At 60.4% G+C, this 461,373-nt stretch carries 396 protein-coding genes, 2 tRNA genes and 3 pseudogenes (2 of these 401 only partly in view); 178 read left to right on the top strand and 223 right to left on the bottom strand.

Annotated elements, in window-relative coordinates; all coding sequences use genetic code 11:
- From ACN0SO_RS03060 to ACN0SO_RS02985, 16 genes are all read left to right on the top strand, one after another.
- Nucleotides 1–127: the final stretch of an ABC transporter permease subunit gene (locus ACN0SO_RS03060; protein WP_417674389.1), read on the top strand. The gene continues 1,133 nt to the left of window position 1, outside the view; 127 of the gene's 1,260 nt are visible here — the last part of the coding sequence; its start codon lies beyond the left edge, outside the window; its stop codon occupies nucleotides 125–127.
- 10 nt (nucleotides 128–137) lie between these two features.
- A complete protein-coding gene (locus ACN0SO_RS03055) occupies nucleotides 138–992 on the top strand; it encodes an ABC transporter permease (protein WP_417674387.1) in 855 nt (284 codons plus the stop codon).
- A gap of 170 nt (nucleotides 993–1,162) precedes the next feature.
- Entirely contained in the window at nucleotides 1,163–2,389 is a 1,227-nt protein-coding gene (locus ACN0SO_RS03050; RefSeq protein WP_417674385.1) for a M24 family metallopeptidase, read from the top strand.
- A 167-nt stretch (nucleotides 2,390–2,556) separates the two neighbouring features.
- Nucleotides 2,557–3,402: a 3,4-dihydroxyphenylacetate 2,3-dioxygenase gene (gene hpaD / locus ACN0SO_RS03045; RefSeq protein ID WP_417674383.1), complete on the top strand. Its 846-nt coding sequence runs from the start codon at nucleotides 2,557–2,559 to the stop codon at nucleotides 3,400–3,402.
- Nucleotides 3,403–3,714: 312 nt separating this feature from the next.
- The gene (locus ACN0SO_RS03040) at nucleotides 3,715–4,827 is read left to right on the top strand and encodes a BMP family ABC transporter substrate-binding protein (protein WP_417674381.1); all 1,113 of its coding nucleotides are present in this window, start codon (nucleotides 3,715–3,717) and stop codon (nucleotides 4,825–4,827) included.
- 92 nt (nucleotides 4,828–4,919) lie between these two features.
- Nucleotides 4,920–6,035: an ABC transporter permease gene (locus ACN0SO_RS03035; RefSeq protein WP_417674379.1), complete on the top strand. Its 1,116-nt coding sequence runs from the start codon at nucleotides 4,920–4,922 to the stop codon at nucleotides 6,033–6,035.
- A gap of 2 nt (nucleotides 6,036–6,037) precedes the next feature.
- Entirely contained in the window at nucleotides 6,038–6,961 is a 924-nt protein-coding gene (locus ACN0SO_RS03030; RefSeq protein ID WP_417674377.1) for an ABC transporter permease, read from the top strand.
- 11 nt (nucleotides 6,962–6,972) lie between these two features.
- Nucleotides 6,973–7,992, top strand: coding sequence for a formamidase (locus ACN0SO_RS03025; protein WP_417674375.1), 1,020 nt, complete (start codon nucleotides 6,973–6,975; stop codon nucleotides 7,990–7,992).
- Nucleotides 7,993–7,998: 6 nt separating this feature from the next.
- Nucleotides 7,999–8,739 (top strand): cysteine hydrolase family protein, encoded by a 741-nt coding sequence (locus tag ACN0SO_RS03020; protein WP_417674373.1) that lies wholly within the window; start codon nucleotides 7,999–8,001, stop codon nucleotides 8,737–8,739.
- 3 nt (nucleotides 8,740–8,742) lie between these two features.
- Nucleotides 8,743–10,287: an ABC transporter ATP-binding protein gene (locus ACN0SO_RS03015; RefSeq protein WP_417674371.1), complete on the top strand. Its 1,545-nt coding sequence runs from the start codon at nucleotides 8,743–8,745 to the stop codon at nucleotides 10,285–10,287.
- Nucleotides 10,287–10,964, top strand: coding sequence for a cysteine hydrolase family protein (locus tag ACN0SO_RS03010; RefSeq protein ID WP_417674369.1), 678 nt, complete (start codon nucleotides 10,287–10,289; stop codon nucleotides 10,962–10,964). Before ACN0SO_RS03015 ends, ACN0SO_RS03010 begins: the two co-directional genes overlap by 1 nt.
- The gene (locus tag ACN0SO_RS03005) at nucleotides 10,961–11,146 is read left to right on the top strand and encodes a DUF4089 domain-containing protein (protein WP_417674367.1); all 186 of its coding nucleotides are present in this window, start codon (nucleotides 10,961–10,963) and stop codon (nucleotides 11,144–11,146) included. The genes ACN0SO_RS03010 and ACN0SO_RS03005 overlap by 4 nt, the downstream gene beginning before the upstream one ends.
- Nucleotides 11,143–12,552 (top strand): AtzE family amidohydrolase, encoded by a 1,410-nt coding sequence (locus tag ACN0SO_RS03000; protein WP_417674365.1) that lies wholly within the window; start codon nucleotides 11,143–11,145, stop codon nucleotides 12,550–12,552. Before ACN0SO_RS03005 ends, ACN0SO_RS03000 begins: the two co-directional genes overlap by 4 nt.
- 13 nt (nucleotides 12,553–12,565) lie before the next feature.
- The gene (locus ACN0SO_RS02995) at nucleotides 12,566–13,336 is read left to right on the top strand and encodes a 5-formyltetrahydrofolate cyclo-ligase (RefSeq protein ID WP_417674363.1); all 771 of its coding nucleotides are present in this window, start codon (nucleotides 12,566–12,568) and stop codon (nucleotides 13,334–13,336) included.
- 1 nt (nucleotide 13,337) lies between these two features.
- A complete protein-coding gene (gene hpxZ / locus ACN0SO_RS02990) occupies nucleotides 13,338–13,721 on the top strand; it encodes an oxalurate catabolism protein HpxZ (protein WP_417674361.1) in 384 nt (127 codons plus the stop codon).
- A 65-nt stretch (nucleotides 13,722–13,786) separates the two neighbouring features.
- Nucleotides 13,787–14,482, top strand: coding sequence for a GntR family transcriptional regulator (locus tag ACN0SO_RS02985; protein ID WP_417674359.1), 696 nt, complete (start codon nucleotides 13,787–13,789; stop codon nucleotides 14,480–14,482).
- A 9-nt stretch (nucleotides 14,483–14,491) separates the two neighbouring features.
- Here ACN0SO_RS02985 and speB read toward each other — a convergent pair whose 3' ends face one another.
- The 7 genes from speB to ACN0SO_RS02950 form a co-directional block, all read right to left on the bottom strand.
- A complete protein-coding gene (gene speB / locus ACN0SO_RS02980) occupies nucleotides 14,492–15,454 on the bottom strand; it encodes an agmatinase (RefSeq protein ID WP_417674357.1) in 963 nt (320 codons plus the stop codon).
- Between the two features lie 23 nt (nucleotides 15,455–15,477).
- Nucleotides 15,478–16,239 carry an SDR family NAD(P)-dependent oxidoreductase gene (locus ACN0SO_RS02975; RefSeq protein ID WP_417674355.1) on the bottom strand — a complete coding sequence of 254 codons (762 nt, stop codon included), beginning with the start codon at nucleotides 16,237–16,239 and terminating at the stop codon, nucleotides 15,478–15,480.
- On the bottom strand, nucleotides 16,236–17,015 hold the full coding sequence (locus ACN0SO_RS02970) for an SDR family NAD(P)-dependent oxidoreductase (protein WP_417674353.1): 780 nt from the start codon (nucleotides 17,013–17,015) through the stop codon (nucleotides 16,236–16,238). Before ACN0SO_RS02970 ends, ACN0SO_RS02975 begins: the two co-directional genes overlap by 4 nt.
- A gap of 9 nt (nucleotides 17,016–17,024) precedes the next feature.
- Nucleotides 17,025–17,813, bottom strand: coding sequence for a creatininase (locus ACN0SO_RS02965; RefSeq protein ID WP_417674351.1), 789 nt, complete (start codon nucleotides 17,811–17,813; stop codon nucleotides 17,025–17,027).
- On the bottom strand, nucleotides 17,810–18,625 hold the full coding sequence (locus ACN0SO_RS02960) for an ABC transporter ATP-binding protein (protein WP_417674349.1): 816 nt from the start codon (nucleotides 18,623–18,625) through the stop codon (nucleotides 17,810–17,812). The genes ACN0SO_RS02965 and ACN0SO_RS02960 overlap by 4 nt, the downstream gene beginning before the upstream one ends.
- On the bottom strand, nucleotides 18,625–19,446 hold the full coding sequence (locus tag ACN0SO_RS02955; RefSeq protein ID WP_417674347.1) for an ABC transporter permease: 822 nt from the start codon (nucleotides 19,444–19,446) through the stop codon (nucleotides 18,625–18,627). Before ACN0SO_RS02955 ends, ACN0SO_RS02960 begins: the two co-directional genes overlap by 1 nt.
- 77 nt (nucleotides 19,447–19,523) lie before the next feature.
- Complete coding sequence (locus ACN0SO_RS02950) at nucleotides 19,524–20,588, bottom strand: ABC transporter substrate-binding protein (protein ID WP_417674345.1); 1,065 nt, start codon at nucleotides 20,586–20,588, stop codon at nucleotides 19,524–19,526.
- A 149-nt stretch (nucleotides 20,589–20,737) separates the two neighbouring features.
- On the opposite strand from ACN0SO_RS02950, the gene ACN0SO_RS02945 reads away from it, so the two are divergent.
- The 9 genes from ACN0SO_RS02945 (at nucleotide 20,738) to ACN0SO_RS02905 (ending at nucleotide 30,438) form a co-directional block, all read left to right on the top strand.
- Nucleotides 20,738–21,352, top strand: coding sequence for a TetR/AcrR family transcriptional regulator (locus ACN0SO_RS02945; RefSeq protein WP_417674343.1), 615 nt, complete (start codon nucleotides 20,738–20,740; stop codon nucleotides 21,350–21,352).
- 429 nt (nucleotides 21,353–21,781) lie between these two features.
- A complete protein-coding gene (locus tag ACN0SO_RS02940) occupies nucleotides 21,782–22,852 on the top strand; it encodes a putative urea ABC transporter substrate-binding protein (protein ID WP_417674341.1) in 1,071 nt (356 codons plus the stop codon).
- 77 nt (nucleotides 22,853–22,929) lie between these two features.
- On the top strand, nucleotides 22,930–23,982 hold the full coding sequence (locus ACN0SO_RS02935) for an isopenicillin N synthase family dioxygenase (protein ID WP_417674339.1): 1,053 nt from the start codon (nucleotides 22,930–22,932) through the stop codon (nucleotides 23,980–23,982).
- A gap of 4 nt (nucleotides 23,983–23,986) precedes the next feature.
- Entirely contained in the window at nucleotides 23,987–24,808 is an 822-nt protein-coding gene (locus ACN0SO_RS02930; RefSeq protein ID WP_417674337.1) for an ABC transporter permease, read from the top strand.
- Nucleotides 24,805–25,593, top strand: coding sequence for an ABC transporter ATP-binding protein (locus ACN0SO_RS02925; protein ID WP_417674335.1), 789 nt, complete (start codon nucleotides 24,805–24,807; stop codon nucleotides 25,591–25,593). Before ACN0SO_RS02930 ends, ACN0SO_RS02925 begins: the two co-directional genes overlap by 4 nt.
- 16 nt (nucleotides 25,594–25,609) lie before the next feature.
- On the top strand, nucleotides 25,610–26,848 hold the full coding sequence (locus ACN0SO_RS02920; RefSeq protein WP_417674333.1) for an agmatinase family protein: 1,239 nt from the start codon (nucleotides 25,610–25,612) through the stop codon (nucleotides 26,846–26,848).
- A 5-nt stretch (nucleotides 26,849–26,853) separates the two neighbouring features.
- A complete protein-coding gene (locus tag ACN0SO_RS02915; protein WP_417674331.1) occupies nucleotides 26,854–27,378 on the top strand; it encodes a hypothetical protein in 525 nt (174 codons plus the stop codon).
- Nucleotides 27,375–27,581 carry a hypothetical protein gene (locus ACN0SO_RS02910; RefSeq protein ID WP_417674329.1) on the top strand — a complete coding sequence of 69 codons (207 nt, stop codon included), beginning with the start codon at nucleotides 27,375–27,377 and terminating at the stop codon, nucleotides 27,579–27,581. The genes ACN0SO_RS02915 and ACN0SO_RS02910 overlap by 4 nt, the downstream gene beginning before the upstream one ends.
- 187 nt (nucleotides 27,582–27,768) lie before the next feature.
- Nucleotides 27,769–30,438: a cation-translocating P-type ATPase gene (locus ACN0SO_RS02905; protein ID WP_417674327.1), complete on the top strand. Its 2,670-nt coding sequence runs from the start codon at nucleotides 27,769–27,771 to the stop codon at nucleotides 30,436–30,438.
- 20 nt (nucleotides 30,439–30,458) lie between these two features.
- Here the strand turns inward: ACN0SO_RS02905 and ACN0SO_RS02900 are convergent, their stop codons facing one another.
- From ACN0SO_RS02900 to ACN0SO_RS02885, 4 genes are all read right to left on the bottom strand, one after another.
- Nucleotides 30,459–31,523, bottom strand: coding sequence for a DNA polymerase III subunit delta' (locus tag ACN0SO_RS02900; RefSeq protein WP_417674325.1), 1,065 nt, complete (start codon nucleotides 31,521–31,523; stop codon nucleotides 30,459–30,461).
- Nucleotides 31,507–32,205, bottom strand: coding sequence for a dTMP kinase (gene tmk / locus ACN0SO_RS02895; protein ID WP_417674323.1), 699 nt, complete (start codon nucleotides 32,203–32,205; stop codon nucleotides 31,507–31,509). Before tmk ends, ACN0SO_RS02900 begins: the two co-directional genes overlap by 17 nt.
- Before the next feature lie 46 nt (nucleotides 32,206–32,251).
- Entirely contained in the window at nucleotides 32,252–33,439 is a 1,188-nt protein-coding gene (locus tag ACN0SO_RS02890) for a D-alanyl-D-alanine carboxypeptidase family protein (protein ID WP_417674321.1), read from the bottom strand.
- Nucleotides 33,440–33,523: 84 nt separating this feature from the next.
- A complete protein-coding gene (locus ACN0SO_RS02885) occupies nucleotides 33,524–34,720 on the bottom strand; it encodes a septal ring lytic transglycosylase RlpA family protein (protein ID WP_417674319.1) in 1,197 nt (398 codons plus the stop codon).
- Nucleotides 34,721–35,310: 590 nt separating this feature from the next.
- Here ACN0SO_RS02885 and ACN0SO_RS02880 point away from each other — a divergent pair.
- Nucleotides 35,311–35,400, top strand: a tRNA-Ser gene (locus ACN0SO_RS02880).
- Between the two features lie 13 nt (nucleotides 35,401–35,413).
- Here the strand turns inward: ACN0SO_RS02880 and ACN0SO_RS02875 are convergent.
- The 4 genes from ACN0SO_RS02875 to ACN0SO_RS02860 are packed head-to-tail and all read right to left on the bottom strand — an operon-like array spanning nucleotide 35,414 to nucleotide 39,456.
- Nucleotides 35,414–36,112 carry an SDR family oxidoreductase gene (locus tag ACN0SO_RS02875; protein ID WP_417674317.1) on the bottom strand — a complete coding sequence of 233 codons (699 nt, stop codon included), beginning with the start codon at nucleotides 36,110–36,112 and terminating at the stop codon, nucleotides 35,414–35,416.
- Nucleotides 36,109–37,161, bottom strand: a complete 1,053-nt coding sequence (locus tag ACN0SO_RS02870) for a cyclase family protein (RefSeq protein WP_417674315.1) — start codon at nucleotides 37,159–37,161, stop codon at nucleotides 36,109–36,111. Before ACN0SO_RS02870 ends, ACN0SO_RS02875 begins: the two co-directional genes overlap by 4 nt.
- 23 nt (nucleotides 37,162–37,184) lie before the next feature.
- Entirely contained in the window at nucleotides 37,185–38,507 is a 1,323-nt protein-coding gene (locus ACN0SO_RS02865) for a flavin-containing monooxygenase (RefSeq protein WP_417674313.1), read from the bottom strand.
- A 1-nt stretch (nucleotide 38,508) separates the two neighbouring features.
- Nucleotides 38,509–39,456 (bottom strand): NAD-dependent epimerase/dehydratase family protein, encoded by a 948-nt coding sequence (locus ACN0SO_RS02860; protein ID WP_417674310.1) that lies wholly within the window; start codon nucleotides 39,454–39,456, stop codon nucleotides 38,509–38,511.
- Nucleotides 39,457–39,697: 241 nt separating this feature from the next.
- Between ACN0SO_RS02860 and ACN0SO_RS02855 the strand changes: the two genes are divergently transcribed.
- Entirely contained in the window at nucleotides 39,698–40,369 is a 672-nt protein-coding gene (locus ACN0SO_RS02855; protein ID WP_417674308.1) for a TetR/AcrR family transcriptional regulator, read from the top strand.
- Here ACN0SO_RS02855 and ACN0SO_RS02850 read toward each other — a convergent pair.
- Entirely contained in the window at nucleotides 40,366–41,253 is an 888-nt protein-coding gene (locus ACN0SO_RS02850; RefSeq protein WP_417674306.1) for a LysR family transcriptional regulator, read from the bottom strand. The two genes, ACN0SO_RS02855 and ACN0SO_RS02850, sit on opposite strands and share 4 nt — an antisense overlap.
- A gap of 111 nt (nucleotides 41,254–41,364) precedes the next feature.
- Here ACN0SO_RS02850 and ACN0SO_RS02845 point away from each other — a divergent pair, with 111 nt between their 5' ends.
- The gene (locus ACN0SO_RS02845) at nucleotides 41,365–42,402 is read left to right on the top strand and encodes a YeiH family protein (protein WP_417674304.1); all 1,038 of its coding nucleotides are present in this window, start codon (nucleotides 41,365–41,367) and stop codon (nucleotides 42,400–42,402) included.
- 110 nt (nucleotides 42,403–42,512) lie between these two features.
- On the opposite strand, the gene ACN0SO_RS02840 is transcribed toward ACN0SO_RS02845, so the two are convergent.
- Nucleotides 42,513–42,950, bottom strand: coding sequence for an RrF2 family transcriptional regulator (locus tag ACN0SO_RS02840; RefSeq protein ID WP_417674302.1), 438 nt, complete (start codon nucleotides 42,948–42,950; stop codon nucleotides 42,513–42,515).
- A 241-nt stretch (nucleotides 42,951–43,191) separates the two neighbouring features.
- Between ACN0SO_RS02840 and ACN0SO_RS02835 the strand changes: the two genes are divergently transcribed.
- The gene (locus tag ACN0SO_RS02835; protein ID WP_417674300.1) at nucleotides 43,192–43,665 is read left to right on the top strand and encodes a protoglobin domain-containing protein; all 474 of its coding nucleotides are present in this window, start codon (nucleotides 43,192–43,194) and stop codon (nucleotides 43,663–43,665) included.
- 191 nt (nucleotides 43,666–43,856) lie between these two features.
- On the opposite strand, the gene ACN0SO_RS02830 is transcribed toward ACN0SO_RS02835, so the two are convergent.
- From ACN0SO_RS02830 to ACN0SO_RS02755, 16 genes are all read right to left on the bottom strand, one after another.
- Nucleotides 43,857–45,221, bottom strand: coding sequence for a protoglobin domain-containing protein (locus tag ACN0SO_RS02830; protein WP_417674298.1), 1,365 nt, complete (start codon nucleotides 45,219–45,221; stop codon nucleotides 43,857–43,859).
- Between the two features lie 379 nt (nucleotides 45,222–45,600).
- A complete protein-coding gene (uraD, locus tag ACN0SO_RS02825) occupies nucleotides 45,601–46,110 on the bottom strand; it encodes a 2-oxo-4-hydroxy-4-carboxy-5-ureidoimidazoline decarboxylase (RefSeq protein WP_417674296.1) in 510 nt (169 codons plus the stop codon).
- Between the two features lie 6 nt (nucleotides 46,111–46,116).
- On the bottom strand, nucleotides 46,117–47,298 hold the full coding sequence (locus ACN0SO_RS02820) for a urate hydroxylase PuuD (RefSeq protein WP_417674294.1): 1,182 nt from the start codon (nucleotides 47,296–47,298) through the stop codon (nucleotides 46,117–46,119).
- Nucleotides 47,299–47,394: 96 nt separating this feature from the next.
- A complete protein-coding gene (locus tag ACN0SO_RS02815; RefSeq protein ID WP_417674292.1) occupies nucleotides 47,395–48,459 on the bottom strand; it encodes a BMP family ABC transporter substrate-binding protein in 1,065 nt (354 codons plus the stop codon).
- A gap of 103 nt (nucleotides 48,460–48,562) precedes the next feature.
- Nucleotides 48,563–49,507, bottom strand: a complete 945-nt coding sequence (locus tag ACN0SO_RS02810; RefSeq protein WP_417674290.1) for an ABC transporter permease — start codon at nucleotides 49,505–49,507, stop codon at nucleotides 48,563–48,565.
- On the bottom strand, nucleotides 49,479–50,570 hold the full coding sequence (locus tag ACN0SO_RS02805) for an ABC transporter permease (protein WP_417674288.1): 1,092 nt from the start codon (nucleotides 50,568–50,570) through the stop codon (nucleotides 49,479–49,481). Before ACN0SO_RS02805 ends, ACN0SO_RS02810 begins: the two co-directional genes overlap by 29 nt.
- A complete protein-coding gene (locus ACN0SO_RS02800; protein WP_417675033.1) occupies nucleotides 50,570–52,141 on the bottom strand; it encodes an ABC transporter ATP-binding protein in 1,572 nt (523 codons plus the stop codon). The genes ACN0SO_RS02805 and ACN0SO_RS02800 overlap by 1 nt, the downstream gene beginning before the upstream one ends.
- Before the next feature lie 39 nt (nucleotides 52,142–52,180).
- On the bottom strand, nucleotides 52,181–53,188 hold the full coding sequence (gene xdhC, locus ACN0SO_RS02795; RefSeq protein WP_417674286.1) for a xanthine dehydrogenase accessory protein XdhC: 1,008 nt from the start codon (nucleotides 53,186–53,188) through the stop codon (nucleotides 52,181–52,183).
- Complete coding sequence (xdhB, locus tag ACN0SO_RS02790) at nucleotides 53,185–55,524, bottom strand: xanthine dehydrogenase molybdopterin binding subunit (protein WP_417674284.1); 2,340 nt, start codon at nucleotides 55,522–55,524, stop codon at nucleotides 53,185–53,187. Before xdhB ends, xdhC begins: the two co-directional genes overlap by 4 nt.
- On the bottom strand, nucleotides 55,508–56,989 hold the full coding sequence (xdhA, locus tag ACN0SO_RS02785; RefSeq protein ID WP_417674282.1) for a xanthine dehydrogenase small subunit: 1,482 nt from the start codon (nucleotides 56,987–56,989) through the stop codon (nucleotides 55,508–55,510). Before xdhA ends, xdhB begins: the two co-directional genes overlap by 17 nt.
- 5 nt (nucleotides 56,990–56,994) lie before the next feature.
- Complete coding sequence (uraH, locus tag ACN0SO_RS02780; protein WP_417674280.1) at nucleotides 56,995–57,345, bottom strand: hydroxyisourate hydrolase; 351 nt, start codon at nucleotides 57,343–57,345, stop codon at nucleotides 56,995–56,997.
- A gap of 107 nt (nucleotides 57,346–57,452) precedes the next feature.
- Nucleotides 57,453–58,418 carry a LysR family transcriptional regulator gene (locus ACN0SO_RS02775; protein ID WP_417674278.1) on the bottom strand — a complete coding sequence of 322 codons (966 nt, stop codon included), beginning with the start codon at nucleotides 58,416–58,418 and terminating at the stop codon, nucleotides 57,453–57,455.
- Between the two features lie 4 nt (nucleotides 58,419–58,422).
- Nucleotides 58,423–59,400 carry a quinone oxidoreductase family protein gene (locus ACN0SO_RS02770; protein ID WP_417674276.1) on the bottom strand — a complete coding sequence of 326 codons (978 nt, stop codon included), beginning with the start codon at nucleotides 59,398–59,400 and terminating at the stop codon, nucleotides 58,423–58,425.
- 55 nt (nucleotides 59,401–59,455) lie between these two features.
- A complete protein-coding gene (locus tag ACN0SO_RS02765) occupies nucleotides 59,456–60,187 on the bottom strand; it encodes a TerC family protein (RefSeq protein ID WP_417674274.1) in 732 nt (243 codons plus the stop codon).
- Nucleotides 60,188–60,218: 31 nt separating this feature from the next.
- Nucleotides 60,219–60,935 (bottom strand): CDP-alcohol phosphatidyltransferase family protein, encoded by a 717-nt coding sequence (locus ACN0SO_RS02760; RefSeq protein WP_417674272.1) that lies wholly within the window; start codon nucleotides 60,933–60,935, stop codon nucleotides 60,219–60,221.
- A 113-nt stretch (nucleotides 60,936–61,048) separates the two neighbouring features.
- Nucleotides 61,049–62,002 carry a DUF2182 domain-containing protein gene (locus tag ACN0SO_RS02755; protein ID WP_417674270.1) on the bottom strand — a complete coding sequence of 318 codons (954 nt, stop codon included), beginning with the start codon at nucleotides 62,000–62,002 and terminating at the stop codon, nucleotides 61,049–61,051.
- A 221-nt stretch (nucleotides 62,003–62,223) separates the two neighbouring features.
- Here ACN0SO_RS02755 and ACN0SO_RS02750 point away from each other — a divergent pair, with 221 nt between their 5' ends.
- Entirely contained in the window at nucleotides 62,224–63,453 is a 1,230-nt protein-coding gene (locus tag ACN0SO_RS02750) for a UbiH/UbiF family hydroxylase (protein ID WP_417674268.1), read from the top strand.
- On the opposite strand, the gene ACN0SO_RS02745 is transcribed toward ACN0SO_RS02750, so the two are convergent.
- Nucleotides 63,450–64,508, bottom strand: a complete 1,059-nt coding sequence (locus tag ACN0SO_RS02745) for a CaiB/BaiF CoA transferase family protein (RefSeq protein ID WP_417674266.1) — start codon at nucleotides 64,506–64,508, stop codon at nucleotides 63,450–63,452. The two genes, ACN0SO_RS02750 and ACN0SO_RS02745, sit on opposite strands and share 4 nt — an antisense overlap.
- Before the next feature lie 46 nt (nucleotides 64,509–64,554).
- Nucleotides 64,555–65,508, bottom strand: coding sequence for an AEC family transporter (locus ACN0SO_RS02740; protein ID WP_417674264.1), 954 nt, complete (start codon nucleotides 65,506–65,508; stop codon nucleotides 64,555–64,557).
- A 229-nt stretch (nucleotides 65,509–65,737) separates the two neighbouring features.
- Between ACN0SO_RS02740 and ACN0SO_RS02735 the strand changes: the two genes are divergently transcribed.
- The 3 genes from ACN0SO_RS02735 (at nucleotide 65,738) to hspQ (ending at nucleotide 68,194) form a co-directional block, all read left to right on the top strand.
- Entirely contained in the window at nucleotides 65,738–66,625 is an 888-nt protein-coding gene (locus ACN0SO_RS02735; protein ID WP_417674262.1) for a lysophospholipid acyltransferase family protein, read from the top strand.
- 96 nt (nucleotides 66,626–66,721) lie between these two features.
- A complete protein-coding gene (locus ACN0SO_RS02730; protein ID WP_417674260.1) occupies nucleotides 66,722–67,762 on the top strand; it encodes an HpcH/HpaI aldolase/citrate lyase family protein in 1,041 nt (346 codons plus the stop codon).
- A gap of 108 nt (nucleotides 67,763–67,870) precedes the next feature.
- Nucleotides 67,871–68,194, top strand: a complete 324-nt coding sequence (gene hspQ, locus ACN0SO_RS02725; RefSeq protein ID WP_417674258.1) for a heat shock protein HspQ — start codon at nucleotides 67,871–67,873, stop codon at nucleotides 68,192–68,194.
- A gap of 110 nt (nucleotides 68,195–68,304) precedes the next feature.
- Here the strand turns inward: hspQ and ACN0SO_RS02720 are convergent, their stop codons facing one another.
- A complete protein-coding gene (locus ACN0SO_RS02720; protein WP_417674256.1) occupies nucleotides 68,305–68,922 on the bottom strand; it encodes an invasion associated locus B family protein in 618 nt (205 codons plus the stop codon).
- A 345-nt stretch (nucleotides 68,923–69,267) separates the two neighbouring features.
- On the opposite strand from ACN0SO_RS02720, the gene ACN0SO_RS02715 reads away from it, so the two are divergent.
- The 4 genes from ACN0SO_RS02715 (at nucleotide 69,268) to ACN0SO_RS02700 (ending at nucleotide 74,690) form a co-directional block, all read left to right on the top strand.
- Entirely contained in the window at nucleotides 69,268–71,073 is a 1,806-nt protein-coding gene (locus tag ACN0SO_RS02715; RefSeq protein WP_417675031.1) for an extracellular solute-binding protein, read from the top strand.
- Between the two features lie 21 nt (nucleotides 71,074–71,094).
- Nucleotides 71,095–72,723 carry an AMP-binding protein gene (locus ACN0SO_RS02710; protein WP_417674254.1) on the top strand — a complete coding sequence of 543 codons (1,629 nt, stop codon included), beginning with the start codon at nucleotides 71,095–71,097 and terminating at the stop codon, nucleotides 72,721–72,723.
- Nucleotides 72,724–72,884: 161 nt separating this feature from the next.
- On the top strand, nucleotides 72,885–73,931 hold the full coding sequence (locus tag ACN0SO_RS02705) for a hypothetical protein (RefSeq protein ID WP_417674252.1): 1,047 nt from the start codon (nucleotides 72,885–72,887) through the stop codon (nucleotides 73,929–73,931).
- Between the two features lie 84 nt (nucleotides 73,932–74,015).
- Complete coding sequence (locus ACN0SO_RS02700) at nucleotides 74,016–74,690, top strand: DsbA family oxidoreductase (protein WP_417674250.1); 675 nt, start codon at nucleotides 74,016–74,018, stop codon at nucleotides 74,688–74,690.
- A 76-nt stretch (nucleotides 74,691–74,766) separates the two neighbouring features.
- Here ACN0SO_RS02700 and eno read toward each other — a convergent pair whose 3' ends face one another.
- Together eno and kdsA are read right to left on the bottom strand one after the other, a co-directional pair.
- Entirely contained in the window at nucleotides 74,767–76,041 is a 1,275-nt protein-coding gene (gene eno / locus ACN0SO_RS02695) for a phosphopyruvate hydratase (protein ID WP_417674248.1), read from the bottom strand.
- A 154-nt stretch (nucleotides 76,042–76,195) separates the two neighbouring features.
- The gene (kdsA, locus tag ACN0SO_RS02690; protein ID WP_417674246.1) at nucleotides 76,196–77,044 is read right to left on the bottom strand and encodes a 3-deoxy-8-phosphooctulonate synthase; all 849 of its coding nucleotides are present in this window, start codon (nucleotides 77,042–77,044) and stop codon (nucleotides 76,196–76,198) included.
- A gap of 350 nt (nucleotides 77,045–77,394) precedes the next feature.
- Between kdsA and galU the strand changes: the two genes are divergently transcribed.
- From galU to ACN0SO_RS02675, 3 genes are all read left to right on the top strand, one after another.
- Nucleotides 77,395–78,288 (top strand): UTP--glucose-1-phosphate uridylyltransferase GalU, encoded by an 894-nt coding sequence (gene galU, locus ACN0SO_RS02685; protein WP_417674244.1) that lies wholly within the window; start codon nucleotides 77,395–77,397, stop codon nucleotides 78,286–78,288.
- Between the two features lie 126 nt (nucleotides 78,289–78,414).
- On the top strand, nucleotides 78,415–79,719 hold the full coding sequence (locus ACN0SO_RS02680; RefSeq protein ID WP_417674242.1) for a nucleotide sugar dehydrogenase: 1,305 nt from the start codon (nucleotides 78,415–78,417) through the stop codon (nucleotides 79,717–79,719).
- 186 nt (nucleotides 79,720–79,905) lie between these two features.
- A complete protein-coding gene (locus ACN0SO_RS02675; RefSeq protein WP_417674240.1) occupies nucleotides 79,906–80,343 on the top strand; it encodes a DUF4864 domain-containing protein in 438 nt (145 codons plus the stop codon).
- Nucleotides 80,344–80,377: 34 nt separating this feature from the next.
- On the opposite strand, the gene tgt is transcribed toward ACN0SO_RS02675, so the two are convergent.
- The 5 genes from tgt to coaD form a co-directional block, all read right to left on the bottom strand.
- Nucleotides 80,378–81,532, bottom strand: coding sequence for a tRNA guanosine(34) transglycosylase Tgt (gene tgt / locus ACN0SO_RS02670; protein WP_417674238.1), 1,155 nt, complete (start codon nucleotides 81,530–81,532; stop codon nucleotides 80,378–80,380).
- A 2-nt stretch (nucleotides 81,533–81,534) separates the two neighbouring features.
- Nucleotides 81,535–82,635: a tRNA preQ1(34) S-adenosylmethionine ribosyltransferase-isomerase QueA gene (gene queA, locus ACN0SO_RS02665; RefSeq protein WP_417674236.1), complete on the bottom strand. Its 1,101-nt coding sequence runs from the start codon at nucleotides 82,633–82,635 to the stop codon at nucleotides 81,535–81,537.
- A 177-nt stretch (nucleotides 82,636–82,812) separates the two neighbouring features.
- Entirely contained in the window at nucleotides 82,813–83,286 is a 474-nt protein-coding gene (locus tag ACN0SO_RS02660) for a peptidylprolyl isomerase (protein WP_417674234.1), read from the bottom strand.
- Between the two features lie 40 nt (nucleotides 83,287–83,326).
- Complete coding sequence (locus ACN0SO_RS02655) at nucleotides 83,327–83,866, bottom strand: peptidylprolyl isomerase (protein ID WP_417674232.1); 540 nt, start codon at nucleotides 83,864–83,866, stop codon at nucleotides 83,327–83,329.
- A gap of 56 nt (nucleotides 83,867–83,922) precedes the next feature.
- Nucleotides 83,923–84,417, bottom strand: coding sequence for a pantetheine-phosphate adenylyltransferase (gene coaD / locus ACN0SO_RS02650; protein ID WP_417675029.1), 495 nt, complete (start codon nucleotides 84,415–84,417; stop codon nucleotides 83,923–83,925).
- A gap of 226 nt (nucleotides 84,418–84,643) precedes the next feature.
- Here coaD and ACN0SO_RS02645 point away from each other — a divergent pair, with 226 nt between their 5' ends.
- On the top strand, nucleotides 84,644–85,066 hold the full coding sequence (locus ACN0SO_RS02645; protein WP_417674230.1) for a phosphopantetheine adenylyltransferase: 423 nt from the start codon (nucleotides 84,644–84,646) through the stop codon (nucleotides 85,064–85,066).
- Nucleotides 85,067–85,147: 81 nt separating this feature from the next.
- On the opposite strand, the gene gyrA is transcribed toward ACN0SO_RS02645, so the two are convergent.
- Entirely contained in the window at nucleotides 85,148–87,853 is a 2,706-nt protein-coding gene (gene gyrA / locus ACN0SO_RS02640; protein ID WP_417675027.1) for a DNA gyrase subunit A, read from the bottom strand.
- Between the two features lie 301 nt (nucleotides 87,854–88,154).
- Between gyrA and ACN0SO_RS02635 the strand changes: the two genes are divergently transcribed.
- Nucleotides 88,155–88,787, top strand: coding sequence for a MarC family protein (locus tag ACN0SO_RS02635; RefSeq protein WP_417674228.1), 633 nt, complete (start codon nucleotides 88,155–88,157; stop codon nucleotides 88,785–88,787).
- Nucleotides 88,788–88,803: 16 nt separating this feature from the next.
- Here the strand turns inward: ACN0SO_RS02635 and ACN0SO_RS02630 are convergent, their stop codons facing one another.
- From ACN0SO_RS02630 to ACN0SO_RS02620, 3 genes are all read right to left on the bottom strand, one after another.
- Nucleotides 88,804–92,022 (bottom strand): efflux RND transporter permease subunit, encoded by a 3,219-nt coding sequence (locus ACN0SO_RS02630; RefSeq protein WP_417674226.1) that lies wholly within the window; start codon nucleotides 92,020–92,022, stop codon nucleotides 88,804–88,806.
- Nucleotides 92,019–93,059 (bottom strand): efflux RND transporter periplasmic adaptor subunit, encoded by a 1,041-nt coding sequence (locus ACN0SO_RS02625; protein ID WP_417674224.1) that lies wholly within the window; start codon nucleotides 93,057–93,059, stop codon nucleotides 92,019–92,021. Before ACN0SO_RS02625 ends, ACN0SO_RS02630 begins: the two co-directional genes overlap by 4 nt.
- A gap of 161 nt (nucleotides 93,060–93,220) precedes the next feature.
- On the bottom strand, nucleotides 93,221–93,565 hold the full coding sequence (locus ACN0SO_RS02620) for a hypothetical protein (protein ID WP_417674222.1): 345 nt from the start codon (nucleotides 93,563–93,565) through the stop codon (nucleotides 93,221–93,223).
- Between the two features lie 156 nt (nucleotides 93,566–93,721).
- Here ACN0SO_RS02620 and ACN0SO_RS02615 point away from each other — a divergent pair, with 156 nt between their 5' ends.
- The 4 genes from ACN0SO_RS02615 to ACN0SO_RS02600 all read left to right on the top strand — a co-directional run bounded on the left by ACN0SO_RS02615 (nucleotide 93,722) and on the right by ACN0SO_RS02600 (nucleotide 99,593).
- A complete protein-coding gene (locus tag ACN0SO_RS02615) occupies nucleotides 93,722–94,696 on the top strand; it encodes a cation diffusion facilitator family transporter (RefSeq protein ID WP_417674220.1) in 975 nt (324 codons plus the stop codon).
- 66 nt (nucleotides 94,697–94,762) lie between these two features.
- Nucleotides 94,763–95,095 (top strand): TraR/DksA family transcriptional regulator, encoded by a 333-nt coding sequence (locus ACN0SO_RS02610; protein ID WP_417674218.1) that lies wholly within the window; start codon nucleotides 94,763–94,765, stop codon nucleotides 95,093–95,095.
- Nucleotides 95,096–95,241: 146 nt separating this feature from the next.
- On the top strand, nucleotides 95,242–96,420 hold the full coding sequence (locus ACN0SO_RS02605) for an efflux RND transporter periplasmic adaptor subunit (RefSeq protein ID WP_417674216.1): 1,179 nt from the start codon (nucleotides 95,242–95,244) through the stop codon (nucleotides 96,418–96,420).
- A gap of 50 nt (nucleotides 96,421–96,470) precedes the next feature.
- Entirely contained in the window at nucleotides 96,471–99,593 is a 3,123-nt protein-coding gene (locus ACN0SO_RS02600) for an efflux RND transporter permease subunit (RefSeq protein ID WP_417674214.1), read from the top strand.
- 10 nt (nucleotides 99,594–99,603) lie between these two features.
- Here the strand turns inward: ACN0SO_RS02600 and ACN0SO_RS02595 are convergent, their stop codons facing one another.
- The 4 genes from ACN0SO_RS02595 to ACN0SO_RS02580 all read right to left on the bottom strand — a co-directional run bounded on the left by ACN0SO_RS02595 (nucleotide 99,604) and on the right by ACN0SO_RS02580 (nucleotide 103,766).
- Nucleotides 99,604–100,326, bottom strand: a complete 723-nt coding sequence (locus tag ACN0SO_RS02595; protein WP_417674212.1) for a GNAT family N-acetyltransferase — start codon at nucleotides 100,324–100,326, stop codon at nucleotides 99,604–99,606.
- Nucleotides 100,327–100,383: 57 nt separating this feature from the next.
- Entirely contained in the window at nucleotides 100,384–101,103 is a 720-nt protein-coding gene (locus ACN0SO_RS02590; RefSeq protein WP_417674210.1) for a hypothetical protein, read from the bottom strand.
- A gap of 148 nt (nucleotides 101,104–101,251) precedes the next feature.
- Nucleotides 101,252–102,808, bottom strand: coding sequence for a glutamine-hydrolyzing GMP synthase (gene guaA, locus ACN0SO_RS02585; protein WP_417674208.1), 1,557 nt, complete (start codon nucleotides 102,806–102,808; stop codon nucleotides 101,252–101,254).
- Between the two features lie 226 nt (nucleotides 102,809–103,034).
- Nucleotides 103,035–103,766: a hypothetical protein gene (locus ACN0SO_RS02580; protein WP_417674206.1), complete on the bottom strand. Its 732-nt coding sequence runs from the start codon at nucleotides 103,764–103,766 to the stop codon at nucleotides 103,035–103,037.
- Nucleotides 103,767–103,996: 230 nt separating this feature from the next.
- Between ACN0SO_RS02580 and ACN0SO_RS02575 the strand changes: the two genes are divergently transcribed.
- Nucleotides 103,997–105,058: a tetratricopeptide repeat protein gene (locus ACN0SO_RS02575; RefSeq protein WP_417674204.1), complete on the top strand. Its 1,062-nt coding sequence runs from the start codon at nucleotides 103,997–103,999 to the stop codon at nucleotides 105,056–105,058.
- Between the two features lie 6 nt (nucleotides 105,059–105,064).
- Here ACN0SO_RS02575 and ACN0SO_RS02570 read toward each other — a convergent pair whose 3' ends face one another.
- The 4 genes from ACN0SO_RS02570 to ACN0SO_RS02555 all read right to left on the bottom strand — a co-directional run bounded on the left by ACN0SO_RS02570 (nucleotide 105,065) and on the right by ACN0SO_RS02555 (nucleotide 110,325).
- Nucleotides 105,065–106,357, bottom strand: coding sequence for an RsmB/NOP family class I SAM-dependent RNA methyltransferase (locus ACN0SO_RS02570; protein WP_417674202.1), 1,293 nt, complete (start codon nucleotides 106,355–106,357; stop codon nucleotides 105,065–105,067).
- Between the two features lie 51 nt (nucleotides 106,358–106,408).
- A complete protein-coding gene (gene guaB, locus ACN0SO_RS02565; RefSeq protein WP_417674200.1) occupies nucleotides 106,409–107,911 on the bottom strand; it encodes an IMP dehydrogenase in 1,503 nt (500 codons plus the stop codon).
- 195 nt (nucleotides 107,912–108,106) lie between these two features.
- Nucleotides 108,107–108,820, bottom strand: a complete 714-nt coding sequence (locus ACN0SO_RS02560) for an RlmE family RNA methyltransferase (RefSeq protein WP_417674198.1) — start codon at nucleotides 108,818–108,820, stop codon at nucleotides 108,107–108,109.
- On the bottom strand, nucleotides 108,817–110,325 hold the full coding sequence (locus ACN0SO_RS02555) for a Ppx/GppA phosphatase family protein (RefSeq protein WP_417674196.1): 1,509 nt from the start codon (nucleotides 110,323–110,325) through the stop codon (nucleotides 108,817–108,819). The genes ACN0SO_RS02560 and ACN0SO_RS02555 overlap by 4 nt, the downstream gene beginning before the upstream one ends.
- Nucleotides 110,326–110,748: 423 nt before the next feature.
- Between ACN0SO_RS02555 and ACN0SO_RS02550 the strand changes: the two genes are divergently transcribed.
- A tRNA-Gln gene (locus tag ACN0SO_RS02550) sits at nucleotides 110,749–110,822 on the top strand.
- Between the two features lie 262 nt (nucleotides 110,823–111,084).
- On the opposite strand, the gene ACN0SO_RS02545 is transcribed toward ACN0SO_RS02550, so the two are convergent.
- Nucleotides 111,085–113,748, bottom strand: coding sequence for an AsmA-like C-terminal region-containing protein (locus ACN0SO_RS02545; RefSeq protein ID WP_417674194.1), 2,664 nt, complete (start codon nucleotides 113,746–113,748; stop codon nucleotides 111,085–111,087).
- A gap of 398 nt (nucleotides 113,749–114,146) precedes the next feature.
- On the opposite strand from ACN0SO_RS02545, the gene ACN0SO_RS02540 reads away from it, so the two are divergent.
- Nucleotides 114,147–115,643, top strand: coding sequence for an alpha/beta hydrolase (locus tag ACN0SO_RS02540; protein ID WP_417674192.1), 1,497 nt, complete (start codon nucleotides 114,147–114,149; stop codon nucleotides 115,641–115,643).
- 112 nt (nucleotides 115,644–115,755) lie between these two features.
- On the opposite strand, the gene ACN0SO_RS02535 is transcribed toward ACN0SO_RS02540, so the two are convergent.
- A complete protein-coding gene (locus ACN0SO_RS02535) occupies nucleotides 115,756–116,934 on the bottom strand; it encodes an alpha/beta hydrolase (protein ID WP_417674190.1) in 1,179 nt (392 codons plus the stop codon).
- An 82-nt stretch (nucleotides 116,935–117,016) separates the two neighbouring features.
- Nucleotides 117,017–118,021 (bottom strand): DUF4105 domain-containing protein, encoded by a 1,005-nt coding sequence (locus tag ACN0SO_RS02530; RefSeq protein ID WP_417674188.1) that lies wholly within the window; start codon nucleotides 118,019–118,021, stop codon nucleotides 117,017–117,019.
- Between the two features lie 296 nt (nucleotides 118,022–118,317).
- On the opposite strand from ACN0SO_RS02530, the gene ACN0SO_RS02525 reads away from it, so the two are divergent.
- The 3 genes from ACN0SO_RS02525 to ACN0SO_RS02515 are packed head-to-tail and all read left to right on the top strand — an operon-like array spanning nucleotide 118,318 to nucleotide 121,312.
- Nucleotides 118,318–118,515, top strand: a complete 198-nt coding sequence (locus ACN0SO_RS02525; RefSeq protein ID WP_417674186.1) for a hypothetical protein — start codon at nucleotides 118,318–118,320, stop codon at nucleotides 118,513–118,515.
- A gap of 55 nt (nucleotides 118,516–118,570) precedes the next feature.
- The gene (locus ACN0SO_RS02520) at nucleotides 118,571–119,911 is read left to right on the top strand and encodes an amidohydrolase family protein (RefSeq protein WP_417674184.1); all 1,341 of its coding nucleotides are present in this window, start codon (nucleotides 118,571–118,573) and stop codon (nucleotides 119,909–119,911) included.
- A 3-nt stretch (nucleotides 119,912–119,914) separates the two neighbouring features.
- Nucleotides 119,915–121,312: an amidohydrolase family protein gene (locus ACN0SO_RS02515; protein WP_417674182.1), complete on the top strand. Its 1,398-nt coding sequence runs from the start codon at nucleotides 119,915–119,917 to the stop codon at nucleotides 121,310–121,312.
- A 422-nt stretch (nucleotides 121,313–121,734) separates the two neighbouring features.
- Here the strand turns inward: ACN0SO_RS02515 and ACN0SO_RS02510 are convergent, their stop codons facing one another.
- The 14 genes from ACN0SO_RS02510 to ACN0SO_RS02445 all read right to left on the bottom strand — a co-directional run bounded on the left by ACN0SO_RS02510 (nucleotide 121,735) and on the right by ACN0SO_RS02445 (nucleotide 136,529).
- Complete coding sequence (locus ACN0SO_RS02510; protein WP_417674180.1) at nucleotides 121,735–122,994, bottom strand: carbohydrate porin; 1,260 nt, start codon at nucleotides 122,992–122,994, stop codon at nucleotides 121,735–121,737.
- A 575-nt stretch (nucleotides 122,995–123,569) separates the two neighbouring features.
- Nucleotides 123,570–125,228 (bottom strand): amidohydrolase family protein, encoded by a 1,659-nt coding sequence (locus ACN0SO_RS02505; RefSeq protein WP_417674178.1) that lies wholly within the window; start codon nucleotides 125,226–125,228, stop codon nucleotides 123,570–123,572.
- A 213-nt stretch (nucleotides 125,229–125,441) separates the two neighbouring features.
- Nucleotides 125,442–126,779, bottom strand: a complete 1,338-nt coding sequence (locus ACN0SO_RS02500) for a carbohydrate porin (RefSeq protein WP_417674176.1) — start codon at nucleotides 126,777–126,779, stop codon at nucleotides 125,442–125,444.
- Between the two features lie 77 nt (nucleotides 126,780–126,856).
- On the bottom strand, nucleotides 126,857–127,615 hold the full coding sequence (locus tag ACN0SO_RS02495; protein ID WP_417674174.1) for an enoyl-CoA hydratase/isomerase family protein: 759 nt from the start codon (nucleotides 127,613–127,615) through the stop codon (nucleotides 126,857–126,859).
- Between the two features lie 84 nt (nucleotides 127,616–127,699).
- Nucleotides 127,700–129,004 carry a serine hydrolase domain-containing protein gene (locus ACN0SO_RS02490; RefSeq protein ID WP_417674172.1) on the bottom strand — a complete coding sequence of 435 codons (1,305 nt, stop codon included), beginning with the start codon at nucleotides 129,002–129,004 and terminating at the stop codon, nucleotides 127,700–127,702.
- Nucleotides 129,005–129,051: 47 nt separating this feature from the next.
- Nucleotides 129,052–130,383: a serine hydrolase domain-containing protein gene (locus ACN0SO_RS02485; protein ID WP_417674170.1), complete on the bottom strand. Its 1,332-nt coding sequence runs from the start codon at nucleotides 130,381–130,383 to the stop codon at nucleotides 129,052–129,054.
- A 60-nt stretch (nucleotides 130,384–130,443) separates the two neighbouring features.
- A complete protein-coding gene (locus tag ACN0SO_RS02480) occupies nucleotides 130,444–131,202 on the bottom strand; it encodes an enoyl-CoA hydratase-related protein (protein ID WP_417675025.1) in 759 nt (252 codons plus the stop codon).
- Nucleotides 131,203–131,266: 64 nt separating this feature from the next.
- The gene (locus ACN0SO_RS02475) at nucleotides 131,267–131,899 is read right to left on the bottom strand and encodes a MarC family protein (RefSeq protein WP_417674168.1); all 633 of its coding nucleotides are present in this window, start codon (nucleotides 131,897–131,899) and stop codon (nucleotides 131,267–131,269) included.
- Nucleotides 131,896–132,174: a hypothetical protein gene (locus tag ACN0SO_RS02470; RefSeq protein ID WP_417674166.1), complete on the bottom strand. Its 279-nt coding sequence runs from the start codon at nucleotides 132,172–132,174 to the stop codon at nucleotides 131,896–131,898. Before ACN0SO_RS02470 ends, ACN0SO_RS02475 begins: the two co-directional genes overlap by 4 nt.
- Before the next feature lie 72 nt (nucleotides 132,175–132,246).
- The gene (locus tag ACN0SO_RS02465) at nucleotides 132,247–133,782 is read right to left on the bottom strand and encodes an AMP-binding protein (RefSeq protein WP_417674164.1); all 1,536 of its coding nucleotides are present in this window, start codon (nucleotides 133,780–133,782) and stop codon (nucleotides 132,247–132,249) included.
- A 78-nt stretch (nucleotides 133,783–133,860) separates the two neighbouring features.
- Nucleotides 133,861–134,334, bottom strand: coding sequence for a MaoC family dehydratase (locus tag ACN0SO_RS02460; RefSeq protein ID WP_417674162.1), 474 nt, complete (start codon nucleotides 134,332–134,334; stop codon nucleotides 133,861–133,863).
- Nucleotides 134,335–134,410: 76 nt separating this feature from the next.
- Nucleotides 134,411–134,875 (bottom strand): MaoC/PaaZ C-terminal domain-containing protein, encoded by a 465-nt coding sequence (locus tag ACN0SO_RS02455; protein WP_417674160.1) that lies wholly within the window; start codon nucleotides 134,873–134,875, stop codon nucleotides 134,411–134,413.
- 164 nt (nucleotides 134,876–135,039) lie between these two features.
- Nucleotides 135,040–136,254 (bottom strand): CaiB/BaiF CoA transferase family protein, encoded by a 1,215-nt coding sequence (locus ACN0SO_RS02450; RefSeq protein ID WP_417674158.1) that lies wholly within the window; start codon nucleotides 136,252–136,254, stop codon nucleotides 135,040–135,042.
- Nucleotides 136,251–136,529 (bottom strand): hypothetical protein, encoded by a 279-nt coding sequence (locus tag ACN0SO_RS02445; RefSeq protein ID WP_417674156.1) that lies wholly within the window; start codon nucleotides 136,527–136,529, stop codon nucleotides 136,251–136,253. Before ACN0SO_RS02445 ends, ACN0SO_RS02450 begins: the two co-directional genes overlap by 4 nt.
- A 577-nt stretch (nucleotides 136,530–137,106) precedes the next feature.
- On the opposite strand from ACN0SO_RS02445, the gene ACN0SO_RS02440 reads away from it, so the two are divergent.
- Together ACN0SO_RS02440 and ACN0SO_RS02435 are read left to right on the top strand one after the other, a co-directional pair.
- Entirely contained in the window at nucleotides 137,107–138,924 is a 1,818-nt protein-coding gene (locus tag ACN0SO_RS02440; RefSeq protein ID WP_417674154.1) for a tetratricopeptide repeat protein, read from the top strand.
- A 334-nt stretch (nucleotides 138,925–139,258) separates the two neighbouring features.
- A pseudogene (locus ACN0SO_RS02435) lies at nucleotides 139,259–139,516 on the top strand (SH3 domain-containing protein); the annotation flags it as partial.
- Nucleotides 139,517–139,595: 79 nt separating this feature from the next.
- Here the strand turns inward: ACN0SO_RS02435 and ACN0SO_RS02430 are convergent.
- On the bottom strand, nucleotides 139,596–140,081 hold the full coding sequence (locus tag ACN0SO_RS02430; RefSeq protein WP_417675052.1) for a hypothetical protein: 486 nt from the start codon (nucleotides 140,079–140,081) through the stop codon (nucleotides 139,596–139,598).
- A 9-nt stretch (nucleotides 140,082–140,090) separates the two neighbouring features.
- Here ACN0SO_RS02430 and ACN0SO_RS02425 point away from each other — a divergent pair, with 9 nt between their 5' ends.
- Nucleotides 140,091–141,026, top strand: a complete 936-nt coding sequence (locus ACN0SO_RS02425; RefSeq protein ID WP_417674152.1) for a transporter substrate-binding domain-containing protein — start codon at nucleotides 140,091–140,093, stop codon at nucleotides 141,024–141,026.
- Nucleotides 141,027–141,066: 40 nt separating this feature from the next.
- Here ACN0SO_RS02425 and ACN0SO_RS02420 read toward each other — a convergent pair whose 3' ends face one another.
- From ACN0SO_RS02420 to ACN0SO_RS02410, 3 genes are all read right to left on the bottom strand, one after another.
- The gene (locus ACN0SO_RS02420; protein WP_417674150.1) at nucleotides 141,067–142,125 is read right to left on the bottom strand and encodes a hypothetical protein; all 1,059 of its coding nucleotides are present in this window, start codon (nucleotides 142,123–142,125) and stop codon (nucleotides 141,067–141,069) included.
- A complete protein-coding gene (locus ACN0SO_RS02415; RefSeq protein ID WP_417674148.1) occupies nucleotides 142,115–143,221 on the bottom strand; it encodes an HlyD family secretion protein in 1,107 nt (368 codons plus the stop codon). Before ACN0SO_RS02415 ends, ACN0SO_RS02420 begins: the two co-directional genes overlap by 11 nt.
- 440 nt (nucleotides 143,222–143,661) lie before the next feature.
- On the bottom strand, nucleotides 143,662–144,003 hold the full coding sequence (locus ACN0SO_RS02410; RefSeq protein WP_417674146.1) for a hypothetical protein: 342 nt from the start codon (nucleotides 144,001–144,003) through the stop codon (nucleotides 143,662–143,664).
- On the opposite strand from ACN0SO_RS02410, the gene ACN0SO_RS02405 reads away from it, so the two are divergent.
- The 3 genes and pseudogenes from ACN0SO_RS02405 (at nucleotide 143,986) to ACN0SO_RS02395 (ending at nucleotide 148,704) form a co-directional block, all read left to right on the top strand.
- Complete coding sequence (locus ACN0SO_RS02405; protein WP_417674144.1) at nucleotides 143,986–145,731, top strand: sigma-54-dependent Fis family transcriptional regulator; 1,746 nt, start codon at nucleotides 143,986–143,988, stop codon at nucleotides 145,729–145,731. The genes ACN0SO_RS02410 and ACN0SO_RS02405 overlap by 18 nt on opposite strands.
- Nucleotides 145,732–145,892: 161 nt before the next feature.
- Nucleotides 145,893–147,692, top strand: coding sequence for an NAD(P)-binding domain-containing protein (locus ACN0SO_RS02400; protein ID WP_417674142.1), 1,800 nt, complete (start codon nucleotides 145,893–145,895; stop codon nucleotides 147,690–147,692).
- A 254-nt stretch (nucleotides 147,693–147,946) separates the two neighbouring features.
- A pseudogene (locus ACN0SO_RS02395) lies at nucleotides 147,947–148,704 on the top strand (IS5 family transposase).
- 468 nt (nucleotides 148,705–149,172) lie between these two features.
- Here ACN0SO_RS02395 and ACN0SO_RS02390 read toward each other — a convergent pair.
- The 8 genes from ACN0SO_RS02390 to ACN0SO_RS02355 all read right to left on the bottom strand — a co-directional run bounded on the left by ACN0SO_RS02390 (nucleotide 149,173) and on the right by ACN0SO_RS02355 (nucleotide 158,277).
- Nucleotides 149,173–150,027 (bottom strand): carbon-nitrogen hydrolase family protein, encoded by an 855-nt coding sequence (locus ACN0SO_RS02390; protein WP_417674140.1) that lies wholly within the window; start codon nucleotides 150,025–150,027, stop codon nucleotides 149,173–149,175.
- A complete protein-coding gene (locus tag ACN0SO_RS02385; protein WP_417674138.1) occupies nucleotides 150,024–150,977 on the bottom strand; it encodes an oligopeptide/dipeptide ABC transporter ATP-binding protein in 954 nt (317 codons plus the stop codon). Before ACN0SO_RS02385 ends, ACN0SO_RS02390 begins: the two co-directional genes overlap by 4 nt.
- Before the next feature lies 1 nt (nucleotide 150,978).
- Nucleotides 150,979–151,968, bottom strand: a complete 990-nt coding sequence (locus tag ACN0SO_RS02380; RefSeq protein ID WP_417674136.1) for an ABC transporter ATP-binding protein — start codon at nucleotides 151,966–151,968, stop codon at nucleotides 150,979–150,981.
- A complete protein-coding gene (locus tag ACN0SO_RS02375; protein WP_417674134.1) occupies nucleotides 151,965–152,843 on the bottom strand; it encodes an ABC transporter permease in 879 nt (292 codons plus the stop codon). Before ACN0SO_RS02375 ends, ACN0SO_RS02380 begins: the two co-directional genes overlap by 4 nt.
- Nucleotides 152,840–153,856 carry an ABC transporter permease gene (locus tag ACN0SO_RS02370; RefSeq protein ID WP_417674132.1) on the bottom strand — a complete coding sequence of 339 codons (1,017 nt, stop codon included), beginning with the start codon at nucleotides 153,854–153,856 and terminating at the stop codon, nucleotides 152,840–152,842. Before ACN0SO_RS02370 ends, ACN0SO_RS02375 begins: the two co-directional genes overlap by 4 nt.
- Before the next feature lie 10 nt (nucleotides 153,857–153,866).
- The gene (locus tag ACN0SO_RS02365) at nucleotides 153,867–155,450 is read right to left on the bottom strand and encodes an ABC transporter substrate-binding protein (RefSeq protein ID WP_417674130.1); all 1,584 of its coding nucleotides are present in this window, start codon (nucleotides 155,448–155,450) and stop codon (nucleotides 153,867–153,869) included.
- Between the two features lie 192 nt (nucleotides 155,451–155,642).
- Nucleotides 155,643–157,028 (bottom strand): sigma-54 interaction domain-containing protein, encoded by a 1,386-nt coding sequence (locus ACN0SO_RS02360; protein WP_417674128.1) that lies wholly within the window; start codon nucleotides 157,026–157,028, stop codon nucleotides 155,643–155,645.
- Between the two features lie 565 nt (nucleotides 157,029–157,593).
- Nucleotides 157,594–158,277 carry a GntR family transcriptional regulator gene (locus ACN0SO_RS02355; RefSeq protein ID WP_417674126.1) on the bottom strand — a complete coding sequence of 228 codons (684 nt, stop codon included), beginning with the start codon at nucleotides 158,275–158,277 and terminating at the stop codon, nucleotides 157,594–157,596.
- 234 nt (nucleotides 158,278–158,511) lie between these two features.
- Here ACN0SO_RS02355 and ACN0SO_RS02350 point away from each other — a divergent pair, with 234 nt between their 5' ends.
- The 15 genes from ACN0SO_RS02350 (at nucleotide 158,512) to ACN0SO_RS02280 (ending at nucleotide 174,064) form a co-directional block, all read left to right on the top strand.
- Nucleotides 158,512–159,522, top strand: coding sequence for a TRAP transporter substrate-binding protein (locus ACN0SO_RS02350; RefSeq protein WP_417674124.1), 1,011 nt, complete (start codon nucleotides 158,512–158,514; stop codon nucleotides 159,520–159,522).
- Nucleotides 159,523–159,623: 101 nt separating this feature from the next.
- A complete protein-coding gene (locus ACN0SO_RS02345) occupies nucleotides 159,624–160,436 on the top strand; it encodes a TRAP transporter small permease subunit (protein WP_417674122.1) in 813 nt (270 codons plus the stop codon).
- A gap of 1 nt (nucleotide 160,437) precedes the next feature.
- Nucleotides 160,438–162,066 (top strand): TRAP transporter large permease, encoded by a 1,629-nt coding sequence (locus ACN0SO_RS02340; protein ID WP_417674120.1) that lies wholly within the window; start codon nucleotides 160,438–160,440, stop codon nucleotides 162,064–162,066.
- Between the two features lie 302 nt (nucleotides 162,067–162,368).
- Nucleotides 162,369–163,226, top strand: a complete 858-nt coding sequence (locus ACN0SO_RS02335; RefSeq protein ID WP_417674118.1) for a shikimate dehydrogenase family protein — start codon at nucleotides 162,369–162,371, stop codon at nucleotides 163,224–163,226.
- Complete coding sequence (locus ACN0SO_RS02330) at nucleotides 163,223–164,110, top strand: NAD(P)-dependent oxidoreductase (RefSeq protein WP_417674116.1); 888 nt, start codon at nucleotides 163,223–163,225, stop codon at nucleotides 164,108–164,110. The genes ACN0SO_RS02335 and ACN0SO_RS02330 overlap by 4 nt, the downstream gene beginning before the upstream one ends.
- Nucleotides 164,107–164,832, top strand: a complete 726-nt coding sequence (locus tag ACN0SO_RS02325; protein ID WP_417674114.1) for an SDR family oxidoreductase — start codon at nucleotides 164,107–164,109, stop codon at nucleotides 164,830–164,832. Before ACN0SO_RS02330 ends, ACN0SO_RS02325 begins: the two co-directional genes overlap by 4 nt.
- A gap of 16 nt (nucleotides 164,833–164,848) precedes the next feature.
- The gene (locus ACN0SO_RS02320) at nucleotides 164,849–165,379 is read left to right on the top strand and encodes a hypothetical protein (RefSeq protein ID WP_417674112.1); all 531 of its coding nucleotides are present in this window, start codon (nucleotides 164,849–164,851) and stop codon (nucleotides 165,377–165,379) included.
- Nucleotides 165,376–166,092, top strand: a complete 717-nt coding sequence (locus tag ACN0SO_RS02315; RefSeq protein ID WP_417674110.1) for an AzlC family ABC transporter permease — start codon at nucleotides 165,376–165,378, stop codon at nucleotides 166,090–166,092. The genes ACN0SO_RS02320 and ACN0SO_RS02315 overlap by 4 nt, the downstream gene beginning before the upstream one ends.
- Entirely contained in the window at nucleotides 166,089–166,412 is a 324-nt protein-coding gene (locus ACN0SO_RS02310) for an AzlD domain-containing protein (RefSeq protein WP_417674108.1), read from the top strand. The genes ACN0SO_RS02315 and ACN0SO_RS02310 overlap by 4 nt, the downstream gene beginning before the upstream one ends.
- A gap of 262 nt (nucleotides 166,413–166,674) precedes the next feature.
- On the top strand, nucleotides 166,675–167,877 hold the full coding sequence (locus tag ACN0SO_RS02305; protein WP_417674106.1) for a mandelate racemase/muconate lactonizing enzyme family protein: 1,203 nt from the start codon (nucleotides 166,675–166,677) through the stop codon (nucleotides 167,875–167,877).
- Nucleotides 167,878–168,191: 314 nt separating this feature from the next.
- Nucleotides 168,192–168,986, top strand: coding sequence for an aldolase (locus tag ACN0SO_RS02300; protein WP_417674104.1), 795 nt, complete (start codon nucleotides 168,192–168,194; stop codon nucleotides 168,984–168,986).
- A gap of 351 nt (nucleotides 168,987–169,337) precedes the next feature.
- Nucleotides 169,338–170,336 (top strand): HAD family hydrolase, encoded by a 999-nt coding sequence (locus tag ACN0SO_RS02295; RefSeq protein ID WP_417674102.1) that lies wholly within the window; start codon nucleotides 169,338–169,340, stop codon nucleotides 170,334–170,336.
- Between the two features lie 43 nt (nucleotides 170,337–170,379).
- Nucleotides 170,380–172,332: a multiheme c-type cytochrome gene (locus ACN0SO_RS02290; RefSeq protein WP_417674100.1), complete on the top strand. Its 1,953-nt coding sequence runs from the start codon at nucleotides 170,380–170,382 to the stop codon at nucleotides 172,330–172,332.
- A gap of 34 nt (nucleotides 172,333–172,366) precedes the next feature.
- Complete coding sequence (locus ACN0SO_RS02285; RefSeq protein WP_417675023.1) at nucleotides 172,367–173,140, top strand: transporter; 774 nt, start codon at nucleotides 172,367–172,369, stop codon at nucleotides 173,138–173,140.
- Nucleotides 173,141–173,278: 138 nt separating this feature from the next.
- The gene (locus ACN0SO_RS02280) at nucleotides 173,279–174,064 is read left to right on the top strand and encodes a hypothetical protein (protein WP_417674098.1); all 786 of its coding nucleotides are present in this window, start codon (nucleotides 173,279–173,281) and stop codon (nucleotides 174,062–174,064) included.
- Between the two features lie 4 nt (nucleotides 174,065–174,068).
- Here the strand turns inward: ACN0SO_RS02280 and ACN0SO_RS02275 are convergent.
- The 5 genes and pseudogenes from ACN0SO_RS02275 to ACN0SO_RS02255 all read right to left on the bottom strand — a co-directional run.
- Nucleotides 174,069–174,173 (bottom strand): annotated as a pseudogene (locus ACN0SO_RS02275) (NAD(P)-dependent oxidoreductase); the annotation flags it as partial.
- 71 nt (nucleotides 174,174–174,244) lie between these two features.
- Entirely contained in the window at nucleotides 174,245–174,658 is a 414-nt protein-coding gene (locus ACN0SO_RS02270; protein ID WP_417674096.1) for a PaaI family thioesterase, read from the bottom strand.
- Entirely contained in the window at nucleotides 174,655–175,458 is an 804-nt protein-coding gene (locus tag ACN0SO_RS02265) for an IclR family transcriptional regulator (RefSeq protein ID WP_417674094.1), read from the bottom strand. The genes ACN0SO_RS02270 and ACN0SO_RS02265 overlap by 4 nt, the downstream gene beginning before the upstream one ends.
- Nucleotides 175,459–175,462: 4 nt before the next feature.
- Complete coding sequence (locus ACN0SO_RS02260) at nucleotides 175,463–177,424, bottom strand: TRAP transporter permease (protein ID WP_417674092.1); 1,962 nt, start codon at nucleotides 177,422–177,424, stop codon at nucleotides 175,463–175,465.
- Between the two features lie 71 nt (nucleotides 177,425–177,495).
- The gene (locus ACN0SO_RS02255) at nucleotides 177,496–178,617 is read right to left on the bottom strand and encodes a TAXI family TRAP transporter solute-binding subunit (RefSeq protein WP_417674090.1); all 1,122 of its coding nucleotides are present in this window, start codon (nucleotides 178,615–178,617) and stop codon (nucleotides 177,496–177,498) included.
- 137 nt (nucleotides 178,618–178,754) lie between these two features.
- Here ACN0SO_RS02255 and ACN0SO_RS02250 point away from each other — a divergent pair, with 137 nt between their 5' ends.
- Together ACN0SO_RS02250 and ACN0SO_RS02245 are read left to right on the top strand one after the other, a co-directional pair.
- Nucleotides 178,755–180,407, top strand: a complete 1,653-nt coding sequence (locus ACN0SO_RS02250) for a thiamine pyrophosphate-dependent enzyme (protein ID WP_417674088.1) — start codon at nucleotides 178,755–178,757, stop codon at nucleotides 180,405–180,407.
- Nucleotides 180,404–182,485, top strand: coding sequence for an acetate--CoA ligase family protein (locus ACN0SO_RS02245; RefSeq protein WP_417674086.1), 2,082 nt, complete (start codon nucleotides 180,404–180,406; stop codon nucleotides 182,483–182,485). Before ACN0SO_RS02250 ends, ACN0SO_RS02245 begins: the two co-directional genes overlap by 4 nt.
- A gap of 9 nt (nucleotides 182,486–182,494) precedes the next feature.
- Here the strand turns inward: ACN0SO_RS02245 and ACN0SO_RS02240 are convergent, their stop codons facing one another.
- The 6 genes from ACN0SO_RS02240 to ACN0SO_RS02215 are packed head-to-tail and all read right to left on the bottom strand — an operon-like array spanning nucleotide 182,495 to nucleotide 187,693.
- Entirely contained in the window at nucleotides 182,495–183,283 is a 789-nt protein-coding gene (locus tag ACN0SO_RS02240) for an SDR family NAD(P)-dependent oxidoreductase (protein WP_417674084.1), read from the bottom strand.
- The gene (locus ACN0SO_RS02235; RefSeq protein WP_417674082.1) at nucleotides 183,276–184,307 is read right to left on the bottom strand and encodes a phosphotransferase family protein; all 1,032 of its coding nucleotides are present in this window, start codon (nucleotides 184,305–184,307) and stop codon (nucleotides 183,276–183,278) included. The genes ACN0SO_RS02240 and ACN0SO_RS02235 overlap by 8 nt, the downstream gene beginning before the upstream one ends.
- Before the next feature lie 13 nt (nucleotides 184,308–184,320).
- Nucleotides 184,321–184,983 (bottom strand): histidine phosphatase family protein, encoded by a 663-nt coding sequence (locus ACN0SO_RS02230; RefSeq protein WP_417674080.1) that lies wholly within the window; start codon nucleotides 184,981–184,983, stop codon nucleotides 184,321–184,323.
- 6 nt (nucleotides 184,984–184,989) lie between these two features.
- The gene (locus ACN0SO_RS02225) at nucleotides 184,990–186,225 is read right to left on the bottom strand and encodes an acyl-CoA dehydrogenase family protein (protein ID WP_417674078.1); all 1,236 of its coding nucleotides are present in this window, start codon (nucleotides 186,223–186,225) and stop codon (nucleotides 184,990–184,992) included.
- A 21-nt stretch (nucleotides 186,226–186,246) separates the two neighbouring features.
- Nucleotides 186,247–187,227, bottom strand: coding sequence for an NAD(P)H-dependent flavin oxidoreductase (locus tag ACN0SO_RS02220; protein ID WP_417674076.1), 981 nt, complete (start codon nucleotides 187,225–187,227; stop codon nucleotides 186,247–186,249).
- Nucleotides 187,228–187,246: 19 nt separating this feature from the next.
- Nucleotides 187,247–187,693 (bottom strand): MaoC family dehydratase, encoded by a 447-nt coding sequence (locus ACN0SO_RS02215; RefSeq protein WP_417674074.1) that lies wholly within the window; start codon nucleotides 187,691–187,693, stop codon nucleotides 187,247–187,249.
- Between the two features lie 237 nt (nucleotides 187,694–187,930).
- Between ACN0SO_RS02215 and ACN0SO_RS02210 the strand changes: the two genes are divergently transcribed.
- Both ACN0SO_RS02210 and ACN0SO_RS02205 read left to right on the top strand, forming a co-directional pair.
- Nucleotides 187,931–188,977, top strand: a complete 1,047-nt coding sequence (locus tag ACN0SO_RS02210) for an NADP-dependent oxidoreductase (protein WP_417674072.1) — start codon at nucleotides 187,931–187,933, stop codon at nucleotides 188,975–188,977.
- 2 nt (nucleotides 188,978–188,979) lie between these two features.
- Nucleotides 188,980–189,744, top strand: a complete 765-nt coding sequence (locus tag ACN0SO_RS02205) for an SDR family NAD(P)-dependent oxidoreductase (protein ID WP_417674070.1) — start codon at nucleotides 188,980–188,982, stop codon at nucleotides 189,742–189,744.
- A 62-nt stretch (nucleotides 189,745–189,806) separates the two neighbouring features.
- Here the strand turns inward: ACN0SO_RS02205 and ACN0SO_RS02200 are convergent, their stop codons facing one another.
- From ACN0SO_RS02200 to ACN0SO_RS02175, 6 genes are all read right to left on the bottom strand, one after another.
- Nucleotides 189,807–191,030: an ABC transporter substrate-binding protein gene (locus ACN0SO_RS02200; RefSeq protein ID WP_417674068.1), complete on the bottom strand. Its 1,224-nt coding sequence runs from the start codon at nucleotides 191,028–191,030 to the stop codon at nucleotides 189,807–189,809.
- A gap of 28 nt (nucleotides 191,031–191,058) precedes the next feature.
- Nucleotides 191,059–192,087 (bottom strand): branched-chain amino acid ABC transporter permease, encoded by a 1,029-nt coding sequence (locus ACN0SO_RS02195; protein ID WP_417674066.1) that lies wholly within the window; start codon nucleotides 192,085–192,087, stop codon nucleotides 191,059–191,061.
- Nucleotides 192,088–192,092: 5 nt separating this feature from the next.
- Nucleotides 192,093–192,971, bottom strand: coding sequence for a branched-chain amino acid ABC transporter permease (locus ACN0SO_RS02190; RefSeq protein ID WP_417674064.1), 879 nt, complete (start codon nucleotides 192,969–192,971; stop codon nucleotides 192,093–192,095).
- Nucleotides 192,972–192,982: 11 nt separating this feature from the next.
- On the bottom strand, nucleotides 192,983–193,726 hold the full coding sequence (locus ACN0SO_RS02185) for an ABC transporter ATP-binding protein (protein WP_417674062.1): 744 nt from the start codon (nucleotides 193,724–193,726) through the stop codon (nucleotides 192,983–192,985).
- A 5-nt stretch (nucleotides 193,727–193,731) separates the two neighbouring features.
- Nucleotides 193,732–194,511 (bottom strand): ABC transporter ATP-binding protein, encoded by a 780-nt coding sequence (locus ACN0SO_RS02180; protein WP_417675021.1) that lies wholly within the window; start codon nucleotides 194,509–194,511, stop codon nucleotides 193,732–193,734.
- Nucleotides 194,512–194,680: 169 nt separating this feature from the next.
- Nucleotides 194,681–195,538: an IclR family transcriptional regulator gene (locus ACN0SO_RS02175; protein WP_417674060.1), complete on the bottom strand. Its 858-nt coding sequence runs from the start codon at nucleotides 195,536–195,538 to the stop codon at nucleotides 194,681–194,683.
- A gap of 159 nt (nucleotides 195,539–195,697) precedes the next feature.
- On the opposite strand from ACN0SO_RS02175, the gene ACN0SO_RS02170 reads away from it, so the two are divergent.
- The 5 genes from ACN0SO_RS02170 to ACN0SO_RS02150 all read left to right on the top strand — a co-directional run bounded on the left by ACN0SO_RS02170 (nucleotide 195,698) and on the right by ACN0SO_RS02150 (nucleotide 203,104).
- A complete protein-coding gene (locus tag ACN0SO_RS02170) occupies nucleotides 195,698–197,812 on the top strand; it encodes a 3-hydroxyacyl-CoA dehydrogenase NAD-binding domain-containing protein (protein WP_417674058.1) in 2,115 nt (704 codons plus the stop codon).
- On the top strand, nucleotides 197,809–199,479 hold the full coding sequence (pimA, locus tag ACN0SO_RS02165; protein WP_417674056.1) for a dicarboxylate--CoA ligase PimA: 1,671 nt from the start codon (nucleotides 197,809–197,811) through the stop codon (nucleotides 199,477–199,479). Before ACN0SO_RS02170 ends, pimA begins: the two co-directional genes overlap by 4 nt.
- Before the next feature lie 63 nt (nucleotides 199,480–199,542).
- Nucleotides 199,543–200,730, top strand: coding sequence for an acetyl-CoA C-acyltransferase (locus ACN0SO_RS02160; RefSeq protein WP_417674054.1), 1,188 nt, complete (start codon nucleotides 199,543–199,545; stop codon nucleotides 200,728–200,730).
- 10 nt (nucleotides 200,731–200,740) lie between these two features.
- Nucleotides 200,741–201,943, top strand: coding sequence for a pimeloyl-CoA dehydrogenase large subunit (pimC, locus tag ACN0SO_RS02155; protein ID WP_417674052.1), 1,203 nt, complete (start codon nucleotides 200,741–200,743; stop codon nucleotides 201,941–201,943).
- 12 nt (nucleotides 201,944–201,955) lie between these two features.
- Nucleotides 201,956–203,104, top strand: a complete 1,149-nt coding sequence (locus tag ACN0SO_RS02150) for an acyl-CoA dehydrogenase family protein (protein WP_417674050.1) — start codon at nucleotides 201,956–201,958, stop codon at nucleotides 203,102–203,104.
- 61 nt (nucleotides 203,105–203,165) lie between these two features.
- Here ACN0SO_RS02150 and ACN0SO_RS02145 read toward each other — a convergent pair whose 3' ends face one another.
- The gene (locus tag ACN0SO_RS02145; RefSeq protein ID WP_417674048.1) at nucleotides 203,166–203,918 is read right to left on the bottom strand and encodes a sulfite exporter TauE/SafE family protein; all 753 of its coding nucleotides are present in this window, start codon (nucleotides 203,916–203,918) and stop codon (nucleotides 203,166–203,168) included.
- A 374-nt stretch (nucleotides 203,919–204,292) separates the two neighbouring features.
- Between ACN0SO_RS02145 and ACN0SO_RS02140 the strand changes: the two genes are divergently transcribed.
- Nucleotides 204,293–205,180, top strand: coding sequence for a zinc ABC transporter substrate-binding protein (locus ACN0SO_RS02140; protein ID WP_417674046.1), 888 nt, complete (start codon nucleotides 204,293–204,295; stop codon nucleotides 205,178–205,180).
- Nucleotides 205,181–205,250: 70 nt separating this feature from the next.
- Here ACN0SO_RS02140 and ACN0SO_RS02135 read toward each other — a convergent pair whose 3' ends face one another.
- Both ACN0SO_RS02135 and ACN0SO_RS02130 read right to left on the bottom strand, forming a co-directional pair.
- On the bottom strand, nucleotides 205,251–207,266 hold the full coding sequence (locus ACN0SO_RS02135; protein WP_417674044.1) for a L,D-transpeptidase family protein: 2,016 nt from the start codon (nucleotides 207,264–207,266) through the stop codon (nucleotides 205,251–205,253).
- A 377-nt stretch (nucleotides 207,267–207,643) separates the two neighbouring features.
- Complete coding sequence (locus tag ACN0SO_RS02130; RefSeq protein WP_417674043.1) at nucleotides 207,644–208,186, bottom strand: single-stranded DNA-binding protein; 543 nt, start codon at nucleotides 208,184–208,186, stop codon at nucleotides 207,644–207,646.
- Nucleotides 208,187–208,565: 379 nt separating this feature from the next.
- Here ACN0SO_RS02130 and uvrA point away from each other — a divergent pair, with 379 nt between their 5' ends.
- The 3 genes from uvrA (at nucleotide 208,566) to ACN0SO_RS02115 (ending at nucleotide 212,456) form a co-directional block, all read left to right on the top strand.
- Nucleotides 208,566–211,520: an excinuclease ABC subunit UvrA gene (gene uvrA / locus ACN0SO_RS02125; RefSeq protein ID WP_417674041.1), complete on the top strand. Its 2,955-nt coding sequence runs from the start codon at nucleotides 208,566–208,568 to the stop codon at nucleotides 211,518–211,520.
- A gap of 220 nt (nucleotides 211,521–211,740) precedes the next feature.
- A complete protein-coding gene (locus tag ACN0SO_RS02120; RefSeq protein ID WP_417674039.1) occupies nucleotides 211,741–211,893 on the top strand; it encodes a DUF1127 domain-containing protein in 153 nt (50 codons plus the stop codon).
- Nucleotides 211,894–212,306: 413 nt separating this feature from the next.
- Complete coding sequence (locus tag ACN0SO_RS02115) at nucleotides 212,307–212,456, top strand: DUF1127 domain-containing protein (RefSeq protein ID WP_417674037.1); 150 nt, start codon at nucleotides 212,307–212,309, stop codon at nucleotides 212,454–212,456.
- 223 nt (nucleotides 212,457–212,679) lie between these two features.
- On the opposite strand, the gene ACN0SO_RS02110 is transcribed toward ACN0SO_RS02115, so the two are convergent.
- Nucleotides 212,680–213,297: a hypothetical protein gene (locus ACN0SO_RS02110; RefSeq protein ID WP_417674035.1), complete on the bottom strand. Its 618-nt coding sequence runs from the start codon at nucleotides 213,295–213,297 to the stop codon at nucleotides 212,680–212,682.
- 222 nt (nucleotides 213,298–213,519) lie between these two features.
- Here ACN0SO_RS02110 and trmFO point away from each other — a divergent pair, with 222 nt between their 5' ends.
- Nucleotides 213,520–214,914: a methylenetetrahydrofolate--tRNA-(uracil(54)-C(5))-methyltransferase (FADH(2)-oxidizing) TrmFO gene (gene trmFO / locus ACN0SO_RS02105; RefSeq protein ID WP_417674033.1), complete on the top strand. Its 1,395-nt coding sequence runs from the start codon at nucleotides 213,520–213,522 to the stop codon at nucleotides 214,912–214,914.
- Here the strand turns inward: trmFO and ACN0SO_RS02100 are convergent.
- The 6 genes from ACN0SO_RS02100 to yajC form a co-directional block, all read right to left on the bottom strand.
- Nucleotides 214,911–216,794 (bottom strand): mechanosensitive ion channel family protein, encoded by a 1,884-nt coding sequence (locus tag ACN0SO_RS02100; RefSeq protein WP_417674031.1) that lies wholly within the window; start codon nucleotides 216,792–216,794, stop codon nucleotides 214,911–214,913. The two genes, trmFO and ACN0SO_RS02100, sit on opposite strands and share 4 nt — an antisense overlap.
- Nucleotides 216,795–216,973: 179 nt before the next feature.
- Complete coding sequence (locus tag ACN0SO_RS02095) at nucleotides 216,974–217,831, bottom strand: phytoene/squalene synthase family protein (protein ID WP_417674029.1); 858 nt, start codon at nucleotides 217,829–217,831, stop codon at nucleotides 216,974–216,976.
- A gap of 28 nt (nucleotides 217,832–217,859) precedes the next feature.
- Nucleotides 217,860–218,267: an Mth938-like domain-containing protein gene (locus ACN0SO_RS02090; protein WP_417674027.1), complete on the bottom strand. Its 408-nt coding sequence runs from the start codon at nucleotides 218,265–218,267 to the stop codon at nucleotides 217,860–217,862.
- On the bottom strand, nucleotides 218,242–219,198 hold the full coding sequence (secF, locus tag ACN0SO_RS02085) for a protein translocase subunit SecF (RefSeq protein WP_417674025.1): 957 nt from the start codon (nucleotides 219,196–219,198) through the stop codon (nucleotides 218,242–218,244). Before secF ends, ACN0SO_RS02090 begins: the two co-directional genes overlap by 26 nt.
- Before the next feature lie 15 nt (nucleotides 219,199–219,213).
- Complete coding sequence (gene secD, locus ACN0SO_RS02080) at nucleotides 219,214–220,824, bottom strand: protein translocase subunit SecD (protein ID WP_417674023.1); 1,611 nt, start codon at nucleotides 220,822–220,824, stop codon at nucleotides 219,214–219,216.
- Between the two features lie 102 nt (nucleotides 220,825–220,926).
- Entirely contained in the window at nucleotides 220,927–221,259 is a 333-nt protein-coding gene (yajC, locus tag ACN0SO_RS02075; RefSeq protein WP_346897460.1) for a preprotein translocase subunit YajC, read from the bottom strand.
- 241 nt (nucleotides 221,260–221,500) lie between these two features.
- Between yajC and ACN0SO_RS02070 the strand changes: the two genes are divergently transcribed.
- Nucleotides 221,501–222,373 (top strand): ATP-binding protein, encoded by an 873-nt coding sequence (locus ACN0SO_RS02070; RefSeq protein WP_417674021.1) that lies wholly within the window; start codon nucleotides 221,501–221,503, stop codon nucleotides 222,371–222,373.
- A 71-nt stretch (nucleotides 222,374–222,444) separates the two neighbouring features.
- Here the strand turns inward: ACN0SO_RS02070 and ACN0SO_RS02065 are convergent, their stop codons facing one another.
- The 12 genes from ACN0SO_RS02065 to nagZ all read right to left on the bottom strand — a co-directional run bounded on the left by ACN0SO_RS02065 (nucleotide 222,445) and on the right by nagZ (nucleotide 233,104).
- Nucleotides 222,445–223,833, bottom strand: a complete 1,389-nt coding sequence (locus ACN0SO_RS02065; protein ID WP_417674019.1) for a peptidoglycan DD-metalloendopeptidase family protein — start codon at nucleotides 223,831–223,833, stop codon at nucleotides 222,445–222,447.
- Between the two features lie 221 nt (nucleotides 223,834–224,054).
- Nucleotides 224,055–224,747: a protein-L-isoaspartate(D-aspartate) O-methyltransferase gene (locus ACN0SO_RS02060; protein WP_417674017.1), complete on the bottom strand. Its 693-nt coding sequence runs from the start codon at nucleotides 224,745–224,747 to the stop codon at nucleotides 224,055–224,057.
- A gap of 26 nt (nucleotides 224,748–224,773) precedes the next feature.
- Nucleotides 224,774–225,532 (bottom strand): 5'/3'-nucleotidase SurE, encoded by a 759-nt coding sequence (gene surE, locus ACN0SO_RS02055; protein ID WP_417674015.1) that lies wholly within the window; start codon nucleotides 225,530–225,532, stop codon nucleotides 224,774–224,776.
- A 9-nt stretch (nucleotides 225,533–225,541) separates the two neighbouring features.
- Nucleotides 225,542–226,822 (bottom strand): serine--tRNA ligase, encoded by a 1,281-nt coding sequence (serS, locus tag ACN0SO_RS02050; RefSeq protein ID WP_417674013.1) that lies wholly within the window; start codon nucleotides 226,820–226,822, stop codon nucleotides 225,542–225,544.
- 75 nt (nucleotides 226,823–226,897) lie between these two features.
- Nucleotides 226,898–227,692 carry a twin-arginine translocase subunit TatC gene (tatC, locus tag ACN0SO_RS02045; protein ID WP_417674011.1) on the bottom strand — a complete coding sequence of 265 codons (795 nt, stop codon included), beginning with the start codon at nucleotides 227,690–227,692 and terminating at the stop codon, nucleotides 226,898–226,900.
- A gap of 78 nt (nucleotides 227,693–227,770) precedes the next feature.
- Nucleotides 227,771–228,370 carry a twin-arginine translocase subunit TatC gene (tatC, locus tag ACN0SO_RS02040; protein ID WP_417674009.1) on the bottom strand — a complete coding sequence of 200 codons (600 nt, stop codon included), beginning with the start codon at nucleotides 228,368–228,370 and terminating at the stop codon, nucleotides 227,771–227,773.
- Complete coding sequence (gene tatB / locus ACN0SO_RS02035) at nucleotides 228,367–228,981, bottom strand: Sec-independent protein translocase protein TatB (protein ID WP_417674007.1); 615 nt, start codon at nucleotides 228,979–228,981, stop codon at nucleotides 228,367–228,369. The genes tatC (ACN0SO_RS02040) and tatB overlap by 4 nt, the downstream gene beginning before the upstream one ends.
- A 40-nt stretch (nucleotides 228,982–229,021) precedes the next feature.
- A complete protein-coding gene (locus ACN0SO_RS02030) occupies nucleotides 229,022–229,246 on the bottom strand; it encodes a twin-arginine translocase TatA/TatE family subunit (protein WP_417674005.1) in 225 nt (74 codons plus the stop codon).
- Between the two features lie 139 nt (nucleotides 229,247–229,385).
- Entirely contained in the window at nucleotides 229,386–230,525 is a 1,140-nt protein-coding gene (locus ACN0SO_RS02025) for an ABC transporter ATP-binding protein (protein WP_417674003.1), read from the bottom strand.
- Between the two features lie 28 nt (nucleotides 230,526–230,553).
- Complete coding sequence (gene scpB, locus ACN0SO_RS02020) at nucleotides 230,554–231,246, bottom strand: SMC-Scp complex subunit ScpB (RefSeq protein WP_417674001.1); 693 nt, start codon at nucleotides 231,244–231,246, stop codon at nucleotides 230,554–230,556.
- Nucleotides 231,236–232,045, bottom strand: a complete 810-nt coding sequence (locus ACN0SO_RS02015) for a segregation and condensation protein A (RefSeq protein WP_417673999.1) — start codon at nucleotides 232,043–232,045, stop codon at nucleotides 231,236–231,238. The genes scpB and ACN0SO_RS02015 overlap by 11 nt, the downstream gene beginning before the upstream one ends.
- A gap of 27 nt (nucleotides 232,046–232,072) precedes the next feature.
- The gene (gene nagZ / locus ACN0SO_RS02010) at nucleotides 232,073–233,104 is read right to left on the bottom strand and encodes a beta-N-acetylhexosaminidase (protein ID WP_417673997.1); all 1,032 of its coding nucleotides are present in this window, start codon (nucleotides 233,102–233,104) and stop codon (nucleotides 232,073–232,075) included.
- 137 nt (nucleotides 233,105–233,241) lie between these two features.
- Between nagZ and ACN0SO_RS02005 the strand changes: the two genes are divergently transcribed.
- Nucleotides 233,242–234,255 carry an alpha/beta hydrolase gene (locus ACN0SO_RS02005; RefSeq protein WP_417673995.1) on the top strand — a complete coding sequence of 338 codons (1,014 nt, stop codon included), beginning with the start codon at nucleotides 233,242–233,244 and terminating at the stop codon, nucleotides 234,253–234,255.
- 57 nt (nucleotides 234,256–234,312) lie between these two features.
- On the opposite strand, the gene ACN0SO_RS02000 is transcribed toward ACN0SO_RS02005, so the two are convergent.
- The 3 genes from ACN0SO_RS02000 to ACN0SO_RS01990 form a co-directional block, all read right to left on the bottom strand.
- Nucleotides 234,313–236,646: an SPOR domain-containing protein gene (locus tag ACN0SO_RS02000; RefSeq protein WP_417673993.1), complete on the bottom strand. Its 2,334-nt coding sequence runs from the start codon at nucleotides 236,644–236,646 to the stop codon at nucleotides 234,313–234,315.
- Nucleotides 236,647–236,718: 72 nt separating this feature from the next.
- Nucleotides 236,719–238,488 (bottom strand): arginine--tRNA ligase, encoded by a 1,770-nt coding sequence (gene argS, locus ACN0SO_RS01995; RefSeq protein WP_417673991.1) that lies wholly within the window; start codon nucleotides 238,486–238,488, stop codon nucleotides 236,719–236,721.
- A gap of 98 nt (nucleotides 238,489–238,586) precedes the next feature.
- Nucleotides 238,587–239,810, bottom strand: coding sequence for a deoxyguanosinetriphosphate triphosphohydrolase (locus ACN0SO_RS01990; protein ID WP_417673989.1), 1,224 nt, complete (start codon nucleotides 239,808–239,810; stop codon nucleotides 238,587–238,589).
- A 177-nt stretch (nucleotides 239,811–239,987) separates the two neighbouring features.
- Between ACN0SO_RS01990 and erpA the strand changes: the two genes are divergently transcribed.
- The gene (gene erpA, locus ACN0SO_RS01985) at nucleotides 239,988–240,329 is read left to right on the top strand and encodes an iron-sulfur cluster insertion protein ErpA (RefSeq protein WP_417673987.1); all 342 of its coding nucleotides are present in this window, start codon (nucleotides 239,988–239,990) and stop codon (nucleotides 240,327–240,329) included.
- Between the two features lie 120 nt (nucleotides 240,330–240,449).
- Entirely contained in the window at nucleotides 240,450–241,232 is a 783-nt protein-coding gene (gene xth, locus ACN0SO_RS01980) for an exodeoxyribonuclease III (RefSeq protein WP_417673985.1), read from the top strand.
- A gap of 472 nt (nucleotides 241,233–241,704) precedes the next feature.
- Here the strand turns inward: xth and ACN0SO_RS01975 are convergent, their stop codons facing one another.
- Nucleotides 241,705–242,544 (bottom strand): tetratricopeptide repeat protein, encoded by an 840-nt coding sequence (locus ACN0SO_RS01975; RefSeq protein WP_417673983.1) that lies wholly within the window; start codon nucleotides 242,542–242,544, stop codon nucleotides 241,705–241,707.
- 858 nt (nucleotides 242,545–243,402) lie between these two features.
- On the opposite strand from ACN0SO_RS01975, the gene parE reads away from it, so the two are divergent.
- From parE to ACN0SO_RS01955, 4 genes are all read left to right on the top strand, one after another.
- Nucleotides 243,403–245,454, top strand: a complete 2,052-nt coding sequence (gene parE, locus ACN0SO_RS01970; RefSeq protein WP_417673981.1) for a DNA topoisomerase IV subunit B — start codon at nucleotides 243,403–243,405, stop codon at nucleotides 245,452–245,454.
- Nucleotides 245,455–245,609: 155 nt separating this feature from the next.
- Entirely contained in the window at nucleotides 245,610–246,407 is a 798-nt protein-coding gene (locus ACN0SO_RS01965; RefSeq protein WP_417673979.1) for a hypothetical protein, read from the top strand.
- Between the two features lie 303 nt (nucleotides 246,408–246,710).
- Nucleotides 246,711–248,213 (top strand): DEAD/DEAH box helicase, encoded by a 1,503-nt coding sequence (locus tag ACN0SO_RS01960; RefSeq protein WP_417673977.1) that lies wholly within the window; start codon nucleotides 246,711–246,713, stop codon nucleotides 248,211–248,213.
- Between the two features lie 117 nt (nucleotides 248,214–248,330).
- The gene (locus ACN0SO_RS01955; RefSeq protein ID WP_417673975.1) at nucleotides 248,331–249,389 is read left to right on the top strand and encodes a GGDEF domain-containing protein; all 1,059 of its coding nucleotides are present in this window, start codon (nucleotides 248,331–248,333) and stop codon (nucleotides 249,387–249,389) included.
- Nucleotides 249,390–249,515: 126 nt separating this feature from the next.
- On the opposite strand, the gene tenA is transcribed toward ACN0SO_RS01955, so the two are convergent.
- The 9 genes from tenA to ACN0SO_RS01910 all read right to left on the bottom strand — a co-directional run bounded on the left by tenA (nucleotide 249,516) and on the right by ACN0SO_RS01910 (nucleotide 257,728).
- Nucleotides 249,516–250,190, bottom strand: coding sequence for a thiaminase II (gene tenA, locus ACN0SO_RS01950; RefSeq protein ID WP_417673973.1), 675 nt, complete (start codon nucleotides 250,188–250,190; stop codon nucleotides 249,516–249,518).
- Nucleotides 250,190–250,576 carry a Fe-S cluster assembly scaffold SufA gene (gene sufA, locus ACN0SO_RS01945; RefSeq protein ID WP_417673971.1) on the bottom strand — a complete coding sequence of 129 codons (387 nt, stop codon included), beginning with the start codon at nucleotides 250,574–250,576 and terminating at the stop codon, nucleotides 250,190–250,192. The genes tenA and sufA overlap by 1 nt, the downstream gene beginning before the upstream one ends.
- An 80-nt stretch (nucleotides 250,577–250,656) precedes the next feature.
- On the bottom strand, nucleotides 250,657–251,052 hold the full coding sequence (locus tag ACN0SO_RS01940) for an SUF system Fe-S cluster assembly protein (protein ID WP_417673969.1): 396 nt from the start codon (nucleotides 251,050–251,052) through the stop codon (nucleotides 250,657–250,659).
- Nucleotides 251,053–251,063: 11 nt separating this feature from the next.
- Nucleotides 251,064–252,317 carry a cysteine desulfurase gene (locus ACN0SO_RS01935; RefSeq protein ID WP_417673967.1) on the bottom strand — a complete coding sequence of 418 codons (1,254 nt, stop codon included), beginning with the start codon at nucleotides 252,315–252,317 and terminating at the stop codon, nucleotides 251,064–251,066.
- A 63-nt stretch (nucleotides 252,318–252,380) separates the two neighbouring features.
- On the bottom strand, nucleotides 252,381–253,703 hold the full coding sequence (locus ACN0SO_RS01930) for a SufB/SufD family protein (protein ID WP_417673965.1): 1,323 nt from the start codon (nucleotides 253,701–253,703) through the stop codon (nucleotides 252,381–252,383).
- A 16-nt stretch (nucleotides 253,704–253,719) separates the two neighbouring features.
- Nucleotides 253,720–254,478: a Fe-S cluster assembly ATPase SufC gene (sufC, locus tag ACN0SO_RS01925; RefSeq protein WP_417673963.1), complete on the bottom strand. Its 759-nt coding sequence runs from the start codon at nucleotides 254,476–254,478 to the stop codon at nucleotides 253,720–253,722.
- An 81-nt stretch (nucleotides 254,479–254,559) separates the two neighbouring features.
- Nucleotides 254,560–254,937 (bottom strand): hypothetical protein, encoded by a 378-nt coding sequence (locus ACN0SO_RS01920; RefSeq protein ID WP_417673961.1) that lies wholly within the window; start codon nucleotides 254,935–254,937, stop codon nucleotides 254,560–254,562.
- A 29-nt stretch (nucleotides 254,938–254,966) separates the two neighbouring features.
- Entirely contained in the window at nucleotides 254,967–256,439 is a 1,473-nt protein-coding gene (sufB, locus tag ACN0SO_RS01915; protein WP_417673959.1) for a Fe-S cluster assembly protein SufB, read from the bottom strand.
- A gap of 119 nt (nucleotides 256,440–256,558) precedes the next feature.
- Entirely contained in the window at nucleotides 256,559–257,728 is a 1,170-nt protein-coding gene (locus tag ACN0SO_RS01910; RefSeq protein WP_417673957.1) for a cysteine desulfurase family protein, read from the bottom strand.
- Between the two features lie 300 nt (nucleotides 257,729–258,028).
- Between ACN0SO_RS01910 and ACN0SO_RS01905 the strand changes: the two genes are divergently transcribed.
- Both ACN0SO_RS01905 and ACN0SO_RS01900 read left to right on the top strand, forming a co-directional pair.
- Nucleotides 258,029–258,697, top strand: coding sequence for an alpha/beta hydrolase (locus ACN0SO_RS01905; RefSeq protein ID WP_417673955.1), 669 nt, complete (start codon nucleotides 258,029–258,031; stop codon nucleotides 258,695–258,697).
- Between the two features lie 226 nt (nucleotides 258,698–258,923).
- The gene (locus tag ACN0SO_RS01900) at nucleotides 258,924–259,511 is read left to right on the top strand and encodes a hypothetical protein (RefSeq protein ID WP_417673953.1); all 588 of its coding nucleotides are present in this window, start codon (nucleotides 258,924–258,926) and stop codon (nucleotides 259,509–259,511) included.
- 128 nt (nucleotides 259,512–259,639) lie between these two features.
- On the opposite strand, the gene ACN0SO_RS01895 is transcribed toward ACN0SO_RS01900, so the two are convergent.
- A complete protein-coding gene (locus ACN0SO_RS01895) occupies nucleotides 259,640–260,026 on the bottom strand; it encodes an NADH:ubiquinone oxidoreductase subunit NDUFA12 (RefSeq protein WP_417673951.1) in 387 nt (128 codons plus the stop codon).
- 162 nt (nucleotides 260,027–260,188) lie between these two features.
- Complete coding sequence (locus ACN0SO_RS01890; RefSeq protein WP_417673946.1) at nucleotides 260,189–260,890, bottom strand: response regulator; 702 nt, start codon at nucleotides 260,888–260,890, stop codon at nucleotides 260,189–260,191.
- Between the two features lie 659 nt (nucleotides 260,891–261,549).
- Here ACN0SO_RS01890 and ACN0SO_RS01885 point away from each other — a divergent pair.
- Nucleotides 261,550–265,236, top strand: a complete 3,687-nt coding sequence (locus ACN0SO_RS01885) for a vitamin B12-dependent ribonucleotide reductase (RefSeq protein WP_417673944.1) — start codon at nucleotides 261,550–261,552, stop codon at nucleotides 265,234–265,236.
- Nucleotides 265,237–265,544: 308 nt separating this feature from the next.
- Here ACN0SO_RS01885 and ACN0SO_RS01880 read toward each other — a convergent pair whose 3' ends face one another.
- On the bottom strand, nucleotides 265,545–271,595 hold the full coding sequence (locus ACN0SO_RS01880) for an AAA family ATPase (protein WP_417673942.1): 6,051 nt from the start codon (nucleotides 271,593–271,595) through the stop codon (nucleotides 265,545–265,547).
- A gap of 259 nt (nucleotides 271,596–271,854) precedes the next feature.
- A complete protein-coding gene (locus ACN0SO_RS01875) occupies nucleotides 271,855–272,190 on the bottom strand; it encodes an ABC transporter permease subunit (protein ID WP_417673940.1) in 336 nt (111 codons plus the stop codon).
- A gap of 72 nt (nucleotides 272,191–272,262) precedes the next feature.
- Between ACN0SO_RS01875 and mobA the strand changes: the two genes are divergently transcribed.
- Entirely contained in the window at nucleotides 272,263–272,925 is a 663-nt protein-coding gene (mobA, locus tag ACN0SO_RS01870) for a molybdenum cofactor guanylyltransferase (RefSeq protein ID WP_417673938.1), read from the top strand.
- Between the two features lie 402 nt (nucleotides 272,926–273,327).
- Here the strand turns inward: mobA and ACN0SO_RS01865 are convergent, their stop codons facing one another.
- The 9 genes from ACN0SO_RS01865 to ACN0SO_RS01825 all read right to left on the bottom strand — a co-directional run bounded on the left by ACN0SO_RS01865 (nucleotide 273,328) and on the right by ACN0SO_RS01825 (nucleotide 281,981).
- Nucleotides 273,328–273,615: a copper-binding protein gene (locus tag ACN0SO_RS01865; RefSeq protein WP_417673936.1), complete on the bottom strand. Its 288-nt coding sequence runs from the start codon at nucleotides 273,613–273,615 to the stop codon at nucleotides 273,328–273,330.
- A 32-nt stretch (nucleotides 273,616–273,647) separates the two neighbouring features.
- A complete protein-coding gene (locus ACN0SO_RS01860; protein WP_417675019.1) occupies nucleotides 273,648–275,042 on the bottom strand; it encodes a multicopper oxidase family protein in 1,395 nt (464 codons plus the stop codon).
- A gap of 26 nt (nucleotides 275,043–275,068) precedes the next feature.
- On the bottom strand, nucleotides 275,069–276,580 hold the full coding sequence (locus ACN0SO_RS01855; RefSeq protein ID WP_417673934.1) for a TolC family protein: 1,512 nt from the start codon (nucleotides 276,578–276,580) through the stop codon (nucleotides 275,069–275,071).
- Nucleotides 276,577–276,810 (bottom strand): hypothetical protein, encoded by a 234-nt coding sequence (locus tag ACN0SO_RS01850; protein WP_417673933.1) that lies wholly within the window; start codon nucleotides 276,808–276,810, stop codon nucleotides 276,577–276,579. Before ACN0SO_RS01850 ends, ACN0SO_RS01855 begins: the two co-directional genes overlap by 4 nt.
- An 83-nt stretch (nucleotides 276,811–276,893) precedes the next feature.
- The gene (locus ACN0SO_RS01845) at nucleotides 276,894–277,268 is read right to left on the bottom strand and encodes a hypothetical protein (RefSeq protein ID WP_417673932.1); all 375 of its coding nucleotides are present in this window, start codon (nucleotides 277,266–277,268) and stop codon (nucleotides 276,894–276,896) included.
- 118 nt (nucleotides 277,269–277,386) lie between these two features.
- Nucleotides 277,387–278,277, bottom strand: coding sequence for a c-type cytochrome (locus ACN0SO_RS01840; protein WP_417673931.1), 891 nt, complete (start codon nucleotides 278,275–278,277; stop codon nucleotides 277,387–277,389).
- Between the two features lie 3 nt (nucleotides 278,278–278,280).
- Nucleotides 278,281–278,880: a c-type cytochrome gene (locus ACN0SO_RS01835; protein ID WP_417673929.1), complete on the bottom strand. Its 600-nt coding sequence runs from the start codon at nucleotides 278,878–278,880 to the stop codon at nucleotides 278,281–278,283.
- Between the two features lie 51 nt (nucleotides 278,881–278,931).
- Entirely contained in the window at nucleotides 278,932–279,291 is a 360-nt protein-coding gene (locus tag ACN0SO_RS01830; RefSeq protein ID WP_417673927.1) for a hypothetical protein, read from the bottom strand.
- Between the two features lie 182 nt (nucleotides 279,292–279,473).
- Nucleotides 279,474–281,981: a heavy metal translocating P-type ATPase gene (locus ACN0SO_RS01825; RefSeq protein WP_417673925.1), complete on the bottom strand. Its 2,508-nt coding sequence runs from the start codon at nucleotides 281,979–281,981 to the stop codon at nucleotides 279,474–279,476.
- Nucleotides 281,982–282,141: 160 nt separating this feature from the next.
- Here ACN0SO_RS01825 and ACN0SO_RS01820 point away from each other — a divergent pair, with 160 nt between their 5' ends.
- Entirely contained in the window at nucleotides 282,142–282,336 is a 195-nt protein-coding gene (locus ACN0SO_RS01820; protein ID WP_417673923.1) for a heavy-metal-associated domain-containing protein, read from the top strand.
- A gap of 69 nt (nucleotides 282,337–282,405) precedes the next feature.
- Here ACN0SO_RS01820 and ACN0SO_RS01815 read toward each other — a convergent pair whose 3' ends face one another.
- The 4 genes from ACN0SO_RS01815 to ACN0SO_RS01800 form a co-directional block, all read right to left on the bottom strand.
- Nucleotides 282,406–283,716 (bottom strand): TRAP transporter large permease, encoded by a 1,311-nt coding sequence (locus ACN0SO_RS01815; protein WP_417673921.1) that lies wholly within the window; start codon nucleotides 283,714–283,716, stop codon nucleotides 282,406–282,408.
- Nucleotides 283,717–283,719: 3 nt separating this feature from the next.
- Nucleotides 283,720–284,199, bottom strand: a complete 480-nt coding sequence (locus ACN0SO_RS01810) for a TRAP transporter small permease (RefSeq protein WP_417673919.1) — start codon at nucleotides 284,197–284,199, stop codon at nucleotides 283,720–283,722.
- A 74-nt stretch (nucleotides 284,200–284,273) separates the two neighbouring features.
- On the bottom strand, nucleotides 284,274–285,302 hold the full coding sequence (locus ACN0SO_RS01805; RefSeq protein ID WP_417673917.1) for a TRAP transporter substrate-binding protein: 1,029 nt from the start codon (nucleotides 285,300–285,302) through the stop codon (nucleotides 284,274–284,276).
- A 143-nt stretch (nucleotides 285,303–285,445) separates the two neighbouring features.
- The gene (locus ACN0SO_RS01800; RefSeq protein WP_417675017.1) at nucleotides 285,446–286,612 is read right to left on the bottom strand and encodes a cytochrome P450; all 1,167 of its coding nucleotides are present in this window, start codon (nucleotides 286,610–286,612) and stop codon (nucleotides 285,446–285,448) included.
- A gap of 127 nt (nucleotides 286,613–286,739) precedes the next feature.
- On the opposite strand from ACN0SO_RS01800, the gene ACN0SO_RS01795 reads away from it, so the two are divergent.
- Nucleotides 286,740–287,252, top strand: coding sequence for a MarR family winged helix-turn-helix transcriptional regulator (locus ACN0SO_RS01795; protein ID WP_417673915.1), 513 nt, complete (start codon nucleotides 286,740–286,742; stop codon nucleotides 287,250–287,252).
- Nucleotides 287,253–287,998: 746 nt separating this feature from the next.
- Here ACN0SO_RS01795 and ACN0SO_RS01790 read toward each other — a convergent pair.
- The 4 genes from ACN0SO_RS01790 to ACN0SO_RS01775 form a co-directional block, all read right to left on the bottom strand.
- Entirely contained in the window at nucleotides 287,999–288,601 is a 603-nt protein-coding gene (locus ACN0SO_RS01790) for an SAM-dependent methyltransferase (protein ID WP_417673913.1), read from the bottom strand.
- 421 nt (nucleotides 288,602–289,022) lie between these two features.
- Nucleotides 289,023–290,126, bottom strand: coding sequence for a helix-turn-helix transcriptional regulator (locus ACN0SO_RS01785; RefSeq protein WP_417673911.1), 1,104 nt, complete (start codon nucleotides 290,124–290,126; stop codon nucleotides 289,023–289,025).
- A 199-nt stretch (nucleotides 290,127–290,325) separates the two neighbouring features.
- The gene (locus tag ACN0SO_RS01780) at nucleotides 290,326–291,174 is read right to left on the bottom strand and encodes a class I SAM-dependent methyltransferase (protein ID WP_417673909.1); all 849 of its coding nucleotides are present in this window, start codon (nucleotides 291,172–291,174) and stop codon (nucleotides 290,326–290,328) included.
- A gap of 396 nt (nucleotides 291,175–291,570) precedes the next feature.
- Nucleotides 291,571–292,464 carry a hypothetical protein gene (locus tag ACN0SO_RS01775; protein WP_417673907.1) on the bottom strand — a complete coding sequence of 298 codons (894 nt, stop codon included), beginning with the start codon at nucleotides 292,462–292,464 and terminating at the stop codon, nucleotides 291,571–291,573.
- Between the two features lie 160 nt (nucleotides 292,465–292,624).
- On the opposite strand from ACN0SO_RS01775, the gene ACN0SO_RS01770 reads away from it, so the two are divergent.
- Both ACN0SO_RS01770 and ACN0SO_RS01765 read left to right on the top strand, forming a co-directional pair.
- Nucleotides 292,625–294,160: a hypothetical protein gene (locus ACN0SO_RS01770; RefSeq protein WP_417673905.1), complete on the top strand. Its 1,536-nt coding sequence runs from the start codon at nucleotides 292,625–292,627 to the stop codon at nucleotides 294,158–294,160.
- 202 nt (nucleotides 294,161–294,362) lie between these two features.
- A complete protein-coding gene (locus tag ACN0SO_RS01765) occupies nucleotides 294,363–295,229 on the top strand; it encodes an FRG domain-containing protein (RefSeq protein ID WP_417673903.1) in 867 nt (288 codons plus the stop codon).
- A gap of 240 nt (nucleotides 295,230–295,469) precedes the next feature.
- Here ACN0SO_RS01765 and ACN0SO_RS01760 read toward each other — a convergent pair whose 3' ends face one another.
- The 10 genes from ACN0SO_RS01760 to ACN0SO_RS01715 all read right to left on the bottom strand — a co-directional run bounded on the left by ACN0SO_RS01760 (nucleotide 295,470) and on the right by ACN0SO_RS01715 (nucleotide 306,649).
- On the bottom strand, nucleotides 295,470–296,444 hold the full coding sequence (locus ACN0SO_RS01760) for an isopenicillin N synthase family dioxygenase (RefSeq protein WP_417673901.1): 975 nt from the start codon (nucleotides 296,442–296,444) through the stop codon (nucleotides 295,470–295,472).
- Nucleotides 296,445–296,466: 22 nt separating this feature from the next.
- Nucleotides 296,467–297,477: an adenosine deaminase gene (gene add / locus ACN0SO_RS01755; RefSeq protein WP_417673899.1), complete on the bottom strand. Its 1,011-nt coding sequence runs from the start codon at nucleotides 297,475–297,477 to the stop codon at nucleotides 296,467–296,469.
- Nucleotides 297,478–297,496: 19 nt separating this feature from the next.
- A complete protein-coding gene (guaD, locus tag ACN0SO_RS01750; protein WP_417673897.1) occupies nucleotides 297,497–298,873 on the bottom strand; it encodes a guanine deaminase in 1,377 nt (458 codons plus the stop codon).
- 6 nt (nucleotides 298,874–298,879) lie between these two features.
- A complete protein-coding gene (locus ACN0SO_RS01745) occupies nucleotides 298,880–299,734 on the bottom strand; it encodes an aromatic ring-hydroxylating dioxygenase subunit alpha (RefSeq protein ID WP_417673895.1) in 855 nt (284 codons plus the stop codon).
- A 25-nt stretch (nucleotides 299,735–299,759) separates the two neighbouring features.
- Nucleotides 299,760–301,160 (bottom strand): 8-oxoguanine deaminase, encoded by a 1,401-nt coding sequence (locus tag ACN0SO_RS01740; RefSeq protein WP_417673893.1) that lies wholly within the window; start codon nucleotides 301,158–301,160, stop codon nucleotides 299,760–299,762.
- Between the two features lie 4 nt (nucleotides 301,161–301,164).
- Nucleotides 301,165–302,100 carry an ABC transporter permease gene (locus ACN0SO_RS01735; RefSeq protein WP_417673891.1) on the bottom strand — a complete coding sequence of 312 codons (936 nt, stop codon included), beginning with the start codon at nucleotides 302,098–302,100 and terminating at the stop codon, nucleotides 301,165–301,167.
- 13 nt (nucleotides 302,101–302,113) lie between these two features.
- Nucleotides 302,114–303,163, bottom strand: a complete 1,050-nt coding sequence (locus tag ACN0SO_RS01730; RefSeq protein ID WP_417673889.1) for an ABC transporter permease — start codon at nucleotides 303,161–303,163, stop codon at nucleotides 302,114–302,116.
- Nucleotides 303,163–304,737: an ABC transporter ATP-binding protein gene (locus ACN0SO_RS01725; protein ID WP_417673887.1), complete on the bottom strand. Its 1,575-nt coding sequence runs from the start codon at nucleotides 304,735–304,737 to the stop codon at nucleotides 303,163–303,165. The genes ACN0SO_RS01730 and ACN0SO_RS01725 overlap by 1 nt, the downstream gene beginning before the upstream one ends.
- A gap of 84 nt (nucleotides 304,738–304,821) precedes the next feature.
- The gene (locus tag ACN0SO_RS01720; RefSeq protein ID WP_417675015.1) at nucleotides 304,822–305,943 is read right to left on the bottom strand and encodes a BMP family ABC transporter substrate-binding protein; all 1,122 of its coding nucleotides are present in this window, start codon (nucleotides 305,941–305,943) and stop codon (nucleotides 304,822–304,824) included.
- Between the two features lie 445 nt (nucleotides 305,944–306,388).
- A complete protein-coding gene (locus tag ACN0SO_RS01715) occupies nucleotides 306,389–306,649 on the bottom strand; it encodes a hypothetical protein (protein ID WP_417673885.1) in 261 nt (86 codons plus the stop codon).
- Nucleotides 306,650–306,726: 77 nt separating this feature from the next.
- On the opposite strand from ACN0SO_RS01715, the gene ACN0SO_RS01710 reads away from it, so the two are divergent.
- The 10 genes from ACN0SO_RS01710 (at nucleotide 306,727) to ACN0SO_RS01665 (ending at nucleotide 317,732) form a co-directional block, all read left to right on the top strand.
- Nucleotides 306,727–307,425 (top strand): Rieske 2Fe-2S domain-containing protein, encoded by a 699-nt coding sequence (locus tag ACN0SO_RS01710; RefSeq protein WP_417673883.1) that lies wholly within the window; start codon nucleotides 306,727–306,729, stop codon nucleotides 307,423–307,425.
- Nucleotides 307,422–308,054 carry a glutathione S-transferase family protein gene (locus ACN0SO_RS01705; RefSeq protein ID WP_417673881.1) on the top strand — a complete coding sequence of 211 codons (633 nt, stop codon included), beginning with the start codon at nucleotides 307,422–307,424 and terminating at the stop codon, nucleotides 308,052–308,054. The genes ACN0SO_RS01710 and ACN0SO_RS01705 overlap by 4 nt, the downstream gene beginning before the upstream one ends.
- A 66-nt stretch (nucleotides 308,055–308,120) precedes the next feature.
- Nucleotides 308,121–309,041 (top strand): LysR family transcriptional regulator, encoded by a 921-nt coding sequence (locus tag ACN0SO_RS01700; protein WP_417673879.1) that lies wholly within the window; start codon nucleotides 308,121–308,123, stop codon nucleotides 309,039–309,041.
- Between the two features lie 127 nt (nucleotides 309,042–309,168).
- Complete coding sequence (locus ACN0SO_RS01695) at nucleotides 309,169–309,669, top strand: thiamine pyrophosphate-binding protein (RefSeq protein WP_417673877.1); 501 nt, start codon at nucleotides 309,169–309,171, stop codon at nucleotides 309,667–309,669.
- A complete protein-coding gene (locus tag ACN0SO_RS01690) occupies nucleotides 309,666–310,274 on the top strand; it encodes a thiamine pyrophosphate-dependent enzyme (protein ID WP_417673875.1) in 609 nt (202 codons plus the stop codon). The genes ACN0SO_RS01695 and ACN0SO_RS01690 overlap by 4 nt, the downstream gene beginning before the upstream one ends.
- A 5-nt stretch (nucleotides 310,275–310,279) precedes the next feature.
- The gene (locus tag ACN0SO_RS01685) at nucleotides 310,280–311,845 is read left to right on the top strand and encodes a GMC family oxidoreductase (protein WP_417675013.1); all 1,566 of its coding nucleotides are present in this window, start codon (nucleotides 310,280–310,282) and stop codon (nucleotides 311,843–311,845) included.
- Entirely contained in the window at nucleotides 311,842–313,224 is a 1,383-nt protein-coding gene (locus tag ACN0SO_RS01680) for an amidohydrolase family protein (RefSeq protein ID WP_417673873.1), read from the top strand. The genes ACN0SO_RS01685 and ACN0SO_RS01680 overlap by 4 nt, the downstream gene beginning before the upstream one ends.
- On the top strand, nucleotides 313,221–314,087 hold the full coding sequence (locus tag ACN0SO_RS01675; RefSeq protein WP_417673871.1) for an aromatic ring-hydroxylating dioxygenase subunit alpha: 867 nt from the start codon (nucleotides 313,221–313,223) through the stop codon (nucleotides 314,085–314,087). The genes ACN0SO_RS01680 and ACN0SO_RS01675 overlap by 4 nt, the downstream gene beginning before the upstream one ends.
- Nucleotides 314,088–314,097: 10 nt before the next feature.
- A complete protein-coding gene (locus tag ACN0SO_RS01670; RefSeq protein ID WP_417673869.1) occupies nucleotides 314,098–317,232 on the top strand; it encodes a molybdopterin cofactor-binding domain-containing protein in 3,135 nt (1,044 codons plus the stop codon).
- On the top strand, nucleotides 317,229–317,732 hold the full coding sequence (locus ACN0SO_RS01665) for a (2Fe-2S)-binding protein (protein WP_417673867.1): 504 nt from the start codon (nucleotides 317,229–317,231) through the stop codon (nucleotides 317,730–317,732). Before ACN0SO_RS01670 ends, ACN0SO_RS01665 begins: the two co-directional genes overlap by 4 nt.
- A gap of 24 nt (nucleotides 317,733–317,756) precedes the next feature.
- Here ACN0SO_RS01665 and ACN0SO_RS01660 read toward each other — a convergent pair whose 3' ends face one another.
- Nucleotides 317,757–318,245: a nucleoside deaminase gene (locus tag ACN0SO_RS01660; RefSeq protein ID WP_417673865.1), complete on the bottom strand. Its 489-nt coding sequence runs from the start codon at nucleotides 318,243–318,245 to the stop codon at nucleotides 317,757–317,759.
- A gap of 402 nt (nucleotides 318,246–318,647) precedes the next feature.
- Here ACN0SO_RS01660 and ACN0SO_RS01655 point away from each other — a divergent pair, with 402 nt between their 5' ends.
- The 6 genes from ACN0SO_RS01655 to ACN0SO_RS01630 all read left to right on the top strand — a co-directional run bounded on the left by ACN0SO_RS01655 (nucleotide 318,648) and on the right by ACN0SO_RS01630 (nucleotide 324,253).
- Nucleotides 318,648–319,646, top strand: coding sequence for an ABC transporter substrate-binding protein (locus tag ACN0SO_RS01655; protein WP_417673863.1), 999 nt, complete (start codon nucleotides 318,648–318,650; stop codon nucleotides 319,644–319,646).
- A 5-nt stretch (nucleotides 319,647–319,651) separates the two neighbouring features.
- On the top strand, nucleotides 319,652–320,428 hold the full coding sequence (locus tag ACN0SO_RS01650) for an ABC transporter ATP-binding protein (protein WP_417673861.1): 777 nt from the start codon (nucleotides 319,652–319,654) through the stop codon (nucleotides 320,426–320,428).
- Nucleotides 320,379–321,224 carry an ABC transporter permease gene (locus ACN0SO_RS01645; RefSeq protein ID WP_417673859.1) on the top strand — a complete coding sequence of 282 codons (846 nt, stop codon included), beginning with the start codon at nucleotides 320,379–320,381 and terminating at the stop codon, nucleotides 321,222–321,224. The genes ACN0SO_RS01650 and ACN0SO_RS01645 overlap by 50 nt, the downstream gene beginning before the upstream one ends.
- Before the next feature lie 181 nt (nucleotides 321,225–321,405).
- Entirely contained in the window at nucleotides 321,406–322,431 is a 1,026-nt protein-coding gene (locus ACN0SO_RS01640) for an isopenicillin N synthase family dioxygenase (RefSeq protein WP_417673857.1), read from the top strand.
- An 81-nt stretch (nucleotides 322,432–322,512) separates the two neighbouring features.
- On the top strand, nucleotides 322,513–323,496 hold the full coding sequence (locus ACN0SO_RS01635) for an isopenicillin N synthase family dioxygenase (RefSeq protein WP_417673855.1): 984 nt from the start codon (nucleotides 322,513–322,515) through the stop codon (nucleotides 323,494–323,496).
- A 1-nt stretch (nucleotide 323,497) separates the two neighbouring features.
- Complete coding sequence (locus tag ACN0SO_RS01630; protein WP_417673853.1) at nucleotides 323,498–324,253, top strand: alpha/beta fold hydrolase; 756 nt, start codon at nucleotides 323,498–323,500, stop codon at nucleotides 324,251–324,253.
- Nucleotides 324,254–324,413: 160 nt separating this feature from the next.
- On the opposite strand, the gene ACN0SO_RS01625 is transcribed toward ACN0SO_RS01630, so the two are convergent.
- The gene (locus ACN0SO_RS01625; protein WP_417673851.1) at nucleotides 324,414–328,028 is read right to left on the bottom strand and encodes an ATP-binding protein; all 3,615 of its coding nucleotides are present in this window, start codon (nucleotides 328,026–328,028) and stop codon (nucleotides 324,414–324,416) included.
- A gap of 306 nt (nucleotides 328,029–328,334) precedes the next feature.
- Between ACN0SO_RS01625 and ACN0SO_RS01620 the strand changes: the two genes are divergently transcribed.
- Nucleotides 328,335–329,549: a phospholipase D-like domain-containing protein gene (locus ACN0SO_RS01620; protein WP_417673849.1), complete on the top strand. Its 1,215-nt coding sequence runs from the start codon at nucleotides 328,335–328,337 to the stop codon at nucleotides 329,547–329,549.
- On the opposite strand, the gene ACN0SO_RS01615 is transcribed toward ACN0SO_RS01620, so the two are convergent.
- The 4 genes from ACN0SO_RS01615 to ACN0SO_RS01600 all read right to left on the bottom strand — a co-directional run bounded on the left by ACN0SO_RS01615 (nucleotide 329,490) and on the right by ACN0SO_RS01600 (nucleotide 338,631).
- Nucleotides 329,490–329,912, bottom strand: a complete 423-nt coding sequence (locus ACN0SO_RS01615; RefSeq protein ID WP_417673847.1) for a MerR family transcriptional regulator — start codon at nucleotides 329,910–329,912, stop codon at nucleotides 329,490–329,492. The genes ACN0SO_RS01620 and ACN0SO_RS01615 overlap by 60 nt on opposite strands.
- 473 nt (nucleotides 329,913–330,385) lie before the next feature.
- On the bottom strand, nucleotides 330,386–330,844 hold the full coding sequence (locus ACN0SO_RS01610; RefSeq protein ID WP_417673845.1) for an ATPase: 459 nt from the start codon (nucleotides 330,842–330,844) through the stop codon (nucleotides 330,386–330,388).
- 642 nt (nucleotides 330,845–331,486) lie between these two features.
- On the bottom strand, nucleotides 331,487–333,259 hold the full coding sequence (locus tag ACN0SO_RS01605) for a ShlB/FhaC/HecB family hemolysin secretion/activation protein (protein WP_417673843.1): 1,773 nt from the start codon (nucleotides 333,257–333,259) through the stop codon (nucleotides 331,487–331,489).
- Between the two features lie 2 nt (nucleotides 333,260–333,261).
- Nucleotides 333,262–338,631 carry a filamentous hemagglutinin N-terminal domain-containing protein gene (locus tag ACN0SO_RS01600; protein WP_417673841.1) on the bottom strand — a complete coding sequence of 1,790 codons (5,370 nt, stop codon included), beginning with the start codon at nucleotides 338,629–338,631 and terminating at the stop codon, nucleotides 333,262–333,264.
- A 228-nt stretch (nucleotides 338,632–338,859) separates the two neighbouring features.
- On the opposite strand from ACN0SO_RS01600, the gene ACN0SO_RS01595 reads away from it, so the two are divergent.
- The 7 genes from ACN0SO_RS01595 (at nucleotide 338,860) to ACN0SO_RS01565 (ending at nucleotide 345,197) form a co-directional block, all read left to right on the top strand.
- Entirely contained in the window at nucleotides 338,860–340,320 is a 1,461-nt protein-coding gene (locus ACN0SO_RS01595) for a sensor histidine kinase (protein ID WP_417673839.1), read from the top strand.
- Nucleotides 340,317–341,027, top strand: a complete 711-nt coding sequence (locus tag ACN0SO_RS01590) for a response regulator transcription factor (protein WP_417673837.1) — start codon at nucleotides 340,317–340,319, stop codon at nucleotides 341,025–341,027. The genes ACN0SO_RS01595 and ACN0SO_RS01590 overlap by 4 nt, the downstream gene beginning before the upstream one ends.
- Nucleotides 341,028–341,226: 199 nt before the next feature.
- Complete coding sequence (locus ACN0SO_RS01585) at nucleotides 341,227–341,403, top strand: hypothetical protein (RefSeq protein WP_417673835.1); 177 nt, start codon at nucleotides 341,227–341,229, stop codon at nucleotides 341,401–341,403.
- 312 nt (nucleotides 341,404–341,715) lie between these two features.
- Nucleotides 341,716–342,621 (top strand): helix-turn-helix domain-containing protein, encoded by a 906-nt coding sequence (locus tag ACN0SO_RS01580; RefSeq protein WP_417673833.1) that lies wholly within the window; start codon nucleotides 341,716–341,718, stop codon nucleotides 342,619–342,621.
- Nucleotides 342,622–342,769: 148 nt separating this feature from the next.
- On the top strand, nucleotides 342,770–344,410 hold the full coding sequence (locus ACN0SO_RS01575) for a DUF1254 domain-containing protein (protein WP_417673831.1): 1,641 nt from the start codon (nucleotides 342,770–342,772) through the stop codon (nucleotides 344,408–344,410).
- Nucleotides 344,411–344,537: 127 nt separating this feature from the next.
- The gene (locus ACN0SO_RS01570; protein ID WP_417673829.1) at nucleotides 344,538–344,726 is read left to right on the top strand and encodes a hypothetical protein; all 189 of its coding nucleotides are present in this window, start codon (nucleotides 344,538–344,540) and stop codon (nucleotides 344,724–344,726) included.
- Between the two features lie 30 nt (nucleotides 344,727–344,756).
- Entirely contained in the window at nucleotides 344,757–345,197 is a 441-nt protein-coding gene (locus ACN0SO_RS01565) for a hypothetical protein (protein WP_417673827.1), read from the top strand.
- 277 nt (nucleotides 345,198–345,474) lie between these two features.
- Here ACN0SO_RS01565 and ACN0SO_RS01560 read toward each other — a convergent pair whose 3' ends face one another.
- The 4 genes from ACN0SO_RS01560 to ACN0SO_RS01545 all read right to left on the bottom strand — a co-directional run bounded on the left by ACN0SO_RS01560 (nucleotide 345,475) and on the right by ACN0SO_RS01545 (nucleotide 350,791).
- Complete coding sequence (locus tag ACN0SO_RS01560) at nucleotides 345,475–347,229, bottom strand: RNase H family protein (protein WP_417673825.1); 1,755 nt, start codon at nucleotides 347,227–347,229, stop codon at nucleotides 345,475–345,477.
- Between the two features lie 782 nt (nucleotides 347,230–348,011).
- Nucleotides 348,012–349,310, bottom strand: a complete 1,299-nt coding sequence (locus ACN0SO_RS01555; RefSeq protein ID WP_417673823.1) for a peptidoglycan-binding domain-containing protein — start codon at nucleotides 349,308–349,310, stop codon at nucleotides 348,012–348,014.
- A gap of 154 nt (nucleotides 349,311–349,464) precedes the next feature.
- Entirely contained in the window at nucleotides 349,465–349,923 is a 459-nt protein-coding gene (locus tag ACN0SO_RS01550) for a MerR family transcriptional regulator (protein WP_417673821.1), read from the bottom strand.
- 88 nt (nucleotides 349,924–350,011) lie between these two features.
- Entirely contained in the window at nucleotides 350,012–350,791 is a 780-nt protein-coding gene (locus ACN0SO_RS01545) for an SDR family NAD(P)-dependent oxidoreductase (RefSeq protein WP_417673819.1), read from the bottom strand.
- 629 nt (nucleotides 350,792–351,420) lie between these two features.
- On the opposite strand from ACN0SO_RS01545, the gene ACN0SO_RS01540 reads away from it, so the two are divergent.
- From ACN0SO_RS01540 to ACN0SO_RS01515, 6 genes are all read left to right on the top strand, one after another.
- Entirely contained in the window at nucleotides 351,421–352,410 is a 990-nt protein-coding gene (locus tag ACN0SO_RS01540; protein WP_417673817.1) for a TRAP transporter substrate-binding protein, read from the top strand.
- Nucleotides 352,411–352,417: 7 nt separating this feature from the next.
- Complete coding sequence (locus ACN0SO_RS01535) at nucleotides 352,418–352,930, top strand: TRAP transporter small permease (RefSeq protein WP_417673815.1); 513 nt, start codon at nucleotides 352,418–352,420, stop codon at nucleotides 352,928–352,930.
- Nucleotides 352,923–354,227 (top strand): TRAP transporter large permease, encoded by a 1,305-nt coding sequence (locus ACN0SO_RS01530; RefSeq protein WP_417673813.1) that lies wholly within the window; start codon nucleotides 352,923–352,925, stop codon nucleotides 354,225–354,227. The genes ACN0SO_RS01535 and ACN0SO_RS01530 overlap by 8 nt, the downstream gene beginning before the upstream one ends.
- A 7-nt stretch (nucleotides 354,228–354,234) precedes the next feature.
- Nucleotides 354,235–354,852, top strand: a complete 618-nt coding sequence (locus ACN0SO_RS01525; protein ID WP_417673811.1) for an O-methyltransferase — start codon at nucleotides 354,235–354,237, stop codon at nucleotides 354,850–354,852.
- A gap of 44 nt (nucleotides 354,853–354,896) precedes the next feature.
- A complete protein-coding gene (locus ACN0SO_RS01520) occupies nucleotides 354,897–356,144 on the top strand; it encodes a cation:proton antiporter (protein ID WP_417673809.1) in 1,248 nt (415 codons plus the stop codon).
- A 165-nt stretch (nucleotides 356,145–356,309) separates the two neighbouring features.
- Nucleotides 356,310–357,551, top strand: coding sequence for an FAD-dependent oxidoreductase (locus ACN0SO_RS01515; protein WP_417673807.1), 1,242 nt, complete (start codon nucleotides 356,310–356,312; stop codon nucleotides 357,549–357,551).
- A gap of 96 nt (nucleotides 357,552–357,647) precedes the next feature.
- Here the strand turns inward: ACN0SO_RS01515 and ACN0SO_RS01510 are convergent, their stop codons facing one another.
- Both ACN0SO_RS01510 and ACN0SO_RS01505 read right to left on the bottom strand, forming a co-directional pair.
- Nucleotides 357,648–358,220 (bottom strand): UbiX family flavin prenyltransferase, encoded by a 573-nt coding sequence (locus ACN0SO_RS01510; protein ID WP_417673805.1) that lies wholly within the window; start codon nucleotides 358,218–358,220, stop codon nucleotides 357,648–357,650.
- Nucleotides 358,205–359,740 (bottom strand): UbiD family decarboxylase, encoded by a 1,536-nt coding sequence (locus ACN0SO_RS01505; protein ID WP_417673803.1) that lies wholly within the window; start codon nucleotides 359,738–359,740, stop codon nucleotides 358,205–358,207. The genes ACN0SO_RS01510 and ACN0SO_RS01505 overlap by 16 nt, the downstream gene beginning before the upstream one ends.
- Nucleotides 359,741–359,882: 142 nt before the next feature.
- Between ACN0SO_RS01505 and ubiT the strand changes: the two genes are divergently transcribed.
- From ubiT to ACN0SO_RS01485, 4 genes are read left to right on the top strand one after another with little or no spacing between them, the layout of a single operon-like run.
- The gene (gene ubiT, locus ACN0SO_RS01500) at nucleotides 359,883–360,446 is read left to right on the top strand and encodes a ubiquinone anaerobic biosynthesis accessory factor UbiT (protein ID WP_417673801.1); all 564 of its coding nucleotides are present in this window, start codon (nucleotides 359,883–359,885) and stop codon (nucleotides 360,444–360,446) included.
- Entirely contained in the window at nucleotides 360,443–361,453 is a 1,011-nt protein-coding gene (gene ubiU, locus ACN0SO_RS01495; protein WP_417673798.1) for a ubiquinone anaerobic biosynthesis protein UbiU, read from the top strand. The genes ubiT and ubiU overlap by 4 nt, the downstream gene beginning before the upstream one ends.
- A gap of 6 nt (nucleotides 361,454–361,459) precedes the next feature.
- Nucleotides 361,460–362,368: a ubiquinone anaerobic biosynthesis protein UbiV gene (ubiV, locus tag ACN0SO_RS01490; protein ID WP_417673796.1), complete on the top strand. Its 909-nt coding sequence runs from the start codon at nucleotides 361,460–361,462 to the stop codon at nucleotides 362,366–362,368.
- A complete protein-coding gene (locus ACN0SO_RS01485) occupies nucleotides 362,341–362,754 on the top strand; it encodes a hypothetical protein (RefSeq protein WP_417673794.1) in 414 nt (137 codons plus the stop codon). The genes ubiV and ACN0SO_RS01485 overlap by 28 nt, the downstream gene beginning before the upstream one ends.
- A 332-nt stretch (nucleotides 362,755–363,086) precedes the next feature.
- On the opposite strand, the gene ACN0SO_RS01480 is transcribed toward ACN0SO_RS01485, so the two are convergent.
- The gene (locus tag ACN0SO_RS01480) at nucleotides 363,087–364,214 is read right to left on the bottom strand and encodes a cobalamin-independent methionine synthase II family protein (protein ID WP_417673792.1); all 1,128 of its coding nucleotides are present in this window, start codon (nucleotides 364,212–364,214) and stop codon (nucleotides 363,087–363,089) included.
- A gap of 606 nt (nucleotides 364,215–364,820) precedes the next feature.
- On the opposite strand from ACN0SO_RS01480, the gene ACN0SO_RS01475 reads away from it, so the two are divergent.
- Nucleotides 364,821–366,137, top strand: coding sequence for a hypothetical protein (locus ACN0SO_RS01475; protein WP_417673790.1), 1,317 nt, complete (start codon nucleotides 364,821–364,823; stop codon nucleotides 366,135–366,137).
- Nucleotides 366,138–366,322: 185 nt separating this feature from the next.
- On the top strand, nucleotides 366,323–367,243 hold the full coding sequence (locus tag ACN0SO_RS01470) for a hypothetical protein (protein WP_417673788.1): 921 nt from the start codon (nucleotides 366,323–366,325) through the stop codon (nucleotides 367,241–367,243).
- A 103-nt stretch (nucleotides 367,244–367,346) separates the two neighbouring features.
- Here ACN0SO_RS01470 and ACN0SO_RS01465 read toward each other — a convergent pair whose 3' ends face one another.
- Entirely contained in the window at nucleotides 367,347–367,937 is a 591-nt protein-coding gene (locus ACN0SO_RS01465) for a TetR/AcrR family transcriptional regulator (protein ID WP_417673786.1), read from the bottom strand.
- Nucleotides 367,938–368,045: 108 nt separating this feature from the next.
- Here ACN0SO_RS01465 and ACN0SO_RS01460 point away from each other — a divergent pair, with 108 nt between their 5' ends.
- From ACN0SO_RS01460 to ACN0SO_RS01440, 5 genes are all read left to right on the top strand, one after another.
- Nucleotides 368,046–368,741, top strand: coding sequence for a PspA/IM30 family protein (locus ACN0SO_RS01460; protein ID WP_417673784.1), 696 nt, complete (start codon nucleotides 368,046–368,048; stop codon nucleotides 368,739–368,741).
- Nucleotides 368,742–368,766: 25 nt separating this feature from the next.
- Nucleotides 368,767–369,048 carry a YiaA/YiaB family inner membrane protein gene (locus ACN0SO_RS01455; protein WP_417673782.1) on the top strand — a complete coding sequence of 94 codons (282 nt, stop codon included), beginning with the start codon at nucleotides 368,767–368,769 and terminating at the stop codon, nucleotides 369,046–369,048.
- Nucleotides 369,049–369,168: 120 nt separating this feature from the next.
- Nucleotides 369,169–372,567: an acyl-[ACP]--phospholipid O-acyltransferase gene (locus tag ACN0SO_RS01450; RefSeq protein WP_417673780.1), complete on the top strand. Its 3,399-nt coding sequence runs from the start codon at nucleotides 369,169–369,171 to the stop codon at nucleotides 372,565–372,567.
- Between the two features lie 392 nt (nucleotides 372,568–372,959).
- Nucleotides 372,960–374,111 carry a helix-turn-helix transcriptional regulator gene (locus tag ACN0SO_RS01445; RefSeq protein ID WP_417673778.1) on the top strand — a complete coding sequence of 384 codons (1,152 nt, stop codon included), beginning with the start codon at nucleotides 372,960–372,962 and terminating at the stop codon, nucleotides 374,109–374,111.
- 154 nt (nucleotides 374,112–374,265) lie between these two features.
- Entirely contained in the window at nucleotides 374,266–374,559 is a 294-nt protein-coding gene (locus ACN0SO_RS01440; protein WP_417673776.1) for a DUF6916 family protein, read from the top strand.
- Nucleotides 374,560–374,565: 6 nt separating this feature from the next.
- On the opposite strand, the gene ACN0SO_RS01435 is transcribed toward ACN0SO_RS01440, so the two are convergent.
- The 5 genes from ACN0SO_RS01435 to ACN0SO_RS01415 all read right to left on the bottom strand — a co-directional run bounded on the left by ACN0SO_RS01435 (nucleotide 374,566) and on the right by ACN0SO_RS01415 (nucleotide 378,021).
- The gene (locus ACN0SO_RS01435) at nucleotides 374,566–375,081 is read right to left on the bottom strand and encodes a GNAT family N-acetyltransferase (protein WP_417673774.1); all 516 of its coding nucleotides are present in this window, start codon (nucleotides 375,079–375,081) and stop codon (nucleotides 374,566–374,568) included.
- Between the two features lie 22 nt (nucleotides 375,082–375,103).
- Nucleotides 375,104–376,321, bottom strand: a complete 1,218-nt coding sequence (locus ACN0SO_RS01430) for a hypothetical protein (RefSeq protein ID WP_417673772.1) — start codon at nucleotides 376,319–376,321, stop codon at nucleotides 375,104–375,106.
- 105 nt (nucleotides 376,322–376,426) lie between these two features.
- A complete protein-coding gene (locus ACN0SO_RS01425) occupies nucleotides 376,427–376,951 on the bottom strand; it encodes a phage tail protein (protein ID WP_417673770.1) in 525 nt (174 codons plus the stop codon).
- 12 nt (nucleotides 376,952–376,963) lie between these two features.
- Nucleotides 376,964–377,482 carry a phage tail protein gene (locus tag ACN0SO_RS01420; protein WP_417673768.1) on the bottom strand — a complete coding sequence of 173 codons (519 nt, stop codon included), beginning with the start codon at nucleotides 377,480–377,482 and terminating at the stop codon, nucleotides 376,964–376,966.
- A 23-nt stretch (nucleotides 377,483–377,505) separates the two neighbouring features.
- Nucleotides 377,506–378,021: a phage tail protein gene (locus ACN0SO_RS01415; RefSeq protein ID WP_417673766.1), complete on the bottom strand. Its 516-nt coding sequence runs from the start codon at nucleotides 378,019–378,021 to the stop codon at nucleotides 377,506–377,508.
- 717 nt (nucleotides 378,022–378,738) lie between these two features.
- Between ACN0SO_RS01415 and ACN0SO_RS01410 the strand changes: the two genes are divergently transcribed.
- Nucleotides 378,739–383,625 carry a beta strand repeat-containing protein gene (locus ACN0SO_RS01410; protein ID WP_417673764.1) on the top strand — a complete coding sequence of 1,629 codons (4,887 nt, stop codon included), beginning with the start codon at nucleotides 378,739–378,741 and terminating at the stop codon, nucleotides 383,623–383,625.
- Between the two features lie 38 nt (nucleotides 383,626–383,663).
- Here ACN0SO_RS01410 and ACN0SO_RS01405 read toward each other — a convergent pair whose 3' ends face one another.
- A complete protein-coding gene (locus ACN0SO_RS01405) occupies nucleotides 383,664–384,863 on the bottom strand; it encodes a T6SS phospholipase effector Tle1-like catalytic domain-containing protein (RefSeq protein ID WP_417673762.1) in 1,200 nt (399 codons plus the stop codon).
- A gap of 205 nt (nucleotides 384,864–385,068) precedes the next feature.
- Between ACN0SO_RS01405 and ACN0SO_RS01400 the strand changes: the two genes are divergently transcribed.
- Complete coding sequence (locus tag ACN0SO_RS01400; RefSeq protein ID WP_417673760.1) at nucleotides 385,069–386,025, top strand: AEC family transporter; 957 nt, start codon at nucleotides 385,069–385,071, stop codon at nucleotides 386,023–386,025.
- An 11-nt stretch (nucleotides 386,026–386,036) separates the two neighbouring features.
- On the opposite strand, the gene ACN0SO_RS01395 is transcribed toward ACN0SO_RS01400, so the two are convergent.
- The gene (locus ACN0SO_RS01395) at nucleotides 386,037–386,357 is read right to left on the bottom strand and encodes an antibiotic biosynthesis monooxygenase family protein (RefSeq protein ID WP_417673758.1); all 321 of its coding nucleotides are present in this window, start codon (nucleotides 386,355–386,357) and stop codon (nucleotides 386,037–386,039) included.
- A 135-nt stretch (nucleotides 386,358–386,492) separates the two neighbouring features.
- On the opposite strand from ACN0SO_RS01395, the gene ACN0SO_RS01390 reads away from it, so the two are divergent.
- A complete protein-coding gene (locus ACN0SO_RS01390; RefSeq protein ID WP_417673756.1) occupies nucleotides 386,493–387,326 on the top strand; it encodes a bifunctional allantoicase/(S)-ureidoglycine aminohydrolase in 834 nt (277 codons plus the stop codon).
- Between the two features lie 22 nt (nucleotides 387,327–387,348).
- Nucleotides 387,349–387,843 carry an ureidoglycolate lyase gene (locus ACN0SO_RS01385; RefSeq protein WP_417673754.1) on the top strand — a complete coding sequence of 165 codons (495 nt, stop codon included), beginning with the start codon at nucleotides 387,349–387,351 and terminating at the stop codon, nucleotides 387,841–387,843.
- 103 nt (nucleotides 387,844–387,946) lie between these two features.
- Here ACN0SO_RS01385 and ACN0SO_RS01380 read toward each other — a convergent pair whose 3' ends face one another.
- The gene (locus ACN0SO_RS01380) at nucleotides 387,947–389,503 is read right to left on the bottom strand and encodes an EAL domain-containing protein (protein WP_417673752.1); all 1,557 of its coding nucleotides are present in this window, start codon (nucleotides 389,501–389,503) and stop codon (nucleotides 387,947–387,949) included.
- Between the two features lie 241 nt (nucleotides 389,504–389,744).
- Between ACN0SO_RS01380 and ACN0SO_RS01375 the strand changes: the two genes are divergently transcribed.
- The 3 genes from ACN0SO_RS01375 to ACN0SO_RS01365 all read left to right on the top strand — a co-directional run bounded on the left by ACN0SO_RS01375 (nucleotide 389,745) and on the right by ACN0SO_RS01365 (nucleotide 394,135).
- Complete coding sequence (locus tag ACN0SO_RS01375; protein ID WP_417673750.1) at nucleotides 389,745–390,668, top strand: sugar kinase; 924 nt, start codon at nucleotides 389,745–389,747, stop codon at nucleotides 390,666–390,668.
- A gap of 89 nt (nucleotides 390,669–390,757) precedes the next feature.
- Nucleotides 390,758–391,945: a hypothetical protein gene (locus ACN0SO_RS01370; RefSeq protein ID WP_417673748.1), complete on the top strand. Its 1,188-nt coding sequence runs from the start codon at nucleotides 390,758–390,760 to the stop codon at nucleotides 391,943–391,945.
- 129 nt (nucleotides 391,946–392,074) lie between these two features.
- Entirely contained in the window at nucleotides 392,075–394,135 is a 2,061-nt protein-coding gene (locus tag ACN0SO_RS01365; RefSeq protein WP_417673746.1) for a hypothetical protein, read from the top strand.
- Nucleotides 394,136–394,296: 161 nt separating this feature from the next.
- Here the strand turns inward: ACN0SO_RS01365 and ACN0SO_RS01360 are convergent, their stop codons facing one another.
- The 3 genes from ACN0SO_RS01360 to ACN0SO_RS01350 form a co-directional block, all read right to left on the bottom strand.
- Nucleotides 394,297–396,144, bottom strand: a complete 1,848-nt coding sequence (locus ACN0SO_RS01360; protein WP_417673744.1) for an ABC transporter ATP-binding protein — start codon at nucleotides 396,142–396,144, stop codon at nucleotides 394,297–394,299.
- 50 nt (nucleotides 396,145–396,194) lie between these two features.
- On the bottom strand, nucleotides 396,195–397,976 hold the full coding sequence (gene aspS, locus ACN0SO_RS01355; protein ID WP_417673742.1) for an aspartate--tRNA ligase: 1,782 nt from the start codon (nucleotides 397,974–397,976) through the stop codon (nucleotides 396,195–396,197).
- 169 nt (nucleotides 397,977–398,145) lie between these two features.
- Complete coding sequence (locus tag ACN0SO_RS01350) at nucleotides 398,146–398,769, bottom strand: AAA family ATPase (RefSeq protein WP_417673740.1); 624 nt, start codon at nucleotides 398,767–398,769, stop codon at nucleotides 398,146–398,148.
- 168 nt (nucleotides 398,770–398,937) lie between these two features.
- Here ACN0SO_RS01350 and rnd point away from each other — a divergent pair, with 168 nt between their 5' ends.
- Nucleotides 398,938–400,125 carry a ribonuclease D gene (gene rnd / locus ACN0SO_RS01345; protein WP_417673738.1) on the top strand — a complete coding sequence of 396 codons (1,188 nt, stop codon included), beginning with the start codon at nucleotides 398,938–398,940 and terminating at the stop codon, nucleotides 400,123–400,125.
- A gap of 6 nt (nucleotides 400,126–400,131) precedes the next feature.
- Here rnd and ACN0SO_RS01340 read toward each other — a convergent pair whose 3' ends face one another.
- The 4 genes from ACN0SO_RS01340 to ACN0SO_RS01325 all read right to left on the bottom strand — a co-directional run bounded on the left by ACN0SO_RS01340 (nucleotide 400,132) and on the right by ACN0SO_RS01325 (nucleotide 405,787).
- Nucleotides 400,132–401,649, bottom strand: coding sequence for an exopolyphosphatase (locus tag ACN0SO_RS01340; protein WP_417673736.1), 1,518 nt, complete (start codon nucleotides 401,647–401,649; stop codon nucleotides 400,132–400,134).
- Nucleotide 401,650: 1 nt separating this feature from the next.
- Nucleotides 401,651–403,864 carry an RNA degradosome polyphosphate kinase gene (locus ACN0SO_RS01335; protein WP_417673731.1) on the bottom strand — a complete coding sequence of 738 codons (2,214 nt, stop codon included), beginning with the start codon at nucleotides 403,862–403,864 and terminating at the stop codon, nucleotides 401,651–401,653.
- A gap of 151 nt (nucleotides 403,865–404,015) precedes the next feature.
- The gene (locus tag ACN0SO_RS01330; protein WP_417673729.1) at nucleotides 404,016–404,690 is read right to left on the bottom strand and encodes an HdaA/DnaA family protein; all 675 of its coding nucleotides are present in this window, start codon (nucleotides 404,688–404,690) and stop codon (nucleotides 404,016–404,018) included.
- Nucleotides 404,691–404,701: 11 nt separating this feature from the next.
- A complete protein-coding gene (locus ACN0SO_RS01325; protein WP_417673727.1) occupies nucleotides 404,702–405,787 on the bottom strand; it encodes an AI-2E family transporter in 1,086 nt (361 codons plus the stop codon).
- A gap of 205 nt (nucleotides 405,788–405,992) precedes the next feature.
- On the opposite strand from ACN0SO_RS01325, the gene purM reads away from it, so the two are divergent.
- The gene (gene purM / locus ACN0SO_RS01320; protein ID WP_417673725.1) at nucleotides 405,993–407,078 is read left to right on the top strand and encodes a phosphoribosylformylglycinamidine cyclo-ligase; all 1,086 of its coding nucleotides are present in this window, start codon (nucleotides 405,993–405,995) and stop codon (nucleotides 407,076–407,078) included.
- Nucleotides 407,075–407,731 carry a phosphoribosylglycinamide formyltransferase gene (gene purN, locus ACN0SO_RS01315; RefSeq protein ID WP_417673723.1) on the top strand — a complete coding sequence of 219 codons (657 nt, stop codon included), beginning with the start codon at nucleotides 407,075–407,077 and terminating at the stop codon, nucleotides 407,729–407,731. The genes purM and purN overlap by 4 nt, the downstream gene beginning before the upstream one ends.
- 22 nt (nucleotides 407,732–407,753) lie before the next feature.
- On the opposite strand, the gene ACN0SO_RS01310 is transcribed toward purN, so the two are convergent.
- The 3 genes from ACN0SO_RS01310 to ndk form a co-directional block, all read right to left on the bottom strand.
- Complete coding sequence (locus tag ACN0SO_RS01310) at nucleotides 407,754–409,850, bottom strand: molybdopterin-containing oxidoreductase family protein (RefSeq protein ID WP_417673721.1); 2,097 nt, start codon at nucleotides 409,848–409,850, stop codon at nucleotides 407,754–407,756.
- 102 nt (nucleotides 409,851–409,952) lie between these two features.
- A complete protein-coding gene (locus tag ACN0SO_RS01305) occupies nucleotides 409,953–410,987 on the bottom strand; it encodes a YHYH protein (protein ID WP_417673719.1) in 1,035 nt (344 codons plus the stop codon).
- A 157-nt stretch (nucleotides 410,988–411,144) separates the two neighbouring features.
- Nucleotides 411,145–411,567 (bottom strand): nucleoside-diphosphate kinase, encoded by a 423-nt coding sequence (ndk, locus tag ACN0SO_RS01300; RefSeq protein WP_417673717.1) that lies wholly within the window; start codon nucleotides 411,565–411,567, stop codon nucleotides 411,145–411,147.
- A 382-nt stretch (nucleotides 411,568–411,949) separates the two neighbouring features.
- Here ndk and ACN0SO_RS01295 point away from each other — a divergent pair, with 382 nt between their 5' ends.
- The 5 genes from ACN0SO_RS01295 (at nucleotide 411,950) to ACN0SO_RS01275 (ending at nucleotide 416,992) form a co-directional block, all read left to right on the top strand.
- Nucleotides 411,950–412,462: a DinB family protein gene (locus ACN0SO_RS01295; protein WP_417673715.1), complete on the top strand. Its 513-nt coding sequence runs from the start codon at nucleotides 411,950–411,952 to the stop codon at nucleotides 412,460–412,462.
- Nucleotides 412,463–412,652: 190 nt separating this feature from the next.
- Nucleotides 412,653–413,489, top strand: coding sequence for a DUF4344 domain-containing metallopeptidase (locus tag ACN0SO_RS01290; RefSeq protein ID WP_417673713.1), 837 nt, complete (start codon nucleotides 412,653–412,655; stop codon nucleotides 413,487–413,489).
- 58 nt (nucleotides 413,490–413,547) lie between these two features.
- Nucleotides 413,548–415,425: an ABC-F family ATP-binding cassette domain-containing protein gene (locus ACN0SO_RS01285; protein ID WP_417673711.1), complete on the top strand. Its 1,878-nt coding sequence runs from the start codon at nucleotides 413,548–413,550 to the stop codon at nucleotides 415,423–415,425.
- A 12-nt stretch (nucleotides 415,426–415,437) separates the two neighbouring features.
- A complete protein-coding gene (locus tag ACN0SO_RS01280) occupies nucleotides 415,438–416,145 on the top strand; it encodes an HAD family hydrolase (RefSeq protein WP_417673709.1) in 708 nt (235 codons plus the stop codon).
- A 25-nt stretch (nucleotides 416,146–416,170) separates the two neighbouring features.
- Nucleotides 416,171–416,992, top strand: coding sequence for a crotonase/enoyl-CoA hydratase family protein (locus tag ACN0SO_RS01275; RefSeq protein ID WP_417673707.1), 822 nt, complete (start codon nucleotides 416,171–416,173; stop codon nucleotides 416,990–416,992).
- Here the strand turns inward: ACN0SO_RS01275 and ACN0SO_RS01270 are convergent.
- The 4 genes from ACN0SO_RS01270 to ACN0SO_RS01255 all read right to left on the bottom strand — a co-directional run bounded on the left by ACN0SO_RS01270 (nucleotide 416,989) and on the right by ACN0SO_RS01255 (nucleotide 420,545).
- A complete protein-coding gene (locus ACN0SO_RS01270; protein ID WP_417673705.1) occupies nucleotides 416,989–417,381 on the bottom strand; it encodes a rhodanese-like domain-containing protein in 393 nt (130 codons plus the stop codon). The two genes, ACN0SO_RS01275 and ACN0SO_RS01270, sit on opposite strands and share 4 nt — an antisense overlap.
- Before the next feature lie 42 nt (nucleotides 417,382–417,423).
- Nucleotides 417,424–418,149, bottom strand: a complete 726-nt coding sequence (locus tag ACN0SO_RS01265) for a class I SAM-dependent methyltransferase (RefSeq protein WP_417673703.1) — start codon at nucleotides 418,147–418,149, stop codon at nucleotides 417,424–417,426.
- Entirely contained in the window at nucleotides 418,146–418,598 is a 453-nt protein-coding gene (locus ACN0SO_RS01260; protein ID WP_417673701.1) for a DNA polymerase III subunit chi, read from the bottom strand. Before ACN0SO_RS01260 ends, ACN0SO_RS01265 begins: the two co-directional genes overlap by 4 nt.
- A gap of 444 nt (nucleotides 418,599–419,042) precedes the next feature.
- Complete coding sequence (locus ACN0SO_RS01255; protein WP_417673699.1) at nucleotides 419,043–420,545, bottom strand: leucyl aminopeptidase; 1,503 nt, start codon at nucleotides 420,543–420,545, stop codon at nucleotides 419,043–419,045.
- 246 nt (nucleotides 420,546–420,791) lie between these two features.
- On the opposite strand from ACN0SO_RS01255, the gene lptF reads away from it, so the two are divergent.
- The 7 genes from lptF to ACN0SO_RS01220 all read left to right on the top strand — a co-directional run bounded on the left by lptF (nucleotide 420,792) and on the right by ACN0SO_RS01220 (nucleotide 429,113).
- Nucleotides 420,792–421,979 (top strand): LPS export ABC transporter permease LptF, encoded by a 1,188-nt coding sequence (gene lptF / locus ACN0SO_RS01250; RefSeq protein ID WP_417673697.1) that lies wholly within the window; start codon nucleotides 420,792–420,794, stop codon nucleotides 421,977–421,979.
- A gap of 3 nt (nucleotides 421,980–421,982) precedes the next feature.
- A complete protein-coding gene (gene lptG, locus ACN0SO_RS01245; RefSeq protein ID WP_417673695.1) occupies nucleotides 421,983–423,077 on the top strand; it encodes an LPS export ABC transporter permease LptG in 1,095 nt (364 codons plus the stop codon).
- A gap of 7 nt (nucleotides 423,078–423,084) precedes the next feature.
- Nucleotides 423,085–425,469, top strand: coding sequence for an LPS-assembly protein LptD (locus tag ACN0SO_RS01240; RefSeq protein ID WP_417673693.1), 2,385 nt, complete (start codon nucleotides 423,085–423,087; stop codon nucleotides 425,467–425,469).
- 189 nt (nucleotides 425,470–425,658) lie between these two features.
- Nucleotides 425,659–426,579: a SurA N-terminal domain-containing protein gene (locus ACN0SO_RS01235; RefSeq protein WP_417673691.1), complete on the top strand. Its 921-nt coding sequence runs from the start codon at nucleotides 425,659–425,661 to the stop codon at nucleotides 426,577–426,579.
- Nucleotides 426,580–426,586: 7 nt separating this feature from the next.
- The gene (gene pdxA, locus ACN0SO_RS01230; protein WP_417673689.1) at nucleotides 426,587–427,606 is read left to right on the top strand and encodes a 4-hydroxythreonine-4-phosphate dehydrogenase PdxA; all 1,020 of its coding nucleotides are present in this window, start codon (nucleotides 426,587–426,589) and stop codon (nucleotides 427,604–427,606) included.
- Entirely contained in the window at nucleotides 427,606–428,463 is an 858-nt protein-coding gene (rsmA, locus tag ACN0SO_RS01225; protein ID WP_417673687.1) for a 16S rRNA (adenine(1518)-N(6)/adenine(1519)-N(6))-dimethyltransferase RsmA, read from the top strand. Before pdxA ends, rsmA begins: the two co-directional genes overlap by 1 nt.
- Nucleotides 428,464–428,666: 203 nt before the next feature.
- Nucleotides 428,667–429,113, top strand: a complete 447-nt coding sequence (locus ACN0SO_RS01220) for an NADAR family protein (RefSeq protein WP_417673685.1) — start codon at nucleotides 428,667–428,669, stop codon at nucleotides 429,111–429,113.
- A 143-nt stretch (nucleotides 429,114–429,256) separates the two neighbouring features.
- Here the strand turns inward: ACN0SO_RS01220 and gmk are convergent, their stop codons facing one another.
- The 7 genes from gmk to fabD form a co-directional block, all read right to left on the bottom strand.
- Complete coding sequence (gmk, locus tag ACN0SO_RS01215; RefSeq protein ID WP_417673683.1) at nucleotides 429,257–429,958, bottom strand: guanylate kinase; 702 nt, start codon at nucleotides 429,956–429,958, stop codon at nucleotides 429,257–429,259.
- A gap of 4 nt (nucleotides 429,959–429,962) precedes the next feature.
- A complete protein-coding gene (locus tag ACN0SO_RS01210; protein ID WP_417673681.1) occupies nucleotides 429,963–430,856 on the bottom strand; it encodes a YicC/YloC family endoribonuclease in 894 nt (297 codons plus the stop codon).
- Nucleotides 430,857–430,926: 70 nt separating this feature from the next.
- Nucleotides 430,927–432,072, bottom strand: coding sequence for an endolytic transglycosylase MltG (mltG, locus tag ACN0SO_RS01205; RefSeq protein ID WP_417673679.1), 1,146 nt, complete (start codon nucleotides 432,070–432,072; stop codon nucleotides 430,927–430,929).
- 140 nt (nucleotides 432,073–432,212) lie between these two features.
- Nucleotides 432,213–433,478: a beta-ketoacyl-ACP synthase II gene (gene fabF / locus ACN0SO_RS01200; RefSeq protein ID WP_417673677.1), complete on the bottom strand. Its 1,266-nt coding sequence runs from the start codon at nucleotides 433,476–433,478 to the stop codon at nucleotides 432,213–432,215.
- 75 nt (nucleotides 433,479–433,553) lie between these two features.
- Nucleotides 433,554–433,790: an acyl carrier protein gene (locus ACN0SO_RS01195; RefSeq protein WP_013653143.1), complete on the bottom strand. Its 237-nt coding sequence runs from the start codon at nucleotides 433,788–433,790 to the stop codon at nucleotides 433,554–433,556.
- 246 nt (nucleotides 433,791–434,036) lie between these two features.
- Nucleotides 434,037–434,774, bottom strand: a complete 738-nt coding sequence (gene fabG / locus ACN0SO_RS01190) for a 3-oxoacyl-[acyl-carrier-protein] reductase (protein WP_417673675.1) — start codon at nucleotides 434,772–434,774, stop codon at nucleotides 434,037–434,039.
- A gap of 54 nt (nucleotides 434,775–434,828) precedes the next feature.
- On the bottom strand, nucleotides 434,829–435,773 hold the full coding sequence (gene fabD / locus ACN0SO_RS01185; protein ID WP_417673673.1) for an ACP S-malonyltransferase: 945 nt from the start codon (nucleotides 435,771–435,773) through the stop codon (nucleotides 434,829–434,831).
- 488 nt (nucleotides 435,774–436,261) lie between these two features.
- Here fabD and rpsF point away from each other — a divergent pair, with 488 nt between their 5' ends.
- The 9 genes from rpsF (at nucleotide 436,262) to ACN0SO_RS01140 (ending at nucleotide 445,332) form a co-directional block, all read left to right on the top strand.
- Nucleotides 436,262–436,726: a 30S ribosomal protein S6 gene (gene rpsF, locus ACN0SO_RS01180; RefSeq protein WP_417673671.1), complete on the top strand. Its 465-nt coding sequence runs from the start codon at nucleotides 436,262–436,264 to the stop codon at nucleotides 436,724–436,726.
- 6 nt (nucleotides 436,727–436,732) lie between these two features.
- Nucleotides 436,733–436,981 (top strand): 30S ribosomal protein S18, encoded by a 249-nt coding sequence (rpsR, locus tag ACN0SO_RS01175; RefSeq protein WP_417673669.1) that lies wholly within the window; start codon nucleotides 436,733–436,735, stop codon nucleotides 436,979–436,981.
- A 124-nt stretch (nucleotides 436,982–437,105) separates the two neighbouring features.
- A complete protein-coding gene (rplI, locus tag ACN0SO_RS01170; RefSeq protein ID WP_417673667.1) occupies nucleotides 437,106–437,714 on the top strand; it encodes a 50S ribosomal protein L9 in 609 nt (202 codons plus the stop codon).
- A gap of 302 nt (nucleotides 437,715–438,016) precedes the next feature.
- Nucleotides 438,017–439,498 (top strand): replicative DNA helicase, encoded by a 1,482-nt coding sequence (locus ACN0SO_RS01165; RefSeq protein ID WP_417673665.1) that lies wholly within the window; start codon nucleotides 438,017–438,019, stop codon nucleotides 439,496–439,498.
- Nucleotides 439,499–439,824: 326 nt separating this feature from the next.
- Nucleotides 439,825–440,934, top strand: a complete 1,110-nt coding sequence (alr, locus tag ACN0SO_RS01160; RefSeq protein ID WP_417673663.1) for an alanine racemase — start codon at nucleotides 439,825–439,827, stop codon at nucleotides 440,932–440,934.
- Nucleotides 440,934–442,328 carry a DNA repair protein RadA gene (radA, locus tag ACN0SO_RS01155; RefSeq protein WP_417673661.1) on the top strand — a complete coding sequence of 465 codons (1,395 nt, stop codon included), beginning with the start codon at nucleotides 440,934–440,936 and terminating at the stop codon, nucleotides 442,326–442,328. The genes alr and radA overlap by 1 nt, the downstream gene beginning before the upstream one ends.
- Before the next feature lie 69 nt (nucleotides 442,329–442,397).
- Complete coding sequence (locus tag ACN0SO_RS01150) at nucleotides 442,398–443,012, top strand: CvpA family protein (protein ID WP_417673659.1); 615 nt, start codon at nucleotides 442,398–442,400, stop codon at nucleotides 443,010–443,012.
- 93 nt (nucleotides 443,013–443,105) lie between these two features.
- Complete coding sequence (purF, locus tag ACN0SO_RS01145) at nucleotides 443,106–444,578, top strand: amidophosphoribosyltransferase (RefSeq protein ID WP_417673657.1); 1,473 nt, start codon at nucleotides 443,106–443,108, stop codon at nucleotides 444,576–444,578.
- A gap of 13 nt (nucleotides 444,579–444,591) precedes the next feature.
- Nucleotides 444,592–445,332 (top strand): SDR family NAD(P)-dependent oxidoreductase, encoded by a 741-nt coding sequence (locus ACN0SO_RS01140; RefSeq protein WP_417673655.1) that lies wholly within the window; start codon nucleotides 444,592–444,594, stop codon nucleotides 445,330–445,332.
- 170 nt (nucleotides 445,333–445,502) lie between these two features.
- Here ACN0SO_RS01140 and ACN0SO_RS01135 read toward each other — a convergent pair whose 3' ends face one another.
- The 5 genes from ACN0SO_RS01135 to ACN0SO_RS01115 form a co-directional block, all read right to left on the bottom strand.
- Nucleotides 445,503–446,294, bottom strand: a complete 792-nt coding sequence (locus ACN0SO_RS01135; protein ID WP_417673653.1) for an inositol monophosphatase family protein — start codon at nucleotides 446,292–446,294, stop codon at nucleotides 445,503–445,505.
- Nucleotides 446,295–446,393: 99 nt separating this feature from the next.
- On the bottom strand, nucleotides 446,394–447,827 hold the full coding sequence (gene der / locus ACN0SO_RS01130) for a ribosome biogenesis GTPase Der (RefSeq protein ID WP_417673651.1): 1,434 nt from the start codon (nucleotides 447,825–447,827) through the stop codon (nucleotides 446,394–446,396).
- A gap of 73 nt (nucleotides 447,828–447,900) precedes the next feature.
- Nucleotides 447,901–449,226: a PQQ-binding-like beta-propeller repeat protein gene (locus ACN0SO_RS01125; RefSeq protein WP_417673649.1), complete on the bottom strand. Its 1,326-nt coding sequence runs from the start codon at nucleotides 449,224–449,226 to the stop codon at nucleotides 447,901–447,903.
- A 23-nt stretch (nucleotides 449,227–449,249) separates the two neighbouring features.
- A complete protein-coding gene (locus ACN0SO_RS01120) occupies nucleotides 449,250–449,933 on the bottom strand; it encodes a tetratricopeptide repeat protein (RefSeq protein ID WP_417673647.1) in 684 nt (227 codons plus the stop codon).
- Between the two features lie 180 nt (nucleotides 449,934–450,113).
- Entirely contained in the window at nucleotides 450,114–450,695 is a 582-nt protein-coding gene (locus tag ACN0SO_RS01115) for an NnrU family protein (protein WP_417673645.1), read from the bottom strand.
- A 316-nt stretch (nucleotides 450,696–451,011) separates the two neighbouring features.
- Between ACN0SO_RS01115 and ACN0SO_RS01110 the strand changes: the two genes are divergently transcribed.
- Nucleotides 451,012–451,281 carry a PilZ domain-containing protein gene (locus ACN0SO_RS01110; RefSeq protein ID WP_417673643.1) on the top strand — a complete coding sequence of 90 codons (270 nt, stop codon included), beginning with the start codon at nucleotides 451,012–451,014 and terminating at the stop codon, nucleotides 451,279–451,281.
- 71 nt (nucleotides 451,282–451,352) lie between these two features.
- On the opposite strand, the gene ACN0SO_RS01105 is transcribed toward ACN0SO_RS01110, so the two are convergent.
- The 4 genes from ACN0SO_RS01105 to ACN0SO_RS01090 all read right to left on the bottom strand — a co-directional run bounded on the left by ACN0SO_RS01105 (nucleotide 451,353) and on the right by ACN0SO_RS01090 (nucleotide 454,811).
- Nucleotides 451,353–452,585 (bottom strand): glycosyltransferase family 87 protein, encoded by a 1,233-nt coding sequence (locus tag ACN0SO_RS01105; protein ID WP_417673641.1) that lies wholly within the window; start codon nucleotides 452,583–452,585, stop codon nucleotides 451,353–451,355.
- 123 nt (nucleotides 452,586–452,708) lie between these two features.
- Nucleotides 452,709–453,140 carry a Fur family transcriptional regulator gene (locus ACN0SO_RS01100; RefSeq protein ID WP_417673639.1) on the bottom strand — a complete coding sequence of 144 codons (432 nt, stop codon included), beginning with the start codon at nucleotides 453,138–453,140 and terminating at the stop codon, nucleotides 452,709–452,711.
- On the bottom strand, nucleotides 453,137–453,964 hold the full coding sequence (locus ACN0SO_RS01095) for a metal ABC transporter permease (RefSeq protein WP_417673637.1): 828 nt from the start codon (nucleotides 453,962–453,964) through the stop codon (nucleotides 453,137–453,139). Before ACN0SO_RS01095 ends, ACN0SO_RS01100 begins: the two co-directional genes overlap by 4 nt.
- A complete protein-coding gene (locus tag ACN0SO_RS01090; protein WP_417673635.1) occupies nucleotides 453,957–454,811 on the bottom strand; it encodes an ATP-binding cassette domain-containing protein in 855 nt (284 codons plus the stop codon). Before ACN0SO_RS01090 ends, ACN0SO_RS01095 begins: the two co-directional genes overlap by 8 nt.
- 253 nt (nucleotides 454,812–455,064) lie before the next feature.
- Between ACN0SO_RS01090 and ACN0SO_RS01085 the strand changes: the two genes are divergently transcribed.
- On the top strand, nucleotides 455,065–456,558 hold the full coding sequence (locus ACN0SO_RS01085) for a BCCT family transporter (RefSeq protein ID WP_417673633.1): 1,494 nt from the start codon (nucleotides 455,065–455,067) through the stop codon (nucleotides 456,556–456,558).
- Between the two features lie 211 nt (nucleotides 456,559–456,769).
- Here the strand turns inward: ACN0SO_RS01085 and ACN0SO_RS01080 are convergent, their stop codons facing one another.
- The 4 genes from ACN0SO_RS01080 to pcaQ form a co-directional block, all read right to left on the bottom strand.
- Nucleotides 456,770–458,158, bottom strand: a complete 1,389-nt coding sequence (locus tag ACN0SO_RS01080) for a TRAP transporter large permease (protein WP_417673631.1) — start codon at nucleotides 458,156–458,158, stop codon at nucleotides 456,770–456,772.
- On the bottom strand, nucleotides 458,151–458,648 hold the full coding sequence (locus ACN0SO_RS01075; RefSeq protein ID WP_417673629.1) for a TRAP transporter small permease: 498 nt from the start codon (nucleotides 458,646–458,648) through the stop codon (nucleotides 458,151–458,153). Before ACN0SO_RS01075 ends, ACN0SO_RS01080 begins: the two co-directional genes overlap by 8 nt.
- A gap of 72 nt (nucleotides 458,649–458,720) precedes the next feature.
- The gene (locus ACN0SO_RS01070; RefSeq protein ID WP_417673627.1) at nucleotides 458,721–459,752 is read right to left on the bottom strand and encodes a TRAP transporter substrate-binding protein; all 1,032 of its coding nucleotides are present in this window, start codon (nucleotides 459,750–459,752) and stop codon (nucleotides 458,721–458,723) included.
- A 214-nt stretch (nucleotides 459,753–459,966) separates the two neighbouring features.
- Nucleotides 459,967–460,893, bottom strand: a complete 927-nt coding sequence (gene pcaQ, locus ACN0SO_RS01065) for a pca operon transcription factor PcaQ (protein ID WP_417673625.1) — start codon at nucleotides 460,891–460,893, stop codon at nucleotides 459,967–459,969.
- Nucleotides 460,894–461,035: 142 nt separating this feature from the next.
- Between pcaQ and ACN0SO_RS01060 the strand changes: the two genes are divergently transcribed.
- On the top strand, nucleotides 461,036–461,373 hold the start of the coding sequence (locus ACN0SO_RS01060; protein WP_417673623.1) for a CoA transferase subunit A. 520 nt of this gene lie beyond the right edge of the window; only the first 338 of its 858 coding nucleotides appear in the window; the start codon lies at nucleotides 461,036–461,038; its stop codon lies off the right edge, out of view.

The following is a 461,373-nucleotide window of genomic DNA, read 5'->3' as shown; positions in this document are numbered from 1 at the left end:
TCACATTTCCAGTTCGCTGAACTGGGGTCTCGCGGCAGCGCTCGGGACGATGCTGCTTGCCGCGGTTATGCTTCTCTTCGTGGTCTACGACAAGATCGTGGGCATCGATAACGTGAAACTCGGTTAGGGGGCTGATGATGAGTGACCTTCCTGCATACGCCTCCACCGGCCAGCGCGCCTGGTACTACGGCTTCCGTGTCATCTGCGGACTGATCTTTTTCTTCCTGATCTTTCCGATCCTGGTGATCATTCCGCTCAGCTTCAACGCCGAAAACTTCTTCACCTTCACCAAGGCGATGCTGGCACTGGACCCGGCCGGGTATTCGTTCAAGCACTATCATGACTTTTTCACCAATCCGGACTGGCAACAGGCGCTGGCGAATTCGTTCATGATCGCCCCGGTGGCAACAATCCTGGCAACCAGTTTCGGCACGCTGGCGGCAATCGGACTGTCCCAGTCCCACGTTCCCTACCGTTCGGCCATCATGGCCGTGCTGATTTCGCCGATGATCGTGCCGCTGATCATTTCGGCTGCGGGCATGTACTTCTTCTATTCCCGTATCGGCCTTCAGGGGACCTACTGGGGTGTTGTGATGGCGCACGCGGCCCTTGGTACCCCCTTTGTGATCATTACGGTGACCGCAACCCTTGTCGGGTTTGACCGAAGCCTTGTCCGGGCGGCCGCCAGCATGGGCGCCAACCCGGTCACGACCTTCTTCAAGGTGCAGATGCCTCTGATCATTCCAGGCGTCGTCTCCGGGGCGCTGTTCGCCTTCATCACCTCCTTCGACGAAGTCGTCGTGGTGCTGTTCCTGGGATCCGCCGGGCAGAAAACCCTGCCCTGGCAGATGTTTACCGGTTTGCGAGAGCAGATTTCGCCGACCATTCTTGCAGTCGCCTCGCTCATGGTGGCGATCTCCATCGTGCTGCTGACGGTTCTGGAAGGTCTTCGCCGGCGGTCGGAGCGCCTGCGGGGTCTTACTCCGGGATAGCCCCCGGCTCCTGTTCCTCACAGAGGCCGGTGACGGTACGCCAGTCACCGGAGGATGATCGCGGAGCGATCTTTCTGGCAGACAACAAATTTCAATCAGGCCTGGCGGGCCGGCTTCTACAAGAAGCCGGCCCGTTTTCCGTTTGGCCTCCAATGCAAGGAGAAAATGAAATGAGTGCCGATATGGATCGCGTCTATGAAATGGAAAACGGCGAGAAGGCTTATCTGCCTTTTTCAGCTGCTGAAATGGACGGCCGGCAGGCTAGGCTGCGCAAGCTGATGGAGGCAAAGCGGATTGATGCCTGCCTGTTCACCTCCTACCACAACATCTGCTACTTCTCAGGCTTCCTGTATTGTTCGTTCGGCCGCAAATACGGTTTTCTGGTTACCGATACTGAAGCCACGACCATCTCCGCGGGGATCGACGGCGGCCAGCCCTGGCGGAGAACCCACGGCAACGCCCTCACCTATACGGACTGGCGCCGCGACAACTATTTCTTCGCGATCCAGTCACTGCTCAAGATGCCCAATCCGTCGATCAAACGGATCGGTATCGAGTTCGACCACGTGTCTCTCGACCTGAAAGGACAGCTGGAGGCCGCCCTGCCGGGGGTGGACCTGGTCGATATCGCAGCCGGCGTGATGGCCCAAAGAACCATCAAGAGCGCGGAGGAACATGTCCTGATCCGCGAAGGCGCCCGTATCTGCGATGTCGGCGGCGGCGCCACAGTGGAAGCGGTCGCGTCCGGCGTTGCCGAGCACGAAGTCGCGATTGCTTCCACCAACGCCATGATCCGCGAAATCGCCCGCTCCTTCCCGTTCGTGGAACTGATGGACACCTGGACCTGGTTCCAGTCGGGCATCAACACGGATGGCGCGCATAACCCGGTCACAAACAAAAAAATTGAACCGGGCGATATCCTCAGCCTGAACTGCTTTCCGATGATCTTCGGCTACTATACGGCCCTCGAACGCACCCTGTTTTGCGAACATGCCTCCGACGCGCACCTGAAGCTCTGGGAGATCAACTGCGACGTCCATCGTGCGGGGCTCGACCTGATCAAGCCCGGTACGCGCTGCTGTGACATCGCCACAGAACTCAATGACATTTACCGCCGCCACGATCTGCTGAAATACCGCAGCTTCGGTTACGGCCATTCCTTCGGTGTTCTCAGCCACTACTACGGACGTGAGGCATCCGTGGAGCTGCGCGAGGATGTGGAGACGGTTCTGGAACCGGGCATGGTCGTCTCCATGGAGCCGATGATCATGGTTCCGGAAGGCCAACCCGGTGCCGGTGGCTATCGCGAACATGACATCCTGATCGTCACTGAAACCGGCACCGAGAACATCACCGGCTTCCCGTTCGGTCCGGAACACAACATCGTTGCACCCTGAATCCGCTTCAGGCCGGAGAACCACGCGGTTTTCCGGCCAATCGGAACGGAATCCGTGCCGACATGATCTAGATCAATTCGCTGTCGCCCACCTTTATTTAACATCGCAATTAATTGGATCGCCGCTTAACCGCGACGCATAAGGGGTTCGTTATCCGGGAGGACGTCATGGGCGAAATCATACTGGCCGCCAAGATCACACATGTTCCGTCAATTCTGTTGTCGGAGATGGAAGGGCCGTTGAAAGGCTGCCGCGACGGGGCCATGAAGTCCTTGCGCGAAATCGGCAATCGCGCCCGCGATCGCGGCGCCACGACCTATATCGTCTTCGACACCCACTGGCTGTCGAACTTCGGCTTCCACATCAATGCCAATGCGCGTCACAAGGGCACCTATACCAGCCACGAAGCGCCGCACATGATCCAGGACCTCCAGTATGACGTTCCCGGCAATCCGGCACTTGCCGACGCCATCGCCGCCCGCGCGGCGGACAAGGGTCTGCAGATCCGTTCCCACCATGTCCCGACGTTGGCCCTCGAATACGGCACCGTCGTGCCCATGCACTACATGAATGCCGACGGTGCCCAGTCCGTGGTCTCGATCGCCACCCCGCTGTTCGCCGACTTCGACGAGATCCGCAAAGTGGGCGAAGCGGTCAGGGAAGCCGTTGAACAATCGGGAGAAAAGGCCGTGCTCCTCGCCAGCGGATCCCTATCCCACAAGCTCTGGCCGAACAAGAAGCTCGGCCCCGATGCCTGGAATTCCATCTCCAGCGAATTCAACCGGCAGGTGGACATGCTGGTTCTCGATCTGTGGCGCCAGCGCCGCTATCCGGAGTTCCTTGAAATGCTGCCCGACTATGCCGTCAAATGCGACGGCGAAGGCGGAATGGCCGATACGATCATGCTGTTCGCCGCCCTTGGCTGGGACGCCTACACCGGCGAAGCCGAACAGCTCTGCGAGTATTTCCCGAGCAGCGGCAGCGGCCAGATCAACGTCGAGTTTCACCTTTGAAGAGATAGCGATCTTGCCGTTCATCGTAACAAGACAGGCCTGCCACCGCAGGTCTGCCCGCATTTAGATGTTGCCTATTTATTATTCACTTTGTCCCAGATTGCATACAATCTAGCTTTTGCGGGAGAACATTTCTGGTGAGGGCCACGTAATAAGACGTCTTCTTGGCTTAATTTCATAACGTAATTACAGATAGTTAGCCAACCCGTTCCATCGATGTGAACGGGTTGGCACACGGGTTGCTAACTCCTTAACGAGGCCGTGGGCGGAGCTGTTCCGGCTCCCCCGCTCCAGTCCCTTAGGAGGTGCACCATGCCGAAATTCGAACTCAACCGCCGTTCTCTCTTGAAATCATCCGCAGCCGGTCTTCTCGGTCTTTCCGCCGCCGGCCTGCCGCGCCTGGCGTCCGCTGCCGGCCTGACCGTGGGCATCGTCTATGTCGGCCCGCGCGACGACTTCGGCTGGAACCAGGCCCATGCAGTCGCCGCCGCCGCGCTGAAGGAAGTGCCCGGCGTAACCGTGGTGGAAGAGGAAAACGTGCCGGAAACCATCGCCGTTCAGAAGTCGATGGAATCCATGATCAACCTCGACGGCGCCGAACTGATCTTCGCCACCTCCTTCGGTTATTACAAGCCGTTCGTTCTCGATCTCGCCGCAAAGTACCCGGATGTGCAGTTCCGCCACGCAGCCCCCCTTTGGACCGACGCGGATCCGAAGAACGCCGGCAGCTATTTCGGCTATCTCGATCAGGCCCACTACATCGACGGCATTGCCGCAGGTCTTTCCACCACCACCAACAAGCTCGGCTTCGTCGCCGCCAAGCCGATTGGTACAGTCCTGCGGAACATCAACTCGTTCCTGCTGGGCGCAAAGAAGGTCAACCCGGATGCGACCGTCCAGGTCATCTTTACCGGCGAATGGTCCATGCCGGTGCGTGAAGCCGAAGCCGCCAATGCCCTGGTTGATGCCGGCTGCGATGTGCTGACCTGCCACGTAGACGGCCCGAAGGTGGTGATCGAAACCGCCGAATCCCGCGGCATCAAATGCTGCGGCCACAATGCCTCCCAGGCTCCGCTCGCCCCGAAGGGCTTCATCACCGGCGCCGAATACAAGTGGGCCACCATCTACAAGATGTTCGCCAACGATCTGGCGGAAGGAAAGAACCTACCGAACTTTACCGGCGGCGGTTTCGACGTCGACTTCGTCCAGAGCACGCCTTACGGCGCCGGCGCGACCGAAGCAGCGATTGCAGCAGCCGACGCGGCCCGCGCGGATGTGAAGGCCGGCAAACCGATCTTCACCGGTCCGATCAACAAACAGGACGGCACGCCTCTGCTGGCCGCCGGTGCGAGCCTCGACAACTACGATCCCTCCCTCGACCAGACCGATTATCTGATCGAAGGCGTGATCGGTTCGATCACCTGAGGCACATCCCTGCCCTCACCCCGGCCCGGGAGCCGGAGTGAGGGCCTTGGACATCAGGCCAGAACAGGAAAACGGGCAACGGGGATATTCTCATGGTCGATGCGACCAAAGCGGACAGACTGGCGGCCGGACAGGGCAGCGCCCTGGCTGAGACACTCGACCGTTTCCGGCGGTCTTCCGAGTTCGTGATCATGCCGATCCTCGCGCTGATCGTTTCCGGACTGCTGTTTTCCATCTTCCTTCTCGCTCTCGGCAAATCGCCGGCCGACTTCTTCTCGCTGGTCTGGCGCGGCGGCTTCGGCACCAGCTTTTCCTGGCAGAACACGCTGGTGCGGTCTTCGCCGCTGATTTTCACCGCCCTCTGCGTCGCCATTCCCGCGCGGTTGGGTCTCGTGATCATCGGCGGCGAAGGCGCTCTGGTTCTCGGAGGCTTCGCGGCTGCCGCGATCGCCATCCCGATGATCCCTTGGGCGCCTTCTTTCCTTCTTCTGCCGGTGATGGCCCTGGCAGCCATTATCGCAGGCGGCATCTGGATCGGCCTGGTGGGCGCCCTGCGCCACTATCGCGGGGTCAATGAAACCATCGCGTCGCTGCTCCTGTTTTATATCGCCGTCTCGATCCTGAACTTCTTCGTGGAAGGCCTGCTGCGAGATCCGTCCGATCCGAACAAGCCCTCCACCATGCCGATCGGGCGCGACAACATGATCGGCGCCATTCCCGGCACCGATGTTCACTGGGGTCTGGTCTTCGGCATTCTGCTTTGCATTCTCCTCTATCTGCTAATGAACCGCACCACGTTCGGCTTTGCCGCCCGGATCACCGGCGGCAACCTGCGCGCGGCTCAGGCCCAGGGGCTGCCTGTCGGAAAGCTGATGGTGATTTCCTGCGCCATTGCCGGCGCCTGCGCCGGTCTTGCCGGCTTCTTCGAGGTTACCGCCATTCACGGCAAGGCCAATGCCTCGCTGATCGCCGGTTACGGCTTTACCGGCATTCTGGTGTCCTTCCTCGCCCGCCACAATCCGCTGGTGATCGTGCCGGTCGCCATTTTCCTGGGCGGCATCGCGGCCTCAGGCGGCCTGGTGCAGCGGCGCATGGATCTTCCCGATGCCACTGTTCTCGTGCTTCAGGGACTCATCTTCGTGGTGCTGCTGGTGTCTGAAACCTTCTACGGCCGGCTGCCGTTCTTCCGGTCCAGGGGAGACCTCTGATCATGTTCGAAGATTCTGCCCTTGCCACGGTTCTGATGGCCATGTTCGCAGGTGCGATCCGCGTCTCCACACCGTTTCTGTTCGTCAGCCTCGGCGAGACGCTGACGGAAAAATCCGGACGGATCAATCTCGGTCTCGAAGGCACGCTGGTCTTCGGCGCCATGTCCGGATACGCGATTTCCTATCACACGGGTTCGCCCTGGCTGGGCGTGTTGGTCGCGGGCTTGAGCGGCGCGTGTTTCGGCGCGCTCCACGGCTATCTGTGCAAGCTGCCGAAAGTCAATGACATCGCCATCGGCATTGCCCTGATGCTGTTCGGCACCGGCCTCGCCTTCTTCTTCGGCAAGGCCTATATCCAGCCGCAGGCGCCACGCCTGCCCTCCATTTCCTTCGGCTTCTGGACAGACGCACCGGCGCTGAAGCAAGCGTTGGAAATCAATCCGCTGTTCCTGCTGGGCATCGTGCTCGCCTTCGTCCTGTGGTGGGGGCTCAAAAATACTCGCTGGGGCCTGACGGTGCGTACGACCGGGGATAGCGCGCCCGCCGCCCTTGCGCTCGGCATCAACGTCAATCAGGTGCGCCTGCTCTCCACCATGGTCGGTGGTTTCTTTGCCGGCGTCGGCGGCTCGTTCCTGTCGCTCTATTATCCGGGCAGCTGGACCGAGGGCCTGTCTTCCGGCCAGGGCCTGATGGCGGTCGCCCTGGTGATCTTTGCCCGCTGGAACCCGCTCTACTGCTTCCTGGCCGCGCTTCTTTTCGGCGCAGCCGGCGCACTCGGCCCGGCCCTGCAATCGATCGGCATCTCGCGCGGCTATCACTTCTTCAACGCGGCGCCCTACATCATGACCCTCTTGATCATGATCGCCAGCACGTCGCCCAAGCGCTCCCTGAAGGGCGCGCCGGGCGAACTGTCCATCACCAAATAAGGAGCGGATCCATGAGCGGACTTGGAGGCCTCAACAAATCCCCGAACGGTGTCGTTCTCGGCATGGTGCAGCTGCAGCTGCCGGTCGTGACCAACGAGATAGAACTGGCAGCCCAGACACAGGTCATCGTCGACATGGTCGGCAAGGCCCGGCGCAACATGGCGTCGATGGATATGGTCGTCTTCCCTGAATACGCCCTGCACGGCCTGTCCATGGACACCAACCCGGCGATCATGTGTACGCTCGACGGGCCGGAGGTCGCCGCCTTCAAGCAGGCCTGCATCGACAACGACATCTGGGGCTGTTTTTCCATCATGGAACTGAACCCCGGCGGCATGCCCTACAATTCCGGCCTGATCATCGACAACAAGGGCGAGCTGAAACTCTATTATCGCAAGATGCACCCCTGGGTTCCGGTCGAACCGTGGGAACCGGGCGACCAGGGCATTCCGGTCATCGAAGGCCCGAAGGGTTCGAAGATCGCGCTGATCATCTGCCACGATGGCATGTTCCCGGAAATGGCACGCGAATGCGCCTACAAGGGTGCTGAAATCATGATCCGGACGGCGGGCTATACCGCGCCGATCCGCGACTCCTGGAAGTTCACCAATCAATCCAACGCATTCTGCAACCTGATGGTGACCGCCAACGTGTGCATGTGCGGCACCGACGGAACATTTGACAGCATGGGCGAAGGCATGATCGTCAATTTCGACGGATCGATCATCGCGCACGGCACCAGCGGCCGGGCGAACGAGATCATCACCGCGGAAGTCCGTCCGGACCTGGTCCGGGAAGCGCGGGTCAACTGGGGTGTCGAGAACAACATCTACCAGTTCGGCCACCGCGGTTATGTGGCCGTCAAGGGTGGCGCGCAGGACTGCCCCTACACCTATATGACCGACCTCGCCGCTGGCAAATACCGACTGCCGTGGGAAGACGAGGTGGTGCACACGGACGGCACCTCCTGCGGCTTCGACGCCCCGACACGCGTGTACGGTGAAAAGGCCATGAGCGATGCAGCGGAGTAACCTGTCATGAGCGTTGTCGACATCAAGACCGGTGAAGCTGTGACCTTGCGCGAAGGCCCGGTTGCCGCCAATCCCTATCCCTGGCCTTACGACGGAGATCTGCGGCCTGAGAATACGGCACTGATCATTATCGATATGCAGACCGACTTCTGCGGCAAGGGCGGCTATGTGGATGCGATGGGTTACGACCTGTCGCTGACCCGCGCGCCGATCGAGCCGATCAGGAATGTGCTCGCCGCCATGCGGGCACAAGGCTACCACATCATCCATACGCGCGAAGGCCACCGGCCGGATCTGGCGGACCTCCCCGCCAACAAGCGCTGGCGGTCGCAACGGATCGGCGCCGGCATCGGCGATCCTGGCCCCTGCGGCAAGATCCTGGTACGCGGGGAACCGGGCTGGGAGATCATTCCCGAACTGGCACCGCTTCCCGGGGAACCGGTCATAGACAAGCCGGGTAAGGGCTCGTTCTGCGCAACCGATCTGGAACTGATGCTGCACACACGGGGCATCCGCAACATCGTCCTGACCGGGATCACGACCGATGTCTGCGTCCATACCACCATGCGCGAGGCCAATGACCGGGGCTTCGAGTGCCTGATCCTGTCCGACTGCTGCGGCGCCACCGACAGGGGCAACCACGATGCGGCGTTGAAGATGGTCACCATGCAGGGCGGCGTCTTCGGGGCGGTGGCGGACAGCGCCACTTTCCTGGCGGGAATGAAGAACACGGAAACGGGGAACTGATCCATGGCCATGGCTGTCGAGACCCAAGCTGACATTCGCCGCGCGATCGGTGTCGAAACCGTCGGCATGTCCAAAATTTTCGGCAGCCTCGTTGCGCTGGACGATGTGTCCATCCGCGTCGCGCCGGGGTCCTTTCACGCGCTCCTGGGCGAGAACGGTGCCGGCAAGTCGACGCTCGTCAAATGCATGATGGGTTTTTACCAGCCGACAAAGGGCTCGGTTCTGGTCAATGATGCGGAAGTGGAGATCCCGAGCCCGCGCGCGGCACATGCGCTCGGCATCGGCATGGTCTATCAGCACTTCACACTGGTGCCTTCGCTGACAGCGGCGGAAAACCTGGTAATTTCCCGGGCCAACGCGCCGGCGATCATCGACTGGGCGAAGGAACGAATGGATCTGGAAGCCTTTCTGGAGACCACACCGTTCAAGGTACCACTGAATGTGCCCGTTTCCGGGCTTTCGGCGGGCGAAAAGCAGAAGCTGGAAATCCTGAAACAGCTCTATCTCGACCAGCGTTTCCTGATCCTGGACGAGCCCACGTCCGTGCTGACTCCGGACGAGGCCGACGAAGTGCTCGGTCTGCTGCGGGGCATGACCAGAGCGGGCGATCTCACCATCCTGATGATCACCCACAAATTCCGCGAAGTGACTGCCTATGCCGACGAGGTCACCGTGCTCCGCCGCGGGCGCATGGTCGGCGCGGGCAATGTCTCCGATCTGTCGGTCGAAGAGATGAGCCACATGATGATCGGTGACACCGCGATCCGGGAAAGTGCGGCCCGCCAGGTCCATGCGGATGCCAAGCTGAAGCTCGAGGTCGCCGGGCTCTTTGCCGAGGATGATGAACAGCTGCCGGCTCTGGAAGCAATCAACCTGAAGGTTCGCAGCGGCGAAATCCTGGGTATCGCAGGTGTCTCGGGAAACGGCCAGTCGGAGTTGATCGAGGTCCTCTCCGGCCAGCGCATTCCGTCTGACGGTCGTATTTTCATCGACGGCAAGCCCTATGAGCCGGAACGCAAGCTCATGGACAGTTTCAAGGTGTTCGGCTTTTCCGAGGAACCGCTGAAGAACGTTGCCGTGCCGCGCATGAGTGTTGCGGAAAACATGGCGTTCCGCACCTTCGACAAACCTCCAATCTCGCCGTTCAGGGGCTGGCTGTCGCCGACCCCCATGCGCCAGAAGGCACGGGACCTGATCGCCTCCTACAGGGTCAAGACACCGTCCACGGAAGAGCCGATCGAAAACCTTTCCGGCGGCAACGTCCAGCGGGCGATCCTCGCCCGGGAATTGTCCGGTGAGGTCGATATCCTGATCGTCGCCAATCCCTGCTTCGGTCTGGATTTCGCGTCGGTTGCGGAAATCCGCGCCCAGATCATGGATCAGCGCAACCGGGGCGCAGCCGTGCTTCTGGTGTCCGAAGATCTCGACGAAATCCTGGAACTCGCGGATACGGTCGCCGTCATGTCGGAAGGCAAGATCACCTACACGTCGCCGATGGACGAGACCGACCGGGCGACAATCGGCCATGCCATGGCGGGGCATCACTGATGATTACCGTAGATGCACAACCCTTCGGCTTCCGCTTCGATCCCGCCTCGGTCGCGCTGATTGTCATCGACATGCAGCGCGATTTCATCGAGCCCGGTGGGTTCGGCGAAACGCTCGGCAATGACATCTCCCATCTGCAGCGCGCAGTACAGCCGACTGCCGATCTCCTTGCCCTGTTCCGCAAGGAAGGCTGGCCGGTGATCCATACGCGGGAAGATCACCTGCCGGACCTGTCCGATTGCCCACCTGCGAAACGGGACCGTGGCTCGCCGACTTTGCGCATCGGCGATCCCGGCCCGATGGGCCGGATCCTGATCCGCGGCGAACCGGGCGCTGAGATTATCCCGGCCTGCAGCGCGATTGAGGACGAGATCGTCATCGACAAACCCGGCAAGGGCGCATTTTACGCGACGGACCTCGGCCCCATTTTGAAAAGGCTCGGCACCAAAAGTCTCGTCTTCGCCGGCGTGACCACGGAGGTCTGTGTCCAGACCACCATGCGCGAGGCCAATGACCGCGGTTTCGAATGCCTGCTTATCGAAGAAGCGACCGAAAGTTATTTCCCGGAATTCAAGAACGCTACGTTGGATATGATCCGGGCGCAGGGTGGGATTGTCGGCTGGACGGCACCGCTTGCGGCGCTGGAACAGGCAATTGCAAAGGAGGCGGTATCGTGAGCGAGCCATTCGATAAAAAGGCCCATGTGGCACATATGCAGACGGTCATGAGGCTGACCATCAAGGACGACTGGCGTCCGGCCGTCGAGGCGAATATTGCCGCGACCGCAAAGGCCGCGGAGTTTGTCATGTCCTTTCCTTTCGACGACGATCTCGAAGCCGCTCCGGTATTCGTTCCATGAGCGGGCTGCCAAGCGATCAGAAAAGCTGGACGGCCGCGCAGACGATTTCGGCCGTCGCTGGCGGAGAAATCAGCGCCGAAGCGGTAGCGACCCATGCCTTGCAGACCGTTGACAAGCTGGATCCGCAGATCAACGCCTTCACGGATGTGACGGCGGATCGCGCGCTTTCGGAAGCCCGAGCCGTGGACGAAGCCATCGCAAGGGGTGAGGAACTGCCGCTCGCAGGTGTTCCCTATGCGGTCAAGAACCTGTTCGACATGGAAGGCGTGACCACTCGCGCCGGATCAAAGATCAACCGGGAAAATCCCCCGGCCCCTGCCGATAGTACCCTCGTTGCCAAGTTGAAAGGCGCCGGCGCCATCTTGATAGGCGGGTTGAACATGGGAGAATATGCCTATGATTTTACCGGAGAAAATGTTCACGACGGAAACTGTCTGAACCCGCATGACCTCACCCGAATGACCGGTGGCTCGTCGTCAGGATCAGGCGCAGCCGCGGCGGCGGGAATGGTGCCCGTGACCCTGGGGTCGGATACCAACGGTTCGATCCGGGTCCCCTCCTCCTTCTGCGGCCTGTTCGGCCTGAAACCGACCTATGGACGGCTGAGCCGCGCGGGATCGTTTCCTTTTGTCGGCAGTCTCGATCACCTCGGGCCGCTTGCCCGTTCGGCCGAGGACCTGGCGCTTGTTTTCGATGTCATGCAGGGGCCCGATCCGAAAGACCCCGCCCAGGCGGACAAGCCGGTTCTGCCGACGATGCCGGAACTCTCCAAGGGCATCGACGGTCTCAAGGTCGCGGTTGCCGGCGGCTATTTCCGGCAGAAAGCCATGCCCGAAGCCTTCCAGGCCTTGGACCTGATTGCGAGTGCACTCGGCGCCATCGGCGAAATCGAGGTCCCGGAAGCGGCACGGGCACGCGCGGCCGCCTATGTGATTACGACTGTCGAGGGATCTTCGCTCCATCTGGACCGTATCCGCACGCGGCCGGAAGACTTCGATCCGGATACCCGCGACCGGTTCATCTCCGGCACAATGGTTCCAGCCGTCTGGGTGCAGCAGTCACAGCGCTTCAGGAGCTGGTTCAGGGCGATGATGCGCGAGCTCTTCACCCATGTGGACATCCTGCTGGCACCCGCAACGCCGTTTCACGCCCTGCCCTCGGGAACCAAGACGATCGTGCTCGACGGTGAGGAAATGCCGGCGCGGCCGAACATCGGGATCTTCACCCAGCCGATTTCCTTTATCGGCCTTCCGGTCGCAACCGTCCCGGTCTGGCTCGATGGCGCGAGCCTGCCGATCGGGGTCCAGGTGATCGCGCCGCCGTGGCGGGAAGATCTGGCGCTTCGGGTTGCCCATCATCTTCAAACCACGGGCATCGCTTCCGCGCCTGTGGCCAATATTCAGTAACGACGAGGACTTTATGAACGACGCACGCTGGGCAGGACGCAATTCGGACAAGGATCTGGTCCGCGACCGGATCTGGAAAACCCTGGTCGACACGGGCGTGAATGTCGGCCCGGTCGACAGCCGTATCCCGAATTTCGCAGGCGCCGATCTTGCCGCCCTCAATCTGTCGAAACTGGACGCGTGGAAGGCCGCGCGGACGGTCAAATGCAATCCCGACCCGCCCCAGATCCCGGTTCGGCTGCGCGCTCTTTATGACGGCAAGATCGTTTACGCACCGGTTCCCGAACTTGTGAAACCCTTCCCCTTCGTCCGGCTCGATCCGGAAAAGCTGGAAAAACAGGGGATCCAGTTCGAACTGGCCGCCGTTTCGCAAGGCTTCGTCGAATACGGCGAACCGGTCGAATTCGAGGACATGGAGATGCTCGACTTCGTCGTCGTGGGCTGCGTTGCCGTCACTCGAGAAGGCGGGCGCACCGGCAAGGGCGGCGGCTTTGCCGATCTGGAACTCGGCATCTTCCGGGAATTGGGCAAGCTCAAGCCGGACACCCTTCTGACCACGACGGTCCATTCCTGTCAGGTCGTCCCCAACGATCAGGTGATCATGCAGGCCCACGACAGCGCCCTGCATTATATCGCCACCGAACAGGAGCTGATCGATACGAGGACACCCTACCCGCAGCCGACCGGTGTCGCCTGGGACTTCGTCCAGGACGACCAGTACCGGGACATTCCGTTCCTGAAGACCCTGCGGGACCGTCTCGTTTCCCGGGCGGGAGCACTCTGAGATGGAGATCGACAATCCAGATGTGAAGGCGGAAGTCGAGAAAGTCTTCAAGGAATACGAAAAGGCGCTTGTTACCAATGACGTCGAGGTGCTCGACCGGTTGTTTCTGGATGCTCCGACGACGATCCGGTACGGCGGCGGCGAAAACCTGTACGGCTACGCCGAGATTGCCGCCTTCCGATCCGCACGGTCGTCGTCGGGCCTGGAGCGGACCCTCGACAAGACGGTCATCACCACCTACGGCACCGACTTCGCGACCGCATCGACACTGTTTTATCGCGACAATGCACCGGGAAAGGTCGGACGGCAGATGCAAACCTGGGTCCGTATGCCGGAAGGCTGGCGCGTCGTCGCGGCCCATGTCAGCGTGATTGACGCGCCATGACCAAAGCGCGCATCGGGTTGTCCCGGCACGCTGGCTGGATTAGGTGATTTGGAGATATTCCGCCAATGTATCCAACCACCCAGGTTCCGATCGTGTCCGTAAAAACAGAAATAAAACCTGCGAGCCGTACCCGCACCGAAGACATCCGGCTTCAACTCGCCGATGAAATCGTCAAGGGCGACCTTGTGCCGGGAACCCAGCTCGACGAAATGGGACTTGCAGCGCGGTTCAAGGTTTCCCGGACACCGATCCGCGAAGCGCTGCGCCAACTGGAAACCAGCGGCCTGGTGGAACTGAAACCCCATCGCGGCTGTTTCGTCACCCGTCTGTCGGCGGACAAGCTGCAGGAAATGTTCGTGGCCATGGCGGAGATGGAAGCGATCTGCGCCGGGCTCGCCGCGATCAACATGACCCGGCAGGAACGCCGCGACCTCGAAGCTTTGCTCGAGACGTTGGCCGAACCGATGCGCAAGGGCGATCCGCAGCGCTATCACGAACTCAACGAAGAGTTCCACAACGCCATCTACGCCGGCAGCCACAACAGCTATCTGGCCGAGCTGACGCTTACCACCCGCCGGCGCCTTGCCCCCTTCCGCAGGGCTCAATTCCGCACGCTGGGGCGGCTTGCCCGCTCCCAGGCGGAGCATACGGATATCGTGGAAGCGATCCTGCGGGGTGACCGGGACGCGGCCGCAGACGTCATGCGCAGCCACATAGATACCGTGCGCAATGCGTTCGATACCTATGTGGAGCAGCTTTAAGCGTCTATCTTAGCGTGTCAGTGAACCCGCCATCACGCACAGCAGTTCGAACATAATCGAAACGCCGAGCCAGGCGGTGCCGCCGGAGGCGTCGAAGGGCGGCGAGACTTCGACCAGATCGGCGCCGATGATGTTGACACCTTCCAGCTCGCGGACGACCTGAAGCGCCTGGAAGGAGTTCGGACCGCCGATTTCCGGCGTACCTGTGCCAGGCGCAAAGGCGGGATCGACGAAGTCGATGTCGTAGGAGATATAGGTGGGCTTATCCCCGACGATCTCGCGCGCTTCGGCCATCACATCCTCTAGACCACGCTTGAAGAATTCCTCGATCGGGATGACCCGGATGCCGACGCTGTCAGCAAAGTCACGGTCTTCCCGGTCGTAGGTCGTCCCGCGGATTCCGATCTGCACCACCCGCTTGGGATCGAGCAGGCCTTCCTCGACGGCACGGCGGAACGGCGTGCCGTGGGTGTACATGCAGCCGTCGAAGTAGCTGTGAAACAGGTCGGTGTGGCTGTCGAAATGGATCATGCCGACCGGCGCGTCCGAGGCAAGACCGCGCAGGATCGGCAGCGAACACAGATGGTCGCCGCCGCCGGTCAGCGGCACGATGCCCTTTTGCTTCACCTTCGCGTAGAACTCGGAAAAACGCCTCAGACTGTCCTGAACATCTGCCGGATTGGGCGCGACGTCGCCGATGTCGGCACAATTGACCATCTCGAACGGACGAACGCCGGTGGCCCCGTTTTCGGCCCGGATCATGGTGGAGAGATCGCGCAGCTGGCGCGGACCGTGGCGCGGACCGGGACGGTTTGTCGTGCCGGTGTCCCAGGGGGCGCCGACAAGACCGATCTGGACATCCGCGATCCTCGGATCGTCCAGGGTCACATGCGGCAAGCGCATGAAGGTCGGCACGCCGGCAAAACGCGGCAGGTCGAAACCGGATACAGGCTGGTAAAACGGGTCGCTCATCGGTTCACTCCAACAGGTCTAATTCAATACATGACGCTGCCGCCATTGGCGCCGTAGCACTGGCCGGTAACGAAGCGGGCGCCGTCACCGGCAAGATAGACGGCGAGCGCGGCGATTTCGTCCGGGTTCGCAAATCGGGCCAGCGGGGTAGCAAGGTCTTTCGCCAGCGCTTCCGGGCTCATGGTGTCGACACTTGTCATGTCCGTATCGACTGGCCCCGGAGCTATGGCATTCACAAGAATATCGGGCGCTAGCTCACGCGCCATGGAGCGGGTAAGCGACACGATGCCGCCTTTGGAGGCGCAATAGGCCGGCATGGCCTCCCGGCCCAGAAAGGCGAGATCGGACGCCATGCTGATGATCCGTCCGGGCGCTTGGGCGGTAGCCTGACTTCCCATAAGCCGGGCCGCTTCCCGCGAGACGAGGAAGGCGCCCTTGAGATTGACGGCGATCACCTCGTCGAACTCGGCGGCACTGGTTTCGAGCAGCGGCTTTTCGCGCAGGATACCGGCATTGTTGACAAGGATATCGAGGCCACCGAAGGCCTCGCCGATTTCCGCGACCATGTCGCAGACATCCTGCTCGACCGAAACATCGGCCCTTATTTCCAGCGCCTCCGGATCGAATTCCTTCAGATCCACCAGGGTCAAATAGGCTTCCGGATCGCCCGGATGACAGATTGCGACACGCGCCCCTTCACGAGCGAAAGCAAGCGCAATCGCCCGGCCGATGCCGCGCGATCCACCGGTGACCAGCGCCCGTTTGCCTTGAAGGGCGCCGCTCATACCATGACCTCGCCGCGGTCCGCATTGATCGCCTGGCCGGTAATGTTGGCGGCCGCATCGGAGGCCAGAAACAGATAAAGGCCGGCGACGTCTGCCGGCTCCATCAATCCGCCAATCGCCTGCGCAGAGACGATTTCATCCAGGAGCGCATCAGGTGCGGCGCCAGTCTTGTCTGCCATGGACTGAAGCGAACGCATGGAGGCCTCGGTCTTCACCCAGCCAGGGCAGACCGCATTGACGGTGATGCCACGGGGACCCAGTTCCTTCGCCCAGGACCTGGTCAGCCCGATCAGGGCATGCTTGGAGGCGATATAGGCCGAGAAATCCGGTACGGCGGTCTTGCCCCAGATAGACGAGGTGATCACCACCCTGCCCCCGTCCGGCAGTTTCGAAAGGGCCTCGCGCGTGACGTTGTAGGTCCCGGTCACGTTGACCGCCATAACGCGCGCGAAGGTTTCATCAATGGCAGGATCCGGTTCATCGAGCGGCGTCGGCCGTTCGAGGCCGGCGTTGTTGATCAGGACATCGATCCGGTCGAAACCGGCAATGGCGCGCGCGACATCGCCTCTATCGGTGATATCGCAATGGAGACCCCGAACGGATGAACCAGCAAGGCCGGACAACCGCTCGGCTGCTTCGTGAACTTCCTCGCCTTCCGCCAGAATGGAGAGCGTTGCCCCGGAGCGGGCAAAACCTTCGGCAATGCCGTAACCGATCCCCCGGCTTGCGCCGGTGACGAGGACAGTCTTTCCGGAAAAATCGAAAGCCGCTTGCATGACCCGGTCCTATCCCAGCTCGTAGAATTCCCGTTTGACCGCTTTGGTAATGTCGCGCCGGTACTGGGCCGCGATCAGCGCGCCTTTTTCAGGCGATGCACCTTTGGCGGAGATCAGGGAGCCTTCCGGCGCCACCCATTCCTTGCGCGGCGGCCAGACGTCATAGCACGGCGCATCGCCCGGTGCATTGTCCGGCACGAGTTCGAACCGCACCAGTTCGGGGTGGAAGTTCATCATCAGCGAGGTTTCGAGAACGGCAGCATGTTCCAGCTCGATCCCCGGATAGCCGTCCGGGAACACCTGGGCCAACGTCTCTTCGGTCAGAAACTCCCAATGCTGCAGGCACATGATACGCACGCCCTTGTCGCCAACTTCGCGCATGGCAAGGTCGATGCCTTCGGTCAGGAACCACAGGTTTTCGTAATTGCCGTCCAGCACACAGATGCGTCGGGCACCGTGGCGCACCAGTTCGCGGATGATGTCGCGCAGGACAGCCGTCAGGGTTGCCCCGTCAAGGCCGGTGCTACCGGGGAAGAACGGACCGCCGGCGGACCGGGTCTGGGACTTGTAACCGTAGGTGACCGGAGCCGCGACGACACCGCCGACCTCGGTTGCGATTTCGCGGGCGATTGCCGACGGCAGCAGGTAGTCCACCGCCATGGGCAGATGGGGTCCGTGCTGCTCCAGCGCACCGGTCGGAATGAAGACGACCGGGTTCCGCTTCAGCGCGTCTGCATATTCCGGCCAGGTCATTTCCGACATCATGACGGGCGTTTTCGCGGTGTCTGCATTCTTCATTTCTTGGAACCTTCTTCGCGCATCAGGCGCATGATGTGGCGTTCAAGAGCGCTGTAGCCCTCAAGCGAAATGACCTTTTCCTTGTCGGCAATCCGCTCGCCAAGTTTGAATTCCGGCCTGATTTCTTCCTTCACGCGGCCCGGATGGCGCGACATGAAGACGATCTGGTCCGCGAGGAAAATCGCTTCCTCGATGTCATGGGTGACCATGACGATGGTCGTGTCGGCGGTCTCGGCGATCTCCACCAGCAGTTCCTGCATGTGCCAGCGGGTTTCCGCGTCGAGGGCCCCGAAGGGCTCGTCCATCAGCAGGAGTTCCGGATCGTTGGCGAGCGTGCGGGCTATGGCCACGCGCTGGCGCATACCGCCCGACAGCTGGGTCGGGTAGGCATCGGCGAATTTGGTCAGGCCGACCAGTTCGATGAAGTGATCCGCCCGTTCGCGCCGTTCGGCCGCCTGGACCTGATTGACCTTCATGCCGAATTCGACATTCTTGCGTACGCTTAGCCAGTCGAAGGACGTGTAGGCCTGGAATACCATGCCCCGGTCCCTGCCCGGGCCGTCGATCCTGCGTCCTTCCAGGTCGAGTGTTCCCGACGTGGGCGTTTCCAGACCGGCGATCATGCGCAGGACCGTGGACTTGCCGCATCCGGAAGGCCCGAGAATGACGCAAATGTCGTTCTTCTTGACCTCGAAAGACACTCCGGAAATGGCCTCCACCGAGCGACCCCGGCCGAGATCGAAAGTCTTGGAGATGTTCTGCAGCGACAGGATGGTTTCGCCGGGCGCGAGTGTTTCGTTTGCCTGGGCCATCACCGCTTCTCCTGCAGATAGGGGAACAACCACCGATGCAGGCGGTCGAACAGAAGGTCGAACGTCAGGCCGAGCACGCCGATCACGATGATGCCGGCCATGATTTCATCGGTGTGCAGGAAGCGGCGCGCGCGCATCATCATGGCCCCGATCCCGGTGGTGGAGGCGACGATTTCCGCGATCACCAGATAGGTCCAGGTAACCGCCAGCATCTGGCGCATGGCGACGACGATATTGGGCAGGACGGCTGGCAGGATCACCGAGCGCACGATGGTGCCGCGGCCCGCACCGAGAGTCAGGGCCGTCTCGATCAGTTCATTGCGGACATTTTTGGTATGATCCATCACCAGCGTAATCAGAAAGAACACCACGCCGATGAAGAGCAGCGCCAGTTTCGGCGCCTCGCCCGTGCCGAACCACATCAACAGCACCGGAATGAAGGACGGTGCCGGCAGGTAGCGCCAGGCAGAAACGAAGGGGTTGAAGATGGCCTCCGCCGCCGGGAATGCTCCCATCACCACGCCGAGGGGGATGGCGACCAGGGATGCAGCAAGAAAGGCGACAATCACGCGGCCGATACTGATACCGACATCGGCAGCAAAGCCGCGGTCGACGAAAAGTTCATAGATGGTCGTCAGCACCTTCTGCGGCGCCGGGACGAGAAGCTGGTTCACAGCCCCGGATTCGGTTGCAAGCAACCAGATGCCGAAGAAGACAACCCAGATGCCGATTGCCGATACGATGACCTGGTATCGCGACACGGGCTTGCGAATGGCGAAGAATTTCCGCCGGGATGATTTTTCTGAAACTGGATCAGGCATGATGCCCTCTGATTTCGATCAGCGGGAGAAAGGAAAAGTGCGGCCCGCATGCACAGTTCTACGAGCCGCACTTTTTCTCAGTTAGCCGTGAAGGACTGCCGGTAGCCGCTGGCTACCAGATCGCCCATCAGACTGCAGTCGATACCTTTTGCGGCATCGATTTTGTTATTCATCAAACCAAGCTTGATCCACCAGTCGTTGGTCAACGTCACCACATCCGACATGGACCCGTTGGCGAGGCCGAACGGCGGTTCGCCGTCCAGAACGCCGCACATACGTGCCGACTCGTCAAAGTCGAACATGTAGATGCCGCCCTCGAAGCTCTTGCCGTTCGTGCCGATGACATAACCGACGTCTTCCAGGGGCCACTGCAAATACTCTGCAATGAGCGCATTGGTTTCTTCGGTGTGGTCATGCCAGTAACCGAGGCCATCCCAACGCGCCTTCAACATCGCCACAGCCGCTTTGCGGTTCTTTGCGATGAAGTTCTTGTTCATGAACAGGGAGTCCATGAAGATCCCGGTTTTCAGCATGGCCGGATCGGCTGTGTTGACGACGCTGCGCGCGCCCTTCATTGCTTCCAGGACCTTGCTGATCCAGGGTTCGTACATGTAAGCCGCCGACAGGTCGCCGGAGAGCATCGGCCCGACCGCTTCATCGGCGTTCAGGTTGACCCATTCGACCTGATCCGGCGTGATACCCTGGCTGTCGAGCCAAAGACCCATCAGCAGGTGGCCGATATAGGCCTGCGGCGCGCTGACCTTCTTGCCCGGCAGATCTTCCGGCTTGACGTCCGGTGCCAGGATGATGTGGTCCACGCCGTAGGACGGGTTCATGAAGGCCACGTTGACCACGTCGGTGCCGCTGTCGACGGTCAGCGGAATGTAATCCGCGGTGCAGCCGTAAACATCGATCTGCCCTGCCGCCAATGCCGAGTGCCCGCCGAGCGGATCTTCGAAAATGGTGATGTTCATGTCGTAGTCAGGAACGAGGTTCTTTTCCTGAGCGACCTTCAGCATCGCATAGCCCGGCCAGGACACGCAGATACCGACGTTGATGGTCTCTTTCGCCTGGGCGGAAGGAATTGCGGCCGCGCCCGCAATCGCCAGCGCTCCAAGGAATGATTTGAATCCGTTTTTCATGGTCACGACTCCGAAAGGTTGGTTCTTGTTGTTGTTTTGATAATTTTTAGTCACATAAAAGTTTTTTGTGCAATACATTTTTTTAGACACTTAAGCCTATAAATGTTAGAAATCTCATATGTCATTCAAAAGCCGTTGGAATTCAGCTCATGAGCAATTTGCGCGAACGCCAGAAGGAAAGTCGGCGCCGAAAAATCCTGCAGGCCGCGCGCAAACAGCTGGTCGCCAACGGGTTCGAAGCCACAACGATCGAAACGATTGCCGAAGAAGCGGAAGTGTCTGCGGTAACGGTCTATAACTACTACGGGACAAAGACCGGTCTGCTGCTGGCCCTGGTTTCCGAGAGCGATACATTGCTCCTGGAGCGCATGCAGGAACTCCTGGAGACACCTTCCGAGACCATCGTCGATACCTTCTCCGCCTTTGCCGAAGTCATCCGGCAACACGCCCTTTCCTTCCTGACGAAACCGGTCTGGCGTCAGGTCATTGCTGCCAGCATCATAGAAGGCGATTCCCAGTTCGGCAGGAGCTATGCCCAGCTCGACCGGGAACTCGCCCGTCAACTGACGAAGATCCTTGAGAAGCTCCGGGACCGCGGCGGTCTTGGCGCCGATACAAATTTGGATGTGCTTGGCGATTGTCTTTTCCAGCTCCAGAACGCCCGATTCCTGCAGTTCGTCTCGTCGGACGACATGACCAACGAGGCTGTGGACCGGTATTTGCGCGAGGACATGGAAGCGCTCATGGCGGCGTGCCCTGACTGAACCGTCGCCACCGACAATCAGATGATTATTTAAATGGCAGAGGCCCGAAATGCCCTGCCTTTTTTTTATGCATTCCATTGAGGGATTTTGGGACAGGCGCCAGTAGGACTTTTTCCAACCGACCGGTAACCCATTATTTTTTCAATATATTTCTGTACAAAAACCGAAATCTGACACCGTTTGGCACAGGCCTTGCGTGGGTTGTGACGTGCAGCGCGCCTAGGGATCCGCTCTCGATTGAGAGACAGGACCGAGAGGTGCAAGCCGGACAGACGCAGGTCAGCCTGTCCATAGTCCGGTGACACGGCGGGACAAAAACCCGGGAGACCACTGCACAGGTTTGCGCGCGCAGACCTTCTCCCGGATGTGCGCGAGAACCTCGTTCAACGGCTGCGCCAACTGCGGCCCAGACAGGAGACGCGTACTGTTATGATCCGAACTTTCGCCAAATCCCTTTGCCTGGCAGCAGCGGTCGCTTTGCCTCTTTCTGCCTCCGCCGCCTTCGCCGAAGTGAAAACCGACTTCAAGGTCGCCTGGTCCATCTACGCCGGCTGGATGCCCTGGGGCTATCTTCAGGACTCCGGCATCATGAAGAAATGGGCCGACAAATACGGCATCAATGTCGAGGTGGTTCAGCTCAACGACTATATCGAATCCATCAACCAGTACACGGCCGGCGAATTCGACGGCTGCGCCATGACCAACATGGACGCCCTCTCCATTCCTGCAGCCGGCGGTGTCGACACCAGCGTTCTGATCGCAGGCGACTATTCCAACGGCAACGATGGCCTGATCCTCAAGGAAGGCGGGGACCTTGCCTCGATCAAGGGCCAGAACGTCAATCTGGTCGAGCTTTCCGTCTCCCACTACTTCCTGGCGCGTGCGCTTGAATCCGTCGGCCTGTCCGAAAAGGACATCACCGTCGTGAACACCTCGGACGCCGACATGGTCTCCGTTTACGGCACGTCGGAAATCACGGCTGTTGCGACCTGGAATCCGATGTTGTCCGAAATCCTCGCCAACCAAAAGGGCGAACTCGTTTTCGACAGCTCCAAGATCCCGGGCGAAATCATCGACGCCATGATGATCAACACCGAGACGCTCAAGGACAACCCTGCCCTCGGCAAGGCCCTGGTCGGCGCATGGTTCGAAACCATGTCGCTGATGGCTTCCGACACGCCGGAAGGCAAGGCCGCCCTGGAATCCATGGCGGCGGCCTCCGGCACCGACCTTGCCGGCTACAAGGCACAGCTCGCAGCCACCGCGCTGTTCTACACCCCGGAAAAGCTGCTTGAATTCACCAACGACGCCAAGCTGAAGCAGACGACGAAATTCGTAGCCGAGTTCCTCTTCGATCACGGCATTCTGGGCGAAGGCGCTCCGAGCGCGGAATTCGTCGGCGTCGAATTTCCGGACGGTTCCGTATATGGCGATGCCAACAACGTGAAGCTGCGTTTCGACAACAGCTTCGTGGAAATGGCCGCCAAAGGCGCACTCTGACCCGTCAGGACCTCGCGTTCTTCAGAACGCGGGGTCCGCCACTCCTATCGAAATTCCCGTTCGAAAGCAGGCCAGCCATGTCCAGCAAACTGACCGCCTTTACCGAACTGCCCGCCGTCGACGTCTCCGGCCTCTATGACAGGGAGCCGGAGGCACGACAGGCCGTGGCCAGGGAGCTTTACAAGGCCGCATCTGAGGTCGGCTTCCTCTATGTGACCGGGCATCAGGTGACCCGCGACCTGCGCGAACGGCTGATTGCCCAGACCAAACGTTTCTTCGATCTTCCGCTCGGAGAGAAGATGAAGATCTATATCGGCAAGTCGACCAGCCATCGAGGCTATGTCCCCGAAGGCGAGGAAGTCATGGTCGGCGGCAAGCGGGACCGCAAGGAAGCCCTCGACCTCGGTTACGAACTTTCGGCGGACCATCCGCTCGTCTCGGCCGGCACGCCGATGGTCGGGCCGAACCAGTGGCCGGACCTGCCGGGTTTTCGCGAAGACGTCTACGCCTATTACGAGGCGATCTTCGACCTCGGCAAACACCTGATCCGGGGCTTTGCGCTCGCACTGGGCCTTGATGAAACCTTCTTCGACGACCTCATCACCACCCCGCCCAGCCAGTTGCGCCTGATCCATTACCCTTTTGATGCCCAGGCCACCGATGTGCAGGGTATCGGGGCGCATACAGACTACGAGTTCTTCACACTGCTGCTGCCGACTGCCCCCGGTCTGGAGGTCATGAACGGCGCGGGCGAGTGGATCGACGTGCCGCTCCTGCCCGACGCCTATGTGGTCAATATCGGCGACATGCTGGAGATCCTGAGCAACGGAAAGTTCGTTGCGACTTCCCACCGGGTCCGCAAAGTGAAGGAAGAGCGATATTCCTTCCCGCTGTTCTTCTCCTGCGACTACCACACAAGGATCGCGCCGCTGCCGGAACTGATCGCACCGGAGGGATCATCGAAATACGAGCCGCTGATCGCGGGAGATCATCTTTATGCCCAGACGGCGCAGAGCTTCACCTATATGATCGAGAAGCTGGCGCGGAACGAAATCTTCCTGCCCGACAACGCCAAGGGACTGTCCTCCTTCGGCCAGTTCGCCCGCCACGCGGACCAGCAGGACGCATGACGGTATGAAACTCATTAACCGCAAACCGTCCCGGCGCCTGACCCTTTTCCTCAGTCTGCTGCCATTCGCCGCCCTGCTCGTGACTTACATGATCGCCAGCGACATGCGGCTCGCGGTCAATCCGTCGGACAAGCTGCTGCCGTCGTTCCAGACCATGGCCGACACCATGAGCCGGATGGCATTCGAACCGGACAAGCGCAACGGCGATTACCTGTTGTGGACGGACACCGCCGCAAGCCTCTACCGCCTGCTCGCCGGGCTCGCCATTTCTGCGGTTATTGCAATTGTCATCGGCCTTGCCATGGGCGTGCTGCCGGTGGCCCGCGCTTTCTTTGCCCAGTTCACGGCCGCGTTTTCGCTCATCCCGCCGATCACGGTCCTGCCGATCCTTTTCATTACCCTCGGCCTCGGGGAGGCTGCAAAGATCGGGTTGATCATCGTGGGTACGACCCCGGCGATGATCCGTACCCTTGCCCAATCGGCCCTCGACATTCCACGCGAACTTGTGATCAAGGCGGAGACCCTGGGCGCATCGAGCTGGCAGATCACCACACGGCTCTACCTGCCCCACATCCTGCCCAATCTCGTGGTCGCCCTGCGGCTAGGCCTCGTGCCCGCCTGGATCTTCCTGATCTCTGCGGAGGCGATCGCCTCGACCGAGGGGCTCGGCTACCGGATCTTCCTCGTTCGCAGGTACATGGCCATGGACCTGATCCTGCCTTACGTGGCCTGGATCACGCTGCTTGCCTTTGTCCTCGACCGTCTGTTGCTGATCCTGTCCAAGCGGGCCTTCTCCTGGAACCACCTGGAAGGAGACAGCCTGTGAGCCCACAGCCCAAGCTCTCCGTCCGCGATCTGTTCAAGGAATACGACGGCGCTCCGGTTCTGGAACGGGTAAACATCGATGTCCCCGAAGGCGCGTTCTGCACCATCGTTGGTGCGTCCGGCTGCGGCAAGTCCACCTTCCTGCGCATGCTCCTGTCCCAGGAACAGCCGAGCCGGGGCGAAATCCTGCTCGACGGTTCGCCCCTGCCGGAGGAACCGACGCCCGATCGGGGCATCGTCTTCCAGCGCTACTCGGTGTTTCCGCATCTGACTGTCTGGCAGAACCTGATCCTGGCGAAGGAATTCGAACAGGCACCGCTGACCGGACGCCTGTTCGGATCGGCACGCAAGAAGGCACGCGACGACATCGGCGAGTTGCTGGAGCGCATCGGCCTGACCCCGGCCACCGACCGCTATCCCGCCCAGCTTTCCGGTGGCATGCAGCAACGACTTGCCATCGCCCAGGCCCTGGTGAAGCGGCCGAAGATCCTGCTCCTCGACGAGCCCTTCGGCGCGCTCGATCCCGGCATCCGCCTGGACATGCACGAGCTTCTTCTGGGGCTCTGGCGCGAGTTCTCCATGACCATCTTCATGGTGACCCACGACATCAACGAGGCCTTCAAGCTCGGCACCCGCCTGCTGGTCTTCGACAAGGTTCGCCACGACCCGCAGGCACCCCACGCCTACGGGGCGACAATCACTTACGACCTTCCGGTCGACAAGACCGACCGGCAGAAAAAAGAACTGGCCGAAAAGCTCCTGCACGACCAGCCCGAATCCGCATGAGAAAAGGAAAACCTTCATGACGATCTTCGACAACCACGGACCCTCGACCCGGAACCGCGCAGCGGGCCGGCTGGATCGCTCCAAGCCGAGCCGCCAGCACCATCCCGATTTCGACAAGCTCTCCCTGCGTGGCTGGAAATCAGCGGAAAAGGAAGGCACCCTACCCACGGCCGCCTGGGAAAAGGAAAAGGCATGGGCCCTGCGCATGGGCCTGACCGGCTCCGACTGCCTCACCGACAAGTCGATCCCGACCTTCGCGCGCGGGGAACTGCCCCACTATGCCGGCATCAACACCTTCCTTAAGGCGCCCTATATCGAGGACGTTACCCAGGTCGGCGCCTATGATGCAGCCGTGATCGGCATTCCGTTCGACGGCGGCACCACTTACCGCCCGGGCACCCGTTTCGGACCGCAGGGCGTGCGCAAGATCTCCGCGCTCTACACGCCCTACAACTATGAAATGGGCGTCGACCTGCGCGAACAGATGACCCTTTGCGATGTGGGCGACGTGTTCACGATCCCGGCCAACATCGAAAAGACCTTCGACCAGATCACCCGGGCCGTCAGCCACGTGGTCTCCTCCGGCGCCCTGCCGATCATGATCGGCGGCGACCATTCCATCGGCTTCCCTTGCGTGCGCGGCATTGCCCAGTGCACCTCCAAGCGTATCGGCATCGTCCACTTCGACCGGCACATCGACATCCAGGAAAAGGATCTCGACGAGCGCATGCACACCACGCCGTGGTTCCATGCGACCGATCTGGTGAACGTGCCCGCCGTCAACCTGGTCCAGGTCGGCATCGGCGGCTGGCAGGTGCCGCGCGAAGGGGTTGAAATTGCCCGCAAGCGCAACACCAACATCTTCACCATGCGCGACGTGGAAGAACTAGGCCTCGCGGAAACCGCTGCCCGCGCCCTGGAACTGGCCTGGAAGGATGCGGACGCGGTCTACATTTCCTTCGACATCGACAGCGTCGACTGCGGTTTCGTGCCGGGCACCGGCTGGCCGGAGCCGGGCGGCTTCCTGCCCCGCGAAGCACTGGAACTGGTCTCGCTTGTTGCCGCCGAAGGGATCTGCGGCCTCGAGGTCGTGGAAGTCTCCCCGCCCTATGACACCTCCGACATCACGGCGCTGCTCGCTACCCGCGTGATCGTGGACGTGCTCGGCACGCTGGTCTCCCACGGCAAGATGGGCTCTCACAAATCCATCATCGACAAGCCGGTTTCCATCCCGGCCGGTCCGGACGTGGAGTAAGGCGAATGGGACACGGTCATCACCACCATCCTCATGATCATCATCACGGGCATTCCCACGATCACCCTCATCATGACCACAGCCACGGGCATAGTCACGGCCACAGTCACGGGATGGGCCACAATCACGCCCACGCAGACGCCGATCACCTGCATTCGCACGTGCACGGCACATCGAGCCGGGAAAAGGTGGAAGAACTCAAGGTTCTGGCGACGAGCTTCGTCGACGGCTTCCGGGGGGCGGAAGACAAGACCAGCTACCTGAGACTGGCCGGCATTCCGTTCCAGCGGCCGGGCAAGGACGGGCTGACCATGAGCCTGGTCGATGCGGCCATTGCCTCCAACTGGCAGATCGGCACCGCCTCGCCGGCCTTTGCCTCGCGCGAACTGGTCTACATGCCGTTCCCCGGCAACATGGTCTCCCACCGGGAGAGCATGACCTTCACCTATGTCTCACTCACCGAACGGGCCGATATCGACCTCGTCGACCTGCTGTCGGAACGCATTGAAAACGGAGAAACGAACCAATGAAACGCACCCACACCGCCCTGCTCGCCTCTTCCGCAAGCCTGACTGCTATTGCTCCGGCTTATGCCCATTCGGGCGCGCATTCCGGCATTCACCTGGACGAGGCCGCAGCACATATCCTGCATTCGCCCTATCACGCGGCCGGGCTCGCAGTCGGCGCGCTGATTGTTGCCTCCGTCGTCTGGAAAGTGGCGGCCAGGCGCTAAGCCGAGGGCAGACCGAAGGGAGGGCGTCCAACGGGCGCCCTTTCTGCCTATTCGAAATCCCGGACACCATTTTTCCGACCGGTCATTCTTCTCGGGGTTGCGTCTTGTCAACGCAGTGTTGCCTCACCAGCGATATAGAACCGATTGTATCCTTGTGTGTTGCCTCAACCAGCAGAAGACCTCTTACGTGCCCAACCGTTCCACGCTGCCTGTAAACGCGCATTGCCTGTACGCTGCGGATGTGCTTGAGACGCTGGGCGTTTCCACGACCGATGGCCTTTCCGATCACGGCGTTGCGGAAAGCCGGGCCCGCCATAGCGGCAACACCATCGAAACCCGCAAGAAGGTCCGACCACTCCTCGTCCTGCTTCATCAGTTTGAGAGTCCGGTCGTCTATCTGCTCGGCGCGGCAGCAATCCTGGCGCTCTATTTCCGGGAATGGAGCCAAGGGGCAGCGATCCTTGTTGTCCTCGCTCTGAATTCCGCGATCGGTTTTGGAACGGAAATCAAGGCGGCGCGATCGATAGAAGCCTTGCGGACACTCGGCACCCGGTCGGCGCGCGTGCGCAGGAACGGACAGGTCCGCGTCGTGCCCGCGGAAGACCTTGTTGTCGGAGATATTGTCCTGTTTGAAGGCGGAGACGGCGTTTCCGCGGATATCCGCCTGTTCGAAGCCTCGAATGTCGGCGCGGACGAATCGGCCCTGACCGGCGAATCCGTTGCCGTCGACAAATCGCCCGAACCGGTGGCATCAGACGCCCCTGTCGCCGACCGCACATCCATGCTCTTCAAGGGGACGTTCATTACACGGGGCAGCGGAGCCGGCGTCGTCGTCGCAGTCGGATCCGGGACCGAACTCGGCCGGATCTCGCAGCTCGCCGAAGAAGCGCAGCCGGAAGACTCCCCACTGGAAAAAGGTCTGGCAAAGCTGTCCGGCCAACTGGTGTGGGCGACGCTCATCCTGACTTCGCTTATTGCCGGCACCGGCATCCTGAAGGGCGAAGACATTCTTCTGATGGTCGACAGCGCCATTGCGCTCGCCGTTGCCGCGATCCCGGAAGGGCTTCCGGTGGTCGCCACGCTGACGCTTGCCCGCGGCATGTGGCGGATGGCGCGGCAGAATGCACTGATCGAACGCCTGCCGGCCGTCGAAGTGCTCGGGGCGACGACCGTGATCCTGACGGACAAGACCGGAACGCTCACGGAGAACCGGATGGCGGTCCGGCATCTTTGTGTTTCGGACGAAGAACTGGACCTCACTCCCGCCGCGAACGACGGAGCGCCCGATACTCCGATGCCGGATCTGGAAAACCGCCCGCAATTCCGGCAGTTGGTGAAGGTGGCCGTTCTTTGCAACAACGCTGCGCTCGGCGAGAACGACAAGGACCACAGCGGCGATCCGATGGAACAAGCGCTGCTGCGCCTCGGCGACCGTGCCGGGTTGGCGCAAGGTGCCTTTCTGGAAACGCATCCGCGCGTAAGCGAAACCGCCTTCGATGCATCGACCAAGATGATGGCCACCGTCCATGCCGACGGCGGCCGCTATTTCTATGCCGTAAAGGGCGCTCCGGAGATGGTGCTGCTTCGGGTTGCCTTCGTTGCCACCGCCGATGGCGAAGCCGCGATGGACGATGTCAGGCGTGCCGAATGGGTAAGCCGCATCGATACGCTCGGCCATCGGGGGCTCCGTGTCCTGGCGTGTGCCGCCAAGACCGCAAAAACAGCGGGCGAAGATCCTTACGACGGCCTCACCTTCCTCGGATTGATCGGCCTTGAAGACCCGGCAAGAGCCGATGTTCCCGACGCCATTCGCGGCTGCCGCGAGGCAGGGATGCGGGTCGTCATGGTAACCGGCGACCACGCGGTGACGGCCCGCAGTATCGCCCGCCATGTCGGCCTTGGAAGCGAGGCCTCCCGCATGGTCGACGGGCCAGACTTTTTGGCCATGGACGGTTCAGATAAAGGCAAACTGCTGGAAACGGATATTTTCTCCCGGGTCAACCCATCGGAAAAACTTGCTTTGGTCAGAGCCTATCAGAACGCGGGAGAAATCGTGGCCATGACGGGCGACGGGGTCAATGACGCCCCTGCCCTGCGCCAGGCCGACATCGGCATCGCGATGGGATTGCGCGGAACCGATGTCGCCCGGCAGGCAGCCGCCATGATCCTCCTCGACGACGCCTTCCCCACCATCGTGAAGGCGGTGCGTGAAGGCCGGGTGATTTTCGGCAACATCCGCCGCTTTGCCGCCTACCTACTATCCTGCAACCTGAGCGAAGTCCTGGTCGTCGGCATTGCCGTCCTGTCCGGCCTTCCGCTGCCGATCCTGTCGTTGCAGATCCTTTATCTGAACCTTGTCACCGATGTCTTTCCCGCCTTTGCGCTGGCCCTGGGCGAAGGAGAAAAAGGCATCATGAAACAGCCGCCGCGCCCGCCGAAGGAGCCGATCCTGGGACGGCCCCAGTGGTCTGCTATCGTCGCTCAGAGCCTCGTGCTGACGGCAGGAACATTCGGCGCGCTGTTTGCCGCCGAATTTTGGCTCGCACCCACCCCGGATGAGCTCGTGACAATCACCTTCCTCACCCTTGCCTTTTCCCAGCTCTGGCATGTCTTCAACATGCGGCACCGGCGCTCGGGACTGTTGCACAATGAAGTGACGCGAAACGTCTGGGTCTGGGGCGCTATTGTCCTGTGCACCTTGTTGCTTGCCGTTCCGGCCTACGTCCCGGCGATCGCAGACATTCTGCATATCGTCCCGCCGGATCGCGACATGTGGCTGATCATTCTCGGCATGAGTTCGGCACCGCTGGTAGTCAATCAGATCGGGGCACTTCTGTTCGACCGGTTCCGCCAATAACTTGCGGACCTTTTGGTGGTTCAAGCCAGCTTCGACAGGCGCTGAAAGAACGACAGTACGACCTGCTTCCGGTCCAGGTTTAGCGCTTCGGTGTCCGACGCCATACGGTTGGCCGCTTCCCACAATTCCGCAAAGGGCAGCATGTCGGCTGCGCGCCCGCCGGACATCTGGCGCATGCGTTCATGAAGCCACATGCGCCAGATATGCAGAAACGCCTCCCAGTTGTCGTCCTGGTTCCGGGCAGCGACAAGATCCCCGAGCCCGTGAAGGGCTGCGATATCGACCTTCGGTACTTGTCCCGCCAGTGCGGTGAACCCCTTGGCGATGGCAAGACCGTCGCCCGCCAGAAGCGTCAAGGCCGAGCGAAGACTGCCGTCGGCAAAGCGCGTCAGTTCTTTCAGGGCTTGCGGATCGGCTGTGGCTTGGGGCGCCAATTCGGACAGGCCTTCGGCGATTTCCGTTTCGCTTAAAGGATCGAGATCGAGCCTCCGGCAGCGGGAGCGGATCGTCGGCAACAGCCGGCCGGGTGCGTGCGACAGGACCAGAAACAGGCAGCGTGCCGGCGGTTCCTCAAGGACTTTCAGCAGGGCGTTCGCCGAGCTGATGTTCATGTCGTCGGCTGCATCGACGATGCAGATCCGCCATGCGGAGGACGAGGCCGTGGTTCCGAAAAAGGAAACCGTCCGGCGCACTTCGTCGACCGGCAATTCGGTCTTGAAACGCTTCGCCTTGTCGTCCCATGGGCGGCGCAGATGCAAGAGGTTCGGGTTGCCCCCCGATGCCACCTGCATGAAGACCGGATGGGTCGGCGCGAGATCGAGATCGGACGCGGCTGCCACCTCCGCTCCGAAACGGTCCGGATGGGCAATGATGAACCGGGCGAAGCGGTAGGCAAGTGTCGCCTTGCCGATGCCTTTCGGCCCGCCGAGGATCCAGGCGTGATGCAGGCGTTCGGACCGGTAGGCGTTGAGCAACGCCTGTTCCGTCTCCCTGTGACCAATCAGCCGCGCACGTTCGCGCGGCAAGGGCATGCCGTCCAGCCGGTCCGCTTCCGGGACGTCCATGACATCATTTGCCCGCGCCAACGCCAGCCTCCACCGGTTCGGGCCTCTGGTCCGCCTGAGGCAATTCCTCGACGAAATGGGAGAGCACGGCCTCCCAGATCTTTTCCTCGACCGTGTCGGGGCTTTGACGGCCGTCGATCACGGCAAAGCGCTGCGGCTCCTTGCGGGCAAGGTCGAGAAATAGAATCCGTCGGCGCTCGTGCACCTTCATCTCTTCGTTCTCGAACCTGTCGGGGCCGTCTCCGGTGCCGGCTTCGGAACGGCTGGAGACCCGCGACATGCCGATATCGGCCGGCACGTCGATGAGGATCGTCAGGTCAGGGCGCACGCCGGCGACGGCAGCGGTTTCCAGCAGATCGAGATAGTTCGGATCGACCCCGGCCTCCCCCTGATAGACACGAGTCGAATCCGCGTAGCGGTCGCAAAGCACCCAGTCGCCGCGCCCCAGGGCGGGAATGATGGTGGTATCCACGTGATCGGCGCGGGCCGCGGCAAACAGCATGGCTTCCCCGCGCGGACCCAGATCCCGGGCTTCGCCGCTCAGCAGGATCCGGCGGATCTTTTCCGCCCCAGGTGAGCCGCCGGGCTCCCTGGTCACCACCACGGCAAGCCCCAAAGCTTCCAGCCGTTTCCGCAACCGGTCGATCTGGGTGGATTTGCCGGCGCCCTCGCCGCCCTCGAAGGTGATGAAACGTCCCTGCACTTATCCGCCAATCCCGGCTTTTACCCGATTGCCTGTCATAGGATTTTTAAAGCCAGCCGAACAGCAATTCCATCAGGCCGTCCAACGCCTTTTCCTGCATATTGCCTTCTGCCACCGCCGCACCGGTTTCCAGTGGTGCGCGATAGACGATTCCGTTCGAACCGATCACCCGCAGCTCTCCGGTCGCGGTTCCTGCTGAAACCGGCGCCTTCAGGGGGCCGGAATAGACAACGCGCAACCGATAGTCCAGCGTCGTTCCGCGCGGCAACAGGACCGCCACATCGCTGCTAGCAACGAGCGGGACTTCTGACTGTGTGCCGCCGAAGACACGGGCATTGGTGATTGTGTCTCCGCGGGAATAGAGCTTGGAGATGCCGAAATATTCCCACGAGCCCTCGATCACCTCCTTGGCTGCGGCCAGACGCGCCTTGTCGCTTGGAAGACCGGCAACAGCGGCGATCACCCGCCTTCCGTCGCGTTCGACAGAGGCAAGGGCCGCGTAGCCGTCCTTCTCGCTCTGCCCGGCCCCGAGACCGTCCAGTTCCCGGATCTCGCCCAGAAGCGGATCCTTGTTGCGCTGGAAGATCTTGTTCCAGGTAAAATCCGGCTGGGAGAACATCGGGTAATAGGCGCGATGATGCTCCAGGATGTAGTCGGCCAAGCGCACCATATCGCTCACGGTCGTCTTTGCGATTTCGCTCTGATAGCCGGTCGGATTGACGAAGCGGGATCCGGTCATGCCGATGTTCTTCGCCAGGGCCGTCATGCGTTCGGCGAATTTTTCCTCGCTGCCATCGAGACATTCCGCCAGCGCGATCGCCGCATCGTTGCCGTGCGGGACGATCAGCCCCTGAAGCAGGTCGAGAACCTCGATTTCCGACTTGATAGCCGCGAACATGGTCGTTCCACCGGCCGGAGCACCGCCCGTCCGCCAGGCATGTTCGCTGATCCGGCATTTCGTATGTGGAAAGATCTCGCCTTCCGACAGGGCGGCAAAGACGGTGGCGGCGGTCATGACCTTCGCCAGGGAACCGGGCTCGAAAGGCCTGTCTGCCTCCTTGGCAAACAGGATGCTCTTGCTTTCGGGCTCGAAAAGATACGCCATCGGCGCATTGGTTTTCAGCGTCTCGGCCCAGGCCTCGGGCACAGGCAAAATCAGCCCGGCCACCAGCAGGCCAGCCACCACGGTCAACACCTTGAGATTAAGCACCAACGATTTGCCAGCACACGACATTGGGGCGTCCTCCCGAATCCGGAAGAAGAGTCGCCTGCCCGGACGCCGGGTGCAAGCGTTTTCGATCCCGCTTCAGGCTGTTTCTCAGTTCCCGTTCCGGGCAAGCCGGGACAACGGCACCGATCCGGCGGCCATACCGGAGACCGCGTCATACGCGGCATTGATCCGGTTGTTGGCGCTATAGGACGACACGGCGCTTCCGCTCAGCAGATTGCGCGGAGTGCCGGCAGCCGGGACACGCAGGACGCCGAGCGTACCGGAAGCGGCCCCAGCCGGGGCCGGCTCCGCGTAAGCGGCCGGTTGCGGGCTGTAGGCCGTTGCGGGAACCGGTGCGGCCTGCGGTACATTGGATTGAGAAAACGTATTGAGCGACGCGACAGCGATGGTCGACTGACTGGATTCGAATGCCAGCGCCGGATCATAGGCGACCTGATAGGTCGACCCGGTGTTAGCCGCAGACGCAAGCAGGACGGAACCACCGTAAGGCCGTGGAGCCGGCGCCGGCGCCGGGCCGAAGACCGGAGTGGGAGGTGTCGCCTGAGCCATAAGGGTCCCAGGCACCGTACCGCCCGGCGTGACCGCTCCCGGACCGCTGTAGGACGCCATCAGAAATGCTTCGTCATGACCGTCCATGCGCGCGCGGCCGACATATTCGACCTTCACCTTGGCGACACCGTGACTCTTGGTATCCAGCATCGTCGCGACGCGTTCGGACAGATCGATCACCCGGTTTCCATGGAACGGCCCGCGGTCATTGACGCGAACGATCATGGAGCGGCCGTTGTTCAGGTTGGTCACCTTGGCATAGGATGGCAACGGCATTGTGGTATGCGCGGCAGTCAGCGCATTCCGGTCGAAAATCTCGCCATTGGCGGTCTTGCGACCGTGGAAGGTCGGGCCATACCAGGATGCCAAGCCGACCTTTTTATACTTCGGATCTTCTTTCGGGTAGTACCACTTGCCGGCAATCTTGTACTTCTTGCCGACGATGTAGCGCCCGCCGCCTTTCGGCACAGGCTTTCCTTCGGCAACCACTTTCGGGCTGCCTTTGACACCGTATTTTTTCGGGCTGAATTTGGATTTCTGAACCGGTCCCGCCGTTCCGCAAGCAGCCAGAAAACCTGCCGCCATGACGACAAGAACCCCGGTCCTGAGTTGCGCACCAAGGGTCGACCACCGGTTCCGGTCATCGGGTTCAATCGGCAAGCCGTTATTTTCGGCTGCAGTTTCACCTGGTGCGGCTTTCGAGCAGACGACCTTCATGCCGTCTTCAACGCCCATCCCTAGCATCCCGCCGTCCTACTCATTACGCGTTGGCGGCCCCGTGCACACGCGATTCCGTCTAGCACAAAAATATTCGCATCCTGCGCGCTTCGATTCCCCTTCGCGGATGAACACAAAGCGCCGGATATCCCGAATGCCCAGCCCCCGCTCAGGCATTTGTTTCAGCTACTAGCACGAATGTTCTTACTGCAAAGTGAATGCGACGTCGAGATGGGGCGAAGGCCTAATGGCCGTTTTCCCAAGGTCGGCGCCCGTTTGGTCATTCCATTTGCCTGTTTTCCGGAGACAAATCCGGACCGCCCTGTGCGTTTATGCCGCCATCGACCTGTTTGTGATGCACATCACAGAGCCATTTTCGGATCCCGCCTAGTGTGACCTTGTTGCTAGCGACCGCCCTGTCGCGAAGCATGCTGGGGTCACCACCCAGCTTTGGCCGCCGGTCTCTACCCTGCCCACGACACCACGACCGGCGGCCTTCCCTTCCAACTCCTTCAAGCCTCTGGTTTCGCCGCTTTTCCCACGACCTATTATCGTCTTGGGCGCATGCCTCTTGACTTTATCCGCCGAACACTGGAAACGGAGCGAGTGGATGGGTGGTCGAGTGGTTTAAGGCACCGGTCTTGAAAACCGGCGAGCGTGCAAGCGTTCCGTGGGTTCGAATCCCACCCCATCCGCCATTCCCTATCTATTTCAAGCCCCTGACGCACCAACGGTCATGCCACCGCAGACGTAGAGCACCTGTCCGGTGACGAAGCCCGAGCGGGCGTCCAGCAGGTAGCTGACCGCGTGGGCGACGTCCTGCGGCTCGCCGATCCGGCGGACGGGAATTCCGTCGATGATCGCCTGCGTTCGCGGGGCCCCAGGCGGATTGGCCCGGTCGAACAGCTCGGTTCGGATCGGGCCCGGTCCGACGGCATTCGCCGTAATGCCGTATTCGCCCAGTTCCAGCGCCCAGGTCTTTGCCATGCCGATCAACCCCGCCTTGGTGGCGGAATAGGCCGTGCGCAATTCCTTGCCCAGGGCGGCCCTTGAGGCCATGTTCACGATCCGGCCGAAACCGGCCGCGCGCATGCCCGGGAGGAGCGCCTGGGTGCATTGCATGGCGCAGCGCAGGTTAAGCGCGACGACCTTGTCGAACTCCTCCAGCGTCTGATCGCCAACGGAAGCGGGTGCGACCATGCCGACGTTGTTGACCAGACGGGTGATCGGCCCGCCCTCCAGCGCCCTATCGAGCGCCTCCGCCGTCTCCACCGGATCGCAAAGATCCGCCTGGATGCCGTCACCGACGCGATCGATAACGACAGGTTCATAGCCGTCTCTTCGGCATCGCTCGACGCAGGCTGCTCCGATCCCGGCCGCACCGCCGGTAATGAGAACCCGCTCCGTCATACCGTTGCCACCGGCGTCACCGGCGACCCGACAGCACCGGGGAGCCGGAGCGGCGGTGCCGTCAGGAGAAAGCGGTTGCGTCCGTTTTCGCGCAGCCAGGCGGCCAGCGGTGTCAGGTGCCAGAGTTCGCCGAGCGGGATACCGTTCTTGAACAGGCAGTGCTCGTGCAAGGGCAAAGTCGAGCAGCTGTCCCGTTCGCACGGGCGCGCCGGATGGGCCTCGACCGCGTAATTGTCGGCGATCAGCGCCGCCAGTCCGCTGTCGGTAATCCAATTGAGAAGCCGGCCGTCGCGACCGTCGAGCACCGCGCAGGAATTGTGCAGCCGCTCGGGATCAGGCGTCCGGCCCATATCGAGCACCATCTGAGCAAATCCTGTATGCAGACAGACCATGTCGCCCTGTTCGATGACGACTTGATCCTGATCGAGGATCGGCATCAGGGTATCGTAGCCGACATGGGAATGCGCATCGCCGAGATGGGCGCGCAGATCCACCATCACTGCCCTGCCCTGAATGCAATGCGCGGCCATGTTCTCGATCCCGAGAGCGCCGGCATTCGAGGTACTCTCCGGCTTCATGTCAGGGCCAATCCCCGCATCTCCGGGCGATACGGGTCCGATGATCTCCGATCCGGCGCGATAGCCGTTATAGAATACGTGCTCCAACTCGCCGTCGCCGTCCACATCGAATTGCCCGCCGACGTGGGCAAGCGAATCCCATTGCGTGGAATACTGCAGATGCAGGATCGCAAGGTCATCGCAAAGGACATCTGTCGATCCGCTGTCCGGCCCCAGGGTCACGTTGAAATTGACCTGGCCGTCACGCAGGGTCGGCCGAAGAATCGGCGGCCTGCGGCGCGGGTTCAGATCGCTCCCGCCCGGATAATCCAGAGGAAGCGACAGGCAGAAGGCAATCCCCTCGACCGCCTCCGCCAATCCTTGGCGCAGCTTTTCCCGCGTGACCAGGTTCAAGCGTCCCAATTGGTCGTCCGGGCCGAAATCGCCCCAGTTGGACCCTTCCGGCCGGTGTGTCCAACGACGAGCCGCCATTGTCTATTCCTCCCAATTTTTCATCAGTTTATGCCTGCCCTGCCGGACTGCAAGTCCCGTTTCATCTGGCCGGCATAGGTTCGGTAATCGACTTCAAGGACATAACGATCACTGTCGAGATAGGTCTTCCTCTGGTCCGCCCGATGGGCCTCGACTTCCCTTTTTCGATCCTCCGGTCCGGGCAAGGACATCTGCCCGGATAGAAGGCCGGCGATCCACTTTCCCTGGAGTTCCACCAGGGGAATGGTTGGACCCACCGGCTGAACAAGACCGGCAAAAATCAGGCCCGGATAGCGCAGGGAAAGCATGCGCCGATAGAGACAGCCGGCCTCCTGCCGCGGGTCGAATACGTCGGTTGGTAGAAAGGGAAAGGTGATATTGTAGCCGGTGGCGTAGATGATGGCATCGAGTTCCTCCTTCGAGCCATCGACGAACGCGACAGTATTGCCCCGCAATTCCAGCACATTCGGCTTCACGCTGATGTAACCGTGGCCGATATAGGGCAACAGTTCCTGGCTGAGGGTTGCATGTTCCCGCCACATGGGATGCTTCGGGTGCGGCAGGCCGAACCGGCGCTGATCGCCAACGCCCAGCCGGATCAGCCACGACATGATCTGCCGGGTCACTTTGGTAGACAGCCGGAAGCGCCGGACGATGGCGCCTGACACCTGATCGATCGGTTTGCCCATCAGGTATTTCGGCATGACCCAGGCACTGCGCCGTGTCGAGACGAAAACGTGCTTTGCCCTTCGCGCGATATCGACCGCGATGTCTACCGCGGAATTGCCGATCCCGACCACCATCACCCGCTTATCCGCGAAGGGATCGGCCGTGCGGTAGTGATGCGAATGGCTTTCCTGGCCATCGAAGTTTCCGGGAAAGCCCGGCAGCTTCGGATCCGACAAGTGACCGTTGGCAACAATAACCGTGCTGTATTCCCTTTCCTCACCAGTAGAAAAGCGGATCCGGAAACGCTCTCCGATCGGCTCTACGGATACAATCTCCGTCTTGAAGGTCACCAGGTCCCGGAGGCCGAAATGATCGGCATATTTCTCCAGATGTTTCAGGAACTGATCGTGTCTGGGGAAATCCGGAAGGTCGGGATCCAGAGGAAAATCGGAATATCCAAGGTTAGGACGTGACGTATCGATGTGAAGCGAGGCATAGCAGGAGCTTTGGCCGTTGTCGTTCTCATAACGCCACATGCCGCCGATATCGGAGCCCTTCTCGAATACTTCGACCGCAAGACCGGCCTCCTTCAGCGCCTTGGCAACTGTCATTCCGGAGGATCCCGCTCCGATTATGCAGATATCCGCCTTGGAACCGGTCTGTTCTGTCTCAGCCAAATCAGTCGTCCTTGTATTGGAGATAATCGAGGATCAGCGCCTCCAGGTCCGCGTCAGGCCCCAGGCCAAGACCGGCAGCATGGCGGGACACGAATCGACGTGGCCAACCATTGACGATGGCTTGAACACCCGGGTCCGGCCTGTAGGTGATACGTCCCTCACCACCGTGCCGAGCTGCCGCCTCAGCTAATTCAGCGACGGTGACGGACAAGGCCGGAAGATTGAGAGCACGCTTGGGCGGCAGCCGTTCAGCCGGTACATCGTGAAGACGAAGCAGAGCCGCGACAACGGCTCCGGCGGATACGATGGGCACAAGTGTCTCGGCCGACAGGAGAACGTCCACATCAATGCCTTTTAGCGGCTCGCGAATGATCGCGGCCACCTGGTCGGAGACCGCCGGTGTCGGCGCTCCGGGTCTCGTCAGTACGATCGGCAATCGCAGGCACCGTCCGTCGATCCGTCCGAGCCGGGAATAATCTGCGATCAGCAATTCGTTGATTGCCTTGTGCGTTCCATAGGTCGTGGCCGGAACTGGGTTGCAGTCGTCATCGACCACCTCGGGCAATGCCCCGCCGTGAATGGCTATGGAGGAACTGAAGATAACCTTTGGTCTGTTCTGCGCCATGTCCATGAGAACGCGGAGCGCCTCGACATTGACCTTGTAGGCAAAGGACGGGTCCGTTTCGGCCTGCAGGGTGAGCAATGAGGCCAGGTGAAACAGGGTATCGAAACCTTCGTCCGCCAGGCTTTCAACAAAGCTGTGGTCAGACAGATCACCCTGCCGGAGGGAGACGTCAATCTCCGTAGATACAGGACAAGCCGGAGGATGAACATCCGCCAGGACGATCCGGTGGATGGGTTTGCCGCCGATATGACCCACAGCGATCAGTTCCTTCAACAACCGGCGCCCGAGAAACCCCGCAGCTCCGGTGACAAGAATGCAGCTCATACCCCCTCCTCGACGTTCCGGAACGACTGTCTCACAGGCTCCGACAGACCTGCGCTTCCATGACGTACTCGCGAACTGCACACACAGCGGCTTTCTGGAATCCCAGCCACCACAAACATACTACTTAGTAGGTTTTTAATTTGACATATCTAGACTGTCAATCATGCATGCGGCCGAACAGAGCACTTAACACGAAGCGATCGGTCGCCTATGAAAACGGATGAGCGATGTGGAGACCATTGTGACAAACAAAGCGCGAGAAGCAGGCGAGCCGCCGGCCGAACCGATTAAAAAGGTGCGCAAACGCGAGCTGAAGAAAGAGGAAATCATCTCCAGCGCGGCCAGTTGCTTCATGGAGCGCGGCTACCATGCCACAAGCATTGACGATGTGGCCCGGCGGCTCGGCAGCACCAAGGGCCGGATCTATCACTACTATGCCTCGAAGACCGACCTGTTCTTCGACGTCCACCGTGTCGGGATGACATACCTGTTCGATGCCCTTGACCCGGCCCTTTCAACAAAGGGAAACGGCGCGACCGTGCTGCGGGCGATGCTGTTGGCCCATGCGCAGGCCATGCTCGAACACCACACCTTTGAAAACGTCGTCGCCCAGGGCGTCCAGCTCCACCGGTTCGAGGCGACCACACCTGATCAGCGGGAAACCCTGCGCGAGCTCATTTCCAGCCGCGATAGATTCGAAAACCATTTCAAGGAAGCGATTGCTGCCGGTATAAGGGACGGCTCATTGCGAAAGGTCGACATCTCGGTGACTGCGAAGGTTCTGTTGGGAGGCCTGCAATGGTCGATCTTCTGGTACCGGCCGCGTGAGAACGACACCTCAGCAACCCGCAAGCGGCTCGCCGGCAAAATGGTCGATCCACTGATGGAAGGTGTGATCGCGCCCCGAAACTAATGCCCGGAAAGGCTATCGGCCATCAACTGCTCCGCAGCCCGGCTCAGATGGCGCTCTTTGTGGCTCAGGAGCATGAACGAACGGGCCGGCAATTCGAAATTGACACAGGCAAGTCCGCCTGCCGCAATCCACGGCGCGGCGGCCGCCGAGGAAACCGCACTTGACACCTGGCTTGAGCGGACTGCTGACAGCACGGCCTCATTTGAAGGCAGCTCCATCACGACATCGAGTTCGAACGCAGCGATCCCTTCTCTTTCAAGTGCTGCCTCGAAGGCAGAACGCGTCCCTGACCCGGGTTCGCGCAGGACCCAGGATGTCTTCTCTATAAGGTCCCGTGGCCTGGCGGGCCTGCCCTCCGAGAGAGGATGCCCCGGCCGGGTGACGATCATCAGCGCATCATCAGCAATATGGCGCTTGTGCAGGAGCGGATTATCGAGTTCCCCTTCGACGTAACCGATTTCCGCAGCGCCGGTTTCAACCGCCTTTGCGACCGTCTCCGTATTGCCAATGGAAAGCGAAAGCTCGATCCCGGGATAACGCGTATGAAACCCCATTAAAACGCCCGGAAGCCAATAGCTGGCGATGGTCTGGCTTGCGGCTATGGTCAACACGCCGCGCTGAAGCCCGCCGAGTTCCCCCAGGAAACGCTCGGCGGACCGCATCCGAGCCAAGGTCGCCCTGGCCTCGTCCAGGAAAAGCCGCCCCTCGGCGGTGATGACAAGGCCGCGACCGACACGGTCGAAAAGCTGAACCCCGTAAAAGTCTTCAAGCTTGCGCACCGCCGAACTGACCGCCGACGGCGTCAGATGGAGAGCCTCGGCCGCACGGGTCAGATGTTCGCGTTCGGCAACGGCCACGAAGATTGTCAGTTGCTCGAATGTCATGGCAGTGCGCATTTTGTTCGATTTTTTTGTACGTTCTTTGATATATTATCTCATTTTTTTTCACGCTTCAAAGGAGCAATGTGCATTGCACCAGCCTTCTTGAAAGCACCAATGATGTTCACGTCCCTGAAAACACCCCGGCTTATGGAAACATCTCTCTTTCAACTCCTGCCCGGCCTGGCGCTCTCGATCCTGGTTTCCGTGGCGGCCTTTGCGGCTGAAGGGCTGGAGGTGCAGCTGACCGGCGGCAAGTTTGTCGAGAACCTGGTGCTGGCCATTGTAATCGGGACAGCTGTCCGGACCTTCGTCCCCCTTTGGAAAGGGGTCGAAAAGGGGATCGCGTTTTCGGCAAAGCGGATCATGGAAGCGGCGATCGTGCTGCTGGGGGCTTCGATCAGCCTGCAAGCCCTGGAAGCCGCCGGATTTGCACTTGTCGGCGGGATCGTCGTCCTCGTGGCGTTCGCAATACTGGCAAGTTACACCCTTGGCAGAACCTTCGGCCTCAATCGCAAGCTGGCAATGCTGGTTGCCTGCGGTAACTCCATTTGCGGCAATTCCGCCGTCGCCGCGGTCGCGCCCGTCATCGATGCCGAAGGCGACGATGTTGCCGCGGCGATCGCCTTTACAGCCGTTCTGGGCGTTGCCGTGGTTCTCGCCCTGCCCCTAGCGCTTCACACCTTTTCGATGACGACGTCGCAATATGGCGTGCTGTCGGGCCTGACGGTTTATGCCGTTCCGCAGGTGCTTGCCGCCGCACAGCCCGGCGGCCCCATCGCAATACAGACCGGCACACTGGTGAAGCTCATCCGCGTCCTGATGCTCGGACCTGTCCTGCTGACACTTGCCGTCGGCAGAGGCCGGGAAAATGAAACCTCCATTCGGCTGAGTCAGATTCTGCCCTGGTTCATCATCGGCTTCGCACTGATGATGGGATGCCGCTCGGCAGGTCTCATCCCCCAGCATCTCGCCGCACCGCTCGGATACATCTCCAATACGTTGACGGTCATAGCCATGGCGGCCCTTGGTCTCACGGTCGACATCCGATCGGTTCTGCAAGCCGGCGGCCGCGTCATCCTGACCGCAAGTCTCTCAATCTTCATGCTTGTCGTCACAAGCCTCGGGCTGATCTTCCTGCTTCAAATCCACTGATCCACCCTGGTCCAAGCGCCTTTACGCTTGTCCCGCGGGCGGACAGACCGAACACGACACTGACGGGCGCAAACTCTTCCCCGAACAAAGACCGGCTTTCGGGTACCGGATCAGCCGGCTTGCGCAGCCTGCTGCAACATATCGTCATCCAGCCCCTTGACCAGATCCGCAATCGAGGTGGTTTCCAGAGGCGCGAAAAACTGATTAAGCGAGACTTCCAGCACCTCCTTGAACTTGCAGCAATGGAAAATGCTGCAAGAAGCCGGATCGCTGAAGCATTTTACAAGACAGAAATCCGTTTCGAACATTCGGATCACTTCCGCCAGAGATATCTCTTCCGGCGCCTTGTTGATCCAGATGCCACCGCGCCGGCCGGGGATCGAGGCGATCATCCCCGCTTTTCTGAGTTCCTGGACGGCAGCGACGACTTGAGACCGATGCCCGATATAGCGTTCCACCAAGTCGTCAATGGAGATTTTCGCCCCTTTCAGGAGCGACAGGTGAATCAGGATTTTGACAGCTATATCGGTGCGTTCAGTAAAACGCATTGCTAACATCCCAGCTCGTTATGGTTGCTCAGTCGCCCGCAACTCTATTTTTGGTTTATACATATAATTACCAAATATCTAAATTATCTTATCGATATAATCAGTAAAACCATATATATTTTTTGTATGGTTAACAACGACGCGACCACTATAGCTATTTATGATATAAGTTATATATTTTTATACTACACGCGGACGCTGTATACTGGTTTTTATTATATAAATTACGCAGGATATACCCATGATTCTCCCCGAAGGGTACGAACTTCGCGAATATATCGACTTCATTGACTTGAACCGCCAAGATGTCATCGCCGCTCGGAGCGCTTGGGTTGTCATCCGCCCCAATATAGACGATGTACTTAAGTACTTTTATAGTTCTCAAATAATGAAACAAACTACAAAGCAATTTCCGCGTTTTGATATTCCGAGCCTTATCGATAAGCAGATCGCCCACTGGGACCAGTTGTTTTCAGGCGGTCTGGACGAAGAATATGTAAGCCGCGTCAAAAGAATCGGATCCGCCCATCGACGGGTCGATATTTCGTTGCCTTACTACATCATTTCTTATGGATTGTTCTTGAATGAGTTCGAGAGGATTCTCCGATTTCACCATAAGAATCAGAAGGATACTCTTGATCTCATGTCCGGCATCAGAAAATTCATCCTCTTGGACCTGGCAATAGCGTGCTCTGGCGATCGAGCCCAGTCTTAGGGGTGACCCATTGCAGGAAGGCCAAATAATTTGAGCAGAATTTGATTTCTGTGGATATTTCGAGAATTACCGAAATTAAGCGGATAGTTCAGGCGTATTGAAGTTCATAAGGTCGCTGACGCGCCGTTCGTATGCGATATCCGGCACGAACCGCAGCTCGCTCTCTGCCCACTCACCGGTTTCGAATCGCCTCAGTTCGCCGCCTGGGCCAGAATCTTCATAAACTGCTGCGCATCGCTTCGAAGCGTGTTCGTATGCCGGCCGAGATCTTCGGCGGATGTGCGCACAATATCGGTCACGCCTGTCACCTGGGTCGAAGCCTCCGTAATTCCAGCGATAGATCCCGTAACAGATTGCGTTCCGTTCGATGCCGCTTGTACGCTCCTGCTGATTTCGCCCGTCGCTTCCTTCTGCTGTTCGACCGCTGCTGCGATAGAAGCGGAAATTTCGTTCATGCGGGCGATGGTCTGGTTTACGCTGTCAATTGCACTGGCGGATTGGTCGGTTGCGCCCTGGATGTCTTCGATCTGATCCCCAATCTCGGACGTCGCTTTTGCCGTCTGTCCCGCAAGTTCCTTCACTTCAGCTGCGACAACCGCAAAACCCTTGCCAGCCTCTCCGGCCCGCGCGGCTTCAATCGTGGCATTCAAGGCAAGCAAATTGGTTTTTTCGGCAATATCATTGATGAGACCGACAATTTCACCGACGCGATTGACCGCCTGGGTGAGCGAGGTGACGGATTCTATTGCGACCGAACTCTGCGCTACCGCGGTATCCGAAATCTCATAGGATTCCGTCACCTGGCGTCCTATTTCAGTGACCGAGGCCGCGAGTTCCTCGGCCGCGGCAGCCACTGTTTGAACGTTATTGGCTGCATCCTGCGAGCTCAGACTTACCGTATCGGCCTCCAATCGGGTACGTTCTGTTGCGCCTGTGAGCTGAACAGAGGCATCGGCGAGCTTGTCAGTGGCGGCTGTAAGCTGGCTGGTCGACGACACGATGGAGCTCTCGAAGTCCGCGCTCAGGCGCTGGATCGTTTCCCGACGGTCACGTTTACCTGCTTCTATATAGACGGATAGCGCGAGATCCATATCGAGCATGGCCGCCTTGACGATTGCGGAGCGGAGGCGCTTGTTCTCCTCACCGGCTTTCTTGTTGAAACCTTGCCATGCCTTGCTTCGGGCGATCGTGTCGCACAATCCGCAAATCAGGAAGCTGTAAGCGCCAATATACCAGCGCGGTTCCAGGCCGAGTTTATTGTGCACTTCGCCAATGGCCGTCACGGAGCGCACGTAGTCTTCATCGAAACGACCGTCGAGGATAATACCCCAATGCCGGATCTGGGCCGCCTTCGCATGTGCGATATGGGTGTCATCCCGGAAGAAGCTTTTTGTCTCCGGAAACTGGCGGACATGGTCGTAGAACCGGTCGAGAATTTCGGGCATAACTGCCAGAACCCGATCTCGGTTATTGCTTAATGCTTCAAGATGATGTTTTTCCAACCCGATAAAGCGAAGACGTTTATCGTCAGTTGTATTATCCCCTTCTAGTTTCATGGTACCGCCCCTCAATAACTAGCCTTAAACGGGGCAATACTTGGACTCGCATACTTAAAAAGATATTTATCCATGTAATTTATAACAATGCATCTGGCTCAAATCACAACCTTTTGGCGAATATCTTTTTCTACCTATAGCGCCCCGATGCCATCCGGTTTTTTACCTACTCATTGAAATCAATGATTGAATCGCCTTTTCAGTACCCGCGCACAGCGCCTGCCAGCCGATGAACGTGAACTGGTTTGAATACGAATAAATTTTTATTTTCGATTTTTGCGTGTGCGAACTACGGTATCGAAGTGCCTGTCGGGATGAAGGCGGCCTACGGACGTGAACTGCGAACCCTCCTCTGAAGGGATCACGTGTTCGAACGGCTTCAGCCTTCGACCCGGTCTTCAAGACGGAAACGGAAGATCCGGGCGATCTGCTGCAGAGCCGTCTCGAACTCCTGGTCCATCTCATTTTCGATCCGGGTTTCGAAGGCGGCCAGGATCATATCCTTTGTCGCGCCTTTCACCGCAAAAATGAAAGGGAAGCCGAATTTCCTCAGGTACCGGTTGTTCAGGTCGGTAAAACGGGCGAATTCGGCAGCCGTCAGTTGGTCCAGGCCGGCCCCGGCCTGTTCCCTTTTTGAGTCCTCGGCCATTTCGCCGGCCAGTGCTGCCTTGCCTGCCAGATCCGGATGGGCACGGATCAGGTCGAGCTGCCTCCCATGCGATGCATCGCGCATGGCCGTTTCAAACGCTGTTATCAGGTCTTCCCGAACCGCGAACGGACCGAGCGCATGCGCTTCTTCCGCCACCCACGGGCTGTGTTCGGCCACATCGCCGAACGCTTCGACGAATTCCGGCTTCTGCATCCGATTGATTTCGGCCAAAGTCCACATGGCGCCTCACTTATGCTGGGTAATCCACGCGCCGAGCGTCGCCCGTTCCTCGTCGGTCATGCCGGTTTCGTTTCCAAGCGGCATGGTATCCGCCTGAACGGCCTGTTGCATGATCAGGTCGGCGTAGCGGTGGAGGTCCTCGATCGTTTCCAGTTGAACCCCCTTGGGGGCCTCTTCGAAGCTCTCGTGCGTCGGAACGGCTGCGTGGCACATGGCGCAATGTTGTCTGGCCATGGCGACAACAGTCGCATCCGACACCGCTTCGCTGCTGCTGAAATCCCTCGGCGCCGTCATGATGACCGCGACCAGAAGCCCGATCGCCGCAACCGGCAGAGACCACCAGAATTTAGCGAATTCATCGCCTGCTTCGTGCCGGTTGAAAAAGTGGCGGACCATGCCACCCATGACAAGGATGAGCGCCACCAGAAGCCAGGAATGCGGATGGCTGGTCAGCATCGGATAATGGTTGGAGACCATCATGACCAAGACCGGCAGGGTCAGGTAGTTGTTGTGAACCGACCTCTGTTTGCCCATGGCGCCGAGGGCGGGGTCCGGGGCTTCCCCGGCCAGAAGGCTGGCGGCAATCTTCTTCTGGTTCGGGATAATGATGCCAAAGACGTTTACCGCCATGATCGTGCCGACAAAGGCCCCGACATGGATGAATGCGCCCCGTCCGGAATAGACATGGGTGAAAAGATAGGACGCGCCCATGATCAGGGCGAAGACACATATGGCGAGGAGTGGCGTGTTCCGACCTATGGGCGACTTGCACAAACGGTCATAAATCAGCCAGCCGGCGCCCAGCGAAGCAACGGAAATAAGCACCGCTTCGCCAGGTGTCATGTCCAGCACCGACGGATCGATCAGATAGGAGGACGCATAGACGTAATACTGGACGACAAGAAGGGCAAAGCCCGTAACCCAGGTGAGATAGGCCTCCCATTTGTACCAGATCAGGTCGTCCGGCAATTCCTTGGGAGCCACGAGAAACTTCTCGACGTGGTAGAAACCGCCGCCATGGACTTCCCAGGCCGTTCCGGCAACGCCTTCCTTCATCTCCGCCCGTTTGCGCAGGGAAAGATCGAGCGCAATAAAATAGAAGGACGTGCCGATCCAGCCGATGCCGACGATCAGATGAGCCCATCGAAAAAGCAGGTTTAACCAATCCATTGCAAAGGCAAGGGTCATAACGGCATGTCCATGTTTTCAGGAAGTTCGTGACATCCGGAGCAGCAAGCTCCGGATGTCTTATTCATCCGGCCGTCAATTCGGCCAAAATTTATCTCACTGCGGCAGCTTGTCGTCGATGCCTTTGACGTACCAGTTCATGCCAAGGATCGCGCCATCATCAAGCGTCACGCCCTCTTCGGCAGCAACCGATCCGTCCTGCTTGGTGATCGGGCCGGTGAAGGGTTCCCAGCCGGCAATGATCTTGGCTTCGGTTTCCTTGGCCATGGCGACCACGTCTTCCGGCAGGTTCGTGTAAGGCGCCATGACGACATGGCCTTCGGCAAGACCGGCCCAGGTCGACTTGGCTTCCCACGTACCGTCCAGCGCTTCCTGGATCCGCTCTATGTAATACGGGCCCCAGTCGTCGACGATCGCGGTGTACTGGGCTTTCGGAGCAAAGGCGATCTGGTCGGAGGCCTGACCGAAACCATGCACTCCGCGTTCTTCAGCCACCTGCAGCGGCGCGGTGGAATCGGTGTGCTGGGTGATCACATCGGCACCCTGGTCGATCAGGGCCTTGGCCGCATCCGCTTCCTTGCCCGGATCGAACCAGCTGTTGACCCAGACAACCTTCAGCTTGAAATCCGGGTTGACCGACTGCGCTCCGAGCATGAAGGCATTGATGCCGGCCACCACTTCCGGGATCGGGAAGGAGGCGATATAGCCGGCGGTGCCGGTCTTGGACGTTTTGGCCGCAATCTGGCCGATGATGTAGCGGCCTTCGTGGAACTTGGAGTTATAGGTCGCAACATTGGCCGCCGTCTTGTAGCCGGTGGCGTGTTCAAACTTCACCTTCGGATATTTCTTCGCCACCTTGATGGTCGGGTTCATGTAGCCGAAGGACGTGGTGAAGATGATGCCGCAGCCGTCACGGGCGAAGCGCTCGATGGCACGTTCCGCATCCGGGCCTTCCGGCACGCTTTCCAGATAAGCGGTTTCGACCTTGTCACCGAAGTGTTTTTCAACGTCCTTGCGCCCCTGGTCATGCTGATAACTCCAGCCGAAGTCGCCGACCGGGCCGACATAGATGAAACAGGCCTTGAGATCGGCAGCGGAGGCTGCAGAGGAAGCGGCTGCAAATGCAATTGCTGCGACTGTCGCTTTCAGAATGTTCTTCATTTTGACTATCCCCTCAGGATGGTGTTCGACATGCGGTCTGCTTCAGGACATGCCACATCCGGACCGCATCGGATGCCGCATTCGGACAGGTGCGTTTCTCCCTTCACCTGTCCGGAACGAACGGCTTGCCGAGGCAGGCCGGGGTATTCACGAGCGTCAGCCTGCGGTTGGCCGATATCAGGACAAGCACCACGATGGTTGCCAGATACGGCAGGCTCGACAGAAACTGGGACGGTATGCCCGCACCAAGCGCCTGTGCATGGAAAGTCAGCACCGTGACCGCGCCAAAGAGGTAGGCGCCTGCGATCACACGCATGGGAAGCCAAGAGGAAAACACCACCAGCGCCAGCGCGATCCAGCCGCGGCCGGCGGTCATGTTCTCCACCCATTGCGGCGTATAGGCAAGCGACATGTAACTGCCGGCAAGCCCTGCGCATCCGCCCCCGAACAGGACCGCCAGAAAGCGGACCTTCAGGACGGAATAGCCAAGCGCATGGGCGGAAGTGTGATTGTCCCCGACCGCGCGCAAGATCAGCCCGATACGCGTGCGGAACAGGCAATAGGAAACGATCCCCACCAGGGCAAAACTCAGGTAGACGATCGCGTCCTGCTGAAAGAACACCGGACCAATGAACGGGATCTCCGACAGGACGGGGATATCCAGCTCCGGCAATCGCAGACCGGGAACACCGATATAGGCCTCACCGATCATGCCCGAAACGCCGAGCCCCAGAATGGTGAGGGCCAGGCCCGTCGCCACCTGATTGGTCACGAGCCCGAGCACGAGGAAGCCGAACAGGGCGGACATGGCCATGCCTGCGACGATGGCCGCCAGAACGCCGAACGCACCGGAGCCGCTCTGGTTGGCAACCGCGAAACCGACCACGGCACCCATGATCATCATGCCTTCCACGCCCAGGTTCAACACGCCGGAACGCTCCACGACAAGCTCTCCGATGGCCGCGATCAGCAAGGGGGTCGCCGCGGTGATGACGGTCAGAAGGACGGCCTGGACAATATCAAGCACGAGACACCTCCGCGGTTGCATGGGTACGGCGGGAATGCAGGCGGATGCGATACAGGATCAGCGTATCGCAGGCGAGGACGAAGAACAGGAGCAGGCCCTGAATGACGCTCGCGATCTTGTCGGAAACGCCCATGGACGCCTGTACGGCTTCCCCTCCGATGTAGGACAGGGCCAGCACGAAGCCGGCGATCAGAATACCGACCGGATTGAGCCGTCCGAGAAAGGCAACGATAATGGCGGTGAAGCCATATCCCGGCGAAATCGTCGGCAGAAGCTGGTTGAGAGACCCGGATACTTCCATGGTGCCGGCAAGGCCCGCCAGACCGCCGGCAAGCGCGAACGAGAATAGGGTGAGCCGCTTTGCGGAAAACCCCGCAAAGGCACCCGCCCTGGGGCTTTCGCCCATCACCCGGATTTCAAAGCCTTTCAGCGTCCTGGCAAGGACAACCGCCAGGACGATGACCACGATCACCGCAATGGGCGCGGCAATGCTCATCCGGCCGTCTCCTAGAAGCGGTAGGGTAGCCGCTTCGGAAAACAGGCGGGATTCCGGGAAATTGTAACCACCCGGATCGCGCCACGGTCCGCGCACCAGATAGTCGAGCAGGAGGCTCGCTACATAAACCAGCATCAGGCTGGTCAGGATCTCGTTGGCATTGAACCGGGTCTTCAGGACAGCCGGGACAAGACCCCATGCCGCGCCGCCGAGCGCTCCGAGGATAAGCATCAGCGGCAGGGTCAGGGACGTCTCGAATTCGGGAAAGACGATCGGCAGAAAGCTTCCGCATACGGCACCGAAAATGAACTGTCCCTCGGCACCGATGTTCCAGTTGTTCGACAGATAGCAGACGGACAGTCCGCAGGCGATCAGGACCAACGGCGTCGCCTTGACGATGATTTCCTGAACCGACCAGCTGTCGGTCAGAGGTTCGATGAAGAACTTGTAGAGTCCCAGAAGCGGATCCGTGCCGGAAACGGCAAACAGGATCGCCGCAGCCACCAGGGTCAGCCCCACCGCGATCACCGGCGACAACAGCGCCATCTTCCGGCTGTGTTCCTTGCGCTTGACCAGTTCGATCCGCATCACGCCCTCCCCGCGTTCTTTTCCGCGCCGCCGGCCATGAGAATGCCGACCCGTTCGCGCGTCATGGATCGGGCATCCTCCGGCACCGACAGATGACCGCGGGAGATGACCGCAATCCGATCGGCGATTTCAAAGATCTCATCGAGATCCTGGCTGATCACCAGCACGGCGGACCCGGATCGGGCCAGATCGATCAATGCCTGGCGGATCAGGGCCGCCGCCCCCGCGTCGACGCCCCAGGTCGGCTGGTTGACGACAAGGACACCGGGATTGCGGTCGAGTTCTCGTCCGACAACGAATTTCTGCAGGTTTCCGCCCGACAGCGAACGGGCTTCCGGGTCGTCATGCGACATGCGCACGTCGTAGGTTTGCTTGATCTTTTGCTCCAGCTCCGCGGCCCGCCCCTTTGAAACGAAGCCGGAGCCGACCAACCCGTCGCCGGTGCCGTGGCGGGTCAGAACGATATTGCCGGAGAGCTTCAAACCCGGCACGGCGCCATGACCCAAACGTTCTTCCGGAACGAAGGCCGCTTTCTGTTTGCGCCGCCAGGTGACGTCACGGTTGCCGCACGGTTGACCGTCCAGAACGACCATGTCGGAGGCGACCCGCATTTCGCCGGAAATCGCATCGAACAGCTCCCCCTGTCCGTTGCCGGCGACACCTGCGATCGCAACGATTTCGCCGGTTTGAACATCCAGATCGATGTTGTTGAGCCGGGTAGCAAAGGGTGTCGCGGCGGGAGCGCTCAGACCGGCCAGTTTCAGCCTGACAGGACCGGGTTCAGGAGCCGTCGCCCCGTGGTTCACCGCGACCACTTCGGAGCCGACCATCATGCTCGCCAGGCTGGCGGCGGTTTCCCGCGACGGATCGCATTCGCTAACCACCTTGCCATGGCGCAGGATGGTCGCGTGATGGCAGATCCGCTGAACTTCCTCCAGGCGGTGGGAGATATAGAGCACCGCACAGCCTTCGCCCGCGAGCCGTTGAAGGGTCAGGAACAACCGGTCGGCTTCCTGTGGCGTGAGGACCGATGTGGGCTCATCCATGATGATGAGCTGGGGCTCCTGGAGAAGACAGCGGACGATTTCGATGCGCTGGCGGATCCCGACGGGAAGATCGGCGACCACGTCCTGCGGATTGAGCGGCAGGCCGTAGTCTTCGGAGACTTCCGTAATCCGCGCCGCCAGGGCTCTCATGTTGCCCGGATTGGGCAGCGCCAGTGCGATGTTCTCGACCACCGTCAGCGCCTCGAACAGGGAGAAATGCTGAAACACCATGCCGATGCCGAGCGCGCGTGCACTGGCCGGATTGTCGATGACGACCGGCCTGCCCTGCCAGATGATCTCGCCGCCATCGGGCTCCAGCGCCCCATAGAACATCTTCACCAGCGTCGATTTTCCGGCTCCGTTCTCGCCCAGAAGAGCGTGGATTTCTCCCTTGTTGAGGCCAAGGTCGACGTGATCGTTGGCAAGAATGTCGCCAAAACGCTTGGTCAGCCCGCGAGCATGAAGAAGGTTGCCCGTGGCCGGACGTACCGGCCTTGATCCGCCTGCCTGTTGCGTTCTCGTCAAAAGATCGGTCACGACACGATTTCCCCCCGCCCCGTCGCTTTACTGCGCACCGGCCCGGAAACGGACCAGCTCTTTCGGACGGACCGTCTTTTGCAGTGCAGCCTCGTCCCGCTCCAGAAGATCGGCGGCAACTCCCGCCGCAATGGCCGCCGGGTGTTTCGACCGGATGGCCGGAAGACCGACAGGACAGACCATTGCCGAAACGACGGCAGACGCAAGTCCGCGCGCCTTCAAACGTTTTTCGAACCGGGCCCGTTTTGTGGCACTGCCGATGACGCCGCAATAGGCGAAACGCTGCTGGGCAAGGCCGGCCGCCATGATGTCCTCGTCCAACGCATGAGAATGGGTCATGGCCAGAACGAAGGCGCTGTCCGGCGCCAGGGCCAGGCATCCCGCAACGGACCGGTCATCCCGGTTCAAGAGCAGCTTTCGGACATTGCCGGGAACCGCCTTCGGGAACACCTCTTCCCGGCTGTCGAGCCACGTGATGTCGAAGGGCAGCGGTGCAAGCGCCAGGATCAGCGCTTTACCCACGTGCCCCGCGCCAAAGAGATAAAGTGGCCGCCGGTATGTGCCGAAGGTTTCGAGAAGCGTGCCGTCTTCCTCCAGAAGGAACCCTGGATCCTCTGGCTGGCCGACGATCTCCCGTTCAACCGCGGCGCCAGACCGGACATGGGCACGTGTCGCGAAAGGCACTCTTTCGGCCTCGCGCTCGGCCAGTGTCCGCGCCATCGGCAATTGCGCGGGTTCAAGGGCCTCGATGGCGACATCGATGCGCCCGCCGCAGCATTGGCCGAGGTCGGGACCCAGCGATACCGTGCGAACCTCCCGCCCCCTGCGCCCGCCGGCAAGCGCCTGTCTCGCCCAGCGAAGCGCTTCGAACTCGAGCGTGCCGCCGCCGATGGTGCCGGAAAACCGGCCATCGGCCCAAACGACCATGCGCGCGCCGCTTTCCCGCGGTGTGGAGCCACGCGCGGTCGCAACGGTGACGAGCGCACAGGGCTCCCCACCTTCAAGCGAGCGGACGATGTGGCTCCAGACCGTCATTCCGCGGCCTGCCTTTCACGCATGCCGCGGACGGCCCTCATGATGGCTTCCGGCGTGGCCGGCGCGTCGAGATCCGGGACAACGCCCGGTTTCAGGCTCGCGATCGCGTCATTGATGGCGCAGAACACCGAATTTGCCAGCATGACCGGCGGTTCGCCGACCGCCTTGGAGCGGTAGATGCTGTCCTGCGGATTGCCCTTGGATTCGTACAGCTTCACCCGGAAATCTTCGGGCACGTCGGATGCCGTAGGGATCTTGTAGGTGGACGGCGCGTGGGTGCGGAGCCTTCCGGCCTCGTCCCACACCAGTTCCTCGGTTGTCAGCCAGCCCATACCTTGCACGAACCCGCCCTCGATCTGGCCGATATCGATGGCCGGATTGAGCGAATGGCCGACATCATGGAGCAGATCCACCCGGTCCACGGTCATTTCACCGGTCATGGTGTCGATGGTCACTTCGGCGCAGGCGCCGCCATAGGCGAAATAGAAGAACGGTCGTCCCGATGCGCTTTCCCGTTCCCAGGTAATCATCGGCGTCGCGTAGAACCCCGCATGAGACAACTGGATGCGCGCCATATGAGCCTGTTTGGCGACTTCGGCGAGTGTGTAGGACTTGTCTCCGACCAGGACCTTGTTGTCGCCGAAATAAATCACGTCGGCGGAACACTGATGTTGCTCGCACAGGAAGGCGATCAGCCGTTGCTTGATTTCGACAGCGGCCTTCTTTGCCGCCATGGCGTTCAGATCGGTCCCCGAAGAAGCGGCCGTCGGCGCGGTGTTCGGTACCTTGGACGTGTTGGTCGCGGTAATCACGACCTTGTCCATGGTGACACCGAATTCTTCCGCCACCACCTGGGCAACCTTCTGATAGAGCCCCTGCCCCATCTCCGTGCCTCCATGATTGAGATGCACGGAACCGTCGGTATAGAGATGGACCAGCGCGCCGGCCTGGTTCAGGTGTTTCAGCGTGAAGGAAATGCCGAATTTCACCGGCGTCAGCGCGAGACCTTTTTTCAGGATCGCGTTGTTCGCGTTGAAGGCCTTGACCTTCTCCCGTCGCGCCCAGTAGCCGGAACTTTCCTCGATTTCGGCGATCAGGTCATGCATGAGCTGATATTCTTCCACCGGCATGCCGTAAGGCGTGAGATTGTGCTCGCCGTCGTAGAAATTCAGCTTACGGACCTCCAGGGGATCCTTGCCGAGCGTGATTGCGATCGCATCGATCATGCGTTCCGCCGCAAGCATGCCCTGCGGCCCGCCGAAACCTCTGAAGGCCGTGTTGGAACAGGTGTCCGTGCGAAGCCGCCGGCTGCGGATGACCGCATCGGGATAGAAATAGCTGGAATCCGCATGGAACATGGTGCGGTCGTTGACGCCGAGCGACAGATCCGCCGAATAGCCGCAACGGGCCAGGAAATTCAGATCCACGGCGCGGATTTTTCCCTCGCCGTCATGGCCGACCTGCCATTCGACCCGGAAATCATGACGCTTGCCGGTCATGATCATGTCGTCGTCGCGGTCGAGGCGCATCTTGCAGGCCCGTCCGGTTCTGGCAGCGGCCAGAGCCGCCAAGGCAGCCCATTGGTTGGCCTGGGATTCCTTGCCGCCGAAACCGCCGCCCATGCGCCGGACTTCCGCCGTCACCGCTGCATCGGGAACGCCAAGGACCTTGGCAACCGTGTGCTGGATCTCTGTCGGATGCTGGGTGGAGGAATGGACGAACATGCCGCCGTCTTCCTGGGGGATGGCCATCGCGACCTGCCCCTCCAGATAGAAATGCTCCTGGCCGCCGATGTGCATCACGCCTGACAGGGTCTGTTCGGCGGCGGTCATGCCGGTTTCCGGCGAACCGCGGCGGAACTGATAGTCCGGCAAGACCGTGATATCGGCGGCAACCGCGTCTTCCGCGGTAATGATCGGCGTGATCGGCTCGACCTCGATCTCGGCAAGCAAGGCCGCGCGCCGCGCTGCATCCCGGGTTTCGGCAACAACCGCAAAGGCAACCTGGCCGTAAAACAGGATCTCGCTGTTTGCCAGAACCGGGTCGTCTCCGAACGCGGAGGAACAATCGTTGGTTCCCGGAATATCTTCCGCCGTCAGCACGGCGACCACACCGGGCGCCTGACGGACCTTGTCCAGACCCAGGTTGACCAGCTTGCCGCGAACGGCCTTTCGGGCCCATCCCGGCACGACATGCAGGGTTCCGACCGGTTCCACGATATCGTCGATATAGATGGCCTTGCCGGCGACATGCTTTTCGGCACTGTCATGCGGGAGCGCCTTGCGCACATGGCGCAGGCCGGTTTCAGCCAAATTCGGATCAAGCGGCGCGGTCATCGGTTGCCTCCCGTGCAGCCAGGACGCGCACCTGCGCAGGTTCCGTGCCGCTTGCCTCCATCAACGCCTTTGCCAGCAGAGCTCTTGCCGTTTCCATGCGGTATTCAGAACTCGCGCGCATGTCGGTCATAGGCGTGTAGTCGGACAGCAGCGCTTTCATCCCCGCCCCCCAGGTCGAGGGATCTTCCAGAGAGGCACCGATCAGGGCGGTTTCCGCGCCCTTCGCCCGCTTCGGCGTTCCGGCCATGCCGCCATAGGCGATCCGGGCCTCGGTGATCTTGCTGTCCATCACCGTGAAGCGGAACGCCCCCATGACGGCCGAGATGTCCTGATCGAACCGCTTGGAAATCTTGTAGCAGCGGAAGATCTGGTTGGGATCGGGTCGAGGCACGAACACGCCGGTGACGAATTCATCCTCCTTCCGGTCCTGCCGGCCATAGTCGATGAAGAAGTCTTCCAGCGGCAGTGTCCGGGATCCGTCCGCGTTCTGCAGTTCCAGCGTGGCTCCGAGCGCAATCAAGGCCGGGGGCGTGTCCCCGATCGGAGACCCGTTGGCGATATTTCCGCCAACCGTTCCCGAAACGCGAACCTGTTTGGAGCCGATGCGACGCCATAATTCGCCCAGATCCGGTGACAGGGATGCAATTGCCGTTTCGCAAGTGACGTAGCTTGCGGCCGCCCCAATCAGCAGTCCGGATGGCGTCTCCTCGACCCGGTCAAGCCCGAAGATCCGTCCGAGCCAGATGACCTTCGGCAGCTCGCGCAGTTGTTTCGTCACCCAAAGACCGACATCGGTCGCACCGGAAACAAGCGTTGCATCCGGATGCTGCCGATAGAGAGCCGCAAGCCCGTCGAGGCTCGTCGGAGATGCAAAGAAGCTTTCGCTGTCGCCAAGAAAAATGTCGCTGGAATCGGTGATCTGCCGCAGTTTTTCGCGGGTCTCGTTACCCCGCCAGGCAAAGGCGTCATCGGCGCTGTCGAAGCAGCTGTCGAGTGCCGCATCGATGATCGGCCGGTAACCGGTGCAGCGGCAGAGGTTCCCGGCGAGCCAGTCCGTCACGGCCCTGCGGCTCTTCGTTTCGCCTTCGGCATGGTAGAGCGTGAACAGGCTCATGATGAAACCCGGCGTGCAGAAGCCGCATTGTGATCCATGCAGATCGGCCATGGCCCTTTGAACCGGATGCAACCGACCGTCCTGAGCGAGGTCTTCGACCGTGACCAGTTCCGTCCCGTCGATCATGCCGAGCAGTTGAATGCAGCTGTTGACCGGCTGATAGACCAGCTTGCCCTCGACAAGCCGGCCGATGGCAACGGTGCAGGCGCCGCAATCTCCCTCGCCGCAGCCTTCTTTCGTTCCCTTCTCTCCGGCGCGGAGCCGGAGATAATCGAGCAGCGTCTCCGTCGGCTCTACATCGCTGAGCTCAATCAGCTCGCCGCCTTTCAGGAACCGGATAGTGTCGCGCATAGGCCTCAACTCCCCCGGTAGGTGGAATATCCAAAGGGCGAAAGCAGGAGCGGCACGTGATAGTGCCCGTCCTCCTCCGCGATCCCAAAGCGTATTGGAATGATATCAAGAAACAGCGGTTCGGGAAGCGCTTGGCCGGTCGCCTTCAGATAATCGCCGGCATGGAATCGCAGTTCATATGTCCCGCGCTTGAAGGCGTCCCCTTGCAGGATCGGTCCGTCGACGCGGCCATCGGCATTGGTGATGTGGGTGGAGACATGTGCCATCTCCGTCCCAAGCGACCACAATTCGATCTTCAGGCCTTGTGCCGGTGTACCGAGTGCCGTGTCCAGCACATGTGTCGTCAGACGCCCCATAGTTCCCCTCATGCCCGGGACGATGGCTTGGAATTCTTCGCCATCAAATTGTCAAAAAATGAGCTTGCCCGAAAAATGGCCAGTCCCATAGCGCTCATTTGCGTTCTTTATGTTGCCATTTTGGCAGCAATTGAAGGCAAATGATCCTTTAGTGAGATCACAGCATGGTCGAAAAACATGCCTGGCGCCAGAGCCAGGGCCCTCAACGAAGAGGTCACCACACATAAAAGATCGCCCTGAAGCGGCCTATCCGCAAGCGGACGGAACACCAGTCTGCCCAGTTCCAGATCTTCCTCCGAGCCGATCCGCGTTTGAAAGCCGATGACCTTGTCTTCCCGGGCCAGCGCCCGCATGAACCGCAGGGAGTTGGTCTCCACATAGGTCCGGGTCGAGCCGGGGATCTGCCCGCGTACCGCATCGATTCGGGTGCGAAGAGAGAGCCCCTCCGCGGGCAGGGCTACCGGATATTTCAGACAGTCCGCAAGCGTCAGGTTGCTCTTGTCAGCCAACGGATGGTCCGGCGTCATCAGGGCACCGATGGCCAATTCGTGTTGATAGGCGATTGTCAGGGCCGAGGTGCGCGGCGGATCGAAAGTGAAGCCGACATCCGCTTCTCCGGCCTCGACCAGACGGGCGGCCTCCTGGGAACTTGTCACCGTGACTCCGACATGAATGCCCGGATAGGACCGGCGGAAACTGCTTATCAGATCCGGCAGAAGAGATTCCGACACGCTTTCGACCACGGCAACCGAAACCGAGCCGCGCCGAAGGCCCTTCAGGGCATCCAGCTCGGCAACGGTGGCGTCGAAATCGGAATAGGTCCGGCGCGCATGGGCCAGCAGAATTTCGCCGGCCTGGGAAAGCCGGAGCCTGCGCCCGACACGTTCGAACAGTTGCAGCTCCAGCGCTTCTTCCAGGTAAAGAATCTGCCGGTTGACCGCGGAAGAGGCGACGTTCAGCTCTCGCGAGGCCGCCCGGATCGAACCAAGCTCGGCCACAACCGCGAAATAACGCATCGCGGGAGCATAGAGGTGCCTTGCCCGGTCCTGCCCTCTGCCCCCGCGCACGTTCATGGCGTCACGGTATGAGAACGGTGGTGCCGGTCGTCTTGCGGCCTTCCAGGTCCTTGTGGGCCTGTGCGGCATCTGCAAGTTTGTATTCCTGGTTGACCTCGATCCTGACCACGCCGGACCTCACGACGTCGAACAGATCGTTTGCGGTCATTTCCAGGTCCGTCCGGCTGGCGATATAGGTGAAAAGCGTCGGACGCGTTGCAAACAGCGATCCCTTTTGCGCCAGAAGACCCATATTGAAGTCGGTGATCGGCCCCGACGACTGGCCGAAGCTGGCCCATAGACCAAGAGGCTTCAGACAGTCGAGGGATCCGGGATAAGTGTCCTTGCCGACGCTGTCGTAGACGACGTCGCAGCCTTTGCCGCCGGTGATCTCCCTGACCCGTTCGACGAAGTCTTCCTCGCGGTAATTGATGATGTGGGTGTAGCCGTGCGCCTTGGCCAGTTCCGCTTTTTCGGCGGACCCGACCGTGCCGATCACGGTTGCTCCCAGATGGGCAGCCCATTGACCGGCGATCAGACCGACACCGCCTGCGGCGGCGTGAAACAGAAGGGTCGTGTCAGAGGTAACATTGTAGGTGCGGCGCAACAGATACTGGGCAGTCATGCCTTTCAGCATCATACCGGCCGCGGTCTTGTCATCCACACCCTCCGGAATCACCACCAGACGGTCCCCCGGAACCAGTCGTTCCTCGGCATAGGAGCCAAGTGGACCGACATAAGCGACCCTGTCGCCCGGCTTCACATGGCTGACGCCTTCGCAGACCGTCAGGACGACACCGGCGCCTTCGTTTCCGGGAATAAACGGCAAGCCGTTGGGAGCCGGATAAAGACCGCTGCGAAAATAGGTATCGATAAAGTTCAGACCGATCGCGGTATGGCGGATACGGACTTCGCCGGCCCCCGGTTCGCCGACTTCGACCTCTTCCCAGGTCAGAACGTCCGGTCCCCCGGTTTCATGCACGCGCAACGCCATTACCATTTTCCTGTCCTCCAATATCCGTTTCGGGCAAAACCGGCTTCAATTCGCAACCGGGCTATACCGCCTTGTTCTTTCGGCGCCGGTTATGGGCAAGCACATTGACCAATTCCACGCCGGCCGAGAACGCCATGGCGAAATATATGTAGCCCCGGGGAATGTGAAAACCCAGCCCGTCGGCCACAAGTGCTACTCCGATAAGGAGAAGGAAGGACAAAGCCAGCATCTTGGTCGTCGGGTGCTTCTTGATAAAGTCCGCAACCGGCCCCGAAGCCAGGTACATGATTACCATGGCGATGACCACGGCTGCGACCATGACCTCGACGTGACGGGCCATGCCGATGGCAGTGATAATGGAATCGACGGAAAACACCATGTCGATCACAACGATCTGCGCAATGACCGCGGCAAAGGAGGTACCGACAGCCCCCGTCATGCCGTCGTTCTCGGCGTCCCCCTCAATTCCCTTGTGGATCTCGTGCGTCGCCTTGAAGAGCAGAAACAGACCGCCGGCGATCAGGATTGCATCCCGCCAGGAAAACGCATGACCGCCGACATCGAAAAGCGGTGCGGTCAACCCAACCAGCCAAGTCAGGATGCTGAGCAGCATGATGCGGAAGATCAAGGCCAGGGCCAGTCCGATGCGGCGGGCCCGATTTGCGTAATGAGCAGGCAAGCGGGATACGACGACGGAGATGAAAACGATATTGTCGATACCGAGCACGATCTCCATGACCGTCAACGTCACAAGGCTTGCCCAGATCTGCGGATCCGTTACCCACCCAAGCATGGCTACTCCAGTTTTGTGATGAGATCCTGCCCTAGCAGAATCGGTCCAGAGCCTGTTGTACGGCTGAGACACCGAGCAGGTAAAGGCTGCTCAGGGTGAGAACCATCTCCCCCGTACCGGTCAGGGTCATGCCGCCGATGACCGCCATGGCGGCAAAAACGAACCAGACAGCGGTTATCAAAAGCGTCAACGGACGCCAGCGCCGGACCCGGACCGGATGGATGAACTTGACCGGAACGAAGCTCATTACACAGCAGACAAGGACGAAGCCGATGGTGAACCCTTCGGAAGGCGACAATACCATCAGTCCGAAGATCGCCATATTCCAGCCTGCGGGGAAGCCCTTGAATGCCCCGTCCAGTGTTTTCATTCCGCTGTCTGCGAAATAAAGCGCGCCGGTAAAGACGACCAGACCACCGCAGATCCAGTTCCACGGTTCGGACAGCATGCCGCTTGCAGCCAGCGCGAAGGCGGGTAAAAACACGTAAGTGGCATAATCGATCACGAAATCGAGCGACGCACCGGACCAGCGCGGCAGGCGCTCGGCGATGTTGAACCGGCGGGCAAGCGGCCCGTCGACCCCGTCGACAACCAGGGCAAGCCCAAGCCAGGCGAACATTTCCCCCCACTCGCCGCGCGACCCGGCCAGAAGCGCGATCAGCGCAATCGGAGCACCGGAAGCGGTCAGAAGATGGATCAGGAACAGCGCCGGTTCCCGGCCTTGCTTTCGCGTGGGGATATCTGTCACAGGATTTTCGTCGTTTGTTTCGGGCAAGGCTTATCGAGCCGAACCCGGCCTCCGGAACCCAGTATTTCAATTCCGTGACAGTTTGAACAGCTTTTTTAGCTTAGGGTACGGACTCAGGCACCGCTCGCCATGGCCAATGCGAGCGCCATACCCCAGGCAAGACAGAAGACGCCGATCGCCTTTGGAAACCAGAAGCTCGGGAACGTCTTCTCGATTGCCATGATGGCGCCGAGGAGCGCAATCCAGACGATATTCATGACGCCGACGGCGAACATGACCGTCATGACGGCCCAGCAGCAGCCGAGGCAGGCCATGCCCTGCACCACACCTTCACGGAGTGCGCCGAAGGCGCCGCTCTTACCGAGGAATGCCCAATACGGATACCAGCAGCGGTTCAGGCAGGCCCATTTGGCGGGCGTGAACTGATAGATGCCGGCCGCGATCAACACGCTGGCCGAAACGGCGAGGCTGAGCGGCGCCATCATCGGGGAAACGGCATTGGCAGCCGTCAGCCCCCATTGGGCGAGCGTGGCGACCAGCGCATAGGCGGCCCAGACGAGCAGATATCCGACGGCAACCAGCAATGTATTCTTCGACGCATCCCGTTCGGCAGCCATCGTGCCGTTCTTTTCGCGGATATAGGCGCGCAACATCGGCAAAGCGGACGGCAGCATCATCGCAAGGGCCATCATCAGCCACATCAGATAGACCTTCATAAGGTCGATCATGCCCCATTCGACGGCGGGCATTCCAAAGGTTGCGGCGGATGTCGGCAGGCACAGCGCTGCAATCGCGGCGCGCGCTTCTTCCGGCAGGCCGGCATACTGGTTGAACAGATTGAAGAGACCCATACCCGGACCGGCTTCCGTCATATCCATAACGGAAATCATGTCGGCGATCATGATACCGAGATAGGCCCAGCCCATGAGCACAAGCACGGTGAGGCAGGCTATTACCAGCGGCCAGCCGCGCATCAGCATGTCTTCGCTTAAACCAGCGCGGCGATTTTCTGCAGGTGAGAATCCGTTTTCTTCCACGGCCAATGTCCGCTTCGCTCCCCGTTTCATCCAGTCTCTTCGCTACAGGTTCCGCCTGACGATCACCCGACGGCGCGTGTCAGGTTTATGCCCTTTTCCGTGCGGCGCCTTGATCTGGCGCATTTGGATCTTGCCAAAGACCGGTAATTTCCGGCATGCGTCATTGGATCGCGGAAGCCGATGGCAGGCGGTCTTGATATCCTTCGAGAATAGCTCATTCTCGGGGAAAGCAGCAAATGTGAGCCAGTGCCATGACTGAAAAGCGGAACCCCAGCAAACTGTACGATGTCGCCGTTATCGGCGCCGGACCGTCCGGACTGACCGCCGCGCTCGCGTTTGCGCAAAGAGGGCTGGACACGCTCCTCCTTGCCCCTGACGTGAACCACAGCGACGGACGCACCACGGCGCTCTTACGGGAGTCCGTCGCCTTTCTCAAAACTCTCGATGTCTGGGCTAAACTCGCACCGAAGGCCGCTCCCTTACGCCGTATGCGACTGATCGACGACACCGGGCGACTGATCCGCGCGCCGGAAGTCACCTTCGACAGCGCCGAGCTGGAGCTCGACGCATACGGCTATAACCTGCTCAACATTGACCTGAACACCGTGCTGGAACAGGAGGCCGACACCCAGAAGGGCCTGACCTTCGTTCGCCAGGCCGCTGCCGGGTATGAGCTCGGCGAAGATACGGTTACGATCGAAGACGCTTCGGGCACAGCTTATCAGGCGCGACTTGCCGTTGCCGCGGACGGGCGGAACTCGCTGCTGCGCAAAACTGCCGGCATCGACGTCAAACGCTGGGGCTATCCTCAAGTTGCCCTTGTCCTGAACCTTGCCCATGACCTGCCTCACGGGGACGTATCGACGGAATTCCACACGCCGACCGGCCCGTTCACCCTGGTTCCCCTGCCCGGCCGCAATTCGTCGCTGGTCTGTGTCGAAACGGAAGAAGGTGCGGACCGCCTCTACAAGATGCAGGACGCCTATCTGGAACAGGAACTGGAACAGCGCGCCCATTCGATCCTCGGCAAATTCAGGATCGCCAGCGAACGGCAGAGATATCCGCTTTCGGGACTTGCGGCCAAGACGCTGGTCGGCCAGCGTGTCGCCCTGATCGGCGAAACCGCTCATGTCTTTCCGCCCATCGGGGCCCAGGGCTTGAACCTCAGCCTGCGTGACGTGGCTGCCCTTGTCCGTCTGATTGCAAGCGCTCATGACCGCAGGGCGGATATCGGTTCAGCGACCGTTTTGGCAACCTATGAACGGGAGCGGCGAACCGATATCTCCTCGCGCACGGTTGCGGTCGACGCCCTGAACCGTTCACTCCTGAACGGGTTCCTTCCCATCCAACTCGCCCGCAGCACCGGCCTTTATCTGGCCGACCGGATCGGGCCGTTGCGCCGGCTCCTGATGCGTGAAGGCATTGCACCGGGCACGAAGTCCCTGGCCGACAGCCTGCTGCCTCGTCGCAAGTCTGCTTAGGGCTTTCGGAATTCCGGGACAATCGGCACGACCGTTGCTTCTACTTCGCCAGTCCCGGCGGCGGCTTGGAAGTCGAACAGACCGCGCTCCTGGAAGTGGCGGTCTTTTCGTGCTTCCCCAAAGGTCTTGACCAGGCAGGCGCAGCAATCGGCCTTTATCAGGGCCTCTTCCCACTCGGCCGCATTTCTGGCTGCAAAGGCAGCGGCGATTGCGGACGCTGTGGCTTGCGGGTCCTTGCGGTCGTCGCGCAGCTCTTCCGGAATTTCAAGCAACGCGCAAAGCCCCTGCCAGAACTTCTCCTCCAGAGCTCCGACTGCGATCAACTTGCCGTCTGCCGCCGGATACAGCCGATAGCGCGGCGAACCTCCGGTCAGGAGTGCGGAACCGAACTCCGGAACAGCCTTACCGGCCGTGTGAAAAGCATGGGCGAAGAGGCCGAAGGTGAACATGGTGTCGCTCATGGCGATATCGAGCCAGGCGCCCCTGCCCGTCTTTTGACGTTGTAGCACCGCCAGGAGGATATTGATCATGGCGGGAAAGGAGCCGCCGCCGATGTCCGCGATCTGCGTCGGCGGCAGGGACGGATGTTCTGCCGATCCGCAAGCCTGGGCCAGTAGCCCGCTTAAGGCCTGATAGTTGAGATCGTGTCCCGCCATCTCCGCCTTCGGTCCGGTCTGGCCATACCCGGAGATGGAGCAATAGATGAGCCCCGGAAAACGTCCGCTCAGCGTCTTATAATCAAGGCCGAGACGTTCCATGACTCCGGGTCGGAACTGCTCGACCAGAATATCCGCGCCGGCAACAAGCGGTTCCAGTTGCGTCAGCGCGTCGGAGGCCTTGAGATCGATTTCGACGATCTCCTTGCCCCGGTTCAGTTGCGCATAGAGTACGGAAACACCGTCCACGAAGGGGGCGAAACGCCGCATATCCTCGCCGCCCGGTCGTTCAACCTTGATCACCCGCGCACCGGCCTCCGCAAGCATCAGGGTGGCAAGCGGCCCCGGCAGCAGCGTGGTGAAGTCGAGAACGGTCAGTCCATCAAGCGGTTGCGGCACATCCATCTCCTCCAAAGACGCTCCCGGCTCAAGAAGTTACGGAGTTTCAGCCAGTCTGCAAGACGCCATTGGTGATTGCCCAGATGAAACCCGTCACCGTTACCACCGAGGCCATGGTGCCGAACAGGACGAAACTGGAAGCACGCTGGACATAGACATTGTACTGCTGGGCAATGACGAAGACGTTGGTCGCCGGCGGCAGGCACGCCATGAGAACAGCGGTCGCCACCCACACGGGATCAATGCCGCCGATCCAGGTCAAAAGCAGATAGACCAGCACGGGATGAACGATGAGTTTGACCACCAGAACGGCCGGCAGTTCGATCGGCACCCGGCCGGCAGGACGAAGAGCGATACTGACGCCCATTGCGAACAGCGCGCAGGGGGCGGCCGCATTGCTCAGGTAGCGCAACATCGTGTCGATCGCCGCCGGCGGCTTGAAACCGACCGCAGCCGCGCCCACGCCGAGAATGGTCGCTACGATGAAGGGATGGGTAAACACCCGCCAGACGATCATCTGAATCGTCTTGCTGATGGGCTGCTTGTCGGTTCCGCCAACGGCCATCATCAACGGTGCGAGAATGAACAGAAGCGTGTTGTCGAAACACAGGATCAGGGCCGTCGGCACGGTCGCTCCTGCACCCAGCACGGCGAGCGTCAGGCCGGGGCCCATATAGCCGATATTGGAATAGGCGCCGGCAATCCCCAGAACGGTGGATTCGGGGATGCTTCCGTTTGTCGCAAGAACACCGATGCAAAAGGAAATCGCGAATACCGTATAGGTCGTGAACGTGGTGGCGGCCACGAAGGTCGGGTCCGTCAGCTGTTCGATCGGCGTTTCCGACAGAAGGCGAAAAAAAAGCGCCGGGAGCGCGATATAGATGATGAAAAAATTCATCCAAGCCAGACCGGCCTCAGGCAGGTCGCGGATCCTGGCGGCGATCACACCCAGAAAAATAAGCCCGAAAAAGGGAAAAGCGAGCGAGATGATGTCTTGCATGGATTGGTCCGAACGGGATCCTGCGTATCGAAGAGGCTGGCCCAAATGCCAGCCGATGACGCCGTTGCGCTTGCATCCTCGAAACACCTTGGCTAATCACGCCTAGCCTGTTCACCGCAACGGGTCAATCGCCAGATTGACTGTCCGCGAGTCCTGCCACTCTTGTACACATGGTCTCCAGAGAGCCTGCGCTCAAACGGATATCCCAGGATTACGATCGAAACCACAGATGAGCCGCTCATCCCTCCTTCAAGATCTCCAATACTGGATCGAGGCCGCCTTCCTGCGGACGGCGATATTCCTGTTCCGGCTTATTCCGGTGGATATGGCCTCGGCCGCCATGGGTTTTTTCTGGCGGATGCTCGCGCCGTTCAACAGCCGCCACAAGCGCGCACTGAGGCATCTGGCGCTGGCGTTGCCGGAAACGAGCGAGGAGCAGCGGCAAGCCATCGTCAAGGGCATGTGGGACAATCTCGGCCGCGTCGCGGCGGAAACGTTCCATATCGCCGACCTGATGGTCCAAAACGACCGTTATGAAGTCTTTCCCGACGAACGGACCCAAAAAATCCTCGACGAAAACACGGCCTGCGTCTGGGTCTCGCTGCATTCGGGAAACTGGGAACTTTGCGTCCAGCCACCTGTGCGACGCGGACATAACGTGACCGGGGTCTATCAGGCTCTCAAGAACCCGATTACCGACGAAATACTGCGTGACATGCGTAAGGCACTTTATCGAGGGGGCCTCTATTCGAAAGGACATCAGACCGCCCGAAAGCTGATCAGCACCCTGCGCCAGGGCGGCAGTGTCGGCATCATGGCCGATCTCCGGGAGACACGCGGGATCAAGGTGCCGTTCTTCGGCCTGCCGGCCTACGCCACGCCGATTCCCGCTTCGCTTGCCCGCACCTGCGGCGTTCCGATCATCGCCGGACGAGTGGTGCGGACGAAAGGCGTTCATTTCCGCATTGAGGGCCGCTACATCGAGGTTCCCCAGACAGACGATCGCAAGGCGGATATCGAAGCCGCGACGATCGAGATACACAAGATTTTCGAGGAATGGATCCGCGAGAACCCGGAACAATGGATGTGGATCCATCGCAAATGGGCCCTTGCCTGAATAATCGGCCTGAAGAAAGGCTTCCGGTCCGCCTTTCGGCGTATGGTTGCGGCGCAGCAATCGGGTTATATGTCGCCAAACTCTGGAGGATCAATCATGAAAACGCCCCGCTCCTTTTACCAGCCGCTTGCTATCGGCGCGCCCGCACCGTTCCGCGAATTGCCGGTTTTCCTGGAGCGGATGATTCATTTCGTTCCCCCGCATGTCGAAAAGATGCGGGCCAAGGTGCCGGATCTGATTTCCAAGGTCGACGTCGTCCTCGGCAACCTGGAGGACGCCATTCCGGCCAATGCCAAGGAAGACGCCCGCAAGGGCTTCATCCAGATGGCGAGTGAGAACGACTTCGGCCAGACCGGCTTGTGGACCCGGGTCAACTGCCTCAACAGCCCGTGGTTCCTGGATGATATCCTGGAGATCGTTCCCGCAGTCGGCCACAAGCTCGACGTGATCATGTTGCCCAAGGTCGAAGGTCCCTGGGACATCCACTATCTCGATCAGTTGCTGGCACAGCTTGAAGCGAAGGCCGGCCTCGGCCGCCCGATCATGATCCATGCCATTCTGGAAACAGCCGAAGGGGTCAAGAACGTCGAGGATATCGCTGCGGCGAGCCCGCGCATGCACGGCATGAGCCTCGGCCCGGCGGACCTGGCAGCCTCTCGCGGCATGAAGACCACCCGCGTCGGCGGCGGCCATCCCGACTACGCCGTCCTGAGCGATGCCGCTGAAGGCGCGAACCGAACCGCCTTCCAGCAGGATCTCTGGCACTATACCGTCGCCAAGATGGTGGATGCGTGCCTATCCTACGGACTTAAGCCTTTTTACGGTCCGTTCGGCGACTTTTCCGACCCGGAAGCCTGCGAGAGCCAGTTCCGCAATGCCTTCCTCATGGGATGTCTCGGCGCCTGGTCGCTGCATCCCAGCCAGATCGACCTTGCCAAGAAGGTTTTCAGCCCGGACCCGGACGAAGTGGCCTTTGCGAAGAAGATCCTGGACGCCATGCCCGACGGGACCGGCGCTGTCATGATCGATGGCAAGATGCAGGACGACGCGACCTGGAAACAGGCCAAGGTGATCGTCGATCTCGCTCGTCTGGTGTCGACCAAGGACCCGGATCTCGCAAAAGTTTACGCTCTCTAGAGGAAGGGGTACTATACTACATCGCCAATGCGACCGCGCGATAACGCTTGCAAGCCCGTCTTCAGCGCGTTATCCCGGCAAAAAGGCCGATTGGTCAGGTAGTTTAGGATGCGTACGGCAAAATTCAGAATTGGTCAGGTCGTGCGACACCGGATTTATCCCTTCCGGGGCGTCATTTTCGATGTCGATCCGACCTTCAACAATACAGAGGAATGGTGGAACGCCATCCCGGAAGATGTGCGTCCGGTTCGGGATCAGCCATTCTATCACCTTCTTGCCGAAAACGAGGAAACGGAATACGTCGCCTACGTCAGCGAACAGAATCTTGTCCCCGACATGACCGGAGAACCGGTCCGTCATCCGCAGGTCGACGAGATTTTCGAGGAAATGGGCGATGGATCCTATGTGCCGCGGACGGTCGAGATCCATTAAGGGCAAATTTGAGGGTCGTAGCAGCCGTCGAATATGATGCCCGCTCAAAATGAAAAACGCCGCATCCTGGAAAGATGCGGCGTTTTTATTTTCGAAACAAGAACAGGTGCTTACTGGGCAGCGTTCTTCTGAGCATCGATCAGTTTCTGGCGCGCTTCTTCGGCACGGCGCTTCAACTCATCCTGCAATTCGCTCTGCTTCTTCTGAAGCTCGGCCACATCCATAGCCTCACCCTCATAGACCTTGGTGAAGCCGATCAGGGTGATTTCCAGCGGAATAGCCTTGGCCTGCTGATTGAACGTGGTCAGGGTGATCTTGGTGCCCTGCTTCATGGACGAAATGAACCCGTCGTCGACGACGAGTTCGGCAACACAGGTGGTCGGCACGCAGATGGAGTACTTGGCCTGAACCAGCTTGCCGCTGTCGATCTGCACACCCAGACCCGGCTGGATCAGCCGCCCGGTCGGAACGGCGATGATCAGAAGCTTGCGCGCTTCGCCATCGATCTCCTTGACGCCGAAGCTGCTCAGGAACTGGCCGGTATTGGTGCGCAGTTCAAGGCTTGTGAAGCAGACCTGCTTGTTCACTTTCGGATCAACATTACAGATCTTGACCCAGGGGGAATCGCTTTTTTCCGCAGTTTGGGCCGACACACTGACCGCCGAAGAGGGAAGTGCCAGCGCGGCGAAGGCGCAGCCGGCCACAACCCTTTTCAAAATCTTTTTCATTGGAAACATCCTCAACCTTCCGTGCTCGGATCTTTGCGCTTTCTTGCTCCATTCGGGCGGCAACTTCAAGTACCGGAACCCCAGACAACGCTTTGAGACACCCTATAGGGGCGATTACGGCAATAGGGTGACCGATATGCAACGGAATCCGATTTTACCAGAACTACTGGATATCATGCATTCGAAGCCGGTCCGACGCGCGCCGAAATCATGCTTGTGTTAGGATTTGAGGGAGAATCAAACCACGGTTAAGTGATGATCACTGGCTTCTTCCGCGGGTTTGCAACGGCCCTGGGCCGTGCGGTCGCTGTTTTGAACGGATACCGGCCGGCATTGGCCGCCGGAATGGTTTTGCTTGCGCCGCTTTCAACGGCCCAGGCGGATGAGGATAATGTTCCCTGGGCGCATGCCATCGCCATGCATGGCGAACCGGCCCTGGGGCCTGACTTCAAATCCCTGCCTTATGCCAATCCCGACGCGCCCGAGGGCGGCGTGCTGACGCTCGGCGTACAGGGAACGTTCGACAGCCTGAATTCGTTTATTGTCCAGGGTGGCTGGACCAGCGCGCGCGGCATGAAGGAACGAACGTTCGGTTCCAATATCTTCGAAAGTCTGCTTGCCCGCTCCTACGCGGAACCTTTCACGCTCTATGCTCATCTGGCAGAGCGGGTGCGCATGCCGGAAAGCCGGAAATGGATCGAATTCGAGCTCAACCCCCTAGCAAGATTTTCCGACGGATCCCCGGTGACGGTAGACGATGTAATCTTTTCCCTCGACCTCATCCGCGACAAGGGGCGGCCGCCCTACAGCAGCTGGTACGGCGAGATCGTCGACAAGGAGATTACAGGAGAGCGCTCTCTCAAGATCACTTTCGGCGATGGGGACAATCGCGAACTGCCCCTTCTGATCGCCATGGCTCCGATCTTTTCCAAGACCCACACGAATGCGGAAACGTTCGACAAATCGACGCTGACCCCGATCATGGGAACGGGTCCCTATGTCTTTTCGAAGATCGAACCCGGACGGCGCGTGATCTATCGCAAAAACCCAGACTACTGGGCGAAGGACCTGCCAATCAAGGCCGGCTTCGATAATTTCGACGAGATACGCATCGAATACTACCGGGACGAGACAACCTTGCAGGAAGCTTTCCGCAAGGGCCTGATCGATGCACTCCAGTTCGGCGACCCCGTGCGCTGGGAAACGGGATTCGACTTTCCGGCCGCCAAGGAAGGAAAGGTGATCAAAACGATCATCCCCCGGGAAACGCCCGCAAACATGCGCGGAATTGCCTTCAACACCCGCCGCGCGGTGTTCGCGGACAGGAGCGTCCGCGAGGCGCTCTCGATGCTGTTCGATTTCGAATGGGTGAACCGGAACATCTATTTCGGCCTTTACAAGAGAACAACCGGATACTGGGACAACTCCGTTTTGTCCTCCGTAGGACGGCCTGCCGGCGACAAGGAAAGGGCACTGCTTGCCCCCTTCCCCAACGCGGTCACTCCGGAGGTCATGGAAGGCACCTGGCGGCCGCCGGTAACCGACGGTTCAGGCCGGGACCGGAAAGTCCTGCGCGCTGCGTTGGGTATCCTCAAAAACGCCGGCTACACCCTGAAAGACGGCCAACTCGCCAATGAAAGCACGAACGCCCCGCTGGCTTTCGAAATTCTGACCAAGAACGAGGATGAGGAAAAGCTGGCATTGGCCTATGCCAGAACGCTGAAACTGATCGGCGTCGAAGTACAGGTACGGACGGTCGATCCGTCCCAGTTCGAAGACCGGCGGATCCGTCGGGACTTCGATATGGTCTTCAATACCTGGTATTCTTCCCTTTCCCCTGGAGCCGAACAATACGGCCGCTGGTCTTCCGCCGCCGCGAATGCGGAAGGGTCGTTCAACATAGTCGGTGCGCATAGCCCGGCGATCGATGCCATGATCGACGCCATTGTTGGCGCCCGCACGGAGGAAGATTTCACCGCCGCCGTCAGGGCCTTTGATCGAATCCTGATTTCCGGAGCCTACGCAGTTCCCCTTTTCCACGTATCGGACGATTGGGTCGGTCGCTGGAACCGCGTCGTTCCGCCGAAAGTGAATTCGCTTTACGGCGTGGAGTTCGACACCTGGTGGTCCGCGGACGCGGCGGTAAACTGATCGGAGCAAAGAACCAAGACCATGAAAGTCACGCCAGACACCTTGTCCGATCCCTACCATGCAACCGATGCCTGGGGAGACACGACGCTGGACGCGTTGTTCCGGCAGACCGCCAGGTTGCATCCGACGCGGATGGCGCTCGTGGATGCTCCCGACCGCGCCGACTGGACGGGCGGAGACAGCCGCAGCCTGACCTATCAGGAGGCCGAGCGGGAAATCGACCGGCTCGCCGCCTTCTACCGCGCAATCGGCCTGACAACCGACCATGTCATAGGCGTGCAATCCCCCAATACTGTCGACACGGTCATCGCCATCATGGCCGCGCTCAGGGCCGGACTGATCGTGTCGACGCTGCCGCTTCACTGGCGACAGAAAAACGTGCTGGAAGCCCTCAATTCGGTCGGGGCAAAAGGTTTCGTCGCCGCCGATCGCATCGAAACGCGGAATGTCGGAGCCGCCGCCCGCGACGTCGCCGCGGACCTTTTCAGTCTTCGTTTCGTTTTCGGCCTCGGCAAGGACATCCCCGACGGACTGATAGAGCTGGGGCCCATGCTGGCGGAGATGGGCGACGATCTGACCTTTGACGAAGGCGAACGGGACAAGGCCGCCGATCACGTGGCGACCATATCCTGGACAAGGACCGGCAGCGAGACCGTTCCCGTACCCCGCTGCCACAATCACTGGATTTCATCGGCTCGGCAATGCGTACATGAGGCGGGGCTGAAGCACGGTGAACGTATTCTCGTGCCCTACTCGCTGAGCGGGCTCACCGGGATCGGCGCAGGGCTTGTGCCCTGGCTGCTCGTCGGAGGAACACTGCATCTGCACCACCCGACGTCCCTTCTGCAACTGTCCCGGCATGCCAATGCAATCGGTGCCGACTACGTACTGACCCCGGGACCGCTGACGCAGATCCTCGACAAGAAACTTGTTCAGGAGTCGACGACCATCGCCGCCGCCTGGAATGTCGCGGCACCGAAGCCCGGCACATTCACACCGCAGCACAAGGTTGTGGATCTTCATATCGCGGACGAATTCGCGCTTGTCGCTAAGGCGCGCGGCCCGTCAGCCAGGGTGCAGGCGACTCCGCTGGGAAAACAGGCGGGGCCGAACGGGTGTGAGAGCGGGCCAGCCCTTTTGGAAGTCGCGGTCAATAAAGACGATAACGGACCCCATGCGCTCTTGCGGGTCAAGGGTCCCATGGTTCCGGATATCGGCTGGCATACGCATACCGGCGCGCATACCCACCACCGCGATCAGGAAGGTTTCCTGAATACCGGCATCCCGGTGGAGCAGAGCGAAGACGGCCTGAAAGGGTTCGGCATTCCCGGAATGCAAGCCAACGGCGTTGGCGACCTGGAAGCGCTGGATGAGATCTACTCCGCTTACCCGGGTGTCAGCGAAGCGGCCGCGTTTCTAGTCGAAGACGAGGTTCTGGGAGCGCGGCTCTATGCGGCGCTTGTTCCGGTTTCGGGTAATGTTCCCGATGCCAAGGCCTTTTTCGCCTATCTCGATGCCGATGGAGTGGATCTCGCCAAGATACCCTATCGTGTTCTTGTGCTACAGGCTCTCCCGCGAAACAACGACGGAACGGTGGATCGCGAGAGACTGACCTTGCGCACCCAACGGTTACCGGCCGCGGTGGCCTGAGCCACCTTGGGCTGAAACGGAAGCAGATGGATCAGGACGTTTCACTACTCTGGCAGGGCCCGGTGTGGTTCGCCGGCCGGCCTTCGCCGACGAGCGCCGGCTCGGTTCCGGGGCTCCCCGGAGACATTGATCTGCTGCGGGGCTTTGCGGACCCAGAGGGAATGGATGACCGTCTTCCGAGCGCGGTCATTGTCGATATTTCCGCAATTGAGGCGTGCGATCGAAACCGGTTCTTTGCCTGGCTGGACGGCATGGTTGCCCGACTGCCGACGGATGTCCCGATATTCTTCCTGAGCGGTTCGGATGACGTGCTGCCGAATCGTCCAAAAGCCAATGCCACGATCACCAGAGCCGTGCCGGACGATGTTCTGTTTAACGCCATCTGCTCTCATCAGCGCGCCCTGATGCGCTTCGAGGAAGCACGGATCCGCCGTCTCGTCTTCGGCCGTATTCCCGGCTACGGAGCAGCCCCCCATTACAGAGGAACCAGCGGACTGCTCGTCGTGGGACTCGGAGGACGCTATCCCGATCTGCAGGAAGCCAGCGGCCGGAAAGTCGAGGTCATCGGCGCCTTCACCCGGGACATGGCCGAAAACTACTTGTCCCAGAGGGCCTTCGATGCCGTCATTCTGGATTCCACACTGGATGAAACTCTCGAGAGCCTGCGGCTGATCCGCATGGATTCCCGCTTCACCGCCATACCTGTTCTGGTGGTGACCGACCATCCGGGCAACACCGCCATGCTGTGGAAAGCAGGCGCAAACGATGTTTTGACACTCCCTCTGGATGAAACCAACCTGCGCGCACGGCTTGCAACGGCCATCCGCCATGGCAAGCGCCGAAGGCTCGCCGACAAGGTTCTGGCGGAAAGCCACCGTTGGCTGACCCAGCAGCTCGACAAAGGCGGAGTCAGCCAGAACGACTATCACCGCTATCTTGAGCGAGCCGGCCAGGCGCTCGCCGAGCGTGGTCTCTCTCTTTGCGAGATGAAGTTGCTGCCGGAGAATTTTGTCCTACCGGAACAGACAACCGCACTTGCCGAAAATCTCTATGGAACGCTGCTTTCGGTCGCCGACGCCACCAGCCGCGAGGAGGACCTGGTTTGCGTGGTCAACGACATAGGCCCCGTCGCCGTACTAAAGAGCCAAAGGGGCAAGGGCCGGCTGCAGGCCCGTATCGAGGCGATCCTGGCGCACACGGCACTTTGAACCGTGTTGTTCACAACCGCGACTGGAACAGACGGGCGGAAACGCTTATGTTCGGTATGTTGAAAAGTAGCCGGGAGACGGGATTTGGCTGAAGACACACCTATAGCCGTGGACGTGGTGTCAGACGTGATGTGCCCATGGTGCTATATAGGAAAGCGCCGGCTTGAGAGCGCTCTGGCCCAGCTACCCGATATCAAGGTCGCCGTTCGCTGGCACCCTTTCCAGCTCGATTCCACCTTGCCGAAAGAAGGCAAGGACAGACAGGCTTACCTCAATGACAAGTTCGGTGGTCCGGAACGCGCGCAAGGGATCTATGCCCAAATCAGCGACGCCGGCCGGCAGGAAGGGATCGATTTCGCCTTCGACAAGATCAAGGTTTCCCCGAATACACTCGACAGCCACCGGCTGATCCTGTGGTCACGGGCCGACGACCTGCAGGACGAGGTCGTGGAGCGTCTGTTCAAGGCCTACTTTCAGGACGGAGAAGACCTGACGAAGCCGGAAACGCTGGTGAAGATCGCCGATGACGCCGGGATGCAATCGGATCTGGTCGACCAGCTTCTGGAAACCGACAGCGACCTGGAAAAGACCAAACAGCAAATCGCCCGCGCTCAGGAACTCGGCGTGACGGGCGTACCGTGTTTCATTATCGACGGACGGTTCGTGATCGCAGGCGCCGAGAAGCCCGAGACCATCGCCGCCGCCATACGTCATGCGGAAGAAACCCGGACCTCCGACCCGGAGGCCGTTGTACAATAGCGGCGAGAAGCCTTTACGAAAAAAGCCCCGCCAACCGGCGGGGCTTTATTATTTTCGCATGGTTCCGAGGTCCGGCTCAGCCTTTCAGGATGGACCGGCCGGCATAGACAGCCTGCGGCCCCAGTTCTTCCTCGATCCGGATCAACTGATTGTATTTCGCCAACCGGTCGGAACGGGCGAGCGATCCGGTTTTTATCTGACCGCAGTTGGTGGCAACGGCGAGATCGGCGATGGTCGCATCTTCCGTTTCGCCGGACCGGTGCGACATGACCGCCGTGTAAGACGCCTTGTGCGCGGTTTCCACCGCATCAAGGGTTTCCGACAGCGTGCCGATCTGGTTGACCTTCACCAGGATCGAGTTCGCCACGCCTTTTTCGATGCCCTGGCGCAGACGTGCGGAGTTGGTCACGAACAGATCGTCGCCGACGAGCTGGCACTTGGAGCCGAACAGGTCGGTTGCCGCCTTCCAGCCGTCCCAGTCGTCTTCGGCAAGCCCATCCTCGATGGAAATGATCGGGTAACGGGAAACCAGGTTTTCCAAATATGCGGCCATTTCTTCCGGCGACAGGGACTTGCCCTCGCCTTCGAGCACGTACTTGCCGTCCTTGAAGAACTCGGTGGAAGCCGCGTCGAGCGCGAGATAGATGTCTTCGCCGGGCTTGTAGCCCGCGCTTTCGATGGCCTTCATGACGAAACCGATGGCCGCGTCGGTGGACTCCAGGTTCGGCGCAAAACCACCCTCGTCGCCCACATTGGTGTTGTGGCCAGCCGATGCCAGGGCCTTTTTCAGCGTGTGGAAGACTTCCGCCCCCATGCGGACCGCATCACCGAGCGTATCGGCGCCGACCGGCATGATCATGAATTCCTGGAAATCGATCGGGTTGTCGGCATGGGCGCCGCCGTTGATGATGTTCATCATCGGAACCGGCAGGGTGCGGGCCGAAGTGCCGCCGACATAACGATAAAGCGGCAGGCCGGAGGCCTGAGCGGCGGCGCGGGAAACAGCCAGGGAAACACCCAGGATCGCATTGGCGCCGAGGCGCGCCTTGTTCGGCGTGCCGTCCAGATCGATCATCGCGCTGTCGATCTTGAGCTGGTCTTCCGCATCGAGACCGCCGATGGTCTCGAAGATTTCGCCGTTGACGTTGTCGACGGCCTTCAGAACGCCCTTGCCCAGATAACGCTCGCCACCGTCGCGCAATTCGACGGCTTCATGCGCACCGGTGGAAGCGCCGGAGGGAACCGCGGCGCGGCCAAAGGAACCGTCCTCGAGAAACACATCCACTTCCACGGTCGGGTTGCCGCGGCTGTCGAGAATCTCACGCGCCGTAATATCGACGATTGCGGTCATCGCAATACTCCTTGTTTCGTATCTAAGTACGGCAAGCCGGGGCTCCGGCGCCGATTTCGTTTAGTACCGGCCCGGTCCCCTGCCCCTGGTAACGAGGTCCGACCGCCCGGATAGGAAAAGGGCCAGGCAAACGCCCGGCCCGGATGATGATGATCTAACTCGTTTTCGCAGCCGGCTTTACGATCGCATCAAGCGCCTTCAGCTGCGCAAGCAAAGCGCCGAGATCCTTCAGCGCCACCATGTTCGGCCCGTCGGAAGAGATCGTATTGTCCGGATCCGGATGGGTTTCGATGAAAAGCCCGCCGACCCCGACCGCCACGGCAGCCCGTGCCAGGACAGCCACCATGCGTCGGTCGCCACCCGAAGAACCGCCCAGGCCGCCAGGCTGCTGGACCGAATGGGTTGCATCGAAAATAACCGGAGCGCCGGTTTCCGCCATGATCGGCAAGGCGCGGAAATCGCTGACGAGCGTATTATAGCCGAAGCTGACACCGCGCTCGGTCAAGAGGACATTCGCATTGCCGGTTTCAACGATCTTCATCAGAACGTTTTTCATATCCCAGGGCGCGAGGAACTGGCCCTTTTTGACGTTGATGATCGCGCCGGTTTTCGCTGCTGCGACCAGAAGGTCCGTTTGACGGCATAGAAAGGCCGGGATCTGCAGGACATCCACGACTTCGGCCACCGGAACGCACTGATCTTCGGAATGGATATCGGTCAGGACGGGCATTCCGTAGGTTTCACGGATCTCCGCGAACACCGGCAGCGCATCCTTCAGGCCGACGCCGCGCGTGGCTGCAAGAGACGTGCGGTTCGCCTTGTCGAACGAAGCCTTGAACACGACCGGAATATCGAGCGACCCCGCAATTTCCTTGACGGCTGCGGCGCATTCAAGAACATGCGCGCGGCTTTCCATCTGGCATGGACCGGCAATCAGGCTGAATGGGGACGTATTGCTGAAGCAAACGTCGCCGACCCGGACTTCAGTGTTCGGCTGGGACATGGAACTTCCTAAGGGTCAGTGGACAGGCCCCGGCGGGCCGTTTATCAGGCGCCCGTTCCATAGCGTTCTTTTTCCATGGCTGCAATATGGGCGCACGACAGATCCAGAAGTAACCAACCTTGCGGAGTTTTCACCGGCCGCGGTTTGACCTCTCGCGTGACATGGTGGAACAATGTATATTGCATTGCACACGGCGGGACTTCGAAGAGAGTTCACGTCATGGTAATTTTGCGTATGTATTTGGCTGTTCGAAACGTGTCGAATATCAGCGTTTGAGCAACACTCCTGAATGCGGTTTTTTTACAATTTACCCTTTCTCATTTTGAGCAAAACTCCCGGAAAGAGACAAAATGACCCAAAAGATTAGGAAAGCAGTTCTTCCCGTGGCCGGTCTTGGGACGCGCTTTCTGCCTGCGACCAAGGCCGTGCCGAAGGAAATGCTGACGATTGTCGATCGGCCGATCATTCAATACGTCGTGGAAGAAGCGCGTGCGGCGGGTATCGAACACATCGTCTTCGTGACCGGACGCAACAAGCATGTGATCGCGGACCATTTCGACCGTGCTTACGAGCTTGAAGACACGCTCAAGAGCCGGAACAAGACCGAAGCGCTCCAGCTTCTGGAAAAACTCCGCCCCGCTGCCGGTTCAACCAGTTTCACCCGCCAACAGGATCCGCTGGGGCTTGGTCATGCCATCTGGTGTGCCAGGGATATCATCGGCCCCGAGCCCTTCGCCATACTTTTGCCGGACGTGATCATCAAGTCCCAGACGAGCTGTCTCAAGCAGATGGTCGATGTCTATGATGAAACCGGCGGCAACATCATTGCCGTCGAGGAAGTCCCGGAAGACCAGACCCACAAGTACGGGATCGTGGAACTGTCGGAGAAGCTTTCTGAGCGGGCCAGCAGAATCAAGGGAATGGTGGAAAAGCCTGCTCCCGGGACCGCCCCCACCAACCTCATGATCACCGGGCGTTATATCCTGCAACCGGAGATTTTCAGTCTCCTCAGCCATCAGGAAAAAGGGGCCGGAGGCGAGATCCAGCTGACCGACAGCATGCTAGCCCTGATGGAATCCCAGCCCTTCACCTCACTCAAGTTCGAGGGCCGAAGCTACGATTGCGGTTCCAAGGCCGGTTTTCTCAGCGCAAACATCGCCTATGCGCTGGAGCAACCGGATCTGGCAGCCGAGCTGGTTCCGCTCCTCGGCGACCTGATCAACAAGCGCGACGCAGCCGAATAATCCGGGCGCCGGATTAACGAACGGTGTTATTGCGCTTGCAAGGGCAAGACCTTACCGACTAGGACTGGGCCGGCGTCCCGTAAAGGGGCCGGCCCTTTCCTTTGGCTCCTACACCCGGAAAAGCAGATGACTTCCGCTGCCCCCATTTCCCGCAAAGTTGCCGTCATCGGTCTTGGGTATGTCGGACTTCCGGTCGCCGTCGCGTTTGCGGGAGCCGGACACCGGGTTACCGGTTTCGACATCAAGACAGACCGGCTGAACGACCTTCGCAACGGTCATGACGTGACGTCTTCCGTCACTCCAGAGGAATTGCGGCAAACAGGCCTGACCTTCACCGGAAACGCTCGGGATCTTGCGGATTGCGAGATTTTCGTCGTAGCCGTTCCGACGCCGATCGATCGGGCAAAACGCCCGGATCTGAGGCCCTTTGAAAGTGCCGCCCGGACCGTCGGCTCGGTCATGCGCAAGGGGGCGATCGTCGTTTTTGAATCGACCGTGTTTCCCGGCGCCACGGAAGATATAGCGGTCCCGATCCTGGAAGAGGCATCCGGACTGACATTCGGAAGAGATTTCGAGGTTGGCTACTCACCGGAGCGGATCAACCCCGGTGACACGGTTCACGGATTTTCCGATATCATGAAGATCGTCTCGGCTAGTTCCAAGGCCGCGACAGACACACTCTGCGATTTCTACGGCTCCGTCGTCACAGCGGGTATTCACCGTTCTCCCTCCATCAAGGTGGCGGAAGCCGCCAAGGTCATCGAAAACACACAGCGGGATCTCAACATCGCGCTGATGAACGAACTCGCTGTTATGTTTCATGCCATGGACATCGATACACGGGACGTTCTGGCCGGTTCGGCGACGAAATGGAACTTCCTGCCGTTCCAGCCGGGACTTGTCGGCGGACACTGCATCGGTGTCGATCCCTATTACCTCACGCACAAGGCCCATGAGATCGGCCTCACGCCGCAGGTCATCCTGGCCGGCCGCGGCACCAACGAGGCCATGCCCGCCTTCATTGCCGGAAAGATCATCCAGGCCTGCGTCAGGCTCGGCCGCAAAATGCCGCCGAAAATCGCGGTCCTCGGGCTCACCTACAAGGCCAATGTGCCGGACACGCGCAATTCCAAGGTGGTCGACCTTATCCGGGAACTCTCCGATTTCGGCGCCGATGTCCGGGTTCATGACCCCCTTGCGCTGAGCGACGAGGTCGAGGCGGAATACGGGCTCCAGCTGTCATCGCTTGAAGACCTTGCCGGATCGGATGCCGTGATCCTCGCGGTTCCGCATGCCGTGTTTTTTCAAGGGGATGACGCCTGGCCGGTCGTCCTGCCACTCCTCGGCAGCGGCGCAACCCTGGTGGCCGATCTGCCGGCAAAGCTGTCCCGCTCCCAAAAGCCCGCTGAGGTCACGCTCTGGCGGCTGTGATGCTTCCCATAGCAACCGGCAGCAGAAACGCGGCTAAATCATCGGTCTTTTCAATAGGTTTTCCGGGGGTTTTCCGGCAAACTGTATTCCTGCAACATTTTGAGAAACTTGCATCTTTTTACAACGATGCGGATTTCCGAATCTCACCTATACTGATCAAATACCGACAACAAGGAAGGACCGGTCATGCGGGTTTCAGTCTTTGTCAGTGTTTGGGTTGTTTTCGCAGCAGTGCTCCTCTCCGGCCGAACATCGGCTGAAGCGCAAGCGGTCGCGCCGGACGGCGCAGTCTTTCACAAAATCATCAAGGATCAGATGAAGGCATTCGCGGCCGGAGATGCGAATACCGCCTTCTCCTATGCAACGACAGCGCTTCAGCAGCGCTTCCAGACGCCTGCAATCTACCTGGATGCGGTCAGGCGGGGATATCGCCCGGTCTATAGTCCCAGGGACATCACCTTCGGAACGTCAAAAGTGACCAGCAAAGGTCCGGTCCAGGAAGTCTATCTCACCGGACCTGACGGCGATGACTGGCTTGCGCTTTACAGTTTCGAACAGCAGGAAGACGGTAGCTGGCGGATTTCCGGCTGCTATCTGACCAGGTCCACCGGCTCTCCGGCATAAAAGCCCGGCAGGCAGGATCTACCCGTCCCGGTTCTCAGAGCGCGGCGATGTCGCCCCGCGCCCAGTCCGCCTTGGTCTTCTGACAGAACTCCTCGAAGGTCCCTGTCTCGATGGCATCGCGCATGCCCTGCATCAGCGACTGGTAATAAGCCAGATTGTTCCATGTGAGCAGCATGCCCGCCAATCCCTCGCCGGCGCGGACGAGGTGATGCAGATAGGCCCGTGAATAGGTACTGGTCGCCGGGCAGTCGCTGGCCTCGTCGAGCGGACGCGGGTCGTCCGCATGGCGTGCGTTCTTCAGGTTGACCTTGCCGAAACGGGTGTAGGCCAGGCCGTGGCGGCCGGCGCGGGTCGGCATGACGCAGTCGAACTGATCGATGCCGCGCGCCACGCTTTCCAGGATGTCGTCCGGTGTGCCCACCCCCATCAGGTAGCGCGGCTTGTCGACCGGAAGGGCCGGGTTGGTGATATCCAGCATCCGCAACATGACGTCCTGGGGCTCGCCGACGGCAAGGCCACCGACCGAATAGCCCTCGAACGGCAATTTCGACAATTCTTCAGCCGACCGGATGCGCAAGTCCTCCACGTCGCCCCCCTGGACGATGCCGTAGAGCCCCTGCCCCTTTGCCGGACCATCCATATTTTCGAACTGGGCACGCGACCGCTCCGCCCAGCGAAGCGACAGTTCCATGGCCCGTTCGACTTCTTCGCGCGGGGCCGGCAGGCGGATACACTCATCCAGCTGCATCTGGATGTCGGAGCCGAGCAGGCCCTGGATCTCCACGGACCGTTCAGGCGTCAGATGATACTTCTGGCCGTCGATATGGCTCTGGAACCGGACACCGGTTTCATCCAGCTTGCGCAGCTGGGCAAGCGACATGACCTGGAAGCCGCCGCTGTCGGTCAGGATGGTGTGCGGCCAGTTCATGAAGGTGTGCAGACCGCCCAGGCGGTGAACGCGTTCCGCTGTCGGGCGCAGCATCAGATGATAGGTATTGCCGAGCACGACATCCGACCCGAGATCCCGAACCTGGTCCGGATACATGGCCTTGACCGTGGCCTGGGTTCCCACCGGCATGAAGGCAGGCGTGCGCACGAGCCCATGCGGCGTCGTGATTTCACCTCGCCTCGCGAGTCCGTCGGTCTTCAGAAGCTTGAAGGCAAATCGGTTTCCGGTGTTCCCCGACATCGTCATAAGTCCCTTTCAACCGCACCAACAGCGGGAAACAGCAGGCAGGCGTCGCCATAGCTGTAAAATCGGTATTCTTCCGCAACCGCATGGGCATAGGCCTGCTGCATGGTTTCAAGGCCAGAGAAGGCCGATACCAGCATGAACAGCGTCGAGCGCGGCAGGTGGAAATTTGTCATCAACACATCGACTGCCCGGAACCTATAGCCCGGCGTGATGAAAATCGACGTTTCGCCCGCGAATGCACGCAGGCCTCCCGGTTCCTGCGCCGCGCTCTCCAGGATCCGAAGGGATGTGGTCCCGACGCTGACGACCTTGTTGCCGCGCGCCCTTACCGCTTGGAGCGCATCCGCGGTTGCGGCGGACACCTCACCATATTCGGCGTGCATCCGGTGGTCTTCGGTGGTTTCACTCTTGACCGGCAGGAAAGTGCCCGCGCCGACATGAAGCGTCACCCGGTGCTGTTCGATGCCGCGCGCGGTCAGGCTTTCCAGCAGCTCGGGCGTGAAGTGCAGACCGGCGGTCGGAGCCGCAACCGCGCCTTCTTTTTCGGCAAAGATCGTCTGGTAGTCGAACTTGTCCTGCTCGTCCTCTCCGCGCTTGGCGGCGATATAGGGAGGCAAGGGAATGTGGCCGACGGCCGCGATCGCTTCATCGAGGATCGGGCCGGACAGATCGAACACCAGAAGGACTTCCCCGGCCTCGCCTTTTTCTGCGACCGTCGCGTCCAGCGTTCCCAACAGGCAGGCCTCCCCCGCGCCGCCGAAACGGATCCGATCCCCGACTGCAAGTTTCTTAGCCGGACGGACGAACGCCCGCCAGCGATCACTGCCGGAACGCAAGTGAAGCGTCGCGCCGATTTTCGCGACCGCCTCGCCACGGGTTCTGGTCCCCTCAAGCTGGGCCGGGATCACTTTCGTGTCGTTGAAGACCAGGGCATCGCCGGGTTCCAGGCAGGATGCCAGATCACGCACACCGCCATCGCTCAGTTCAGGCTCGGCTCCCGGACGGACCACGAGCATCCGCGCAGCATCACGCGGCCGGGCAGGCCTGAGCGCAATCCGCTCGTTCGGCAGGTCGAAGTCAAACTGGTCTACGCGCATCCGTCTTCGGTCCGGTTCACACCGGCATCCCTGATGGGGTTTACAAAGAAAAGCAAGGAGCCGTGCTGATAACTGTCAGACGGACAATTATCAACCGTCATCGGTTCTGCGGTCCGGCCAAAAGAAAGCAGCGCGATGCCGGGCACCGCGCTGCGATCGTCAGGTCAGCAAGTCCGTTCAGGCAGCGTCGGCAGCAACCTTGATCGAGACGATCTTGTCCGGGTTCTGAACCGGTTCGCCGCGCTTGATCTTGTCGACGTTGTCCATGCCCTCGATCACTTCGCCCCAGACCGTGTACTGGCCATCGAGCCACGGCGCATCGGTGAAACAGATGAAGAACTGGCTGTCGCCGGAATTCGGGTCCATGGCGCGGGCCATGGAACAGGTCCCGCGCTTGTGCTTTTCGTTGGAGAATTCCGCCTTCAGCTTCTGGCCGGACCCACCCGTGCCAGTGCCCTGCGGGCAGCCCGTCTGGGCCATGAAGCCGTCGATCACGCGGTGGAACACGATACCGTCGTAAAAGCCGTCGCGAACCAGTTCCTTGATGCGGGCCACGTGGGTCGGCGCCAGGTCCGGCTTCATCTCGATCACGAGCGGCCCCTGGGTGGTTTCCATCAGAAGTGTATTCTCGGCGTCCTTGATATCGGCCATTTCATTCTCTCCGTTATTTCCATTCCATTATGAACACAGATCAGCCGGCGTCTGCGGCTACCTGCATCTTGATGATCTTGTCGGGATGCGCTGGCGGCTGGCCTTTCACGATCTTGTCGACGAATTCCATGCCATCGACCACTTCGCCCCAGACCGTGTACTGGCCGTTCAGATGCGATGCGTCGGCAAACATGATGAAGAACTGGGAATTTGCGCTATCTGGGTCCGATGTTCGCGCCATGCCGATGACACCGCGCTCGAACGGCGCGTCGGAAAATTCGGCCGGCAGGTCCGGCAGGTCCGAGCCTCCTCTACCGGTGCCGGTCGGATCGCCCGTCTGAGCCATGAAATCGTCGATGACGCGGTGGAAGATGATGCCGTCGTAAAAGCCGTCACGGGTCAGCTTCTTGATGCGTTCCACATGCTTCGGTGCCAGGTCCGGGCGCAGACGGATGGTGACCCTGCCGTCCTTCAGGTCAAGGTAAAGCGTGTTTTCCGGATCCAGATCAGATGCTCCGGCCAATGCGGGAACAAACAGGATCGATGCGATCACCGCAAAGATGGTTAGAAATCGTGACACAGGATACTCCGATCGGGTTTTCTGGCGTCAGCCGCAAGTTGTTTTTAGACCGACTGTCAGCTGGTTCTGAGCTTCAAGGGTTCCGCGACGCTTCTCGGAACGAAGGCCGAGCTGTCACCGCCCATCTTTGCGATCTGCCGTACAAGCGTGGCCGTGATATGACGGACATCGGGAGATGCGGGCAGGAACACGGTTCTGATTTCCGGCGCGAGCGTCCCGTTCATTCCGGCCATCTGCATTTCATAGTCGAGATCCGTTCCGTCGCGGAGGCCGCGAACAAGGTACCGGGCGCCGTTTTCACGTGCGAACTCGATCACCAGATTGGAGAAGGACTTGACCTCGATGCGGGCCGCGTCTTCGGCTCCGAAGGCTTCCTGCGCGCAGGTGTAAATCATCTCGACGCGCTCGTCGAAACTGAAAAGAGGCGCTTTGCCTGGGTGAATTCCAATGGCCACAATCACCTTGTCGGCAAGCGCAAGGGCCTGACGCAGGATGTCCATATGACCGTTGGTGACCGGATCAAACGACCCGGGATAGAGCGCTGTTCGTATCATGAGCCCTTCCATACTCTGCCTGCGCCGAACCTACAAGCGGCCCACCCCCGGCCGTCTTCTGAAACGGTGGAATGAACAAGACCCGTAAGAAATGCCTAAGCGGATTCAGCTGATCTAAAGACAAAACCTTTAAAAGTGTGACAGGCGTCACGGCACAATAAGCCGATCCCGCAGATAGTGGTTCGCATAGGGATGGACAACAGACGCGCAGGGAGTAACGCAAATGTCCACTTATCAGAAAGCCACCTCGGACCTGTTCTTGCAGAAATTCGGCAAGGACGTGTTTCAGTCAAACAAGACCGCCGCGCACCCTGCCGGTGCTGCGCAGATTGCCGGCATTCTGGGCCTGGCGTTGCTGGCGGTTCTGATCGCAGGATTTGTCACGCTGCAGCCTGCGGAGTCCTTCACACCTGCACGGGCCGCAGACGTGAGCATGGTCCAGGGATTGGAAGCAACCAAGTCCGATCGCTCGAAAACGACCCTGCCGACCTCCTGCGAGGGGCAGGCCTGGGGTGCGTGGAGTTCCGATTGTGCCGCCGCCCTGACCGGTTCGTCATCTGTCCGCAATGTCGGCTATGTCACGGTCGAGCAGCCGTCGAAAACCATCAACGAGACGATCCTGGCCCGGTTTCCCGCGGCGAACTGACCGTATCTGACCACTCTCTTCAAAAACAGCGGCTCAGGCAGTGCCTGGCCGCTGTTTTTGTTTTTGGTTTCGGATCAAAGATTATTCGGCGTCGCCTTCCGGGGCCTCCGGCGGCGTTTCCCCGTTGTCGGAGCCGGCTTCGCCGCCCTCGCCTTCGATTTCTTCTTCCTCATCCACTTCGCTGATCCGTTCAACGGCAACGACCTTTTCGTCCTTTGCCGTCTTGAAGACCGTCACGCCCTGTGTGGCGCGGCCGGCGATGCGGATGCCGTCGACCGGGCACCGGATCAATTGGCCGCCGTTCGTGACCAGCATGATCTGATCAGTGTCCTCGACCGGGAAGGATGCGGTCAGGTCGCCGTTACGGGAGTTGACGGCCATGGCCGTGATCCCCTTGCCGCCTCGGCCAGTCACCCGGTACTCGAAGGAGGACGTCCGCTTGCCATATCCTTTTTCCGAAATGGTCAGGATGATCTGCTCGGCAGCTCCCATTTCCGCATAGCGCTCCTGGTTGAGTTCGCCGGCAACGACATCTTCCTCGTCGTGACCGTTACCGTTTTCCTCCGTCTCGCCACGCAACGCGCGCGACATCTTCAGGTAAGCGGCCCGTTCTTCGGCAGAAACATCGATATGGTGCAGGATCTGCATGGAAATGACCCGGTCCTCGTCGCCAAGCCGGATACCGCGCACCCCGACCGAATTGCGGCCCGCAAAGACACGCACATCGGTCACGGGGAATCGGATGCACTGGCCCGATGCCGTTGTCAGCATGACGTCGGAATGTTCGGAACACGTCTCCACGCCGACAATCCCGTCGCCGTCTTCCAGCTTCATCGCGATCTTGCCGTTGCGGTTGATCTGGACGAAATCGGAAAGCTTGTTGCGCCGGACCGTGCCGCGCACGGTCGCGAACATGACGTCGAGGTTTGCCCAGCTGTCCTCATCCTCGGGCAAGGGCATGATGGAGGAGATCTGTTCGCCCTGCTCCAGGGGCAGCATGTTGACCAGAGCCTTGCCGCGCGAGGTCGGGCCCCCAAGCGGCAGGCGCCAGACCTTCATCTTGTAGGCAATGCCGCGCGAGGAGAAGAACAGCACCGGCGTGTGGGTGTTGGCGACGAACAGGCGGGTTACGAAATCCTCGTCCTTCGTCGCCATGCCGGAACGGCCCTTGCCGCCGCGGCGCTGCGCGCGGTAGGTGGCAAGCGGAACGCGCTTGATGTAGCCCTCGTGCGACACGGTAACGACCATGTCTTCGCGCTGGATCAGGTCCTCGTCGTCGAAATCCGCTCCGCCTTCGGTGATCTCGGTTCGACGCGGCGTTGCGAACTCTTCCTTGATCTCCAGCATTTCGCGGCGGACGATTTCCTGGATCCGGGCGCGGGAGCGCAGGATGTCCAGGTAATCGGCGATTTCCGCACCGATCTTGTTCAACTCGTCTTCGATCTCGTCGCGGCCCATGGCCGTCAGACGTTGCAGGCGCAGATCGAGGATGGCGCGGGCCTGTTCCTCGGAAAGCTTGTAGGTGCCGTCTTCCAGCACCATGTGCCGCGGATCGTCGATCAGCCGGATCAGGGCTTCCACGTCCTGCGCCGGCCAGTTGCGCTCCATCAGCTGGCGCCGGGCGGTCGCCGGATCGGGCGCGCTGCGGATCAGCTTGATGACCTCGTCGATGTTCGCGACAGCAATGCCCAGACCGACCAAAATATGAGCCCGGTCACGCGCTTTCTTCAGAAGGAAACGCGTTCTTCTTCCAATGACTTCTTCGCGGAAGCTCACAAATGCCTTGAGCATATCCGAGAGGGTCATCAGCTCCGGCTTGCCGCCGTTGAGCGCGACCATGTTGCAGCCGAAAGACGTCTGGAGCTGGGAGAAGCGGTAGAGCTGGTTGAGGACCACATCGGCAACCGCATCGCGCTTGAGCTCGATGACGACACGCATGCCGGAGCGGTCGCTCTCGTCACGAATATCGGAGATGCCCTCGATACGCTTGTCGCGCACCATTTCGGCGATCTTCTCGATCATCGTAGACTTGTTCACCTGATATGGGATCTCGGTGACGATCAGGGCCCAGCGGTCCTTTCGAACCTCTTCCACCTCGACCTTGGCCCGCATAACGACGGAGCCGCGCCCTGTCTCGAAGGCCGACCGGATGCCGGAGCGGCCCAGGATCATGGCGCCGGTGGGGAAATCCGGACCCGGCACGATCTGCATCAGTTCTTCCAGCGTCAGCGCCGGGTTTTCCATGATCGCGATCGCGGCGTCAATGACTTCGCCCAGATTGTGCGGCGGAATGTTCGTCGCCATGCCGACGGCGATACCGCCGGCACCGTTGACCAGGAGGTTCGGGAACTTCGCAGGAAGAACGACCGGCTCGCTTTCGGAGTTGTCGTAGTTTTCCTGGAAGTTGACCGTGTCCTTGTCGATGTCGTCCAGGAGCTTGTGGGCGACCTTTTGCAGACGGCACTCGGTATAGCGCATGGCAGCCGCCGGATCGCCGTCGACGGAGCCGAAGTTGCCCTGCCCGTCGATCAGCGGCAGACGCAGGGAGAAGTTCTGCGCCATACGCACCAGCGCATCGTAGATCGCGCTGTCGCCGTGCGGGTGGTATTTACCCATGACGTCACCGACCACGCGGGCCGACTTGCGGTAGGGCTTGTTCCACTCGTAGCCGTTCTCGTGCATGGAGAACAGGATGCGGCGGTGAACGGGTTTGAGGCCGTCGCGGACATCGGGCAGAGCACGGCTGACGATCACGCTCATGGCGTAATCGAGATAGCTGCTCTTCATTTCATCGACGATTGAGATCGGCTTGATGTCCGACGGACTTGCGCCGGAAGAGGTGGTGTTATCCTGGTCTGCCAAGGATGGAACTCTTAATCGTTGTTATTGCTTTGCCTTTTATATACGATTCCACATAGGCGGCCAAATTTCAGGCAACCGAGACGCCAACTAATTATCCCGTAATTTCAATTAGTTACACTGACAATTCACAGGCCGAAAAATAGATTGCTGCAACAGCTCTCCAGACGCGCCAGAATTGCGCGGAAAACGACCGGATTTCTCCTATCGAAATGGCCTGGATCCTCCCATGACCGACTACTTCATCAATGCCTTCGCCACGCTTTTTGTGACCATTGATCCGGTCGGTCTGGCTCCGATGTTTCTGGGGGTCACGGCCGGGCTTTCGGCCGCAGATCGCAAGCGCGTCGCCATCCGCGCCACGGTCACGGCAGCCCTCATCTTCCTGCTCTTTTTCGTGGCCGGCCAATCGGTGCTCAACGTGCTGGGCATATCCGTTTCCGCCTTCCGGGTCGCAGGCGGTATCCTGCTGTTTCTGATCGCAGTCGAAATGGTTTTCGGCAAGAGGCAGCAGCGCAAAGCAGAGACGGCAGAGAAAGCGGTCGAGCATCATCCGCCCACCGACTTTCACGAAGTGGCTATCTTCCCGCTGGCCATTCCGCTGATCGCCGGACCGGCGGCCATCAGCGCGACCATCCTGCTGAGCGGACAGGCGCCCGATACCCTGTCCTATCTCGGCCTGGCGGCTGTCATTGTCATTATCCTTGGCAGCTGCCTGTTCGCCTTCCTGCTGGCCGACAGGATCGAACGCCTGCTGGGCGATACGGCGCAACTGGTCATCACCCGGTTGCTCGGCGTGCTTCTAGCGGCCCTCTCGGTCCAGTTCATCGCAGATGGCATCCTGGCCTTCATCAGGTCATGATGCCGCCAGCGATTGATTATCGCTTCGATACCGGCTTGCCGTCGTCGCGCAGCACGACGTAGATCGCGGGGATCACAAGCACGGTCAGCAGCGTCGAGGACGCAAGGCCGAAGAGCAGCGAAATCGCAAGTCCCTGGAAAATCGGGTCGGCCAGGATCACGGCCGCGCCGATCATGGCGGCAAGCGCCGTCAGCAGGATCGGCTTGAAACGGATCGAGCCCGCTTCCAGAAGCACATCCTTCAACGGACGGTCCTCCGACCGCGCATGGCGGATGAAATCCACCAGCAGGATAGAATTGCGCACGATGATGCCGGCAAGTGCGATAAAGCCGATCATCGACGTTGCCGAGAACGGTGCATGGAACAGCCAATGGCCGATCATAATGCCGATCAGGGTGAGCGGCACCGGCGTCAGGATCACCAGCGGTATCTGAAACGACCGGAACTGGGCCACCACCAGGAAGTAGATGCCAAGGAGGGCGACCATAAAGGCGGCGCCCATGTCGCGGAAAGTCACCCAGGTGATTTCCCATTCGCCGTCCCACAGAACGGCCGTCGTGGCATCGCTGATCGGCTGTCCGTGGAGGATGACCTGCGGCTTGGGCAGCTCGCCCCAATCGGTCGCGTCGATCTTGTCCTGCACGGCAAGCATGCCGTAGACGGGCGCCTCGAACTCGCCGGCCAAATCCGCCATCACCATGACAACCGGCCGTGCGTTGTGCCGGAAACGGAGATACGAGGACGGTTCACGCGACAGGTGGACGACATCGCCCAGTTCGACGACGGAACGGTTCCCGGGAAGCGCATTGGCCGGGACCGGCGTGGACAAGAGCCGTTCGGACAGCACGCGATCGCCTTTCGGCAATGCCAGAGCGATCTCTACCGGCCGCCGTCCGTCGCCCCTATGGGAGTAGCCCACGACCGTCGTCCCAAGCAGGCTCTGGATGGTGTTGTAGACATCGGCTTCCGAAACACCGTGGTATTCCAGATTGTCCTGATCGATTGAGATCCGGACCCGTTCGGTCGGCTGGCCGTAGCTGTTGTCGACATCGACGATGAACGGGACTTCCTTGAAGATCTGTTCCAGCTTCGCCGCAACCGCCCGCCGGACTTCCGGCGTGGGGCCATAGACTTCCGCCAGGAGGGTTGCCAGCACCGGGGGCCCGGGCGGCACTTCCACTACCTTGAGCGACGTCCCCTCAGGCACCTTTATCGCCTTTATTCGCTCGCGCAGTTCCAGCGCGATGTCATGGCTTGTCCTGTCGCGTTCGCCCTTGGGCAGCAGATTGACCTGGAGGTCACCCTGTTCCTGGCTCGCACGCAGGAAATAATGGCGAACCAGACCGTTGAAGTTGAAGGGGGCCGCGGTCCCGGCATGGCTCTGAATCGAGGTGATTTCGGGAATGTCAAAAAGGCTGCCCCAGATTTCCGTCAGAACCCGGTCCGTGTCTTCCAGAACCGTTCCTTCCGGGAAATCGGCGACCACCTGTATTTCCGACTTGTTGTCGAAGGGCAGCAACTTGACCGTCACGTCCTTGGTGTAGATCAGCGCCATGGATGCGAGTGTCGCGGCGCCGACCAGCAACAGGAAGATCCACGCACCGGCCTTCGTGCTTAGAATCGGCGTCGCCACGGCACGGTAGACCCGGCCCAGGACACCGCCATCGCTCGCCTCCCCATGGCCGTCTCCGTGCAGGGGGGCCTTGCCCGACGTCTTCAGCATCAGCCACGGGGTCAGGACCACCGCAACGAAGAAGGAAAACAGCATGGCCGCGGAGGCGACCGCCGGGATCGGGCTCATGTAGGGGCCCATCAGACCGGAGACGAACATCATCGGCAGCAGGGCGGCAACCACGGTCAGGGTTGCCACGACCGTCGGGTTGCCGACCTCCGCGACCGCCTCGATAGCTGCCTGAATTCTGGATCGGCCATCCTTCATCCCCCAATGGCGGGCGATGTTTTCAATGACGACGATCGCATCATCGACCAGGATACCGATTGCGAAAATGAGCGCGAACAGGCTGACACGGTTGATGGTGTAGCCCATGAGTTGGGCGGCAAAGAGGGTCAGAAGGATCGTGGTCGGAATCACGATCAGGACGACGATCCCGTCGCGCCAGCCGATTGCAACCGCGACCAGGATCACGATGGAAAGCGTCGCCAGGCCAAGGTGGAACAAGAGCTCATTGGCCTTTTCATTGGCCGTCTCGCCGTAGTTCCGGGTGATGTGAACCTCAATGCCCTCCGGAATCAGGCGCCCCTTCAGGTCTTCCAGGTGCTCGACGACCTGTTCGGAGATGACCACGGCATTGGCGCCAGCCCGCTTGGCAACAGCGATTTCGACGGCCGGAAGCTGGGTAACCTCGTTGTCTTTTCGGCGCTGCAAGTGCCAGACCCGTTCTTCCGATTGGCGGGCGCCGATGACGGTTTTGGCGACGTCCTTCACATAGACAGGGCGTCCGTCGCGGGTTGTCAGCAACAGAAGGCCGATATCGGGTATGCCGGTCAACGTCTGGCCGGCCACGACCGGCAGGTTCCTGCCGTGGTCGCGAACGGCACCGGCAATAAACGACCGGTTGGCGGCCTGGACCTTGCCGACCAGTTGATCGAGCGTCACGCCGTAGAGCGAGAGTTTTTCCGGATCCGGTTCGACGCGCACCATTTCCGTGTTTCCGCCGACCAGATAGGTCAGACCAACATCGTCGAGCCTGGAAATCTCGGTACGCACCTCATCGGCAAGTGTGTGAAGGTTCTTGTCGTTCCAGCGGCTGGATGCTTTCGGAGAAGGCGTCAGGGTGGCAACGACGATCGCCACATCATCCACGCCCCGACCGACGACCAGCGGTTCCGGTATCCCCGCCGGGATCCGGTCCATATTGGCTTTGATCTTTTCGTGCACCCGCAGAATCGCGTCGTCGGAATCCGTTCCGACAAAGAACCGTGCGGTCACCATGACGCGATCGTCGACCGTCTGGCTGTAGACATGTTCCACGCCATTGATCGCCTTGACGATGGTTTCGAGCGGCTCGGTCACCAGCTTCACCGCGTCCGGCGCCTTGAGGCCGTTGGCCTCCACCAGGATGTCGACCATGGGCACGGAAATCTGCGGCTCTTCCTCGCGCGGCAAGGTGATCAGGGAGATCGTTCCGAGCACAAGCGCGGCAAACAGCAGGAGCGGCGTCAGCGGCGAGGTGATGAACGCCTTGGTCAGAACACCGGAAAGACCGAGCTTCATGGGTGCACCAGCCTGTCGCCGTCTTTCAGGCCGCTCAAGACTTCAACATAGGGCTTTCCGTCAACGGTCTGATGCTCGCCGGGTTCCACAACGATTTCGAGCGTTTCGCCGTTGTCCGCGGCGAGCTTGACGAAATCGAGTCCGAAGCGCGTCGAGATGTATTCCAGCGGAATGAAGATAGCCTGCCGCTCACCGACCGCGATGCGGACCTGAATGCGCTCGCCGACGAAGAAATCGCCAAGACCCGGCACGTCCGCATCGGCAACCACCCTGCCCTGGCTGATCTTCGGATAGACCTTGACGATATGCCCGACTTCAAATTCTCCGCCGTCTTTCATGGGCTCGCCATCGAGCAGCACCTCGTCACCGACCTTCATGCTCCGTGCGTGGCGCTCGGGCACCTCGATGCGCAAGAGAAAACCTTCCTGGGCGACGGTCGCGATCACTTCACCGCCCATGACGAAGGAGCCGGCTGTCACCGGTACGTCGAGCACCCGTCCGGAGGACGGTGCGAGTACCCTGCCCTCCGTCACCTGCTGTTCGAGGACCGCCTTTTCGCCTTCTGCGGCCTTGAGCGTGTTCTGTGCGACGATCAGCTGGGTTTCGAGTTGGTCGATGCGGGATTTGGCGATCGTGCCGCGTTCGTACAGTTTCTGCGCGCGATCATATTCGAGCTGGTAATTGTCGACGTTCGATTTCGACGCGGCAATCTTGGCGTCCAGCGCCCGCCGTTGCAGGTTCATCTTTTCATCGACGATCTGCGCGATCTGCTCGCCCTTCTTCACGGAACTGCCGTCGTCGACGGACAGGTCCTGCAGGGTCCCCGAAATACGCGCGCGTGCGGGAACATCGACCGCAGCCTGCACAGTTCCGTAAACGGTCTTGGTGTCGGTCACGGTTTGGGGCTTGACCTGGAATTCTTCGGCCTGTGCGAGGCCGTTCATTCCGGCAACCGCAAGGATGAGCAAGGCTCCGAGCCTTGTTACATTCCCCGGAAACCGGCGCTTCCCGGCCGGTTTGCTATCGCCATTTCGCATGCCAACTCCTGATCGCTTGTGCCGTTTTGCCCAGATAGACACTCGAGCATTTTCACGCAAGATATAGTTTCATATTTTTGAAACTTTCATAGCGCATTGATTTAACTCAGAAACAGCAACTTTTTTTCACGAACCGGCTCGGCTCCCCCGAAACGCGATGCTCACTCGGGCAGCGGATAAACCACCCGCAGACCATAACCATGAACGGAATCGCGCGCCCGCACGATAACCTGATCAAGGGTATCCGGAATACGGACCCCGCTCAATGAACGGGTAAAAGGCTGTTCATTTACATGGGGATGAGCCAGAACCCGCTCGCCGAGAACCTGGCCGTCGGGCGTCTCGATTTGCCACAAATCGGCATAATGGTCCCAGCCTTCGTCCGCATGATGCAAGGTGACGTCGAAACGCCATGTTCCATCCGGCGCCCGCGTTCCTTCCACCTTGACGACGCCAACCTCATTGGCTCCGGACGACGAGGCTCCAAAAATCGCCGCGAATGCCAAAAGACCCGCTCCAATCATCTGTCGCATTGCCTTTTCCCTTCTTCGTCTTGAAACTGTTGGCATGCTTTCTTACCGATAACGGGACTGAATCAGGATTCACGACGTTGTCATCGATACGGCCTCATCGCCGTCCTGAACGATTACGGAGACAATTTGATGGCCGGACATGGCTCTAAAAAGGTGATTTATGCCGCTCTTGCGGGCAATTCGCTTATAGCGATCACCAAGTTCGCGGCCGCCGCCTACACCGGTTCCTCCGCCATGCTGTCGGAAGGCATCCATTCCCTGGTCGACACGGGCAATCAGGGGCTTCTGCTCTACGGCATCAAAAAATCCAAGCAACCGGCGGACATGCGCCATCCGTTCGGCTATGGCGCGGAGCTCTATTTCTGGTCCTTCGTGGTGGCGATCCTGATTTTTGCCGTCGGTTCCGGGGTATCGATCTATGAGGGCATTCAAAAGGTCATCCATCCCCATCCCGTCTCGGACCCTTACATCGCCTACATCGTCCTCGCCCTTGCGATGGTTTTCGAGGGAGGCGCCTGGTGGATCGCCTACAAGGAATTCAACCAGGCCCGAGGATCGAAGAGCTTTGCCCGGGCCATGCACGATTCCAAGGATCCTACAGTGTTCACGGTGCTGTTCGAGGATACGGCCGCGATGCTCGGCCTGATCGTCGCCTTCGTCGGCCTGCTCGGAGCCCAATTCCTGAACTTGGCCTGGCTCGACGGCGCTGCCTCTATCACCATCGGCCTGGTCCTGGCCGGAACGGCAGCCCTGCTTGCCTATGAAACCAAGGGCCTGCTGATCGGCGAAGGCGCTTCCTCCGAAATCGTCAATTCGATCAAGTCGATCGTCGACGCCGCTCCGGCAGTCCATTCCCTGAATGAAATCCGCACCCTGCATCGGGGACCACAGGACATTCTGCTGGCGCTGTCGCTGGACTTCGAAGACAGCATCAATGTCGGCACAGTCGAAGACACTATCTACGCCCTGGAAATTGCGATCAAGAAGCAGAACCCCGCCGTGACCCGACTGTTCATCGAGGTTCAGGCCCGGGAACACCACGCGGAAATGCTGAAGGCGGAACTGGAACAGATCGAGGCTTTGCCCCCGACCAGCAATACCTAAACACTCAGGCTTCCGGGTTTACGGCAGCGGTCGATCCGCTAGGATGCTTTTCAAGGGAAGATGTCCATGACCGCAGCCGAAAAAGCAGCCCGAATGCGCCTGCTGGCACTGAAACGGGAACTCGAGGCGCTCAGCGCGATGTCGGAAGGCGCCCGGGCAACCGTCGAACTCGACCAGCAGTCGGTGGGACGCCTGTCCCGGATGGATGCCCTGCAGGGACAGGCCATGGCGCAGGCCTCGGAGCGCCAACGCAGGACGGACCTGGTGCGGATCGAGGCGGCGTTGAAGCGCCTCGATGATGGCGACTACGGCTACTGCCTTGAATGCGGCGAGGAAATTGCCGCCAAGCGGCTGGAAATCGACCCTGCCGCGGCCCTTTGCATCACCTGCGCCGATTGATGGTTCGTCCGGGCGGCATCGCTGACATTTCGTTACATTAAAGTGATTGATTTTCCGCGTGCAGTTCGCGCTATTTCAGATCATATACTTTTGCGCCGTTGAAATTGCTTCACGGTGACAGTGTTTCACGCCGGACGGGGAAGTGAATGGCAGCCTGGAGACAGTTAGCGCTCATCCTGATTGTAAGCGTTATAGCGGCCGGATTATGGGCCCGGTTCTATCCCGGCGCCGGTGACCGGCTCGACCGCTGGGGCGTCGACTGGCTGCCTTTCGAGACGGCAAAGATAAAGCAAGCCGGGTCCGGAGAAAAAAGAAGAGGCCGCGGAGGGCCCCAAGGTGTCGTAGCAACCGCCCCGGTTGTCGAGTTGATCATCAACGACCAGCTATCGGCAATCGGCACCGGCCGTGCGGCCCGCTCGGTCGAAATCAGCCCTTTCAGCAGTGGCCGGCTGACCGAAATTCTGGTGAGCTCGGGGGCGGCTGTAAAAAAAGGCCAGGCGCTAGCGAAGCTCGATTCCGATGCGGAGGAAATCGCAGCGGAACGGGCCGCGCTGGCAGTTCGTGACGCCGAAGCGCGTCTTGAGCGGATGAAAGCCCTGCAAAGGACGAATACGGTGACGGCCGTGCAGGTAACCGATGCCGAGCTGGTTGTCGACAACGCCCGCCTGCAATTGCGTGAAGCCAAGCTCGCCCTGTCGAGGCGTTCCATCGAGTCTCCGTTCGACGGCATTGTCGGTATCCTGCCGATTACCGCCGGGAATTACGTCACCTCCCAGACCGTCATCGCGATGGTCGACGACCGATCTGAAATCCTTGTCGATTTCTGGATACCGGAACGTTATGCCTCCGCTGTTGCCGTCGACATGCCAGTGGCGGCCATATCGGTCGCCCGCCCGGGTGAGACTTTTAAGGGAAAGATCAGCGCGATCGACAACCACATCGATTCCACGAGCCGCACCCTTCAGGTGCAGGCTAGTCTGCCGAACGAAGCCGACCGGCTGAGGGCCGGCATGTCCTTCCTGGTCGAGATGCGCTTTCCCGGTGACCAATATCCCGCCGTCAGCCCGCTTGCGGTGCAGTGGGGATCCGACGGTGCCTATGTCTGGGCGGTCCGGGACGGCAAGGCTGCGCGCGTGCCCGTCCAGATCGTTGAGCGCAATACCGACAGTGTGCTCGTGAATGCCAAACTGACCACCGCGGACGAGGTCGTCACCGAAGGCCTTCATCTCGTTCGCGAGGGCGCCGAGCTGAACGTCGTCAATCAGCGAACGGCTCCCGCTCCGCCTTCTTCCGCGGAGCCGGCAGCGGCCGCCCAGGGTTCGTAATGATCGGGGCTCGTGATGCTCGGTGCTTGGAACGAAGGTGAGGCTTTGACATGAATATCGGTCGCAGACCCGAACTTGGATTGACCGCCCTCTTTGTCCGGCGTCCGGTGTTCGCCTTCGTCATCAACATGCTCATCGTCGTTGCTGGCCTCGCAGCCTTCTTTGGCGTGGAAATTCGCGAACTGCCCGATGTCGACCGGCCGGTCATCACTGTGCGAACAACATATCCGTCCGCAGCAGCCGAGACGGTTGACCGGGAACTGACCGGCGTGATCGAAGGCGCCGTTTCGCGCGTTTCGGGCGTCAAGTCGATCTCGTCCACCTCTTCTTACGGCGACAGCCGGGTCACGGTCGAATTTGCCGATGACGTCGACCTGGACACCGCGGCCTCCGACATGCGCGACGCCCTCGGACGTGTCGCCAACGACATCCCGGAAGATGCCGATCCGTCCCGGATCATCAAGGCCGATGCCAATTCTTCTCCCGTCGTGCGGCTTGGACTGACTTCGGACCGGACGTCGGTCGAGGATATGACCGTCCTTGTCGAGGATGAAATCTCCGATGCGCTTGCGGCGGTTCCCGGAGTTGCCGATGTTCAGGTTTATGGCGACCGCGAGAAGATTTTCCGCATCGATATCGACCAGGCCAAGATGGCGAGCCTCAATCTCACCATTGCCGACGTTGCCCAGGCGCTGTCCTCCATGGCCTTCGACACGCCGGCCGGATCGCTGACCAGCCGGGACCAGGACCTGATCGTCCGCGCGACCGCTTCGGTAAACACGCCCGATGCTTTCGAACGCATGATCATCAATCGCCGGGCCCGCCTCGGAGACTTCGCAACCGTAACGCTGGGGCCGGATCTTGGCCAGTCGCAACTCAGGGCGAACGGCCAGTCCGGGATCGGTATGGGCATCGTCCGTGCGGCCCAGTCGAACACACTGGAAATCTCCGAAGGGGTTCGCGCGGCGGCTGCGCGTATCCAGGAAAACCTGCCGGAGGGCATGACGATCGAGGTCACCAGCGACGATGCGACCTTCATCAACGGCTCGATCCACGAAGTCGAAATCGCGCTCCTCATTTCCGTCAGCGTCGTGTTGCTGATCATCTACCTGTTCCTGTGGGACTGGCGGGCCACACTTATTCCCGGCGTGTCCATGCCCGTGGCCCTGATCGGGACGCTCGCGGCGATCTATCTCGCCGGCTTTTCGGTCAATATCCTGACCCTGCTGGCGCTCGTGCTCGCGACCGGCCTTGTCGTCGACGACGCAATCGTGGTTCTGGAAAACATCGTCCGACGGCGCAACGAAGGTATCGGCCCGCGGGCTGCCGCGGTGCTCGGCACCGACGAGGTTTTCTTTGCAGTGATCGCGACGACAGCGACACTCGTTGCCGTTTTCGTGCCGCTTTCCTTCCTTCCGGGACAGACCGGCGGCCTTTTCCGCGAATTCGGCTTTGTTCTCGCTATCGCCGTTTTCCTGTCGTCTATCGTGGCCCTGTCGCTGTGCCCGATGCTGGCATCGCGGATCCTAAAATCCGGGTCCGAACACTCCGGACATGGCGGACTGACCGGCGGCCTCGGACGCGTCCTTTCCGCGCTTTACCGGCGCAGCCTGCGCGCCTGCCTCAACGCCCCTCTGGTCGTGGTCGCGGTCTCGATATTTTTTGCGGCGGCCGCCGGGCTGATGTTTCCCATGCTCAAGTCCGAGCTGACCCCGCCGGAAGACCGGTCCCTGGCCTTCCTGCGGATTTCAGCGCCTCAGGGCGTCAGCCTCGACTATCTGTCTAACCAGATACAGACCATCGAAGGGCTTCTGCAGCCCTTCCGCGATGCAGGTGAAGTGAACAGCACCTTTTCCGTTGCCGGCTGGAGAGGGTCTTCCAATCAGGGGTTCATGGTGTTGCGCCTTGCGCCCTGGGCGGAGCGCAGCCGGTCGCAGCAGCAGATCGTCTCGGACATAAACGCCCTGGTGCGAAACGTGCCGGGCGTCCGCGCCTTCGTCTTCCAGCCCAACAGCCTCGGCATTCGCGGCGCCGGTTCCGGCCTTCAATTCGCGATCGCCGGCAACAACTACGCAGAGCTTGGCGAAACGGCAGAACGCGTCGTGGCGGAGATGGAAAAGGATCCCCGGTTCCGGCAGGCACGGCTAACGAGCGAAGCCACCCAGCCGCAGCTATCGGTCTCGATCGACCGCGAACGCGCATCGGATCTCGGGATCGACATCAACGGGCTGGGTACGGCCATGCAGGCCATGCTCGACGGACGCAAGATCGGCCAGGTGTTCATCGATGACAGGGCCTTCGACGTGAAGTTCGTCTCCACGACCAATCCGATCAACGACCCGACCGATCTGGAAAACATCTTCATCAAAACCAGTGACGGGCGTTTCGTGCCGGTCTCAACGATCGCAAGCCTCGTGGAGAAAGCCGTTCCGCCGTCCCTGTCACGAGAACAGCAGATGCGAGCGGTGGGGATTACCTCCGGACTGGCGCCCGATTTCGCACTGGGGGAAGCTTACAAGGCCGCTCAGGAGATCGCGGAACCTCTCCTGCCTCCTGGTTCCCGCATCATTCCGCTTGCCGAAACGGCCACGCTCGGCGAGCAGTCGTCGAGTATGGCCCGCACGTTCGGCTTCGCGATCGTTATCATCCTGCTCGTGCTCGCCGCTCAGTTCGAGAGTTTCATCAGCGCGCTGATCATCATGGCGACCGTGCCTCTGGGCCTTGCCTGCGCGGTCTTCGCCATGCTCCTGACCGGCACCACCCTCAACGTCTACAGCCAGATAGGGCTTGTCCTGCTGGTGGGCATCATGGCCAAGAACGGCATCCTGATCGTGGAGTTCGCAAACCAGTTGCGAGACCGGGGCCAGGGCGTGCGCGAAGCGATCGAGAACGCGGCCAATGTCCGCCTCAGACCGGTGATGATGACGATGATCTGCACCATCGTCGGCGGTGTGCCTCTGATCCTTGCGTCCGGCGCCGGTGCGGAAGCGCGTATCGCGCTTGGATGGGTCATTGTCGGGGGACTTGGCCTTGCGACCCTGTCGACACTGTTCCTGACCCCTGTCGCCTATCTGCTACTTGGACGTTTCGTCACGCCCAAGGCGGAAGAGGAAGAGCGGCTGCACAAGGAAATCGACGCGGCCAAATCCCTGGAAGCCACTCCGGGAGAATAATTCGACGCGGTCAACCAGAGACCATCGGGTCCTTCATGTGGAGCAGCGGTTCGGTGAGGCTTGAAAGCGACGCCTTCTGTCTGCCGTCGGCGTCGAAATTGTCCGGGCTGAGATAGGTTTCGAAGGCTTTGGATAGCGCGGGCCATTCCTTGTCGATGGCGGCAAACCAGGCCGTATCCCGATTGCGTCCCTTTACGATCGTCGCCTGGCGGAAAACGCCCTCATAGGACAATCCGAGCCTCTGAGCCGCTCGCCGCGATCCGGCGTTGAGCGCGTTGCATTTCCATTCATAACGCCGATAGCCGGCTTCGAAGGCCCATTTCATCATCAGATACATGGCCTCGGTGGCGGCCACCGTCTTTTGCAGAAGCGGCGAGAAATTGATGTGGCCGACCTCAATCGACCCGTCCTTCGGGCTGATGCGCAGGAAACTGGCGACGCCGCAAACGCGTTTTTTGTCGAGGCGTTCGATGGCGAAGAAATAAGGGTCCTTCGCCCCCTGGAAATTCTTTACCCAGCCCTCGAAGGTATCCAGGGTATCGAACGGTCCGTAAGGCAGATAATCCCATATCCGCCCTTCCCGGTCTGTTCGGAAGGCTTCGAAGAGTGGCTTTGCATGTGCGGCCAATGTCATCGGAGCCAGGACGACGTGGTTGCCGGCGAGACAAAGATCGGCCGGAGTGGTCGGCTCCCGCCAACCGGCGAGATCTTCCGATAATTCCCTGGTCACCATTCGTCCTGCCTCTCGCCAATCCATTTCCGTAGCGGCACCAGTCCAATTGGACTGAAGTTAAAAATGCGCCTTGTAGTCTTCCTTGCTCACCCAATCATTGACAATTCGATCCGCAAGCAAGGGCGCAGCCCTGCCTTCATCGAGAAGATGATTTGCCGGATCCGGATTGGAGTAGGCTTCGTTCAGAATACCCTTTGAAAAATCGATCGTTTCCAGGGTTATATCGATGTAATAGACACCCAATTTCCGGGCGAGGCTCTGCAGACGGCTATTGTAAACCAAAGTCAGAGCTGTCCTTTGGTATTGCGTCGCCTTCACTTCCGCTCGTGCGCCTTTCAGAAACTTCTTGTCGGCATCATCGGGAATGGTCGGCAGGACACTTCCGAAGATGCAAACACGCTCAGGCTCGTATTTGGGCAAAATGTAGCTGGTGACGAACTTCTCGTAGTTTTGCAACGACCGCTCGAGCTGATCGAAAATCGAAACCTTGTTCTTTTGAGCGAGGTACCAGAATACGAAACCGCAGTCGACCTCACCCAGCATGATCCCGACATAGTCGTACTTCCCCTCTTCAAGGTCCATCAGCTGTTCCTTGAAGACATCCATGCCGTCGAAACTCGCATTCGGATTGACGGCGCCTTGAGGCGTAACGCCGCCCACGCACAGGACGTCGATCTCGAGTTCCCTGTTGTCGGGAATGTTGTCGAACTGGTACTGAACGGCGACACCGTTCAGTTGTTGGACATAGATATCGCCAAGCAACAGCAATCGACTCATTTCGCTACCCTTTGCTTATGTGTCGAAACAAGCGGTCCTTTACATCCCCGGCCGCCACCAAGCCTGTTGGCAGATGGATGACATTCATCCACTTCTGTGACTGGTTGGTTTTGAAGGTATCCGGAGCCTGGAAAGCTCCTGTTACGGCTCACTCCCACTCGATCGTTCCCGGAGGCTTCGACGTAATGTCATAGGTGACCCGGTTGATCCCCTTCACCTCGTTGATGATCCGTGTGGCGGTTTCGCCCAGGAATTCATGGCTGAAGGGATAGTAATCCGCCGTCATGCCGTCGACACTGGTCACGGCACGGAGCGCGCAGGCATAGTCATAGGTTCTTCCATCGCCCATGACGCCGACGGTGCGCACCGGAAGGATCGCAACGAAGGCCTGCCAGATCTCGTCATAGAGACCGTGCTTGCGGATCTGATCGATATAGACCGCATCGGCCTGACGCAGGATATCCAGCTTGTCGTGGGTAATTTCGCCGGGACAGCGGATCGCGAGCCCCGGTCCGGGAAAGGGATGCCGGCCGATGAATTTCTCCGGCAGCCCGAGTTCACGGCCAAGCGCCCTCACCTCGTCCTTGAACAGTTCCCGCAAGGGCTCGACCAGTTTCAGGCCCATCTTTTCCGGCAAACCGCCCACGTTGTGGTGGGACTTGATCGTCACGGACGGGCCGCCGGAGAAGCTGACACTTTCGATGACGTCCGGGTAGAGCGTTCCCTGAGCCAGGAACTCGGCGCCTTCGATCTCGTTGGCGTGCTTCTGGAACACGTCGATGAAGAGCCGGCCGATGATCTTGCGCTTCGTTTCCGGATCCGACTGGCCTTCCAGCTCGCCGAGGAACAACTCACTCTCGTCCGCATGGATGAGCGGAATGTTGTAGTGGTCTCGGAACATGCTGACCACTTCATCGGCCTCGTTCAGGCGAAGAAGGCCGTGGTCGACGAAGACGCAGGTCAGCTGGTCGCCGATCGCCTCGTGGATCAGGACGGCCGCCACCGAGCTGTCCACGCCGCCGGACAGACCGCAGATGACCTTCTTGTCGCCGACCTGCTCACGGATCCGGGCGATCGCATCCTCACGATAGGCGCCCATGGTCCAGTCGCCGGAGAAGCCCGCGATACGGACAAAATTCTCATAAAGCTTCCGGCCGTTCGGCGTATGGTGCACTTCCGGATGGAACTGAACCGCATAGAAGTGGCGCGACGGATCGGCCGTGATGGCGAAGGGCGCGTTCGGTGAGGTGCCGTAGACGTTGAAACCCGGCGCGATCTCACTGACGTGATCGCCGTGGCTCATCCAGACCTGTTCGCGCTCGTCCTCGAACCAACCGTTCAGAAGATCCAGTTTTTCGCCTTTGGGAACAACATAAGCCCGGCCGAATTCTGCGGTCTTGTGTCCGCGCTCAACCTTGCCGCCCAGCATCTGCATCATGGCCTGCTGGCCATAGCAGATCCCCAATATCGGAATTCCCAGATCGAAAACGGCGCTCGGCGGCATCGGCGCGCCTTCGTCGAAGACGGAGCACGGTCCACCGGAGAATATCACCGCCTTGGGCGAAAACTCGGCCAGAAAGGCATCGGTGACGTTCTGATAGGGATGGATTTCGCAGTAGACTTTCAGCTCACGCAGACGCCGGGCGATTAGCTGGGTGACTTGTGAGCCGAAATCGATGATCAGGAGACGGTCATGCTGGGTCATGGCAAGCTTCTAATGCGTTCCGCGCAGAAAATGAACCACCAATAACAAAGGCTTTCCGCCTTTCTACCGGAAAAATACGAGATAGACCCGGCACCACGGCTGCTCCGCTCCCATCCCCCGCCAGAACCGGTGGCAGAAACTGTTTTCAATCCGGCTTCGCCGGATCCCGACAAGCCGTTGCGGCGTTGGAAAGATTCCTGACGCGGATTAGCCTTTAAAGCCACCATCAATAGATGGGCAGGATTGCCGTCCAACGTCCGTTTGTATCAAAACACAGGTCGTCTTCCGGGTTACATGGCGCCACGCGATGTTTCAGATCGTACTGAAATAAAATCAGATCCCCGATATCGGAATAACTCTCCACCTTCATGACCTGATTGCCTGAAGAGACGATTTCCGTGGCCCCGACATCGAAGTTCCTGCCCTTCTTGCTCAGGTTCAGAATGAGACCGTAGTTCACCGGATAACGCGGGTGTTGATGCCAATCAAAAAAGCCGCCGCCCCTGGGATAATGGATGATTTGAATGCGTCTTATTGCAGACGCGATCCGCTTCTCATCTGTCACAAATTTCGACTGAAAGGACATCATCTCCTTGTACAAATTCTCTATCGGTGTACCGGCAAATTCGTTGTCGAAATGGGTAAATTGTATGGATCTGAAAATCCTGTCCGTCTCAACCCTACTCGGCAAAACATCTAGGGAGTAGAAAAACCCGTCTTCTTCTTTTCGATGGCTTAGTGTCTTCATTTTCTCGTGGCTTAGCCGAACCACTTCCTCACAAAGGTCGCCACTCAGAAAATTTCGGATTACATAGATTTCGTTGTTGGAATACGGCTTGATTTCATAGCCTTCTTTTTCCACCGCATTTAAATCGATCATGGAAGGTCCATATCCTTTGCTTTCAAGCAGCAGGAAACGTTGTTGAATAACAATAACGCAAGACGCGTTTCTCCACATTCGCGGTAGCGCCTGAAGTCACCGATTTCTTCCCCGCCATCGGGAACTGGCACGGCCGAAGCGGCCTTTGCCCTATTCCCTCCCCATCCGCCTGCAAGGATCGACCGAAAGGGCGAAGAACCCGTTTGATAACGTGCGATTCGCTTTTGACGGTTTCCGATTGCGCTCCTAGGCTTGACATCATCAGTGGCGCCGAACCGCCGGTTCGCGCAAAATGTAAGGACAATTTCATGACGTCTTCGGCCAGGCGCGCCTTTGAACATGCATTGTCCCTGGAACGGGCCGGAGATGGCGAAGCCGCGCTCGCCGCCTATCTGGAAGCGCTTGAACTGGCGCCTGACGACGTCGAAATCGCCTACCGGACCGCGACGGCCCTTTTACGGGCCGGCATGCTGGAAGAAGCCGTCTCCCAGCTCAGGCGAATCGTCTTCGCCGAGCCGGCCCACACCGCGGCGCGGGCCAACCTGGGAAACTGCCAGCTCCTGCTAGGAGATCTGGCGAACGCGGAACTCAATTTCCAGGAGGTTCTGGAGGGCGCGCCCGACAATCACAATGCGCTTTACGGCCTGGCGACCGTCCGTCTGCAGCAGGACAAGCCGCAGGAAGCGCTCGCTCCCGCTCAACGGCTCGTCGACCTTCTGCCAAACAGTGCGCCTTCCCAGACACTCTATGCCCAAAGCCGCGCCCGCGATCCGCAGCCTTCGGCGGCCATCGCGGCCTTCCGGAAAGCCATTCAGATCGATCCGGCATATGTCCCGGCGCTCACAGGTCTCGCAGAAGTCCTGATCCGGGCAAGGCGCTTCTCCGAGGCCATCACGCTAGGAAAAGAAGCCATGGCGCTTCAGCCGGGCAATGCCGATACATACCGCATTGTCGCCAGCGCCCATCAGGCGGCCGGTGACTTTGCCACTGCACGGGATGTGCTTCTGAAGGCCCTGAGCCTGAGCCCGGGCGATGTCGATGTGCTCATTCGCCTGAGCATCGCAGGGCGGAAGCTGGAGGATTATGCGGCGGCCCTGCTGCACGCCTGGCAGGCCCATACCAGGCAGCCGACCAACAAAGAGGCCGGAAATGCGCTCGGATCGGCGCTTGCCGCTCTTGGAAACTCAAAGGATGCCAAGGCCGTCCTGACCGCGATCGCCCAGAAGCGCCGGCTGGAACCGGACGTCGAGAGCCGGATCTCAGCGCTGTGCGCGGAGATCGAAGCGCGCGAGCGCAGCGGAATGGCCGCGGCAGAGACCATTCCGGCCGAACCATCCGGTCCGGAAACAGACGAAAATGTGAAAGAATAGGCTTTTTCAGCCTGTTCTTTCCATCAGTGCCAGAAAGAAACCGTCCGTCCGGGTCGTGGCCGGGGTCAGCGTGATGTCGCCCCGGTCGTTGGCATAGGCCGGTTCGTCAGCACCCGGCAGGCGCGCGCGCCAAGTCTCCAGTGCCGACACCGGGCTGAACTCCGTATTCTGCGACAGAAACCAGGTAACCTGTTCGGCATTTTCCCCGGGCAACAGTGAGCAGGTCACGTATGCGATCCGCCCGCCAGGCTTTACGTATTGAGACGCGTGGACAAGAACCTTGCGCTGATCCTCGATGCGGTCCGCAAGCGCCTTTTCCGACAGGCGCCATTTGGAATCCGGTCGCCTGCGCCAGACACCCGTTCCGGTGCAAGGCGCATCGACGAAGACGAGGTCCATTTCATCGGCAAGGCCATCCAGACCGGCGCTTTTAGGGTCGCGAACCTGGACATTGCGCGCGCCTGCCCGCTGCAACCGTTCATGGATCGGCGCCAGCCGCAGGCGATCCGCGTCATAGGCATAGATCTGGCCGCGGTTTTCCATCCGGGCCGCAAGCGCCAGCGTCTTGCCGCCGCCGCCGGCGCAGTAGTCAAGCACCTGCATGCCCGGCTCCGGGCCGGCCAGCAGGGAAACCAGCTGGCTCGCTTCGTCCTGAAGCTCGAACCAGCCTTTGCGATAGCCTTCTTCCGCCTGCACATGCGGCATGCGCGCCGCGCCTGGCTTCGGGGCGATGCGCATGCCGACCTGCGACAGCGGGCAAGGAACGGCCCCCACATGCGACAGGCGTTTGAGAAGTTTCTCGCGGTCGGATTTCAGCGTGTTGACCCGCAGATCGATCGGTGCCCGGGCGGCGAGTGCCTGGCCTTCCGCAACTGCGTTTTCACCGAAGACCTCAAGGAAGGACGGCCAGAGCCAGTCCGGTACATCGGCAGCGGCAGCGCCCTCAGCTTCGCGGTCCGACCCGGCGGCAAGGCTGGTCCGCTCCGCCTCGCTCAAGGCTTCCGGAGCGTGCTGATCCTCGGAAAGGACCGTTTCCAGCCGCTCCAGGCCGTTTTCCCATGTCAGCGCATAGGTTGCCAATGCCAGCAGACGCGGGCTGTCCGACCCCACCCGGCCGGCAAGGCTCGCCTTATGGCGCAAGGCATCGAAAACCAGGTTACCGATGACCGTCCGGTCGCCGGAGCCGGCAAACCTGTGCGCGGTGCCCCAGTCCTTCAGGGCATTTTGAACCGGGCGATGGCGGGACTCGACTTCCTCGAGAACCTCAATTGCCGCAGATAGGCGTCCGCCATCCTTCATGAAAAACTCCAGCCGGCCATCGGTGATCAGACCGAGGGCACGGAAAAATTATTACACATTCGTCGGGTAATTCGGACTTTCGCGCGTGATGGTCACATCATGCGCGTGGCTCTCGCGGAGACCGGCTCCGGAAATACGCACGAACCGCGCCTTTTCCTGGAACTCCGCAATCGTCTTGCCGCCCACATACCCCATTGCCGCGCGCAAGCCGCCGGCCAGCTGATGCAGCACACTCGACAGCGCGCCCTTGTAGGGCACCTGCCCTTCAATTCCTTCCGGCACGAGTTTCAGCGTATCGCGCACTTCCGCCTGGAAGTAGCGGTCCGCGGAACCGCGCGCCATGGCGCCGACCGACCCCATGCCCCGGTAGGACTTGTAGGAGCGTCCCTGGTGAAGATAGACCTCGCCGGGGCTTTCCTCGGTGCCGGCCAGAAGGGAACCGACCATGACGGAGGATGCACCGGCGGCGATCGCCTTGGCAAGGTCGCCGGAAAATTTGATGCCGCCGTCGGCAACGACCGGAATGTCGTGCTTGTTGGCTTCTTCCACCGATTCCAGGATCGCGGTCAGCTGCGGGACACCGACACCCGCCACGATGCGCGTGGTACAGATCGAACCGGGACCGATACCGACCTTGACCGCATCCGCGCCGGAATCGATCAGAGCCTTGGTGGCCTCGGAAGTCGCCACGTTGCCGGCCAGCACCTGAACGGAATTCGACAGGGTCTTGACCTTGGACACCATCTCCAGAACGCGCGCCGAATGGCCGTGGGCGGTGTCGACGACGACCATGTCGACGCCGGCATCGATCAGGCGTTCCGCCCGTGCCATGCCTTCCTCGCCGACGCTGGTCGCGGCCGCTACACGCAGCCGGCCCTGATCGTCTTTCGAGGCATTGGGATTAAGCTTGGCCTTTTCCATATCCTTGACGGTGATCAGGCCGATGCAGTTGTTGTCGCCGTCGACCACCAGCAGCTTTTCGATCCGGTGCTGATGCAGCAGGCGCTTGGCCTCTTCCTGGCTGACGCCGTCGGAAACGGTGACCAGGTTCTCCCGGGTCATGAGTTCATAGACCTTCTGGCCCGGGTTCGAGGCAAAGCGCACATCGCGGTTGGTCAGGATACCGACCAGCCGACCGGTGTGCTGGCCGCCCTGCCCGCCGTTTTCCACCACGGGCACCCCGGAAATCCCGAAGCGTTCCATCAGGTCGAGGGCGTCCTGCAGGGTCGCGTCCGGACCGATGACCAGCGGGTTGACGACCATGCCGGATTCGAACTTCTTGACCTTGCGGACCTCTTCGGCCTGCTGGTCTAGCGACAGATTGCGGTGGATGACACCGATGCCGCCGGCCTGAGCCATGGCGATCGCGAGACGGCCTTCGGTGACCGTGTCCATTGCCGACGAGATGATCGGCAGATTGAGAACGATATCCTTGGTGACCCTGGAGCGGAGCTCCGTCTGACCCGGCATGACTTCCGAATGCCCGGGGATCAGCAGGACATCATCGAAGGTGAGCGCTTCCATTCCGGTCGACGGAACAAAGAATGAGGCCATTGCCAATTCCCCCTGAGTTAGTGGGCATAAGTTAATGAGCATGTGCGACGCAGAAACGGTCGGGTTTCTGCATCTGACGATTCGCTTCGGCTTTGCCGGAGAAGTTGGCGCGGGTCAATAACATGCAGGTGACAGGAAGAAAAGCCCCTGCCCCGCGAAACCGGCAGCAAGTTTGCCGCAGTGGGCAGTTGATGCCTACTCGCGTTCGTCTTCCTCGCTCATGCCGCGGAATCCCTTGGCAATCACATAGAGCTCCGGGCTTTCCTTGCGACTGGCCGGCGGCTTGATGTGGGAAACGCTCTTGAATTCGCGCTTCAGGTCGGAAAGCAGCGCGTTTTCCGTACCGCCGCGAAACACCTTGGCAAGGAAGGAACCGCCCGGCACCAGATTATGGCGGGCAAAATCGATGGCGATCTCAAAGAGATGGGTGGTGCGCAGATGATCCGTCTGACGATGGCCGGTGGTGGGCGCCGCCATGTCGGACAGAACCACATCCGGCTTGTGACCGCCGAGCGCCTCGATCAAGGCGTCGGGAGCATCATCGTCCAGAAAATCCTTCTTCAGGAAGACCGCGCCGCGCACGTGGTCCATATCCAGATAGTCGATCCCGACGACCTTCGGCGCGTCCACGCTCGATTGTACCCGCTCGACCGCGACCTGGCACCAGCCGCCCGGTGCCGCTCCGAGATCGACCACCCGGTAACCGGGCTTGAGCAGCCTGTGCTTGTCGTCGATCTCGATCAGCTTATAGGCCGCGCGAGAACGGTATCCGTCGGCCTTGGCCCGGCGGACATACGGATCGTTCAATTGCCGCTGCAGCCAGCGGGTGGAGGATTCGCGCCGGCCGGCGGCGGTTTTCACGCGCACACTCAGCCCCCGGTCGCCGGATCCCCGTTTTGATCGGCTCATGGTTTGCCTCTTTGACGGCCCGTTTGCCGGCCGTTCGTTTTTCTTCTCGACCACACACCATCGGCGGCCATCAATTCCGTCAGAATGCCTTCGCGCAGGCCGCGGTCGGCAACGCGCAGTCTGGAACAGCTCCAGCGGCGGCGGATCGCCTCCAGGATAGCGCAGCCGGCAAGCACTAGATCGGCACGATCCGCGCCGATACAAGGGTTTTCGACCCGCTCTTCGTAGGGCATGTCGCGCAGGCGATCAATCATCGCGCCGACCTGGGTGTTCTCCAGCCAGGCACCGTCAACCCTCCTGCGGTCATACCGCTTCAACCCGAAATGAACGCCTGCGAGTGTCGTCACGGTGCCTGACGTGCCGAGCATATGCACCCGGCCCGAAGAAATCGCCGCCGTCAGTTCCTCTCCCAGGCTGAAAGCCGCCAGATGCTCCGCCGCATCGGACACCATGGCCTCGAAAATATCCGGCGTCACGTGCACGCCACCGTGACGTTCCGCGAGATTGACGACGCCCACGGGAAGCGAAATCCAGGAGCGGACGAACCGCGTCAGGGCATAACCGCGCGCGCCGCAGCGGTTGCGCAGGTCCAGCCAGACGATTTCCGAAGACCCGCCGCCGATATCGAACAGGATGACGCCTTCCGCCTCCTGGTCGACCAGCGAAACGCACCCGGCCACGGCCAGCCGGGCTTCGGTCTCCCGATTGACGATTTCAAGCGCAAGCCCGGTCTCCGCCTGGACGCGCGAGATGAAGTCCGCTCCGTTTTCCGCGGCCCGACAGGCTTCGGTCGCAATCAGCCGCGACCGCTCCACCCCCCGTTCTGCAAGCTTGCGGTGGCAATTTGCAAGCGCGTCGATCGCCCGATCCATTGCCGCATCGCTCAGCCGCTTGTGCGCTCCGACCCCCTCGCCCAGCCGGACGATGCGCGAATAGGCATCGACGACCCGGAAGCCGCGCTCCTCAGGCCGCGCAATCAGCAAACGGCAGTTGTTGGTGCCAAGGTCCAGCGCCGCATAGAGCTTTCGGTTGTCCTGGCGGGCCACGGAACCGCGGATCCGATTCGCGTTACCCGGCCTCGGCCCTCTTCCACGTCCATCCGGCTGGCCTTTTCCCGGAACCGGCCGCTTACGGCCGGGCACGGCCGGCCGCGAATATGCGCCGTTCGCCTCGGAGGCCGGCAATGATTCAGAGTGGTTTGCCTGGCGTTCGGACGGGTTGTCCAGAGCGGAGAACTTTTGAGACTGTTCCCGGCCTCCGCTTCCATTCTTGCCCCCGCGTTTGCGGTTGCGCCGCCGTTTCGCCTTCTGCCCCTTCGCACTCGGGGGGCCGTCGGACGAATTCCGTACGTCTGCAGGCACGTCCGCCTTCCCCTGCAAACCACCGTTTGCAGGCCCGGTCTCTGCCTGAAGTGCCGATGCGAAGCCGGATTCCGCCTGTCCGCTGGAGGATGCCGCTGCTGGCGGAGCAGGACGTTCTGCCCCGTTTTCCGACGCGCTGTGCATCTTGCCGCCACGCCGCCTGCGTCGCCGGCGTTTGGACCGCGTTTGCGCCTTGAGGGCGCTGTCAATTCCGGACGCATCAGGGGCACCACGCCCGGTTTCGGGCGGTTCCTGACCTGACTGTGTCACGTTTCAGCCTTTCGGCACGAAGCCCGGGCGCAAGCGCCCCGCCTCATGCATATCTTTCGTTGGTGAAACTGTAACAGGTTGTCTGTGCGGCGAAAAGCGTCAGATTTTAATAATGAGGCATAAGGCTCCGGCGCAAACGTGTCGGTGAGACCCGATACTTGAAAAATGCATCTGCCCTGTTGCATCATGCCCCAAGTTGGATATATACGCTGCCTACGCAACGTTGGCGCCTTGGCCCGCACGGGTCGGACTCGCCATTAAGCGCATCGACGTATACTGTCTGTTTGGCGCTTCTGTTGGGGAATAGGTTAACGGTAGACCCGCGGACTCTGACTCCGTTAGTCCTGGTTCGAATCCAGGTTCCCCAGCCAACTCTTCCATAAGTTATTGATATAATTGAGTTAATCGGATTTACGAATCCATACTCTCAGTGATTTTGGCCAAGTGATGCCCAAAACTGGTCTCATGAACTGGTGCCCATTGGTGCCATCCGGCACAACGAATATTGGCTATGGCTTGTCGAGATGATGTTCAAAATTTCCCGAGCCGCGGAAATGCCTGGTCCTGGCGGATCGATTCCGGAAAGAACGTCCGCATCATCTTTCAAGCAGGGTGTGACTTGCCTGATGGTTCCTACTTCGGTCCCGTCGCCTTCGGCAGCACGCAAGGTTTGGCTTTTTCGTCGATCAGGCCGCCTCCGCCGAAGATCCGGCCGAGCAGGTTCAGGGGAAGACTGATCGTTTCGCCAATGGCCCGGCCGGCGCCGGCATGTTTGACTTCCAGGTTCGGTTTGCCCATGTGCCCCTTGATGGCAAACGGCGAAACGATATCGACGACCTGTTTGCGCTTTGGACGTGGCACGAAGGACAGGTCCAGGGTCTCGGATTTCAGATCGACGCTGCCACCACCGATGATCTGGACGTTTTCGGTTTCGATGATCAGCGACCTGGTCGAGGCCAGGCCATTCTTGAAATGAAGCGGCAGGACCGCGCAGACCAGTTTCGACGTCTCCTTGCCATCCTTGTTGCTGAAAATCCAGGTCACGAGATTGAGACCACTCAGATCGATCAGCCGGGTCGGGATCTCTCCGCCCCATAGCGATGCGGTCATCCGGCCGGAGAGCGATTTCAAAAGGCCGATTGCGGATCCGGCGGCGCCGTTCACATCGAAACTCATGTAGATCGTGCTGTTGAAAGGCGCGGTCAGGCCGAATTCCCGCATCAACCGGCCGAGTCGCCATTTTTCGATCCGCCCCTTAGCGGACAGGACCGGCGTCTTCTTGTTGAAGTCGGCGCTGAAATCGCCCTTGATCGTGCCGCCGAGATAGGTGAGCGCCAGCGGTGCCAGGGACAATTTCAGATCCTCGTATCCCAGGGTTCCAGCCACATTGCCGGCCACAGCCTTGTTGGTGATCAGCTTTTCGATGTCCAGGCCGATTTTCATTCGCGTCTTGTATTTGACAGCTTCCGCAATCTCGACCGGATCGAGATGCGGATGCTCCCCCTTGATCGTCAGTTCGATCAGCCCCGCGAAATCAGACACGTCCAACTGTGCAGAGCGGATGTCTCCGGTCGCCACATAAAGGCCGTTGTCCGTATCCTCGGACAAGTCGGCGTCGATCTGCACTTTCGAAGCGCCTGCCTGCAAGGCGCCCTCGGCCGAAAAGGACGCGTCTCTCAAGGTAAGGGTGCCGTCGAATGTCACCGCAGGTGCGGCATGCGTCAGCGTTACACCGAACACGGAGGCATAGGCGGCCATATCTGGAATATCCAGTTCCGTTTCCAGGGCGAAGGCATCGATCCGGCGCAGATGGGCAATGGAAAGCTCCGCGTCGAATGAAAGCAGGTCCGTGCCGGTCACGGCAGCCGTGAATTTCCGTAGGGCGAGTAGACCATTCTCGTCGGAAAATTCGATCTCGCCCCCAAGCCGGCCCAGGGCGTTGGCGTCGTCCAGAGACAGCCCGAAGGCCTCCACAGTCGGCACATGGTAACCGCCGGAGAGATGGATTTCCTCCAGACCCAGAAGGTCGCCGATACGGCCCCTCAATTCGAGATAGGGCGCATCCGCCGGACCGTGCCGGATGTCTATTCCTTCAAGGCTCACCCGGTTGTCCGGTTGCTTGACGACCCTCTCGACCGAGATCGGACCGAAATCGCCGAGTTCCAGAACGGCCAGGTTAGTGATGACATGCGCATCGGATACGGACAGCTTGTCCCGGTTGCCGCTGAGATGAAGCGTAAGGCCCGTCGTTTCGATGGCGAATGTGTCGTCAACGCCGGGGCCTTTCGGCGCAAGCGGCGCGAGGGTCGAACGCAAATCCAGGGAGATGGCGGATCCGTTCACAAGGTCGCCGACAGAACCCGTGACGTCCAGCGTGTCACCGAACTCGTTTCTGGCGGACAGGGAAAGGTCCGCGAGGGCGAGACTGTCCAGCGGTCCGGAAAGGGCCCCGGTCGCCTCGCCCGTGCCTTCGATCTCGCGGGCAAGTCCGGCTGCTTCCAGAAAGTCCCCGATCGACTCCAACCGGCTGTCGAAACTGAGAGCGATCGCGGCAACCGGGTTCGAAATGTCGATTGTTCCCGTGGCAGTAGATGTCAGGCCGGACACCTCGAGCCGAGTCCTGATCGGCAGAACAGCAAGCGGTATCTTTCTGTCACCGCGTGTAATCTCTCCTTCCAGCGCCACATCATATCCATTCGTTGTGCCGGCAAAGGAGATCTCCGTCTTTTCGCTGCCGGACGGCCGGTGAAAGCGGAGCGTCTGAATGTCGAAGGTTTCGTTCCAGCCGTTCGGTTCGTCTTCATATCGAAGTTTCACATCCGACAGGAGGAAGTCGTCGGAAAGACGGGATTTCAGAAAAGCGCTCGGGATTCTGAAGGCGGCGGGTTCCTCCTGGGGTTCCTCTCCGCTGCTTTCGGCTGTCGGCGGGCGAAGGATGATGGTCGCGCCGGCCATTTGAAACGTGCCAAGGTCCTTGACCTTGCCGACGAGACAGGAATAGGCGCAATCGAAGGAAACCCTCTTGAAAGCCTGCGCGTCCGAAATATTCCGTGTTGTTCCCTCCGTGAAAACGGCGTCTGAAATCGAGATATTGACCTTATCCGCGAACCCAAACGACACGTCGCCATTGATTGATATCGGGTGACCGAGACTGTCGCCAATGAGTTCGGCCACGAGGCTTTGGCGCAGGGGGAGAAATAGTTCGCTTTTTAGGATCAGCAGGACAGTCGCCGCCGAACCAGCCAGAAGCGCGACAACAATGATTGCGAAAATACGAAATCTCTTCGGAAGTGCCATGGCACCATTTGATCCATTGCCGCAACGTAAGTCAAAAACTGACCTGTAAAATCCTCGAATACTTACTCCTGACCGCCCCCATAAGGCAGCTTCTGGTCTGGACGACCGAGATAAGCTCCATGCCTTGTTCCGTACGGAGCGGGCTTTTTGATCGCAGCTCCACCCGACCGGTTTGTTTTAACTGGTGGTGCGTGCCCTGAAGCGACATCAACGGAATGCTGGGCACCGTTTCAACCGGAAGCGGGTTACGGTATTTTTCCTTGGCCGCCCGTCGTCGCGCGTGATCTATTTGAGGCCAATTCGATGACGCACTCCGATTTGCCGGTCCTGAACCCTGCCTTACCGTCCGAAAGCGGTTCTTTGGACTTGGGTCGCTAGTCCGGATGTGCCCGAACGATGTGAAAGGTCTCCGCATGGGCATCGTGCGCCTTATCCGCAGAACCTGGCGGCTCTTGAAAATAGCCTTCATCATGGGCCTCGGGGCAACCGTCGCTGTCGTTGCCATCGGGATCGTCTATCTCACCAGCCAGGCGGACCTGTCGCCGTGGCACACCGCAACGCTTGAGGAAGACTTCAAGGCCGACTCGGATGTCTCGACCTTCGCGGACTACCAGGCTCTCGAGGACAGGCTGTTCCGGGAACTGGATGACAAGGTCACAAAGCCCGTCAACTGGAGCAGCCGGGACCAGATCAACCGCTTCCAGCCGGGCAGCGTTTCCAATCCGGCGCGCTGGCCGCGGAACTGGAACCGCAGTTTTGTTCTTGAAGCCGCGGATCCGAAGGCATCGGTTCTGCTGCTGCACGGGATGTCGGACTCACCCTACAGCCTGCGGTCCGTCGGACGGGTCTTGCACGACCGGGGAATGACCGTTCTCGGACTGCGGCTTCCCGGACATGGAACTGCGCCGTCGAGCCTTCTGGACATCACCTGGCAGGACATGTTCGCCGCGACCGAACTCAGCGTCAGGTATCTTCACGATCTCGCGCCGGACCGGCCGATCTACATCGTGGGCTATTCCAACGGTGCCACGCTGGGCGTTCTTTATGCCCTGAAACAGGTCGACGCCCCCGACAGCCCGCAAGTTTCCCGGGTCAGCCTGCTCTCTCCGGCCATCGGCATCACGCCGGCCGCGGCCTATGCCCCGTGGCTGATCAAACTCGGCCATATCCTTGGACTGCAAAAACTTGCCTGGAGCTCGGTTCTTCCCGAATACGATCCCTTCAAATATTCCTCGTTCACCGTCAATGCGGGCTATGTCACCTATGAATTGACGCGACAGGTCCAGCTTGCGCTCGATATGCTCGAGGCCGAGGGGAAGCTTGCCGACATTCCGCCGATCCAGGGCTTCTCTTCGGTCGTCGATGCGACCGTTCGGCCGCCCGACCTTGTCGCCAAGCTGTTCAATCGGCTTCCGGAAAACGGCTCGGAACTCATCCTGTTCGACATCAACCGGGCCATCGCCGACACGCCGCTGTTTTCCTTCGACTCGCAAGCGATCCTGAAACCCCTTACCAGCGATCCGGACCACGCCTACACCATTCATGTGGTGACAAATCTGGATACCAAGAACGCCAAGGTCGGGCAGAAGTCGTTTGCACCGGCCGCCAGGCATCCGGTGACCTCACCGCTCAACCTTTCCTGGCCCGGCGATGTCTACTCCCTGTCCCACATCGCCCTGCCCTTCACGGCCGACGACCCGCTCTACGGTCACATCAGGCAACCGCAGATCTCCGCCCTGCAACTCGGCGCCTTGGTTCTTCGCGGAGAAAAAACGGTTCTGAATATCCCGGCATCAGATATCCTGAGGAGCCACTGGAATCCGTTCCACGCTCACATGCTGGATGAGATGGCGCGTTTTTTCCAGGCCGGCAGAACAAACCCGGCCCAGGACTAGGCTGACAAACCCGCACCGGTGCTCGTTTCCCACTTCCCTGCCCGGCAGCAGCACTTTCGGCGCAGGACCGACACGCGTTCTCTAGTTTCAGAAAGGCGGACTGACGCAGATCCTACGGCAACACGATGAGGTGGCCGTTACCAGAAACGGAAACCGGGATGTTCGCGATACTTTGGACAACGCCACGCGCGACGCCGGGTTCTTCGTTTCTCGTTTCCAGCGAATTGCCTTTTGAAAGCTGGTGGCCGATCAGCTTCACCACTTCCGGCGCTTCGGCGAATTTCGTGTGATTGAGACTGCTGGTGTCCTGGATCTGGGTGAGATCCACGACCGTGACGCCCAGCTTTGCCAATTGGTCCGCTTCCGCGTCCCCCACCCTGCTGACGCCCCCTGCAATTTTTTTGGAAAACCCAAGAGCCTTGTCGTTCTTGGCGATCAGGACGTAGAACTTGCGCTGACTGCGAGGCAGTGCCTTGATTTGCGTTTCAAAGACGTCGACATCGATATCCGGAGAGGCAAGGATCACTGTCTTGATCTTGCGCGTCGTGTTGAATTTGCGCTGCATGGCGGCCTGGCGGATGGCCTCCATCGTCAGGAAATTTCCCATGGAATGCGCCACGACATCAAAGCCGGAGGGAGATGCCCTCTCCAGAAGGTTTGCGCCCTCGACAAGACGATCTCGGGCCACCAGCGTGCTGTTCAGGTCATAAACGTAGTCGAGCAAGTTGCCCTTGGACGCCCAACTGAAGACCACCGGAATGCCCGAGAAGTTCATGTCATGGGCGAATTGCGCCGTGCGGACGATCGCATCCGTCAGCGTGGTATTGAACCCGTGAACGAAAAGAAGCAGATCCCTGTCCGTTACGGGATGGCTTTGAATTTCCCTGTGCAGGTCGCTGACAAAGGAGGCCTCGGTCGGAAAGACTTCAGGATCAATGATCGTGAAACTTTTTCGGGGATCCGGAGGTAGCGTGCCTGCCCGCTCGATGTGTCCGATCTTGTGGTTTGGCGGAATGGTCACCCGGACCTTTGCAAGACCGAGCCCCATCCCTCGCTCGCCTGAAAACAGAAGCGCCGGATTATCTGAGACGGCGCGGGTCGTCAGGATATAGACATCCCTGCTTTTGATCTTACTCTGGCTGGCCAGGGAGACTGACGGATCCTCGACACCGATGATCGCATCCGGTGGTCCGGCACAGGCCGAAAGGAACAGCAAGGTCGTGGCCAGAACAACCGCGCAGCACCGCGCGTAGTTCAATCGTCCCTTCATGCGTTCCACCACCCCGCTCATCACGCCTTTATAGTTATCTTTTGCCCCTAATTTTTAGTCAACCTTGGGGAATGGTCTTATGCACTTACAGGGCATGGCCGGATTACTCAGCGAAATTGCCATCCGAACGAATATATTGGCTCCATGATGCCGCATCGTTGAACTCCCACGGTGGGCGAATGCCGGAACGAAGCTTGCTGCGCTTGATCAAGGTGTCCGCGGAAACCGTGTCGTCTATCAGACCCAGCTCCTGGAACAGCCCCACCGATGCCCCCGGTACCCACCGCCTCAGATCATACCAAGGCACGGTCTTCTCGATGCCCGGGCTTAGTTTGAGAAGCGTGGTGAAGCAGCTTTCGGATATCGTGGAATAAAACTGCGGCCGATCGTGAATGCTTGCGACGAAATTCAAAAGCCGCCGGAGGTAGGCCCTGATTTCGACGGGAGGCGCCGTGAGTTCGAAGATATAAAGATCGTTCGGCGGGACATGCGACAGGCGCTTCCAGAGAAGGTCCCGCTCCGTGCCGAGAACCGCATAAAGCTGATCGTGCCGGAAGAAGCCGGCCAGCGGATCGAACTTGTCCCAACTTGTCCGTCGCGCTTCGAAGGAAACGGCCAGATGGTCCCCGTTCCTGAAGGTAAAACTCGTCATCACATGAACGGTGGCGAGAGAGTTGCCGAACGGCTGAAGAATGAACTGCGCGCCGGTCAGATCATCCAGATCGAAACGGTGCGTCGTCCACACCGGGTCCGCGGGAGCGCCGATCGGATGAACCGCATCCCGGTAATTTTCGATCTGGAATACGGACCCGATCCAGGTCACATCGGCAAGCTTTGCGTGCAGTGGCACGAAAGCCTGCGGCGCCGGTGATTTGAGAATATAGACTGCAAAAAACACGCAAATGAATGCGGTCACGATCAGCCGTCGAACCGATCGCCTGCGCCCGGACACAAACCAGAGCCCTGCCAGAAGGGGGCATAAGACAATCCCGATGGACAGTCGCAGCCCGTATGGCCAGCCGACCCAGTAGTAGCTGGCCAGCCCGATGAATATCAGCAACAGGATCAGGACGAGACCGGCCAGGAATTTGAACAATCTACGCACCATCACCCCACGCCCCTGCTGCCCCAACATCAATGCGATGGCCGTCATCCATCTTTGCCATCATTGGCGAAAGAATTGATCACAGCCGTCCCTTCATGCGCGAAAAAAATTGTTATTGAAAATTATGCAGCCGAATATCGAACCACTTATGGTCAAATAATTACCTCGCGTTATCATGTGTCAGGCTGTTTCCAACAGCCACGGATTTTTTGAGAGGAGTTGATGAACAAAGATTGCCTCCTAACCGATTTCAATGCCTTGCGGCGAAACCTCATGCGCCATTCAACCATTGTCTCGGCATGGTTTTGGAGCTGACCCTGTTCGGCGGCCGCGTCATCGGAAGCGTCACCTGCAATCTCGATAATAGCGGGCTGGACAATGACGCCTCCCGTAACGGTGCCGCCGGCATCAATCTTTTCGAAAAAATCCGGAATTTCATCGCCCTTTTGGGCTTGCTCCAGCAGTCAGACAAGCATCGACCAGGAAAGTTGAGTTAAGCGACAAACGTTTCCTTTCTGCGGCTGCACACAAGATCTTGGAAGGAATAAACCCATGAAATCGATCAAACATGGCCTCGCTGCACTATGGGCCATAGGCATGCTCCTTGCATCAGCCTCAGCTCAAGAGCCATCGGACCACGGCACATTGATTACCGGCGCCCGGATCTTCAATGGCCTCGATCCGGACCTGATCGAGGGTCAGGACGTTCTGGTGCGAGATGGCATGATCGCCGAAATTGGCGCGGATCTGACGCCGCCGGACGGTGCCAGGGTGATCGACGCCGCCGGCCGTACGATGATCCCCGGGCTGACCGACGTCCACTGGCACATGACGATGGCGGAGGTGCCGCAGAGCACACTTCTGACCGGCGACGTCTACGAGATCGCGGCCCGGGCGGTTCCAACGGCGGAGCGCACATTGATGAGAGGCTTCACCACGGTGCGCGACATCGGCGGGAACAGCTTCTCTATCAAGAAGCTGATCGACGCCGGGGTTATCTTGGGTCCGCGCATGCTGGTGGCAGGTGCACCGCTCAGTCAGACAGGTGGTCACTATGACTATCGCCTGCCCCACGAGGTTCCCGCCGACAGTACGCTCGATTACTGGGGACGGACCGGTTTCTTCGTCATCGGCGACGGAGTGCCCGAAGTCCGCAAGCGCGCCCGCGAACTGTTCCGGATGGGAGCCAGCCAGATCAAGATCGCGGCCGGGGGCGGGGTCGCCTCGATCTTCGATCCGCTCGACGTGCGCCAATACTCGCCTGAGGAAATGAAAGCCATCGTCGATGTCGCCGATAGCTACAACAGTTATGTCGCCGCCCATGTCATCACGGACGAGGCTGTTCGGATGGCCGTTGAGGCCGGGATCAAGACCATCGAGCACGGCATGCTCGTCGGCCGTGAAACCCTCGAACTGATGAAGGAAAAGGGCGTCTGGTTGAGCACGCAGCCGCTGCTGGACGATGAAGACCGTATGGTCTTCCCGACCCAGGAATCGACCAACAAATGGTTAGAGGCGACGGCGGGAACGGAAAAAGTCTATCCGCTTGCCAAGGAAATCGGGGTCAAGATCGCATTCGGAACGGATGCGATCATGGATCCCGAAATGGCGGAAAAGCAAGGTAAGTTTCTTGCCAAGCTGTCACGATGGTTCACGCCCTACGAAGCACTGAAAATGGCGACCTCCGGCAATGCCGAACTCATGGAAATGGCGGGTCCGCGACACCCCTACAAAAAGGGGCCCTTGGGCCAAATCACGGTGGGTGCCTATGCCGACCTGATCCTCGTCGACGGCAATCCGCTGAAGGATCTTGACCTGGTCGCCGACCCGCACGCGAATTTCGATCTCATCATGAAAGACGGCGTCATCTACAAGAATGAAGTGGAGGGTTGATTTATGCTTCGGACGACAACCACCATTCTTCTTGGCGCCGTAATCGCGGTCGCGCCTGGTGCCGGATTTGCGCACGAGCCTATTGCTCTCTCATCCAACGGCGGCCAGATCGTGCATGGCAACACCTACGGTCCCGCGCTTAAATATGACAATGTCATCATCCGAGGGGCAAAGGTCTTCAACGGATGTGATGAGGACTTGCTCACCGCCGACGTGCGCGTCACCGACAACCTCATCGCGGAGATCGGACCCGATCTGGAGGCCCCGGAAGGCAGCTACGAGATTGTCGCGGACGGCCACACCATGATTCCAGGGCTGATCGATGCGCACTGGCACGGGATATTCGCCACCGCCACGATTGGCGAACTCATGACAACCAACGAGGGCTATTGGAACCTCGTAACGTCGGTTGCACAGCGCGACACTCTGTATCGCGGGTTTACGACCGTTCGTGATGCCGCCGGGCCAATGTTCGACATCGCACGAGCAACAGACGTGGGGCTCATAGTGGGGCCGAGGGTATTCCCGTCAGGCCCCGCAATCTCACAGACCTCGGGGCATATGGATTTCCGCATAACCCGCGATGTACCGGCTACGCCTGACAAGCTCCATTCCTTTGAGACGTCCGACATGTTCTACATCGCTGACGGCGTGCCTGAGGTCTTGAAGCGCGTTCGCGAAAACCTGATGCAGGGCGCGACGCAAATCAAACTCATGGCGGGTGGCGGGGTTACATCATCTTACGACCCGATCCACACGATGCAATATACCAAGGCAGAACTGGAAGCGGCGGTCGAGCAGGCGGCTAACTGGGGTACTTACGTTCTAACTCATGCCATTAACGACGAGGCCGTGAACCATTCAATCGACGCAGGCGTCAAGAGCGTCGAGCACGGCCATATGTCGACCCGCGAAACCCTTCAGAAGTTTGTCGAGGAGGATGTTTGGCTCAGCATGCAACCTTTCATGGATGATGAGGATGCACCGGCACTGAACGACTTTCAAAAGGCGAAGTACAAGTTCGTAACCGACGGCACCGATTTCGTCTACAAAACCGCCAAGGAACTCGGCGTCAAAATTGCCTTCGGCACCGACACTCTGTTCAGTGCCGATCTGGCCAAGCGCCAAGGCGCACAGCTCGCCAAACTGCAAAAGTGGTTCACACCATACGAGGCCTTGAAGATGGCGACCTGCGACAATGCCGAGCTGCTCAAACTGTCCGGCCCTCTGACCCCCTATCCCCTGGGACCGCTCGGCGTAATCGAGGAAGGTGCCTATGCCGACCTGATCCTCGTCAACGGCAATCCGCTGGAGGATCTTGACCTGGTCGCCGACCCGCATGCGAATTTCGACCTTATCATGAAAGACGGCGTCATCTACAAGAACACTCTGGAGGACTGATCAATGTTTCGCAAAATTCTCTCCGCGTCCCTCTTCGTTTTCACCGCCACGACGGCCGGCGTTCAGTACCGTAACCTCTAGCCCGACGGGGATATGTGGAAGGGCGGCCTGATGACCTAGGGCCTCTACGTGTCGCCATCGAAGGATCTCGTCATTGTTTACTAACGACGACCACTCCGGCCACCGCTACGCCCGCGCCATCGCGACCTCCGGGCTGTTCGACAAGTGAAGTCAGAAGAAATGGGGACGCGCCGTGCGTGCGCCCTCCCCTTGGCGGGGCAGCCTGCTCGGCCTGATCGAGCCAGGCGGATGGGCCGACCTGATCATGAAGAACGGGGTGTTTTAGAAAAACGCCACAGAGGGCCGATATTATCGTTTGATGTTTGACAAATAGCACCCGGTGAGCAGCGAGACGCACCTGTTCAGAGCGCCATCCGGGCTCGCAAACCCAACAGCCCGATAAGATCTTTATTCGGATTAAGCGCCGGATCCTTGATCACCTGAATGCTCGGAGTGACTTGCAGGCCTTCCGTCACCTGCAAACGCTGGAACACCTCAAGCGTGAGTTGGTCATCCAATTTGGTTCCAAATGTATTTTGGTTCGGTCGGCTCCAGTTGAGGCCCACTCCCAACAAGTCGCGGCCGGGGAGCCTCTGGTAACCGAAACCGACGCTGAGAGCAGCCTGATAGAGGCTGCCGCCGTCGTGGGACCAACCTCCCCGGACAAAGGGCAACCATCTGTCATTGATGCCTTTTGTTGCCGAGAAACTGACACCATAGCCATCCGGTGTGGCTGCTTTGCTCCGCGCATCTATCTGCCAGAAAGTCGCGTGGAAATTGTCGATGAAGAGGCGTTCCGGTCCTGAGGTCCAACCAACTTCGACGGTTTTGAACGTCTCGAAATCATTGAAGAACGTTTCAAAGCCACTGCCAATGTCTGTTGCATCCGCGTTTGCATCCGCGATACTCGCCGAGGCATAGATGTTACTCGTTAGAAACCCACCAACCATTCCTCCGAAAGCGCCGTCCGGAAGACCGCCAATCGTGCCGGAGCCCGTCTGAAATGCCAGATTGGAAAAGCCGGTCCAGGGGCTCGCGAGTGCATAGACATCCGTATAATCAGTGACATCAAGAAACCCGGCATAGGCAACACCACGTCCGCCTGCGAAATTTTGCTGCCAGTAAAGATGCGTCGTCCGCCATTTCTGGTCGCTGAACACCGAACTTACCAATCCGGCATAGCCGATGTCCGCATTAAAGGCTGTCGGCGCAACCTTGCTATAGGCGTGGCGATGTTCGAACTTGAAAACCAGGCCACCCTTGTTGGGGCCATTGCGGTCGAACAAATCCCACGTCCCAAGAAATCGAAGCGAACCGCTGCCGGTGTTGTATTTGCCGAGGCTGGCACTTGCGACGTAGCCGAGTGCGTTGTAGTCGATCCCGAAGTCTAGCCCGGTCTTTTGCTTGAGCGCCTTCTTGAACGTGTCAAAACGTTCCTGGATATTCACGTTCAGGATGTCTGGCTTCTCGGCCGCATCGCTTGCCAGCACGTTTGGTGTCGCGTCCGGCCCGGACAATGCCTCTGCCGCGTCTTCGGCCTGCGCAATTGCAGGGCATAGCAGCAATAGCAGGCCGGACAGAAGCGAGCGGACCGGCTTGTAAAGGGGCTGGAAAGTGTTCATGCGAAAAGCCTGCATGTAGTGGGAACACCTGTTCGGATGTTGCTGCAAGCGATCAAGGCTCCGCTGTCCCGAGCGGTTGGGGCAGTCCAAATGGTGCGCCAGCGCCCAGCCTCCGTCCTGACGAACGGACTTCGAAAACCTGATGGATCGAGCAGAAAACAGCCAAAGAGAGCTCGTCGGGCTTGTTTGTCTTGTCACCGCTGAGATCGGACCTGACATCCTGAATATCGATTGCAGCGGAGCGCGCGAACTCGGTGAAGGACACCGGCTTTTTGCGTTGATCTCCAGCCGGGCTCGGTCGGGTGCGTTCCTCGGCATCAACCGCACCCGGTGTGAACACCGGGCAAACAAGGACCGCAATCAGGCTCGCTCTGATGATCGCCCGGTACCGACGCAGAAACGTGTCCCGACTTGCCTCGGTGGTGACATTGTATTCATGTCGCCCGGACACTGTTCGTTCACAGCGCATCTCCCCGCCTCCCAGCTGGTAAGGTCGATTTAAGTCCAGTTTCGGTCCTCCATGCGAGGAACCAATGCTTTACAAACCACGGTCTCCAACTCTACCGCCCGAGTCTTCAGTTGGCTGTCCCGGGCTGCCCAAGAGCACCAGCGTCGATCGTGAAGCCGGCGGCGGTGTGTTGTCGATCCCAATCCTTGATTGTGATGGGCTTGAAACGGCCCTCGGGCTGAACGGGAAAGCGGATCGGCTTGCCTGGCCGAACATCCAACTGGAACTCGTTTTCGCGCACAACAGGCACGCCGCTCACGATGACATAGGGAATACCAGTTGTCGGCAGCCCCTGCTCGCCTGCCTTGTAGGTTGCGTTGTCCCTGACGTTCTCGGGATCAAAGATCGTGATATCGGCGACCATCCCCTCCTGGAGGCGGCCTCGTTCCTGCATCGCCTCGATACCGGTCAGGCCCAGGTGATAAGCGGGCCAATACGCCATCTGCGCGATCGTGAACATCAAGGGCACGCCATACTTGCGTCCCGAGCGCAATGTCTTGCCGCGTGTGCCGGCTGTGCGTGGATGGCCAACGTACTCCTCGGGCGGCAAATCCCAGGAATCGATCCCCTTGCCGGACCACATCGCGTCCGAGGCGACGATCATGTGCGGCATGCGCAGCCAGTAAGGCAACCACTCATCCCGTTTGGGATTGAAGGCAAAGATGGTGCGCCCGGGATCCGCCTTTGAGGTTTCTTCCCACTCTTCCTGGGTCAGGAACTTGTCCTGAATGGGGTCGTATATCGTCTCTTCATAGGGCCGTCCGCCGGCGAGGATCTTGAATTTCTCTGGTGAGAAGAAGTCAGCCGAAATCGCTGTCGAAGCGGCGGAATAGGGATAATGTTCCGACCAGACATTGTACCCTTGGGCTCGCGCCTTTTGCAGCTTTTCCTCGTTTTCCCACCAGCCATATTCATTGTTGTGGTTGAGCGAAAAGGGCGCATCGAGTGCCATGGCGTTGGCCAGAAGTTCACTGGTCCCCAGCGGTCCCTCGGGATTGCTGGGGTTGCCGTGGAACCGCACATGCGCACCCAGCAAGCGGCCGTAATTCGCTGCAACCTCCTGCGTCTTGTACATCTCGAACGTGGTCACGCCCTCGCTCATGTACCCGATGGTCGAGGCGACGCTGAGCGCGCCCTGGCGTAACTCCTCGTCCATATACGCCAGGATCTGATTGAGTTGATCCAGATTGCTTCGCGTAACCGACCAACCCGGCACACCGTCTTCCTCAACGGCTTTTGCGCGAAGCTCGAAAACGCTGGTGGCATCATGCCACCCGCTGGTATCGACCTCCGGATCATGAACCCGGGTCCGTGTCATTTCCTGGCTGACGCCCGTGCCATAGTTCAGCGGCCAACCTGATTTTTCCTTAGCGGCGTACCACTCGGCAATGTGGATCGCACCGGCCTCGAGATCCATCCCCGTCGTCACGCCATCAAGCGCGGCAAGTTTCAGCGAGAGCCCGTCTAGTGCGTGAAAGTGCAAGTCGATGAAGCCCGGCGCCACCACATGACCGGTGGCGTCGATGCTTTCTCTGCCCGTGATCTCACCGGGTGTGATGATTTCGATCCGACCGTCCTTGATGCCCACGTTAAATTGGCCGTCGAGCATCGTCTCGGGATCCATGACCCGGCCGTTCAGGATCACCAGGTCGTAGTCTTGCGCGGCGGCCTGGGCCGTCAGGGCGAGGCTTGCGACTACGGCTAAACCACCAAGTAGTTTTCGCATTCTTCCAACCTTTCGATTGCGTTGCAGCTTCGCAAAGAGTCCGCAAGCTATTTCGACACCAGGCCCTGAAACGCGTTTCTCACGACAGGCGTGGTGCGACAAAGCCCGACAGAGCACCGTCACGTTTCATCACCCGACATGTCGTCGCGCACCTGATCCTGGGTCTCGCAAGCCGTCGAATTGCTCAAGTTCAACAAATTGCGGACCTGAAGCCTAAAACTCCACGCGGCCGCGCATGCCGAACACTGCTATCAGGTCCTCGTTCGGGTTAAGCGCTGGATTGAAGAGGAGCTGTGTACTCGGAGTGACCTGAACGTTTTCGACCAATTGTACCCGATAGAAAACTTCACCGGTCCATTGATCGTCCAGATCTGAAGGGATCGTGTCCGAATTCGGTCGACCCCAGTTGACACCGACACCAAGCAGGTTCCCCCCCGGTGTGGTCATGTAGCCAAATCCGGTACTGACGGACGCCTCATACAAGCCACCGCCTTCATGGGCCCAACCGCCGCGCAGGAAAACCAGCAAATTTTCATTTACGAGAGACGAGACAGACCCGTTCACACCCCATCCGCCAGTCGCACCTGTTTTCTTGCTTTCGTCAATTTGCCAGAAGGCGATATGGGCGTTGTCCAGGAACAGCCTCTTGCCTCCTTCGGTGTAGCCGATCTCGATGGTCTTGAACGTATCGAAATCGCCGAAAAAGGTTTGAACGCTCTGGAACGGTGAGGTCGGGTCCGCGCTGGCATCGGCAATACTCGCGGCTGCGTAAATATTGTCCGAAAAGTAGCCACCGACCATCGCGCCGAATGCCCCGTCCGGCAATTTGATCATCGTGTTGGAGCCGGTGGAAAAGGCGAGATTGTGAAAGCCCGTCCAGGGACTGGCCAATGCATAGACGTCGAAATACTCCTTGATGTCGATAAGCCCAACACGTGCAACAGCTTTATCGTCCAGGAACCTCTGTTTCCAATAAAGTGTGGTTGCTCGAAAACCCTGATCGGAGAAAACCGGTTCAGTAACGCCCACATAGCCGGCAACCAATCCAAGTCCGGCCGGAGGGACATCCGTGAAGGAATGCCGGTTTTCCCCCTTGAACTCGATACTCCCGGTATTCTTGGCCCCGCGATTGAACAAGGCCCATGAACCGTAGACACGCGCAATCGCCGAAGCTGCCGTGTCATCACCGAGACTGGCCGTGGCCGCGAGCCCAACGACCGTGTAATCGGCACCGAAACTGAACCCTGTTCGTTCTTTGATACCCGCCTTCCACGCTTCCCAATTCTCTTGGAAGTTGCGATCGAGCAGGTCCGCCTTTTCTTCTCTGTTTGCCGAAAGCAGAGAATCCGCTGAATCCGGCCCATCCAACGGATTGCGGTCAAGTGTGCTCCCTGTCGACTTAACAACGGACGCGGGGGCTCCACCTTCCGCAATCGCGATTTGCGGAAAAAACAGGAATGAGACGAGCGCCACGGAGGCAGAAAATGTCCTGCATGGTCTCCCTGCAATCCTGACGCATTCCCCGACTTTATTTTGCGTGTAGAACTTCATTTTCCCATTCCTGTTGCGCCAACGGTGCGCCGCCCCCTATGACAGGCCTGATCTGTCAGGTCGCTGTAAATTCGTGACTATCTGGCTTTCCAGTTCGGTGCCCGTTTTTCGGCAAACGCCAAGGCGCCTTCTTTCGAGTCTTCCGTCCGCATCAGGAAGTCGAAGCTTTCCTTTTCCAGCCTGACCGCCTGAGGCAACGGCATGTCCAAACCATCGAGGACCGTCCGCTTCATCTTCTGCACGGCAAGCGGTGCGCTCTTGAGGATCTCGCCGGCGATCTGCTCGGCCTTTTCCATCAGCTTGTTTTCGTCGGGCAACACGTGATTGACGAGGCCTAATCGGTAAGCATCGCTGGCGTCGATACGGCCGCCGGTGTAGAGCAGTTCCAGGGCCGGTCCCAACGGGATCGTACGCGGCAACCTCTGAGTGCCGTATCCGCCCGGGATCCAGCCCAGCCTTATCTCGCCGGATCCGAAATGGGCATCTTCCGTGCAGATTCGAATGTCGCAAGCCAACGCCTGTTCGAGCCCGCCGCCGTTGCAGTGGCCGTGAATGGCGGAAATAACCGGCTTGGTCATGTGCAACATGCGCGGATAGAGCCGATCGACATAGCCATCCGCATCCGGCGATTTCACCCACTCAACGTCTGTACCGACGCAGAAAGCACGACCAGCACCACTTATGATACCAACTCGCAGGCCGGGATCGTTTTCGAGCTCGTCCCATGCATCTGCGATGGCGTTGTACGTCTCGCCGTCACAGGCATTCAAAACTTCCGGGCGGTTGATCCTGACGTGGATAATTCCCGCTGATTTCTCTACGATCACCTTTTCCATGTCTCTTCCTTTCACACTGATAATGGGCTGTTCTTAATGTCGCCAATGACATCGGTCGTCGTCTCACAGACGCGTAAAAGGCGATTACTCGTCGAACAGCCCTGAGGTCGCGATCGCGCGGGCGTAGCGGTGGCCCGAATGGTCGTCATTGCTGACGTTGAAGTAGACGATCACCAGGTCCTTGTCGGGCGAGACGTAGAGGCCCTGGGTCATCAGCCCGCCCTTCCACATGTCCCCGTCCGGCCACAGCACATCCCACTGGCGGCTGTTGGCGATGAAATCGTCCGAGCCGAGGAAGTCCGCGAAGACCGCCCCGTCGAAGCCGGCCATAATGAACTCGTGGCTGCGCACCTCGTCATGGATGCGTTTGAGGATCTCGTCCGTCACCACCTTCTCGGTGGCGATCTTGTCCCAGCTCGGCGTGTAGAGCATGCCGAAGCGGGCGAAGTCGCGCAGGTTGCTCGACACCAGGCCATGGGCGGCGGCAATCCCGTCCGGCGTCAGGTGGATCTGCAATGCTCCTTCGGCCCCGACTTTCGACCAGACCCGGCGGTCGAAGATCTGCGCCCAGCGGTCGTTCTCGACCTCCTCCGCCAGGATCACGAGCATCTGGGTCAGGCCGGAGGCGTAGTGGAAGGCCTGGCCCGGCTCCTCGCGCTTGGGCGTGCTCCTGAGCACGTCGCGCAGCTTCTCGACGCCCCGGGTCTCGTTGGGAAAGCCGAATTCGGATTCGTAGACCCGCCGGGCGATATTGTCAGGGTCGAAGCGGGACTCGGAGGTGTCCTCCAGGTCCATCCCCGTAGCCATGTCCAGAATGTCCTTGGTGGTGACCCCGTCCCAGGGCGTGCCCTTGAAGTCGGGCAGATAATCGGTGACCGGCGCGTTCTGGTCGATCTTGCCCTCGCTGATCAACTGGTCGATCAACAGGCTGGCCGTGGGCTTGGCCGAGGACATCCACACGTGGTGATCCTCGGGCCGCATCCGCGGGTACTTCTCGTAAACGATTTCGCCCTTGTAGACGACCATATAGGCCTGCGCGCCCGGCGACTGCTCGAGGAACGCGTCGAGCGACAAGGGGCTGGGCAGCGAGCTTTCGGAGGTCATGTCGACCTTGATCTCGCCGATCTGGGGCATCGGGTTCTCGGCCAGCGGCATCGGACCGACGCGCGAGGGCAGAACGGCGGTGGGCAGAAACTCCGACACGCGCATGTTGAAGTAGGCCGAAGGATCGGCGCCCCGGAACAGCTCGTTGTAGTCGGCGGCGCGGGTCTCTTTCTCAAGCGCCAGCGGGAAGCCGTCGACGAACTGGTCGAGCGGCGTGCGTTCCTGCGCGCCGGCGGCCGCGGCGGCCAGCACGACGAGGGAGGCGGCGAAGGGGATTCTGAACATCTCTCTTGTTCCCTTGGGTTTGCGGCGTCGTGCGCCGTTAACAGTTGTCACTCGTCGAACAGGCCCGAGGTTGCGATCGGGCGGACGAAACGGTGAGCGGATAGGTCCTGATCGCTGACATTGAAGTAGACGATCACCAGGTCACGCGAGGGCGAGACGTAGAGACCCTGCGACATCAACCCGAATTTCATCATGTCGCCGTCGGGCCAGACCAGGTCCCACTGTCGACTGTTGCCGATGAAGTCGTCCGTGCCGACGCGGTCGGCGAATTCCGGGCCGTCGAAGCCAGCCATGATGAACTTGTGGCTACGCACTTCGTCGTGGATGCGGGCCAGGATCTCGGCCGTCACCACCTTCTCGGTGGCAGTCTTGTCCCAGCTCGGCGTGTAGAGCATGCCGAAGCGGGCGAAGTCGCGAAGGTTGCTCGATATCAGCCCGTGCACGGCGGCAATCCCGTCGGGGGTCAGGTGGATCTGCAGCGCCCCCTCGGCACCGACTTTCGACCAGACACGGCGATCGAAAATCTGGGCCCAGCGATCGCCCTCCACCGCTTCGGCGAGGAAGACCAGCATCTGGGTCAGGCCGGAGGCGTAGTGGAAGGCCTGACCCGGCTCCTCCAGCTTCGGGGTGCCGCGCAGCACGTCGCGCAGCTTCTCAACGCCGTGGATCTCGTTGGGAAAGCCAAACTCGGATTCATAAACCCGCCGGGCGATGTTCTCGGGATCGAAGCGGGACTCGGTGGTATCCTCGAGATCCATGCCCGAGCCCATGTCCATCACGTCGCGCGTGGTAACGCCGTCCCATGGCGTGCCCTTGAAGTCGTTCAGATAGTCAGTGATCGGCGCGTTCTGATCGATCTTGCCCTCGCTGATCAGCTGGTCGATCACCAGGCTGGCCATCGGCTTGGCGCAGGACATCCACAGGTGATGATCCTCGGGCCTCATCCGCGGATACTTCTCGTAGACCACCTGGCCCTTGTGCACGACCAAAAATGCCTGGGCGCCCTGGTGCCGGTCCAGAAAGGTGTCCAGCGACAGCGGCCCTTCCAGCGTACTGGCTTCCATCAGCTCGGCTGTCACCTCGCCGATCCGGGGCATGTGGTTTTCGGCCAGCGGCATCGTCCCGGTACGCGACGGCAGGATGGCCGTCGGCAGGAACTCCGATACGCGCATGTTGAAATAGGCTGACGGGTCGCCGCCGCGGAAAAGCTCGTTGTAATCGGCTTCGCGCGTTGCCTTTTCGAGTTCTATCGGAAAGCCATCGACAAACTCGTCAAGCGGTGTTCGGTCCTGAGCGGCAATTGGCGTGGCTGAAAGCAAGAGAGTGCCCAGCAGGGCATATTTGCAGTTGCTTTTGAAATGGTTGATCCAGTTTTGCACCATGGTCTCCCGGATTTGACAGGTAACGAATACTGCGTACCGCCAGATGAATTCCTATGATCAGTATTTCGTGTAATTGGGCTTGCGCTTCTCTGCGAAAGCGGCCGTTCCTTCCTTGAAGTCCGGCGTGCCGAACAGCGCATGAAACAAGCGGCGCTCGACCTTGCGTCCCTCGGTAATCGGCATTTCGGCTTGCTGGTTTACAACTTCCTTGCCTGCAAGAACCGACAGCCGCGGATTGTTGGCAATCCTGGTGGCGAGCGCCAACGCTTCGTCCATCAGTTTGCCATCGTCAACGACCTGCGTGATCAGACCGATCCGTTCGGCTTCCTCTGCGTCGATCCAGTCACCGGTCAGAATATAACGCATCGCCTTGTACTTACCGATCCGGTGGGCCATGCGCTGCGTCCCGCCGCCGCCCGGGATAACGCCCAACGTAACCTCTGTGAGACCGAATTTGGCCGTCGTGTCGGCCAGGATCATGTCGCACATCAGCGAAATCTCCGTGCCCCCTCCAAAGGCGTAACCACGTACAGCCGCGATGACCGGTTTGCGCAACTCGGCGACCTGGTCCAGATAGGCTGCCATGTCGGTCCGGAAGGCCTCCGGGAACTCCTTTGATGCAATCCATTTGAGGTCGGCACCGGCACAAAAAGCCTTGTCCCCGCCGGCAAGGATCATGCAGCCGATGCTGTCGTCCGCATCAAATGCTTTCAGGGCATCCGTGACTTCCACTTCCACTTCTTCGTTCAGCGCATTCATCGCTTCGGGACGGTTGAAGGTAACGATCCCGACGTTTCCCTTGCGCTCGGTCAGCATGTACTTGTAGTCGGCCAATACGGTGTCTCCTTGAACAGAGTTGGGTGTCTCGCCGCTCTTCGGCTTAACCGTTGAGTTCGATGTCCGGGTTCGGGATCAGCCCGAGGCCATCAAGCCCGAAGATGATCAGCTGAACAGCCAGCGCGCAAAGCAGCAGGCCGACGATGCGCAGGAAAATTTTCAGGATCGCGGGGGGGATCTTTGCAAAAATCTTGTCGGCAGCCAGCAGAAAGCCGAGATTAATCGCCATGACCCCCAAAATGAGTGCGACAAAAATCGCGGCGTCCGCAACACCTTGCAGGGTTGCTTCGATTGCAACGATGGCCACGAGCCCATGCGGAGATGCCATGAGAGGCACCGCGAGCGGAAACGTCGCGACATCCAGGGACGGGGCCGGTGGCGGACCGTCCGACGCCTGGTCCTTGTCTTCAGCAAGGATCAGATTGAGGGCGAAGATGAAGAGAATGGCCCCTCCGGCAATCAACAGGGCCTCCGTGCTGACTTTCAGTCCCGCCAGAATAGCCGCCCCGACAAGCGCAAAAACGACGCAGATCACAGTCGAGACCGTGACCGTCCGGAAGGCGATGGCCCGTTTCAATTCGGCGTCTGCCGACTTCGTCAGCCCCAGATAAACAAGCGAGGCGCGCACCGGGCCGATCGTGACGAATAAAAGGACGGCAATCTCTACCCAACTCATGAACTTACCTCGCTTTTTTTGCGTTTCAGAGCGCCGATTACTGCGCCAATCACGCATCCGGCAAAAAACGCGCCCGGCATCTTCAGCTGGAAATTTCCGGTCACTAACTTTCCGTCGGGCAGCATAAATGCGAACGCCGCTGCCAACACCGCTGCATACAGGACAAGGGCGACACCGGCTGATACATCGCGATTGCCGCCCGGGTTAACGAAAAGATAGGCGCCGCCAGCCGCAGGTAGGCCCACCATCACCGCAGAGAAAACAACATTCAGCATCTCTTTTCCTCTGTGCCGGACCCCAACTGCTGAAAGCAAATTGGCCGATTGAAAGACCTGTCCATGCGATGGTTACCCGGTTTCGATCGGCGGCAGCCGGTCCCGCAGCTTGTTCTTGGCAATCCGATCCAGTGTCGAACGGGGAAAATCGTCCACGACATGCACTGACCTTGGCACCTTGAAGTCCGCGAGTTTTTCACGGCAATGCGCGACAATCCGGTTGCCAAGGTCCTCTTCCGAAAGACCTTTCCCGGTTTCGCTTACCGACACAAAGGCGGCGGGAACATCGCCGAGCATGTAGTGTTTCTGCGCGACCACTGCGCATTCCATCACCAAACCGGTCTCAAGAATGGCGGTTTCGATCTCCAGAGCCGCTACGTTCTCGCCACCGACCCGCAGCATGTCCTTGTCCCGGGTAACAAAGAACATCCAGCCATCCTCGTCGATACGAACCCGATCGCCTGTGTCGAGCGCACCACTCCTGTCGAATGCCTCTTCGGTCTTTTCCGGATTTTCGTAATACTCCTTGAAGAGGGATACGCCGCGCTCTCCGCGGATGAACAACAATCCTTCTTCCCCCGGTCCTGCCAAAGTGCCGTCGGGCTTGCGCACCTCCACCTCATAAAACGGAGACGGACGGCCCATCGTCCCGGCAGGACCGGTATGATCCGCATCCGTGACGATGCAGGCGGTCAGTGTTTCCGTCATGCCCCAAAGCGCCATCGTCTGAACTCCGAACTCCTTTTCGGCCTCCGGCAAGTGCGCCAGCCCGATCAACGTGCGCACTTTGTGGTCAGGCACAGGACGTCCGCTCAGCGCCTTGAAGGCGAAAGGGATCATCGACACCCAGGTGACACCGTAGGCGGCACAGGTGTCCCAGAACCGCGACGCCGAGAATTTCGGGTGCACGACAATCGTCCCGCCCGACCAGAGCGCCGTGAGTAGGGAAATCTGGGCGTTGGCATGGAAAAGCGGCATGTAGATCAGCGTGACATCGTCGCGCCGCAGACGCAGGTTCATCGCCATGCACTTGCCGCCCCAAAGGGCGTTGGCGTTTGTCCAGACCGTGGGCTTGGGCCGGGACGTGGTGCCGGAGGTGAACTGAACGGCGAAATTCCGGTCACAGTCTGTCGATATGTCCGGAACGGATCCGTCGCCGAAGACGTCTGCAAAGACAGCTGCGTCGAGTGCATCCGCATCAAAATCCCCAGCATCGCCGGAGACGATCATCGGCGTGTCCGGGCCACAGGCTTCACGTACCATTTTCGCCAGCGATGGCTGCGTGATGGCACAGACAGGTTTCATCACTTCCGCGAAGTAATTGACGTTCTCGGTGACGGATCTCGTGTTGGTCGTGACGGGTACGGCGCCGAGATAGGCACAAGCGAACCAGGCGATCAGAAAGTCGGGCGAATTGTCGAGATGCATGAGAACGAAATCGCCGCTCCCGACACCTCGCGCGTGCAATCCTGACGCAAACCGCCTGGCATCCCGCGCCAGTTCGGCATAGGTCCAGCTGCGTTCCGCGCCGTCGAAGGGCACCCAGATCAGGAACGTCTTGTACGGCTGCCGCTCGGCCCATTGGTCGAGCAGCCAGACCACATCCATTCCGTGAAACCCGTTGGCCTTTGATGTGGGCTTATCTTTTGGAGAACCTGTCAAACTCTTGCCTCTGTATCCAGGTTGTCAAGTCTTTTTCTTTTCCACGTAAATCGCGTGCTCCGCGTAACAGACACAATCCCCGTTCTGGTTGAACGTCGTTTTCGCCTCGGTCACGATTCCATGATCGGGGCTCTTGGGATGGTCCTTCTTCGAAATCACCTTGACTTCGACGGTGATCGTGTCACCGGCATAAACGGGATGAGGATAGCGAATCTTGTCGTAGCCGTAGGACATGCCATGCGGGTTCAGCGGCTCACCCTGAATGGTCAGACCGGTGCTGATTGAAAATGTTGCGTTGCCGTGGGCAATCGGCTTTTTGAATGGCTGGGTCTTGCACCATTCCGCATCCGTGTGATGCGGCATCCAGTCTCCGGAATGCATCGCGTGCATCACGATATCGGCCTCTGTGATCGTGCGGCCGGCGGTCATGCGCGTCTCGCCGATTTCGAAATCTTCGTAGAATTTGGGGACTTCTTTATAAGTCGAGCCTTTGGCCATGATTACTTTCTCTCTGGGAAACCTCACCTCTAGAGGGCGAGTCGTGGACGTACGAGATCCCACACCTTGCGGTTGGTCACGACGAAGGGGTACGTCGAGTGACGTAAAGTGCGTGCTCCACGTAGGCGACGGTTTCGTCACGTTGGTTCGTGGTCGTTTCGGTCTGAATGATGATGCCGTGTGTGGGACGCTTGGGGTGATCGTTTTTCTCGGTGATCTTTACCTCGACCTTGATCGTGTCGCCCGGGAAGACCGGATTCGGGTAGCGGATCTTGTTGTAGCCATAGGCCATCACGTTCGGATTCTGGGACTCGGACTGGAAGATCAGACCGGTGCTGATGCAGAATGTCATGTTGCCATGCGCGAGCCGGGTCTTGAACGGCTGCGTCTTGGCGAACTCCTCGTTGGTGTGATGGGGCTGCCAGTCGCCGGAATGCATCGCATGCATCACAACATCCGTTTCCGTGATGGTGCGTGCGGCGGTCATGTAGGACTCGCCGATCTCGAAGTCCTCGAAAAACTTGTTTTCCTCGTCTGCCATCTTCTTTCCTTCCAATCGGTAGTTTCTGGGATCGAACGGCGCCCAAGGAGCAGGCGAGATCGATGATCGCTATTATCGAAACAAAATATGATTGGTATCGGGGGGCAGGCTTTCACACTGCGTTGCGGCCCCCGACGCCCTTTGATCCTATCGAACCGTCGGGATTATCCATGCACACGGATCGCCTTGGATTCTGCCATCTCCTTGATTTGGTCTTCGGAGTAGCCGAGGTTCGCCATGATTGAGGCGGTGTGCTCGCCCACTTCCGGCGCCTTGCGCGGCGGGACTTTTCCGATGCCCTCACCCTCGACATAGATCGGGCTATCGACCGTCTTGTGGCCACCCGCGCCTTCGACCTCCGGGAAGCAGCCATTTGCGATCATGTGCTCGTCCGTGACGTCCTCAGCCGTGGTCTGCACGGGGCTGAAATTCACATGGTACTCTTTCAGTCGGGCCTTCACCGTGGCGAGATCATGCTGACCAACGATCCTGTCCATTGCAGCAAAAAGTTCGGCCGAGTTCTCGTCCCGCGCCTTGGGTGTCGCAAAACGCGGATCGTCCTTCGCCTCGCTTGCACCGAACGCGTCGCAGAGGTTGGCAAAGTTATTCGGGTTAAGTTCAACGATCTGAACGTAACGGTCGTCGCTGGTCTTGAAAAAACCACCGTTGACGGGGTTTGGCCACTCGGTGCGATGGAACTTCTGCATGGGCGGCGCGCCAACCAGAGCAGCCTGAACAAAGGTCGAGTTCTGCCACAGACCGACATTCATCAGCGATGTCGCAACGAACGACCCCTTGCCCGTGCGCTCCTTGTGAAACAGACCCGTCATCACCGCGTTGCAAAGCGCGATCGCGGTAGCCAGGTCGCCGAATCCCACCGGAGGTGCGGACGGGCCACTACCTTTTGGGCTGAGTTCGTCAGCTGTACCGGTGCGGGAATAATAGGCCGTCATGTCAAAGCCCGGCGCGTCGGTATCCGGCCCCGCCATGCCGAAACCGTTGATCCAGGCATAGACGATGTCGGGCTTGAGCTCCTTGATCACGTCGTAGGTGTGCGCGCACTCTCGCTGCACCTTGCGCGGCGAGTTGGTCAGGAACACGTCCGCAGACGCGGCCAGCTTGTGAAGCACTTCCTGTGCCGAAGGATCCTTGAGATTCAGCGCCACGGATTTCTTGGTACGGTTTTGCATGAAGGTGGTGTAGGGCACGTCGCTGGGCGGCATGCCCTTTACCATGTGTCCCATGCGCCACATGTCGCCCGAGGGCGGTTCGACCTTGATCACCTCTGCGCCGAGGTCGGCGAGCATTACCGCAGCTGAGGGGCACGCGGCCATACCGGCAACCTCGATCACTCTGATACCGTCAAGAACTCCAGTCATCTGATAATTTCTCCTGATGCATTCGGTGAAGTGCACTTGTCTTGGCGCGGATCGCTCGACAGGTGCTCAAAAAATTCGGCCTCGAGCCGATCGAGAATCGCCTGGTATTCCAAGGCGCGTAGCGGAATTTCCTTCCATCGCGCCAAGGCAATTTCAGCTATCTCAATTTCCTCGCAAATCGACCGAAAGTCGGGATTGTCGCGTTCCAGCAACGCTATCTCCCTTTCCCGGTCGGGAAACCGATCTAAAAAATTTCGCAGGAACTTGTTTGTCATCCGGTGCTGCTCCTGTGCAGAGGTCAGCACGATGTGTCGTGTGTGGGTATGTTGCTACATGTTGCTACATGAGGAGTTTCGCGCAAACTCGAGGGTTTGCCTTCAATAAAAGATTTTCGGGTCGCTACTTACGTTGTCCGAAACTGAGAGAGAAAATCGTTTGTGCTTGATCCACAAAGCTCCGATGGTCTGTCCTTCGGAGCACTTGGATCGCTTCATCGTCTGCATCCCTCGATTGGAAGCAGACCTATCTCAAAACCCGGGACTTTCAAGCGCGCACGTTTGAGTAGAAAACGGTGTCCCGACCCCGAAACTAATCTGTTTTACGCAACTTTAGTCTCTATTTGCACATACCCGGAAGGGCCCTATTCCGATTAAAGAATTTGTCTTCAACAAAGCTGCTCCCGCCGAGATTTAGGGCGCTACAGACTCGTTGAACGGATATGTGGAAACAATTCCGGATAAATTTGGGACATGTTGTCCTGTTTCCATGTTTTCACATTTTCGCAGCTTACTTTCCGCTTGGTAATTTGCTAGGTTTGTTGCTGAGCATTTTCGTCACCGTGATTAGTCCAAAATGACATTTTGCCCCGAAGTATCCGATGACCCGTCTCTGGACGAGGCCGATATCCGGCGGCAGCTCGACCTAATTCTTGATTATGCCGATTTCCAAGCCAGCAGTCGCCGCCGCGAATTGCTGACATACATCGTTGAGGAGGCGCTTGCCGGCCGTGCGTCCGGGCTGAAGGCCACGACCATAGCGATGGCCGTTTTTGATCGAGGATCGGATTTTGACCAGCAAACGGATCCGGTGGTCCGGCTCGAAGCCAGAAAGCTCCGCCGCGATCTTGACCACTATTATGCCGATGCCGGCCGGGATGCCCCTGTGCGGATCAGCATCCCAAAGGGGCATTACATTCCAAGATTTTCAAAGCTGAACACAGCCGAGCAAGTCGAGGAGCTTCCCCTAGCCAGCGTTTCTGCCGCGGTTCCAGATGAACTCGTCACGGCAAATACAGCCTCTATAGGGCTGTCCGAGAAACAACCCGGTCGCAAGCATCTTCACCTCGCGCTGATTGTCACGGTGCTTCTTTGTGTTGCGGCGCTCGCGCTTTTCTGGGGCTACAGGCCTGGCGAGCGTACGCTTGCCGACTCGGACTTGCCTGTTGATGGCGCCGGGATCCTGGTTGAAGGCTTCGAGGCGCGAGGAACCAACGACAACCTGGCGTCGCTCCTCGCTGCGGGCCTGTCGCAGGAAATCACTGCGGCTCTTTTGAAATTCCCGGACCTTCGTGTCTATCTGATGGCACGTCAAGGCACGGCTGGTCCCGGCCCGTCGGAAGCGGCAAGGCTTCACTCACTGACGCAGTTTGTCTTGAATGGCTCTGTGTGGCGGGAAGATGGTGACCTGCTCGTCCGCGCCGAGCTCGTGCGCAACAAAGATGCCAGGGTTCTGTGGAGTCACCGCTACAAGATCGGAGCCAACGAGCGAAGCATCGCCGACATTCAGGACGAAATATCCTCCCGTGTCGCCTCGGTGGTCGGCCAACAGTACGGCATCGTCAGGAGCGAACTAAAGCAATTTCTTATTTCCCAGGAATCCAACCCAAGCCTAAGCAGCTATGCCTGTGTTGCCCGTGCCGAGATCTACCGCCGCACACTTCGTTTGGAGGAATACCTGAAAACGCGGGCTTGCCTCGAAGAGGCCGTGCAAAAAGATCCTGAATATGCGCGGGCGTGGGCAATGTTGGCCTACCTGCGTAACGATGCTGTCCGGTTCGGCTATGACAAGGAGTTGCCTGTCAATGAGGCACTCGTCCCAGCACGCGAAGCGGCAACCCGCGCGCTCAGCCTGAACCCCAAAGACACCGATGCCCTTAAGGCGATGTCGCACATTGAGCACTACGACGGCAACTTCGAACGATCAATCGACTACGCTCGGCAGGCCGTCGAGGCAAACCCGAACGATCCCGAAACAATCGGCAACCTGGGGTTCATGCTTGGTATGCGAGGCCGTTTTTCGGAAGCGGTCCCTCTGCTGGATCGTGCAATAGAACGTTCCGTGTCGCCCGCGCCTCGCTACTACCAGATGCTGGCACTAAGCCACCTGATGAAGAGGCAATGGAAGGACATGCTCGCTGCTGCCAATCTTGCCGCAGTCGATGGAATGGGCGTGACCTATGCGTTTCTTGCCATTGCTCACGCAGAACTTGGAAACCGGCTTGCCACCCGGGAGAACCTTGAAATGGCGGAGGAGCGCTGGCCCCTTCTGGCCGAGGATCCGCGGGCAGCGTTTGAAGTGCACAAGCTTGACCCGGCCCTGCTCGACGCGCTTGTTGCGGGTCTCAAGCATGCCCATGCGATTGCGTCCAAGCAGAATTCTGCTTCCCGTTGATGTTCCCTCTATAGACTGAGGCGGGTCGCCCTTCCCGGAAACCTCTTCCAGAAGGCATTTCGACAGATGGGGCTGGCGCCTAGAGGGGGGGCATACGGGCACAGCGATTAAACACAAGCGCCCGGAATTTTGCGGAAAGACTTTGCAAAATTGCTGGAGTGTCTTCGCTGCCCAAGTGCGAATTATCACATTCGCAAAGCCCATCACTTCCGGAAACAAACACGCGTCCGCAATTCACGGGTCTTCAGTTCCCATGGAATTATTTGATCAATCTCATTGTACCCGATGAATTTTTGGCCAAACTGCCGTAGCGATAGCGAATTGGAGAGTGAGAATGCAGGGAGTCAGTGCAGGAAGAGTTTGCGCCGGGCTACTGATATTCCTGGCAGGTCATTTTTTCTTGATCGCGGCAGCAGCGGCGGCTTACCAGGCCACCGCGACGACAAATCTGAACTACCGCGCGGGTCCGGGCACGAACTATCAGGTCGTCGGCACAATTCCTCAGGGTGGTAGCGTGACCGTCTACCAGTGCACCGAAAATTACAACTGGTGCGACATCAACTATACGGGTCAACGAGGCTGGGCCTCCGGCAAGTACCTGAGTTACGCAGGCAGTGGCGACTACTACGGGCGCCCACTCCTTTCATCCGGTGTCTATATCGGCCTTCCGCTTATCTGGAGAAATTATCCGATCTACCGGCCACGACCGCCGTCCTTCCGCCCCCCCAATTATCGACCGCCAGGACACAGGCCGCCCGGCTACCGGCCGCCAGGGTACAGGCCGCCCGGATTCCGGCCTCCGGGAAACAGACCACCTGGCTACCGTCCACCAGGTCAGAGGCCACCCGGATTCCGTCCACCTGGCAACAGGCCTCCGGGGTTCCGGCCTCCAGGAAACAGACCGCCTGGCTACCGGCCACCGGGTCAAAGACCCCCCGGCTTCCGTCCGCCGGGAAACAGACCTCCGGGGTTCCGGCCACCGGGTCAGAGGCCACCCGGATTCCGCCCACCTGGCAACAGACCTCCGGGGTTTCGGCCTCCAGGCAACAGACCGCCCGGCGCTCGCCCGCAGCGCCCCGGCCGACCGACAGTGCGCCCGTCGCGACCATCGCGCCCCAACGCCAGGCCTCCGAATTTTCGCCCCAGACCAGGCGCACGACCTGGCGGTGGCAATCGCGGAAGACCTCGCGGCGGTGGCGGAGGTCGCCGCAGATGATCGCCTGTCCTTTTGTGAAGGAACTACGCAGATGAACAAGATGATATCCATGTTTGCGGCAGCGCTTTTCCTCCTGCCTGCTACAGCGTCGAAGTCCAGGGCCGATGCCTTGCAAGACGCGTTGTCGAGAGGCAACCTGCGGGTTGGCGTTGCCGCGGAAAGTTTGGTTCCCTGGTTGGCAACGGACAAAACCGGTGCGCGTATCGGCTTCGAAATCGATGTGGCGACGAGCGTGAGTGACGCACTCGGCGTGCCCGCCGAATTCGTAGAAGTCCCCTACGACGATTTGCCCGAGAGCCTGAACGCAGGCAAGGTGGACGTGGTTATCTCCGGCGTGACGGTTACTGCGGAAAGGGCCCGGGACGTATTTTTCTCTTCTCCCTACGCTACGACGGATTTTACCGTCGTCGTGGACAAGACCAACCTACCCGCGGGAGCGGCTGAAAAAGGGTATGACATAAAAGGCATGAAAATCGGAGTTGCTTGGGAGTCGCTCGCTGAATATGCCGCATCGACCGTATTTCAGGCCGCCGAGATCGTGAATTTCGATAACAACGGGCTCCTGCGCGATGCCTTTCTCGACGGAACCGTACAGGGGCTCATCGCGCCTACGCCCTACCCGACCTTCATCGTTTCCAGGGATCCTGACCGCTACGCGATGGAACCGGCTCCACTCCTGTCGACGGTCCAAGCCATGGCGGTTCGTCCCGACAGTCCGCGCCTGCTCAACTTCCTCAATGCCTGGATCGTTGAAAACAAGGCAAACGGGGCGTTGGGCGACATGACCGCCTACTGGTTTAAAGGCAGCGAGTGGCTGGACAACCTGGAAGGCTACGATCCCGGTGCGGAGGAGACGGGCGCCGGGACCGACGAGAAGGCACAATAGATTGCTTTCCCATCCCGCCCGCCCCCCGCAACCGCTCGCCTCACGCGGTTGAGGTGTCAATTCGGTTCTTTGAAAGTTGCGGATGGTTCAAGAAACGATTGATCAGCGGAAGGAGCAGGCTGACAGCTGCAAAAACATAGACAGCAGCGGCTGCAATCTGCAAAACACGCGGCAAGACAGCAACTTCCGACCCCATAGGGAGACTGGACAGGGTCAGGCCGAAAAGCGTGACGTAGGTAACAAAGCCGGGCAAATAAACCGGCCCCCACCGATCGGTCGCGATAAAGCAGGTAGACAGGAAAAGCGACGTTGCCGCGGTCACCGCCACGAGCAACAAAAACTCGCCATGCAGGTGGAACAGAAATGCCGAAACCGTCGCTAGTACGCCACCCAGCAGGTTTCCCAGTCCAAACGCCACCGCATATTGCCGCAACTGAGCGACGCCAGGCTGGCGCAGTAAGGTGGCGGTCGTCATCAGAACAACGATTGCCGGAACACCGTCCGATGTCAGGGAAAGATGCAATGGCAGCATTATGATCGTCGCCAGCACCGCGCGGGCAATAGGCGGAATTCGCGCAGCCTCTTCAGCGGCAAGCGATGGAGCCGGAGCGGTATAGTCCGGCGGATTCGGAAAAACGGCGTGAGCGAAAAACATCAGAGCGATGCCCCCAAGCACCGCAAGCACAAGCTCGCTGACCAGGCCGAGCGCCAGCCCGGTTGAAGCTGTTGCCAGTGAGGACACGATCACAATGATCGTCACCGCCAACGATCCGGCCGAGCGGAAGCGCGGGATGAAGCACAGGGCAAAACCCCAGAGATAGAGCAGCAGCATCCCGATTACATAGACGCCTGGAATCGAAAGGGTCAGAGTTGCGACCCCGTAGACCAGAATGGCCGTTCCACACGCGACCACAAGCAGAAGTGCGACGGCTCCAATCGTCGGAACGAACGGAGAGGCCGCAAGCAATTGTAATGCAACCATTGGCGCCAGGAACGGCAAGGCCGCATCCCTGAGGACTTCAACAGACAGTCCGATCGTGACCGCAACAGCCAGCCTCAGACCCTGGCGAACATGTGCCCTGCCGACATCAGGAGACATAGGTCAGCCACGATATCAGTCTGATCCGAAGCCAGCCGATCATATTCATGAAAGCATTGTCGCTTGCATATATGATCACCGCTGCGCGAGATCCGTAACGCACGCCCTCCGGGACATGCCCATCCTCGAAAACAAGCTGGACCGGATACCGCTGCGGATCGCTCAGCCAACCGCTTACAGGTTGCGATTTTGGCAGTCCGGTCCCCTGGTCAACATTGCTATTGCCGACGCCCCAGCCGACGCTTTGCAATTTGGCCCGGAAGATTTCTCCCGGACGTGTATCCAGGACGACCTCTGCCTCTTGTCCCTGAGCCAGAACACCGAGGCTGTTTTCACGCAAGAACGCCTGCAACCAGACGGCTTCGACGCCAATAAACGTCATCACCTGCCGGCCAGCCAACACCGCCTGCCCTGCTGTCAGCTGCAGGTTCGTTACAACTCCGCGACCTGGCGCCACGATTTCTGTTCGAGACAACTCATACCGGGCTGTTTCAAGCGCTGATAACGCTTCCTGAATTTGGGGGTTGGTTTCCCCCTCCGGCCCAAGCTCGCGCCGTGCCCGGGAAAGATCGGCCTCCGCGCTCTGCACCGCGGCATTCGCTTCTTCGATGGCGGCAACAGCGCTGTCCCGCCTTGCCTGTGCGTAGATCCCGCGCTGGACGAGTTCCAATACGCGTTCGCTCTGGGCCCGCGTATTGACGGCTGTGGCGCGCACCTCTTCAAGACGGGCAGCAGCGGCTTCGACCGATGCAGTCGAAGCTCCGACGCTTTGTCCTGCCAAGGCGAGACGTGCCTCCGCCTGGCGTACCGCAATCCGAAAAGGCGTCGGGTCAATCTGCATCAGCAGATCGCCCTCGTCGACAACCTGATTTTCGCTGACAGCCACATTGGCAACATGGCCATTCACCTCAGGCGCCACCCGAAGAATAAAGCCCTGCACCTGAGCATCGCCGGCAAAAGGAGTGGTGCGATCGGCAGCAACAAAGTAGACAAAAAGAACAATTGCGATTCCGATCGCAAGAAGCGTGAGACGCCTTAACCCCGCGAGACCGGAACGCGCCTTTTCCACCTCATCATCGTCGGCACCGTCAGCCATTTCGCATTCTCATGTGTCCGTGTTCGAAAAGCAGAGGTGCCGCCACTATCGGTCCAACCAACAATACCTGCGAAACCCGGCACCCCGTTATTGATGAGGCATGGGTCCAGCCTTGTACTTGAAGGCGGTCCAAGTCCTAACGTTTGTCGCTTGGAACGTCTAGACAAGGCAAGAACCCGTTGCTTGCCGCCGATGCTTATCTTTCCCGGAAAAATGCCAATGACCAACACTTTACACTCAAAGAGCAGAAGTTCTTGACTGATACCCGAAACCGCGGCACTGATACGGTCCTCTCCGGGCTCCGTAAAGATACTTTATGTCGGTATATCAATAACTTATTTCAATTAGCTGAGTTTCCAGATTCCCCAGCCAAACTGTATGCTCAGGAGAAATCGCGGTTCCAAAAGCCTGCTCCTTTGCCGCAGCTGCCGTCGTTTCAGTCAAAAGATCAAAAGTTGCCTGAAGTTCGCCTTGGTCTCTCCCCGGTACCAATCACAGTTCGACAATAACAAATTCAGAAGTCGTTTCTTCTCGTGCGGTGTCTGACGAGCGAATAACTGGCTTGCGTTGCGGGCAAGTTCCAGCAGTTGCACACCGTCTTCCATGAAGATTTCTTCCGCCTGCGAAGGGCGATCTGCTCCAACGACCTTGCGTATTTTTGAGTACGACTGCTTTTGATCGTGCCCACGATGCCGATCAAGGTCGCATGGCGCGGAACCGGTGAACACGCTATCCTGGCTACGGGCAACCGTTGGGAGGACGCGATGCTTGATCTCGAACATGTCGATGAAATCGACCGTGTGCTGCGTGGGGTGGAAACCGGGCGCGACAGTCTGGTCGCGGAGAGCTGGCGGCGTTGCGTTCAGACCTATGGCATGGATCCCTCGCGACCGGACCCGGCTCATGTCGTTACGGAGTCCGAGCTGCGCGAGCACCGCGAGCAGTCGGAACGGCTCATCGCCACGGCACGCTCGGGCCTCCAGACCCTTTTCCAACAGGTCGCGGGACAGAACTATGTCCTGCTCCTTGCCGATGCAAAGGGGGTTTGCGTCGATTTTTTCGGCGATCCGCGCTTCGAGGACCAATTGCGCCAGGCCGGACTCTACCTCGGCTCGAACTGGACCGAGGACCTGGCGGGCACCAGCGGTGTCGGGTCCTGCATCGTCACCGGCAAAGCTGTCACCATCCATCAGAGCGACCACTTCGGGCTTGCGCATACACCGCTGTCCTGCACCGCGGCCCCGATCTTCGATACCAAGGGCGAGTTTTCCGCGGTGCTCGACATCTCGCTCTTGCGCTCGCCTTCGCCGAAATCCTCGCAGAACCTCGCCATGGGGTTGGTGACCGCCTCGGCGCGGCGGGTCGAGATGGCCAACCTGATGGCGATGACCCGGCGGGAATGGGTGCTGCGCTTCTCGACCAGTCCCGAGTTCCTGGAGGTCGATCCCGAAGCCGCCGTTGCGCTCGACGGGTCCGGCCGGATTGTCGGCATGACATCGGGGGCGCGAAGAGCCCTGGACCCCGAGGTCGGCGGCAACCTTATCGATACGCGGATCGACGACTGGCTGGAGTTGTCGATAGACGACCTGCCGGACCTCATGCGCGGACGGCCCGCCGAAGAGCGGGTGTTGCGGCTGAAGGACGGGCGCCGCCTGTTCGGCCATGCCATCGCACCTCAGACGCCACAGATGATCTCTGCACTCAGGCAGCGGGAAACGGCCCTGCCCGGAGCGCTGGGAAGCCTCGCCGGGGCAGATCCGGTGCTGGGACGTCTTCTGGAACAGGCGGCACGTCTGGCGCCGACACAGGTGCCGTTGCTGATCACGGGCGAGACCGGTACCGGCAAGGAGCGACTGGCCCGCGCCATTCATGTGACCGGCCCCAAGGACCGCGGCTTTCACGCCATCCGCTGTACCGGGCCGGGTGCGGTCGGGTCTCTTGCCGATGCGGCGCCCGGCACGTTGTTCCTGCGTGGAATCGAAGACTTGTCGCCGGACGGGCAAGCCGCCCTGCTGACGCTGCTGGATAAGCGGCCCGATCTTCGCGTCGTGGCGTCCTGCCGCTGTGCCGCCTCTAAGTTGTCGAGCATTCTCCGCGACGACCTGTTTTATCGTGTCGCGGGCGCCACTCTGGCGTTGCCGCCGCTGCGCCACCGGTCCGATCTGGACTGGCTGATCGACCGCCTGCTGCGCTGGCGGTCCTCAGTCGATTTGCACCTGTCCCCTGCAGCTCGGGCCGAGCTGAAATCGCGCAGTTGGCCCGGGAACATCCGGGAACTGGAACAACTACTGGATGTCGCCGTTGCCATGTCCGAAGGATCGGTCGTCGACCTGCCGGATCTGCCCGCTGCGCCGACGACGGCCAAGCCGGAACGCGAAGACAGCGGCGATTTGGAAGCGTTGCTTGCGGCCTGCGGCTGGAACATGGCGCAGGCCGCACGGCGGCTGGGCGTCAACCGGTCGACCGTGCTGCGGCGCCTTCGCAAGGCGGGCCTGATGCCACCAGCCTGATGCAACATGGCCGTTGCGTAGCGTTGCGTGCGCAACGGCCGCGCCGGGACCATCCGTATTTGCCCCGTATCGGGGCCGGATGCCGTTGCCTGAGGGAGCTCCCCCCTCGATAGTCTTGGTGCTGTTGGAGGACAGGTACCAAAAACGAAAGGGAGGAGCACATGCTCGATACAACTGTTGCCGGCCGGACTCAGGCTTTTTTGGACGGTTTCGGCGCCGCGCTGGCCGCGAATGACATCGCCAAGGCGCGGGACATGTTTCTGGACGATTGCTATTGGCGCGACCTTGTGACGTTCACCTGGAACGTCAAGACGGTGGAGGGCAAAGACCAGGTCGAGGACATGCTGAAGCACCAGCTTGCCACGATCAAGCCCGATAACTGGCTCCTGGCCGAGGGTGAAATACCCACCGAGGAAGATGGCGTCACCACCGCCTGGATCCAGTTCGAGACCGAAGCGGCGCGGGGCTACGGCCTCATGCGCCTGAAGGACGGCAAGATCTGGACGCTGCTGACTACGATGGTCGAGCTGAAGGGATACGAGGAGCAGGCGGGCTTCAATCGCCCGCTCGGAGCCAAACACGGAGCGGGCAAGAACCGCGAGACCTGGAAGGAAGAACGTGAACGCGAGGCTGCCGAACTCGGTTACAAGACCCAGCCTTACTGTCTGATCATTGGCGGCGGTCAGGGCGGCATCGCGCTCGGCGCCCGCCTGCGCCAACTCGGGGTACCGACAATCATCGTCGAGCGCAACGACCGGCCTGGAGACAGTTGGCGCAAGCGCTACAAGTCGCTCTGCCTGCACGACCCGGTCTGGTACGATCATCTGCCCTACATCAAGTTCCCCGAGAACTGGCCGGTATTCGCCCCCAAGGACAAGATCGGCGACTGGCTGGAAATGTATACCAAGGTGATGGAGCTGAACTACTGGAGCCGCACCACCGCCAAGTCCGCCAGCTTCGATGTGAAGACGGGGGAATGGACCGTTGTGGTGGATCGCGACGGCGAAGAGGTCGTGCTGCATCCCAGGCAACTTGTCATGGCGACCGGCATGTCCGGCAAAAAACGGATGCCCGCTTTCCCCGGCATGGACAAGTTCAAGGGCGTGCAGCAGCATTCGTCGGAACACGAAGGACCGGACAAGTGGACCGGCAAGAAGGTGGTCGTCGTCGGTTCCAACAACTCGGCCCACGACATCTGCGCCGCACTTTGGGAACACGATGCGGACGTGACCATGGTGCAGCGGTCTTCCACACACATCGTGCGGTCGGACACGCTGATGGAAATCGGCCTCGGTGCGCTCTACTCGGAAGAAGCGGTCCGCAACGGTGTGACCACCGAAAAGGCCGATCTGATTTTCGCCTCGCTGCCCTACCGGATCCTGCACGAGTTCCAGATCCCGGCCTATGCGCAAATGAAGGAACGCGATGCCGCGTTCTACGAGGGTTTGGAAAAGGCCGGTTTCTGGCTCGATTGGGGGGACGACGGGTCCGGCCTGTTCATGAAATACCTGCGCCGCGGCTCGGGCTATTATATCGACGTGGGCGCGAGCCAACTCATCATCGACGGCAAGATCAAGCTCAAGCGCGGTCAGGTCGTATCGCTCGACGAAACCGGGGTCAATCTTGACGACGGCAGTCATCTCGACGCCGATCTCGTCGTCTACGCCACCGGCTACAACTCGATGAATGGCTGGGTGGCAGACCTGATGGGCCAGGAGATGGCGGACACCCTCGGCAAATGCTGGGGCCTGGGTTCCGATACCACCAAGGATCCCGGTCCCTGGGAAGGCGAACAGCGCAACATGTGGAAGCCGACGCAGGTGCCGAACCTGTGGATGCACGGCGGCAACCTGCACCAGTCGCGCCACTACTCGCAGTTTTTGTCGCTGCAGATCAAGGCACGGATGGAGGGGATCCCGACACCGGTCTATGGACTACAGGAGGTCCACCACCTGAGTTGATCAATCGTTTTGCGGTCAAACTTTGAGGTCGGGCACGCAGCTTCACTACCTCCGGTGAACCAGCGTGCCCGGCCCTTTGATGCGGCTGGGCGCCCCGGGGTCAGGATTCAAAGGAGGGCTTCGCGTATGTCGCACTTGATCGCCTGAACAGGAAGTGGACGTTTGCGGCGCTTGGGAAACAATATCGGCTCAACACAGGAGACAGGCACTCCTAGGGGCACGACCCATTGCAGGCTCTGTAAAGGAGACTGATCTTGAGCGACCTTTATTGGCTGACAGTCGAGCAAATGGCGCGGCTTGCGCCGTATTTTCCCAAGAGCCACGGCAAGCCACGCGTAGATGACAGGCGCGTCCTGAGCGGGATCGTCTTCGTCAACCGTAACGGCTTGCACTGGCGGAATGCGCCACAGGAATACGGGCCACACAAGACACTCTACAACAGGTGGAAAAGGTGGAGCGAGATGGGAGTATTTGGACGAATGATGGAGAGGCTTGCCGCCGAAAACGCCGATCCGAAGACTGTCATGATCGATGCGACCTATTTGAAAGCGCACCGCACAGCCTCGAGCCTGCGGGTAAAAAAGGGGGCCTTGGGCGACTGGTCGGACGCACGAAAGGGGGCTTGAACACAAAGTTGCACGCCTTGACCGATGCCAATGGCCGCCCGCTCAGTTTCTTCATGACCGCCGGTCAGATCAGCGACTATACGAGTGCTGCGGCCCTGCTCGATGAACTGCCAAAAGCTCAGTGGATGCTCGCTGACCGCGGATATAACGCGGACCGTTTCAGGGATGCATTGCAACAAAAGGGCATCAAGCCATGCATTCCCGGCCGAAAATCTCGGTCCAAAACGATAATATACGACAAGCGAAGATACAGGTGTCGCAACCGCATTGAGGTCATGTTTGGTCGGCTCAAGGACTGGCGTCGTGTCGCCACGTGATATGACCGATCACCAGCCGTCTTTTTCTCCGCCATTGCTCTGGCTGCAACCGTCATCTTCTGGCTGTGATTAACGAGTCCTGACCCTATTTATATCACCTTGGAAACCGAATGCTTTCCTGCTGAATTGCGTCCAAACATCTGCTTACGGAAATAATTTCCGGTCTCTTGGCCGATACCCGAAACCACGGCATGGATAAGTGTTTCACTGGGCATCCTGCACGGTATTTTATGACTTAGTATCAATAACTTGTTTCATTTGGCTGAGGTTCCAGAACCACGAGCCAACTCTTCCATTATTGATTGATGTGAATAAAGAAACACCGTCATCGCATAGCTGCATGACGAAGGCGGGGCAGATGCTGAAGGCGGTAGCCACCAAACGGGCAGTAAAGGGGGACGTCGCCTTTCCCGAATCCGCGATCGCACTGGCCAGCGCGTCGGTTTCCCGGACGAAGGCAATCCGACACGAAACGATCGCGGCCGCTCCGAGGAGCGGCCGGATTCACTACCAACTGTTTGGAACCAAGAAACTCTCTCAGCGTCCCTCGCGGCAGGTCAATGCCAGGGGGCCCAGATTGTCGAGGACAGGAGAGCGTGCGCCTCTCCGGTATTGCGGATAGTCGATCTCGCCGTCCCGGAAGCTCTTGAGCAATTGCCCCAGGTTAAGGTGCCCCTTATTCCGCACCCTGCGCACACGTTCCAGGTCGAGATCCACGGGCATGAATTCCCCGGCGCGGTCGGCCTGATGGAGAATGTCGCCTTCGGGGCCAAGCAGAATGGATTTGCCATAGCCAAGGTCGCCGCCGCAATTGACGTCCAGGAAATAGCACTGGTTCGTGATCGCACTCGCCCGCGCGATAGCCAATTCCGAATCCCGGTCGATCGTGTTGGTCAGGGTCGGATGCAGGATGACCTCCGCGCCGAGCCATGCCAGTGCCCGGGTCGTCTCCGGGAACCACATGTCATAGCAGATGGAGACGCCGAAACGACCGACGTCGGGCACGTCGAAAACGAGGAACTCCTGTCCAGAGGATATGCCCTGCTCATAGGGAGCGAACGGATACATCTTCCTGTAACGGCCAACCACTTCGCCCTGCGGGTTGATGACGCTCGCCGTATTATAGATGTCCCTGCCGGACAGCTCATACATTGAACCCGGCAAGAGCCAGATGGCGTATTTCGCGGCAAGCGCGCAGAAGTGCGCCTCCGCTGAGCCAGGCATAACCTGTGCATTATCGCTATTCGGGCCGAAAGCCGCCAGCTCCGGGAACATGACCATTTCAACCCACGGATAGCGCCGCATGACCTTGCCGAGGTCACGGGTCATAGCTTCCACATTGTCGCCAAGGCCATAATCGGTCTGAATACAGGCGATAGAAAATACGGTCATCTTTCTGGTTCCCCAAGAGGATGGAAACAACGCGTTTTGCGTGCATTGCCTTCAGTTAAATCGGGTTCGGAGGCCGAGCAGTCGCTACGGACGTCTGGACAGCGGGATGCAAAGGCACAACCGGCCGGCAGGGCGAGCGGGCTCGGGATATCCCCCTCCAGCGCACGGAGAACCGGTCGGCCCAATCCGCTGACGCGCGGAATGGCTCCAATCAGGGCGGCGGTATAGGGATGGGACGGAACACGGAAGACCTCTTCAACCGGACCGTCTTCCACAATCTGGCCCATGTACATGACAAGAATGTCGTCCGCCATATGCTCGACCACCGCGAGATCGTGGGTGATGAGGAGGTATGTCAGGCCAAGACGGGACTGCAGATCCGAAAGCAGGTTCAGGATCTGCGCCTGCACGGACACATCGAGGGCCGAAGTCGGCTCGTCAAGAAGAAGGAGCTTCGGTTCCAGAGCCAATGCGCGGGCAATGGCGATGCGCTGCCGCTGCCCGCCTGAAAATTCGTGCGGAAAGCGGCTTGCATGTTCCGCGACAAGGCCCACGGCTCCGAGCAACTCCCCGACCCGATGGCGGATATCCGCACCGTTCCAGCCCGCGGCCCGCATCGGTTCGGCAATGATATCACGCACACGCATGCGCGGATCCAAAGACGAATAGGGATTCTGGAAGACGACGCCGACTTCGCTCCTGAATGCCCTGAGATCGATGCCGCTGGCGCGGTCGACCGGGCGCCCCTGATAGGCGACCGTACCTTCGTCCGCAGACAGCAGACCGAGCAGCATTCTTAGTACCGTGGTCTTGCCACACCCGCTTTCGCCGACGATAGCCGTGGTCCGGCCTGTCCGGATCGTGAAGTCGACCCCACGAATGGCTTGCACGACACCGTGACGCGTCTCGAATGACTTCTTGAGTCCGTCCGCTTTCAAGAGAGTGTCCATGTCAGCCCCCGCTCATGCCGACATCCGGCGTGGCAAGAGGATGGTGGCAAGCCGTTCTAACCAAGTCGTGGGTCTCCATCTCGGGACGGACCGACGCACATCGTGAGTCGGCACGGTCGCAACGAGGGTGGAACCGGCACCCTGGAGGCGGCGCGGCCAGATCAGGAACCTTGCCCGGCATTGTTTCCAGCTTCCCCTTCCGCGTCAGAAGACCTTCGACCGATTGCAGTAACCGGCGGGTGTAGGGGTGGCGCGGCGCGCGGAAAACTTCTTCGGCTGGACCGGTTTCAACCACACTTCCCGCATACATGACGGCCACCCTGTCGCAGACGGCGGAAACAAGTCCAAGGTCGTGACTGATGAACAGGACGGACAGGCCCTCCTCCTCGACCAGGCGACGCAGAAGCAGAACGATCTGTGCCTGGATGGTGACATCGAGCGCGGTCGTTGGCTCATCGGCGATCAGCACTCGCGGATTGCAGGCAAGGCCGATCGCGATCATCACCCGCTGCATCTGCCCGCCTGAAAGCTGATGAGGCCATTTCGAGAACTGAAGCTCCGGGTCGGGCAATCCAACCCGCGCTAGTGTGGAAAGCGCGATCTGCCTGATATCTCTATCCCGCCCGTCCCGGTGCAGCCGGACAATGTCCGTCATCTGCCGGCCAATGGTGAAGAAAGGGCTGAGCGCCGTCATGGGATTCTGGAAAATCATGGCGACCTTGCTTCCGCGCATGCGCCGAAGCTGCTTCTCGTCCAGAGACGCAAGGGCCTGTCCGGCAACGCGGATATCGCCACTCACCTCGCCAGGCGGCGGCACGAGCCCTATCGCAGCCAGGGCCGTGATCGACTTGCCGGAGCCGCTTTCACCGACGACGCCCAGCATTTCCCCTTCGTTGAGTTCGAGCGAACAACCCGAGACGGCTTCGACCGTTCGGCCAAGCATTGGGAAGCGAACGTTCAGATCGCGCAAAGAGAGGATCGGCTCGCTCATATCTGCCTCCGCTTCGGATCCAGAAGGTCGCGCAAACCGTCGCCGACGAGGTTGATCGCCAGTACAGCCAGGAAAACGGCAAGTCCCGGAAAGGCGGCTGTCCACCAGAAATCGAGAAATTTGGATCGCGATAGCGAGACCATCAATCCCCACTCTATTGTTGGCGGCTTGGCACCGACGCCGATAAAGCTGAGGGAAGCGGTGGCAAGGATGGCGTATCCGAAATCCAACGACGCCTGCACGAGCACCGGAGTTGTGGCATTGGGTAAGGCATGACGCAGCATGATGACGCTATCGCGAACACCCATTGCTCGGGCCGCATCGATGTAAAGCTCGCCGCGTACGGTCATAACGCTTGCCCTGACGATGCGCGCGTACCACGGGAACCATGAGATAGCGACAGCAAGCATGGCGTTGAAAAGGCTCGGCCCCATGGCTGCCACCAAGGCGATCGGCAGCAGGAGTGGCGGAAAGGCGAGAAAGACGTCACATATGCGCATAATCAGAGCGTCGAGCCTCCCGCCGTAGTAGCCGGCCACTACTCCCGCGGGAAGACCCAGCAGAAGCGAAATGGCAACCACTGCAAGTCCGATGGAAAGCGATGTGCGCCCGCCGTAGATGACGCGACTTAAAATATCCCGCCCGAGATCGTCCGTGCCGAAGGGATGTGCGACTTCGGGAGCGACAAGCTTCGACGAGAAATCTATGGCGGAGGGGTCATATGGTGCGACCCATGGCGCGAAAATCGCTGCAAGCGCCATCACCACGATAACAACAAGGCCTATCGCAAAGGGTGGATTGCGTTTTACGAAATGGGCGACCCGCATCCGTTTCGTTGGTTCTGCCAAGGATTTGCTTTCCAGGATATCGCTCATGACCTGGACATCCTCGGATCGACGGCAAAATAGAGAAGATCAACGGCCAGGTTCACCAACAGATATGAGCTGGCGAGGAACATGGTGACGCCGATCACTGCCGGGAAGTCATTGTTGATGATGGCCTTGACTGCAAATCCGCCAAGTCCCGGCCAATCGAAGATGTATTCCACCACGACCGAGCCACCGAGCAATAGGCCGAAGGTGAGCCCAATCACCGTCAACATGGGAACCAGCGCGGTCTTCAAGGCGTAACGGTACTGGATGCGCCGGGGGGCTACTCCATAGGCCTGAAGCGTTCGGATATGATCTTCCGCAAGCGCCTCGATCATGGTTCCGCGGGCAATCCTTGTGACCGTTGCCAGCGAGGCAATGGTGATCGTCGCGGTCGGCAGGACGAGATGGGCCAATGCGCTCTTGAAAGCCGTAGTATTGCCGGCGAGTAGCGTGTCGATGAGATAGAAGCCCGTTACATGCCGGAACGGATGATCCAACAGGATTTCCGACCCGATCCGCCCCTGCAGGGGAAGGATTCCGAGGCTGCCGTAGAAAACCATCTGCAAGATCATGCCGGTGAAGAAAATCGGCAGGGCGACACCCGCAATGGCGCTGCTTCTGGCGGCATGATCAATGACGCTGTCCTGCTTGACGGCGGAGAGAACGCCGAGTGGCAGACCGATCAGTATCGAAAGCCCCATGGCAAGAAACACGAGTTCGAACGTCGCGGGCAGTCGCGTAGCCAGCTCTTCCGTCACAGGGCGCGACGTCAACAGGCTGGTGCCGAGATCGCCGTGAAGTATGTCGTTCAGGTAGATTAAGAACTGCTCCGGCATTGAACGATCGAGACCCAGCGCCTTGCGGGCCAACTCGATCTGTTCCTGCGTCGGCTTCGGACCGAGCATCATCTCAACCGGCGACCCCGGCAGAACCCGTTCGATCACGAAAGTGAGGGTGAGGACCCCGAAAAGGATCCCCACCAACATTCCGATGCGACCTACAGCGTAACGGATCATGAATGCCATCTCAGTCGGCGGCGCGAGAAAGCTGCTTGAAAAAGACCGCATTGTAGGCCGGATTTGCGACAAATCCCCTGATGTTCGCGCTGGATGCTATCCGCGTGCGAATGTCGGCGTAGAAGATCGCGGGTGCATCGTTCATCAGGATCTCCTGCGCTTTATAATACTTCTGGAGAGCCTTTTCCGGTGCGTAGCCTTCCAGGGCGGCCGCCTCGTCCACGGTCTTGTCGAAGTCCGGATTGGAGTAGTGCGACAGGTTGAAGAGCGCCTTATCCTCAGACCGGAATAGGCCGATCAGCCAGTCGCTCGGCGTCGGGTAGGTCGGCCACCAGGTCATGGATTGCAGGTTTGGAGCGGTTTCGAGGTTCTTGGCGCGGTCCCAGATGGTTCCCCAAGGCCCTGGAAGCAGTTCGACATCGACCCCCGCCTTGGCAGCGTTGGCCTGGAACAGAAGCGCGGCGTTCTTATACTCCTCGGAGGTCCCGATATAGGCGATTGTTACCTTGCGGTCAGCCTCCGGCACCCCCGATTCCTCGATCAGCTTTTTGGCAAGTTCAATATCGAACTTGGGCGTTTCGATCGAAGGATTGTGCCCCCACATCGTGCTAGGCAGCGGACCGGTCGCGACGCTTGCCGATCCTGCATATACGCCATCCACGACCGACCTGTAGTCCCACAGATGCGTCAGTGCCTGCCGGAATTTCAGGTTGTCTGTCGGAGCCTTTTTGACGTTGATCAGGAACTGGGAGTTCTTCCAGGAATCGGCCAACCCTACCGAAATCTTCGGATCCTTAGAGAGGGCATTCATCGCATCTGCCGGAACCAGGGAGACGTAATCGGCCTCGCCGCTCTTCAGCATCTGTATCTGCGTCGCGCTTTCCTTGACGACCTTCAGGATGACGCGGTCGAAGTCACCGGCCTTCCAGCCGCCCCAATAATTATCAGCCTTTTCAAGTACGACGTGCTGGTCCTTTTCCCACTGGCGGACCTTGTAGGGACCCGTTCCGGCGTCATGACCTTCATTGAACCAGACGGTTCCCTCTTCGCCCATTGCGATCGCCTTGGGGGAAATCATGTAGGCGCCGTACTGCGAGGAAGCGATCCTGTCGATCGGCGCGGGATCCTTGGTCGTGATCTTCAGCGTGTATTTGTCCGCCGCCTCGATCTTGGAAACCGGCGACCAGATATAATAAGCGCCCTGCTTCATGTTCATGGTGCGCTCGATGGAAGCCTTTGCAGCCTCCGCGTCGAAGTCGGAGCCGTCATGGAACTTCACGCCTTGGCGAAGATGGAAGGTCCACGTCAAGCCATCATCGCTAGCTTCCCAGCTTTCAGCCAGACCGGGTCGCAGCGGTTTGTCGGAACCAGGCGGATTGAACCACACCAAAGGTTCATAGACGTTCGCCAACATGATCACTTCCAGCGAAAAGGCGATCGAAGGATCCCAGTCCTTGATGTCGCCATAAGCCGCATAGGTCAGGGTGTTGTTGGCTTCCGCCTTGACCGCCTGCGGGACCGCAGCGCCAAACAGGACCGCCGACGTGATCATCGCTGCGGTGAACAATCGGCGGCTCATCGAACGTTTCAACATGAACAGACCTCCCGTCTGAGTGTTAGTCGCATCGGACTGAATGCCCGGCCTCGCTACGGCGTTTCTTATGCGACCGCCGGTCATTCGCAAAAACAATGCCAATCAACAAATAAATCTATCATGTTGATATTATTATCTTATTTCTGAGGCGCTTCACTTCTCGAAATTCACATTTGAATATTTCCGAGAAATTTATTCAGATTTGGATAGACTCGCCCGATGTTTTTTCAGCAAACGAACAACGCTCGGCTGGGAAACACCCAATCGTGCCGCCAGATCGACCTGACGGCTGCATTTTGCGGCGGCAGAGCGTACAAAATCGCCTTCAAAATTCTCGAGGGCATCCTTCAAGCTTCCGCCGTATCCGTCTGCCATTCCGGTCAACGCCTGAAGTTCGGCCGGAAGATCGCCCTGATCGATGGACATGCCTTCGCTGAGCACAAAGCTGCGTTCCAGGATGTTGAAAAGCTCCCGCACGTTGCCCGAAAAATCATACTTGTGAAGCAGGTTGAGGGCGTGCCGCGATATTGTTTTGGATACGCCGTGCTTTTTTGACAGGTCGGCGAGATAGCTATGAACCAGGGGTGCTATGTCGTCGCGGCGCTCTTTAAGCGGAGGGATGGCGAGCGGCACGACATTGAGACGGAACCACAGATCCTCACGGAAAGTCCCTTCGCCAACCATCGCGGCAAGGTCGCGATTGGTCGCCGTAATCAGGCGGACATCGACCGAACGCACCTTCGTATCTCCGACCGGGATGAAACGCTGGGTATCGAGGAACGTAAGCAGCTTGACCTGAACTTCCGGCGGAAGTTCGCCAACTTCATCAAGAAAGAGCGTGCCGCCGTCTGCTGCCTGTAAAAGACCAGGCTTTCCTTCCTTGGCCGCCCCCGTAAAGGCGCCTCCGGCATAGCCGAACAGCTCTGCTTCGATCAGCGTCGGCGGAATGGCACCGGCGTTGAGCGACATGAAAGGCTTGCTCCTACGCGGCGATGCCTGGTGAATGAGTTTGGCGATCAGACTCTTCCCCGTTCCAGACGGGCCGGACAACAAGACGGCGCTATCAAAGCCCGCGACCTTCAGGGCGGTGTCCAGAACCCGCTCCATCGCCTCGCTGCTGACGACGACGCCTGACGGGCGAAGCTCCTTGATATTGAGCGCCAGCAGCTCTCTGTTGATCTTTTTGGTGAGTTCTTTGGTCTCGTTTAGCTCAGAGCGAAGCTCATTCAACTCGGTCAGATCGCGCTCGGTTCCAACGACATAGGCAATCTCGCCGGCCTCATCGAAGACGGGCACGCCGTTAACGAGCAAGGTCCGCCCCGACCGAACCTTCTGATTTATGACCACGGATTCCTTCCGCTTCATAACGAGCGAAGTGACATCATGGTCAAAATTACGATTTTCCCGCAACTCAGCCACACGGCGGCCCAGGACCTCCTCCCGGCGGATGTCGTTCAGCGCCTCGCACGCGCGATTGATCCAGATAAGCTTGGGCGTGTTATCGCAGACCCAGACCCCATCCGTCATGGCGTTGAGAATGCTTTCAATTTCCTTCGGAATAGCAAAACCGGCGTCCATGGCTCCCTCGATATTCATATCTGAATATATTCAGATCTAAATAAACCACCTTTCGGACGATCAGAGAACCCCATCCGCCTGGGTAACCCTGCCCCCCCCCAAATCGGATCTCGATTACCTGCGCCCTGCAACGCCGCCAATGATTCCGACAAAGGAACCATCGGCGACCGTAAGGCGGCGCGCGTTTTCGGATGTTGCCTAGTAGAATTGGAAAAGAAAAACCCGGATCGCGTAAAGCACATTCGGCTAGCACGGAGAGAGGTCAAAGCACTGAAATCATGCCGCCATTGGCATAGATGATTTTCCCAGAGACATAGTTCGATAAATCCGAGGCCAGATGGTTTGCCGTATCCGCCCGCGCCCGCGAGCAGAGCCGGCGTTCAGGGCTGTCCGGTCTTTAAGCTCGAAAATGCCAGTGAGATTGCATCTCCCAGATATCCGCCTGCTGCGAACCGCGTCATTCGAAAGAAGACGTGCTTAATTTTACTTTTGCCGGTTTTCCGCTGCCAGGCTTGACTACCCGGTTGCCCCCCACGGGTTTGACTTCGATCCCGCGCGCTCATTGCTAGCCCGGGTCGTTATCGGCCCACATTCCATGCCTGCGCTGCTCGTCTTCGATAATGGGCCGAATATCATCGGCCAGATGCCCGAGGTGCCAGTCGATTCCTGCTCGGACGGCTTCGACATCGTGCGCCTCGAGCGCGTCGAGTATGACCCTGTGCTCGCCAACCACCCGGGCCCTGTTCCGCTTCTGGCTGGCGGCAAGGAACCTCGCCCGCCACAAGCGCGCGAGATAAGCCCGGTGCGTTTCGGCAAGAGACGTGTTGTGCGAAGCCTTCGCAATCGCAGTGTGAAAGCCCATATCGATCTCGAACAGATCGAGCGGATCAGCCTGGTCGTAACAATCCGACATGCGCTGGTTGATCGCCCGAAGCTCCTCCAGATCTGTCTCTGTGGCATTCACGCAAGCCAGCTCGGCCGAGAGTTTCTCAAGTACCAGAAGCACGGCGACCTGATCGGAGATCTCCTTGAAGCTGGGCCGGGCGACGATGGGACTGCGCGACGGGCGCAGGATAACCAGTCCTTCTTTCGCCAACATCCGAATTGCCTCGCGCATCGGTGTCCGGCTGACGCCCAGCTCCGAGGCGTTGTCCCTCTCCTTTATAGGTGCGTCGGGCGGCAGCTTGCCACGAAGAATATCCCTGCGAAGACGCACGGCGATTTCATCTGCCAAGTTTGGTTCCGACATAAAAATACTCCGACGCGGCCAATATCCGGCCCAACCCAGCCCTTTTCAAACTGGGGGTAGATCTTCACTTCCGGGAGAGACGAAAGAATTCAAAATTTGGTATACCAAAATCCGTTGATTGTCGAGGCCGCTTTCGTTAGCTTGGTTTTGGGATTGGTATACCAAAGCGGAGCAGATAACCGCAGCCAGGACCATACCAACGGCCCTTTGAGGGCTGACTAGGGAGGAAAAGACATGCAATTTAAATCGATTATATCGTCAGTCGCGATCACTGCCCTGATGGCAATCCCGGCGGCGGCTCAGAGTACCCACCTCCGAATCCAGACGCACTACGGTCCGGAAACGATATCGGGAAAGAATGCAGCGCAGTTTATTGACGACGTTCAGGTAATGTCGAACGGCGAAATCACGATCGAGATGTTCTATTCGTCCTCGGTCGTCGCCTCGGTTGAAACCTTCGACGCTGCGGCCAACGGCATCCTTGAGTGTGACATGACCGGCGGCGCCTACCAGACCGGCAAAAACCCGGCTTTCCAGTTCGTCGGCGACATCATGGGCGGCTACGACACGCCCTATCAGCAACTTGGCTGGCTCTACAAGGGCGGCGGCTACGACGCTGCCCAGAAGCTGTACAATGAATATGGCATGCAGCTTGTCGGCTGGTGGGTCGTCGGTCAGGAGTCCTTTGCCTCCTCGAAGCCGATCGAAAATGTCGCGGACTTCAAGGACTGGAAATTCCGTTCTCCTCCGGGGATGGAAACCAAGATTTTCGAAAAACTCGGCGCCAAGCCGGTCGTGATGGACTTCACCGAAATCTTCACCGCGCTTGAGTCCGGCATCATCGATGGTGCCGACGCTTCGATCCTTGCCAACAACAAGGGCATGGGCCTCTATGACATCGTCAAGCACGCCACATATCCGGGCTTCCATTCGATGCCTTCGGATCATCTGGCCTGCAACAAGGACGTTTGGGACAACATGCCCGAGCATCACCGCCGCATCATCGACACGGCGATGCAGAAGCTCGCGCTCCAGCAGGCTCTGACGGCCGAATTCGAAAACAACAAGGCCGCCGCCGAACTGCGCGCAGCAGGCGTACAACTGCATGACCTCAACCCGGAATCCCGCGCGGCATTCCGTGCCGCTGCAGTATCCACCTGGCCGGAGTTCGCCACCACCGACGAAGCCAAGGCTCTGGTTGCAAGCCATACCGACTACCTGAAGTCTCAGGGCTGGATCGACTGATCACCCCACAGGCTTGAAGAAACACCGGCGGGTCCCAATCAGGGGCTCGCCGGCTTCTGCACCTTGCCGGATCAAGGTGCCATTCCGGGAGGGGGATGTTTATGGAACGGGAAGGGGTATGGCTGGGCTCGCTGCGAAGGCCGATCAAATGGGCCATGTATGTATCAGTAGCCGCCCTGGCCGCTTGTTATCTCTGGGTGATGTTCGCCAATCTTGCACTCGGCTGGACTATCGGAATGCAGGAGATGCTGCGGCCGGAGGGCAATCTGTCGGCTTATGTGATCCTCTGGTCTTTCTTCTGCTCCGTCCTCTTCTCCTCGCTCTACCTTTCGGACAACATCGGCGTCATCGAGCCCCGGCCTGACGGTTTCTTCGACTGGTTTTCGCTGATCCTGGGCCGGGTCGGCATGATCGCCATCGTCTTCATCGTCCTGGTGATGATGTACGAAGTTGTGGCGCGCTACGTTTTTGAAAAACCCACCCTTTGGGCGAACGAACTTTCGCTCTGGGTTGCCGGATTCACGTTTCTGCTCGCCGGCCTCTACGCGATGCAGCAGCGCAGTCATATCCGAATTTACATTATTTACGACATCCTGCCCCGCTGGGCACAAAAGACTTCTGATATCATCTCGGTCGTTCTGATCTGGTGCTTCACCATTGCCCTCGTCTGGGGTGGATACAACGAAGCCTCTGCGAAGCTGATGCGCTGGGAAAAATTCGGAACCGCCTGGGATCCGCCCCTTCCGGCCACGCTGAAGACGGGGATCCTCGTCATCATTTCACTGGTCGCCGTTCAGGCGCTCTCCAATCTCATCGCCGACTGGAACAAAGCCCCGGAGCACCATTCGCCGGCCGACGAAATCGACGACGTCGAAATCGAGAAAATCCGCAGCACGCTGGGGGAGAAGAACTGACATGGAATTTCTCGAGTTCTTCTCCTGGATGAAGGTTTCAGATATCGGCACTCTCAGCATGATCCTGCTGATCGCGATGTTCTTTCTTCTGGCGATAGGCATGCCGCTCGGCTTTGCCTCCGCCTTTCTGGCGGTCGCCACGCTCGTCATGAAATTCGGCCCCGAACTGCTCTTCGGCCACTTCGGCCGCGGTCCGCTGAACGTGCTGGCACAGGCGATTTACCGTCAAATGACGAACTATGTGCTGATATCGGTGCCGCTCTTCATTTTCATGGCCGCGCTTCTCGAACGCTCCGGCATTGCGCGCGACATGTATTCCTCGCTGAATGTCTGGCTGTCCCGCACCCGCGGCGGCATCGCCTTCGTCACCGCAATCATGGCGGTGCTGATGGCGGCCATGTCCGGCATCATCGGCGGCGAGGTCGTGCTTCTCGGTCTGATCGCCCTGCCGCAAATGCTGCGCCTCGGTTACAACCAGAACCTGGCCATTGGGACGATCTGTGCCTCCGGCACGCTCGGCACGATGATCCCTCCTTCCATCGTGCTGATCATGTATGGGCTCGTGACGGAAACCTCGATCAAATCGCTCTTTACGGCGTCTTTCCTGCCCGGGTTCATGCTGGCGTCGTTCTTCATCGTCTACATTTTTATCCGGACCCGCCTGAACCCCAGCCTGGCACCGCTCCCGGAAGCTGACCCCGACGACCCGCCCGGCAGCGAAAAGGCATTGATGTTTGCAGGCTTTCTTGCCCGCCTTACTTTGTGGGTCACCGGCGTGCTGCTGGTTCGCGCCCTCTTCTTCACCTTAACCGGCGCAAACCGGATCACGGAAGGTGTCGATCCGATCCCGCTCGGCATGGTTTCCGACATCCCCTACATCCTGGGCGCCGCCGTCATCGCCGCGGCCCTTATCTTCTTCGCCATCGGCCGGGAACGCACGTCCCGCGGCTGGCATCTCGGCCGCGGCCTGATTGCTCCGACCGTAGTGATCGGCGTGGTGCTTGGCTCGATCTACGGCGGCATCACGGGTATCACCGAGGCTGCCGGAATGGGTGTGATCGCGGTATTCGTCATCGGGCTCATCCGCCGCGAAATGACCCCGGACATCATCTGGGAGAGCATCATTCGCACGCTGCGTTCCACCGGCACCATCATCTGGGTCACCATCGGCGCCGCCGCACTTGCCGGCGCCTATACGCTCGCAGGCGGGCCGGCATACGTGGCAAACCTCATCGTCGGATCCGAACTCCCCACCATGGGGGTTATCCTGATGATGATGGCGATCTTCCTGATCATGGGCATGTTCATGGATTGGGTAGGTATCGTGCTTCTGATCATGCCGGTCTTCCTGCCCATTGTGGTGAAGCTGCCGGCGGCGGAGCTGGGCTTCCTGGGTGGGCTTGAACCAAAGTACGTCGCCATCTGGTTCGGCGTGGTCTTCTGCATGAACATGCAGGTGAGCTTCCTGTCGCCGCCCTTCGGCCCGGCGGCGTTCTACCTCAAGTCTGTCGCACCGGCGCATATCACGCTGACAGACATCTTCAAGGGCTTCCTGCCGTTCATCGCAATACAGCTTCTGGCACTGTCGGTTCTGCTTTTCTGGCCACCGATCGTGACGCTGTTCCTGTAGCAATCCTGACCTTGTTCCGGGGGGGGCGGCGAAACCAGGCCGCCCTCGGGACCTTAACGACACTTTGGCCTTCCGTCCCACAAGTACAACAATGATAACTGTTCCACATTCCACGGCTGACACCATCGCAACCGCGACCGGGGAACCTGCCCCAGGCAAGGCAGGAGCACGGACGGTGGTTCCGTGCAGCTACAAGTCCTGCAGGATGCGGATGCGCTTGGCGAACTGCGAAAAAAACGGCAGGGCCTTCAGGGACGCGGCAACCACGAAATCCTGCTGTCGCAGATCGGCACGGTGACGTGATGAAAGAAGCGAACACTTTACGCGGCGGATTGATCGGTGCCCATATTTCAAGGACGCGCCTGCCTGCTGCGCTGTCCCTCCTGTGCGTCAATGCCGGATTGGCTCTTGAATTTGAGCTGATAGATACGGCGGCGGACGTCGATTTCGACCTTTCCGCCTGCCTCGCCGCCTGCCGCGACAAGGGCTGGAATGGCGTGAGCGTCACCCATCCGCACAAGATCGGCACCTTTGAATGGCTGAACGGCAACCAGACCGATGACGTGGCGAAGGTGGGTTCCGTCAACATGGTCGTCTTCGGTCAGGCCACTGTTGGCACGAATACCGATTATACCGGCTTTCTCTCTGCCTGGCAGTCGGAGATGGGCAGCATCGCTCCGGGGCGCGTGGCTCTGGCTGGCGCTGGCGGTGTCGGACGCGCTTTGGGCCATGCGCTTGCCCGGCTCGGCGCGACCGAAATCGTTATCTTTGACGCCGCTCTCGAGCGCGCCAGTGAGCTCGCCAAATCGATCGGCCCGTCTGCGCGGACCTGTTCACTTGCGGAATCCACGGACGTCATCCGCGATTTCGACGGACTGGTGAATGCGACGCCCATCGGAACGGCCGAGTATCCGGGTTCGGCCTTTCCCTCCCCCATACCCGGCAGACCGGGGTGGGTCTTCGATGCGATCTACACACCGACAGAAACGCAATTCATTCTGGATAGCCGCGCTGCCGGCGCCAAAACCATCACCGGTTTCAGCCTCTTCAAGCACATGGCCCTGAAGACCTTCGAAGCCTACACCGGCCTCACACCGGATGCGGAACAGATGATTCCGCAACTGGACGATCTAAAACCACGAATGGAGTTCAAATCATGACTAAACCACGGATCGGCTTCATCGGCTTGGGTCTGATGGGCGCCGCGATGGTCGAGCGTCTGCAAAGCCTCGGGTATGAACTCACGGTAATTGCCAACCGCTCCCGCAAGGCCATCGACGACGCCGTGGCGCGTGGTGCCACGGAGGCCAAGACCTCGGCTGAACTGGCCGCCGCTTCGGATATCGTCATGTTCTGCATGGACACATCCGCCAGCGTCGAATCCCGGGTCTACGGAGAGGATGGTGTCCTTGCCGGTGTAAAGGAGGGCTCGATCGTCATCGACTTCGGCACCTCCCTGCCCGGCTCGACGCAGAAAATAGGCGCTGACATGGCCGCGAAGGGCGTCCTTTATCTCGACGCGCCGCTCGGAAGGACCCCGGCCCATGCCAAGGATGGCCTTCTGAATATCATGTGCTCGGGCGATGAGGCTGCCTACCGGAAGGTCAAGCCGGTGCTCGATGATTTGGGCGAAAACGTCTTCCACCTCGGTCCTCTCGGCACCGGCCATACGATCAAGCTCATCAACAACTTCTTCGCAATGACCACGGCTTGCGCCATGGCCGAAGCCTTTGCGATGGCCGATCGCGCCGGCGTCCCGCGCGACAAGCTCTATCAGGTGATGTCTGCCGGTCCGCTTCATTCCGGCATGATGGACTTCGTCAAGAACTTCGCCATGGAAGGACAAATCGACCTTGCCTTCTCGCTGGACAATGCATCCAAAGACGTCGGCTATTATCGTCAGATGGCGGAAGGACTTGGCGCGAATTCGCGCATGAGCTCGGCTGCGGCCGGCACACTGAAGGAAGCACTCGGCGCCGGTTGGGGAGATCGCATGGTTCCCGAAATCGTCGATTATCTGGCTGGGAGCCTGGACAGGAAATGAGACTTCAAGGAAAACGCGCGTTTGTAACCGCGGCGGGTCAGGGTATTGGACGCGCCATCGCCGAACGCTTCTCTGCGGAAGGCGCCCATGTCGTGGCGACGGACCTGAAGAGTGACCTTTTGGCCGGCCTCGGCACCGCCGAGGCCTTTGCACTCGACGTAACCGACAAGGAGGCCCTTCAGGCGGCGGTGGAAAGCGCCAAGGCTGATATCCTCGTCAACTGCGCGGGCTTTGTCCACGCGGGCACCATTACCGAAGCGACCGATGCGGATTTCGACGTTGCGATGAACCTCAACGTCCGCTCGCAGTTTCATGCGATGCAGGCGGCTCTGCCGGGCATGATGGAACGCGGACACGGATCCATCGTGAACATCTCCTCCGTCGCTTCCTCGATCATCGCGGCGCCAAACCGGTTCATCTACGGCATGTCCAAGGCAGCCGTGATCGGCATGACGAAATCGGTTGCGATCGACTACGTGACCAAGGGGATCCGCTGCAACTGCATCTGCCCCGGCACGGTCGAAAGCCCGTCGCTGCAGAACAGGCTCCGCGCCATGGGCGATTATGAAACCGCCCGCGCCGCCTTCATCGCCCGCCAGCCCATGGGACGGATCGGAACACCTGAGGAAGTCGCAGCGCTCGCGCTCTACCTCGGCTCCGATGAATCCGGCTTCACCACCGGTCAGGCTCATGTGATCGATGGTGGCTGGGCAGCTGGCTGACACGGAGCAAACCTTCATGGCGGCAGCCTCGCATTCATTCCCACGCGCGTACCGGATCGCGGCTTATGTCGTCTGCTGGGCATTCGGTTTTGCCCTTGCCGCCGTCAATCCGGTTGCGGCTTCCGATGCGAATGCCGGAGCGGATCTGTCCGGAACCGAAAGCTGCGTTTCTTCGGCAGTCGAGGCACAACGCCCGCCAGGCGACTGCCTGGCGGATTTGCATGCTCCCTGCCTGGCTTTTCCTCCCAATTCGAAAGCACTTGCCACGCTCTGTTTCGTAAACACGCGAAAGAGCTGGGATCTCCGCATCGCGGAACGGCTGGACGCACTGGCAAAGACCGCGGAGCCCAAGGTCGCTTCCATTGCCAATATCGAAAGCCGTTACGACCTCCTGTCCAATCTGCTGCAGTGCGACCGGCTGGACGAACTTTCGGCCCTTTATCAGGCGGCAGAGGAAGACCGGCTCCTGCAGAAGAAACGCTGTGAGGCAGCAGCTGCGGGACTGACCTACATCCGCTTGCTGGTGCGTTCGGAGAACGTCAAATGACGTCACGCGCAGCCTTCTGGCGGGGTTTTGCAGACTGCGCGCCGTTCATCCTGATCGTCATCCCCTATTCGATGATGTTCGGCGTCGTCGCGCGGGACGCAGGTCTCGATGTCTTTCGAACCATGTCGATGTCGGTTCTGGTGATCGCCGGTGCATCGCAATTCACGGCACTCACGCTTTTGAAGGAAGATGCCCCCGTCTTCGTCGCCCTGTTGACGGCCCTCGTCGTCAACCTGCGGATGGCAATCTATTCCGCGGCGCTTGTGCCGCATCTTGGCCATGCACGTCTCGGGGTCCGGGCGCTCATGGCCTATCTGATGGTCGATCAGGCCTTCGCAGTGGCAGTGAAACGTTATGAAAGCCCGCCGCCTCTCTCACCGGCGGCAAGGGTGGCTTATTACTTCGGCTGCATGATGCTGATCTGCCCGTTCTGGTATGGCGGCACTTTGGCAGGCGCCATCCTGGGCCAGGCAATCCCGGCGTCGCTTTCGATCGATTTCGCCGTACCCGTCTGTTTCATCGCACTCGTCGCGCCGGGCCTTCGGAGCCTGCCGCATGTGGTGGCGGCGCTGACGTCCGTTGCAGCCATGCTGGTCTTTTCCGGCCTGCCCTGGAGCCTTGGCCTTCTCGTTGCAACCCTGTGTGCCATGGTTGCGGGCGTTCAGACGGAGCTTTACATGCGCCGCCGTGCAGACCGGAAGGCAGCGGCATGATCGACGATCGCGCTTTCTGGCTTTTGACCGCGGGCCTTGGGATCGGAACCTATCTGATCCGGTTTTCCTTTCTCGGCCTTTTGGGTGGACGCACCTTGCCGCAGTGGCTGCTCATGCATCTGAAATATGTCGGCGCCGCCGTTTTCCCGGCCATGATTACACCGCTGGTCCTCTGGCCCGAGGCGACCGGCGGACAGGTCGATCCGGCGCGCCTGATCGCAGCAGCGGCCGCCTTCGTTGTCGGAATGCGATTTTCCGTCCTCGGTGCGATTTTCACCGGGATGGGCAGTCTCTACCTCTTGCAGGCACTCGGGCTCTGAGAGGCCGTTCGCGCCTGTGTTCGTCAAATCTCCGGGAGATTTCCTTGATGGAAAATCATACCGTTTCCCGGAAGCACAAACGGCCTGCAAAAGGCCGCAGCCGACAGGCTAGAATGATCCTGTTCGAACGGGGAAGTGAACGACATGAGAGCGCTTTTCGCCTGTGCGGAATCCACGGTTCCAATTTGCCTTGCGATGACCACGGCGGTTTCGGAGGGCTTCCACCCATCCACGCGTTCCCATCACCTGTCCAGGATCCGAAATGAAGATAACCGCCCTTGAAACCATTCGCATCGCCGAGCGCCCGAACCTTCTCTGGCTGCTCGTCCACACCGACGAAGGCATCACCGGTCTCGGGGAAACCTTCTACGGCGCGCGGACGGTCGAGGCCCATGTTCACGAGACCCTGGCGCCGTTGATGATCGGCGAAGACCCGCTCAGGATCGAGTATCTCTCGCAACGGGCCGAAGGCTACCTCGGGTGGCGGTCTTCGGGAGCCGAAACCCGGGGGAACTCGGCCTTCGATATCGCGCTGTGGGACCTCGCCGGCAAGGCCACAGGGCAACCGATCGCCCAGCTTCTGGGCGGCTTTACACGCACGGCAATCCGCACCTACAACACCTGCGCGGGCACGGACTACATAAAGGAGGAGACCGGTCAGCAGAGCGGCAACTACGGTCTTGGCACCGGAGGCGATTACGATGACCTGGACGGGTTCCTGAACCGGGCTGACGAACTGGCGCAGTCCCTTCTTGAGGATGGGATAACCGCGATGAAGATCTGGCCCTTCGACATGGCGGCGGAAAAGACGCAAGGCCGTGACATCTCGGCCGAGGATCTGAAGGCAGCCCTTGTGCCTTTTGAAAAGATCCGTGCCGCCGTTGGCGACAAGATGGATATCATGGTCGAGTTTCACTCGATGTGGCAGTTGCTGCCGGCGATGAAGATCGCGAAGGCTCTGACTCCTTTTGCGACCTACTGGCACGAGGATCCGATCCGGCTCGACAGTCTGGACCTGCTCAGACGCTACGCAAACGTGTCACCCGCACCGGTTTCCGCCTCCGAGACACTCGGTGGCATCGGCGCCTTCCGCGATCTGATCGCAACCGGGGCTGCCGGCGTCGTCATGCTGGATCTCAGCTGGTGTGGCGGGATCACGACGGCGCGCAAGGTCGCGGCTCTTGCCGAAGCCGAGAAACTTCCCATCGCACCGCATGACTGCACCGGCCCGGTGGTCCTGGCCGCCTCGACCCATCTGTCCCTGGCCGCGCCCAATGCAATCATTCAAGAAAGTGTGCGGGCATTCTACCGGACCTGGTACCGGGATCTTGTCACGGCCCTTCCCGAAGTCGAAAACGGGATGATCACTGTGCCGCCCGGGCCTGGGCTTGGCCTCGAATTGGCTCCGGATCTGGACAAGCACTACACCGTTATCTCTCAGACCAGCAGTGCGAAAGATCTCTAAGTGTTGACTTCCTCTAAGGAGTGCCCCGGGATTTCCATAAAGACTTGCCGGCCTTTCAGGTATGTTTCGGGTCTTTGGCTTCGGTCAAATTCTAAGCCATGTCCTTCTTCGTTTTGGGTTCCTGTGCCGAGCTGTTCTTGATGCGAACGCAATCGTTTCCGGTGACCAGCCTTTTAAACAGCAACGGCATAGTCCGACCGACCCCCTTGCCTGCCATTTCACCTGATGCAATCGTACTTCCTCAACTCCGGGGCCGAGGCCTCCATACGTCCAGCGGACAGTTGTCGCCGGTTCCAGGAACAGAGGATCTTTCAATGGCCCATCAAATGACGCCCGCGGGCAACACCGCCCAGGCTCTTGCCAGAAATATCGATCTGGACACGGACGAAATCCGTCAGGCGCGAATTGACCTCGCAGCGTGCCTGCGTATGGCGGCCCTCCTCGGGCTGGAAGAAGGCATCTGCAACCATTTTTCCGCGGTCGTTCCCGGTCATCCGGACCTGTTTCTGGTCAACCGGCTCGGCTGGTCGTTTCACGAGGCGACCGCGTCCAGCCTGCTGATCTGCGATTTCGACGGCCATGTGGTCTGCGGAGACGGCGAGCCGGAGGCCACCGCCTTCTATATCCACGCGCGCCTGCACAAGATGGAACCGCGCATCGGAGCCGCCTTTCACACCCACATGCCGAATGCGACCGCGCTTACCATGGTGGAAGGCGACCCGCTGGTTTGGGCAGGCCAGTCGGCGTTGAAATTCTACGGGCGCACGGCCGTCGATGAAAACTACAACGGCCTTGCGCTGGACAACCGGGAAGGCGACCGGATCGCCTCGGTCCTCGGCGGCAACGACATCCTGTTCATGAAGAACCACGGCGTCATGGTCTGCGCACCGACCATCGCCGAAGCCTGGGACGATCTCTATTACCTGGAGCGTGCGGCGGACGTACAGCTCAGGGCAATGAGCACCGGCCGCCCCCTGCAGCCTGTGCCGGAAGACGTGGCCAGGATCACGGCCCGCCAGATACGCGAAGGCGATCCGGCAAGTGCGGCCCTCCATCTGGAAAGCATCAAGCGCATGCTCGACAGCCGTTCGCCCGGCTACGCTGACTGAACACCAGCCTTCGAGGCCCAAAGGACTTGGCCGCCTGCTTACGGCCAAGCGGCATCGGAAAACGGCATTGGACCGGTTGCATTGATACACGTTCGTACCCGTGCGCACCTGTTCACACGCCTGTCCGCGGATATCGCTAAGACAAGTCAGTTTTAAGCAGGTCACCGGCCGGCCATTCCCGGTAACCCGATCCGGGTCATTCGGATCGCAGAAGGCCGAAAGGCTCCTTCAAGGAGGAATGTATTTCAACTCAATATCGGCTATTGTGATACACGCAACCCATTTGACCGGTGAGGCTCCGGATATCGAACAGCCGCGGCAAAGCTGCCATCCGATCGGGGAAGACGCGTCATGAAAACGACTATCCGAATATTGCTGATGCCGGTCCTGGCTCTGTCGGCAAGCATTGCCGTCAGTGTTTCCGCTGGGGCGCAATCCGACCCGCTCCCCTCCTGGAATGACGGCGCCAACAAGCAGGCCATCGTTTCTTTCGTGGAAGCCGTTACCAGCCAGGACGGCCCGGACTTTGTCACTCCGGGCGACCGCGTGGCAACTTTCGACAATGACGGCACGCTCTGGGTCGAACATCCCATGTACACGCAGCTTGCCTTTGCCCTCGATCGGGTCAAGGCACTGGCGCCGCAGCATCCGGAATGGAAGACGACCCATCCGTTCCAGTCGGTGCTCGAAGGGGACATGGAGGCGCTTGGCAAGTCCGGGATGAAGGGGCTGATGGAAATCATCGGCGCTACCCATGCCGGCATGAACACAGCGGAATTCGAAAAGATCACCAGCGACTGGATCTCGACGGCGAAGCATCCGAAATTCGACAAGCTCTACACCAGCCTCGTCTATCAACCGATGCTCGAGCTGATGGACTATCTGCGCGCGAACGGCTTCAAGACCTACATCGTTTCCGGCGGCGGCATCGAGTTCATGCGGCCGTGGACAGAGAAGATCTACGGCATCCCGCCGGAACAGGTCGTCGGCTCTTCCATCGTTACGGAATACAAGGTCATTGACGGCATTCCGAGCCTGATGCGCACTCCCAAGATTGCATTCCTCGACGACAAGGAAGGCAAACCGGTCGGCATACTTACCCACATCGGCAAGCGTCCCATCGCTGCCTTCGGCAATTCCGACGGCGACTACCAGATGCTGCAATGGACAACCGCCGGTCCCGGGAAGCGGCTCGGTATGTTCGTCCATCACGATGATGCGAACCGCGAATATGCCTACGACCGGGAAACCCACATCGGCACACTGAACAAGGGGCTGGACGACGCCTTGAAAGAGGGCCGGCACATCATCAGCATGAAGAACGACTGGAAGCAGATCTTTCCGGAATAGGAGAGACGCTGCGTCCTGATGTTCCACTTACCGGAACCGGCGTATGCACTTAGTCCGATCCTTGATCGCAGCGATTTTATTCCTCTCCACAGGGGCCGCACTTGCCGCGGAAGACGGACAGCCGCCGGTTCCGAAATACGTGGGATCCGAGGTCTGTGCCGGTTGCCACGAAGCGGAGACCAGGAACTGGAAGGTTTCCGATCATGCCCATGCCTGGCTGACACCGACGCCGGAACACGTCGACGGAAACTTCGACAACGCGGAGTTCACCTTCAAGGGACAGACGACCCGATTTTACCGCAAGGACGGCGACTATTTCATCGAGACCAGTGACGTGCCCGGCGAGCCGAAGACCTTCAAGGTCGTCGGCGTCGACGGCATCCGGCCATTGCAGCAGTATCTGGTCGAGACAGAACCTGGAAAACTGCAGTCCTTCGATGTCGTCTGGGATCAGGACAAGAAGGTCTGGTATCACCTCTATGCGGATAATCCGCCGCCGCCGAATGACGGCCTCCACTGGACCGGCCCCTACAAGAACTGGAACGGCCGCTGCGCGGAGTGTCACGCCACAGGATTTCGAAAAAATTACAGTCCGGCTACACGCAGCTACCGCAGCACCGAGGCGGAAATCGGCGTCGGCTGCGAGGCCTGCCATGGTCCGGGAGAAGCCCATGCGGCATGGGCGCAATCCCCCGCCACTTTTGCCAAAAGCCCCTTCTCCGGCACGGGAGAAACCGGTCTCCTGATCGCCTATTCCAAAGCTCTGCCGGAAACCGAAATTCAGCAATGCGCCGGCTGCCATTCGCGCCGCGAGGCGTTTCAGGACGGCAATCCGCTGCCGGGTACGCCCTATCATGACGCCTATCGCCTGTCGCCACTACGGCAAGGGCTCTATCATGCGGACGGACAGATTCTGGACGAGGTCTATGTCTACGGATCGTTCCTGCAGTCGAAGATGTATGCCAACGGCGTCCGCTGCACCAATTGCCATGAGCCCCACAGTGGCGAATTGAAAGCGGAAGGCAATGCGGTCTGCACCCAGTGTCACTCTCCGGCCGCCAATCCCGATTTCCCGGCGCTGACCGCGAAGCTCTACGACGATCCTTCCCATACGTTCCATGAACCGGGGACGGCGGGAGCCCAGTGCAAGTCCTGTCATATGATCGAGCGGGTCTATATGGGGATCGACGGCCGCCGGGATCACTCCTTCCGTGTTCCGCGTCCCGATCTCACGGCGAAGATCGGCACGCCGAATGCCTGCAACGATTGTCACGCGGACAAATCCGCCTCCTGGGCAGCGGCGGAACTGGAGAAGCGTTTCCCCGACAGCCGCCACCGCGGCGCGCATTATGGTGAAATTTTCGCGGCGGCCAGACAGACCCCCGGTTCCATGGGCGACGAGCTGATGGCCATCGCCCAGCAGAAAAACTTTCCCGGAATCGTCCGCGCATCGGCGCTGGACCTGCTGCACGCGAATACGCCACCTGAAATCACCGACAAGGCAGCCGCGCTGATCGACGATCCCGATCCCATGGTCAGGGCCGCCGCCATCGCCTTGCAACAGGGCGTGCAACCGACCGAACGGGTTCAAAGGATCATTCCTGCGCTGAGCGATCCCGTCAGGTCCGTGCGAATGGCCGCGGCACGCATGATGCTCGGCGCCCCGATTGCCTATATGCCGAAGGCCATGAGCGACGCCGCGGCGAGAGCCACAAAGGAATGGCAGCAGTCGCTCGCCAACAAGGCGGATTTTCCGGAAACGCATCTCGTCATCGGCGGAACCGCTCTGGTGATGCGCGACGCGAAAGGTGCACTTGCGGCCTTCGAGGAGGTCACGCGCCTCGACCCGCAGATGATCAACGCCTGGATCATGCAAATCAGGATCCGGCTCGCGGTCGGCGACATGGCGGGCGCGCAGCTGAGCCTTCAAAAGGCGCTGCTCGCCAATCCAGATGACACCAACCTCAAGGCATACAAACAGCAGCTTGGAGGGTGAAACAATGATCTGTTCCCCAAAGCGCATTCTCGCTATGGCAGCCACGCTTCTGCCCTTGTTGATGACACCGGCCATCGGCGCCGACGTCGATCTGGCGAAGAAGCTGTCCAATCCCGTTGCCTCTCTGATCAGCGTTCCGTTCCAGTGGAATTATGACCAGGGTTTCGGGCCAAGCGACGGCGACAAGGTCACGCTCAATATCCAACCGGTCATTCCGATCTCGCTCAACGCGGACTGGAACCTGATCTCGCGGACCATCCTCCCGGTGGTCTGGCAGAATGACATTGCCGGGAATTCCGGGACCCAATTCGGCCTCAGCGATACGACCCAAAGCCTGTTCCTGTCGCCGGCCAACCCGGGCCCGAACGGAATCATCTGGGGCCTTGGACCGGCGCTGCTGTTCCCCACGGGCACTGAAACCCTTTTGAGTACCCACAAATGGGGCGCCGGTCCGACCGGTGTCGTGTTGCGCCAGTCCGGTCCCTGGACTTATGGCGGCCTGGCCAACCATATCTGGTCCTATGCCGGACCGGACGGGGCGAAGGATGTCAATTCCACCTTCCTGCAGCCGTTCCTGTCCTACACGACATCGGACGCCTGGACCTTTACGCTGAATTCGGAATCCACCTACGACTGGACCACGAACGACTGGTCCGTTCCGATCAACGCCCTGGTTGTCAAGCTCGTCACCATCGACAAACAACCGATCAGTTTTCAGCTGGGCGCACGCTACTATGCGGCCAGTTCGGCGAACGGTCCGGATGGATTTGGCGCCCGGGCAGCGGTCACGTTCCTGTTTCCCAAATAAGTTCAGTCGGAAAAATATTGGTGACTGCCTGGAAGACAGGAAATAGGTACATTCCTTTTGTATCTACCGAATGAAACTGGTGTGCTATGGTGATTCAACCGTAGTTTGAACCTTCGAACTTGGGGTGGGCAGGGGATTATGGCGAAGTCGAACCTGTTAAAAACATTGACTTTTCTTGCGCTGACCGGATTGCAGACGCCGGCCCTGGCCGCCGATCTTGTCCCGGATCCCGCGACGGCGCCCTCGCAAATCATCGAGGACAGATGGTCCTTCAAGATTACGCCCTATCTGTGGATGGCCGCCATGGGCGGAAAGACCGCGGCAGGCGACAGCTTCGAGATGCCGTTTCACCAGGTTCTCGACGATCTCAGCTTCGCACTCATGACGAGCATTGCGGCCGAGAAAGGCCGGTTCGGCATCTATTCCGATCTTATCTACCTGAACCTGCAAGGATCCGATTCCGCGACCGGCAACATTGTCGGCAACCCGGTTACGCTTAATCTCGATGCAACGATACAGGGTTTCATCACCACCAACGCTCTCGGCTACCGGGTGATCGACACCCCAACCACGAAGATCAGCGGGTACGGCGGTTTCCGGTATTTCTGGATGGATGTCGATCTCGATTTCGCGCTTGGTGGCTTCCGTGCGAGCGCCAATTCCCAAGGAAGCGTGATCGACGGCGTCATAGGTCTGCGCGGGGAAACCAAACTGTCCGACCGCTGGGCCTTGACCTATCTCGGCGATATCGGCACCGGACAATCTGAAGTGACCTGGCAGGCTTTCGGCGGTTTAGGATATGCCTTCGAAAGCTTCGACCTGTTTGCCGGCTATCGGGCGATGAGATGGCAATTCGACAACACGGCCAAGCTGGACGACTTTTACACCCACGGCCCGGTCGTCGGTGCGCGGTTCCGGTTCTAGAACATCGGGCGATGAATTGGGTCAGGACGCCCTCGTAGTCGCCGGGGTCGCGCAGCCGCTGATGAAGACCGGGACTGTCCACCGTTCCGGGGCAAATGGCGTTGCAGCGCCGATCAGCCGCCTTTCTTGATTTCCCAAGGACGACCGGAAAGACCTGTCATTCCATGGACAGTCATAAGGTCAGGCGCTGCTCCGGTAGCGGAAAACGCCGCTGGCCGAGGCGATCTTTTCGCCGGTTTCATCAAACAGGATGCCGTCGGCGAAAAAGGTCTTCCGACCGCCACCGGTCTTGCGGCCTTCGCAGATGAGCAGTTTGCCCTTGGGGCGTGACAGGTAATTGACGTTCAGGGAGAGCGTCATCGCCATCCGCTTGTCGTCTCCAGAACCTGTATAGCAGCCGCAGAAACCGAGGGCCGTGTCGAGGATCGTCGCATAGACGCCGCCATGGGGAATGCCGTAGCGGTTCATCAGATGGTCGGCAATCGGCAGTTCGATCCGGGCATAGTTCTCGGCCCACTCGGCGATCGTGAACCCGAGTGTACGCTGCAGCGGATAGGGCTCCTCTGCGGCAAGCGGATCGGGAATATCGTTCATACGCGTTTGCCGTCCGTGCTGAGGCTGAGCGCACGGCAGGCGGCAACGAGCCTGTCGCCATAATGCTCCGTCAGTTCTTCCGGCGACACGAGGAACGACGGCCCGCCTACATTGATGGCAAAGATCCGGCTTCCGTCCGGAGACACAATCGGGGCAGCGATGCCGTTGACCTCGGGCCGCCAGTCGCCGAAGGAGGTGCAATAGCCGAGCTCGGCGACCTGTTTGACGGCTTTGGCCACACCTTCCCGGATTTCCGCGACCTTATCCGGCTTGTCCTGCTCCATGAGGTGCAGCATGTGTTCGCGTTCCTCGTCCGGCATGGCCGTCAGGATCGCCCGGCCAACGGCGGAAAAAGCCAGCGGCAGACGCGCGCCGATGTTCATGGTGAGCGCAACCGTCTGGTCGGACCGCCTGACGTCGACATAGACGGCACTCAGGCGATGGCGCTCGGTCAGCGCGATCGTGACATGCGGGTTGGGGCCCGAGCACAGATCGTCCATGTATTCCGCGGCCCGCGCGCGCATTTCCATGCCCGACAGCACGCCATAACCGAGCGACAGAACCCCGGAGCCCAGCTGGTAATTGCCGGTCTTTTCGGAATACACCAGATATCCGAGCTTGCGCAGCGTATGGGTCAGTCGGGTCACCGTCGGCTTGGGCAGACCGGTACGTTCCGAAATGTCATTGTTGGAAAGCGACGCTTCTCCCGGACGGAAACAGCGCAGCACCTCCAGGCCGCGAGCCAGGGCCGACACGAACTTGCGGTCGGTCTCCTGTTCTTCCTCCAAAACGTCGCTCATGATCTCATACTGCCAATTTCAGATCCGTATTCCTGCGCCTGACCATCAAAAGGATGGCGGCACCCAATATCACACCGGTAACGGGGAGAACCGGGGAAGGCAAGCCTGTGTACGCGCCAATAGGCGCAGCCATCAGAACGGCCGCGACAATCAGCGCGAGCCGGCAAAGCATCCCGAGCCCATCGCTTCCCAGATGACCGGCAAGGATGATGTATCCCTGCAAGGCCGACGACATCAGCCAGACGGCTGCTACCGTCAGGGCGAACCAAAAGATGATTTCGCCGGCCGGCGCCTGGCCGACAAGTGCCGGATTGAGGACGAACAGGAACGGCGCGATATAGATCACCCCTCCCAGACGCATGGCTTCGAAACCGGACCGCATGGGCGAGGCTCCGGCCATGGTCGCGGCCGCGAATGCCCCGAGCGCGACCGGCGGGGTGATATAGCTGACCATGCCCCAGTAGAGGATGAACAGGTGCACCGCGAGCTGGTTCAGTCCGGCCTGTTCCAGAGCCGGAGCCAGAACAACCGCCAGGAAGATGTAACAGGCGGTCACCGTCATCCCCATGCCGAAGATGAACGCGGTGAGCGCGCCCATCAGAAGCAGAACAAAGGTGTTGGTGCCGGCGATAAAGATCAGCTCGTTGACCAAAGTTCCTGCCAGGCCGGTGGCGGAAAAGGAACCGACAATCAGCCCGACCCCCAGCAAAACGGCAGTCAACTCTGTCAGAGACTTGCCGACGCCGACGACGAGATGGGTCGCGGATTTCAACGTGAAACGGAAACGACGCAGGAACTGGTTGATCACCAGAAGCAGGGCCGTCGCGTAGAACGGCGCCAGCGTGTCCTGTCGCAATCCGACCATCAGGTAGATCAGCACCGCGAAGACGGCGATATAGGGCCAGCCATCCTTCAGCGCCGCGACGAGCTTGGGCAGGTCCTGTTTCGCAAGACCGGTCAGCCCGCGCCGGGCGGCATAGGAATCGAGCTGGGCGAACAGACCGAAATAATAAAGGAAGGACGGGATCGCTGCCGCCAGAGCGATCTCCACGTAGGGAACACCCAGGAACGAGGCCATCACGAAAGCGGTCGCGCCCATGATCGGCGGCATCAGCACGCCCCCCGTCGACGCACAGGCTTCGGTCGCGGCCGCATAGCCGGGCGAAAACCCGGTGCGTTTCATGGCCGGAATGGAAACCGCGCCGGTGGTCAGTACGTTGGAGATCACCGAGCCCGACATGGACCCCATGAAGCCGCTGGCAAAGACCGCCACCTTGGCCGCCCCTCCCCGGTAGCGCCCCACGAGAGCGAGCGCCAGATCGTTGAAGAAGGCTCCCCCGCCCGTGCGCTGCAGGACTGCCCCGAACAGGATGAAGCCGATCACCAGATTGCCGAAGGCGCGCATCGGAATGCCGAAGGAGCTTTCCGACGAAATGATGTGATAGGGCGCCAGATCCCAGAAAGGCGACTGAAAGCCCGACAGCGGGTCGGGCATCTTGTCGGCGAAGGTGGGATAGAGCGAGAATGCCAGAACGATCAGGAACAGCGGCAAACCGCCGGCCCGGCGTGTGGCTTCGAGGATCAGCAGATAAAAGCCAATCGCAAACCAGCGGGCCGTGTCGGGGGCGGCGTATTCCCAGCCCATATCCAGGCTGGTTTCGGCGGTCCAGGCGAAATAGCCCGCACACACGGCCGCGACGACCGCGAGGATCCAGTCATAGACCGGGACCGGTCTGTCCTTGGGGCGCATGCGGAAGACCAGGAAGCTGAGGCTCAGGAAGATCCCCGACAGCAGATACAGATAGCGCCCCTGAAGCAGAACGACCCCGAAGAGCTGAAGATTGAACAGCTGGTGGATCGACAGCAACACCGCCGCCAGCGTTCCGATTCCGACAACCGCATTGGCGACGCGCGGAAGGCCTGCATTCGTCGCACCGTCCAGCTCGCGTTTTTCGCTGGCGTCCATTGACCGCTCCAACTTATGGCCCCGCGCGGCCAGGCCGCACGGGGCGAAGGATTGTTATTGGTGTTTCACGATCAGAAGACGACGGAGAAACCACCGTCCATCAGGGCTTTCTTGCGCGCTTCTGCCCATGCGCTTTCCCAGTCGGCCGGGCTTTCGGACTTCAGGTCGCTCCAGGCCTTGGCAAGGGCCGCCTGACGGGCAACGAGATGGTCGTTGTGCTTCTGAGCCGCGTCAGACCACGCACCGGTTTCCTTGAAATAGCGGATGGCGCCGTCGTGATAGGGCACGACCCATTCGAAGTTCTGCTTGTCGAGCGCCCAGCCGCCGATGCCCGGCGCCTTGCCATTGTACTCGTCGAAGAGCTGAACCATGGCGGCGGTCATGTTGTAGACAAGGTCCTCGTCCTGATCGGCCATGGCCACGAGGACCGGATAGGCATAAGCGCCTGTCTGCACGCCGTCGGTTCCGTCGATGGTCGCACCGACAGTGACCTTTGCCGCCGCGAAGAACGGAGCGATCTCCTGCATTCTCGCGAGGCCTTCCTTGTTCGCCGGGTCAACGGTCGGCCAGATCAGGCCGCGCGGCGAAGACGCCGCCTCATAGGCAAAACCGGAATTTGTCGAGGCGAAAGCCGCATCCACCTGACCGTTGATCAGGCCTTTCCAGCTTTCTCCGAAGCCGCCGAACTCGACCTTCTCGACATCGTCCCAGGTCAGTCCGCCATAGGCGAGATAGGCGGTCGTGTTCACGTTCAGGGACGGCGCACCGCGAACCCAGGCAACACGTTTGCCCTTCAGGTCGGAATAGGATTTGACGCCGATATCCCCGGCCACGCCGACGGAAAGCCCCACGGCACCGCCGTTGTTCGCCAGAAGCGTGCGCACGGCCTGCGGACCCCAGTTCTCCGTGCCGAAGACGAAGACGCCCTCCTGGGCCATGAAAGATCCGCCGACACCGGTCGCGGAAAATTGAACCTTGTGCTGGCGCAGCGGCTCGGTACGCGCCACATCGTTCTTGCCCGGCAGAACACGCAGGTTGGTGCCGGTCGCGTTCTGAAGTGCCGCACCGATAGCGACGGACTGATTGTAGCCTGCGGATCCGGTGTTATAGGCGGTCCAGGCCAGCTGTTTCGGCAGGTTGAGTTCCGCCGCGCAAAGCCCTCCCGAGACTATTCCGACGGCAGCAAACGTCATTACGGCCGTAACCGGCCTCAAAAAAATTCCCATTGTGTTCCTCCCAGATCGAACAAACTTGCATCTGCAGTTCGTTTCTGCGAAACAGCATTTCGCAAATATGGTGCGTAGTCAACAAAAGATGGGGAGCATCCGGAATGACCCGCGCAGCTGATCGGCTCGTAGAAACCATTCGTGCCCACGGGCTTGATCGTATCTTCTGCGTGCCGGGTGAGAGCTATCTGTCGCTTCTCGACGCGCTTCACGACTCCGAAATCGAACTCGTCGTCTGCCGCCACGAAGGCGGCGCCGGGTTCATGGCCGTGGCGGATGCACGGCTGACAGGCCGCGCCGGACTTGCCGCGGTCAGCCGGGGGCCAGGTGCCACCAACGCGTCAATCGCCGTCCATCTGGCGAATCAGGACGCCGTCCCTCTCGTTCTCCTGGTCGGTCAGGTCGCCCGTTTCGAACGCGGTCGCGGCGCTTTCCAGGAAGTGGACTACCAGCAGATGTTCGGCGGCATGGCCAAGGGCATCTGGGAAGTGACGGAAGCAGAACGCCTGTCGGAAACCTTCGCCCGGGCGGTCCATGTGGCGGAAAGCGGCACGCCCGGTCCGGTGATCCTGGCGATGCCGGAAGACATGCTCGGCGATACCGTCACCGACCCGGCGGTTCCAATTCTCCCGGTCGCCCGCGCTTCCGTCTCGCAGGAAGACGCCCGGAAGGCGGCCGACCTGCTTGCGAAGGCGGAGCGCCCGCTGCTCGTCGCCGGCGGCCAGCTGGACACACCGCATGGGAGGGCAGCCCTGCGCAAGGCTGCCGAGGCCCATGGCCTTCCGGTCGGTCTGACCTTCAAGTACCAGCATATCTTCGACAATTCCCATCCCCTCTACGCCGGCCACCTCGGCTTCAAAATCCCGCCGATGCAGGTCAAGGAAATGCAGAAGGCGGATCTGATCATTGCCGTCGGCACACGGCTCGGCGATACGCCGACTCAAGGGTACCGGCTTCCCAAAGCCCCTGTCCCCGAACAGCCGCTGATCCATGTCTATCCGGATGCCGATGCCATTGGCCGGGTTTTCCGGACCGACCTTGGCATTGCCGCCGACCCGGCCTCTTTCCTCGAGGCGTTGGCAATGCTCAACAGCGATGTATCGGAAACAAGGAAAGATTGGGCAGGCACGCTCAATACGGTTGCCCGAAAACTCGCAGATCAGACTCCAAGGGATTGGGAGGACGGAATCGATTTCGGTGCCGTCGTCATCGCGCTTGCCGACCAGGCACCGAAAGACAGCATCGTCATCACCGATTCCGGCAACTTTTCCAGTTGGGTCCATTGCCACTGGCCCTGGGACGGCACCCAGACGGCCATCGGCGCCGTCGGCGGCGCCATGGGACTGGCGGTTCCGGCCGCCGTTGCCTCCTGTCTTCGGCACCCGGACAAACGGGTCATTGCTTATGTCGGCGACGGCGGCGTGATGATGACCGGAAACGAGTTGGCGACAGCCGTTTCGGTCGGTGCAAAGCCCGTGATCGTGGTTTCCAACAATGCGACCTACGGCACGATCCGCCTGCATCAGGAAAAGGGTTTTCCAGGCCGGGTCTCCGGCACGGGCCTGACCAATCCGGACTTCGCGGCCTGGGGCCGTGCGTTCGGGGCCTTGGGCATCACGATCTCCAAGGGCGATGATATCGCTTCCAGGATCGCGGAAGCACTGGCGCACGACGGTCCGGTGGTGATCCAGGTGAATTCCAGCACCGAGGCCATATCCGCCTATATCTCCATTTCCCAGATCAGGGCCAAGGCATGACCACGCTCGACGATTTGCTCAATCCGAAATCAGTGGCAATCGTCGGGGCCTCGGACGACCCGAAGCGGATCGGCGGACGCCCGATCGCCTACATGAAGGACGCAGGCTTTGCCGGGCGGCTCATTCCCGTCAATCCGAAGCGGGACACGATTCAAGGTCTCCCAGCGGCTCCGAGCCTGGCCGATATCGATGGCACCATCGATTTCGCACTGATCGCCCTGCCCGCGCCGCTGGTTGCCGAAGCGGTGAAAGAAGCCCGGGCCAAGGGCGCGAAGACGTGCCTGATCTTCAGTTCCGGTTTCCGGGAGGTCGGAGCGGAAGGTGCCGCACTTGAGGATGAGCTGATCCGGACGGCGCGCGACGTCGGCATCCGGATGATCGGACCGAATTGCCTCGGCGCCTTCAACGCGTTCTCCGGTTTCCTGCCGTGCTTTTCGTCGACGCTCGACCGGGGCGCACCGAAACCCGGCCCGCTTGCGATTGCCAGCCAGTCCGGCGCCTACGGCAGCCATATCTATTTCCTGGCCCGCCAGCGCGGCCTCGGTACCGGCTATTTCCTGACGACGGGCAACGAGGGCGACGTCCAGGTGGCCGAAGTCATCAAGTTGATGGCGGAAAAGGACGACGTCCGCACGATCCTGGCCTATGCGGAGGGCATCAAGAACGGCCCGTTGCTGATCGACGCGCTGGAAACCGCAAGGGCAGCGAAAAAGGCGGTCATCTTCATGAAGGTCGGCCGCTCCGATGTCGGCGCGGCGGCCGCCGCCTCCCATACCGCATCGCTCGCCGGTGAAGATGCCGTCTTCGATGCCGTGATCCGGCAATATGGCGCGGTCCGGGCAAAGACGACGGAAGAAATGATCGACATCGCCTATGCCGCCCAGCCGGGGATTTATCCGAGGGGACGGAAACTCGGGGTGGTGACGATCTCCGGGGGCGCGGGTGTCCTGATTGCCGACGATGCCGCCGACTACGGCCTAGACGTTTCGCCCATGCCGGAGGATGCGCAGGCGGAGATGAAAGCGCTCCTGCCCTTCGCGTCCCCGCGCAATCCAGTGGATGTCACGGCCCAGGCGTTCAACGACTTGTCGCTGATCTCCGCTTTTGTGAAGAAGATGATCGAGCGCGGCGGCTATGACGCCATCCTGGCGTTCTGGACCTCCGTCGCCGGTTCCAGAATGATCGCAGGCGCCCTGCAGGACGCCATGCGGGCCGGCCTTGCCGACAATCCGGACGTGCTGATCGTGCAGTCGATCCTGGCGGAGCCGGAGATCGTGGCAAGTTATGAAAGCCAGGGCTATCCGGTCTTCGAGGACCCGACACGGGCAGTTGCCGCGATTGCCGCGCTGGCCCGGCTCGGCGAAGCCTTTGCGCGCGCAAAAGGCGAACCGATCGCCCTGCCAGCGCCCCTAGATTTACCCAAGGCGGCGCTCGGTGAGCGCGAAGCCAAGGAGATCCTCGCGGGCTTCGGCCTGCCGGTCGTGACAGACACGCTGCTGCGGAGCGAAGCCGAGGCAGGCGCCTTTGCCCAGCGCGGCACCGGCAGCTATGCGCTCAAGATTGCCTCGCCGGATATCGCCCACAAGACAGATGTCGGCGGTGTGGCCTTGAACATAGCGGCTGACGGCATCGAAGACGCTTTTTCCCGGATCATGACGGCCGTCGGAAAGGCGGTTCCCGCAGCACGGCTCGACGGGGTCATCGTCTCGGAGATGGCGCCAGAGGGCATCGACTGCATTCTGGGCGGCAAGATCGATCCGGCCTTCGGCCCGATCGTCATGTTCGGTCTCGGCGGCGTCTTCACCGAAGTCTTTTCCGATGTTGCCTTCCGCCACGCACCGGTCACGCAGGCTGTCGCCCTGGAGATGATCGAGGAGCTGGATGCGGTTGCGCTTCTGAATGGCGTGAGGGGCGCGCCAGCTTGCGACAAGACCCGACTGGCTGATGCCATCCATAAGTTCTCGGTGTTCCTGGCCGCCCATGTGGATCGGATCGACAGCGCCGAAATCAATCCCCTGCGCGCCTATCCGGACCGTTGCCTGGGTCTCGATGCGCTGATCGTTCCGCGCAAGGATTGATCTTCCGGCTCAGACCGCAGTCAGGCCACCGTCGATGGAGACCGCCTGGCCGGTCATGAAGCTGTTTTCCGGGCTGCAGATCCACAACATCGCCTGCACGACCTCATCCACCGTGGCCACCCGGTGCATCGGGATGCGCTGGGTGATGCGGTCATAGGCTTCTTCCCGTTCCATTCCGTGCCGGTCGGCGACCTCATCGGCCATGTCATCGAAGAGCGGCGTGACCGCAAAGGACGGGCAGAGCGCGTTGACGCGAATGTTCTTGCGCGCGACCTCGTCGGCCGCACTTTTCGTCAGGCCGATTACCGCGTGCTTGGAGGCGGCATAAGCGGACAGCATGCCGGCGCCGACAAGCCCTGCCGCCGACGCCACGTTGAGGATGGCGCCCTGCCCTGCTTCCCGCATCCAGGGCAGTTGATGCTTCATGCAGAGAAACACGCCCTTGGCATTGACCGCCATCACCCGGTCGAAGGTCGCGGTGTCGATTGAGGGAAGCGGTGCCATTTCATGGCCGATCCCGGCGTTGTTGATCGCGACGTCCAGCGTTTCGAACCTGGCCTTTGCAAGGGCGATCGCGCCGCGGACCTGATCTTCGCTCGTGATATCGACGGTGGCCGTCAAGACCTTGCTGCCGGTCTCGGCAAACGACTTGCTTTTTTCCGCCAGCGCTTCGCTCGCCTTGTCCCACAGGATGAGATTGGCGCCTTCCTCGGCGAACCGTTCCGCGGCCCGAGCGCCGAAGCCGCTCGCGGCGCCGGTGATCAGAACCGTCTTTCCTTCATAGTGTCTCTCAACCATCCTGCACCGCCTTCAATCCACCGGCTGCATAGAAGGGCACGAATTCGCCCATTTTAAGCCCGCGTTCCGGGTTGGAGGCATTGCCGTCGAGCGCGCGTTTCTTCACCCCCTGCAGGATCGCCCCCATGCGGAAAAAGCAGAAGGCGAGGAAGAAATTGAAATCCGGAATACCGGGGATGCCCCGGCGCGCGCAATAACTGGCGACATATTCTTCTTCCGTTGGGATACCCAGCGCCTTGCGGTCAAGACCCGCAAGCCCCCGCCCCTCTTCACCGACCGGCATGCGCCACTGCATGATCTGGTAAGCCAGATCGGCAATCGGATGACCGAGCGTCGACAGTTCCCAGTCGAGAACGGCCGCCACACGTGGCCGGTCCCTTTCGAAGATCATGTTGTCGATCCGGTAGTCGCCGTGGACCAGCGTGCGCTGGCCGTCATCCAGATGAACATTGTCGTTCAGCCAGGTAATCAGCGCGTCCATATCCGCAATGGTTTCGGTTTCCGAGGCGCGGTACTGTTTCGTCCATCGGTCGATCTGCCGGGCGACATAGGCACCCGGCGCGCCGAAATCGGACAGGCCGACCGCATCGAGATCGACACTGTGCAGGGCCGCCAGCACCCGGTTCATCTCGTCGAAGATCGCGGCCCGGTCCTCTTTGGTGTGCCCCGGCAGGCTCGGATCGTCGAAATGACGGCCGCTGACATGTTCCATGACGTAGAACATGGTGCCGATGACGCTGTCGTCCTCGCACAGGAGCAGCATGTCCGCGACGGGAACATCGGTCCTGGCCAGCGCCTTCTGCACCCGGAATTCCCGGTCGATGGCGTGCGCCGACTTCAGCAACACACCCGGCGGCTTGCGGCGCAGGACATAGGTCTTTTCCGGCGTCGTCAGCCGAAAGGTCGGATTGGATTGGCCGAAGGCGAATTTCTCTGCGCCGAGCGGCCCTGCGAACCCGGGCAGGAGCCCGGTCAGGTAAGCCTCCACGGCCGCCGTATCGAGATGCTGGGCACTGTGTTCCATCGCGCCTTCCCCTCTAACTGTACGTCCGCTGGGCGATCCGGTCGAGCGGGTCGAGATGCGGCGTCTCGTTGAAACTGTGAAGATAGAATGCCCGTTCGGTGAAGATAAACCGGGTCACGGCAGTATTCTTCACCTGCAGATTGAGTTCGATGCGCGCGGCCGGTGCCATGCCGAGAGCCGTTCCCACGATCTGGGCGACAGGACCGCCGGAGGTGACCGCCAGGACACGATCCGCACCGGGCCGGCACATCACACGGCGCGCCTCCTCCACACGCCCGACAAAGGCGGAAAAGCGTTCTGGCGGGTCAGCAATCTCGTCGTTCTGCCAGGCCACCAACGTCTGCCTCAGGGCACGGAAATGAGACCTGCGGTCCGTGTGCAAATCCTCCGGCGCCTGTCCGCCATGATGGGCGTTCAGCAGGCCGGAAAAGTCGTACTCGTTGAACCCGGCATGCTCTTCCGTTTCCGGCAGGTCCCCGAACGCCTTGCGGATGCCGTCCAGCGTTTCCGTATGGCGGCGCATGGTGCCGGTTGCCAGACGGTCGGGCCTCAGGCCGTAGCCGGCAAGCAGTTCGCCGAGCCAGGCCGACTGGCGATGGCCGCGATCCGACAGCACGTCATAGTTCTCGGCCCCGAAGGATGCCTGGGCATGGCGGACCAGGATCAGCTCCGACATATTTTGTCAGCGCTTTTCGTTGGTGTATTTGCGCAGTTCCGCGCGGGCGATCTGGCGCCGGTGGACCGCGTCCGGCCCATCGGCGAACCGCAGAGTGCGCAGGTTGGTCCACATGGACGCCAGCGGATAGTCCTGACTGATACCCGCGCCGCCGTGGATCTGCATGGCTTCGTCGACCACCTTGGTCGCCATCAGCGGCGCGACCACTTTGATCTTGGAAATCCACGGCTGGGCCGCACGCACGCCTTGGGTGTCCATCATCCAGGCGGCCTTGAGGCACAACAGCCGTGCCATTTCGATTTCCATGCGGGCATTGGCAATGATGTCGTGGTTGGCGCCGAGATCGGCCAGCGGCCGCTTGAACGCGGTGCGGGTGAGCGCGCGCTTGCACAGCATCTCCAAAGCGCGCTCGGCCTGACCGATGGCGCGCATGCAGTGATGGATCCGGCCCGGGCCGAGACGCCCCTGCGCCACCTCGAAGCCGCGCCCGCGACCGAGGATCAGATCCTCTTCCGCGACACGCACATCGGTGAAGCGGATATGCATGTGGCCGTGAGGCGCATCGTCATGGCCGAAGACCTCCATGGGACGCAGGACTTCGATGCCCGGCGTATCGGCGGGCACGACGAACATGGAGTGACGCGCATGCTTTTCCGCATCCGGGTCCGAGCAGGTCATGACGATATAGACCTTGCAACGCGGATCTCCGGCGCCGGACGCCCACCACTTCTCGCCGTTGAGCACCCAGTGGTCCCCATCCTTGACGGCAGACATGGAAATATTGGTGGCGTCCGACGAGGCCACGTCCGGTTCGGTCATCAGATAGGCGGAGCGGATCTCGCCCTCCAGCAGCGGCTTCAGCCATTTTTCCTTGTGGGCAGGCGAGCCGTAGCGCTCGAAGACCTCCATGTTACCGGTGTCCGGCGCAGAGCAGTTAAAGATCTCGGCAGCGAGCCGAACCTTGCCCATCTCTTCCGCCAGATAGGCGTATTCGACGGTGCTCAGCCCGTAGCCCTTCTCAGAGTCCGTCAGCCAGAAATTCCACAGGCCGCGTTCGCGCGCCTTGGCCTTCAGGGTGGTGAGGATTTCAAGCTGGCGCTCGGTCAGGGCGAAACGCCCGCCGCCGAAGGCCTTGCCGACTTCCGCATGATATTCCGCATCGAGAGGCGCAATATCCTCCTCGATCATCCTGCGCACCGCCTCAATCAGCGGCTTGACCCGTTCCGTGACACCCAGATCCATAATGTCCTCCCAGACTTTCTTTTATTCGGCGCAGATCCTCTGTCTGGCCGCATGATATTCCGCCTCGATCCGCGCAACGAGTCTCTCAACAGGGGCGCGCTCCTTGATCGCGCCGATCCCCTGACCAGACCCCCAGATTTCCTTCCAGGCCTTGGCTTTCGACGACCCCTTGGAAAAATCCATGCTGCTCGGATCGGCGGATGCGAGAGCGTCCGGATCCATGCCGGCGTTGCGGATCGAAGGTTTCAGGTAGTTGCCGTGGATCCCGGTGAAGAGCGACGAATAGACGATGTCCTCCGCACCGCAGTCGACGATCATGTCCTTGTAGGCATCGGGGGCGCGCGCTTCGTCGGTGGAGATGAAGGGCGAACCGATGTAGCCGAGATCGGCCCCGAGTGCTCGGGCCGCTAGAAGCGCCTCGCCCGTGGCGATCGATCCGGAGAGCAGCAGCGGGCCGTCGAACCATTCGCGGATTTCGCGAATGAGCGCGAAAGGCGACTGCGGGCCGGCGTGGCCACCGGCACCGGCCGCCACTGCGATCAGTCCGTCGGCGCCCTTCTCGATCGCCTTTTTGGCGAAGGTGTTGTTGATGATGTCGTGCAGCGCGATACCGCCGCAGGAATGGGCGGCGTCGTTCACCTCCACCCGCGCCCCGAGCGAGGTGATCCAGATCGGCACCTTCCACCTGGCGCAGATTTCGAGATCCCGCTGCAGGCGCTCGTTCGACCGGTGCACGATCTGATTGACCGCGAAGGGGGCGGCCGGGCGGTCCGGATTGGCCTGATTGTGCCGGTCCAGTTCTTCTGTGATCTGCTTCAGCCACCGGTCCAGTTCGATCGGCTCGCCTTCGGCTTCGCGGGCATTCAGTGCCGGGAAACTGCCGACGATGCCGGCCTTGCACTGGGCGATCACCAGTTCCGGCCCGGAAACGATGAACATCGGCGACGCGACCACGGGGATGCGCAGGCCGGTCAGGACATCCGGGAGACGGGTTTGTGTCATCGGTAACTCCACCACGGGTTCAAAAATAACGGCGGACAAGCCACTCGGCGTAGAGCGCCGGCTTTTCCTGCCCTTCGATTTCGATACGGACTTCCCAAGTGAGCGTCACGGCATCCGGACCTGTTTCTTCGGCTTTGGCAAGGGTCACATGTCCGCGGATACGCGATCCGCTCGGCACGGGCGACAGGAAACGGAGGCGGTTCGTGCCGTAGTTGACGCTCATCTTGCAATCGTCCGGAATGGGGACCACTTGCGAGGAAATGTTCGACAGGAGCGAGACGGTCAGAAATCCATGGGCAATGGTGCCGCCGAACGGGGTTTTCGCGGCACGCTCGGGATCGGTATGGATGAACTGATGATCGCCGGTCACATCGGCAAAGGTATCGATCATCTCCTGGGTGATCGTGATCCAGGGAGACGGCGGATAGGCCGTGCCGACCTGGTCGAGATAGTCCCTCACGCTCATGTTTTCGTGTTCTCCATGACGGTCCGTATTGAGAATAACGGACAGACTAACCCCGATTCCGGTCGTCTCTGCAATTTGTTCGCATAGTGGAATAGCGTTTCGCAATTCAACTGACAAGGCTGTCGCAACGTCACCTCCGGCCGTATTGCCTAACATGCAACGGGATCACATTTCCTATTGCGAAACACTATTTCGCAAACGACAATCCGATACGACTTTAAAATCAGGAAGGCCGAAATGACCGAAACCATGAAGCGTATCGCTCTCGCCGAAAGGCCGAAAGGGGCTCCGAGCCTGAACAATTTCCGTCTCGAGCAAATCCCGATGCCGCAACCGGGCGACGACGAGGTCCTGGTGCGCGTGCTCTATCTGTCGCTGGATCCCTATATGCGTGGACGGATGGATGACGCGAAGTCCTATGCCGCTCCGGTCGAAATCGGCGCGACCATGGAAGGCGGCTGCGTTGCCGAGGTCATTGCCTCCAACAGCGACCGCCTGAAACCGGGCGATATCGTCAACGGCATGTTCGGCTGGGCGAGCCACGGAGTTCTGCCGGCCAAGCAGCTCAGAAAGGTCGACCCGGAGGTGGCACCAGTATCGACGGCGGTCGGCGTGCTCGGCATGCCGGGCTTTACCGGCTGGCTGGGCCTCAACGAATACGGCCGGCCCAAGGCGGGCGAGACGCTGGTGGTCGGTGCCGCGACCGGCGCGGTCGGGTCCATGGTCGGCCAACTCGGCAAAATCTACGGGCTTCGGGTCGTCGGCGTTGCCGGCGGCGCGGACAAATGCGCTTTCGCGGTCAACGACCTCGGTTTCGATGCCTGTATCGATCACCGCGCCGCGCCAGATTCGGCTACTCTTAGGGAACAGCTTGCCGCCGAATGCCCGGACGGCATCGACATCTATTTCGAAAACGTCGGCGGCAAGACGCTAGAGGCGGTCCTGCCGCAAATGAATGTCGCAGGCCGGATCCCGATTTGCGGCATGATCGCCTGGTACGATCTCGGCGGTCTCGGCCTCGGCGGCGGAGACGGCAAGGACCAGTTACCGAAGGCCTGGCGCACCATCCTCGTGCGCCGCCTGTCGGTCAACGGCTTCATCATCATGGATCATTACGACCGTTTCCCGGATTTCCTGAAGGAAGTCGGAGGATACATCTGCGACGACCGGCTGCATTACCGGGAGGATATCGCCGAAGGCCTCGAGGCCGCGCCCCAGGCCTTTCTCGACATGCTGAAGGGCGGCAATTTCGGCAAGCAGCTGGTGAAGGTCGGGGAGCTTTGACCATGAGACTGTTCGACATGACCGGCAAGGTGGCGCTGATCACCGGCTCCACAAAGGGGATCGGCAAGGCCATTGCCATCGCCCTCTCCGAGGCTGGCGCGAAAGTGGTGATCTCAAGCCGGAAGCAGGACGCCTGTGACCAGGTCGCGGACGAGATCCGGAGCATGGGCGGCGAAGCGCTTGCCGTGCCCGCCAATATTTCCGAGGACGCGGATCTGGAACGGCTGGTTTCCACGGTTCTGGATAAATGGGGACGCATCGACAGCCTGATCTGCAACGCTGCGGTCAATCCTTATTACGGACCTTTTCTGGACACGCCCGACGATGCCTTCGACAAGACCATCCGCGTCAATATCCGCTCCAACATGCGGCTGGCGAAACTTGTCCTGCCGGGCATGGTGGAACGGCAGGACGGCAGCATCGTCGTGGTGTCGTCCATTGCCGCCTTCAAAGGCTCGGACAAGCTCGGCATCTATGCGCTGACCAAGGCCGCCGACACCCAGTTGGTGCGCAATCTGGCGGTCACCTACGGGCCGGAGAACATCCGTGTCAACGGGATCGCACCGGCCCTGGTGCGCACGGACTTCGCGCGCACCCTCTGGGAAGATCCGGAGCGGGCAAAGAAGGTCGCCGACAGCTACGCCCTGAAGCGGCTGGGCGACCCAGATGACATCGCCGGCGTCGCCGTTTTTCTCGCCAGTCCGGCCGGAGCCTGGACCACGGGCCAGACGCTGATCATCGACGGCGGCTGGTCCGTCTGCGAATAGAAACTCCGAAACTCCAAAAGCGAAGCGCCGGCGAATTGCCGGCGCTTCTCCATCTCAGATCCTTAATTGCCACCGGATCCCTCAATCACCGGACCGAACATTTCCCAGCGCTCGCCGTTGAAACGCATCATCTGCATCTGCTGGATGGGGAAATAGTCCGTGGGACTGGTATTGACGACGATCCCCGGAAGCGCCATCGGCATGACGAAGTCCTTCAGGTTGGCCGCCTGTGCCATGACGTTTTCCCGCGACAGGTCGTCTCCGGCCTGGCGCAGCACCTGCTCCAGGGTCTGGGCCACGGAGTAACCGTAGACGGTAAAGCTGGAGGAGCGGTCGCCGTCCGGATAGTACTCGTCCATGAAGGCGGACCAGTCCTTGTAGCTTTGATCGTTCGTCCAGGTCGGGTCGGTCGGGTCCTTCAGGTAACCGGTGGAGAGCACGTCCTTGGCGTTTTCAAAACCGGCCGGCTTCAGAACGCCGCCGACAGACTGGGCGACGTTGTTGACGATCTGGACCGGTTTCCAGCCCGTCTCGCCAATCTTGCGGATCGCCTGGGCTGCGAACTTCGGGGTTGCGATATCAATGACCAGATCGGCGCCGGACGCCTTCAGATTGACGATCTGGGAATCGATGGTCGGGTCGGAAGTCTCGTAAGGCGCTTCTGCAACGATCATGCTGGTCTTGTCACCCAGGCCTTCCTTCAAGCCCTCAAGAAGATCTTTGCCATAGTCGTCGTTCTGGTAAAGCACCCCGATCTTGGCGTCCGGGTGGTTCTCCAGAATGTAGGCGGCGTAGATGCGGCCTTCGCTCTGGTAGTTGGGCTGCCAGCCCATGGTCCAGTGATACTTCTCCGGCATGCCCCATTTGGTCGCGCCGGTGGCGACGAACAGCTGCGGCACCTTCTTGGCGTTCATGTATTTCTGGATCGCCGTGTTGGTCGCCGTGCCAAGGCTCTGGAAGATCAGCAGCACCTCGTCGCTCTCGACCAGCTTGCGGGCCTGTTCGACCGTTTTCGGCGGGCTGTAGCCGTCGTCATAGGAAATGAAGTTGATCTTTCGGCCATTGATGCCGCCCTCGGCGTTGACCTTGTCGAAATAGGCACCGATCGTCTTGCCGATCGTGCCATAGGCGGACGCCGGTCCGCTGTAGGGGCCGATATGACCGATCTTGATTTCCGTATCGGTAACGCCCGGCCCGTTTTCTGCCATTGCCGGAACCACAGCGGAAACGGCTATTCCCAAGCCCAGCGCGACGGCGCCGAGGAATGAGGTTCTTATCAGTTTCATGGATATTTCCTCCCTTTTCACACCAATTTCAGCGGCTTCTTCCGGCCAGTTTCGCCATCAGCATGCGGATGAGCCCCGCAGCGCCCGACGGCATTGCATAGATGACGAGAATGAGAATGGCGCCATAGACGGCGCCTGCGAGCCCTTTGGAGATCTCCTCGGCAAAGTTGGGAACGAACACCAGGAACAGGCCACCAAGGACGGCGCCCGGAATGGATCCGACGCCGCCGATGACGAGCCCGACGAAAAGAGCAATGGCGAGAACGAAGGTGAAGCTGTCGGGTGCCACGAACTGGACGACGACCGCACTCAGTGACCCGGCAATGCCGGCGTAAAGCCCACTGACGCCGAACACGAGCGTCTTGTAGAGGGCGATGTCGACGCCCATGGCGCGCGCGGCAATCGGGTTGTCCCGGATCGCGATGATCGCCCTACCCGAGCGGCTGTCGATCAGGTTGCGGGCGATGACGGCCAGAACCAGTCCAATGCCCAGTGTCAGAAAGTAGAACCACTGGTCCGAATTCACCGGCAGGCCGAAAGGCGGATCGGGTTTGAGGACATAGATCCCCTGTACACCGCCGGTCCAGGGCGACAGCGGCGTGGATTTCAGGATCTGCGGCGTGGCAGCGGCCAGCGCGAAGGTCGCCAGCGCCAGATAGATCGCCTCAAGCCGCAGAGCCGGCAGGCCGAACAGGAACCCGAAGGCAAAGCAGATCAGCGCCGCCACCGGGATCGTCAGGTAGAAGTCGACCCCGTAGATTTCCATCAAAATCGCGGTGGTGTAGGCGCCGATGGCATAAAAGGCCGAATGGCCGAGCGAGAACTGGCCGTTGAACCCGGTCAGCAGGTTAAGCCCGAGAATGGCGATGGCATAGATCAGAACCATCGTCAGCTGAAAGATGACGAAGTTCTTGACGACGAACGGCAAGGCCACAGCCAGCACCAGCCCGGCAATCAGGGCGATGCGGCTCCATGACAGGGGAACGTCACGTGGTTTCGCGGGAACCTGGCGCAAGGACTTGAACCGGGAAGAAAGTGTGGAAGGCATCTGATTCATATCCACTAAACCCTGCTGACGAGGCGGCTGCCGAACAGGCCGCTCGGCCGGACCATCAGAACGGCCACGATCAAGGCCAGCGCGATGGTCAGTTTCAGTTCCTGGCCGATATAGGGGATGAAGGAGCCGGCGAGGTTTTCAACCACACCGACGATGAAACCGCCGACCACAGCACCCGCCGGACTGGTGAGCCCGCCCACCACGGCGCCGGCAAAGCCGTAAAGCAGGATCGACAGCATCATGTTCGGTTCCAGGAAGACCACGGGTGCGATCAGCATGCCGGCGACCGCGCCGATGGCCGCGGCCATCCCCCAGCCGAGTGCCACCATCCAGCCGACCCGGATGCCGACCAGACGGGCCGATTCCGGATTGACGGCGGCGGCCCGCATTGCCAATCCGACACGGGTGAACCGGAAGAACAGGAACAGCAGGATCAGCAGGACGAAGGTCACGCCGAACATGCCCGTGTCATGGGCACTGACGGGCGCGCCGTCGAACAGGGGCTGCGAGCCGAATGGCGTCGGGAAGGACTTGATGGTGAAGTCCCAGATGAAGCCGGCCGCGCTGTTGAAGATGCTGAACAGCGCGATGAAGACCACGATATGACTGAGGACCGGGGCATTGTGCAGCGGCCGGAACACGATCCGTTCGATGGCGACCCCGGCGATGAAGGATAGCGCGAGGGTGAGAACAAAGGCCGCCCAGTAGGGCATGCCCCATTCGATCAGCTGCCAGGCAACGAAGGTAGAGAACATCGCCATCTCGCCCTGGGCCAGATTGAGATGGTGGATAGCCTGGTAGATCATCACGATCGCCAGGGCGATACAGGCATAGATACCGCCTGTTGCCAGCCCGGCGAGAACCTGATGGATAAAGAGTTCCATTCGTTCCCCCCTTAATAACCCAGATACGCGCGGCGTATGCTTTCGTCCCGGCCGATCTCGTCCGCCGGGCCGGACATGACCACCCGCCCGGTCTCGATCAGATAGGCGTGGTCGGCGATTTCAAGCGCGAGCGCGGCGTTCTGTTCCACTACCAGCATGGCAATGCCCTCCTCCCTCTTGAGGCGCCCAAGCGTCTCGAAGAGTTCCTCGATGATGCGCGGAGCCAGTCCGAACGAGGGCTCGTCAAGGAGCATCAGTCTGGGCCGCAGCATCAGCGCCCTTGAGATGGCAAGCATCTGCTGCTCGCCGCCGCTCAGGGTCTGCGCCTGTTGATTACGGCGCTCTGCAAGCCGGGGGAAGAGCTGGTACATCCGCTCGATATCGGCGGAAATCTCCTTGCGGTCACGCCGGGTCATGGCGCCCAGCTTGAGATTTTCCTCAACCGTCACGCCTATGAAGGTGCCCCGGCCTTCGGGAACGTGGGCGACGCCGAGCGAAACGATATCCTCCGTCGCCTTGCCGGCGATATGGGTCCCGTAGAGTTTGATGTCGCCTTTCGTCGGGATCATGCCGCAAAGCGCCCGCAGGGTGGTCGTCTTGCCGGCGCCATTCGCGCCGAGCAATGTGGTCACGCAACCCGGAGCGATGTCAAAGTCGATATCGAAGAGTGCCTGAATGCGTCCGTAATAGGCATTCAGCCCACGGACCCGGAGCACAGCCTCGCCGGAAAGTGACACGGTTTGGGATGCAGCCATGGCGGTCAATGTTTCGCCCCCCCGAGATAGGCCCGGATCACCTCCGGATCGTTCTGCACCTCCTCCGGCGTGCCTTCCGCGATCTTGCGGCCGAAATCGAGGGCAACGACCTTATCTGAGACCGACATGACAAGGCTCATGTGATGCTCCACCAGCAGCACCGTGACGCCGCGTTCATTGCAGATGCTGCGGATCATGTCGCCAAGCTCGCCGACCTCGCCGTTGGTCAGGCCGCCGGCCGGTTCGTCGAGCAGAAGCAGCTTCGGCTTTCCCGCCAGGGCGCGAGCCAATTCGACCCGCTTCTGGGTACCGGTCGGAAGATCGGAAACACGTGTGTGAATGCAGTCGTTCAGATCAAAGGTTTCGATCAGCTCGAGCGCCGTTTCGTCGATGGCGGCCTGCCGTTTCGCCTCTCCGATCCGAAGAGCATCGGTGACGAAATTGCTCGACGACCCCGAATGGGCGCCCAGGCGAACGTTGTCGAGCACGCTCATGGTCTTGAAGAGGGCGATGTTCTGGAAGGTCCGGGTGATGCCCAGTTGCGCGATCCTGTGCGCCGCCCGGCCCAGGAGTTCCCGGCCATCGAAGCGGATGGTTCCGTTGTTCGGGAAGTAAAGCCCGCTGACGCAATTGAACAGCGTTGTCTTGCCGGCGCCGTTCGGGCCGATCAGCCCAAGAATACAGCCCGGCGGGAGATCGAAGGTAATTCCGTCGAGCGCGACGATACCGCCGAAGCGGATGGTCACGTCGTCCAGTGCCAGCAACGGCTCTGCCGCCGAATGCACGTCTCCCCTACCCGGCCGTTCATCGGCCTGGCGACTTGCAACAGATCTCACGCGCTCCTCCCAAGAGCCTGACGTTTCCTGCGAACCGGCGTTCTGGAACCGCCAACCCGCAATTTCCGCCTAGAGCATCATTAGACTTCCAATCGATTTCGAATGGAGGTCTGTTGATCTAGTGGTGCCGGTTGTTACCGGTCTGCCATTCGCTCGTACCGCCATTCAGGACGGTTCTTATTTGTCGGACGGCGTCGAGCAGCCGCGGTCCGATATCCTGTTCGAGCCGATCCCTGGACAAGGAGAAGGCCGCGGCGCCGCAATTGAAGGCATAGATGCCGGAACCGTCCGGCATGACCAACGGCACCCCGATGCCGTTGATGTCCTGCCGCCAGTCGCCCATGGAAAGCGAAAAACCCCGCCGTGCGACCTCCTCGCAGGCGCCGTCGATATTCCTGCGCAAACCCGGCCAACGGTCGCCATAGTATCGGGCCAGGTCTTCAAACAGTTCTTCGCGCTTTTCCGCCGGCAGAACCGCGATATAGGCCCGCCCCATGGCCGAGGCGGCAAGAGGAATGCGCGAACCGATGTCCAGGCGAACCATCAGGGCCGTGGCGTTGAAGCAATGTTCGACGTAGATCATCCGTCGCTTGTCGGGAGCGCCGAGAGCAACGGATGCTCCCGCCTGATCGGCAATCGCCTGCATGTAAGGACGGGCAATCTGTCGGATTCCGAGCTGAGCCAGGGCGCTATATCCCAGGGCGAGTGCCGCCGGTGCGATCTTGTATTTGGAAAACCGCGGCACGTGCGCCAGATAGCCCAGCTGCGTCAGCGTATAGGTCAAACGGGATACCGTCGGCTTCGGAATACCGGTTCTTTCCGCGATCTCCAGATTGCCGAGCATGTCATCGTCAGGCCGAAACGAGCGGAGCACATCGAGCCCGCGCGCCAGCGCTACAACGAACTTGCGGTCACCCGACAAGCGGGCGTCACCAGTCGCATTTTCGTAGCTGTTCCCGGCACGTTTTCCTGACATTTGTCCTAATCCCCAGTACACCTGCGGGAGCGATTGACAAGGACTGCACCATAATCTAGCGTCCACGTCAAATTATAAAATGTTGTTTCGCAGAGCGGAACTGAGGCAAAAATCAGATATCGCCCGCGAAGCAGACCCGGTCAGGAAGGACGCTAAAATATGAGCGATTTGGTCACGATCACGCGCAACGGCAGCATCGCCATCGTTTCCATCGAGAACCCCCCGGTCAACGCGCTCGCCTATGAAGTCAGGGCCGGAATCTTCAACGCCATGGAGCAACTGGCTGCAGACGCTTCCGTTGCCGGCGTGGTTCTGACCGGCTCCGGGCGTACCTTCAGCGCCGGCGCCGATATCCGCGAATTCGGCAAGCCTTCCCAGGAACCCTGGCTGCCCGTCGTCATCCAGAAGGTGGAGGACATGCCGAAGCCGGTGGTGGCGGCGCTCCACGGTACGGTTCTGGGCGGTGGCTTTGAACTTTCGCTCGGCTGTCATGCCCGGATCGCGGCGCCCGGCACCAAGGTCGGCCTGCCGGAGGTCAAGCTCGGCCTGATGCCCGGTGCCGGCGGCACCCAGCGCCTGCCGCGCATCATCGGCCCGGAAGCGGCCCTGAAAGTCATCGTTCCCGGTGAACCGGTCGGCACGGAAGCAGCTCTCAAGATGGGCATGATCGATGCTGTGTCCGATGACCCGGTTGCGGCGGCCGTGGAACACGCCAGCCGGATGGCGTCCGAGGGCAAGCCGCTGGTAAAGGTTCGCGAGAACGATGCACCGCTGGTAGCGGCCAAGGCCGACCGGTCATCTTTTGAGGAAACGGCCGCGGCCCTGCTGAAGAAGGCCAAAGGCCTGAAGGCGCCCGCCGCCTGTATCGACGCCGTGCGCTGGTCCATGGACCTGCCGGTCGACGAAGCTCTGGTCAAAGAGCGCGAGACTTTCATGAAGCTGATCGACGATGATCAGTCCAAGGCTCAGCGCCATATCTTCTTTGCCGAGCGCGAAGCGGCGAAGGTCGCCGACATGCCGAAAGACGTCAAACCGCGCGAGGTCAACAAGGTGGGCGTTATCGGCGCCGGCACCATGGGCGGCGGCATTTCCATGAACTTCGCCAATGTGGGCATTCCGGTCACCATCATCGAGACCTCGCAGGAGGCGCTCGACCGGGGCTTTGCCACGATCGAGAAGAACTATCGCATTTCCGTTTCGCGCGGCCGCATGACCGAGGACGACCTGAAAGCGCGCATGAGCCTTTTGACCGGTTCGACCGACATGAACGACCTCGCCGATGCGGACATGATCATCGAAGCGGTCTTCGAGGAAATGGACATCAAGAAGCAGATCTTCGGCGACCTGGACCGGATCGCCAAGCCGACTGCCGTTCTTGCCACCAACACCTCCTATCTCAATGTCGACGACATCGCGCAGATGACGAAACGCCCAGGATCGGTTCTCGGCACGCATTTCTTCAGCCCGGCCAATGTCATGAAGCTGCTGGAAATCGTTCGTGGTGCCGAAACCGAGCCGGAAGTGCTGGCAACCGCCATCGAAATCGGCAGGCGGATCAGGAAGGTCCCGGTCGTGGTCGGGGTCTGCTTCGGCTTCGTCGGCAACCGCATGCTCCGGGCCCGTTCGCTGGAAACCGAGCGCCTGCTGCTGGAAGGCGCGACACCGCAACAGGTGGATGCCGCCATCACCGGCTTCGGTTTCCCGATGGGCCCCTTTGCCATGGGCGACCTCGCAGGCCTCGACATCGGCTGGCGCATCCGCAAGCAGATGGGCGGATCGGCAGACGGCGGCAGCGCGGACATTGCCGATGCGCTGTGTGAAATGGGCCGTTTCGGCCAGAAGACCGGCCGCGGCTTTTATATCTATGAGCAGGGCTCCCGCGCCGGCACGCCGGATCCGGAAGTCGCGGACCTGATCGAGGAAACGGCCGCAAAGAAGGGCATCACCCGCCGCCAGATCGGCGAGGAGGAGATTGTCGAACGGCTGATCTATCCGATGATCAGCGAAGGCGCGAAGATTCTGGACGAGGGCATCGCCCAGCGTCCCGGTGACATCGATGCCGTCTGGGTCTTCGGCTACGGCTTCCCGCTGTGGCGCGGCGGACCGATGTTCTACGCCGATCAGGTGGGCCTTGCACACATCCGCGATCGGCTGAACCACTATGCCGAGACGACCGGCAACAAGGCCCTGAAACCCGCCCCGCTTCTCGACCGCCTGGCCGACGAGGGCCTGGGATTTGCATCCCTTGCCCGGAAAGAGGCAAAGGCGGCATGAGCAGCCGGCCGTTCGCCTGGGAGAAGTCCTATCCACCCGGCATGGATTGGGACTTCAAACCGGAGCCTTCGGTGCTCTCCCGGATAGCGGACACAGCGGTTGCGCGCTATCCGGAATATCGGGCGCTGGAATACCGCGGCCACGTCCTCAGCTATGCGGAATTCGGACACAAGCTGAATTCCGCGGCTGCCGCCCTCCTGCGGGAGGGCATCGGCGCGGGGTCGACCCTTGCGCTCTACATGCCGAACACGCCCTATTTTCCGGCTCTCTTTTTCGGTGGCTGCAAAGCCGGAGCGCGCATGGTCATGCTCAGTCCGCTCGATGCGGAACGGGAACTCGCCCACAAGCTCAAGGACAGCGGCGCCCGGGTGATGGTCACGACCGATCTCGGTTCCCTGCTGCCCATGGCGCTGAAGCTTCTGGACGCCGGCCATCTGGACAAACTCATCGTTGCCGAGGACAGAGCCTGGGGGCCTTCACCCGCACCGCTTGCGGAAATTCCCGACCGTCCGGATGTGATCACCTGGGCGAATTTCGCCAAGGGTGCGCCGATCCCGGAAAAGTGGCCAGAGGTTTCCCCGGAAGATATCGCGTTGCTGCAGTACACGGGCGGCACGACCGGTCTGCCGAAGGGCGCGATCCTGACCCATGGCAACCTGACCACGTCGGCCGCGATCTACAACAACTGGTTCGAGCGGCAGCGGCCGTCCAAGCCGGGCACCGACAAGATCATCTGTGTCCTGCCGTTGTTTCATATTTACGCCCTGACGACGATCCTGATCCGGCAAATCGGCAACGGCAACGAGATCCTGCTGCGTCCGCGCTTCGATCCGGAAAGCGTTCTGCAGGATATCGAGATCAAGAGGGCGACGATTTTTCCCGGCGTCCCGACCATGTGGATCGCGCTTGCGAACCTGCCGGACCTGGACACCAGGGATTTCTCGTCCCTCACCCATTGCAGCTCCGGTGGCGCGCCCCTTCCCGTCGAAGTAGGAAAGCGCTTCGAGGCACTGACCGGCCTGCCGCTTCTGGGCGGCTGGGGCATGACCGAGACCGCGCCGGCCGGCACCAACCTGCCCTCCTCCAACCCGGCGAAGCCCGGCTCCATCGGCATTCCCATGCCCGGCATCGAAATGGGGATCGTTGCCCTGGAAGACCCGACGCGGGAACTTGCCCCCGGCGAAACCGGAGAACTGCGGATCAAGGGCCCGAATGTCACGTGCGGCTACTGGAACAGGCCTGAGGAAACAGAACACGCCTTTGCTGACGGTTATTTCCTGACCGGTGACATCGGCAGCATGGATGAGGACGGCTACTTCTATATCGTCGACCGCAAGAAGGACATGATCCTGTCGGGTGGGTTCAACGTCTATCCTCAGGTGGTGGAACAGGCGATCTACGAACATCCATCCGTTGCCGAGGTGCTCGTCGTCGGCATCCCGGACGCCTATCGCGGCGAATCCGCCAAGGCTTTCGTCGCTCTGCGAAAGGGTGCCGCGCCATTCACGCTCGAAGAGCTTCAGGCCTTTCTCGCCGACAAGGTCGGACGACACGAAATGCCTCGGGACCTGGAATTCCGGACCGCCCTGCCACGCACTGCCGTCGGCAAGTTTTCCAAGCTGCAATTGAAACAGGAAGAGATCAAGAAGCGCGCCGCCGGTTCTTGAGGCTCAAGAGATAAGAACGCGCTTTACGGCGCAGACAAACACTTACAGGGAGAAGCTAAACACATGCGGGAAGCCGTCATCGTCTCCACGGCCCGCACCCCGATCGGCAAGGCCTATCGCGGTGCGCTCAATCTCACTTGCGGACCGACCCTTGCCGGCCATGCCATCGCCGCGGCGGTCGACCGGGCCGGTGTGGAAGGCAGGGAAGTCGAAGACGTCGTCTTCGGCTGCGCCCTGCCGGAAGGCACCACCGGCGGCAACGTTGCCCGCCGCGCGCTCCTGCGCGCGGGCCTGCCGGTAACCACCGGCGGCGCAACGATCGATCGCCAGTGCTCCTCCGGCCTTCAGTCGATCGCCGTCATTGCCCGCTCGATCATCCATGACGGCATGTCGATCGGCGTGGGCGGAGGCGTCGAATCCGTCTCGCTCGTTCAAAACGACCATCACAACAACTTTTACGCCGTCGACGACGCGTTGAAGGAGATCAAAGGCGATGTCTATCTGCCGATGATCGACACGGCCGAGGTGGTTGCCAAACGCTATGGCATCTCCCGCGAAGATCAGGATGCCTACGGCCTGGAAAGCCAGAAGCGGACCGCGGCCGCACGGGAAGCCGGACGCTTCGATGCCGAAATCGTGCCGATCTCCACCCGCATGGCCGTGACCGACAAGCAGACCGGGGAGGTTTCAATCAAGGATGTGGAACTGGCGGCCGACGAAGGCCCGCGTCCGGACACGAATGCGGAAGGCCTTGCCGGGCTGAAACCGGTGCGCGGCGACGGCATGACCATCACCGCCGGCAATGCCAGCCAGCTTTCCGATGGCGCGTCGGCCTGCGTGGTGATGGAGCGGAAACTCGCCGAACAGCGCGGACTGGAACCGCTCGGCATCTTCCGCGGCTTCACGGTCGCCGGCTGCGAACCGGACGAGATGGGCATCGGGCCGGTCTTCGCCGTTCCCCGCCTGCTGGAACGCCACGGTCTTTCCGTCGATGACATCGACCTTTGGGAACTGAACGAGGCCTTTGCGGTCCAGGTCATATACTGCCGGGACAAGCTTGGCATCGATCCCGCAAAGCTCAACGTCAACGGTGGCGCGATTTCGGTCGGCCACCCATACGGCATGTCAGGCTCCCGCCTTACCGGCCACGCCCTCATCGAGGGCAAGCGCCGCGGCGCCCGTTATGCGGTTGTGACCATGTGCGTCGGCGGCGGCATGGGCGCTGCCGGCCTGTTTGAAATCAATTCGTGAGGCCTTAGCCATGGACCTGGCATTTACAAAGGAAGAACAGGCATTCCGCGAGGAAGTCCGCACGTTCTTCCACGAGAACATCCCGTCCGACATCCATGCCAAGATGATCGACCAGCATTCCCTGGAAAAGCAGGACCTTGTGGCCTGGCAGCGGATCCTGAACGCCAAGGGCTGGGCCGTGCCCCACTGGCCAGTCGAATACGGCGGTACGGGCTGGGATCCGATCAAGCTTTATATCTTCTGGGAAGAGATGCAGCAGACGCCAGCACCTCAGCCGCTGCAGTTCGGCGTGCATATGGTCGGGCCGGTGATCGCAACCTTCGGCAACGAGGCGCAGAAGCAGCGTTTTCTGCCACGGATCGCCAATCTGGACGACTGGTGGTGCCAGGGCTTTTCGGAACCGGGCGCCGGGTCCGATCTTGCCAGCCTTCGCACCAAGGCCGTGCGTAATGGCGACCACTATGTCGTCAACGGCCAGAAGACCTGGACCACGCTCGCCCAGCATGCGGACTGGATCTTCTGCCTGGTGCGCACCAATCCGGACGTGAAGAAGCAGGTCGGGATCTCCTTCCTGCTGATCGACATGAACACGCCGGGCATCGAAGTCCGGCCGATCCAGACCATCGACGGCGGCAAGGAGGTCAACGAGGTCTTCTTCACCGATGTTCGTGTGCCGGTGGAAAACCTGGTCGGCGAGGAAAACAAAGGCTGGGACTACGCCAAGTTCCTGCTCGGCAACGAACGCTCCGGCATTGCCCGGATCGGCATTTCCAAGCAGCGCATCCGGCGGATCAAGGAACTGGCGGCGCAGGAATTTTACGGCTCCGCGCCGATGATCGAAAACCAGCGCTTCCGCGAAAGGCTCGCCGCCGTCGAGGTGGAACTGAAGGCACTGGAGATGACCCAGCTTAGGGTCGTGGCCGCCGAGGCCAAGCGCGGCGACAAGGGCAAGCCGGATCCGGCCTCCTCGATCCTGAAGATCAAGGGCTCCGAACTGCAGCAGGCGACCACCGAGCTGCTCATGGAAGTGGTCGGCCCTTACGCCCTGCCCTACCAGCCGGGTCTCATGGAAGGCTCGAACGAACCGCCCATCGGCATGGACTGGGCCGCGACCGCCGCCCCGACCTATTTCAACTGGCGCAAGGTCTCGATCTACGGTGGATCCAACGAGATCCAGAAGAACATTATCGCCAAGGCAATCTTGGGTCTGTGAGGGGGCTGTGAAATGGATTTTGATCTGAACGACGAGCAGCGGCTCATCAAGGACAGCGTCGAGCGCCTGCTCGCAGATCGTTACGGTTTCGAGCAACGCAAGGCCCATGGCGCTTCGGATAAAGGCTGGAGCGCCGACATGTGGGCCCAATACGCGGAACTCGGCCTGCTCGCCATGCCGTTTTCCGCGGACGACGGCGGCATGGATCAGGGCCCGGTCGGCACGATGATCGTCATGGAGGCCTTCGGCCGTGCCCTTGCACTGGAGCCCTATCTGGCAACGGTCGTCCTAGGCGGCGGCTTCCTGCGCAATGGGGCCAATTCTGCGCAAAAGGCGGAATTGATCCCGCAGATCGCTGACGGCAGCCTGACGCTCGCCTTTGCCCAGACGGAACGTCATTCCCGCTACGATCTCGCGGACGTGACGACGACGGCGCGCAAGGACGGCGCATCCTTTGTTCTGGACGGAGCCAAGAGCGTGGTCGTTCATGGCGACAGCGCCGACAAGCTGATCGTGACGGCACGGGTTGCCGGCGACAGGCGCGACCGGTCCGGGATCGGCGTCTTTCTTGTCGACGGGAATGCGCCGGGCGTATCCCGGCGCGGTTATCCGACCCAGGACGGCCAGCGGGCGGCGGAGGTCCTGCTGGAAGGCGTCCGCGTCAACGCCGACTGGGTGATCGGCGATCCTGAAAACGGCCTGCCGCTGATCGAGCAGGTCTCTGATGAAGCCATCGCCGCGCTGTGCGCGGAAGCGGTCGGCACCATGTCGGTCATGCACGAGACCACCGTCGACTACCTGAAGACCCGCAAGCAGTTCGGTGTGCCCATCGGCGATTTCCAGGTGCTGCAGCACCGGGCGGCCGACATGTTCCTGATGCTGGAACAGGCACGCAGCATGGCGTTGCTGGCGACCATGATGACGACCGAGCAGGACGAGGCCGAACGCCGCCGCTCCATTGCCGGCGCGAAGGTACAGATCGGCCGCTCCGGCCGGTTCGTCGGCCAGCAGGCGGTCCAGCTTCACGGCGGTGTCGGAATGACCATGGAACTGGCCGTCGGCCACTATTTCAAGCGGGTGACCATGATCGACACGGCCTTCGGCGATGCGGATTATCACCTGAGCCGACTTGCCGATGCGGGTGGGCTGATTGCCGCCTGATTTCAGTACGGAAACTTAGCAGAGAGGCCCGCAAGAGATTGTGGGCCTTTTTCCATCGGATTTAGAAGAACAGCTCCTGAACCAGGATCTTCGCCGCGATCAGGGTCAGCAGGCCGAGCATGATCTTGTCGAAGGTTTCCTTTGAAAGATGCCGGGCCAGATAGTTGCCAAGCGGCATGAACAGGCTGATGGCTACGGTCACACCAAGGCCGAGGAAGAACCGGTACCAGTCCAGAAGTCCGACCACGATCAGTTGTTCGATTTGCCCGATGGACATGACGATAAAGAACACCGAAATCGTTGCGATGAAGGTGCTGCGCGGCAATTTCAACGCGTTGAGGAAGGTGATCGAGGCGGGCGCGGAAATGCCCGTCGCGCCTTGCAGCGCTCCGCCCAGGAAGCCGATCGGCCCGGACAATCTTAAGCCCGCGGCGTAGCTCAGCATCCAGTCGGCCTTGAAAATCCTGAAGCCGACATATCCAAGCACCACTGTTGCCATGGCAATCGACAAGGTGTCGGATGGCAGGCCTGCCAGCAGAAAGGTACCGGCGATCGCCCCCAATGCTCCGCCGCCGGCAAACAGCACCATGAACGGCCAGGGAAGCTGGGCTTTCCGGTACTCCCAGGCCTGTTTGACATTGGTCAGGACATTGGACGTCACGAAAACGGCAACGGCAAACTGAACGTTTGTCAGTGCCGCCAGGACCGGCACACCAATGACGGGCGCCCCAGCCCCTGTCGCGCCTTTCAAGACACCGCCGAGGAAGCAGGCGAGCAAGGCCGGAAGAACCAATGCAAGATCGATGTGTGTCAAGAAACGCTCCGGAAGCACCTGAAGACGCAGCCGGACAGGATTCGGTTTGGCTGCAAACGGGAATGACGGATAAGACTTTTCGGGCACGAAAACCAGCCTCTGGCAGCGATTCTCACGTTTTCAGACTTCCGGGCGAAACGTGAGACAGGATCGATTTATCCAAATCCGGAAAAAGGGGCCTGTCGCATAGGGGCTTGTATCCCCGCCCATCGGACGTTATACAGTAACATGTAATGTTATTACATACCATTTGATGGGAGCTTCCCTTGCCTGTTTCCTTTCGTTCGCGCCGCCTCCAGCCCCTGGTTCCGCGGCTCCTCCTTGCTGCGTCTCTGACCCTGGCGCCCACTATCGCCTCGGCGGACGTTTCCGTCGTGACCACGATAAAGCCGGTACATTCCCTGGTTTCCGGCGTCATGGAGGGTGTGAGCACACCTGAACTCCTGATCAAGGGAGCCGCTTCGCCCCACGACTTCTCCCTGAAACCGTCTCAGGCCGGACAGCTTCAGAACGCCGATGTGGTGTTCTGGATCGGCGATCATCTGGAGACCTCTCTCGCCAAACCGATTTCGACGATGGCCGAAAAGGCGCTCCGGATCGAACTATTCGATGCTCCGGGTGTGCAGCATCTCAAATTCCGCGATGGCGACGGATTTGAAGGAGACGACCATGAACATGGTGAAACGCATGACCAGGCCGACAGCGGCAAGGACGACGACCATGATCACAACCACGGCGCGGACGGACTGGATCCCCATATCTGGCTCGACCCGGAAAACGCTCGCGCCATGGTCAGGGAAATCGCCGAAGACCTGAGTGCTGCAGATCCGGAGAATGCCGCCACCTACAAGGCGAACGCCGATGCCATGGATCGAAAGCTCATCGACCTGATCCAAAGCACAAACGAACGGCTCGCCCCGGTCAAAGGCCGGCCGTTCATCGTCTTTCATGACGGCTACCATTATTTCGAGGACCGTTTCGGCATGCCGGCCGCCGGCGCAATCACCTTGAACCCGGAAGTTCCGGCAGGGGCGGACCGCGTGGCGGAGGTCCACGATACCATCGAGAAGCAACAGGCCGACTGCGTCTTTGCGGAACCCCAGTTCGAACCGAAACTGATCCGCGTTGTTCTCGAAGGAACCGAGGCACGATCCGGCACGCTGGATCCCCTTGGCGCCGACCTGAAGGACGGTCCCGGACTTTATTTCGCGCTGATTTCAGCCATGGCCGACGCCATGGCGGATTGCCTGTCCGGCGACTGACGGTCCTGAAACAGAAAAAGCCGCGGAGCAGGTTCTCCGCGGCTTCTTCAATTCGTAATCCGTTCGGCGCTTAAACCCGCGCGTCTTCCCGGGTCTTTTCAGTAATGTCGAGTGCCTTCAGCAGATACATATCGCGATCGTAGATGTCGTCGAAATAACTGATCGTGCCGTCATCATTCGGCCAGGCCGTAAAATAGGAGATGTAGACCGGAATATCCCCGCTCACATCTTCCTGGGCATTCTGACCCTGGTTGATCCGGCCTGTGACATAATCCTTGGACTTGCCGAGAACGGCGGCTGCCATCGCCTTGGGATCCTGCAAACGGATGCAACCATGACTGAAGGCGCGGACATCCTTTTTAAACAGGCTCTTGGACGGCGTATCGTGCATGTAGATGTGGTGTTTATTGGGGAACATGATCTTCACCTGCCCGAGTGCATTGGAAGACCCCGGATACTGGCGAACATTGATGCTCTGCTGCTTGGATGCAACCGCATACCAGTCAACGGATGATGAAGACACCTGCTGGCCGGAGACGGTCGTGACCTCATAACCGGCCCGGTCCAGATAGCTCGGGTCCTGTGCCAGTTTGGGCAGCATCTCATTGACGATGATGGAATAGGGAACGCCCCAGTAGGGATTGTATTCCACCAGCCGGATCTTGTCGTAGAAGAAGTTCGTCTGATTGGATTTCTTGCCCACCACCACACGCATGGAAAGCGGTTCTGTACCCGGCTCGTAATAGGTTGCTGTAAAGGCGGGCTGATTGATAAAGACCCGGCGGGCGCCGAGGTCGACCGGCAGCCAGCGGCGGCGTTCCATGGCCAGCTTCACCTTGGCGATCTTGGCGGCATTGGTTTCACCGACCATGGCCTTGATGGTGTTCTTGCCGACGACGCCGTCGGCCGACAATTGGTTTTCCTTCTGGAAGTCCTTGACCAGGGCGACCAGTTCGGGGCTGTACAATTCCTCTCCGGCGTAAGCGGAAAGAACGTCCGCGTTCCTTTCCTTCAGCTCGTCCGATCCGTTCTTCCTGATCGCGGCCACGATGTTCTTCATTTCCGGGCTGGAAGCACCAGCCTTCAGGAAGGTACCCGGTGCGATCACGATCTGGTCTTCGGCTTCATCCTCAGCACGCAGGCGGGCAAGCTCCTTCTTCAGGGCCGCATACTGCGGGTTCTGAGGATTGCGGGAGACCAGATAGGCTTCCAGATCGTCCATGGACTTGATCTTTTCCAGAACGGCCACGAGATCGACCTCACGACGCGGCAGGTCGTGGTACCCGGAGATCCGATCGGGATCGACCCGGCCGCGCTCCGCATCGAGCACGTAGGTCAGCACTGCGCTGGAAAAGGTCAGCTCGAAATTCATCAGCGCTCTTTCACGCTCCAGATTCCGGGCTGCGTCGTCGGCCGTCACCGTTTCCGGCGCGTTTTTTTCAAAAGACGGCAGATCGACCTTGTAGTCTTGTGGGTCCAGGCCTTCCTTGTCCGCATCGGCAAGCGCCATCTTCGCGCTCAGGGCCCGGCTGTTGACATTGCCGTCCTCGACCCAGAGAAAATCAGGATGCTCACGATAGAAGGTCTTCAATGCTTCGGCCACTTCCGGAAGCATTTCGAAGTCGAGCCCCTTCAAAGCCGGACGGGCCTTGTCGAACTCGGTGAGAACGGCCGGGGCGGTATCCGCCTTAACGCCCTCCCCCTCGCTTGCCTGATCTTCGCTTACCGTAACAGCAGCCGTCTTCACCTCTGCAAGACCGGCAAAGGATACCCGTTTCCAGACATCCGGCTTGTAGGTATAGAACTTCGGTGCCGAGACACGCACCGTACGGGCCTTTTCACGCAGCAGTTCATCGCGAGCCTTGAGCTCCTGCATGCGATGGTATTTCGGATTGAACAGACGGTCGAAGAACCCTTGAGCATGCGCCGTATCAGCCCCGACGCCGACAAAGGAGCTGCCGAGAACCAGCGTCGCCAGCCCTGCAATGACGGTTGAAGACAAAGCCCGTCGTTTCACCTCATGAGCACCGTCCGCTGTGCCGAAGCTACCGGGCTTCATTTTTGCAACGTTCGCCAGGATCCGCATATTCCAATCGCCTTAAGCTTGTCGGAAAGGCAAACGACACCATTCGCCTTTTCCCGAATAAATTTTCATTTCTTGCGAACCGCCTGCCTCACGAATCCGCATCCGTTACGCCTGCCGTACCGGCTGTCCGATGAACGCCCAAAGCCGAGCTGGCGTAGCGGCAGCTTGGCAAAGTAATACACCATTCTTCGACACAGCGTTAAGAAGCAAAGCCTTTTGGGCGTCAACATTCACGCGGCTGTGACCGAAAAAACGCAGAAATGCACTGCAGGCTTGCGACATCACGAGCCACACAACCCGCAACGTCAACGCCCCGCGCAGCCTTAGCAAGCCAGGCCGGAATCGGGCAATATCGCTAGAATGCCGTATAAAAACTTCTAGAACGGGATTTCGTCGTCCATGGGGCCTGCGCCGCCGCCGCCCTGGGGACCGCCAAAGCCACCACCGGAACCGCCGCCATAGCCCGGACCGCCACCGTAGCCGCCACCGGACGATTCGCCACCGCCGAAGCCGCCGCCGGAAGAACCGTAATCCGGAAGGCTGCCGCCGCCCTGGCCACCGCCTTCACCGCGACCATCGAGCATGGTCAGGTTGGAATTGAATCCCTGGAGCACGACCTCGGTGGAATAACGATCCTGGCCGCTCTGATCCTGCCACTTGCGGGTCTGCAACTGACCTTCGAGGTAAACCTTCGAGCCCTTGCGCAGATACTGCTCCGCCACCTTGCAAAGGCCTTCGTTGAAGATCACCACCCGGTGCCACTCGGTCTTTTCCCGGCGCTCGCCGGTGCTACGGTCGCGCCAGGATTCGGATGTCGCGATCCGAAGATTTGCGATCGGCCGACCGTCCTGTGTGCGGCGAATTTCGGGATCCGCTCCCAGGTTGCCGACCAGAATTACCTTGTTGACGCTGCCCGCCATGACTGAACTCCCGAGATTACACTTCCGGCGCTGCGGCCGCCGGATCATTCATTTTGCCGACCCTAACGCCAATCATGAGAATACGCCGGGTCTTTCCACGTAAATCCAGCCTTTTCCACAAAGGCTTGATCGCGCGGATGAGGCACTGCTTTTACAGTTGCTATTTTTGTTCTCTTTATGTTCTAATTGTCAAGGCTACACCCCACCAGGTGTCAGGAGAGATTGGGCGCGCTTGCGTTTTTTTGACGCCCGTCATTTGCCTTCGCCATCGAACATTCTAAATATGGAGCGTCGCCGGACAGCGCCACAACAAGCCGCCTCCCCCAGGCTCGTTCAGGCGTTCCGGACTCCCAAGGCCGCCCGAGAGGATTAACACCACATGGCGCATGACGTTCACGCCGACACAAAGGCTCCGGACCCCACCCGGATCATTTCCGTGCGCGGCGCACGGGAACACAATCTGAAGGGTGTCGACCTGGACCTGCCCAGAGACCGTCTGATCGTCATGACCGGCCTGTCAGGATCGGGCAAGTCGTCGCTTGCGTTCGACACGATCTATGCCGAGGGCCAGCGCCGCTATGTGGAAAGCCTGTCGGCCTATGCGCGCCAGTTCCTGGAAATGATGCAGAAACCGGATGTCGACCAGATCGACGGCCTGTCGCCTGCCATTTCCATCGAACAGAAGACCACTTCCCGGAATCCGCGATCCACGGTCGGGACGGTGACCGAGATCTACGACTACATGCGCCTTCTGTTTGCGCGGGTCGGCGTTCCCTATTCCCCGGCGACCGGTCTGCCGATCGAGAGCCAGACCGTGTCCCAGATGGTGGACCGGATCCTTGAGCTTGAGGAAGGCACCCGTCTCTACCTGCTGGCGCCGATCGTCCGCGGTCGAAAGGGCGAATACCGCAAGGAACTCGCCGAGCTCATGAAAAAGGGCTTCCAGCGGGTCAAGATCGACGGCGAATTCCATGAAATCGCCGAAGCCCCCGCCCTCGACAAGAAGTACAAGCATGACATCGACGTGGTCGTGGACCGGATCGTGGTGCGCGAGGACATCGCCGGCCGCCTGGCGGACTCTCTTGAAACAGCCCTGAGGCTCGCTGACGGCACCGCGATCGCGGAATTCGCCGACAAGCCTATGGAAGTGGCCGCCCCCGGCGCGGTTTTGCAGAACCAGAACGAAACCCACGAGCGCCTCGTCTTTTCGGAGAAATTCGCCTGTCCCGTTTCCGGCTTCACCATCACCGAAATCGAGCCCAGGCTGTTTTCCTTCAACAATCCCTTCGGGGCCTGTTCGGCCTGCGACGGTTTGGGAACGACACTTGCCTTCGAGGACGAGCTCGTCGTCCCGGACCACACCCTGTCCTTGCGGGAGGGCGCCGTGCTTCCCTGGGCAAAGACCGGGGCGACATCGCCCTATTACACTCAGACTCTGGAGGCGCTCTGCCGACACTTCGACGTCTCCATGGCCACGCCATGGAAGGAACTTCCGGAAGAGGTCCGCCAGGCCATTCTCTATGGAACCGGCAAGAACAAGGTGGCCTTCATCTATGATGACGGCGCGCGCAGCTACAAGACCGAAAAAGTCTTCGAGGGCGTGATCGGCAATATCGAGCGGCGCTGGCGGGAAACCGAATCCACCTGGGTGCGGGAGGAACTGTCCCGGTTCCAATCCGACCATGCCTGCCCGGCGTGCGCCGGGTACCGGCTGAAGCCGGAAGCGCTTGCGGTGAAAATCGGAGGCCTGCACATCGGCCAGGTGACCGAATTCTCCATTCGCGCCGCCAACGACTGGTTCGATGCGCTTCCTGAAAAGCTGACCCAGAAACAGAACGACATCGCAGGCCGGATTCTGAAGGAAATTCGCGAGCGGCTGAGGTTCCTCAATGACGTCGGGCTGGAATATCTGACCCTGTCGCGCAACTCCGGCACCCTTTCGGGCGGCGAGAGCCAGCGTATCCGCCTGGCCTCCCAGATCGGGTCGGGACTGACCGGCGTACTCTACGTCCTGGACGAGCCGTCCATCGGCTTGCACCAGCGCGACAATGCCCGGCTGCTTGACACGCTGAAACACCTGCGCGATCTCGGAAATACGGTGATCGTCGTCGAGCATGACGAAGACGCGGTGCTGACGGCGGACTTCGTGGTCGATGTCGGGCCCGGAGCCGGCGTCCATGGCGGCGAGATCGTCGCCCAGGGAACGCCGCAGGAGGTCATGGCCAATCCGGCCTCGCTGACCGGCCAGTATCTGTCCGGCGCCCGCATGATCCCGCTTCCCGCCGAACGACGCAAGCTGAAGAAGACACGGAAGATTTCCGTGGTCGGCGCACGCGGCAACAACCTCAAGGACGTAAACGTTGACGTTCCGCTCGGCACATTCACCTGCGTCACCGGGGTCTCGGGCGGCGGCAAGTCGACGTTCCTGATCGACACGCTGTTCAAATCGGCTGCGCGCCGGCTGAACGGTGCGCGTGAAAATCCTGCCCCTCATGACCGGATCGACGGGCTGGAACACCTGGACAAGGTGATCGACATCGATCAGTCGCCGATCGGGCGCACGCCGCGTTCCAACCCGGCGACCTATACGGGGGCGTTCACTCCGATTCGCGAATGGTTCGCCGGGATGCCTGAAGCCAAGGCGCGCGGATATGCGCCGGGACGCTTTTCCTTCAACGTGAAGGGTGGCCGCTGCGAAGCCTGCCAGGGCGATGGCGTCATCAAGATCGAAATGCACTTCCTGCCGGATGTCTACGTCACCTGCGACGTCTGCAAGGGTCAGCGCTACAACCGGGAAACCCTCGAGGTCCAGTTCAAGGGCAAATCGATCGCCGATGTGCTCGACATGACGGTCGAAGAGGCGGCGGAGTTCTTCTCTGCCGTCCCTGCGGTCCGGGACAAGATGGAAACGCTGGCGCGTGTCGGTCTTGGCTATATCAAGGTCGGCCAGCAGGCGACGACGCTGTCCGGCGGCGAGGCCCAGCGGGTGAAACTGGCGAAGGAGCTGTCCCGGCGCTCGACCGGGCGCACACTCTATATTCTCGACGAACCGACCACGGGCCTGCACTTCCATGACGTGGCCAAGCTTCTGGAAGTCCTGCACGAGCTGGTCGAGCAGGGAAACACGGTTTTGGTGATCGAGCACAATCTGGAAGTCATCAAGACGGCCGACTGGATCATCGACATGGGACCGGAGGGCGGCGACGGCGGCGGTACGGTCGTCGCGACCGGCCGCCCGGAGGATGTGGCGGAAATCGAGGCCAGTTATACGGGCCGATTTTTGCGGGAGCTATTGCAACGCAGACCACAGCATGCCTCGGACGCCGCTGAATAGGTTGCAATGCAACATACACCTATTCCGCTTTGATTTATCTCAATTTTCCGACCCGGCCCGCATCAACGCCGGGTCGTTTATTTTGCATTGCACTAAACGCATGACTGACATGCATACATGGCACTTCTTTTTTTTTGGCCTCGAATTATATTCCACTCATCGGATCAATGATGCGGCGCACACAAATAATGGTGCGACGCAATCACCAAGGACGAAAACAATGTTCGACAATGTCGTTCGTAGATACAACAACTGGGTCAATTACCGGCGCACCGTGGACGAGCTTTCCCGCCTGTCCAGCCGCGAACTGAGCGACCTCGGCATCAGCCGCAGTGACATTCGCTTCGTCGCACGCCGTACGACCACCCAGTAAAGAGCTCGCGTTCCTACAGCTACCTCCTCCCAAGCTACGGAACGCGCGACCTTGGCAGGGCATCCTCCTCCCAGTCCTGTCAATCATAACGACGCCCGCCAGTACCTCCTCCCACTGGCGGGCGATCGTTTTTTTAGAGACTGAAAATTCAATCTCCAGAAACCGCAGCCTCGGCGATCTCTATCGGCCGGGGATTTTTTGTGATTTCCCGCCTCCGATCGCCGATCCAAATAGTTATCCGGCTCACGCATAACAGATTGTCAGGTCTGCGTTTTTCGAAGATCAGGCGTGCAATTTTTCTTCTACCTATCGTCTGCTCGCCTGCCTATATCTTGGGCATAGAGATTAAAACAGAGCCAGACAAAGAGCAAAAGCTCCAGGTCTATAAACAGAAAACACAGAAAGGCCTCATCATGCTTGATCAAGTCGTTCGCCGTTACCGGAACTGGAAGCAGTACCGGAGCACCTATAACGAGCTGTCCCGTATGTCGAACCGGGAACTCGCCGACATTGGCATCAGCCGTTGCGACATCGCACGTTGCGCCAACCAGGCGATCAAATAACGAAGGTCAATCGATTCTCGGGAATCGGTCGACTTCGCCGCGGCGTAACCAGCGGCCATTAAAAAACCTGCCAGCGCATTCCGCCGGCAGGTTTTTTTGTCCCGACTCGAATTGAGTCCGCTAACGCACGTCGTGAAAAGGCGGATACCGTTTTTTCGCAATTAGACGTGCGTCAGAAAATAGATAGACCATGTCTCGTAGAGACGAATGAACGCGACATTGTCTAGCCGGCCATCCAGCGTTTCAGATCCTCGACGACCGGCTTCTCTCCGTTGGCCTTCGGCCACGAATCGATGGCAAACACCTCGCCGGTCTTCTTTTCCTTCACCGTCGCCGTTGCGTGCGGATAGCGACCATCGAGGAAGAAGCCCCGCGCCACCGGTCCGCTGACCGAATGATACTTCAAATAGCCGTGCTTTTCGGCGACCAGAAGCAGGCTTGCCGTATTCGTCGCCTCGTCGATACAATCCATCTGCCCCCGCACCCCGGCATTGTGCAGGTCGAGTCCACCAACGTCGTTTGCAGAGCCGACCTGGGGTGCGACGCGCTTCTCATTCCAGGCCACGGCATTCGCGATTGCCTTGCGCTCTGCTTCCGCAGAACGGCTGCCTGCGGCCAGAATGCGCTTCAGACGCCTCAGGTCCCGGCTGGAAATATTCACCGGTGTCTTATAGGTGCAGCCGAAGCCATGACAGACATAGGTGCGATCAGCCCGCGGCGCCACACCGTCATGAGATGCGTACCAGGACGTCGCCTGACCGGTCGACTGCCCGGCACAGGCATTGAGCAACAGCAACCCTGCCAGGCCGGCCGCGTTCAGAGCTTTCGTCGCGATCTTCAAGACGTCCTCGTTCACGAATCGTGAGTGTTCGAATTGAATGAGTGAACCAATGCGGTTCCGTTTGGTCAATCAGGATACAGCCATTGCCTCAAAAAGCACCTGCCTGTAAAGGAGTGTCATGTTGAAAAGGCTGTCGCCCCTCCTCGATGGCGCCCGTGCCTCAGGTATGCCTGCCAGGAGGCGGCAGCCGCACCACCCGGAACTCTTTGAAGGTTAGACAGGATGACCCCCATCCATGTGATCGGCGGCGGCCTGGCAGGTTCCGAAGCTGCCTGGCAGATCGCCGAACGCGGCATACCGGTTGTCTTGCACGAGATGCGCCCGGTACGCGGGACCGATGCCCACAAGACCGATGGCCTTGCCGAGCTCGTATGCTCCAACTCGTTCCGCTCGGACGACAGCGAGCAAAACGCGGTCGGCCTGCTGCATCATGAACTGCGCCGTGCCGGATCGCTGATCATGCGCTGCGGCGATACCCATCAGGTGCCGGCCGGCAGCGCGCTGGCCGTCGACCGGGATGGCTTTTCGGCTGCGGTCACCAAGGCTCTTGAAGACCATCCGCTGGTCACCATCGAGCGCGGCGAAATCGCCGGGCTGCCGCCCGCGGACTGGGACAGCGTTATCGTGGCAACCGGCCCGCTGACCTCCCCGGCCCTCTCGCAGGCGGTCCTGGAGAAGAGCGGCGAGGATGCACTCGCGTTTTTCGATGCCATTGCACCAATCGTTCATTTCGACAGCGTCGACCTTTCGAAAGCCTGGTTCCAGTCCCGTTACGACAAGGTGGGGCCCGGCGGAACGGGCAAGGACTACCTCAACTGTCCCTTGGACAGGGACCAGTATGAGGCCTTCATCGACGCGCTGCTGACCGGCGAAAAGACCGACTTCAAGGAATGGGAGGAAAACACGCCCTATTTCGACGGTTGTCTGCCGATCGAGATCATGGCTGCCCGCGGTCGCGAAACGCTACGCCACGGTCCCATGAAGCCAATGGGCCTGACGAATGCGCATAACCCGGACGTTAAGGCCTATGCGGTGGTTCAGCTGCGCCAGGACAATGCACTCGGCACGCTCTACAACATGGTCGGCTTTCAGACGAAACTGAAGTACGGCGCCCAGGCCGAGATATTCCGGATGATCCCGGGGCTGGAGAACGCCCAGTTCGCCCGTCTCGGCGGCCTGCACCGCAACACCTTCCTCAATTCGCCAAAGGTACTCGACGGCACGCTCCGGCTCAAGGCGGACCCGCGCCTGCGCTTCGCCGGCCAGATCACCGGTTGCGAAGGCTATGTGGAATCGGCAAGCGTCGGCTGCATGACCGGGATCTTTGCTGCCCTCGAACGTCTGGGCAGACCGATTCCGTTACCGCCGGAAACCACCGCCATGGGGGCTCTAATCGGTCACATCACAGGCGGCCATATCGCCCGCGACGACGAAGGTCCCCGCTCCTTCCAGCCGATGAATGTCAACTTCGGCCTGTTTCCGCCGGTGGAAGCCCCGAAGACCGGCCCGGACGGCAAGCGGTTAAAGGGTAAGGAGAAGACCAAGGCGAAGAAATCCGCCATGACCCAGCGTGCCAAGGCGGATTTCGAAACCTGGTTCGCCGGCCTGGAAAGTTAGCCGACCTTCCGTTCGCTGTCCGAAGTGAGACCGCCGCGCTTGTGTTCATCGCGCCATTCCCGGCCATCTGCGGGAAGACCACTGTCTTGAGCCAGGTAGGTGGTCGAGGACGGGAACGCGAAGTCCGTGCCGGCGTCATGGACGATTTCCATGATCTTCATCAGGATATCCTGCTGGACTTCCAGGAAGGTATCCCGCGCCGAAGTTTGAATATAGGCATAGATCTCAATATCGAGGGAAAACGCGCCAAGCTCCATCAGTCTCACGCGAAGCGGCTCTTCCGCGACCATCTCATGGGCCTCCAGGAAGGAGCGGATGCCCTCGATCACCCGGTTCAACTGTGCTTCGCTGGTTTCATAGCGCAGGTTGATCCGATGTTTCAGATGGAACTGGTCCCGACGGCTGTAATTGATGATCTTGCGTTTCGCCAGGTCCGCGTTCGCGACCGTGATCACGGTGCGATCGAGCGCCCGGATCCGCGTCGACCGAATGCCGATTGCTTCGATCGTTCCGGCGAGATCGTCGAATTCGCAGAATTCACCGACACGAACCATCCGGTCCGCATAGAGGATGATCCCGCCGATCAGGTTTTCCAGCGTCGGCTGCGCGGCAAGGGCAACCGCCAGACCGCCAACACCGAGACCTGCGATCACCCCATAGACCGGAATGCCGATCTGGGTCGCCCCGTAGCCGATGACCAGCACCGCTACGGCAACACCGACCAGACGGAAGGCCGTAAGGAGCAGGCTGGAATCCAGGCTTTTTGTCGGGACGGACGGGTTCTTGATAACCCAGGCGGAGATGAGTTCGACGATCCGGTAGGCCAGCCACGCCGTCGCCGTCCAGACAATGGCGGTTGAAATGGTTCCTACGGCAACCATCACGTCGCCGGTGATATTGATCTGCTCCTCGATCAGGTAGCGATATGCGAGTACCGACAGGATCACGATCACCGGTATTTGCAAACCGCGCAATTTACGCTTGGCGTCTGATAGCGGCACGGCCCGCCAGCGGCTCCACCTGTGGTACAGGACCGGGATCGCCAACGTCAGCGCCGAAAGAAGTACCAGCGCGATCCACTGCCAATAGGCTTGGGACAGGACTTGATTTCCGAGCCATTCCGGGCCGGAACGGATCAGGTTGTACCATTTCGGCGCAACGAGGTTTCCAGGTGTGTAGATGTAATAAGAATAGAGATCGTCGCCCCGGTCCTGACGCGAGGGAAACGACTTGATCAGTTCGTAGTTGTCCGGAATCTGGTCTACGGACGCCTTGGTAATCAGATAGCGGCTGCCGTTGCCCGGGGTGTCCGTTCTCTCAAAAACGATGCCCGTTCCGGGAATTTTCCAACGCTCCGGCAATTCACCGATCGCCTTGGAATTCAGAAAGGATCCAGCAGGCCCACCCGGCACATCTTCCATCGCCGGAAGATAGATCCGGTCCAGGATTTCCTGGAACTGCAGAACGATCTCAAGACTCGCGCTTTTCCGCGCGGTATCGGGGATGTCGCTCAAGTCGAATATTCCGGCAGCCTTGTCGAACATCGCCCTGACAAAGTCGAGCCTGTGTTCCTGCTTTGCCGTCAGGAACCTGTTCGGGCTTTCCTGGAATTCCGAGCGTACATTGCGCCAGATGTTTTCCGCTTCCTCCATGAGCATGAGATAGCTTTCAAGCGCTGCTCGTGGACTGCTGGTATCCGGCGGTGCAAGGGGATTTTCGCGCAGGTAGGTTTTTATGTCGAAACCTGCCCCCCGGGCGGTAGGCTCAGGGACTTTCCTGATCGCTCTCATAGCCTCCAGGTTGGGATCGGGCTTTACGCCGGATGCCGTTTGGGCAAAGCCATCGGTAATGCCGATACAGACGCCGATCAGAAGCGCCATCCCCCCGAAAAACAAACGAAAGGAGCGAATAACGGCTCCGACGTGAACCCCTGAAATAGCCATCACCTGTAAAACCCCGGCGAACATGTATGTTCGTTTCCCTGATCAAAACCCGGGACTTTATTATCAAGGAAGGCTGAATATTGGGTTACGCGCGCGGGCCGATACGGCAAGCCGCGTCACGCGGACAGGACGGCGCCGGATTTCCGCGCAGCGCGCCACAGGATCCACTGCCGTCGGAGTTGGGACATGCGCACCGGCTCGCGCAGCGGGTCATGCCCCGGTTTTTCCATCCGCTTCAAGAAAGGTTCGACCAGCGCGACCGGCAAAAAGGCCGGGGCGACATGGGGCGGAATGTCCGCAACATGCTGTCGGACCCGTGCAAGGTGATGGCGAACATGGGAGCGCAATTCCGCCAGTGCCGCGCGCAGGTGGTCCGTCGTTTCACCGTTAAAGACGGTCTGAGGTTCCACGCCATGGCGCTCCAGCAGATCCTTGGGCAAATACATCTGCCGGCGCGCTGCATGCCATGGCAAGGCGCGCATCAGACCGGCCAGTGCATAGGCGACACCCGCATGACCGGCAATGGTCGCGGTGCCCGCGTCCTTTCCCCCGTTCAGAACGAGGCTGCCAAGCTGGATCAGGGCAGAAGAGGTTTCGCCCGCATAGCCTTCCAGATCATTCAGGCTCGGCATCGGATCATCGTAGAGATCGAAGATCCGAGCCTCCGTCATTGCGATCAGCGGTTCCTTCGGTAACCGGTATTTTTCAATCGTCTCGCCCAATGCGGCGGCAACGGGGTTGGCAGACGGGGTTCCGTGCTCAACGCCTTCCAGATAATCGCGCCACCACTGCAGCCGAACCTCCCCGGGAAGCGGGTCGCTGACCATGTCGCGCACCCGGGCGATTTCCGTGTTGAAGGCGTAGAGCGCAAGAAGACCCGGCCGATCCTCGGCCGCCGCGAACAATGCGGTCAGGTAGCGGTCGCGATCGGCGTCATAAACCAGATCGCGGGCGTGGTCGAAATCAGAGCTCATATGGGATGATATGGTCTCCCCACCGGCGTTAGTCCACCGCCAGCAGGGCCGCGGCAACCGCCCGGTCCTCGGACAAAAGCACGTTGAAGGTCCTGACCGCTGCCCCGGTCGACATGGGATCCGCCAGGATACCAGCCTCACGGAAGGCCTCCCTCAGTTGAGCCGGCAAAGGCCGCAGCTCTTTCCCGGTGCCGACCAGGAGCACCTCGATGTCTTCCCGTTCCTTAAACACGCGCTCGAAAGCGGTCGAATCGAACTCCGACGGATCGGTCAGGTTCCAGCCGTAGATCCCGCTCGGCACGCACAACAGCGATCCGCGATGGGACATGTTCGCAAAGCGGAACCCGCCGTCACCATAGGCGTCCAGCGGCGCCCGTCCGGGAAAATGCGCTTTGCGGACGTCCATCGCGTCAGGCGGCCGATTCCGCGTCGACATCCAGCTCCTGTGCATCCTCGCCGCCCGGGGTCTTTCCGTCACGACGCAGGTTGAACAGGATCAGGAAGGGAGCTGCCAGGAAGATCGACGAGTAGGTGCCGATCACGATGCCGAAAATCATGGCGAGCGTAAACGAACGGATCACCTCACCACCGAAAGCCCACAGCGCGATCAACGCCAGCAAGGTGGTGAAAGAGGTGAGCGTCGTGCGCGAAAGTGTCTCGTTGATCGAGCGGTCCAGCAGGTCGGCCAGCGGTATCTTCTTGTAACGCCGCAAGTTCTCGCGAATGCGGTCGTAGACCACCACCGTATCGTTCAGCGAATAACCGATAATAGTCAGGACCGCGGCGATACTGGACAGCGAGAAATCGAGTTGCAGGATCACGAAAAGGCCAACGGTGACCAGAACGTCGTTTGCCGTCGTCAGGATCGCGCCGATGGCGAACTGCCATTCGAAACGGAACCAGATGTACACCAGAATGGCGAGCAGAGCCGCACCGACGGCCATGGCGCCAGCACGGGCCAATTCGCCGGACACGCGCGGGCCGACCACTTCGGTACGGCGGAATTCCACATTCTGATCTTCAAATGCGGTCTTGATTTTTGCGACGACCGACTGCTGGGCCAATTCGCCACCGGGCTGTTCCTCGATCCGGATGAGGACCTCGTCATCGCCGCCAAACTGCTGAACCTGAACATCACCGAGGTTCAGGTTTCCGAGTTCCGAACGAATCGAAGCGACATCGGCGGGACCATCGGTCTTTATTTCAATGAGCGTGCCGCCCTTGAAATCGATGCCGTAGTTCAGGCCAACGGTGAAGAACAACGTCACAGATGCGATCGCAAGCAGGATCGACAGCGGAAAGCTGATTTTCCGCAGCCACATGAAGCGCAAATTGGTGTTATCCGGAACAAGTTTGAGCAGTGCCATTTTTCTTCTCCCGGATCAGATCGGCAGTTTCGACGGCCGGCGCGTCCGTACCCAGAGGGCGACGAGCAGGCGGCTGAAGGTGAAGGCGGAAAACACCGTGGTGAAGATACCGATGGCAAGCGTCACCGCGAAGCCCTTGACCGGGCCGGAACCGAGCTGGAACAGGATCAGGGCCGCAATCAGGGTCGTGATGTTGGCGTCCATAATGGTTCCCAGGGCGCGCTTGTAACCGGCATCGATCGCCGAGATGGCCGAGCGTCCTGCCCGAGCCTCCTCGCGAATACGCTCGAAGATCAGCACGTTGGCGTCCACCGCCATGCCGATGGTGAGCACGATCCCGGCGATGCCCGGCAACGTCAGGGTTGCCTGAAGCAGCGTGAGTGCACCGAAGATCAGGATGACGTTCGCCGCGAGAGCGATATCGGCGATGATCCCAAAGCGGCCGTAGGCGAGGACCATGAATATGACCACTGCGGCGCCCGCAATCAGAGAAGCGAGTTTACCTGCTTCGATGGAATCGGCGCCGAGTCCCGGACCGATGGAGCGTTCTTCGATGACCGTCAGTTTCGCGGGCAGCGCACCTGCCCGCAGCAGAACCGCCAGATCGTTGGCACCCTCGACGGTGAAGTTGCCGGAAATCTGCCCGGACCCGCCGGTAATCGGTTCGCGGATGACCGGCGCGGAAATCACGTCTTCATCGAGAACGATGGCAAACGGTTTGCCGACGTTCTGCTGGGTGACGATCGAGAACTTTCGCGCGCCTGCCGTGTTGAAGCGGAAGTTGACCACCGGTTCGTTGGTGCGCTGATCGAAGCTGACCTGCGCATCGACGAGATCCTCACCGCTGAGCAGAGCATTTTCCTCAAGCAGATAGGGAATGGGAGGATCGTCGATCGAATTCAGGATGATCGTGCCGACCGGCAGCCGGTCCTGCAGCGCCTGCTGGGCGGTCATGGAAGTGTCGACCATGTGGAAGGTCAGCTGTGCCGTCTGACCGATCAGGTCTTTCAGCCTCTGGGGATCGTTCTCGCCGGGCGCCTCGACAAGGATACGGTCCGATCCCTGGCGCTGGATGTTCGGTTCCGTGGTTCCCAGTTCATCGACGCGGCGCCGGATCACTTCGATCGATTGCTCGACGATGGACTGCATCCGATCGGCCAGGCCTTCATCCGTATAGGTAAAGCGGGCGAGGCCGTCGTCGGACACGGAAAGGGCAAATTCGAATATCTGCTGACCGCCGAACAGCGAATTCACCAGCGGATTTCGCAATCCGTCAAGGCGCTTGCGCGCCTCGTCGAGCTTGGTCAGGTCGCGGATGCGAACCTGGGCGCCGTCGCCCTGAACGCCCAGGCCGGTGTAGCCGATGCGCGGCTGCTCGCGAAGCGCTGTGCGAATCTCGCCAACCAGCGTCTTCAGGCGCTTCTGCATATAGTCCTGCTTGTCTATCTCGTAGAGAAGATAGGCACCGCCTTGAAGATCGAGGCCGAGCACCATCTTGTTCTTCGGCAGAAAACCGGGCCAACTCTCCAGTGTCTTGGCGGAAAAGAAGTTCGGCAGCGTCGTAACGGCGCCTAAGGCGATCACAAGAGCAATCAGCGCGATCTTCCAGCGAGCGAAGTAAAGCATGACTTGAGCCTAAGCTGGGGCCTGTTCAAAGGCCCTATCAGGGCAATCCGGCCGCGCATCGCCGACCGGGCAAAGGGAAACGGTGAACGAATTGACGGCGCTTCAGGCGCCGTCCTTCGCCGGCTCCGACTTGGAACGCACTTCCTGAACCATCGAACGGACGATGCGCACCTTCACGCCTTCGCCCAGTTCCACCTGCAGTTCGTTATCGTCGACGACCTTGGCAACCTTGCCGATCAGGCCACCGGAGGTGACGACCGTGTCGCCCCGGCGAAGGTTTGCCACCATGTCCTGATGCTGCTTCATGCGCTGGCGCTGCGGGCGGATGATCAGGAAATACATGATCGCGAAGATCAGCACGAAAGGCAGCAGAGACATGAGAAAGTCCGGGCTCATGGGAGATCCGGTCTGCGCATAGGCTGGGGTGATGAACATTAAACTCTCCTAAGGGCGGCTCTGTCTTCCGGTTCCGGTCCAACGGTTTCCGGCAAGAAAGCCTCAATTCCAGTGGCGCGGACTATAACGACGGCGCTCCGGTTTTCAAGGGATTGAACCGGTATCGGGCGTACCGAAACCGGAATATCCGGCGTTTTCCGTTACCGCCAGCCATGATAGTCCTTTGCCACTGTCACACAGGGCCTGAAATGGTCCCCATTGCAAAGGGTTACAAGACCAGATGTCTGACGGAAGCGACCTATCACGCTTGAACGAAAAACTCGATACCCTGATCGGCCTGATTGAACGGGCCGTGCCTGCCCGGCCCTGCCCCGCCGATTTCGACGCTGCCGAAGCTTTTGTCTGGTCCCCCCATCCAGGCGAACTCGTTCCCGTGGCAAAGGTGAACAGGGTCGACATCACCCTGCTTTGCGCCGTCTCCCGCCTGCGTGACCTTCTTCTGGACAACACCCGGCGCTTCGCCAACGGCCTGCCGGCCAACAACGCGCTCTTGTGGGGCGCCCGCGGCATGGGCAAATCGTCTCTGGTCAAAGCCACCCAGGCCGCGATCAACCAGGAACTGGGCACCGGCATCCTGAAACTGGTGGAAATTCATCGCGAGGACATCGAGAGCCTGCCGCTTCTGATGAAAATGGTACGCGACACGCCCTACCGGTTCATTATCTTCTGCGATGACCTGAGCTTCGATCAGGACGACACGTCCTACAAGTCCCTGAAAGCCGTACTCGAAGGCGGGATCGAAGGCCGTCCGGACAACGTGATCTTCTACGCCACGTCTAACCGGCGCCATCTCCTGCCGCGGGACATGATCGAGAACGAACGATCCACGGCGATCAATCCGGCCGAGGCCGTTGAGGAAAAAGTCTCCCTGTCCGACCGTTTCGGCCTTTGGCTCGGCTTCCACAAGTGCAGCCAGGACGATTATCTGGACATGGTGAACGGCTATGTGGCGCATTACGGCCTGAATGTCGAAGCCGACCGCCTGCGGGCCGAGGCTCTGGAATGGGCGACCACCCGGGGCAGCCGCTCGGGCCGTGTCGCCTTCCAGTTCATTCAGGATCTCGCCGGCCGCCTTGGCCAGACGCTGGACTGATCCGCAAGTAAAGGCCCGGCACAATCTGTACCGGGCCTGGCAGCGATTGCCACTTCAGGAAATTTCGCGGTTCAGCTTTTCGGCAGATACTTGAGCGGATCGACCGGTTTGTTGCCCCTGCGCAGTTCGAAGTGAACCTGCGGCTGGGAAACCGAGCCGGTTGCGCCGGCATTTGCGATCACCTCGCCTCTCGACACCTTGTCGCCGCGCTTCACATTCAGCTTGCTGTTGTGGGCATAGGCCGACACCCAGCCATCCGCATGGCGCAGGAGAACCAGATTGCCGAAGCCTTTAAGTTCATTGCCGGCATAAATCACGGTTCCACTTCCGGCTGCCTTTACCGGCGTTCCTTCCGGAACCGCCAGGTTGACGCCTTCATTGCGGGTCCCGCCGGGCTTGGAGCCGAAGTCGGAAATAATCCGCCCCCGCACCGGCCAACGGAACAGTTGTCCGCCGCTATTGTCCGGTTCGCTCTGGTCGACACTGGCAACTTTTTCCGTCGGCTTGATCGGCGCAGTCGGCCGCGCCTCATCGTCCTTTGAGGTGGTGATGACCGCGACCCGGGGCGTCGTGGAATTGCCGCTATGCGCCGGCATTTCGGGCGGCACCGGCACGTTCCTGCCGGCGCTTTGAACCGTAGCGGGACGCACCGACCCGGTAGTCGTTACCGGCTTGCGCTTCGGCAATGCCGCAACGCGAACGGGCGCTACATCAGACGTCTTTCCGGAGCGCACTTCGGCAAAGCTCGGTTGACGTACGGGCTTGCGATCCGGCGACGGCGCTCCACCGGAGACCGATGCGGTCGGGCTGACGGAGCCGGTATAGACAGGCTGGCTGTTTCGGGACGGAGCCGGACGCGCTGGGCTGGTTGCCGACGCCGTTTCGGGATGCACATATGTCGGAATCAACAGGGTCTGGCCGGGCTTGACCTGCCCCGGATATTCAATGCCATTGACCGCTGCGATCGCCTCCACCGGCACACCGTAGCGACGGGACATGGTCTTGACCGAATCCCCCTCGCGAACGGTCACACGCGTTCCACCGACGGACGTCCAGTTTTTCCAGCGAACCGCTCCGGAAGAGACGACTTCCGGCGCGGGCACCGTTTCGACCGGGCGGGACCGCTGACTTTTCACGATCTGCGGCTTGGAAGACGGAAGGTTCGCACGCTCCACGGCGCTGCGCTGTGCCGGAACCGCCCCTGTATAGGTGGGTTGGGAGGCTGCAGGCGGCAGACCTCGCTCGGTTCCGCCCGGGCCGCTCACGATATCCTTATAGGTCGGCTGCTTCGTCCCAGCACCCAGAATAGCCCGCTGATTGTTCGTCCCGCCCGTATAAACCGGTGCTTCGCCGAAGCGTTCGACGTCGGCACTGCATCCGGCAAGAACCCCGGCAGCGACTGAAATGAGAGCGACCTTGAGAACCCGGCCACTGCGGACGATACGCTTCCGCTTTTTCATAGTTCTACTCAAACCGATAGACATGAAGGTTATGGTTAAGAGTAGAAACCAGTAAGGTTTATAAAGAGCTAAGATGGCGGTTAAATTTGGAACCAAATCAGCAAACGGAAATGAAACCCCGGATTACGGACCATTGACTGGTCCTGAAGCTGCATTGAACACGCTATCTGATGCGTTCTTCCGATGCCGCGCGATATCGATTGTCGTGCATTGTCGCTCTTTTACAGCTTGTCTGCACGGCCTTCCATCAAGGACACCAGGCGTACGCGGTCGATCTCCTGATATTCGTCTCCGGCCGCACCGCGCAGGATCTTCGTCAGGATCTGCTGATCGCCCGGCTTACCGACGGGTGCGATGAGCACACCTTCAGGCGCGAGTTGGCTGATCAGGACTTCCGGCACTTCGGGAACGGCACCGGTCAGCACGATTCGGTCAAACGGAGACCGTTCCTTCAGTCCGCCAAGCCCATCCGCATGGTGGACACGCACGTTCCGCAGCTTGAGGGCAGCGACCCTCTGGGCCGCCAGTTCCACCAGGGTCTTGTAGCGGTCGATGCTGTCGACTTCGCCGGCGAGGTATCCAAGCACCGCCGTTTGATATCCGGACCCCGTACCCACCTCCAGAACCCGATGCTCCCGTGTCAGAGCCAGCGCCTGAACCACACGTGCGACATAGGAAGGAGCGGAGACGGTCTGGCCGCATTCGATTGGGATCGAGGCATCCTCATAGGCCAACCGGTGATATCGAGCTGCAAGAAACAAACGGCGCGGAAGGCGTTCAATGGCGGACAACAGGGACCGGTCGCCGATTCCGCGGCCGCGCAGGGCGAGAACCAGCCCGGCGCGGGCTTCCGCCTCGTCATTGGAAACGGCAGTCGCATCTTCGGGAGCAATCGACCCCGGATGATCGGTCATGATGCGTCCAGCCTTCCCTTTCGAATCTATCCCAGCTCCTTAGCCAGGCTCTCAATCATATCATGCGCCGTCAGATCGATCCGCAACGGCGTAACCGAAATATAGCCGTCGGCGACCGCCTGAAGATCGGAATTCTGGAGGACAGAGGGGCCGCGATCGCGGAATCCCAACCAGTAGTAGGGATAGCCTCGTCCATCCCTGCGCTCGTCGATGACCAGCCCGCTTTGCTCGTGATGCCCCTGGACCGTTACCTTCACGCCCTTGACGTTTTCCGGTCCGAAGGCCGGAAAATTGACATTGAGCAGCGTGTATCGGGCGAGCTGAAAGTCGATCAGCTTGCGGAACAGGTCCGGCGCGTGAGTTTCCGCGGTCATGTAATTCGGTTCGCTGCTGACGTCCCAGCTGTAGGCCTGCGAAACGGCAATGGAGCGAATCCCTAAAATCGCCGCTTCCATCGCGCCTGCGACCGTACCGGAATAGGTCACGTCTTCGGCCAGGTTCTGCCCCTTGTTGATGCCGGACAGCACAAGGTCCGGCAGATCGGGCAGAACCTTGCGCACACCCATGATGACACAGTCGGTCGGCGTGCCCTTGAGTGCAAAGTGCCTGTCGTCGATCCGACGCAGACGCAACGGTTCGCTCAGCGTCAGCGAGTGGGCCACGCCGCTCTGGTCGGTTTCCGGCGCCACCACCCAGACGTCATCGGACAGGGTGAGCGCGATGCGTTCAAGCGCGGCGAGGCCCGGCGAATGAATACCGTCGTCGTTGGTAATGAGAATACGCATAGCTACCCTTTAGCCGATCTTTTCCAGGCCATTCATGTAAGGACGCAGGACCTCCGGCACCGTGACCGACCCATCCGCGTTCTGATAGTTTTCCATGACCGCGATCAGCGCCCGACCGACGGCCACCCCGGAGCCGTTCAGCGTGTGCACGTGACCGATCTGCTTGCTGTCCTTCACCCGGTAACGGGCGTTCATACGCCGGGCCTGGAAATCGCCGCAGACGGAACACGACGAGATTTCCCGGTAGGCGTCCTGCCCCGGCAGCCACACCTCGATGTCGTAGGTCTTGCGCGCGCCGAAGCCCATGTCGCCGGTGCAAAGCGTCATGACGCGGTAATGCAGGCCGAGCAGTTCCAGAACCTTTTCCGCACAGGCGAGCATCCGCTCCAGTTCGTCGATCGACTGGTCGGGCGCCGTCACCGAGACCAGCTCGCATTTCATGAACTGGTGCTGGCGCAGCATGCCGCGCGTGTCGCGGCCGGCGGAGCCGGCCTCGGAGCGGAAACAATAGGTCAGCGCGGTCACCCGCAGCGGCAGTTCGTCCTCGGCCAGGATCTCGCCGGCGACCATATTTGTAAGCGGCACTTCCGCCGTCGGGATCAGGTAATGCTCGCCGCCGGTCTTGAACAGGTCTTCCTCGAACTTCGGCAATTGGCTGGTGCCGTAGAGCGCGGATCCGTGCACCAGGAGCGGCGGAGACACTTCCATGTAGCCGTTCTGCTGGGTGTGCACGTCCAGCATGAACTGGCCGATGGCCCGTTCAAGCCGCGCGATCTGGCCCTTCAGCAGCACGAAGCGCGAGCCTGAGAGCTTCGCAGCGGTAGCGAAATCCATGCCGCCCTGCGCTTCGCCCAGCTCGAAATGCTCCTTCGGAGGATGGTTGAACTCGAACTTCGGCTTTTCACCCCATTTCCTGACTTCGACGTTCCCCGCCTCGTCTTCCCCGTCCGGCACATCGTCGAGCGGCAGGTTGGGGATAACCGCCATGGCGGCTTCCAGATCGGCAATCAGCCGGCGTTCGACTTCCTCGCCTTCCTGAATAAACGACTTGATCTTCGCAACTTCGTCGATCAGCGCCTGGGCAGCAGCTTCGTCGCCGGACGCCTTCGCCTTGCCGATTTCCTTGGAGGCGGCATTCCGGCGCTCCTGAGCCTCCTGCAGGCTGGCAATATGGGACCGGCGCGCCTCGTCGAGCGCAATCAGCTTCGCTGCAGAGGCTTCATAGCCCCGGCGTGCCAAAGCCTTGTCGAAGGCTTCGCTGTTTTCCCTGATCCATCTGATATCGAACATCGTGCTTCCCGGACAGCGTTTGAGGGTCAAACCTGGTTTGGCGGCCTGACGGACTGCGCGGGAAGAGAAGGAACCTCAGGCCTCTTCGGCCTCCCGTTCCGCTTCGAGCTCCGCACGCTTCTTTTCGGCAAGCCGGACAGAAATGATGGAGACTTCGTAGAGAAGCAAGGTCGGCAGCGCAAGACCGATCTGTGAGATCGGATCGGGTGGCGTCAACAGAGCCGCCGCGGCAAAGGCTCCGACGACTGCGTATTTGCGCTTGGCCTTCAACCCGTCGGCCGTGACGATCCCGGCGCGCCCGAGCAGGGTCAGCACCACCGGCAGCTGGAACACCAGACCGAAGGCGAAAATCAGGATCATGATCAGACCGAGATACTCACTCACCTTGGCCAGATGATGGATCGCGACCTTGCCCGTTTCGCCGGCCTGTTCCATCGACAAGAAGAACGTCATGGCCATGGGCATGACCAGGAAATAGACCAGGCAGGCGCCGATCAGAAACAGGATCGGCGTGGCAACCAGAAACGGCAGAAACGCCGAACGCTCATTCTTGTACAGTCCGGGCGCGACGAACATGTAAACCTGTGACGCGATAACCGGAAAGGCCAGGAACAGGGCGCCGAACAGCGCCAGTTTCATTTGCGTGAAAAACCATTCCTGCGGCGCGGTATAGATCATCTCCACTTGCGCATCGGGGCCGGCAGCCTGCAGATACGGTACCGTCAGGATATTGTAGATATCGTTCGCGAAATAAAAGCAGACGATGAACATCACCGCGACGGCAGCGATCGACCACATAAGCCGTTGCCGAAGTTCGATCAGATGTTCGATCAGGGGCGCCTTCGACGCTTCGATATCTTCGTGGCTCATGCCTTGGTGTCTTTCTGTACCGGTTCGCTTTTGGCGGTTTCGCCTATTTTTGCCGCCCGGGCGCTGGTCTCGTTACGCTTATCCATGCTGGGGATCCAGCTTAACATTCCTTGCCCGCCGGAGCAGGGTCAAAACAACGGGGATCTGGAAGGCCAGTCCGAAGCCGAAAATCAGGATCATGTTGAAACCAAGATATTCGCTTGCAAGGGCATAGTGATAGAGCTCGGCCGGCAGGGTGCTACCAACGGGGCCTTTCGACACAAGGACATTCATGATCGTCGGCAGGACAAGAAAGTAGGCCAGACATGCGCCGATCAGTTCCAGGATCGTTGCCGCACTCAAAAACAGAAGGAATGCACGGAACTTATCCCGGTAGAGGCCCCGCGCAATCTGCGAATAGAATTGCGAGGCGACTATGGGTAGAGCCAGAAACAACGCTCCGAAAAACGCGAGCTTCAATTGGAAGAAGAACCATTCCTGAGGCGCCGCATAAGCTATTCCCACGTCAGGGCCGAGGCCAGCGGCCTTCAGGTACGGCATGCTCAGAACATAGTAGATTTGATCCGCGAAATAAAAACTCGCGACAAACATCACTATGATGGCGGCCATCGACCAAACCAGTTGCTTAAGCAATTCGGCCAAGGGCCTCTTGGTCTGGCCGATACCTTCATGGCTCATGCCTTGGTGTCTTCCCGTGCCGGTTTGGCCTTTGCCGCAGACTTGGCAGGAGCTTTGGTTTTTGCCGTTGATTTGGCGGGGGTTTTGGCTTTAGCGGGCGCCTTCGCTTTTGCGGACGTCCCGGCTTTGGCCGCGGCCGGAGCTTTTTTGGTGGTCGAAGTTGTGGCTCCGGTCTTGGCCGATGCCTTTGCCGGCGCCTTGGCCTCGGTCACAGCCTTCGCAGGTGTTGCTGCCTCGGCGGTCGCCTCGGCCTTTTCCGCCGACGCCTCTTCCTTCGGCATCCAGGGCTGAGGCTCGGACGCCGCCTTGTTCGCCGCGTCGACCTTTGCCTGGGCCTCGGCCTTGTCGCCTTCGATGGACTTCTTCAGATCCCCGAGCGGATTGAAGTTACCGGCCTCCTCGACCTGTTTCTTCATGTCGGAGATATCCGCCTGGCGCTCCGCATCGCGCAGAGCGTCATTGAAGGTCGACTGAAATTCGCGCGACATCCGCCGCACCTTGCCGATCGTCTGGCCAAGGCTACGCAGCATCCGCGGGAGGTCTTTGGGACCGACCACTATAATCGCCACGCAGGCAATCACCAGCAGTTCAGTCCATCCGATATCGAACATCTAGAATCCGCCATTCAAGCCAAAAAAACGCGGACCTGGATCAGCTCGCCTTGGACTGGTCTTTGGTCTTTTCGGACGAAACGGTTTCTGACGGCTGATGGTCAATGGTCTTCGCAGCATCAGCTGTATCGTCCTCGGCCATGCCCTTCTTGAAGCTCTTGATCCCTTTGGCAACATCGCCCATCAGATCGGATATCTTGCCGCGTCCAAACAGCAAGATAACGATCACTGCAATGATCAGGATCTGCCAAATACCAATGCTCATACGCCAAACTCCCGGTTTTTCGGCCCTATGGCCAGACTGCCCTTATTGCAAAATTCCACACCAGCCGCAACACGGGGCCCCTGCATCTTTCGATGAATGCCCGAACTGCTTAACCGGCGGGTTTCTATTCAGACAAATGTCAATCCTCGGCCGGAAATACAAGCACATCTTTGGGATCGGTGATCAAACCCACATCCATTCCCGCCCGATATCCGCCTCCGGCACGCACCCTTGCGTGTACCGGGTCATCCAGACCATCCACAACGATTGACAGAAGGTCGACCTCACCGACGAACCGCTTGCTGGAAATCCGGCCAATCACAGCCCCTTCCCCGGGATCGCCGACAAGAATTCCCTGGGGACGGACGCAAACGTCCACTCTGGTGCCAGTGCTGTGCCCGGAGCCGGGCAACAGGCCCAGCGGCGTATCGACGCCGGTTTCCGTTACCTTTCCGGAAAACTGATTCACCTCGGAAAAGAACCGGGCGACAAAGATGTTTTCCGGACTGTTGTAGAGATCATCGGCCGTACCGTGCTGAACCAGCCGGCCGCGGCGCATCAGGGCGATCCGGTCGCCCATACGCATGGCCTCTTCCGGATCGTGGGTAACGATGATGCAGGTCGCGCGGGTTTCGCGCAGGATGGCCAGTGTTTCCTCACGAACGTTGTCGCGCAAGCGCCGGTCCAGCCCGGAAAACGGCTCATCCATCAAGAGCACACCCGGACGCGGGGCAATGGCCCGCGCAAGCGCCACCCGCTGCTGTTCGCCTCCGGACAACGCGTGCGGATAGTCACTTGCATATCCTTCGAGCCCGACCCGGGCCAACGAAGCAAGCGCTTCTCGTTTCGCCGCTTCGCGGGGCAGATTCGTCAATCCGAACATAACGTTGTCGAGAATGGTCATATGCGGAAATAGCGCGTAATCCTGAAACATCAGGCCGACGCCGCGCCTCTCCGGCGGAATGAAGCCGCTTTCCCCGGACACTTCACGCCCGTTGATAAGGACCCGCCCCGAGGCCTGGCGCTCCACGCCGGCGGCGATGCGCATCAGCGTCGTCTTGCCACAGCCGGAATGCCCCAGAAGGCACAGCACCTCGCCGGGGGCGATTTCCAGGGACAGACCCGCGATGGATTCATTGCCGTCATAGGCGTGATAGACGTCTTCGAACTTGAGTCCGGCGGCAATCGTGGCACCGGCGGTGCCACGCGCGCCCCAACGCAAGGCAGCCCCCGCATCCCGGTCGGGTCGGGTCAGCAATGAAGTTTCTTTAACGTTCATGCGGGTCTTAACACCAAGGTCCTGTCTCTCAATCCCTGTCGTCGTCTTCGAACAGGGTGCCTTCTTCCAACGGGTCCTCGTCTTCCGTCAAGGCCGGATCGTCGCTCGGTGACGGTACCATGAAGCTCGCGGGCACGGCACTGTCGAGCAGACCGGCACCTTTGAGTTCCTCCAGACCGGGCAGATCCTTGACGGTGTCGAGGCCGAAATGCTCCAGGAATGCCTCCGTGGTGCCGTAGGTCACCGGACGGCCGGGCGTCCTTCTGCGTCCACGCATGCGGATCCAGGTGGTTTCCAGCAGCACATCCAACGTTCCCTTTGATGTGGACACCCCACGTATTTCTTCAATCTCCGCACGGGTCACCGGCTGGTGATAGGCAATGATTGCAAGGGTTTCGAGGGCAGCCCGCGACAATTTGCGCTGCTCTTCCATGTCCCGATGCATCAGGAAAGCCAAATCTTCAGCCGTTCTGAACGCCCATTTGCCGGCGACACGGACGAGATTGACGCCTCTCGCCGCATAGGTCCTCTGGAGGTCTTCGAGCAACTCTTCCACCGCGGTTCCTTCCGGCAGACGTCCTTTGAGTTCCTCCACCGACAATGGCTCCGCGGACGCGAACAGCAGCGCTTCGACCATGCGAAGCCCGTCCGGGTCCGGGCCCCGGCTGTCCTCCGCCGGACCGGGACCGGCCCCATCCAGAAGGTCGGCTTCAATTTCCATTCTTGTCTCCCGCAGGGCGCGCTCGAATGTAGATCGGCGAAAACGGATCGCCCTGCCTGATTTCTACATGACCTTCGCGCACCATTTCCAGACTTGCGGAAAACGTACTGGCAACGACGGTCGCCCAATCCTCGTCGTCGCGCAAATAGTCCTGCAGATAACCGGTGATCGGCGCCCATTCGGCGATCTGGCCGACAAGCCGTGCCAGCAGTTCCCGCGCTTCCTGAAGCGACCAGACATTCCGCCGCAACACCCGTACGGAGGTGACCGACTGGCGCTGGCGTTGGGTCGCATAGGCGCTGAGCAGTTCATAGATGGTGGCGGTCCAGACGCTCTTGTGGTCGACGGAGGTGGTTTCCGGACGGCCTCTGGCAAAGATGTCCCGGCCGAGCCGGTTGCGTGCCAGGAGTTTTCCCGACACATCGCGCATGGCTTCCAGCCGGCGCAGGCGGAAGGCCAGGGCGGCGGCGAGCTCCTCGCCCGTCGGTTCATCCTCGTCCTTCTGCTCCGGCAAAAGGAGCCTGGACTTTAGATAGGCCAGCCAGGCAGCCATGACGAGATAATCGGCGGCAAGCTCGAGCCGCATGCGCCGCGCCTCGGCAACGAACTCCAGATACTGTTCGACCAGCGCCAGGATCGAGATGCGCGTCAGATCGACCTTCTGATTGCGCGCCAGGGTCAGCAACAGGTCCAGCGGCCCTTCGAAGCCTTCGACATCGACAACCAGAAGGGGATCGTTGGAGGCACGGTCGGATGCGTCCACACTCGTCAGCAGATCCTGATGCGTGTCGCGGGCCATGTGCCTCTCGCTTCCCCTTTTCGCCACCTAGCCGACGACCCGTTCCGGAACGTCTGAAAGCAACGCCTCGAACTCTTCGCGCGCGGCAAGCGGATCGAAATCCGCTTCCGGCTGTTTGCGCCGTGCCAACGCCTCTTCGCAACGTTGTCGCGACTTCCCTTGCAAAACCGGCGCGGCCTTTGCCACGGCCTTCATTTCCGCCATATCGCCGTTGCAGTGAAGCACAAGATCGCAGCCAGCGGCAAAGCTTAGCGCCGCTCTTTCGCGCATATCCCCACCTAGCGCCTTCATGGAGATGTCGTCGCTCATCAGGCAGCCTTCAAACCCGATCTCATCCCGGATGATGTCCCGAATGATCGTCCGGCTCTGCGTGGCAGGATGCTCTGGCTCGATCTCTGTGTAGAGCAGATGCGCGGTCATTGCGAGCGGCATGTCCGCCAGTGCCTTGAAGGGCAGGAAATCAGCTTGCGAAAGCTCCTGGCGGGACGCCGAGATCCGGGGAAGTTCCAGATGGCTGTCGACCAGTGCACGGCCGTGACCGGGAAGATGCTTGACCACCGGCAGGACGCCGCCCGCCATCAGACCCTCGCACGCGGCGCGGCCGAGAGCTGCAACAGTCTCCGGATCGTTCGAATAGGCCCGGTCACCGATGGCATCCACGGTTTCCGCCAGCCACAGGTCGAGCAGCGGCAGACAATCGACCGTTATCCCGAGCTTGAGAAGATCATGGGCAATCAGCCGGGCACCGAGCCAGGCTGCCCTCGTGCCGTACTGCCGGTCCTTATCGTAGAGTGTCCCGAAGGTTCCGGCCGGCGGATAGGACGGCCAGTTCGGCGGGCGCAAGCGCTGGACCCGGCCGCCCTCCTGATCGATCAGGACCGGTGCATCGGATCTTCCGACGGCTTCCCGAAATGAAGCCACCAGGCCGGCGACCTGTACCGGCGCATTGCAATTGCGCCGGAACAGAATAAGGCCCCAGGGGTTTTCCTCCTGGAAAAAGGTCGTTTCCTCAGGTGTCAGCGTCGTTCCGGAGCTGCCGCATATGAAGGCTTTGATCATGGTTTGGATTACCGTGGGAGCCGATCGACGGTCAAGCAGAACGATATGCAGGCGGCCCTTGCATCCCCCGTTCCGGGCTGCGATGACATGAGACCTGCTTCGGCCTTCGTACCGAAGTCCATCGAAAGGAGATTGTCATGCGCGCCCGCCCCGATATTCCCGCCGGCACCCTGCACAGGTTGAGCGTGACGTCGCCCCTTCTGGAAAACAACCGCCTTGGCGATCCCTCAACTCGAGAGGTCATCGTCTATACGCCCGCCGGCCATGACGGCGCCGGCTTGCCGCTTCTGGTCGATCTTGCCGGCTTCACCTCTGGCGGGCCCGCTCACGTGAACTGGAAGAATTTCGGAGAGAACATTCCGGAACGCCTCGACCGGCTGATCCAAGAAGGCACCCTGCCCCTGGTTGCGGTGGCGTTTCCCGATTGTTTCACCCGGCTTGGCGGCAACCAGTATATCGACAGCACCGCCATGGGTCCCTGGGCAACCTGGCTGACGACGGACATGCTGAATGCCGTGGAAAGCCGCTTTGGCTGCGGCGGCAAAGGAAAGCGGGGTCTGTTCGGCCGGTCCTCGGGCGGATACGGCGCGCTGGTCCATGCCATGCGACACGCCGATGTCTGGTCCGCGGCGGCCTGTCATTCCGGCGATCTGGCCTTTGAACTCTGCTATCTGCCGGAAATGCCGAGCGCACTCAGGGCCATCGCCAGATACGGTTCCGTCGAAGCCTTCGTGACGGATTTCGAAAGCGGCCCCAAATATCCAGGTGGCGCCATGCACGACCTGATGACCTTCGCCATGGCGGCAACCTACGATCCCGACCCGAACCCGAATGCCTTTTGCGGGATCCGCCTGCCCGTGGATCTGGAAACCTGCGAGATCATTCCAGACCGCTGGTCCAACTGGCTCTCCTGGGATCCGGTTCAAATGGTCGACAGCCACATGGAGGCGCTCAAGTCGCTGAAGGGTCTCTGGATCGACTGCGGGACGGTCGACCAGTACAACCTCCTCTTTGGCGCGCGCCGCGTGGCCCGAAAACTCGAAGCGGCCGGGGTCAGGCATACTTACGAGGAATTCGACGACAATCATTCCTCGATCGACTACCGGCTCGACCGCAGTCTGCCGTTCCTGGCCGAGGCCCTCATGACGTGAATCCAGCCGCTCCCGATCCGGCTTCAGTGTCTGCCGGCAGGCTTCAAGCGTGTCACTTTAGTTGCGCCGCACGAAGCAATCCCCGCCCGCGGACTTCAGGCTTTCGCAAAGCGATATTGCCTCGTCACGGGATCCGGACGGGATCCGCGCCCTGTAGAAGGTTCCGCGATCTTCGATATTTGCAGAAACGATCACGGCCTGCCGGGAGCCCAGAATACTCGGATACCGTTGCTGCAGCGCCTGATAGGCGGACCGGGCCGCATCTTCCGAACGCTGTGAGGTCACCTGAACAACGTAGGTACCAGGAGCAATCTGCCCGGTGTTCGTCGCAGGCGCGGCAGCCTGCGGCGCGGCAGGAGCCGGATTATTGAGGTTGAGCGGACCATCGTTACGCGCAGGTGCGGGCGCCGTCGCCTGCGGCGCACGGGCTACCTGAACCGGAACCTCCGGCTTTTTCCGGGGAACGACGGTCGTGACCGGACCAGTTGCCTCCTGTCCGCCGGTATCGGTCGTAGCGACAATCTGCGGTGTTTCGGGTTGCGCCGGCTCCGGGGTGACTGCTGCCGTAGCCGGTTGCGCACCGGCATCCGGGGTAGTCGGCGCCGGAGAAGGTGTCTCCGCCGTCGGCAGAACCGGCGTCGTCTCCACGGTCCGAACCGATCCGGCATCCGGCTCGCCGGAAATAATCGTGCCGTCCGGACGAACAACAAGCGTTCTTACCTTCTTTGGACCACCGGGAACGAGTGGATCGGACACCGCAGTTCCTTCAGGAGCTGGCGGCAACTCGGCCGGCTTGGTCTCTTCGGGAAGAACGAGACGTTCGTTGGTCTGGCTTTCAGCGGCTCCGACGCGGTCGTAAATCAACTTGGATGCTGAATTTTCCTCCGGCGCCGCCTTGTTGTCCGGATAAACCTTCAAAGGCTCCTGGAGGCCGGCAATGACGGGAGGCGGCCCGGAGGGAACATCGACGGACGAGCCGTCGAACATCAGGAATGCGGCGCCACCCAACAGGACAACCGCGACGACGCCGGCGGCCGTGTAAAGCCCCTTGCGGGAATTTCGCTCGTGACCGGGGGCCGCGACCCGTTCTTTTCTCGGATGAGGCGGCAAAACGCCCGTTCCGTCGAGGGAGGGATCGCTCTCCTGCATGGCCCGAGCCACGGCATCGAGATCATACCCTTCCGGCGGCGGCGGCGTCTCTTCGCTGTCGTCTACCGGTATGGAGTTCGCGGCATCCGGCCAGACCATTTCGTCAATGTCATCGGATCGCACCGGTTCTCCATTTTGGGGAAACGGCTGCTGTCCGATACCCGGTTCGGCGAAACCGGGTTCGTTCCGGAATTCTTGCTCTGGCCGGAAGTCTTGTTCTGGCCGGAATTCTTGCTCTGGCCGCAGTTCAGGCTCTGGCCGGTCCTCGCGGACGGGCTGCACTTCGCGCGCCGACCGGGCTTCCCGCTCCGGCGAGAATTCAAGATCGGCGAAAAGCGTATCCAGACCCGAGGGCTCCGGCTCGGACGGCGCGGCGGGCCGGCCGCCGCGGATTTCCGCCTCGAGGGTATCCAGGCCCGCGAAAAGGTCATCATCCGGCGGCGGACTCCGATCATTGGCAGGCTGCCCGTAAGCACTTACTCCGAGATGGCCCAGATTGCCGCTGCTTGCCTGATGCCAACCGCTTTCCTGATCGGAGGCCGGCCGGCTGTAAGACGAGGACGCCGCATATGTCGGTGTGTTTTCCTCCGGCACCGCCTCATAAGCGGTTTCGGTTTCGGTCTCGTATTCGTAGTCCTCGGCCGATGAAGGCTCGGCCGTTTCCGGTTGAGACCTGGCATTCGAAATTCCGGCGGGCGTGAAAGACTGACGGAAAGCACCGATCAGTTCGTCTTCCAGTTCCGCGGTCAGGTTGTCTTCCAGATTCTTCGAAACCGCATGATTGAGCCGGCTCTGCGGAATATCCGCGTCGACGGGTTCGTCCGGCAAAACCGAGGGACCGGTTGAGGAATATGTACTCATGTCACCTGCTGCAGGGTACTGCATCGCTTGCGAAGCAATTGTTTCGTTAAGACCGCCCCCCGCGATCTGCGGGTCGGCAACTCCGACAGAGTCCTCTGCCAGTTCCTGGTCCGAAACCTTCAACTCCGGATAAACGTATGGCGATTGTGTGACCGGGCCCGTGTCCTGAACGCCAATTGCCGGCGTTTCATTCGCGGGGTCATCGCGAACCGGGGACTTCACGGGGGGGGCTTCGGCAGCTCCCGAGCCCGACTGCTTGTTTCGATGGACGATTCTCGCCAGTTCCACCAACGGATCTTCCATCGGCGCGGAGCCAGCTCTGCTCACGTCCGCCGAGGTCTGCGGAAGATCGGTTTTCGGATGGTCGGAATCTCTAGACATCTGCGATTTGCTATCCGGCCGGACGTTTTTCCTTCGTCACGCAGTTTGCGCAACAAATTTCCAAGTGCAACTTCAGCGCATTTCCTCCGGCGCATCAACGCCCAGAATCGCGAGACCTGAAGCAAGCACCAAAGATACTGCACGGACCAGGGCAAGACGCGCTAGGGTTAATTTGGTATTATCGGCGTTAATAAAACGTAATTGCGGCATTTCCTTGCCTCTATTCCAGTGCGCATGCAAAGAACTGGCGAGATCATAGAGGTAGAACGCAATGCGGTGCGGCTCATGTGTCTCCGCCGCCGCGTCGACAATCTTGGGCCACATGGCCATCTTGCCGATCAGCTCCAGTTCGCCGACATCATCCAGCTGGGCGAGATCCGCTCCGGCAAGCGCCGCATCGCTCGCATCGAGGCCCTGCAGTTCCTGCTGCGCCTGGCGCATGACCGAGCAGCAGCGCGCATGACCGTATTGAACGTAAAAGACCGGATTGTCCTTCGACTGTTCGGTAACCTTCTTGAAATCGAAATCCAGCGGCGCGTCGTTCTTGCGGTACAGCATCATGAAGCGCACCGGATCGCGTCCAACTTCCTCCACGACGTCGCGCAGGGTCACGAAATCACCCGACCGCTTGGACATTTTCACCGGCTCGCCGCCGCGGAACAGCTTCACGAGCTGGCAGAGACGCACGATGACCTCGGACTTGCCGCCTGAAATCGCCTTGCCAACGGCCTGCAGGCGTTTGACGTAGCCGCCATGGTCGGCACCGAGCACATAGATCATTTCATCGAAGCCGCGCAGGTACTTGTCGCGGAAATAGGCGACATCGGCGGCGAAATAGGTATAGGACCCGTCCGACTTCTTCAGCGCGCGGTCGGTGTCGTCACCAAAGTCCTCGGCCCGGAACAGCGTCTGTTCCCGGTCTTCCCAGTCTTCGGGTACCTGCCCTTTCGGCGGCGGCAGCGTGCCCTGGTAAACGAGATCCTCCTTGCGCAGCGCCTCGAGCATCTCGTCGATTTTCGACGGCTTGCCATCGACATGCATATGCAGGGAGCGCTCGGAGAAAAAGACATCATGATGGACGTTGAGCGTCGCCAGGTCGTCCCGGATCAGATCCATCATGCCGGCGACGGCTTCTTCCTTGACGATCGGCAGCCATTCCGATTTGTCCAGGTCCTTCAGGGCCGGACCATGGGCTTTGGCAAGTTTCTCACCGATCGGTTTCAGATAGTCGCCGGGATAAAGGCCGGCCGGAATTTCGCCGATATCCTCACCCAGCGCCTCGCGGTATCGCAGGAAGGCACTTTCCGCCAGCGTGTCGATCTGCGATCCGGCGTCGTTGATGTAGTATTCCTTTACTACATCGTAGCCGGCATAGGCCAACACACCGGCGAGCGCATCACCCACAACGGCACCGCGCGTATGGCCGACATGCATCGGCCCCGTCGGGTTGGCCGAGACATATTCGACATTGACTTTCATACCCGCGCCGCGCGCCGACCGGCCGAAATCAGGCCCTTCCCTGACGACCGCACCCAGAACCCGGTGCCAGACGGCCGGGGCGACCCGCAGGTTGATGAAGCCCGGGCCGGCGACACTGACTTCCGTCACGTCGGCATCCGCGCGCAGGCTTTCGGCGAGTTGCTCGGCCAGGTCGCGCGGCTTCACGCCCAGTTGCTTGGCAAGCACCATCGCCGCATTGGTCGCCAGATCGCCATGAGCCGGATCGCGCGGCGATTCCACGGTCACGCGGGACAGGTCGGGGCTTGCGCCATCCGTCCCTTTCAGATCCAGCTTCTGAACGGCCGCTTTTACCCGTTCTGCGAATTCAGCAAAGATATTCATGACCATCCGACCGGTTGGAAACATCAAACACAACAAACCCGCGTGCTGCAGACGGATATCACGTCCAGCACCACAGGCTTGGAAATTCTGCCAGCGCCCTAGCCTAATTCGGGAGTATCGTCAAACAATCTGCGATGTTCGCTGATGGCAAAACGATCGGTCATTCCAGCGATGTAATCGCAAACCCGGCGCGCCAGATCCGATTCGCCAATCGACTTCAAATCCATATTCCAGGGCGCAGGCATGAGTTCCGGCTCGGCAATGAATCTGGCGAACAGGTCCCTCATGATGCCGGCCACGAGCTTGCGGATCGCCAGGACGTCGCCATGCCGGTAGACGTTGTTGAACAAAAAGGATTTCACTTCGCGTTCCCTGGCTGCCATGGGAGCAGAGAAATTCACCAGGCAATGGCCTGCAGTGCGCACATCCGTTGCCGATTTCGGATCCGCCTCCCCGATCCGGCGCAGAGATTCGGTGATCACGTCCTCGACCATCCGGGTAATCGACCGGCGCACGATTTCATGGATCCGACGATGCTCTTCCAGTCCCGGGTATCTGGCGTCGACCTCCTCCAGGATATCGGCCAGGAACGGGACATTCCGGATATCCTCGACCGCGATCAGCCGCGCGCGCAGGCCGTCGTCCAGATCGTGGGCATCATAGGCGATATCGTCGGCGATTGCGGCCGCCTGGGCTTCCGCGCTCGGCCAGGTATGCAGCTCAAGGTCCTGCTTTTGCGCATACTCGCGAATCGCAAACGGCAACGCGCTGTCTGCAAACTTGCCGAGCGGCTTTCCGTCGGCCGAAACCAGCGGGCCATTGTGCTTGACCAGACCTTCCAGTGTCTCCCAGGACAGGTTCAGCCCGTCGAACTCCGCATACCGTTGTTCAAGGTTTGTCACCACCCGCAGGGACTGGGCGTTGTGATCGAACCCTTCGTAGGGCGCCATGCATTCGTGCATCACGTCCTCGCCTTCGTGACCGAAGGGGGTATGCCCCAGATCGTGGGCAAGGGCCAGGCACTCGGCGAGATCCTCGTCGAGACGCAGGGCGCGCGCCAGCGCCCGGGCGATCTGTGACACCTCGATCGTATGGGTCAGCCTTGTGCGGAAATGATCGCCCTCGTGATAGACGAAAACCTGGGTCTTGTGTTTCAGGCGGCGAAAAGCGGAAGAATGAATGATCCGGTCGCGATCGCGCTGAAACGGCGTTCGCGTCGGACTCGACGGCTCGGGATAGAGACGGCCGCGCGTGTCGTTCGGATCCTGCGCAAACAAGGCCAGAGGCTGCGCGCCATACCCGAGTTTTCCCTGGGCAGTCATTTCAGAGCGGTCCTATCCCTGTGTGAAGATTGTTTCGATCCCGAGCGTCATGATTGCCCCCGGCACATTGACGCGATGCCTTCAAGACCATACCTATCTGTCATGATCAAGACAGCGGCCCGGATCGGCCGCGACTTGCAGCAGCCAATTCAGATCGATCCTTGATGATGGCGAGCCATGACCGAAACACTTGAACATCCCGTAACAGTCAGTGACCGCGCTGCCAAGCGGATCGCAAAGATTTTGTCCGGTGAACCAGCCGGAACGAATCTTCGTGTCAGCGTGGAAGGCGGCGGTTGCTCCGGATTACAGTACAAATACGATCTCGTGAGCGAACGCGAGGACGACGATCTGGTGATCGAAAAGAACGGCATCGCGGTTCTGATCGACAGCATCTCCCTGCAGTATATGGCGGGATCGGAAATCGATTTCGTCGACGATCTGATCGGCCAGTCCTTTCAGATCAACAATCCGAACGCCGTCGCCGGCTGCGGCTGCGGAACCAGCTTTACCGTCTGATTTTCCCCGCGCAGGGCCGTTTCCTGTTGGCCGTTTGCGGTTTCGCCTTCAAAGGCAGGACAAAGCGGCGCCTGCGATGCTACCAATTCCAGCAGTGCATAGCGAAGCTGGAAGCAAGCGATGAAGATTGCCACCTGGAACATCAACGGCGTCAAGGCCCGGATCGACACCGTGCTCGAATGGCTCAAGGAAGCCCAGCCGGACATCGCCTGTTTCCAGGAAATCAAATCCATCGACGAGAATTTCCCGAGAGAGGCAATCGAGGAACTCGGCTACAACGTCGCCACCCATGGCCAGAAAAGCTTCAACGGCGTGGCTCTGCTGTCGAAGCTGCCGCTGGAAGACATCGAGCGCGGCCTGCCGGGCGACGACAGCGACGAGCAGGCCCGCTACATCGAGGCCGGCGTTTCCACCGGGAAAGGCGCCCTGCGCTTCGGCTGCCTTTATCTGCCCAACGGCAATCCGCTCGGAACCGAGAAATTCCCTTACAAGCTCGGCTGGATGGACCGGCTGATCACCCATGCGGAAAAGCGCCTTGCCGAGGAAACCCCGTTTCTGCTGCTTGGCGACTACAACGTCATTCCGGATCCGATCGATGCCAGAAACCCGGAAGCCTGGGTTGACGATGCCCTGTTCCAGCCCGAAAGCCGTCAGAAATTCCGGACCCTCATCAATCTGGGCCTGACGGAAGCAGTCCGCTCCTGCACACAGGCGCCGGAAACCTATACCTTCTGGGACTATCAGGCGGGCGCCTGGCAAAAGAACAACGGGATCCGCATCGACCACATCCTGATGTCCCCCCAGGCGACCGACAGGATGACCGGCTGCGGGATCGACAAACATGTGCGCGGCTGGGAAAAGCCGTCGGACCATGTTCCCGTCTGGGTGGATCTGGCCGCCTGAGGCGGCAGTAGGGTTGATTAATTTCCGTCCCGGCCGCGGATATGCTAGGGTTTCTCTCTTCTGAGAAGAAACGGCATGGGATGGCCATGACACGGATCCTGACCCTCTTCGCAAACTGTCGGCCTGAACCAGCTGCGCCAGGCCGGCCCGTCGCTCTGCTTGCAGCCGCCTTCGTGCTCGCCGGAGGCGTCATTTCTCCCGTTCATGCCGGGGAGGTCGGTTCAGGAAAAACGAAAAACGCGACGGCGATCCAGGCTCCTGTCGTCAACTGCACCTGCCGTTATCTGGGCACCGACTATCACCTGGGCGATGCCGTGTGCCTGAACGGGCCGGGGGGACCGAGAATGGCAACCTGCGACATGGTGCTTAACAATACGTCCTGGCGGATGAGCGAAACCCCTTGCCCTTCGGCTTCACTCTCTCCTGTGCCAATGTCGGTATCCCGGATCAGCGGGAAAGGCTGAGCCCGGACCTACTGTGAGGGAACCTGCTGCGCCGTTACCATGTCGGGACGGTTCTGGGTGATCCAATTATCAGCCATGCCGCGGGCCAGTTTCCGCACGTTCTCGCTCGAAAGCGAGAAATAACGCTCGTGCATCTCGTTGATCCAGTCGGCATCGGTGCCGTGAACCTGCCGGCGGGCAACCGTCAGCCACATGAGGCCACGGGCCTTCTGCGCATCCGAATGCGCCATGTTGTAGAGTGTTTCCCCGAGCCGGGCCTGGGCTCCGACATGGCCTTTCAACGAGGCCAGGTTGTACCAGCGGACGGCCAGACGGCTGCTGGAGCCTTCATACATGCGGCCCAGTTCATACTGCGCTTCCGGGTCGCCGAAATAAGAGGCTGCGTGGGTAAAGATCTGCCGGGCGCGCGCCACGTTCTGTGGCACGGCATCGCTGATCCCGTTCAGATAATAGGTTCCAAGCGCAACGAAGGCACTTGCCACGAAAGGCGCATCCGGCTCGTGCGGCCCACTGTCGCCGTGTTCGCGCACCACCTGACTGTAATACTCAAACGCCTTGATGTCGTCTTCCTTGACGCCATCGCCCTTGGCATACATTTCGCCGAGTTTCCAGGCAGCCATCGGCTGGCCCTTCCTCGCCGCGTACTGAAGGGAACTCAAGGCTGCAGCCTTGTCGCCTGCGTAATACTGACGAGCACCGGTCCGCAGCGCCTCACGCGGGGAAAGGTCCTCGACCTTGATCGCATCATCCGCAGCCGGCTTGCCGTCAAAGGCAACGGCCTGCCCGAGCGACCCAAAGCCGCCGGCCAGAACGAGACAAACAACCACGCACGCCGATATCGGCGGCATCGGCCTCTTCTGTCCCGTTCCTGTCTGTCGCCACTCCCGAGGCATCATCCTGAACTCATCACATTGACCGCTTTTCTCAGGGAAACCGGTCTTATTGAACACGTTGCGCACAGCGTATCCGCTCATTTCGGCCAGAGTTGGGCCCTTGTCGGACGGAATGCGGCAGGAGCTGGACATTCTTCTGTCAAACCCGCCTTCCGCAGATCCGGCCGAAGCGCACATGCCAAAGCATGCTGCTGTTGCGCTTCCGGCCGCTTGCCTGCGTTTGTCGCATTTCCACCGATCCGGCAACGGGCCTTTCAGACCACGCCGCCCCAATCCGGCACCGTTAAATCTCCATCGCGCCATCATCCCGGACGAAGCGTGCCAATCGACACAATCCGCTCTCATGCCGCGCAAGGTCAACGGGTGAAGATGAAACATGGCCGAAGAACGGCAGCAATGCCGGCACGCCTCCAGTAAGGAGACTTCCTGCGCGCCTGTTGCCCCGATGCCACACCCCCGCCTGGGTTTTCACCCCATCAGAGCCATAATCACTGCACAAATTGCCAATGCACCCGCGCAGAACAGATCTGCCTGCTGCCGGACTGCGACTCCATACTGCCTGATCATTTGCCCATTCCCCTATTGTTTGTCGCGGTTGCGTTGCCCGCTCTTATTTCCGGGTGCGATGAAACCACAGACGGGTTGACATTCGGTTTCCACGAGAGCATTCGCTGCTTCACTTTGTTGAAACTGGGGGTGAATGCGCGGAACGCTTTACTGTTCCGGCTTTGTCCTGCGAAACTCATCTGGTGATTCGCAGGACAGGGTTTGTCTTCGGATCGGATTTGGTAAGACCAACGCGGCGGAAACTGAATGAGCGGAAAAGACGATCTTTTTGCAGGAAACGCGCAGGCGGCGGTCCCGATCGATCGGGATCCACCGGCATCTCCGGCACGAAAGACCGCACGGCCCGCCCTTAAAGCCGTGGCAAGCGACGAGGATTATTCGGCCGCCGACATCGAGGTTCTGGAAGGTCTGGAACCGGTTCGCCGTCGCCCCGGCATGTATATCGGCGGCACCGATGAAAAGGCGCTGCACCACCTTTTCGCGGAAGTCATCGACAACTCGATGGACGAAGCGGTCGCCGGTCATGCCACCTGGATCGATGTGTCTCTTTCCGCAGACGGCTATCTGGCCGTGACGGACAATGGCCGGGGTATTCCCGTCGATCCGCACCCCAAGTTCAAGGACAAGTCCGCGCTTGAGGTCATCATGACCACCCTTCATGCGGGCGGAAAATTCGACAGCAAGGTCTACGAGACCTCGGGCGGCCTGCACGGCGTCGGCATTTCGGTCGTCAACGCGCTGTCGGAGGATCTGATCGTCGAGGTGGCGCGGACGCGCAAGCTCTACCGGCAACAATTCCAGCGCGGCATTCCGCAAGGCCCGCTGGAACTCGTCGGTGACACCCAGAACCGGCGCGGCACCAGTGTCCGCTTCAAACCGGATCCGGAGATTTTCGGCAAGTCTGCCAAGTTCATTCCCGCGCGCCTGCTCAAGATGGCCCGCTCGAAAGCCTATCTCTTCGGCGGCGTCGAAATCCGCTGGCATTGCGATCCCGCGCTGTTGTCGGAAAAGGACGAGACGCCCGCGGAGGCCGTGTTCCACTTCCCCGGAGGATTGCGCGACTTCCTGGCCGAACGGCTCTCCAAGGAACGCACCGTCGTCGACGACATTTTCGCCGGGCGGACGGACAAGGCCGGCAGCCATGGATCAGTCGAATGGGCGGTCACCTGGTTTGCCGGCGACGGCTTTATAAATTCCTATTGTAATACGGTTCCGACGCCGGAAGGCGGCACACATGAAGCCGGCTTGCGCTATGCGTTGCTGCGCGGACTGAAGGCCTATGGCGAACTGACCAACAACAAGAAAGCGTCCATTATCACCGGCGACGATGTCCTGACGTCGGCCGGCGGAATGCTCTCCGTCTTCATCCGGGAACCGGAGTTTGTCGGCCAGACGAAAGACCGGCTGGCGACGAACGAGGCGACACGCATTACCGAAACCGCGGTCCGCGATGCGTTCGACCACTGGCTGACGGCCTCGCCGAACCAGGCAAACAAATTACTGGAATGGGTAATCGACCGGGCTGAGGAACGCCTGCGCCGCCGCCAGGAAAAAGACGTCGCCCGCAAGACGGCCGTTCGCAAACTGCGCCTTCCCGGCAAGCTTGCCGACTGTTCCGCAAACCAGGCGGAAGGGACGGAACTTTTCATCGTGGAAGGGGATTCGGCCGGCGGCTCGGCAAAGCAGGCACGCAACCGCTCCAACCAGGCCGTTCTTCCGCTTCGCGGCAAGATCCTGAACGTCGCCAACGCAGGCCGTGAAAAGCTGGCCGCCAACCAGCAGTTGGCGGACCTTGTCCAGGCCCTCGGCTGCGGGACACGGTCCAACTATCGCGACACGGATCTCCGGTATGAAAAGGTCGTCATCATGACCGACGCGGACGTGGACGGTGCCCATATCGCCTCGTTGCTGATCACCTTCTTCTACCGGGAAATGCCGGAGCTCATCCGCAACGACCATCTGTTCCTGGCCGTCCCTCCCCTCTACCGGCTGACCCAGGGCGGCAAGACGCTTTACGCCCGGGACGATGCCCATAAGGACGAACTGATGGCAACCGCCTTCAAGGGCAAGGCCAAGGTGGAAATCGGCCGGTTCAAAGGCCTCGGTGAAATGCTTCCCGCCCAGTTGAAGGAAACCACCATGGATCCGAAAAACCGCACCATGTTGCTGGTTCGGGTCAATGAGGCGGCAACAGCCGAAACCAACGACGTCGTGGAACGGCTTATGGGGAACAAACCTGAGGCCCGTTTCCGCTTCATCCAGGACAACGCGGAATTCGCCGAGGATCTGGATATCTGATTCACGGTTTCAGCCGCCGGATCAAGAAAACCGTTTGTCTGCCCTATCGCTGCGCGCGGATAGGCACTATTATGTTTCCGAATGTAAATATGAAATTCTTTGTTGCCCTCGCTTCTGGCGCCAACAAATAAGTAATAAGTCTGCGGGACGCGGCCATGCTGCAAGCGATGTATGATGTATTCGACCGCCAGCGACGGCCCCTCAGAAACCGTCACTACATGGTCTTCCGGAAAGCACGGGTGGGATATGCCCGCATTCCCGGCGCCCCGATGGCAACCGTTTTCCCGGTCCTGAAAATGCTGAGCGGCCTGGCCGAGGACCCGCATGCCACGCAGGCTTACACCACTGACTACACAGGCCTTTGGGACGGCGATATCGAACTCCTCACGGCCAGTGAACTCAAGCGGCGGCATCCGGATTTCCCGGTATTTACAATCGTTCAATACCCACACTCCCGGCTGGCCGCCTGTTATGAGCACCTCATTCTCGGCGATACGGACCTTCCCGCCTATTTCGAGGAAAGCCGCTTCCGTAAACAGATGCCGGTCAATGAATTCCTGGAGCGGGTCCTGGAGACGACCGATCTGGTCGCCGACAATCTGCTGCGCAGTCAGGCGTCCATTCTCCATCACAAGGGCTTGCTCGTTCCGGACCTGATCCTGGATTTCAACAAGCTGCCATCGGACTGGAGCAAACTGCGCTCGTTGCTGAAACGGCAGAGCAATTTGGACATCGGCGAAGGTCCGGCAGCCATCGAGATGCCGACGCACGAGACAGCGGAAGCCATTCGCAATTCCCAGTATTTCGGCCAAGTGCTGAGACATTACCGGCGCGACTACAAGCTGTTTTTCGAAAACCGCAACGACGGACCGACCGTGCGTGAACGCGCGTGGAAAAAATCCGGCCCGGCCAATGAGCTAAACGGGCAGGCAAGCTCTTCCGGAGTGGTCTGAGCGGCATTCGGTCCCGCATCGTTATTTCATACAAGTCTGCGTTTTAAAGTTGCAATTTCTTTTCACGGCAAAGTCATCGGGCATTACCAAATCGCGAGATAATTTAAATTTCGACCTCGCCCTGGCGGCCACAGTTAACTGATATACGTTTTATTCTGCGAAATCGGCGAATTTCTTCGTATTTTGCCTAGTCTTCACATTGACACTAGCGCCGACAAATGTAGGGTGTGCCCGACTTTGCACGGCTTCTGCCGGCAACTGGTGTCATTCGATCGATCAATAAATCCGGGCTAAAGGCTCTATATGTCATTTAATACTCTCGGTCTTAGCGAGAAGGTTCTCGCTGCAGTGGAAGCGGCGGGATATACGGAACCGACAGCAATCCAGGAGGGTGCAATTCCCCGCGTTCTGGAGCGTCGGGATGTGCTGGGCATTGCCCAGACGGGTACGGGCAAAACCGCAAGCTTCACCCTGCCGATGCTGACCCTCCTGGAAAAAGGCCGTGCGCGGGCTCGAATGCCGCGCACCCTTATCCTGGAACCCACGCGCGAACTCGCCGCTCAGGTGGAAGAAAACTTCGAACGGTACGGCAAGAACCACAAGCTGAATGTCGCTCTCCTGATCGGGGGTGTCTCCTTCGGCGAACAGGACAAGAAGCTCGACCGCGGCACGGACGTCCTGATTGCTACCCCGGGCCGGCTGCTCGACCATTTCGAGCGGGGCAAGCTGCTTCTGCAGGGGGTCGAAATCCTCGTGATCGACGAAGCCGACCGCATGCTCGATATGGGCTTCATCCCGGACATCGAACGTATCTGCAAACTGATTCCGTTTACGCGCCAGACCCTGTTCTTCTCGGCGACGATGCCGCCGGAAATTCAGCGCCTGACCGAAGCGTTTCTGCAGAACCCGGCTAAAATCGAGGTAGCCCCTTCTTTGACGACCGCGGAAAATGTCTCGCAGTTCCTCAAAGCCACGGAGAATCAGGACTACGACAAGCGCGCTGCCCTGCGCGGGCTTCTGGAAAAGTCCGAAGATCTCAAGAACGCTATTGTGTTCTGTAACCGCAAACGCGACATCACCACCCTGTTCCGTTCCCTTGAGCGCCACGGCTACAATGTCGGCGCCCTTCATGGCGACATGGACCAGCGGACACGAATGATGATGCTGGAGAATTTCCGTAAGGGAAACATTACCCTGCTCGTGGCCAGCGATGTGGCTGCCCGCGGTCTGGATATTCCGGAAGTCAGCCACGTCTTCAATTACGATGTTCCGAGCCATGCGGAAGATTACGTCCACCGCATCGGGCGAACCGGCCGGGCCGGAAGATCCGGGGTTGCCTATACGCTCGTAACCCCTGACGACCAGAAATACCTTGATGCGATTGAAAAACTGATCAACAACCCAATCGAATGGGAAGGCGAACCGATCGATTTCGAGACGGCCGCCAAAGAACGCAAGGCGCGCCGACGTTCGAAGACGGCCAAGCCCGAAGCGACCGACGGCAAGCCGTCCAGCAGAACCACGGCGGAAAAGCCGGCCTCCAGTTCGACTGCAGAAAAACCGGCCTCCAAATCGACTGCGGAAAAGCCGTCGAGACGCAAAAAGGCCGACAATGACGACACCGTCATTACGGAAGACACACAGCCGAAACCGCGCCGCCGCCCGGCTCGGCAGGAGCAGAGCGATTCGTCCTCTTCCCGGCCGTCACCCCGTTCGAAGCCTGACAGGAACGAACCGGCATTCGGCAGGGACGGACATGTTCCGGCATTTCTCCTCAGGGAGCCGCGCCCCAAGAAAGTTTCTTGAATATCTGAGGCCCGGGGAGCGTAAGCTTAACCCGACCTTAAATCCTCCTGTAGGATTTTACAGTTCAGGAAATTGACGCTCGGGAACTTTGCGCAAGTTCGGTGTGTGGGATTATTGATGTCAGATGAAGACGACCATAAGCGGACGATTGTTTATGCCGAATCCGCACTGGCCTATATAAAGAGGAACGTGCTTCCAGCGTACCCTCGCTCCTATGAGTTCTGGTACACTTATTGTGCAGGCTACAATCACGGACTGAACCGGGCCATCAATGACGTGCTGAAGCAGAAAGGCCGCGTCAGCACGGAGGAAATGCAGTCCATCTACGGGCGGTTCCTGTCCCCCAACAAGCTTGGCGACCAGTTGGATGAAGTCGGCGACAAGGTCTCCCGTGAGGTCGAAGATCTGGTGGACGCCCTGAAAATGGGGGCCGATGCCACCTCCGACTACGGAACCCTGCTCGAGCGCGCCGGCGAAAAGCTGAAAAAGCTGAAAGATCCGGAGAACCTCGAAGTCTTCGTCACCCACCTGATGAAGTCGACCCACTCCGCGGTCGCCTCGAACCGCAAGCTCGAATCCCAGCTGCTGGAATCGAAACGGCAGATCGAGAACCTGCAATCGAGCCTTGAAACGATCCGTTACGAGTCCCTGACCGACGAGTTGACGACGCTCAACAACCGGAAGCATTTCGACACGTCGATCGACAGGTTGTTGTCCAACGCGGTCGAAAGCAACCGTGGCTTTGCCCTGCTTCTGACGGATATCGATCATTTCAAGAAATTCAACGACACCTGGGGCCATCAGACAGGCGATCAGGTGCTCCGGCTTGTGGCGCTGGCGGTCAAGCAGAACGTCAAGAATGGAGACATCCCCTGCCGGTATGGTGGCGAGGAGTTCGCAATTCTGCTGCCGCAGACCGGCCTCTCGGAAGCGATCGAAGTCGCGGAACTGATCCGCAGCGCGGTGATGTCGAAGGAACTCGTCAAACGGTCGACGGGTGAAAACCTCGGACGGATCACGGTCTCTATCGGCATTTCCATTTTCCGGCCCGATGACACCACCCATTCGATCATCGGACGTGCCGACGAAGCGTTGTATGCTGCCAAGGCTGCCGGCCGGAATAACGTGAAAACGGAAGCGGACCTGCCCTCGGCTCACGCCTCGGATGTCGCCTGACCGGGGCTCACGCCTCGGATGTTGCCTGATCCCGGGGCTCACGCCTCGGATGTCGCCTGACCCGGGCTCATACCTCGGATGTCGCCTGACCGGGGCTCATCCCTCGGATGTTGTCGCCTGACTAAGTCAGCGCTGGGTGGCTTCGGCGTCTAATCCCATCTGCCAGAAATCGGCTTCGAGAATGCTGGCCTTGCGAAAGATCGTTGCAAGACGGGGGTATCGGGATTCCGTGAGATAGATCTTCGCCGATTTATCCATCCAGATGCCGAACTCCCTGGCCAGCTCCTGATACAGGTCACCCGCATATTCCTCGATCCACCGGCGGTAGGGATTGCCGGCTATCTTCGCCGTATGCCGCTTCTTGAGGTCGGCGCCGATTTCCGCATAGCCGATGATACAAGGCGCCAGAGCGACCTGCAGGTCCAGGAGATCCCCTGCCATTCCCGTTTCCAGGACGAAGCGGGTATAGGCCATGGTAGGCCTGTCTTCCTCCGCCGCCTCGATCATGGGTCTGGTCATGCCCCAGCCGGCGCACAACTCGATGTGCAGGTCGAGTTCCGTGTCCAGGATCGCCTTGACGCCTTCCAGCGACGCGCGCATGTCGTCGATGGTCGGGCTCTTATAGACACCGAGGGCATAGGCGCGGGCGAACTGGATCAGGAACAGGTAGTCCTGAACGAGATAATGGCGGAAACAGCCTTCCGGCAAAGAACCGGCGCCCAGTTGCTCGACGAATTCATGGGAGACATACGCGGACCACTCCGGCCGTGCATCGGTTTTCAGCCGCTGAAAAAGATCCACTACCGGCCCTGCCCGATCATGAAGGCGGGGTCGGCCTCCTGAAGCGATACGGATTCGCCGCAGCCGCAGGCAGACACTTCATTGGGGTTCTTGAAGACGAAACCGGAGCGAAACTTGGTAACCTCGAAGTCCATTTCCGTTCCGAGCAGGAACAAAACGGCGGACGGATCGACGAACAGCTTCGCGCCCTTTTCCTCGACGGTGTCGTCGCCGGGGCTGGCCTCTTTGACCAGCTCCATGGTGTACTCCATGCCGGCGCAGCCACCCTTCTTGATGCCGACCCGAAGACCCTGTGCCTCTCCGTCGGCATTATCGACCAGTTCGCGCACGCGTTCCGCCGCGGTGTCGGTCATGGTCATCACCTGGAATTTGCTTGCTGCAGCCATCTCATCCTCGAGGTTTGCAAAGGATTCGGGTCATGTCCAACATATAGGGTTGCGGGACACCGTCAAAAAGAGGCCGGTACTCAATACCAGTTCAGCGCGACCTTGGCTTCGTCCGACATCCGCTCCGGCGTCCAGGGCGGATCGAAGACCATATCCACATTGACCGGTCCGACACCGGCCACGGAAGCGACGGCATTTTCCACCCAGCCCGGCATTTCGCCTGCGACCGGACAACCCGGCGCGGTCAGCGTCATGTCGATGTTGATGGACCGATCGTCCTCGATATCGACTTTGTAGATCAGGCCGAGTTCATAGATATCGCAGGGAATTTCCGGATCGTAGACGGTCTTCAGTGCCGCGACGATGTCATTCGTGAGTCGGTCCAGTTCTTCCATGGGAATGGCGGAGCCGCCGGCGACATCCGCGCGCAGTTCTTCCCCTGCGTCGTTGTGATCAATGGTGGTGCCGTTGTCCATCTTGTCCGTCCTCAGGCGAAAAATGACTGCGCCTTGATCAAGGCCTCGTAGAGCGCGTCCACTTCCGCGCGGGTGTTATAGAGCCCGAAACTTGCCCGACATGTAGAGGTCACGCCGTATTTTGCCAAGAGCGGCTGCGCGCAATGGGTTCCGGCCCTGACTGCCACGCCGGCGCGGTCGATGATCGTGGCAACGTCATGGGCATGAGCCCCTTCGATCTCGAAGGACACGATCGCCCCCTTGCCCGGTGCCGTGCCGAAGATCCTCAACGAGTTGATCGTCGACAGTCGTTCATGGGCATAGGCGCACAGATCCGCCTCGTGGCGGGCAATCCGCTCGCGTCCGATGCTGTCCATGTAATCCAGGGCGGCGCCCAGACCGATCGCCTGAACGATCGGCGGTGTGCCGGCCTCGAACCGGTGCGGCGGATCGGCATAGGTGACGATGTCTTCGGTCACATCCAGGATCATCTCGCCGCCGCCGCAGAAGGGCCGCATGGCCTTCAGCTTGTCCGACTTGGCCCAGAGAACGCCAATGCCGGTCGGCCCGTAAACCTTGTGTCCGGTGAAAATATAATAGTCGCAGTCGATGTCCTGCACATCCACCGGCAGGTGAACGGCGGCCTGGCTGCCGTCGACCAGTACCGGAATGCCGCGTTCATGAGCGATCCGGCAGACCTCCTTGACCGGTACGACCGTGCCCAGCACGTTGGACATATGCGTGATGGCGACGAGCTTGGTGCGGTCGCTCAGCGTATCGGCGAAGGCATCGAGGTCGAAAGACCCGTCCTCGCGCACATAGGCCCATTTCAGCACCGCGCCGTTGCGCTCACGGTGAAAGTGCCAGGGCACGATGTTGGAATGATGCTCCATGATGGAGATCACGATTTCGTCGCCCGGACCGAAGGTCTCCGGCCCGAGACCGTAGGAGACCAGGTTGATCGCCTCGGTCGTGGAGCGGGTGAACACGATTTCGTCCACCGACGGCGCGTTCAGGAAGCGGCGCACCTTTTCGCGCGCGGCCTCGTAATTGTCGGTCGCGGTATTGGACAGGAAATGCAAGCCGCGGTGCACATTGGCGTATTCGTTGGAATAGGCATAGGAGACCGCGTCGATAACCGCCTGCGGCTTCTGCGCCGATGCGCCATTGTCGAGATAGACCAGCGGCTTGCCGTAGACCTCCCGCGAGAGGATCGGAAAGTCCTTGCGGATGGCCTCGACGTCGTAGCCGGCGTCCGTTTCAGCGATTGCAGATGCGACCGTCATGCCGCCAAGCTCCCTTGTCTTTTCCTTTGAGCCGACGACAGGTGTACCGCCGCCGGATAATCATCAGCTTCTCGCTGCCAGCCAGGCCCGGACCCGTTCTTCCAGCATACCGGTCAGATCGTCCTCGCCGAATTCCTCAATCGCTTCGGACAGGAACGCAAGAACGAGGAGTGTCTTTGCCTCGTCTTCCGGAATGCCACGTGCGCGCAGGTAGAACAGCAGGTCCTCGTCGATTTGGCCGCTCGTGGCGCCGTGGGCGCACAGAACGTCGTCGGCGAAGATTTCCAGCTCCGGCTTGTTGGCCATCTCCGGGCCTTCCGACAGCAGCAGGGCCTGGGTCATCATTTCGCCGTCGGTCTTCTGGGCGTGGGGCGCCACGTTGATGCGCCCCTGATAGACCCCTTTGGCCTCATCGTCGAGAACCGTCTTGAAGAACTCGCGGCTCGAACAGTTGGGCATGGTGTGATCGACGATCAGCGTCTGATCGGCGAGCGCCCGGTCGCGCGCCATGGTCACGCCGAAGAGCCGGGCTTCGGAGTTCTCGCCGGCAAAGGCGACGAACTGCTGATTGCGCACGAAGGACGGTCCGGCGATGAAGCCGAGCGTATGGAACCGCGCTTCCGATCCGAGACGGGCAAGGGTCGTGAACAGCTTCGCACCTTCGCCATCACCCTCGATCAGACGGGTGACGGTGAGTTCGCCGGTATCGGCGATGTCATAGTCAAAAACGGCATTGGTCTCGCCCATGCCGGTGTCGCCGGCAAAGGTTTCCAGAAGCTTGAGCTTCGCGCCCGGAGCAACCGCGATCCGGCAGCGGGTGACCTGAGCCCCCTCGCCTGCCGCCACGTGCACGAGTTCGACCGGCTTGGAAACGTCGGCGCCTTCCCGGACCGAAAGCATCACGCCGCCCTGGACGAAGGCGGTGTTGAGCGCGAGCGTTCCGTCGCCGTCGGCACTGGCCGGTACTGCGAGCAGAGCCGCGCCGTTGTCGCCTGCAAGTGCGGTGTTGAAGTCGGTCACCGTGATACCTTCGCGGGCCAGAGCCTCGACATCACTCAATCCGTCCATGAACCGGCCGTTGGCAATCACGATCCGGTAGCGGCCGAGGTCGCCGAAGCCGTCAGTTGCTTCCAGTATTGCCTTTGCCTCGTCTGCCGTTGCATCGGCCGCCAGCGGCGCGCTCGACTTCATATAGGCACGTAGGTCGGTGTACTTGTATTCCTCTACCCGCCGATGTGGCAGGCCGGTCCGCCGCAATTGATCGGCGGACGCATCGCGCAGCGCGACCACGGCATCCGTCCCGGCAAGCCCGGCGCGGACGCTTTCATAGCGCGCAATCAGACCGGTTTCGGCCTGGGTATGCGTGATCGGAGTGTTGGCGTTCATCCTTGTCTCCCGCCGCTCAGGCTGCTGCGTCTTCGGCGTAGTCGGCGTAGCCGCTTTTTTCCAGCTCAAGCGCCAGATCCGCGCCGCCGGTCTTCACGATCCGGCCCTTTGACATGACGTGGACGACATCCGGCACGATATGGTCGAGCAGGCGCTGGTAGTGGGTGATGACGATCATGGATCGCTCCGGCGACCTCAGCCTGTTGACGCCGTCCGACACGATCCGCAGCGCGTCGATGTCGAGACCGGAATCGGTCTCGTCGAGCACACAGAGTTTCGGCTCCAGGAGGGACATCTGCAGGATTTCGGCGCGCTTCTTCTCACCGCCGGAAAATCCGACGTTGAGCGGGCGCTTCAGCATGTCCATGCCGATTTTCAGTTCGCCCGCCTTTTCCTTGACCGTCTTCATGAAGGCCGGAATGGTGAGTTCAGCTTCCTTGCGGGCGCGCCGCTGCGCGTTCATTGCCGTCTTGAGGAATTCCATGGTGGCAACGCCGGGGATCTCGATCGGATACTGGAACGCCAGGAAGACGCCGGCGGCCGCCCGCTCGTCGGGGCCAAGCTCCAACAGGTTCTCGCCGTTGAACAGGATCTCGCCTTCGGTGATCTCGTAGTCTTCCTTGCCGGCCAGGATATAGGACAGGGTCGACTTGCCGGAGCCGTTCGGTCCCATGATGGCGTGGACTTCACCGTCGTTCACTGTCAGGTCGACGCCGCGCAGGATTTCCTTGCCGTCTTCGGCGATGCGGGCGTGCAGGTTTTTGATCTCAAGCATTGAGATATTTCCTTGTTCTAGTCCCAGGGGCAACGAGGCCCCGTGTTTGTTCCGTCCGAATTCTCACGACCTCTTCAAAGGTCAATTTGTCCCGCCTGTCAGGCTCGAGGTGAGGCCCATTGAAAGGACCCATGACACAATCGAAAGGTAGCAAAACAGGCCGTATGCACTGCCGTAACGGAGACCCAATGCCGATAGCGGGTTGGGATCGCTATCCAGGAGAGCCAATCGCCCTTCGCGCGATAAAAACACCCACATCGCCGACATCTGCAGCCACAAGGCGAATGGCATCATCAGGAATAGAAGCACTCCGATCCCGACGGTGTCATTCCATCGCCACACCAGTGCCCAAACGACCCCAAATACCACTCCCAATATGCTGCTTTTGAACCGCCCGGCCAAAAAGAACCGATTCTCCAGCCAGTTAACGGCGAAGCCCAACGATTGAAACCAACTCATCGAGATCCGCCCCTTCAAATCCTTTGTCGTTAGCCCACCGAGCCCTCAAGACTGATCGAAATCAGCTTCTGGGCCTCGACCGCGAATTCCATCGGCAGCTGCTGGATGACGTCCTTGACGAAGCCGTTGACGATCAGGGCCACGGCCTCCTCGTCGGACATGCCGCGCTGCTGGCAATAGAACATCTGGTCGTCGGAGATCTTCGAGGTGGTCGCCTCGTGCTCGAAGATCGCCGTCGCGTTCTTACTCTCGATATAGGGCACGGTATGGGCGCCGCAGTCCTGACCGATCAGGAGCGAGTCGCACTGGGTGAAGTTACGCGCGTTCGACGCCTTGCGGTGGGCCGACACCAGACCGCGATAGGTGTTCTGCGACCGGCCGGCCGAGATGCCCTTGGAGATGATCCGGCTGGAGGTGTTCTTGCCCAGATGGATCATCTTGGTGCCGCTGTCGACCTGCTGATAGCCGTTGGAAACGGCGATCGAGTAGAATTCGCCGCGCGAATTGTCGCCGCGCAGGATGCAGGACGGGTATTTCCAGGTGATCGCGGACCCGGTCTCGACCTGGGTCCAGGAGATCTTGGAATTCCTGCCCCGGCAGTCGCCGCGCTTTGTGACGAAATTGTAGATGCCGCCTTTGCCCTGTGCGTCGCCCGGGAACCAGTTCTGCACCGTGGAATACTTGATCTCCGCATCATCGAGCGCCACGAGTTCGACGACAGCCGCGTGCAGCTGGTTCTCGTCGCGCTGGGGGGCCGTGCAGCCTTCCAGATAGGAAACATAGGCCCCCTTCTCCGCGATGATCAGCGTGCGCTCGAACTGGCCGGTATTCTGCTCGTTGATGCGGAAATAGGTCGACAGCTCCATCGGGCAGCGAACGCCTTCGGGAATATAGACGAAGGAGCCGTCGGAAAAGACCGCGGAGTTCAGCGTGGCGTAGTAGTTGTCCGTCACCGGAACGACCGAACCCAGGTACTTCTTCACCAGTTCCGGATGTTCGCGCAGCGCCTCGGAGATCGAGCAGAAGATGACGCCGGCCTTCTTCAGCTCTTCCTTGAAGGTGGTGACCACGGAAACGCTGTCGAACACCGCGTCGACGGCGACCCGGTTTTCCGGCTTGATGCCGGCCAGGATTTCCTGTTCGCGCAGCGGAATGCCGAGCTTTTCGTAAGTGGCAAGAAGCTCCGGATCGACCTCGTCGATGCTCTTGGGACCTTCCGCGGACTTGGGAGCCGCGTAATAGTAAAGGTCGTCGAAATCGATTTTCGGATAGTGCACACGGGCCCACGTCGGCTCGTCCATGGTCTTGAACCGGCGCAGCGCCTCCAGGCGCCATTCGGTCATCCATTCCGGCTCGTTCTTTTTCGCGGAGATGAAACGGACGGTTTCCTCGGAAAGGCCCTTGGCGCCCCTTTCCGATTCGATGTCGGTCACGAAGCCGTATTTATACTGGTCAACATCGATCGCCTTGACCTGATCGATTGTCTCCTGCACAGCGGGCATATCTTCACTCCATTGCGCGGAACTCATTCGGTCCCGCGGTTCTTCTTAATTTGCATCGCCAGACGCCGACTTAACGATCGTCAAGCGAAAACGGGGCCGGCGGTCACCCGCCGGGTATGTCATGCAGCCCGGTTACGGGCCTCCGGGTTCAGCCGGTCCACGATCTGCGGCCAAACCTCCAGAAAACGGTCGATATCGGCGTCCTGACTGTTCCAGCCGAGGCTGACACGCAACGCGCAACGGGCGGTCGCCTCGTCAGCTCCCATGGCCGTCAGCACATGGGAAACGGAAACCTTGCCGGACGAACACGCGGAACCGGAGGATAGGGACATGCGTTCCAGATCGAAGGCGATCAACGCCGTTTCCGCCGAAATTCCGGGAGCGGCAAAGCAACTTGTGTTCGCAAGACGCGGCGCCTCTTCTCCGAATATAGTGACGGCCGGACAGATTTCACGCACGCCGGCTTCCAGTCTGTCGCGCAAGCCGGCCAGACGCGCCCAATCCAGCGCTTCTTTTTCCGCAGATGCCGCCGCCACACCGAAACCGACAATGGCGGCCATGTTCTCCGTGCCGGCCCGGCGCCAGTTTTCCTGGCCGCCGCCGAGCATCAGCGGCGCGGGCACGCGGGCCGTGGACCGCACGACAAGAGCGCCAGCACCTTGCGGGCCGCCGAACTTGTGTGCCGACAGGCTGATGGCATCGGCCTGCCAGGCGTCCATGTCTATGTCCATGCGCCCGGCCGCCTGAACCGCGTCGACGTGGAAGAAGCCGCCGGCCCTGGCAACCATCGCACCGATTTCGGCCAAAGGACTGATGACGCCGGTTTCGTTGTTGGCCGCCATGACCGAGACCAGCGCCGGACCTCCGACCGCCAGCATGTCCTTCAGGACATCCAGCCGAATCACGCCATTGGCCTCGACCGGAATGACCTCCTGCTGCGAGGCCGGAAACCGCCCCCCGGCTACGACGGACGGATGTTCCGTGGCGCCGCGCAGCAGCCGGTCCAGATAATAGGGAGCCCCCTGATCCTGCCAGTTCGGTGTCAGGGCAGTCATATTGGCTTCTGTTCCGCCGGAAACGAAGGTGACCGCGCGGGTACGGGTCTTGCAGAGGCTTGCAACCTGATCGCGCGCGGCCTCGATCCTGGCCCGGGCGCGGCGGCCGTCGGTGTGAACCGACGACGCATTGCCGACATCGCTCAAGACCTCGACCATGCACTCCCGGGCGCCGGGGCGCAGCGGTGCGCCGGCGTTGTAGTCGAGATAGACATGGTCTTTTGCCTGAGGCATGGCCTGTTTGCGCGCCTGTGTTTCGCCTGTTTTCAGCCGGATCGAAAATCTTTTCGTTTACCCTTCGTTACGGAAAACTTGAAATTTTCCGCTCCGATGGCTTAAACGTGCCCACCTGACGACGTCGCGTCTCATTTTCCACGATATGAGGCGTGAGCGACTTTCGAATAATTCTAAAGAAGGTTCTAGAAACTCGGAACCTGAGAGTCAAGTTTAGACTTAGGGATTTCACGTACACAGAACCAAAGGCAGCACCATAAAATCTCAAGGGTGCCGCAATAAAAAAGGACATAGCGCTTCATGCCCGAGGTGATCTTTAACGGTCCCGCGGGCCGGCTGGAAGGCCGGTTCCATCCCGCGAAAAAACGCAATGCACCGATTGCCCTGGTGCTTCATCTGCATCCGCAGTTCGGCGGCACGATGAACAACCAGATCGTGTATCAGCTCTACTACATGTTCGCGCAGCGCGGTTTCGCGGTCCTGCGGTTCAACTTCCGTGGCGTCGGCCGGTCGCAAGGAGCGTTCGACCATGGCCAGGGTGAGCTTTCCGATGCGGCCGCGGCCCTCGACTGGGTGCAGACCGTGCATCCGGATGCGCGCGCCTGCTGGATTGCCGGCTTCTCCTTCGGCGCCTGGATCGGCATGCAGCTTCTGATGCGTCGCCCGGAAGTGGAAGGCTTCATCTCGGTCGCCCCGCCGGCCAACCTGCACGACTTCTCGTTCCTGGCCCCCTGCCCGTCTTCCGGCCTGATCATCCACGGCGAAAGCGACAAGGTCGTGCCGCAAAAGGATGTGCAGACCCTGGTCGACAAGCTGAAGACCCAGAAGGGCATTGTCATCGACCATCAGGAAATCCCCGGCGCGAACCACTTCTTCGAGAACAACATGGACGATCTGATGGACCGTTGCGGTACCTACCTCGACGGCCGACTCGGCCTGACACCGGAAGATTACGTGCAGATCGACTGAGCGTCTCGAACGGACCTGAATTGAAAAGCTCGCCGGTTCGGCGGGCTTTTTTTATCCACCGCGTTGATCAGCCTGGTGCCGATATGAATGCGCAAGCGTGCAAGCGCTCCCGGGACGGCGGAAGCCGGACTTCCTCACAGTCACGCTCTTCCGTCTCCCAGACGGCGCCTGCCTGAAGGCCGGCGGATGGAACGCATAAGCCTTTTGCATCAAGTGCCTGAGATAAATGTTTAAACGCATATCTCATGCTGAATGCCCGGGTGCTGAAATCAAACAGCAACCGGTTGCTTCCGCTCACGATACTGAGTTGAAGCTGGCATGCGGGATCATAACAATAGGCATACCGGCAGATAACCTCCTCTCCGTCCAGTTCGGCATCGATGCTGAGATAGACATGATCGGAAAATGGCCCATTGTCCTCCCCCGGCGCGGGACCGGGCGGTGTGCCGGAAACGCCGGAACCTCGGCCGAAGAGGGCGCCGAGTACCGGAAAGCGCCGCTTTCCGACGCGTTTTATCACCGGAACTTTCGATTTTTCGGCTTGAACATTCCGGTCTTCGGTCCGGCTCCCGGACGGCGGGGAGCCAAGGGACGACAAATCATCGAAATATCCGTACGCGACATCCAGACGTGCGATGGTGCGGCGCAGTTCGTCGATCGCTTTCGTCGCCTTCGCCTCATCGCCGGCCGTTTCCAGGACGCGAACCTCGAGCGCCCGGTAAATCGCCAGGCGCTGCCCCGGCGTGTCGCAAGGCCCCCGGTCCAGGGCATCGGAAACCAGACTGAAGATCGAGATATTGCTTCCGCTGCCTGACACGCCGCCCTCCCCAAGCCATCAATTCCACCGTTTTTCGAACGCAGACATTCCGGTTTCCGCGCAAACAAAAAGGCGCTGCTTCCATTGAAGCAGCGCCTTGAAACTCTGACAACTAGAGTGCCGGATTACTGGCCCGGCGTCCAGGCTTCGTAATCGCCGGAGACTTCCGGGCGGTGCTCCGGGGTCAGGATCGAGCCGTGCGGGCGATAGGCGCCGGGCGTGCCGGTCCAGTTCTGCTGATGCGGCTTCTGCCAGTGCTTGGGATAATAGGTCTCTTCCGTGGGCGGGGTGTCGACCCGGTGGTGCATCCAGCCGTGCCAGCCCGGGGGAATCGTCGAGGCTTCCGCCAGGCCGTTATAGATGACCCAGCGCTTCTTGCCGCCGCGTTCGCGGTAGTACTTGTTGCCAAACTCGTCCTCGCCGACGAATTCGCCTTTGCGCCAGGTGAAAAAGCGCGTTCCCATGGTCTGGCCGTTCCACCAGGTGAACAGTTCGAGTATGAGCTTCCACATCGCCTGAAGAGATCCTTGAGCGAAGAACATTGGTCGCGGACAGCATCAGCCGTGCCGCCGGCAGGATTGGCGCGAATATGACCGCTCACTGGGCGACTGTCCAGCCCGCAGTTACCTGCTTCCGGCCTCGAAACGGAGAATGGCTGCGAAAGGCGACGACCGTCAGGTGCCGGTGGCGCGTGTCGCGCCGAAGGCGGAAATGCGTGGCGCTTGCTTGTCCGTCGCTGCCGGAATGATCCTCCTGCCGCTGAGATCGACCGATTCGGGCACGCCCCTGGAAGCGGAGGCGAATTCCTTTTCCACCGCGCTTTGCACCGCCGCCAGACGCTTGGTCGCCTGCTCGTGATAGCTCCGTGCATTTTCCAGGGATTTGATCTTCTCCGCCTGAACATCGAGGGCCTTGTGAATCCCTTCGATATTATAGAAGCCGGAGGTCTCCAGAATCATCGGGCGCTCGTCGGTCGCAAGCCATTTCAATCGGCTATAGAGGGTCGCGGGTGAGAGCGGCTTGACCAGCAGATGATGCGCCCCTGCCCTGAGCCCCTTGTCGACCAGGGCGCGCGTACCGTGGGCCGTGATAAAGAGCAGCGGCACGTAGCACAGGGGCTCCATGTGCCGGTGGCGGATCAGACGCAGCAACTGGTAGCCGGATGTCGGTGCCATGCGCCAGTCGGCGAGAATCACGTTCGGTGGCTCGCTCAGCATGGCTTCGAGCGCATCATCCGCCGAATCGAAGACCCGGACGCGCGCGACCTTGAAGCTGATGAGAATCGAACGTATCAAAGTCTGCATGGGTTTGCTGTCCTCGACGATGACCACATCGAGATCCTCAGGCCCCAGGCCGTATGCTGCGTGATGCTTCATTTAAACCGCTCTTGATTGTCCCCAGCTGAAACAATGTCAGAAGCGCTTTAAGTCGCACTCAATTCGCTACCGGCCATTTTCATAAAATTTTCATCGAAACTGCGCTGTTTCGCCGAAATTTGCGGCAGCGTGAGAGCATCCGATTTTTAAGCCGGCTCAGGCGCGGAATCGCAGAAGTCCGCGCGTTTCGTCAACACTCCCCGCTATCCACATGCCCACACTATATTTGGGGCTTGCTCCAAATTTAGACACAACAGGTTGTCGATGCACGCTTGACGGTAACGATTGATTCACTCTAGTTTTTTATCACTTCAGTGTGCGTATCAGGAAGCGGTCTTCCCCGCTTCCGATCCTCCAGTATCCAGTATCAAGCGTAACGCGTCCCGAGCCTTGGCAAATGCCATTCCGGGCGCTAGCTGCAGGTGTGTCTGGGTTCCGCAAAAGCTCCCCAGGCCCCTCGTGACAAAGCTGTTGATGAGCACTATATATAGTAGCAATCAGCGCGCAAAACACTAGATAACGGACCAATCAAAGCGGTCCGACAAAACAGGGAACGGCGTAGTCGCCGTCCGGACCGAATTGGTTTCGGATTGAATTGCGTGGGACTCGCGGCCGGAAAACAAAGTACGGCCCGACCGGGAAATCGAAGGGGACATGGAATGCGGATTGAGCGGCGCTATACGAAACAGGGACAGTCTCCCTACGCCGACATTGAATTCCGGACGGCAACGAGCGAGATCCGTAATCCGGACGGGTCGATCGTGTTCCGGCTCGAGAACATTCAGGTTCCGGCGCAATTCTCCCAGGTTGCGGCAGACATTCTCGCGCAGAAGTATTTCCGCAAGGCCGGCGTTCCGGCCAAACTGAAGCCCGTCGAGGAAAACACCGTCCCGTCCTGGCTGTGGCGTCAGGCAGCCGACGAGAAGGCGCTGAAGAAGCTGCCCGAAGACCAGCGCTACGGCTCGGAAATCGACGGCCGTCAGGTATTCGACCGCCTCGCCGGCACCTGGACCTACTGGGGCTGGAAAGGCGGCTACTTCGACACGGAAGAAGACGCCCACGCCTTCTACGACGAACTGCGCTACATGCTGGCGACCCAGAAAGTGGCGCCGAACTCCCCGCAGTGGTTCAACACCGGCCTGCACTGGGCCTATGGCATCGACGGCCCGAGCCAGGGCCACTTCTATGTCGACTTCCAGACCGGCGAGCTGACCCGTTCCGCCACGGCCTATGAGCATCCCCAGCCGCATGCCTGCTTCATCCAGTCCGTCGGCGACGACCTGGTCAACGAAGGCGGCATCATGGACCTGTGGGTCCGCGAGGCGCGCCTGTTCAAATACGGCTCCGGCACCGGTTCCAACTTCTCCCGCGTCCGCGGCGAAGGCGAGCGGCTGTCCGGCGGCGGCAAGTCCTCCGGCCTGATGAGCTTCCTGAAGATCGGCGACCGGGCGGCCGGCGCGATCAAGTCCGGCGGCACCACGCGCCGCGCGGCCAAGATGGTCGTGGTCGACGTCGACCATCCGGACATCGAGGAATACATCAACTGGAAGGTCAAGGAAGAGCAGAAGGTGGCAGCCCTCGTCACCGGCTCCAAGATCTGCCAGAAGCACCTCAGCGCCATCATGCGCGCCTGCGTCAACTGCGAGGCGGACAACGGCGAATGCTTCGATCCGGCCAAGAACCCGGCGCTGAAGCGGGAAATCCGTGCCGCCAAGAAGATGATGGTGCCGGACAACTACATCCAGCGCGTCATCCAGTTCGCGCGCCAGGGCTTCACCAAGATCGAGTTTCCGACCTACAACACGGACTGGGATTCGGAAGCATACCTGACCGTTTCCGGCCAGAACTCCAACAACTCCGTGCGCGTCACCGACGGCTTCCTGTCGGCAGTGGTGGAAGACGGCGATTGGGACCTGACCGCCCGCAAAACCAACAAGACGGTCAAGACGCTCAAGGCCAAGGAGCTGTGGGAGCAGATCGGTTATGCCGCATGGGCGTCCGCCGATCCGGGCATCCAGTACCACACCACCATCAACGACTGGCACACTTGTCCGGCTTCGGGCGAGATCCGCGCGTCCAACCCGTGCTCGGAGTACATGTTCCTCGACGACACGGCCTGTAACCTGGCGTCCCTGAACCTGCTTCAGTTCCGCCGCGACGACCGGTCGTTCGACGTCGACAACTACGAGCATGCCGTCCGCCTGTGGACCATCGTTCTCGAAGTGTCGGTGCTTATGGCTCAGTTCCCGTCGAAGGAAATCGCGGAACTCTCCTACAAGTTCCGCACGCTCGGTCTCGGCTACGCCAATATCGGCGGCCTGCTGATGACCTCCGGCATTCCCTACGACAGCGACGAAGGCCGTGCGATCTGCGGTGCGCTGACCGCCATCATGACCGGTGTCTCCTATGCAACGTCCGCGGAAATGGCCGGCGAGCTCGGCGCCTTCCCGGAATACGGCAAGAACGCCAAGGACATGCTGCGGGTCATCCGCAACCACCGTCGCGCCGCCTACGGCGAGGACACCGGTTACGAGGCGCTCAACACCAACCCGGTCGCCCTCGACCATGCCTCCTGCCCGGACAAGACCCTGATCGAACGGGCGCAGCGCGCCTGGGACCGGGCGCTTGAACTCGGCGAGAAGAACGGCTACCGCAACGCCCAGTCCACCGTGATTGCCCCGACCGGCACCATCGGTCTGGTGATGGACTGCGACACCACCGGCATCGAGCCCGACTTCGCCCTGGTGAAGTTCAAGAAGCTCGCCGGCGGCGGCTACTTCAAGATCATCAACCGCGCCGTTCCCGAAGCCCTGCGCGGCCTCGGCTATTCGGAAGCCGAGATCGCCGAGATCGAGGCCTATGCGGTCGGCCACGGTTCCATCGAACAGGCCCCCCATATCAACCCGACGACGCTGAAGGCCAAGGGCTTCTCCGACGAGAGTCTGGCCAAGATCAAGGCCTCGCTCGGCGCGGCCTTCGACATCAAGTTTGTCTTCAACCGCTGGACGGTCGGCGACGAGCAGATGGCCGAACTGATGGTTCCGGAAGAAAAGCTGATCGATCCAGCCTTCGACCTTCTGACCCACATGGGCTTCACCAGGGAAGAGATCGAAGAGGCCAACACCCACGTCTGCGGCGCGATGACCCTGGAAGGGGCGCCGCACCTCAGACAAGAGCATTATGCCGTATTCGACTGCGCCAACCCGTGCGGCCGCATCGGCAAGCGTTTCCTGTCGGTGGAAAGCCACATCCGCATGATGGCCGCCGCCCAGCCGTTCATTTCCGGTGCGATCTCCAAGACGATCAACATGCCGAACGATGCAACGGTCGACGACTGCAAGGAAGCCTACATGCTGTCCTGGCGGCTGGCCCTGAAGGCCAACGCGCTTTACCGCGACGGCTCGAAGCTGTCGCAGCCGCTCAATGCCCAGTTGCTCGCCGACGAGGACATGGAAGAGGACGAGGTGGCGGAAGCCATCGCCGCCAAGCCCATGGCCGCCAAGGCGGAAGTGGTCGCCGAGCGGATCGTGGAACGCATCGTCGAACGCGCCATCCGCGAACGGGAAAAGATGCCGGACCGCCGCAAGGGCTACACCCAGAAGGCGCGTGTCGGCGGCCACAAGGTCTATCTGACAACCGGCGAATACGAGGACGGACGCCTCGGTGAGATCTTCATCGACATGCACAAGGAAGGCGCCGCCTTCCGCTCGCTGATGAACAACTTCGCCATCGCCATCTCGCTCGGCCTCCAGTACGGCGTGCCGCTCGAGGAATATGTCGACGCCTTCACCTTCACCCGGTTCGAACCGGCCGGCATGGTGCAGGGCAACTCGGCGATCAAGAACGCGACGTCGATCCTGGACTACATCTTCCGCGAGCTGGCCGTGTCCTATCTCGGCCGTCACGACCTGGCCCATGTGCCGCCGGAAGCCATCGGCAACACGGCCATGAGCTCTGGTGCGAACGAAGGCAAGGACAGCGGGTCCCAGCCGGGTGTCGTTTCCCACGGCCTGGTCCGCGGCCAGACCGAACGGTTCCGCCTGGTTACCAGCGGCGAGCCGGCCGGAGCGCTCAACGACGCGGTGTCGGCCAAGGCGACCAGCTCCCCGGCGGCCCAGACCTCCGCGATTGCAACCGCCTTCGCGCGCGGCTCCGAAGCGGTGGCTGCCGTGGAAGTCAGCACGGCCCCTGCCCCGCAGCCCAACGACGCGGCCCAGCAGATCGCCCAGGCCCGCATGAAGGGCTACGAAGGCGAAAGCTGCTCGGAATGCGGCAACTTCACCATGGTCCGCAACGGCACCTGCCTGAAGTGCGACACCTGCGGGAGCACGAGCGGGTGTAGCTGAGGCTTGAAGCCGTAGTGCCGTTCAAGGCACTCTAGAAAACACGAAACCCGCCCATCGGAGACGATCGGGCGGGTTTTGAATTTTGAGGCCTATTTAGGCCTGAGCGGACAGTTGGTGATTTCCAGATGAATGACCGGTTTGAACCACCCAGTCGATCATCCAATGCATCGAAGCTTTTCTCGAGAGTAGGGAATTCAATGGAAACGTTTCGCCTCTCCCCGCCATTGGATTACCCCAGTTCGTCGCAAAAACTTGCAGGCATTCTGGTGCGAATAGCCATAAATTGCTCGGCGTTTGAGTTTCCCTTTTTATTGAAGTTGAGTTGCCGCCATCCCACTCTCATCGTCACTTCTCCAGCAGGACCTAGTCTCGGGATTCGAACCGCTCGGCTTGAGGTGGCGCCATCTCGCCGTCACATATTCGGGAAGGCAGCCAATATGTTCGATCAAGGCCTGTCCAGATTGTGTCAACTCAACCCGTTGCCCTTCAGCCCAACGAAAAGCACGAGCATGTTTCATTTCCTGTTGCCAACCGTCACGCCAAAAGCGCGTGGTGGCCATTAATTCTTCTTTTACGTCGTAAAAGGAGAAAGGGTTATGGGGCGACATGTGCCAACCAAGTTTTTGTGCAAGTAGGGGGTCAAATATCAGCGTTTCAGCAGGATTACCCATAAAAGAAATACGCAAATTTCTTAGACCTAACGTCACGCTCTCAGGCTCTCCGGCTACTATGACACGACCGCCTGCCCAATATGCCTTAGGTAGCGATGCGATCGCTCGATCAAAATCCCCGGTTTTACCCTTTTCCATACCACGCGTGCTCAACTTCTCTTCGGCAAAGAGAGAATTGGACTTATAAACGAAGAGGCGTGCCCATTCACCCACAACAGCCGACGAAGCGGAATTTCGCTTCATATCATCAGACCAGACCCAATCGTCTCTGTCCGTTCGCCAAGTATCTTTGGGAAGGAGCGGCCAGGTTATGTCGACCGGCCGAGAGATTTGTGGTGAGTGCGGAGGAAGCACCGGGGCACCCATCAGCTGATGGAGGAGGACATCTACATCCATTTCTGAAAGTTTTGATGCCCGCCAAAGTTCGCCGATAATCACATGAAAGGCTTGCAAGCAAATGCCTATATGAGGGCGCACAAAGGGGAGAAGCAAGCCAAGTGGGGAAAGCCTACCTTGAAGCTGCTTCATAGCCTTTGCTCCGAATTTTTCAGCTCCACCCCGCTGAGCAATCAACTGTGCAGTTCGACGCCGGAGATTACCGACGGGTACTTCGGCATAGCGGGATAGTTTCTCCAACCACCTCTCAAAGCCTTCGGTCCAAGCGGCGGGGTCATCGATAACCGGTCCCTGCGATTCTTCATCCCGTAACGACCGACCTGAAGTCTGATCCAGAGGTGGAAGTTCGAGAGTATAAATGGGCGGTAGTTCGGCTGATGCAATGTGTGCCTCAACGCCCCATTCATCACCCAAGATTTCACCGATCGCCGCGACGCAGGCATCCTCATGCTTAGTCAGCTTATTTAAGTCATGACGAAACTTCTCTGCGACTATTTTATCGTCACGAGCTTCGAAAAGAAGACGTGCTCCGAGCTGAACTTCATCACCTTCACCTTCAAGCAAGAGGCTGCATGTCCTGCAGAAAATATCAGTTGCGTTCGCCCGGACAAGTTCAAGAAGCCCATTGCTCGCTTGCTCGCGCGGGTCCGAAACTCCAAACGTTGCAGCTTCCCAAAAGAGACGAGCCAGTAGGTCAATGTCTTCACGCGCTACACCGCGCTCCCGCCGAACAGGCTCAATCTTCTGATAATCACGATAGCCTTCGATCTGCTCAGCGAGTCGATCCCATATTCCAGGCCAATTTACGTCCCTGTATAGCATCGGATATATCTCGTCGATGCTGTATAGGGCTGAGCCTGTGCCGTAGCCGCCCTCTGAGAGATCGCGAACAAAATCATCAAGAGCGCGCTTGTGAGCATCAGCATACCCTAGGAGGTGGCGTGCCTTGTGGTATTCTAGTGCATCCCGACTAGCCCAACCACCCCAACCTTCCCGCTCCGGCTTCTCAGGAATCATTAGAGTTTCAGCGTAGTCGAGCTGGCCAGCGGCGATTGCTGCTTTTGCCAGCGCTTCCTTAACCGGCCCGTCACGGACAAGTGCAGGGTTACGCATAGCGAATTCGCTAGCCTCAGACCAAGGCTGCTCAAGGATGATACGTCCGATGCGTTTGCCAAGTGTGCTATTTACATAATCCCCGTAGTGAACGCTCGTCTGTCCCTCTCGAAGCTTTCGTTCGAGCGCTACGGCTTGTTCAACATCTTCGAAAGAAAGCAACTGAAAGTAATCAGGCAAAACTTTCTCATCATACGAAAATCCAGCATCAAATGCAGGCTCAGCGTTCCATCTATCGACTGCGGCTGAAACCTGTGGCGGAATAGCACCGCGGTCGGCCAGCGCGTCGCGGAATGCGCGAAAGAGCCTTGGCCGAAGTTCGGATTTAGCATCGCGTTCAATGCCAGCGATGATGATGCGTTCAACTTCGGAGAGCTGCGCCTCGGGTGTTGAAGCAACCAGCTCCCTCAGGAACTCGCCTAACCGCGTAACACTGTTATAGATTTCATCATAATAGGGCAGACAAAGCGCACTCCAGGTAATCGCAATCGGAACCACCAAATCCGGTCTCCTCCGCACCATCCCTCTGGCGACTGCGTCCATAAGCGCATCCCAGTGCCAAACACCTGATGCCTTTGCCCACTCGAAAGCATCCCATGCTTCTTCAGATCCGCAGGCAATCGCTTCCACCAGTACAGTTTTGGAAATGCGCCACGCTTGGTCGTGTGCGTCGCTGTCCTCGACGCCAGCCACCAAGCGTAACATCATGAAAGACCGTTCCGTTGCTCGCGCCGCATCTGTGAGGTTGGCTGCCTCGAGGACTTTCACCCATAGAAGGTACTGCCCGTCCTTTTTAGCCGCAGCATAACTGCCGAGGGACATCTCGCGCATTTCATGCAGCAATTCACGAGCCTTCTCTTGGAAACCGATAGCTCCGAAGGCGATTGCAAGTTCGGCGAGTCCGTCAATTGCTTCTTGTGGCGAGCGTGCACCTTCGACTTCTTTGCGTGCACCTTCTAGCCGCGCGACCGCTGCCGCTGCATCACCGTCAAAATTGAACATGGTTTCAGTGAATTTTCGGATGATCGACTGTGCCCCCCTGAATGTACAGACTGGCAATTGAAGGCAGGCACTAAAAACGGCGGCGAAATCCGGCGCAGCATCCGGTTTAAGCAGCACAATCTCACAGATAGCATCAAATAGTGGTTCATCGGCTTTACGAACCAGATGCCCCAAGAAAACATCATCAAGCCGGTCAGCAACGGCTCCTGCAATAAATTCCAGAGACGACTTTATTTGCGTTGATACACCGATCTTTTTATCTGCGGCCTCTAGCCTCAGATTCCCGATCATGGAGCCCAATCGGATGGCATGGTTTTGGACTGCTCTGAAGAGCAGCTCTTTTGGCAGAATTGGCTGGGGAGGACTCGCGCCAAGTTGAGCTGCGACAATAGAGTAACGAATTAGGTATCGGACTGCGCCTGCCACTTCCTCAGAGCGGTGCTCGAGATTGCATAGATCGGGAATTTTGGCCTTTGCAAAGAGACGTGCAGCAAGTTCCTTGTCGCTGCATGTGATGGCCAAGCTAGCGGCGCGGACGTTCCAAGTTTCGTGCAGGTCTTCGATAGCTTGGCAAGTTTCATAAATGCCAAGGCAGGCTAATGCTTCTTCAAAGCGCGACGCCAGAACATGCGCTTCTGCACGTTCCATATAAAATATCGCGTGAGCACTATCCTCGATTTCAAGCCGAGCGACCACATCATCGACTGTGTTACTTGGATCATGGCGAAGCATTGCTCTTGCAAGCGCGAAACGCAACTCATCGAAATATTCGTCGCGAGTCAGGTGATGGAATGGCTGCTTCTCTTCATCACCTTTGACAACAGGCATTCGGATTCGGCGCTCGATCTGCTCGTCATCAAGCAACACGACGGCATAATCTGCCCATTTGCTCGTGTAGTCTTCTCTTCCCCAATGTTGGTTGTCGTACCATTCCCAAGGATTTTCCCTATCAAAGATTGCTCGTGCGCGTTCGGGTTGGCCATTGTCAAGTAAAGCTCTGATAACCAGCCATTGATCTCCTACGACATGATTGGCATCGAGCTGCGCTTCAGCGGAATAAAGGTCATCTGCTGCGATTTGCGCCGCAACAAGTTGCTCTGCCATTTCAAGGGCTTGTTGGCGCCTTGAGATCTCATCTCGTGCGAGCATTAGATCGAAAAGTTGCTCCGGTGTCTCGCTAGCGTCGAGACAGGCAAAAGCATCTTGGATGTCATTGTGGACATCGAAGCTCTTTCGGCCGTCGATGAACTGCGTCACAAAGTACCTGCGACAAGCAATCGCGGCGGCTTCAGCTTGATCATCTGCAAGGTAGCGGTATCGAAACTCAAGCCACCTTTGATGGCTTGTAGCCGGTGCAGATTTAGCAACACCTGCGAGACGGCGATATACTGCGGGGGCACTAAAATCTGGGTCAGGAACCCCATAAAGTGTTATTATCTGTTTGTGCAGAAACAGGCGAAAGCTATTATGAAAGATCAGCCAACCGCGACTGGCATGATCAATCAGATGATGTGCAATCCTAAATACATTGTCTACGGCTGAGCGAGTGAGGCAGCCCGCGAGCAACTCAGGCTCTATACGCCCTTCGACAAAACTCAATGTAACTAGAACCTTCGCAACCTCGCGATCCGCCTCTTCAGCCTCTCGCCAAGCTGCACAATAAACCTTCTCTAAATCGCCATCATATTCGAAGCCGCCATCCAAAAGAGTTCTTCGTTCATCAATATCAGCGTCAAGTAGTTTTCCTAGCAGATAATGCGTTACGAGTGGATGGCCTAGGCTGACTGAATAGACCTCTCCTGGAGCGATATCACCAGAGAGGCCAACCGAAGCGACCATATCCTCAACGGCGGACTCAGTCAGCGGGGCAATTTCAATCTTCCGGCTGGGAAGCGAGGCTTGATCCCTTACTTCACGGGGGATGTCGACCAGATCAATCCGCTGGCTCCCCAATATGAAGACGACTCCGTCAGGGATACTCTGAGGTAGCGGCAGTGCATTCAGGAAGCTTGCGGTTGGCTTCTCTTCGCGTGGGACATGATCAAGCCCATCAACTACGACGATGGTTGATTGACCACTCGTCTCAAATTCATTGCCTGCTTGCTGCAGCAGCTTTTGAAACGTCTCGCGCCGCTGCTCGAGAGTTTCGTCTTTAACTCGGCTTGCTTGAAGACCCAAGCTTACAAGTTGGCTGTTTAGATCAGCAAGGAAATTTGCGTCAACTCCCCGCCCCTGACCTTGTGCAGTACCGGGAACATAGGCGAGATAACGTACGACTCTGCGGTTTGGACCCGATTGCACGAACCGCTCAAGCAGCGTTGATTTTCCGGCTCCCGGAGAACCTAGAAGACATATATATCCCGAACTGTGTTTTTTTAGCGCTGTTTCAAGTTCGGCTTCGCTGGTCTCATTGCTTTGGACATGTGCGCCAAGCGGGAAATGATGCTCGAAACGCTGCTGGAAGCGGTCAGGCCACCCTAGTTCATTAAGAAGTTCGCGTCGGGTCCATCTGGTTTTTCCATCATCGCGTCCCACCAAATCGCCTAGCGCGCGCGCGAACTCCAGAACCTGCTCACGGGCAGTGGCATCCAAGGCTGGGTCGAGCTCAATATTTTGAGGAGCGCCTAGTATGATCTCGAAGCGGCGAAAGAAACGCTCAAAATCGGCTTCAGCCAAACCAGACGCGCTGACTAATTCATCGATGATGGGTTGCCAGATGGTTGCACGCCAATCCGCCAATAACCAGTCCGGGTGTCGATGCTTCTCTTGGAAGAAGTCCTGCGAATCTCGCCCTGCAACTCCAAACCGACCTTTGTCATTGGCCGAGGCGATATGCGAAGTGACATAGCGTACTCTGATGAACTTCCCCGGAAACACAGCCTCCAACTTTTTAAAGGATACCGCGCAATCCGCGATAACGTTGTCAGTTCCCAGAAGCAATCCACGTACGCCGACCGGCCTTGGCTTAGTCGAGGATTTGTACTGATGCCCGATAACTTGCCCAGAAATCCCGAGTACAAGGTCGTCGAACATTCCGGCCTGATCATCCGCAACGGCAATGAAGGATAATGTTCCCTGTAAAATCGCTTGGTATGCAAGCGCCGCAGAGGCGCGGTCTTGGTATCTGAGCCCTTGTCGCGCCGTCCGTTCTCCGGATCCTGATGTTTTCTGCTCCATACCTCTATTCGACGACCCTAAGCTGTCCTGTGAGTCCACCCAACCTTAAGCCTTTTCGACTTAGATAAAATCCTCCTGCGAACGGACTGCCGCAATAACTTGTGGAATCGGAAACTTACAATCCAGCTTTCGATGCTATGGCATGCCTCCCTTACTTCAGAGCATTCTGACCTGGAAATACGCAACTATGGCCCCGTTTCTGGTAGACGGAGAATTCCAGACCAAGTCAAATTATTACTGAGAGCGGGTCAATCCTCCCTCACCCCGCCGCCCCCCGCTCCGCCCAGCCGGCGAAGATCTTTTCCAGGACCACCACCAGGTCGTAGAAGACGATGCCGAGGGCGATGAGGACGGCGAAGATCAGGGGGGCGTCCGCGTTGGTCTTGCCGTTGTCGAACAGCGCGCCCAGACCGCGGCCGCGGGGGCTGACGATCTCCACCAGGTTGGTACCGATGAAGGCGAGAGTGATCGTGACCTTCCGGGCGCCGAAAACCTCCGGCAGCGTCTTCGGCAGGGCGAATTTCCCGAAGATCTGCGACTGGGAGGCGCCGAGCAAGCGGAGGATATCGCGGTATTCCGGTTCCAGCCTCGACACTCTTGGCGCTTGCCGCTGCGATCCATGTCGCTATTGTCGATCGACGTGAATGTATCTTTGTGAAGCAACCAAATGTCTGAGCACATTGCGGCAATCGTTCTTGCGGGAGGGTGTTCGACCCGCATGGGTCAGGACAAGGCGCAGATGGCAATCTACGGGCAAAGGCCTGCGCTGCCGACCGACAAACTCATTGGCAACGGGCGCAAGCTTGCGCATCTGACCGCCGACAAGCTCTATGGACAAGGCTGCGATCCGGTTTTGATCAACACCGCCAACACCGCGTTGTCACATAATGAATATGCTCTCGTTCCCGATCCAATTTCGGGCTTCAAGGGACCGCCAAAAGGGCCACTGGCCGGCATTCTGGCGGGCCTCTTGTGGATTGGCAAATATCACCCGAACCACCGTCAGCTGCTGAGTGTTCCAACCGACGCTCCCTTGTTCCCGAATGATCTGCCGTCCAGGCTGGCCGCTTGCGCGCAATCATCGAACGTTGTTGCCATGGCCAGTTACAACGGAAAACCGGAGCCCGCCTTTGCGCTTTGGCCGGTTTCACTAACAAGGAAGCTCAACACATTCCTGCGGACGAGTGACCGCCTTTCCATTCTCGCTTTCGCAGAGGAACAGAAACTGATGTTGGTTGATTTTAGCGATCATCCCGCTACGAGCTTTCTCGATATCAACACGCCAGAGGATTTCAGCACGGCAGAAATGCTGCTCGCGAGAAGACCTTAGGTGGTCGAAACAATGCCTGGGACCAGGCTTGACCTGCTCCCACGAACTGCCAGATCCAAACAAAGAACAGCAGGCCGATAGAGATATAAAAGGCCGAGAGGCGCAGGATCGGAACTCGAGCGATGATCAATGTGGGAAGCGCCAACCACGCAGCAAGCTAGCCCCAAGAATATTTATTTCCGATCCCGTTGGCGTTCCGGTCTGCGAGACAGATCTCAGAGGAGCCCGCCGCAGACCATCCGCGGCCGCCCATTTGCGCCTGCGGCTGCGGAGCCGGAAACCTGCTCGATGAAACCCCGCCCGATCGATATCGATCGGGCGGGTTCTTTTGCTCTCGATCAACGCGCCATGGTCAGGCTCATAGCGGCAGCTTCGCTTCGAAGGCAAGCTGCTGCAAAACGGCTACTCCTTCAGTTCGATGACCGTCAGGTTTCCGTTGATCCGGTCCGCCGAGAACTCGATCTCCTGGCCTTCCTGAACTTTCTCCAGCATGGCGTCATCGGCTACGCGGAACACCATGGTCATCGCGGGCATGTCGAGGTTCTTGAGTTCCTCGTGAATGATGGTGACCTTCTTGCCCTTCAAGTCGACCTTCTTCACGGTGCCCCGGGTATAGTCCGTGGCAAAGGCGGCGGTTGCGACAGCGGTGCCCAGGGTGACTGCGGCGAGGAAACCGATAAGCTTTTTCATTTCATTCTCCTGACAGGTAAGACAGATTTCGTTTACTTGTGTCCGGCATGGCCGGAATGGGTGGAGCCGGATCCGACGGTGCGGGACGGCTGTGGTGCGGTCGCGGGCGTGTCCGCCCGGCTGGCGTCCGGCAGCTCGCCGGTCCATTCCCAGGCCTGGGTTCCGGGCGGGTTTTCGTACCAGCCGGGATCGCTGTAATCGCCGGCGGAGATACCTTCGCGGACCTTCACGACGGAGAACATGCCGCCCATTTCAAGCGGTCCATGGGGCCCCCAGCCCGCCATCATGGGCACGGTGTTGTCCGGGATCGGCATGGCCATTTCCGCCATTTCCGCCATGCCGTTGGAACCCATGGGCATATATTCCGGCTGAAGCAGGCGGATCTTGCGCGCGAGCGCCGTCTTGTCCGCGCCGATGAAGGTCGGCACGTCATGGCCCATGGCGTTCATGGTGTGATGGGACTTGTGGCAGTGGATCGCCCAGTCACCCGGATGCACGGCGTCGAACTCGTAGGCCCGCATCGCGCCGACCGGAATGTCGATCGTGACTTCCGGCCAACGGGCCTCCGGGCGCACCCAGCCGCCATCCGTGCAGGTGACCTCGAAGTCGTATCCATGCATGTGGATCGGATGGTTGGTCATGGTCAGGTTGCCGACACGCACCCGGACCCGGTCGTTCTTCGCGACCACCAGCGGATCGATGCTGGGGAAGATCCGGCTGTTCCATGTCCACAGATTGAAGTCGGTCATGGTCATGATCTTCGGCACGTAGGAGCCCGGCTCGATGTCGAACGCGTTGAACATGATCAGGAAATCACGGTCGACCCGCATGAAGGCCGGATCTTTCGGATGCACGATGAAAAACCCCATCATGCCCATGGCCATCTGGACCATCTCGTCGGCATGCGGGTGGTACATGAAGGTGCCGGATTTCACGAGATCGAACTCGTAGACGAAAGTCTTGCCCGGCGGGATGCCGGGATGGGACAGACCGCCGACGCCATCCATGCCTGAAGGCAGAATGAGGCCGTGCCAATGCACCGATGTGTGTTCGGGGAGCCTGTTGGTCACGAAGATGCGCACGCGGTCTCCCTCGACCGCCTCGATGGTCGGGCCGATGGACTGGCCGTTGTAGCCCCACAGGTAGGCCGTCATGCCTTCGGCGAGTTCCCGTTCCACCGGTTCCGCGACCAGGTGGAACTCCTTCACACCGTTGTTCATGCGGAAGGGCAGCGTCCAGCCGTTCAGGGTCACCACGGGATTGTAGGGCACGCCGGTGTCGGGGGCGGCTTTGGGAGCCTGGGTGGCCGGTCCATCCATGACGGCCGCCTCCGGCAGGCCCATGTTGGACGTTTTCGCCCAGGCGGCGGTGGTTACGAGGGCGGCTCCGGTTGCGCTCGCGCCCAGAAGCTGACGTCGGTTCATCATCATCCTGTTCCTTTGACGGGTATCCATCAGTGACCTCCCCCTTCGGCCGCAGCCACGTTGACGGTGGCGCCGGTGCGGCCCCCCTCCATCGGACCCGCACCGAATGTGGCGGCCGTCAGATCCGCCTCCGCGAGCCAGAAGTTCCTGCGGGCATTGACGGCCATCAGCTGGGTGTCGATGCGGGCGCGGGTGTCGGCGAGAAGGTCGAACGTGTTGGTGATCATGCCGTTGTAGGTCAGCAGGCTTTCCTCCTCGACCGTTTTGCGAAGCGGAAGCACGGCGTCGCGGTAATGACGGGCTATCTCGTGCGACGACCTGTAGGCGGTGTAGGCCGAGCGGGCTTCGGAGCGGATGTTCACCGCTTTTTCCGCCAGACGGTTCGCCGCCTGCATGTAGGCGTATTCCGCCTTGCGCATCCTCGCCTTGCCGCTGTCGAAAACCGGAATGGCGAATTCCAGCTCGATCTGGGGCGTCACGAGGGTCTTTTTCGTCTTCTTTTCCTCCAGATCCGGGCCATTGAGTTCGTATTCGGTTTCGATTTCCCGCTCCGCCTCCGCGCCGGCGATCAATTCCAGATCGGTGACGTATCTGGTGGCTTCCGTCAGGCGATAGCTTTTGGCGACGGCCTCCAGTTCAAGTCTTGCGACCTGCAGGTCGATGCGGTTGCGCAGCGCATCCGCCTCGATCGACGGATTGCCGCGCGGAGCCCTGGGAAGTGCCGGCAGGCTGTCGGGCACGAAATATTCGACGTCCTGCCCCCACAGCCCCATCAGGCGGGTGAGCCGCTCCTTTGCGAGCCTTGCGGCCAATCGGGCTTCCGCCTTCTGCCCGGTCAGTTCCGCATAGAAGGCGTGTTCGCGCGCCTGCCCGGCCTTGGGCATGGCACCCGTCTCGCCCAGTTTCTGCGCGAGTTGCGACGCCGCGTCCGCGGCAACCTGGGCCTGGTTCAGATTGGCGACCGTTTCGAATGCGGCAACGGCGTCGATCCAGGCGCGTCGGGTCTCGGCCGCCAGCGAAAGCGTGTCGCCGATCGCAACGGCCTGGGCCTGGCGAAACCTGGTGTCCGACACGTCGACCCGCTGCTTTTGCGTCGCGAGCGACACGAGGTTCGCCGCGACCGTGCTTTCGATCGTGCGAAATCCGCTGACCTCGGGATGCGCCAAACCGAAGAGACCGACGGAAACGATCGGGTTTTCCAGCATCGTGTCCTGCCACGCATCGGCTGCACTCATGCCCAGCGCCGCGTAGGACGCCTGCAGTCCGCGATTGTTCAGCAAGGCAACCTGGACCGCCGTCTCGGCGTTGATCGTCTTCCTGTGCACCATCTTGCGGACCCGCTCCGAGACGGCCCTCGACTGGTCCGCATTCTCGATCCATACGGTCTCCTTGTTGCCGGTTCGCGAGGACGCCCCGGTTGAGACCGCCCGGAACCCGGGTTTCTGCTCGGAATAGGTGGCCACCTGCTCGGCCGAGACGCACCCTGCCAACAGGGCGGCCGATGCGATGCAAAGAAGGGGCTTGCCCGGGATTCTCCTCACGACCCACCTCCCCGGCCCGGCGCTTGCCGGTCGTTGAGATTGCGCCATGAGCCGGGTTCAACGGGCCCCCGGGCCGTATAGCCTTCGGTTACCGAAGACGGATAAAGGGCATGGATGGCGGTAGCCGGGTCTTGCGGCCCCGGTCCGGCGGACAGGTCCGGCAACGGTGCCGTGGCTGCGCAGCCGCCGACCAACAGCGGCGAGAGCGCAGCAAAAACGCTTAGTCTCATTGAAACTCACTGATCTCGATTTTTTAGAACGTCACCGCGGCAAAGGCGGCGCACGATTTGCCCGGGCAAGACCCGGGGCGAGATCAGGATCTGGGAGGATGCTCCACCCGATAGCGGGACGCATCCGTCAGCGAACCGGTCATCGGCAAATAAGGCGCCATCACTTTCCACCCGGAAAAGACCGGGGCCTGAAGGATCGCCAGATCGACGAAACAGGAAGACTGACAACAGGTTTCCGGGACGATCTTGCCGTCGACACCGGCCTTGCCGGCCGGACAATCGGCCGGACGTCCGTGCTTGGCGCCGTGCTGGTGCATATGCGGCATGGGTTCAGATAGTTTCGCGGCATGGGACATCTCCATGCGCGGACCGTCGGCCAAGCCGTGCGCACCCGCTCCAGGAAGAACAACTCCCAGAAGAAAGATGCCGGTAATGAAAATCTGAACCAGGTTGCGCACGAAACACCTATCCAACAATAAAAAGTCTCTATCCGGGCGCCGGCCCTGCAACAATTGAATTGTCCGTGATGGACGGCAATTCAAATGCGCAGGACTCCCGTCCGGAAAACAACATGCCTCACCCGTCCCTTTCCAGGAGATAGGTTGCGATGGCGAGGCGGTCTTCATCCGACAGGAACGCCGTTCCGTCGCGGACAACTTCCCCCATGGAACCTCCGAAGACATCACCGTTCGGCATGACCCCGGTTTGAAGGGCGTATTTGAGGGCGCTTACGGTCCAGCCTTCCTTCTTCAGGGCGGCGCTGGTAATGGGCGGGGACTTGCCGCCGTCCGGCAGGTCTTCGGCGCCATGCAAGGCCATTTCCGCCTGGCGGGCACCCAGCAGGTTTCTGGGCGTATGGCAGGCGCCGCAATGGGCCGGTCCTTCGACGATGAACTTCCCCCGGTTCCAGAGATCGCTTTTTTCGGAAACGGAGGTGAAGGTCTCCGGAATATGGTAGAGCGCACGCCAGACCTTGAGGCCTGCTCTCAGGTTGAAGGGCGGCATCATGTCGTGAGGTTTTGAAGGCTTGGACACGGCAGGCACGGTCCTGAATGCCGCCCAGAGGTCCGCCACGTCCTGATCGCTTAAGGCGTTGTAGAACGGATAGGGAAAGGACGGATAATAGGGCTTGCCTTCCGGAGACACGCCCTGGCGCAGCGCGGCCGCGAAGTCCTGGATCGTCCAACTGCCGATGCCGTGGTCCGGATCGGTCGTCAGGTTCGGCGAATAGAACGTGCCAAAGTCGGTCGGCAGCCTGACGCCGCCCGCAAGGGGCTGTCCGCCGCCGCTCGTATCGGTGTGGCAGGCAATGCATCCGGCCATCCTGGCGAGATAGGCGCCACGGGCCGGATCACCGGCGATAACCCCGATCGTTTCCGGCCGGCCGATCGGCCAGACGTGAAGCACGGCGATTGCCGCTCCCGCCAACGCGGGAGCGGCAATCGCGACAATGAGCCAAAGGCGCATCGGCTATTTTTTCTCGACCCGGAACCTGGAATGGCAGGCAGAGCAGGTCTGCGCGACCATGTTGAACACGCCGTCGGCCGGCATCTGGGCCAGCATGGCGGGGTCCGCCATATGCCCCGCACCGCCCATCATCGGGGCAGATCCCATCATGCCGCCGCCGGACATCATGGAACCTCCGCCCATCATGTTCCCCTGGCCCATCATGCCGGTACCGCCACCTGAATGGGCGAGGCCATTGTCGGCCGCCTTCTCAAGCCCGGTCGCAAACAGACCGAGCTGGTCGGAAAGCTCCGAGAACGCCTGCCAATCCATCCAGATTTCAGGCTTGGCTTCGGACGGGCCTTCAATGCTGTGTTCCGGGAAGAGTTTGGTCAAAGCCTCGCCGGAATGGGACCGGATCGCCGCCGCGCCCTTGCGCACCGCGTCCGCATCATAGGTTTTTTCTCCGCGCATCATCGCGGACAGGGATTTCATGACATCCCCCATAACGCCCATGGCGTCCATTCGTTCCTTGACGACACCTGACGCACCGCCGTGGGCATAGGTAGCCACAGCCCCCGTCAGCAGGAGCGAGCCCGCGACGGTCAATACCGTAAATTTCATTGATCGATTCCTGTATCCAGATTACCGGCGGACGCGCCGCCGCATGTCGTTTCAGATGGACAGGAGGAGACCTCGTGGGGGCGGCGGATCGATTGTCGCAACCCGCGAAGCGACGGTTGCGAAGGAAACGCTGACGGCTTCCCTGCCAGGATCCGGGACGTTCAGTCGCGCATCCACGGTCAGGGCAAGCAAATAGGCGCCGCAATGGACCGTTTCATGATCTGCAACGAGACCCTCTGCGCCCGGCGCCACGTGGTCATGGGTGTGACCGCTACCAGCACTGGTGCCGATCACCTGTGCATGGTCATGGGGCTTGTCGGCGAGCGAGTGACTGAACGATCCACCGGCAAGGACGAACGCCACCGCAAGGATGGTTTTCAAAAAGACCGCAATGGAGGAGCGTCGTTTCATCAATGTCGGCCTATTGGATCCGTTCGCCCTTTAGTAACACGCGAATAGAGGCAACAATCTGTTCAACCGGTTTCCCGGTCAAGTCTTCTATCGGACGCATGTTGCCGAAAGGCTAATGACAAGAGCGAACGCGGTTGCCGGCAGCCGGGCCGCAGCGCAGGCAGCCCCGCACGGCCCCTTTCCTATTCAGCAGGGACGGCCGCCGCATGCCGGGTTACGGCAACCGCGGGCCTTGCCTCGTCCATGGCCGGTGCGATCCGGCGCAGGCGCAGGGCGTTTGTGAGGACGAAGACCGAGGACAAAGCCATGGCGCCGGCAGCCAGAACCGGCGACAGCAATAGACCGAATGCCGGATAAAGCACGCCTGCCGCGACCGGGATCAGGGCCGTGTTATAGGCAAAGGCCCAGAACAGGTTCTCCTTGATGTTTCGCATGGTCCTGCGGGAGACCTCGTAAGCGTTCACCACACCGCGGAGGTCGCCCGACATCAGCACGACATCGGCCGATTCGATCGCGACATCGGTTCCCGTCCCGATCGCAATCCCCACATCCGCGTGGGCCAGCGCGGGAGCGTCGTTGATGCCGTCGCCGACGAAGGCGATCCGGTCGTCCTCTCCCTTGAGTTTTGCCAGGGCCGCCACCTTGCCGTCGGGCAGCACGCCCGCGATCACGATATCAATGCCGGTTTCGGCGGCAATCGCATCGGCGGTCTCGCGCTTGTCGCCGGTGATCATGGCAACCTTCAGGCCCTGGCCATGAAGGGCTGCGATCGCGGCCCGGCTCGAGGCCTTGACCGGATCGGCGACGCCGATGACGGCAGCGAGTTTCCCGTCAATGGCCGCATAGAGCGCCGTGCGGCCGCGTTTGGCCAGCCTGGTTTCCTCGTCCGAAAGCGCACCGGTCGAAATGCCTTCCCGTTCCATCAGCCGGTCAGCGCCGACCAGAACCCGCAGTCCGTCGACGACCGCGACGACACCGTGCCCGGTGATGGAGGAGAACTCGCCCGCTTCCGGGAGCTCCAGGCCCTCGTTTCCCGCAGCCCTGACGATAGCCTCGGCAACGGGATGCTCCGAGCGCGCCTCGACGGCGGCAATACGGGAGAGGACGAAGGACCGGTCAAACCCGTCCGCAAGCACCAGGTCGGTCAGTTCCGGCCGGCCCTCGGTGACCGTGCCGGTCTTGTCCAACGCAACGATGCCGATACCGGCAAGCTGCTGCAGCGCGTCGCCTTTTCGGAACAGGACGCCCATCTCGGCCGCCCTGCCCGTGCCGACCATGATGGAGGTCGGCGTCGCGAGCCCCATGGCACAGGGACAGGCAATGATCAGCACCGACACGCCGGCCACCAGGGCAAGGGTCAGGGCGGGCTCCGGGCCAACGATCAGCCACACCAGCACGGTCAGGACGGCGGCCGTCATGACCGCGGGAACAAACCACAGCGTGATGCGGTCGACGAGCCCCTGGATCGGCAGCTTGGCGCCCTGCGCCTCTTCCACCATGCGGATGATCTGGGACAGGGTCGTATCGGCACCCACACGGGTTGCCTTGAACTGCAACCCGCCCGCACCGTTGACCGTTCCTCCGGTCACCGCGCTGCCGGCGGATTTCGAAACCGGGACCGGCTCGCCGGTGATCATGCTTTCGTCGACATGGGACGAGCCCTCGACCACCTCGCCGTCGACCGCAATGCGCTCGCCCGGGCGCACCACGACGATGTCGCCGAGGCCGAGCGCCTCGATCGGCACCTCGATCATCTCATTGTCTCGCAACACCCGCGCCGTCTTGACCTGGAGGCCGAGCAGCTTCTGGATGGCCGCGCCCGTGCGTCCCTTGGCTCGCGCCTCGAGGAAACGCCCGAGCAGGATCAGGACGACAATCACCGCCGCCGCCTCGAAATAGACCGCGCGCACCCCGGCCGGGAGCAGGTCCGGCAGAAAGGTCGCGACGACCGAGTAGAGATAGGCAGCCCCAGTGCCGACGGCGACCAGGCTGTTCATGTCCGGTGCGCCCTTCAGGAGCGCGGGTATCCCCTTGGTGTAGAAGGCGCGGCCCGGGCCGGCGAGGACGACGGTCGTCAGCAGGAATTGCAGGATCCAGCTTGTCTGCTGGCCGATGGTGGCCGCGATCAGGTGATGGAGGGACGGGATCAGGTGCCCGCCCATTTCAATGAGAAACACCGGCAGGGCGAAGACCGCGGCAATTGCCATCTTGCGCGCCAGGTCGCGTGCTTCTTCCGCCTTGCGTTCGCTGCGGTCCTGGGTGGCGCCTGCCTCCGCGATGCTGGCCGGGTAGCCGATATCGGTGCTGGCCTTTATCAGTTCCTGAACGGTGACCGCGCCTTCCGCGTAGACAACGGTTGCGGTTTCCGCCGCCAGGTTGACGCTGACGCTCAGAACACCGGGGACGGCTGCCAGCGCCCGGTCCACGCGCCCCACGCAGGAGGCGCAGGACATGGACTGGATGTTGAGGGTGACCGTCTGCGTGCGCGCCGGATAGCCGAGATCCTCAAGTTTGGCGACCGCAGCTGCGATCTTCTCCGGTGCGGCCTTAAACTGCGCGCTTTCCGTGGCGAGGTTCACGCCGACATCGTCGAGCCCTTCAACGGACGCCAGGCCGCGCTCGACGCGCCCGACACAAGACGCACATGACATTCCCTGGACCGACAGGGTGACTTTCCGATGGCCGGACATGGGTCCAACTCCAACATGGGGTGATTGATAACCATCAGATGGCACTTCCAGTCACTGGAAGGTCAAGGCCGCGCCAAAACTTTTTTCAAATTGATTTTTCTCCTTGACCCTCCCGTAACTGGAACGTCGAAAAAGGACCCATTCAACTACGGAGTCCCACATGAAATTCAGCGTTCCCGACATGAGCTGCGGCCACTGCGTCGCTTCCATCGAAAAGGCGGTCAAGGCCGTCGACGCGTCGGCAGATGTCGCCTGCGACCTGGACACACACGTGGTCGAGATCGGCACCTCCGCCGGGCCGGAAACGATCACCAATGCTCTGCGGGATGCGGGCTACGAAGCCAGCCCGCTCTGATCCCGACACAAATCCCGCAGCACACGCGTCGCCGGACACAGTGCCCGGCGCGCGACCTACCCTCCCCGCTTACCTGAACGAGGCTGCCGTTTCCGGCAACCAGAGCGCAAGCTGTGGCAGCAGGAAGACCAGCGCGATCAGGACCAGCTGGGCGAAGACGAAGGGCATCACGCCCCGGTAGATCGACCCCAGCGCGACCTGTGGCGCCATCCCCTTGATCACGAAGACATTCATGCCGATCGGCGGCGTGATCAGGCCGAGTTCGGCCACCATCACCACGATGATGCCGAACCAGACCCCGTCAAAACCGAGACCGGTCACGATCGGGAAGAAGATCGGCACGGTGAGCAGGATCATCGCCAGCGCGTCAAGAAAGCAGCCGAGAACCAGATACATGAGCAGGATGATGGCCATAACCGCCATCGGATGCATCTCCAGTCCCGACACGAAACCGCCGAGCGCGCCCGCCAGGCCGGAGAAGATCGTCAGGTTGTTGAGGGTCACCGCCCCGACCAGGACGGTGAAGATCATGGCGCTGGTCTGAACCGTCTCCAGCAGTGCGTCGACAAAGGTGGACCAGGTCAGCCGCCGGCGCATGGCGGCAATGGCGAAGGCGCCGACAGCGCCGATGCCGGCCGCCTCCGTCGGCGTGAACACGCCGAGATAGATGCCGCCGATCACGATCGCGAACAGGAGAATGATCGCCCAGGTGCGCGCCAGGGCGGACAGTTTCGCGTGCCACGAGGTTTTCTCCCCGGCCGGGCCCAGGTCGGGCCAGATATGGGTGATGATCGCGATGATCAGCATGAATCCGAGGATGGACAGCAGTCCGGGGATGACGCCCGCGATGAACAGGTCGCCGATGGAGGTTTCCGTCAGGATGCCATAGAGGACCAGGATCACCGACGGCGGGATCAGGATGCCGATGACGCCGCCCGACGCGACCGCGCCTGTGGCCAGGCTGTCGGCGTAATTGTGGCGCTCCATTTCAGGCAGAGCCACCCGCGACATCGTCGCCGCCGTTGCAAGGGACGAGCCGCAGATCGCCGCGAAGGCGCCGCAGGCGCCAATCGTTGCGATCGCCAGACCGCCGCGAAACCGTCCCAGCCAGACGTTGAAGACGTCATAAAGTTCGCGGCTCAGCCCGGACCGTGCGGCCAGCGCGCCCATGAGGACGAACAGCGGCACGATCGACAGTTCATAGGTGACGGTCGTCGAGTAAACCGTGGTCGCAAACAGGGAAACCGATGCATTGGTGCCGATAATGGCCGCCGTGCCGCCGAGGCCGGCGAGCGCCATGGCGACGCCGATCGGAATGGTCAGAACGAGCATGACCGCAAGGGCGGCAAAGGACAGGATGCCGATTGTGATGGGATCCAAGGTTCAGTCCTCCCGGCCGCTCGGGCCACCCCGGAAAACGAGCACTGCCGCCGCCAGCAGCGCCACTGCTGCCCCGGCACTCATCAGATAGACGACCGGATAAACAGGCAGGCTCAGGATCTGGGTATAAAGGCCGTCCCGCAGCGTCTGGCCGGCCTTGTCGAACAGCTTCCACGCGATCAGCGCGAAGACCACGATCGAGGCGAGGTCCGCCAAGAGGTCCAGAAAGACCTTGAACTTTGGCGGGGCGACATGGGTCACCAGGTCGACCCGGACATGCCCCCGGCGATAGGTCGTGATCGCCAGGCCGAAGGTGATCGCCAGTCCCATCAGCAGTTCGATCGTTTCCACCGCGAAGGTCAGCGGCGCGCTGAACAGGTAGCGGCCGGCCACGTCGATGGACATCAGGACGGTCACGGCAATCAAGGCCGCGCCGGACACATACGCCAGCCCGTAGGACAGGCGGTTGACAAGTCTTTGCATTGCTCGGATTCCGGTTGCTGAGCCACGTATAAAACGGGCGGCGAAGAACGCCGCCCGCTCCGGTCAGACCGGGATCACGAGTTGTATTTCTTCACGGTGGCTTTCAGGTCCTCCAGCAGGGCCGCGCCGTCATAGCCGCGCTCGTTGGCCAGCTTGACCCAGTCGTCTTCGACGAAGGCGACCTTCTCCGCCCATTTCGGCTGCTCTTCTTCCGACAGAACCGAGATGGTGTGGCCATTGTCGGTTGCCGTCTTCTTGCCGGCCACGTCGGCGTCGTCCCAGCCCTTGCCGAAGATCTGCGCGCCCTTGAGGCCGCCGAATTCGGTGAGCACCTGCTTGTGCTCGTCCGGCAGCGCGTCCCACTTGCCGCGGTTCATGATGACGGCAAAGAACGTGGTGTAGAGACCGCCGGGGATTTCCAGGTGGTTGTCCACCAGCTCATAAAGCCGGAAGCCCTTGATCGCCTCCCAGGGGAACATGGCGGCATCGGCCACACCCTTCTGCAGGGACTCGTAGGCCTGGCTGGCGGGCATTGCGACCGGCGCAGCGCCCAGGGCCTCGGCCATGCGCACGCCGCCGCCGCCGACGCGGACCTTGACGTTCTGGAAGTCCTCGAGGGTGTGGATCGGTTCCTTCGAGTGCAGAACGCCCGGGCCATGGACGAAGATGGTCAGGACCTTGACGTCCTTGAATTCGGCGTCGAAGCCGATGTTGCGCTCATACCAGTCAACGGTCGCCATGGAGCCGACCTCGGCACTGGGCGACATGAACGGCATCTCGATGCCGCGCGCCACCTCGAACGGCCCCGGCGTATAGGCGGCCACATGGTAGGCGATATCGGCCGCGCCCGCGCGGATGATGTTGTATTGCTCCGGCGGCGGAGCGATCGGCGCCGGGTCGATCGTCAGCTTCAGGGAACCGTCCGATGCCTTGGAGATGGCGTCGATCCAGCGCGGCAGCGTGACGGCGGTCTGGTGGTGCGTCGGCGGCACCCAGGTCGCGATGCGAAGGCTGGTGTTCGCCGCGAGCGCCGCCAGCGGATTGAATCCGACCACCGATATGCCGGCGGCCGAGGCCGCCTTCAGAAAAGTCCTGCGTTCCATTTTATTCCTCCCATTATTATTCCGGTAAAATTCAAGCATTTTTACCGGGACATTTCCACAATCCGGCCCTTCAGCCCCCTCCAGAGCTGTCGTTGGACCTGTGATTGACTATGAAGCTCCCTCCTCCAACGCCCCCGCCCCGCTCAATCGGCGTTCCAGGCGACCGGCATATTCAGCGGCCCGCGGAATGCCCAGCCGCCGAATGTGGTTTCGCCATCCAGGCGCAGTCCCTTCAGCCGGGAAAAGATCATCGGCATGGCGACCTCGCCGATCAGGCAGCGGGACGCCGAGGCCCCGGCGCAATAGTGCGGACCGGCGCCGAAGGCGATCGAGGCCCGGGTGTCGCGGGTGATGTCGAACCTGTCCGGATCGGTAAAGACACTGTCGTCCCGGTTGCCCGCGCCGAACATCAGGAACACCCGGTCCTCCTGTTCCAGCATAACCCCGTGCAGCTCGTATTTCTGCGCCACCCGACGCGGCGACATGCCCACCGGGGCGATCCAGCGGGTATATTCGTCGAAGGCGTCGAACCAGGTCGCCTTGCCGTCAAGGATCATCCGCAGTTGGTCGGGATGTGTCAGGAGCGCCCAGCTCATGCCGGCAATGACGTCGCGCGGTTCGTTCTGGCCGCCGGAGATCGCCAGCTTCACGTTGGCGCGATACTGTTCCTCGCTCAGACCCGCCTGCAGCTGCACCGACAGCAGGGAATGGTCCGGGTTTTCGGTCAGATCCGGGATCCGATCGTCGATGTAGCGGTCGATCGATGCCGTGCAGTCGTTGCAGCGCGCCTCGACCTCCGGGTCGCCCGCATAGTTGGCGCAGCCGTCCATCATCCCCTGGCTGACCCGGTCCATCTCCTGCCAGGGCATGTTGGTGAGGCCGGTGATCGCCTTGAGCGCCTCGGCGGAGATGCGCATGGCGATGTCGCGCACCATGTCGGCCTCTCCCTTCGGTGCGATCTCGTCGAGGATGGACGTGGTCAGATCCTCGAACGCCGCCCGCCAGGCCGCCTTGACCGTGCGCGGGGAAACGGTCGGGAAGATCGCCTTGCGCTCTTCCATATGGGCGGCGCCGTCCTTGCGCATCATGTTCTGGCCCATGAGCCGCGTCATCAGCCCGTCCGGCTGAACGGAGGAGAACACGTCCACCTTCTTTTCGTTTTCGAAAATGTCGTCCCGCCGGGTCAGCAGCGTCGCCCCCAGCTGCGGCACGAACACCACCGGTCCCTGGGCGCTCATGCGCTTGAGGTCGGGATACGGATCCCTCCAGAAGGCGTCCGGATCGATATTATAAATCGGCGCATCGGACATGTGCGCTGCTCCCCCCATTTACTTACTCCCCCATTTACTCGTTGACATGACAACATGAGCCGCGTTGACTTGTCAACGAGAAGTCAACGCGGTATCCATTGGCCTGTTCAAAAAGGTGGCTGATCAAGTGGCTGACAATCCGGACCTGCCCGACGAAATGTTCCTGGTGACCCCGGACGATGCCGGGATACCGGCCGACGCGACGACCCTCAGCTTTTCCCGCTCCACGACGGTCCTGCTGACTTTCGCCGCCAACCGGTTCACCCGCAAGGCCGCGCATCATTACCGGACCGAATTCGGCCTCGGCGTCATGGACTGGCGCATGCTGGTGATGCTCACCCGCGCGCCCGGCAGCAACGTGGCCCATGCCAGCAAGACGATGGGGATCGACAAGGCGGCCGTGAGCCGGAGCCTGGCTCGGCTGGAAAAATCCGGACTGGCGGCCTCCACCGCCGGCACCCCCGACGAACGCCGCCGCGAATGGCGTCTCACAAAGAAAGGCCGCGATCTCCACGCCCGCATTCTCGACGCCTCGCTCAACCGCCAGAAAGAGCTTCTGGACGGCTTCACGCCGGCGGAGGTCGAACAGTTCAACGGTTATCTCAGGCGCTGCCTGCATAATCTCGACAGCCTGTCGTGAGGCCGCGAACCGGTGGGGCTTGGCTGAGTTTTGGGGCGGGGTGTCGCCTCCCCTCAAACCGTCATCCCGGGCGAACGCAGTGAGACCCGGGACCTACTCGTTTCCAGAGCCTTTGTTGCCCTGGCCAAAAGCTGCGGCAAGCGGCCGTGCGAGTAGGCCCCGGCTCGAGGCCGGGGTGACGGTCGTGTGTGGGGCGCGGCCTGCGAAAAGGCACGCCGTTTCGCCAAACACTCCTTGTCCTCCCAGCGCAGGCTGGGATCCAGTAAACTATTGATTTAGCAATCTTTTCCAACCGCAAGCCACACGGCGTACCGGATCCCAGTCTTGCCGCTGCTGCGCCAAACCGGGATGACAACCTGAGTGAATGGCGAGGCATTGCCATCCCCCAAACCGCCATCCCGGGCGAACTCAGTGAGACCCGGCAACTGCTCGTCTGCAGAGCGTTTGCTGTCCTGCGCCAAAGCTGCGGCAAGCGGCTTTGCGAGGTGACCCCGGCTCAGGGCCGGGCAACGGTGGTGTGTGAGGCGCGGCCATGCCGTTTACACCCCTCTCCCCCCTTGAGGGGGAGATGTCACCTTTGGTGACAGAGGGGGGTGAAGGCAGTGGCGTCGCTCTCGAGCGCTGCGATATGTCGTGCGGCTGAGACCCCCCTCTGTCCGCTGTCGCGGACATCTCCCCCTCAAGGGGGGAGACGGGCGCAAGCGGCATCTCTGTTATCCGGAATGACGGCAGAATGCCGCCGTCCCTCAAACCACCCCGGGCTTCCGCGCGATCAGGTCGATCAGGGCGGACCGACCCGAATGGCCCGCGCCTTCGTTGAGTTCGGCTTCGTACTCTTCCAGGCGCAGGATCTCCCAGGCGCCGAAGCGCTCGGACAGCATGTCCCTGGTATAGAGGTTTTCCTCAGCCGACGGCCCGCCGGTCTTGTAGTCCAGCTGCTTCGGCGTGTAGCCGTGCAGCAGGAGCAGCCCGCCGGGCTTCAGGGTGCGTTCGATGCCGTCGAAGATTTCCGCCCGGAATTCCGGGGGCGCGAACTGGATGAAGATCGCCGCGACGACATCGTATTTCGCGGGCGCCCACTCCCAGGTCTTCAGATCGGCCAGCCGGAAATCCACCTCGACGCCTTTGGCCTGTGCAAGCCGGCGCGCCTTTTCTACGCCCGTGGCGGCACTGTCCATCGCGGTCACCGCCAGGCCCTTCTCCGCGAGATAAACCGAATTGCGCCCCTCCCCGTCGGCAACGGCCAGCGCCGTCTCGCCGGGTGTCAGCAGACCGGCATTCGCTTCCAGAAACTGGCTCGGCGCGGTTCCGAAGATGTAGTCATCGGTGGCGTAGCGTTCGTCCCACATTCAAAGAGGCTCCTTTATTCGGGTTGGGCCGGAAAGCCGGGATCGTAATCCATGAGGGCGCGCGCCGCACGGCAAAGATGAGGGATTTCCCGGTGAGGGTCAGATTGCCGCAAAAAGGAGAGGTTTGAAAATGAATAAAGTAACACCCGGGAGAGTTCCCCCGAGGACCGGGCTCACCAGAAGTGAATCCGGTTGAATATCTCCGCGCCCCCAAGACCGGATCCGGCAACCCGACCCGCTCGGCGAAATCGAGTTTGCGAGCCCCTTCCGGGAACGTTCAAACATCCGTAATTTTAAGCAGAGTGGGACAGAGTGCCTATTCCCCAGCTGGGGAATGTCCCTTCAGCGTTGTTTGAGGACGTGTCCGATCCGATAATCCCGAGAACGGGCATTTCTTCAGCGCGGGAGGGCAATACGCCGTCTAGAAAAAGGTGGTCCGTTCAAACAGCATGACCAGCTCTTTCTGGCTGCGGACGTCCAGCTTTTCCATGGCCAGTTTGAGCTGCTTTCTGACGGTATCGAGCTTCACGCCTCGTGTGTCAGCGAGCTCGGACAGCGGGATGTTGCACAACACGGCATGTATGACCGCAATCTGCGCATCGCTCAGCCGGAAATTCCTGCCAAATCCGGCAACCGTCTCGATATCCGGTTTGCCTGCCCGGTCGAGCATCCTTATCAGGACAACTCTCTTTTGCCCGATGCTGTTGGCAGTCTCCTTGTACAACAGACCGATCGTCCGGATATTGATGAGATACTCGAGCCCTTGCTCCGTGTCGGTCAATCTCAGCTGGTCGGTTTCCGTCCCTGTCGACGACGAAAGGTAGCTCTCCAACTTCCTGTCGGAAGGCTCGTCCCGGCAGCGCAACCGTCCTCCGATCAGCTTTAAAAAGCCCCGTTTGAAAAAAGCATCCGCAATTTCGTTACAGCCGGTCGCGACCCCGTTTTCCAGGTAAAGGACACCAATGCCCGCAAAGTTCAGCACGGTCAGATTTGCATCGTTCATGAACCGGAGGTCGGCGCGTGTCTTTGCGATTTCGAAGGCCTGCAGAATGTGCGGCGCCAGAAAATCGAGGGCCTGGCGTTGCTCGTCGGAAAAGTCGTCAGATGCCTGCGGCGTGGTTACTCCAAACCACCCGAGCGCATTATCGATGCTCATGTTGGAGCCGATTATTCGATGAACGCCGTTTTTTACGAACAACTCCTGATGCAGCGCACTGTTGCGGATCTCGTCGTCCGACGCGATGGACCGTTCATCGAACATCAGGCCCCGTTTTGAAGCCATTATCCGCGGCAAACGGAAATCGCATTCAAAGTATTCTTCCCGGTATTTTCGGTCCAGTTCAGGATTTCCACGGGGCGACGAGCCGATGTAGCCGGCGCCGTTCTCAAGGTTCGTCAGAAACACATGTATGACGCCGAGATTCAGCTGATCGCCAAGCTCGACAACAACGTCGTCCCAGTTTTCCTGGCCATTCGCGGCAGCGTAGATCCTTCGAACAATCTCGTTGAGAGTTTCAATACGCATTATGGCAATGTCATCCCGGCCCACTGAGACCGGAGCATACTATAAATATACGCTAATTTATACATTGAAGATAACATAAAGCCCTGCCTGTGCACACCACAGACGAGCAGACAGATCTGCTTTTCCGCGCCGGAGTATTCAAGAAGTCCCTTTTTATTCTTCGATCAAAGGCTTTGCCGCCGACCACTGTGTCCGGTTCCTACGGCTTCTCGAACTCCCAGACGACCACGCCTGGAAGCCCGACCCAGGCGGCTTGATTGGCTTCGGGCAGGCGTTCGGTGGCGACCGTGATGGCAGACTCCGGCGTCAGCGGCAGCTCCCGAAGCGACCGGATGCGCAGACCCGCGGCGGTCGCGGCCGCGGCGTAGTCGGAAAGCATGTGGCGATGCAGGCGCATGAAGCCGGCGTCGCCGCTGCCGGTCCTGAACTGCGCTTGCCAGCCGAGCAGGATCAGGAAGGGGTGCACGTCGCTGATGATCACGCGGCCGCCCGGATGCAACACCCGTTCGAACTCGGCCATGACGCCGTGAAGATCGGGAAGATGCACGAGTGCCAGGGCACAGACGACGGCATCGAAGCCCTGGGCATCCGCAGGCAGGGCCTCAAGATCGCCCACCCGGAAGTCGGCTTGCCGAAGCTTCGCGCGCGCCTTTTCCAGCATGGCCTCGGAGCTGTCGACACCAACCACCCGATGGCCGCGCCGGACCAGCTCGACGCTGTGCCGCCCGGTGCCGCAAGCGGCATCGAGCACCGTGCCGGGGTCCAGCGTCTCAAACAGCGCCTGCATGGCGGGTTCTTCGATGGAGAACAGACGCAAGGGCGCATCGTAGGTCTTCGACCACAACGCATAGCCGTCTTTCAAATCATATTCGGGGGCCGCCAGCGCGGCCGCCAGATCGGGATCGTCCAGATGCGCCAGCAGGTCGCGCATCTCGGTCACGCGCGCGTCCCGCATCGCTTCGTCGCCCGTAAACGCCAGCCTCAGCAGCGCCAGGCCCTCCGTGCCGAGCAACAGCTCGCCGAGACGTGGTTTTTCACCCATGGACATCAAAAGCACCTCCGCTGACACATTATCCGGGAATCACTGGCTTGCCAGCGGGAAACTGCGGCGAAGTCGGCAAAAGGGTTGGGTCGGTCGGAGCCGGTTCTCGGGGCAGATCCTCGCAGCGGCTTCCATCGGTTTTGGGTTGTCGGACGACCGCGCCGCTTGACGACGGATTAGACGGAATCGCAGTGCTTGAGGGTCTCCGCCGCGCGGCGCAGATGGAGGATTTCTCGTAGAAGGTCAGTTTGCCGCATGGGTGATAGTTTTTGCAAACATTGGGTACCGATCAACTGGAGAACTAGATGGGCGAATGAAAGGTTGTCCGCAATGAGTCCGAGAACGAACCGTCCGCATTGGGCAAAAAAATCGTATAATGGCGCCTTTCAGCTTAGGCTTCCTTTAGCGGGGTTGCGCAATGACAAAGTCCACTCCGAGGTCAACTCTCGCCACTTCACGGATGACCTGTAACTCCGTCGTTATTCGCTGTCTTCTCGTCGAACGCGCCCTCGTCCCATCTGCTGATTGCAATCTGTTATTGATGCGTTGCCTTATATTCTGAATATTTTCACCCATGACCGCAGAAGCAATTCCTAAGATTTCCTCGACGAGAGCCGGGGTCGCTTCTTCCAGCGTCTGGGCAGACTTCTGACTAAGCTTGTCCCTAACGAAAGCGCTCAGCTTTTCGAATGGTATCGCCCGAATGCTCTTGGGCTCAGAGCAGAAATAGGCAACCGAGAGGTCCTCAGCATATGCAATGCTATGCTGCTTGGTGTCGGGAAGCGGTCCAATATCCTTTGGTGAAAAGAACGCGGACCTCTCCGCTACTTTTGCTGAATTGTATGCTTGGTTAAATGCACGAAGCGTCTTTATGGCAGGCGCAGCATAATAGACGCAGTCCGGATACCGACTTTCTAAGCTGATTAGCCGCTCATGCTGCCGTGATAAATCCTTCCGCATCATACCCATCCGAAAAAATGGGATGGTCAAGCCTGGGCATCCGCCCCCGGCAATTTCAAAGGCCGTGGCGCGCTTCATCGATTCCGGAAGCTTAAACTGAAAGAATAGCGGCACTGCAGGGAAGTCGATCTTGATGTCGTATCCGAGCTTGGCTTCTTGTACTAAGTTTGGAAAGCTTGGCGCACCTACTGGAGCGGTTTCCGATGATCGTACTAGGCTTTCTGTGAACGCATACCCGTACGAGAATTCTGTAAAACTCAGCTTCAAAGGATTGAATCCTAATGATGAGACGCAAGGCATAACCTGCACGATGCGATTTTGTTTCGAATCTGCCAAACTCAGCTTACCGTTAGCTTGTCATAACACATTCATTTCTTTTAGGTTGTCGGCGTGTTTTTTAAGCAACTTATCTGGTCCTTAGCAAGAACTGATGTTGTAAAATCTTCGCGCTTTAGGTATCGCTCTCGAGACAGCTCTAAGGCGAGGGAGATAGTAGTTGTCCGAAGAGTACGTTGCAGCGACGAGGTCATATCTTACCAACTGGGCCAAGGCTGTCATTACTGAACTGAAGCCTCAAGGTGTCTATGTTTTCGGGAGCCTCGTCTATCGCGACGGCGCACAGTTCAACGACAAGAGCGACATCGACCTGGCGATAGTCATGCCAGAAATTCCAGATGCGGTGGATCGGGCTGATTGGCTCGAGGCGTTGCTCCAGCACAAGCTTCTACTCGAAGACGAGTTGGGCAAGCGTTTGGGACGCGCCGATCGAAGCGCGGTTCTTAGCAGCATCGTGGTGGCAACGACGCCGGAGATCGCAGCGAACATCCACAAGGATGGGGCCGCCGCATTCTTCTCTGATAATCGGTTCCTCGACCTTTCAACTGGCGAAATCAAGGACGGACTTCCCGGCGCAGGAGAACGTGTGGTGGCAGAACGTCTAGTGGGAGAATGCTTCCGGTTTGTGCAGAAGACACGCAATGCCTTCCTCGGCGTGAATGCGTTGGGTGCTCCTACCCTCAAGCCGTTCGACGACTTGTGCGATGCAGCACCGAAACCCACCATGCGGCACGCCGCCATGATCCAAAATCTAATAGATTCCGGTGACGCCAATGCCGGTGAGGAATTCGATCTCGACATCGGTGCAGACACTCTCACGATTCTGCTCCACGAGCGTCGAAAGCGACTGAGCGAACTAAGTGCGCTCTACGCGGCGCGACGTGGTGGTCGGGCAGCGCGGGCACCAATATCTCCTAAAGATCAGATTGTTCTCGCAGAGCTGATTTTCGACGCAGCTATCCAGGTCGAGGCTCGGGCTGCCGCGGTAGCCGCATCGCCAAGACTACCGACGCTGGGGGGCGCTCATAGTACCGTCGTATTCGCCCGACGGTTCAACGATGCTTTTCCTGGTGTCCGAGGGATTTCTTGGTTCGAGGACGACGATACAATTCGGCAACGCTTCGCGCGGCTCCTCGCGCAACCTCTAGAATTCGAAGACGGCACCCCGATCTGTTGGTCCCGAGGACCATCCAATCTCCATATCAGCAACTACACGGAAGCGGGGGATTGCCTACTCATCAACGGCGAAGAGATGAAGATTGTCCGCGTGGCGGCCGTTAATCCTGCCACATACAAATACAACTTCGTGTACGTCGAGGTCGATCCACTCCCTCCGATCGGCCTTTATGAGTGGACGTCGGAACGTATTGCCGAAGTGGCAGCCGGTGAGGGCCTATTTGCCTACTACTGGGAAGAATATGGCTTGGTTGATGGGGTTCACCTTGTGACTCGGGCTGAAGCCGATGACGGGTCGGCTATGATCGATGGCGAACTCCAGTCGCTACGAGGGCGACTCGAAACACGCAGCCGCTATGTCACGAAGTACAACTTTGTCATTGCCGCAGGTGGCGCTCCAATCATGAATAGTTCGTATGACTACACGCTTGAAGGGCATCTGAACGCAATGTTGAAGGGAGAAGATCGCCTCCCGATTATCGCCGAAGAGTCGCTGCGCCTTTTCACTGGTCCCGTTTAGCTAACATGCCTTCCGGGGTAAGGCAGACCTTTATCACTGGCAGCGATTACTCGAATGGCTGATTACGGGCGCGTAGCAGCCTTTAAGGTCACCTGTGGCGTAGGCTGCCTGCGAGCCTAAGTAAGACATTGTTTTAAATGTGGTATGGCTCACGTAGTCTAGATTAGGTTGAGTCAAATTTCTTTGTGGGCCATGCTGGATCATGGATACAATTGGGCTAGAAGACCTGTGGACATTTACAGACTCGGGCAAGAATGCCGAGATCTCTGATTGTCGAGCCGTTCGTGCCTCCAAAGGTCATGAAGTTTCCGACTTTTTTGAACTAGCGGCCAAAATTGCAGAGCTACAATTTCGCAATCGAAGTCATGTGCTGTTTTACCGAGGTCAGCATCGCGACTGGATCGCTGAAAGCCAATTTCACATCGGTTCGACACTGAGGCCAACAATTTTTCGAAGACCAATTCATCCACAAAATAGCACATGGCTTTCGCCCAGATTTGAGCGACTTCGACAAATTGAACCGCAACTCGTCCAAACATTCAGGAACAACGATTTCCTGGGAGCTGACGAGATTACTAAATATAGAATTCTAAGATGGGCAATCATTCAGCACTATGAGATATGTGAAACGCCCTTGCTGGATGTTACACAATCTCTACGAATAGGCGCTTCATTCGCTAGTGTAGGCAACAAAACAGGGAGTGCCTTTCTCTTTGTATTGGGAGTACCCAACGTTAGTGGCGCAATTACTGCTAGCGCGGAGGCTGGTCTACAAACGATCCGTCTTTCCAGTGTCTGCCCACCGACTGCTATGCGTCCCCATATACAGGAGGGATTTCTTCTAGGCGAGTATCCGGAGATTGGGGATATCGATCAAAAACAAAACTACTCTTTGCATGAGGTCGACTTTGGAAAGAGACTCGTCGCTAAATTCCGATTCAATCCGACAAAGTTCTGGACAAATCGAGGGCAGTTTCAGGAAGTTGGCCGAAGGGCTTTGTATCCTTCGGAAAAAGAGGACCCGGTGCGTGCAGCACTCAATTCAATGTCCATAGCGTCTCAAGATTAAGCAACGGCTTTGTCCACCCTGCAGGCCTTGGAAATCTAAAGCCGTAGTGTCCGCTTTCGAGAACTCAGTTAAGCGGTCGCAACGACCGTAATGGGGGCGTGAAGCTGTCATTTATCAAGAACCCGCCTGCCGTATTCACCGCAAGCGGTCATGCACTCATTGAACCATTACCGACCTTCGAAGCGGCAAGAATGGTTTTGCTTTTCGGATACCCCAGGGGACTTAGCGCTTCCCCTCCCCTCAACTCGCCCCGATCAACCCCGACTTCTCATAGGTCGGGTTCAGCCGGCTGAGCAGATAGTCATCGCCCCGGATCGGCGGATACTTCGCCGGGTTGTCTTCGCTTGAACAGCCGGGCAGGCATTCGACGATGGCGTCGGGGTCGGGGTCGGGGTCGAGGAAGAAGGGCACGGAGTAGCGTTCGCGGCCCGAGGGGTTGACCACACGGTGCGGGGTGGAGACGTAGAGGTCGTTGGTCCAGCGCATCAGGCAGTCGCCGATGTTGCAGACGAAGGTGTCCGGGATATAGGGCGCCGCCAGCCAGGCGCCGTTACGGGTGCGCACTTCCAGGCCGCCGGCGTCGTCGGTGGCAAGCAGGGTGACGCAGCCGTAGTCGGTGTGTTCGCCGGCACCGAGCTGGCCCTCTTCGATGTCCGCCGGGCTTTCCGGGTAGTGCAGCAGGCGCAGGGTCGCCAGCGGCCGGTCGAGCTTGTCGTCGAAGTAGTCCACCGGCAGGCCGAGTTCGGTGGCAAACGCCGTGTGCAGGGTGCGGCCCAGGGCCCACATGGCGTTGTAATACTCCAGCATGATCTCCCTGAAGCCGGGCAGCTCCGGCCACAGGTTGAGCGCCCGGAGCGGGGCCTTGTTCACGATCTCCGGATCGTCGGGGCCAAGATCGAGGCCGATGTTGTAGCCTTCCTTCAGGTCGGGCGCCTTGGTCGGGTCGAGGGACTCGCCCTTCATCGGCACGTAGCCGCGGTTGCCCGTGTCGGCGGAATAGGCAGATTTCATCTTCAGTTCGTCCGGGCTTTCGAAGAAGGTCTGCGCCATGGCGAAGACGTCCGCGCGCAGCTTGGCGGGCACGTCGTGGCCGGAGAGATAGAAGAAGCCGATGCCGCGGCAGGCTTCGCCGATCTTTTCGGCGACCGCCTTGCGCCCCGCCTCGCCGCCTTCGAACAGCGGCGTCAGGTCGATAACGGGAATGGTGTCGGTCATGATCGTTTCCTTGCCTTTTGTCTTAATTTGAAAGCGCCGTATCGATTTCGTCTACCCATTCGGCGCGCCACTGGCGTTTGGTGGTCTCGTCCAGCCAGGAGGCGTCCAGGCCGGTCAGGATCGCGACTTTCAGGTCTTGAAGGGAAAAGCCGAGGTCGGCGTGCGCCAGCTCGAATTCGCGGCCCAGATCGGTTGCAAACATGGGCGGGTCATCGGAGTTGATCGTGACGGCCAGTCCCGCTTCCTTCATCCGCCGGATCGGGTGATCGGGCGCGCTAAGATCGCGCCAGCTGGTGGTGTATTTCGTGGTCGAGGGACAGCAGGTGAAGGCGATGCCCTCGTCGCGGCAGCGGGCGATCAGCGCCGGATCTTCGACGATGTTATAGCCGTGGTCGATGCGCTCCACCTTCAGGGCATCGAGCGAGCCGGCGATATAGGCCGCCGGTCCGCTTTCGCCCGCGTGCGCCGTCAGGTGCAGCCCGGCTTGTGCCGCGCGGGCAAAGACATCGGCGAAGGGCTCGGGCGGAAACGGCGCCTCGTTATAATCGAGGCCGAGGCCGATGACGTCGTCGCCGCGGTTGGCGAGCACCTCGTCCAGGTATTCCTCGCCGGCGGCGGGCCCGAGCTCGCGGTTCATGCCGGGGATGATGCGCGAGACGATGGAAAAATCCGTCTCCGCGTCGGCCATGCCCTTGCGGATGCCCTCGAACTGGCGGGCGAAGGGAACGTCTTTATGGGCATGCGGGCTGATGAAGAATTCCATGTAGCGGCAGCCGTTATCGGCGGCCGACTGCAGCATCTCGTAGGCGATGCGGCGGAAGTCGTCGACGGTGACGATGCTGTCGGAGATCGCGCCGTAGACGGCGAGGAACTCCATCAGGTTGTCGTAGGAATAAAGATCCTCGACCCTCTCGCAGTCCGGCAGGGTCACGCCGTTCTTTTTCGCCAGCTCCATGGCCGTTCCGGGCAGGATCGCGCCTTCCAGGTGGATGTGGATCTCCGCCTTGGGCAGCTTTTGGATCAGGTCGGTCACAATCCTTCTCCCCTCCCCGTCAGCTTGGCCGCGTCGACGGCGCGGTGCCGCCGATCCAGACCCGGGCGATGTTCGGCCGGCTGGCGGTATAGACGATCTTCTGCAGGATCTCGTCGCCCGCGTGCAACTCCGGCCACAGGCGCAAGCCACCGAGCGGAGCCTCCGGATCGATCAGCACGGCGTCGAAATGACAGCCTGGCTCGAACCGTCCGACCGGCAGGCCGAGGGCCGCGCCGCCGCCCGCCGTTGCCAGGTGGAACGCGGTGCGGAAGTCGATGCGCGTGTCGTTATGGCTGGAGCGTTCCTCGGGGGCGAGCGCCGGATCGGTGCCCGATTCCAGCATGCGCGAGGCCATGATCGCCGCGCGGGTGCTTTCAAGCATGGTGCCCGCCGGGCCGCCGGAAATGTCGGTGCCGAGGCCCACATGCAGGCCTTTTGCGAGCGCCGCCTTGAGCGGAAACACCGCGCCGGAAAAGTAGGCGTTGGAGAGCGGGCAATGGGCGACGGCGGCCTCGCGGACTTTGATCCGCTCCATGTCGGCGGCGGAGATGAAATTGGCGTGGCCGAGCACGCTGCCCTTTCGTAAGAGGCTGAACCGGTCCAGGCTTTCCGTATCGCTGACACCGTGGCGGGCCAAGACGTAGCCGTGCTCCCAGTCGCTTTCGGAGCAATGGGTCTGCACATGGCAGTCATGAGCCTTTGCCAGCGCGCCGAGTTCGGTCAGCAGATCGTCGGTGCAGGAGGGAATGAAGCGCGGCGTGACCACCGGCAGGACCCGGCCTTCGCCATTGTCCGGATGGCTGCGGATATGCTCGATCAGGCTCACCGTGCCGGCAACGGCAGCGTCGACGCTGTCGTCGCGGTAGTAATCCGGGCAGCTTTCCTTGTCGTCCATGGCGACCTTGCCGATCAGCGCCCGCTGGCCGGCCTGAATGCAGATGTCGGCCAGCAGCCGGTTGGCCGCGTCATGGATGGTGCCGTAATAGACCGCCGTCGTCGTGCCGCAGGCGACGAGATCGCCGACCAGCAGCGAATAGGCGCGGCGGGCGAAGGCGGTGTCCGCATAACGCGCCTCGATCGGAAAGGTATATTTCTGCAGCCAGACTTCCAGCGGCACGTCGAGCGCGTTGCCGAGCTGAGGATATTGCGGCGCGTGGATATGCAGGTCGACGAAGCCGGGCAGCAGAAAGGTGCCTTCGGGCAGTTCCACCAGGGTGCCGTCTTCTTGAGCTTCGGTGATCCGCCCGGACCAGGCCTCATCGTCCGGACGGATCACCTCACCGATCACCCCGTCCGCACCCACTGCGATCAGGGCGTCGTGAAGACAGTCCACCTCGCCGCACACCGGCGCATGAAACCCGCTCGCGCGAACGAGCTTTCCCCGGACTGTTTCCATGTGTTTTCAGGCCGCCGTTAGCGTTGTCCCGTAAACCAGCCCCTTTTCCTTCAGCCAGCGGCGATAGGCGATGGAGGAGGCGTCGGCGCGGGTCGGGATTTCCGCGCGCGGTTCCAGCGGCAGCAACAGCGGCCGCTGGTTTTCAAGGATAATGCGGTCCTGCAGGAAGATGTCGAGCTGAAACGCGATCAGGTCCGACAGGGGCGTCACATCGTCGATGAGCAGCATCAGCGGATGGGCCCGGCACAGGTCCTCCTCCATGGGCTGCACGAACAGGCAGATCACGTCCCAGCGGTCGTCCGCATTCGGGCAGGTCTTGTAGAGCAGCGTCACGAAGGGGTTGGCGACCCGGTAGATGTAGTCGGTCTCGATGGCGCCTTCGGCCGACATGGCGGCCTTGGGCTGCAGGAACTTGCAGTTGGTCGCCCAGACCTCGTCCACGTCGCGGCGGATCTCGCAGTCGTAATGCGCCACTTCCGTATGCGGCTCGGAGCCGAGGATATCGGTATGGACGAAGGGGAAATGGGCGAGATCGAGGAAGTTTTCCACGATGCGCAGGCCGGAGGATTTCACCGTGACCGCGCCGCAGGCGACATAGCGCCGGTCCGCCTCGTCGGCTTCGGGAATGGGAACCACGTCGCGCTCCGGCTCGCCAAGCGTCGCCCAGACATAGCCGTAGCGGATCTTCGACGTCACCGCGCTGCCGTCCGTCAGGCTCACGGCCACCGCGTCGTCGGTGGCCTTGGTGATCACCAGGCCGGAGCCGAGCAGCTTCGTCTTGCTGTCGCCAAGGGGCATGTCGGCGGCGCAGCCGATGCAGTACCAGTTGTCGAGCGCTGCCTTTTCCACTGTCTTGCTCATGTTCGTTCCCCTTTGAGAGGCGCCTTCAGGCGTCGTGCAGGCGTTTCATGGTGTCCCGGTGCTCGGCCAGCGCGCCGTCCACGTCGAAGCTGGTAAACTGTCCGTCGGCGATCACCTGAACGCCGTTGATGAAGGAATGGTCGACCTTGAACGGTCCGCACATGATCAGGGCCGCCAACGGATCGCGCTCCGCGCCCGACAGGCCAAGCTGGTGCATGTCCATGGCGATGAAGTCGGCGCTCATGCCCGGCGCCAGATAGCCGATATCGTCGCGGCCGAGCAGCTTCGCCCCGCCGCGCGTCGCCATGGTCAGGGTCTCGCGCGCCGAAAGTGCTGTCGGCGTGCCGCCGAAGCCGCCGCGCCCGCCGGGCTTTTCCGACAGGTAACGCGCCGGGGCGACCCGCTGCAGCAATTGCCCGATCCGGGCCTCCAGGAACATGTTCGAGGTGTCGTTGGAGGCGGAGCCGTCGACGCCGAGGCCGACTTTGACGCCCGCATCCAGCATTTCCCGCACCCGCATGATGCCGAGGCCGCAGCGCATATGGGCCGAGGGGCAATAGGTGGCGCCGGTGCCGGTTTCCGCGAACAGCCGGATCTCGTCGTCGTTGAGGAAGATCGCGTGGGCGAACCAGACATCGTCGCCGAGCCAGCCGACGGATTCGGCAAAACCGACCGAGCGCATGCCGTAGATCTCGTTGCAGTAGACCTCCTCGTCCAGCACCTCGGCGATATGGGAGTGCAGCCGCACGCCGTCGTGTTTGCGTGCGAGAGCCGCCGCATCGCGCATCAGTTCCGGCGTCACCGAGAAGGGCGAGCACGGCGCCAGGATGATCCGGCTCATGGAATGGCGGCTCATGTCGTGATAGGCGCCGATCAAGCGTTCGGCATCCTTCAGGATAAAGTCTTCGTCCTCGACGCAATTGTCCGGCGGCAGGCCGCCCTTGCTCTCGCCGCGCGACATGGCCCCGCGCGCCGCATGGAACCGCAGGCCGATCTCGCGCGCGGCCTCGATGGTGGTGTCGAGGCGGGCGTTGGTGGGCATGACATAGAGATGGTCGGAGCTGGTGGTGCAGCCGGACATCATCAGCTCCGCCATGGAGACGCGGGCGGAGACGCGGATGGCGTCGTCGTCGAGCTTGCCCCAGACCGGATAAAGCGCCTTCAGCCAGACGAACAGCGCATCGTCCTGCACCATCACCCGGGTCAGGTTCTGGTACATGTGGTGGTGGGTGTTGACCATGCCCGGCATCACCACGTGATGGGCGAGATCCAGCGTCTCGTCCGCCTCGGAGCCGGACAGTTCCGCCGTGGTGCCGACCGCCTCGATGACGTTGTCGCGCACCAGGATCGCGCCGTCGGCGATCTCGCGGGCTGCGTCGTCGAAGGTCGCCAGATGGGCGATGTTCTTCACCAGAAGCGTGGACATGGGCCTACCTCATATCCCGGTAATAGGGCAGCGCCAGGGCTGCCGGGGCGGCCATGGCCCTGCGCATCTTCTGCCATGCGAGCACCGGCACGATGATGAAGGCGACGGTGCCCAGATAGGGCAGCATGGACAGGAACGCGGGCGCGATCGGCCAGCCGCGCGCCTGTCCGATGAAGCCGAGCGCCGTGATCAGGCCGAACAGCAGTCCGGAAAGGGTTGCCATGATCGGCCGGTAGCCGGCGAAGATCACCAGCGCAACCGCGATCCAGCCGCGCCCGGCCACGACCCCGTCGGACCAGGACGGCACGAAGGCGAGCGTCAGATAGGCCCCTGCCCCGGCGGCCAGTGCCGCGCCGATGGTGACATAGGAAAACCGCATGAGGTTGACCGGGATACCGGCGGCATCGGCTGCGGCCGGGTTCTCGCCGACGGCGCGCATGTTCATGCCGTGGCGGGTGGAGAACATCAGGTAGCTGAAGAAGATCGGCAGGATCAGGTAGATCAGGTAGAACAGGATGTTCTGCGAGAAGAACGCCGGTCCGATGATCGGGATCTGGCTGAGGAGCGGCACCTGCACCGGCTCGAAGGTGACCGGCGCGGGCATGCCGGAATAGTTGCGGCCGATGCTGGACGCGAGCCCGGAGCCGATCAGCGTCAGCGCCAGGCCGCAGAGCACCTGGTTGGCGCGCACGATCACGGTGGCGAAGGCAAAGACCGCGCCGAACAGGGCGCCGACGGCGAGCGCCGCCAGAAAGCCGAGCATGGGCGACGGCACGGCCGTGACCGTGGCAATGCCGGTGATCGCGCCCATGGCCATCAGCCCTTCAACGCCCAGATTGACCACGCCCACCCGTTCGGCCAGCACCTCGCCGAGAGCGGCCAGCGCCAGCACGCCGCCGGCCAGGAATGCAGTCGTCAGAAGACCCGTCAGAAGATCCATCGGATAGACACCTTCACGCTTTCTCGCGGATCACGCGGTAGTAGGACAGCTCGTCGCCGATGGCCGTCAGGAACAGGATGAAGCCGGTGATCGCGAGCACGATCGAGGTGGTCAGCCCTTGCGTCTGCAGGATGATCCCGGAATTCAGGATCAGCGCCATCAGCGCGCCGGAGAAGATCACCCCGATGGGCGATCCGCGCGCCAGCACGGCAACCATGATGCCGAGATAGCCGAAATTGTTGGAAATGCCGCCCTGGAGCCGGTGCACGGTGCCTGCGATCTCCAGCATGCCGGCAAGCCCGGCGATAGCACCCGAAAGCAGCATGACGGTGATCAGGTGCCTGCGCACCGGAATGCCGACATATTTGGCCGCCGACGGGTTGGAGCCCACGAGACGCACCTCGTAGCCCCACTTCGAAAACGCCAGCACGGCGGCGACCAGGATCGCCAGTCCGATGGCGATGGGAAAGCCCCAGTGAACGATACCCCAGAAGGACGGCACTTCGGCCGAAAGCGGCGGTGTCGCCGAATTCGCCATGCCGCTGCGGTCGCGCCACGGGCCGGTGGCGACATAGTAGACCAGCAGCGTGGCGACGAAGTTCAGAAGCAGCGTGGTGATCAGCTCGTTGACGTTGGCATAGGCGCGGGCAAGCGTCGGGACCAGGATCCAGACCGCGCCGCCGACGAGCCCCGCGACGAACATCAGGATCAGGATCAGCGGCTCCGGCCCCGGTACGAACAGGCCGACGGCGGTGGCGGCGAAGGCACCGGCATAGAACTGGCCTTCCGCCCCGATGTTCCACGCGCCGACCTGCTGGCCGACGGCGACCGCCAACCCGGTCAGGATCAGAGGAATGACCAGGACGCCGAGATCCTCCAGACCGAAGGTCGAACCGAAGGACGATGTGAGGACGCGTCCACCCAGCTCGAACGGGTTCATGCCCGCAACCGCGACGCCGATGCCGGCGACGACAAGGGCGATGACCAGCGCCGCCACGCGCGCGGCCAAAGCGATGCCCGGATGGGCGGACGGCATGCGCTGCAAACGGAGGGTACCGAACATTACGCGACCTCCTTCGCTTTGGTACGGCCGCCCATCAGGAGACCGATTTCCTCGATGTCGAGATTGTCGTTCTCCACGGTGCCCATGATCCGGCCTTCATACAAAACCGCGATGCGGTCGGAGAGGTTGAGCAGCTCCTCCAGTTCCTCGGAGATCAGCACGATGCCGGCGCCGGCGTCGCGCAGTTCGACGATGTAGCGCAGCATGGTGTTGATGGCGCCGACATCGAGCCCGCGGCTCGGATAGGCGGCGACGAGCACCTTGTCGGCAATGCGCATTTCGCGGCGCGCCACGAGACGCTGCTGGTTGCCGCCGGAAAGGTTGCGCACGGGCATGCCGAAATCAGGGATCGCCACATCGGCCGCCTCGGCAATTTCCTTCGCCAGCGCCAGCGCACCGCGCGGATTGTAGATCCCGTGGGGCGACACGGGCGGCTTGCCGTATTCGCGCATCACCGCATTGGCGGTGATGCTGAGCGCCGGGGCAAGGCCGCTGTGCAGCCGGTCTTCGGGAATATGGCCGATGCCGAAGGCGGCGAAGACGGCCGCATTCGCGCCCTTCATCGACTTGCCGTCGACGATCACCTCGCCGGAAGACACCGCGCGGACGCCGGTCAGGACCTGGCTCAGTTCGCGCTGGCCGTTACCGGCCACGCCGGCGATGCCGAGGATTTCCCCCGCATGAAGCTGCAGGCTGATCTCGTCGAGGGCCTTGCCGCCGGCTTCGTCGGTGACGCTGACATTGTTCAGAATCAGCACCGGCGACTCGGATTTGGGCGCCGCGTCGGCTGCGCGGGCGCGCATGTCATCGAGCACGATTTCCCGACCGACCATCAGGTTCGCCAGCATATGGGCGTTGCACTCGGAGGTCTGCTTGGTGGCGATCTTGCGCCCGCCGCGCAGGATCGAGATGCGGTCGGAAATTTCCATGACTTCATCGAGCTTGTGGCTGATGAAGATCACCGCATTGCCGCCGGCGACGAACTCGCGCAGCGCGCGGAACAGCTCGCGCGCCTCGGCCGGTGTCAGGACGGCGGTCGGTTCGTCGAGGATCAGAAGCCGCGCCTTGCGGGCGAGCACGCGCAGGATTTCCACGCGCTGCTGCTCGCCGGTCGACAGGTCGCTGACCGTGGCGCCGGGGCGAATGTCCAGGTTGAAGCGCTTCGCCAGATCCGCCGTGCGGCTTTCCAGAACGGATTTCGACGCCCGTCTCGGCGTCTCGTCCCAACCCAGGTGAATGTTTTCCGCGACCGTGAACGCCTGCACCAGCTTGAAATGCTGGTGAACCATGCCGATGCCGGCGGCGATCGCCTGCAACGGGGTCGCGAATTCGCGGCGGTAGCCGTCGATGAGGATTTCGCCCGCATCCGCCTGGTAGATGCCGGTCAGGATGTTCATCAGGGTCGACTTGCCGGCACCATTCTCGCCGAGCAGGGCATGGATCTCGCCCGGCATGACCTCAAGGTCGACATTCTCGTTGGCAATGACGCCCGGAAAATACTTGGCAATGCCCTGCAGCCGGACGATCGGCGCGGTTCCGGGCGGAGGAGTGTAACTGTGGTCGGCGTCGGTCATCAGCGCTTTGGGCTTAGGGAACTGTCAAGGCGGGAAAATCCGGGCGGCAACGGATGCCGCCCGGAGAGTGCTCGGGTAAACCGGTCAGCTTTCGAGGCCGAGAACGCCTTCGACCGACCAATCCCAGTTGTAGAGTTCCAGTTCGGTCATCTTCTGGCCTTCCTCGACCCGGACCTTGCCGTCCTTGTCCTTCAGCTCGCCCACGAACGGCGACCAACCGCCCATGATCTTGGTGCGGACTTCATCGGCGGCCTTGCCGACTTCCTCCGGAACGTTCTGCCCCCAGGCGTCGCGGTCGATACCGCCGCCCATCGGCAAGAGGGTTTCGCTCGGCGACCAGGTGCCGGCCAGGCGCTTGCCGACCTGATCGACGTAGAAGTCGTTCCAGTCGCAGACAACGGAGGAGACATAGGCATTCGGGCCATAACGGCGGATGTCCGTGTTCCACATGGCAGCCCAGACGCCGCGCTTTTCGGCAACCTGCAGGTAGCCGGCCTCGTCCATGATGCCGAACAGGAAGTCGCAGCCGTTGTCGACCAGAGCCGTACCGGCCTGGGTGGCGGCCTGCGGATCGAACCAGGAGTTGATGACGATGGTCTGCAGGGTGGCATCCGGATTGACCGTGCGCGCGCCCATCAGGAAGGCGTTGGTCGAAGCGTAAACGGAAGCGACCGGGAAGGACGCGACGTAGCCGAGCTTGCCGGTCTTGGACAGGTGGCCGGCGGCAACGCCTATCACGTAGGTCGGATACCAGTGGGCCAGGTAGTACCAGCCGAGATTGTCCATGAGGGCGTGGCCGTTACACTCCATGAAGGCCACTTCCGGAGCGCGCTTGACGACCTGGTGCAGGAAGTCGCCCGTCGACGAGGTGTCGAAGATCATGTTGGCGCCTTCGGACACGAACTGGCGATAGGTGCGTGTCGCGTCGGCGGAGTAAGGCACGTTCTCGACTTCGAGGATCTTGGCAATCTTCGGATAGGCTTTCTTGACGGCAAGAAGGCCCTGGTGATGCGTCCAGGTCCAGCCCTCATCCGTGATCGGGCCGACATGGCCGAAACCGATGACGGCGTCTTCCTCGGCAACCGCCGGAAGAGGCTCCGCCGCAAGGGCCGACGTCAGCATTCCCTTTGGCAGAAGCAACGAAGAACCGGCCACGGCGGTCATATTCAAAAAGCCGCGCCGTGAAAGATTGCGAATGCTGTTCATGCTCATGTCCCTTTATTCTCAAATGGCCCGATACGGGCTGCGAATTGGAAAGCTATCGGCCCGCAGTCGAAACTCTGGCCGAATGATCGCCGGGGTCGAACACAGCACGATCCGTGCCAATTGACGGACGGCAGGAAATCGGTTGCCCCTCTCCGGCTTGCGGCGATGTTGCAGCACTTCAAACCAGGTCTTTTCAGGGTTCGTTGACGGCGTTCGCAAAGCCTGCAGCCATACCGGACGCCCCTCAAAAACCAGCCTGTTTTCCGCCTTTTACCGGTCCGTATCCAGCAATCCTGGGAAACCGTTCCAAAAAGGACTTGTTCTGAATAGTGCCTATTTGCCGACGACCATGGTGCGAAAAACGCAACACTTGACACCCTCGAAAGATCGGCTCTATCAACGCCTGAACGGAAAATTTGCACACCAATAAGGCGCTGATTATTTTTTAGGCAAACGCCTTCAAAACAGGCGGCATCGAGGGCCGGATGGCGAAGGGAACACGGGCGTGAAACGCGAGCGGGTCATCTTCACTTTCAGTGGAAGGATCGTCCCCGACAGCTTCGTCGCGTTCGCGCGCCATCGCGCGAAAAAGCTGGATCTTCCCCTGGCCGTGCTTGCCAGCGACGACAGTTCCGTCGCGCTTGCGGTCGATGGCCAAGCGGATCTTGTCGACGCGTTCGACATGGCCTGTAGCCTCGGGCCCCATGATTGCATCGTACTTGATGTGGAGCGCACGCCCGCGCCTGCGGCCCTTTTTGAATCCAGAAACGAGAGGACAGGACAATGAGCTTTCAGGACTGGTATCCGCTCGCCCTTTCCCGCGACATCGCGGCGGGAACATCGGCCGGCACCCGTGTCTTAGGCGAGGAATTCGTGGTCTGGCGGGATTCCAAAGGCGCCGTGCATGCCTGGGAGGACCGCTGCCCCCATCGCGGCATGAAGATGAGCTTCGGTTTCGTACGCGGCGATCATATCGCCTGCCTCTACCACGGCTGGCAATACGATACGGCCGGCCAGTGCCGGCATATTCCCGCGCATCCGGACCTCGAGGTTCCTAAGACGATCAGGATCCCGCGCTTCTCGACCGTCGAGGCCGGAGGCATAATCTGGGGTTGCTTCAACAGTGAAGACAGCGCCACACCGCCCGCTCCCGATCTTCCGGCTGGGGTCACGCCGTTGCGGAGCATTTTCGCCGATTGCCCAGCGCCGCTGATGGTCGCGCAGATCGCGAAGACGACGTTCGGGGAGACCACACCGGAGGTGACCGCAAAGACGGACCGGATCGTAGACATCACGCTCGGCGACATCAAACTGATCGCCGGCGTTCAAGCCATCGCAGACGGCGAGAGCGCGCTGCATCTGGTCGCCCTGGGCGATGTCGACGCTTCGAAGCTGAAGCCGCTTTCGTTCTGGGCGGAGCAACTGCGCCGGGACGCGGAAGCCGCGGCACGGACAAGCGCAACCGCGGAGATCGCAGCATGAGCACACCAACCCTCTACAACTACGACCTCGACGAGAACTGCTACAAGGTCCGCCTGCTCATGTCCTGCCTGGGCACGGAAGCGAAACAGGTGGCCGTCGATGTGGTACCCGGCCGCGAACATCTCTCGCCGGCGATCCGCGCGATGAGCCCGTCCGGCTCCCTGCCGATCCTCAAGCAGGACGATCAGGTGCTCCACGAGGCGGAAGCGATCCTGTCCTGGCTGGCGCGGACCTGCGATCCGGAGCACCGCTTCCTGCCCGACGATCCCGACACCTTCGGCAAGGTGATGATGTGGCTGACCTTTTCCGCCCGCGAACTCGAGGCCGCCGTCCATGCCCGGGCCACGGCCATGATGGATGCGCCCGGCGACATTGACGCCCTGCGCACCGCCGCCCGCGAGGCCCTGCGGATCATGGACGATCACATGACCCGCCAGCATTTCGACGGGCTGGAGTTTTTCGCAGGTGCGACCGCGACCATCGCCGATATCGCGCTGTTCCCCTCCTTCGCGCTCAGCCGGGACTTCAACATCGACCATGACGCCTTCCCGGCCCTGCGCCGCTGGGCGCGCGCGGTCCGGCAACTGGACGGGTTCATCACCATGCCGGGTATTCCCGAGTGTCATTGAGGCAGGCATGAGCACGAGGCGCATCCCCGCTCGGATGACTGATAGCCCGCCGTCGGGAGCGCTCTGATGGATCCCTACCGGCTCGGCCTGATCGCGACACGGACGCATTACTTCCAGCTTGTCGCCCGGCTGGGATCGATCCGGCAGGCCTCGAAGGTGCTCAACATCGCGCCCTCCTCCATCAGCCGGGTGATCAAGCAGCTTGAGGACGAACTGGGCACGCCGCTGTTCGAGCGGGTGCGTCAGCGCCTGCGCCTGACCAGTGCCGGAGAATTGCTACTCTATCACGTGCGCGAAAGCTACGTGGACCTGAACAAGGCGGTCACCGAGATCAACGACCTGAGCGGGCTGCGTCGCGGCACGGTCACCGTCGCGACGATCGAAAGCGTCGCGCGCGGCCTTCTGCCGGAGGCGCTGGATGCGTTCTGGAAACGCCATCCGGAGATCACCGTCGACGTCAAGGTCACCAGCTCCCAGGACGCCGCCAACGCGGTCAGCGACGGCAGCTGCGACCTGGGCATCGCCTTCGATGTCCGCGTGCCGCGCAATGCACGCCGGCTGGCGTCGATCCCCCTGCCCCTCGGACTGGTCGTTCCGCCTGACAATCCCCTCGCCGAACGCGAGGAACTGCGGACGTTCGACATTTCCGGCGAGCGCCTGATCCTGTCCGACACCAGCCTCTCGCTGTCCATGCCGGTAGAGGAAATGTTTTCCGGCAGCGTGGTGGAGTTTTCGCGTCGCACCCGCACCAACTCCATCGGACTGATGATCGACCTCGCCCGGCGCGGGCTTGGCGCCATCATGCAGACCAAGGTCGGCGTGGAACGGGAGATCGCGTCCGGAGAGCTGTGCTTCATCCCGCTGCGCGACCCGAAACTGCAGCCGCGCCGTCTGATGCTGATGTCGCGCGCCAAGTCGGAAATCTCCGATGCGGCCTCCGCCTTCGCGACCAATCTTTCGCAATGTTTCGAGCAGCTGAAGACCTGAGGCCGGCCATGAAGATGTTGCGTTCAGAACAACAGTACGATCGGCAATCTCCGCCTATTCGAAACAAGTGCTGCTTGCGACTATGCCGCCGGACGCCGAACGACGGCAGGAACGGAGATAAGGACGCATGAAGCAGAGTGCGGTTGATGCGGTCATCAAAGGGCTGAAGCGTGCGGGTGTCAGCACCGTGTGCTACCTGCCGGATTCGCTCTTCAAGGAGCTCTACCCGGCCCTGGACGCGGACCCGGACATTCGCACCATTCGGGTCACAAACGAGGGCGAAGGTGCCGCGATCTGCGGCGGCGTGTTCCTGTCGGGAAAACGCGCGGCACTTGTGATGGAGAACTCCGGCCTGCGCGCCTCCGTCGAACCGCTTGCCCGCATGGGGCTCGGCGCCGGTATCCCGGTCATCATGCTGATGAGCTATCGCGGTGAACTGGGTGAAAACAACTGGTGGGCGATCCCCCACGGCATCACCATGGAGCCGGTGCTCAAGGCACTGCGCATCCCCTACCGGGTCGTGCGCGAGGAAGAGGCGATCGAGCAGTCGATCGTCGATGCCTATGACTGGTCCTACAACGCCTACTACCATTCGGCGGTGGCGCTCGGCGGGAGTGTGGTCCGATGAAACGCTACGATTGCATGACCGTGCTGGCGAAGCGCCTAAAGGACGAACTGGTGATCCTGTCCCTCGGCGCCAGCGTCGACGAATGGTACAACGCCGCGCCGCATATGCGGGAAGCCAGCCTGTTCCAACAACAGCTTGGCTGCGTCACGCCGCAGGCCTTCGGGCTTGCCACCGGCCTGCCCCATCGCCGGATCGTCTCTCTGGATACCGACGGCGGCATGATGTTCAACCTGGGCATCCTGGCGACGCTGGGCAACGAGCAACCGAAAAACCTCTTCGTCGTCGTCTGGGACAACGAGTGCTACCAGTCGATCGGCGGCCCGCCGACCCACACCGCCTCCGGCCGCGTCGACATCGCCGCGATTGCCCGGGGCGCGGGCGTCGACAAGGCCTTCACCGCACGCACCCTTGAGGAATTCGAAGCCCATTGCGAGGCTGGCCTTGCCGCGGACGAGCCTTACGTGGTCGTCGCCAAGGTCGCGGGCACCGTGCAGCCGGACATCAAGCGCAAGCACTCCGACGGGCGCGAGGACAAGTACATCTTCGTGCGCCACGTGGAGAAGACCGAGAACATCGTCATCATGGGGCCGAGCGAACACAATTGACCGACATGCCAGCCATCGTCCGCATTCCGGAAAAACCGCTTGAAAAGGCCTATGACTACATCGTCATCGGGGCCGGATCGGGCGGCTGTCCGGTCGTCCGCCGCCTGATCGACGATACGGAGGCAACCGTCCTGCTGATCGAAGCCGGCGAGGCCGGCATCGGTATCCGGGAGATCGACGATCCGGCCGAATGGGTGCCGCTTGGCCGCAGCCGCTTCGACTGGGGATACGACTACGCGCCGGCCCCGCACGCCAAGGACCGTGTCATCGGCATTCCGCGCGGCAAGGCGCTCGGCGGATCGAGCGCGATCAACGCGCTGATGTGGTACCGGGGCCATCCGCTGGACTATGACGCCTGGGATGCGGCCGGTGCAACCGGCTGGACCTTTCAGGATGTTCTGCCCTACTTCAAACGCTGCGAGGATTGGGAAGGCGGTGAAACCGAATTCCGGGGCGCCGGTGGGCCGCTGAAGATCACCACCAGCAAGACCCTGCACCCGATAGCGCAGGCGATGATGGACGGCGCGGGCGAACTCGGCATCCCGGTGATCGACGACCCGAACGGTGCGACCAACGAGGGCGCGACGCCGTCCAACTTCAACGTCTTCGAAGGCCGACGCTGGAGTTCGGCAAACGGCTATCTGTTTCCGATCCTGGACAATCCGCGTCTGACCATCCTGACCGGCTCGTTGACGACAGGTTTGATCATCGAGAACGGGCGTTGCGTCGGGGTGCGCCATGTGGTCGACGGCCGGACCGTCGAAACATGTGCCACCAGCGAGGTGGTGCTTGCCGCGGGCGCCATCGACACGCCGCGCCTGATGATGCTCTCGGGCATCGGCAACGCCAGGGATCTGGGTGACCTCGGCATTCCCGTCGTCGCGGATCTGCCCGGTGTCGGGGCCAACCTGCAGGACCATCCGCTGATCCAGGCCTTCGTCTTCCGCGCCGCGCAGCCGCTCGGACCGAAGACCGACAACGGCGGCGGCACCATGCTCAACTGGAAGTCCCGACCAGGTCTTGCCCAGGCGGATGTGCATGCCTTCCCGGTTCAAGGCAACAGCGCGGAACCGCCGCTGCGCGCCCGCTACGACATGGCCGGCGAAGTCTTTTCCCTCGGCTTCGGCCTAATGCACTCCAAAAGCGTCGGTTACATGCGGATGCTGTCGGCGGACCCGCGCGGGCCACTTGAACTCCAGCCGAACTATCTCGCCGAGCCGTCCGATCTCGAGGCGCTGGTTTCCGCCTACCACACGATCATGGACCTCGCGAGCACCCCCGCCTATCGCGACCTGATTGCGGGTACCGCCGCTCCGGATCGCCCGCTGAACGAAAGGGAAGTCATCGACTTCATCCGTGACGGCTGCTCGACCTTCTTCCATCCCTGCGGCACCTGCAAGATGGGTAATGACGAGATGGCCGTGACCGATCCGCGCCTGAAGGTCCGCGGCATCGACGGCCTTCGTATTACCGATGCCTCCGTGATCCCCGTCATTCCGACCTGCAACACCCATGCGCCCGTGACCATGATCGGCGAGCGGGCGGCCGATTTCCTGAAGGAGGACGCATGAGCGCTACCGATCTCATCCTGGCCGGCGGCCACCTTCTGACCATGAACGCCGGGAACGACGTCGTCGTCGACGGCGCGGTCGCCATCGCCGGCGGCGCCATCCTGGAAGTGGATACGCGCGACGTTCTCACCGAGCGCTATCCGGGTGTTCCGGTGAAGTACCTGCCGGACACGGTGCTGATGCCCGGTCTCGTCAACACCCATGCCCATTCCGGCTTTCTGCGCGGCACGGCCGAACACCTGCCGGTCTGGGACTGGCTAACGCTGCATATCAACCCGATGCACCGGATGCTGCAGCCCCATGAAGCCAAAGCCGCCTCGATGCTGTGTTATGCGGAAAGCGTCCTCGGCGGCACGACGACCGTCGTCGACATGTGGCGCTATATGGATGGCAGCGCCGAGGCCGCGGAGACCATCGGCAACCGCCTTGTGGCCGTGCCTTATGTGGGCGAGCATCCCGACTACGATTACTTCGACACGCTCGACATGAACGAGCGCCTGATCGAAGACTGGCATCGCAAGGCGGACGGCCGCATCAATGTCTGGGTGGGGTTGGAGCATCTGTTCTACGCCGACGAAGCCGGCCAGCAGCGTGCCGTCGACATGGCGAAGAAACACAACACCGGCTTCCACACCCATTGCAGCGAGGCGGAGATCGAGGTCGCCGAATTCGGGAAGCGCTACGGCAAACGGCCGATGGCCGTGCTCGACGATCTCGGTTTCTTCGAGACACCGCGCGCCATGATCGCCCATGCGGTCTGGCTGGATCCCTCGGAAGTCGACCTGATTTCGAACCGTACGGTTTCGGTCGCCCACAATCCGGTGTCCAACATGAAACTCGCCAGCGGCATTGCGCCGATTGCCGACATGCTGGCGGCGGGCGTGCCCGTCGGCATCGGCACCGACGGCGAGAAGGAAAACAACAATTTCGACATGTTCGAGGAGATGAAGGTCGCCTCGCTGCTCGGCAAGCTGAAGGACCGGGATGCCGCCGCCATGGATAGCTGGGACGTGTTGCGCATGGCGACCGTCGGTGGCGCGACGGCGGTCGGCCTCGATCACGAGATCGGTTCTATCGAGCCCGGCAAACGCGCGGACATCATCGCGGTGCGGGCCGATACGCCGCGCATGACGCCCCTGTTCGGCTCCGGCCCCTGGTTCAACCTGCAGCACAATCTCGTTCATGCGGTGCGCGGATCGGATGTCGACATGACCATGATCGACGGCCGGATCGTGGTCGAGGACGGAGCCCTGAAGACCGGCGACCTTGCCGCAATCATCGACGAGATCCACGCCGTCGCCCCGCCCCTGTTCGAACGCCGGGCGAAATGGCTTGCCGAAAACGAGTCGGTGCAATGGAACACGGAGAGCAACGGATGACCAAGACGACAGACCAGGTTGCCCTCGACCAGTGGTACGCCGTGGAAACGGTCGCGGAGATTACGGACGCTCCGATCGCCACCCGGCTGCTCGGCCAGGATATCGAAATTACCAGGGACGGCGACGGCTTCCGCGTGCGCGAGATCCTCGACGACGGCGGCCGCGGCCCGGCCCTGCCGGTACAGGAAAAATACGGCTGCCTCTGGACCACGCTCGGCACTCCGGAGCGCAGCATTGTCGAGATCCCGGAAGCCTACGAGTCGGACCGGCGCTACGTTCCCTGCGGCTGGGTGAAGATGCGCGCCTCCGGCCTGCGTGTCGTGGAGAACTTCCTCGACATGGCACATTTTCCCTTCGTCCACACGGATATTCTCGGCTCCGAACCGCACACGGAAGTGCCGCAGTACAAGTCCGAGATCCGCCGGGACGTGGACGAGGTCTGGGCGACCAATTGCAGCTTCTTCCAGCCGCAGATGACGGCCACGCGGCCCGAAGGCGAATTCACCCAGCTCACCTACAGGGTCCCCTCTCCCTTCGTCGTCATGCTCTACCGGGCCTGCCCGACCAAGCCGGGCCGGCGCGACGCGATCGCGCTGTTCATCCAGCCGATGGAAGAGGACCTCTGTCGCGCGACCCCGGTCATGTATCTGCTCGACGACGAGGCTTCGGTCACCCAATTGCGCCGGTTCGAACAGGTGATCTTCCTTCAGGACCGGATCATCGTGGAAAACCAGCGCCCGCTGCTGATGCCGCTGGAGCCGCGCGCGGAAATCCCGACACGGGCGGACTCTTCCTCCGTCGCCTATCGCCGCTGGCTGAAGGAAAAGGGCCTGCGCTACGGCACCACGGCGGAAGCCGGATAAGGACGCCACCATGCGGATTTTCAGACCCGAGACCCCATCTCAAGCCCTCGCGATGCTCGCGGAAGCCGGTCCGCAAGCGCGGCTGTCGGCCGGTTCCACCGCCTTGCAGGCGGAATGGTCGCTCGGCAAGGCGCGCCCGTCGGCGCTCATCGATATTTCCGGTCTCGATGGCCTGTCCGGCATTACGGCGTCGGAAACCACCGTGACCATCGGCGCGAATGTCACGCTCTCGGAGATCATCGCCTCACCGGCGGTGACCGACGGCTGTCCTCTACTGGCCGAGGCCGCTCGCCGGGTCGGTGCGACCACGATCCGCCATCGTGCGACGCTCGGTGGCAATATCGGCTGGCGTATCGGCTGCCTCCTGCCCGCGCTTCTCGTGCTCGCCGCCGAACTGGACGTCCTGACCGACGACGGCGCGCAGACTGTCCCGCTCACCGAATGGCTGGCAGCCCCTTCCGCTCCCTCTCTCCTCACGGGCGTACGGATCCCCCGCCAGAATGCGGAAACCCGTATCGGGTTCCGCAAGATCGGCCTGCGGGCCGCCTTCACCCCGAGCGTGATCGCCGTTGCCGGCGCCCTGTCGCTTAAGGACGACATCATCGAAGCGGCAGGGCTTGCCGTTGGTGGCGGCCCTGTGCCGGCTGCACGCCTTTCAGACATCGAGCGCGGCCTGGCCGGACAGCGGTATGGCAACATCGACTGGTCCGCGGTCCGCGCCGCAATCGAAAACGAGATAGCCGCTCCGGACGACACGTTCCGCAGCGCCCGCTACCGCAAGCGCGCCGGGGCGAATGCGCTGGTCGGCGTTCTGTCCGGAGCGCTGCCCGGAGAGATCCGCAACGGCCGCACACTGCGGCCTCGGCCGGCGCCGTCGATTGACGAGTTCCATCTTTCCCGCGCCGAGGGTGGCAATCGCTGGCATATCCGCGCCGACCTGCCGGCCAAGATCGCCGCCGAGCTTCCCTATCTGACCGATGCGCGCCGGGACGATATGCTGGTCGGCGCGGTGCTGCGCCTCGATGAGCCTCACGCCCGTATCCTGTCGATCGACACCAGCGAAGCCGAAGCCCAGCCGGGCGTGAAGGCGGTGGTCACCCATCGCAACATCAAGGGCGAGAATTCCTTCGGTATCGTCTTCCAGGACCAGCCGGCGCTGTGTTCCGACAAGGTGCGCTATGCAGGCGATCCGGTCGCCGGTGTCGCGGCGATCGATCGCGCGACCGCCCTCAAGGCGCTTTCCCTGATCAAGGTCGACTATGAGCCGCTGCCGATCGCGGACGATCCGTTGGCGGCCCTCGACCGGGACGCAGAACCCGTTCATCAGAACGGCAACCTTGTGAGTGCCATCGAGCTGGAGCGCGGCGACATCGACGCAGGCTTCGCGTCGGCGGCTCATATGGTCGAAGAGGTCTATGTCACGCCGCGCCAGATGCACGGCTTCATGGAGACCGAGGGCGGCTACGCGGAACCCACACCGGACGGCGGGCTGGCGGTGTTCGCCGGCGGTCAGTACGGCGTACGCGACCGCCAGCAGCTGGCGCGTATTCTCGCCTTGCCGGAAGACAGGATCCGGGTCGTCACCAGCCCGACCGGCGGCGGCTTCGGCGGCAAGGACGAACTGACGGTTCAGCCTGTGCTCGCCCTCTTGGCGCTGAAGGCCAATGCCCCGGTGCGCATGCAGTGGACGCGCGCGGAATCCGTTCTGGCCGGTACCAAGCGCAACCCGATGAAGATCCGCATGCGCACCGCCTGCGATGCCGACGGCATGCTGCTGGCGCAGGAGGTCGATGTCATTGCCGACAGCGGCGCCTATGCCTCGCTCAGTCCGGGCGTGCTGGAGACCGCCCACGAACACGCCTGCGGCCCCTATATTTCGCCCAATGTGAAGACGCTCGGTCGTCTCGCCTACACCAACAACGGTACCTGCGGGGCGTTTCGCGGTTTCGGCGCCAACCAGATGACCTATGCCATCGAGTGCCAGATGGATCGGCTGGCGGCCCTTTGCGGGCTCGATCCGGTCGAGATCCGGCGGCGCAACCTGCGCGAACCCGGCATGCCCGGCTTCCTCGGCCAGCGCGTCGCCCCGACCGAACGGCTCGCCGAAATGCTGGACGCCGCCGCATCGAGCCCGCTTTGGCATGAGACTCAGCAAGCCCGCCCCGGCGAAGTCGTCGGCGCCGGCATGGCGCTTAACTACCAGGGCAACGGCCTCGGGACGATCCCCCATGACGAGGCCATCGGTCGGCTGGTGCTTGGCCGGGACGGCAGGATCGAGGCCCATTTCGGTCTCGACGAGATGGGCCAGGGCCTGATCCCGTCGATTCATGCCGCAGTCGCTGACAAGCTCGGCTGCGCACGGGATGATATCCGTGCGGTGATCGGCGACACCGCTTCCACACCGGACTCCGGATCGACCACCGCGTCGCGCGGCGGTTATGTGGTCTGGAAGGCGACCGAGATTACCGCCCCGCCCTTCGGCGCGAAGCTGCTCGCCAGAGCTGCCGACCTGCTCAGCCGTGACGCGGCGGACTTGAAGATTATCCCCGGCGGTGTCGCCGATGCGGCGACCAACAGTCAGGTGCCGCTGATCAGCTTCGCCGCCCTCGCCGACGGGCTCGAGCCCGGTGAGACCATCGTCGAAGAGGCGGAATTCGCCTTTCCGAAGTCGGACTACACCAAAGGCAACGCGCGTTTCATCTTCGCCTATGGGGCGACACTTGCCCGCGTCGCGGTCGACCGGGCCACCGGCGCGGTCCGGGTTCTCGACCTGGAACTGCACACCGCCGCCGGTCCGGTGATCGATCTGGCCGCCTATCTCGGCCAGATGGAAGGCGGCATGGTCCAGGGGCTGGGCTTCACCCTGACGGAGGATGTCCTGATCAAGGACGGCCGCTTCCTGACCACCAATTACGACAACTACTTCATGCCCACCGTTCGCGATGCGCCGGAGCGGATGGCGACCTTCGCGCTGGAGGATCTCGACCCCGGCGATCCCTTCGGGCCGCGCGGCGCCGGCGAGATCGGCATCAGCTCGGTCACCCCGGCGATCGCCAATGCGGTCGCTGACGCCATCGGGCACTGGCCGGCTGTAACGCCGTTCCGGCCGGAGGACATTCTCGATTTCTGCGAAGCAGCCGAATGAGCACACTCCTGGCAACCGACGTCATTCCCCTGCGCTTCCGCCTGAACGGGGAGGATGTGGAGACGACCGCCACCGCGGAAACGTCACTGACGCGCGTGCTGCGCGACACGCTGTTCAGGACCGAAACCAAGATCGGCTGCGAGGCCGGGCGATGCGGCGCCTGCATGGTGCTGATGAACGGAAGACCCGCCAACTCCTGTCTGGTCATGGCCTGGCAGGCGGAAGGCGCGGAGATCGTCACCGGCGCCGGGCTCGACGCCCTGCCGATCACACAAATCGTGCGCGAGGCGCTGGCGGAGGAATCCGCCTTCCAGTGCGGCTATTGCGCCCCCGGTTTCGTAATTTCGCTTGTCGGGCTTCTTAACGAAAACCCGCGAGCCACGCGCGACGACATTATGACCGCGCTTGAAGGCAACATCTGCCGCTGCACCGGCTACCACTCGATCCTGCGCGGGGCGGAACTTGCCGCCGCGCGCGTGGCCGGTATGGCGTCGGAATGATGACCGGATGGGCAGGCCGCCCGCTCAGGACGACACCCAGAACCCCTCGTGCACCGTCGCGGATTCGTCTTCCAGCAGCGGTCCGACGACCTCGACCTTGCGCTGGCCGGCGGCGATCACATCTTTGCACGGCAGGTCCATGGTCAGGTTTTCCGGATCCGGGCCGATCAGGTCCTTCAGCGCCTTCTCGCTCATGCCGTGGACGATCCGGCCGACCCCTGCCCAATAGACCGACCCGGTGCACATCGCGCAGGGTTCGGCGCTGGTGTACATGGTGCATTTCGCCAGGAAATCGGCATCGTATTTCATCGACGCCTCGGTCATCAGGTTGCGTTCCGCATGACCGGTCCGGTCGCCCTTCGTGCCGCAGGTGTTCATCGCTTCCAGCAGGATGGTGCCGTCCTCGTCGGCCAGCAAGGCGCCGAACGGATGGTCGCCGCGCGCCCGGGACGTTTGCGCCAGCTCGATCGTGCGGCGAAGCAGTTCGAGGTCGCGCTCGGCAGTGATGGTCATGCGGTCTTTCTCCTTGGATACGACTTCCCCCTTACGCCGAACCGCACGGGCAGACAAGTCCGCACTGAACAACTTGCAAGCACTTTAGGCGACTGCCTTTTTTTTGATCACTTGATAAGAACACGTGCGTTTCGACCGGGCATCTACCGAGGAAAACCCGCCGAAACTCCAAGGAAATCCCGATAGTCCGAATTGGCACGCCGCGTGCTTATGAAAGCTCTGAGTAGAAGCGGTCAGGACCCCGGGTCTGGGACATTGCTCGGCAAACGAAGGCTAATCCGGAGAAGCGCCAATGCCGCCTGCTCATCATCCGCAAGACCGAACATCGGAAGAAAACCGTCGCACCGCGATGGCCCGACGTCGCTTGCGGATCGGATAATATTTCAACGAGGATTTGCGAATATGGCAATGAACAAACTCAAGGCACTTGCCGCCGGCGCCATGGCGGTTGCCGGAACCATTTCGGCAGCACAGGCGGCCGACACGGTCACCTTCCAGCTCGACTGGCTGCCGGGCGGCGACAAGGCCCCGGTCTATGTCTGCATCGAAAAGGGCTTCTGCGCCGAGGAAGGCATCGAGGTCAAGGTCGAGCCGGGCCGCGGTTCTTCCGAGGCGATCACCAAGCTTTCCACCGGCGTCTCCGACATCGGCTCCGCCGACATCGGCGCCCTGATGGCGGCCAAGGTTACCGAAGGCGTGCCGATCACCGCCGTCATGTCCATCTTCAACAAGGGTCCGCATGCCTTCTTCGTGCTGAAGGACAGCGGCATCGAGAAGATCGAGGACATCAAAGGCAAGGGCGTTGCCACCTCCCCGTTCACCTCGTCCAACGTTTTCCTGCCGCTGGTCCTGAAGGACGTCGGCATGAGCGAGGCTGACATCACGCTCACCAAGGCAGACCCCGGCGCGCTCGGCCCGATGCTCATGACCGGTTCCACCGACGTGATCATCGCCTGGATGACCAACGTCGCCATCTTCACCAACCAGGCCAAGTCGGCCGGCAAGGAAATCGTGGCCTTCCCGTGGGATGCGGCCGGCCTGGAACTCTACTCCGCGTCGCTGCTGGCCTCCGACAAGTTCCTGACCGAGCGTCCGGACGTCGCCAAACGCTTCGTCAAGGCGTTCAAGAAGTCGCTGGAATACGTCAAGGCCAACCCGCATGAAGCCGCCGTTGCCATGGTCGCCCAGGTTCCGGAACTCTCCGTTGCCGACATCGAAGGCGCGATCAACGACACGATGGTGCTCGAGTTCAACGACGTCACCGAGAAGGATGGCCTCGGCGCGTTGAAGGCCGACCGGCTGGCCGCGACCTGGGAGCGTGTCTCCGCGGCTCAGGGCCTCGACAAGGAGGCGCTCGATCCGGAAACCGTCGTCGACCGCTCCTTCCTGCCGGAGAGCTGAGCCTTATGACGACGACACCGGCAGCGATCCGCTTTTCCGGCGTGGGACAGGTTTTCCAGACCAAGTCCGGAACGGTGGAAGCGCTCAGACACGTCGACATGTCCATCGACCGCCACGAATTCGTGGCGGTCCTTGGGCCGTCGGGCTGCGGCAAGTCCACCTTGCTGCGCCTGACGTCGGGCCTGTTGAAACCCACCAGCGGCAAGGTCGAGGTCTTCGGACTGCAGATCGCAGAGCCGCGCGACGATATCGGTATCGTCTTCCAGCGCCCGACCCTGCTGCCCTGGGCGACGATCGAGGACAATGTGGTCTTCCCCATGCGCCACAAGACCGGTCGCGTTTCGGCGCAGGACCGGGAGACCGCCCGCAAGCTTCTGGAAAAGGTCAACCTGAAGGGCTTTGAAAACCGCCTGCCGGACGAACTCTCCGGCGGCATGCAGCAGCGCGTCGGCATTGCGCGCGCCCTGTTCATGGACCCGGACATCCTACTGATGGACGAGCCCTTCTCCGCGCTCGACGCCCTGACCCGCGAGGAAATGGGTTTCGAACTGCTGCGCATCTGGGAAGACCGGCCGAAGACGGTGATGTTCATCACCCATTCGATCAGCGAAGCGGTGCTTCTGGCCGACCGCGTGCTCGTCATGGGCGAGCGTCCCGGCTCCATCGTGGAAAACCTGACAATCGACCTGCCTCGTCCCCGCAACATGGAGACGAGCAACAACAAGATGATGCATGACTATGTCGGACACCTCCGCAGTCTCCTCCTCAAGCGCGCCGCCTGACGCGTCTATTGCGAAGCCGTCGCTGATGGCGCGGGCTCTGGCCTCGCCCGGCCTGCTGCCGGTCGGGACCTTCGTCGCGATCATCGCGGTGTGGGAGATCTCCTGCCATCTGTTTTCGATCCCCTCCTACATTCTGCCGGCGCCGAGCCGCATCCTGGGCGGTTTCGACAGCATCGACGTTTCGCGCTGGCTGGAACATGTCTGGGGCACGTTGCGGGTCGCGCTGATCGGCTATTTCGCGTCCATCTTCGTCGCGATCCCGATCGCCATCGCGCTGGCGCGCTCCCCGGTGCTGTCGCGGGCGGTCTATCCTATCCTGGTGGTGGTGCAGTCGACGCCGGTCGTCGCCGTCGCGCCGATCATCATCGTGGCGCTCGGCTCCGGCGATCTGCCGCGGGTGGTGATCACCTGCCTGATCACCTTCTTCCCGCTGGTCGTCTCCACAACCACCGGCCTGATGGCCACACCTCCTGAGCTGATCGAGCTGTCGCGCAGCCTGCGTGCACCGGTGTGGCGCGAGATCAGCCAGATCCGCCTGCCCTTTGCGATCCCCTACATCTTCTCCGCGCTGAAGATCTCGGTCACGCTCGCCGTCATCGGCGCGGTGGTCGCGGAGTTCGTCGCGGCGGACAAGGGGCTGGGCTACTTCATCCAGTTCTCGACCTCCATGTTCAAGGTCCAGCAGGCATGGGCCGGCCTCGTCATCCTGGTGCTGATGTCGCTGATCCTGTTCCAGATCGTGGTCGCCGTGCAGAAGATCTGGTTCCCGTGGAGCCTGCCGAAGGACAAGATCTAAGGTTTTCGGCGAGTTCCGCTCCCGCCGAGCCCAACAGGAGAAGAAACAGGAGACAGACCGGGTCATCATCGGGAGCGCCCGCCCCGACAAAACGGGAGTAGAAGCAGTCAACGCCATCCGGCGCGGGTCATTGCTCCTTCACGCTAGCGGAAACGCCGCATTTTCGTATTGGAGATCCACAATGGAAACTACACAGACGACAACACAGGCCCAGACACGCGCCAAGACCAACTATTCCCTCGCCGAACTGGACAAGGAAACCACCTTCGGCGGCATGGGCCGGGAAAAGGCACGGGACGTGCCGCAGATCGACCTGAGCAACTTCGAGGCGCGCAAGGAAGAGATCGCCGACCAGCTCTGGACCGCATCGACCGAGATCGGCTTCTTCCAGTTGATCAACCACGGCATCCCCCAGTCGCAGATCGACGAGGCCTTCGAATTCACCGAGCGGTTCTTCAACCTGCCGATGGACGTGAAGGCCAAGTACCCGCTGGAAAAGGGCACCAATTCGGGCTGGGAATACAAGGCCCAGGTGCGCCCCTCCACCGGCACCGCCGACAACAAGGAATCCTACCAGATCACCACGCCGCGCATGGCGCCGCTGTGGCCGACCGGCGAGGAACTGTCGGGCTTCAAGGCCGTGATGCTGGCCTTCGAGCGCGCCAACTGGGCGCTCGGCATGAAGGTTTTGTCCTGCTTTGCGCTGAAGCTCGGCTTCGCCCCGGACTTCTTCACCGAGGCCCATGACCCGCTTTCACCGGAGTACCAGAGCACCCTGCGCCTGATCCATTACATGGCCATGGAAAACGCCAAGCCGGAGGATTTCACCGGCTGGCGCGCGGGCGCCCATACGGACTTCGATTGCCTGACACTGCTGCATCAGCGCCCCGGCCAGGGCGGGCTGCAGCTGTGCCCCGGCAAGGAAGCCACGGGCGGAGACCTGGAGTGGACCGACGTGCCGCCGCTGCCCGGCGTCGTCACCTGCAACATCGGCGACATGCTGATGCGCTGGAGCGACGATCAATTGCAGTCGACCCTGCACCGGGTGCGCATGCCGCGCGAGGACGAATATCTCGGGCCCCGCTACTCGCTGCCGTTCTTCTGCCAGGCCAACAAGGATGCGATCATCCAGGGTCCGGGCAAGAAGTACGAGCCGATCACGGCGAAAGACTATCTGTGGCAGCGCGTCACCGCCAACGCCCTTTAAGGTCTTAACGCGACACCAAGGGGACGGCCTCGCTCGGGGCCGTCCTGTCCTGCAGTTCCTTCATTCCGTCAGGAGTTGGCCATGAACACTTCCCTCGATGCCAAACGCGTCGCCGGAGACGCCCTGCCGATCGTCGACGTCTCCGATCTCTGCTCGCCCGATTTCGAAAAGCGCAAGGCCGTGGGCGCGCAACTGCGCGCCGCCTGCGAGGACAAGGGCTTTTTCTACTGTGCCGGCCACGGCATTCCGAAAGGCCTGATCGACGCGGTCTTTGCCGAAACGAAAGGCTTCTTCGACCAGCCGGAAGACGCCAAGCTGAAAATCGAAAAGTCGAAAGTCTCCAAGGCCAACCGGGGCTATGAGGTGCTCGGCGGCCAGGTTCTGGAAGCCGGCACGCCGCCGGACCGCAAGGAAGGCTATTACATCGGCCTGGAACTGCCCGCGGACGACCCGCGCGTTGTTGCCGGACAGTTCAACCGCGGCCCCAATGTCTGGCCCGAAGGCCTGCCCGGCTTCGAGCCGACCATGGCCGCCTATTTCGAGGCCATGCGCCGCTTGTCGCAACGGCTGATGAAGGGCATCGCCCTGTCGCTCGATCTGGACGAAGACTATTTCGAGATCTTCAATCGGGATCCGGTCGCCACGCTGCGCCTGCTGCACTACCCGCCCCAGCGGGAAAACGCCGAGCCCAACGAAAAGGGTGCCGGCGCCCATACGGACTGGGGCGCGCTGACCCTGCTGCTCCAGGACGACGTCGGCGGCCTGCAGGTGTTCGACAAGAACACCGGCGAATGGCTCCACGCGGCCCCGGTTCCGGGCACCTTCGTGGTCAATCTGGGCGACGCGCTCGCCCACTGGACCAACGATCTCTACAAGTCGACCCTGCACCGGGTGGTCAACGCCTCGGGCCGCGAGCGCTATTCCGTGCCCTTCTTCTACGACGGCGACGCCGACTACGAGGTGACCTGCATCCCCACCTGCCTGAAGCCCGGCGAGGAGCCGAAATACGCGCCGATCACGGTCGAGGGCCACCTGATGAACATGTACAAAAAGTCCTATGGCTAGGATGAATTCGTACCCTGACCCGGTCGTCCTGATCCACGGGGCGTGGCAGGGAAGCTGGGGCTGGGCGCACCTGATCCCGCTGCTTCAGGCGGCGGGATTGGAGCCCCATGCGATCGACCTGCCGGGCAGCGGCACGGAAACCGTGCCGGCCTCCGAGATCACCCTTGAGACCTGCCTCGATTACCTGGACGGCGTGCTGACTGCGATCGGCCGGCCGGTGTCCCTGGTCGGCCATTCCGGCGGCGGGGTCGTTGCCAGTGCCGCCGGCGAGCGTTTCCGCGACAGGGTCAACCGGATCGCCTATGTGGCCGGCATGATGCTGCCGTCGGGCATGAATTTCGGCGAGCTGCAAAAGTCGCTCGAAGGCCAGCCCGGGTTTTCCCAAGGCATCAGCGACCGCATCGTCTATTCGGCCGACGGCCTGTCGAGCACCGTCCCGCCTGAAGAGGCCGCAGCGATCTTCTTCAACGATTGTCCGCCGGACGTCGCCATGGCGGCAGCGAAAAAACTCACGCCCCAGGCGGAAGGCGCTCGGGCCATCCTCTCTGAGCTGACCCCCGCCCGCTTCGGCACCCTGCCCCGCCTCTACGTGGAAGCCACCGACGACCGCTCCGTCGTTCTGCTGGCCCAACGGCGCATGCAGGACCTGGTCCCCGGCGCCATCGTCAAGACGCTGGATACCGGCCACGCGCCGCAGCTGAGCGCCCCGGAAGCGCTGGCGGAGGCGCTGGTGCCGTTTTTAAAGGGGGTGGAGTAGAGCGGGAAATGTGCGTTATGGGCAAGGAGCGGACCGGCGGCTTGTGGGGCGCGATAAGGATTAGCTGCAATACCGCAAGAAAGGCATTTTTCAAGGCCCCTTCTTTCATCGGTGCGTCAAAGCTTTATCCGACTTACATGCGCTCCAGTCGCCCCATGCCCTATCTTCTACGATTGTAGATGCGAATTTCGCCAAAGATGGTTTGTTTCGAAGAGGATATAATGGAGCGTTTTTCTAACCAGCGCACAAACTCTAGATTTTCATGTGTATTTGGTATTGTAGGTTGCCCATAACCTTTTTGAATCTTAGAAAATGGCTTAGGCAACCGTTGGATTGTAGACCATATTTGTTCGGCAGACAGACCCTTTTGGCACTTGTTGAACAACGTGATTTGAGCGGCAATAGGATTGGAGTTGATGATGACGGCTTGAGCAGCATCTGCTGTCAACGAACTGACATCTGCATCTGTACGATACAATATCTGACCAACGACCGATGCTCGAGATGGCAAGCTAGAAATCAAAGTTAAATCCATTTCGCTGATGATTTTCAGCTTTTGATCATCGCGTATATCGGAGTCCAAAAGCTCCTCACGAAAATCATCGTCTATTGCATATTGGTCACTGTCTTTAAAATAAACATCAATGTTCTTTGCAAAAAATAGAACTTTAAGATCCTCATACTCACCTAAGAATGAGAAACTGGCATTTGAGAAAGAAATTTTTTCCTCTTCAATAAGTATGCGCAATTTCTCCTTTCCAATCTCTGTAGGAAATTGCGTAAATGGTCTCGGAAGCGTTCGGATATAAATCCGATAGGTGTCTGCGTCAAAATCATTGTTGTTGAGCAGAAATAGGCGCAATGGCTTAGCTTGATCTCGACCGTCAACCGTCATTGGCGAAAGTGTGGACAGAGTGTCGTCTTGCTGTAAGAAAGATGTAAGCGTCTTCGCATCATAATTTTCACTGGCTAAATACGCTAAGCAGTTTTCCCATGAAGCTTCGATTTTTTGCATTCGAAACAGCGGGGAATGAAGACGCGCAGGAATTTGCTCGATCGAGGGCAGTTTTTTAGATTGCATGTCAATAAACTGTTCCAGATCTTCGCTTTCAATTTCGTCGTGATTAATCACCTTAATGATCGTTGAAACGTCCTCTTCGGTATTGGTTTCAGACTGAAGAAGAACGCCTTTCAGATAGCGATCAAAGTCATCTTGAATCTTATTGATCAGTGCCGAATTTTGAGTGCTTAAGACGGTTGAATAATGCTTGGTTTGTAGATCTGAGATGGCCGTTGAACCCAGCACCTCTCGAAAGATAAATTCAAAGTTTTCAATGGATATTACATATAGGCCTTCCTCAGTAAGCAGTCGGGCAATCGCCGGGTATGGCCCCATACTTCTGAGATCCTTCGTCTCGAATTGAAGTCGCTTCAATCGATCAGGTTCAAAGTCAATTCCCAAAGCCAAAATTTCAGATAGGTTCCTCGATATAAACTCGGAAACTCTGGAATCTTTTTGATGAAGCGATTCAAGATGTTTTTCAGGCAAACGTGCAATCATTTGCGCAACATGCATAACGTTGTCTGGAGCTGAGATTGCGACAGAAACGAAACCTGGCCATTTCTCGATCAGAGCAGATGTTAGTTCAGCAATACGTTTCCCTGCGTCATAGTAGGCCGAAAAAAAAGCGTCGCATTTTTCAAAATTTGAAGAAATAAAACTAATCAGCTTCGCGATCTGTGGACCGTAATCGCCTTGGTTGTCGAACATGCAGTCAACTAGCGCCTTATTAAGAACGAATTCCTGCCGGAAATCGTCTTCCCGCATAGCTACAATGACTTCCTTAGGATTATCGATCTGAAAATTTGGTTCTGGATTGTTGAAACTCCGGATTTGAATCAGAAACTTGTTGTCATTGGGTGAAAGGCGACCCGAATGAAACAAAGACGTAAATTGATAATACGTATCGTCAAGAAAACCTTCAAAAACTAGAAATTTAACAAGCTCTTTGTTTTCACCAAACGCATCAAATAGCTTTTCCGCATCTTTCGCGTTGGTTCGAATGACCTCGCTGAACTTTCTTGTACGCAGTGCCGCAATTTCAGTTCTCAGTTCCCTAATCGTTTTGGAGGCGGTGTTTTTGAAATCTTCAGATTTATGTTCGATTTCTTCTTTTCGTTCTTGATAGGTCTTTTCAGGATCAACTTCTATCTGAAGGTCGCCGAGATTGAATTGTCGCCAACCCTGCTGCGGTGAAAATATCGTTATATCTTTTGCTTCAATAAGTTGCTCGAAATCTTGATAGCCAGTTAGGGATGGTAGCGGAATGTTCTGATTTCCATTGAATTTAATATGAGTGTGGCCTTCGGGAATTTTGGCGATGAAAGCCATGGCATAAATCTTGCGCAACTCTTCCAAATTTGATGGAACTTGTTTTTCAGAATCGCTTATTTTCTGCTCAAGCTCTGATATTTGAGCCTTATACCGGAACTCTGTTTTGGCTATATACTCGTCATGCCTATTTAGTATCTCGGCAAGCTTCCCTTTTTCCCTATGAAGTTCCTCAAAATCGCTTGGAAGGACATTCTTGTAAATTAGGATTGCGAGGAGCTTATTTGGATTCAGAATGTTTTCGTCATCCGTCTCCAAATTCGCGATGTAAATGGCATATTCGTTGAAGATATTTTGGATCAACCGCATGTCATTAAGATAACGCGAGACCTCACGTAGAAATTGCGGATCAAGCCGTTTATCCAGAGACAGACGCTTCCCTTGTTCTATAACTTTATCGATCGAATTGGAGCTGTTTATGATCGGTATGACTGGAATAATAAATTCAAAGAACTTGGTTCGATCTGTATTCACGAACATATTGTCTCGAAGTGCGTAAAGGAAACGTATTGGTCTTTTCACACCTGCGTTCGCATTGATGAGACTATTAATTTCTCGCAAAGTAACAAAAATATCCGGATTGTTGAATCGGTCCAAATCTTCAATAACGACGAGATCATATTTAGTTGACTGAAAGAAATATATGATTTCGTCCAAATGGCGATTGAGAATGGACTCTTCTTCGGCGGATTCTGGCGTTATTTCAATGTCTTTAAGAGAAATACTTTTTAACGAGACACCAAAACTTTTGACGTAGATGTGGTGCAAAGATTGCCAGAGAAACAGGAACCCCACTGCGAAGCTTGTTAGATTAAACCAGTTTGTAAGGTCAAATGGTTTAAAGAAATCCCCGCTAAATATTTCAGTTCTTTTTTGGACCAAGTGCCAGCAAGCGACAAGCCCAAGGATAATGAACAGGGAAATGAACCTAGACCACCATTTGGGCGACTGAATTCGTTTAAACCGTGAAAGCGGCAAGCTATTGGCATCTGCACCGTAAAGCATCTGCTGCAGGATGCTACGCTCAATTTCCTGTTTGCTGACGGCACCTTTCTGAGGATGTCTCGCTTCGGAATTATTTGTTGTAACGGATCCGTCGGCTTCTGGTAAAAAAGAAGCTAGTGATATTTGTAAGGGTGGCGGTTTATACGTCTTCAGGAATGTCTTTATTATACTGCTTTTTCCTGAACCATATGGCCCGGTTAGAGCAATGTTGGAAACGTTTGGCCTCTTGATTGCGTAGTCTAGCGCGCCGGAATAGATGCCCGATTCATCTGCCTCGTCTGTGGGGGCAAGATCGACATATTTGAGCTGTGGCTTTTTTTCTTTTTTTACAATTGAAAATAACCACGCTTTAAACCTTGAAAGAATCGTCAAATTCACGCACCTGCGTTCCAAATTTCTGGTTCGTTTTTTTACCATCTGCCGCTACATGTCTCAAATATGTAATTTGGAGTTGCGAACAGGGTCTAAAAGTAGTTAGGGAGCAAGTCATACTCATTTTTCTCTGGAACTGCGCGTTAGAGCGCGCGCCCTCCAGATCATGCGCAATTCCTGCAAATATTAAACTCTGGCGGCGTAACGCACAGCCACCGGGGGCATCCGCGACATAGTTCCAGAGTTTGTCGCCCCCCGGGCTAAGAGATCTAAGGCGTCATCGGGGTATGTCGTGAAGTCGGAAGGGCACAAATGCTCATATCTAACACGTATGGCGCCGACCACGCCGGTTCCATTGCCGAGCTCATCAACGGTGCCGACACGATTATCATCGCTGTCGCCTTCCTCAAGAAGCGTGGAGCCGACTACATCGCTCCGATCTTGAAGAAGCGGCTCGCCGCAGGCGCGACAGTTGAGCTGTTCGTCGGCACCGACTTTTTCCTAACCGAACCTGCGGCGTTACAGCGAATGCTCGAGCTTGGCAAGCGCAATCCGAGGTGCTGCGTGATGGTGGCGGGCAGGTCGTCGGCGACTTTCCATACAAAAATTTATTCGGCACGTCGGGGCAAACGATGGCATAGCATCATCGGCTCAGCGAACCTTACGCACGGTGCGCTACGATCAAACGAAGAATTGTCCCTGCGCATCGACCACGGAGCAGGCGATGCGCTCACTGGGCAATTGGCTCAAACATTCGAGCGATACCGGAACTGGGAGCGGTTTCAGAAACTCGATATGCTGGTCCTCCAGCAGTATAAGTCGGCATACGAGATAGATCGACGCGAACGAGCGAAGTACGAGAAGGCGCGTGAACGGGCACTTCTCAAGGGCTTAGACCTACGCGTGATAACGGAGTGGCACACTCGCTATCTTGCAGATCCCGGGACGGCTGCGGAGCAGACGCTCCGACGACGAAACCGCGTCAAGGCTCTCGGGCTACAGAAATTGATCGCCGCGCTTGCTGATAAGCCGATCGACGCCGCTGCAGGAAAGGGTCTCCGGCAGAGTCTCGGCGACCTTATGGGAAGCTCCGGCGGGCAGCACCTCTGGGGATCGGGCAGCATTCCCCGCCAGGGAAGCAAGGCTCTAGAGCACCCGAGGAAGATGATTGAGCTATTCGCCCTCGCACACGAGGCCAGTCGGCGCTCGCCACACAAGGGCTATGCCGAGATGAAGAGTGCGGCCGATACCATCCCGGGCGTGGGTATCAACATGGCGACAGAGATTTTGTGCACATTCGCCCCCACGAGATATGCGGTCTACAACGGCAACACCGCCGGTGCGCTGTCGATCCTTGGTATATCAGTAGCACCCCACGCGAAGTTCCGCGCAATCGGACCTGACCGCTATGAGCAGGTGTGCGACACGATTAAGGCGCTCGGCGCACGCATCGGCGCCGCCGACTTGTCAGAGGCGGATGCATTCCTGAATTGGATCTACTGGAAGGCGAAGACGGGCGAGGCCTAAGCGGTCGAAGACGGCGTCGCGTTTGGCGTCAATGTCTGCCCTGAGCCGGTCGGTCTGTTCCAGCTTTTTCAGCAGTTGCGGAATGCCGTCCTCGCACGGGCCCGCGCCCTCGTCGGAGAGGCAGGGCGCCATCGCGAGGACTTCGCGCGTTGAAAAGCCCGTGGCGATGAGATCGAGGATCCGGCCCGCGCGGCGCAGGTCGGCGTCGGAGGAACTGCGATAGCCGTTCTCGGAACGGCGGGCTTCCATGAGGCCTTCCTTTTTGTCGTCGCGCAGCAGGCGCTCCGTGATGCCAGGCCGTTCGGCGGCTTCCCTGATCTGCGTTCCGGCTCCCTTCCGCGACCGGCCGCCGGTCAGACCCACTCCTGTCCGGTTTGGCCATGCAGTCTTTCTTCAAGCATCTGACATATCTGTGGTATTCCGCATCCGGGATAGAGTGGACACGAAAAGCAGTCCCGCTCACTCCCGTCTCCCCCTTGAGGGCTGCCGGTTACACAGATCTTCTCCCTCCTTGCCGTTTGGCCGATGCGAGTGGATTGCCCGGACTTCGCCGGGCAATGACACCGAGGGAATGGCAAGGCTCACCCGCACGCTCTGCGTCATCACACGGCGAAGTCCGGGTGATCCAATTCCCCTCGCCACACGTCCCGAAAACCGGGACGGTTCACATCGCGATCCACCCGGTGCGGCTGGAGCGAAAATAAAATGTGTGAATGTTGTAGCCCTCAAGGGCGAGACCGGAATGGGCGAGTACATCTAGCCGCGGGACCGGTTTCAGGTCGTCACCGGTATCAGGTCGTCGGGGACTTTGAATTTTTTCCTGGCTCGCCGAACCTTTACATATCCCGCATTCGGTTCGTCTGCTGAGCGAGACGCATCGTCTCGTGCTCTTCCATATCCAGGAGGGCTTGAAGCAGCTCTTTCGCTTCGGGAATATCGACGCGCCCGTGCAATTCGCGATAGAGATCGATCGCCTGGTTGTGAACGTCGAACATCGACTTGCAGATCTCATCGAAGTCCATTTCCGCGAAGGGGGCGTTGCTGCTGCGGTGAAGCTCGATCGGCTTGTGCTCCAGATAGTCGTAAACCCAGGTATTGAGGGCTTTGGAATCGGCGCGCTGCTCGAAGCCGTCGATCATTTTCGCCAAAGCCTTTTCGTGGTCAGCGAGATAGGACAACAGCAACTTGGCCATCTCCTGCTCATGGTGCGTCGATCCGTCGGCCATACGCTCGGCAAGCTGTTGGTGCAGGGCCCTGGTCCAGTCAATGAGATCAGAAATCTTTTCTACTTTCATGATCTTACTCTCCTGAAGATCGTTCTGCGGCGGCGTGTGTCGAAGCCCGTAAACTTGCGTGGTGGCGACTGGGGCTTACGTCGCGGTCCCGCATCAGGACCGGACCTGGCCCAGGTTCGAAGCGCCGGCAGCGTTGCCTGCTTCAATGGATAGGCCAGCCGGGCAGCGGTTGGCAAGCTCGCGCCCGGACCCGGACGGGGATTGCGAAACCGATTTCATCCTTGAAGGATCAATATGAAAGGCCGGCGGGATTGACGAGCGGACGTGTTCGCCCCGTATGCTGGACCTGGTCCCTGGCGTCATTGTCAAGATGCCGGATACCGGGCTGCGCCGCAGCTGAGCAATCCGGGTGCACTGGCCGAGGTGCTGGTACCATTTTTGAAATGAGTGCGTCGGGCGAGTTGGCTTTTGCCATCCAAGGACTGGAGGGTATACGCCTCCAGTCCTGCGAGTTCCCGGAATGGGGCCGTCTGCGGACTGGCAGGTGTTGGAACTGAAACAGGTAAAGCTGCCGCTCGCTTGGCTGACGTAACTGCGGAGCCGGGAGCAGGTCCGTTGGTATTGAATTCTTGTCCGCCGAACCCGCCTTACGGCCGTTCTTCATCGTGGAAATCGACCAAAGGAAATCCTGTGCGCGGACAGTTAGAAACGCGCGGTAATCGAAGCTTGGAAATTCCAGTCCCCGGCCTGGGTCTCTCCACTGTCGCGCAAGGCGACACCGGCGATGAAATTCGCCTGCAAATGGTCGCCCAGGGAATAATCGAGCCCGGCGCCGACACCGCCGAGTGTCGCGCTCTTGTCGGTCGCATGATCGATGCCGAAGCCGATATCGGCGAACGCGTATAGCGCAGCACTGTCGGCAAAGGCCATCGGCTGCTCCCCGGAGAGCAGATCTGAAATCGGCGACAGGATCGGCAGGCGCAACTCGTTACGCCAGATCACGCCGGTGTCGACGCTGGTATCGTCGTAGTTGTATGCGCGCACGGCGTAGCGCCCCCCCAGCGAGATCCGCTCGGTATCCGGCAGCACCTGGCCACTCAAGGTTCCTGAGGCGCTGCTGATCCAGGAGAACCGGCCGGGCAGCGATGTCGCACGGCTGATATCCACGGCCAGATAGGCATATTCGACCGACTGGACGCGCCCGTTCGAAAAGGTCTGCCAGGTGGTTGCCCCATTGCCCTGCAGCACACCGCCGGGATTGGCTTTCACCCTGAGATCAATGGCGGTCCGGCCATAGGGGTCGCTAATCGTATCGCTCCAGCCAAGAACGAACTGAAGCAGATCCGCTGCTCCGTCCCCAACTTCAAGGCCGTTGAAGAAAGTGACCCGTTCCAGCCTCTTGAATTCAAGCCCGCCATAGAGATCGCCCCAATATTGCCCCGGCAGCAGATTGGACACGGCGGAACGGTAGATAATCGGCAGTTCGTAGGTCGTGTTCTCGAAAGCGAAGAAGCGATTGGGCGTCTGGCGTGTTGCCACAAGAGCCGGAGCAATTTCCAGGCTTTGCCGGGCGAAGGTCGGGATAGTGATGCGGCCGGCATGGGAGATATAGGAGGGATAATCTCCCTGGCGCGGAATGAGGGCGGCCGGATCGCTCCAGATATCGTCACTCGCGGTTGCCTGATAGGAAATCCATGGCCCGCCGGGCAACGGCAGCCGAACATTGCCGCCGAGAAAGTAGCGGTTTCGCCCCGTGTCCTGCGATCCGGAATTGGACCAGCCGGCAAAGACCTGCCAGGGTTTGCCCCTGTCAACGGTGATCTGCAGATTGCTGAGCGCGGCTTCTTCGCCCGGACGGAACACGCCGTCGGAACGCCGGTATGGCGAACGGTTGATCCAGTCGAGATCCTCCTCCAGCGCGCGCGCATCGATACGCGCGCCCGGGCTGATCCTGAGCCGAGCCCGGATCCGCTCGGCCTCCTCAGACGGCACGCCCCGGACATCGACATTGCCGGAGCGGAACTCGATGACCCTGACCTGCAGGACCCCGCCGGTGATTTCCTGCGGTGGCAGCGTCACCGAAACAAACGGAAAGCCCGCGTCACGGTAGACCCGTGCGATCGTCGCCTGGATCTCGCCGGCAAGGGCCAGTGACAGAGGCCTGCCGATATAGGGCGACAACGCCGTGCGCAAGGCGTCCGGCGCAAGAGCCTGTGCGGGACCGCCGATCCCCTCGGCTGCCCGTGCGACCACCTCGTCATCCTGCCCGATCAGGTAGATGCCGGCGACATCGACACCAAGTGGCGTGGTGTCGGCCTTGCCATAATCCTGATCTTCCACCTCAAGCGAAACCGGCTCTCCGGGCGCCGGCTCAGGCGGGTTTCGTTCCAGAGCCTGCTGGGCGGCGGCGCCGGCCGGTACGAGCAGGACACTTGCCAGCAGGACGGCGCTCCGGAGATTGCGAAGCAGGATCATGTCTATTCGGCCACCGCGCTCAACCAGGTACCAAAGCGGCTGTTGCAGGGATGCACGCTGTCCTTGCCGCCGATGACGCCGGGTTCGCAGACATCGGATACCTCGGGATCCAGTTCGAGCGCATCGGGGCCTGCCAGCCGGTTGCGCTCCAAAACCTGGGGCAACGGATCCGGACTGTCGGGAGCGACTTCCGTGATCGTCAACGTGCCCGGCGCGTCGACGATGTCGTAGCCGAACTGGTCGGAATAGAACTCACTGCCGATCGCATAGCTGCCGACGGCCGTCGCGGAGGCGGCATCGCCCCCTCCGAAAGCCCCCAGAAGAGCGACGCCGCTGTCGGACAGGGAATAGGTGAATCCACCCGAATAGACCGAGCCGTCATAGGTCTTGGTCTTGTCGTCCGCGGTTACGGTAACCGCTGTGAGGAAACCACGCAGAAGCGGCGCCGTTTGTCCCTCGTAGATCCTCCAGGTGTTCGAAGTCCCGCCCTGATCGTCGATGCCGAAACCTGCGGCGACAAATGTGTCCAGACGCATCATGGCAGCGCTGTCGACGCCCGAGACGTTGCTGACCGCGCCACCAAGCTGATTGCCTATGGCAGAGCTTTGACCGGTGGTTTGCGTATCCCAGACGCTGTCGGAAAGCGTGATTGTCCCCGTGACCATTGTCCCGACCAGTCCGCCGCCATTCACACTCGCGTTGACCGACCCGGTCGCATAGCTGCGGTTCACTGAAGATCCGTTCAGCATCCAGCCGACAAGCCCCCCGATCTTGTCCGTGCCTGAAACGTCGCCTGTCGCATAGCTGTCGGTGATGCTGCCGAAAGTCACGCCGACGAGTCCACCGGCAACACTGCCGGAATGGATCACGTCGCCGGTGGCAAAGGAGCGGGTGATCGGGGCCAGGGAATAGCCGACCAGGCCACCCAGACGCTGTGCGGTACTATCGGAGCTTTGGACCGTCCCCGTCGCATAGGAGAGGTCGATGGAACCGCCGGAAATTGACCCGATCAGTCCGCCGCCGCCATAGGGTGTTGTGCCGCCGCCTGTATTGTCCGCCAGAATCGTGACATTGCCGCTTGCATGGGATCTGGAGACGTCGACATATGTGGCCCTGCCGATCAGTCCGCCGGCATCGTACCGGCCGCTGACATTTCCGGAAGCGGACGAGCGGATAACCGATCCTGTTCCGGAAGAATCGCTGTTGCCGATAAGGCCACCGGCGCCATAGGCCGCGGCGCTCACGTCAGCCGACGAGCGAACGTCGGCAATCGTGTAGGCCGACGAAATCACACCGACGGCACCGCCGACATTGCCACTTCCGGTCACGCTGCCTCCCACGGAGACATCCGACACCGAGATCGTACCGGACGTGGCCGCGCCGATGAGACCGCCGACACCGATGCCGCCCGCGATATTCACGTTTGTCAGCTTGAGGTCATGTATGGAGATATCCTGGCCATCCGCTCTAACGATGCCAAACAGCCCGATCGAATTGAGGTTGCCTGTCGAGGTCAGACCGTCGATCGTATGGCCTCCACCGTCGAAATTGCCGCGAAGGCTTGTCGATGCAAAGCCGGAACCGCCGTTCCAGGCTGTTGTGCCTGAGGCATCGATATCCTGGGTCAGGATATAGTTTACCGGCGTGGTCCCGGCACCCGATTGTATGCCCTGAAGACTGTAGACATCGAAGATCCGATACGGGTTTGCCACCGAACCGTCGCCGCCGCGCGCGCGCAGGAACTGCCCGTTCTCGATGGAAAAGTCCCGGGCGTAGAAGTCCGGCAGAGTGCTGCCGATCTGGCTCCAGCTGGTGTCGGACTGAAATTCGTCTACGGAAATGTCACCTGTCGCCGTCGATGAGACATTTGTGGCACTGCCCGTCCGGTCCACGCGCAGCTTGCCGTTCGCGGCGGTGACCGAACCGTTGATCGTGATGGAAGTGTTGCTGGTGTCGGCGTAGAGGCTCAACTGGTTGCTGTTCGTCCAGGCGACATCGCCGTTCACCTTCAGGTCGCCGTCGATGGCCCACAGAATGGTATTGCTCCTGCCGACCGAAAATATGCCATTCGTAGCAACAGTCAGGTTGTCGCCGGCATATAGATTGCTGTCGAGGTTGAAGTTGGATGTCGCATTCAAATTGAAATCGAGGCTGTTGCCGTTCTGGTCGGTTCGCACGACCGAGGACGTGTTGAGTAGAAAATTGAGATCGGTGTCGCTGATCGACCCGATGGTCGTGTCCAGGTCGGTGACCACGTCCGTCATCGCCGCGCTGCCGGTATTCACGTTGAAGGCATTGCCCCAGATATCGGCGCCGGAAACCCCGGCCGCGGACACCGTGTCCTTGAAGACTGCCGCCTTGGTGCTTTCGCCGTCCAAATAGGACAGGACACCGGCGGCATCGAGCGATCCGGATGAGGTCAGGATGTAATAATAGCCGTTCGCTCCGCTTGCCGCGCTGCCGATCAGGTTGCCGCCGGACAAGGCACTGACAGTGGCACCGGACTGGGCGGTCGTGCCGGCGTCGCTGTAGACGGTGCCCGAAATGGCCTCGGGCGTGGAGGAATACTCCCAGTTGAAATAGGGATAGAGACCGCTGCCGGTGCCCCACGTCGAACTGTCCAGAGTGAAGCTGCCCAGGGTGAGCGTATTCTGCATGGCCGAAGTGGTCCGACCGCCCGTGTTGGTCACGGTCGGGGTATAGAAGGAGGGCGTGTAACCGATCGCGTCGCTCTGTCCGGTGGTGTCCGTATCCCATGCCGAGTCGGTGATGGAAACGCTGCTGGCACCGACTTCAGCGACAAGTGCCCCCGCATACCCTTCGGCCTCCACGAGACCAGTGACAAAGGAGTTTTCAATGACTGTGTTCCGGTCGGCGTCGCCGACAAGACCGCCCGCGGAAGCCCCGTTCGTGCCGAGCACCTGCCCGGCAAAATAGGAGTTCGAAATCGTGAGGTCTTCCGTGTCGCCGACCAGTCCCCCGGCATCCCGGAAACTGCCGGACGCAATGACGGTCGCTGTCGAATAGGAATTTTCGATCCTGTTGTTTTCTTCGTTGGTGGTTCCGACAAGACCACCGACCCGCCCTCCATTTATTGTGCCCGTCGAGCTGGAATTCGAGATCGTCAGGCCTTCATCCATGATCGCGACCAGACCGCCAGAAGCACTGCCTCCAGAGTTCGTCGTGAGGACAACATCGGCATGCACGTTGGTCATGATCGATTGGTTGATGTTGCCAAAATACCGGGCCACGACGCCGCCACCCCAGGAACCCGCTTCAACGGTGCCGCTGACAGTGACATTCGAGATGTTGTGGCCGTGGTAGTTCCCTCCGCCGGTATCGCCAACCAGGATCGCCGTCTGGCTGTTTCCGGTGACAGACGCGTTGGTGAGTGTGAGGTCCTTGATCTCCAGGTCTCGCCCCGAGGTGAAATAGTTGTCTTGCCAGTAGCTTATGAGTGCGACATTGTCTTCTGCGGGCCGGTTGATGTAGAGCCGGTCAATCGTATGCCCCTTGCCGTCCAGGCTTCCATTAAAGTTGACAGGGTCAAAGCCCGCTCCACCATTCCAGGACGATGTGGCTGACGCATCGATATCGTTGGCGAGTTCATAATAGAGGCTGTAATCGAAGGAACCGGTGCTGACGCGCTGGTCCTGCAACGCGATCCCTTGCAGGCCATAGATATCGAAGAGCTGGTATGGGTTGAGGTAGGTGCCGTCGCCACCCAGCGCACGGATGAAGGTACGGTAACCGCCAATGTTCATGTTGTTCGCGGCAAACGATGGCAGGCCAGCGCCGACCTGGTCCCAGACACCTCTGGTCAGCGTAAAACTGTCGACATCCACGGCGCCGCCCGCCCCCGTGGAGATCGTGCCGACATTGTCCGCACCGCTGTTGCCGTAGGCCAAGAGGGTCAGCCCACCGTTCTGGCCGTCGATGGCCGCGTTGATCGTGATGTCGTTGTAAGCGTTCAACGTCAGCGTGTTTGTGCTCGACCAGCTGATCGCCGAATTGATCGTGATGTCACCGTCGCCGCCGGCCGTTCCGGCAATCGGGCCGCTTGCCGTCGTCGAGGTGGTCTGCAACGTGACGTTGGAACTGCCGAGATTGCCGGCGATGGTCGCGGCCCCCGCTGCATCGACGATGATATCCTCCGGATCGATCAGCCACAGTCCGGTGGTGCCGCCTGCGGCGGAGGTGTCGACCGTTACTCCCGTGAAATCGACGTTGGTCTTCGCGGAGGTCTCTATGAAACCGCCTTCGCCGCCTGTCCCGCCCCGCGCACTCAGCGAACCGGAAACCCTCGCCGTGTCCTCGGCAAAGATCATGATCTCACCGCCCTTGAGGCCATTGCTTTCGGCCGAGGCGTCGAGCGTTCCGGCAATGGTGATCTCACCACCCGTGACGGTGATGTTCCCCCCCTCGCTTGCCGGTTTGGCTCCGGGGACCGGTACGTTTTCCGCCAGCTTTCGTGCCTTGGCCCTGCCTGTGACGCGTACCTTGCCCGCGTTGCCGGCCGTCAGGAAAATCCGGCCGCCGGTGGTGCTGACGCCGGTGGCCTTGACGACGCCTTCCGTGTTGCCCGCCAGCGCATAAACATTGCCGCCATTGGCACGGATTTCCGCGTTGGCCGCCTCGATCGTGCCGGAATTGACGGCTTCGGTATCCGCGCCGCCGACAGAGACCGAAAGCAGGCCGTCGGCATCGGCCGTTTCCTTCATCAGAACCTCATAGCCGGCGGCAAGTCCGGCGGTGCCGTTCGGCGCCTCAAGGCGGCCCGTGTTTGCCACCCGCCGCGCGATCAGCGCGATATCTCCCTGCGCGGAGCGGATCGTGCCGGCATTGCGGACCTCGGCGGTGCTGGAACCGGAAAAGGTCATGCCGCCGCCATTCAGGAAATCGGCGTTGGAAACATCCTGTGTCGAGGCGACGAAGGAACCTCCGGTCGAAACCAGCCCGCCGCTGCCCACCGTGACGCCTGCCGGATTGATCAGGAACACACTGCCGGAAGCCGTCAGGCTGCCATCGATGGTGCTGGGCACATTGCCGGTCACCCGGTTGAGCGTGGCGCCGTTGCCATTGTCGAAATGCACCTGCTTGTCCGCCCCGACGGAAAACCCGTCCCAGGTGATGATGCCTGTTTCCGCCGCCTGGCGGATGTCCATACGGGTTCCGTTGAGGATGATCGTGCCGTTGCCATGCGTGAACCGCCCCCCGGACGGAAGATCATCGCCGGCAAGGACGTCCGTGGGGACAAGCGCCGTAGTCAGCAGGAGGAAAGCCACCAGAGACGCGCGCTCCCGGCGGATAGAAAGACAGGCGTTCTTGCCCGCAGCATGCCGCGTGCGGTGGTTCCGGATTGCCTTTGCCATGTCCTGCATTACTCCCATTGCCGCGTCGTCCTGTGCCCACGACGGCAAACATTGGTGTAATTACAGATAGGCAAGTCCCGGATTCTACCTATCAATACTAATCAATTCTGACAGATTCTGACGAGAGTTGCCGCCTTTCGGTGACACTTGCTCACAAAGAAGGCAACTCTTATCCGCGGCACCAATCTGTGACTTGAACCGGGTACGGCGTTCGGCCATCAAAGACCCATGATCGACCTCAAGACGATGTTGCTGCTGGAATTTACCACAACGGCCTTCATGGCAACCGCCTGGATGCTCGTCTGGATTTTCTGCCGGCAAATATATGAACTCAAGGTCATAGCCGCCGGGTTCGTAGCCATCGCCGTGGGACTGTTTCTCTATCTGCAGCGCGGGCCCGACCCGTCCCTCCTGCGTATCGTCACGGACAACATGGTCATCAAGTTCGGCCTTGTGCTGTGGGCGGACGGGCTTGCGCGCTTTCTCGGCCAGAAGCGGTATTTGTGGATCGGCACAACATGTCTCATTGCCCAGTTCGTTTCCTGGACTGCCGCGGTCACCTTCGTTCCGGAAAATCTTGCAGTTCGCATTCACGCCTCGACTGCCATCACCACCGTCATGATGGGGCTCATGATCCGCACACTTGCCGTGGACCGTAGCCAGCCGCGCTTTCTGCGCTGGATCACCATTGCCCTGCTTGCCGAATATGTCGGCGCAAGCCTGCTTCAAAGCGCACTGGTCCATTGGCATCCTGCGACCTTTGCCAACAGGCGGGTACTCAGTGACATTAACGCCTGGTACTTCTTCCAAGGCCACGTATTCATCACCGGCTTCTTCATCTGCCTTGTGTTCATGGTTGGCATGCGCTTGTCCATGGACCTTCGCGACCGCAATTCCGCGCTGGCCCGGGAAATCTCGATCAGGCGGCGGCTGGAACAGGAACTTTCGACCAGCCTGGAGGGTGAAAAGACCGCCCGCAAGGAACAGCGCCAGTTGATGCGCATGGTCAGTCACGAGTTCCGCACACCGCTGGCGGCAATCCGTTATGCCAGCGACATGCTGTCCGTGATGCTGCCCAATCCCGAGGAACCCGTCTCCAGGCGGATTCGCGGTATTGACGAAGCCGTGTCCCGCATGACCATGCTGATCGACCGGTTTCTGTCGAGCGAGCGCCAGGAAGAAGGTGTGCTGAAGATCGAAACGGTCGACATACCGGCGCTGGTGAGCGACATCCAGCAGCATTTCGAGCATGCCGCGCTCGGCAAACGACTGACATTCACCGGCGTCGTTCGACTTCCCGGTTTCCAGGCGGATGTCGAGATGCTCAAGACCGTCATCGTCAACCTGATCGACAACGCTCTGAAATATTCCGGTGTGACGGCCCCCGTTGAAGTCGACTTTTCCGTAAGGGACGACCGTTTGGTTATCGAGGTCGCGGATCGCGGGATCGGCATTCCCGAAGAGGAAATCGGCCAGATCGGCTTCCGCTTCTATCGTGCGTCCAACACCAGCGGCACCGGTGGCAGCGGCCTCGGCCTTCACACCTGCCGACAGTTGCTCGACTATCACGACGGTGGCCTCGAGCTGCACCGACGGGAACACGGCGGTACGCTTGCCCGGCTTCATCTTCCGAGAGCCGGGCCCATGCCCAAGCAAACGAAGGAACGCATGACGGTGGAGGCCGAATGAGCCGTATTCTGATCGTCGAAGACGAAGACGCCCTGCGCGCGGATCTCGTCGACTATATGGGTTTGAACGGCTTCGATGCCGTGGGTGTCGGAACCAAGGCGGACATGCGCGCCAGACTGGACGCTTCCGAACTGCCCGACGTCATCATTCTCGACATTTCGCTCCCCGACGGTAACGGCTTCGAACTGGCGCAAGACATTCGTGCCAGACTCAACTGCGGCATCATCATGCTAACGGCCCATGGCGATCCGGAAAGCCGCGTCCAGGGCTTTGACAGCGGCGCTGATATCTATCTCGTCAAACACACCAGTTTGCGGGAAATCTGCGCGGCGGTGCAAAGCCTGTTACGGCGACTGACACCTGAAACGCAGGCGGGATCCCAGCCGCAATGGCATCTGGACGCGACCGCATGGAAGCTGTTGGCGCCCGATGGGGCGGTGGTACCGCTGACGGCAACGGAAAACGTCTTTGTCAGCACGCTGATCGAACGTACCGGTGAAACCTGCACACGAGACGAGCTCTCCCGGGTTCTCTCAAGACGGCAGACCCAATTCGACAATCGGCATCTCGATGCGGTTGTCAGCAGGCTGCGACGCAAGATCCACGGCAGAACGACGTCAGAGCAGCCCATAAAGTCTGTCTACGGAGTTGGTTACACCTTCGGGGCCTCCGGCAGGGTTGAAAATGGAACTTTAAAGAAAAGCTGAGGCGGACAGAAGGCACCTGACATAAACCATCCGCGCTTCTCACTCCTACTGCCGCATAAGTTCAAAGCCAGCTTTTTGAACACAAACAAGGGCCTCAAGCGAACGTCCGAACTGAGGGCGCAAAACGGACACTGATGAGGGCGTTTCCCAAGTCAGCTCTTAGTCGGCAGCAATCCGAAAGAGCCGAGCTTCCTGGCCTATGGAATACGCTTTCCAAATACGCCTGCCCCATCTCTATGTGAAGGCGACCCACGACCGCTCCGTCGTCCTGCAGGCCCAACGCCGCATGCGGGACCTCGTCCCCGGCGCCATCGTCAGGACGCTGAAGACGGGGGCTGATTGTCGTTCCTGCTCGACGGTGACTGATGGGAACTGACTCGGAGCCGATTTGTGATGCAGATTGCCGTCCCATGCATTTTGGCTTCCGATCCTTCCGGAAGCCAGACTTCATTGGTTCAAGGATCTGAATGCAAGAATATGAAAGTGCAAGACAAAGTGAAACCACGTCTCTCGTCCGTTTCGCATTGTCATTGTTACTTACGTATCGTAATTTCGCAAAATTGTTGAATACGCGAAGGTTGTTCGCATGACTCCGGTGCCGCAGGTTCGAGGGAGTGCCTATCTGCCGTTTGTCGAATTTCTCGACACGGCGGGTGTGTCCATTGATCGCGGTATCGAGCGGGATCTGGTGCCGGCGATCGTGCACCGGGACGGAGAGGCACTGGTCCCCGTTCATCTCGCGCACAGCTTCCTTGAAAAGGGCGCTCATAAACTCGGACGTGAAGATTTCGGCATCCTGGTCGGCAGGAACTTTCGCGTCGTGGAGCTCGGGGCTTTCGGCCGAAGCCTCTACCGTTCTCTGACCTTGAACGACGCATTGAACAAGGTTCAATCAACATTCTCGCTCTACAGTTCGGCAGAGCGTGTCTGGTGGATGCGCAAGACCAAGGACATGGCCTTTTTCCTCCACACCTACGTTCACGAAACAAAGCCCGGCAGCCGCTACGCACGGCACTGTGCACTTACACTGATGCGCGACATGATCCGGCTTGCAGCCGGCCGGAACTGGCAACCGAGCATTGTCCTTACACCCGACCTCAACGACATCTCGATACTGAGGGAGGAATTCTGCGAGCCGGAATTTCGACAATCCAGATACAGCGGGTTTTCCTTTCCTGCTGCCTTGCTCAGTCTTCCTGTGCACCGGCATGAAGATTGCCGCGGCGCTGTCAGCGACAAGGATGCTTTTGATACCGCGACACCTGGCAATGATTTTCTGGGATCGTTGCGGCAGGTTATCATGACACTGATGCCTGAAAGGCAATCCGGGCTGGAACATGTGGCCCAGGCCCTGGGGGTGCACCCGCGCACACTGCAACGAAGACTGCGCGCGCTCGGACAAGACTATTCTGAACTCCTGTCGCAGATCCGGTTCGAGAAAACGCTGCGGCTGATGCAGGATTCCGACCTTAGAATTTTCGATATTGCACTTGAACTCGGGTTTCAGGACGCCTCGAATTTTTCGAGGTCCTTCCGGCAATGGACTGGCGTAACACCGACCGAATACCGGAAAACCTGTCAGAGCCAGCATTGACGTCGTTTTTGAAGATAATACGGACGCCTGTCGTGAAATGACGAGGCTGTCCCGTCGCGTACGACATACTTTCTTGCTTACATGGCCGTGAAGGCAAATTTGCCCGGGGCTTCCATCACAGACAGTTGGTTTTCGAGTGGAGGATAAAATGCAATCATTAACTCACTATCGGAAGATCGGCGTTGCGGTATCACTGCTGACCGCATCCGCTTTCGGATCGAGTGGAGTCGCATTTGCGGATGTTTCTGCCGACGTCCTCAAGGCAATGTCCGCGCCCCAAACCGTCGATACGCGCATAGGAACGCTGGAATTCAACAAGGGCGCGCCGACCGACAAGACGGCGCAAACCGTTTTCGACACGATTGATTTCACACGTGCGATCAATGCCTACAACAACAGTTTCCGCGGCGCTTCTGCACTTGCGATCAAGAAGGGCATGGAAAGCGTTGGTGCAGGCAGCGGCGACGTCATCATTTTCTCCGATCTTATGGACTCCACGTCACTGTTCCTGACCGCGAACGCCGACACGGTCTACTACATGGCCTATATCGATCTTTCCGAAGGTCCGGTGGTGATCGACCAGCCGACCGATGGTCTCGGCACGCTCAACGACATGTGGTTCCAGTGGGTGATCGATATCGGCAAGCCGGGCCCGGACCGGGGCCTTGGTGGTAAATATCTTATCGTGGGACCTGACTATGACGGCCCGCTTCCGGAAGGAGGTTATTTCGTTGCTCATGCGAAAACCAATACGGTTCTCTATGCGCTGAGGGCTTTCATCGCAAACGGTGACGATCCGAAGCCCGCCGTCGACAACGTCAAACAGAACCTCAAGATTTACGCCTATAAACCCGGCAGCTTCGGCACCTCTATTGCCGAAGCGCTGGAGGGCAAGGTTCGTCTTGCAGGTGAGCCCGAGATTCCGGAGATGAAATTCATCGAGGGAAGCGGGCTTTCGTTCAACACCATCCCTCCAAGCGACTACGGTTTCTTCGAACTGCTCAACGAAAACGTCCAGAATGAACCGGCTACGAGTTATGACGTCGAACTTGCCGGACAGCTCGCCGCGATCGGCATTGTTCACGGCAAGGCCTTCGACCCTGACGACCGGATGAAGCAAATCCTTTCGGATGCCGCACAGACCGGACAGGCTTTCGGGCGGGCGCTGCAATGGCAGTTTGCCAAGAAGCATCCGGGCTGGGCCTACTACGAAGGGTCAAGCTGGGGGAACATGCTGTTCGAAGGCGGAGCCTTTTTTGAAACGCCGCCGCCCAAATTCGAGGACGGCATCTTCAAGCCGTTTCCGCCGACCGGCGCCCGGACCCTCGACAGCCGTACGGCCTTCTACTACGCCTACACCCTCGACAGCCCTGGCATGATCATGCGCATTCCGGAAGTCGGGTCGCAGTATCTGATGGCCTTCGTCGATGCAGACGGCAATCCTTACGATGGCTCGAAGACATACAAGGTGACGCTGCCGAAAGGTATTCCGGCGGCGGCCTTCTGGTCGTTCACACTCTACGACAATCAGACACGCTCGATGCTGCAGACACCGCAAAAATACCCGCGTGCCGGCAGTCAGTCCTTCCCGAGCCCCGCTGCCGTTGCGAGCGAGGACGGTAGCACGACGGTCTATTTCGGCCCCGAGCAGCCGGAAGGCGTGGAGCGCGGCAACTGGATTCAATCAGATCCGGACAAGGGGTGGTTCACGATCCTGCGTCTCTACAGCCCGCTGCCGGGTTTCTTCGACAAGTCCTGGCGGCCGACCGAAATCGAACAGGTCGACTGACCCGCACACTGTTTTCGGGCTCGGAGAGGTCCTTGCTTCTCCGGGCGATACCGACGACGTTCGTTTCGAGATAGATCGGCCCTCGCAAGAGGCCAAGTCGAAGGCGTTGGAAGCGAACCACCAGCGTATGCTTACGGGTTCGATCGGGCTTTCCGTGGCTGTTGTGGCCGACACGGCCGCTGCAGCCGAGAAAACGAAGGGCTGGCCAGATTTCCTCAGGATCGAGTGTGCGCAGGTCAAATGCCTCGGAGATGACGCCAGGCTGAACGGGAAAGAGGAGCGGCAGATCGAAGGTTCGACCCCGGTGGCTGACTGAACTCAAGGCCGCAAGGTGCTGCCGTCCGGCATGACTTTCGGCGAGCTGCAGAAGTCGCTGGAAGGCCAGCCCGGCTTTCCAAAGGCATCAGCGACCGCATCGTCTATTCGGACGACGGCCTGTCGAGCACCGTCCCGCCGGAAGAGGCCGCGGCCATCTTCTTCAACGATCGTCCGCCGGACGGCGCCCTGGCGGCGGCGAAAAAACTCACGCCAGGCCGAAGGCGCCCGGGCCATCCTGTCCGAACTGACCCCTGCCCGCTTCGGCCCCCTGCCCCGCCTCTATGTGGAGTGCACCGACGACCGCTCCGTCGTGCTGCTGGCCCAGCGGCGCATGTGGGAGCTTGTTCCCGGCGCTGTCGTCAAGACGCTGGAGCTGGGTATGCGCCCCGCAGCTGAGCAATCCGGACGCACTGGCGGAGGCGCTGGTGCCGTTTTTGAAGGGGGAGGAGTAGAGCTGGGCGTGGTTTGAACGGAAAACGCCTCATCGACCGGAGGGCAAGGGATCGTCAGGTGCTTTGAGCGTTTCCTTACGCGGAAACCCGGCTTTCGTTGAACGTGCAAAGGTCACGACCAACAAAACCGAACGGCGACTTCTACAAACTCATTTGTTAGCGAAGAAACATCACGTTTCCGCCACGCTCAATATCAAAACCAGGAAAACGCAGAGATCGAGCCTTGCAGAAGCTTGCTAGAGTCACGAAAACCTTCGGAACCGGAAATAATTTGATCATTCTGGTTCCAACCCTTTAATGGGCTGCCAAATTCTCAGCGAATTTCATAGCGTTTTTCGACTTTAAGGCTGTCTCTGCAGTTCTTCGTGCAAGCTTGTCAGTCGCCTCGTTGAACGTATCGCCTGCATGGCCTTTGACCCAAACCAGGCGAATTTTACGCCCCTTGTTCGCATCCCTGAAATCCTGCCACAGGTCATGATTGCCTACGACTACGTGTTGATTGTTTACCGCGTGGCACACGTATTTGCTGTCGCTCCGGATGATCGCAGAACTGCCGACAGAAACCCTTTTCATGGCTTCAATGACGGCTGTAAGCTCCATACGATTGTTGGTCGTCTCAAATACTGATCCCGACACTTCCTCTCCGGTTTCGTGATTCTTGAAAGCCCACGCACCAACAGGAGAAAGGCCGGTATCTTTGTTAAATTTGCCGGCGGTAGAGCCATCCGTCGAGATTATGGATGTAGACTTGGTTTTCCGAAATTTCTCTGGCTGGGTAAGGGTGAATGGAGCCTCCCGGAGGCGCTTAGGCTTGATGTCTTCCAGAAGCCCGACCCCACCAGTCCGGCGGCGGTCTTTCGCGTTCATGTGCTTGCACTGCAGGGCATACCAAGCGCGAAAGTCAGCCAGGAGATCATCGATCTTCCTGTCCAGATCACGGATGGTTTGGGGAGCATTACCGTAGGCGAAAGCCTCCCCCCAGCCACGAACAACACTGTCAACTACCGCCATCGTCTGCACGTATCTACTTCTTGCAGCGAAACTATTTTGCTTTTTTCGAACGTGACCAATGGCAACTTGCCCTGCTTTAATCCGGCTGCGGACTTTTTCGAGGAGGCTATTTCGGGCTTTCCTGTTAGGTTGAAAAAGACCTGGCGCGCAGTCGTAACCCAAGAAGGAAAAACCGCCACTATGAGCGTTGCCGAACTGCGCCTTGTCCGGTGAAGAAGTCCCCGAATACGGATCGTGGCATTCGAGACCAAGATCCTTCAGGAATTTCTGAGCAGATTTGAATGCACCACGGCATCGCTTTTCCGAATCTGACATGACGACGAAGTCGTCCACGAAGCGTACGCACATCACCCCGCGGCCATTGAGTTTCTTGTCAAACTCATAAAGCAGGATGTTTCCAAACAGCGGAGAAAGCGGCGAACCTTGGGCGACCCCCTCGTTGTCCGTAGGAAAGATTTTTCTGTCTTCTCCTAGGCTCGCTTCATTGTACAACACAACTGTCGACGCCTGCTCCAAGAGCCCCATGAATTCTGGGTCGCCAACATCGCGTGAAATAGCTGCCAGTACCTTCTCCCTGGGAATGCCGTCAAAGAAGCCAGAGATGTCCGACCGGACAAAGTGGATTTTAGCGTCAGCAAACGCATTTTCGATCAGCTGCAATCCATGGGGAACACTACGGTTGGGGACACCGCCGACACTGGTCGGTTGTGTATTAACCGATCTCACGAATTTGGACTTATCCTGAAGCGTATCGAGAAGTGCCCTCTCCACAATCCGATTACGGACAGAAGCCATGACTATGCCTCTTTTGCCGCCACTGGATTTCTTTATGGTCACCCCATGCTGAGGATCGAACTGGAACGTCCCCGATCGAAGCTGCTTCTGAATCTTAAGGATGTTACTCAGGGTGTTCTTATCGAATTCCTCGATTGCTTCCCGCGTTTCATCCGCAGATGAACGACGTCCATTCGATTTGATCTTTTGCCAGGCTTTGAAAAGAGTACGTTGCCTGGTGGCTTCGTCAAAAAGACGCCCCATGAAGATCTCTCTTTGGTAGGCGACCTCGGAGTGCCTCGCCCTACCTCTCGAACTGCCGTTTGCTCACCAGGACCTTGGCCGCCATTGATATGGTATACGGCCTCGGCACCCTGTAGGCCGAACCACGGTGCAGGACCGTTCGCCGACCCGCCCGTTCCGATCGTCACGGCGCTCACAAGGAGCCCGCAGACCAGAGTGGTCAGGATGAGCGCACCACGACAGGTCGCCGCGGCGCTCAGGCACCCGCGGAAAACGCGGGCACGTTTTTAGTTGCGTCGATATTCGGCATCGCGCATTCCTCCTTCTTAAGGTAGCTTACCTTTTTCGGGCGGAATGCAAGCGAAAATCGCGCGCAGGATCCCGGCGAAGCCCAAAAGAAACCCTACTGACCACCCGAAGCCTCATTTCAATATCGAAATGAAGGGCAATGGCCATGTGAGAGGCAAGGCTTGCCGTTTGCTCACCAGGACCTTGGCCGCCATTGATATGGTATACGGCCTCGGCACCCTGTAGGCCGAACCACGGTGAAGGACCGTTCGCCGACCCGCCCGTTCCGATCGTCACGGCGCTCACAAGGAGCCCGCAGACCAGAAAAAGCCAAGCATTGTTACAATTAGGGACGAAGTGCCTCCAGTGCAATAGATGTAGTGGTTGCTTTTTTGAAATAAACCACATGCGCCACTCACACACTTTTATCGACATAAGCGCCGAGGCACACCATTGGCCATAAAGTTGCCCTGTAGATCACCCTAATTACGAAGTGAGGGACAACATTTCCCGGATCAGTTGGGTACAACACCCATCTTAGCAAGGGTCGCCTCATCAGGGACGCCAGTCACGGGCAGATCGACTGAAGTCTGGTAGTCAGAAATTGCCTTGCGAGATGCCGGCCCCCACTGCCCGTCTGGCGTTCCCAGGTCGAAGCCGGCCGCGTTCAGCAGGGTCTGGATTGCGACGTAGTCCTCCTTCCGGAGATCCAGGAGACTGAACTGACAGGCGTTGGCAATCTCAGCGAGAACCGTATCCACACCAGCGAGTTTGATATTCATATCGACCTGCTTGCCACGATCCCCCTGCAGGCGAAGGAATATCTTCTCTTTACCCTTGAGATCTCGCATAAATTCTTCGGCGCTTGCACCGAAAAGTCCAGCGCCCTTATTGCTGGTCACCTTGGACCATTGCATTCCGTGGGCTTGCTCCTTGTCGATACGCACCGTTACCGGCAGTGTATCGGAGTTGTAATCGCCCATGATGAACGAGTCCGCATCGAAGATAACGCGAGCCTCGTGCTCGATGCACATGGCCTTTAGAGTGGGGTGGTCGCTGTAGCCTGTTCCGTAAGCGGAAACATTTATGGCGTAAATCTGCGGTGAGTCATCAATTGACGCCCGTGATCGCTCTATACCCCACCACCCCTTAATGTCGAAAGACTGAGCTGCCAATTGCCGGAAGATCTCCTGACCATAGTCGATGTTCTGGAAGTCCGCGTCTGCCCATTCGGGCTTGCTGTTGGCGCTGTTTTCTGCCGCCTGATCCGCCTCTGGAGAAGCGGTCGCGGCCTGCGAAGCCTGAGGTGCCCCTGTCATCGGGAAAGCGATGCCATATTGCGCGCGAAACCAAGCCTGTTGCAATTGGGCAAGGGTAAGGCGTTCGGTTTCATATCGTGTGAGCGCCAAGGCCTGCATGAGTCCAGCGGAGTTGCCAGCCTCGGATTTCGCCTGGTCGACTATCTCGGTTTGTCGCTGGATATCGGCTAGGATCGAGGCTGCCATTTCCGGATCAGGTTTGACCGCCGGTACAGTGATCTCGATCGGAGCTCCGCTTTGCTCAGCGGCGATACGTGCCTCTAGGATGGATCGGGTTAGTCGCAGGGTTTCGAGGTTTAGCGCGGAGAGGACTGCAAGTGCGCCACCCTTATACTTACCGCTTTCTGCTTCCGCACGCTCGATCTCATCCTCAATTCGGTTCATATCGGACTGAAGCGTCTTAACCGAGACCAAAGCGTCCTGCGCCGTAGCAATTTCCGGCAGAAATTGTGATAAAATGGAAATGACGAAAACGGCTGCCAAACTGATTTTCATAAATTTCTCTCGGGTATTGCGATACCTTTATTATGCAAGACCACGTCGAACATGAAAGTTCTTTTCGCCAATAAATTGCATTCGTGATGGTGAACTTCTCATTCGGGAAAATGTGCAGGACGCCACGCCGGCGTTTCTGCGGTTCGTGCCATCATCAGGACGCTTGCCGCCGATGGTCACGCGCCGAAGCTGAGAGATCCAAATGCGTCAGCGGAGACGTCGATCCCGCTCTCGAAGGGACTTGCGTCGCGTGGGGCCGAACCGAAAGCGCCTCCCTGAGCACGGCGAGACGTTCGAGAACGGCTTCCCGTTTCCCATCGAGATCGGCTCTGAGCCGGTCGATCTGTTCCAGCTTTTTCAGCAGTTGCGGAATGCCGTCCTCGCATGGGCCCGCGCCCTCGTCGGAGAGGCAGGGCGCCATGGCGAGGACTTCGCGCGTTGAAAACCCGGTGGCGATGAGATCGCGGATCCGGCCCGCGCGGCGCAGGTCGGCGTCGGTGTAGCTGCGATAGCCGTTGTCCGAGCGGCGGGCTTCCATGAGGCCCGCCTTTTCGTAGTGGCGCAGCATGCGCTCCGTGATGCCAAGCCGTTCGGCGGCTTCCCTGATCTGCATTCCGGCTCCTTTCCACGGGGTTCCAGACGCATGTTTAGAACCTTGACACTAATGTAAGGGTCAATCCCCGTTTTCAAGGAAGCTGGCACTAACTCCGCAGCGACCAGCCGCCGTCAATGGTGATCACCTGCCCGGTGAGCCATTCATTGGCGGGGCTGCCCAGCCTCAGGATCCACGGCACGAGATCGGCGGTCACCCCGCGCCGCCCCAGCGGGACCTGGGCCGCCTCGGTCTCTTCGATGGATTGCGCAACCTCGGGAGGAAGTCCCATCATGCCTGTCAGGGCACCGCTCTTGACGGGGCCGGGAGAGACCGCATTCACCCGGATGCCGTCGCCCGCAAGCTCGATGGCCCAGGAGCGCGTCAGATGCTCCAGGGCCGCCTTGGTGGCCGCATAGTGGGCCAGGCCGGGTGCTGCGTTTTGGGAGACGGCCGTTCCGATGTTGACGACCGCGCCCTTCGTTTCCCGCAAACCCGTCTGTGCCTCCTTCATCAGAAGCGACGGGGCGATGATGTTCACCGCGCAGATTTCAGCGAGTGTCTCCGCATCATAGGCGTCGATGGGCAGCGGCTTGCCCGCTCCGGCGTTGTTGACGACCAGGTCCAGCCGGCCCCACCGGTCCATCGCCGCCTCGACCATGCGCCTGCCGCCGGCCGGGTCGGCACTGTCGGCCTGCACGGGTTCGATTGCCGCGCTCTTCGCCGCACCGCTCCTGTCGACAACACGGGCAAGCTTCGCCCCGTCCCGTCCGGTGATGACCACGTTCGCGCCCTGCTCCGTCAGCGCCAACGCGGTGGCTTCCCCGATGCCGGCGCTTCCGCCCGTCACGATGGCGACCTTGCCCTGCCAGTTCGTCTGTTCACTCATCTCGGCCTGTTTCCCTGATTGACACGGACGCGTCCTGCGCGCCGAGCCGATCCTGGCCGATTGACGCTAGTGTCAGGGTCAAGCGCGAATTTCGCTCCACCTCCCCTCCATTGTCCAAAATAGTGAACGCTGCGTATCGGAACCGCATGTTGCCTGACGGCGGAAGCTCTGCAAAAGCGTAAGGGGCGGAGGAGGACCGCATGCATCCGCCAGGCCGGGTTCGGCCAGGATTGTGAACGCTCGAACTGGGGCGCTCCTCCGGGATCTGGTTGCGAACGGGAGGATAGGTTATAGTCCGCATCGACGGTGGCACCGGCGCCTGTCAGGCGTCTGCCTCTCTCTCCAACCTGTTCAATCTGCGCGGGAAATTCCCCCAACGGGACACTGCCGCCGGCTCTACGCTTTTTGAATAGACGGGACGGACAATCAATTTCTGCCCTTACCGGCCGGTCGCTATCAGGAGCCAGATCAGAATTGGAAACAAGGGTCCGAATGGGAAACCCACCGACAGCCGTCTCCAGTTTGCCCCGGGCAGCCCTGCCCCGTAACCGGGCGGCCTGTGACACGGCGCGCGGCCGGACCCCTGATAACCCGACAATCGATACAATCCACTCCAAGGAGGAAATGCGATGAAAACCCGGACACTCCGTTCCGCTCTCGCGGCCGCGCTTGTCTTTTCGGCATCCGCCGCGTCCGCAGCCGAACTGAAGCTTGCGGACTTTCAGCCGCCGAGCCACTTCGTCGTCGAACAGGTCTACAAGCCCATGGACGAGGCCATCAAGGCAGGCACCAACGGCGACGTGAGCGTCACCGTGTTCATGGGCGGCGAACTGGGCCCGGGCCCCAAGGAGCAGTATAACCGCGCCGTCGACGGCGTGACCGACATTGCCTTCGGCCTGCCGGGTTACACCGCGTCGAACTTCCCCAAGACCCTGTTGACCGAGCTTCCGGGCGTCATCGACGCGGAGACCGGTACGGCGAAAGTCCAGGCCAATTCCGACATGCTCGCCAAGGAGTATCGCCGGGTGGCCCTGCTGGCCCTGTGGAACAACGCCCCGAACCTGTTGTTCACCGCGGAAAAGCCGATCCGTTCGCTTGAAGACCTGAAAGGCCTGAAGATCCGCGTGCCGTCGCGCAACGCCGGCCTCGTGGTCGAAGCCTGGGGCGCGACGCCGGTTTCCATGCCGGCTCCGGAAATCTACAACGCCATGCAGACCGGCGTGCTCGACGGCGCCATGATCGATGCGACCACGCTCGGCGCGTTCAAACTGGCCGAAGTGACCAAGTACATCACCATGGGCATGGACACGACGATCTCCAGCTTCTTTCTGATCATGAACCGCGACAGCTTCAACGACCTGAGCGATGACCAGCAGAAGGTCGTGCTGGAGGCCGGCAAGACGGCTGCCCTGAACGGCAACAAGGCCTGGCTCGCCATTGCCGACAAGGCCCTTGCGAAGTTCAAGGCCACCGAGGGCAAGGAAGTCATCGTCCTGTCCGACGCGGAAGCCGCCAGATTCAACGAGGCCTCTGCCCCGGTCGTCGCCAAGGTCATCGCCGATGCGGATGCCGACGGCCTGGAGGCATCGGCCTATGTCGCGGCGCTGAAGGGCGAGTAACCCGACCGTGCGGACCGCAAAACCGGAACTGGCCCGTTCGACAGTCGTCGAATGGGCCGTTCGCCTGCTGACCCTGCTATCGTCGCTGGCCCTGGGCCTGCTCCTGATCGCGACCTTTGCCGGCGTGATCATGCGCTATGTGTTCGAGGCTCCGATCCTGGGCGGCAACGAAGTCATCCAGCTCGCCTCCGTCGTGCTGGTGATGCTGGCGATGCCGGCGGCGGCGCGCGACGAGATCCACATTCGCGTGGATGTGTTCGACGACAAGATCGGCCGCTACGGCCGCCTTCTCGGCGACATCCTGTCCCGCGGCATCGCGATCTATATCCTGGTGATGCTGGCCCAGCGGTCCTGGACGAAACTCGCGGACGCCGCCGAATTCGGCGATGCCACCAACATGCTGGAGATCCCGCTGTGGCCGTTCTACGGGCTGCTCGTCGCGGGCGCGGCCCTTTATGCCCTGGTGCTTCTTCTTCAACTCATAGACATCCTTCGTGCAGGAGCAAGTCGCGGTGAGTGACTTCATGATCGGCCTCAGCGGCCTGGGCGCAATGTTCATCCTGATGATCCTGCGCATGCCCGTAGGCATGGCGATGCTCGCCGTCGGCTATTTCGGAACCCTCATCCTCAACGGCGACCGCTCCGCCAACGCGCTGCTCGTCACCGAGACGTTCTCGGCCACCTCGAACTACTCCCTGACCGTGGTGCCGCTGTTCATCCTGATGGGCAACATCGCGTCCGTCGCCGGCTTCAGCAGCCGCCTTTACGAGGCCGCCTTCGCCTGGGTCGGCTGGCTGCGCGGCGGGCTCGCCTCCGCCTCCATCATCGGCTGCGCGGCGTTTGCCGCCGTCAGCGGCTCGTCGGTGGCGACCGCGGTCACCATCGGCAAGGTCGCCCTGCCGGAAATGAAGCGCTTCGGCTATTCCGACGCGCTCTCGACCGGGTCGATTGCGGCCGGCGGCACGCTCGGCTTTCTCATTCCGCCGTCGACCGGCTTCGTGCTCTACGCCATCCTGACGGAGGAAAGCATCGGCCAGCTGTTCATGGCCGGTATCCTGCCGGGCATCCTTCTGACCGCGTTCTTCATGATCACCGTCGGGCTGATCACCCTGGTCGATCCGGAGGCCGGACGCCCCGGCGAGGCCGTGCCCTTGGCCAGGCGGTTCACCGCCCTGTTGCGCGCCGCGCCGCTGCTGATCGTGATCGTCGTCTCCATCGGCGGCATCTATCTCGGCGTGTTCACACCGGTGGAGGCCGCCGGCGTGGGCGCCGGGCTGGTGATCCTGATGGCGCTCTTTACCGGCAAGCTGAAGGGCAACGACCTGGTCAAGGCCGTGGTCGATACGGTGCGCACCACCGCGATGCTCTATCTGATCGTGATCGGTGCCAGCATCCTCAACCCGTTCCTGGCCCTGACCCATCTGCCGGCAACGCTCGGCGAGGCGATGACCTCCGCGGGCCTCGGCCCCTACGGCGTCCTGCTTATGATCGTCATCGCCTATCTGGTGCTCGGCATGTTCATGGACGGGCTCGCCATGCTGGTGGTCACGATCCCGATCTTCTTCCCGATCGTCACCGCGTTGGGCTTCGATCCGATCTGGTTCGGGGTGGTCGCCGTCATCGTCATCGAGATGGGCATGATCACGCCGCCGGTGGGTCTGAACGTGTTCGTGGTGAAGAGTGTGGCCGGAGACGTGCCCATGGGTACGATCTTCAAGGGCGTGTTGCCGTTCTGGTTCGCCATGGCGGCCTGCCTGCTGACGATCGTCGCCTTCCCGTCCATTGCCCTGATGATCCCGCAAGCCATGTTCCAATAGGGTAACCATGACCGACGACGCCCGCTTTACCGCCGTTCTCGACGCGTATCACCGTCTGATCGAGGATCGCACACGGACCCTGGAGGGGGCGCCGTTCAACGACGGTCGCGAGCGGTTCATGCCGGTCGGCCCGGAGACCGGCCAGTTGCTCGCGGTTCTCGCGCGCAGCCTCGAAGCGCCGCGGATCCTGGAACTGGGCACCTCGTTCGGCTATTCCACGCTCTGGCTCGCTTCCGCCGCGAAGACCGCCGGCGGCCGGGTGACGACGATCGAGAAGTATGAGGAGAAATCCGCTTTCGCCCGGCAGATGTCGGAAAAGGCGGGTCTGGCCGATGCGGTCGAGTTTCTGGTCGGCGATGCGCTGGAGATCCAGCGCGATCTGTCGGGCCCCTGGGATTTCGTCCTGATCGACCACTGGAAGGATCTTTATCTGCCCAGTTACGAGTTGCTCAAACCCGACCTTGCGCCGGGCGCCATTCTGGTGGCCGACAACATGCTGCGCGACGGCCGGGAACAACATCTCGACTTCGCGGATGCGGTCCGCGCCACGGACGGCATGGACAGCGTCGTTCTGCCGGTCGGTTCCGGCATTCTCGTTGCGCGTCTGGGCCGGGCGGTGCTTTAATCGGTTGGCCCGCGCGGCGCTCCTTTTCCTGGCTCCGGTTCATTATGCTGTCCGTCTACGATCTGATTTCCATGCTCCTGGTGCTGACCGCCGTCTTCGCCTGGATCAATCACCGTTTCGTCCATCTGCCGCACACCATCGGCCTGCTCGTCATCGGGCTTGCGGCCTCGCTGGTGCTGATCGGGATCGAATTCGCCTTCCCTGACATCCTCGTTCATGAGGATCTCACGAACATCATCCGGCAGGTCGACTTCCAGAACACCGTGCTCGACGGCATGCTGGCCTTTCTCCTGTTCGCCGGCGCGCTCCATGTGGATTTCGAGCAGTTGAGGGACCGGGCCTGGACCGTCGGCACCATGGCAACGGTCGGCGTCCTGATTTCCACCGGGATCGTCGGCACCGGTTTCTGGCTGGCGGCCGAGCTGCTCGGCGTTCCGGTTCCCTTTGCCTGGGCGCTGGTGTTCGGCGCGCTGATCAGCCCGACCGACCCGGTGGCGGTGCTCTCGACGCTGAAGACGGTCCGCGTGCCCGCCACGCTCGAGGCGGAAATGACCGGCGAGTCGCTCTTCAACGACGGCGTCGGCGTGGTGATCTTCACCGTCCTGCTTGCGGCCGCGGTCGGCGCTTCCGGCGACGGCATCGACCTGATCCATATCGGCGAGCTGTTCTTCGTCGAGGCCCTCGGCGGCGCCGTGCTCGGCCTGGCCGCCGGCTATCTCGCCTATCGGGCGATGCGCGCCATCGACGACTACACCATCGAGGTGCTGATCTCGCTGGCGGTGGTCGCCGGCACCTATGCGCTGGCCGGCAAGCTGCACATGAGCGGCCCGATCGCCGTCGTCGTGGCCGGCGTCCTGCTCGGCCACCGCGGCCCGAACGATGCCATGAGCGAGCGGACGGAGCGCTACATCTTCGCCTTCTGGACGCTGGTCGACGAAATCCTGAACTCGGTGCTGTTCCTGCTCATCGGCCTGGAAGTGCTGATCCTGCGCCTCGACCCGTCCTTCGGCTGGCTGGTCGCGCTCGCGGTGCCGATCGCGCTCGGCGCGCGCTTCTTTGCCGTGGCGGTTCCGGTGCTGCTGTTGAGCTCAAACCACGTGTTCACACGCGGCACGATCCCGGTGCTGACCTGGGGCGGGCTGCGCGGCGGCATTTCCATCGCCCTTGCCCTGTCGCTGCCCGAGGTCGCGGAGAAATCCGTCCTCCTCACCGCGACCTACGCGGTGGTTCTCTTCACCGTCATCGTCCAGGGCCTGAGCCTGCGCAGCGTCGTCGAACGCTACGTCGATTGACGGCTCTCCGGCTCCGGATGTTGTGGCAAATCGGGCCCCACCTTCGCGCATGGGTCACCCTGACGGCGCCATTACGTAATCGGTAATTATGTCGATGATACCGATGTCTGCTTCGAAGCGGAATCGGATAGAGTGGCGCCGTTGAAAGCTGCTGGAGCCCTTCGGATGGTCAATCAACTGGACGTCGATTGTTGCGTCGTCGGCGGCGGTCCGGCGGGCGTCATGGCGGGGCTTCTGTTTGCCCGCGCGGGCGCAAGGACCGTCGTCCTTGAAAAGCACGGCGATTTCCTGCGGGATTTCCGGGGCGACACCGTCCACCCCTCCACGCTGGAACTGATGCATGAGCTGGGCGTTCTGGAAGCGTTTCTCGCCCGGCCGCACCAGCAGTTAAGCCGGCTGTCGGCCCGCTTCGGCGACGAGCTCGTGCATCTGGCAGATTTCTCCCACTGCAATACCACCTGCAAGTTCATTGCCCTGATGCCCCAGTGGCACTTCCTGGATTTCCTGAACTCGGTGGCGTCGCCTCTGCCGACCTACCAGTTGCGCCAAAGTGCGGAGGTCACCGATCTGATCTTCGACGGCGAGCGCGTCGCCGGCGTTCATGCCGAGACGCCGGAGGGTCCGCTGGAGGTACGGGCGAAACTCGTCATCGGTGCCGACGGCCGAGGTTCGCTGGTGCGCGATCGCGCCGGGTTCGAGGTGGAGGACATCGGCGCGCCCATCGACGTGTTGTGGTTCAAGGTGCCCCGCCCCGAGGGCTTCCACGAGGAAGAGCCGCTGTTCAACATGAACAAGGGCAGCGTCGTCATCACCATCGATCGCGGCGATTATTTCCAGTGCGCCTTCGTCATTCCCAAAGGGGCTGCGGAAAACGTGAAAGGCAAGGGGCTGGAGCACTTCCACTCCGTCGTCGTCACGGCCGCGCCCCATCTCGCCGGGCTGGTCGATGCGGTGACCGACCTCGACGCAGTCAAGCTGCTGACGGTCACAGTGGACCGGCTCAAGATTTGGTCGCGCCCCGGTCTCCTGATGATCGGCGACAGCGCCCACGCCATGTCGCCCATCGGCGGCGTCGGCATCAATCTCGCGGTCCAGGATGCGGTCGCGGCCGCCAACCTTCTGGCCGGTCCGCTGGCGGAAGGTCAGGACGTCGACCCGCTTCTGCCTGGCTTACGCGAGCGGCGACTGTGGCCGATCAAGGCGACCCAGTTCGTTCAGGTTCAGGCGCAGAACCGGCTGATCGCCCCCGCATTGGAAACGTCCAAACCGAGCAAGCCGCCCCTGCCCGCCCGCCTCGCCTCCCGGATGCCTTTCCTGCAGCACAGGCTGGCGTCGGTAATCGGTGTGGGCGTCCGGCCCGAGCATATTCAAAGCCCGGAGAAGTATCCCCTGCGACCGCCCCGATGACCGTGAAGGCGGACCGAGGGGCCGCCGGGTGGACGGGTTGTACATTATCGCGGGCGTTTGCGGATGGTGCGAACCCCGGACAGACCTTCCATTTCTTCAGGCCGCTCCCGTCCAGCGGCTCAGGGACGGACCCGGATCGATGCCGGCGGTCGCAAGCGCCCTTGCCGCGATCTGGCGGATCATGTCGTCCAGGGTTTCCGGTCCGGCGTAAAACGGCGGAACCGGCGGGAACACGATGCCGCCCATTCGGGTGACTTTCAGCATCGCTTCCAGGTGGCCTGCATGCAGCGGCGCCTCGCGGGCCAGAAGCACCAGCGGCCGGCGCTCCTTGAGGCAGACATCGGCGGCCCGGACAAGCAGCCCCTCCCCCGTTCCGTAGGCGATCGCCGCAAGCGAGCGCATGGAACAGGGCGCCACCAGCATGGCATCGACAGGGTGGGAACCACTGGCGATCGGAGCGCAGAGGTCTTCCGGCGCAAATTCGCGGGTCGCAAGGCGGCGGATCTCTTCCCTGCCCTCTGCCCCCAGTTCGTGGGCGATGGTCTTCTCCGCCCCGCGGGAAACGACGGTCAGCCGCTCCACATCGAGGTTGGCGAGCAGTCTCAGGATCTCAAGCGCCAGAACCGCGCCCGAGGCCCCGGATATGCCGACGATCACGTGGCGGGACATGGCATTTCCTCCTGCGGTGCATCCATGGTTTCACGGCCTGCCATCAGGCGGCCGAACAAGGCATCCGCGCGCCGTTCCACCTCTTCGGGCATCGACAGTGCGTCGGCGAAGGGCCGCGTCGTCTCGGCCCCGATCTTGACCGTCGCGTCGATGCCGAGCTTGCCGCCGAGCCCCTCCACGGGGCTTGCGAAATCGAGCTGGTCCACCGGTGTCTTTTCCAGAACCATCAGGTCCCGTTCCGGATCCGCCCGTGTGGCAACCGCCCACATGACGTCGTCCCAGCTTCGGATATCGACATCCCCGTCGACCACGATCACGTATTTGGTCATGGAAAACTGCGGCAGCAGGGACCAGAAGCCCATCATCACCCGGCGCGCCTGGCCTGCGTAGGACTTGTCGATCTTCAGGACGGCAACCCGGTAGGAACAGGTCGCCGGCGGCAGATGGATATCCAGGATTTCCGGAATGGCCTGCCGGAGCAGCGGGCGGAAGACATCGATCATGGCCTCGCCGATCACCGACGGCTCGTCGGGCGCGCGGCCGGTGAAGGTCGACAGATACGGCGCGCCGGGCCGGAGCTTAAGCGCCTCCAGATGAAAGACCGGATAGGGGGCCGCATCGTTGTAATAGCCGGTGTGATCGCCGAACGGGCCTTCCAGCGCCGTCTCGCCGGGCCGGACGGTTCCCTCCAGCACGATCTCCGCGCTTGCCGGCACATGCAGGGGAATTTTTCCGCAAGGCATCAGCCGGGCGGGCGCGCCGTTCAGGATACCTGCAAGGGTCAGTTCGCTGACATCGCCGGGCGCCGGCATGACGGCGGACAGCAATGTCGCCGGATCGCAGCCGATCACGACGGCGACCGGCATGGGCTTGCCTTCCTGCTGCCATGCCCGGTAGTGGCGCGCCCCGCCCCGGAACGGCAGCCAGCGCAGGATGGCCTTTTGCGGGCCCAGAACCTGCATCCGGTATATGCCGAGATTATAGTCGCGCGGATCGTCCTTTCCCGGCGGGCGGGTGATCACGACCGGCCAGGTGATCAGTGGCCCGGCATCTCCGGGCCAGCAGGTCTGAACCGGCAGACGGGACAGGTCCGGCGCGACCTCTTCCAGCTTCCGGCCCGGCCGGACGATCTTCGGCCGGGCAGCAAGGCCGGCTTTGGCCATCGGATAAAGCTCTTTTATATCGGCCATGTTGCGGGGTGGCCTGGGAGAGCGGAGCGCGGCCAGGAACGTGCCGAGCTGTTCCAGGTGATCCGGCCTCACGCCCAGACCTTCCGCGACCCGCTGCCGGGTTCCGAACAGATTGACCAGCAGGGGCATTTCGACGCGGCTCCCGTCCGGCCGCACCGGATTGCGCAAGAGCAGCGCCGGCCCGCCGGAGGAAATCAGCCGCCGGTGCAAGGCGGTGGCCTCCAGGTGGATATTGGCGGAAACCGGCGAGGAAATGAGGTCTCCGCGCGCTTCGAGGTGGCTCAGGAAGCTTCTTAGATCCGGAAAACGGGGCAGTTCGCGCGCGGACATATGGGTGCCAGTCCTGTTCCGGCCACTATGACAAGTCGGCCTCCCCTCGTTCTTGGAATTTAATTCCGGAACGTCCTTGACTTAGATCAAGTATCGACCCGCGGCAGGCACGATAGCGTCAGCGCAGCAAAGCGAGTGCGCCATGTCCGACAGCCTACCTCCTCCCGGCCTTCTGCCGGGTTTCATCTCCTCCCTGCTCACCCCGATGCCCCGAGCTCCCATGGAAGAAATTCTCTCCCGCCTGATCCGCAGCCTGATTGCCAGGCGGCCCGACCTGATGGCCCGTCTCGGCGATACGGCGGAGGTTCCGATCGCCGTCGTTCCCGACGACCTGCCCCACGCCTTTCACCTGTCCCTGGACCGGCAGAACCCAAGGGTCCGTATCGTGGACAAGGACAAGACCAGGGGTGCTGCGGCCGTCATCCGAGCGCCGTTTCTCGTGCTGCTGGGCCTGCTGGACGGCACGTTCGACGGTGACGCGGTCTTCTTCAGCCGCAGCCTGCGGATCGAGGGGCGGATGGATCACGTGCTGGCCCTGCGCAACACCCTTGAGGAAGCCGATCTGACACCGGCGGAATTCGCCGGCCTGACCGGTACAGCGGCCGATCTTGCCAACCGGTTCGCCGGCCGGGCGCTCGACATGGCGCGCTACATGACCGGCGCTCGAGAGCCGGACCGGCCGGCTTCCGGAGGCGCACGCCGATGACGGGCACGGCTCCCCCGGTCCTCGAACTGGTCTGCCCGGCCGGCACCCCGTCCTCGCTGCGCACCGCGGTCGACGCGGGCGCCCACGCCGTTTACTGCGGCTTCAACGACGAAACCAACGCCCGCAATTTTCCGGGGCTCAATTTCTCCCCCGAGGAGCTGCGTGACGGCATCGCCTATGCGCACAAGGCGGGCGCGAAGGTTCTGGTCGCCATCAACACCTTCGCCACGGCCGGAGCGACGGACACCTGGCGGCGGGCGGTCGACCGGGCGGTGGCAAGCGGCGCGGATGCGATCATCGCGGCGGATATCGCCGTTCTCGACCATTGCGCGACCCGGCATCCGGCGCAGCGCCTGCATCTTTCCGTGCAGGCCGCGGCCAACACGCCGGAAGCGATCGAGTTCTATGCGCGGACCTTCGGCGTCAAACGCGTGGTCCTGCCGCGCGTTCTTTCGGTGCCCGAAATCGCCGCGCTCAACGCGGAGATCTCCGTCGAGACGGAGGTCTTCGTCTTCGGCGGGCTTTGCGTGATGACCGAAGGTCGCTGCGCGCTGTCCTCCTATGCCACCGGCAAGTCTCCCAACCTGACCGGCGTGTGTTCGCCGCCCGACCACGTGTCCTATTCGGAGGATGCGTCCGGCAACCTGCTGACGCGGCTCGGCGGCTTCACCGTCGACTGCGTCCCGAAAGGGGAACCCGCCGGTTACCCGACGCTGTGCAAGGGGCAGTTTGCCGCGCGGGGCGAAACCAGCCACCTGTTCGAGGACCCGGTCAGCCTGAACGCCGCCGACCTGCTGCCCGAGCTGGCGAGAGCCGGCGTCACGGCGCTCAAGATCGAGGGACGCCAGCGAGGCAAGGCCTATATCGGCCAGGTGGTCCGGGCCTTCCGCTCCGCCGTGGACGCCCTCGCCTCCGAAGTCGACGCGCTTCCCGACATGGCCGTCCTCAACAGCCTGTCGGAGGGCGGGCGCCAGACAGCGGGCTCCTACCGGAAAACCTGGAGATAGACGGACATGAACGCCTCTCCCATCGAACTCGCCCTCGGGCCCTGTCTGTTCAACTGGCCGGCGGACCGTATGGCCGATTTCTATGCCCGGATCGCGGACGAGGCCCCGGTCGAGCGGGTCTATGTCGGCGAGGTCGTCTGCGGCAAGCGCATGCCCTTTACCGACCCGATCTGGGCCGACGTGATCGAACGGCTGACCGGCGCGGGCAAAACCGTCGTCTTTTCAGCCCTGGCGCAACCCGCCAGCAAGCGGGACCGCAACGCACTGACCCTGCAGGCGGCCTACGACCTGCCGATTGAAATCAACGACATGTCCATGCTTCCCGCGCGTTCGGGCAAACCATTCACCGCCGGCCCGTTCCTCAACTGCTACAACGAGGCCTGTCTTTCCTTCCTGGCGGCGCGCGGCGCGACCGACTGGTGCCCGCCGGTGGAACTGCCGTTGTCCTCGATCCGCAAGATCGCGGCGTTGGTGCCCGAGGTCGGGATCGAACTCTTCGCCTTCGGTCGGCTGCCGCTGGCGCTTTCCTCGCGGTGCTACCACGCCCGCTCCCACGGGCTGAGCAAGGATTCCTGCCAGTTCGTCTGCGAAAAGGATCCGGACGGGATGGAGGTCACCACGCTGGACGGGCAGCGCTTCCTGGCCGCCAACGGGATCCAGACCCTGTCCGACAGCTATCAGGTCGCGGCGCTTGCCCCGGACCACCTGCACAGCCTCGGCATCTCTCGCCTGCGCCTGTCGCCCCATTCCATCGACATGGTTCGGGTCGCCACGCTCTTCCGGGAGAGCCTGGACGGCGGGATCCCCCCGGACGAACTCGAAGCAAAGCTTGAAGAAACGGGACTATCCGCCTCTATCTGCAATGCCTATCTGAACGGAGATGCAGGGTGGAAGAAAGAGAACTTGAGCCTCTAGGGCCAACGCCGGCCGACACCAACCATGGCCGGCCGGACGAATTTCTGGACCGGGTCCAGCGCGCCTTGTCCGCCCTGGACCTGCCCTGCGCGTGCCAGGACAAGGTTGACCGCACCATCCTGGCCCTGGAGGAATGGGAAACCCGGAAGGTCCGACGCCGACTGGTTGCGGATATTCTGGAGGACTTCTCCCGCCTGCAGGCGGGAATGACCTATCTGGGCGAGCTGCAGTTGCTCGACCGGCAGCCGGTCCCGGCGGAGGTTCTGAAGGACCACGCCGAAAGCCTGAAATTTCTCGCCGACACGGCGGACCGCTGTGCCAGGCATCTGGATGCGCTGGCGCGGGTCGACGGCAAAGGGACCGGCGCCAAAGGCAAATGCCTTTGATCGAATTGGTCGGCCGCTTGCTCCAGATAACCTCTCCCTCCGGGCTACGACATTCACACATGTCATTTCCACTCCAGCCGAACCGGGTGGAGCGGGATGTGAACCGTACCGGCGCTCGGGAAGCGGGCCGAAGTGGATTGGATCACCCGGACTTCGCCGTGCGATGACGCAGTGCGTGCAGGCAAGCCTTGCCATTTCCCCGGTGTCATTGCACGGCGAAGTCCGGGCAATCCACTCGCATCGATCAAACTGCAAGGAGGGCGAAGATGTGAAGCTGTAGCCTCCTGGCCTTGCCGATCAAATTCGCCCCGGCCTTTGCGCCGTGCCTTCGCCTAATTCCGGCTTGCGGCCAGATCGGCGCCCTTGCGCAGGTTGCGGAGCTTTTTCCAGGTGACGTCCGGATCGATCTTGCCGTAGCCGGCGAAGGTGCCGAAGCCGCAGTCGGTGCTGGCGATCACCCGGTCGGTCCCGACGATATCGATGAAGTGCTGCAGCCGCTGGGCGATCAGCTCCGGGTGCTCCACGTAGTTGGAACAGGTGTCGATGACGCCCGGCGCGAGAATCTTGTCGTCCGGGATCGCCGTGTCGCGCCAGACGACCCATTCGTGCTCGTGGCACGGGTTCGCGCCTTCAAACAGGATGGTGCACGGGCGGGCGGCGAGCACGATGTCGATCACCTTTTCCAGAGCGATATCGTGATCGTGCGGCCCCTCGTAGTTGCCCCAGCACAGATGCATGCGCATCCGCTCCTTCGGCAGGCCTTCGGTGGCCGCATTCAGGGCCTCCACATTGGCGGCGGCGATCTTCAGGAACTCTTCCTCCGAGGCGTCCTGGTAACCGGTATGGGCGGACATGGCGAGGTCCGGACAATCGAACTGGATATCCAGCCCGGCATCGAGGATGGCCTCGTATTCCGGCCGCATCGCCGCGACCAGGGCGTCCAGATAGGCCTCGTGGCTCGGGTAATAGCGGTTGACCTGGAACGCCGTGATCAGTCCCGGCGACGCCGCGTTCATGAAGGCGCGCGTCCCCTGGCCTTCCTCGGCAAGGGCTTTCTTGAAGCGGCGGATATCGTCGAGGGCCGGCTGCAGGTCGACCAGCTTGACCTCGCCGATACAGGACGCACGGGTGAACTCCTGCTTGCCCATGATGGCGCTGAGCTTTCTGGCGAGGTCCGGATGTTCCGCCAGATCCTGCGCGGGCTTGCGGTCGATATGCCCGCCGAAGCCGCTCAGGCGCTCCTGCATGTAGGTCGAATAGCCGACCTTGCCCAACTCGCCATCGGAAACGATGCTGACCCCGGCCTCGCGCTGATGCCGGACGGCCTCGTTGATCGCCGCCTGAACAACCGCCTCGAATTCTTCCCTGTCGAAGTCCTCGCCCTTGTCCTTCGCCAGAAGCAGGGCCGACAGTTTTTCGCCGCGCGGCAGGCTGCCCACATGGGTCGTCTCGATTGCCATTTGTTTCCTCGGGTGGTTGTTCTTGGTCAGGGCGTCAAGGTTCCGTGCCGTTCGGATACATAGCGATGATCGCGATCGATCCGATCAGCTCGGAATTCGGCCCGAAGGTCGGCGATCTGCGGGCGGATTGCAACCGGCATGTATGCATTTTCGGTCTGGAGGAGGCTGCCTTCGGATTGGCAAAAGCCCCCCTCACCTTCCCGCCAGACGATCCGCCAGGAAATCCATCTCGACCGGCAGCGTGTCCTCCGACAGGCCCATGAAGCGGCCCAAGAGGCTGATGGTGACCAGGCCGTGGACGGCGGTGAAGCAGGATCGGGTGCGGGTGGAACCGTTTGCCGAGCTCAGGACAAGTATTTTCTTTCCGAAAATTCAATAAATTCACCGTAAAGACGAGAATTATCCTGCATTAAGTCGAAAAATATCCCGATAAATCGAGACTTATCTTATTTTATTATTAATAAGACTCTTATTTATTCTAATTATTACCTAAAGTAAATTTCAGAAAGCGACATATCACATTCTACTTATTTTATATTACTTCTGCGCCTGATATATATGCACACATCGCCACACAGGGAGAATTGATTGAGGCGCAGGTTTCCCATGTCCAGGCAGATCCTTTCCATCCCATCTTTGTTGTTGTCGCTCTCGCTGTTCTGCGGCGGGGCCGCGGCAGCGGGCAGCTCGCCGATGGATTTCGATCTAGTGATCGCTCCCGCGATGGATAAAACCGAGAAATCCGCAAACGGCTACAACGTCCATACGCAACGGGACGCCATTGTTTACAGGTTTCGCGGCCAGACGGTTACGAGCGAGTGGGCCGTGGTGTCGACGATCAAGGAACACAAATACACCGGACATTTCACCATGACCGGGACATTCAGGGATGGTGTTCTGACCGGGAAAATAGAGGGCGAGATCGAGGCGCATACGAAGAGAATTGCGCCCGGCAACGCCCCCACTCCGGATAAGCCATTCTGGGTTGGCTATTATACGGGAGCCGTTCACGGAACCGTTTCCGATGGCACCAACCTTCAGCTTCAAACCACTGAAATCATCTATAGGGAAAAATTTCTCACAAGCCGGGCAATCCTGGATTCGAGCGGCAAGGCCACGGGGTATAAATGGGTCTACACCGAACGGAAGCCACAGGGGCGCAAGCCGGAACTCAAAGACTATTCCCTGGTGTTGCCGATCAAGGTCGAAGCCACCGTCTGGTACCAGAGCCCCTATTTCACCGCGAGCGGCGAGCAGGATGACCGGCTTGGCTGGATGCTGGACCGGCTGAGCGGTCAGATGGAAGCCCTGTCGCAAAATCTTCTCAAGGGCATCGTGCCGCTGGCACGGCAGCAATGGCAGTCCCTCAGGGCTTCGCTGCAGGATCTTCAGGCGGAGATGGCGGACAAGGACAATGTCTCTCTGTCCCTGTCGGCAACCCCAGCTGACGCCGCAATCGACCAAATTAGCCGCCTGGAGGAGCTGTCAACGGCCTATGTGGAGCTTCACAAGGTAGCCCTGACCCAGAATAACCATTTCCTGCATACCGTCGAGGATCTCAAACTCAACTTCATCAACAATGTGGGGACGATTACGGTCCAATCCTTCCTCAGTTGGACCAATGTCATCCCCACCGACATGTATGCCGGGCTTGAGGGCTACTCGCTGGAGAGCTCGCTTTTCGCCCTACCCAGGACATTGGCGTCCTGGCAACGGCAGGCGCAAAAGGATGCCTCTCTCCTCAAGGATCAGACGACCACGATCAGGATGATGGAGGCCTATGCCGACTACTGGTCGGATGTTGCGGAGACATGCCTTAAGGAGAACCGCAAGATCCATGATCGGTTTCAAGCGATCAAAAAGGACGAAGTCCTGTCGCTGACCTCGGAAATCACGGACTTCTCGTCAGGCCTTCAATTCTGAGACAGGGATCAGAAGGGGAACCGGCTCCCGATCCTGTCCCTCCCCGAAAAACGCGCAGAACGCGCATAGGAAAGACGTGAAAATCGTCCACAAACCCAACGCTCACCGCTGAGAGGAGGATTACCATGGCCTGCCGCCCACTCGAGATCGCTATAGCTGCCTTCGCACTGAGTGCGAGCGTTTCAATGTCAACGGCTGCAGAAAATGTGGCGCCTCCGAAGGGCTACTCGATCGTGGATGAGGACAAGACCTATTCGATCTCCCTGAACGGAGAGACGGTTTTCCGCATCGGTTTTGACATTGGCATGATGCCGTTCGAGATCGACGGTCCGCGCGACATGACGGGAAACGGCGTGCCGGATCTGACGGTCTTGTGGATGACCTCCCGTTCGACATCGGATTTTGCCGTTTTCGAATTCTGGCCGCAAGGCTTTGCCACGCTGTTCCAGACATCCGGCATGACGCGCGACATGTTGAACACCTATAGCGACCTTTCCGACGCCCAGGTCGCAGCACTCGTGTCCGGAGGACTAAGTTCGCCGGACCTTCGCCCGCAGGCCAAGATCACCCTGCCGCAGCATCTGACGAAAGAGCCTGAGGACGGGAGCGCGAAGCCGCAAACGGCAGAGGGGCCCGCCGCGCTGCCCGAAACAAATGGCTTCTGGCGCTACAAGCCGGGAAACCTGGACGAAGGCACATCCGCTGAACTTGGCTGGATGGAGCCTGACCTATCGGAAAAAACGTTTTCCCTCATCAAGTTTCTCTGCCGCGCGAATGGCGATGATACGTGGGTTCTGCCGATGTATTTCGTCGACGAAGAAAGAGAAAATCCCGAGGAACCCGACAGGCTGCGGTTCACCCTGGACGGGACACCCTTCGACATCAATATCTGGTGGCAGCTCAATGACGAAACCGGCCACTACGAACCCATGGGCTCATTGCCGCCGGATACCGATTTCTTCGACCGGCTGGTCAAGGCGGATGAGGTTGTGATGCAATGCGGCGACATTTCCCCGGATATTCTTGACGGTGCCGCAGGCGATGCAAATCAGGTGGCTGAGCTCAAGCAGTTCATTCGGCAGTGCAAACAGTCTTCCGCTCGCTGAGAGCATGACCAGGCATCAGGGGCAGACCGGACGACTCGCCGTTCCGGACAGAAAGCGCCCGACTGCATGAGCCGACCGGTCAAAAAAAACCACGCTTCCCCCCTCATCGTCCCGCCAGACGATCCACCAGGAAATCCATCTCCACCGGCAACGTGTCCTCAGACAGGCCGATAAAGCGATCCTCGAGGCTGATGGTGACCAGGCCATGGACAGCGGCGAAGCAGGTTCTTGTGCGGGCGGCGAGGGCTGCGTCGTCCATGGCGGGCTCCAGCGTCTTGATCTCCTGGCCGATGAAGGCGAGCAGCGCGATGTTTTCCTGGCGGTGTTCTTCCGGGATTTCCCTGGCTCCGGCCAGGTGATGGTCGAACAGGCCGCGCCACAGGTTCACATTGGCCCGCGCGAAATCCAGATAGGTATGGGCGAGCGCCTTCAGCCGCGCGACCGGATCGGTGAGCCCTTCCGTGGCCGCCGTCATGGCGTCGCGGATTTGGCTAAGCGTGATTGCGTTGACCGCAATAATCAGCGCGTCGATATCGGCATAGTGCTTGTAGACGGAGCCGACCGAATAGCCGGCCTTTGCGGCGACGGCGCGGATCTGGACCGCGTTCAGCCCACCCTCCTCCATCAGCGCGACGGCGGCCTCCAGGATGCGCCGGTGGGTTTCCTCGCTCTTGGCCTTCTGCACGCCCGCCATTAACCAGTCTCCGATCAAAAAATTGAACAAGGTTCACTTTCTTCTTGACCTTGGAGGAAACCCATGGTTTTGTCAAATGGTGAACATTGTTCATCTTTTGGAGGTTCCATGATCGACAGATTGATATCGACACTGAAGGCTCTGATGAACGGAGCTGTGGAGCAGGCAAGCGAACGCAACGACCTCGCCCTGCTCTCCGCCCAGATCCGCGACGCGGGCGCCGCCGTCCGTGCCGCCAGAAAGGCGGTCGCGCTGGCCAGGGCGCAGAACGAACAGGACCGCCGGCGCATCGGCACCGTCGCCTCGGCAATCGCGGACCTTGAGACCCGCGCGAAGACGGCGCTTGCCAAGGGCGCGGATCCGCTGGCACGCGATGCGGCCGAAGCCATCGCCGTTCTTGAGGACGAGCACGCCGCCCTCACCCAGGCGGTCACGGCCTTCGAGGCCGACATTGCCGTCCTCACCGACAACCTGCGCCGGGCCGAAGCCCGCCTGCGGGAACTGGAACGCGGCCAGCGGGTTGCCAATGTCCGCGAGCATGTGCGCACGGCCAGCACGCTGGGTGCCGCCGTCCGGCAATCGTCCCTGACGGAAGCCGAAGACACGCTGCTCCGTATCAGGGACCGCCAGGAGCGCGGCATGCTGGCCGACGAGGCGCTGGCCTCGCTCTCCGCCCTCGACCGGCCGAAGGAACTGATCTCCCGTCTTGCGGATGCCGGCTGCGGAGAACCGGTGCGGTCTTCCGCCGACGCCGTGCTGGACCGGCTGAAAGCCGCCAAACCCATCCTGATCGCAAAATCCTGAACCGCTCAATAAAAGGAGACTACCCATGCAAGACCCCACTCCCAAGCATTCGCAGCCCTGGACCCTGTTCACCATGGTGAGCTTCGGCATTTCCGCCGCAATGATGGCCATCGGCATCTTCAACCTGGAAGCCAGCTTCGCCGCCAAGGGCTTTTACGCCATGGCCGCATTCATGCTGGTTCATTCCTCCGTCACGCTGACCAAGACCCTGCGTGACCGGGAAGAGGCGATGAAATTCCACAACCGGATCGAGGACGCCCGGACCGAGAGGCTGCTGATGGATGTCGGCACCTCGAGCAAGGCCTGACATCAACCCCCAGTAAACGACCCGGCTGCTAGTCTGCATTTTTTACAGTCTCTGCGCTCTGCCTTGAGGAAGGACGCGAGAACTCCAGGCTAGCGGCCCGGATCCGGCAAAGAGGACACCATGACCAACTCGCTGATGACATCGAAGCGCTTCGCGCCGCTGTTCTGGACCCAGTTCCTGTCCGCGTTCAACGACAACTTCCTGAAGAACGCGCTGGTGTTCCTGATCCTGTTCCAAGTGGCGGACGGCTCCGCGGCCCTGATCTCGCTCGCAGGCGCCGTGTTCATTTCACCGTTCCTGTTTCTCTCCGCACTCGGCGGCCAGATCGCCGACCGCTGCGACAAGGCAATGGTCGCCAGAAAGTTGAAGCTCGCCGAGATCGGCGGCGCCGTCCTTGCCATCACCGGCATGGCCCTCCAGTCGATCCCGGTGCTGTTTGCCGCCCTGTTCGTCTTTGGCACGGTCTCGGCGCTGTTCAGCCCGGTGAAATACGGCATCCTGCCCGATCACCTGGAGCCGGAAGAGCTGCCGCGGGCGAATGCCTGGATCGAGGCCGGCACCTTCCTCTCTATTCTTGGCGGCACCATTTCCGCCGGACTGCTGTTCGCGCAAGGGCAAGTCGCGCTGACCTTCGCTCCGGTGATGCTGGCGCTCGCCGTCGGCTGCTACATGATCAGCCGCAAGATCCCCTCCACGCGCATCGCAGCCCCTGATCTGAAGGCCGACTGGAACGTGCTGAAGTCCACCTGGGACATCCTGGCCGATCTCGTCCGCGACAGCCGCCTGTTCAAGGTCGCGCTGATGAGCTCCTGGTTCTGGCTGGTCGGCGCCGTCGTCATGTCCGTGCTGCCGGTGATCGTCAAGGACGTCATGGGCGGCGGGGAAACCGCGGTCACCTTCTTCCTGACCGTCTTCGCCGTGTCCATCGGCATCGGTTCGGCGATCGCCGCCTGGTTCTGCGCCGGCCGCGTGGTGCTGTTGCCCGCCGTCTTCGGCACCGTGCTGATGACCGGCTTCTGCCTGGACATTCACTTCGCCCTCGACGGCTTCGCGGTGACCGCCGCCTCCGGTTCTCTGATGGATTTCGTCGCCCAGCCCGGCGTTACCCGCATTGCCATCGACATGGCCGGCCTTGCGATTGCCGGCGCCATGCTGGTGGTGCCGACCTTCACCGCCCTGCAGACCTGGGCCAAGCCGGAACACCGCGCCCGCACCATCGCCGGCGCCAATGCGCTCGGTGCCGCCGTCATGGTCGCAGGCGGCGTTGCGCTGGCCGGCGCCCAGAAGATCGGTCTCGGCGTCAGCGACGTCATGCTGATCCTGGCCGGACTGAACGGTGTCGCCGCCGTCGTCATGTTCAAGACCCTGCCGACCGACCCGTTCCGCGATCTGGTCTCCATCATCTACCGCGCCTTCTTCCGCATGGAGGTGAAGGGGCTGGAGAACCTGGAAAAGGCCGGCGAGGCCCCGATCCTGGCGCTGAACCACGTCAGCTACCTGGACGCGGCCCTGGCACTGACCCTGACCGACAAGGCCCCGACCTTCGCGATCGACTATCACGTGGCCCAGCGCCCCTGGATCAAGCCGTTCCTGAGGCTCGCCAATGCCCTGCCGGTCAACCCGGCCAAGCCGATGGCGACCCGCTCGCTGATCAAGGTGGTGAATTCCGGCGAGCCGATGGCGATCTTCCCGGAAGGCCGGATCACTGTCACCGGCAGCCTGATGAAGGTCTATGACGGCGCGGCCATGGTGGCCGACAAGACCGGCGCCAAGATCGTGCCGATCCGCATCGACGGCCTGGAAAAGACGCCGTTCTCCTATCTGAACCCGAACCAGATCCGCAAGCGCCTGTTCCCGAAAGTGAGGGTGACCGTGATGGAACCGCAGGAGTTGACCGTGGCGGAAGAGCTGAAGGGCCGCAAGCGCCGTTCGGCTGCCGGCTCCAGGCTCTACGAGATCATGTCCGACCTGATCTTCCAGACCAGCCTGTCCTCCGACCAGACCATCGTCGAAAAGGTGATCGCAACGGCCAAGGAACGCGGCCTGTCGGAAACGGCCGTGGAGGATCCGGTTTCCGGTCACCTGACCTACGGCAAGCTCCTGACCGGCACCGCCGTTCTGGCTCGCAAGCTTGCCAAGATTACCGGCGAGGACGAAACCGTCGGCGTGATGCTGCCCAATGCCAACGGCACGGTGGTGACCACGCTCGCCCTGATGTCGGCGGGCAAGGTTCCGGCGATGATCAACTTCACCTCCGGCGCGCGCAACGTGATCTCCGCCTGCCGCACCGCCAAGGTGAGCAAGGTACTGACCTCGCGCACCTTCATCACCCAGGCCAAGCTGGACGCGCTGGTGGAGGAAGTCGGCAAGGAGGTTGAGTTCATCTGGCTGGACGATGTCCGCAAGGAGATCGGAATGGCGGACAAGATCGCCGGCCGCCTGACCCGCATGCACCCATTCGTCAAGCGTACCGCCGATGACGTCGCCGTCGTCATGTTCACCTCCGGCTCCGAAGGCCAGCCGAAGGGCGTGGTCCTGAGCCACCGGAACGTGCTTGCCAATGCCACCCAGGCGGCAGCGCGCATCGACTTCACGCCGAGCGACAAGCTCTTCAATGTGCTGCCGATGTTCCATTCCTTCGGGCTGACGGCGGGCACGATCCTGCCGCTGGTCTCCGGCGTGCCGACCTATCTCTACCCCTCGCCCCTGCACTACCGCATTGTGCCGGAGCTGATCTATTCCTCCAACGCGACGATCCTGTTCGGCACGGACACGTTCCTCAACGGCTATGCCCGCGTGGCCCATCCTTACGACTTCCGCTCCCTGCGCTACTGCTTTGCAGGGGCGGAGCCGGTGAAGCCGTCCACGCGCCAGACCTATATGGAACGCTTCGGCCTGCGCATCCTGGAAGGCTACGGCGTGACCGAGGCCGCCCCGGTGATCGCGATCAACACGCCCATGTACAACAAGGCCGGTTCCGTCGGAAAACTCATGCCGGGCATGTCCGCGCGCCTTGAGACCGTTCCGGGCGTGGAGGACGGCGGGCGCCTGCATATCTCCGGCCCGAACGTCATGGTCGGCTATCTGCTGGCCGACAATCCGGGCGTGGTCGTGCCCCTGGTCGACGGCTGGCACGACACCGGTGACGTGGTGGAAATCGATGAGGACGGTTTCGTCATCATCAAGGGCCGCGCCAAGCGCTTTGCCAAGATCGCCGGCGAGATGGTGTCCCTGGCGGCCGTGGAAGAGATCGCCGGAGACCTGTGGCCGGAGCACCTCTCCGCCGTGGCGGCGATCAAGGACGAGCGCAAGGGCGAACGGCTGGTGCTGATCACCGATTGCTCCACCGCCGACCGGGCCGCGTTCCTCGCCCATGCCAAGGCCCGCGGCGCCCAGGATCTGATGGTGCCGGCGGAGGTCCGCGTGGTCTCAAAGGTCCCGGTGCTCGGCTCCGGCAAGATCGACTTCGCCGGCGTGAAAACGCTGGTGGAGGAAGGCGAACCCGCCCGGGCGGCGTAAGGCTCGAAAAACTGAAGGCCCGCCCGTCGGAAATGTCGGGCGGGCTTCCCCGTTCTGCCAGCCCGCTTCGCAGGGCAGATACACGCAGTTGCGGTCAGGCAGGCTTCGCACAGCATTCGAATAACAATCTGTCGAACCACACGGTTTCAATCGGAAAAAATCGCAGCCGGGAAAAACAGCGAAATATCCGCCGGTCTTCTGCCAACCAATTGGCTCATATCAACCGCAATAAACAGGACCCTGCCTGACCGCGTTCGGTATCGGGAAAACAAAACCAGATCCGTACCGCGGATGCTTGCCCTGCGGTTCGGCTTGTAATTATTTTTGAAAAGAACGGCTTCCGGAACAGCGTATAAGATAAGCTATCCACAAGTGCTTTACGGGGAAGAGACTTGCCGGACGATCCGATCAGCTTGGCAGACCATGCGCACCTGACGCGTCTGATCTACGCGGCTGTTTTCGACCAGAATGGCTGGCAGAGCTTTCTGGAGGAACTGACCCGGGTCACCGGCGGTGTGCGCACCCATCTGTTCGGTTACGACATCCCCGCCGGTCTGTCCCTGGGCCTCACCGCCGCCGGCTACGAGCCCGGTTACATCGAAAGTTACAACCGGTATTACGGCGAGATAAACTCCTGGGCCCCGGGCTTTGCGGCGCATAAATCCGGTATTGTCATTCCTTCCCAACGCATGTGTTCCAAACAGACATTGTTCGGAACCGAATTCTACAACGACTGGGTCCGCCCGCAGGAGGATGTCGCGGCCGGCGGCGGGGCACTGATCTTCAAGGACGCGACCCGGATGATCGCCTTCGGCGGCAATATCCGGCTGAAGGACGAGGAGAAGCTGGAAGCCGCCTGGCTGCAGACGGTCGGGCTCATCACGCCCCACCTGCAGCAAGCATTCGAAATCAGCCGGGTTCTTGCCGGACAGTCCCTGGAAAAGGATCTGTTGTTAGATGGAACGGTTACCGGCAATGCGGGCATTATGCTGCTGGCGGAAAACGGCTTTCTGCTTTATGCGAACCCCACTGCCTTGAAGTTGCTGCAGGAAGGCAACATCCTGCGGGACGATCATGCGGGCCGGGTTCACTTCCAGGATCCCGAAGCCGCTGAAAAACTCGCACATTGCCAACTCGCCCTGATGACCGGCAGATCCACGGTCAGCTCCCGGATCCGGGTACAGGCTCCGCCGGACGGTCTGGACTACATGTGCCGCATGGTCGTGTTCGAGCCGGAAATGCACGCCGTTTCGCCCTTTCCTCTGTCGCTGGGGTATTGGCGGAGAGCCCTTCTCGTGACGATCAGCCCAATCCGCAATGCCGACCCGAACGGGCATATATTGCGTAAGCGATACGGATTGACCGAAGCCGAAACCGCTATCGCGATGGGCATTGCTAACGGAAATCGGCTCAATGAACTCGCGGACGAGCGCGGCGTGAGTATTTACACCATTCGAAATCAGCTCAAGGCCGCAATGCAGAAAACCGGCGTCAGCAGACAATCGGAACTGGCGGTTCTGGTCACAAAGGCCCGCCATGCGTAAGCCCGGGTTCCGGAGCCGGTTCTCCTGCCATCCAAGCGGAGGAAACCGAGTTCAGTATCGCACTTTCCGGCCTGTCCCGTTAGAGTCCGATGCTCTAGTGTACCTTCACAACCTCCGATGACTCGGAAATTCCATACAATTTTAGGGAGTTCCCATGCCGGCGACAGAATATTTGACCATTACCAATTTTGAAGAACTGAAAGACAGAACTTTTACCGTCGTCTCAAGCGAGCCGCCCGTGGTCCTGAAATTGGTCGAAGTGAAGAAGATGGGGTCGGGCGAACGCGAAGGCGGTGCCTTTTCCGTGCTCTGGCAGGGGCCGAGCGAGCCGTTCCTGCCGCAATCCATCTACCGGTTCTCCCAAGCCGAGCTTGGCGAGCACGAGTTGTTTATCGTCCCCGTTGCGGAAAAGACGGACGGCTTTCAGTACGAGTCGGTCTTTACCTGACGATTTTCATCCGGCTGCGAGTTCGGCCCGCCACATCAGGAGATCATAAACGCCCTTGTCCTCGACCGGCCGGAATCCGAGGCGACGATAAAGGGACATGGCGGGGTTGAACTTTTCCACGTGGATCCCGACGCTCTTGCCTTCCGCCGCCGCCTCCTCCAGCAGATCGCTCAGGATAGCGCCGCCCATGCCCCTGCCGCGCACGGCCGGCAGCAGGGCGATATCGATGATGCGGTGTTCGGTGTCCCACCGCTCCAGATAAAGCCGCCCGATGGCTCTGCCGGCTTGCTCGACGATCAGCCAGAGCGCGTCAGGGTAATGCTTTTGATAATGATCGTGCTGGGCACGAAACTGCATGTCGATAAAGGCGCGCTTTTCGCCCTCGCTCCAGGGCGTCCGCGCCAGTTCCGCCTCCCGCGTCGTCCGGTAGAGCAGCGTCAGAAACGGCATGTCCGACGTCTTCATGTCCCGGTAGCTTAGGCCGTGCGCGGCCGCACGTCCGCTGCGGGGCGGACGTTTCAAGCCGGATCCCGCCTGCGGTTCGTCATGCGCCTGTCGGTGTGATGTCATGGGTTACCGTGAAATCGGCGACAAACGATCCGAGCCCGGTCCAGTTTGCCGACCAATGGTCGGGAAGCTGCTGAAGGATGTAGCTCAATTCGCGAGACTCGGTATCCAGCGCAAACAGGATCAGCTTCTGGTCGGCCTCACCATAGAGATTGAGCTCCAGGTTCCCCGGCGCGTATGCGATCACCGTCGGCGTCGTCCAGGCCGAGTGCGCTCCCGTCGTCTGACGTATGCCGTAGATCGGGCTTCCCGCCCCCGAACCGACCTGGGCCGCAAGATAGAGACCATCGTTCGAGCTTGCGCCGACCGCAAAGGTCTGGATCGGCAGGTCGAATGCGGCAAACAGCAGCCAGTCCGTGAACACGTTCCCGGACATTTCCGTCTGCACCTTCTTGTAGATGTTCGCTCCGATGCGGCCGAAAATGTAGACAAATCCATCGCCGTCGATGGCAATTTCGATCTGCTCGAAACCGGAAAGAGATCCCTGAATGTCCTGCCAGCCTTCCCACCCTTCGGGCAGGAACGGCCTGTCGCTGGACTGGAAGTTGAGGTACGGCACCTGGGCCTCGTTCAGGCCGACCAGAATGATCCGGCCGTCGGCGTTATTGGTCGCCCTGACCGTCTTCAGCGCGCCGGGCAGCTGTTGCCAGTCGGACCAGGGCTGGGTGGGTGGTTTCGCCACCGCGACAGTGACCTCTATGGGCGTTTCGGTTCCCGGCGGGATCGTCGTGACCGTTTCCTGTCCGACCGTGTAGGAGTTCTTGTACTTCCACCAGATGGTATCGTCGGCACCTAAGCCGAACACATTGCTGAGCCCGTTCAGGCCGCGCAGAAGGACGGTATCCTGGAAGGCGGAGACCGACGAAGGTTTGCCCAGATCCACGGGTTTCCGGAATCGGTTCGTGGCCTCGCTCCCGGGGCTTTCCGCAAGATAGAGGAGGCTTTGCGTGCCCGTGGCTTCCGCAATAAGTGAAACGTACCCCTCCATCGTCAGGGCGGCGCGAAGCGTGGCCGGTTTATAGGTATTGTCGGTCAGCTGTGTGAAATTGTCGGCGAAGGGTCCATTCTCATTCACCTGATCCTTGTAGACCAGATGGCCCTGCCCATCGATGGCTCCCACGAAAATACGGAAATAGGAGGGAGACACGAGGCCTGAAGCAAGAATTTCCTCCTGGATGGTTTCGTCGATGGACATGTCGATCATCCTTTTGACTGGACCGCACCGCATTGCCGGTCCGCGGCCTAAAAGCCATGGCGTGCCCGGCTGGCGCTGCGACGCCGGAGCGAACACGGTCTCGTTTTAACTGCGGGACGGATAGAGCCCGACCAGCGCAATTATGAAATTCAGCACCAGATAAGGCTGCACGTTGTCGTGCGACTGACTGCCACCCGTCGTCGAAAGTGTTTCCGCCGCCATATCGCTCAGGTTCTCGGCATCGGCATTGTAAACCTGTATCGGGAAAGAGCCGCCCATCGAGGTCGTGTTCGACGGCGCCGAACTTGTACCGGTAGCCATTGCGGCACGCAGCGTATGCCGATGACTTGGAATTTGAGCTTCTGTCAGGGTGACCGTCTCCACTCCCAGCTTTTCGCCAAGCCGGCGGGACGTCAGCCCCGGTCCCCGTCCGGGGTGCATGGGCGCACGCCCCTGAAGGTTCGGCAGGGCCGTCGTCGACCGGCCATCGCCGCCGTACACGGTTCCGATGAGGGAGAAAAGCGCCGTATTCTGTGCGATCGGCAAGAGCTGGCCGTCGCAAAAGGCCCATCCGCGCGGGGCGAAATTGCCAGCGAATATCCTGATTTCCGCGACAAACGGTTCTGACATGTCCAGCCCCTCCTAGTGCCTGCTCGGGTAAATGCCGACGAGCGCGATGATGAAATGCACGCACAATGTCGGCATCAGGTTCGTATGAGGCTGGCTGCCGCCCGTGTTCGCTATCGCGTCGGCTCCCAAGCTCGTATCCTGGTCTGCCTCACGGTAGAAATTGAAACCCAGGACATCCGAGAGAACCCTGCCGGTCGGATCGCTGGCGGTCGCCGCGTTTCTACTGGCGTTGAAATCGTGCGAATGACTGGCAAGCTGGTTTACGGTCAGGGTTACCTTCTCCGCCCCTCCCTTGCTGCCCAGACGGCGCGGGCTCAATCCCGGCCCCTCCCCCTGATGAAGGGGAATACGTCCACGCATGTCCGGCAATCCGAACGTGGTCCGGCCGTCGCCTCCATAGATCGTACCCAGAAGAGAAAACAGCGCATCGTTTTGGGAAACCGCAAGCAACTGGCCGTCGCAGTATGCCCAGCCGCGCGGCGCAAAATTGCCCGCGAACATACGGATCTCGCCCACAAAGGGTTCGGACATTCTTTTTCTCCCTGGTTCACGGCCTAATTGCGGGACGGAAACAGCCCCTGGAGGGCGATGCAAAAGCTGATAGTCAGAAAGGGCTGCATGTTGTTATGCGCCTGTCCTCCACCAACATTCGTCACCGTTCCACCGCGTAAGGCGACCATGGTACCGGCTTCGGGTTCCCTGTAGGTGAGATCCGTGTCCTGGGACGGACTTGCCAGATATCGATCCTCGGAAATCCGTTGATTTCCCGGAAGCGGCTGCGCCTTGGCGCTATGCGTGTGGGCAGCGATCTGAGCAACGGTCAGGGTTATGGTCTCTGCGCCCGATTTCTGACCGAGCGCATGCCCCTCCGCTCTGTGGATAGGGGTTCGGCTGCGCAGATCCGGCAAAGCGAAGGTTGTGCGTCCGTCGCCGCCGTAGGTCGTGCCCAACAGCGAATACAGCGATTGATTCTGGTTGATCGGCAGGATCTGCCCGTCGGTGTAAGCCCATCCTCTGGGGGCAAAATTGAACCCGATCATCCGGATTTCGGCAAGAAAAGGCTCTGACATATTCCCTCCCAGAAATTGCAAACCCTGTCGATTCCGGGCATTCCGACCTTGAAAAGCGGACGTAGAGAAAGCCCCTTGCCAGATGTGATTTCTGACGATATATGCAACCTTATAGCGATTAATTACGCAACGCAATCTTTCGTGTCGCCTTCTGAAAATTATTTGAAAACACTTTAAACATATTAATGCCGTTATACTTTAGCCACATACAACTTGGATTATATTGTATTATTATTTGGATTTTACACTTATTACTTAATCCACATGCACGTCCGGGAAGTCAGAGCATCGGAAAAGAGCCATCGCAGTAATTACGGCAAAGCCGGATATATCGATAAATACCATAAAAAAATCAATTTCTTAAGAAGATAAATCGGAGTTATTCATATACTCTCAGGCTATAAATCGCTTCCTTTTCCATATGGCATTAAAGCAACAAGCATTATCGAATTTTAAAAATCTGTTTTTACGACATGATTTGCTATTGAATTAAACTTACCTAACGTTATGAGTCTCAAAAGTAGTAACAATAAAAATAGCAGATCCCTAGCTGTGCTCACCCTATGAACGGGCGTAAACTCAGATCCCATCGGATGCGTTTGAGGCCGGCGGCGCCGGCCGAACTTTCTTTCCCGGACCTAAAGAGGAGGTCTCCGGGAAACGGCGAGAAGATGGCCATCTTCCTGCCGGAGAAGACTGAACCGGGAGCAATTTCACGTGAAGATATTTTATCTTCTTGGGTTTGCATTTGTTTTTGTACTGAGCAGCCTGGTGCTGGGCGGGAATGGCAATGCCGCCACCTTTCCGTGCGACGGTGATACCATTACACCGGGCAACGAAATAACGGTCGACCTTGATACCGTTACCTGTGCCACATCCTATAGTTCGCCCGTCGAAATCGAGATCCTGAACAACGGCCTTGTCAGCGGATCCACATATCAGGTCCTGTTGGCCTTTTATAATGGCGCGACCGCGACGGTCAGCGGGGCCGCCAGCGGCAACGGCTCGGGCACCTTCCTATCTCCCGAATGCGATGTGAATACCGGTTGTACGATGTCCGTCAGCGGAACGGACAGCACCGGTCCCTTCAGCTTCAATCTGGTCTTTCCGGGCGGCGGCTCGACATCCCTGACACTCAACAGCACCAGCGGTGGTCCGGCCTCTCCGGAAATTTCCGTCGCTGAAACCGGCCTGGGACAGGGCGCAATCGCAGACGGCGGAACGCTCGGGCAAGGAACGCAGACAGCCGGATCGGCCGTGAACCTCACCTTCACTGTGACGAACTCCGGAACGGGTGACCTGACAATAGCGACCGCGACGTCCAATACGCTGGACAACGTCACCGTCAATTCCATTTCCGCTCCGGGTTCGACCACCGTCACCAACAGCGGCGGAACCACCACCTTCACCGTTCAATACACACCGACACTTGCCGGCGCCTTCTCGTTCAATCTGACGTTCGCCAACGACGACAGCAACGAGAACCCTTACAACTTCACGCTCTCCGGCACCGCCACCGGTACGCCCGAGATCGCTGTCGCGGAGACAGGTCAGGGACAGGGTGGAATTGCCGACGGCGGAACACTCGGGCAAGGAACACAGACCGCCGGATCGGCCGTGAACCTGACCTTCACCGTCACCAACTCCGGAACGGCCGACCTTACGCTTGCGACCGCCACCTCCAACACGCTGAGCAACGTCACCGTCAATTCCATCTCCGCACCGGGATCGACCACCGTGACCGGGGGTGGAACGACAACCACATTCACGGTGCAATACACGCCGACACTCGCCGGCGCCTTTTCCTTCAATCTGACATTCACCAACAACGACAGTAACGAGAACCCTTACAACTTCACGCTCTCCGGCACCGCCACCGGTGCACCCGAGATATCGGTCGCGGAGACCGGCCAGGGACAGGGCGCGATCGCCGATGGCGGAACGCTCGGGCAAGGAACGCAGACGGCAGGGTCCGCCGTGAACCTGACCTTTACCGTCACCAACTCCGGAACGGCCGATCTGACGCTTGCCACCGCCACGTCCAACACGCTGAGCAACGTCACCGTCAATTCCATCTCCGCCCCCGGATCGACCACCGTGACAGGCGGCGGCGGAACCACCACATTCACGGTGCAATATACACCGACCCTTGCCGGCGCTTTTTCCTTCAACCTGACATTCACCAACAACGACAGCGACGAGAACCCTTACAACTTCACGCTTTCCGGAACCGCGACGGGCGCGCCGGAAATCTCCGTTGCCGAGACGGGCCAGGGCCAGGGTGCTGTCGCCGACGGGGGAACGCTCGGGCAAGGAACGCAAGCCGCGGGCAGCGCCCTCACCCTGACGTTCACCGTGACCAACTCCGGAACAGCGGATCTGACCCTTGCGACCGCGACGTCCAACACCTTGAGCAACGTCACTGTGAATTCCATCACCGCACCGGGGTCGACCACCGTGACCGGCGGCGGCGGAACCACGACCTTCACGGTGCAATACACGCCAACGCTCGCGGGTGCCTTCTCCTTCAATCTGACGTTCGCCAACAATGACAGCGACGAGAACCCTTACAATTTCACGCTCTCTGGAACCGCCACAGGTGCACCGGAAATCGCGGTCGCGGAGACCGGCCAAGGACAGGGCGGGATCGCAGACGGCGGAACGCTCGGGCAAGGAACGCAAACAGCAGGTTCGGCCGTGAACCTGACCTTTACCGTGACGAATTCAGGAACGGGTGATCTGACACTTGCCACTGCGACTTCCAACACACTGACGAACGTGACGGTCAATTCCATCTCCGCGCCGGGATCGACCACCGTGACCGGCGGCGGCGGAACCACCACCTTCACGGTGCAATACACACCAACGCTGGCAGGCGCCTTTTCCTTCGGTCTCAGCTTCACCAACAACGACGGCGACGAGAACCCTTACAACTTCACGCTCTCCGGAAGCGCGACCGGAGCGCCCGAGATCTCGATCAGCTCGTCAGAAGGCGGCGCCGTCGCCGACGGCGGGACGGACTCCTTCGCCAGTACGCCGGCCGCGACCAGTGCAACCACGGTCACCTATACGATCACCAACTCCGGCACGGATACCCTGACCATCACCACGCCGACCGTGGGTGCCAACGTCACCGCTACCACCAACGTCACCGTGAACAGCCTCACCCTCGGCTCGACAACCGTGACGGCAGGTGGCGGCACGACCACGCTGGTGGTCAATTACACACCGACCGCGGCGGGAGCCTTCAGCTTCGATTTCAACTTCGCAAACACCGACAGCGACGAGAACCCATTCAACATCACGGCTAGCGGCACCGCAGGCGCGGCGCCGGCACCGGAAATAGCCGTTTCCTCGTCGGAAGGCGGAGCTGTGTCGGATGGCGGCACGGATACCTTTGCCAGTACACCGGCGGCCGGCAGTGCATCCACCGTCACCTACACGATCACCAATTCGGGAACGGCGGGGCTCAACGTCACAACGCCCAGCGTCGGTTCCAATGTCACCGCTACCACCAATGTGACCGTGAACAGCCTCACCCTGGCCTCAACCACCGTTGCCAGTGGCGGCGGCACCACGACGCTGACCGTCAATTACACGGCGACTGCGGCCGGCGCCTTCAGTTTTGCATTCAACTTTGCAAACGACGACAGTGACGAGAACCCTTTCAACATCACCGCAAGCGGCTCGGCGTCCGGGGCGCCTGAAATCGCCGTCTCCTCGTCCGAAGGCGGCGCTGTCGCAGATGGCGGAACGGATACCTTTGCCAGTACACCGACGCCAGGCAGCGCGGCCACTGTCACCTATACGATCACCAACTCCGGTACGGCGGCACTCACCGTCACCGCCCCGACGGTCGGCGGCAATGTCAGCGCCAGCACCAATGTCACCGTCAACAGCTTCACCCTCGGCGCGACCACCGTCGCGTCCGGCGGCGGCACCACGACCCTGGTGATCAACTACACACCGACCGCCAACGGCGCCTTCAGCTTCGCCTTCAATTTCGCCAACACGGACGGCGACGAGAACCCGTACAACATCACGGCCAGCGGTTCGGCCGGCGGCGCCACGGCCCTGTCGGCCCTATCCGGAACCGACCAGACAAGCGAGATCAACGCCGATTTCGGAGCGCCGCTCGTGGTTAAGGCGGTCGATTCAGGCGGAAACGGCATTCCCGGTGTCAGCGTCACCTTCACCGCACCAGCCTCCGGTGCGTCTTTGACCTTCGCGTCTACCGGCACCAATACGGAGACGGTGACGACCGGGCCCGACGGAACCGCGACCAGTTCCACAATGACCGCGAACGCAACGACGTCCGATTATCTCGGGGGAAGTTCGTTTGCGGCCTATAGCGTCACGGCAGCCGCTGCGGGCCTGACCGGCACGACTTTTTCCCTGACCAACACCCGGGATTCTTCGGCTGACATCACCAAGACCAAGGAAGTGATCGCCTCCTTCGTCACCAATCGCGCAGACCAGATCGTCTCCCAGCAGCCGGATCTCGCGGGCCGTCTCATCGGCCCCTTCGGTCGTCAGAGCGGCCTCAACGGCGTTTTCTTCAACGTCACGCCCTATGCTCAGACGGCCAATTTCCAATTCAGCCTGAGAGCCTTTGCCAACAAGCTGAAGTCGCCACAGGGGTCTCCGAACGGGGCCCATCAACCGCCCAGCGCAGACCGTTTCGCCGTTTTCAACCAGTTCGACAACAAGAGTGCCGGAAGCGCCCCTTTGGGCTATTCGGCATCCCCACGTTCGAAAACGGATGAAGTGACCAGCACCGTCCTTGCCAGCAACGACACGCCCCGCGACGCCCCTTCCCGGTCGTCGCCCCGGTCCGGCTTCGACGTCTGGCTCCAGGGCACCTATGCCAGAACGGAGAACGGCAACGATGATACCCAAAGCGGCATTTTCTTCGGCGGCGTGGACTATCGTTACGGAGACACCGCCCTCATCGGCCTGATGGGCGAAGTCGATATCACCGACGAAACCAATTCGGCGGCCAATACGGCCGCGGACGGGGTGGGCTGGATGGCCGGTCCCTACGCAGTGGTGCGCGTGCATCAGAACCTCTATCTGGACGGACGTGCCACATACGGCCAGTCCTACAACAGCGTGAATGCGCTCGGGCTCTTTACCGACGACTTCACGACGGATCGCCTGTTGCTTCAGGGCGGCCTGACCGGGGACTTTACGGCCGGCAGGTTCACGTTCAATCCGTTCGCCAAGCTCACCTACTATTGGGAGGAGCAGCAAAGTTACGTGGATACCCTGGGCAACACGATCCCGAGCCAGGCCTTCGACCTGGGACGGTTATCCTTCGGCCCCAAGGTCTCCATGACGCTGCAGACGCAGGACGGGCTGTTCTTTGCTCCTTATCTGTCGATTTCCGGGATCTACGACTTCGACAAGCTTCTAGATGCCACGCCGACCAATGCCCTGCTCGCCTCTTCCGATCAGGACATCCGGGCGCGCGTCGAGGGCGGAGCAATCCTTTTTGCCCCACAGCGTGGGATCAAAGTGAGCGGAGAGGGCTTCTTCGATGGTCTGGGCGCCCCCGGATTCAAGTCCTACGGCGGCTCGCTTCAGCTCACCATACCGTTCTGAACCAGCCGGCTCACGATCCCATTCCGATCTCTGCAGATCTAAGACGCAGTCACATTGAAGGTTGTGGGCAGGTTTTTCGGGCGCTCTTCGGGATCGGCGTCGAAACGTTCCTTGACCGATTTGTGGATCCAGGCCCCTTCCGGAATAGTCCTTGGGCGGCCCATGGGAATGTACCAGCCCCCCTGCCCATCTTCGGCAGCCACGGAATATTCACTGCGTTTGCGCGGGACGATTTCCAGAACGGACCAGGCCGCATTCATGGTTTCATTCCGCTCGGCCTTGGCATCCGGCGCGACATACGAACTGTTCTTCTTCTTGCCGAGCACGATGTCGTTGACGGTCCTGGTCTTGTAGAGAAGCCCGAACGGTTTTGTTTCCTCGATCATCCACTCGAGCGTGACCTTGGCCAGGCCGCTGTCCTTTTCCCGATAACCGCCGCCGATGTCGCCGTGGACGCCTGAAAACCAGACCTCCTTGACGTCCTGGGGAACGGCGCCCTTGTCGATGAACGGTATTGGCCGGAAGTCAATTCCGGCCGACCAGAGTTGCGGCTGGAACATGGTCCGGCGCTCATGGATCGCGAGCGCGTGGCGGACATGCTCCACACTTGTGTTTGTGCGGGTGAAGGCATGGGACCGCAAACGTGGCCCGTAACGGCCAGATTCGATTACCGAGCCGACTGTATCGAACAGCCCGAGCAACTTGATCGGCAGTATCTTGGGCTGAAGAATCCGCTGGTACAGATTGATTTCCGCGAAGGCGGCTCTTGAATCCCCCTCCTCGTCCTTTTTCCCGCTGTCCACATTCAGCCCGATGTCCTTGTACGCGCGGTAGGCGTAGTCGAGCAGGTTCAGGTTTTCTTTCGGGATCAGGCCGATAGCCCGGATGAAACCGGCAAGAACGCGCGCCGTGTAAGCGCCCCGGCTGAAACCGAACAGATACAGCCGGTCCGCATCCTCGCCTTTCTTGTCCGGATCATAATGGGAGACGATAAAGCGATAGGCTTCCTTCACGTTGACGTCGAGGCCCCAGCCGGTCGCGAGCCCCCAGATCTCGACCGCCTTGCGATAATAATAGGAGACAGAATTTTCTGCACCGAACGTGCCGACGCCCGGGTCGTAGAACACGATCTGGCGATCACTTTTTTCCAGCGTTCCGAACAGGCGCAGGATATTGGTGCGGTCCGCGGAAACCTCGTTCGACGTACCGTCGCACAGGATGACGATGTTCTTTCCCATGACGCCTCCGTGATCGCGGCCTTTCGCAACCCCTGACTGCAGATCTTTCAGTTAAAACTGCGCCGGCCGTCATTTCAAGGCAATTGCCCCCTGCCTTGCCCATTGGAAACGCGCCGCACCTATTTCTTTTGCCTTTAGCGGCCTTGCCACCGCCGCGCAAAAGCGGCATAGCACGGACCGAATACCTTATCCGGGACGTTTCCTCTTGCTCAATGTCTTGACCATCAGCGGCACGATTTTCGCCCTGATCGCCGCGGGCTATTTCGCCGTCGTGAAACAGGTCTTTGCCGCCCCGGAACTGAGGGTGCTGGGCAAATACGTGATCAACTTCGCCGTACCTGCCCTGATCTTCCGGGCTGTTTCCAGCCGGTCTCCGGGCGAAGTTCTCAACACCAGCTATCTGGCCGCGTTTCTGGTCACCTCGCTTATCCTCTTTTTCTCCGGCTACCACCTTGCGAAGCGCGGTTTTCGGATGTCGCGGGCGGAAAGCACCTTTCACGGCATGGGGATGTCCTGCTCCAACAGCGGGCTGATCGGCTATCCGATCGTGCTGATGGCCCTTCCCTCCATCGCCGGGACGGCGCTCGCGCTCAACATGATCGTCGAGACCCTGGTCATGATCCCGCTGGTCCTGGTCATGGCCGAACGCGCCAGCGGCGACGGCCGCATCAGCCGGAAAATGCGCCGCGAGATTGCCATCAAGGTGCTCCGCAATCCATTCATTATCGCCATTGTGCTCGGCGTGGCGATTTCGCTTTCCGGTTGGCAACTGCCGGACATCGTCTCGAAGCCGATCAACCTGCTCGCATCTTCCAGCGTTGCAGTTTCCCTGATCGTCATCGGCGGGACGCTGGCCGGCCTGCCGCTCGGCGCCGTCAACCTCAAGATCGCCGCCGTGGTGTTCGGCAAACTGATCCTCATGCCGGCCGTCCTTGCGATATGTCTTGCGATCCTGACAGCGCTCGGTCTCGGCACCGGAAATCCCATGCTGGAAACCGCAGGCCTGCTGATGGTCGCCACGCCTGCCATGGCGACCTATCCGATCCTGGCGCAAAGCTACGGTCAGGAGAACACCGCAGCCTTGGCCATGTTCGCCATGACGATCCTGTCGTTCTTCACCATCAGCGCGCTGATGTGGTTCCTGCAGATCGGGACGAGCTAGCGCCCGATGCTCTAATCGAAACTCGCTGCGACGTCGTACATCACCGGCTCGAAGCTCTTGCACAGCGCGCTGAGCCGGCGATTACGCTCCCGCATCTCGTCAGACCTGAGCATGGCCAGAAAATCCTCGCGCCGTTTCCATTGGGAGTAGTTGGCGATGCGGGTCTGGGCGTCGTTGACATGGAGCCCCGCGCCGATGAACCCGGGCTGATGGCGGATAAAGCTCTCGTATGCGTCCTTCAGCTCTTCCATGAGATCGAAGCAGGTGCCCGGCGTCATTTCGAAGGTCGTGATCACGGTCTGGCATTCTGATTTCGCGGAAATATCCGGCATGGCTTCCTCCGTTGGTGGCTTTGGCCTTGGCTCTCAGGAGATCACATCCGGAAGTGCTTGACCACCGGGTGCAGATACCTACAAAGGCTTTGAGAATTTCCCGCCCCACCCCGGGCGCACCCAAGGAAAAAGCAGATGGACAGTTCAAATCAGTCAGGCCCCTATTACGCGCCGACCGGAGGACATCCGCCGCAAACCCAGCTTCTGACCGATCGCGCGGTGTTCACCGAAGCCTATGCAGTGATCCCCAAGGGCACCATGCGTGACATTGTCACCAGCAACCTGCCCTTCTGGGACAAGACCCGGGCCTGGGTGATCTCCCGCCCCCTGTCCGGCTTCGCGGAAACCTTCTCCCAGTACATCATGGAAGTTCAACCGGGCGGCGGCAGCACCCGTCCGGAAACCGACAGGCAAGCCGAAGCTGTCCTCTTCGTGGTCGACGGTCTGTTGACGCTGACGCTGTTCGGCAAGGTGTTTTCGATGGAGCCGGGCGGCTACGCGTATATTCCGCCGGCAGCCGACTGGCAGGTCAGCAACAACGGCGAAACCCCTGCCCGGTTCCACTGGATCCGGAAAGCCTATGAGAAGGTGGAAGGCATAGATACACCGTCTGCCTTCGTCACCAACGAAAAGGACGTGACGCCGAACCCGATGCCGGGAACGGACGGCAAATGGGCGACATCGCGCTTCGTCGACCCCAACGACATGCGTCACGACATGCATGTCACCATCGTCACCTTCGAGCCGGGCGCTGTCATTCCCTTTGCCGAAACCCATGTGATGGAACATGGGCTTTATGTCCTTGAAGGCAAGGCCGTGTACCGGCTGAACCAGGACTGGGTGGAGGTGGAGGCCGGCGACTACATGTGGCTGCGGGCCTTCTGCCCCCAGGCCTGCTACGCGGGCGGACCGGGCAAGTTCCGCTACCTTCTCTACAAGGACGTCAACCGGCATATGAAGCTGCGTTGAGGCCCCCAAAACCCAGACCATCATGACCCAGACCATCAAGACCGAGCCTTTGACAGCGGAAGCCTTTGCGCCCTTCGGCGAGATCCTCGAAGCGGTCGGCGAACCGGACAAGCTGATCAACCAGGGCCTGTGCGGCCGTTATCATGACCTCGCCGCACTCGATTTCACGGGCAGTGACGCGCGTGCCGGTGTCAGTCTGTTCCTGTCGCAGAAACGCACACTGCCCTACACGCTCGACATGGTTGAGCGGCATCCGCTCGGCAGCCAGGCCTTTGTTCCGATGACGCAGGAACCGTTTCTTGTCGTCGTGTGCCCGGACGAGGATGGTCGGCCCGGACGGCCGCGTGCCTTCATCACGCAACCCGGCCAGGGCATCAACTTCTTCCGGAACACCTGGCACGGCGTGCTGACACCGCTATCGGACCCCGGCCTTTTCTGCGTGATCGACAGGATCGGCAATGGCGATAACCTGGAAGAAGTCTGGTTCGAGACACCCTATCGGATTGAACCGGCTTAGAATTCCGATTCAGGAAAATCCCTCAAGCGTCTGATTTGCTAACAATATTCGAATTCTTGACTTGATCTGAATTCGCGCGTGCGGTCTTTTCGGTGAACATAGGTCAGGCGGCGTCCATAGCCCCGTTCTCGGCGGACCTTTCCGCGGCATCCGCTTCCGCCTGGAGCCGCGCCCGCTCGCGCTCTTCCTCTTCGATACGCTCGGCGTAAGCGATGTATTCGGACGCCGGCATGGGGGCCGCGTAATAGTATCCCTGCGCGGCAGTCACGCCGAGTTCCAGAAGCCGTTCGATCTGCTCTTCGGTTTCCACCCCCTCGGCAATGATGCCCATGCCGAGGTTGTCCGCGAGTTCCACCATGGAATCGACGATGGTCGTGGAATTGTCGTCCAGGCCGATGGTGTCGATGAACATCTTGTCGATCTTGATGATGTCCACACCGAGTTTCTGCAGATAGGCCATCCCGCCATGACCGGTACCCACGTCGTCGAGCGCGACGCGGACACCCAGAGCCTGCAACTCGGCTATGATCTTGCGTGCCCGATCCATGTCGTCGAGCGGATGGCGCTCGGTCACTTCGACCACGAGTTGTTGATAGGCTATGTTGGACTTTTCATAGATCTGCTGGATATCGGAGACGATCTGGCGATCCAGGAAGTGGCCGGCAAACAGGTTGATCGACAGCTTCAGGTCCGGGTTCTCTCCGTAAAGCTCACCAACCTCTTCCGTCGTCTGGATCATGATGTGGCGGGTCATGTCGAAGATGTGGCCATTGCTTTCGGCGTAGGCCATGAACTGGCCCGGAGACACGATCATGCCGTTCGGTCGCCGCCAGCGCATCAGCACTTCGCAGCCGCGCAGCTTGCCGGTCTCGATATCCATCACCGGCTGATAATAGGGAATAAACTCGCCGTTACGGATCGCCGCGATGAATTCGTCGTTGGCTTCGCTTTCCGGACGCCAGGAAATCCAGACGCCGATCGCCACCAGAAGCAACGCGAGCCCCGCGCAGGCTGCTGCCGCCACGACCTTGAGCGGCTGGACGGCCTGAATGGCGGCGGAGGTTGGCGCTACGATCGTCGCGTGCAGCGGATACTGCTTCGAAGCCACATTGACGACCAGCGTATCCTTCGGATCGGACCCTTCCGAATTGTAGCCGCCGGCGGAGAACCAGAGCAGATCGTTACCGAGGCGGATTTCCGACCGGCGGTAGGCGCGCAGGAATTCCGGCCCCGGGTCGATCGCGATGGCGGCCGGGGTCACTTCGGCGAACAAACGGTAGGAATTCTGAAGATCCCAACTGATAACCGCCGCGCGCGCGCCCTGAAAGCTGCGATCCAGCATACCGATACCGACAAGCGGGCCATCCTGGCGCAGGATCGGCAGAATCGCCTCTCCCGTCAGCTCCATGTCGGGAACGACGCACATCCGCTTTCCCGACGCATCGACCAGACCGATGGAATCGATCACGCCTTCGGTCGAAACCACCTTCTGGAACAGCAGGCGGTCGGCCGCATCGCATGTCTGGATATCATCCCGGTCCAGACGCTGCAGGGCAGTCACCGTGGAACTGATGGAAATCTCGGCCCGCTGCAGATACCGTGTCCCCATCGCCTCCATTTCGGAACGCGCCTGGCTTTCGGCGTACTGATTGAGGATCATATTCGCAGCAAAAAGCGGCGCTGTCGCAATCACCAGCGCTATAACAACCGTTCTTACGAAATTTATATAGCGATGCGACAAAGACTGCGCCTGCTCCTTAACAAGTCCTTAGTATCTTGAAAGAGACTCGTAAACATCCACTGAATGGAAATCAGAATTCTCTGAAATTCAAGGCTTTACGGCAATTTCACGCGCAGTGAACACTGAATTCTGACCCCCTCGCGCAATCATGGAGTTTTTCATGCAGGCATTGTTCATCGGCCAGGCCTATATCGATATCACCTTTTTGACCGACAGACTGCCGACGGGAGATGAGAAGACACTCGCCAAGGACTACGCTGTGAGTTTCGGCGGCAACGCGGTGACCGCTGCTTTTTGCTGCGCCAAGCTCGGTGGCGAGCCGGAACTCGTATGCTCCCTTGCCAACGACTGGCTGGCCCGCATGTTCCTGGATATGGCGTCGAAATACGGTATCTACGTCCATGGCCGCAAAGTCCGCGAATCGTCCCTTTCCTTCATTATGCCGAATGACGGAAAGCGCGCCATCGTCCGTTGCCGCGACAATGATTTTCTGCATCCCTTCCCATCGTTGAACCTGGACGGGATAAAGGCCCTCCATCTGGACGGCCATATGCCGGACGCGGCCCTCCATTACGCAAAGGCCTGCCGGGAACGCAAAATCCTGACCTCCCTGGACGGCGGTGCGGTGCGCGAGAACACCGATGAAGTGCTCACCCACATCGATGCCGCGGTCATGTCTCTCAGGTTCTGCGAACAGATGGGCCTGACGCCGGGCAAGACCCTGGACTACCTGCGCAAGAAAGGCTGCCCGCTCGGTGCGATCACGCTCGGCGAACACGGCACCGTCTGGTACGAAGCCGGCGGCCCGGACCGCTTCCTGCCCGCCCTCGACGTCCCGAAGAAGAAAGTCATCGACACCAACGGCGCCGGTGACGTGTTCCACGGCGCCTATATCGCCTCTTACTTGCACGCACCCTATCGAAGCTGGGAAGAGCACCTGCATTTTGCCCGCGGTGCATCGGCCCACGCGATCCAGTGCCTGGGCAACGAGGCGAGCCTGCCGTCCCTGGAAGACATTGCCGAGGCGATCCGGACTTTCCCGGAAAAGCAGGGGGACATGCCCGGAGCGGCAGACCTCACCTGAACTTATTCCCCTTGCGTGATCCTGCCACTTATCCCAGTGTTGCCGTGGGCAGGAGCGATAGAAGCTCAATTGTATCCGAGGAGCCCTCAATGAGAGAATTTTTCCGTTCCACCGCATGCCGGCTCGTGTTCGTGCTTTGCGCCAGCGCGCCATTCGCGCCGCTTCCGGCAGCGGCCTTCACGCCGACCGGGAACGAATTGGCCGATGCGTTCATGGCCGTTCTGGAAACCGATGACGGTATGGTCGACAGCTACGGCTCCGTCAGCGAAGGCGGAGAAACGGTCATCATCAAGGATCTGCTTTTGAAGCGGAAGGATGATGACACCAAATCCGCGACGATTGCCACCACCACGCTGCGCGACGGCATGGTGCAGTCCAACGGGCGCCTGAAACTCGGAAGCCTGTCCATGTCCGACTTGTCGGCAACGTCCGACGACGGCGGCCTTGCCATCGGAAGTTTCATCGCAACGAACCTCGTTCTGCCGACGCCTGAGGAGCTGAACAGCAACGATGGCGACACCGTGGTGGGGCCATCGTATGAGACGCTGGAAGTCCTCGATGCGACCATCTCCGACGGCGACGGCAACAAGTTCGACATTGGCCGGCTGTTCACGGCAATCGACGAGATGGACGGAGACCTGCCGACAGCCTTCCGATTCGCGGTCGACGACCTGAAGATCGAAGGCTCCAATCTCGACGGCGAGGCCAAGAAGACCCTGAGCGATCTCGGCTACGAAAACCTGACCCTGAGCGCGGAAGGCCAGAGCCGCTGGGATCCGGAAAAGGAAACGCTCGAGGTCAAGAACCTCAAAATTTCCGGCGCGGAGGCAGGTTCCTTTGCCCTCAATCTCAGTCTTGGCGGCGTCAGCCGCGACGTGATCACCAAACTCGGTGCGACGGAGGGCAATCCGGAAAGCGCCATGGGCCTTGTCCAGGGCATCAGCGTTAAAAACGTTTCCATCAGGCTGGACAACAGTTCGCTGGTCGAGCGGGCCCTGGACATGCAGGCCCGCGAAGCGGGAATGGACCGCGCAACCCTCGTCCAGCAACTGAGCGCCGGCCTGCCGATGATGGTCTCCATCCTTCAGAATCCGGCGTTCCAGGAGAAGGTCGTGACGGCGGCCACCACGTTCCTCAATGATCCCGTGTCGCTGGAAGTGACCGTCGCCCCCGCCAACCCGGTGCCCTTTGCCCAGATTATGGGCCAGGCGATGATGGCGCCGCAGACCCTGCCCGAGGTTCTGGCGGTCGATGTAATCGCCAACAGCCCAAACTAGGCGACAACCGGTGCCGGCGCTTACGCCGGCACCGGATACAGGAGACGGAGCCAGGGAGGATTGGAAGTGGCGCTGGTTTTTACAAACAAAATCCGTTCAGGTGCAAAATGCCTGGTACTGGCAACCACCGTGTTGTGGTTTGCAGCGGCCATGGAGCCGGCTCGATCACAGGAAGCCGCATCGCCAGCCACCGCCATTGTCACGGACTGGCTCGATACGTTGAACGGTTATGATACGGTCAGCACGAGCTATGGTGCCATCGAGCCGGGCGACAGTCCGCGCAGCGCGACTGTGAGGGATGGCGTCATCACCATCGAGCTTCCCTCCGGCCAGACCTTCGAGGCGGGAGCGGCGACGCTGCGGATCAGCTTCGAGGCCATTGCCTTCTCCGGATTGACGCAGACCGGGGGCCAAATCAACGCGGACCGGATCGAGATTCCGGGTTCCATCGACTTCGACACGACGTTCACGACCGAAGACGGAGCGGCTGCCCCCTCCCAGGAATCGAAGCCGGACGACAGCGCATCGGCAATGCAGGAAACACCGCCGGACGCGAAGGCCGACGGGTCGAAATTCCACGCCAGCTACCAGGATATTCTGATCGAGGGGGCATCGGCCCCTCTTGAGTTGCCCGGGCTGGAACTGGCCAGGACCGATCCGATGGCCTTCGCCCGTGCCATTTTCAACACAATCCGCCAGGTGTCGATCAAACGTGCCTTCATCGGCTCGGGGACCGCGACCAGCACCACACCGGGTGTCGGTTCCAGCGCGGCAACCTACCAGGACCTGTCCCTGTTCGGCATGGCGGACGGACGTATCGCAGAAGAATATGTCGGCGAAATCCGGTCCACGGAAACGACAACTCTCACAGATCCCGCAGGCACCCCGCAGAAAATCGAAGTCAGCATGGGTCCGGTCGTCGCCCGTGGTATAGATCTCGTCCCGCTCGCACCGCTGTTCGGCGCGCCGGCGGAAACCGACCGAACCGTGCTTCTGGATCGGGAGGAAATCCTGAACCTGGAAATTTCCGGGGCTGACGCCCAGGGCAAGATCGGCGGGATCATGCTGGAAAACATCTCGGTGCCGAGGCAGGAGCCGCTTCGGCTGTTCGCCTTGCTCGAAAAGCAGGGCAAAGGTGAGATCGTTTCCGAGGAAGACCTCGGCATCGCCGCCATCGAAGCATTCGGGGCTTTTTCGCTCGGCCGGTTGGAGTTCAACGACCTGGAGGTGACCGCAGATCAGGGCAAGGCCAGCCTGCGCCGTTTCCTTGTCCGGGATCTGAGCGGCCAGGGGCTGGGGGAATTCGCGCTCGACGATTTTTCGGTTTCCGTGCAGGATGGGGGCGAAATGGAATTCGATCATGCCGGGATCTCCGGCATCGAGTTCCCGCCCCTCACCGCGCTGACCGCCCTTGAAGGGGTCGACAATCCCACGCCACAGCAGCTTCAGGATGCACTCCCGGTCATCCGGAATATTCTGGTCAGCTCCCTCGGGCTGACGGTCCCGACCGAAAACATCAGCCTCGGGCTGGATCTGTTCGAGATGACCCAGGGCAGTCATGTGGGCAAGATCCCGACACGATCGTCTCTCGTCGTCGATGGCCTCGTCGTCCCGACCGACCAGATAACGGATGAAAGCGTCAAGTCGCTGCTCCAGAGCCTGGATATCGAAGAGCTCTCCATCAACCAGTCCCTGTCGGTCGCCTGGGATCCCGCCACCAGGGATCTCAGCATCCGCGACCTGACCATCGAGATGGTTGACGGCGGGACGGCCAGCTTGACCCTGACACTGGGCAATGTTCCGGAAACGCTGTTCACCAATCCGGAAACGGCCCAGGTCGCCCTCGCGTCCGCCACGTTCAAACAGGCGATCCTCCGGGTGAAAAATGCCGAAGTCGTCACAGCGTTCCTGAATGAGGAAGCGGCAAAAAACCAGATGCCTAAGGATATTCTGGCAGCGGGATTGGCCGATACGCTCAAAGGCGAACTCGGTCCCTTCGCCGGAACGGCCTTCGGCAACGAACTTCTTTCGGCCCTGCAGACCTTCCTCAACACACCGGACGAACTGACGGTCAGCTTCGAACCGGCCGCGCCGGTACCTATGGCGGAGATCTTGGGACTGGTCATGACAAGCCCGCAGGCGCTCCCCGAACGCCTCGGGGCAAAAGCGGTCGCGACCAGCACGCAGTAAACCGGACAAGTCACCCCGTCGCACCGCGGATGCCACTGACACGTCCCCGGTGCCTTGCTCCTGAGCAAGGCACCGGGCTGGCATCAAATCAGGTAATGGCGTTGATGACGGCTCCGGCTGAGGGACAGAGTTGCGCACCCGCAAAGCAGTCCGGGAAAACCCTATTCAGCGGCGGGGGTGCTGACCGGCAACGACCGTTCCGCCTCATCCGCCTTGCCGTTCCCTTCCTGGAACTGCAATTCGCACAGACGGCGATAGATGCCGTCCTCGGCATAAAGGCTGTCGTGGGTGCCGCTTTCCACAAGCCGGCCCCGGTCCAGAACATGGATCGCATCCGCGTGACGGACGGTTGCCAGCCGATGGGCGATGACCAGCGTTGTCCGGCCTTTCATCAGGCGGGCCAGGGCGGCCTGCACCTTGGTTTCGGATTCCGCATCCAGCGCCGAGGTCGCTTCGTCGAGCAGCAGGATCGGTGCATCGCGCAGCATAGCGCGCGCGATCGCAACCCGCTGACGCTGACCGCCGGAAAGCCGCCCGCCGCCCTCGCCTGCCATTGCATTGTAGCCGCCCGGAATGTCCATGATGAAGTCGTGGGCATTGGCGTCGCGCGCCGCTTGCTCAATCTCGGCATCGCTCGCGCCCGGCCGACCCAGTTCGATGTTGTCGCGAATGCTCATGTCGAACAGGAAGGTATCCTGGGTGACAACGGCTATGTGCGCGCGCAGGGATGCGATGGTGACATCGCCCGTGTTCTGGCCATCAATGAGGATATCGCCGCTGTCGGGTTCGTAGAACCGCTCTATCAGGCTGAAGACCGTCGATTTGCCAGCTCCCGATGCTCCGACCAGAGCGGTGGTCTTGCCGGGCCGGGCCACCATTGTCAGCCCGTTGAGCGCCGCGCTCTCGCCATAGGAGAACCGGACATTTTCGAAGCGGATCTCTCCGCCCTTGACCACAAGGTCGGTCGCGCCGGGTTTATCGATCAATTCCGGTACATCGTCGATAAGCTCGTACATCAGCCGAACGCCGACAAGGTTGTTGTTCAGGTTCACATGAAGCCGCGCCAACCGCTTGGCCGGCTCATATGCGAGCAATAGCGCGGTAATGAAGGAAAAGAACGCGCCCGGATCCTGGTCGAGATTCACGACGCTGTAGCCGCCGTAGAGGATGACAAGCGCGATTGCGAAGCCGCCGAGCGTCTCCATCAAAGGCGAGGTCCGCGCCGTCAGCGAAGCGATCCTGTTGGCGCGATGCTCGACATCGGAGACCGCCTCGTTCATGGAGGCACGCACATGGTCTTCCATGCCGAAGGCCTTGACGACCCGGATGCCGATCGCGGTCTCCTGCAAGGTGCTCAGAATACGTGCCGTCGACACGAACTGCGACTTTGCATGCTTGCGGACCCGGCGGACCAGAACGGATACACCGATCACCGCCGGGGGCATGATCAGAATGGCAAAGGCACTCATGGTCGGGTTCTGCCCGATCATGACCCCGACAAGACCGATGATCGTCAGGATGTCGCGCCCGACACTGACGACCAGCATCTCGAGGACGCTGCGGGCCGCCTTGGTGTTGTGCTGAACACGAGCCGAGAGATCGCCGACCGACGTGTGGTCGAAATAGGCAAGGTCCTGTTCGGTGATGCGTTGAAACATCCGGCGCTGGCAATCGGCAACGATCGAATTGCCGATCCGGCTCAGGATGACCATCTGACCGTAGGTCGAGGCCCCCTTGATCATGAAGATCATCATGACGAAGCCCGCGATCACATAGATCATGTACTCGTCGCGGTTGATGAAGACCTGGTTGATGACGTCCTTCATGATCCAGGCGCTTGCCGCCGTGGATCCCGCAACCGCCGCCATACAGATGAAGGCGAGGATGTATCTGGATGTGTACTGACGGGCGTTTTCCAGAACAAGCCGCCGGATGAGCTGCACCGAGCCCTCCGGATCCTTGAAGACCTGCCAGTTTGCAGGATTAAGCACCGTTTGCTTGCCTTTCATGCCGAAAGGGCCGGTGGTTCCGGCCCTCGTCCTGACGCTCCGTCAGAAACTCAAGCTTCCGGCAAATTGAGCCGAATGTTGAGTTCGCGCAAGTGCTGCATCTCCGGTTCGGACGGAGCCCCCATCATCAGATCCTCGGCGCGCTGGTTCATCGGGAACATGATGACTTCGCGGATGTTGATCTCGTCGGCCAGCAGCATGACGATGCGGTCGATCCCGGCCGCGCAGCCGCCGTGCGGCGGCGCGCCGTACTGGAACGCGGTCGCCATGCCGCCGAAACGCCGGTCGACTTCCGCATTGCTGTAGCCGGCGATTTCGAACGCCTTGTACATGATTTCGAGACGATGGTTCCGGATCGCGCCCGACAGGAGTTCATGACCGTTACAGGTCAGATCGTACTGATAGCCCCGGACATCGAGCGGATCGCCCTGCAAAGCCTCCAGCCCGCCCTGGGGCATGGAGAACGGATTGTGTTCGAAGTCGATCTCGCCGGTGTCCTCGTCGCGCGCGAAGATCGGGAAGTCCACGATCCAGGCGAATTCGAACTTGTTGAGATCGGACAGGCCGAGTTCCTCGCCGATGATGTTGCGCGCCTTGGCGGCAACGCGCTCGAAGCTCTTCGGCTTGCCGCCGAGGAAGAAAGCGGCATCGCCGACCTCAAGGCCGAGCTGGACGCGGATCGCCTCGGTGCGCTCCGGGCCGATGTTCTTGGCCAGCGGGCCGGCCGCTTCCATGGAGCCGTCCTCTGCCTTGCGCCAGAAGATGTAGCCCATGCCCGGAAGACCTTCTTCCTGGGCGAACTTGTTCATCCGGTCGCAGAACTTGCGGCTGCCGCCCTTGGGCGCCGGGATCGCGCGAATTTCCGTGCCCGGCTGTTCCAGGAGCTTGGCGAAGATCGCAAAGCCGGAGCCGGCGAAATGGTCCGACACGATCTGCATCTTGATCGGGTTGCGCAGGTCCGGCTTGTCGGAGCCGTACCAGAGCATGGAATCCTTGTAGGCGATCTGCTGCCAGCCGCGGTTGACCGGACGGCCACCGCCGAATTTCTCGAAGCAGCCGGCCAGCACCGGTTCCATGGTGTCGAACACGTCCTGCTGGGTGACGAAGGACATTTCCACGTCGAGCTGATAGAAGTCCGTCGGCGAGCGGTCGGCGCGCGGGTCTTCATCGCGGAAGCAGGGCGCGATCTGGAAATACTTGTCGAAGCCCGACACCATGATCAGCTGCTTGAACTGCTGCGGGGCCTGGGGCAACGCATAGAACTTGCCCGGATGCAGGCGCGACGGCACCAGGAAGTCACGGGCGCCTTCCGGCGAGGAAGCCGTGAGAATCGGCGTCTGGAATTCGTTGAAACCGATGTCCCACATGCGCTGGCGCAGGTCGGCGACCACCTTCGAGCGCAGGATCATGTTCTGATGGAGCTTTTCCCGGCGCAGGTCCAGGTAACGGTGCTTCAGGCGGACTTCTTCCGGATATTCCAGCTCGCCGAAGACCGGCAGCGGCAGTTCCTTGGCCGCGCCGAGGATTTCCATCTCACGGATGAAGATTTCGACCTCGCCTGTCGGAAGTTCCGGGTTGATGGTTTCCTCAGTGCGCTTCTTCACATCGCCGTCGATACGGATGCACCATTCGGAGCGCACGGTTTCGGCCAGATTGAAGGCGGAGGAATCCGGATCGACCACGCACTGGGTGATGCCGTAGTGATCGCGCAGATCGATGAACAGCAGGCCCCCGTGATCGCGGACACGGTGAACCCAGCCGGACAGGCGCGTCGTTTCGCCAACATGGGTTGCGCGCAGATCGCCGCAGGTGTGACTACGGTAGGGGTGCATGTATTCCTCGACTGGTTCGAAAACAAACAGAATTCGTTCGCGCCCTCCACAGAGGGCCACGCCGGCTGGAAAAGCCACGTCAGCGGCATAAAGTCAAGGGATGGCCCGCCACAGTGCCCCGGTTTCGAAGCTCAACTTTAACGGAAAGGCACCGTGGCCGGCGCTCCCATCAATCCACCGCCTGCAACAGGGGATGCCACTGTCCGCGGAATTCGTGGGACTTGGCATCGTGGTAGTCGAACACCCCTGCCCCGGTTGCGGCGTGTTTGGCATAAAGCACCCGGTCCGATATGCGACAAAGCACCGGATAGCCTTCGTCCGCCAGCTTCCGTTCCAGTTCCGCAACCTGGGTGGAGCGGCGGGTCACCCGGTTGGCGACCAGATGAATGTCCGCCTTGCCCTTGCGTATCCGCTTGATTTCCGAAATCCCGTTGAGGAAGCGGATGGTCGCATCCCAGTCGAACACGGACGGCAGGACCGGCACAACGATATCGGAGGCTTCGGAAATCAGCGTTTTGGCAAGTTCGCTGCGCATTCCGCCGGGGCCGTCGATCACCACCGCATCGAGGTCCTTGAGCCTCTGACCGATGGCTTCGGCCTTGGTCCAGTTCAGGCCTTCGATCACGGCCAAATCTTTGGGACGCCGTTTGGTCCATGCCAGGCTCGACTTCTGCCTGTCGGCATCGGCGAGCGCCACGTCCTCTCCACGAGAGGCCAGAGCAACGGCGAGATTCGTGGCGATTGTCGTTTTGCCGCATCCTCCCTTCGAATTGACAACGAGAATCTTCCGCATCCCTGCCTCCCTTTACGTAACACGCCTGCTGCCGCGCCGATTGTCCTGCAGACCACCCCAGATAGGCGCACTTAATGCGTCTTTTCAAGGGTAAGCTTTTGCAAACGCACCATTTCGTGGCGACAAAGCGGCAGGACTGAGGTATACGTCGTCGTCACCATGGAAGATGTGATTACAACGACAAAAGACCTTGCCGCTGCCTGCCAGCGCCTTTCGTCTCATGACTATGTGACCGTCGATACCGAATTTCTTCGGGAGACGACGTTTTGGCCCAAACTGTGTGTCATCCAGATGGCAGGTCCGGGCATGGCCTTCATCGTCGATGCGCTGGCGGAAGGCCTGGACCTTGCGCCGTTCTTCGACCTGATGCGCAATGAAGACGTTACCAAGGTCTTCCACGCGGCCCGACAGGACATCGAAATCGTCTACCATCTGGGCGGGCTGATTCCCGCGCCGCTGTTCGACAGCCAGGTGGCCGCCATGGTCTGCGGGTTCGGCGATTCCATTTCCTACGATCAGCTGATCTACAAGGTGACCGGCGCGCAAATCGACAAGTCGTCGCGGTTCACCGACTGGGCCCGGCGGCCGCTTACCAAGAAACAGCTCGACTATGCGCTGGCGGACGTCACCCACCTGCGTGACGCCTACCAGTTCCTGAAGGCCAATCTCGCCGAACAGGACCGCAGCCATTGGGTTCAGGACGAGATGAAGGTCCTGACCTCCGAAGGCACCTACCGGACCGAGCCCGCCAATGCCTGGCAGCGCCTGAAGATGCGGGTGCGCAAGCCGGTCGAGCTTGCGGTGATGAAAGAAGTGGCCGCGTGGCGGGAGACGGAAGCGCAGACGCGCAACGTGCCGCGCAGCCGGGTCCTGAAGGACGATGCGATCTACGAGATCGCTGCCCAGCAGCCGCAGTCCTCCGAGGCGCTCGGCAGGCTCCGGACCATTCCGCGCGGTTTTGAACGCTCGAAGTCCGCCGACGACATTCTGAAGGCGGTTCGGGCCGCCCTGGCCATTCCGCGCGACCAGTTGCCGAGACTGCCCAAGGGCCGCGCGGCCCCGGACGGTTCGGCCGCCGCGGTCGACCTGCTCAAGGTCCTGCTCAAGCTTGTCAGCGAAGCCCACGGGGTTGCCGCGAAGGTGATTGCCACGGTCGACGACCTGGAAAAGATCGCAGCCGACGACAATGCGGATGTGGCCGCGCTGAAGGGGTGGCGCCGGGAGTTGTTCGGCGAAGTCGCCTTGAGGCTGAAGCGGGGTGAAGTCGCGCTGGCATTCCAGGACCGCCAGATCGTCGCCCTGGACCAGACGGGCTCGGAACAACGCGTGTCGTCATCGACACAGGCCGCCGAATAAGCCCGATCAGCCGATCGCGATCGAGCAGCCGCTCTTGAATAGCCGGGCGAACTGTTTGAATCGCTTCATCAGGCGTTCCCCATCGAGGGCGGCCAGTTTCGGCGACAGTTTCATCACCATCTCATCAGATGCCCTGGTGATGGTCACGTGCGGCAACACCCCGTCCATGGAGGCGGTCAGCAGAGACGCCACCCGCATCGCCGCCCCCAGGATCCGCGCCCGGTCGCGCAGGCGGTCGGTGAAAAGCGTGCGGATGACCGGCGAGAGCGCCGCTTCGCCCAGCCCCTGGTGCCTGTAGAAAACGGAAGCGGCCAGATAGGCCCTGCCCGCGTGGTCGAGCCCGACGAATGCCGCGTTGGAGATGATGTTCAGGCTCTGCTCGCCGCGATAGTCGGGATGGGCCCGCCAGCCGATATCCGACAGCAGGCAGGCGGCATGGCGCAACCGGCGTTCGTATTCGTTTTCATCAATTCCCAGTTCGGCAAAAATCCTGTCGGTCCAGCCGATCAGTTCCTCCGCGAATTCCGGCGACCGGGCGCGAAGGACGGCGAGCTCTCGGGCGGCCTCGATCAGCGGATCCTGCTCCCGCAGGTCGAGGGGAAGCGCTTCATGCAGCAGCCCTTCGCGCACCCCTGTCGCCGACATGACCACCTTTTCCGCATTCATGGCCTGCAGGGCGCGTTCCATGACAACCGCACCGAACGGCACCAGCGGGCGGCGCTGCTTTGAAACCACCTCCGCATGCGGGACATCTTCCAGATTGCGCTTGGAGATGGAGCGGCAAAAGGCAATCGCCTCTTCGGCCGGTATCTCGTAATTGTGCATCACATGCAGAGGATAGTCGTTCTGGACCAGATGGAGACGCGCCAGCGAACGCCAGGTCCCGCCGACCGCATAGAAGGTTCGCTCTCCGGGCTCCATGCGCGGCCACGCGTAGCCCTTGAGGCTCTCGTCGGTGATCTTGCGCGCCTTTGAAATATCGCCTTCCGACATTTCCTGAAGACGCAAGCCCCCCAGGGGGAACGTGCTTCCCACTCCAGGCTTGGCGCCGGATACCTCGACAAGTTCCAGACTGCCGCCGCCCAGATCCCCGACGATACCCCTGGGGCGCCAGAAGCCGGCAATCACGCCAAGGGCGGAGTAATAAGCCTCCTCGTTGCCGTTCAGAATGCGCACTTTGGCGCCGAGAATTTCCTCGACCCTGGCAACGAACCTGGAGCCGTTTTCCGCGTCGCGGACGGCCGCTGTCGCAACGATATGGGTTTCCTGCACGCCGATATGATCGCACAGGGCCCGCAACCTCGAGAGCTCCTTGAGAGCCAGGTCGACGGATTCCTGCGCCAGCCTGCCCGTTGCCGCAACACCCCGGCCAAGGCCTGCCAGGATCTTCTCGTTGAACAGCATGGTCGGCATGCGGGCCTTGCGTTCGTAGACCACAAGGCGGACGGAGTTCGATCCGATATCGATAACCGCAACCGGTCCGGTTCCGTTCAGCCGTCCACGGACGGATTTGCTGGCAGCCATGTCAACCCCGCTGCGGGCGTTCCAGGAATGGGCGCGGCCGGTCGCTTTTCAGCGACTTGCCCCGCCCCGACAGAGACGGATTCGTCATGAAGTACTGATGCGCGTTGAACGGCTGTTCGTTGGGCGCAGGCATAATGCGCTCATGCCCGCCATCGGGCAGAATCCGCCAGCTTTGCTGATTGTCTTTCAGGTTCGCGACCATGATCTGGTCAAGAACCTGTTCGTGGACCGTCGGCGTCAGCAGGGGAACCAGAACCTCCACGCGCCGGTCGATATTGCGCGGCATCAGGTCGGCAGAGCCGATATAGATATGCGCCTGCGGTGACGGCAGGCCGTGGCCATTGCCGAAGCAGTAAATGCGCGAATGCTCCAGGAACCGGCCGACGATCGATTTCACCCGGATGTTATCCGACAGGCCCTCGATCCCCGGCCGCAGGCAGCAGATGCCGCGAATGACCAGATCGATCTGCACTCCGGCCTGGCTTGCCCGATAGAGCGCGTCGATGATTTGCGGATCGACCAGCGAATTCATCTTCATCCAGATCTGGGCCGGACGGCCGGCTTCCGCATGGGCGATCTCGGCTTCGGTCAGTTCCAGCATGCGTTTGCGCAGGTTCACCGGGGAAACCGCCAGGTAATCGAGTTCCGCCGGTTGGGCATAGCCCGTGATGTAGTTGAACACGCGTGCGGCATCCTGGGCGATCCCCGGATCGTCGGTAAAGAACGACAGATCCTCGTAGATGCGCGCCGTGATCGGATGGTAGTTGCCGGTGCCGATGTGGCAGTAGGTCTTCAACTGTCCGTGCTCACGCCGGACCACCATGGACAGTTTGGAGTGGGTCTTCAGCTCGATGAAGCCGAAGACGACCTGCACGCCTGCCCGTTCCAGATCGCGCGCCCAGCGGATATTGGCTTCCTCATCGAACCGGGCTTTCAGCTCGACAAGCGCGGTCACCGACTTGCCGGCCTCGGCCGCTTCGGCCAGCGCCTTGACGATGGGGCTGTCCTTGGAGGTGCGGTAGAGCGTCTGTTTGATCGCAACGACATCCGGATCCTGGGCCGCCTGCCGGAGATACTGCACCACCACATCGAAAGACTCATAAGGGTGATGGACGATGATGTCCTTCTGGTGGATCGCCGCCAGACAGTCGCCGCCATGTTCCCGGATCCGCTCCGGGAACCGCGCCGTATAGGGTTCGAACTTCAGATCCTTGCGTTCCAGGTCGACGATCTGGGACAGGTTGTTGAGCGCAAGCAGGCCATCGGCCAGGAAAATCTCGGAATCCGAGACATCCAGCGCGTCGGCCACGAATTCGCGCAAGGCCGGCGGTGTGGTGTCCTGGATTTCCAGACGAATGACCGACCCGCGCCGGCGGCGTTTCAGCGCGCTTTCGAACAGCCGGACCAGGTCTTCGGCTTCTTCCTCGATTTCCAGGTCGGAATCGCGAATGACCCGGAACGCGCCCTTGCCGCGGATCTCGTATCCGGGAAACAGCCTGCCGATAAACAGACCGACGACCCGTTCGATCGCAATGAACCGCGCAACGCCGTTCTCGCCGTCTTCGAGACGAACAAAGCGCTCCACCTGTCCGGGGATGCGCAGCAGCGCGATCATGCCGCGTCCGCCGGACACCGGGACCAGTTCGAACACGATGGAAAAACCGAGGTTCGGGATAAACGGGAACGGGTGCGCCGGGTCGATCGCAAGCGGTGTCAGGACCGGGAAGATGTAAGACAGGAAGTGATCCTCGAGCCAGCCCTTCTCCTGCGCGGTCAGACTGTCGACGCTCAGGATTTCGATACCGTTTTCTGCAATCACGCCGCGCAGCTCGCGCCAGATTGCCTGCTGGGAATCCTGCAGGTCGCGGACCGCTTCGGAAATTTTCTGAAGCTGCTCGGTCGGCGTCAGCCCGTCGTCGGAAGTGTTGGTCACGTCGGCGCGCTGTTGACCGCGCAGGCCGGCGACGCGGACCATGAAGAACTCATCCAGATTGTTCGCCGAAATGGAGAGAAACCGAACCCGCTCCAGCAATGGATGGTTCGAGTTCATGGATTCTTCCAGAACGCGCCGGTTGAACTGCAGCCAGGACAGTTCCCGGTTCATGAAACGCGCGGGCGAGCCTGCCAGCTCACCTGTACCGTTCCCCTCGCTCCCCGGCTCGGCGTCGGCAGCCGGCGCCTGCAATGTCTGGGAAAGATCGACGGTCTCGTTCATCTCGCTTCCTTGTCCTGCCTATCACACCATCCGGGCTTATCACCCGCGCCGCGCCAACGGGACGCGGCGATCCGGCGCAGCGCCTATCATGGACATATGACGTTTCTAACGCGTCCGGCAGCACTTTGCCGCCTCACAAGCTACCCAAGCCTTACTTATGCACGTTTTCCAGGACGCGGCCGGCCAGGGGCTTGGTGATTTTCGCACGGCCGGCAAGCGATTCCCGATCGATTGCATCGACCACCTTCATGGCGACACCAAGCGACCGTTCCATGCGCACAACCAGATAATCGACGACACCGAGGTCGATGGCAATCTGCCGGTCGGCGAACAGCTTGACCAGTACCCGGCGCAGCAGGTCGTCGTCCGGCTCCTCGATCTCTATGGGAGCAGCGGCGCGCAAACGCGACATCAGATCCGGCAAGGTGATCCCCCAGGCGGCCGGCCAGGTCCGGCTCGTGATCAGGACCGGCACCCCTGCCTGTCGCGCGGCATTCAAGAGATGGAACAAAGCCGTTTCGTCGATGCCGCGATGGGCATCCTCGACAACCACCGCCTCTCCCGTGACGAGATCGGCGACGGCCTCGCTCACCAGTTCACCGGCCTTGACGACCGCAGCGCCGGTTTCGGCGTGGAAGGCTTCGACCAGATGGGTTTTACCCGATCCGACAGGCCCGGCGAGGATGACGACCGGTGCCGGCCAGTCGGGCCAGGCACCGAGCAACTCGAATGCGGCCCGGTTGGATTTTCCCACCAGATAATCATCACGGCCGAGCGCCGCTTCGTGCGGCAGCACCAAAGGCAACTGGCGAGGAGTTTCCGCCATGGAGTACGCGCCTATTCTGGGTCGGCAGGCTCCGGGCCGCCGACACCCTTGTAAATCGGGCTTGCTAGGTACTGCCTCAGGGCGAACCGCGCAAGTACACCGATCATGGCCGCAGCCGGGACGGCGATCAACATCCCCACGAAACCAAACAGATATCCAAAGGCGAACAGGGCGAACATCAGCGTTACAGGATGAAGGCCCGTCTTGTCTCCGATCAGATTCGGCTGAAGGATATTGCCTTCCAGGAACTGTCCGACGGCAAAGACCGCGGCGACCATCAGGATCATGGTCCAGTCCGGCCAGAACTGGACAAGGGCGACGCCGAGCGACACGATCAGTCCGAGACTGGCGCCGACAAACGGAATGAAACTCACCAGCCCGGCGCCCATTCCGATCAACAGGCCGAAATTGAGGCCGGTAAGCGCAAGGCCGACCGCGTAGAACGTCCCCAGAATGATACAGACGGAAACCTGGCCGCGGACGAAACCGGAAACAACGTCGTCCATTTCCCGCGCCAGATTGCGAATTTCCTCCAGATGATCCCTCGGCAACCAGCCGTCGATGCGCGCGATCATCTGGTCCCAGTCCCGCAACAGATAAAAAGCGACCACGGGCGTAATCACGAACAGGGACAGGATCGACAAAAGCGCCTGCCCACCGCTCCAGACCTGCTTGGCAAGCCCGCCAAGCCAGGACGCGCCCTGCCCCATCAGCTTGCCGAAGGACGACTGCAGATCTTGCGGGTTGATGCCTGTGAGGGCCACAAGCCGCTCGCCGAAATTCTGCGACATCAGTTCATGCAATGAGCGCACCAGATCCGGCAGTTTCTCCAGAAAGCCGGCGAGCTGGTTTCCAAGGACGGGCACGAGCAGAACGAAGAACAGGACAAGGACGAAGATGAAGGCGAGCAGAATGGTCAAGGTCGCCCAGAGGCGGCTGAAGCCGAGCGTTTCCAGTCGATCGCAGACCGGGTCGAGCAGATAGGCGACCGCCATACCGGCAACGAAAGGCAACAGGATCTGCGAGAAGATCGCGAGAAAGACGATAAACGCGATGAGGGAGACTGTCCAGAACCCCAATTGTCGGCGCAATGTCATCTTGTTTCCCCGCTTCCGGACGAAATGCAATCCCAGGTGATCAGCTTCGCAGGCATGATTGCACTTAGCCTCAGTTAAATCGTCAAAACAAGGGCATGACCGTGCCATGATCAGCCTGCACCATCGCGTAACCCTTGTTTTCGCCCGCGCCAGCCTGTATGCGCGGCACATTAATTTTCAAGCGCCGCAGCACCGGAGTGCCGTCATGAGCCAGGAAGAACAGCCCCAAGCGACCAATGGTTTGACCTATGCCCAGGCGGGCGTCGATATCGATGCCGGCAATGAGCTGGTTCGCCGGATCAAACCGCTGGTGAAAGCCACCTCGCGGCCGGGCGCGAACAGTGACATCGGTGGCTTTGGCGGCCTGTTCGACCTGAAGGGCGCGGGTTTCAAGGACCCGATCCTGGTGGCAGCCAATGACGGGGTCGGCACCAAACTGAAAATCGCTATCGACACCGGCCAGCACCGCACGGTCGGGATAGATCTCGTCGCCATGTGCGTCAACGATCTCGTCGTCCAGGGCGCCGAACCGCTGTTCTTCCTCGACTATTTCGCCTGCGGGGCGCTGGATGTGGACCAGGCGACCGATGTTGTCGCGGGCATCGCCGACGGCTGCAAGATGGCGGGAGCGGCACTGATCGGCGGCGAAACGGCGGAAATGCCGGGTATGTATGGTGAAGGCGACTACGACCTTGCCGGCTTTTCCGTTGGCGCGGTCGAGCGTGGCGCGATCCTGCCGCGCCGGGATGTCGGCGCAGGCGACGTGCTTCTGGGACTGGCCTCCTCCGGCGTCCACTCCAACGGCTATTCCATGGTCCGCAAGATCGTCGAACTGTCCGGTCTCGCCTGGTCCGACAAGGCGCCCTTCGACGGGGCAAAAACCCTGGGCGAAGCGATGATGGCGCCGACGAAAATCTACGTGAAGCCGCTTCTGGCCGCGCTCAAGGCGTCGAACGGCATCAAGGCCCTCGCGCATATTACCGGCGGCGGCCTGCCGGAAAACCTGCCCCGGGTGCTTCCGGATGAAACCTCCGCCCGCATCGACCTGTCCGCGATCTCGGTTCCCCCGGTCTTTGGCTGGCTCGCCAAGGCCGGCGGCGTTGCGGAAAAGGAAATGCTCAGGACCTTCAATTGCGGTGTCGGTATGGTCGTTGTGGTCTCCGCAGAGGAAGCCGACACGGTGGCGGCCGTCCTGGAGCAGGAAGGCGAAACCGTGTTCCGGATCGGCACCATTCAGGCCGCAGGCCCTCAGCCGGTGCTGTTCGACAACGCCCTGGGGCTCGGGAAATGAGCGAACGGAAGAAAATCGCCGTCCTGATTTCCGGCCGGGGCAGCAACATGGCCTCGCTGATTTCCGCGAGCATGGACCCCTCCTATCCGGCCGAAATCGCGCTCGTGATTTCGAACAAGCCAGGGGCTGCAGGCCTTGAACGGGCGGGCGAATTCGGCATTGAAACGGCCACCGTCGACCACACGGAATTCTCCGGCGACAGGCAAGCCTTTGAGCGCGCTCTCGATGAAAAGCTGAAAGCCCGCGGTATCGAGTTCGTCGCCCTTGCCGGCTTCATGCGGCTGTTGTCGTCCTGGTTCGTCACCCAGTGGCGCGACCGGGTGATCAACATCCATCCGGCCCTGCTGCCGAGCTTCAAGGGCCTTCACACCCACGAGCGGGCGCTGGAGGAAGGGGTCAAGCTGCACGGTGCGACCGTGCATTTCGTTTCTGCCGAAATGGACGACGGACCGATCATCATTCAGGGCGCCGTGCCGGTTCTTGAGGACGACACCCCGGACACCTTGGGCGAGCGCGTTCTGGCGGTGGAACACAAGATCTACCCAAAGGCGCTGGCACTTGTCGCCTCGGGGCGGGCAAAGGTCAAAGACCACCGGGTCGCAATTGCCGGGGAAGACACCGAGCAGGCGGGCCCCGTCCTAATCTGGCCCTAAGCCGGTTTCGCCGGCTTACCGGCTAGACCTTCTGCACCCAAACGGCCGTGTCGTGGAACGCGGCGCCGCCATAAGGTGCGGCCGGGTCGGCGCCGGTCAGGGTGTTGATGCCCTTGCCGTCAGGGAAGGCTTCGTTCGGCCAGATGCCTTCCGAAATCACCGTGCCCGGCGTCAGGCCTTCCACATAGCGCGCATGGAGCGTGACGGTGCCCCGGTTGTTGCCCATCTCCACCAGATCGCCGTCGTTAATCCCGTGGGCTTCCGCGTCCTCCTGCAGCATCCAGACCTCGGGCCGCTTTTCCTTCTTTTGAGAACTGTCCGTCTCGTTGAAGGTGGAGTTGAGGAACGACCGGGCGGGCGCGGTCACCAGCCGGAACGGATGACGTTCGCTGGCATGCTCCAGGTACTCCCAGTGGTCCGGCAGTTCGGGCATGGTCGTCCAGGGTCCGAGCGGACCGATCGGCGACTTGTTCGGCGACGCGGACCTTCCCCAATCGGGACGGAAATGGAACTTGCCGTCCGCATGGGCGAAGCCACTCAGGTAATGCGCGCTCTCGAAATCCGGCTGCAGGTCGATCCAGCGGTTTTCCTCCAGCTCTTCAAGCGTGCCGTAGCCGGAGTTCTTGAGCAGCCAGTCGATATGCTCGCGGGCGGTCATCTGAAAGCCGGGATGCTGGTCGGCGCCGAGGCGTTTTGCCAGCTCGTTCAGGACGAACAGGTTTTCGCGCGGGCCGTCGGGCGCATCGACAACCTTGGGACCGAGCATCAGATACTGGTGCCCACCGCCCTTGTAGATGTCGTCGTGTTCCAGGAACTGGGTCGCCGGCAGAACCACGTCTGCCATCTTCGCCGTCTCGGTCATGAATTGCTCGTGGACGCAGACAAACAGGTCCTCGCGGGCAAAGCCCTTCTTGACCAGTTCCTGCTCCGGTGCGACCGAAACCGGATTGGTGTTCTGGATCAGCATGGCGGTCACCGGCGGCCCGTCCTGCAGGGCGTCCTCGTCGCCGGTCAGAACGCGACCGATCAGGGACTGGTCCAGAAACCGGGTTTCCGGGCGGCGCAGCTCCGGCGCCTCGATCATGGACTTGTCGAGCTCGTAGATCGCGCCGTTGTTGTGAAAGACGCCGCCGCCTTCATATTGCCAGCAGCCGGTGACGGCTCCGATCGATGCGGCCGCATGCATGGAAACCGCGCCGTTTCGGGCGCGGGTAAAGCCGTAACCGAGCCGGAAATAGGTGCGCTTCACCTCGCCGATCTGCCGGGCGACCTCTTCGATCTGCGCGGCCTGAAGCCCGGTAATGCCGGCCGCCCATTCCGGTGTCTTGGTCTGAAGATGGGCTTCGAGCTCTGCCGGGCAGTCGGTGTATTTTTCCAGATAGGCGCGGTCGGCGAACCCGTCGCGGAACAACACATGCATGATCGCGCAGGCCAGGGCGGCATCGGTCCCGGGTTTCAGGACGAGGCCGACATCGGCCTGTTTCATGGTCTCTGTCCGGTAGACGTCGATGACGATGATCCGCGCGCCGCGTTTCTTCCGAGCCGTAATCGCGTGAGTCATGACATTGACCTGGGTCGCGACCGGATTGGTGCCCCAGATCACGACCTGGTCGGAGACGGCCATTTCCCGCGGATCGGGACCGGCCAGCTTGCCCGTCCCCGCAACTATTCCGGTCCAGGCATTGTTGGTGCAGATGGTGTCGAACTGAAGCGAGTAGCCCTTGGCGTGGCGGAAACGATGGATGGAATCGCGCTGCACCTGGCCCATGGTGCCGGCGTAATGATAGGGCCAGACGGTCTGCGGCCCGTGTTCGGCCTCCGCTGCCAGAAACTTTTCCGCGACCAGATCGAGTGCCTCGTTCCATGAGATTTCCTCGAACCGCCCCTCGCCTTTCGGACCGACCCGGCGCAGCGGCTTCAACAGCCGGTCAGGGTGATAGAGGCGCTCGGAATAACGGGCGACCTTGGCGCAGATGACGCCGGCCGTGTAGGCGTTTCCGGAGGCGCCACGCAGGCGGCCGATTCTGCCGTCATTCAGGACCTCGACATCAAGCGCGCAGGTCGACGGGCAATCGTGCGGACAGGCGGAAAAAGCACTGGCCGTCTCATGTTTGGTCATATCGGGTCTTTCTCGCAACTACCGGCTTTCAAACCGGACCAGCGAGTCTGGACAACTAAGGGGCGCTGTCAAGCGCCCCTCGCCATTGTTTGGTTCCGGTGATCAGCTCCCGCTGCACGGGGTGCGCCCGCCCGGTCCGCCGGGACGCGAACCGGAGCCGAAGCCGGGCCCCTGCCCCGGACCGGGCCTTTGGCCGGACATGGCGACACCGCGCGGCGGCGGCATGCGGGCCTGCGCTCCGCCCGGGCCACCACGACCCTTGAGCTTCATGAAGGACGCGTCCGGCGTCCCCATCCAGCAGCGCGGGATAAAGGGAAAGGTGTCGGTCAGGACGTACTGGTATGTGCCATTCGGATATTCCGGGGCTACGGCAAAGCGGCCGTTGCATTGGTCGAGATCGCCACGGCCTTTTGCATAGGTCCAGTCCCGGGTGAACTTGCCGTCGTACCGGCCGCCCGGACCACTCGGGCGAACCCCGCTCCTGATCACATAACTGCTTCTCAGCTTTGTCATCGCGGAAGGACGTTGCGGATCGCTGTAGCCATAGGGTCCGTAGATCGGAAAGCCGTCGGCAGCATAACCAAGGAGCGCCGGAACGCTTCGGCCGCCTTCCGACGTCAGAACGCCGGTCGGTATGCCGTGATAGTGATAGGTTCCGTCCGGCTGGACATGGGCATTGTATTTGTCCAGGCCAAGCCGGCATGCGCCACCCATGGCCTCATAATTCCAGCCGGAGCGCCGGTCATTTTGCCAGAATTCCGCGGTCGCAGGATCCATCAGGACACCATTGACGGCAATACCGAATGCGGCATGGTTGGTTGGCGTAGCCCGGCCGGTCTTTTGCGGATTGACCGGCACGCGCAACTGATAGTTCTTCTTGGAAATCCGGTTCGGATTGCCGGAGTTGGGGAAATGCCCAGGGGCCTTGAGCGGATAGCCGTTTGCGTGAATGTAGCGGTAGGCCCCCTCGACGGTGATTGTCGCCGCGGCATCGGCCGGCGGAAACATCAGATCCCAGACTTCCTCAGACAGGGATTTTTCTTCGACGGCATGTTCGCCGGCAAGGACATGGCCGTCTTCATGGGCCTGGGCCGTGGCGGCCAGAACCGTTCCCAGGACGGCAAGTGTCATGCGCATGGTAGTCTCCCAAAGGTTTGTCGAGCCCGCGACGCCTGTGACCCTGCCTGCTAACTCCTTGTAATCCTATCGAAAAACTGTCGGAAATTGTATCAGAACGTAACAGGGCCGGCCCTTTCGGACCGGCCTTGCCAAATTGTAAATGCCTGCTCGCCAGTTAGCCGACGATGTCGCAGCCGGCGAACCAGAAGGCGATTTCCTCAGCGGCAGTTTCCGGAGCGTCGGACCCGTGAACCGAGTTCTCGCCGATGGAAAGAGCGAACTCCTTGCGGATGGTGCCTTCGGCTGCGTCTGCCGGATTGGTGGCACCCATCACTTCGCGGTTCTTGGCGATGGCGTCTTCACCTTCCAGAACCTGAACGACAGTCGGGCCGGACGACATGAATTCGGTCAGTTCGCCAAAGAACGGACGTTCCTTGTGGACCGCATAAAAGGCTTCGGCCTGACGCGGGGACATCCACACGCGCCGGGAGGCGACAACCCGCAGGCCTGCTTCTTCCAGCTTGGCGGTAATGGCGCCCGTCAGGTTGCGCTTGGTGGCATCCGGCTTGATCATCGAAAAGGTGCGTTCAATCGCCATGGGTTCGGTCTTTCTCGTTTGTCTGCTGCAGCTGACAGCTTTTTCCGGCCTGCGCGGGATGGCGCCGGACACCGGTTGTGAAAATCGCGCCTCTAATAGCTTTGCGCCGTTTTCCATGCAAGGGGGCCAGGCGATGACATTTTCATGTCATGCGGCCACATGCCGGTTTCACTCCGGCCCGCTGGTGACCCAGCGGTAAGGCAATCCGGCATTTTATCCAACGCGGTATACTCATTTTTACCGGTAATGCTACTTTTACCCGCTCATATTCAACTAATGGTAGATTATGCAATTGCCGCACTTGCAAAATACGGTTGAATCCTCGTAAATCACACCACTGCGAACAATGCATACATTTCGTGATGCATAAGGGAGTGTGTTCGTGAAAGCCTTGTTGAATATGATGATGGAATACAATCGCTGGGCGAACGAGCGCCTTTTTGCCGATTGTGAACAGGTACCCGAAGAGATCTACCACCGCGATCTGAGAACCGAATACGGCTCGATCCACAAGACGCTGGACCACATCCTGCTGGTCGATCTGCTGTGGCTGGAGCGTTTCGCAGGCAGGGGCGACAAATATCCTTCGTTTGACGAGACGATCACCGACTCTTTCAAAGAGCTCAAGGCCCGGCGGCAAACGACGGATGAGGAATTGAGCCGCTTCTGCCAGGAGAGCACGGAGGTCGGACTGACCCGCATGGTTCAATTCAGGACCGTCCTTGATCCGGCGACAATAGAACAGCCGGTGGGAGGCGCCATCATTTTGCTGTTTCACCATCAAAGTCACTATAGGGCACAGGCTCAGGCTCTGCTCAGCATGCAGGGCTACGAGCCGCAGATCCTCAACCTCATGTTTTTCCAGCGACAGACCGGCCTTGGATTGATGGGCTGAAAATGACGTGTGCTGCTTCCAGCTTTTGATGGATATCGGCTCTTGAGCAAGCTAATTTGCTCTGACCTACAGCCGTTCCCGGTCTGCGGGGCAGTCACTCGGAGAATGAGCTATGGTGGGTCGAGCCTGCCGGATTATTCGTTTTCCCGCACCTTCGGCCGAAACAGGACGTAAAACCTGCGCGCGCCTCATGCGGATCATCCCGTTCACCGTTTGCGCATTCTGTCTGGTCGCGCTTTCGTGCTTTTTTCCTCTCCGCCCGGCCCAGGCGTCCGGCAATCTGGACCTGCGGCTGGAACGGCTACAGACGGAGGATCTGGAGGATCTGTTCGGCTTCGTCACCGGCAACGTCCTGTTCACGCTCTATCACGAGGGCGGGCATATGCTGGTGTCCGAGTTCGGTCTTCCTATCCTGGGCCAGGAGGAAGACGCCGTCGACAATCTAGCGACCGTCACGATGCTTTCCGTCCATGACCCCGACATGGACTTGTGGCTTTCCAACGCGATGATCGGCTGGTTTCTGATTGCCGAGCGGAATGCCGACGATCTTACCTTTTATGGCGAGCACGATCTCGATCTGCAAAGAGGCTACCGGATCCTCTGCCTGATGGCCGGCAGCGATGAAGCTGCGTTCGGTCAGCTTGCAACCGATCTGGGCCTGCCTTCCGATCGAAGGGCAAGCTGCGCCAACGATTACGAACAGACATGGCAATCCTGGGAGAAAGCAACGAAGGCCCACTTGCGCAGCAGCGAGAAGCCCGCAGGCAGAATTTCGATCTACTATCGGAAGGTTCCCCCGGACCTGGCGTCCATGGAAATTTTCCTGAAGGAAAGCGGGCTCCTTGAACTCGTCGCGGAGAATTTCGATACGCTTTACGCCCTTCCCGACAAGGTGACCTTTACCGCAAGGCCCTGCGGCCAGGAGAATGCCTATTGGGACCCGGACAAACGCGAATTGACCCTTTGCTACGAACTGATGGCGGGATTTGCCGAACTCTATCTGGATCAGGTGGCCACCAACAATTAGCGCTGTAAGGCCTGATAGGACTTGAAAGCACGCCCAAGCTCCTCCAAACATCGCTCCCATGTTGCAGATTACCGACCTAACTTACCGGATCGCCGGACGACTCCTCATCGACCAGGCCAGCGTCACCCTCCCCGCCCGTTCCAAGACCGGACTTGTGGGGCGCAACGGCGCGGGCAAGTCGACGCTGTTCAAGCTGATCACCGGCGATTTGTCCTCCGAATCCGGCTCGATCCAGATCCCGAAGAGCGCCCGGATCGGCCAGGTCGCGCAGGAAGCGCCCGGCACCGAGGACAGCCTGATCGACGTTGTGCTTGCCGCCGATACGGAACGCACGCGCCTGCTTGAAGAAGCCGAAACCGAGACAGATCCGGCGCGCATTGCCGATATCCATACGCGTCTTGCCGATATCGGCAGTCATACCGCGGAAGCGCGCGCGGGTGCGATCCTCTCCGGCCTCGGCTTCGACGCGGAGGCGCAGAAGCGTCCCTGCTCCGCCTTTTCCGGCGGCTGGCGCATGCGTGTCGCCCTGGCCGCGGTGCTCTTTTCCGAGCCGGATCTTTTGCTTCTCGACGAGCCGACAAACTACCTAGACCTGGAAGGCACGCTCTGGCTGGAGAATTACGTTTCCCGCTATCCGCACCAGGTGGTGCTGATCTCCCACGACCGTGACCTGCTCAACAATGCCGTCGACAGCATTGCCCATCTCGACCGGGGCAAGCTGACCTTTTATCGCGGCGGCTATGACAGCTTCGACCGGCAGCGGCGGGAAAAGATGATCCTGCAGCAGAAGGCCAAGGAAAAACAGGACGAGCAGCGCAAGCACATGCAGGCGTTCGTCGACCGGTTCCGCGCCAAGGCAACCAAGGCACGCCAGGCGCAGTCCAGGCTGAAGATGCTGGAGAAGATGGAGCCGATTGCGGCACTCACCGAAGAAAGCAGCTTTCCGATCCACTTCCCCGATCCGGAGGGCCGCCTGGCGCCGCCGATCCTGAAACTTGAAAACGTCTCCACCGGCTATGACGGCAAGGAAATCCTGAAGCGGCTTACGGTCAATATCGACACCGACGACCGGATTGCCCTGCTCGGCGCCAACGGCAACGGCAAGTCCACCTTCGCCAAGCTGATTTCCGGACGGCTGGATGCCATGGGCGGCGAGATCACCAAGGCGACGAAACTCAAGATCGCCTTTTTCGCCCAGCACCAGCTCGATGAGTTGCGCCCGGCGGAAAACGCCGTCGAACACGTCCGCCGGCTGATGCCCCAGGCACCGGAAGCGCAGGTGCGCGCCCGAGTCGCCCGCTTCGGCCTGCCGACCGACCGGATGGACACCCCGGCGAAAGACCTCTCCGGCGGAGAAAAGGCGCGGCTTTTGCTCGGCCTTGCCACCTTCGACGGTCCGAACCTGCTCATCCTCGACGAGCCGACCAACCATCTCGACATCGATAGCCGCGAAGCGCTGATCCTCGCGCTTAACGAGTTCCAGGGCGCCGTCGTGCTGATTTCCCACGACCGTCATCTGGTGGAAGCCTGCGCCGACCGGCTCTGGCTCGTCGCCGACGGAGGCGTGGCACCCTATGACGGGGATATGGAAGATTATCGCCGTCTGATCCTGCAGGGACCGGACGCGGAGAAAAAGGCGCGCAAGGAAGAGGAGGACGACAAGGGATCGGCCCAGGAGCGCCGCCGGGAGGCCGCCGAAAAACGCCACGTGCTCAAGCCGCTTCGCCAGAAAATCGAGGCGGCGGAAAAGGAAATGTCACGTCTCCAGGACAAGATCGTCAAGCTGGACGAGGCCTTAGCCGATCCCGAATTCTTCACGCGGGAACCGGAGCGGGCCACCAAATTCGCCAAGGAACGGGCTTATTGCGAAAAGAAGCTCGTCAAGACCGAAGAAGAGTGGCTGGAGCTTTCCGCCGAATACGAAGAAGCGAGCTGAACGGAGGTCTTCATGAGCGCCGGCGCAACACCGGACACGCTCGGCTTCGATGCCGACGACACGCTGTGGCACAATGAAACCGTCTTCAGGCTGACCGAAGACCGCTTTGCCGCGCTTCTGGCCGATTACGCGGACAAGAAGCACCTTGAGGAACGCCTGCTGGCCGCCGAGCGGCGCAACGTCGCGCAGTATGGCTATGGCATCAAGGGCTTCATGCTCTCCATGATCGAAACGGCGCTCGATGTCACCGACCGGAAGGTGCCGGCATCCGTCATTTCGGAAATTCTCGAAGCCGGCAAGGACATGCTGTCCCACCCGGTGGAGCCCCTGCCCCATGTCCGCGAAACGCTCGAAGCGGTCGCGGGCGACTACCGGCTGGTGCTGATCACCAAGGGCGACCTGTTCGACCAGGAGCGCAAGATCGCCGCGTCCGGCCTTGCGGATTATTTCAATGCCATCGAGGTGGTCAGCGAGAAGACTGCCGACACCTATCAGGCGCTGTTCGCGCGTCATGGCTCAGGCGCCGAAAACGCCCTGATGATCGGCAATTCGCTGAAATCGGATATCCTGCCGGCCCTTGAGGCTGGCAGCATCGGCGTGCATGTGCCCTATCAGCTGACCTGGGGCCTGGAACACGCGGAAGAGCCTGCGGGCCACGACCGGTTCCACAGGATTGACCACATCGGCAAGCTGCTGCAGTTGCTGGAGCGGCTGGGCTGAACCGCAACTGTTTTTGGGAGGAAACATGTCCGGCGAGACCTCGGTACGTACCGAAAAAAGCGGCCCGGTGACGACTGTCATCCTGTCGCGGCCCCATGCCCGCAACGCGGTCGATGATGACACGGCCAACCGTCTCTATGAGGCGTTTCTGGCCTTCGACGACGACAGTGATGCCTCTGTCGCCGTCTTTTACGGCGAAGACGGCGCCTTCTGCGCGGGCTATGACCTGAAGGCGGCCAGCGCTCTGACGCAGGAAATGCCCCTCGCAGAGCTGGGCATTCCCGACGGTTGGGCCGGCGGCCGTGGCGACGACATCGCAAAGGGACCGATGGGGCCGAGCCGGCTCACGCTTTCCAAGCCCGTGATCGCCGCCATCTCCGGCCCCGCCGTTGCCGGCGGCATGGAACTGGCCCTGTGGTGCGACATGCGCATCATGGAGAAAAGCGCCTATATGGGCGTCTTCTGCCGCCGATGGGGCGTGCCGCTGATCGATGGCGGCACCGTTCGCCTGCCGAGGCTTGTCGGCATGGGGCGGGCGATGGACCTGATCCTGACCGGCCGCAAGGTCGAGGCGGACGAAGCCCTGCGCATCGGCCTGTGCGAGCGGGTGGTCGCGGACGGCACCGCCCGGCAGGCGGCGGAAGAACTCGCCGCCGAAATCGCCCGTTTTCCGCAAGCCTGCCTGCGCGCGGACCGGGCTTCCGCACTCGAGGGTTTCGACCTGCCGTTCAACGAGGCGCTGATCCGCGAATGGCGCAACCGCGAAATCTTCGAAAAGGAAGGCCTGGCGGGGGCCAGCCAGTTCTCCGGCGGCGCCGGACGGGGCGGAAAATTCGAGGAAACCTAGTCTTTTCGCTCGACCGGTCCGCCCTTTTCCTCCCAGGTGGAAAAGCCTTCCTTGAGGTGGGCGCAATCGAAGCCCATTTCCTTCAGGGCTACGGCCGTCAGGGCGGAGCGCCAGCCGGAGCCGCAATACAGCACGAAGGTCTTGTCCTCACCGAAAACCTCCTTGTAATAGGGGCTTTCCGGGTCGACCCAGAATTCGGCCATGCCGCGCGGGCAGTGAAAGCTGCCGGGAATGAAACCGGTGCGCTGGCGCTCGCGCACATCCCGCAGGTCGACCATGACCACATCCGGATTACCGACCATTTCAATGGCGTCGGCCGTTTCGATTTCCTCGACCTGGGCCCGTGCCCGCGCCACCAGATCCGCCGACGAGACTTTCAATTTCGCCATAGTCGTTTCATCCCCTCCCTGTTTGTTATTCATTCTGCGTCTTTATTCCGGCTTCCGGAACAGCGCCATCACGTGCGGGATCGTCCGGTCCGGACGCTCCACGTTGTAATAGTCCTCATCGACCAGCGTGAGCCCGTGCTCGGTAAACCGGAGCCACTCCGACGGCATCATGGGCCAGGGCGGTCCCTTGGCATCACTCCCCTCGTCCCGGCTTCTCGTGATCATCAAAAGGCGTCCGCCGGGAGCCACTAGGTCCGCCAGAACACCGATGGCATCGTGGCGCATGGGGTCCTTCAGGGCCTGCAGCGTATAGCACTCGTGAACGAGGTCGAATTTTCCGGTCCAGTTCTCCGGAAGGGCAAAAAGATCGGCGGCCTGATAATCGACCGTGCTATCCGGAAAGCGCTTTTTCGCCCAGTCGATCGCCTCGGGAGCCAGATCGAAAGCCGTCGTCCGGTATCCGGCGCCCGCCAGCGCTTCCGCGTTATCCCCCAGACCACAGGCGACATCGAGAGCGCTTTCCCCGTTGCCCGGATTGCTCGCAAGCCAGTCGACCAGCGCCTTCTTGGGCGCAAGATCCGCCCAGGGAACGGCCGCCGGGTCGCCGCCGGCTTCCCGGTAGACCGCCCGGAACCAGGTCTGACGGTCTTCCGCGTCACCGCCATCGGCGCCGGTCAGACGGTCGATCCGCTCACGCGCGGCATCCCGTCTCGCCAGAAACTCTGCAGACTTCAACTCCGCAGACTTCGGATCGCCGATTTCACTCATGCCTTGCGCTCCCATCCGCCCGATGCGGTCTGCTGCCAGTAGGTGACTTCGAACCCCTCCGCTTTCGCCTCCTTCCAGCGCTGACGTGCTTCGGCGATCGCTTCCTGGTCTCGTCCGTCGAACATATAGACAGCCCGTCTATAACCTCCAAGTGACGGCGGATCGGCCCGGTCCACCAGAAAACGGACTTCCGCCTCATTCGGATTGTCCTGACTGGGGGTCAAAAAGATCGGCTGATGTTCGGCATACCCATCGTCGGCGGTTCCATGCGGCAGAAAGCTGTCGTCGGCAAACGTCCACAAATGGGCATCCAGCGCCCGACAGCGTTCCAGGGTTCCGGTCTGCACAACGACCTTCCAGTCCCTTTCCAGACATTTCTGCAAAAGCTTCGGCAGGGCCGCCTCGAGCGGCTGGTCGGTCAGATGATAGAAAAGGACTTCAACACTCATTTGAACACCACTTGCACCGCTTTCGAGTCTCTTGCCCCTACGGGATGATGCAGCGCGGCAACACCTCGCGTTTGTGTGGCACACATCCAGTCACTGCCATGGACTTCCGCTTCGACTCGTATCATTAACGCTTCGAAAATGTCGATTGGCTACTAATGTCGCCGGGACGCCTTGGCTCCACATGATTTGGGGTAGGGACAGACCGGCACGGGGGCCGGATCTGACACAACGGGGGATTTGATGCTAGGACGCGTCGTTGTATTTTTCGCGCTCGTTTTCGCCATTGCCGGCGCCACCGCCGGTATGGGCCTTATCGTGACTGAACAGGCAACCGCCTGTCAGGCCTACAAGACCTGCTGAAAGCGGACGGATTCAACATTCAGCCTTCACGGGCGAACGAACAAAAACCCGCCGATCCGGCGGGTTTTTGCATTTCCGGGCCGCTTACTTCTCGTAGAAGGACGAAACCAGCCGGTCGAGCAGGCGGACACCGTAGCCCGACGCCCAGCCCTGGTTGATTTCGTTTTTCGGAGAACCGAAAGCCGTGCCCGCGATGTCCAGGTGTGCCCAGGGCATGTCATTGGCAAAACGCTGCAGGAATTGGGCCGCCGTGATCGAACCGGCCCACCGGCCGCCTGTGTTTTTCACATCCGCGTTGGGGGTATCGATCAGCTTGTCATAATCCGGGCTGAGGGGCATGCGCCACACCGCCTCCCCGGTCTCGTCCGCCGCCGATTTCAGTTTTTCGGCCAGGTCGTCGTTGTTGGAGTAGAGACCGGCGTTGTGGTTGCCGAGCGCGACAATGACGGCGCCGGTGAGCGTTGCCAGATCGATCATGAAAGCCGGTTTGAACCGGTCCTGCGTGTACCACATGGCATCGGCCAGAACGAGCCGGCCCTCCGCGTCGGTGTTGAGGATCTCGATCGTGGTTCCGGACATGGCCTTGACGATGTCGCCCGGGCGCTGCGCATTGCCGTCGGGCATGTTTTCCACCAGCCCGATCACGCCGATCACATTCGCCTTGGCCTTCCTGGCGGCCAGCGCATGCATCAGGCCGGTGACGGCGGCCGCCCCGCCCATGTCTCCCTTCATCTCTTCCATTCCGGCCGCCGGCTTGATGGAGATGCCGCCGGTGTCGAAAACGACGCCCTTGCCGACGAAGGCGAGCGGCGCCTCATTCTTCTTGCCGCCGTTCCAGCGCATGATGACGAGGCGCGGCGGCCGGGTCGCTCCCTGGGACACGCCCAGGAGTGCGGCCATCTTCAGCTTCTTCATTTCCTTCTCGCCGAGGATCTCGATCTCGACGCCGAGTTTCTTCAACGCCGCAGCCTTGTCGGCAAACTCCACCGGCCCAAGCGCATTCGGCGGTTCGTTGACGAGATCGCGGGCGAGATACACCCCATCGGCAATGCCGTCGGCGGCCGCCCATGCCTTTTTCACCGGTCGCGGGTCGGATACGGCGATCTGCAGCTTCAGCGCGGACGGTCCGCTGTCGTCATCCGCCTTCCTGGTCTTGTAGGTGTCGAACTTGTAGGCACGCAGCTTCGCCCCCATGGCGAAGGCAGCAAGCGCGTCGGCGGACAGGTCCCCCTCGCCTGCGATCTCCGCCAGAACCGTGGCATCGGACGCCTTTGCACTGTCCAGGGCGCCCATGACCGTTCCGCCGAGTTTCAGCCAGTCCTGCTCGCCGAGGTCTTCCGGCTTGCCCAGACCGACCAGGATCAGCCGGTCCACACCAAGCCCCGCAGGCGCGATCAGGTCGAGCGTGGAGGATTTCTTGCCGGTGAATTTGGCAATGCCGGCTGCGCGCTCCAGGCCGCCGGTCATATTGTCCAGGAATTCTGCCGTCACAGCTCCCAGGCCGAGACCCTCGGCGGCGAAAGCAACAGCGACGCCGCTCTTGGGCGCGGCCAGTTTGATGAAGGAAGTTTTTATTTGCTTTGTCATATGCCTATTCCGGTCAGGATCCTGAGTTCCGCTTATCCAGAGAAATTCTCCGGTCCGCACGCGTTGCGCGAATGATGGCCCGCGTCTTCCCGCTCGACAAGCGGTGTGAAAAATTATTCTTCGTTAACCATTCTTGTTTGTGGGCTGTTCACCAAAAATCGTGTTATTCGGTAGGGTGATGACGGTTAAGGACGCGCCTCTTCCTCCGCACTTTCCGTCTCCTCGAAGGATACACACCGTAAGCGTATGAAAATTCTGGAAAAATATATCATACGGCGTGCCTTCTATGCCTTTGCCATGACCCTTATCGCCATGACCGGCGTCGTCTGGGCCACCCAGGCCCTCAGGCAGCTCGATCTTGTCACGTCAAAAGGGCAGACCATCGTCCAGTTCATTTCGATCACGATGCTGGCGATGCCCTTCCTGATCGTGATCGTGGCGCCGTTCGCGCTGATGATTGCTCTGATCATGGTGCTGAACGCCCTTTCCGGCGACAGCGAGCTGATCGTGATCGATGCGACCGGCGGCTCGCGCTTTCTCGTCCTGAAGCCTGTGCTGATTTTCGCCGCGGCCATCATGGCGCTGGTGGCGTTCAATTCGCTCTATCTCTCCCCGATGGGTTTGGCGAAGCTGCGCAGCGAAATCACCCGGGTCAGAGCCGATCTCGTCGCCAACATCGTCAAGCCCGGGCGCTTCATCGCCGTCGAAGACGGCCTGACCTTCCATATCCGGAACCGATCGGGCAACGGAACGCTTGACGGGTTGCTCTTACACGACACGCGCGATCCCGATACCGCCTTCACCTATCAGGCAGAGACAGGCGAAATCGTGGAAACCGCCAACAAGACGCTACTTGTCATGCGGAACGGCACGATCCAGCGCCGGCCGAAGAATCAGGGCGACATTTCGATCGTACGTTTCGAATCCTACGCCTTCGATCTTTCCAATCTCATTCCCGAAGCTTCGCAGCCGGTCTTTAAGGCCAGCGAACGCTCCACTACGAACCTGATAGCTCCGGCGCGCAACGACGCGTATGCGCTGCAAAATCCCGACAAACTGCGTAACGAGCTCTATGACCGGTTCAGCCAGCCTCTCTACAGCCTCGCCTTCGGTGTGATCGTGTTCGCCTTCCTCGGCAAGGCGCGGACAACCCGGCAGAATCGGAGCGTTTCCGTCCTCGGCGCAATCAGCGCCTGCGTTGGCCTGAGAACTGTGGGATTTGGGGTTACGTCCATTGCCGATGGCAACAGAGGTGTCCTCATTCTGCTATTCATCGTGCCGCTTCTGGGGATTGCCATTGCATCCTGGTCGATTTTCAGGGAGCAGGCCGGTCCCGCACCGAGATGGCTGACGCATCGGGTCGAACAACTGTCCGCCCTCATCGAGCGCATCGCCGCACGGCTAAGCGGCCGCAATATGGGTGGGGCTTCCTGATCCATGCTTCTCGGCCGTACCCTTGCCCTCTATTTTTCCGGGCGTTTCCTGAAAGCCATCGTGGGCCTGTTCCTGCTCGCGGCGGTTCTGATCTTTCTGTTCGACGTCCTGGAACTCGTCCGCCGGGGAAGCGACCGGGAGGGGTTCTCCGTCTTGCGGGTGAGCCTGATTTCCCTGTTGCGCGTCCCCCTGCTCCTTGAACAGGTCATCCCCTTCGCCGTCCTGTTCGGATCGATCGCCGCCTTTGTCAGTCTGAGCCGTGCACTTGAACTGGTCGTGACACGGGCATCGGGAATATCTGTCTGGCAGTTTTCCATGCCCGCCCTGGTCGTCGGCATCGGGATCGGCATATTTTCCATCACCGTCTACAATCCTGCCGCCGTGTGGCTGCAGCAGAAATCGGACGAGGTCGCGACCGGCCTGTTCGGCACGGAGCAGAATTTCCTGATGCAGACGACCAACCAGGTGTGGATCCGTCAGGACGGCCTGGACGGTGAATCCGTGATTCTGGCCAAACAACTGCTTGACGGCGGCACCCGTCTCCTGGGCGTGACGATCTTCGCCTTCGACCATCAGGGGACTTTTCAGGAACGCATCGAGGCCGATGAGGCGGAACTCGGCAAGCAAATCTGGTATCTGAAGAACGCGACCGTCTACACGACCGAACGCGACCCGCAGCAATATGCCTCCTTCCAGATCAGCACCTTCCTGAGCGGGACCCAGGTGCGTGAGAGCATAGGCTCACCCGAATCGATCTCCTTCTGGAACCTGCCCCAGTTCATCGATCTGGCGCGAAACGCCGGTTTGCCTGCCTATCGATATGCCTTGCAATATCAAACCCTTCTCGCCCGTCCCCTACTTTTGGCGGCCATGATTCTCATTGCGGCGGCGGTTTCTTTGCGGGTTTCTCGATTTGGCGGGTTGGGCGGACTGATTCTGGGTGGAATCATTGCCGGCTTCGTGCTTTACGTTCTATCGGAGCTTTCGAAGGACTTCGGCGGAGCAGGAATCGTGCCGCCGATCGTTGCTGCGTGGGCGCCGGGAATATTTGGAGTACTCATGGGACTGACGATCCTGTTGCATCAGGAAGACGGATGAAGCGCGCGTGAACGGTTCTTCCTTCCTCCTGAAAACAGACGAGCGGGGCAACGTGCGCGGACTTAAATCCGCAGCGCGCGGTGTTTTGTTTTCTGTTGTTGCAGCCGTATCTTGCGCCAGCCTGACCTTGCCAGTCCACGGGCAGCAAAGCCTGGAAACGGAGTTGCAGGCGCAGATCAATCCCGATGCGGAGATGCTCCTGGAATCCGACCAGATCACCTACGATTTCGACCGTGACCTGATCGTCGCATCCGGTGGCGTCCAGATCTTTTATGACGGCTATACTGTCGACGCCCACCAGATCGTGTACGACCGGCGCAAAGGTGAGCTGAAGGCGCGTGGCGAAGTCGTCATGACCGAACCGACCGGGAATGTGGTGAGGACAAATGAACTCACCTTGTCGGAGGACTTCGCCAACGGCTTCGCGAATGCCCTGCAGCTCGACACGCCGCAGCGGACCCGGTTCATCGCGGACAAGGCGACCCGTTCCGACGGCAATGTGACCACGTTCGACAACGCCCTGTACACGGTCTATACGCGACCAACCAATCCGCCCAACAAACCGCCGTTGTGGCGCATTCGAGCCGCGAAGATCATCCATGACCAGAAAGAGAAGGTCATCTACTACGAGAACGCCTCGCTGGAATTCTTCGGAGCTCCGGTCGCGTATCTGCCGTACATGTCGATGCCCGATCCGACGGTCAAACGCAAAAGCGGTTTCCTCATTCCCACGGGGGTCGCGAACGACCGACTCGGCTTCGGCGCTTCGATACCTTATTACTGGGCACTTGATCCGCACTATGACCTGACCACCACTCTGACCCCGCTGTCCAAACAGGGGGCCGTGGCCGATTTCAAATTCCGCCATCAGCTGGCCAACGGGGGTTACACGTTTGCGGCGGCCGGGCTCTTTCAGGCCCGCCCGAGCGAATTCTCCGGTTCCAGTGGCGATCGACGCTGGCGCGGCGCCATCAATACCACCGGTAACTTCAACCTGAGCGAAAACTGGAAGGCCGGCTGGGACCTTACCTACAAGAGCGACCGCGCCTTCCTGAAAGACTATTCGTTCGTCAGCTTCAACGACGACGATGAAACGTCGGAAGCTTATCTGAGCGGCAACACGCTGCGGAACGGCTTCAGCGTCAAGGGATACGCCTTCTCGATCTTTCAGGAGGATTATACCAATCCGACCTACGACGCGCCGGGCTTCTCGCCGATCGGGCAATCGCTTCAGGACAAGCAGCCGTTCGTGGCTCCGGTCGTCGACTATAATTTCGTCTTCGATGATCCGATCGGGGGCGGAGAACTGTCCTTCGACAGCAATTTCACATCTCTGACCCGGGCCAAGACGGATGCGTTCCGGGCAAGCGGTGTCGACCGTTTCCGCGGCGTGGACGGCACCTTCTCGCGGATGAGTATGCAGACCAACTGGCGCCGTACCTTCATCGATCCGATCGGCCAGTCCTTCACTCCGTTTGCCTATGTGCGGGGAGATCTGTTCTTCAATGCCTCCGCCGACCCGAATGTGAACGCGCTCACAGGCGATGCCATTGCCGGCCGGGCCATGCCGGCTGCCGGTCTGGAATACCGTTATCCTTTCATCGCCACCTTCCAGGGCGGCAACCAGATCCTGGAACCGGTGGCTCAGGTTATCGTGCGCCCGGACGAACAAAGTATCGGCGAACTGCCGAACGAAGATGCCCAGAGCATCGTATTCGACGCCACGACGCTGTTCGAATGGGACAAGTTTTCAGGATTTGACCGTGCCGAAGGCGGTTCGCGCCTGAACGTGGGCTTGAATTACAAGCTTCAACTGGACCGCGGTTACTACATGAGCGCCCTGTTCGGCCGCTCCTACCAGCTGGGTGGTAAAAACTCCTACGCCACGCCGGATATCCTGGGAGCCACACTGGATTCCGGCCTGGCTTCCAGCCAGTCGGATTATGTGAGCAGTCTGTATCTGAATACCAATCACGGGATCCGTGTCGGCGCGCAGGCACGCCTGGACGAAGACGACCTCTCATTCCGCCGTTTCCAGGCTCAGGCGACAGCGCGTTATGGCCCCTTGTCGTCGTCGCTTGCCTACGCTTTCCTCAGCGCGCAGCCGAACCTCGGAATTCCGGATCCGCGCGAGGAAATCCTGAGTTCGGCGAGCCTACGGCTGGAAGACAATTGGCGAGTGTTCGGCCTATTGCGCTATGACCTGGAAAATTCGGATGTCGTCCAAGACGGGATCGGGGCCGGCTATGACGACGAGGGCTTCTCGCTTTCGCTTTCCTATGCGGAAGATCGCAGCCGTAACGATGGCGACAAGGTAAATCGGACCTTCTACATGCGCATCGGCCTTAGAACCATCGGCAACACCCAGATCTCGAGCGGTCTTTCCGACTAGGCCCTTCTCCGGCTAGATATTCGAAAACGGTCAATTTGAGCCATTATACGGCCACAACTGACAGGTCTACTTAGCAAACATCTTTCAAAACCGGGCAGTTTGTGCAAACTCGGGGCAGAAGCGATTTTGGCCCCTTGGCAGTTCGTGAACCGACAAACAAAAGCAAACCCTCGGCTGGACAGGACTTCAATGCGCATTCCCGCTTTCTCACTTTGCCTGCTAATGATCGGCCTTCTCCTGGGCCAGATGCCTGCTGCGGCACAGACCTCGATCGAAGTTATCGTGAACGATCAGCCCATCACCACATATGACATCAAGCAGCGCGCGCGGCTCATACAGCTGACCTCTCGTAAGAATGCATCCGTTGCCCGCCACATGGCGGAACAGGAGCTGATCGACGATGTGCTCAAGATGGACGAGGCCAAACGCGTCGGTATCGTTCCGAGCAGCGGAGAAATCGACAACGCTTTCGCTTCCATCGCGCGAAACGTCAAGATGTCCCCATCACAGCTGTCCGCAGCCCTTCGCAAGAGCGGCGTCAATCCGGACACGCTCAAGGACAGGCTGAAGGTGCAAATCGCCTGGCAGAAAACGGTCAGTTCGCGTTTTCGCAGCCAGATCAAGATCGATGAATCCGAGGTGATCGCCGCCTTGAAGAAATCGGACATCAAGGACAAGAACACCTCGGTCGAATATGACCTCAGCCAGATCATCGTGGTCGTTCCCAAAAAGGCGTCTTCTTCGCTCAAGTCAAAAAGGCAGCGGGAAAGCGCGCAGATCCGCAAGGAATTCAACGGTTGCGACGCGGCCGGCGCGCTCCTCGGTCAGTTCAACGAAGTCGTGTTGAAGCCTGTCGGACGCCGCCTCGAAACCGAATTGCCGCCTGCTATGAAAGACGACATCACCGGAACGGAAGTCGGACGTCTTACGAAACCGCAGCAGACCGGCCGAGGATTTGAGATGATCGCGGTCTGCGGCAAGCGCGAGATGGCCTCCGACCTTGCGGCGCGGACCGAAGTGGAAAACCAGCTGCGCGAAAAAGAAGGCGAGCAGCTGATGCGCAGATATCTGCAGGAACTGAAACTTCGCGCAACAATCGTCCAACGGTAACAAGGGCATGGTTTCCCGTAAGACGCCTCTGGCCGTCACGTGTGGCGAGCCGGCCGGCATAGGTCCCGACATCACCCTTTTGGCCTGGTGCGCCCGCAAGGCGCTCGGCCTTCCGGCTTTCTATGTCCGGGCCGATCCCGGTTTCCTGGCCCGCCGCGCCAAAAGGCTCGGTCTCGATGTCCCTGTCCAGGCCGTGGAACCGGAAGAAGCCACAGGCTATTTCGGTAAATGTCTCCCGGTCGTTCCGACGGGCCACGCGCTCGAGGATAATCCCGGCGAGGAGAAAGCGGAAACGGCGGAAAGCGTGATCTCCTCCATCCGCGAGAGCGTCGAAGACGTTCAAAACAACCGGGCCGCGGGTGTCGTGACCAATCCGATCAACAAGTCCGCCCTGTACGGCGCCGGCTTCCGGTTTCCCGGACATACAGAATATCTCGGTCACCTGGCCCAAGAAATGTGGCCCGAAGCTCCCGGCAACCCCGTGATGATGATCGCCGGCCCCGAGCTGATGGTGGTGCCCGTGACCATCCACATCGCCCTGAAGGCGGTCCCCGGAGTGTTGACGGAAGAGCTCATTATCGAAACGGCCCGGATTACGGCGAGAGACCTGGTCAGCCGCTTCGGCTTCGACAAGCCCCGGCTTGCCCTTTGCGGGCTCAATCCGCACGCCGGCGAAGGCGGGGCCATGGGAACCGAGGAACTAACGGTCATCGCGCCTGCGATTGCTGCGTTAAGAGCAGAGGGCATCGATGCCACCGGTCCGCATCCGGCCGATACACTGTTCCATCCTGAGGCCCGCAAAAGCTACGACTGCGTGCTCGGCATGTATCACGATCAGGTGCTTGTGCCCGCCAAGACCATCGGCTTCGATGAATCGGTCAACGTGACACTCGGCCTGCCCTTTGTCAGGACCTCGCCCGACCACGGCACCGCTTATGCCCTCGCAGGTACCGGAACCGCACGCGCCGACAGTTTCGCGGCGGCGGTGAGAATGGCGGCGGTCCTGGCCAAACCCGGAAGTGTCTGATGGGGCAGATCGACGACCTGCCTCCGCTGCGTGAAGTCATTGCCACGCACGGTCTCGACGCCCGTAAATCGCTCGGCCAGAACTTTCTCCTGGACCTGAACCTGACGTCCCGTATCGCCAGGGCAGCCGCGCCGCTGGAAGATGTCACCGTGCTTGAAATCGGCCCCGGCCCGGGCGGGCTGACCCGCGCCCTGCTCGCCAGCGGCGCAAGACGGGTCGTGGCCGTCGAGAAAGACCGGCGCTGCCTGCCGGCCCTTTCGGAAATCTCGGACCACTATCCCGGCCGTCTTCAAGTCATCGAAGGGGATGCGCTTGCCCTCGACCCGGTGGAGATAACCGGAGGCGGACCGGTCAAGATCATCGCCAACCTTCCCTATAACGTCGGAACCCAGCTTCTCCTCAACTGGATCACGACACCCGACTGGCCGCCGTTCTGGTCGTCCCTGACATTGATGTTCCAGAAGGAAGTCGGTGCACGGATCGTCGCCGAACCGGGTTCCAAAGCCTATGGACGTCTGGGGGTACTCGCGGGGTGGCGCACGTCCGCACGCATGCTCTTCGACATCAGCCCGAAGGCCTTTACGCCGCCGCCCAAGGTGACGTCGGCGGTCGTTCAATTGGTGCCGCGCGAGGTTCCCCAGCAGTGTTCCCTTGGCATGTTGGAAAAAGTAACCGCGGCCGCCTTTGGCCAGCGCCGAAAAATGCTACGCGCCAGCCTGAAGTCCCTCGCCTCGCCGGCGGACGGACTGATCGAGGCCGCCGGCCTCAACCCGACCGCCCGGGCCGAAGAGATCGACGTCTCCGGCTTCGTTCGGCTTGCCAATGCGTTTGAGGCGCAGCTGAAGCACAGCGGTTGATCTCAGGACCTGAGCTTGGAGCATCGGGCGATAACTTAGAAACATTTGTCCGATGCTCCAAGTTCCATAAACCGGTTGGCAATTCAGTAGAGGTGTGATTCAAGTTCCCGAATATGAGTTCGGGGATTTCCGGCAGCGGTCCGTTGCCGGTTATGCGTTTGCATCCTGGGACCAATTACATTTTTATTTCCATGGAAGCATTTATGACGACGACTATTAAATTCTACAGCGTCAACGCCCCCTACGGATGTTTCTCCAATTTTTCCCGACATCCGGTTTTTATCGGTACGGCCTGGCCGACTACGGAGCACTATTTTCAGGGACAGAAGTTTACCGATGCTGCGTGCGTTCGGAAGATCCGGAAGACCCCTTCCCCCATGCAGGCTGCAAAACTGGGCCGCAATCGCGCCTGGCCCCTGCGCGCCGATTGGAACAAGATAAAAGACGATGTCATGCGAACGGCCATCCGAGCCAAGGTTGCACAGCATTCAGATGTTCGCGAGACATTGCTTTCGACCGGCAATGCCATGATTGTCGAACACACCTCGAACGACAGCTATTGGGCAGATGGTGGAGACGGCAGCGGTCTGAACATGCTCGGCAAGATTCTCATGGAAGTTCGCGACGAACTGATCCGGGAAGGGTCATAACAAGGCCTTGACGGTTCCATGAATGAGCAGGAACGCCATCGAGCGGATGTCCGGCAGGCTGACGGTGTTTCGCAGAACAGCCAGGGACTTCCGGTCGTCCGACCTCGCGGCAATCGATTGCGGCTGATTATGGGTTATGAGCCTTATGCCTGATTATCGCCCTTCAGCACGGTCTGGAGATCCTGAACCATACCGTCGATGAGCGGGCCGATCGCGGGTGACCGGCTCTGCTTCAGGCGTTCCGCCCGCAGGATCGCGCGGACGTTGCCCAGTGCGCGTTCCAGGTCGTCATTGACGACAACATAGTCGTATTCCGCCCAGTGCTTCATCTCGCCGACCGCCGTTTCCAGCCGCTTCAGGATGACAGCGTCGGTATCCTCGGCCCGGCGATGCAGGCGGGACTTCATTTCCGCGATGGATGGCGGCAGAATGAACACGGACACCACATCCGCGCGCATCTTCTGATAAAGCTGGAAGGTGCCCTGGATATCGATGTCGAACAGGATATCCCGCCCGTTCTCAATCGCCTCTTCGACCGGACCGCGCGGTGTCGCATAGTAATTGCCGTGGACTTCGGCCCATTCCAGCAACTCGTCGTGTTCCTTCATCTTCTCGAAATGTTTGGGCTCGAGAAAATGGTAATGGACACCATGGACCTCGCTGCTGCGGCGTGGCCTCGTGGTCACCGAGATCGACAGTTCCAGATTGTCTTCCTGCTCCAGCAGCAGGCGGGCGATGGTCGACTTGCCGGCGCCCGAGGGCGACGACAGCACCAGCATCAGCCCGCGGCGTTCCTGTTCCGCCTTGTCGGCACTCACGGTCGTCCCGGTATTGGTTTCAGACATCCGCCTACTCCAGATTCTGGATCTGCTCGCGCATCTGGTCGATCACCGACTTCAGATCAAGCCCGATGGATGTCAACTCGACGTCATTGGACTTGGAGCACAAAGTGTTCGTCTCACGGTTAAATTCCTGCGCAAGGAAATCGAGGCGGCGACCGATCGCGCCTCCCGTCGCCAGCAATTCCCTGACGGCCTTGACGTGGGCCTGCAGGCGATCCAGTTCCTCGCGGATATCCGCCTTGGTCGCGAGGATAGCCGCCTCCTGGTGCAGGCGCTGCGGGTCGAGTTGCCCGGACGAGGCATCCATCAGCTCTGCCACCTGCGCCTCAAGGCGCTGCCGGATCGCTTCAGGCTGGCGCGCGGGATGGGCCTCCGCACGGCTGGTAAGGTCCGCAATCCGGTCGATATGCCCGCAGACGACCTGAGAAATCGCCTTGCCTTCCGTATGGCGCATGTCGACGAGATCCAGAAGAGCGGCGTCCAGAGTGGTCAGCAGGCTGCTGTGCAAGGCCTCACGGGCGTCTTCATCGTCCTCCGGCTCCTTGAGCTCAAAGACGCCTTTCTGCCCCAGAATACCGTCCAGGCTCGGCGGCGGCACGTCCGGCAGACGGGCTTTCAGCAAGTCGATCGCCGCCAGCACCGCATCGAGCGCATTCTGATTGATGGTCAGAACCGCTTCGCCCTGATCGCGCTGCATGGACAGGCCCGCGGTGACATTGCCGCGGCGGAGCAGCTTGGCGCATCGCTCCCTGACCTTCGGCTCCAGAACTTCCAGGCCGGCCGGCATGCGGATCCGGACATCCAGGTTTTTGCCGTTGACCGACCTGAGTTCCCAGGTCCAGCGGACATTGCCGGCTTCGCCTTGGGTGCGGGCGAATCCCGTCATGCTGGCAAGTGTCATATCGGTCTCCGATCGCCTTTCCCGGCCAGGCCAGTATCGGAAACCGGCCCTGCCCCCAACTCAATTCGCGTCAGTTCGACTGCGCCGGCTGTTCCGCAGCGGGCTGTTCGGCCGCTTCCTGCTCTCGTTTCCGCTTTTCGCGTTCCACCTTGCGCCATTTCGCGACATTCGCCTGGTGTTGCTCGTAGGTTTCCGAGAACACGTGGCCGCCATCGCCGCTTGCAACGAAGAAGAGTTCCTTGGTGCGCGACGGATTGGCGACCGCCTCCATGGAGGCACGTCCCGGATTGCCGATCGGCCCCGGCGGCAACCCGTCGATCTGGTAGGTATTGTACTTGTTGTCAGCTGTCTTTTCGGATTGCTTGATGGCGGAGCGGTCTTTCAGCCAGGCCTCGCCACCGTAAAGCCCGTAGAGGATGGTCGGGTCGGACTCCAGGCGCATGTTCCGGTTCAGCCGATTGACGAAAACGCCGGCAACGCGCGGCCTTTCATCCGCCTTTGCGGTTTCCTTTTCCACAATGGACGCCAGGATAACCAGTTCTTCCGGCGTCTTGATGGGGAGACCTTCGGCACGACGCGCCCATATTTCGGCGAGCAGTTTCGTCTGCGCCTTTGTCATCTGGTTCAGGAGTTCCTGACGGCTCATGCCCCGGGTAAACGTGTAGGTCTCGGGCAGAAGCGCGCCTTCTTCGGGCACTTCCGTGATCTCGCCCTTGAGGATCTTGTTTTCCTTCAGCCGTTCCAGAACCTGGGCCGTCGACCAGCCTTCGGGTATTGTCACCGCATGGGTGACCGCATTGCCTTCGACCAGATCGGTCATGACGTCATGCATGCTTACGCCGGCGGTAAAGGCATATTCACCGGCCTTCAGATTGGTCGCGTTCTTGTAAAACCGCACACCGAGATTGAAAACGATCTCATCGACCCAGTCATCGTTGATGACGTTTTTGGCAGCCAGTCGTTCGATAATTCCGGAAAGGCCTGACCCGGACGCGATGATCACCGTCTCGTCCGTTTTCAGGGGGCCGGCCGCCTCGAATGCCTGCTTGCCGAAATAAAGGGCCGCACCGAACGCCACAACGCCCATGAAGGCGAGGAAGATGACCATATTGATCAGAATGACGATCGGATTGCGCACATGGCGCGAGCGCGGCGGCGGTCCCGGCGCCGGCTCCGGCTGGATTGCTTCGCGCGGGCTTCTCGGTTTTATGCCCATATGGATCGAACCTCCTGATACAAGCTGTAGCAGCTACATGCCGCAGCAGCCTCCGGCGGCGCGCGTTTTACGGTAAAGCCGGAGCACTCTCGTCGTCGCGGGGGGATTGTCCCGCGACAATGAGGCAATAGTCGGCCCGCTTACGCAGCAATTTTCCGGAAGACGAGCGAAGCATTGGTGCCACCGAACCCGAAGGAGTTGGACAATGCAACGTTGATATCCATCTTCTTTGCGGTGTTCGCCACAAGGTCGATTTCGGTCTCGACCGACGGATTTTCAAGATTGATGGTCGGCGGAGCGATTCCGTCGTGGATGGCAAGCACCGAGAAGATCGCCTCGATCGCCCCGGCCGCACCGAGCAGGTGACCCGTCGATGATTTCGTGGAAGACATGGTCAGCCGGTTGGCGGCATTGCCGGCAAGCCGGGTGATTGCTCCCAGTTCGATTTCGTCGCCCATCGGGGTCGACGTGCCGTGCGCATTCACGTAGTCGACATCGGAGGCAGAAATGCCAGCGCGGCGCAGGGCCGCATCCATGCAACGGTAGGCCCCGTCACCGTCGGAAGACGGCGCGGTGATGTGATAGGCGTCACCGGACATGCCGTAGCCGATGACCTCGGCGTAGATGCGGGCTCCGCGGCGCACCGCATGCTCATATTCTTCCAGGACGACCACACCGGCGCCTTCGCCCATGACGAAGCCGTCCCGGTCCTTGTCATAGGGACGGGAGGCCTTTTCCGGGGCATCGTTAAAGCCGGTCGACAGGGCGCGGCAGGCGGCGAATCCGGCCAGCGCCAGACGGCAGATCGGCGATTCCGTGCCGCCGGCGACCATGACGTCCGCATCGCCGAAGGCGATCAGGCGAGACGCGTCGCCAATGGCGTGCGCACCGGTGGAACAGGCTGTCACCACCGCCGAATTCGGCCCTTTCAGACCATGGCGGATGGATACGTAACCACCGGCAAGATTGATCAGGCGGCCGGGAATGAAGAACGGGCTGATCCGGCGCGGGCCCTTGTCGGCAAGGGTATGCGCGGCCTGTTCGATGCCCTGCAGACCGCCGATACCGGAACCGATCAAGACCCCGGCACGAATCTGGTCTTCGTAGGTTTCGGCCTTCCAGCCGCTGTCGGCCATGGCCTGATCGGCCGCGGCCATCGCATAGACGATGAAGTCATCGACCTTGCGCTGTTCCTTGACGTCCATCCAGTCGTCCGGATTGAACGCACCTTCTTCCGAAGGATCACGCGGGATCTGGCAAGCGATCTGACACGCCAGATCGTCGACCGGAAAACTGGTCACCTTGTTGGCGCCGCTTTTTCCCTCGAGGATTTTTTTCCAGGACACATCGACACCTCCGCCAAGCGGAGACACCATGCCCAGACCTGTAACGACAACTCGCCTCATGCAACCCGCACTTTTTTCGGGCAGACACCGGCCGCGGCCATGTCTGCCCGTTTTGGTCTTTAGGTTCGGAGCGCCTTAGCCGGCGTTCTTTTCCAGGAACTTCACGGCATCGCCGACCGTCAGGATGGTTTCGGCCGCATCGTCCGGAATTTCAACGCCGAATTCTTCTTCAAAAGCCATGACGAGTTCAACGGTGTCGAGGCTATCGGCCCCCAGATCGTCGATGAAGCTTGCGCCTTCCACAACCTTGTCGGCGTCAACGCCGAGGTGCTCGACAACGATCTTTTTAACCCGATCCGCGATATCGCTCATTTCTCACTTCCTTGATTTTCAGTCTGTTTATTCTTCGCGGCCTGCCGAAATCCTGGAACTCAGGATTTATCCGGCGCGACATCGCGGTGTTGAATACGTCCTGCCCAAGGTCTGACGGAATACGCCAATTCTCAAGCTTGGGAACAATCGGCGGCTAGGTAACACACTTTATTGACCTTGACCAGCCAGTCCGAACCGCGCTGGAGCGGTCCGGTTCCATTTTAACCGCTTTCGCGATTTCACCTTTTAAATCATAGCCATGCCGCCATTCACATGCAGTGTCTGTCCCGTGACATAGGCCGCTTCTGTGCTGGCAAGGTAAGCGGCTGCGGCCGCGATTTCGTCTGCGGTGCCCAAACGCCCGGCCGGTACGCTCGTCAAAATCGAATCTTTTTGCTTGTCGTTGAGCGCATCCGTCATCGCCGTTTCAATAAAGCCCGGGGCAATCGTATTGACGGTGATGTTGCGGCTGGCGACTTCCCGGGCAAGCGACTTGTACATGCCGATCATGCCGGCTTTTGCCGCGGCATAGTTGGTCTGGCCCGGATTGCCTGTGACACCGACCACGGAGGTGATGCCGATGATACGGCCGTAGCGCCGCTTCATCATGCCCTTGATGGCCGCACGGCACAGGTGGAAACCGGAGGTCAGGTTCACTTCGAGAACCTGATCCCATTCCTCGTCCTTCATGCGCATGAAGATGTTGTCGCGGGTGATGCCCGCATTGTTGACCAGAATGTCGACAGACCCCATCGCCTCTTCCGCTGCCGGCAGGAGGGCCGCCACGGCGGCGCGATCGGACAGGTTCGCAGGCGTGACAAAGGCACGCTCTCCAAGGTCCGCAGCAAGCGCCTCAAGTTTCTCCGCGCGCGTACCGGACAGAGCCACGGACGCGCCCTGGGAATGAAGAGCACGTGCAATCGCCTCGCCGATCCCGCCGGTCGCGCCGGTAACCAGTGCCGTTTTCCCTTCAAGGGTGAACATGATGGCTTCCTTCCTCAATCTCTGTTTGTCTGAGGCCAATGCCCGGAACGACGATCAGCCGTTCAGCTTTTCGATCAGCGCGTCAATATCCGCAGCGCCATTCACGGCAATGCCGTTGGCGTCGCGTGCAATGCGCTTGACCATGCCAGTCAGAACCTTGCCGGTCCCAACTTCCACGAACGTATCTACGCCCTGCCCGGCGAGCCAGCCAATGGATTCGCGCCAGCGCACCGTGCCGGTTACCTGCTCGACGAGGCGCGCACGGATTTCGGACGGATCGGAAATGGCGTCAGCCAGAACATTTGCGACCAGAGGCACGGCGGGCGCACGTACATCCGCGTCTGCGAGTGCAGCGGACATGATGCTGGCGGCCGGGGCCATCAGGGAGCAATGGAACGGCGCGCTGACGGGCAGCATGACCGCACGGCGGGCGCCCTTGGTCTTGGCGATCTCGATCGCCCGTTCGACGGCTGCGAGGTGACCGGACACGACGACCTGGCCCGGCGCATTGTCATTGGCGGCCTGGCATACCTGCCCCTGCGCCGCCTCTTCGGCCACTTCCTGCGCCACGGCGAAATCAAGGCCGAGCAAGGCGGCCATGGCGCCGACACCCACAGGGACTGCGGTTTGCATGGCATTTCCGCGTGCGCGCAGCAACCGTGCCGCGGTCGCGATGTCGAGGCTGCCTGCCGCGGCAAGCGCGGAATATTCACCGAGCGAGTGACCGGCCACGAAGCTGACGCTCTTTTTAAGGTCGAGCCCCTTTGCCTCAAGAACCTTCATCGTGGCGAGGCTTACCGCCATCAGGGCCGGCTGGGCATTGGCGGTCAGCGTCAACGCGTCTTCTGGACCTTCCCACATGATCGCGGAAAGCTTCTGTCCGAGTGCATCGTCCACTTCTTCGAATACGGCTCGTGCTTCCGGATAGGCATCGGCGAGTTCCTTGCCCATACCGACTGACTGGCTCCCCTGGCCAGGGAAAGTGAATGCGATGCTCATTTCGGAACGCCTTTTGCCGTCTTCTTCCTGATTATTGCTCAACGCCGGCCGGATTGGGCCGGCCATGGAGGCATCGGCCCTCCCGAGCCGCGCGCGTTGGCGGGAGCCTATGGTACGGACTGGTCGCCGGTGTCAAGGCCTTGAGAGCAAAACCGCGTTGAAACCACTCCATTCCGGCGCACATCTGCCGGCACAGCGCCGCGTCTCTCCACCTGGCCTTCCATATTCAATCAGTATAAGAGCCTTTCGGGAACATTTCTCGCCTACGGACAATGTTCATGCTTGCTTTTGGATGGAAACCGGCTATACAGCGCCCTTCATCCGGGAACTTGGCCGGGGGCTGAACGGAAGGGCGCATGTCGCCAGGGTTCTTAAAACAACCCGTCTTCCCGTGTCTCCGCTCTCGTTTTAGAATTCTCGTACCTTTCCGGGGTCACGAGGAGGCTTCGCGCCAGTTCCCGTTGTGTTAACTGGAAAGGCGACTTCAAATGCCTCTTTATGAGCATGTGTTCCTGGCACGCCAGGACGTTTCGGCCCAGCAGGTCGAACAACTTGTCGAGCAGTTCAAGGGTCTGATCGAAACCGGCGGCGGGTCCGTTGGCAAGATCGAAAACTGGGGCCTGCGTTCCCTCGCATACCGCATCAAGAAAAACCGCAAGGCGCATTACACGCTGATGAACATCACCGCTCCGCATGCCGCGGTGGCCGAGATGGAACGTCAGATGGGTCTGCACGAAGACGTTCTGCGCTTCATGACCTTCAAGGTCGATGAACTGGAAGAAGAGCCGTCTGCGATGATGCAGAAGCGCGACCGTGACGACCGCCGCGGCGGCGATCGTGGTGATCGCGGTGGACGTTTCGGCGGTGGCGATCGCGGTGGACGCGGTGGTGATCGTGGTGGCGATCGTGGTGGTGACCGGGGCGAACGCGCTCCTCGCCGTGAAGCGGAGTAAGAGATCATGGTTGATGTAGCACAGCTTCCGAGCCGTCGTCCGTTCTTCCGTCGCCGGAAGACCTGCCCGTTCTCCGGTGCCAATGCGCCGAAGATCGACTACAAGGACATCCGTCTGCTGCAGCGGTACATTTCCGAACGCGGCAAGATCGTTCCGAGCCGTATCACCGCCGTTTCCGCAAAGAAGCAGCGTGAACTGGCTCGTGCCATCAAGCGCGCACGCCTCCTCGGCCTGCTGCCGTTTGTGATCAGCTAAGCTCTTTGGAGCTCTTCGGCCCGGATCCGTCCGGGCCGCCCGAACTGGGGCCGCGGGACGCAAACGTGATCGGCCTCTAACCGCCAGCCAGAACGTGCCGGCGGGACAGTCAGGAGCAAATTCCATGCAAGTCATTCTTCTGGAACGTATCGCCAAGCTCGGCCAGATGGGCGACACCGTCCGCGTGCGCGACGGCTATGCCCGTAACTTCCTTCTGCCCCAGGGCAAGGCTCTGCGCGCCAACAAGGCCAACATGCAGCGCTTCGAGAACGAGCGCGCCCAGCTTGAAGCCCGCAACCTCGAACGTCGTCAGGAAGCTGAAGCGGTTGCCGCGAAGCTCGACGGCGAATCCATGATCATGATCCGGTCCGCCGGTGAAACCGGTCAGCTCTACGGTTCGGTTTCCACTCGCGACATCGCCGACGGTCTGACCGCGGCAGGCTTCACCGTTGGCCGCGCACAGGTCGAACTGCGCACCCCGATCAAGACAATCGGCCTGCACAACGTCCTGATCCTGCTGCACCCGGAAGTCGAAGTCGGCGTCACCGTGAACGTCGCCCGCTCCGAGGACGAAGCCGTCCGGCAGGCCGCAGGTGAAGACCTGACCGCGCCCGAACAGGACATCTTCGAATTCGAGGAAGACGAAGAAGAAGGTGAAGGCGAAGGCGAAGTTGCTGAAGGCGGCGAAGCGGAAGCCACCGAAGAAGCAGTGGCGGAAGAAGAAGAAGCCTAAGCGGCCTTATTCGACTGCTTTGAAGATTCAGGAAGCGGCGCTCAACATGCGCCGCTTTCTTTTTGCGCGAACATGCTCATGCGCGTGCGCTTTTCATTTACCCTGGTAATTTTTACAGTAAAAACAAAGCCCCCGTTTCGGCCTCCGCGGGAGTCTTTTTTGTGTCCCTCCGTCAAGGCCCAAGGGCGGATATCCCCGTTGATTTTGGCCCTCTTCACATAATGGGACATGCCCATTTTTGAACCTTGAAGCTGCGCCGCGATTGCCTGTAGACCGGGTGGGCAAAGTCATCGGGGGACATCATGAAAGGCACACTGCAATCGGTCGAAACGGAAGCTGCCGTACAACGCCTGGCGCCGCATAACGCGGAGGCGGAACGACAGTTGCTGGGTGCCATTCTGGTCAACAACGAGACTTATTACCGGGTTTCGGATTTCCTGGAACCGTATCACTTCTTCGTCCCTCCGCATCAGGACATCTACGAGAAGATCGGTCAGTTGATCCGCGCGGGAAAGACAGCATCGCCGATCACGCTCAAGACCTTTTTTCCGGCCGAAGCAAAGATCGCGGACCTGTCGGCGACCCAGTTCCTCCTGCGTCTTGCCGCCGATGCGGCCTCCATCATCAATGCGGAAGACTATGGCCGCACGATCTACGATCTGGCTCTGCGCCGGAACCTGATCCGGATCGGCGAGGACATGGTCAATATCGCCTTTGACGCTCCGATCGACGTGCCGCCGTCCCAGCAGATCGACGATGCGGAACGCCGTCTGTTCGAACTGGCGGAAACCGGACGCAATGAAGGCGGCTTCGTCAGCTTTTCCGACGCGCTGACGGAAACCATCGAAATGGCCCATGCGGCCTACAACCGGGAAGGCGCGCTTTCCGGCATTTCGACCGGCCTGATCGATCTGGACCGGCTGATGGGCGGATTGCAGCCCTCGGACCTGATCGTTCTGGCCGGTCGGCCTGCCATGGGAAAGACCTCGCTGGCAACGAACATCGCCTACAACATCGCCCAGGCCTACCAGGCCGAGGAAATGCCCGACGGCTCCCTGAAGACAGTCAATGGCGGCGTTGTCGGGTTCTTCTCGCTGGAAATGTCGGCCGAACAGCTCGCGACGCGTATCATTTCCGAACAGACGGAAATTTCCTCGTCGAAAATCCGGCGTGGCGATATTTCCGAAGCCGATTTCGAAAAGCTCGCCGCCGCCGCCCAGCATATGCAGACCGTGCCCCTTCATGTGGACCAGACCGGTGGTATTTCGATTGCCTCGCTGGTTGCCCGTGCCCGCCGGTTGAAGCGGCAGCGCGGCCTGGACATGATCGTGGTCGACTATATTCAGCTGCTCTCCGGTTCCCAGAAGAACTCCGGCAACCGCGTTCAGGAAATCACCGAAATCACCACAGGTCTGAAGGCGCTGGCAAAGGAACTGCACGTGCCGATCATCGCCCTGTCACAGCTTTCCCGCCAGGTGGAATCGCGCGACGACAAGCGCCCCCAGCTCTCCGACCTTCGCGAATCCGGCTCCATCGAGCAGGACGCGGACGTGGTCATGTTCGTTTACCGCGACGAATATTACCTGTCGAAGACCGAACCGGAAGAAGGCTCGCCGGAACATGAGGTCTGGCGGGACAAGCTGGAACGGGTGAAGGGCAAGGCGGAAGTCATCATCGCCAAGCAGCGTCACGGCCCGACCGGTACCGCCAACCTGCACTTCCAGGGCGAGTTCACCCGCTTCTCGGATCTGGCCGAGGACGAATACCTGCCGGAACGCCACTAGTGGAGCGAATTTGACATTTGAACACTGCTTGCAGCTAAGCTCATGCTCAAATGTCAAATTCAAAAGCTCCACTAGAATTATATATATTTATCTCGTGGTTCTTATGATTCTGACATTTGCTCGAGAGCCTGCAGCGAAGGGGTTGCAAATGTCAGAATCGAACCACGATTAGAACGCTTTCCGGCGCTTGTGTACTATAGTGCCCCGGTCGCACGGTTCCGCGTGCGATTCGCCCCGTTGGAACAAAGCACCAGGTCGTATTCTTGCCTCAGCAGGACACTAACTCCCCTCTTTCGCCCTCTTCCGATGCCCTTGCCGGAGGGCGGTTGACCATCGATCTCGATGCCATCGCCGCGAACTGGCGGACCCTGTCGCAACAGCTTGCCGGCGATGCCGAATGCGCTGCCACGGTCAAGGCCAATGCCTATGGCACCGGACTTGCCGAGACCGCCGACCGGCTTCACCAGGAGGGGTGCAGGACATTCTTCGTCGCCTTGCCCGAAGAAGCCCTGCATCTGCGCGAAACACTGCCCGACGTTACCATCTACGTTCTGGACGGCCTCTTTCCCGGCACCGCGGAAATCTATGCGGCCGCGAACATCAGACCTGTGCTGAATTCCGTTCCGGAGATCGAGGAATGGTCTGCCTATTGCCGGGCGGCCAAGACCGCGCTGCCTGCAGCGATCCATATCGACACCGGTATGAACCGGCTTGGCCTGTTGCCGGACATCTTCACACAGGTCATGGCCGACGATTATCTCACCGGCCCGTTCACGCCCTGCCTGCTTGTCAGCCATCTGGCCTGCGGATCGACGCCCGACCATCCGCTGAACCGCATCCAGCTTGACACCTTCCGCGCGGCAACGGCGGATTTCCCTGAGATCCCCAAGTCGCTCGCCAATTCCGCCGGCGTCTTTCTCGGACCGGATTATCATTTCGACGTCGCCCGTCCGGGCATTTCCCTTTATGGCGGCAAGGCGCTGGATCCGGGCACCAATCCCATGTCCCCGGTGGTCAGGGTCGAAGCGCGTATCCTGATGGTGCGCGAAGTGGTGGAGCGCCAGACCATCGGCTATGGCGCCGCGGAAACCGCGACACGGACCAAACGGCTCGCCATTGTGGCCGCGGGCTACGCCGATGGCTTTATGCGCCGGGCGGGGTCTTCCGACCAACGTCCGGGCGGCTTCGGCTGGCTGGACGGCCACCGCCTGCCCATCGTCGGCCGGATTTCGATGGATATGCTGGCGCTGGATGTGACCGACGTGCCTGAGACGGCGGCCCGGCACGGGGTTTTCGTGGAACTGCTCGGGCCCAACGTCGCCGCTTCGGACCTGGCGATTTACGCCGAAACAATCGACTATGAATATCTGACCGGGCTTGGGCGCCGTTTTCATCGGCACTACGGCCCCCTCGGCAACCGGCAAGACGACACCTGATGGCCCGGCGCGCAACCAGCTTCGTCTGCCAGTCCTGCGGGGCGGTGACGGCCAAATGGACCGGCCGGTGCGAGTCCTGCGGTGAATGGAATTCCATCGTCGAGGAACAGACCGGCGGCGGCATCGGCGGCGGTCCCGGCAAGGTGAAACGATCGAAGGGCCGGGTCGTCCCTCTGGTCGGACTGTCCGGCGATACGAAAGAGGCCCCCCGCATCCTGAGCGGGATCGCCGAGCTCGACCGGGTTACGGGCGGCGGCTTCGTTCGTGGCTCCGCACTTCTTGTCGGTGGCGATCCGGGGATCGGAAAGTCTACCCTTCTCATACAGGCGGCTGCGGCCCTTGCCCGCCTCGGCCAGCGCGCGGTCTATATTTCCGGCGAAGAGGCGATCGGGCAGGTTCGGCTGAGGGCGGAACGGCTCGGTCTTTCCGATGCGCCCGTGGCGCTCGCCGCCGAAACCAGCGTCGAAGACATCCTGGCAACGCTCGAGGCGGATGCACCGCCTGCCCTGGTCATCCTGGATTCCATCCAGACGCTGTGGACCGAGCAGGCAGAATCGCCACCGGGCACCGTGACCCAGGTCCGCGCCTCTGCTCAAGCGATGGTGCGCTATGCCAAGAAGCATGGCACGACAATGGTGCTGGTCGGCCATGTCACCAAGGACGGGCAGATCGCCGGTCCCCGCGTTGTCGAGCACATGGTCGACGCGGTGCTTTATTTCGAAGGCGACGGCGCACATCAGTACCGCATTCTCAGGTCGGTGAAGAACCGCTTCGGCGCCACTGACGAGATCGGTGTCTTCGAGATGACCGGCGCCGGCCTTTCGGAAGTCGCCAACCCGTCGGCCCTGTTTCTCGGTGACCGGACCTCAAATGCGCCGGGTTCCGCCGTCTTTGCGGGGCTTGAAGGGTCGCGCCCGCTTCTGATCGAGGTTCAGGCGCTTGTCGCCCCCTCACCTCTCGGCACGCCCCGGCGCGCAGTGATCGGCTGGGATTCCGCCCGCCTGTCCATGATCCTGGCGGTGCTCGAGGCCCGATGCGGGGTCCGGTTTTCCCAGCATGACGTCTACCTGAACGTGGCTGGAGGCCTTAAAATCAACGAGCCCGGAGCGGATCTCGCGGTCGCGGCAGCGCTTGTCTCTTCACTCAGCGGACTTGCCCTTCCGGCGAATTGCGTCTATTTCGGCGAAGTCAGCCTGTCAGGAGCGATCCGGCCGGTCGCCCAGGCTCAGTCCAGGCTGAAGGAGGCGCAGAAACTCGGGTTCGATCAGGCGTATTGCCCGGAAGGCAACCTGAAAGACGGCGCGACACGGAATTTCGCGGTAACGGGACTCCCGGAACTTGGGGATTTCATTGCCAAAATCTCGGCCAAGGCTGGTGCCGGCGGCAACGCTTGAGGCATCAAACGGACGGATGAAGCGGGCGAAAGCGCCCGATGGCTCAAGACACAAGGATCTTTCAGACAGATGCCGATCACCATGCTCGACGGAATCCTTCTCGTCATCATGCTCATCTCGGCGGTTCTGGCGATGATCCGCGGTTTCGTCCGCGAGGTTCTTTCTATCGCCTCGTGGATCGCGGCGGCTGTCGCTGCCTTCCTGCTTTACGGGAAGGTGCTTCCCTACGCCAAGCAGTATATCAGCCACGATCTGGTAGCCCTGGGCGTTTCCGCCGCAGCCGTGTTTATCGTAACGCTGCTGATTGTGTCCTATATTACCATGCGGATATCCGATTTCGTGCTCGACAGCCGGATCGGCGCACTCGACCGCACCCTCGGGTTCGTCTTCGGCTCCGTGCGCGGATTGCTTCTGGTCGTCGTGGCGATGATGTTCTTCAACTGGTTCGTCCAGCCGGAACAGCAGCCGAACTGGGTCTTGCAGGCGAAATCCCGTCCGATCCTGATGTCCATCGGCGAACGCCTTGTCGCCGTTCTGCCGGAAGATCCGGAAAAGGCCATTCTGGACAAGCTGAAGAAGCAGACGTCCACGCAGGCCGATGGCGAAAACGGAAACGAGAATACAGGCTACAGCGCTTCCGAGCGGCAGGGCCTCGAACAGCTTACGACCGGCGGAAACAACTGACGCTCTGATGCCAAGAGCGGATTCCTCCGGGCTCGTAAATTGAGCCGGGCAGGCTGTGACCTGCCGGTATCTTGAACTTTAAGGAGCTCCGCCATGCACGGCGAGACCGATCACACCGAGCCGTTTGATCTCAATGCAGACCGGCTTCAGGAAGAGTGCGGCGTATTCGGCATATTCGGTCATGAAGATGCGAGCGCCCTGACTGCCCTTGGCCTGCATGCGCTCCAGCACCGCGGCCAGGAAGCCGCGGGCATCGTGACGCTGGACGATGAACAGTTCCGGGCGGAACGCCATCTCGGCCTTGTCGGCGACCACTTCTCCAACGCTGAGACCATCAACCGGCTGTCCGGCCGGGCGGCGATCGGCCATGTCCGTTATTCGACCACAGGCGAGACGATCCTGCGCAACGTGCAGCCGCTGTTTGCCGAGCTGGAAGGCGGCGGCATCGCCATTTGCCACAACGGCAACTTCACGAACGCCATGACCCTGCGCCAGCAGTTGATCCGCGACGGCGCGATCTGTCAGTCCACATCCGACTCCGAAGTGGTCCTGCAGCTCATCGCCCGCTCACGCGAACGGAAAATTGTCGACCGCTTCATCGACGCCATTTCCCAGATGGAAGGTGCCTATTCTCTGGTCGCACTCACGTCGAAGAAGTTGATCGGCGCCCGCGATCCGTTGGGTATCCGGCCGCTGGTTCTGGGCGACCTCAACGGCGCGCCGATCCTGGCCTCGGAAACCTGCGCGCTGGATATCATCGGGGCGACCTTCATCCGCGAGGTGGAAAACGGCGAAGTCATCGTCTGCAGCCCCAGCGGCATCGAATCCTACTTCCCCTTCGGCAAATGCCGGGCGCGCCCGGACATATTCGAGTTCATCTATTTCGCCCGCCCCGATTCCATCATCGGCGGCCGCAGCGTCTACGAGGTGCGCCGTGCCATGGGCGGGGAACTGGCGCGCGAATCCCACGTGGAGAGCGACGTCATCGTTCCGGTGCCGGACAGCGGCGTGCCGGCGGCAATCGGCTACAGCCAGGAAAGCGGCGTGCCCTTCGAACTGGGCATCATCCGCAACCACTATGTCGGCCGGACCTTCATCGAGCCGTCCCAGTCGATCCGCGCGCTCGGCGTGAAGATGAAACACTCCGCCAACAAGATGCAGATCCAGGGCAAGCGCGTCATCCTGATCGATGACAGCCTGGTTCGCGGCACCACATCGGTCAAGATCGTCCAGATGATCCGCGAAGCCGGCGCACGGGAAGTCCACTTCCGGCTGGCCAGCCCGCCGATCCGCTATTCCGACTATTACGGTATCGACACGCCGGTTCGCGAAAAGCTGCTGGCTGCGAAGTACAATCTGGAAGAGATGCGCAATTATATCGGCGCGGACACGCTGGCCTTCCTCTCCGTCGACGGCATCTACAAGGCCATGGGCTATGAGGGACGGGACAACGAGAACCCGCAGTTCACCGATCATTGCTTCACCGGCGATTATCCGACGCCCCTGACAGACCTGTCCGAAGACCGGGATTTCATCCGTCCCCCGCGTCTCGTCGAAGTCCAGTAAGCAAGAGGCAGGCATGACGCAGGAATTCCAAGGCCGGGTCGCGGTCGTCACCGGGGCCTCGCGCGGCATCGGCTATCAGCTTGCCAAGGCGCTCGGCACGCGCGGGGCTCATGTGATCGCTCTGGCGCGCACCGTTGGCGGCCTGGAGGATCTCGACGACGAGATCAAGGCGGCAGGCGGCCAGGCCACGCTGGTTCCGGTCGACATCACCGATTTCGATGCGCTCGATCGTCTGGGGGCCGCGATCTACGAGCGCTGGAAGAAGCTCGACATCCTGGTCGGCAACGCCGGCAGTTTCAGCCTGCTGTCGCCGGTCGGACACATCGCCATCAAGGACTTCGACAATATGATGGCGACCAATGTCACCGCCAACTGGCGGCTGATCCGCTCGCTCGATCCGCTGCTGCGCCAGTCGGAAGCCGGACGGGCCCTGTTCCTGACCGATTCCCATGCCCATAGCTGCACGGCCTTCTGGGGCCAGCAGGCGGTTTCCAAGGCGGCTCTGGAAGCGCTGGTGCGCACCTATGCCAATGAGAGCCTGAAGACCAACCTGAAGATCAACCTGGCGGATCCCGGACCGGTCCGGACCGGCCTCCGGGCCAAGGCAATGCCCGGTGAAGACGTGAACACCCTGCCGAAGCCGGAAGACGTCGCGCCCGCGCTCCTGAAACTGCTCAGAGCCGATGTGACCGAAACGGGCAAGCTCTATCATCACTCCAGCGGCGAGATGCGGGACTTTCCGACGGCGGTCTAATCTGTCTGGAGCCAATCATTGGCCGGTTCTCGCGATCAAGATTGGTATGTGATTTTTGACGGTCATGCCGCTTGTCCCCTTCTCCCCCCTTGAGGGGGAGACGGGAGCAAGAGGAACCGTCGCGCCCTATAACCCTTGAAAATTAAACGCTATTCCTGTCCGCCACCGTCTCACTTCGCCGGCGCGAAAGCCTCGGCGGCGATGGCGTTCAGTTCGTCGAAGACACCGGGGGCGCCGACGATGATCCGGGCGCCGTTATGGAGCGCATCGTCGACGTCGAAGGGGGCGACAGCGTTTCCAGCCTCTTTCGCGATCAGGAGACCCGCCAGGCAGTCCCAGGCGTTCATATGGGCTTCCAGATAGCCGATCAGCCGCCCGGAAGCAGCATAGGCCAGCATCAGGCCGCCGGAGGCGTTGCGGAAGAACACGCCGCCCTTGTCGATCAGGGCGCTGATGCAGTTGATCGCATCGCTTGCAGCCGTACGCCCGTTGAAGCCGACGCCGACGGAGCCGACGGACAGGCTCGTCGTTGCGGACGCGGCAATCGGCTTGTCGTTGACGAAGGCCCCGCCGCCCAGCGACGCCTTGAAGGTTTCGCCGGAACAGGGATCGTGAATGACCCCGACAACGGTCTTTCCGTCGTGAACGCAGGCGATGATCACGCACCACTGCGGAATTGAGGTGACGAAATTGGCGGTGCCGTCGATCGGATCGATCACCCAGGTGTAGCCCGACGTTCCCTGTATCCGGCCATGTTCCTCGCCCAGGATCCCGTCCTCGGGATAGGCCTTTGCGATCTCGTCGCGCACCAGGGTTTCCACGTCCCGGTCCGCTTCCGACACCATGTCCTGATGGCCCTTGGCCGTTATGGTGAGCGTGTCCAGGCGACGGAAATAATCCAGGGCAAGAAGACCGGCTTTTTCGGCAAGCGCACAGGCAAAATCAAGACGTTCGGAAACCATCAAATGTCTCTTTCAAAGGGGCAAGACGGGCGAAAGGCGAGAGCAATCCCGGAACCGGGATTGCTTCCCGTCTAAATGATTTTTACGACGGAAAATTGACTACTGGATCTTGCGCTTTTTTTTCTTCGCCACGTAAGGGTTTTCGCCCTTGCGGTAGGAAAAGCGGATCGGGGTTCCCTGGATGTCGAAAGTCTGACGCAGGGAATTCACCAGATAGCGGGTATAGCTTTCCGGCAACTGTTCGGGCCGGGAACAGAAGGCCACGAAATGCGGCGGGCGTGTCTTTGCCTGGGTCAGGTAGCGCAGGCGGATGCGTCGGCCTGAGACGGCAGGAGGCGGATGGTTCGTCACCACCTTGTCGAGCCAACGGTTGAGCTTGGCCGTCGAAACGCGGGAATTCCAAGCCTCATAGGCATCGAATACGGCCTCGACCAGCCTGTCGATCCCCTGCCCCTGAATGCCGGCCAACGTAACGATCTTCACGCCGCGGATCTGGTTGAAATACCGCTCGTTGGCGTCACGGATTTTTTTCCAGGCCTCTTCCCGGTCCTCGATCAGGTCCCATTTGTTGATCGCGACCACCAGCGCCCGCCCCTCGCGCGCCACCAGATCGATGATCTGCAGGTCCTGCTTCTCGAAGGACATGGTCGCATCAAGCGTGATCACGACCACTTCGGCGAACTTGATGGCTCGAAGCGCGTCGGCGACGGACAGCTTTTCAAGCTTTTCCTGAACGCGTGCCTTGCGGCGGATTCCGGCGGTATCAAACAGCTTGATGTGATGGTCGTGCCATTGCCAGTCGACTGAGATGGAATCGCGTGTGATGCCGGCTTCCGGACCGGTCAGCATGCGGTCCTCACCAAGCATCTTGTTGATCAGTGTCGACTTCCCGGCATTCGGCCGGCCGACGATGGCAACACGCAAAGGGCGTTCCAGGGTGCCGACAGGGTCCTCCTCCTCGACGATTTCACCGTCCTCGTCGACTTCGACGCTATGGACGGCTTCCTCCTCGCGGGAAGCCTCTTCCTCTTCATTTATGCGGTCCACATAGGGCTTCAACGCATCGTAGAGATCGGCAAGGCCTTCGCCATGCTCGGCGGATATCGCGATCGGCTCTCCGAGACCCAGGGAATAGGACTCGTAAAGCCCGCTCTCCCCTGCCCTGCCTTCCGCCTTGTTGGCGAGCAGGATCACGGGTGTCGTCGTCTTGCGGGCCACTTCGGCGAAATGGGCGTCGAGCGGTGTGACGCCGGCACGGGCGTCGATCACGAACAGCACCGCATCGGCGGTGGCGATGGCCTCTTCCGTCTGCCGGCGCATGCGTCCTTCAAGACTGGCGCTGTCTGCATCCTCCAGCCCCGCCGTGTCGACGATGGTAAAGCGCAGATCGCCAAGCCGGGCCTCGCCCGGCCTGCGGTCGCGGGTTACGCCGGGCGTGTCGTCGACAAGCGCCAGGCGCTTGCCGACCAGGCGATTGAACAAGGTGGACTTGCCGACATTCGGCCGTCCGATAATGGCGACTGTAGCGCCCACGGGTTTTTCTCCTGACTTGCCGCAGGATGCCGGCCAGATCGCCCCCTTGATCAGGAGACGACCTGGCAGCGCATCAGTTGAAAGCGGCGACGGCTCTGTCGCCGTCCAATACGATCACGCGGCCGCCTGCGACGATCGGTGTTACGTAGACCTTGGTGTTCACGTCCTTGGTCAGAATGATCTGGCCGGATGCCGCGTCGACGGCTGCAAAACGCCCGTCGCTCGAAAAGGCAACCAGCGCTCCGCTCGCAAGGATCGGCCCGGCCCAGTTTCGGCGCCGTTTTTTCTTTTCCGGACGCGGCAGGACCGTGGACCAGAGGGTTTCCCCGGTCTTGCGGTCGAGAGCGACCATGCGGTCTTCCAGGTCCACCATGAACAATGCATTGCCGGACACGACCGGGGTGTGCACGCTGCCCAGATCAGTCCCCCAGATCCGGGTCCCGGTCTTCAATGAGGCGGCGACGGTCCGGCCGGCGACACCGGTCGCATAGACCGTATCGCCGGAGATGACCGGGCTTGCCGATACATCCGCCAGACCGGACAGGGCCTGTGTCCGGAAGCCTCGGGTCACACCGTCCGCCCATTGGGGCTCGCCCGACTTGATATCGAGCGACATGATTTCTCCGGAAGAGAACGGTACGACGACCTGATTGCCGGCAATTGCGGGATCGGCCGCGGACAGAATGCCACCGATTTCCTCAATGCCTTGATAGCTCCAGGCCTGCGAACCGTCTTCCAGCTTCAGGGCGATCACCTCGTTGGACTGGGTCACGACGACAAGATGCCCCTGGCCAACGGCCGGCGCCCCACGCGCGGGCGTGCTCAGATCCGCGGTCCAGAGGACCTGACCGGAGCCGGCATCCAGTGCCGCAACCTGCCGATAGGCGGTTGCCGCATAGACGCGACCGCCCGATACGGCGACACCGCCGCCCGGTGCGACATCGCGCTCACCTTCCGGCCTCAGGTTCTTGACCCACTGGCGCCCGCCATTGGTGGACAGCGCAACCACGTCACCGTTGGGCTTGTAAATAAAGATCCGTCCGCCCGCGCTGACCGGCCTTGCGGAAGCGCGCAGGGCATCCGTGGTCAGACCACCACCCGTCGCTCCGATATTCGACCTCCACACCCGTGCTCCGGTTACGGAGATCGCCTGGTTGCCCGGATCGTTGGCCAGGCCGCCACCTGCTGAGGGCCATTCCTGACCGCCGGACGCGGGGCCGACAGAAGCCGGCCTGGCGGTGGCAACGGTTGCCGGATCCGCGCCGTCAAACACGGGCTGGCGTTCGCCGGAAAGCTTTTTTTCCCTGCTGAACGGGTTGATCGACCCTGCCAAATCTGAAACGCCGCCACAACCTGCAAGCAGCACGGACAGGGCCAATACGCCGCAAAAGCCGCGCATTCCAGAATCAATACGGAGTGACCTCACTGTGCCGCCTCGCCTTTCTCGGAAGGTGCATCGCCATACTTGGCGCGAATAACATCATTGAGCAGACCAACCCGGCGCGAAACATCGGCGGGCGTCTCCTGATCCGCGTCCAGATCAGAGATCCAGCGGCGGGCGGTTTCAATGTCCCCGCTCTTCCAGGCGCTGAGTGCCAGGATTTCACGCGCGGCGGCCCGGAAAGCACTGTCCGCACCGGACAGCCCTTCCACCCGATCTGCGATGGCGGAGTACTCTTCCGTATCGACTGCCAGAAAGGCGGCCCGGAGCGCCGCAATGTCGCGCAGGGATTCGGGCACCGCGCTGTCGCGGCTCAACGCATCGAACGCGGCCACGGCCTCAGTGATGTTTCCGGCATTGGCCAGATCGGTCGCTGAACGCATTTGCGCAAGCGCGGGATAGCCACCGGTCGCGTCATCGAGCTTCGCGAACATCTTTTCGGCTTCGTCATAGTTGCCGGCTTCGGACAGGCTTACGGCCTCAATAAAGGTATCCCCGGCCTGTTGCGAATTTTGTTCCTGCCAGTACAGCCAGCCGCGATAGCCTCCGGTGCCGACGACGATAAGGACAGCAACCCCGATGACCCAGGGACCGAAGCGATCCCAAAGCCGACGGTATTTCTCGTGGCGGATGTCTTCATCGACTTCGCGAAAAATGTCGGACATGCGTGTCTTATTCCTGCGCTTGCTGCAACCATCTCACCCTGACGGGCGCGCGTCACACTATCTTCTTCATTCCGTACGGGCAAACCGGTACAGCGTTTCTTTTTAACGGTTTAATGGCGCAAGTGAGGCAAAGAAGGCCTGCTCCGCCGGAAAAGGTTCAAACCGTCGAATTTCCCGTGATTATGTCAATGGAACGCCAATGACAAGCGCATGGCCTTTCCAAACAAACAGCCCGTAGACGGCCAGTCCCGCCACAAGGGCGAAAATGTCGGCCCCGCGGCCCTTCCCGGCAATCTCCACGGAGAATGGCGTACCCGGATCCCCACGCCGTTTGACCGATATCCGGTCGGCGACCGCCCAGATCAGAAAACCGCCGAAGAGCAGGACAGATGCCAGGTCGCCGTTGGCGAGAAGGTGGGCAAAGGCCCACAGTTTTACCGCAACCAGCATGGGATGGCGGGAGATCTTCCTGATTTGGCCGGGAACATAGGTAGCGATCAGGAGCACGAATACGGGAAGCATAAGCAGCATCGTCACATGGCGTGTCCATGACGGCGGATCGTAGAGAATGGGACTTCCATCCATGCTCGCCTGTCCGTATCCGATGACGATCAGCACCAGACCGATAGCGGAAACCACTGAGAACAGCCCGCGATAAGGCAAGGCCCCCAAACGGGCCACCAGGGCAGTTCGGGCGCCAGAAAAAATCGGCAGGGAATGAGCCCCCAAGAAGACAAGCAGTCCGAGAACAAGCAATGCCATGCCTTTACCTCTCCAGTGTTCTTCTGAAATTTCCCGACCCGGCCGACGCCGGGCATCATTCAGCACTCAGGACCGAGGAATATTCCCGACAAATACTCCCGAGCGATTTCAATGACCGCAATACATCATCAGGCATACACTCGCAACATGCCACGAATAATACATCCGCATTCATATCCATATATTCATCGATTTATCGTCTTTATCAATACTTACCTCTATTACGACTTCTTAGTGTTCAGTGTTCCGAAAGTTCCGAAAACCCTTTTTTCAGGAATTCAGGCGATAGTATCCTATACAAAAGCCGGGGCAGGTAATGAAGCAGGACAACCGAGCAGAGACACGCATGCGAACCTTGAAGGCGGGACGGATTGTCTACGACCGGCTGTCGCGCGTGTTCGATTGCACCATCCGTAACGCGAGCGAAGCCGGGGCATTGCTGCTCGTTCCCAGTACAACGGGCATACCGTCGGAATTCCTGCTCTATATGGATTCCGATCAGAAAAGACGGCCGGCCGAAGTGGTCTGGCGCCAGGATGACCGGATCGGCATCCGCTTCACCGGACCGGCGGAGAACATCGTCTAGCGTGGACGGTCATTGAGATCCAATCCGCCTGGCAGACGATCAGTGCTTTCCAGCCCCAGCCTCCGGAACTTTCAGCCGTCGCGCGCTGTCTCCATCCTGTCCTGCCGGGCCACGAACACGATTGCCAGCGCCAGAGTGGCGCAGATGGTAGCGTAGACAAACACCGAATAGGCCGTGGCATAATTGGGATAGATGTTGAAAAACAGCATCGCCAGGGCCGGCTGCATCCAGACCAGGCCGGCGATGGCCTGCATCGACACCGGCCAGCGCGGCATGGCCAGCAGCATGAACAACAGCCCGGCACAGATCAGCGACCAGCTGTAATAGAGGAATGAGGAAGCCACGGCCGCGGAGGCCAGGAGCATCACCCCGATCCTGGCTTCCCGGCTCCACCGCCTTGGCAGAAACAGGACCACTCCGGCACTTGCCGCCATGGCGATCATCTGGATCGTGCTGCGCAGGCCGTCCGACCCGCCGAGCTTGCCGATCGTTGCCTGAAGGCTCAGGCTGCCGGGGGTGACGCCAAGGGCGTATTTCTTGAAGTCCGGATCGGAGAAGATCCCGAAAAAGGCCGGCCAGGCCTCCCAACCGAAGGCCAGAACCGATGCGGCCACCAGAAAGACCGTCCCGATGGCCGCCACCGCAAAACACCGATAGGCCCCGGAATTCAGCAGGAAAAAGGGAACCAGCCAGCCGTATTGCGGCTTGACGGTCGCAACCGCCAGAGCAAGGCCAGCAAGAACCGGTCTGCGGTCCGCGTATTGGAGTGCGAAGACGATGAGAGCCACCATCACGACGGATATGTTCATCCGCAGCAACGTGTAGTGCAGGCCCGCGGACAGGGAGAAGAGGAGGATCATTTCCGCGGGTTGACGGGCGAACAGAGGGATCAGAAGAAGGGATGCCAGGATCAGAACCCCGGTCGCCGCCTTGACTTCGCCATAGCTGAAGGACGCCATCTGATAGGCAAACAGCAGAAAATGCGGCGGGTTGACGAAGATCAGGTGGCTCTGGGTGTCCGACAGGCCGGGACGGAACACGGCCGGATCATAGGCTTCGACCGCCCTGCCCTCCTGTGCGAGCTCGGAAGCGCGGTAGAAGGCATCCAGGTCCTCCCGCTCCGACTGCGTGACGGACTGCGGGAACGTCCAGAGCTGGTCCCATTGCTTTGCCACGAAGTAGACATTGCAGAAGGCCGCCAGGATCACCGCGCACAGGAAGAGCGGGCCGCCAAGAGACGCCCTGCGCGATGAGGAACGCGGTCCGGGCCGGCAAGCGAAGACGGAAGTCTGATCCTGAGACAAGTGATTGCCGCACAATTGAAAAACAATGCGGTACTTATCCCAGATAATAATTTCGAAACTCTAAAAAGCACTCCGGTTGAACAGCACTCGGGACATCCCCTGCGCGTGCGGCACCCGTTCACACTAGGCGGCCGTCCTGCAATCCCTGCAGGTACCCCGTAGTTCAATGGTCGTTCGTGACGGAGAAAAGCCGGTGGTGTCGGCCCATGCCTGAAGACATTCGACAGCCTTTTCGGGGGTAAATTCATCAACTCCGCCGCATGTCTCGCAGATGGCGAAGGCAGCGGTCTCATTATTCCCACAGCCCGGATGACTGCAGGCCACAAAGGCGTTCAGGCTTTCCAGACGATGCACGATCCCGAACTCCACCAGCTTGTCCAGGGCCCTGTAGACCTGCAGCGGTGCCTTGAAGCCTTCTGAACGCAAGGCATCAAGGATCGCATAGGCCGTCATCGGCCCCGCCTCTGAGGACAGGGTATCGAATACAAGCCCCTGATTGCGCGTCAGTTTGGGAAGATCGTGCGCTGTATGCGAACCGACATGCGTGCTGCTCATGAGCGTCCTCCTGAGATCTTACTTTGCCGCCTGGTGCCCAGATAACGCACAGGCAACAGGCTCAGTATGAAAAGAACCATCGCCGCAACCACAATCGACGGGCCGGACGGCGTGTCCCATTGCAGCGAACCGAAAAGCCCGGCCACGACGGCAACAGAGCCGATGAGCGCCGCCAGCCCAGCCATCTGCTCCGGTCCGGAGGCCAGCTGACGCGCGGCGGCGGGCGGAATGATCAGAAGTGCGGTGATCAGCAGGACGCCGACGATCTTCATGGCGATCGCGATGACGGCGGCAAGAAGCAGGGTGAAGACAAGGTTCGCCCTCTCCGTCCCGATGCCCTCGGCTGCCGCGAGTTCCGGACTGACAGTGGCTGCGAACAAGGCATTCCAGATAACGCACAGGCCGGCGAACACAACCGCACCGCCAAGATAGATGATCGCGATATCCGACCTTGAGACCGCCAGAATATCGCCGAAAAGCAAACCGATCAGGTCCATGCGCACCCACGTCATGAAGGCAAGGCAGACCAGACCGATCGCCAGCGAGGAGTGCGCCAGAAGCCCGAGAAGCGCATCCGAAGACAGCCCTTCGCGCCGGCGCAGGACCATCAGCAACAGAGATAGCGCGACGCAGACCGCGAAAACGGCCAGCATGGTGTTGATTTCAAGCAGCAGGGACAGGGCCACGCCCAGCAGGGCCGCGTGCGACAGCGTATCGCCGAAATAGGCCATGCGGCGCCAGACGATGAAACAGCCGAGCGGACCGGCCACCAGGGCAACACCGATGCCGGCGACAAGCGCACGGGTGAAAAAGTCATCAAGCATCGTGTACACCCTGTGCCTTCCTGTCCGCCTCATGCGGGGTAAGGGAATGCGCGTGCCCATCGTGACCCGGGCAATGATCGCACAGGGTGCCGTCCTCGTGCCGAACCCGGCCATCAGGCAAATGCACGTGGTCGTGGTGATGCTCGTAGACGGCGAGCGCGCTGTCCGCACGATGGCCGAAGAGTTTGATGTAAGCCTCGCTTTTCGACACATCGCTCGGCGTGCCCCGGCAACAGACGTGGCCGTTCAGACAAATCACCTGATCGGTTGCCGCCATCACGACATGAAGATCATGGGAAATCATCAGGATGCCACACCCGAGCCGATCGCGGATTTCCGATATCAGATCGTAGATCGCGATTTCACCGGAGTAGTCGACCCCCTGGACCGGCTCGTCAAGCACGAGGAGATCGGGCTTGCGGGCGATGGCGCGCGCCAAAAGCACCCGCTGCATTTCGCCACCGGACAAATGGCGCACCTCCTGATCCATCAGGTGGGTGGTGGAGGTTTCCTGCAGTGCTTCCGAAATTTCTCCGACGGACAGCTTGCTGGTGAGCCGCATGAACCGCTTGACCGTCAATGGCAGCGTCCAGTCGATCATCACTTTCTGAGGCACATAACCGACCCGCAGGCCCGGCCGTTGCCTGGCGCTGCCGTCGGAGGGTTTCAGAATGCCAAGCGCCATCTTGGCCGTTGTCGATTTGCCGGATCCGTTCGGCCCGATCAGGGTGACGATCTCTCGAGGCGCCACCGACAGATCGACGCCGCGAACCAGCCAGTCGCCATTACGCTGAATACCTGCTTGTTCAAGCCTGACCAGCGGCGGGACGTTTGCGGATGCGTCCATGAAATCTTTCCGGTGCTGATGGACGGATTCGCCCATGCGCATGTTATATTATTACACATATAGGCAATCGATGGGACCTTGGCAATCGTACTGACAAAAGGTTCATCTGGCGTGATTTCACCTATTGCACCGGCGCGAAAGGCATCTAAAGCCTGGTCCCGGTTGGATCACAGCCCGAACCCCTGTTAGGAATTCAAAGAGGTCGGCTGCAACCTCGAAACCAATCCGGATCCTATCTGCGAGGCCTGACGTCATGGATGGAAAGTCCCCGAGACCTCTGCTGATCGTTGCATTGGCGATCAGTGCTGCGATCGCCGTATGGGGTATCATCGATCCACAGCAGCTTGGCAGTCTTGCCGCCTCGGCAGTGACAAGCCAGTTCGACAGCCGCGGCTGGTTCATCATGCTTGAAGCGAGCGGACTGCTATTCGTCGCCCTTTACCTTGCTTTCTCACGCTTCGGCAGTATCCGACTGGGCCCGGAGGGCTCAGAACCCGAATTCTCGACCCCGGCCTGGATCGCCATGCTCTTTGCCGCGGGAATGGGAGTCGGCTTGCTGTTTTATGGCACCGCCGAACCACTGACCCACTTCGATGAGCTCAAGCAGTTTTCACCCGCTCCTCAGGCCGCTGCGCATGCGCTCTTCGTCACCTATCTGAACTGGGGCTTTCATGCATGGGCGATCTACGCAATGGTCGGCCTCATCATCGCCTATTTCGCGTTTCGCCGCCAACGCACCCTTCTGCTCAGCGCTCCCTTGACGGATGCTCTGGGCGAAACCCGCTGGACCCTCGCGGCGGGGTGGCTGTTCGATCTGCTGTCGATCGTCGCGATCGCGGTAGGGCTTGCCGGTTCGCTCGCGATGGGTGTTTTCCAGGTTCAGACCGGACTGGCCGGTTTGCTTGGCATCACGGATCCCGGCACGTTGACCCTGCCGGTCTTCGTCGCGATGTGCATCGCCTTCATCATTCCGCTTCGGCGCGATCTCGGCGAGGGCATGGCCAAACTCTCCAACACGGCCATGCTGATCGCGATCGGCCTGATGGTCTATCTGCTGATCCTCGGGCCCACGTCCTACCTCATGAACGGCATTGTCTCCGGCTTCGGCCGCTACCTGTTCGGAGTGCTGCCGGCCGGCTTCTCGACCGCCGAGTTCTTTGACCAGGAAGTCGTCGACTGGTTCCAAAGCTGGACGCTCAACTACATGATCTGGTGGCTCGCCTGGTCGCCCTTTGTCGGCATCTTCATCGCCCGGATCTCCCGTGGACGGACCATCCGCGAATTCCTCGCGGGTGTCATCATCGCGCCGACACTGTTCTCGATCCTTTGGTTCGGGGTGTTTGGCGGTCTGGGGGTCTTCGATGCGCTTCGCCAGGATGGCGCGTTGTCCATCGTGAACCGGGAGAACCTGGATGCCACAACCTTCGCACTGCTGGAGCGCTTCCCTCTCGATAGTCTGACCCGGGCGGCAACCGTGATTGCCGCGTTTCTTTTCGTGGTCACCAGCGTCGTCAGTGCCGGATTTACGCTCGCCGTGATCGGGACAGGCGGCAATGAAGATCCCTCCCCCCGAATTCGCACGATCTGGGGCGCCATTCTCGGCGCGCTGGGGCTAGCCATGGTATTCGTGGGAGACATTGGGCTGGTGCGTTCGATCATTGCGCTGTCAGCCACCGCCTTCGTGTTTATCGTGCCCGTTCTCGTTCTTTGCCTGCTCCGGCGACTGCGGCAGGAGACCTACATATGAGCAACGAGCTGCTCGACACGTTTATGAATATCACCGTGTTTGCCTATATCGGCCTTCTCATCTGGCTCGCCCTTCGGCCGGACCCGTGATCGGCAACAAAGCCGGGCATTCTTGTGCACCGGAGACTTGAGAAGCAGCACCTGAGGCCCAAAAGAAAGGGGCCGCAACATCATTGCGGCCCCTTCCGTCTTTTCACAGGCGGTTACGGTGGCTACCCCAATAGTCTGGGCAGGAACATCACGATGCCCGGCACTGCCGCCAGCAGGATGACCCGGATGATTTCCACGCCGAAGAACGGCAGCACGCCACGGAAGGTTTCCATCATGGGCACGTTCTTGGCGAGCGCGTTGATGATGAACACGTTCAGCCCTACCGGTGGCGTGATCAGTCCTAACTCGACCACTATAAGTGTCAGGATACCGAACCAGATTTTCAGGTCTTCGGCCCCCATGCCGAAGGTCGCCGTCGCAGCGGTGGCATAGTCGCCGCCGTTCAGGTCGACCATCACCGGCCAGAAGAACGGCACCACGACGAGGATCATGGCGAGCGAATCCATGAAGCAGCCGAGGATCACGAAGATGATCAGCATGATCGCCAGCACCATGTAGGGATCGAGCCCGCTGTTTCCGGCCCATGCGGACATGGTCGAAGGCAGGTTGGCACGGGTGAAGAAGCCTTTCAGCACTTCGGCGCCGAACAGGATGAAATAGATCATGCCGCTGGTCTTGGCCGTTTCCAGCAACGACGAGCCCACGCCCGTGATGGTCAGGCCTTCCTTGCCGAACAGGCGCATGCCGAAGCCGTAGACCAGGATCGCGAACACGCCGACGCCGGCGGCGGGGGTCGGTGTGAACAGACCGATGCCCAACCCCAGAATGATCGACCCGAAGATGATGATCACAGGGATCAGGCGGATCAATGCCTGGTGCTTTTCCTCACGGGTCATGGTCTGCGTCGTCGGAGCCAGACTCGGATTGATGCGCACCAGGATGGCAATGACCGCGATGAAGAAGACGACCGCGATGAGACCCGGAATAATGGCCGCGCGGAACATCTCGATGATCGAGCCTTCGACGATGACCGCATAGATCACGAGCGCGACGGACGGTGGAATGAGAATACCGAGCGTGCCGCCGGCTGCCAGCGCCCCTGTCGACAGACGGGGCGAGTAGTTCAACTTGTCAAGCTCGGGCAAAGCGACGCGGCCCATGGTCGATGCGGTTGCCAGCGAAGAGCCGCACACAGCGCCGAAGCCGGCGCAGGCGCCGATCGCGGACATGGCAAGCCCACCCCGGAACCGTCCCATCAGGGCCGCCATCCCTCTGAACAGGTCACGGCTGAGATTGGCCTGGCTTGCCAGGAACCCCATCAGGACGAACAACGGTATGACCGACAGGTCGTAGTTGGCCATATTGCCCCAAAGCAGCGACTTGAACTGCTTCATGTAGGGGCCGAAACGAATGAAGGAGGCTTCCAGAGAAAGGATATATGTGCCGCCGATACCGACGAGCAGCATCGTCAGGCCCACAGGCATCCGCAGGGCCAGCAAGATGAACAGCACGACCAGTCCGGCGATGCCGATAAATTCCAATTCACCCATGGGATTTGCCTCCGAGGACCTGACCCAAAGCGACCAGGGACCAAAGGACCATGGAAACAACACCGGGGAAATACCATGGCCATTCCAGCCAACCGAGTACGGCGGTCATGGTGTTGTCGCCCCGCGTTTCGAGCATTCCCTGCCACAAGTAAAATGCAAGCCCGGCGGCGACCACGACGGTGAGAGCCTGCCAGAGATGATCCAGGATTTTCTGCAGCCATTGCGGGAATGACTGTACGAACAGGTCAACCGCCACATGGCCTTTTTTCAATTGCGTATAGGGGAAGAAGCTCAGGGCAGCGGCACTGATCGCCAACCTCACGAAATCCTCATAACCGGGAAGCGCCGGCACATAGATACCGAACGGCTTCAAGGCGAAATCCAGCGTGAACGCCCCGACGTTCACGGCCGTGACAAGTACGATGATGACCGCGAGCACGCCCCCCAGGAGTGCCCACAGCGTCACGACCCGCTGCAACAATGAGTACATTTCCTTGCCCTTTTAAAAAAGCGAACGGCGCTCGCTGCGCCGTTCGCCATCTTGATTGTTGTTATTGGACCCTTAGTCCTTGACGTCCATCACAGCAGCACGTGCGGCTTCGACCATGCTAGCGCCATCCATGCCATTGCTGTCGGCTTCGGCGATCCACTTGTCGACGACCGGCTGCATCTTGTCGGTAAAGGCCTTGTACTCGTCGTCGGTCAGGGTGATCAGCTCGCTGTTTTCTTCAATGAGCTTCTTACCGCCGGCTTCGGAATCATCCCAGACCTGTCCGTAGATCGCGGCGATATTTCCCATGGAATGATCGTCGATGACCTTCTTCAGATCGTCCGGAAGGCTGTTGTAGCGATCCATGTTCATGCCGATCATGAAGGTGGACGTGCCGAAACGAAGGCTGTTCGGACCCTCGGTCGTGTGATTGGTCAGTTCCTGCAGCTTCAGCGGGGCGACGATTTCAAACGGCACCAGAGCACCGGCGACCACACCCTTGGACAATGCCTGCGGCAGGTCCGGAACCGGCATACCGACCGGCTCGGCGCCCAGGGCTTCGATGATCCAGCCGCCGGTACGCGACGGCGTGCGTATCTTCAGACCTTCCAGGTCAGCCGGCGACTTCACCGCCGTGTCGACCATGTGGAACACCTGACCGCCATGAACGTGAAGCAGGATCGGCTTGATGTCCTTGAAGTCGTCCTTGATCAGGTCCCAGGAATTGGCCATCGCGACCGTGGTCTGCTTGGCGGACCCGCGGTGAATCGTCGGAAGTTCGAAGACCTCGGTCCGCGGAAACACGCCCGGGGTATAGCCCAGAACGGTCCAGACAATATCGACGACACCGTCACGGGCCTGACGATAGAGCTCGGGCGGCTTGCCGCCCAGAGACATGGCCGGATAAATCTCGACCTTGATGCGTCCGTTGGACGCTTCCTCGACGCTCTTCGCCCAGGGCTCCAGCATCTTGGTTTGCGCCGGCGCTTTCGGACCAAGCAGATGATGCAGGGTCAGGGTGACTTCCGGCTCCTGCGCGCTGACGGTTCCCGTCAGCATTGTTGCGGCTATAAAACCTACGGCCGCAGATAGTATACGTTTCATACTAAACCTCCCAGTAGTGTGCACAGTATGATCCAGTCCTAATCGTGACATGCATTGTCAAGATTACTCAGACCTTTATCACATGTCTCCAATGGCTATTCCATATCCTTAATCTTGTAAAATGAGCTTTTCTTAATCCGGCATAAGCCTTGGTTATAGGAGACATTCGGCATGCGATCCAAAACCGATCGAGTCCCCACCTGAAAACCGTCCATTACAGCTGCATGGATTTCTCTTCGGCCGAGGCTCTCAAAGCGCTTTGGAACATCAGCAATGCCGGGGTGGGCGCCACGTTCGCACGCGTTGTCAGGCCGACCGGCCCTGTTGTTTCAATCGTCTCCACGGGCAATTCCACGAGATCACCTGCGGCAATATCACGCGAGATAACCCCACTGGATATGACCCAGATCGCATCGGTTTCGAGGGTGTAGGTGCGTCCGAAGATATTGGAAATGGTCTCCACGCGCCGTGGCAGGTGCGTCACGCCATGGGCAAGCAGCAGCCGTTCCACATACGGGCGGATAACCGCTTCTTTCGTCGGATAAAGAACTGGATAGTCGGCGATCCGGCGAAGGTCCGGTTTTTCTTCCAAAAGGAGCGGATGTTCTTTGCGCACGGCAAAGGAAACACTTTCCGAATAAAGATGAGCGAATGCGAGGCCTGCCATCTGCGCCGGGTCGGCAAGACGACCGACCACCAGATCGAGCTCCCCTGCCCGCAGCTGGCTTAAAAGAAATGTGTTCGGCGCGGTAATCAGGGTCAGTGTCGTTTCCATGTTTTCGGCCTGGAACGCGCGGACCGCATCCGGCACGATCCGGGCGGCCACGCTCGGCAGCACTCCGACATTCAAATAGGATTCCCCGGACATCCGCGCCTGGGCGACGCTATCCAAGCCCTGCTTGAGCGCCGCCAGGCTGGCCCCCGCGTAGTGGAAGAACACCTCGCCGAACTGGGTCAGGGTCACGCCTTTGCGGCTGCGTTCGAACAGACGCACTTTCAGAATGTCTTCCAGTTCCTTCAGGGTCTTGGAAACGGCCGGCTGGGTGATCGCAAGAGCGTCCGCAGCCTTCACCAGGCTGCGCTTGCGAGCGACCTCCATGAAGCACTGGACATGCCGGTATTTCACGCGGGTGTCGATCAAGTTAACATTCCTACTGGTTATTCTAATTGCTTAATTTCTCATTTTACATAACCTAATCGACAGATAAATATGCGGCCAAAATTCAATGCGGCCAAGTCACCGGAAAGACGCCAGCCGCCAAAACACGCCGGGAGAAGGAACAATGGCGAAATTCCAGGCTTTGGCCGAAGCCGTTGCCGACAACATCAGCGACGGCGACAGCGTCGCGTTTGAAGGCTTCACCCACCTGATCCCCCATGCGGTCGCCCATGAGGTCATCCGGCAAGGCCGCAGGGATCTGACCGTCATGCGCATGACGCCGGACATCATCTACGATCAGCTGATCGGCATGGGCTGTGTGAAGAAGATGATCTTCTCCTTCGCCGGCAATCCGGGCGTCGGACTGCTGCGCCGCTTCCGGGATTCGCTGGAAAACGGCTGGCCGCTGCAGGTCGAGATCGAGGAACACAGCCACGCGGCCATGGCTAACGCCTATGAAGC

The organism is Roseibium sp. (assembly GCF_048260565.1).
Classification (GTDB): domain Bacteria; phylum Pseudomonadota; class Alphaproteobacteria; order Rhizobiales; family Stappiaceae; genus Roseibium.
Note: the sequence above shows the minus strand (reverse complement) of the source record. Positions and strands in the feature narration are given on the sequence as shown.

What these genes read in the sequence shown, in the direction of transcription:
- ACN0SO_RS02500 (WP_417674176.1), bottom strand. Translation starts at nt 126,779, where the DNA reads ATGAAGTTCTACACGCAAAATAAAGTCGGGGAATGCGTCAGGATTGCA.
- ACN0SO_RS01850 (WP_417673933.1), bottom strand. Translation starts at nt 276,810, where the DNA reads ATGAGACTAAGCGTTTTTGCTGCGCTCTCGCCGCTGTTGGTCGGCGGC.
- ACN0SO_RS02835 (WP_417674300.1), top strand. Translation starts at nt 43,192, where the DNA reads ATGATTCTCCCCGAAGGGTACGAACTTCGCGAATATATCGACTTCATT.
- ACN0SO_RS01070 (WP_417673627.1), bottom strand. Translation starts at nt 459,752, where the DNA reads ATGAAACGTATACTATCTGCGGCCGTAGGTTTTATAGCCGCAACAATG.
- ACN0SO_RS02515 (WP_417674182.1), top strand. Translation starts at nt 119,915, where the DNA reads ATGCTTCGGACGACAACCACCATTCTTCTTGGCGCCGTAATCGCGGTC.
- ACN0SO_RS02840 (WP_417674302.1), bottom strand. Translation starts at nt 42,950, where the DNA reads ATGCGTTTTACTGAACGCACCGATATAGCTGTCAAAATCCTGATTCAC.
- ACN0SO_RS02015 (WP_417673999.1), bottom strand. Translation starts at nt 232,045, where the DNA reads ATGGCCCGCGACACGCATCAGGATCTGCTGACGAGTGTGGACGCATCC.
- mobA (WP_417673938.1), top strand. Translation starts at nt 272,263, where the DNA reads ATGTCTGAGCACATTGCGGCAATCGTTCTTGCGGGAGGGTGTTCGACC.
- ACN0SO_RS01935 (WP_417673967.1), bottom strand. Translation starts at nt 252,317, where the DNA reads ATGACGGTCGCATCTGCAATCGCTGAAACGGACGCCGGCTACGACGTC.
- ACN0SO_RS02715 (WP_417675031.1), top strand. Translation starts at nt 69,268, where the DNA reads ATGGTTTTGCTTGCGCCGCTTTCAACGGCCCAGGCGGATGAGGATAAT.
- ACN0SO_RS01220 (WP_417673685.1), top strand. Translation starts at nt 428,667, where the DNA reads ATGACGACGACTATTAAATTCTACAGCGTCAACGCCCCCTACGGATGT.
- ACN0SO_RS02170 (WP_417674058.1), top strand. Translation starts at nt 195,698, where the DNA reads ATGAGCGATTTGGTCACGATCACGCGCAACGGCAGCATCGCCATCGTT.
- ACN0SO_RS01540 (WP_417673817.1), top strand. Translation starts at nt 351,421, where the DNA reads ATGAAAACCCGGACACTCCGTTCCGCTCTCGCGGCCGCGCTTGTCTTT.
- ACN0SO_RS01210 (WP_417673681.1), bottom strand. Translation starts at nt 430,856, where the DNA reads ATGACACTTGCCAGCATGACGGGATTCGCCCGCACCCAAGGCGAAGCC.
- ACN0SO_RS01900 (WP_417673953.1), top strand. Translation starts at nt 258,924, where the DNA reads ATGTTTAAACGCATATCTCATGCTGAATGCCCGGGTGCTGAAATCAAA.
- ACN0SO_RS01895 (WP_417673951.1), bottom strand. Translation starts at nt 260,026, where the DNA reads ATGTGGAAGCTCATACTCGAACTGTTCACCTGGTGGAACGGCCAGACC.
- kdsA (WP_417674246.1), bottom strand. Translation starts at nt 77,044, where the DNA reads ATGTCCCAGCCGAACACTGAAGTCCGGGTCGGCGACGTTTGCTTCAGC.
- ACN0SO_RS01340 (WP_417673736.1), bottom strand. Translation starts at nt 401,649, where the DNA reads ATGGCTGCCAGCAAATCCGTCCGTGGACGGCTGAACGGAACCGGACCG.
- ACN0SO_RS01880 (WP_417673942.1), bottom strand. Translation starts at nt 271,595, where the DNA reads ATGGAGCAGAAAACATCAGGATCCGGAGAACGGACGGCGCGACAAGGG.
- ACN0SO_RS01665 (WP_417673867.1), top strand. Translation starts at nt 317,229, where the DNA reads ATGAGCACACTCCTGGCAACCGACGTCATTCCCCTGCGCTTCCGCCTG.
- ACN0SO_RS02820 (WP_417674294.1), bottom strand. Translation starts at nt 47,298, where the DNA reads ATGACCCTTGCCTTTGCAATGGATTGGTTAAACCTGCTTTTTCGATGG.
- ACN0SO_RS01620 (WP_417673849.1), top strand. Translation starts at nt 328,335, where the DNA reads ATGCTCATATCTAACACGTATGGCGCCGACCACGCCGGTTCCATTGCC.
- ACN0SO_RS02520 (WP_417674184.1), top strand. Translation starts at nt 118,571, where the DNA reads ATGAAATCGATCAAACATGGCCTCGCTGCACTATGGGCCATAGGCATG.
- ACN0SO_RS01375 (WP_417673750.1), top strand. Translation starts at nt 389,745, where the DNA reads ATGCAGGCATTGTTCATCGGCCAGGCCTATATCGATATCACCTTTTTG.
- ACN0SO_RS01630 (WP_417673853.1), top strand. Translation starts at nt 323,498, where the DNA reads ATGAATTCGTACCCTGACCCGGTCGTCCTGATCCACGGGGCGTGGCAG.
- ACN0SO_RS01330 (WP_417673729.1), bottom strand. Translation starts at nt 404,690, where the DNA reads ATGGCGGAAACTCCTCGCCAGTTGCCTTTGGTGCTGCCGCACGAAGCG.
- sufB (WP_417673959.1), bottom strand. Translation starts at nt 256,439, where the DNA reads ATGCCCGCTGTGCAGGAGACAATCGATCAGGTCAAGGCGATCGATGTT.
- ACN0SO_RS02005 (WP_417673995.1), top strand. Translation starts at nt 233,242, where the DNA reads ATGCGCGCCCGCCCCGATATTCCCGCCGGCACCCTGCACAGGTTGAGC.
- ACN0SO_RS02205 (WP_417674070.1), top strand. Translation starts at nt 188,980, where the DNA reads ATGAGACTGTTCGACATGACCGGCAAGGTGGCGCTGATCACCGGCTCC.
- ACN0SO_RS01115 (WP_417673645.1), bottom strand. Translation starts at nt 450,695, where the DNA reads ATGGCATTGCTTGTTCTCGGACTGCTTGTCTTCTTGGGGGCTCATTCC.
- fabG (WP_417673675.1), bottom strand. Translation starts at nt 434,774, where the DNA reads ATGTTCACCCTTGAAGGGAAAACGGCACTGGTTACCGGCGCGACCGGC.
- tatC (WP_417674011.1), bottom strand. Translation starts at nt 227,692, where the DNA reads ATGAGCCACGAAGATATCGAAGCGTCGAAGGCGCCCCTGATCGAACAT.
- ACN0SO_RS02730 (WP_417674260.1), top strand. Translation starts at nt 66,722, where the DNA reads ATGAAAACGCCCCGCTCCTTTTACCAGCCGCTTGCTATCGGCGCGCCC.
- ACN0SO_RS01465 (WP_417673786.1), bottom strand. Translation starts at nt 367,937, where the DNA reads ATGGCGGGCGTGCAGAAGGCCAAGAGCGAGGAAACCCACCGGCGCATC.
- ACN0SO_RS02975 (WP_417674355.1), bottom strand. Translation starts at nt 16,239, where the DNA reads ATGAGCGGCGCCCTTCAAGGCAAACGGGCGCTGGTCACCGGTGGATCG.
- yajC (WP_346897460.1), bottom strand. Translation starts at nt 221,259, where the DNA reads ATGTTCATCACCCCAGCCTATGCGCAGACCGGATCTCCCATGAGCCCG.
- ACN0SO_RS02320 (WP_417674112.1), top strand. Translation starts at nt 164,849, where the DNA reads ATGGCGGCAGCCTCGCATTCATTCCCACGCGCGTACCGGATCGCGGCT.
- ACN0SO_RS02535 (WP_417674190.1), bottom strand. Translation starts at nt 116,934, where the DNA reads ATGAGCGGGGTGGTGGAACGCATGAAGGGACGATTGAACTACGCGCGG.
- ACN0SO_RS01730 (WP_417673889.1), bottom strand. Translation starts at nt 303,163, where the DNA reads ATGTTCGGTACCCTCCGTTTGCAGCGCATGCCGTCCGCCCATCCGGGC.
- ACN0SO_RS02805 (WP_417674288.1), bottom strand. Translation starts at nt 50,570, where the DNA reads ATGCGGATCGAACTGGTCAAGCGCAAGGAACACAGCCGGAAGATGGCG.
- ACN0SO_RS01735 (WP_417673891.1), bottom strand. Translation starts at nt 302,100, where the DNA reads ATGGATCTTCTGACGGGTCTTCTGACGACTGCATTCCTGGCCGGCGGC.
- ACN0SO_RS01440 (WP_417673776.1), top strand. Translation starts at nt 374,266, where the DNA reads ATGCCGGCGACAGAATATTTGACCATTACCAATTTTGAAGAACTGAAA.
- trmFO (WP_417674033.1), top strand. Translation starts at nt 213,520, where the DNA reads ATGACCCCCATCCATGTGATCGGCGGCGGCCTGGCAGGTTCCGAAGCT.
- ACN0SO_RS02555 (WP_417674196.1), bottom strand. Translation starts at nt 110,325, where the DNA reads ATGCACAGCGCGTCGGAAAACGGGGCAGAACGTCCTGCTCCGCCAGCA.
- ACN0SO_RS01695 (WP_417673877.1), top strand. Translation starts at nt 309,169, where the DNA reads ATGAAGCAGAGTGCGGTTGATGCGGTCATCAAAGGGCTGAAGCGTGCG.
- ACN0SO_RS01830 (WP_417673927.1), bottom strand. Translation starts at nt 279,291, where the DNA reads ATGAAACGACGCTCCTCCATTGCGGTCTTTTTGAAAACCATCCTTGCG.
- ACN0SO_RS01450 (WP_417673780.1), top strand. Translation starts at nt 369,169, where the DNA reads ATGACCAACTCGCTGATGACATCGAAGCGCTTCGCGCCGCTGTTCTGG.
- ACN0SO_RS01100 (WP_417673639.1), bottom strand. Translation starts at nt 453,140, where the DNA reads ATGAGCAGCACGCATGTCGGTTCGCATACAGCGCACGATCTTCCCAAA.
- ACN0SO_RS02280 (WP_417674098.1), top strand. Translation starts at nt 173,279, where the DNA reads ATGGCGAAGTCGAACCTGTTAAAAACATTGACTTTTCTTGCGCTGACC.
- ACN0SO_RS01325 (WP_417673727.1), bottom strand. Translation starts at nt 405,787, where the DNA reads ATGACATTGCGCCGACAATTGGGGTTCTGGACAGTCTCCCTCATCGCG.
- ACN0SO_RS02455 (WP_417674160.1), bottom strand. Translation starts at nt 134,875, where the DNA reads ATGGCAGACGAGGAAAACAAGTTTTTCGAGGACTTCGAGATCGGCGAG.
- ACN0SO_RS02935 (WP_417674339.1), top strand. Translation starts at nt 22,930, where the DNA reads ATGTCCAGCAAACTGACCGCCTTTACCGAACTGCCCGCCGTCGACGTC.
- secF (WP_417674025.1), bottom strand. Translation starts at nt 219,198, where the DNA reads ATGGCACTGCTCAAACTTGTTCCGGATAACACCAATTTGCGCTTCATG.
- ACN0SO_RS01595 (WP_417673839.1), top strand. Translation starts at nt 338,860, where the DNA reads ATGATCGACCTCAAGACGATGTTGCTGCTGGAATTTACCACAACGGCC.
- ACN0SO_RS02465 (WP_417674164.1), bottom strand. Translation starts at nt 133,782, where the DNA reads ATGGATGTGGTCTGGCTGCTCGACCAATGGGCCGAGCGGCAGCCGTAC.
- ACN0SO_RS01740 (WP_417673893.1), bottom strand. Translation starts at nt 301,160, where the DNA reads ATGTCCACGCTTCTGGTGAAGAACATCGCCCATCTGGCGACCTTCGAC.
- ACN0SO_RS02720 (WP_417674256.1), bottom strand. Translation starts at nt 68,922, where the DNA reads ATGAAAAAGATTTTGAAAAGGGTTGTGGCCGGCTGCGCCTTCGCCGCG.
- ACN0SO_RS01975 (WP_417673983.1), bottom strand. Translation starts at nt 242,544, where the DNA reads ATGCCGCCGATATCGGCGTGCGTGGTTGTTTGTCTCGTTCTGGCCGGC.
- ACN0SO_RS02445 (WP_417674156.1), bottom strand. Translation starts at nt 136,529, where the DNA reads ATGACAAACAAGTTCCTGCGAAATTTTTTAGATCGGTTTCCCGACCGG.
- ACN0SO_RS02875 (WP_417674317.1), bottom strand. Translation starts at nt 36,112, where the DNA reads ATGACGGAGCGGGTTCTCATTACCGGCGGTGCGGCCGGGATCGGAGCA.
- parE (WP_417673981.1), top strand. Translation starts at nt 243,403, where the DNA reads ATGAGCGGAAAAGACGATCTTTTTGCAGGAAACGCGCAGGCGGCGGTC.
- guaA (WP_417674208.1), bottom strand. Translation starts at nt 102,808, where the DNA reads ATGACCCAGCATGACCGTCTCCTGATCATCGATTTCGGCTCACAAGTC.
- ACN0SO_RS01825 (WP_417673925.1), bottom strand. Translation starts at nt 281,981, where the DNA reads ATGTCCGGCCATCGGAAAGTCACCCTGTCGGTCCAGGGAATGTCATGT.
- ACN0SO_RS02385 (WP_417674138.1), bottom strand. Translation starts at nt 150,977, where the DNA reads ATGGACACTCTCTTGAAAGCGGACGGACTCAAGAAGTCATTCGAGACG.
- ACN0SO_RS01885 (WP_417673944.1), top strand. Translation starts at nt 261,550, where the DNA reads ATGCGGATTGAGCGGCGCTATACGAAACAGGGACAGTCTCCCTACGCC.
- ACN0SO_RS01335 (WP_417673731.1), bottom strand. Translation starts at nt 403,864, where the DNA reads ATGAACGAGACCGTCGATCTTTCCCAGACATTGCAGGCGCCGGCTGCC.
- ubiU (WP_417673798.1), top strand. Translation starts at nt 360,443, where the DNA reads ATGACGGGCACGGCTCCCCCGGTCCTCGAACTGGTCTGCCCGGCCGGC.
- ACN0SO_RS01590 (WP_417673837.1), top strand. Translation starts at nt 340,317, where the DNA reads ATGAGCCGTATTCTGATCGTCGAAGACGAAGACGCCCTGCGCGCGGAT.
- ACN0SO_RS02545 (WP_417674194.1), bottom strand. Translation starts at nt 113,748, where the DNA reads ATGGCACTTCCGAAGAGATTTCGTATTTTCGCAATCATTGTTGTCGCG.
- ACN0SO_RS02390 (WP_417674140.1), bottom strand. Translation starts at nt 150,027, where the DNA reads ATGACCGTATTTTCTATCGCCTGTATTCAGACCGATTATGGCCTTGGC.
- ACN0SO_RS01840 (WP_417673931.1), bottom strand. Translation starts at nt 278,277, where the DNA reads ATGCGCCTTTGGCTCATTGTCGCGATTGCCGCTCCCGCGTTGGCGGGA.
- purN (WP_417673723.1), top strand. Translation starts at nt 407,075, where the DNA reads ATGAGCGAACGGAAGAAAATCGCCGTCCTGATTTCCGGCCGGGGCAGC.
- ACN0SO_RS01395 (WP_417673758.1), bottom strand. Translation starts at nt 386,357, where the DNA reads ATGCCGGATATTTCCGCGAAATCAGAATGCCAGACCGTGATCACGACC.
- ACN0SO_RS01920 (WP_417673961.1), bottom strand. Translation starts at nt 254,937, where the DNA reads ATGAGTTGGTTTCAATCGTTGGGCTTCGCCGTTAACTGGCTGGAGAAT.
- rpsF (WP_417673671.1), top strand. Translation starts at nt 436,262, where the DNA reads ATGCCTCTTTATGAGCATGTGTTCCTGGCACGCCAGGACGTTTCGGCC.
- ACN0SO_RS02130 (WP_417674043.1), bottom strand. Translation starts at nt 208,186, where the DNA reads ATGGCGGGCAGCGTCAACAAGGTAATTCTGGTCGGCAACCTGGGAGCG.
- ACN0SO_RS01660 (WP_417673865.1), bottom strand. Translation starts at nt 318,245, where the DNA reads ATGACCATCACTGCCGAGCGCGACCTCGAACTGCTTCGCCGCACGATC.
- ACN0SO_RS02350 (WP_417674124.1), top strand. Translation starts at nt 158,512, where the DNA reads ATGCAATTTAAATCGATTATATCGTCAGTCGCGATCACTGCCCTGATG.
- ACN0SO_RS01390 (WP_417673756.1), top strand. Translation starts at nt 386,493, where the DNA reads ATGGACAGTTCAAATCAGTCAGGCCCCTATTACGCGCCGACCGGAGGA.
- ACN0SO_RS01680 (WP_417673873.1), top strand. Translation starts at nt 311,842, where the DNA reads ATGAGCGCTACCGATCTCATCCTGGCCGGCGGCCACCTTCTGACCATG.
- tgt (WP_417674238.1), bottom strand. Translation starts at nt 81,532, where the DNA reads ATGTCGGGGAACACCGGAAACCGATTTGCCTTCAAGCTTCTGAAGACC.
- rpsR (WP_417673669.1), top strand. Translation starts at nt 436,733, where the DNA reads ATGGTTGATGTAGCACAGCTTCCGAGCCGTCGTCCGTTCTTCCGTCGC.
- ACN0SO_RS02705 (WP_417674252.1), top strand. Translation starts at nt 72,885, where the DNA reads ATGGATGACCGTCTTCCGAGCGCGGTCATTGTCGATATTTCCGCAATT.
- ACN0SO_RS01510 (WP_417673805.1), bottom strand. Translation starts at nt 358,220, where the DNA reads ATGTCCCGCCACGTGATCGTCGGCATATCCGGGGCCTCGGGCGCGGTT.
- ACN0SO_RS02255 (WP_417674090.1), bottom strand. Translation starts at nt 178,617, where the DNA reads ATGACGTTTGCTGCCGTCGGAATAGTCTCGGGAGGGCTTTGCGCGGCG.
- ACN0SO_RS02410 (WP_417674146.1), bottom strand. Translation starts at nt 144,003, where the DNA reads ATGTTCGAGATCAAGCATCGCGTCCTCCCAACGGTTGCCCGTAGCCAG.
- ACN0SO_RS02290 (WP_417674100.1), top strand. Translation starts at nt 170,380, where the DNA reads ATGCACTTAGTCCGATCCTTGATCGCAGCGATTTTATTCCTCTCCACA.
- ACN0SO_RS02660 (WP_417674234.1), bottom strand. Translation starts at nt 83,286, where the DNA reads ATGGCCGATATCAAGGACGCCGAGAATACACTTCTGATGGAAACCACC.
- ACN0SO_RS02235 (WP_417674082.1), bottom strand. Translation starts at nt 184,307, where the DNA reads ATGGAACACAGTGCCCAGCATCTCGATACGGCGGCCGTGGAGGCTTAC.
- hpaD (WP_417674383.1), top strand. Translation starts at nt 2,557, where the DNA reads ATGGGCGAAATCATACTGGCCGCCAAGATCACACATGTTCCGTCAATT.
- ACN0SO_RS03015 (WP_417674371.1), top strand. Translation starts at nt 8,743, where the DNA reads ATGGCCATGGCTGTCGAGACCCAAGCTGACATTCGCCGCGCGATCGGT.
- ACN0SO_RS02185 (WP_417674062.1), bottom strand. Translation starts at nt 193,726, where the DNA reads ATGGCTGCATCCCAAACCGTGTCACTTTCCGGCGAGGCTGTGCTCCGG.
- ACN0SO_RS01910 (WP_417673957.1), bottom strand. Translation starts at nt 257,728, where the DNA reads ATGCCTCAGGCAAAAGACCATGTCTATCTCGACTACAACGCCGGCGCA.
- ACN0SO_RS01785 (WP_417673911.1), bottom strand. Translation starts at nt 290,126, where the DNA reads ATGCGTATTGAAACTCTCAACGAGATTGTTCGAAGGATCTACGCTGCC.
- ACN0SO_RS03035 (WP_417674379.1), top strand. Translation starts at nt 4,920, where the DNA reads ATGGTCGATGCGACCAAAGCGGACAGACTGGCGGCCGGACAGGGCAGC.
- ACN0SO_RS02340 (WP_417674120.1), top strand. Translation starts at nt 160,438, where the DNA reads ATGGAATTTCTCGAGTTCTTCTCCTGGATGAAGGTTTCAGATATCGGC.
- ACN0SO_RS01700 (WP_417673879.1), top strand. Translation starts at nt 308,121, where the DNA reads ATGGATCCCTACCGGCTCGGCCTGATCGCGACACGGACGCATTACTTC.
- hpxZ (WP_417674361.1), top strand. Translation starts at nt 13,338, where the DNA reads ATGGAGATCGACAATCCAGATGTGAAGGCGGAAGTCGAGAAAGTCTTC.
- ACN0SO_RS02830 (WP_417674298.1), bottom strand. Translation starts at nt 45,221, where the DNA reads ATGAAACTAGAAGGGGATAATACAACTGACGATAAACGTCTTCGCTTT.
- gmk (WP_417673683.1), bottom strand. Translation starts at nt 429,958, where the DNA reads ATGTCTGAAACCAATACCGGGACGACCGTGAGTGCCGACAAGGCGGAA.
- xdhC (WP_417674286.1), bottom strand. Translation starts at nt 53,188, where the DNA reads ATGACGGTCTGGAGCCACATCGTCCGCTCGCTTGAAGGTGGGGAGCCC.
- ACN0SO_RS01610 (WP_417673845.1), bottom strand. Translation starts at nt 330,844, where the DNA reads ATGAAAGTAGAAAAGATTTCTGATCTCATTGACTGGACCAGGGCCCTG.
- ACN0SO_RS02160 (WP_417674054.1), top strand. Translation starts at nt 199,543, where the DNA reads ATGCGGGAAGCCGTCATCGTCTCCACGGCCCGCACCCCGATCGGCAAG.
- ACN0SO_RS02220 (WP_417674076.1), bottom strand. Translation starts at nt 187,227, where the DNA reads ATGACACAAACCCGTCTCCCGGATGTCCTGACCGGCCTGCGCATCCCC.
- ACN0SO_RS02755 (WP_417674270.1), bottom strand. Translation starts at nt 62,002, where the DNA reads ATGAAACGGGGAGCGAAGCGGACATTGGCCGTGGAAGAAAACGGATTC.
- ACN0SO_RS01480 (WP_417673792.1), bottom strand. Translation starts at nt 364,214, where the DNA reads ATGGCAATCGAGACGACCCATGTGGGCAGCCTGCCGCGCGGCGAAAAA.
- ACN0SO_RS02210 (WP_417674072.1), top strand. Translation starts at nt 187,931, where the DNA reads ATGACCGAAACCATGAAGCGTATCGCTCTCGCCGAAAGGCCGAAAGGG.
- ACN0SO_RS02000 (WP_417673993.1), bottom strand. Translation starts at nt 236,646, where the DNA reads ATGTCTAGAGATTCCGACCATCCGAAAACCGATCTTCCGCAGACCTCG.
- ACN0SO_RS01150 (WP_417673659.1), top strand. Translation starts at nt 442,398, where the DNA reads ATGCCGATCACCATGCTCGACGGAATCCTTCTCGTCATCATGCTCATC.
- purF (WP_417673657.1), top strand. Translation starts at nt 443,106, where the DNA reads ATGCACGGCGAGACCGATCACACCGAGCCGTTTGATCTCAATGCAGAC.
- ACN0SO_RS01765 (WP_417673903.1), top strand. Translation starts at nt 294,363, where the DNA reads ATGGATACAATTGGGCTAGAAGACCTGTGGACATTTACAGACTCGGGC.
- ACN0SO_RS01810 (WP_417673919.1), bottom strand. Translation starts at nt 284,199, where the DNA reads ATGCAAAGACTTGTCAACCGCCTGTCCTACGGGCTGGCGTATGTGTCC.
- ACN0SO_RS02610 (WP_417674218.1), top strand. Translation starts at nt 94,763, where the DNA reads ATGACCGCAGCCGAAAAAGCAGCCCGAATGCGCCTGCTGGCACTGAAA.
- ACN0SO_RS02890 (WP_417674321.1), bottom strand. Translation starts at nt 33,439, where the DNA reads ATGTCGTGTGCTGGCAAATCGTTGGTGCTTAATCTCAAGGTGTTGACC.
- ACN0SO_RS02915 (WP_417674331.1), top strand. Translation starts at nt 26,854, where the DNA reads ATGGGACACGGTCATCACCACCATCCTCATGATCATCATCACGGGCAT.
- ACN0SO_RS02215 (WP_417674074.1), bottom strand. Translation starts at nt 187,693, where the DNA reads ATGAGCGTGAGGGACTATCTCGACCAGGTCGGCACGGCCTATCCGCCG.
- eno (WP_417674248.1), bottom strand. Translation starts at nt 76,041, where the DNA reads ATGACCGCAATCGTCGATATTACGGCGCGTGAGATTCTCGACAGCCGC.
- uvrA (WP_417674041.1), top strand. Translation starts at nt 208,566, where the DNA reads ATGGCGCATGACGTTCACGCCGACACAAAGGCTCCGGACCCCACCCGG.
- galU (WP_417674244.1), top strand. Translation starts at nt 77,395, where the DNA reads ATGACCCAAAAGATTAGGAAAGCAGTTCTTCCCGTGGCCGGTCTTGGG.
- ACN0SO_RS02225 (WP_417674078.1), bottom strand. Translation starts at nt 186,225, where the DNA reads ATGGATCTGGGTGTCACGGAACGGGTCAAGCCGCTGATTGAGGCGGTG.
- sufC (WP_417673963.1), bottom strand. Translation starts at nt 254,478, where the DNA reads ATGCTTGAGATCAAAAACCTGCACGCCCGCATCGCCGAAGACGGCAAG.
- ACN0SO_RS02560 (WP_417674198.1), bottom strand. Translation starts at nt 108,820, where the DNA reads ATGAGCCGATCAAAACGGGGATCCGGCGACCGGGGGCTGAGTGTGCGC.
- ACN0SO_RS03040 (WP_417674381.1), top strand. Translation starts at nt 3,715, where the DNA reads ATGCCGAAATTCGAACTCAACCGCCGTTCTCTCTTGAAATCATCCGCA.
- ACN0SO_RS02850 (WP_417674306.1), bottom strand. Translation starts at nt 41,253, where the DNA reads ATGACATTCGAGCAACTGACAATCTTCGTGGCCGTTGCCGAACGCGAA.
- ACN0SO_RS02380 (WP_417674136.1), bottom strand. Translation starts at nt 151,968, where the DNA reads ATGAGCGAGCCGATCCTCTCTTTGCGCGATCTGAACGTTCGCTTCCCA.
- rsmA (WP_417673687.1), top strand. Translation starts at nt 427,606, where the DNA reads ATGGGGCAGATCGACGACCTGCCTCCGCTGCGTGAAGTCATTGCCACG.
- ACN0SO_RS02310 (WP_417674108.1), top strand. Translation starts at nt 166,089, where the DNA reads ATGATCGACGATCGCGCTTTCTGGCTTTTGACCGCGGGCCTTGGGATC.
- ACN0SO_RS01710 (WP_417673883.1), top strand. Translation starts at nt 306,727, where the DNA reads ATGAGCTTTCAGGACTGGTATCCGCTCGCCCTTTCCCGCGACATCGCG.
- ACN0SO_RS01455 (WP_417673782.1), top strand. Translation starts at nt 368,767, where the DNA reads ATGCAAGACCCCACTCCCAAGCATTCGCAGCCCTGGACCCTGTTCACC.
- ACN0SO_RS01090 (WP_417673635.1), bottom strand. Translation starts at nt 454,811, where the DNA reads ATGGACGCATCCGCAAACGTCCCGCCGCTGGTCAGGCTTGAACAAGCA.
- ACN0SO_RS01110 (WP_417673643.1), top strand. Translation starts at nt 451,012, where the DNA reads ATGAAGCAGGACAACCGAGCAGAGACACGCATGCGAACCTTGAAGGCG.
- ACN0SO_RS02645 (WP_417674230.1), top strand. Translation starts at nt 84,644, where the DNA reads ATGTCCACTTATCAGAAAGCCACCTCGGACCTGTTCTTGCAGAAATTC.
- ACN0SO_RS01835 (WP_417673929.1), bottom strand. Translation starts at nt 278,880, where the DNA reads ATGAAATTTACGGTATTGACCGTCGCGGGCTCGCTCCTGCTGACGGGG.
- ACN0SO_RS02765 (WP_417674274.1), bottom strand. Translation starts at nt 60,187, where the DNA reads ATGCTTGGGTGGGTAACGGATCCGCAGATCTGGGCAAGCCTTGTGACG.
- ACN0SO_RS03025 (WP_417674375.1), top strand. Translation starts at nt 6,973, where the DNA reads ATGAGCGGACTTGGAGGCCTCAACAAATCCCCGAACGGTGTCGTTCTC.
- mltG (WP_417673679.1), bottom strand. Translation starts at nt 432,072, where the DNA reads ATGGGCATAAAACCGAGAAGCCCGCGCGAAGCAATCCAGCCGGAGCCG.
- ACN0SO_RS02250 (WP_417674088.1), top strand. Translation starts at nt 178,755, where the DNA reads ATGACCCGCGCAGCTGATCGGCTCGTAGAAACCATTCGTGCCCACGGG.
- ACN0SO_RS02070 (WP_417674021.1), top strand. Translation starts at nt 221,501, where the DNA reads ATGTCTGACGGAAGCGACCTATCACGCTTGAACGAAAAACTCGATACC.
- ACN0SO_RS02775 (WP_417674278.1), bottom strand. Translation starts at nt 58,418, where the DNA reads ATGAACGTGCGCGGGGGCAGAGGGCAGGACCGGGCAAGGCACCTCTAT.
- ACN0SO_RS02245 (WP_417674086.1), top strand. Translation starts at nt 180,404, where the DNA reads ATGACCACGCTCGACGATTTGCTCAATCCGAAATCAGTGGCAATCGTC.
- ACN0SO_RS02605 (WP_417674216.1), top strand. Translation starts at nt 95,242, where the DNA reads ATGGCAGCCTGGAGACAGTTAGCGCTCATCCTGATTGTAAGCGTTATA.
- ACN0SO_RS03030 (WP_417674377.1), top strand. Translation starts at nt 6,038, where the DNA reads ATGTTCGAAGATTCTGCCCTTGCCACGGTTCTGATGGCCATGTTCGCA.
- ACN0SO_RS01290 (WP_417673713.1), top strand. Translation starts at nt 412,653, where the DNA reads ATGCGGATCATCCCGTTCACCGTTTGCGCATTCTGTCTGGTCGCGCTT.
- ACN0SO_RS01780 (WP_417673909.1), bottom strand. Translation starts at nt 291,174, where the DNA reads ATGTCCATGGGTGAAAAACCACGTCTCGGCGAGCTGTTGCTCGGCACG.
- ACN0SO_RS01195 (WP_013653143.1), bottom strand. Translation starts at nt 433,790, where the DNA reads ATGAGCGATATCGCGGATCGGGTTAAAAAGATCGTTGTCGAGCACCTC.
- ACN0SO_RS02200 (WP_417674068.1), bottom strand. Translation starts at nt 191,030, where the DNA reads ATGAAACTGATAAGAACCTCATTCCTCGGCGCCGTCGCGCTGGGCTTG.
- ACN0SO_RS01670 (WP_417673869.1), top strand. Translation starts at nt 314,098, where the DNA reads ATGCGGATTTTCAGACCCGAGACCCCATCTCAAGCCCTCGCGATGCTC.
- serS (WP_417674013.1), bottom strand. Translation starts at nt 226,822, where the DNA reads ATGTTCGATATCAGATGGATCAGGGAAAACAGCGAAGCCTTCGACAAG.
- surE (WP_417674015.1), bottom strand. Translation starts at nt 225,532, where the DNA reads ATGCGTATTCTCATTACCAACGACGACGGTATTCATTCGCCGGGCCTC.
- ACN0SO_RS01790 (WP_417673913.1), bottom strand. Translation starts at nt 288,601, where the DNA reads ATGTGGGACGAACGCTACGCCACCGATGACTACATCTTCGGAACCGCG.
- aspS (WP_417673742.1), bottom strand. Translation starts at nt 397,976, where the DNA reads ATGCACCCCTACCGTAGTCACACCTGCGGCGATCTGCGCGCAACCCAT.
- sufA (WP_417673971.1), bottom strand. Translation starts at nt 250,576, where the DNA reads ATGGCTGCAGCAAGCAAATTCCAGGTGATGACCATGACCGACACCGCG.
- ACN0SO_RS01905 (WP_417673955.1), top strand. Translation starts at nt 258,029, where the DNA reads ATGCCCGAGGTGATCTTTAACGGTCCCGCGGGCCGGCTGGAAGGCCGG.
- purM (WP_417673725.1), top strand. Translation starts at nt 405,993, where the DNA reads ATGAGCCAGGAAGAACAGCCCCAAGCGACCAATGGTTTGACCTATGCC.
- ACN0SO_RS01280 (WP_417673709.1), top strand. Translation starts at nt 415,438, where the DNA reads ATGAGCGCCGGCGCAACACCGGACACGCTCGGCTTCGATGCCGACGAC.
- ACN0SO_RS02985 (WP_417674359.1), top strand. Translation starts at nt 13,787, where the DNA reads ATGTATCCAACCACCCAGGTTCCGATCGTGTCCGTAAAAACAGAAATA.
- ACN0SO_RS02315 (WP_417674110.1), top strand. Translation starts at nt 165,376, where the DNA reads ATGACGTCACGCGCAGCCTTCTGGCGGGGTTTTGCAGACTGCGCGCCG.
- ACN0SO_RS02260 (WP_417674092.1), bottom strand. Translation starts at nt 177,424, where the DNA reads ATGGACGCCAGCGAAAAACGCGAGCTGGACGGTGCGACGAATGCAGGC.
- ACN0SO_RS01685 (WP_417675013.1), top strand. Translation starts at nt 310,280, where the DNA reads ATGCCAGCCATCGTCCGCATTCCGGAAAAACCGCTTGAAAAGGCCTAT.
- ACN0SO_RS01285 (WP_417673711.1), top strand. Translation starts at nt 413,548, where the DNA reads ATGTTGCAGATTACCGACCTAACTTACCGGATCGCCGGACGACTCCTC.
- ACN0SO_RS02590 (WP_417674210.1), bottom strand. Translation starts at nt 101,103, where the DNA reads ATGAGTCGATTGCTGTTGCTTGGCGATATCTATGTCCAACAACTGAAC.
- ACN0SO_RS02100 (WP_417674031.1), bottom strand. Translation starts at nt 216,794, where the DNA reads ATGGCGCTTCTGATCGGCGTCTGTATCGGCATTACCGATGGCTTTGCC.
- ACN0SO_RS01635 (WP_417673855.1), top strand. Translation starts at nt 322,513, where the DNA reads ATGAACACTTCCCTCGATGCCAAACGCGTCGCCGGAGACGCCCTGCCG.
- ACN0SO_RS02740 (WP_417674264.1), bottom strand. Translation starts at nt 65,508, where the DNA reads ATGCAAGACATCATCTCGCTCGCTTTTCCCTTTTTCGGGCTTATTTTT.
- guaB (WP_417674200.1), bottom strand. Translation starts at nt 107,911, where the DNA reads ATGGCCTCATTCTTTGTTCCGTCGACCGGAATGGAAGCGCTCACCTTC.
- ACN0SO_RS01120 (WP_417673647.1), bottom strand. Translation starts at nt 449,933, where the DNA reads ATGTCCGACATTTTTCGCGAAGTCGATGAAGACATCCGCCACGAGAAA.
- hspQ (WP_417674258.1), top strand. Translation starts at nt 67,871, where the DNA reads ATGCGTACGGCAAAATTCAGAATTGGTCAGGTCGTGCGACACCGGATT.
- ACN0SO_RS02025 (WP_417674003.1), bottom strand. Translation starts at nt 230,525, where the DNA reads ATGAACGTTAAAGAAACTTCATTGCTGACCCGACCCGACCGGGATGCG.
- ACN0SO_RS01585 (WP_417673835.1), top strand. Translation starts at nt 341,227, where the DNA reads ATGGAATACGCTTTCCAAATACGCCTGCCCCATCTCTATGTGAAGGCG.
- ACN0SO_RS02090 (WP_417674027.1), bottom strand. Translation starts at nt 218,267, where the DNA reads ATGTCGACGCGGAATCGGCCGCCTGACGCGATGGACGTCCGCAAAGCG.
- ACN0SO_RS02910 (WP_417674329.1), top strand. Translation starts at nt 27,375, where the DNA reads ATGAAACGCACCCACACCGCCCTGCTCGCCTCTTCCGCAAGCCTGACT.
- ACN0SO_RS02305 (WP_417674106.1), top strand. Translation starts at nt 166,675, where the DNA reads ATGAAGATAACCGCCCTTGAAACCATTCGCATCGCCGAGCGCCCGAAC.
- ACN0SO_RS01460 (WP_417673784.1), top strand. Translation starts at nt 368,046, where the DNA reads ATGATCGACAGATTGATATCGACACTGAAGGCTCTGATGAACGGAGCT.
- ACN0SO_RS01430 (WP_417673772.1), bottom strand. Translation starts at nt 376,321, where the DNA reads ATGTCCATCGACGAAACCATCCAGGAGGAAATTCTTGCTTCAGGCCTC.
- ACN0SO_RS01125 (WP_417673649.1), bottom strand. Translation starts at nt 449,226, where the DNA reads ATGCGCGGCTTTTGCGGCGTATTGGCCCTGTCCGTGCTGCTTGCAGGT.
- ACN0SO_RS02295 (WP_417674102.1), top strand. Translation starts at nt 169,338, where the DNA reads ATGAAAACGACTATCCGAATATTGCTGATGCCGGTCCTGGCTCTGTCG.
- ACN0SO_RS02735 (WP_417674262.1), top strand. Translation starts at nt 65,738, where the DNA reads ATGAGCCGCTCATCCCTCCTTCAAGATCTCCAATACTGGATCGAGGCC.
- ACN0SO_RS01805 (WP_417673917.1), bottom strand. Translation starts at nt 285,302, where the DNA reads ATGGAACGCAGGACTTTTCTGAAGGCGGCCTCGGCCGCCGGCATATCG.
- ACN0SO_RS02750 (WP_417674268.1), top strand. Translation starts at nt 62,224, where the DNA reads ATGACTGAAAAGCGGAACCCCAGCAAACTGTACGATGTCGCCGTTATC.
- ACN0SO_RS01820 (WP_417673923.1), top strand. Translation starts at nt 282,142, where the DNA reads ATGAAATTCAGCGTTCCCGACATGAGCTGCGGCCACTGCGTCGCTTCC.
- ACN0SO_RS02810 (WP_417674290.1), bottom strand. Translation starts at nt 49,507, where the DNA reads ATGCAACCGCGGAGGTGTCTCGTGCTTGATATTGTCCAGGCCGTCCTT.
- ACN0SO_RS02505 (WP_417674178.1), bottom strand. Translation starts at nt 125,228, where the DNA reads ATGCGAAAACTACTTGGTGGTTTAGCCGTAGTCGCAAGCCTCGCCCTG.
- ACN0SO_RS02300 (WP_417674104.1), top strand. Translation starts at nt 168,192, where the DNA reads ATGGCCCATCAAATGACGCCCGCGGGCAACACCGCCCAGGCTCTTGCC.
- ACN0SO_RS01725 (WP_417673887.1), bottom strand. Translation starts at nt 304,737, where the DNA reads ATGACCGACGCCGACCACAGTTACACTCCTCCGCCCGGAACCGCGCCG.
- ACN0SO_RS01405 (WP_417673762.1), bottom strand. Translation starts at nt 384,863, where the DNA reads ATGGGAAAGAACATCGTCATCCTGTGCGACGGTACGTCGAACGAGGTT.
- ACN0SO_RS02400 (WP_417674142.1), top strand. Translation starts at nt 145,893, where the DNA reads ATGCTCGATACAACTGTTGCCGGCCGGACTCAGGCTTTTTTGGACGGT.
- ACN0SO_RS02470 (WP_417674166.1), bottom strand. Translation starts at nt 132,174, where the DNA reads ATGCTGAATGTTGTTTTCTCTGCGGTGATGGTGGGCCTACCTGCGGCT.
- ACN0SO_RS01545 (WP_417673819.1), bottom strand. Translation starts at nt 350,791, where the DNA reads ATGAGTGAACAGACGAACTGGCAGGGCAAGGTCGCCATCGTGACGGGC.
- ACN0SO_RS01650 (WP_417673861.1), top strand. Translation starts at nt 319,652, where the DNA reads ATGACGACGACACCGGCAGCGATCCGCTTTTCCGGCGTGGGACAGGTT.
- ACN0SO_RS02955 (WP_417674347.1), bottom strand. Translation starts at nt 19,446, where the DNA reads ATGCCTGATCCAGTTTCAGAAAAATCATCCCGGCGGAAATTCTTCGCC.
- ACN0SO_RS02920 (WP_417674333.1), top strand. Translation starts at nt 25,610, where the DNA reads ATGACGATCTTCGACAACCACGGACCCTCGACCCGGAACCGCGCAGCG.
- ACN0SO_RS01135 (WP_417673653.1), bottom strand. Translation starts at nt 446,294, where the DNA reads ATGGTTTCCGAACGTCTTGATTTTGCCTGTGCGCTTGCCGAAAAAGCC.
- ACN0SO_RS02115 (WP_417674037.1), top strand. Translation starts at nt 212,307, where the DNA reads ATGCTTGATCAAGTCGTTCGCCGTTACCGGAACTGGAAGCAGTACCGG.
- ACN0SO_RS02600 (WP_417674214.1), top strand. Translation starts at nt 96,471, where the DNA reads ATGAATATCGGTCGCAGACCCGAACTTGGATTGACCGCCCTCTTTGTC.
- ACN0SO_RS03055 (WP_417674387.1), top strand. Translation starts at nt 138, where the DNA reads ATGAGTGACCTTCCTGCATACGCCTCCACCGGCCAGCGCGCCTGGTAC.
- ACN0SO_RS03050 (WP_417674385.1), top strand. Translation starts at nt 1,163, where the DNA reads ATGAGTGCCGATATGGATCGCGTCTATGAAATGGAAAACGGCGAGAAG.
- ACN0SO_RS01690 (WP_417673875.1), top strand. Translation starts at nt 309,666, where the DNA reads ATGAAACGCTACGATTGCATGACCGTGCTGGCGAAGCGCCTAAAGGAC.
- ACN0SO_RS02120 (WP_417674039.1), top strand. Translation starts at nt 211,741, where the DNA reads ATGTTCGACAATGTCGTTCGTAGATACAACAACTGGGTCAATTACCGG.
- ACN0SO_RS02965 (WP_417674351.1), bottom strand. Translation starts at nt 17,813, where the DNA reads ATGAAGAATGCAGACACCGCGAAAACGCCCGTCATGATGTCGGAAATG.
- ACN0SO_RS01255 (WP_417673699.1), bottom strand. Translation starts at nt 420,545, where the DNA reads ATGACAAAGCAAATAAAAACTTCCTTCATCAAACTGGCCGCGCCCAAG.
- ACN0SO_RS02675 (WP_417674240.1), top strand. Translation starts at nt 79,906, where the DNA reads ATGCGGGTTTCAGTCTTTGTCAGTGTTTGGGTTGTTTTCGCAGCAGTG.
- ACN0SO_RS02285 (WP_417675023.1), top strand. Translation starts at nt 172,367, where the DNA reads ATGGCAGCCACGCTTCTGCCCTTGTTGATGACACCGGCCATCGGCGCC.
- ACN0SO_RS02450 (WP_417674158.1), bottom strand. Translation starts at nt 136,254, where the DNA reads ATGACTGGAGTTCTTGACGGTATCAGAGTGATCGAGGTTGCCGGTATG.
- ACN0SO_RS02150 (WP_417674050.1), top strand. Translation starts at nt 201,956, where the DNA reads ATGGATTTTGATCTGAACGACGAGCAGCGGCTCATCAAGGACAGCGTC.
- ACN0SO_RS01800 (WP_417675017.1), bottom strand. Translation starts at nt 286,612, where the DNA reads ATGTCCGATGCGCCGATTTATAATATCGATCCGGACGCCTTCTGGAGG.
- pdxA (WP_417673689.1), top strand. Translation starts at nt 426,587, where the DNA reads ATGGTTTCCCGTAAGACGCCTCTGGCCGTCACGTGTGGCGAGCCGGCC.
- ACN0SO_RS01165 (WP_417673665.1), top strand. Translation starts at nt 438,017, where the DNA reads ATGAAAGGCACACTGCAATCGGTCGAAACGGAAGCTGCCGTACAACGC.
- radA (WP_417673661.1), top strand. Translation starts at nt 440,934, where the DNA reads ATGGCCCGGCGCGCAACCAGCTTCGTCTGCCAGTCCTGCGGGGCGGTG.
- lptF (WP_417673697.1), top strand. Translation starts at nt 420,792, where the DNA reads ATGAAAATTCTGGAAAAATATATCATACGGCGTGCCTTCTATGCCTTT.
- ACN0SO_RS02460 (WP_417674162.1), bottom strand. Translation starts at nt 134,334, where the DNA reads ATGGCCAAAGGCTCGACTTATAAAGAAGTCCCCAAATTCTACGAAGAT.
- secD (WP_417674023.1), bottom strand. Translation starts at nt 220,824, where the DNA reads ATGCTTTACTTCGCTCGCTGGAAGATCGCGCTGATTGCTCTTGTGATC.
- ACN0SO_RS01550 (WP_417673821.1), bottom strand. Translation starts at nt 349,923, where the DNA reads ATGCAGATCAGGGAAGCCGCCGAACGGCTTGGCATCACGGAGCGCATG.
- ACN0SO_RS02360 (WP_417674128.1), bottom strand. Translation starts at nt 157,028, where the DNA reads ATGGACGCCGGTTTTGCTATTCCGAAGGAAATTGAAAGCATTCTCAAC.
- ACN0SO_RS01715 (WP_417673885.1), bottom strand. Translation starts at nt 306,649, where the DNA reads ATGGGGCCCGAGGCTACAGGCCATGTCGAACGCGTCGACAAGATCCGC.
- ACN0SO_RS01425 (WP_417673770.1), bottom strand. Translation starts at nt 376,951, where the DNA reads ATGTCAGAACCGTTTGTCGCGGAAATCAGGATATTCGCTGGCAATTTC.
- guaD (WP_417673897.1), bottom strand. Translation starts at nt 298,873, where the DNA reads ATGGAAACAGTCCGGGGAAAGCTCGTTCGCGCGAGCGGGTTTCATGCG.
- ACN0SO_RS01475 (WP_417673790.1), top strand. Translation starts at nt 364,821, where the DNA reads ATGTCCAGGCAGATCCTTTCCATCCCATCTTTGTTGTTGTCGCTCTCG.
- queA (WP_417674236.1), bottom strand. Translation starts at nt 82,635, where the DNA reads ATGCGCGTAGACCAGTTTGACTTCGACCTGCCGAACGAGCGGATTGCG.
- lptG (WP_417673695.1), top strand. Translation starts at nt 421,983, where the DNA reads ATGCTTCTCGGCCGTACCCTTGCCCTCTATTTTTCCGGGCGTTTCCTG.
- ACN0SO_RS01305 (WP_417673719.1), bottom strand. Translation starts at nt 410,987, where the DNA reads ATGCGCATGACACTTGCCGTCCTGGGAACGGTTCTGGCCGCCACGGCC.
- ACN0SO_RS01645 (WP_417673859.1), top strand. Translation starts at nt 320,379, where the DNA reads ATGACTATGTCGGACACCTCCGCAGTCTCCTCCTCAAGCGCGCCGCCT.
- ubiT (WP_417673801.1), top strand. Translation starts at nt 359,883, where the DNA reads ATGTCCGACAGCCTACCTCCTCCCGGCCTTCTGCCGGGTTTCATCTCC.
- ACN0SO_RS02595 (WP_417674212.1), bottom strand. Translation starts at nt 100,326, where the DNA reads ATGGTGACCAGGGAATTATCGGAAGATCTCGCCGGTTGGCGGGAGCCG.
- ACN0SO_RS02615 (WP_417674220.1), top strand. Translation starts at nt 93,722, where the DNA reads ATGGCCGGACATGGCTCTAAAAAGGTGATTTATGCCGCTCTTGCGGGC.
- gyrA (WP_417675027.1), bottom strand. Translation starts at nt 87,853, where the DNA reads ATGAAGAGCAGCTATCTCGATTACGCCATGAGCGTGATCGTCAGCCGT.
- ACN0SO_RS02405 (WP_417674144.1), top strand. Translation starts at nt 143,986, where the DNA reads ATGCTTGATCTCGAACATGTCGATGAAATCGACCGTGTGCTGCGTGGG.
- ACN0SO_RS01930 (WP_417673965.1), bottom strand. Translation starts at nt 253,703, where the DNA reads ATGAACGCCAACACTCCGATCACGCATACCCAGGCCGAAACCGGTCTG.
- fabF (WP_417673677.1), bottom strand. Translation starts at nt 433,478, where the DNA reads ATGAGGCGAGTTGTCGTTACAGGTCTGGGCATGGTGTCTCCGCTTGGC.
- ACN0SO_RS02930 (WP_417674337.1), top strand. Translation starts at nt 23,987, where the DNA reads ATGAAACTCATTAACCGCAAACCGTCCCGGCGCCTGACCCTTTTCCTC.
- ACN0SO_RS02475 (WP_417674168.1), bottom strand. Translation starts at nt 131,899, where the DNA reads ATGAGTTGGGTAGAGATTGCCGTCCTTTTATTCGTCACGATCGGCCCG.
- ACN0SO_RS02635 (WP_417674228.1), top strand. Translation starts at nt 88,155, where the DNA reads ATGACCGACTACTTCATCAATGCCTTCGCCACGCTTTTTGTGACCATT.
- ACN0SO_RS02355 (WP_417674126.1), bottom strand. Translation starts at nt 158,277, where the DNA reads ATGTCGGAACCAAACTTGGCAGATGAAATCGCCGTGCGTCTTCGCAGG.
- scpB (WP_417674001.1), bottom strand. Translation starts at nt 231,246, where the DNA reads ATGGAAATTGAAGCCGACCTTCTGGATGGGGCCGGTCCCGGTCCGGCG.
- pimA (WP_417674056.1), top strand. Translation starts at nt 197,809, where the DNA reads ATGAGCAGCCGGCCGTTCGCCTGGGAGAAGTCCTATCCACCCGGCATG.
- ACN0SO_RS02950 (WP_417674345.1), bottom strand. Translation starts at nt 20,588, where the DNA reads ATGAAAAACGGATTCAAATCATTCCTTGGAGCGCTGGCGATTGCGGGC.
- ACN0SO_RS01095 (WP_417673637.1), bottom strand. Translation starts at nt 453,964, where the DNA reads ATGCTTGATGACTTTTTCACCCGTGCGCTTGTCGCCGGCATCGGTGTT.
- ACN0SO_RS02270 (WP_417674096.1), bottom strand. Translation starts at nt 174,658, where the DNA reads ATGAACGATATTCCCGATCCGCTTGCCGCAGAGGAGCCCTATCCGCTG.
- ACN0SO_RS01555 (WP_417673823.1), bottom strand. Translation starts at nt 349,310, where the DNA reads ATGAAAATCAGTTTGGCAGCCGTTTTCGTCATTTCCATTTTATCACAA.
- ACN0SO_RS01600 (WP_417673841.1), bottom strand. Translation starts at nt 338,631, where the DNA reads ATGGCAAAGGCAATCCGGAACCACCGCACGCGGCATGCTGCGGGCAAG.
- ACN0SO_RS01470 (WP_417673788.1), top strand. Translation starts at nt 366,323, where the DNA reads ATGTCAACGGCTGCAGAAAATGTGGCGCCTCCGAAGGGCTACTCGATC.
- ACN0SO_RS01960 (WP_417673977.1), top strand. Translation starts at nt 246,711, where the DNA reads ATGTCATTTAATACTCTCGGTCTTAGCGAGAAGGTTCTCGCTGCAGTG.
- ACN0SO_RS01940 (WP_417673969.1), bottom strand. Translation starts at nt 251,052, where the DNA reads ATGGACAACGGCACCACCATTGATCACAACGACGCAGGGGAAGAACTG.
- ACN0SO_RS02365 (WP_417674130.1), bottom strand. Translation starts at nt 155,450, where the DNA reads ATGTTGAAACGTTCGATGAGCCGCCGATTGTTCACCGCAGCGATGATC.
- ACN0SO_RS01310 (WP_417673721.1), bottom strand. Translation starts at nt 409,850, where the DNA reads ATGACCAAACATGAGACGGCCAGTGCTTTTTCCGCCTGTCCGCACGAT.
- ACN0SO_RS02570 (WP_417674202.1), bottom strand. Translation starts at nt 106,357, where the DNA reads ATGAAGGATGGCGGACGCCTATCTGCGGCAATTGAGGTTCTCGAGGAA.
- pimC (WP_417674052.1), top strand. Translation starts at nt 200,741, where the DNA reads ATGGACCTGGCATTTACAAAGGAAGAACAGGCATTCCGCGAGGAAGTC.
- ACN0SO_RS02195 (WP_417674066.1), bottom strand. Translation starts at nt 192,087, where the DNA reads ATGAATCAGATGCCTTCCACACTTTCTTCCCGGTTCAAGTCCTTGCGC.
- ACN0SO_RS02495 (WP_417674174.1), bottom strand. Translation starts at nt 127,615, where the DNA reads ATGGAAAAGGTGATCGTAGAGAAATCAGCGGGAATTATCCACGTCAGG.
- ACN0SO_RS02970 (WP_417674353.1), bottom strand. Translation starts at nt 17,015, where the DNA reads ATGCAAGCGGCTTTCGATTTTTCCGGAAAGACTGTCCTCGTCACCGGC.
- ACN0SO_RS01525 (WP_417673811.1), top strand. Translation starts at nt 354,235, where the DNA reads ATGACCGACGACGCCCGCTTTACCGCCGTTCTCGACGCGTATCACCGT.
- tatB (WP_417674007.1), bottom strand. Translation starts at nt 228,981, where the DNA reads ATGTTCGATATCGGATGGACTGAACTGCTGGTGATTGCCTGCGTGGCG.
- ACN0SO_RS02420 (WP_417674150.1), bottom strand. Translation starts at nt 142,125, where the DNA reads ATGTCTCCTGATGTCGGCAGGGCACATGTTCGCCAGGGTCTGAGGCTG.
- ACN0SO_RS02480 (WP_417675025.1), bottom strand. Translation starts at nt 131,202, where the DNA reads ATGCTGACCGAGCGCAAGGGAAACGTCGGGATCGTTACCTTCAACCGT.
- ACN0SO_RS01745 (WP_417673895.1), bottom strand. Translation starts at nt 299,734, where the DNA reads ATGAGCAAGACAGTGGAAAAGGCAGCGCTCGACAACTGGTACTGCATC.
- ACN0SO_RS02230 (WP_417674080.1), bottom strand. Translation starts at nt 184,983, where the DNA reads ATGTCGGAGCTGATCCTGGTCCGCCATGCCCAGGCATCCTTCGGGGCC.
- ACN0SO_RS02370 (WP_417674132.1), bottom strand. Translation starts at nt 153,856, where the DNA reads ATGATCCGTTACGCTGTAGGTCGCATCGGAATGTTGGTGGGGATCCTT.
- ACN0SO_RS01965 (WP_417673979.1), top strand. Translation starts at nt 245,610, where the DNA reads ATGCTGCAAGCGATGTATGATGTATTCGACCGCCAGCGACGGCCCCTC.
- ACN0SO_RS02625 (WP_417674224.1), bottom strand. Translation starts at nt 93,059, where the DNA reads ATGCGAAATGGCGATAGCAAACCGGCCGGGAAGCGCCGGTTTCCGGGG.
- ACN0SO_RS02240 (WP_417674084.1), bottom strand. Translation starts at nt 183,283, where the DNA reads ATGGTTGAGAGACACTATGAAGGAAAGACGGTTCTGATCACCGGCGCC.
- ACN0SO_RS02190 (WP_417674064.1), bottom strand. Translation starts at nt 192,971, where the DNA reads ATGGAACTCTTTATCCATCAGGTTCTCGCCGGGCTGGCAACAGGCGGT.
- ACN0SO_RS02030 (WP_417674005.1), bottom strand. Translation starts at nt 229,246, where the DNA reads ATGAGCATTGGTATTTGGCAGATCCTGATCATTGCAGTGATCGTTATC.
- ACN0SO_RS02885 (WP_417674319.1), bottom strand. Translation starts at nt 34,720, where the DNA reads ATGGGCGTTGAAGACGGCATGAAGGTCGTCTGCTCGAAAGCCGCACCA.
- ACN0SO_RS01640 (WP_417673857.1), top strand. Translation starts at nt 321,406, where the DNA reads ATGGAAACTACACAGACGACAACACAGGCCCAGACACGCGCCAAGACC.
- ACN0SO_RS01990 (WP_417673989.1), bottom strand. Translation starts at nt 239,810, where the DNA reads ATGACTGCCCAGGGAAAACTCGGGTATGGCGCGCAGCCTCTGGCCTTG.
- ACN0SO_RS01370 (WP_417673748.1), top strand. Translation starts at nt 390,758, where the DNA reads ATGAGAGAATTTTTCCGTTCCACCGCATGCCGGCTCGTGTTCGTGCTT.
- ACN0SO_RS02135 (WP_417674044.1), bottom strand. Translation starts at nt 207,266, where the DNA reads ATGCGGATCCTGGCGAACGTTGCAAAAATGAAGCCCGGTAGCTTCGGC.
- ACN0SO_RS01565 (WP_417673827.1), top strand. Translation starts at nt 344,757, where the DNA reads ATGACTTTCGGCGAGCTGCAGAAGTCGCTGGAAGGCCAGCCCGGCTTT.
- ACN0SO_RS02845 (WP_417674304.1), top strand. Translation starts at nt 41,365, where the DNA reads ATGATGTTCACGTCCCTGAAAACACCCCGGCTTATGGAAACATCTCTC.
- ACN0SO_RS01140 (WP_417673655.1), top strand. Translation starts at nt 444,592, where the DNA reads ATGACGCAGGAATTCCAAGGCCGGGTCGCGGTCGTCACCGGGGCCTCG.
- ACN0SO_RS02680 (WP_417674242.1), top strand. Translation starts at nt 78,415, where the DNA reads ATGACTTCCGCTGCCCCCATTTCCCGCAAAGTTGCCGTCATCGGTCTT.
- ubiV (WP_417673796.1), top strand. Translation starts at nt 361,460, where the DNA reads ATGAACGCCTCTCCCATCGAACTCGCCCTCGGGCCCTGTCTGTTCAAC.
- ACN0SO_RS03020 (WP_417674373.1), top strand. Translation starts at nt 7,999, where the DNA reads ATGAGCGTTGTCGACATCAAGACCGGTGAAGCTGTGACCTTGCGCGAA.
- xth (WP_417673985.1), top strand. Translation starts at nt 240,450, where the DNA reads ATGAAGATTGCCACCTGGAACATCAACGGCGTCAAGGCCCGGATCGAC.
- xdhA (WP_417674282.1), bottom strand. Translation starts at nt 56,989, where the DNA reads ATGCGCGACACTATCCGGTTCCTGAAAGGCGGCGAGCTGATTGAGCTC.
- ACN0SO_RS02175 (WP_417674060.1), bottom strand. Translation starts at nt 195,538, where the DNA reads ATGTCAGGAAAACGTGCCGGGAACAGCTACGAAAATGCGACTGGTGAC.
- ACN0SO_RS02710 (WP_417674254.1), top strand. Translation starts at nt 71,095, where the DNA reads ATGAAAGTCACGCCAGACACCTTGTCCGATCCCTACCATGCAACCGAT.
- nagZ (WP_417673997.1), bottom strand. Translation starts at nt 233,104, where the DNA reads ATGATCAAAGCCTTCATATGCGGCAGCTCCGGAACGACGCTGACACCT.
- ACN0SO_RS01080 (WP_417673631.1), bottom strand. Translation starts at nt 458,158, where the DNA reads ATGGGTGAATTGGAATTTATCGGCATCGCCGGACTGGTCGTGCTGTTC.
- uraH (WP_417674280.1), bottom strand. Translation starts at nt 57,345, where the DNA reads ATGGGGCGTCTGACGACACATGTGCTGGACACGGCACTCGGTACACCG.
- ACN0SO_RS01890 (WP_417673946.1), bottom strand. Translation starts at nt 260,890, where the DNA reads ATGAAGCATCACGCAGCATACGGCCTGGGGCCTGAGGATCTCGATGTG.
- ACN0SO_RS01235 (WP_417673691.1), top strand. Translation starts at nt 425,659, where the DNA reads ATGCGCATTCCCGCTTTCTCACTTTGCCTGCTAATGATCGGCCTTCTC.
- ACN0SO_RS02870 (WP_417674315.1), bottom strand. Translation starts at nt 37,161, where the DNA reads ATGGCGGCTCGTCGTTGGACACACCGGCCGGAAGGGTCCAACTGGGGC.
- ACN0SO_RS02815 (WP_417674292.1), bottom strand. Translation starts at nt 48,459, where the DNA reads ATGAAGAACATTCTGAAAGCGACAGTCGCAGCAATTGCATTTGCAGCC.
- ACN0SO_RS01270 (WP_417673705.1), bottom strand. Translation starts at nt 417,381, where the DNA reads ATGGCGAAATTGAAAGTCTCGTCGGCGGATCTGGTGGCGCGGGCACGG.
- ACN0SO_RS01420 (WP_417673768.1), bottom strand. Translation starts at nt 377,482, where the DNA reads ATGTCCGAACCCTTTGTGGGCGAGATCCGTATGTTCGCGGGCAATTTT.
- ACN0SO_RS02060 (WP_417674017.1), bottom strand. Translation starts at nt 224,747, where the DNA reads ATGACCGATCATCCGGGGTCGATTGCTCCCGAAGATGCGACTGCCGTT.
- ACN0SO_RS02440 (WP_417674154.1), top strand. Translation starts at nt 137,107, where the DNA reads ATGACATTTTGCCCCGAAGTATCCGATGACCCGTCTCTGGACGAGGCC.
- tatC (WP_417674009.1), bottom strand. Translation starts at nt 228,370, where the DNA reads ATGAGCCATGAAGGTATCGGCCAGACCAAGAGGCCCTTGGCCGAATTG.
- ACN0SO_RS02510 (WP_417674180.1), bottom strand. Translation starts at nt 122,994, where the DNA reads ATGAACACTTTCCAGCCCCTTTACAAGCCGGTCCGCTCGCTTCTGTCC.
- ndk (WP_417673717.1), bottom strand. Translation starts at nt 411,567, where the DNA reads ATGGCGATTGAACGCACCTTTTCGATGATCAAGCCGGATGCCACCAAG.
- ACN0SO_RS01760 (WP_417673901.1), bottom strand. Translation starts at nt 296,444, where the DNA reads ATGACCGACACCATTCCCGTTATCGACCTGACGCCGCTGTTCGAAGGC.
- ACN0SO_RS02525 (WP_417674186.1), top strand. Translation starts at nt 118,318, where the DNA reads ATGGTTTTGGAGCTGACCCTGTTCGGCGGCCGCGTCATCGGAAGCGTC.
- ACN0SO_RS01275 (WP_417673707.1), top strand. Translation starts at nt 416,171, where the DNA reads ATGTCCGGCGAGACCTCGGTACGTACCGAAAAAAGCGGCCCGGTGACG.
- ACN0SO_RS01655 (WP_417673863.1), top strand. Translation starts at nt 318,648, where the DNA reads ATGGCAATGAACAAACTCAAGGCACTTGCCGCCGGCGCCATGGCGGTT.
- ACN0SO_RS01705 (WP_417673881.1), top strand. Translation starts at nt 307,422, where the DNA reads ATGAGCACACCAACCCTCTACAACTACGACCTCGACGAGAACTGCTAC.
- ACN0SO_RS02415 (WP_417674148.1), bottom strand. Translation starts at nt 143,221, where the DNA reads ATGGCTGACGGTGCCGACGATGATGAGGTGGAAAAGGCGCGTTCCGGT.
- ACN0SO_RS01085 (WP_417673633.1), top strand. Translation starts at nt 455,065, where the DNA reads ATGGATGGAAAGTCCCCGAGACCTCTGCTGATCGTTGCATTGGCGATC.
- erpA (WP_417673987.1), top strand. Translation starts at nt 239,988, where the DNA reads ATGACCGAAACACTTGAACATCCCGTAACAGTCAGTGACCGCGCTGCC.
- argS (WP_417673991.1), bottom strand. Translation starts at nt 238,488, where the DNA reads ATGAATATCTTTGCTGAATTCGCAGAACGGGTAAAAGCGGCCGTTCAG.
- ACN0SO_RS01570 (WP_417673829.1), top strand. Translation starts at nt 344,538, where the DNA reads ATGCTTACGGGTTCGATCGGGCTTTCCGTGGCTGTTGTGGCCGACACG.
- ACN0SO_RS01075 (WP_417673629.1), bottom strand. Translation starts at nt 458,648, where the DNA reads ATGTACTCATTGTTGCAGCGGGTCGTGACGCTGTGGGCACTCCTGGGG.
- ACN0SO_RS02630 (WP_417674226.1), bottom strand. Translation starts at nt 92,022, where the DNA reads ATGAAGCTCGGTCTTTCCGGTGTTCTGACCAAGGCGTTCATCACCTCG.
- rplI (WP_417673667.1), top strand. Translation starts at nt 437,106, where the DNA reads ATGCAAGTCATTCTTCTGGAACGTATCGCCAAGCTCGGCCAGATGGGC.
- ACN0SO_RS02345 (WP_417674122.1), top strand. Translation starts at nt 159,624, where the DNA reads ATGGAACGGGAAGGGGTATGGCTGGGCTCGCTGCGAAGGCCGATCAAA.
- ACN0SO_RS01720 (WP_417675015.1), bottom strand. Translation starts at nt 305,943, where the DNA reads ATGAACAGCATTCGCAATCTTTCACGGCGCGGCTTTTTGAATATGACC.
- ACN0SO_RS01865 (WP_417673936.1), bottom strand. Translation starts at nt 273,615, where the DNA reads ATGAAAAAGCTTATCGGTTTCCTCGCCGCAGTCACCCTGGGCACCGCT.
- ACN0SO_RS02575 (WP_417674204.1), top strand. Translation starts at nt 103,997, where the DNA reads ATGACGTCTTCGGCCAGGCGCGCCTTTGAACATGCATTGTCCCTGGAA.
- ACN0SO_RS01515 (WP_417673807.1), top strand. Translation starts at nt 356,310, where the DNA reads ATGGTCAATCAACTGGACGTCGATTGTTGCGTCGTCGGCGGCGGTCCG.
- fabD (WP_417673673.1), bottom strand. Translation starts at nt 435,773, where the DNA reads ATGAGCATCGCATTCACTTTCCCTGGCCAGGGGAGCCAGTCAGTCGGT.
- ACN0SO_RS01675 (WP_417673871.1), top strand. Translation starts at nt 313,221, where the DNA reads ATGACCAAGACGACAGACCAGGTTGCCCTCGACCAGTGGTACGCCGTG.
- ACN0SO_RS01860 (WP_417675019.1), bottom strand. Translation starts at nt 275,042, where the DNA reads ATGATGAACCGACGTCAGCTTCTGGGCGCGAGCGCAACCGGAGCCGCC.
- ACN0SO_RS02335 (WP_417674118.1), top strand. Translation starts at nt 162,369, where the DNA reads ATGAAAGAAGCGAACACTTTACGCGGCGGATTGATCGGTGCCCATATT.
- ACN0SO_RS01955 (WP_417673975.1), top strand. Translation starts at nt 248,331, where the DNA reads ATGTCAGATGAAGACGACCATAAGCGGACGATTGTTTATGCCGAATCC.
- ACN0SO_RS01505 (WP_417673803.1), bottom strand. Translation starts at nt 359,740, where the DNA reads ATGTCCGCGCGCGAACTGCCCCGTTTTCCGGATCTAAGAAGCTTCCTG.
- ACN0SO_RS02325 (WP_417674114.1), top strand. Translation starts at nt 164,107, where the DNA reads ATGAGACTTCAAGGAAAACGCGCGTTTGTAACCGCGGCGGGTCAGGGT.
- ACN0SO_RS02065 (WP_417674019.1), bottom strand. Translation starts at nt 223,833, where the DNA reads ATGAAAAAGCGGAAGCGTATCGTCCGCAGTGGCCGGGTTCTCAAGGTC.
- ACN0SO_RS01575 (WP_417673831.1), top strand. Translation starts at nt 342,770, where the DNA reads ATGCAATCATTAACTCACTATCGGAAGATCGGCGTTGCGGTATCACTG.
- ACN0SO_RS02265 (WP_417674094.1), bottom strand. Translation starts at nt 175,458, where the DNA reads ATGAGCGACGTTTTGGAGGAAGAACAGGAGACCGACCGCAAGTTCGTG.
- ACN0SO_RS02095 (WP_417674029.1), bottom strand. Translation starts at nt 217,831, where the DNA reads ATGAGCTCTGATTTCGACCACGCCCGCGATCTGGTTTATGACGCCGAT.
- ACN0SO_RS03010 (WP_417674369.1), top strand. Translation starts at nt 10,287, where the DNA reads ATGATTACCGTAGATGCACAACCCTTCGGCTTCCGCTTCGATCCCGCC.
- xdhB (WP_417674284.1), bottom strand. Translation starts at nt 55,524, where the DNA reads ATGACCGCGCCGCTTGATCCGAATTTGGCTGAAACCGGCCTGCGCCAT.
- ACN0SO_RS02860 (WP_417674310.1), bottom strand. Translation starts at nt 39,456, where the DNA reads ATGAGCTGCATTCTTGTCACCGGAGCTGCGGGGTTTCTCGGGCGCCGG.
- ACN0SO_RS02530 (WP_417674188.1), bottom strand. Translation starts at nt 118,021, where the DNA reads ATGGTGCGTAGATTGTTCAAATTCCTGGCCGGTCTCGTCCTGATCCTG.
- ACN0SO_RS02580 (WP_417674206.1), bottom strand. Translation starts at nt 103,766, where the DNA reads ATGTGGAGAAACGCGTCTTGCGTTATTGTTATTCAACAACGTTTCCTG.
- ACN0SO_RS01360 (WP_417673744.1), bottom strand. Translation starts at nt 396,144, where the DNA reads ATGAAAGGCAAGCAAACGGTGCTTAATCCTGCAAACTGGCAGGTCTTC.
- ACN0SO_RS01415 (WP_417673766.1), bottom strand. Translation starts at nt 378,021, where the DNA reads ATGTCAGAGCCTTTTCTTGCCGAAATCCGGATGATCGGGTTCAATTTT.
- ACN0SO_RS02960 (WP_417674349.1), bottom strand. Translation starts at nt 18,625, where the DNA reads ATGGCCCAGGCAAACGAAACACTCGCGCCCGGCGAAACCATCCTGTCG.
- ACN0SO_RS02490 (WP_417674172.1), bottom strand. Translation starts at nt 129,004, where the DNA reads ATGTTCAGAATCCCCTTCGCCGCCTCCCTCGTCGTGCTGGCCGCCGCG.
- ACN0SO_RS01380 (WP_417673752.1), bottom strand. Translation starts at nt 389,503, where the DNA reads ATGATCCTCAATCAGTACGCCGAAAGCCAGGCGCGTTCCGAAATGGAG.
- speB (WP_417674357.1), bottom strand. Translation starts at nt 15,454, where the DNA reads ATGAGCGACCCGTTTTACCAGCCTGTATCCGGTTTCGACCTGCCGCGT.
- ACN0SO_RS01350 (WP_417673740.1), bottom strand. Translation starts at nt 398,769, where the DNA reads ATGCGGAAGATTCTCGTTGTCAATTCGAAGGGAGGATGCGGCAAAACG.
- ACN0SO_RS03000 (WP_417674365.1), top strand. Translation starts at nt 11,143, where the DNA reads ATGAGCGGGCTGCCAAGCGATCAGAAAAGCTGGACGGCCGCGCAGACG.
- ACN0SO_RS02945 (WP_417674343.1), top strand. Translation starts at nt 20,738, where the DNA reads ATGAGCAATTTGCGCGAACGCCAGAAGGAAAGTCGGCGCCGAAAAATC.
- ACN0SO_RS01560 (WP_417673825.1), bottom strand. Translation starts at nt 347,229, where the DNA reads ATGGGGCGTCTTTTTGACGAAGCCACCAGGCAACGTACTCTTTTCAAA.
- ACN0SO_RS02770 (WP_417674276.1), bottom strand. Translation starts at nt 59,400, where the DNA reads ATGGTAATGGCGTTGCGCGTGCATGAAACCGGGGGACCGGACGTTCTG.
- ACN0SO_RS02375 (WP_417674134.1), bottom strand. Translation starts at nt 152,843, where the DNA reads ATGAGCGATATCCTGGAAAGCAAATCCTTGGCAGAACCAACGAAACGG.
- uraD (WP_417674296.1), bottom strand. Translation starts at nt 46,110, where the DNA reads ATGTGGACTTTGGCCGAAATCAATCGGATGCAGAAGCCGGAATTCGTC.
- ACN0SO_RS01265 (WP_417673703.1), bottom strand. Translation starts at nt 418,149, where the DNA reads ATGAGTGAAATCGGCGATCCGAAGTCTGCGGAGTTGAAGTCTGCAGAG.
- ACN0SO_RS02995 (WP_417674363.1), top strand. Translation starts at nt 12,566, where the DNA reads ATGAACGACGCACGCTGGGCAGGACGCAATTCGGACAAGGATCTGGTC.
- ACN0SO_RS01260 (WP_417673701.1), bottom strand. Translation starts at nt 418,598, where the DNA reads ATGAGTGTTGAAGTCCTTTTCTATCATCTGACCGACCAGCCGCTCGAG.
- ACN0SO_RS02940 (WP_417674341.1), top strand. Translation starts at nt 21,782, where the DNA reads ATGATCCGAACTTTCGCCAAATCCCTTTGCCTGGCAGCAGCGGTCGCT.
- ACN0SO_RS01605 (WP_417673843.1), bottom strand. Translation starts at nt 333,259, where the DNA reads ATGATCCTGCTTCGCAATCTCCGGAGCGCCGTCCTGCTGGCAAGTGTC.
- ACN0SO_RS01385 (WP_417673754.1), top strand. Translation starts at nt 387,349, where the DNA reads ATGACCCAGACCATCAAGACCGAGCCTTTGACAGCGGAAGCCTTTGCG.
- ACN0SO_RS01520 (WP_417673809.1), top strand. Translation starts at nt 354,897, where the DNA reads ATGCTGTCCGTCTACGATCTGATTTCCATGCTCCTGGTGCTGACCGCC.
- ACN0SO_RS02330 (WP_417674116.1), top strand. Translation starts at nt 163,223, where the DNA reads ATGACTAAACCACGGATCGGCTTCATCGGCTTGGGTCTGATGGGCGCC.